Source organism: Enterobacter sp. BNK-22, from assembly GCF_048684805.1.
Lineage (GTDB): Bacteria > Pseudomonadota > Gammaproteobacteria > Enterobacterales > Enterobacteriaceae > Enterobacter > Enterobacter quasiroggenkampii.
Genome location: NZ_JBLQTT010000001.1, coordinates 230,290 through 691,662, shown reverse-complemented (window position 1 = coordinate 691,662; position 461,373 = coordinate 230,290). Strand labels below are relative to the sequence as shown.

The following is a 461,373-nucleotide window of genomic DNA, read 5'->3' as shown; positions in this document are numbered from 1 at the left end:
GTCCCCGGTAGAAACAACATATTCGTGAATACCCGCTTCGTTCTCGGTTTTATCGTCCAGTTCATCCTGTGGAATAGCTTCATCTTCCTGAGCCGACTGGTCGATAGGCTCACTGGCTTCAGGCAGCAAAGAACGGATTTCGCTCTTTTCAAGCTCGATGGTTTTGATGATAGGGGCAGAACTCGGGTGGTAAACATAGGGCCGCCAGACGGCGACCGCTAAGGTGAGTACTGTAAGCGACCCCAGCATGACGCGGTGGGGTCGAGGCAGATTGTTAAATGCCAGGGCGACAGAGCGGGCTATCTGTTGCACGTATTCACTTCCTCGTTAATCTCCTTTCAGGCAGCTCGCATACTGGTTCGCCAGTTGACTGAGGAACTGCGAATAGCTCGCTTTGCTCAACTGGATATTCGTTCCTAGCGGGTCAAGGGTCCCCATGCGCACGGATGTCCCCCTGGCCACGGCTTCTACGACCGCTGGCCTGAACTGTGGCTCAGCAAAAACGCATGTCGCTTTTTGCTCAACCAGCTGTGTTCTGATTTCATGTAAACGCTGCGCACCAGGTTGAATTTCAGGGTTGACGGTAAAATGACCCAGCGGGGTCAAACCGTAGTGTTTTTCGTAATAGCCGTAGGCGTCATGAAAAACGAAATACCCTTTTCCTTTCAACGGTGCGAGCTCATTACCAACCTGCTTATCGGTTGCGGCTAATTGTGCCTCAAAATCTTTCAGGTTGGCGTCTAGTTTGGCTCGACTTTGCGGCATAAGTTCCACTAATTTGTCATGGATTGCAACCGCTGAAAGCCGCGCTATCTCTGGGGATAACCAAAGATGCATGTTGTACTCGCCGTGATGGTGATCTTCATCACCTTTTTCACCGTCGGCAGCATGATGGTCATGTTCGTCGCCGTCGTCATCCGCCCCTTTCATGAGTAACGGTTTCACGCCGGGGAGGTCGGCAATCGCGACCTGTTTTTCACCCGCCACCTGTTTTGCTGACTTCTGCATAAACGCTTCCATTTCCGGACCGATCCAGACAACTAAGTCCGCGTTTTGTAAGCGTTTTACATCGGAAGGGCGCAGGGAATAATCATGTTCCGATGCACCATCCGGGAGCAGAACCTGGGTTTCTGTTACCCCGTCAGCAATGGCTGACGCAATGAACCCGAGCGGTTTAAGCGAAGCGACAACCGCAGCGTTAACATCTTGTGCGGTTGTACCCCAAAGGGCAGCGGATAATGCTGCGAAAAGAAGCGTATTTTTATGTAACATAATGCGACTAATCATCGTAGTGAATGCGTGGAATGTGATATTATAACATTCGTTGACTTCTTCAAGCTTAAAATGACATGACGACATTGGTTTCCCTTGAAAATATTTCGGTCTCATTCGGCCAGCGCCGCGTCCTCTCTGACGTGTCGCTCGATCTGAAGCCCGGCAAAATTCTGACGCTGCTCGGCCCCAATGGCGCAGGCAAATCCACTCTGGTGCGCGTGGTGCTGGGTCTGGTCGCACCCGATGAAGGCGTGATCACGCGCGAGGAAAAATTGCGCATCGGCTATGTGCCGCAAAAACTGCACCTCGACGCCACACTGCCGCTGACGGTGAGCCGTTTCCTGCGCCTGCGCCCCGGCACGCGTAAAGCCGATATTCTCCCGGCGCTGAAGCGCGTGCAGGCGGGCCATCTTGTCGATGCGCCGCTGCAAAAACTGTCCGGTGGAGAAACGCAGCGCGTTTTACTTGCCCGCGCGTTGCTCAGCAGCCCGCAGCTGCTGGTACTGGATGAGCCAACGCAGGGTGTAGACGTCAACGGCCAGGTCGCGCTATACGACCTCATTGACCAGCTGCGCCGGGAACTGAACTGTGCGGTACTGATGGTATCCCACGACCTGCATCTGGTGATGGCAAAGACTGACGAAGTGCTGTGTCTTAACCACCATATCTGCTGCTCCGGCACGCCTGAAGTGGTCTCCATGCACCCGGAATTTATCTCCATGTTCGGCCCTCGCGGCGCTGAACAGCTCGGCATCTATCGCCATCATCATAATCATCGCCATGATTTGCAGGGACGAATCGTTCTGCGTCGGGGAAATGGACACTCATGATTGAACTGTTACTGCCCGGCTGGCTGGCCGGGATTATGCTTGCCTGCGCCGCGGGCCCGCTCGGCTCGTTTGTGGTGTGGCGCAGAATGTCTTACTTCGGTGATACCCTGGCGCACGCGTCCCTGCTGGGCGTGGCTTTTGGCCTGCTGCTGAACGTCAATCCGTTCTACGCGGTGATTGTGGTTACGCTGCTGCTGGCGGCCGGTCTGGTCTGGCTGGAAAAGCGCCCTCACCTCGCCATCGATACCCTGCTTGGCATCATGGCGCACAGTGCCCTGTCGCTGGGCCTGGTGGTGGTCAGCCTGATGTCGAATATCCGCGTGGATCTGATGGCATACCTGTTCGGTGACCTGCTGGCCGTCACGCCAGACGATCTCATCGCTATCGCGATTGGCGTTGTGGTGGTGCTCGGCATTCTACTCTGGCAGTGGCGTAACCTGCTGGCCATGACCGTCAGCCCGGACCTGGCGTTTGTCGACGGCGTGAAGCTGCAGCGCGTTAAGCTGCTGCTGATGCTGGTAACGGCGTTAACCATAGGCGTGGCGATGAAGTTTGTCGGCGCGCTGATTATTACGTCACTGCTGATCATCCCTGCGGCTACGGCGCGTCGTTTTGCCCGTACGCCGGAGCAAATGGCCGGTGTGGCCGTGATTGTCGGAATGATTGCGGTAACGGGTGGACTCACCTTCTCGGCATTCTATGACACGCCTGCGGGGCCGTCCGTGGTGCTGAGTGCGGCGGTGCTGTTTATCTTCAGTATGATGAAGAAGACCGCGCAGTAGTAGACATGTCCCCGGTGGCGCTTCGCTTACCGGGGCTACAAATTATCGCTGCTTACGGCATTGCCGGTGGCGTAATGCCGAAATGATTCCACGCCCGCACCGTCGCCATGCGGCCACGCGGTGTGCGCTGCAGAAAACCCTGCTGGATCAGATACGGTTCAAGCACATCCTCAATGGTTTCACGCTCTTCCCCGATTGCCGCCGCCAGGTTATCCAGCCCGACCGGGCCACCAAAGAACTTGTCCAGCACCGCCAACAGCAGCTTGCGGTCCATGTAGTCAAAACCTTCGGCATCGACGTTCAGCATATCCAGCGCCTGCGCGGCGATCTCAGCGGAGATCGAACCGTTGTGCTTCACCTCAGCAAAGTCACGCACGCGGCGCAGCAGGCGGTTGGCAATACGCGGCGTACCGCGGGAACGCTTCGCCACTTCAAACGCCCCTTCTTCGCTCATCTCCAGCCCCATATAGCGGGCGCTGCGGCCAACGATGTGCTGGAGGTCGGCCACCTGGTAAAACTCCAGACGCTGCACGATCCCGAAACGGTCGCGCAGTGGAGAGGTCAACGACCCGGCTCGCGTCGTTGCGCCAATCAGGGTAAACGGCGGCAGATCGATTTTGATGGAGCGTGCCGCCGGACCTTCACCAATCATGATATCCAGCTGATAATCTTCCATCGCCGGATAGAGCACTTCTTCCACCACCGGTGACAGACGGTGGATCTCATCGATAAACAGCACGTCATGCGGTTCGAGGTTGGTCAGCATGGCCGCCAAATCGCCCGCCTTCTCCAGCACCGGGCCGGAGGTGGTGCGCAGGTTAACGCCCATTTCATTAGCGACGATATTCGCCAGCGTGGTTTTGCCCAACCCCGGAGGGCCAAAAATCAGCAGGTGATCGAGCGCATCGCCGCGCAGTTTTGCCGCCTGGATAAAAATCTCCATCTGGGAACGAACCTGCGGCTGGCCAATGTACTCATCAAGCAGTTTTGGGCGAATCGCGCGATCCACCACATCCTCTGCCTGAACAGTGCCTGCCGAAACCAGGCGGTCTGCTTCAATCATCCTTTACCTCACAATGCAGCGCGCAGCGCTTCACGAATCAGGGTTTCACTGCTGGCATCCGGTTTGGCAATTTTACTTACCATGCGGCTGGCCTCCTGAGGTTTATAGCCCAGCGCCACCAGCGCGGCAACCGCTTCCTGCTCGGCGTCATCATCCGTCGCAGGCGCGCCTGGGGAGGTCAACACCAGATCGGTCGCCGGCGTGAAGAGATCGCCATGCAGGCCTTTGAAGCGGTCTTTCATCTCGACAATCAGGCGCTCTGCCGTTTTCTTACCAATGCCAGGAAGCTTAATCAGCGCTGCAGGATCTTCACGCTCAACGGCATTCACAAACTGTGGCGCTGACATGCCGGATAAGATCGCCAGCGCCAGCTTTGGCCCGACGCCGTTGGTTTTAATCAGCTCGCGGAACAGCGTGCGTTCCTGTTTGTTGTTGAAGCCGTACAGCAGCTGAGCATCTTCACGCACCACAAACTGAGTAAAGACAATCGCCTCTTTGCCCGCGTCCGGCAGCTCGTAGAAGCAGGTCATCGGCATATGGACTTCATAGCCCACGCCACCCACTTCCAGCAGCACTAACGGGGGTTGTTTTTCAATGATGATGCCTCTGAGTCTGCCTATCACGTGACGCTCCTGCGTTCTGGAAGAAATTAACTGCCGACATAATAAAAAAAGGCTGGATAAACATCCAGCCTGATTTGTCATTATCGTAACCTGCCTCGCGCCAGATTGAGCCGCGACTCGCTCATTTGCATCGCGTTCTGGCTGACGTGACAGTGGGTAATCGCAATCGCCAGCGCATCCGCGGCGTCAGCCTGCGGGTTTGCAGGGAGTTTCAGCAGGGTCCGCACCATGTGCTGCACCTGACTTTTCTCCGCGCTACCGATGCCCACCACCGTCTGCTTGACCTGACGTGCCGCGTATTCAAATACCGGCAAATCCTGGTTTACCGCAGCCACGATGGCCACTCCGCGCGCCTGACCGAGCTTTAGCGCCGAATCGGCGTTTTTCGCCATAAAGACCTGCTCGATGGCGAAATAGTCCGGCTGAAACTGGGTGATGATCTCCGACACGCCCGCATAAATGAGCTTCAGGCGCGACGGCAGATCGTCCACTTTGGTGCGAATGCAGCCGCTGCCCAGGTAGGTTAACTGGCGTCCCACCTGGCGGATAACGCCATACCCGGTGACGCGTGAGCCTGGGTCAATCCCGAGAATAATCGACATCACGCGTCTCCTGTAACGGATCTACACGCTCTCATCAGAGAGTCGCTGCAACCTCATCAGAGATTTCACCGTTGTGGTACACTTCCTGAACGTCGTCGCAGTCTTCGAGCATGTCGATCAGACGCAGCAGTTTTGGTGCAGTTTCCGCATCCATGTCCGCTTTGGTGGACGGGATCATGGAGACTTCAGCGTTGTCCGCTTTCAGGCCAGCCGCTTCCAGCGCATCGCGCACGGCACCCATCTCTTCCCACGCGGTGTAAACGTCGATAGCACCGTCGTCAAAGGTCACCACGTCTTCCGCACCGGCTTCCAGCGCCGCTTCCATGATCGCATCTTCGTCGCCTTTCTCGAAAGAGATGACGCCTTTTTTGCTGAACAGGTACGCAACGGAACCGTCAGTACCAAGGTTGCCACCGGTTTTGGTGAACGCGTGGCGCACTTCCGCAACGGTACGGTTACGGTTGTCGGACAGGCACTCAACCATCACCGCCGTACCGCCAGGACCGTAACCTTCATAAATGATGGTTTCCATGTTCGCGTCTTCATCGCCGCCCACGCCACGTGCGATAGCACGGTTCAGGGTGTCACGCGTCATGTTGTTGGACAGGGCTTTATCCACCGCCGCGCGCAGACGCGGGTTAGAAGCCGGGTCACCGCCACCCAGACGCGCTGCCGTCACCAGCTCGCGAATGATTTTGGTAAAGATCTTACCGCGCTTGGCATCCTGTGCCGCTTTGCGGTGTTTGGTGTTGGCCCACTTACTATGACCTGCCATAAAAAGTTCTCCAAAAATCGCGCCTTTTCAGGCTGCGTTAATTACAAATTCTTCAATCGCCTGCCGGTTGCTCCACGACTTGGTCAGTGCGGCGGCATCCGCCGCATTCACCCAGCGGTAGGTCAGGTGTTCGGTAAACACGATCTCCCGTTCATGGGGGAGCGCGAGACAGAACCACGATTCAGTATTGCGCTCGGTACCCGGCGCGTAGCGATGACGTAAATGGCTAAAAATTTCAAACTCCACCGTGCGCTGACAGTCCTTCAGGGTCAGTTGCTCGCGGGCAACGTCAATGGCGACCTCTTCCTTTACTTCACGCGCGGCGGCCTGCGGCGCGGTTTCCCCCTCTTCCAGACTGCCGGTAACCGACTGCCAGAATTCAGGGTCATCGCGCCGCTGCAACATCAGCACCCGCTTCGTGTCTTCTGCATAAATGACCACCAGGACCGAAACGGGGAGCTTATATGTCATATCAGTTTTTCTCTTCCTTCTTCACCACCTCAATGCCCAGCTCAGCCAGTGCGGCCGGGTTGGCAAAGCTTGGCGCTTCGGTCATCAGACACGCGGCGGCAGTGGTTTTCGGGAAGGCGATCACATCACGGATGTTATCGGTGCCAGTCAGCAGCATGGTCAGACGGTCAAGACCGAAAGCCAGACCCGCGTGCGGAGGCGTACCGTATTTCAGCGCGTCCAGCAGGAAGCCGAATTTCTCGCGCTGTTCCTGCTCGTTGATGCCCAGGATGCCGAATACGGTCTGCTGCATTTCACCGCTGTGAATACGCACGGAACCGCCGCCCACTTCGTAGCCGTTGATAACCATGTCATAAGCGTTAGCGACCGCCTCTTCCGGCGCCGCTTTCAGCTCTGCCGCCGTCATCTCTTTTGGCGACGTGAACGGGTGGTGCATTGCGGTCAGGCCGCCTTCACCGTCGTCTTCAAACATCGGGAAGTCGATAACCCACAGCGGCGCCCATTTGTTCTCGTCGGTCAGGTTCAGGTCTTTACCCAGCTTCAGACGCAGCGCGCCCATCGCATCCGCAACAACTTTCTTGTTGTCTGCGCCGAAGAAGATCATATCGCCGTCCTGCGCGCCGGTGCGCTCAAGGATTGCTTCTACGATGTCCGCGTTCAGGAATTTTGCGACCGGGCTGGTGATACCTTCCAGGCCTTTCGCACGCTCGGTCACTTTAATATAGGCCAGACCTTTCGCGCCGTAGATCTTGATGAAGTTGCCGTAGTCGTCGATCTGCTTACGGCTCAGAGCCGCTCCGCCCGGTACACGCAGCGCTGCTACGCGGCCTTTGGCGTCGTTAGCCGGGCCCGCGAATACCGCGAACTCCACGTTTTTAACCAGATCAGCTACGTCTACCAGCTCCATTGGGTTACGCAGGTCTGGTTTGTCAGAGCCATAGCGACGCTCGGCTTCCGCGAAGGTCATGATTGGGAAATCGCCCAGCTCAACGCCTTTCACGTCATTCCACAGGCTACGCACCAGAGCTTCCATCACTTCACGCACCTGCTCGGCGGTCATGAAGGAGGTTTCCACATCGATCTGGGTAAATTCAGGCTGGCGGTCAGCACGCAGGTCTTCGTCGCGGAAGCATTTCACGATCTGATAGTAGCGATCGAATCCGGACATCATCAGCAGCTGTTTGAACAGCTGTGGAGACTGCGGCAGCGCGTAGAATTTGCCTTTATGAACGCGGGATGGCACCAGGTAATCGCGCGCGCCTTCCGGCGTGGCTTTGGTCAGCATCGGGGTTTCGATATCGAGGAAACCGTGGTCATCCATAAAGCGACGCACCAGGCTGGTGATTTTCGCACGGGTTTTCAGGCGCTGAGCCATTTCCGGGCGACGCAGATCCAGGTAGCGGTATTTCAGACGCGCTTCTTCGGTGTTGACGTGGTTGGAGTCCAGCGGCAGCGCTTCAGCACGGTTGATGATCGTCAGATCGGACGCCAGCACTTCAATGGCACCCGTCGCCATGTCGGCGTTAACGTTTTTCTCGTCACGCGCACGTACGGTGCCGGTGACCTGAATGCAGAACTCATTACGCAGCTCAGAGGCCAGCTTCAACGCATCTGCGCGATCCGGATCGAAGAACACCTGAACGATACCTTCGCGGTCGCGCATATCGATAAAGATAAGGCTACCAAGATCACGACGACGATTGACCCAACCACACAGGGTGACCTGCTGTCCGACGTGGGACTGACGCAGCTGCCCGCAATATTCTGTACGCATGAGATATCCCTTAATTAGCCGCAGGCTAAATGTCGCCTGGTATGCAGGCTACTATGTCGCAGCTTTCTGTATGTCACAACTGGATGAAAAAAGGCGGCTATTATACTGGAAATTCCGCCGGACGATAAGAGCGAACCACGGCCAGGCGGTCGTTTGCTGCACTCTTATTGCGCATTCTCACAAAAATTAACAAAATTATGCGACCAATAACAGGCCATCACGTCGTATGGTGTCTGGAAGTGATTAATTTAACGGGAGTAACGATGTTAACCCTTGATGCCAGAAAAACCGCGCTTGTAGTCATTGATTTACAGGAAGGCATTTTGCCTTTCGCCGGTGGCCCGCATACCGCGGACGATGTAGTCAGCCGCGCCGCCCGACTGGCGGAAAAATGCCGCGCCAGCGGTGCCCCGGTTGTCATGGTGCGCGTCGGCTGGTCTGCGGATTACGCCGAAGCGTTAAAACAGCCCGTTGATGCGCAGGCACCCGCGCGAGCCCTGCCGGAAAACTGGTGGACGTACCCGGTCTCGCTTGGCAAACGCGACAGCGATATCGAAGTCACTAAACGCCAGTGGGGCGCATTTTACGGCACCGATCTTGAGCTGCAGCTCCGCCGTCGCGGCATTGACACCATTATCCTGTGCGGTATTTCCACCAACATCGGCGTGGAGTCGACTGCCCGCAACGCGTGGGAGCTCGGTTTTAATCTGGTGATCGCCGAAGATGCCTGCAGCGCGGCCTCCGCGGAACAGCACCAGGGCAGCATGACCCACATCTTCCCGCGCATCGGCCGCGTGCGCAGCACGGATGAGATTGTCAGCGCGCTATGATGTATGTCGGTTTACCCCAGTGGTCGCACCCGAAATGGGTGCGCCTTGGCATCACCAGCCTTGAAGAGTATGCCCGACACTTCAACTGCGTCGAGGGTAACACTACCCTCTATGCGCTCCCGAAAGCCGAGATTGTTGCGCGCTGGCGGGAACAAACGACCGACGACTTCCGCTTCTGCTTCAAGTTTCCGGCGACCATTTCTCACCAGGCCGCGCTGCGAAACTGCGGTGAGTTGACCGACGAATTCTTTGCCCGGATGGCGCCTCTGGCAAACCGCATTGGCCAGTACTGGCTGCAGCTTCCAGCCGTCTTTGGCCCGCGCGACCTGCCCGCACTGTGGACGTTTCTGGACGCCCTGCCCCGGGAGTTTACCTACGGCGTGGAAGTTCGACACCAGGACTTCTTTGCGAAGGGAGAAGCAGAAAAAGCGCTCAACCGCGGCCTTCTCGAGCGTTCCGTTAACCGGGTGATCCTCGATAGCCGTCCGGTGCACAGCGCGATACCGCACAGTGAGGCCATCATTGAGGCGCAGCGTAAAAAGCCAAAAGTGCCCGTTCATGCCGTGGTGACCGCACAGAACCCCATGGTCAGGTTTATCGGCAGCGATAACATGCCGCAAAACCAGGCGCTGTTCGCCGTCTGGCTGGAAAAACTGGCCTCGTGGGAACACACCACCACGCCGTATCTCTTTTTGCACACGCCGGATATTGCCCAGGCCCCCGAACTGGTCGATGCTCTGTGGCAGGCCTTGCAGACTGCGGTGCCGTCCGTGGGCAGCGCCCCTTCCATCCCACAACAATCTTCTCTTTTCTGATATCACCCCCTATCATAGTGAAGTGCCATCTGCCAAAAACAGGGAGTTTGTATGGTCAGCGCGCTGTATGCGGTGTTAGGTGCATTACTGCTGATTAAATTTTCATTTGATGTTGTGCGCCTCAGAACGCTCTACCGCGTCTCCTACGGTGACGGCGGATTTTCCGAACTGCAAAGCGCAATCCGCATTCACGGCAATGCGGTCGAATACATCCCCGCGGCCTTAATCCTGCTGCTGTTTATGGAGATGAATGGCGCAGAAACCTGGATGGTGCACATCTGTGGCCTGCTGCTTATCGCTGGCCGCCTGATGCACTATTACGGTTTTCACCACCGCTTAATCCGCTGGCGTCGTTCCGGCATGAGTGCGACCTGGTGTTCACTTTTGCTGATGGTGCTGGCTAACCTGTGGTATATGCCGTGGGAGTTGGTTTTCTCCCTCCATTAGCGCACAATACGCCACTTTATTTTTCCCGGATTTTTACGTTATGTCAGATCGCGACACGCTTTTTTCCGCGCCTATCGCCAGCCTGGGCGACTGGACCTTCGATGAACGGGTAGCCGAAGTCTTCCCGGATATGATCCAGCGCTCTGTTCCCGGTTATTCCAATATTATCTCTATGATCGGCATGCTGGCTGAGCGCTTCGTTCAACCCGGCACGCAGGTCTATGACCTGGGCTGCTCGCTCGGCGCGGCAACGCTGTCGGTTCGTCGTAACGTTCACCACGAAGGCTGCCGAATCATAGCCGTCGATAACTCCCCGGCGATGGTTGAACGCTGCCGTCGTCATATTGACGCCTACAAAGCCCCTGTGCCAGTGGACGTGGTGGAAGGCGATATCCGCGAGATTGAGATCACTAACGCGTCCATGGTCGTGCTGAATTTCACGCTGCAGTTCCTGGTGCCGGAAGACCGCCAGTTGCTGCTGGACAAAATTTATCAGGGGCTGAATCCTGGAGGCGCGCTGGTGCTCTCAGAGAAATTCAGTTTTGAAGATGCCGAGGTTGGCGAGCTGCTGTTCAATATGCACCACGATTTCAAGCGTGCGAACGGCTACAGCGAGCTGGAGATCAGCCAGAAGCGTAGCATGCTCGAAAACGTGATGCTGACGGACTCCGTAGAAACCCACAAGGCGCGCCTGCGTCAGGCCGGATTTGAGCATAGCGAACTGTGGTTCCAGTGCTTCAACTTTGGTTCGCTGGTGGCGCTGAAAGCGGGGAAACCGGCATGATCGAGTTCAGTAACTTCTATCAGCTGATTGCCAAAAATCACCTCTCCCACTGGCTGGAGACGCTGCCTGCGCAGATTGCCACCTGGCAGCGCGATCAGCAGCACGGCCTGTTAAAGCAGTGGGCGAATGCGGTGGAGTTTCTGCCCGAGCTGACCCCGCATCGTCTGGATCTCCTGCACAGCGTCACCGCAGAGAGTGAAGAACCGCTTCCGCCAGGGCAGATAAACCGCATCGAAACGCTGATGCGCAACCTGATGCCGTGGCGTAAAGGACCGTTCTCGCTGTACGGCGTGAACATCAATACCGAATGGCGCTCAGACTGGAAATGGGATCGCGTTCTGCCCCACCTTTCCGACCTGACCGGGCGCACCATTCTGGACGTGGGCTGCGGCAGCGGTTACCACATGTGGCGCATGATTGGCGCGGGTGCGCATCTGGCGGTGGGTATTGACCCGATGCAGCTGTTCCTGTGCCAGTTTGAAGCGGTACGTAAGCTGCTGGGTAACGACCAGCGCGCCCACCTGCTGCCGCTGGGTATTGAGCAACTGCCCGCTCTGAAAGCGTTTGATACCGTGTTCTCCATGGGCGTGCTGTACCACCGTCGTTCCCCGCTGGAGCACCTGTGGCAACTGAAAGATCAGCTGGTCAGCGGCGGCGAGCTGGTGCTAGAGACGCTGGTCATCGAAGGGGATGAACATGCCGTTCTGGTGCCGGGCGATCGCTACGCGCAGATGCGCAACGTTTACTTCATCCCTTCCGCGCTGGCGCTGAAGAACTGGCTGGAGAAATGCGGGTTTGCGGACGTGCGGATTGCCGATGTCAGCGTGACCTCAATCGAAGAGCAGCGCCGCACCGACTGGATGATCACCGAATCGCTGGAGCAGTTCCTCGACCCAACCGATCACAGCAAAACCATCGAAGGCTATCCGGCCCCGATGCGTGCGGTGCTGATAGCGACGAAGCCGTAACCTGTTAGCCGGGTGGCGGCTGCGCCTTACCCGGCCTACGCGTCGCACGTTTTCTCCAAAATAGTTCAAGTTGCAGCAAGGCGGCAACGCAGCGAATCCCCGGGAGCTTACATCAGTAAGTGACCGGGGTGAGCGAGGCGGCCAACGCGGCTGCGGCTTGAAATATGAAGGAGAAAAAAAGGCCCCTGTTGAAATTGCAGGGGCCTGGTACAAGCAAGCATCATATTGGGCGACATGATGCGCGGTAAAAATCGGTACGTTGCTACACGTGATGGCGCTCAATCAGCGACTTCATTTCCGCAACCGACTCTCCCTCGACACCGTAGCGTGAATACTCATCCGCTTCAGCATCCGTCGACATAGACAATCCTGTATTGCGATAACGCATGGGTGACGGCATCCATTTGCCTGCCGAGCTGTGCAGCTCTTTTACCCCGGCGTTTAAAAACAGTTCCAGATTGCTGGCACGGACTCCCGCACCCGCCATTATTATTGGAGCGCGGGAATGTGCGTTTAGTTCCGTAATTAATTGCATTCCTTTTTCTGCGGACGCCTGTTGACCCGAGGTCAGAACGCGTGCCACGCCAAGTTCTCCAAGCGATTCAAAGGCCTGAAGCGGGTCTTTACACATATCAAATGCGCGATGAAACGTGACGGCCAGCCCCTTCGCGGCGCTCATGACCTGACGCATGCGCGGGAGGTCGATATTACCGTCTTCATCCAGCAGGCCGGTGACCAGCCCCGGGAACCCCAGGTCGCGAACGAGGGCGATGTCTTCAAGCATGGCACCGAACTCGCCCGCCGTGTAACAAAAATCACCGCCGCGCGGACGAATAATCGGGTGAACGGGAATGGTGACGGCCTGACGGGCGGCCCTCAGCACACCGTAAGAAGGCGTCAGCCCGCCCTCTTTGGGTGCCGCACACAGTTCAATGCGGTCAGCCCCGTGTTTTTGCGCGGTGACGGCGCACTCCACGCTGTAACAGCAAATCTCCAGCAGCGCCATTTAATCCTCCTTTACTCCCACCAAACGAGCCATCATGACATGCCGTCCGCTTTCAGTCCCGGCGGGAACTCACATCTCTTGCGCTTCACTGGCAACGATCTGCTCAATGGTCCAGGGATGAAACTTCACCGTCACCTTCCCGTCCGTGACGGCCAGCGTCGGATTCGGTAATCGCTCGCGCTCACCTTTGGGTGAACTGGTCTTCACAAAAATCCCTGGCTGGCTTAAGCCTTCGTCAGCTAACAGGGCCAGCGCACGCGCGTTTAATGTCTCCGGCTCACCCGGCAGGACAATTTCAATGTGCTCCCACCCTTCGTGCGGATAGCGCTTCTCGCCCGGCCACGGCAGTTCAACCACGGTGAATTGCCAGTGGGCCACGTTCACCGGCTCACGCAGCCTGAACAGGCAAATAGGCCGACCGTTAATGATGTTCTCGGACAGTAACTCGCCGCACTGTTCGAACCCATGACGCCAGCGCTCTGCGGTGGCATTCTGATGGCAGCGCAAAGAGATGTGATCGGCCTCAAGCGGCGCAATATCCAGACCCAGACGGGTGGCAAGTTCTGTGAACGCCTGGGTGAAGCGCGGTAAATCTGCGGAAATATCATGCAGTTCGTCAATGGATTGCCAGTTCGCCATAAGTCACTCTCTTTTCGTGTCGCAAAGCCGCTAATTTACTCTGTTGCCCTGTTTTGACCAACCGCAGAATCCGGCTTTTTATGACTGCATGTTTATGCATACCTTCTTAGCCTGGATTCTGAGCAATCTTCAGGCCCCGCGATGCTGACGGCAGAAGGCATTTGCAGTATACTCCCGCCCTAAATTCTCTAACTGGCGCGGGTTGTTGTGAGCCCGCATCAAAAAAGTAAGGTATCCAGGTGAATATTCAGGCTCTTCTCTCCGAAAAAGTCAGTCAGGCACTGATTGCCGCAGGCGCGCCTGCGGATTGCGAACCGCAGGTTCGTCAGTCAGCAAAAGTACAGTTTGGCGACTATCAGGCTAATGGCGTGATGGCAGTGGCTAAAAAACTGGGCATGCCGCCGCGACAGCTCGCTGAGCAGGTACTGACGCATCTGGATCTCGCCGGCATTGCCAGCAAAACCGAAATCGCCGGCCCGGGCTTTATCAACATCTTCCTTGAGCCTGCCTTCCTGGCAAGCCACGTTGATGCGGCGCTGAAATCTGACCGTCTGGGTGTTTCCCAGCCGGAAGCGCAGACCGTCGTGATCGACTACTCTGCCCCGAACGTGGCGAAAGAGATGCACGTTGGCCACCTGCGCTCCACCATCATCGGTGATGCCGCGGTGCGTACGCTCGAGTTCCTCGGTCACAAGGTGATCCGCGCGAACCACGTGGGCGACTGGGGTACCCAGTTCGGGATGCTGATTGCTTACCTGGAAAAACAGCAGCAGGAAAACGCGGGCGAAATGGCGCTGGCGGACCTGGAAGGGTTCTATCGCGAAGCCAAAAAACACTACGACGAAGACGAAGCCTTTGCCGAGCGCGCGCGCAGCTACGTGGTAAAACTGCAGGGCGGCGATCAATACTTCCTCGAGATGTGGCGCAAGCTGGTTGACATCACTATGTCTCAGAACCAGCTGACCTATAACCGTCTGAACGTCACCCTGACCCGTGACGACGTGATGGGTGAAAGCCTGTATAACCCAATGCTGCCCGGCATTGTGGCTGACCTGAAAGCGAAAAACCTGGCGGTTGAGAGCGAAGGCGCAACGGTTGTGTTCCTTGATGAGTACAAAAACAAGGAAGGCGAACCGATGGGCGTGATCATCCAGAAAAAGGATGGCGGCTACCTCTACACCACGACCGACATCGCCTGTGCGAAATACCGTTACGAAACGCTGCATGCTGACCGCGTGCTGTACTACATCGACTCCCGCCAGCACCAGCACCTGATGCAGGCGTGGACGATCGTGCGTAAAGCCGGTTACGTGCCGGACAGCGTTCCGCTGGAACACCACATGTTCGGCATGATGCTGGGTAAAGACGGCAAGCCGTTCAAAACCCGTGCGGGCGGGACCGTGAAGCTGTCCGACCTGCTGGACGAAGCGCTGGAACGCGCCCGTCGTCTGGTGGCCGAGAAGAATCCGGACATGCCGGCCGACGAGCTGGAAAAACTGGCCAACGCTGTGGGTATCGGTGCGGTGAAATACGCTGACCTGTCCAAAAACCGTACCACCGACTATATCTTCGACTGGGATAACATGCTGGCGTTTGAAGGCAACACGGCGCCATACATGCAGTACGCCTATACCCGCGTGCTGTCGGTCTTCCGTAAAGCCAATATCGACGAAAGCGTGCTGGCGAATGCCACCGTGACCATCACGGAAGATCGTGAAGCACAGCTGGCAGCACGTCTGCTGCAGTTCGAAGAGACGCTGACCGTGGTCGCACGTGATGGCACGCCGCACGTGATGTGTGCTTACCTGTACGACCTGGCGGGTCTGTTCTCCGGCTTCTACGAGCACTGCCCTATTCTCTCCGCGGAGAATGAATCGGTCCGCAACAGTCGCCTGAAGCTGGCGCAGCTGACGGCGAAGACCCTGAAGCTGGGTCTGGATACCCTGGGTATCGAAACCGTAGAACGTATGTAATGCAAAAAACCCGGCGCAAGCCGGGTTTTGTTTTGTAGCCCCGGTAAACGCAGCGCCACCGGGGATATCCACAGGTTCAGAAGTATTTACGCAAATACTCCGTCAGACACAGTATCGCCATCGCCTGCCCATACGGCATTGAGGTCAGCGGGATCTGACGATAAAACTCAAGATCGCTCCCCATGCCCGTGCCGAACGACGTTTGCAACAGCTCGCCTTCCGGCGAGATATTCCTGACGATACCGCGAATTGCTTTTTCTGCCACTTCGGCATACTCCGCGCCAACATAGCGCTTGCGCACGGCTTTCAGAATGCCGTAGGCAAACCCTGCCGTGGCGGACGCCTCAAGATAAGAATGTGGATCGTCAAGCAGCGTGTGCCACAAACCACTCCCGTCCTGACACTTCGCCAGGGCGGCAATCTGCGCGTTCAATACCTGCACCAGGTAGCGGCGCACGGCGTTGTTTTCCGGCAGATCCACCAGTTCGAGGAAGTCCGGGATCACGATGGTGAGCCAGCTGTTGCCGCGCGCCCAGCGGGCACGGGCAAAGTTATGATTACCGTCATAGCTCCAGCCGTGGAACCACAGCCCGGTCTCCCGGTCCATCAGATTCTGCACGTGCAGCAGGAACTGATACACCGCCTCTTCAACGTACTCCGGTTTGTTGAGCAGCTTGCCGATTTTCGCCAGCGGCAGCACCGTCATCATTAGCGTGTCGTCCCACATCTGCTGATGGTTCTCTTCCGCCAGGGTGATGTGCTGCATCCCGCCGTGTTCAGTGCGCGGCATCTCCGCCATCGCCCATTCCGCCCAGCTTTCCAGCCACGGCAGCCAGGCCTGATTTTGGGTCTCTTCGTAACGATAAGCGAGCGTCAGGAACGGCGACATGGTATTCACGTTTTTGGTGGTTGCGCCTTCCGCAAAACGGTCGGCAAACCAGCTGTCGATGATGTCGCGCATACCTTCGTCGCCGGTCTGGCAGTAATACTGCCAGATACCATACAGGCCGACGCCGTGCGTCCACTCCCATCCGGCCCAGCCTTTGGTGTCGATCACGCGCCCGTCGTCCAGCCGCAGCAAAAATTCACCCGTTTTGTCGCGGATATTGACCAGATTATGCGTCACCTTTTGAATCAGCGATTTCAGCTCGTCCCGGGCGATAAAGCGCTCTGGCTGACGTAATAACGGGCTATGTTTGACAGGCCAAACTTTCATCATCTTAACCTCTGTTGTATGTCGAATTCAGTACCGCGCGATCCTTGAGAGAGGGTGCCGCTGGCTTATTGCGATTCAGATAACCGATGTTGTTATTGCCCCACAGTGACTCATAAGGCATGCCAGCCAGCATCTCGACGGTGGCGCGGGCGTGTGGCGTCGCTGACTCAGGCATCGCATGACCACTCTCACGCATTTTCGCGGTCTCCTCGCGCAGCGTGCTGTGGGTTTGCAAATTGAGTTTGAAGCGCAGGGAAACAAGGAAGCCGCAGAACAGCACCAGGATGGTGCCCACGCTCAGGATCATCAAAATGGTGTGGCTCACTTCCGCAGGCTGCACTTTCTGACCACTGACAAAGCCAGACATCTGCATCACGATGCCCACCAGCATCACCGCACCGGCCTGCGACGCCTTGCGGGTCAGGGTCATGATGCCCGCGAAAATCCCTTCGCGGCGCTGGCCGGTGATCACTTCATCCACGTCCGCAATGTAGGTGTAGGTATTCCATGGCACGTAATTGATACCGCCACGACCCAGCCCTGCTACCGCAGAGATCAACAACAGCAGAGCGTAGACGTCGCTCAGGCCAGCGTAATAGAGTACGGCGTATGAGAGAGACGCCAGGCCAAACAGCACCACAACCATGCGGTAGGACGGTGCAGGCCCGAAGCGGATACACAGCGGGATCATGGCGATAACCGCAATGAACTGGAAGATAGCCATCGTGCCCAGCAGACTGGACGCCATTGACGCTTCCTGCATCAGCACGAACACCACGTAGTAGGTGAATACCGCGTTAAACACGTCCTGCGCGATATAGCCGCCAAGGTACATGCCCAGATGCTGACGGAAAATTTTGATGCGCAACGTGGAGCTTAACTCAACGATCAGCCGGTTGAGGCTCTGCCCCAGCGTCAGTTTTTTCTTCTCTTCTTCAGCACGCAGCGCCGCTTCAGACCACTCTTCCCGCGGGCGCTCCCAGGTGAAGCACCAGACGAAGGTCAGCATCAGCGCGCAGAGCACAGAGAAGACCAGGCTTGCGTAGAAGAAGGAAACCGCGTTGTCTTTCCCGAAGTGGGTCAACAGGATCCCCGGCAGGAAGGAGGCGAGAATGGCGGACATCTGCGCCATAGAGATGCGCGCCCCTGAGAACTTCGTTTTCTGTTTAAAGTCGTCAGTCATTTCCGGCACCAGCGTTTCGTACGGCACCAGAATCATGGTGTAGACAATATCAAACACCAGATAGGTCAGCAGGTAATACCAGAAGCTCATGTCCCCAACCCACATCAGCGAGTAGCTGAACACGCACGGAATACCCAGCAGGATAAAGAACTTACGACGGCCAAAGCGCTTACCGAGCCAGGTCGTACCAAAGTTATCGGTTAAAAAGCCCATTAACGGGCTAACCACGGCATCCAGCACCCTTGCCGCGGCAAAGATGAACGTGGCTTCGATCGGTGTGAGCCCGCAGAAGGTGGTATAAAAATATAAAAGCCAGGCCGCCGTCAGGGCGGTGGTACCCGCCCCAAGGAAATCACCTGATCCGTACGCAAGATAATTCGCGAGTCCAATTTTACGTGTTTTCATTGCCGTCAACCCTAATCAGTTTTGGGAGACTCCCTGCAAGCAAGCCTCGTCCGGGAGCTTTAATACGGCTACAGTAATTGCATCGGCTTGTTGATACCTTTCTGTTTCTGCCATTGCAAAGAGGGGGAATGGCAAAAATACAAAGAGTATGGTTACGCGCGTCACTGATTTATAAAACGGCATTTCTTTTTGATCAAAAGGCGAGGTCAGTTTTGAGAGCCAGCCATCAAAATTGCCTGATGGCTGGTGAAAAGGCAGGGTGTTAGCGGTAGTTCACGATGACAGAATTGCTCTGCACCTTCAGTGCCGGGATCAAACGTCCTCCGCCCGGCACTTCCCAGATGAAACGCAAAGGCTCAATAGCTGGCACGCCGTTGAACGCCTGCGTTGTTCCATTTTCGCCGTCGATTTCGGTACAGCGCGTCTGAGAGCAGAGGCGCACCCGCAAGCCCGCAGGCGTAGGGCCAATCAGCCGGTAGTTCCAGACCACAAGGCCCATCTGACCGGAAACCTCTTCCGAAGGCGACAGCGGGTTAGACGACATGGCAACACCGCGGTTGCTGAGGGTCACCCCCATGCTGCTCGCCTGCCAGGTACCTCCCCCGGCAGCCTGCGCTGCCAGCGGGAAGAGCACTATCCAAAGCCACTTACGCATTATTTTCCTCCAATCGTCGCGGTCATGCGGATATGACGGTTATCCGACAGCTCCAGATTCGACAGCACGACCAGCTGGTTCAGGCTGCGACGCAGGAAACGCGACAGCAGCGGACGCAGCGCGTGGTTCACCAGCAGCACCGGCGGCGCCCCCAGCATCTCCTGACGCGCCAGCGCCTCCTGGGTTTGCGCCAGCAGACGGTCCGCCAGGCCCGGCTCCAGGCCGCCCCCGCCCTGGAGAGCCTGCAGCAGCAGACGCTCAAGCGGCGTATCGAGGCCGATCACCTGCACTTCCCCGGTACCCGGGAACCACTGCTGGGTGATTGCCCGTCCCAGCGCCACGCGCACCACCGCCGTCAGCTCGTGCGGATCGCTTTGTATCGGCGCGTGCTCGGCAAGGGTTTCCAGAATGGTGCGCATATCGCGGATCGGCACCTTCTCGTCGAGCAGGTTTTGCAGCACCTTATGCAGCGTGGTTAAGGTCAGCACGCCCGGGACCAGATCTTCCGTCAGCTTCGGCATCTCCTGCGTGACGCGGTCCAGCAGCTGCTGCGCTTCCTGACGGCCAAACAGCTCCGCCGAGAATTGCCCAATCAGGTGATTAAGATGGGTCGCCACCACGGTACTGGCTTCCACAACCGTATAACCCTGGATCTGCGCCTGCTCTTTCAGCGCGCTTTCAATCCAGATCGCGGCCAGACCAAAGGCCGGGTCGATAGTTTGCTCGCCCGGCAGCGTGCCTGCGGCGGTGCCGGGGTTAATCGCCAGCCAGCGGCCCGGATAGGCATCACCGCTGCCGATTTCAACGCCTTTCATCAGGATGCGGTAGCGCGCGGGCGGCAGGTCCATATTGTCGCGGATGTGTACCACCGGCGGCAGGAAGCCCATGTCCTGGGCGAATTTTTTACGGATACTGCGGATACGGCCGAGCAGCTCGCCGTCCTGCTGGAAATCGACCATCGGGATCAGGCGATACCCGACTTCCATTCCCAGGGAATCTTCGAGCTGAACGTCGTTCCAGGTCGCTTCAACGGCCTGGTTATTCTCCGGCATTTTGACCGGAACAGGTTCCGCTGCCGGTTTGGTTTCACGGCCACGCATCCACCAGGCAAGACCCAGCAGCGCCGCCGTAAACAGCAGGAAAACGAGGTTTGGCATACCCGGCACCAGGCCGAGCAACCCGAGAACCGCCGCGGCCAGCAGCATCACGCGCGGGTTACTGAACAGCTGGCCAACCATCTGCTCGCCAACGTCCTGATCGGTGCTCACGCGGGTCACGATGACACCCGCCGCAGTGGAAATCACCAGCGCCGGGATCTGCGCGACCAGACCGTCACCGATGGTCAGCAGCGTATAGCTTTCCGCCGCGTGGCCCATGTCCATCCCGTGCTGCAACACGCCCACCAGCAGGCCGCCGACCACGTTAATCACCATGATCAGAATGCCCGCGATGGCGTCACCGCGGACAAACTTACTCGCACCGTCCATGGAGCCGTAGAAGTCCGCCTCCTGCGTCACTTCCGCACGGCGCTTTTTAGCTTCATCTTCAGCGATAAGGCCGGCGTTCAGATCGGCGTCGATCGCCATCTGCTTGCCGGGCATCCCGTCGAGCACAAAGCGCGCGCCCACTTCCGCAATACGCCCTGCACCTTTGGTGATGACCATAAAGTTGATGATCACGAGGATGACGAACACCACGATACCGATAGCGAAATTACCGCCCACCAGGAAGTGGCCGAACGCTTCCACCACTTTACCTGCCGCTGCCGCCCCGGTGTGACCTTCCATCAGGATGATACGCGTGGACGCCACGTTCAGCGCCAGTCGCAGGAGAGTGGTAAACAGCAGGATGGTCGGGAACGCGGCGAACTCCAGGGTACGCTGGGTGAACATCGCCACCAGCAGCACCATAATGGACAGCGCGATATTGAAAGTGAAAAGCAGGTCGAGGATGAACGCCGGGAGCGGCAGTACCATCATCGACAGAATTAGCAGGATCAGAATCGGCCCGGCCAGGATCTGCCATTGGGTCGATTTCAGGTTGCCGGGCAGGCGCAACATTGCCACCAGATTAGCCATCAGTGTCCTTCTCGTTCATAAAATCCAGCGCGGCAGGCACCGGAAGGTTCTCAGGTTTCACAGGCCGTTGACCGCCGGCCAGACGCCAGCGCTTCAATTGCCACACCCAGGCCAGCACTTCCGCCACGGCGGCGTAGAGTTGTCCCGGGATCTGTTGTCCAATATCCGCATGGCGGTACAGGGCACGCGCCAGCGGAGGCGCTTCCAGGATCGGCACGCGGTGTTCGGTGCCAATTTCCCGGATACGCAAAGCGATCAGCCCCGCCCCTTTTGCCACCACTTTCGGCGCGCTCATTTTGTTTTCGTCATAGCGCAGCGCAACGGAGTAGTGTGTCGGGTTGGTGACGATGACGTCGGCCTTGGGCACATCGTCCATCATGCGGCGACGGGCGGCGGCACGTTGCATCTGGCGGATACGCCCCTTCACGTGCGGGTCACCTTCCATCTGCTTATATTCGTCACGGATATCCTGACGTGACATCCGCAGTTTCTTGAAGTGGGTATAGAGCTGGAAGATCACGTCAAAACCCACCATCGGGATAATGCTGAGCACCACCAGCAGCGCGCAGAGTCCGACCAGATTCAGGGCATTGCTCATCGCGGTGAGAGGCGATTCGCTGATGAGACGCATCATTTCCGGCCAGTGGTACCAGAGGTAAAACCCCGCGGAGCTGCCCATCAGCACCGATTTGAGAATGGCTTTGAGCAGCTCGGCCCCGGTCTGCGCAGAGAACATTTTCGCAATGCCCGGCAGCGGGTTCAGTTTGGAAAATTTCGGCTGCAGCGATTTGGCGCTGAAGACCAGACCGCCGAGCATCACCGGCGAGACCAGCGCGACCAGCACAACCCCGGTAATCAGGGGCAGCAGCGCAACCATGGCCCCTTTAATCAGCTGAATAATCTGGCTGAGGATCAGATTCGGATCGTTGACCATACTGTGGTCAAAACGTAAGCCGGTTGACAGCATGCCCGCCAGCTTGCGGGCGAGCGACTCCCCGCCCCACCAGATAATGCACACGCCTACGATAAGGATCAGCAGGGAGGTCAATTCTCGGGATCGGGGGATTTGCCCTTCCTCACGCGCCTTTTCTAGTCGGTGGGGTGTGGGGGCTTCCGTTTTGTCGTCGTTCTCTTCTGCCACTGTGCACGCTCAGCCCATTACGTCACGGGTATCATGCCAGCGCAGCGGAAATCCAATGGCGGGAAAAGCCCGTTTATTCGGGCTCTTTTCGGTGATTTTGTCGCAAACCGCCTCAGAGTATGTCCATCCCCTGAGGCGGAATGGACCATCAGAAGCCGAGGCTGTCCAGCAGGTCGTCTACCTGATCCTGGCTTGCCACCACGCCCGCCTTGCTGGCGTCGAGCTGTGGACCATTGAGCAGGCTTTCGTTCTCGCGTTTTGGACGGGCTGCCGGTTCCGGGATGTTCTCCAGCAGCACCATCAGCAGCTGGCGCTCAATCTCCTGGATCACATCCATCATGCGCTTGATAACCTGACCGGTCAGGTCCTGGAAATCCTGCGCCATCATGATGTCCAGCAGCTGGGCATTGGTGAAGCTGGTGTGACCCGGCACATCCCCCAGGAACTGGCGGGTATCGGTCACCAGTTCGCGGGCATCCGCCAGCTCGATAGGGTTCTCAAACCACTCGTCCCAGCGTTTGGTCAGCGCTTTCGCCCCCTTTTCCATCGCATCCTGGTGCGGCTGCGACGCTTCCACGCTGTTCAGCGCACGTTCAGCGGCCTGAGCGGTCATCTGCACGACGTAGTCCAGACGATCGCGGGCATCAGGAATCGCTTCCGCCGCTTCGGCAATCGCCTGATCCAGACCCAGCTCACGCAGGCTGTCACGCAGCATGCGCGTCAGGCTGCCGATGCGGACGATGATGTCGCTCGGCGAGTGTTCTTCAACGGGTTTCATAGCAGGTTGCATCATAACCAACACCTCACATGCCGAGTTTCTCGAAGATCTTACCGAGCTTCTCTTCCAGGGTCGCCGCGGTGAATGGCTTCACCACATAGCCGCTTGCGCCCGCCTGTGCAGCGGCAATGATGTTCTCTTTCTTCGCTTCTGCCGTGACCATCAGAACCGGCATGGACGCCATTCCCGCATCAGCACGAATGGTTTTCAACAGTTCCAGACCGTCCATGTTTGGCATGTTCCAGTCGGAGATCACAAAACCAAACCCGCCAGCCTGCAGTTTGTTCAGCGCATCAACGCCGTCTTCTGCTTCTTCAACGTTGTTGAAGCCCAGCTCTTTCAGCAGGTTGCGCACAATGCGACGCATGGTGGAAAAGTCATCCACAACCAAAAACTTAAGCTCTTTATCCGCCATAAAATAATACTCCTGAGTCAAATACGTATTGCCTGTCCGGCACTGATTTTCGCCAGCATCTGCTGGCTTACCTGGCTAAGATCGACCACTTCGCTCACGCCACCCATATTGATGGCCTCGCGCGGCATGCCGAACACCACACAACTTGCTTCATTCTGCGCAATCGTCCAGGCGCCAGCCTGGTGCATTGCAAGCATTCCGGCGGCACCGTCGTTGCCCATCCCCGTCAGGATCACCCCCACGGCGTTGCGCCCCGCATGTTTCGCCACCGAATGAAACAGCACATCCACCGACGGACGGTGCCGGTTGACCGGCGGTCCGTCATGAATTTTGATTTGATAGTTAGCGCCGCTGCGCGCCAGCTCCATATGCTTGTCGCCCGGCGCGATATAGGCATGCCCCGGGAGCACGCGCTCGCCGTCTTCCGCCTCTTTCACGCTGATCTGGCACAGCTTGTTCAGGCGTTCTGCGAACGAACGGGTAAAGCCTGGCGGCATATGCTGAGTGATCAGAATACCCGGACTTGAGAGCGGCAATGGCTGGAGTACATGACGAATTGCCTCTGTTCCTCCGGTTGACGCCCCAATGACCAGCAGTTTTTCCGAGCTGAGTAAGGGACCGGCCTTCAGGGTCGCCGGCGCGGCCATCGGCGTGTGGGCGGCAAGCTTCGCCCGCGACGCGGTGCGGATCTTCTCGGCGATCATCTCGCTGTACGCCAGCATCCCTTCACGGATGCCGAGCTGCGGCTTGGTGACAAAATCCACCGCCCCCAGCTCCAGCGCGCGCAGGGTGATTTCCGATCCTTTCCCAGTCAGGGAGGAGACCATCACCACCGGCATGGGCCGCAGCCGCATTAATTTTTCGAGGAAATCTATGCCATCCATGCGCGGCATCTCGACATCCAGCGTTAGCACGTCGGGGTTATATTTTTTAATTAAATCCCGCGCTACCAGCGGATCAGGCGCGGTTGCCACCATCTCCATGTCGCTGTGGCTATTGATAATTTCAGTCATGATCTGACGCATCAGCGCTGAATCATCGACAGACAATACCCTGATTTTACTCATGCTTTTTCCTTACTCAGCGCATATACCGTTTGCCCACGCAGGCTAAACTCACGCACGAGGTTGCTGAAGTTTTCCGAGTGCCCGGCAAACAGTAAACCGTCAGGCTTGAGCAACGGAACAAACCGACGCAAAATGTCCTGTTGCGTCGTTTTATCAAAATAGATCATGACGTTACGGCAAAAAATGGCGTCGAAAGGCCCCGGCACGTTGTACTGCTTATCCAGCAGGTTAACGGGCGCGAATTCGACGCAGTTCGCCAGCTCCTGGCGTACGCGTACCAGGCCTTCATGCGGGCCCGTCCCGCGCATGAAATAACGCTGCAGCTGCTGCGGCGACAGCGTTTTCAGTTCATCCTGGCGATAAACGCCGTTACGCGCCTTCTCCAGCACTTCGGTATCGATATCGCTGGCGTATACCTTCCAGCGCCCGGGCGCCATCCCCAGCGTATCGGCAAGGGTGATCGCCAGCGAGTACGGCTCTTCACCCGTCGAGGCGGCCGCACTCCAGACGCGATACTCCCCGGTGCGACGGCGCGCATGCTCGGCCAGAACCGGGAAGTGGTGAGCCTCGCGGAAAAACGCCGTCAGGTTGGTGGTTAACGAGTTAATAAAAGCCTGCCACTCTGCGCTGTTCTGGTTCGCCTCGAGCATGCTCAGATAGCGGCCAAAATCATCCAGCCCCAGCGTACGCAAGCGCCGCACCAGACGGTTGTAGACCATGTCCCGCTTATGATCCGCAAGCACGATCCCCGCACGCTGGTAGATTAACTGACATATCCGACGAAAATGCGCGTCGGACAGCGCGAGGCGCTGTGTCATCTGCAACAATAATGACGTTTGCCCAGGGGGCATTGGTGATGTCATAGCGCCTTCTTAATTACATTCAGGATACAACTGGCACGGCCTGCGACCGCCCGACTTCTGTTACTGCTTCAACGTGCTCTTTCACATTAAATACCGCGACCAGCCCGGTCAGACGATCCGCCTGGCTGGCCAGCTGATCGGTTGCCGCTGCCGCTTCCTCAACTAACGAGGCGTTCTGTTGCGTCACCTGATCCATCTGGCTCACCGCCTGGGCAACCTGCTCAATGCCGCGACGCTGTTCATCCGACGCCGAGGCAATCTCGCCCATGATGTCGTTCACCCGCGTCACGGAGGTGACGATTTCGTGCATGGTTTTCGCCGCGGTATCCACAAGCGTTGAGCCCTGCTGAACGCGTGAGACCGACTCTTCGATCAGCACCTTAATTTCTTTCGCCGCGTTGGCGCTGCGGCTCGCCAGGTTACGCACTTCACCCGCCACCACCGCAAACCCGCGCCCCTGCTCCCCGGCACGCGCGGCTTCCACAGCGGCATTCAGCGCCAGAATGTTGGTCTGGAACGCGATACCGTCAATCACGCTGATGATGTCACCAATTTTCTGTGAACTGGTGGCGATCTCCTGCATGGTACTGGCGACGTGGGACGCCTGGTCGCCGCCCTTCTTCGCCGTCATCGCCGCCTGTTTTGACAGGTCAGACGCCTGACGCGCGTTATCGGCGTTCTGGCTTACCGTCGCGGTTAGCTGCTCCATACTGGCTGCCGTCTGCGCCAGCGAGGCCGCCTGCTGCTCGGTGCGGGACGAGAGATCGTTGTTACCCGCCGCAATCTCTGAGATCCCGGTGTGCATGGCATAACTGCCCTGACGCACGTCGGATACCGTTTCACGCAGCGATCCCTGCATCGCCTTCAGGCTGGCAAAAATTGCCGAAATTTCGTTCTTGCCGAACACCGCCACCGGACGCGCCAGGTCGCCTTTCGCAATACTGTCGAAGTGGCTGCTGATAATCGCCAACGGCTGCACAATCATTCTGCGCGACCAGAGCAGCGCGGCACCGGTCAGCAACCCTGCCAGAATCACCACCACGGCAAAGATGACGCCCGACATGTGATAGCTTTGACGGCTCTGGTCACCGGCACGCTGGACAGACTGGTTAATATCCTGCTGCCACGCGTTAAAGCTGCCGTCAAACGCGGCCTGCGAGGCCTGAACCGGCGCGGTCATAAAGTCCGACAGCTGGTTGTTCTCAAGCCACGTCGCCTGATGGTCCAGATCGCTGTACCACTGTTCAAAATGGGTCTTCATGGCGGCCTTCAGCGCTTTCTCTTTCTCGCTGCCGGTGGCCTGTGCCGTAAAGGCCTTAAACTGTGCGTCAGCCTGTTTCAGGCTGTCGCGCGCGGTGGCCATCAGCGCCTTAATGTCATCCGGCGGATAACTTAGCGCGGTTAAGGTTCCCGCCTTGTTCAGCGCAGTGCTTGCCTGCAACAGCACGGCACGGGTTTGTGCCAGTGCGGAGCGCTGCTGATTACTCGCCTCAACGTCCTGCAAATTCTGATAGCCATCGCGAAACGCCCAAAAAGACAACCCGTTACTGCCAACCTGCAACACACCGCAAAGGATCAGAATCAAAAACAGTGTGGTCGAGATACGAATACGATTTAACATCCACGCTCCCATCAAGCGGCAAGCAGCCGCGGTTTAATTGTCAGTCAAAATGTTTCCCAGTTTTCATCTTGTCCGGTCGTCGCGGTACGCGTACGGTTTGCAGCCGGTTCAGCGGCTGGCGCGCGGTACGTCGCCTGCGGGGTGACCGTGTTTCCAGCGAGTGAAGCGAGACGAAACGCCGAGACAGCCATCTTCAGACGGCTTGCCTGGTCTTCCAGCGCAGCGGCCGCCGCAGCGGACTCCTGCACCAGCGCGGCGTTTTGCTGTGTCACGCGATCCATTTCCGATACCGCCAGAGCAACCTGGTCGATACCACGACTCTGCTCATCAGACGCAGAGGCGATTTCCCCCATGATGTCCGTCACGCGGGTGACAGCATTCACGATGTCATTCATGGTCTCCCCGGCGCTTTCCACCAGCACGGAGCCGGTATCCACGCGGGAGACGGAATCTTCAATCAGCGACTTGATCTCTTTTGCCGCGTTGGCGCTGCGGCTGGCCAGGTTGCGCACTTCCCCGGCCACCACGGCAAACCCGCGTCCCTGCTCGCCCGCACGCGCCGCTTCCACGGCGGCGTTCAGCGCCAGAATGTTGGTCTGGAAGGCAATGCCGTCGATGACGCTGATGATGTCGGCGATTTTCTTCGAGCTCTCGGCGATGTCGTGCATGGTTTTCACCACACCATCCACCACGCGGCCGCCACGCTGTGCCGTCTCGGAGGCGCTTTCCGCCAGCTGAGACGCCTGGCGGGCGTTATCGGCGTTCTGCTTCACGGTCGCGGTGAGCTGCTCCATGCTGGCCGCCGTCTCTTCCAGGGCGGACGCCTGCTGTTCGGTGCGCGAAGAGAGGTCGTTATTGCCCATCGCAATTTCGCTGGTGCCGGTATAGATGGCATCCGTGCCGCTACGCACGTTGGCGACGGTATCGATAAGCGAACGCTGCATATGGTCAACGCTGGTTGCCAGCTCGGTGATCTCATTGCGCCCGGACACGGTCAGCGTTTTGGTCAGGTCACCGCCGGCAATGTCACGAATGTGGGCAATGACGCGACCGAGAGGGTTCAGCAGGATATGGCGAATGCCGTACCAGACCGCAATCAGCACAATGACCAGCGCCAGCGCCAACACCGCCATCTGCCATTTCGCAAAGCGGTAGTCATTCTGGCTTTCAGCAAACGCGGAGTGATACAGATCGCCACTGACCTTCGCGTACTCCCCCAGTGCCGCGCCGAGGGCGTTTTGCATCCCCTGCGTCGGCTGCGCGAAATAGGCGTCCATGTTGCCGCTCTCAAGGAACTGAATCAGCTCTGCCAGACCGGCATGGTAGGCGTTGTATTTTTCGTCAATGTTCTGGCTCACCTGCTCCATCGCAGGCTGCGGGGTAATCTTTTTGAAGGCGTCGTAATGTTTTGCGGCGTCAGCGAGGGTGGCACGGGCATTTTTCAACAGATCGGTTTTCGCGCTGCTCTGCTGATTGTTGGGATCCATCATCATGCGCGCGGACGAACGGCTCAGGTTGATACGCGTTTGCAGCATCAGATCCCACGTTGAGGTGAGCTCACTCTGCTGCAGGCGGAGATCGTTTGAGGCCGCAAAGCTGTCCTGGTTCTGTTTTAATGACGAGAAAAAAAGCCCGCCGGAGATGAGCTGAAGAAGTGCGAAAATGACCAGCACCATCATGAGCATTGTGACAACGCGGATACGGTTCAACATACAACACCTTCTCATAGATTTATTAACGGTGTTATCGGCACAGCCAACAGGAACTTTACATTTGCGAAAGGGAAAAGCGCGGGGTTAGAAAGCCACGTCGACAATCAACGTATCGGTGTAGGTTCCGGCGGGTGGCGTGGCCTGATTGGTCAGCACTTTCGCGGTGTAGTTGTAGGTACGCAGGAGACCGTCGGTACTGACCTGCGACGACGTCGCGCTGGTCCAGCGTTCGCTGCCGCTGCCGCCCCAGCGGTTACCCGTGGCTTCTTTATAGATGTCATAACTCAGGTAGTTACTGCCGCTTACCATCCGGCGCACGTTATTCAGCGCGTTAGCACCGTTGTTAATACCGATGGTATACGTACTGCCTTTGGTACAGGTGACGGCAATCGCCTGCGAGACGGTAGGGAAACTTTGCACCAGCGGCGCGCTGTTGAAGTTGACGTCCGGCGTGGTCATGGCGCTGCAGTCGTTGGTCACGGTCAGGTTAAGGAGGATGGTGGTCGTCGCCGTGCCCGTCTGATTGATTGTGCAAATACCGAGCGCGCCCACGGAGCAGACGCTGTAGTTAACGCTGAAGGTTAACTGCACCTGATACGGCCCGGCAGAAACGTTCTGTCCGGCGACGGTACGGAAATAGAGCGGGATGTTGTACTGCTTTGACCCCAGCAACCCCAGTAGCGTATTCCCGCTCCAGGTATACGATTTGCTTATCTGTACCTCGCTGCTGCTCGCGCAGCCCGCGAGTCCGCACAGCCGGGTGGGGATCACGTCCGTGATGGCCGCGTTGTCCGTGCGTTTCATGGTGGCCCGACTGCTGCCCGAGACCGATGCCGCGGTATAGGTCAGCGTCACCGAGTCGTTGGTCAACAGATTCAGTATGGCATCGCACGCCACCACCAGCGTGCCGGTGGTTTCCACCTCCCCGGTTCCGCTGAGCGCAAATGACGTGACGCTGCCAAACGAGGCGTTGACCGTACTGACGGTACACGCCGCCCAACTGCCGCCGGAAAACAGCAGCAGTATCAACAGCAGCAGGCGCTTCATGGTGCCTCCCGGCACACCAGCGGACCGTAGGTTTGCAGCTTGTGCTCCGGGTTGGCTCCCACGGTCAGGGTAGCCCTGCAGCGTTTTCCATCAGGCGCGATCACCTCCAGCGGGTTCACATCGCTAAGATTCTCCAGCCAGGCGATGCCGTCATACCCCACCACCGCATTGCTGCGCGAAGCGCGTCGGACCTGGCTTCCCACCGGCAGCGCCTGGCCGCGCGCATCGTGCAGAATGACGCTTGCCACCCGCTCCTGCTCCATTGGGAAATCAACCAGATAGCCGCTGTGACGCCGGATCGCGATCCGCCGCTCGGTCTCTTTCAGACGGGTATCCGCCGGCAGGTTCAGGGTATCAATGCGGTAGCTAGCCGGATAATACGCCGACACCCCGCTGACCAGCAGGTAACCGTTGTTATTCGTTTTACCGACGGGCTGATTCTCATAGCTGACGGGCACGTCCGGATGACCGTCGGTACTGATGACGACAAACGCATCGTTGATCTTATTCGCGGCAAACAGCTCGCCGTCCATCAGAACAATCGCGCCCATCGCCTCGCCCCACCAGGTCATCATGTCCCTTTCGCCGTAGCCGCCGCCCTGCAGTTCAATATTGTTATTACGCCAGCCCAGCGTGCCCTGTTGATAGTCACTGGATTTTGACTGGTTGGCCCAGGCCATGTTCCAGCTAAAGCCGCCGTCAGACGGCATGGCGTGGTTATAGTTGATGCGCTGGGTACTGCCGGCATCCGGGGTGTTTTCAACGGTGAACGCGGCGCTGTCGCGTGCCCCCAGCGGCACCTGCAGCGACAGCGCGACCGTCCAGTCTCCCCGCTGCTGGTCCCGGCTCCCGGCGAGGTAAATACTGCTCGCGCCCCACAAATTGCGGCTCCATGAGAGATTAAGCAGCTCGGTTTTTTGACTGTCAAAACTTTCCACGCCGATCCAGGCCGCGCCGATGTTGCCGTACTGCCCCAGATTGAAGGTAAGAGAATACTGGTCCGTATTGCGGCTGAAGCTGGCGATGGGTTTATTGTTCTCGTCATACACCGTCGGCTGGTCGTAAAGGGCCAGATTGCCAAAACCGCGGTCACGGCGCGTGTGCTGGGTGGCGACGCTGAACTCGCTGGTGCTGTACTGGTAACCCCAGTTGATTTGCCCGCCCGTATCCCCGCGCATGCGGCTCTGCGAGTAAGCGGTATTCACCACGCCAAACTGGCCGAGTTTTATCACCGTCCCTGCCCCGCCCAGCGCCAGCTCCTGCGCCCCTTCCGCATGCCCTTCCAGGGTCAGCCAGTCCGTCACCCCGTAGCGATACGAGCCGCTGCCTGCCGCGGAGCCGTAGTCAAAATTCCTGATACCGTAATTACGCCGCAGGCTGCCCAGCGTCACGGCGCCGTCGCTCAGCCCTTTTTTAAGCAAGTCGCTGGTGACGTAAAACGGCAGCGTGGTGCTGACCTGTCGCCCCAGCGCATCCGTCGTGACCAGCACCGCATCCCCGGCGCCGTTGATATAGGGCAGATTGGTCAGGGTGAAGGGGCCCGGCTGAAGCTGGGTTGAGCCGGAGCGATACCCGTTGATAAAAAGATCGACCGAGGTGGGTACCGCCGCTTCCCCGGCGAACTCGGGCAGCGGCCACGTCACCAGGTCAGGGCGCAGGGAGAAATCCCGCCCGACGCTGATCCCCCCCATCCGCACGCTGGAACTCCAGCTCAGGGCATCGCTGATCACGTCCCCGACGTTCCAGCTCATCGCGTCATCCTCATTGGTGAACAGCAGGGTCGTGTCATAGCGGACATACCCCTCCTGCTGACCCTCGTTGCCGGTGAAATTTTCCCGGGCATAGCCGGTGGAGGAAAACGAACCGTTCTCGTTAAAGTAGCGGAACTCATGCCAGAGGGACGCCTGTCCGCCGATATGCTCCGTGCGGTTGGTGTAAAGATCGTAATTGAGCAGCGCGCCGCGCCCGAAGTGCGGTTTGGCCTGCGTCGCTTGCGCGCTGAACGGCGTCACACGGGACGCGACCCAGTCGCGGGGAACGGTCAGCAGCAGGCGCTGCGCGGCGCTGTCGTACTCGACCCTCACCTGAGAAAGCGAAGAGAGATTCACCTCTCCGGCAGGAACATGCTCCGGTGGCAACCCCGCGCGCAGCAGGTCGGCGCTGGAGATAAAGAAAGCGCCTTTACGCTGCGTCACGGGCACGACCAGACCGGTGTCGTAGTGGTTAAGCACGAGGGCAAGCTGGAAGACCGCTTCATCATGTATCGCCTGTGCCTGGGGCGGCGGCGGCAGGCTGTCATCGCCGGGCTCAGCCCAGGTCGCGGAACTGACGCAAAGCAGTATCATCATCGCCGGCTTCAGTTGACGGGCGTCGACTGCCATTGTGCGTCCCTGGCATTAATCTGCGCGCTCATCCGCTCTGGCTGACGAACGCCCGCGGGTACCGGCCAGCTGCGGGTGCTACCGGGAAGTACGTAACCCAGCAATCCCTCCGCAACCGTGCGTTTCTGTCCTCCCTGCTCCAGCGCCACCTGGCTCAGCCTGACATGGACATCCCCCCGATTCCGGACCTCCAGTGCCGGCTGCCCATCCGTTCGCGTCACCCGCCAGCTCAGGTTTCGGGTCTCCACCAGGGCGTGATGCGCCCCCTCTTTAATGGTCGGGATCCCCTGACCATACACAAACAGCGGAATGGAGTAACGCATCTGCAATTTGAGGCCGATGGTGGGTTCTGCTTTGGCATCAGGCTGAGGAATTTCATCCACGATAATGCGGTAGGCTTGTTCAATGCCTGCGGGAACGGGAGCCTGCTTAATAAGGCGGATAAGCTGCTTGCTGCCTGTGCCAATCGTGACGATGGGCGGGCTGGCGACCACATCCTGCTGTGCGGTGTAGCGCTCGTGTCCGTCCTCCTGCTTCCAGCGCACAATGCGCACCTGCATCGTTGTGGCGCTGTTTCCCTGGTTCTGGATCCACAGTTCCGTGGCATTGGCGTCTGCCGCAAGCCACGGGTCAATCGGCCAGAGCAGAATGGTGGCTGCCGCCTGCGCCTGACCGGTTGCCACAGCCATTCCCAACACGCCCGCCAGACAAACAGGTCTGAAAACTGGCTTCATCAACACTCTCCCTTTATTACCATGACAAGGTCACGGTGAGCTGATCGGAATACGTTCCTGCCGGGCTAAATCCGGTCAGTAGCGCCACGCCAAAAAGCGGCAGCGCGATGTTATTGCTGTTGCTATAGGTCACCGGTATCGCCTGGTTGACGCCAATTTCGCTGTTCGCGGCCAGCGAGCTGCTGCTGTAAAGCCGGTATCCCACCATGTCGGCACCGTTCGAGCGTTTCATGCGGCGAACGGTTGAATAATTCTGGCCTCCATTAATGCTCATGCTCAGCGCCACGCCTGGCGTGCAGGCGATAGATAAGGCCCCGTTTGGCACAAAACTGGTGCTGACCGGTGCGCTCTCGACGCCGTTGTGGGTGCCAAAATCCAGCGTCCCGAGAAGCCCTCCGCTGCCGGTGGTCACCACACATCCCGGGACGATGGTCGCGCTGACTTTAAAGGACTGTGATGTCACCGCATTCGCCGCAGGCGTCATCAACAATCCGACGATCAGCGCGAATAAAGGCTGCACGTGTCCCTCTGCGCATATGCGCAGACCTGTGAGAGTTGCCTTCATGGCGGTGCAGGACTAATAGGTGACGCTGACGTTAATCGTGTCTGTGTAGGTTCCGGGTACGACCGTCACGCTGTTACCGCCGCCGGTAATACGTCCGTAGAGGGTGTAACTGTCCACCCCTCCTGCCGTAGAGGCGATCGGCAACGCGGTGTTATTGGCAATCACGCTGTTAAACCCGCTATCACTGTACAGGCTGTACGCCACGCCCTGTGCCGCGTTGGCGGTGTTAACCAGATAGCGGGCAGGTGTTCCTGGGGTGCCAACAACGGTACCGGGAGCGGTGGAGTTGGTGTTGCCGGTGATCGCCACCGTATAGCTGGCGGTCGTACATTGAATGGTGAAGGTGTTTCCGCCGCTGGCGCCGGTGAGCTGGGTGGTCAGAGTGGAAAACGTTGCGGGATGGGTGCCGAAATCCAGTGTCCCGAAGTTAATGCCGTTTTGCGTGGGCGATCCATTTATCAGACAGCCGTTCGTGAGTGTCAGCGTCGCGCCGATGGTGCCGCTACTGGTCACGGCCAGCGCCTGATGGACCGTTGTCGCAGTCAGTAAGGTGCCTGCGCAGATCAAAAGGAGTTTTCTTTTCATTTACCACCCTCCAGAAGACGTCTCCGTTCCCTTGCCACATTTTATTTATTTCGTTCAAGATGTTAGCCCCGCTTAATGTTCCTCTGAGGGGGGTTATTGAGAATTTAGTTTACGGATATCGCTTCGACCACCTGCCCCTTAACGCATAAGCACTTTGTCTTATTGACTTCTTATTTCCTTAAATAACATGCAGTTAAAATCATTTTTTCCGCTTTTTTAATTTATTTTCTGAGAATATATCCATTAAAATGTGATGCAGATCACAATATATCGTCATGGCAATAACAACAAAATTAATAAAACTTAAAAAGGAGTTGTATCCCCCTACGCTTTGCGTCAATTTATGTGCCGAATAATTTCCCGCGTCGTAATAAAAAATTTATATGTATCGCCGCGGGCTACATCTGAAGCGCATAGAGGGTCTTTTTTCGTGGCAAGTGCAAACAAACTCACACTCTTCATCGTGATATTCATGCTGGCGGGTATTCTTTCAGGGGCAGCAATTCATGAATATGCATCTGCGGATGCCATCAAAGCCTGGTCGGATAATATTACCCTTCTGACCGATATTTTCCTCCGACTGATCAAAATGGTCATTGCCCCACTGGTGTTCAGTACGCTCACCGTCGGCATTATGAAGCTGGGTGAAACCTCTACCATTGGCCGCGTGGGCGGCAAAGCGATGGTATGGTTTATCAGCTCATCCGTGCTCTCTATTCTGGTCGGCCTGTTTATCGTCACGCTGGAGCATCCGGGAAGCGGGCTGAACCTGACCGTCCCGACTGAGGCGGTGGATACCGGTCTGGCCGTTGGGGGCATGACGCTGAAAGCGTTCCTGTCACACACCATTCCAACCAGCATCGCGGGGGCGATGTCGAACAATGAGATCCTGCAGATTGTGGTGTTCTCCATGTTCTTCGGCATTGGCGGCGCGTCGCTGGGGCAGAAATTCAATGCCCCACTGGTGGCTGCGCTGGACGTGGTTTCCCATATCATGCTGAAGGTCACGGGTTATGTGATGTACGTTGCGCCGCTGGCCATTTTCGCGGCAATCTCCTCCGTTATCGCCACGCAGGGTCTGGGCATTCTGTTGAACTATGCCTCCTTTATTGGCGGCTACTATGTTGCCATTCTTCTCACCTGCATGGTGCTGCTGGCCGTGGGTTACATGGTGCTGAAAAAAGAGGTGTTCCGCCTGGTCAGCATGCTGAAAGATCCAGTTCTGGTGGCGTTTACCACCAGCAGTTCTGAAGCGGCCTACCCTAAAACGCTGGAGCAGCTGGAGCGTTTTGGCTGCTCGCGCAACATCGCCTCTTTCGTGCTGCCGATTGGCTACTCCTTCAACCTGGTGGGGTCGATGGTGTACTGCTCTTTCGCCTCAATGTTTATCGCTCAGGCGTACAACATTCACCTGAGCTTCTCTGAAGTGACGGTGCTGATGCTGACTCTGATGCTGGCCTCAAAAGGGATTGCGGGCGTACCGCGCTCCTCGCTGGTGGTGCTGGCCGCGACGATCCCAAGCTTCAACATTCCGGTCGCCGGTATTTTGCTGCTGATGGGGATCGACCACTTCCTGGATATGGGCCGTTCCGCGATTAACGTGTTGGGGAATGGTATTGCGACCGCGATGCTGTCGCAGAATGAAGGTGCGCGGGAAGCGGACGCTGAAGCTGAGCTGGTAAAGCAGGAAGCGTAATGGCATGAAAAAGCCGGGTGGCGGCTTCGCCTTACCCGGCCTACAAATGGCTCGAACACGTAGGCCGGGTAAGCGTCAGCGGCACCCGGCTTTGTTTTAGGCTACGTGACTCGCAGCGATATCCAGCAGCGAAGACGGCCCCGAGCATTAACGTATGGGTGGCCACGAAAGCTGAGCAGGTGGAGCAGGATGTAAAAAAGCCGGGTGGCGGCTTCGCCTTACCCGGCCTACAAATGGCTCGAACACGTAGGCCGGGTAAGCGTCAGCGCCACCCGGCTTTGTTTTAGGCTACGTGACTCGCGGCGATATCCAGAAGCGCCATCTCATCGCTGTTCAGCAGCTTCTCAATGTTCACCAGAATCAGCATACGCTCGCCGAGCGCGCCCAGACCGGTCAGGTATTCGGTCGACAGCGTGACCGCAAACTCCGGCGCAGGACGAATCTGGTCAGAGGTCAGGGAAAGCACGTCAGACACGCCATCCACCACGATACCCACCACGCGCTGCCCCAGGTTCAGGACGATCACTACGGTGTTGTCGTTGTAATCAACGTCGCCCTGGCTGAACTTCACGCGCAGGTCCACGATGGGCACAATGACGCCACGCAGGTTGGTGACACCTTTAATAAACGCAGGCGTGTTAGCGATGCGGGTAACCTGGTCGTAACCACGGATTTCCTGCACTTTCAGGATATCGATGCCGTACTCTTCATCGCCTAAAGTGAATACCAGAAATTCCTGTCCTGATGGCTCGCCCGCCAGTTTCGTTACATTACTCATACCGGTCATGTTATTACCTTCTACTTAATCAGGCGGCTGTGTACGCCACACGTTGTTCACGATTTAATCCCTGAAGCGCCGACACGTCGACGATCAGCGCCACGCTACCATCACCCAGAATGGTGGCGGCAGAAATACCCGGCACTTTGCGGTAGTTGCTTTCGAGGTTCTTCACCACCACCTGGTGCTGGCCAATCAGCTGATCGACCAGCAGCGCATAGCGGCGGCCCGCGCTTTGCAGGATCACCACGATACCCTGCGTGGCCTCGGTCTTCGCCCCGTCCACTTCGAACACTTTCCACAGTTCCACCAGCGGCAGGTACTCACCGCGAACCTCGAGCACGCGCTCGCCGCCCGCCAGCGGATGCAGATCTTCCTCACGCGGCTGCAGGGATTCCATCACCGCGTTCAGCGGCAGGATAAAGACTTCGTCCGCCACCTTGACGGACATGCCGTCGAGGATCGCCAGCGTCAGCGGCAGCAGGATGCGAATGGTGGTGCCGGAACCCTGTTTAGACTGGATTTCAACGTGGCCGCCCATCTCCTGGATGTTACGTTTCACCACGTCCATGCCCACGCCGCGCCCGGAGACGTCGGTCACCTGCTCTGCGGTAGAGAAGCCCGGCGCGAAGATCAGCATGCCCACTTCTTCGTCGGTCATGTTTTCATTGACCGCCATCCCCTGCGAAATCGCTTTTGCCAGGATGCGCTCGCGGTTCAGACCGGCGCCGTCATCGGTCACTTCGATACAAATGTTCCCGCCCTGGTGCTCCGCAGAGAGAATCAGGTTGCCGACCGGCGATTTCCCGGCGGCAATGCGGTTTTCCGGCAGTTCGATACCGTGGTCGAGGCTGTTACGCACCAGGTGCGTTAACGGGTCAATGATGCGCTCGATCAGGCTCTTATCCAGTTCGGTTGAGCTGCCCATCAGGGTCAGTTCAATCTGCTTGTTCAGCTTGCTGGCAAGGTCGCGGACCAGACGCGGGAAGCGGCTGAAGACATATTCCATCGGCATCATACGGATGGACATGACCGATTCCTGCAGGTCGCGGGCGTTACGCTGCAGCTGGCCCATGCTGGTAATCAAATCCCCGTGGGTGACCGGGTCGAGTTCGTTTGAACGTTGCGCCAGCATCGACTGGGTGATCACCAGTTCGCCCACCAGGTTAATCAGCTGGTCAACCTTCTCAACGGCAACACGGATGCTGGTCGACTCGCTGGAGCGCGCGGCAGGTTTTTCACCACGGCCCGGTGCAGCAGCTTCTTTTGGCACCGCCTTCAGCGCCGGGGCCGCAGGGGCCACAGCCGGTGCGGCGGCCTGGGCGACAACAGCCACCTCTTCCGCAGCCGCAGGGGCGTCAACTGCGACAGTTTCGGTTTCGAAGGCGATTTGATCAGCTTCAATCACAAAGCACAGCACCGCCACGATATCGTCCTGACCAATACCGTCATCGAGCGTCGCGGCCAGGCTGTCTTTGCCTTTTACCACGTTGCTTAATTTCGCCAGGTTACCCAGCTCTTCTTCCAGCAGGTTAACTTCATTCTCTTTCAGGCGAGACAGCACAACGCGCAGCTTGCCTGCCGGTGCGTCAGCAAGGGCAGACGCCTGCGCGGCAACCGTGTCCACAACGCTCAGTTTTGCGGCAGGAACCACGGCTGCGGCAACCTCACCTTTTGCTTCCAGCGCGAGCTGGCGCAGCGCATTGCAGATGTATTCAAAGCTGGCGGCATCAGGCTCTGCCGAACTTTTATAGGCGTCGAGCTGTTCCTGCATAATATCTTTGGTTTCCAAAAACAGGTTGATAATGTCGGTATTGAGCTGCATCTCACCGCGTCGTGCTTCATCAAGCAGGTTTTCCATTAAATGGGTCGTTTCCTGCAGGATGGTAAATCCAAACGTTCCGGCTCCGCCTTTAATGGAATGCGCCGCACGGAAGATGGCATTGAGCTGCTCGGAATCCGGTGCTTCGGGCACCAAATCGAGCAAGTGTTGCTCCATATCGGCCAACAATTCGTCGGCTTCATCAAAGAATGTCTGGTAAAAATCGCTAATATCCATGCTCACGCTATCACCTCGGATTGGCTGGTGGCGATGTTGGAACGGCAGCCGAAGGAACGGCCCCAGGCTGTTTTAAATCGTCCAGTGACTCATTCTGACTTTCGGCGTTTTCATGCAGGATGGCCTGCTCCGCCTGCTGGTTCAGCACTAAAAGACTGATACGACGGTTGATGGCATCATCCGGCCCGCGGTCGGAAACGCGCATGGTTGCGGCCATGCCGACTACGCGCAGTACCTTGCCATCATCAAGCCCACCTACCACCAGCTCGCGACGCGAGGCGTTGGCACGATCGGCAGAAAGTTCCCAGTTGCTGTATCCCTTCTCCCCACTGGCGTACGGGAAATCGTCCGTGTGTCCTGACAGGCTGATTCGGTTAGGAATGCCGTTCAGCACCGGTGCAATGGCGCGGAGAATATCGCGCATGTACGGTTCAACTTCCGCACTCCCGGTTTTAAACATCGGGCGGTTCTGGCTGTCGATAATCTGGATACGCAGCCCTTCCTGCACCAGATCAATCTTCAGATGCGGTCGCAGCGCGCGCAGCTTCGGATCCGCTTCAATCAGCTGGTCGAGATCGCCACGCAGTTTCTTCAGGCGCGCCTGTTCCATCTTTCTCTTCAGCTCGTCGATGTTCGGCTCTTTTTTCACCTCACCCTTCTGCTGGGTGTAATCATCGCCGCCGCCCGGGATCGGGCTTTCGCTGTTAGAGATACGCGGTCCGCCAGCCACCGCCGTTGCCAGCGGCGTGCGGAAATACTCGGCAATCTGGATCAGTTCTTTTGGGCTGGAGATGGAGATCAGCCACATCACCAGAAAGAACGCCATCATTGCGGTCATAAAATCGGCGTACGCGATTTTCCACGAGCCGTGCGCGCCATGCCCACCGCCCTTGTGCTTGCGTTTTTTTACGATGACGATCGGATGGGACTGGTTTTTCATGCGTCCTCAGTTGTCGTCTGTTGGTTTGGGTTTTTCACCGCACGCACGTGTTCTTCAAGCTCGATAAACGACGGACGCTCGCTGGAGTAAAGCGTTTTACGGCCAAACTCAACCGCGATCGGTGGCGCATAACCGTTGAGGTTAGAGAGCAGCGTGATCTTCACGCACTGCATCATTTTGGTGGTTTCCGCGCTCTTCTGGCGCAGTACGCTGGCCAGCGGAGAGATAAAGCCATACGCCAGCAAAATACCGAGGAAGGTTCCCACCATCGCATGGGCAATCAGCGCACCGAGCTCCGCTGCCGGACGGTCTGCTGAGGCCAGCGCGTGAACCACCCCCATGACCGCGGCAACGATACCGAATGCCGGAAGCGAGTCGCCGACCAGCGCCAGGCTGTTGGCCGGTACTTCAGATTCGCTTTCATGGGTTTCAATTTCTTCATCCATCAGCGCTTCGATTTCGAAGGTATTCATGTTGCCGCTGATGATCAGTCGCAGATAGTCGACGATGAAATCCAGCATCATGGCATCAGCAAGAATGCGCGGATAGCTGGCAAAAATTTCGCTCTCTTTCGGGTTTTCAATATCCCGCTCGAGCGAGAACATGCCCTGCTGACGCGACTTCGCCATCAGGCGATAGAGCAGTGCCAGCAGATCCATATACATGCTTTTGGTGTATTTCGAGCGACGGAACAGCAATGGAATTGCTTTCAGCGTGCCCTTGATCGATTTACCGTTGTTACCAACGATAAAAGCCCCTACCCCTGCGCCGCCGATGATAATAAGTTCAGCCGGTTGATAGAGTGCTCCAAGGTGCCCGCCGGTCATCATGTAACCGCCGAAAACTGTACCGAGAACTACCAGGTAACCTAATAAGATAAGCACGACATCATCCTTCCGCTAGTGACTATGGCAAGGACGTCCAGCTCGCAGCGTTGACCGTTTACGGGGTAAAAAAAAGCAGCGGTAATCGCTTACCGCTGCTGGAATCTTTCCCACACGTTCGGGTTAAACAGCTTGTTCGATCTGTTCATCCAGCAGTTGTGGAATAATATCGGCAGCATCCCGGGAAAGTTTACGTCTTTTTACTGCGCGGGATGGAGGCTGACATAAACTACAGGCGAAGCTGCCTGCAGGCTGATGAGCATGGGTAATAAAATTGCCGTTGCAGCAGTTGCAGCGCGACAGCTCAAGCATTCCGCTCTCAACAAAACGCACCAGCGTCCATGCGCGGGTCAGCGCCAGCAGAGGGCCTTCTTCCTGCTGTGGGCATTGTTCAAGGTAAAGTTTGTAGGCTTTGATCACGGCGTCAACGCCGCTACACAAACCGGTTTTGAGAAGATACTGCCAGGCATTACAGAACATGGAAGCATGAATATTCTGCTCCCACGTCATAAACCAGTCGGTAGAAAACGGCAGCATGCCTTTCGGCGGGGGACTACCACGTAACTCTTTGTACAGTTTGATCAGACGGCCACGGCTCAACTGCGTCTCGCTTTCCAGCATTTGTAAACGAGCACCCAGTGTAATCAGCTCCATGGCTAACTGTATGTCACGCGCTTCCTGAACAATGCTTTTCTCGCTCATTGCTAGGCCCTTTTCTTACGGGCTACGTCATCAGGCTGGCTGATTTCGTTAAGCAAGCGAGTGGAAAGAAGAATACCGGTATGGATCTGTTGAAGATCGTCTACACGGGACTCCTGCGTCAGACGCGTTATTGTCTGTGAATCATCGAAACGGAACTGGCAAACCAGTTGATTCGTTTCAGCCAGTTTAACCATCTGCGGGAGGGTTAAGCCGCCCAGCATGGTTGCCATTTCTTCGTTAATACCCAGACGAAACATCGCGGACGCCTTGTCCTGACTAATCAAACGCTGCGCGAGCAGTAAATACGACAAATTGATGTCATAGATATGTTTTAGCAACTCGGATGTATGCATTGTTCCCATCCCGAATAACCAACTATTATTTTTATGCGGAAAGACCGCACCCCGTGATGTCGCCGGGAAATCACCCGGTATAAAAAAGAAAAGGCTAAATGCATAGTTGAATTTAGGTTTGTATTCATCGAAACGCGTAAGAGAGGAAACGCGAATGCGTCTCTTACATGTTTTATCATTTCTTACAAATAACTAAGATTTTTCCTAATTCGACGCAAACTCTACTCGTCAGTTTTGACACATACAATCCAGCCATCCTCAAATTTAAAAAAAATGTGATCCACGTCACACAATTTAAGTGAATATGACCCATAAATCCATCAGTATGACTTGTAATTTGTTCACTTATTGACCAATCGGCACTGTTTTGTATTCTTAATTGACGAATACTCATGCAGAAGGGGGATCAGAACTGGCATGCAATGTGCTTTTCCATCGGGGAGCATGGCGCGGAAACATTTACATCAAACACCCCTTCGGGAAACATTTTTCTTACTGTGAAAAAACATAGAGTTATGCAGGGAGCCTAAAAAAGATGTTTCAGTCCGTGATCATTCGAAATGATTTTGTAACGCGTAAAAACGATTCAATAGTCAAGGCATAAATTTGTGTGATTTACGTTAAGTTGTTAATTTTTTTCATTTAGGCCCATTTTTCAGTTATTCTTCTTATAAGAATAATTAATGAATAATTATGATAAGCTTCACACTAATGTCGTAATCAGCCCTTGCAGAACCTGGAAATTCGCGGTAAAGGTGATCAAACGCTGTCAGTCAGACACCCAAGGAGTGCGCCATGAGTTACTCCCATCTACTTGTTTCTGTTGCTGTTTCCCCAGAAAGCCATCAACTCGTCGCCCGGGCGGTGTCCATTGCCAGACCCCACAATGCCCGCATCAGCCTCATCACGCTTGCGGCCGAACCGGAGATGTATAATCAGCTGGCTGCCCCTATGCTGGAGGATATTCGTGAGGTACTTCAGGAGGAAACGCAGCAATTCCTGCGCGAGCTGGTAGAAAAGGCAGATTATCCCGTCTTTGAGACCGTTATTGCGACAGGAGAACTTAATGCCCATATTCTCGATATGTGTCGTAAACAGAATATTGATTTAGTGATATGCGGGAATCATAACCACAGCTTTTTATCGCGCGCGGCCTGTGCGGCGAAATCTATTGTCGCGTCAAGCCAGGTTGATGTGCTGTTAGTACCGCTTGGGGGGCGTTAACCCCCCAGGGAAATATCAGGCAAGTTTAGGGAAGGTTGCGATCTTTTTTTGTAAATCGCCTTCATGGCTTTGTGGGGCGATATCGCGGAGATCCTGAATAAAACGCGCCTGCCAGTGGTTAATATCGTTTTTCCGGATCGTCTCCATCATTTCAGCATGGCGGGAAATACGCTCCGTGAGCGGCATGGTCAGCGCGCGGTTCAGGGCGTTAGCCACGTCATCGCGATCGTAAGGGTTCACGATCAGCGCCGACGTGAGCTCATTTGCTGCCCCGGCAAACTGGGAGAGCACCAGCACACCCGGATCGGCGGGGTCCTGCGCCGCCACGTATTCTTTCGCAACCAGGTTCATCCCGTCGCGCAGCGGCGTCACCAGGCCGACGTCCGCGTAGCGGAAGACCTTCATCAGGATCTTACGGTCAAAGTGCTGGTTCAGATAAAACAGCGGCGTCCAGCCCAGCTGCCCGTAGCGGCCATTAATCCGCCCTGCTTCTGTCTCCAGCTGATGGCGAATGTCCTGATAGGCCTGAACCTCACCGCGCGACGTCGGCGCAATCTGGGTATAACGGATTTTACCGTGATGCTCCGGATATTTATCCAGCAGCGTTTCATATGCCAGGAAGCGCTCCGGCAGCCCTTTGGAATAATCAAGACGCTCGACTGAGAAGATATTTTTCACGTGCTTGAGTTCATTCTTAAGCTGCGCCAGCTTTGGCGGCAGCGGGCCAGAGGCCTGCTCCGCGATTTCGTCAGGTTCAATCCCTATTGGATACACTTCGGTGTGGAACGTTTTCCCCCACGCCGTATGGGTTTTCCCGCCTTTGGTTAACAGACGCGCTTTCCCTGACACGGAGTCAAGGAATGCCAGTCGGTCATTTTCCGTCTGGAAGCCCAGCAAATCGTAGTCACACAGCGCCTCCAGCAGCTCTTCGTGCGGCGGCAGCGCGGTAAAAATTTCCGGCGTCGGGAACGGGATGTGCAGGAAGAAGCCAATCCGGTTATTCACTCCCCTCTTTCGCAGCTCTCTGGCGAACGGCAGCAGGTGATAATCGTGGATCCATAAAATATCGTCTTCTTCTATTAAAGGCAGCAGTTTATCCGCCAGCAGCGCATTCACGCGCGCGTAGCCTTCGAAGGATTCACGCTGGAATTTGACCAGGTCAAGACGATAGTGAAACGCCGGCCACAGGACGGCATTCGAGAACTGCGAGTAATACTCGTCGTAGTCTTTCTCTTTCAGTGCAAACGATGCCCACGTGATGTTCCCGCGCGTCACTTTTTTGAGCGGTTTCTCTTCTTCACTGATTTCTCCGCTCCAGCCAAACCACAGCCCGCCAGCGGCTTTCAAGGCACCTAACACCCCTACCGCCAGACCACCCGCACTGGCTTTTTTATCATCAGGCGGTGCGATTCGGTTAGAGACGACGACTAAGCGACCCATAATGGTTTCCCCCTTTGTTTTGCGCTATTTGTTGTTGTTGCTGGTTAGCGATATCAGATACCCACTGCCAGACGCTGGCGACATCCGCCAGCCGCCATTCGGCGACAGTGTCACCAGGCCCTACCTTAACAGCGATCCCTCCGGCCTGATTAACCACACGGAACCCGGCCTCGTCGGTCAGGTCATCCCCAAAGAAAACAGGCGTCCGGCCCTTAAAAGGTGCCTCCGCCATAAATGCGGCGATGGCTGCGCCTTTATTAATCCCCTTAGGCTTTAACTCCACCACGCATTTGCCCGGCTGCAGCGCCAGCTGTGGATGTTCATCCGCAACCGTCTGAGCAAGCGCAAGCACGGCAGCTTCATGCTGCGGCGCCTGGCGATAATGCAGGGCAAAGGCCATGCCTTTGGCTTCCAGCTCGGTGCCAGGCAGGTCTGCCAGCGCAGCAGAGAGCTGCTTCTGAAGCGTTTGCGTGAGTGCGTCGGGGAGTGAAACGATATGCGTTTGATCATGGATGTCGCGGCGCTCCGCTCCGTGTACACCGGCCAGCGGAAAGTGGTATGGACTGGCGAGCAGATCCAGCTCGGCCATTGAGCGCCCTGATATCAATGCCAGTGCTCCCTCATTCATGAGCGAGAGCTGATGCAAATCCTGTAACACCGCCTCCGGAATAGACACCTGATCGGGGTGCGGTTTTATCCCGGCGAGCGTGCCGTCGAGATCAAAAAAGAAAGCATAGTGTCCGGGCAGTACAGGCGGTGCGGTTAACAAGTCAGCCACCCTTTTCCTCCTTACGGTTGACGAGAGGCAAACGCCTTTACCTCTTTCATAGCCATGTAAGTATAGACAGTGTGACGTCGCTCGCCATTTGACAACCGCCCCGCCAGTTTTACTGGCGGGGCGGTTAAGAGGTCAACTATGGTTATAAGTTGAGCAATAAAAGAGGTGCAAAACGGTTACACGGTACGCTTCGCTTTTTGCTTGTAACGGTCGAAAATCACCGCTGCCAGCAGGATCAGACCACGTACCACGTACTGCGAGAACGGCGAAATATTCAGCAGGTTCATGGCGTTCTCTACCGTCCCTAAAATCAGGATACCGGCCACCACATATGAGATTTTTCCGATGCCGCCCTTGAGGGAAACGCCCCCTAGCACGCAGGCCGAAATGACGATCAGCTCATAACCGATAGAGGTCATTGGCTGGCCGCTGGTCATACGCGACGCCAGAATAATCCCCGCCGCGGCAGAAACCAGTCCTGAAAGCACAAAGATAATAATCTTGGTGCGCACCACCGGCACCCCGGCCAGACGGGCGGCCTCTTCATTACCGCCAATCGCCAGCGTATTACGGCCAAAGGTGGTCCGGTTAAGCAGGAAGCCGAAGAGGATCAGGCAGGCCACCGTCAGCCAGATAGGCGCAGGCAGACCCAGCCAGTTGGCGTACCCCAGCGTGAAGAAGCGTTCGTCTTCAATCCCCACCGCTTTACCGTCGGAGATGATATAGGCCAGCCCGCGGACAATTTGCATTGTCGCAAGCGTCGTGATCAGGGCGTTAATCTTCAGGCGCGCGATGACAAAACCGTTCACCAGACCGCTGATGACGCCGAGTAACAGACCGGCAAGGACGCCAATCCACAGGCTCTCCGTCATGTTGATCACCACGGCCGTCGTGACGCCTGCGCAGGCAATCACCGACGCCACCGACAGGTCAAAATCGCCGGAGGCCAGGCAGAACAGCATCCCGCAGGCCACCATCCCGGACATGGAGATGGCGAGACCCAGCCCCTTCATATTAATGAAGGTGGCAAAATTGGGAACAAAGATCGCGCAGGCGACGAACAGTGCGGCAAAGACCACCAGCATGCCGTACTGATCCCAGATACGCCCAACGCTCAACGCCGACTTCGACTTCGGCACTCCGGATGTAGTAACAGAGGACATCATTAACTCCTTACTCAGGCGACGGCCTGGCTAACTTTAGGCATGGCGAGGTTCAACGCCTGTTGTTCATTCGCCTGTTCATGAAGTAATTCGCCGGCAATTTCGCCTTCACGCATCACCACAATGCGGTCGGCCACGCCCAGCACCTCAGGCAGATCGCTGGAGGCGAAAAGCACCGCCACGCCGCGTTTTGCCAGCTCATAGATCACGTTATAAATCTCGTGTTTTGCCCCCACGTCGATACCGCGCGTCGGCTCATCCAGTAAGATGACCTTCATATCCTCTGACAGCCAGCGGCCCAGAATGGCCTTCTGCTGGTTTCCGCCTGACAGATTCATGATCAGCTGTTCCGGACCCGGCGTTTTGATATTCAGTGAACGAATATGGTGGTCGGCGTTACTCGACTCCCAGCTATCGTTTATCAGGCAACCGGCGCGAATAAACTTACGCCGGGCGGAAATATTGATGTTGTCGCGCACCGAGTGCACCGGAATAATGCCCTCCGCTTTCCGGTCTTCCGGACAGAGCATCATCCCCGCCCTGATCGCGTGGGCTGGTTTCTGAATATCTATCCGCTCGCCGTCAATGGAGACCTGCCCATCGGTAATACGGGTACCGCCGAACAGACCTTTCATCAACTCGCTACGCCCCGCGCCCACCAGACCAAACAGGCCGACGATTTCACCGCTGCGTACGGATAACGAAATCGGCGTTCTGACGCCCGGCGCTTTTACGCTATCCAGGCGCAGGCGTTCCGGGCCGTACTGGCGCGGCTGCCAGTGATAGATATCACCCAGATCGCGTCCGACCATCGCCTGGACCAGCTGGTCATGGTTCACCTGCGCCATGTCGGTAAAGGTGCGCACATAGCGTCCATCTTTAAACACGGTGATGGCATCGCTCAGGGCAAATATTTCTTCCATGCGGTGCGAAACGTACAGAATCGTCCGGCCTTCCTGACGCAATTCGCGGATCACGCGGAACAGATTTTCGATTTCCCGCTTTGAGAGCGAACTGGTGGGTTCATCGAAGGCAATAATTCTGGCGTTACGCGCCAGCGCCTTGGCAATTTCAACCATCTGCCACTGGCCGATGGAGAGATATTTCAGCGGCGTCTGGGGATCGACGTCCAGACCCAGGTGTTTAAGCTGCAGCCCCGCTTCATAATTAAGTAGCGAACGATTCACCACGCCGCCTTTATGCGGGAGCTGTCCTAGATAGATGTTTTCCGCCACGGTCATCTCAGGGATGAGGTGCAGTTCCTGATAGATAATGGCTACCCCGGCATTGAGCGCCGCCGTGGTATCGGCAAAAGCGACCTCTTCGCCGCGGATCGCCAGCGTGCCGGTCGTGGGCGAGTAGTTGCCGCTGAGGATTTTCAACAGCGTCGATTTTCCCGCACCGTTTTCCCCCATCAGGGCATGAACCTGGCCGGCATAGCAGTCGAAGCTGATATCGGTCAGCGCGTTAACACCGGGGAAGGTTTTCCCGATGCCGCGAAAAGAGAGATACGGATCAGACTGTCGCATAACGTCTCCGTGATTCCTGTAGTGTGTACGTCAGGCCCCTCACGAAGGATGAGGGGCACAATCACCGCGTATTACTTCCCGCCCAGTCCTTTTTTCGCCAGCTCCTCTTTGAAGTTGTCGCGGGTGATCAGCACCACGTCGGTCACTTCGGTAAATTTCGGCGGTTCAGCCCCTTTGGTGACCCAGTTGTAGAGCATCTCGCTGGATTTGTAGCCGTGAACGTCCGGGCTTGGCAGCAGTGAGCCGTAGAAGCCGGTGGCCTGCGCTTTGGACAGCTCGCTGACGGCGTCAACGCCGTTGATGCCAATCCCGATCACGTCAGGCGCTTTGAAGCCCTGACCTTCCGTCGCGCGCACCCCGCCCAGCACGGTGTTGTCGTTCATGCCGACCACCAGCCAGTGTTTGACTTCTGGATGCTGCACCAGCATGGAGTTCGCGGCGTCGAATGCGCCCGGGATATCGTTGGATTTGGTTGGGACTTTATAGATCTGTTTTTCCGGGAAGCCGGCTGCTTTCAGCGCGTCCATTGACCCGGTCGTACGACGACGTGCCGTGTCCAGCTCATCCGCAGTAATGGCCATCACCGCGGTCTCTTTGACATCCCAGCCGCGTTTTTGCATCTCTTTATAGAGTTCCTGGCCCTGACGCTCACCGATTTTGGTCGCCGCCATCATCACCAGCGGGACGCTGTCCATCGGCTTGCCTTTGGCGTTAACGAACTGATCGTCAACGGCGATGACCTTCATGTCATAGCCCCGGGCCTTGGCCGCGATGGCCGAGCCCAGCTTGGGATCCGGCGTGCAGATCACAAAACCTTTCGCGCCGCTGGCTGCCAGGCTGTCGATGGCGTTCAGGGTTTTCTCACCGTCAGGCACGGCGATTTTAATCACTTCAAAACCTAAGTCTTTCCCGGCCTTATCGGCGAATTTCCACTCAGTCTGGAACCAGGGCTCTTCAGGCTGTTTTACCAAAAAACCGAGTTTTAAATTCTCAGCAATAGCGGATTGTGACATAACGGCAGCCAGACCGATGGCCGCCAGCGCTTTAGTAAATTTGTGCATGGTAAACTCCAGCTTTAGCTTTCTTTTCTGTAGGGAATATTTGCGTGCTTCTTATTTAATCGGACTTAAAACAAGGCATTAGCGCTTACCTCGTCATAAGCGTTATTGCTGGTGATAGTTTTAGCGGGAAATTAATCATCCATAAGAGAGCCCCATCACACCGCAGAATTACAGTAATTGCGTACATAAATTCAGCGAAAAATGACATAAAAAAGGCAGGATTTGTCAGACAAATGAAACGAGGGTGAGCAGGATTATCCATAAGATTAGCTAAGATATCCCTGATGCCCTTTAACAGGCATGAGGACGCCAGACGTCAGAACGCTGCAGCATGTTTTTCATCAAAAACGCAGCACGTCCGGAGCATTATTTATTTCGTAGAATTTGATTTGGCGCAATTTTATTAATGCATCATATATTCGAAATAATCAATCCGTAATTCATTCTTTTACGGAGCATTATTCCGGCTTCATATCACCAAAAGAGTAACAGTATATCTCTTCGGTAAAAGCCATTAATTATCAATACATTAATGAGAGGGAAATTGATGGCGAGCTAATTGTATTTCTGTACTATATTAAAGTTTGTAATGTATGGTAAACACAGCCTATTTAAGAGTTTTCTTAGACCACAGACAAGGGTATGCTTATTTATATCGAACACAGGAAGTGAATTTCGGTCGACTTCGTTTACTGCAGAAAACGTATTTCTGCTCTTTTTCTTCGTATTTGCCTGACGCTCAGGTTAAGCAACGGACATCACGTCCCACCGTCAATAAGGATATGAGTATGGCTACCCAAACGATGATGCAAAAACTTAACGCGCAGATGAACCTTGAGTTCTATGCCTCCAATCTGCACCTGCACTTAAGTGCGTGGTGCGCTGAGAACAGTCTCACGGGGTCTGCCACCTTCTTCCGCTCTCAGGCGCAAAGTAACGTCACCCATATGATGCGGGTCTTTAACTTCCTGAAGGCCTCAGGGGCAAATCCTGTCGTTAAAGCCCTTGATGGGATCAACGAGAGCTATTCCTGCCTGGAAGAACTGTTTCAGAAGACGCTTGAAGAGTATGAACAGCGCTGCAGCACCCTCAACAAACTGGCTGATGAAGCCAAAGCGCAGCAGGATATTACGACGCTCAGATTCTTACGCGATATGGACAAAGAGCAGCAGCAGGATGGCCTGCTGCTGAAGACGCTGGCGGATGAGATCCATAATGCGCAGCAGGCAGGTTTATGTCCTGAGCAGACCGACCGTCACCTGCTCGACATTGTGGCGGTGCAGCATCACTGAGTTTTTGGCCTGCTTCCGTCCCGGGGAGCAGGTCCCCTTCCCCTCTCCAACCTTCTGCTTTTGCTGAAATTTAACAAATCAGATCTGGCTCCCAATGATTAACCACACAACGTGTGATGATTTATTTAATTACATAATCATTGACGAGGGAGCATCATGATCACCATTGAGTTTGTTGTCATTCTCCTCTGCCTGCTGACGGGTACGCGTTTCGGCGGGATGGGGCTTGGGTTAATCAGCGGTATTGGTCTTTTTATTTTATGTTTCGTCTTTGGTCTGCAGCCGGGTAAACCCCCGGTTGACGTCATGCTGACCATTCTCGCGGTGATTGGTTGTGCCGCTACCCTGCAAACGGCGGGGGGCCTCAACGTCATGATGCAGTTTGCGGAACGCCTGCTGCGCAAACACCCGCAGCACATCACCCTGCTCGCTCCGTTTACCACCTGGATGCTGACCTTTCTGTGCGGCACCGGCCATGTGGTCTACACCATGTTCCCCATCATTGCGGATATTGCGTTGAAAAAAGGGATCCGCCCGGAGCGCCCCATGGCCGTGGCATCGGTGGCATCGCAGATGGCGATCACGGCCTCCCCCGTTTCCGTTGCCGTCGTGTCGCTGGTGTCCATCCTGGCGGCCCAGCATGGGATCGGCCACGGGTGGGGAATTCTGGAAATTCTCGCCGTGTCGGTTCCCGCTTCACTTTTCGGCGTGGCTATTGCTGCGCTGTGGAGTTTACGCCGCGGGAAAGATTTGGCGGACGACATAGAGTTCCAGGAAAAGCTGAACGATCCTAAACAACGTGAATTTATCTATGGCGGAACGGAGACGTTAATGAATCAGCGTTTCCCAAAACAGGCCTACTGGTCCACGTGGATTTTCTTTGCCGGTATTGCCGTGGTCGTTCTGCTGGGGGCCTTCCCTGAGCTGCGCCCGGCCTTTGAACTGAAAGGCAAAATGACGGCCCTGTCGATGAACCTTGTCATTCAGATGATGATGTTAATTGCGGGTGCCGTGATGCTGATGGTCTGTAAGGTCAATGCCTCCGCGATTTCTAACGGCGCGGTGTTCAAGGCCGGTATGGTCGCGATCTTCTCGGTCTTTGGCGTGGCGTGGATGAGCGATACCTTTTTCCAGGCGCATCTCGACGAGTTAAAGCTGGCGCTGGAGGGCGTGGTGAAAAGCCACCCGTGGACGTATGCCATTGTTCTGTTTCTGGTGTCAAAACTGGTGAACAGCCAGGCGGCGGCGCTGACGGCGGTTGCGCCGATGGGGCTGATGCTGGGCATCGATCCGAAAATGCTGATCGCCTTTTTCCCGGCATCATACGGTTATTTTGTCCTGCCGACCTATCCCAGCGATTTGGCCTGCATCGGCTTTGACCGGTCAGGCACGACCCGCATCGGGAAATTTATCATCAACCACAGCTTCATTTTGCCAGGGCTGATTGGGGTGAGCTGCGCCTGTGCGGCGAGCTACCTGCTGGTTCAGACGTTCTTCTGACAACATCAAAGGGCGACACATGCCGTCGCCCATTTCCCTGCTTTAGTGAGATTCACCCTGCGGCGTGAATCGCAGCTCGATCAGCGCGATGGCTTTCTGGATCGCACGCAGCGTTACCGGGTCAGCGGCAGCAGGATGGCTGGCGAAGTCGATGTTTTTCAGCTGCGTAGACATCTTCTCGCGCACTTCAACCGGCGCAATCACGTCCAGAACATCGAGGATTTGTTTGATAACCAGCTGGCAGGCGACAACGTCAGAGACCAGTTCCTGATCGGCGCTCAGGTTTTGTGACATGGGGGCTTTCTCCTTATTTAAAGGCCGCCATAGTACCAAAACACGCCCCCTGACATCTTCCCTTCATCGCCTGCAGGTACAAAAAAACCCGCCGAAGCAGGTTTTTTTATCAGAACATGGCGCCCGGCGGCACGTCTTTAAAGGTGCGGCAGTAATTGGCCCACATACTTTTCAGGATTTTGCGCAGTTTCACGATGATGCTCCATTAACTTGTTATACAACTTTATCGTCAACGTGCTTATAATATGACCACCATCACAAAAATCAATACTTTTGTGACAAACATCACAATTTAATCAGCCAGTGGCCTGATGGCGTTCACCTCTGACCCGTTGCGAAGAGTGAGGGCAGATTGTCCGGCTATTCCAGCCATTGCGGCGGGCATCTGCGGGTACGATAACGTATTTCCATCCACTCAGAGCGAACCATGAAAAGAGTCATTGTAGCCGGCGCACTCCTGCTGCTCGCGGGGTGCAGTATTAACCGCCAGGCTGAAGTCAGCAGCCTCGACGCGCCGAACGGCATCGTCCGCCTCGATTACGGCCAGGCAGCGCTGCAAAATGCGTATTCCGATGAGTATGTGAACAACGGCACGGCGGTAAAAGCCTGTCAAAACATGGGGTATGCCACTGCCTCGGCCTATGGTCAGCCCATCAAAACCTGCACCCTCATTAGCGGTTCGTTGTGTCTGAACGAGAGCGTGACTATCCAGTATAAATGCCTGGGTTACGCCGTTAACCCTAAGTCAAATAATCCGTGGTATTAATCCAGACTGCCAGCCTGTGCTGGCAGTTTATTTCATTACGAACAAAAACAATTCTCATTAATAAATGATAAATCGCCAATGCGTTTTATTCCCATTCGTATTTTTAATAAATAAAATAAAGATTTTACGTTTTGCAAATAATTAAATAACAAATTATAGTGTCGCTCATTGTGAACCAGAAATAATAACCCGGAGCGTCACCATGCTGAAAACTGAAATGATCGACAAGCTCAACGCGCAAATGAACCTTGAGCTGTTTTCGTCCCTGCTCTACCAGCAGATGAGCGCCTGGTGCAGCTACCACAGTTTCGAAGGCGCGGCCGCGTTTCTGCGTCGTCACGCGCAGGAAGAGATGACCCATATGCAGCGTCTGTTTGATTATCTGACGGATACCGGCAGCCTGCCGCGCATTGAAACCGTGGCTTCCCCTTTTGCTGAATATAATTCTCTCGATGAACTGTTCCGCGCCACCTACGAGCACGAGCAGCTGATCACGCAGAAAATTAACGAACTGGTTCATGCCGCGATGACCAGCCAGGATTATCCAACCTTTAATTTCCTGCAGTGGTATGTAGCCGAACAGCATGAAGAAGAGAAGCTGTTTAAATCCGTGCTGGATAAATTATCGCTGGTGGGTAAATCCGGTGAAGGTCTTTACTTTATTGATAAAGAACTTTCCACGCTTGATACGCAGAATTAATTTCAGCGCGGTGCCGGTTTCCGGTACCGCGTTAATTTACATACACCCGGCACAGCTGGTGCAGCGCCAGTCGTGGGGATTCACGGCCTGGTAAAAATAGCGGTAGCTGGACGTCTCCAGCGGAATCCCCTTCTCGTAGAACATATCCGTCAACCAGTCGACATTCTCGATAATCCACTCATCTTCCTGTAAGCCTTGTGCAAAGGTCTCATCTTCAGGATCAATAACCGAATAGATCCCCCAGGTGCCCATATCCTTTTCGCGACGGGACTCGGGAAGATTCAGGGGCTGGTTCTGCCAGCTGATTATCCAGTGGCCATGACACAACAGGTTGCCTCCCCGGCTCCATGCCGCGGTAAAAGGATTCTCCCCCGCCATAACACCCTCACTTTATTTGATAATTTATATTTATTGTTTACGTTACGCCGGAATGTCGTGCAGCAGTATTGCCCTTATGAGGTAGGCATAGGCCAAAAAAGGATCGGAGGGTCATCAATACGTAAACCATTTTTTACACCACTTGTAACGGTGATTTGACGAGTTACGGCTTTTCCCTTACTCTGCGCCGCAGATTTTGTCGCGGTTAAGAAGCGTTGTAGAGGAAAGCGTGAAAAACAGAACTCTGGGAAGTATTTTTATCGTCGCCGGAACGACAATTGGCGCAGGAATGCTGGCAATGCCTCTGGCAGCCGCGGGCGTGGGGTTTGGCATGACCCTGCTGCTGCTGGGAACGCTCTGGGCGCTGATGTGTTACACCGCCCTGCTGCTGCTTGAGGTTTACCAGCACGTACCCGCCGATACCGGTCTGGGTTCGCTTGCGGCGCGCTATCTGGGACGCTATGGCCAATGGATAACCGGCTTTAGCATGATGTTCCTGATGTACGCCCTGACCGCCGCCTATATCAGCGGCGCCGGGGAATTGATCGCCTCCAGCGTCAACGACTGGTTTGGCTCTGACATTACCCCTGCGACGGGCACCATCTTCTTTGCGCTCATCGGCGGCGGCGTGGTCTGCGTCGGGACGTCGCTGGTCGATCTGTTTAACCGTTTTCTATTCAGCGCCAAAATTCTTTTCCTGATTGTCATGCTGGTCCTGCTGGCGCCGCACGTGCATAAGGTCAACCTGCTGACGTTGCCGCTGGAAAAAGGACTGGCGCTTTCCGCGATCCCGGTCATTTTCACCTCGTTTGGCTTCCACGGCAGCGTGCCGAGTATCGTCAGCTATATGAACGGCGATATTCGCAAGCTGCGCCGCGTCTTTGTGATTGGCAGCGCGATCCCGCTGATCGCCTATATTTTCTGGCAGCTGGTGACTCTGGGCAGCATCGACTCTTCAACCTTTATTGGGTTGATGGCGCAACACGCTGGACTGAACGGTTTTCTGCTGGCACTGCGTGAGGTTGTCACCTCGCCGCACGTGGAGCTGGCGGTACACCTGTTTGCCGACCTGGCGCTGGCAACCTCGTTCCTGGGCGTGGCGCTTGGCCTGTTTGATTATCTGGCCGACCTGTTCCAGCGTCGCAATACTGCCGCAGGACGGTTACAGACGGGGGCGATCACCTTCCTGCCGCCGCTGGCGTTCGCGCTGTTTTATCCACGCGGGTTTGTGATGGCGCTGGGCTACGCGGGAGTGGCGCTCTCGATCCTTGCTCTGCTCCTCCCCTCCCTGCTGGCCTGGAAGAGCCGCCAGCAGCATCCTCGGCAGGGTTACCGCGTGGCGGGGGGAAAACCGCTGCTGTGCGTTGTGTTTGGCTGCGGGGTAGTGATTATTCTGGCGCAGGTGTTGATTGCAGCCGGGATGCTGTCGGAAGTGGGTTAAATAAAAAAGGGGCTGTCATCAGCCCCTTGAGATTGATGACAAACCTCATCATTTATATTGATACCGTCTTTCTTGCCGGGTGGCGCTGCGCTTACCCGGCCTACCTGCTGAATGGAGGTGAACGAAACAAATCCACCTAAGTTAATAAAAAATTGATCAGTGCAAACAGCAGCTCTTAAACTTCTTCCCGCTGCCGCAAGGACACGGATCGTTACGCCCGACCTTCGTGCCGTTCACAATCGGCTTCTTCGCTTCCGGCTGCTGCGGGTTGTTCGCCCAGTAGTTATACAGGCGCAGCGCCGCAGGCTGGATGCTCTCGATGCTGGCGATATACTCCTCTTCGGACAGTTCATCCAGCTTGTCGCTGTTCTCTTCTGTACCGTGCAGCGCAATCGTATCAAGATCGGCCTTCAGGGCTTCCGGCAAGGCTGACCAGTCCGTCAGCGCCACGCCGCGCATATAACCGTAGCACCACTCTTCCACCACGGTATAACTCTCACCGTCCACGTCGTTATAGCCAAACATCGGTTCGAACTGATCCGGGTATTCGCTCAGGCGCTCGGCAATATCGTTCATGTGCTTAAAGCAGAGATCGATAAAACGGTTCATCTCACGATCGTTTTTCCAGCGCGGGATATATTTCTCGCCGCCCCACACCGCCACCAGCCAGGCATCTGGCTCAACGACAACAGGGCCGGAAAGCACTGCGGTAAGCATGCCGTCCAGTTCGGACACGTCAATCACGGACGCGTCATCATGACCGTAAGACATTAACGTCTCTTCAAGCCACGCCATCTCGCTTTCATTCAATGGGCCTTCAGTCATCGCTGACACTCCTGCAAAAAAGGAAACGATCCTAACACATATCTCACGCCTCTCCGGGCTGAAGTTTAGGTCTTTATTGCTGCAAAAACGTGCAAACCGTGACCTTTGCACAACTTATGGGCTTTATTGTTAACGATATGTGATCTCCGCTGTAATTTCTTCTCCTCCCGCAAGGCGGCATAACGCGGCGCTCTATACTCAAACATGTCACAAGCCCGTCAATGGGTTAACCATTCTGGCAACGTTTTTGCTTAATGTTCTTCGCGCGACGCTGCGCAGGGATACCTCGCCGTATATGCAGGATGCCGTCTGTATCTTGTTCGTTTAGTGCATTTTGTTCTTGCTCGTGTTTCGGATTGGCTGCGCCGTCGGGCGTTCGGGTTTACGCCGTGGTGCAAAAACCTCTTTGCTAAGGAACATAATAATGTCGCTGAAATTTATCAGAACTCCTCTTTCTCTTGTGCTGGCCGGTTGTCTGGTGACGGCGTTTTCCGCCCGGGCAGATATTGTGATTGGCGTGGCCGGGCCGTTTACGGGTCCCAATGCGACCTATGGCGATCAATACTGGCACGGCGCAACGCAGGCTGCTGAAGACATTAATGCCGCCGGCGGCATTAATGGTGAGAAGATCAAACTGGTTCAGGGAGATGACGCCTGCGAGCCGAAGCAGGCCGTCGCCGTTGCCAACCGTTTAGTTGACCAGGATAAAGTCAACGCCGTGGTCGGCCATTTCTGCTCCTCTTCCACCATGCCCGCCTCCGAGGTGTATAGCGATGCGGGGATCATCGCCATTACCCCCGGTTCAACCAACCCGCTCATTACCGAACGCGGCATGAGCGATATGTTCCGCATGTGCGGCCGCGACGACCAGCAGGGTCAGGTTGCCAGCGACTTCATCATCGACAAATTGAAAGCCAAACGCGTGGTGATCATTCACGACAAAGACACCTATGGTCAGGGTCTGGCTGACGCCACCAAAGCGGCGCTGGCGAAACGCGGGGTTCAGGATGTGATGTACGAGGGGTTATCCCGCGGTGAAAAAGACTTTAACGCGCTGGTCACCAAGATCGGTGCGCAAAAACCGGACGTCGTGTTCTTCGGTGGCTGTCACCCGGAAGCCGGTCCGCTGGTTCGCCAGATGCGTGAGCAGGGCGTACAGGCAAAATTCTTCTCCGGGGACTGCATCGTCAACGAGGAGATGGTGACCGCCGCGGGTGGCCCGCAATATACCAATGGCATTTACATGACCTTCGGTAAAGACCCGCGCCTGATCCCGGACGGCAAAGCGGTTATCGAGAAATTCCGCGCCGGTAAATTCGAGCCGGAAGGTTACACCCTCTACTCCTATGCCTCGGTACAGGCGATTGCCGTGGCCTTCAAGGCCACCGGCGGCAAGGATTCTGCCAAAGCCAGCGAGTGGCTGAAGGCCAATTCCGTCGACACGGTGATGGGCAAAAAAGCCTGGGACAGCAAAGGCGATCTGAAAGTCTCTGACTACGTGGTTTACCAGTGGGACGACAAAGGAAAATATAAGGAAGTGGAGTAACGGGACGGAGTCACGCTCAACGTCGATGGGCTCGCCCGTCGGCGCGTAATAAACATCAGGCTGCGCGGCTCGCGCAGCCTATAAAACGAGCGCGCTAAAATGAGTACATTCTTCCTGCAACAGTTAATCAATGGCTTAACGCTGGGTTCCGTCTACGGCCTGATCGCCATCGGCTACACCATGGTGTACGGCATTATCGGCATGATTAATTTCGCCCACGGCGAAGTGTATATGATTTCCGCCTATCTCTGCGCCATTGGCCTGGCGCTGCTCTCATTCTTCGGCCTGCAGTCCTTCCCGCTGCTGATCCTCGGCACGCTGGTGTTCACCATTGTGGTCACCGGGGTGTACGGCTGGACCATCGAGCGTATCGCCTATAAGCCGCTGCGCAACTCCACGCGCCTGGCACCGCTGATCTCCGCCATCGGGATATCGCTTATCCTGCAAAACTACGCGCAGCTGAGCCAGGGCCCGCGCCAGCAAGGGGTACCAACCATGCTGGACGGCGTGATTCGCCTGCATCTGGGCGAAGGGTTCGTGCAGATAACCTACACCAAAGTGTTTATTCTGGTGGCCTCGTTTGCCGGCATGCTGGTGCTCACCTGGATAATCAACCGTACCCGGCTGGGGCGGATGTGCCGTGCGGTGCAGCAGGATCGCAAAATGGCCTCCATTCTGGGGATTAACACCGACCGGATTATTTCGCTGGTCTTCGTCATCGGCGCGGCGATGGCGGGCCTGGCGGGGGTGCTGATCACCATGAACTACGGCACCTTTGATTTCTACGTCGGGTTCGTGATCGGCATTAAAGCTTTCACGGCGGCGGTACTTGGCGGCATCGGCTCCCTCCCCGGCGCCATGCTCGGTGGCCTTATCCTGGGCGTGGCGGAAGCGCAGTTCTCGGGCATGGTGAACTCGGACTATAAAGACGTCTTCTCGTTTGGCCTGCTGGTGATGATCCTGATTTTCCGCCCTCAGGGGCTGCTCGGGCGCCCGATTGTGGCCAAAGTGTGAGGGAGACAATGATGACGTCACACGGTTTTTCACTTAAACGCTGCATTCTGGACGCGATTTTCTCCGGGCTGATTGCGCTGATTATCTTCGGCCCCATTGCAGGCGTGGTGCTGGACGGATATAGCTTTACCTTCGCCGGGCAGCGCCTGGCCTGGATGGTCGGTATCGTCATGGCGGGGCGTTTTCTGTTGAGCGCTTTTTTAGGTACCGCTGCCGGGGCCCGCTTCCAGGCGCGCTTCGAGGCCGACAGCGCGGGCGTATATGTCCGCCCCCCGGAATATAAAAGCCGCATGCGCTGGATTATTCCCCTGGTGATTGCTCTTGCAGTTTGCTTCCCGTTTGTCGCCACCAAGTATGTGCTGACCGTCGCCATCCTCGGGCTGATCTACGTGCTTCTTGGCCTGGGACTGAACATCGTCGTGGGCCTGGCCGGTCTGCTGGATCTGGGATATGTCGCGTTCTACGCGATTGGGGCGTACGGTCTGGCGCTGGGGTACCAGTATCTCGGCTTAGGGTTCTGGAGCATGCTGCCGCTCGCGGCAATCATGGCCGCCGCCGCAGGCGCCCTGCTCGGCTTCCCGGTGCTGCGCATGCACGGTGACTATCTGGCCATCGTCACCCTCGGATTCGGGGAGATCATTCGCCTGATACTGAACAACTGGCTGACCTTCACCGGCGGACCCAACGGCGTGTCTGCCCCTCCCCCGACCTTTTTCGGTCTGGAATTTGGACGACGCGCGAAAGAAGGCGGCGTGCCCTTCCACGAGTTTTTCCACCTGACCTACAACCCGAACATGAAGTTTATCTTTATCTACGCGGTGCTGTTTCTGGTGGTGATGCTGGTGCTTTACATCAAGCACCGCCTGACGCGCATGCCGATTGGTCGGGCGTGGGAAGCCCTGCGCGAAGACGAAATTGCCTGCCGCTCAATGGGGTTGAATCATGTTCTGGTTAAGCTTTCCGCCTTTACGCTGGGCGCGTCCACCGCAGGCATTGCCGGGGTGTTCTTCGCCACCTATCAGGGGTTCGTGAATCCGACCTCCTTTACCTTCTTTGAATCGGCATTGATCCTCGCCATTGTGGTGCTGGGCGGTATGGGTTCTACGCTTGGCGTGGTGCTGGCCGCCTTTGTGCTCACGGTCACGCCGGAGCTGCTGCGCAGTTTTGCCGAGTACCGCGTCCTGCTGTTTGGCATGCTGATGGTGGTGATGATGATCTGGCGTCCACGCGGTTTGATCCGCATTAACCGCAGCGGGTTTGCCGTGCGTAAGGGCGTCGCACCATGAACGAAACGATATTACGCGTTGAGCATCTGATGATGCATTTTGGCGGGATTAAGGCGCTAAACGACGTCAACCTGGACGTGCAGCGCGGCTCCATTACCGCCCTGATTGGCCCCAACGGGGCGGGAAAAACCACCGTGTTTAACTGCCTGACGGGGTTCTACAGAGCCTCCGGCGGCAACATTTTGTTTAATACCCGCCATAAAACGACCAACGTGATTCAGGTCCTCGGGCAAAAATTCCAGCCCGGCGACTGGATTAACCCCGCGCAGTTCGGGCAGCGTCTTTTCTACAAAATGTTCGGCGGAACCCACCTGGTCAACCGTGCCGGGCTGGCGCGCACGTTTCAAAATATCCGCCTTTTTCGCGAGATGTCGGTCGTGGAAAACCTGCTGGTCGCGCAGCATATGCGCGTTAACCGTAATCTGCTCGCCGGGATCTTAAATACGCCGGCATACCGGCGGGCGGAAAGCGACGCCCTGGACAGAGCCTTCTACTGGCTGGAAGTAGTGGATCTGGTGGAGTGCGCCAATCGCCTGGCGGGAGAGATGTCATACGGCCAGCAGCGGCGACTGGAAATCGCGCGGGCAATGTGTACCGGGCCGGAAATGATCTGTCTGGATGAACCCGCCGCCGGGCTTAACCCGGTTGAAACGCACAAGCTGAGCGGCATTATTCGCTTTCTGCGGGATCATCATGACATCACGGTATTGCTGATTGAGCATGATATGGGGATGGTGATGGAGATTTCGGACGACATTATCGTGCTCGACCACGGCGATGTGATTGCAAGGGGGAAACCCGAGCAGATCCAGCATGATGAAAAGGTGATTGCCGCCTACCTGGGTACGGATGAGAGCGAGGTGTCCCTATGAGCGAACCGCTGCTGGCTTTTCGCGAGGTGGACGTGTTTTACGGCGTCATTCAGGCGCTGAAGCAGGTCTCTCTTGAGGTGAATAAGGGGGAAACCGTGGCGCTGATTGGCGCAAACGGCGCGGGTAAATCGACATTGCTGATGTCCATCTTCGGCCAGCCCCGTATCCGCAGCGGGCAAATCCTGTTCTGTGGTGAAGACATCAGCCATCAATCCACCCACTACGTTGCGTCCGGCGGCATTGCGCAGGCACCGGAGGGGCGACGAATCTTCCCCGATATGACCGTGGAAGAGAACCTGCTGATGGGGACCATTCCCATCGGCAATCAGTTTGCGGCTGAAGACATGCAAACCATGTTTGACCTTTTCCCTCGCCTTAAAGAGCGGCGCAAGCAGCGCGCGATGACCATGTCCGGCGGGGAACAGCAGATGCTGGCGATCGCCCGGGCGCTGATGAGCCGTCCAAAGCTGCTGCTGCTGGATGAGCCCAGCCTGGGCTTAGCCCCGATTGTGGTGAAGCAGATCTTCCAGACGCTGCGCGAGCTGGCCCGCAGCGGTATGACCATTTTTCTGGTGGAGCAGAATGCGCACCATGCGTTGAAGCTGTCTGACCGCGGGTATGTGATGGTGAACGGACAGATCCGGCTGAGCGGCAGCGGTGAGGAATTGCTGGGGAATCAGGAGGTGAGGAAGGCGTATTTGGGCGGGGTGTGATGTGATACCTAAGGAACCGTTAGAAATATTTTCATATAAATAACAATGAGATATTCACGAAAAGTATAGCACGCAATGCCTTGAGAAGGCCTGAGCTTGTTGATTTATTAGTCTTTGACAATCACGTCAAACTCACTGAAAAGGAGCGTTCAGAATGGCTATACCCGCATATTTATGGCTCAAAGATGACGGAGGTGCGAATATTACAGGTTCTGTAGATGTTCAGCACCGTGAAGGTAGCATTGAGGTTTTATCGTTTGGCCATGGTTTACACATTCCAACCGATGGCAATACGGGGAAACTAACCGGTACCCGCGTCCACTCTCCACTAACAATCGAAAAAGAGTTTGATTCATCCTCGCCTTACCTTTACCGGGCTGTAGCAACTGGCCAGACCCTAAAGTCAGCTGAAATCAAATGGTACCGTATCAACGATGCAGGGCAGGAAGTTGAGTATTTCAACATGCTTTTAGAAAATGTGAAAATCGTAGGGATAACGCCTGTAATGCATAACGTAAAAAATCCCTCAATGGAAAAACACAATCACCTTGAGGCGATAGAACTGCGTTATGAGAGAATCACATGGAAGCACTGCGACGGGAATATCCAGTTTACTGACGGCTGGAATATTCGGGTTACAGCATGATTATTGCTCGCTATGCATTGAATGGCTTACCGTCATCTATTCTTACCGTTCCGGGTATAGGAAACTTTCCGGCATTCTCAGGCCAACTCTATGGCAGAAACAATCCGACTATGGCAAGCAAACAAGAAATCGGACCTATCCCGCCAGGACGTTACTTCATCGTGAACCGGCAGAGCGGAGGCAGGCTCGGAGGACTAAGTGATTTTGCCCTGAAAAATATTTATGGCACCGATCGCTCAAAATGGTTTGCCTTATACAAAGATGACTGGCAGATAGATGATCAAGTATTTGTTGAAGGTGTCCGGCGTGGCCATTTCCGCCTCCATCCGATAGGACCAAGAGGGTTAAGCGAAGGCTGTATAACTCTTCTTCATCTGAGTGACTTTGATTACTTGTACGAAGCTCTTATGAAAACAACTATGATGCCGGTACCTTGCACGAGCTTTAAAGCTTACGGGACAATAACAGTGACATGAGGACTTTTATAGAAATCACCTTCAGCCTTGCAATCGGTCTTATCAGTTTTCTTTTATATACGCGCTGGCTTTTTATTTTGATACCTGTCGAATGGGCTTATGCCGTGATGGACCATTTCGGGACATACGGGATAGAAGAACTGGAGGATACGTTAGTCGATATCGCCTCTTTGTTTGGATTGCTTCCGGCAATTCTTACAGGTTTGTTAGTAAGAAAAGCAGTAAAAAGAATGTGATTTATGAGCCTTCAGGCTTAGCCTCGAAGGCTTTTTTGACCCGGAAAAGCAAAACCCTGAAAGTTGGATACCCAACTTTCAGGGTTAACTTCATTTCGATGGTGACACGATAACGTCGTTAAATAAAACTGTCGTCGTCATTGCTGTAGTCATCATCTACATCGTCGTTCTGCCAGGCGTCGTTATTACTGCCGAACGGATCGTTCTGGTTGAGGAAACGGGTGTCAGAGACGTTATTAACGTCGCCGTATTGATTACCGACAAACGGTTCACCACCGACGGGCATTGTCGGTTCTTCGATGATGTTCACAATCTCTTCCGGCCGCGACTGATGGAACATGCTGGTAAGCATCTCGGCAAGCGCGATGCCACCGGCCACGCCAGCGGCTGTCTGGAGCGCGCCAGCCATAAAACCACCGCCGCGAGTAGCCGGCGCTGGCGCCCGAGAGTAATCCTGCGCCGGCGGCTGTTGCGGCTGGGCATTCCAGCTGTTGTCAGGCTGCGGGTTACTTTTTCCGCCACCAAACAGGCCGCCGAGGAAACTGCCGCCCGTCGAGGGTTTGCTTTTTTGCGCGGCTAATTCGCTTTCAAGCTCCTGAACTCGGGCCTGCAGGCGTTTCAGCGCCGCTTCCTGAATCAAAATCGACTGCGCCATATAGTAGGGGGCCGCAGGCTGCTGTCTGACGAATTCAGCGATCTGACGCTCAGCATCTGCATCCCGTTGGCTGTTTTGTTGTCCGGCCTGTTTAAGACGCTCGAAAAGGCCGTTGATAAGCTGCTGTTCTTCATATTGCATGACAATAACCTTCCGCTCTCCAGGGTGGATACCAACCAGTTTATCAGCGGCGGCAACCTGTGTCTGGCGAGTGAAATGTTTGTTTAAGATTGGTTGCAGGTTAGCTGAAAATCGCCCTGCTTTCTGGGCTTGATATGAGAGAGTTAGGCTTAACATTCTGGTATGGCAGCAAATTCTCGGGCACAGCAGGATCGGGATGATGATGAGATACGATCACTTCGCGCTAAGCCAGAGGCACAAAAAAACCACCTTTCGGTGGTTTCACGACACTGCTTATTGCTTTGATTATTCTTTGTTTCCCATGGTAGCCGGAGTGGGACTTGAACCCACACAGCGCGAACGCCGAGGGAATTAAAATTATAAGAGAGCCTTACTATTCATAATCTAATGATTAGTAAGACTCTTTTATAGGGTAATCGCAGGTTATCACTGGTGATGGTTGCACTTCTGCTGCCACTTTTTTTGGAGAGCTAAATTCAGTGTTTCTCATAATCAAGTGGAAGATCAAGCGTTTGATTGGCTGCTTCAAAATCAGTATCTACTGACGCCGACACTTCGACAAAAGTGTCACACTACAATCCCACCTCAACCCGGTGGGGCTTTGCATTTTCTTTTTCGTAGTAAACGCGCATTTTCACTCCAGCCCCGCCTAAATATACTCGCCCTACTTTTGTGCACACAATTGCAAATCACGCACATAATAAGATGCCTTCGTTTACACACATTGTTAGATATAGCTATGCATTACGATTTTTTGTCAACATTAGCCAAATATTCTCTACAATCTCCATCAGAAATAAAGAAAACATTTTGAGACTCTTTAGGTTCCCAGCGCAGCATGAGTGAAACAAACATCCGAGCATTAGTTTCCATATTTCTTTCGCTAACTTCGAAATTATATTTACTCAATAATTCAGCTGTGGTTTTACCGAACTGAACGTTCAAAACATGAGCTATGTTGCCGTAAAACTCATAGCAGCCGCTTAGATCAATGTAATAAAAGCCATTATCTGTAAAAGGTTCAACACGTTCATCTCTCTTAAATCTCACACCCCGGTAAAATCTCCATGAATACTCAAAGTCATCTTCCAAACAATTCATGCTTACGAACTTAACCCCTTCTGGCAAGGCATTAGGATCATTGATAGGAATTACGTTTACTTTGTCCAAATCGATTTCACCAACCAATTTTAATATTATGGACTTCATAATTTCATTAGCATAAATTGAATGGGACTGAGAGAAGTATTCCCCATTTATTGGATCCAGCAACTCTCTTTTATCTATTTGAAACTCAAATTCCAAATTGGAAGAAAAGTTGTCATTATGGATAGCCTCTAAGTCAACATGTTCTTTCAATGCTTTTAAAAAATCACTTGTCAGCCCTTTATTATAATCTTGAACAAGCTTTTGATTATACGATGAAGTTATGACTCCAGATAACGCCACTTGTAATGATTTACTTTTGAGTTGTTCAAAAGCAGCAAGTAAATTATCCTTGCGACTTTCAAAATCAACGAGTTCATCTTGTCGCTGACTTAACTCCAATAGCTCAATCAGTTGTTTAAAGGAGTCAGATTTAATAAAATTTATGATTTTGTCTATAAAAAAGGTAGTTAGATAGTTATTTTTTATAAAGTCAGCAAGATCGTTGATGTAGATAATGCTAAGGGAGTTGTTATAAGTAATCCCTTTAAAAAACAATAATGCCAAAGCAACAGCCCTGTGATAACCGATATTGATACCGACTACTCGCCCTTCTCCTACTTCTTTTAATTCTAATTCATCTGTATTACTTTCGAACCTAGAGGTTCTGGAAAACAAAACATCATATGTTTTTGGTATATAGTAAACTTCCTGTAGAAACTCTGGATTAAGCCATTTTTGCAAGCAATTTGAAAGAGTTTGAATTTCTTCAATATGAATGAGTTCATTTAAACGCTTATCATCAACTTTCGATTTAAGATATTCCATTCGAATACTTATATACGAAACCATTGTTTTTGTTACTTCGAGAAGCATTGTCTGACGTTCATCCAACTGATCATAGGAGTTAGAACGTAATAAATTTAATTCCTGCGTAAGAAAATCCGTATTCAACATTAAAACATCATATTGCCGATATACAAGATTTTTAATAGAAGATTTAAGGTAAACTCCGAAATATTCTTCATTACTGGAATATCTAACCCTATCTTTAATAAACTGATGAGACATACTAATGTAAGTAAAATAAACTTGAGGCTCATAAATATATCTTGGCAAAGAAAGCATTGAGTCAAATACAGCCACGGCCGAGTGTGGATATCCATGATGGAGTTTCCAATTTAAATCTTTATAAAAATGCAATAACATACCTATAGGCATGTTCTTTGCTGATGGCATATCAGCCATTAATCGTTCTAAGTTTCTAAAAATGTTTAGCTCTTGAGAGGAGCTAATAATTAAATATAAATTTTCCACACAAAATTCTAGTTGTTTACCATTATCATTTATTAATGCACTAAACGTACTTTGAATTATATTAGACTCTATTTCATAGTAAAAATATAAATCTTCACTTACATCATCATGTTTAAAGCACTTACTAATCAAAATTCTAAGAGAATCAGATGATTCAATCAGAAATTCTTTATCATGAAAAACGTAAACGTCTTTTATAAAAGACGAGTCGTAAAAACTAGGAGATAAATATACTCTTACATGTCCACCATCATATTCCTTCGTTATATGCGCTTGCAGCCGTCGCAGCCCCTTTTCATTAAAACCTACAATAATTTTATCCCTAAGCAAGAAAGGATCATCAAGTTTCACTTCTGTATGGCCATTTATGTCCATATCATATTTTACGGTTAATGATGGGCATTGTTTCAAAAACTCATCATATTCTGCTTTGATGGCGCGGCTCTTTTTATTCATTTCATAAACATACTCACTCACGACTTTCATTTTCCTAAGCAAGATGGTTTCGATTATTTCTTTTTTTTCTGTTATGAAGTATAAATGTTTAAATACCTCCATATATTTCATTATAAAATATAAAGAGCAAGCCATGGAAAAACCATATTGGATAACGCCACCACCTACAACAATAAAGAAAATCCCAAACAACAATCCGCAAATAGCATCCACACTAAACTGATAAAATTTATATTCCCTAAGAACCAACTGCCTTGTTATATTAACGAAATCTTTATTCGATGCATCTGCCACCTGCTGCACAAACATCCCCATAAAAGTTATTGACAATGCGGCAATCGTTCCATGTATTGACAGTACCGCTCCCCAGGAACCATTTATCCATGTAAGTTTCCCTTTATCTAAATATGATGGAGAAATAAAGAGCCATGAGTACTTATCGCCAAGAATATCATTATACAAAAATAACCAAGAGCTTATAAAAAACATCAGCCACATGATAATTAAAGAAACCTTTACTTCTTTATTGGTTGATCTCTTAACATGTTTAATTACTGTATTATTATCCATTTCCCTATCCTGTTTGAAACAATGAACTTGAGCAACTACACTCGACACGCTCATTAAAAATTCTAATATAAATCATAGTAAAAAGTACGACATTTTGCCTGCTTTACCCCTCGCCAAACGTTGACCACAGCACTGAATCATCATGCCAATGAACTTCTCCTAGGAAGCCGGGTCTGTTTTCTTCAACATCTCAGCATAAAAGCCAAAGGGATCATGCCTATTTTTTTCACTATCAATATTATGCCGTAGTTTCATGCGTTTCCACAAATCAGCAGTTTTACGGTGGATACAATTATCTTTTCGACGTCTAATCTCTCCATTACTAGTGGCTAATACGATATAGCCACCTATGCGAAAATGCTTCCCACGCGCAAGATGTTGCAACAAGCTGGTGTTAAGTTGCATGCCTATAGACCTAGCGAAATCATCCAGTGCTACAATACGTTCCGCTGGTACATGAGCAAGAACGATGACATTGGTTATATCTCTTTCTTGATACCGTAACTCCTGAGCAACTTTCAAATAGCTTTCCACCCTAGCCTGTTCGATATCATCACAATCTGAGGTCGTAATGGCATACGCAAGTGACTCAAACTCATCAGCATATGACCTTTGCCGTGGCGGTTTGTAATTTATGATGCTTTCGTTAAATCTTTTTTTCTGCTCTTGGTTCATTTGACCAATTTCATACTGTTCAGGCTCTTCTATTGGTAAATTGTTACCACCTAAATTTGAATATTTTTTAACCTCGGCACAGTTATTGACACGAGTCCAAGAGGGCGCGGACGCGCCCTTAAAGTCAAAACCCGGATCGGCGCGGTCTGAAGATTTATGCTTCATCTTCACAATGCGATAAGAATGGAGACGCGTTTCTACGGTCGGAATGCTGGAAGCTGGCATAACCAGACCCTTGATAGCTTTCTGATACTCGCCGTAACTGCTTGGCTCGTTTTTATATTGATATCAAACGCGCAGCACCAACTTGGAACGGGAAACAAAAGGGCCGCCCTGTAAGGTGATGTAACCCTGCCAATCTCCCGCGTGAGCCGCGCGGTGCAACTCACCAAAAACAGGGCTAACCCTGTCGGCTAAATCCCGATTTTTCAGGCGGCGCAGTTCACTTCAGACTGACACCGGCGCGCCCTCTAAAACTGGAATTGACGTATACCCCAGCATGACGCCCAAGCCGTTGCGTGCTTCGCGGTTTCCTTCAGCTGGCGTCCACTTTCGTGATCACTCTCGCCATCTAGGGCGTAACCATCAATATTTTTTGAGATGTATTTGACGACATAACCAGTAGCGCTACTCAAAGCCAGATCCATCGGCTTATGTTCAAAGCGGGGCTGCTTACAAGATTACGATATGGGCGAACCTCCAGAACCTGTATGACTACCGTATCAGCTGTATTCATCAGTACACCTCCTGATCTTCAAAAGCGCCAGAAGGCAAGAAGCCAACATTTATGAATACGTTGCATCGCCCATCACAGCCCAACAATCAGGACAACTGCCGCTTACGCGCGCACAGCAATCACAGACACGCAGAGTAACAGTCGCCTCGCCAGCCAAGTTACGAACTTTAGCCCCAACGGAGCGCCGAGCGCCAAAAGCTTTAAGGGTGAACGGGCAATAAAAATGCGAATGGTGAAATGGAAATCAGCGCAAAGAAGTTGAGCCCCCTTCTCATACGGCCTTTTAGCAAAGTGCTAAATCTCCGTCACAGGGAAAATTGGTTTTCAAATCAGCACTTACGTAGGCCAAGATAGAGTTGCCAAAGGTGAGTGTACCCATGTTCTCAGACATACATTTGCCAGCCATTGTATGATACGTGGAGGAAACATTCTGATATTGCAGTAAATTCTCGAGCACAGCGCTGACATGATGACGATGAGATACGCTCACTTCGCTCCAAATCAGCTTGAAGCAGCCGTGGCATCTAATCCCATTGATAATTGGGCAAAGAATATTTAAACCTTCACTGCCATGCAGCTGTCATCCCCCCAAATTGAAGGCACAAAAAAACCACCTTTCGGTGGTTTATACGACACTGCTTATTGCTTTGATTATTCTTTGTTTCCCATGGTAGCCGGAGTGGGACTTGAACCCACACAGCGCGAACGCCGAGGGATTTTAAATCCCTTGTGTCTACCGATTCCACCATCCGGCCAGGGAAGAAAGTGGAGGCGCGTTCCGGAGTCGAACCGGACTAGACGGATTTGCAATCCGCTACATAACCGCTTTGCTAACGCGCCGTAAAACTTTTCAAACTGACACCCGCTACTGCGCATGTCTTTAATCTGGAGCGGGAAACGAGACTCGAACTCGCGACCCCGACCTTGGCAAGGTCGTGCTCTACCAACTGAGCTATTCCCGCATGTCATCAAGTAAATGTCTAACCACTTGATTTCATTATCGTCCGGCTGACTGTGCCGCCGTTCGATGCGTTGCATTCTACTGATATGACGTTATGAGTCAACGTTATTTTTTGCATCCCCGGATCGTTTGCTGAAAATTACGGCGAAACGATCACTGATCAAGCAAATCCCCGCGCGCAGCGTTCAAATATTGCAGCATTGACCACAACGTCAGCACTGCCGCCACCCACAGGAGGCCAATCCCCGCCCACTCAACCCAGGCGTTCGGACGCCAGAGCATCCAGACCAGCGCCGCCATCTGCGCCGTCGTTTTCACTTTACCAATCCAGGAGACCGCCACGCTGCTGCGTTTCCCCAGTTCCGCCATCCACTCGCGCAGCGCGGAGATAATAATCTCACGGCCGATCATGGTTGCCGCAGGCAGCGTCACCCACCAGGTATGATAGTGCTCAGCCACCAGTACCATCGCAATCGCGACCATCACCTTATCCGCCACCGGATCGAGGAAGGCACCGAAACGGGTGCTTTGATTCCAGCGGCGCGCCAAGTAGCCATCAAACCAGTCTGTGACCGCTGCGATAAGGAAGATCAATGCGCAGGCAAAGGGTGCCCAGACAACCGGCAGGTAAAACGCCAGCACGAAGAACGGAATGAGTACGACACGAAAAAGAGTGAGCAACGTAGGGATATTATATTGCATAGTGACGGTAACTATTTGTTGTCAGTAAAATTTAGCTCTATGTTGCTACAGAGCCCTCAATGTTTCAACGAGTAGTAGATCTTTTCTGCCAGCCCTTGCGAAATACCCGGCACTTTTGCAATTTCCTCCATGCTGGCGTTGAGTAATCCTTGCAATCCGCCCATATACTTCAGCAGCATCTGGCGACGTTTTGGCCCCACCCCTTCGATCGTCTCGAGTGAGCTGGTGTTTTTCACCTTCGCCCGTTTTTTACGGTGACCGCTGATGGCGTGATCGTGTGATTCATCGCGAATATGCTGAATGACGTGCAGCGCCGGAGAGTCCGGCGGCAGGCTGAAGCCCTCACCTTCCGGCTCGAAGAACAGTGTCTCCAGACCGGCCTTACGATCGGCCCCTTTTGCGACGCCCAGCAGCAGCGGATGGTTTTTATCCCAGCTGACATCAAGCGATTCAAATACCGCTTTCGCCTGGCCGAGCTGCCCTTTCCCGCCGTCAATCAGGATCACATCCGGGATCTTGCTCTCTTCTATGGCTTTACCATAGCGACGACGCAGCACCTGATTCATCGCCGCATAGTCATCGCCCGGCGTGATGCCGGTGATGTTATAGCGGCGATACTCGGCGCGCAGCGGACCGTTAGCATCAAACACCACGCAGGACGCGACCGTCTGTTCCCCCATCGTATGGCTGATGTCGAAACACTCCATCCGTTTCACTTCCGGAAGCTTCAGCAGCGCCGCCAGGGCCGTTAAACGCTGGTGCACCGTCGACTGCTGCGACAGCTTCGTGCTCAGCGCCGTTGCCGCGTTGGTCCGCGCAAGCTTCAGATAGCGCGCACGATCGCCGCGCGGTTTGGTTTGTACATTGACCCGGCGCCCAGCCAGTTCAGAGAGCGAATCGGCCAGCAGGGTTTTATCATCAAGATTAAAATCGAGCAGGATCTCAGAAGGCAGCGTTCGCATCTGGCTCCCCTGGAGATAGAACTGGCCGACAAAGGTTTCCACCACTTCGCCCAGTTCGGTACCGCCAGGCACTTTCGGGAAATAGCTGCGGCTGCCGAGCACTTTGCCCTGGCGTATGAACAGCACATGCACGCAGGCCATCCCGGCGTCAAAGGCCACGCCGATCACGTCGAGATCGTCACCGGTATTCGAGACAAACTGTTTCTCCGTGACTCTGCGCACCGCCTGGATTTGATCGCGGATCCGCGCGGCCTCTTCGAACTCGAGTGCGGCGCTGGCTTTTTCCATCCGCGCGATCAGCTGCGTTAACACCTGATCGTCTTTACCGGCCAGGAACAGGCGCACGTACTCCACCTGCTGGGCATACTCGTCTTCACTCACCAGCCCGGCCACGCACGGCCCCAGGCAGCGTCCAATCTGGTACTGCAGGCACGGCCGCGAACGGTTACGGTAAACGCTGTTTTCACACTGGCGGATCGGGAAGATTTTTTGCAGCAGCGCCAGCGTTTCACGTACGGCATAGCCGTTGGGGAACGGTCCGAAATATTCACCCTTCGCATGTTTTGCACCACGGTGCATGGCGAGGCGCGGATGGGTGTCACCGCTCAGAAAGATAAACGGATAGGATTTATCATCGCGCAACAGGACGTTATAGCGCGGCTGGTACAGCTTAATATAGTTGTGCTCAAGCAGCAGCGCTTCTGTCTCCGTGTGCGTGACGGTGACATCAATATTCTGGATAAGTGAGACCAGCGCTTCGGTCTTACGGGAGGCCAGGTTGCTGCGAAAATAGCTGGAAAGGCGTTTTTTAAGATCTTTTGCCTTCCCCACATAGATAACCGTACCGCCAGCGTCATACATGCGATAGACGCCAGGCTGGCTGGTTACGGTTTTCAGAAATGCTTTTGAATCGAACACATCACTCACTGACTTAACAACGTCTCCGCATTACACAAACCATGTCGGATGGCCAGATGCGTCAGTTCGACGTCACCATGAATGTTCAGTTTACTGAACATCCGATAACGATAGCTGTTTACCGTTTTCGGGCTGAGATTCAGTTGTTCCGAGATCTCATTCACCTTCTGACCTTTGGTGATCATCAGCATAATCTGCAATTCACGCTCGGACAAACTGGCAAACGGTGATTCGGTTTTCTCAGGCTCGATCTGACTCAGCGCCATCTGCTGAGCGATGTCGGACGCAATGTAACGCTGTCCGGCAAACACGGAACGGATAGCATTGACGACTTCCTGCGGTGCAGCACCTTTACTCAGGTAACCCGCGGCCCCCGCCTGCATCACTTTCGCGGGCAGTGGATTTTCGGTATGCACGGTCAGCATGATGACTTTGGTGTCTACAAAGGTTCGCGCGATTTTGCGTGTTGCCTCAAGACCACCGATACCGGGCATGTTCATATCCATCAGCACCACATCGGCGGAGTTAGTACGGCACCATTTTACCGCATCTTCACCACAGCATGCCTCACCGGCAACTTTAATACCTTTAATATCTTCAAGAATGCGTCGTATCCCTGCGCGCACCAGTTCGTGGTCATCAACAAGAAGGACGTTGATCAAAGGAAATGTCTCCAGAATAGGGATAACGCTACTGAGTGATAATTTGGTTTATATTAACGGTTTTCATGACAAGATTAAAACGTTAAAAAACCGGCTATTCGATTTTGCTCTCGTTTTTGGAAATTAGCCTGTACAGGCGGTGGAAAGAGAGCCCGTGTTTTTAGGGCTCTTGCGGCTTTTTTTAATCATCTGTATTCAAAAAGTTACAAAAAAACGTGCTGCCTTAACCTGCACAAAAACAGGGAACAACTTTTTGTAACAATAATTAACGGCAAGCGGACCCGACCTAAACAATTAATAGTCATTAACCCGGTTGAGTTTACCGGTACGATCTGTTTACGCAATTAAACACCCGCGTAAAAGTACGAAAAACAACCGCTGCATTTTTTACGTTAGCTTGTGGTATACTCCGCCGCCTTGACTTTCGTCGTCGCGCTCTAGCGCCGTTTAATAATGAGGAAAATAAATGAGCACACCTGAATTTGCCACTGCGGAGAATAACCAGGAACTGGCACAGGAAGTAAACTGCCTGAAGGCACTGCTGACGCTGATGCTGCAGGCGATGGGCCAGGCTGATGCCGGCCGTGTGATCATTAAAATGGAAAAACAAATCGCGGAGATGGAAGACCAGGCTGAATCAGCGGTATTTGCTAACACCGTTAAGCAAATCAAGCAAGCCTACCGCCAGTAACAAAAAACGGCTGGATGCAGTGCATTCAGCCGTTCGCTCGTCTGTCACGCAGAACGTTTTACGGAGTCAGATCAGTCCGGTTGCCGCCGCGTAGCATGCGATCTGAGTCTTATTGGGCGCGTTAAATTTCTTCTGCATATTCTTCTGATGGAAGTTAACGGTATTCTCTGAGATCGAGAGAATGATCGCTATTTCCGCTGACGTCTTCCCTTCCGCAGTCCATTTCAGAATTTCACGCTCGCGCTTGCTGAATTTCATTTCGGGCGGCATGACCATCTCATGGTCAAAACGCATCAGGGAGGTTAACGCCATTTGCACCAGCATTTGCAACCGCAGTTCTATTTCCTCATGGGCTAATGGCCCTTCCTGAACGCGACTACGAGAAACAGACAGGAAGCCGAGCGCATGATTCGGCAGCATCAGGCACTGCGTTATTCCGGCGCGTAAACCGTGGTCCTGGGCGCTATGCCATAATTCCTGCGCCTCAGCGAATAATGCGTCTGTCCAGGGGAGATGCCCCTGAATGAAATTCTCCGGTTTTAAAACCGGATCGATCGCGAAATAGTTCGCGGATTGATATTGCGCCATCCACAGTTTTGGGTAAGTGGTATGCAGGGAGATCTTAGGGCGCGTAAATGGCACGGGATGGCGCACACAGAGCGCATAATAATCGAATTCCAGCGCCTGAGTTTGACGCTCCAGCTCCTGATATACCTCGGCGGCACAGGTCAATTCCTGAAACCGGAGGGAGCATTCCCGTCGCCAGGTGAAAAAGTCTAAATCCTTCATACTTACTAAATGAAGCCTCTGAACAGATAATCATTATTATGGTGAATATAAGCTAACACAGAAAACTTTTTTCTAACCACAAAATATCGGCAATAGCACAATTAACTTTACTATCGATAAGGTTTATCCGAGCCGGATAGAATAAAAAAACAGGGGACCTCGTGCAGAGGGAGAATAATTTGCTCCAGAGTAAATTTCTGGAGCAAATGCGTGCAAAAATGCTACTGCATAAGGAATTTTTCAAGGAATTGACGGGTTCGCGGCTGTTGCGGGTTAGCGAACAGGCTTTTCGCTGGCCCCTGCTCCACAATCCGCCCCTGATCCATGAAGATGGCTCTGTCAGCGACATCGCGCGCAAAGCTCATTTCATGGGTCACGATCACCATCGTACGTTTCTCCTGTGCCAGCTGGCGAATGGTGTTCAGCACCTCGCCCACCAGTTCCGGATCGAGCGCAGAAGTCGGTTCATCAAACAGGATCACGTCCGGGCGCATCGCCAGCGCGCGCGCTATAGCCACGCGCTGCTGTTGGCCGCCAGAGAGGCGACGCGGATAGCTGGTCTCTTTTCCCGCCAGCCCAACTTTGGCGAGCAGTTCGCGAGCCCGCGCCGTCGCTTCCTCTTTGGGCTCACCTTTAACGATAACCGGCCCCTCAATGATGTTCTCCAGTACCGTACGATGTGGGAAAAGATTGAAGTTCTGGAAAACAAAGCCGACATGCTGGCGCAGGCGGCGAATCAACCCTTTCTGCTGACTGATGGATTTCCCGGTATCAATCGTTATCTCCCCGACCCGGATGGTGCCGCCTTCCGGCTGTTCAAGCAGGTTAATGCTGCGCAGCAGCGTCGTCTTTCCCGAACCGCTCGGTCCGATAATCGCCACCACTTCGCCCTGCTCGACCTCCAGATCGATCCCATGGAGCACCGTTTGACCGTGGAATTTCTTCACCAGGTTTTTGACGTCAATTGCACTCATTTTGGATCACGCTCCTGGCGGTTAAGCTGGTTTTCGAAATAGTTTTGCAGAGCAGAGAGCACTGTCGCCATCACCCAGTAAATCAGCGAGGCGGCCAGATACATGGTAAAGACCTCAAGCGTACGGGAGGTGATGAGCTGTGCCTGACGGAAAAGCTCCGGAACCTGAATCGTTGCCGCCAGGGAGGTATCTTTCACCAGGCTGATAAAGCTGTTGCTGAGCGGCGGAAGCGCCACGCGCGCCGCCTGCGGCAGAATGGCGCGGCGCAGCGTCTGCCAGGGCGTCATCCCGATACTGGCCGCCGCTTCCCACTGCCCTTTGTCAATGGAGGAGATGGCCGCACGCAGGGTTTCGGAGGTGTACGCCGCGGTATTGAGCGACAGGCCAATCATCGCTGCCGGGATCGGATCCAGCTCGATACCAAACTGCGGTAAGCCGTAGTAGATCATAAAGAGCTGGGCGATAAGCGGCGTACCGCGAAACACGGAGATATAAAAGCGCGCCAGCCAGCGCACCGGCAGGATAGGCGACATGCGCATCAAGGCCAGCACAAATCCCAGAACCAGCCCAAAGAACATCCCGCCGATACTAAGCTGTAACGTAAATACCGCACCTTTCAGCAGATACGGCAGAGAATCAATAACCAGTTGAATACTTTCTTGCATTATTATTTTTCGACCTGATTTTTAGACATGAGGATGGTAGGCAAACAGCGCAGGCGCTCCGCCGGTATGGACAAATAAAATCGGCCCTTCATCCTTAAAGCGTTTTTGCGCAATGCCGTCGATCAGTCCGGCCATCGCTTTGCCGGTATAGACCGGATCGAGCAGTATGCCCTCGAGGCGCGCCAGCAGTTTCACCGCTTCCATTCCCTCTTCGTTCGGCGTGCCGTAACCCGGCGCAAAATAGTCATCCCAGAGCAGAATATCGGCCTTTGCCTTCAGCTCCAGCTGCTCTGCGACCGCCTGCTGTAACGTAACCACTTTTGGCTTCTGATCCACGACGCTGCGGGACACCGTCACGCCAATCAGTTCGACGTCCGGCAGCAGTTGCTCCAGCCCCACCGCCAGCCCGGCATGGGTGCCCGCACTGCCGGACGCGACCACCACGGAGGAGAGACTTACCGCGCCCTCGCACTGCTGCGCGATCTCCAGCGCGCTTTCCACATATCCCAGCGCGCCCAGCGCATTCGACCCGCCGACGGGGATAACGTAGGGGCGGAACCCCTGCGCTTCCAGACGCGTCGCCAGCTCATCGAGCTGGGCGGTCGGATCGGTCAGCGCGTCAACCATCTCAACCTGCACGTTAAACAGATCCAGCAGCAGGCGGTTACCGTTGGTGAGATAGTTTTCAGCCCGCGTGCCAATCGGATTTTCCAGCAACGCCACGCAGTGGAGCCCAAGTTTCGCCGCTACGGCCGCCGTCTGGCGAACGTGGTTGGACTGGATGGCCCCGGCAGTAATGAGCGTATCCGCGCCTTCACGCAGGGCGTCCGCCGCCAGAAACTCCAGCTTGCGCAGCTTGTTGCCCCCCATCGCCATGGGCGTCACGTCATCACGCTTAATAAAAATATCGCGCCCTAAATAATCAGAAAATCGCGGCAGATACTCCAGCGGCGTCGGCGCGCCGATAAACTCCAGGCGAGGAAAGCGCGTTAAATTCTGTAGTGACATGGATGCTCCGGTAACTCTGACAAAATGTGATATTTTTCATTATGCACGCAGACGCGTAAGAAATAAAAAAGGCGCTTTTAAAAGCGCCTTTTTTTACGTCCGAAACTTATTTCGTGACGTCTGCCCCGAACCACTTCTCGGAAAGCGCTTTCAGGCTGCCGTCTTTTTGCATATCCGCAATCGCCGCATCAATCGCTTTCACCAGGTCTTCGTTACCTTTACGAACAGCCACACCGGATTCCTGACGAGAGAACGCATCACCCGCGACCGCCAGGGTGTTGTTGGTTTTCTTCACCAGATCCAGCGCCGCCAGGCGGTCAACCAGAATGGCGTCGATACGGCCCACGCGCAGATCCTGGTATTTCGTCGGGTCATCATCATAGGTACGGATATCTACGCCCTGCACGTTCTGGCGCAGCCACTCTTCGTAGTTGGTTCCCAGACCGACACCGACTTTCTTCCCTTTCAGGTCCGCGGCAGTTTTAATCCCACCTTCGTTGCCTTTCTTCACCAGCGCCTGAATACCGGATACGGTATATGGGGTGGAGAAGTCATACTTCTTCTTACGCTCGTCAGAAATGGTGACCTGGTTGATGACCACATCAATACGTTTCGAATCCAGCGACGCCAGCATACCGTCCCATTTGGTCGGTTTCAGGGACGCTTTCACGCCGAGGTGTTTCGCCAGCTCTTCAGCAAACTCCACTTCAAAACCGGTCAGCTTACCGTCATCGCCCTGGAAGCTGAACGGAGGATAGGTTCCTTCCAGCCCGACCAGCAGCGTACCGCGCTCTTTCACTTTATTCAGCAGGTTTTCTGCGGCGAACGTTTTCACGCTCATGCCTGCAACCAGCGCAACGGCCATAACACCCATCAGCGCCTGACGACCCAGAAGTGCAAATTTCATAAATACCCCGATATAGTGGAATTTTTACGTAGTGTAGAGAAATCGCCTGCAACGTCAAAGGCGACTGCGCTACATCTTATTCTTTTTTAATATATATCAGAAGTTGTTCCGGCGTGGGCTTTCTGCTTTATGGCACCCGGCATTTGTACCTTATATTGTGCATACTTGCGCAGCGCAATTCGGTAGTTGTTGGTGCTGGTCGCAGGCAGCCACGGCTCCAGGTTCTCGTCCAGATAACCGGTTTTCAGCAGATCGCGGGAAATGTTGTTCACGGTCAGATGTTGTCCGAGGCGACGCAGGCGAACCACATATTCGCGAACGGTGCCGTGGCTCATCTCCGTTTGTTCAAACAGGAATTGCTTGAAGCCGATAATGTCGAAGAAGTCGCTTTGCTCTTTGCAGTGGAGATCGCCACAGAAACGGCAAAGCGCCACCCACTCTTTTTGCTCTTCGAGCCATGCTGCTTCGTCCATCAACGTGTCGAGGCGCGAAATCGCGATCTTATTGACGATTTCGCCACGGCGAACCAGCGTGATACGATCGAGTAACTTGTTACAGTGGGCGCAATGCGTCTGGCTGTGTTTAAAGTCTTTCAGGTAGCGGCTTAAAGGCCGTCTTTTAGATTGCTGCACCGTCATGATAACTCCTGGTTGTCAATACGTTGTGCGGCATTTTTAAGGTGAATCAATCACCTATAACTTACCCAGCTTGGTTCGTAAGCGTTTAATGGCTTGGCTGTGCAGCTGGCTCACCCGCGACTCTCCCACCTCCAGAACAGCGCCAATCTCTTTGAGGTTAAGCTCTTCCTGGTAATAAAGGGTCAATACCAGCTGTTCGCGTTCAGGCAGAGCTTCAATAGCTTCCATGACGCGCTGGCGTAAATTCCCTTCCATTAAATGGTGTAACGGGTTTTCTTGCTGGTGCTCATCCGTCACCAGCTCGATGCTATCGCCATGCTCTTCTCGCCACTCGTCATAAGAGAAGAGTTGGCTATTATTGGTATCGAGCAACATCTGACGATACTCTTCAACAGCAATGCCAAGACGATCCGCCACTTCAGTTTCCGTTGCGTTGCGTCCCAGTTCCTGTTCCAGCTGCCCCATCGCATGCGCCACTTCGCGTGCGTTGCGGCGAACACTGCGCGGCACCCAGTCACGGCTGCGCAGCTCGTCCAGCATCGCACCACGAATACGCTGAACTGCGTAAGTCGTAAATGCCGTTCCTTGCAGAGCGTCGTATCGGTCAACTGCATTCAATAACCCGATACCGCCCGCCTGTAGCAGATCGTCGAGTTCCACGCTCGCCGGCAAGCGCACCTGGAGGCGCAATGCTTCGTGACGCACCAGCGGGACATAACGCTGCCACAGCGAGTGTTTATCCATTACACCTTCAGCGGTATAGAGTGAATTCACGATAAACAGCCCTGCGTTAGTTGAGTTATCGGCATGATTATCCGATTCTGCAGGGCGTTCAATTGGATGAAAAAGGGGGATAAAGTGAGGTTATTCTGAGGTTGCCCTCAACCGGGGCAACTTTTCTGCCTAAATTAACAGTTGCAACAATGAAAGATCGTCGCCCAGTTTGACGCTATCTATATGTTGATGAAAGAGCTTTCCCGCTTCCTGATTATGCTGGCTAAGGGAGTGGAAGCTGTAAATAACATCAATGATATTATCTTGTTCAATTTTCCCCGCCACGATAGCCTGACCAGCAAGTAACGTTTTCAGGAAATAGTACTCCGCAACGATTAAATAAAGATTATTCAACATGCTGCGACCGTTGCTCTGCGGGAAGCCCTGCTCCCAGAGTTTGTATTTAAAAAAGTTCTTAAATAAGTGGTCATTGGTCGCCAGGTAACTGCCCGCCACATCGCGCCAGACGGACTCGATGTTCTCCATGACCTTCTCTGCCGGTACGGCATCACCGACAGATTCGAACTGTTGATAAAGCTGGGCAAAATAGTGGTTTAACACCGCACCACCGCGGGCCGTCGCTTTCTTCGTAAAGTAACTCTGGATGAGCGAAATTAACGCGAACTTCAGGCTGTAGTTCTGATTAAATCCGCCCAACTCCGTCTTGATTTTACCGTTCACCAGTTCGTTAACCAGCGAGAAATAAACCGTTTCGAGCGTGCCGATATTTTCTTCCAGGTTTTCGAGTTTTTCAGCCACCATGAGGAACTTCACCACGGCGTAAACCTGTTCTTCAACGCTAACGTCCTCAACGCTGAATATATTCTGGCAGAAGAGATTGATGACTTTTGCCTTTAAATCAATCATCGGCGCAGTATTGACGTCCTGCTGGACAATGACCGATTCCATCATCGACATAGACTCCCGATCGTTCAACAGAAGTCGGGTGACTTCCGGACACGAGAGATTCAATGATTTTTCGATTTCATTTTTATAGACCCGGTTTGTCCGTGGAAACGACGAACAGGTTGGGCTTAAGGCCTGCGCGCCCATGGCGCTGTGAATAGAACAGAGTTTTTCCGTATCCATAAACGGACAGTTCTTACTTTCCGTATGGAAAATCACTTCGCCCCAGTTGCCATACTGTTTTTTGGTAACTTTTATCGCCGTTTTCGCCGTGTGACGAATGGCGGCATTTTTACTGTTCAGATAGCGATTAACGGAGGATTTATCAAATGCGATGGTCCAGCCCTGACAACAATGTTCACGGCATTCCCCACCGACACATGAAAAATCTGCGACCAGCTTTGGTTGAGTGACACTGATTTGTTTCACGGGCGGATTCTCAGATAGCAGAGATAAAAAAACCCCGCCGAAGCGGGGTTTCGTGCGTAAAATTAACGCAGCAGAGACAGAACAGTCTGTGGAACCTGGTTTGCCTGAGACAGAACAGAAGTACCAGCCTGCTGCAGGATCTGCGCGCGAGACATGTTGGAAACTTCAGTTGCGTAGTCAGCGTCCTGGATACGGGACTGAGCAGCAGACAGGTTGTTAGAGGTGTTGTTCAGGTTGTTGATTGCAGAAGTGAAGCGGTTCTGCACAGCACCCAGACCAGAACGTGCTTTATCAACGGTAGCGATAGCTTTGTCGATGGTGTTCAGGTCGGTAGCGGTCATTGCTTTCAGGTCGATTGCGTTCACGCCCAGAGTAGTAGAGTCAGCTTTCGCGCCGCTCAGATCCAGGTTGATGGTGTCGCCGTCGTTCACGCCAACCTGAATTTTAACTACGCCCGCAGTACCTGCAGTGCCGTCCAGCAGTTTGATGCCGTTGAAGTCAGTTTTGCCCGCAACACGGTCGATTTCAGCCAGACGAGCGGTAACTTCATCCTGCAGAGAAGCCAGGTCAGATGCGCTGTTGGTGCCGTTGCTTGCCTGAACAGCCAGTTCACGTACACGCTGCAGGTTGTTGTTGATTTCGTTCAGAGAACCTTCAGCAGTCTGCGCCATGGAGATACCGTCGTTGGCGTTACGTGCTGCCTGGGTCATCCCTTTGATCTGAGCGGTCATGCGGTTTGCAATCGCCTGGCCAGCAGCATCGTCTTTCGCGCTGTTAATACGCAGACCGGAAGACAGACGCTCGATAGCAGTGCCCAGAGAAGACTGAGATTTGTTCAGGTTGTTCTGAGTGGTCAGGGACAACAGGTTAGTATTGATAACTGCCATAATTTTCTTTCCTTCAAAAATTGGGTTTTAGGTCCGGTGCCTAACACTCACAGCGTCTCTCACCGTCAACAAGGTTATCGACGGGTCCCTAAAAGACTTTAGAATCAATTTTGAAAAAATTACAACCAACTGATTATTAACAGATTTATTTTTAAAAAATCAATTAAGGTCCGTCAACGCGTTATTATTTACGCTTTTTTAACGCGCAAAGAGATGACAAAAAAGGCACACACTTATTCGTGTTTTCAATGCGCGGATAATGATCCTAAAGTGCAATCCTTTCATTTACCCCGCCAGGACGTGCCTATTCTTTGGATTATTTTTTTCTCACCATCGTAAACTTTTACGTTAAGAGGCCGATAAGAGTCCTGAACTACTTTCGTATTTTAAGGAAAATATGCATGGCTACTATCAGTAACCTCGGGATAGGTTCTGCAGGACTCGGGGATTTATATAATCAGTTGGAAGCGGCAGAGAAAACCAAGCTGACGACGATTACTTCCCAGCAATCAACGTATAACGCACAGTTAAGCGCTTACGGCAAGCTGCAGAGCGCCATGACATCGCTGCAGACTGCCACCGCTGCACTGGGTAAAGCCACCACCTGGAACTCAACGTCCGTGAGCAGCACCAACACGGCCTTTACCGCCACGACGACAGCTGATGCGTCCGTGGGTTCCTTTGTGGTTAACGTCAACCAGGTTGCAAAAGCACAGGCGCTCACTACCGGCTCCTATGCAAACAACACGGATCTGCTCGGCGATACGACAGGTACAACGCGTAAAATCACCATCACCCAGCCGGGCACGAAGACACCGTTAGAGGTCACGCTGGCCGATGGCGATACGTCGCTGGCCGGGATCGCGAGCGCCATTAATAAAGCGAACGGCAACGTTACCGCCAGCGTCATTAAAGCGAAAGACGGTGATTACCGCCTGATGCTGTCATCAAAAACCACCGGTACCGATGGTGCGATGACCGTCAGCGTCACCGGCGACGCCAAGCTGCAAAGCGCCATTGGCTACGACTCAACCACTAAAACGGGCGCGCTGACGGTGAACACCGACGCGCAGAACGCCATCGTGGTGGTGAACAATATCTCTATCGAGCGCCAGTCGAATACCATTACCGATGCGCTGCCTGGCGTGACTTTCTCGGTGAAGGCCGAAAGCAAAGCCGATGAAACCCTTGAGGTTTCGCGCGCAACGGATGCAAACCAGAAGGCGATTACGGACTGGGTCACGGCGTACAACTCGCTGCAGTCCACCATTAACAGCCTGACGAAATATGTGCCAGTCGATGCAGGCTCCGGCAGCCAGTCTACCAGCAACGGCGCGCTGGTCGGTGATGCGAACGTGCGCGGAGTTCAGTCTCAGCTGCGCGGTCTGCTGACCGAAGTGCAGGCCGGCTCGGTTCAGATCATGGCCCAACTGGGGATTACCCAGGACCCGGTTAAAGGCTCAGACGGCACCGTCGGTAACCTGAAGGTCGATACCGACAAGCTGAAAAAAGCGCTGACCGACAACCCGAACGCCGTGCAGCAGTACTTTGTCGGTGACGGAAAGAAAACCGGTATGGCCACGCAGATGAACAACACGCTGACCGCCATGCTCAGCACCAGTACCGGTAGCGCCGGGGTGATCCAGAACGCGAAAGACGGGATCAACAAAACGCTGAAAACCCTGGGCGAACGCTATGATGCCATGGATGCCCAAATTGAAGCCACCATGGCGCGTTACAAAACCCAGTTCACCAGCCTGGACGTATTAGTCACCAAAATGACCAGTACAGCCAACTACCTGACCCAACAGTTCTCACAAAAATAGTCGTCGCATTGAGGAGTGGAAATGTATAAGACCTCTGGTGTTCAATCCTATCAGCAGATAGGAGTCGAAAGTGCAGTGATGAATGCCAGTCCACACCAGCTGATTGTCATGTTGTTCGACGGGGCGCATAGCGCCCTTGTTCGCGCGCGTTTGTTCATGGAAGCCGGACAAATTCGTGAGAAAGGCGAAGCGTTATCGAAAGCCATCAACATCATCGACAACGGTTTAAAAGCAGGACTGAACATGGAGGTTGAGAGCGAGTTGTCCGGTAACCTTGCCTCCTTGTACGAATATATGGTTCGACGTTTGTTACTGGCGAATGTCAGTAATGACGTAGACGCAATTGTTGAAGTCGAGGGTTTATTAAACAACATTGCGGATGCGTGGAAGCAAATCGGCCCCAATGCGTCCTCTATTTCAGGATAATTTTGATGAATAATCCCAGCGCAGCGCTTAGCCACTGGCAGGCGTTACATGCTCAGAGCATTGCTATGCTAAATCTCGCACATTCTGGTCAATGGGATGCGCTTATCGAGCAGGAAATGCATTACGTACAACTGGTGGAAAGGATTTCTCAAACGCCCATCATGTCATGCCCTCCGGCTCAGGTTGAGCAAGCGCGTGCGCTGCTGGAAATGATCCTTGAAAATGAGAATGCGCTTAAGGCGCTGCTGAAAGTCCGCATGGACGAACTGCGCAGTCTGATCGATCAAACCGGCAAACAGCAATCCATCACGTCTACCTATGGAAAGCTGTCAGGGAATATTCTTTATCCAGAAAGTTTTACCCGCGACACACAACTATGATTTCTTCATCCATACTCCAGAAGTCTGCCAATGGCTTCTGGAGCAAGGATGATGAAAAACCCCACCCTGTTACAATGTTTTCACTGGTACTACCCTGCTGGCGGTGAATTGTGGCGAGAGGTCACGGCGTTAGCACCCAATCTTAACGAAATCGGCATTAACATGATCTGGCTACCGCCCGCCTATAAAGGCGCGTCAGGCGGGTATTCTGTCGGTTATGACTCCTATGACCTGTTCGATCTGGGCGAGTTTGACCAGAAAGGGAGTATCGCCACCAAATACGGTGACAAAGCGCAACTTCTGGAGGCCATTGACGCCCTCAAGAGCAACGACATTGCCGTGCTGCTGGACGTGGTGGTCAACCACAAAATGGGCGCCGATGAAAAAGAGCCTGTGCGCGTTCAGCGCGTGAACGAGCAGGATCGCACGCAAATCGATGATGAGGTCATCGAGTGTGAAGCCTGGACCCGCTATACCTTCCCTGCCCGCGCCGGGCAATATTCCCAGTTCATCTGGGACTACAAATGCTTCAGCGGCGTCGACCACATTGAAAACCCCAATGAAGACGGCATCTTTAAAATCGTCAACGACTACACCGGCGAAGGCTGGAACGATCAGGTTGATGATGAGATGGGTAACTTCGACTATCTGATGGGCGAAAATATCGACTTTCGCAATCACGCCGTCACCGAGGAGATCAAATACTGGGCCCGCTGGGTCATGGAACAGACGGGCTGCGACGGTTTTCGTCTGGACGCCGTCAAGCATATTCCCGCCTGGTTCTACAAAGAGTGGATTGAGCACGTCCAGGAAGTCGCCGACCAGCCGCTGTTTATCGTGGCGGAATACTGGTCCCACGAGGTGGATAAGCTTCAGGCCTATATTGACCAGGTTGAAGGCAAAACCATGCTGTTTGATGCCCCCCTGCAGATGAAATTCCACGAGGCGTCACGTCAGGGTCGGGATTACGACATGAGCCAAATCTTCACCGGCACGCTGGTGGAAGCCGATCCGTTTCATGCGGTGACCCTCGTCGCGAACCATGACACCCAGCCTTTGCAGGCGCTGGAAGCCCCGGTCGAAGCATGGTTTAAACCGCTGGCGTATGCGCTGATCCTGCTGCGGGAAAATGGCGTGCCGAGCGTCTTTTATCCGGACCTCTTTGGTGCCAGCTATGACGATACGGGAGGAGACGGAGAGACGTACCATATTGACATGCCTGTGATTGAGCAACTCCACGAGCTGATCCTCGCGCGCCAGCGTTTTGCCCACGGCGTGCAGACGCTGTTTTTTGACCATCCTAACTGCATCGCCTTCAGCCGCAGCGGTACGGATGACGATCCCGGCTGCGTGGTGGTGATGTCGAACGGCGACGACGGCGAGAAGGTAATTTGCCTGGGGGAAAACTACGGCAACAAAACGTGGCGTGATTTTCTCGGCAATCGCGAAGAAACGGTCACCACGGCGGCAGATGGCGAAGGAACGTTTACCTGCAAAGGCGGAAGCGTCAGCGTGTGGGTGATTGAGGATGCGTTGTAGAAACAATGCCGGGTGGCGCTGACGCTTACCCGGCCTACGGGACGGTACTTTTGTAGGCCGGGTCAGGTGAAGCCGCCACCCGGCAAAAAAACGGCTACGGTAGTTTACTCGCCAGCGGATTCTTGCTCAGGTAATCGGCACACTCAACCGTTGGGCGATCGACCTTCTGCAGCTCCAGCCCGTCGTACTCAAGCGTCGAGCCATCGCGCTCCAGCGGATAGATATCCAGCTTACGCGTCACGTTGTAATAACTGTCTGAACGCAGCATGATTTTACCCGGCACGGCAATCACGCGCTGCCACTGACGGCAGTCCAGCGTATCGCCCTCTTCCGTCACCACCAGCGTGGCAATCGCATTCGGGCTGACCATGTTGCTCTGCGGCCCTTTCGACTGCCAGTATCCCGCCAGATGCGCCGGGACAGGATGCTTGATCACGTCGTTATAATTATCGACCTGAACGCACCCGGTCAGTGCCAGCAGCGCGCCAGCAATTGCTATTTTTTTCATCATCTTTCCTGCATTCGAAGAAAAAAATATTGTGGCATTAAAGCGCTGCGGCTGCCAGCGAAGATCGACAGGTCTTAGACCTGCATCCCCATCACTTCCTGATAGGCCGACACCAGCTTGTTACGCACCTGGATCCCCATCTGCAGAGAAACCGAGGCTTTTTGCAAATCGGTCATCACATCATTCAGCGCCACGCCCGGCTCGCCGAGAGTGAACTTCTCAGCCTGAGTGCGCGCTGCGGTCTGGGTATCACTGATACGGTCAAGAGCGGCATGCAGTTGCCCTGCAAAGCTGATGCTCGGCTGCTGATCTGCCACATTCTGGTTACGGGCCGTCATCGCCGTTGCCTGCAACTGACTGATTACCCCTTCAATGCCCTGTATAGCCATGACTCTCCCCTGGATGGTTTTTTACGCGGTCAAGACTAACAGCTTGTCAATAAGATAATGGCGGTAAATAGCATGAAAAAACCAGGTTATTTGACGCATAGAAAATCACGAATCATCAAATAATGGCAGGGCCATCAATATGGAACTTTTGTCGTGTTTGCCGACCCGGGAGTCAGTTTTGTTTCTCTACACGAATAACGTAAACCACCAGGATTTAAGAGGTGCGCAATGAGTGCAACAGCATCGACAGCGCCGCAGAATAAATCACTCGAGTGGATGAACCGCCTTCGCGCGAATCCTAAAATCCCGTTGATCGTGGCAGGCGCTGCCGCAATTGCGATCCTTGTAGCGATGGTCCTGTGGGCGAAAAGCCCTGATTACCGGACGCTCTACAGTAACCTTTCCGATCAGGATGGCGGCGCCATCGTCACCCAGCTGACCCAGATGAACATCCCTTATCGCTTTGCCGATAATGGCGGTGCGCTGGAGGTCCCGGCAGATAAGGTGCACGAACTGCGTCTGCGCCTGGCCCAGCAGGGGCTGCCGAAAGGCGGCGCGGTAGGCTTTGAGCTGCTGGATCAGGAAAAATTCGGTATCAGCCAGTTCAGCGAGCAGGTGAACTACCAGCGTGCGCTGGAAGGTGAACTGGCCCGCACCATTGAAACATTAGGCCCGGTGAAGAGCGCCCGCGTGCACCTGGCGATGCCTAAACCTTCCTTATTTGTCCGCGAACAGAAATCACCTTCGGCTTCCGTGACCGTGAACCTTGAGCCTGGCCGCGCGCTGGACGAAGGGCAAATCAGCGCGGTGACGCATCTCGTCTCCAGCGCCGTGGCCGGTCTGCCGCCGGGTAACGTGACGCTGGTTGACCAGAGCGGTCACCTGCTGACGCAATCCAATACCGCCGGTCGCGATCTGAATGACGCGCAGCTGAAATATGCCGCCGATGTCGAAAGCCGTCTCCAGCGTCGTATCGAAGCGATCCTCGGCCCGGTTGTGGGCAACAGCAACGTGCACGCGCAGGTCACAGCGCAGATCGACTTCTCGAATAAAGAACAAACCGAAGAGCAGTACAGCCCGAACGGCGATGCGGCTCAGGCGGTCATGCGTTCGCGTCAAATCAACTCCAGCGAGCAGGTTGGCGGTGCCTACCCGGGCGGCGTGCCGGGCGCGCTGTCTAACCAGCCTGCCCCGGCAAACGCGGCGCCGATCTCTACGCCGCCGGCCAATCAGCAGAACGGTCAGCAAAATAATCAGCAGACCACCTCTACGGCGAATAACAGCGGCCCACGAAACACCAGCCGTAACGAAACCACGAACTACGAAGTGGATAGAACGATTCGTCACACTAAACTGAACGTGGGCGATATTCAGCGTCTCTCTGTTGCGGTAGTGGTGAACTACAAAACGCTGGCGGATGGCAAACCGTTGCCGTTGACCGCCGAGCAGATGAAGCAGATTGAAAACCTGACCCGCGAAGCGATGGGTTACTCCGAGAAGCGCGGCGATACCCTCAACGTGGTGAACTCACCGTTCAACTCGGTTGAAGAGACCGGCGGTGAACTGCCGTTCTGGCAACAGCAGGCGTTTATCGACCAGCTGATGTCCGCAGGACGCTGGCTGCTGGTGCTGATTGTTGCGTGGCTGCTGTGGCGTAAGGGCGTTCGTCCACAGCTCCAGCGCCGTGCCGAAGCTGAAAAAGCGGCTCGCGAGCAGATGAATGCGCGTCAGGAAACGGAAGAAGCGGTTGAAGTTCGCCTCAGTAAAGATGAACAGATGCAGCAACGCCGTGCTAACCAGCGCATGGGTGCCGAGGTGATGAGCCAGCGCATTCGCGAAATGTCAGATAACGATCCGCGCGTCGTGGCGCTGGTCATCCGCCAGTGGATGGGTAACGAACATGAGTAATACGCTTACGGGCACCGATAAAAGCGTCATCCTGTTGATGACCATTGGCGAAGATCGCGCGGCAGAGGTGTTTAAACACCTCTCCCAGCGAGAGGTACAGATTCTCAGTGCGGCCATGGCCAACGTGCGTCAAATCTCCAATAAACAGCTGACCGAAGTGCTGTCGGAGTTTGAGCAGGAAGCCGAACAGTTTGCCGCGCTGAACGTCAACGCCAACGACTACCTGCGTTCCGTGCTGGTCAAGGCGCTGGGCGAAGAGCGTGCCGCCAGCCTGCTGGAAGATATTCTGGAAACGCGCGATACCGCCAGCGGTATCGAAACGCTCAACTTTATGGAACCGCAGAGTGCCGCCGACCTTATTCGCGACGAGCACCCGCAGATTATCGCCACCATCCTTGTCCACCTCAAACGTGGTCAGGCGGCCGATATTCTGGCGCTGTTCGAAGAGCGCCTGCGTCACGATGTGATGCTGCGTATCGCCACCTTCGGCGGCGTCCAGCCAGCCGCGTTGGCGGAGCTGACCGAGGTGCTGAACAACCTGCTCGACGGCCAGAACCTCAAGCGCAGCAAAATGGGCGGCGTGAGAACGGCGGCGGAAATCATCAACCTGATGAAAACGCAGCAGGAAGAGGCCGTCATTACGGCGGTTCGCGAATTCGACGGCGAGCTGGCACAGAAAATCATCGACGAGATGTTCCTGTTCGAAAACCTCGTCGAAGTGGACGACCGCAGCATCCAGCGCCTGCTCCAGGAAGTGGATTCCGAGTCGCTGCTTATCGCCCTCAAAGGCGCCGAGCAGCCGCTGCGCGAGAAGTTCCTGCGCAACATGTCTCAGCGTGCGGCCGATATCCTGCGCGACGACCTTGCCAACCGCGGCCCGGTTCGTCTGTCTCAGGTGGAAAACGAACAGAAAGCCATTCTGCTTATTGTTCGTCGTCTGGCGGAAACCGGCGAGATGGTGATTGGCAGCGGAGACGACACCTATGTCTAATGAGCTGCCGTGGAAGCGTTGGACGCCGGACGATTTGGCCCCTCCCCTCTCCGAGTTCACGCCAGCCGTGATCCCGACCGAGGAGCTTGACCCGGACGTCGAACAGCCTGAGCTAAGCGAAGAAGAGCAGCAAGCACAGATGCTGGCTCAGCTGCAAATGCAGGCGCACGAGCAGGGCTACAATGCCGGTCTGAACGAAGGCCGGCAGAAAGGCCACGAGCTGGGGTATCAGGAAGGCCTGTCAAAAGGGTTAGAGCACGGTATCGATCAGGCGCGCCAGCAGCAGGCGCCGATCCATGCCCGCATGCAGCAGCTGGTCAGCGAGTTTCAGCACACGCTGGACGCGCTGGACAGCGTGATTGCCTCGCGACTGATGCAGATGGCGCTGGAAGCCGCGCGTCAGGTGATCGGCCAGACGCCCGTCGTGGATAACACGGCGCTGATCAAACAAATTCAGGGCCTGCTGCAGCAGGAGCCGCTGTTCAGCGGTAAGCCGCAGCTGCGCGTCCATCCGGACGACCTGCAGCGCGTGGAAGAGAGCCTGGGCGCGACGCTAAACCTGCACGGCTGGCGTCTGCGCGGCGATCCGTCGTTACATCACGGCGGCTGCAAAGTCTCAGCCGATGAAGGCGATCTGGATGCCAGCGTCGCCACCCGCTGGCAGGAACTGTGCCGCCTGGCGGCACCGGGAGTCGTCTGATGACCGCACGCCTCACCCGCTGGCTCACCACGCTCGACAATTTTGAGACGAAGATGGCGCAACTGCCCTCTGTTCGTCGTTATGGGCGACTGACGCGTGCCACCGGTCTGGTACTGGAGGCCACCGGTCTGCAGCTGCCGCTGGGCGCGACCTGCGTGATCGAGCGTCAGGACGGTCTGGAAACGCGTGAAGTGGAAAGCGAAGTGGTCGGGTTCAACGGCCAGCGCCTGTTCCTGATGCCGCTTGAAGAGGTGGAAGGCATTCTGCCCGGCGCGCGCGTGTATGCCAAAAACACGTCTGGCGATGGGCTGCAAAGTGGGAAACAGCTGCCGCTTGGTCCTGCCCTGCTGGGGCGCGTGCTGGACGGCAGCGGGAAGCCGCTCGACGGGCTGCCCTCGCCGGACACCACTGAAACCGGCGCATTAATCACCCAGCCGTTTAACCCCCTGCAGCGAACCCCTATCGAGCATGTGCTCGATACCGGCGTACGCCCAATTAACGCCCTGCTGACCGTGGGACGCGGACAACGTATGGGCCTGTTCGCCGGGTCAGGCGTAGGTAAATCCGTTCTGCTCGGCATGATGGCGCGCTATACCCAGGCGGACGTTATCGTTGTGGGCCTGATCGGCGAACGTGGTCGCGAAGTTAAAGATTTCATTGAAAACATTCTGGGTGCGGAAGGCCGTGCCCGCTCGGTGGTCATTGCCGCACCGGCGGACGTGTCGCCGTTACTGCGTATGCAGGGGGCAGCGTATGCCACCCGCATCGCCGAAGATTTTCGTGACCGTGGCAAGCACGTGCTGCTGATCATGGATTCGCTGACCCGCTACGCGATGGCGCAGCGTGAAATCGCGCTGGCTATTGGTGAGCCACCGGCGACCAAAGGCTACCCGCCTTCGGTCTTCGCCAAACTCCCTGCTCTGGTGGAACGTGCGGGGAACGGCATCAGCGGCGGCGGCTCCATCACCGCGTTCTATACGGTGCTGACCGAAGGCGATGACCAGCAGGATCCGATTGCCGACTCCGCGCGCGCGATCCTTGACGGCCATATTGTGCTGTCGCGTCGTCTTGCCGAAGCCGGACACTATCCGGCAATTGATATTGAAGCCTCTATCAGCCGCGCAATGACGGCGCTGATAACCGAGAAGCACTACGCCCGCGTGCGTAACTTTAAACAACTCCTCTCCAGCTTCCAGCGCAACCGCGATCTGGTCAGCGTGGGGGCGTATGCCAAAGGCAGCGACCCGATGCTCGACAAAGCGATTACCCTGTGGCCGCAGCTGGAGGCATTTTTACAACAAGGCATTTTTGAACGTGCCAACTGGGAAGATTCAATTCAGGCACTGGAGCTGATTTTCCCGCAGGTGTAACACAGGTGGAGGGCGAAGGTCATGGCGCAAAACAGCGCGTTATCAACGCTGAAAGATCTGGCTGAAAAAGAAGTTGATGATGCCGCATTGCAGCTTGGCGCAATGCGACGCGGGTGCCAGCAGGCTGAAGAACAGTTGAAGATGTTAATCGACTATCAGCATGAATATCGCACCAACCTCAATACCGATATGACACAGGGCATTGGAAGCCAGCGCTGGATTAACTATCAGCAGTTTATCCAGACGCTGGAGAAGGCGATAGATCAGCATCGCCAGCAGCTTCACCAGTGGACCCAGAAAGTCGATACCGCGCTGAATTTCTGGCGCGAGAAGAAGCAGCGACTGCAGGCCTGGCAGACCTTACAGGACCGACAGATTGCGGCAACGACCCTGGCGGAAAACCGTCTGGATCAGAAAAAAATGGATGAGTTTGCCCAGCGCGCATCAATGAGGAAACCGGAATGATCACACTGCAACAACTGCTGATGAGCGACAGCGACCTGTCAGGCGGTACGCAGACGGGGAAAGGCACCGACGGTGCACAGGACTTTCTCGCGCTGCTCGCGGGCGCCCTGTCGGACGCGACGGGCAAGGGCAAAGATGCGCCACTGACCCTGGCTGACCTGAAAGCCGCCGGCAGCAAGCTGTCCCACGTTGCTCAGGACGCCAAAGGGGATACCACCCTGCAGGCCAAAATTGCCGACCTGCTCTCGCGCCAAACCGCGCTGAATGGCGATGAAACGGCGCCCGTCACCTCGCTTGATACGCTGGTTTCCGGACTGGTGCCGCTGTCTAAAGGTGACGCACTGAAGACGATCAATGCCGCGAACAGCAAAGATGACGGTAAAAGCGAGCTGAGCGAAGAGGAGCTGGCCGGATTGAGCGCCCTGATGGCGATGCTGCCGCACCAGCAAACTACCGCCTCTCGCGTAGCTGGCAGTGACGGCGTTTCCGCCACCGCACCGCTGAGTACAGCAGCGCTTGCGCAAAACGGCGCGGGCCAACCGTCCCTGAACGCGCTTCCGGGAAGCCATGATAAAGCGCAGAGTGCTGCGCCTTATCAGAGCCAGGCGAAAAACAGCGACCCGGCCCTGTCGAGCAACGCGCCGGCCACGCCGGTCGTGGCCGCAACCGCAGAGAAGCAGGAGCTCGCCAGCGCCTCCTCCTCATCATCGCCGACGGCTACCCTGGCACCGATTATGTCCAGCCATGCAACCAGTCAGACGGCCGCCACCGTTGCTCCCGCGCCGGTATTAAGCCAGCCTCTGGGCACGCATGAATGGCAGCAGTCCCTGAGCCAGCACATCACCCTGTTCACCAAACAGGGCCAGCAGACGGCCGAGCTGCGTCTGCACCCGGAAGATCTGGGTCAGGTGCAAATTTCGCTTAAGCTGGATGATAACCAGGCGCAGTTGCAGATGGTCTCTGCGCACAGCCATGTCCGCGCGGCGCTGGAAGCCGCGCTGCCGGTACTGCGAACCTCGCTGGCAGAAAACGGCATTCAGCTTGCGCAGAGCAGCGTCAGCAGCGAGAGCTTTGCCGGGCAGCAGCAGTCCTCATCCCAGCAGCAGCACCAGGCTTCGCGTTCCGGCAACACCGGCGGTTTTAATGAAGAGAGCGATGAACTACTGCCCGTTCCTGCCGCCCTGCAATCCGCCGCGCGCGGTAACAGTGCCGTAGACATCTTCGCCTAAACGCCAGAGGTAGCGTGATTATCCCCGTCTTTTCCACGCTTTGACGACAGCAGGACACGGGATAATCACCTTATTAAGCTGTACCGAAACAGGAAGCTCGTATCAGATGACTGACTCCGCTATCACCAAAAAAAGTAAGCGTTCCATCTGGATCCCGCTGCTGGTGTTGATCACGCTCGCCGCCTGCGCTACCGCGGGCTATAGTTACTGGCGTATGCAGCAGGAACCTTCGACCGCTGCGGCCAAAGCCGAACCTGCACCGCCACCGGCGCCGGTATTTTTCCCTCTGGACACCTTCACCGTGAATCTCGGTGACGCGGATCGTGTGCTGTACGTCGGTATTACGCTGCGCCTGAAGGATGAAGCCACGCGCGCGCGTCTGAATGATTATCTTCCGGAGGTGCGTAGCCGCCTTCTGCTGCTGTTCTCTCGTCAGGACGCTTCGGCGCTGGCCACCGATGTGGGTAAGCAAAAGCTGGTCGACGCCATTAAACAAACGCTGGCGACCCCGCTGGTAAACGGCCAACCTAAGCAGGAAGTCACTGACGTTCTGTATACAGCCTTCATTCTGCGGTAACGACATGGGCGACAGTATTCTTTCTCAGGCAGAAATCGATGCGCTGCTCAACGGCGACAGCGATAAAAGTGATGATCCGCAACCGGGTATCGGCGGCGATAGCGATATTCGTCCCTATGACCCGAATACCCAGCGTCGCGTGGTACGTGAACGTCTGCAGGCGCTGGAGATCATTAACGAACGTTTTGCACGTCAGTTCCGTATGGGGCTGTTTAACCTGCTGCGTCGTAGCCCGGATATCACGGTCGGTGCGATCCGCATTCAGCCGTATCATGAGTTTGCCCGCAACCTGCCGGTGCCAACCAACCTTAACCTGATTCATCTGAAGCCGCTGCGCGGCACCGGTCTGGTGGTGTTTTCCCCAAGCCTGGTGTTCATTGCGGTGGATAACCTGTTCGGCGGCGACGGGCGTTTCCCGACCAAAGTAGAAGGTCGAGAATTCACCCACACCGAACAGCGCGTCATTAACCGCATGCTGAAGCTGGCGCTGGAGTCTTACAGCGACGCGTGGAAAGCGATTAACCCTCTGGAAGTGGAGTACGTCCGTTCTGAGATGCAGGTGAAATTTACCAATATCACCACCTCCCCGAACGATATCGTCGTTAACACCCCGTTCCACGTGGAGATCGGTAACCTGACCGGCGAGTTCAACATCTGCCTGCCGTTCAGCATGATCGAACCGCTGCGCGAGCTGCTGGTTAACCCGCCGCTGGAGAACTCCCGCAACGAAGACCAGAACTGGCGTGAAAACCTGGTCCGCCAGGTCCAGCATTCGCAGCTTGAGCTGGTGGCGAGCTTCGCCGATATCCCGCTGCGGTTATCTCAGATCCTGAAATTACAACCCGGTGATGTTTTGCCGATAGAAAAACCCGACCGCATTATTGCCCATGTGGATGGTGTCCCCGTGCTGACAAGCCAGTACGGCACGATTAACGGTCAGTATGCGTTACGCGTTGAGCACTTGATCAACCCGATTTTGAATTCGCTGAATGAGGAACAGCCCAAATGAGTGACATGAACAATCCGTCCGATGAAAACAGCGGAGCACTGGACGATCTGTGGGCTGACGCGTTAAACGAGCAAAAAGCGACCCCGGCCAAAAGCGCAGCGGATGCCGTATTCCAGCAGCTAGGCGGCGGTGATGTCAGCGGCACGCTGCAGGACATCGACCTGATTATGGATATCCCGGTTAAGCTGACCGTTGAACTGGGACGCACCCGTATGACCATTAAAGAGCTGCTGCGCCTGACGCAGGGTTCCGTGGTGGCCCTTGACGGCCTGGCCGGCGAGCCGCTGGATATTCTGATCAACGGCTATCTGATTGCTCAGGGTGAAGTGGTGGTGGTAGCCGATAAATACGGCGTACGTATCACCGACATCATTACCCCGTCTGAACGTATGCGTCGTCTGAGCCGTTAAGCATGAAAACCCAGGCAACACTATCGCAACCTTCTGCCGTTCCCGGCTCACCTCTGCTCCAGGTGAGCGGGGCGTTGTTCGGTATTATTGCCTTTATTCTTATCGCCGCCTGGCTGGCGAAGCGCTTTGGCCTGGCGGGGAAAACCGCCGGCGCCCGCGGGCTGAAGGTCAGCGCCAGCACCACCCTGGGACCACGTGAACGCGTGGTCATCGTCGAGGTGGACGATGCGCGTCTGGTTCTGGGCGTCACGGCGTCAAACATCAGCGTATTACATAAGCTGCCGCCCGCCCCTGCTGTGGTGGACGAGCGTGCAGAGGCCCCTGCGGATTTCCAGTCCGTGATGAAGAGTTTGCTTAAGCGTTCCGGGAGATCCTGATGCGCCGTTTGTTATCCCTGACGCTTGCGGGCGTTGGCCTGTTTGCTCCCGCGGTCTATGCGCAACTGCCCGGTCTGGTGTCAACCCCTCTCGCAGGCGGCGGCCAAAGCTGGTCGCTTCCGGTGCAGACGCTGGTGTTCATCACCTCGCTGACGTTTATTCCGGCTATCCTGCTGATGATGACCAGCTTCACCCGCATCATCATCGTTTTTGGTCTGCTGCGAAACGCGCTCGGCACCCCTTCCGCTCCGCCAAACCAGGTTCTGCTCGGACTGGCGCTGTTTTTGACCTTTTTCATTATGTCGCCGGTGATCGATAAGATTTACACCGACGCCTATCAGCCGTTCAGCGAAGATAAAATCTCCATGCAGGAAGCGCTGGATAAAGGCGCGCAGCCGCTGCGGGAATTTATGCTGCGCCAGACGCGCGAAGCGGATTTGGCCCTCTTTGCCCGCCTGTCCAACACCGGCGAGCTGCAAGGACCAGAAGCGGTACCCATGCGTATTCTGCTGCCCGCCTATGTGACCAGCGAGCTGAAAACCGCGTTCCAGATCGGCTTTACCATCTTTATCCCGTTCCTGATTATCGACCTGGTGATCGCCAGCGTCCTGATGGCGCTCGGGATGATGATGGTGCCGCCCGCGACCATCGCCCTGCCCTTTAAGATCATGCTCTTTGTGCTGGTCGACGGCTGGCAGCTTTTGGTCAGCTCGCTGGCGCAGAGTTTCTACAGTTAAGGAACGGCAATGACACCCGAATCGGTCATGATGATGGGCACGGAGGCGATGAAAATCGCGATTGCCGTTGCCGCTCCGCTGCTGCTTGTCGCGCTGGTTACCGGTCTGATTATCAGTATTCTGCAGGCCGCCACGCAGATTAACGAAATGACGCTGTCGTTCATCCCGAAAATCATCGCCGTGTTCGTGGCGATTATCGTGGCCGGACCGTGGATGCTGAACCTGCTGCTGGACTATATGCGCAACCTGTTTACCAATCTGCCGTACATCATCGGCTGACCTGACGATGCTGCACTTCACCAGCGACCAGTGGGTTCAGTGGCTCGGCGTCTACTTCTGGCCGATGCTGCGCATCATGGCGCTGATCTCCACCGCCCCCATTCTCAGCGAGAAATCGATACCCAAGCGTGTCAAAGTGGGGCTGGGGATTATCATCTCCATTATCGTCGCACCGTCTCTCCCTCCCGTGAATATTCCGATCTTCTCGGCAAATGCGGTGTGGGTCGCCCTGCAGCAGGTGATGATTGGCGTTGCCGTCGGCTTTACCATGCAGCTCGCTTTTGCCGCCGTGCGTACCGCGGGGGAACTGATTGGCCTGCAGATGGGGTTATCGTTTGCCACGTTTGTCGATCCCGGCAGTCATCTCAACATGCCCGTGCTGGCGCGCATTATCGATCTGCTCGCCATGCTGCTGTTCCTGTCGTTCAACGGCCATCTGTGGCTTATCTCCATGCTGGTGGACACGTTCCATACGCTGCCGATTGGCGAAAACCCAGTAAACAGCAACGCTTTCCTGGCGCTCACCCGCGCCGCGGGGCTGATCTTCCTGAACGGGCTGATGCTGGCGCTGCCGATCATCACCCTGCTGCTGACCGTCAACCTGGCATTAGGTTTACTGAACCGAATGGCGCCGCAGCTTTCGGTGTTTGTCATTGGTTTTCCGTTGACGCTGACGGTCGGAATTTTATTAATGTCATTACTGATGCCACTTATCGCTCCCTTCTGTGAACATTTATTCGGCGAGATATTCAACCTGTTAGCGGATATTGTCAGCGAACTGCCTCGTAAATAATAGACCTCACTGTTGCTACTGTCTTTCTGAGGATATTCCTAAAATAAAACGCGAAAAACATCTTCCAGGATATATCTGACGCGGTTTAATTGTTTCTAACCACCTCACAATACTTAATATTTACTTTACTTTAAGAAGATTCCTGGCAAATTATACGTAACTTTACGGGATAGTGAGTCCGCCTGAAAGTCTTTGTCATGCTCACAGGTTTATTATTTTTTTCCATCCCGTATGGCTGTTTTGAGCTCTCAGGCAGATGGTGAATTATCGTTACGCATTGAGTGAGGGTATGCCATGTCAACGATCATTATGGATTTATGCAGCTACACCCGGCTAGGGTTAACCGGGTACCTGGCAAGCAGAGGGGTAAGAAAGAGAGACATCAACGATGCACACACCGTTGACGAACTCGCAGCCGCTTGTGACGAACTAAAACCAGGCGTGGTGTTTATTAATGAGGACTGTTTCATTCACGATCCAGCCAACAGTCAGCACATTAAGCAAATCATTAATCAGCATCCAAAAACCCTGTTTATTGTTTTTATGGCGATCGCGAATATCCATTTCGATGAGTATTTGTTGGTCCGTAAAAATTTATTGATCAGTTCTAAATCGATTAAACCCGAGTCGCTGGATGACATTTTGGGTGATTATTTGAATAAAGAAGTTAAAAATGTAGGAGCGGTTAACTTACCCACCCTATCATTAAGCAGGACTGAATCAAGTATGCTGCGAATGTGGATGGCGGGACAAGGAACTATTCAGATCTCCGACCAGATGAATATTAAAGCGAAAACCGTTTCATCACACAAAGGAAATATTAAACGGAAAATTAAAACGCATAATAAGCAAGTGATCTACCACGTGGTACGCCTGACCGATAATGTGACGAACGGGATTTTCGTCAACATGCGTTAGTCGCTTAAGACCCTGTGCACCCTACCTTTGATCTCTGGCCTGGCCAGAGATTTTTGCTTCTGCAGAGGGTGTCGGGCACGCGATGTGCTACCCGACGCCGTGTTAGTCTGCTTTCTCAACAAAAATACCGTCCGGATGCCCCAGTTCGTTAAAAAACCAAATGCCGAGCGGGTAGTCTTCCAGTGATACCAGGTACATTGTCCCTTCGCTAAACTCTTCAATTGCCAGCACCACACCCGGGCGGCGCGGCCCACCGTCCGTTTTAACGGTTACCCGATCGTTGACCTTCATACATTCCTCCTCTGGTTTTGAGCCAGTGTAGAACAAAACGCAAAATCGCACATCGCCGCCCGGTGTGAATGGCGTTTTTATCTACAGTCTATACTTAGCGATGGACCCGGCTGAATGAGGAACCCCGCAATGAAGACCGATAAAGAGTACAGCGACACCATCAAGCGCGAAGTCGAGGTGGATGTCGATGCCCTGCTGGCCGCCATCAATGAGATTAGCGAGTCAGAAGTCCGCAGGACGGACGACAATTCGGACCGCGTCATTGTTAACGGAAGGGATTATCACACCTATCGTGAGCTGGCGGAGGCCTTCGAGCTCGATATTCACGACTTTAGCGTGTCAGAAGCCAATCGTTAGGGCGAAAAAAATCCCGGTCATGGGGATGACCGGGATCAAAACTTGCTTATGCAAGAAGCACTTGAAAATTCGTTACACCAGGAAATCTGATGTACAAGCCACACTATCCCCAACGAATTTGTCTGACAAGCATATATTCTTATGATGAATATAATATTTTTAACATAATGCTTTTCGTTATGAGCAATAACTTACTCTGAATGCGGGTTTGCCAGGGATTGTTCCCATTTCATCTGTTAACAATTCGGTTATTTTTTAGGAATTTTCTTAGAGGGAAACGCAACCGTCATCGGGAGTCACTATGCCTTCACTGCGGGATACCTTGCTGATTTTTTCTGACCTGGATGGCGCGTTGCTGGATATTCATACCTACGACTGGCACCCCGCAATGCCCTGGCTGGACAGGCTACAGGATAACCAGATTCCGATTATTCTCTGCAGCAGCAAAACCGCGGCAGAGATGCTGGATATTCAGCAGGATCTGGGGCTGGAAGGCCTGCCGTTTATTGCCGAGAACGGCGCGGTCATTCAGCCTGACGTGCGCTGGGACAAGGTCCAGCGTCAGATCCGGGGGATGACGCACCGGGATATTCGCCCGCGAATCGAGCAGATTCGTCTGCAGACGGGCTTTAAATTCACCACCTTTGACGATGTGGATGAGTACATTATCAGCGAGTGGACCGGACTGACGCGCTACCGTTCGACGCTTGCCCGCAAGCATGAAGCCTCCGTCACGCTCATCTGGCGCGATACCGACGAGAAATTGGTCCAGTTTGAAGAGCAGCTGGCGCACATCGGCCTCAAGTGTGTGCAGGGGGCGCGCTTCTGGCATATTCTCGACGCCCGCTGCGGTAAAGACGTGGCGGTTAGCTGGCTGATTGAACAGTATCGCGAGCAGGACGAGATCGAGCCCACCACGCTGGGGCTCGGCGATGGCCCTAACGATGCGCCGCTGCTCGACAGCATGGACTTCGCGGTGGTCATCAAGGGGATTAACCGCCAGGGCATCACGCTACGGGACGATAACCCCGAGCGGGTCTATCACACCCAACAGACCGGCCCGTCAGGCTGGCAGGAGGGGCTGGATCACTTCCTGTCCTGATCCCGCCACACGACCCGGTTACGCCCGCTCTGCTTAGCCTGATAGAGTCTGACGTCCGCCACGGACTGCAGCTGTTCAAAATCGTAGTTGCCCGTTTCATCCGCGCTGCTGACGCCCAGCGACGCGCTGATGCGCAGGGTGGTGCTCTTCTTCACCAGGATCTCCTTACTGGTGATTCGGCAACGAATGCGGTCAGCGACGCCTCTCGCCTCCTCCAGACCAATGCCGGGAAGGACTACACAAAACTCTTCTCCGCCGACGCGCCCGGCCACATCATTCTTGCGTAACGCGCTGGCAATCACGCCTGCCGTATGGGAAAGCACCTTATCACCGGCCTGATGGCCGAAACGGTCGTTAATGCTTTTAAAATGGTCGAGATCGATCTGAATCACCGAGAACGGCAGCGCCTGCTGGCGGCAGGTTTCCGCCAGCAATTTGGCGCGGTCGAACAGCGCGCCGCGATTATTCAATCGGGTCAGCGGATCGTGCCAGGCCTGCCACTGGAGGGAGTGCTGAAGCGTATACATGTTACTCACCATCCGACGGATCACCAGCCACGAGATCAACAGCATGGCGGTAAAGAGTGCCCACAGCAGCGCCAGCACGATACTGATACTGCCGAAATCATCCTGCACCCCTTCATGCAGGGTGTGGATCCGCAGGACGACGCCATCGAAGTGATCGAGCCGCTCCCAGGTGATAAATCGGCTCCCGAGGCGGATCCCGCCGCCGGTATCATGCTCAATCGCCTGGGCAATCTGCGCCGTTTCGCGTTCGTCAAAATGGTTAACCAGGGTTCCCGCGTGGGCAGAGGTGGCAATCATATTGAGCCGCGTATCGTACAGCTGATACTCCCCTTCCGTCCGGTCTTCCGTCGCGTCGGACAGCAGACGCTGCATCGTGTCTAAGGTAAAGTCCATCGCCACGACGCCGTACCAGTAGTGATCGAAATAGATGGGGACGCTGGCGGTGATCGTTCGTTCATCCTCGGTCCAGGATGAAGGGGTAGAGATAAACCAGCGTACGGCGCGCGCGCGATTGTTACGTTCTGACTGCTGGGTAAACCAGGACTGCGTGACCAGATGATAATAGCGGGCGGTAATATCGCCCGCCCGATCCGGCGTATCCGTGGAAAGGAAAAAACCGGCGCGAGAGACGTAGATCACACGCGCTTCTGTTTGTGCTCTTGATGACGCCAGCCTGAGCAGATACCCCACTTCGAGTGCGGCAGAAATTTCATGACTGATGCGCTCAGCGTCCCGGTTCAGAAGGGTGGTTTTATCCACGAATGCATCCGAGACCCCGTTAAGGGGAAGCGTGCGCTTTTTATCAACGGCAAGCTGCCAGGTGGGGAGCATGCGGACGGTATTAAAGCGTGACACCGCATCCTGTAAGACATCAAAGGCCAGCGGCGTCTCGATTGCATCATGCATGCCCTGGCGGAACAACAGCATCCTGTCGACGCTGTTCTGTAACTGCCTGTCCAGCGAACTGGCCACCGTATCCAGATGGTTGCGCTGGCTGGAGATGTACGCCTCTTCCAGCACCACCACCTCACGCCAGGTCAGGAGCGTGGAAAACACCAGAACGATCAGAAAACAGAGATTAACAATCCGCCCCGGATTGCTACGCTTATGCAGCCATTGCAAAAAAGTTTGTCTTACAACAAAGGTATCGCGCTGCACACACACTCCCTGATTACTGCTCTTTACCCGAAACCTGAGATAAAAACGCCCGGCAAAGCCGGGCGTTATGTGATTAAGCCTTGTCCCGCTGGTGCTGCCCGTCACCCGGCTGAAGCTCATCTTCACGGAATGCTTCCCGCTTGATGCTATAGCCATCGTGCCACCGACATTCCACCATTCCGCTGGAATACCCGGTGACGATCATACGTGGGCCGCCCTTCTTAGGCTTAACTTCATCACTGACCAAAAAGACCATACCTGCCTCCTGTATCAGGGTGAAACTGTTTCAATTTAGACGAGGAATGGTCTTTTTGCATCCTGCCGCGGGTAACAATTAGTGCGACGTGCCGCGAATTTTCTCAACCAGCTTCACCGCCGCGACGACGATAGCGCCAATGATAAAGCCCAGCACAAGATTCAGCAGCGTAGGCAGAATCGCCGCGATAACGGCCCCCTGCGTGGAGGAGAAATGTTCGATGGCATGGTGCAGCGGCGCAATGCCGTGAACCACAATTCCGCCGCCCACGAGGAACATCGCCAGCGTGCCCACCACCGACAAACTCTTCATCAGCCACGGGGCCAGCACCAGCAGGCTTTTGCCGATGCCTCTTGCTACCGCGCTCGATTTTTCCTCCAGCCAGTAGCCAATATCGTCCAGCTTGACGATCAGCCCCACCAGACCATACACGCCCACGGTGACCAGAATCGCGATGCCGGAGAGGATCAGGACCTGATTCAGGAGCGGCGCGTCAGAGACAATGCCCAGCGTAATCGCGACGATTTCCGCAGACAGGATAAAGTCGGTCCGAATAGCACCTTTGACCTTATCGCGCTCGAAGGTTTTCGGATCCTGCGCGGCCAGCGCTTCAAGACGCTGCTGGCGCACCTCCGGCGTATCGCTCTGCTTGCGCGCGCTAAAGGAGTGCAGCACCTTCTCCACGCCCTCGAAGCAGAGAAATGCCCCGCCAATCATCAGTAACGGCGTGATGGCCCAGGGAATAAACGCGCTGATCAGCAGCGCCAGCGGCACCAGAATCACCTTGTTCAGGAAGGAGCCTTTCGCCACGCCCCACACCACCGGCAGTTCACGGTTTGCCCTCACCCCACTCACCTGCTGGGCGTTAAGCGATAAATCATCGCCCAGCACGCCTGCGGTTTTCTTCGCCGCCAGTTTCCCCATCACTGAAATGTCGTCCAGTAAGGTGGCAATATCATCCAGCAATGTTAATAAGCTACTTCCTGCCAAAATCTTAATCCTTCATTTTTTGGTAATTAAGTGAATAGTATGGAGCAAAAGCGCCAACCCGGAAACAGGCACCTTACGTCAACAAAAAATTCACATCTGCCACACAATTAAAGGGCTCGCCAGCGAGATAGTTTTCGCGTTTACTATCAGCGAACTTTTTATTTCGTCGTGAGGGATTATGCGTTTCCGGCAATTGCTACCGCTCATCGGGGCACTCTTTTCGCTGTACATCATCTGGGGGTCAACCTACTTTGTCATTCGCATCGGCGTGGAGAGCTGGCCGCCGCTGATGATGGCGGGCATTCGCTTCCTCTCGGCGGGCATCCTGCTGCTGGCCTTCCTGCTCCTGCGCGGGCATAAGCTTCCCCCGCTACGCCCGATGCTGAATGCCGCCCTGATCGGCCTGCTGCTGCTGGCGGTGGGTAACGGGTTTGTGACGATTGCCGAGCACCAGAACGTCCCGTCCGGGATCGCCGCCGTGGTCGTTGCCACCGTACCGCTGTTTACCCTCTGCTTTAGCCGCCTTTTCGGCATCCGCACCCGCAAGCTGGAATGGCTGGGGATTGGGATTGGCCTGGCCGGCATTGTTCTGCTCAACAGCGGCGGCAACCTGAGCGGGAATCCGTGGGGCGCGGTGATTATCCTGATTGGCTCGATGAGCTGGGCGTTGGGTTCCGTCTACGGGTCGCGTATCGAACTGCCGACCGGCATGATGGCCGGTGCGATTGAGATGCTTGCCGCGGGGATTGTCCTGCTGCTGGCTTCCGCGCTGACGGGAGAAACGCTGACGACCCTGCCGCCGCTGTCGGGCTTTCTGGCGGTTGGCTACCTGGCGCTGTTTGGCTCTATCATCGCCATTAACGCCTATATGTTCCTGATCCGCAATGTCTCTCCGGCTGTCGCCACCAGCTACGCCTACGTCAACCCGGTCGTGGCCGTGCTGCTCGGAACGGGACTGGGGGGAGAAACGCTCTCACCTGTGGAATGGATTGCTCTTGGGATCATCGTGTTTGCCGTCGTGCTGGTCACGCTGGGCAAATATCTGCTGCCGGCAAAACCGGTGGTCACGCCTTGCGAGGTGGAGAAACCGTAAGCAGGTGAATGCCCTGCGTGTCGATCTGCGCGGTCTGGCCGCCGCCGCAGATCCACTCTTCCAGCCGTTCGCTCAGATCGGCATCGTTCAGCTTTAATCTGCCTCTCAGCGCACACTCCCAGACGATCAGCACCCGCCAGCCCTGCGCCATCAGCGTGGCCAGATCCCGCCTGTCGCGCTCGACGTTCTTACCAATCTTATCCAGCCAGAAATCGGTGCGCGTCGCCGGGACTTTGAAGAGGTAGCAGTCGTGATGGTGCCAGAAACAGCCATGGGTAAAGATGATGCACTGCCAGGCGTCGATGACGAAATCCGGGCGTCCCGCCAGGGTGGGATCCTGCACGCGGAAGTCAAACCCCGCCTGCGTCAGCAGCGCGGCCAGGCGCTTTTCAATGGCGGTGTCACGCGTGCCGATGGCACGCATGTTTTTACTGCGCGTCGCCTTATCGTGAACATCCGTCATTGACGGCCTCACCCTGACGAAGTGCCACCGCCTGTCGGATGCGCGAGGCCAGCAGCTTTGCGACAGCCGCGAACGCGGGAACCACCACCGAGTTACCAAACTGACGGTACGCCTGGGTATCCGACACAGGAATGCGGAAGCGATAACCCTGCGGCGTCTCAAAGCCCATCAGCCGGGCGCATTCGCGCGGCGTTAAGCGCCGTGGGCGATGGCGCTGGTTGTGCGGATCGTCGAAATCTTTTTCACCCAGCGCCTTGTCCCAGCCTCTGTCGATCAGGATTTCCGCGCCGTCTTTATAGTAGCGAGCAGACAGCGTGCGGGTGACGCTGTGCGGATCGTTCGGGTTGACCATCCCAAAGCCGAAGCCGTTGCCTTTCGCCTGGTGCTTCTTGGCATAGCGGTAGAGGTATTTCCACAGCACAGGGGTCAGGATAAATTTCGCGTCGACGACGGGTTCCAGCAGATCGGCCACGGTGGGGCGGCGCTCGGGATACAGAGAAGGAATATCCCGCAGAGTAAAATCGCCTTTCAGATTGAGATCGCGGCGGAAGCCCACCAGCACGATACGTTCGCGATGCTGGGGCAGGAAATGTTTCCCATCAATAATTTTAGGATCGTCCGCGCCCATGTCCTCTGAATCGGCCACGTCATAACCCAGCTCATCCAGCGTTTGCATGATAATGCGGAAGGTTTTCCCGCCGTCGTGGCTTTTTAAGTTTTTGACGTTTTCCAGTACGAAAATGGCCGGACGACGGGCGTCAATAATACGCGCCACGTCAAAAAACAACGTTCCCTGCGTATCGCAGGCAAAACCGTGGGCGCGTCCAAGGGCATTCTTTTTGGAGACGCCGGCCAGCGAGAAAGGCTGACACGGGAAGCCTGCCAGCAGCACGTCATGCGCCGGGATCGTCTGACGAATGTGCTCGGCGGCCTGTTCATCGCTCACGCCGCTTTTATGGCTCAGGGTCACATCGCGGATATCCGCGTTGAAATGATGCTCGTGCGGATCGCAGTACCAGTTTGCCTTGTAGGTACGCACGGCGTGCTTGTTCCACTCGCTGGTAAACACGCACTGTCCACCGATGGCTTCAAAACCGTGACGAATGCCGCCGATACCGGCAAACAGATCGATAAACCGGAAGGCATAGTTCGGGTGCGCGGCAGAAGGACGCGGAAGCAGATTTTGCAGATAACGAAACTCGCCTTCACTCAGGCGACGCCCTGCTCGCTCGCTGGTCAGCAGACGTTTAAGGATCGCCGGGCTCCAGTGGCTCTCGCCGTGCGCCACCAGCAGGCTGGCCAGCGTTTTAGCATCATAGATATCCAACAGCTGGCGCAGTAAGGCCTGCACCGTTGCCGTTGATTTCTCACCCTGCGCGGGCGCGGGCTCTGTCACTGATCGATTTTCCTGCATTCTTTTAACCGGAGAGTAAAGACTGGGAACAGATTACCACAGTTCAGTTGCGCAAACTGCGACGGAAGCGGCTCAGCACCTGGCTATCCAGCCCGAGGCAGTCGCCGTGTAATTCGGCGCTGAGTTTCGCCATAAACTGGATCAGGAAATCGGCATTGTGACGTGCCAGTTCGCGGCCCATGTCCGTTTGCATTGTATCAGGCAAACGCAGCAGCTTGGTCTGAAAATGGTCGAGGGCAAACGCGCGGTCGTCGAGGGGACGCGCATCGGCAAAGGGATCGTCCGCGTCAAATAGCGGCACGCCCAGTGCGCCCGAGACGGCAAAAACGCGCGCCAGGCCGATAGCGCCTAACGCTTCCAGCCGGTCAGCGTCCTGCACAATTTTGGCTTCTATACTTTGCGGCGCAATGCCGGCGCTGAAGCTATGCGCCTCAATCGCGTGCGCGACGGCGGCAATATGCTCGGGCGGAAAGTCCGGGAAGTCGCGGCGCAGTATCTCGCTCGTCTTGCGAGCAGCGAGCCGTGACGACTGGCTGCGTTCAGGATGGTTCTTCGGCAGGCTGACAATATCGTGAAAATAGCAGGCGGTCAGAATCACCCGCGGCTCGGCCGTGTGGTGAACCATGATTTTTTGCGCCGTCATCCACACCCGACGAAAATGCGAAATATCATGTGCAGTATCGTCGTTCTGGTGATTTTCCTTGAGCCAGCGCTCAAAGCCATGCTGCCACCGGGCCAGTTCCATCATCATGTCCTGTTGTTTAAAAGAAGGTGAATTATAACATAGCCAAATTAAATGAATTTAAAAATAGCGCTGCGAAATATTTAATAATAATTACTCCTTATAAATCCACCCCAATAATTCACAAGAAAAATAAAGAGATTAATAGAAATAATTTGAAATATTTCATCGAATTTAATTACATTTATTTTTGAAACTAAATCACAAGCCATAGAATAGTATCGAGCCTGTAATTACGGAGGGTGATTACATATATTCATATAAATTATCTTTAAAGGGAATATATAATGAAAAGAAAAGTTCTGGCATTTCTGGTACCCGCGTTATTAATGGCAGGCGCAGCGAATGCGGCTGAAATGTATAACAAAAATGGCAACAAAGTTGACCTGTACGGTAAGGTTGACGCGCGTCATACCTTCTCTGACAACCCTGGTGATGATGGCGATGAAACCTATGTACAGGTTGGTTTCAAAGGCGAAACCCAGATTACTCGCGATCTGGTGGGTTACGGTCAGTGGGAATATAAAACGTTCGCTAACGATACCGAAGGCGCGGGTGACAAATCCTTTAACCGTCTGGCCTACGCTGGCCTGAAATATGGCGAATACGGTTCATTTGATTATGGCCGTAATTACGGCGTCGTGTACGACGTTGAAGCCTGGACCGATATGCTGCCGGTATTTGGCGGTGATTCTTACACCTGGACCGATAACTTTATGAATGGCCGTGCCAACGGTCTGGCAACCTACCGTAATAGCGATTTCTTCGGTCTGGTTGAAGGTCTGAATTTCGCGCTGCAGTATCAGGGTGCGAATGAATATCAGTATGCTCAAGAAGACCAGGAAGGCACGAAAAACGGTCATAAAGACGTACGCTTCCAGAACGGCGACGGCTTCGGTATGTCTACCTCCTATGACTTCTCTGGCGATCTCTCAGGCCTGAGCCTGGGTGCGGCGTACTCTTCTTCTGATCGTACTAATGAACAGGAAGCGGCAGGCAAATACAGCGCGCGTTATGCGAGCGGTAAAACAGCTGAAGCGTGGACCCTTGGCGCGAAATACGACGCCAACAACGTCTATCTGGCAATGATGTACGCTGAAACCCGCAACATGACGCCATATGGTGATTATGGTATCGCGGATCAGACTCAGAACTTCGAAGCGGTAGCACAGTACCAGTTCGACTTCGGCCTGCGTCCATCCCTGGCATGGGTTTACTCTAAGGGCAAGGACATGACCTATCCAGGCAACGCCAGCAACCCTCAGGGTCAGCATGGAGATATGGACCTGGTTAACTACATTGACCTGGATATGACCTACAGCTTCAACAAGAACTTCTCCACCTATGTTGACTACAAAATCAACATGCTGGATAACGATGAAAGCTTCTACGAAGCCAACGGTATTTCCACCGACGACATCGTTGGCGTCGGCATGACCTACCAGTTCTAATCTTTAAAAATACCAAAGGCCGCATCTGCGGCCTTTTTTATTTCTTCGCGGTCTGTGTTATGGCGCTTCCTGCAGCGCCACGCGGATGAACCCGTTATTCTGCGCCAGCAGTTCATGGGCTTTCCACGCATCCAGCCCTGTCAGCACCATCAATACCGCCGTTTTACAGTGATGGTTACAGCTCTCCAGCGCGGCTTTTGCCTCCGCCCGGGAGCATCCCCCTGCTTCCATCACAATGGCGATTTGGCGTTCGGCCCATTTGGTACTGCTTGCCTCGAGATCCACCCGCAGGTTGCTGTAAACGCGTCCGGTTCGAACGGCCAGCCCGGTAGCGATCATCGAGAGGATCATTTTCTGCGCAATCCCCGCTTTGGTGTTGAGATAGCCGGCCACCACATCGGCACCCAGTTCGGGAGCAATAACCATACTCGCCAGCTGCGCGGCTTCACTTTGCGCATCACCGGTAATGACGGCGACCGGCGCCCCCAGCGACCATGCATGGCGCATTGCCCCCCACACCCACGGTGTTTTTCCGCTGACGGTCACGGCCAGCATCATATCGTGTTCACCAAACTTAATGGCCTGCAGATCGGCAACGCCGCGCTCGTAGCTCCCTTCCCCCTCTTCTGCCGTGACGGCCACCACGGGGGTTTTGCCCGGCGCATAGTCATCGGCAACCTGTTGCGCGACCCGACCAGACGGTCCCGCCCCGACAATCACCAGACGGCCACCATGATTGAGGATCGCGGCAGCGTTATCCACCGCTCGGGCAATTACAGGTAAACAAGGGGTGAGTGCAGCAGAAATGAGTGCATCATCCTGGTGAATGACTTTCAGCATGTCCAGCGTGGACAATCGATCGATATTCATCGTGCTGGCGTGCCGTCTTTCCTTGACCGAACCGGTAAGCAGAATGCTCATAAACAGCCTCCTTATTATGAGTACCCACACACTATAAAGTGTTTTATATAGATGACCTGCGAGGAGGGTCACGAAAAGAGGACCAAATCCACGCCTTTACATGGCTTTAAGAAAAGCGCGTCATCGGCGATAATTACCCCCTTACTTAATCATCGCGGAGTATTGATGAGCGATTTGCAGCCTTTCCTTCCGACGCGCAAGCGCCCCATGAAACTCAATACGCTGGTCACGCTGATGGTATGCGCGATTATCGGTTCAGTGCTGCTGGTGGTCTTTGCGCTCTATTCGGTGCAAATCACCCGCGCCACACGCGATGATGTCAAAGACACCGCGCTCGGCATTGCCCGCACCCTCGCCGACAGCCCCGAGATACAGCGCGGCCTGATGCAGGCGCCGCAGGAGAATATTATTCAGCCCATCGCCCAGGCGGTGACGAAACGAAACGATCTGCTGTTCACCGTGGTCACCGATATGCGCGGGATCCGCTATTCTCACCCGAATGAGGCGCTGCTGGGGCTGCATTTTATCGGCGACGATTTAACGCCCGCGCTGGAAGGCAAAGAGAACGTATCGGTTAACCGGGGCGCGCTCGCCGAAGCGCTGCGCGTATTTACCCCCGTCTACGACGGCCAGCACGAGCAGATTGGCGTGGTAGTGGTCGGTATCTCCCTGAATAAGGTGGAAGAGCAGATTACCCGCGGGCGGCTAAACGCCGTCTGGACCATTTTGTTCAGCATTTTTATGAGTTCGATGGCGATTTGGGGTCTGGTGCGGGTCCTGAAACGCATCCTGTTCGGACTCGAACCCTACGAAATTTCCGCCCTGTTCGAACAACGCCAGGCGATGCTGCAGTCGCTTCGTGAGGGGGTGCTGGCCGTTGATATTCACGGGCGCGTGACGATGATCAATCAGACCGCCAGAGAAATATTGCTTCTCCCGTCCGGCAAGCAGACCGAAAACACCAGCGCCCCCCTGCTGGCCAGCCTGCGTGACGTCTCGAAGACGGGCGTCGCGCGCCAGGATCAGGAGATCAGCTGCAACGGTCGGCTATTGCTGTGCAACATGGTCCCGGTGAAAAGTCAGGATCGGGTGATCGGCGCCATCACCACCTTCCGTGATAAAACGGAAATCAGCCAGCTGATGCAGCGTATTGATGGCATGGTGAATTACGTCGATGCCCTGCGCGCCCATACACACGAGTTTATGAATAAACTGCATGTGATCCTGGGCCTGCTGCACATGAAGCGCTACGACAAGCTGGAAGAGTACATCCTGCAGACGGCACATCATTACCAGACGGATATCGGTACGATACAGAGCAAGGTAAAATCCCCGGTGGTAGCCGGGTTCCTGCTGGGTAAAATCAACCGGGCGAAAGAAGCGGGCGTCACCCTGACGCTGGCGGATGAAAGCCAGATACCGGATACCGCAAGTGAAGAGCAGGTCGCGGTGCTGATCACCGCGCTGGGCAACCTCATTGAAAACGCGCTCGACGCGATGGAAGGACAGCAGGAAGGTGAGATTGGCCTGCTGCTGCATTATCAAAATGGCTGGCTCAGCTGTGAAGTCAGCGACGATGGCCCCGGCATTGATCCCACTCAGCTGGAGTCTATTTTTACAAAGGGCTTCTCAACAAAAGGCGACAACCGCGGCGTTGGGCTGTTCCTTGCTCGCCAGCAGATTCAGAACCTTGGCGGCGATATCACCGTCGAGTCTGAGCCCGGCGTATTTACCCAATTTTTTGTTCACATCCCCTGGGATAGCGAGAGGAATATCGCGTGATAAATGTGTTAATTGTCGATGATGACGCCATGGTGGCCGACCTCAACCGTCTGTACGTCAACCGTGTTGAAGGCTTTACCTGCTGTGGCGTCGCCTCCACGCTAAACCAGGCCGAGGCCATCATTAATGACCCCAGCCATCCTGTCGATCTGGTGCTGCTGGATGTCTATATGCAGCAGGATAACGGGCTGGATCTGCTGCCCGTCATTCGCGCATCCGGCCGCCAAATCGATGTGATCATGATCACCTCGGCCGCCGACGCCGCCACGATCCAGACCTCCATCCATTATGGCGTGGTGGATTATCTGATTAAGCCGTTCCAGTTCCCGCGCTTTGAAGAGGCGTTGAACGGCTGGAAGGCAAAGCACAGCCTGATGGGGTCGCATCAGTATTACGAGCAGGCGGACGTCGACCGTCTGATCCACGGCGGGGCACCGGAACTGGCAGACAGCAAAAAGCTGCCGAAAGGGTTAACGCCGCAAACGCTGCGCACGATTTGCCAGTGGATTGACGCACACCCGGAGACAGAGTTTTCTACCGATGACCTGGCAAACGCGGTCAATATTTCCCGCGTGTCCTGCCGCAAATATCTGATCTGGCTGGCGCAAATCAATATTCTGTTCACCAGCATTCACTACGGCGCCACCGGGCGTCCGGTGTATCGCTACCGTCTCCAGCCGGAGCAGACGGGCCTGCTCAAGCAATACTGTCAGTAACGCGGTAGGTATCGTCCAGCAGGGTAAAGCGGAAGTGGTGTGCTGAAGAGAACACCACTTCTTTTGTTTTGGTCACAAAGATCGCTTCTATGTCTGGACGCGCACGCAGCGCGGCGCAGCCCTTCTCCACGCCCATGCCGTACATCAGCGTGGTCCAGATATCGCCATCGATGGAATCTTTTGAAATGATGGTCACGCTGTCCAGTTCGTTGTCCAGCGGATACCCGGTGCGCGGATCGAGAATGTGGTGATAGCGTTTGCCGTTGTGCTCAAAGTAGCGCTCGTACGTTCCCGACGTCACGACGGAGAGGTTCTCGACGACCATCGTGCCGATCAGCGCATCCCCGGCGAACGGTTTTTTCAGCCCAACGCTCCAGCCCCCTTCCGGGGAGCCTAAGGTCTGAATGTTTCCGCCAAGGTTAATCAGCCCCAGCTCAGCGCCCTCTTTACGCAGGTAATCCCGCACCCTGTCGGCGATATAGCCTTTGGCAATCGCCCCCAGATCGATCTCCATCCCCGCCCGGGTCAGAAACACGCTGCTGCTGGCCTCATCAAGGAGAACATCCTCTGGGCGGGTAATTGCCAACAGCGACGTGATTTCATCGGCAGGCGGAACGCTGTCCCCCTGAAAACCAATCTTCCAGCGCTTCACCAGCGGACCGATTGCCAGATTAAAGGCGCTGTCCTTGAGGAGGCTTGCCGCTTTTGCACAGCGGATCAGATCAAACACTGGCCGACTGACGGTGACCGGATGCTGGCCGGCCGCATGGTTGATGTCCATCACCTGCGAGTGCGCGCGGTTGACGGTGAGCAGGTCTTCATACTGTTTGATCAGGCGAAACACGCGGGACGCGAGGGCTTCGTCATGGGAGAAGAGCTTCAGGAGGATGGGTGACCCCATCAGGACGGCGGAGTAACTGTAAACGCGATGGCTATCAGGCATGGCAGGAGTCCTCAGCTGTAGCCCCGGCTGGCACCGCGCCGCCGGGGAAAATGCCGGATATCGCTGCGCGTATCCGGCCTGGGAAGCAGGAGCCTCACCTCTTTTTCGAACGCAGAGCCGCCTGATGTCCTGCAAGGGTACCAAAAATAATGATATCTGCCACCGCGTTACCGCCGATACGGTTAGCACCGTGGATCCCGCCGACCACTTCACCGGCTGCAAACGCGCCTGGCAGCACGTTGTGGTTGCTATCCAGCACGCAGGTTTCGGTGTTGATGGTCACGCCGCCCATGGTGTGGTGCACGCCCGGCGCAATCTGAATGGCGTAGAATGGCCCTTCATTGATGGGCGCACGCAGCGCGGTGGTACGACCAAAGTCGTCATCATGCTGTTTTTCAACGAAACCGTTGTAACGTTCCAGGGTCGCCAGGAAAGCGTGGTAATCCATGCCGAGCGCTTCCGCCAGGGCTTTCGGCGAGCTGGCGCTGGTCACGAAGCCTTTGGCAATGTACTCATCCGCGGCTTTGTTTTTGGCGCGTACATGCTCGTCAAAGACGATGTAAGCGTATTTCTCCGGCAGGGCGATGATTGACGCCGAGACTTTATCGCGGGTCGACATTTCGTTGTAGAAGCGTTCCCCTTTCTGATTGACCAGAATCGCCCCGCCCCCGCGGATGGATTCGGAAATCAGGTACGAGGTTTTCTGCTCTACGGTCGGGTGAATTTGAATCTCGCCCATATCGACAGTGCCAGCCCCGATGCGCTCCAGCAGCGCGATACCGCCACCGGTCGCCCCTTTATGGTTGGTGGTGACGAAACCTTCCAGATCCGGACGGTATTTCACGACCATCTGGCTGTTAGCGCTGAAGCCGCCCGTTGCCACAATCACGCTTTTCGCTGCCACGGTGATGGTTTCATTCTCTTCGGTGGTCAGGCGCACGCCGGTGACTTCACCGTTTTCGAAGAGGATGTCGCTGACGGAAGTATCCAGCATCACCTCGATATTGCGTTTGTTGACGTTACGCACCAGGCCGCTAATCAGGTAACCGCCCACCGCAGAACCGTCTTTTGGACGGTGAGTACGGTCGATGCTCATCCCGCCAGTGGTGGTGATGTCGTTCAGCATGATGCCGCGGGTTGCCAGCCACTCAATTGCCTGCGGCGCGTTCTCGACGAAGCGGCGCAGCAGTTCAGGGTTGTTCTTGTTGCCGCCACCTTTCAGGCTTTCCTGGTAGAACAGCTCTTTGCTGTCCTGAATGCCCTTCACGCGCTGGAAGCGGGTTTCAGCGGCGTTCATCCCGGCAGAGGCTTTAATGGTATTCCCGCCGATGGTTGGCATTTTCTCAACAATCAGCACGCTCGCGCCTTCGTCGTGAGCCTGAATCGCCGCCGCCAGACCGGCGCCGCCGCTGCCGACAACCACCACGTCCACGCTGCGGGTTTCGTTCGGGTCAACGCCCTCTTCCGCTGCCCGCGCTTTGCTGGATTTCAGCATCGCTTTAGAGACCGCTTTCTTCACCGCTTCACTCTGGCTGGTTGCGCCGGTGATGGCATCCACGTGCGGGGTATTGGCATCCAGAATGCGGGTGCGGATCTCTTCAAAGCTGGTGACGAACTCAACGTCTTCGCTTGGGCCAGACGCAAGCTCGATATCCGCAATGCGGTCAGTCTCCAGGCTGACGTTAATCACCAGCTCGTTCGCGTCGTCCTGCACTTTCTCGGTGAACATGCCCGGTTTGAATTTTGATTCGCCCATGCTCATGTCGCGGATCATCGCTTCCACCAGCGAGAAGCGCCACAGCGGTTCAGGAATGTTCAGCGCCTCGCGCTGGGTGCTGTCCATAAACAGCTCCAGCGTTTCCCCGGCCGCGATGCGGTCGGTCCAGTCCGGATAGGCAATGGTGGCACGGCCAACGGCAATCAGGTCGTAACCGTGTTCCAGCGCTTCATTGGCATCGGCGGCATTCACCACGCCACCCACGCCCATGACCGGAACCTGCGCCAGCGTTTCAGAACGCATCGCGCAGTATTTTTCGATAAGCGGCGTTGGGTCCTGGGTGTCGACAATGGAAGGACGCAGGGTCGCGCCGACGGAAAAGTGCAGGTAATCCACGCCGCGCGCCGCCAGTTTTTCCAGCAGGTACATGGTGTCTTCAAAGCGGATGCCCGGCACTTCCAGCTCTTCGGGGGAGAAGCGGTAGCCAATAATAAAGGCGTCGTCCGCGTACTGGCGCACCATTTTGTGGGTGATATCCAGAACCGCCAGCGGGAACTTCGCGCGATTATCGCGGCTGCCGCCCCACTCGTCGTCACGCTGGTTAGAGTTTGGCGAATAGAATTGCTGAATCAGATAGGTGTTTGCCCCGTGGATTTCCACGCCGTCGAAGCCGGCCTGGATGGCGCGGCGCACCGCTTCACCAAACTTGCCGATCATGCCTTCGACTTCTTCGCCAGTCAGTGCCACTGGCGTTGCTGCGCCCTCACGCGGCGCGGCAACGGCGCTTGGGCCAACCGGCGTACGGCCACCGATCAGTTTCGGGTCAACCATGCGGCCGCCATGGTAGATCTGCAGCAGAGCCTTAGAGCCTTTGGATTTGATCGCCTCCGCGATTTTCGCCAGCCCGGCAATTTTCTCATCATTATCAATCCCGATTGCGCCCGGGAAAGCCAGACCGAGATCGTCGACGAAGCAGCACTCCACAATGATGGTGCCGATACTGCCGGAACGGGCACGATAGTACTCCACCAGTTCACTGGTAACGGTGCCGTCGTAATAGCCGGTGCAGGTGGTCATAGGGGCCATTAACAAACGGTTTTTCAGTTCAGTGCCATTCGGTAATGTGAAGGGGCTAAGAATACGTTCGTTAGTGCTCATATTAGAAACTCCAAACTTTTAAAAAATTAAGAATTCGTTATCGGATTAGTTTTTAGTTCGTCGTTATTTGCCGATGTCATGATATTAATATAATGATTTTTTTAGTTTCTAAAGTTATTACGTTAGTTAAAAAACTATTTAATCCCTGCAATAACACAAATAACACATTGGTGTTAGCGAATGTAATTCAGTCATTCACAATAATTTAAAATTCGTTAAATAAAAATTGGTTAAACCAATTTCCATCACACATGCAAAACCATTAAAAACAACAAGATATAGAACAAAGAAAAAATAGATGTTACGAAAATGATAAAACAAACCAATAAAAAAGGTAATACCCACATACGCCTGAGTGGTTATTAATAAAAGCATAAAAATAACGCTGCAATTCTGTTTTTTTGATCGCGATCAATAGTTATGGCATCCAAAAGCGCAATATAAAAACATCATCATTTTTTAATTTAGCGCCACCATAAAAGCGTTAAATTGCTATTACTGAAAATACAAAACCGCACCTTTAATAACTAAAAAAAGCAAAGAAACTTAAGAAAGTGATTTTGTTTTTTCAGTACGACCGAATCTTTGACAACTTAAGACGTGAAACTATGAATACAAAAACTGCTGTAACGCCCCCTGTGGCGAACCAGGCATCAAATGGAAACGCAAAACGTCTGCTGATGATGGCACTGCCCGTCATCGTCGCCGTACTGCTGCTGTTTGTTCCGGTACCGGAAGGTCTGCCTCCTTACGCATGGCACTATTTCGCTATCTTCGTTGGCGTGATCGTCGGTTTGATCTTCGAACCGCTGCCGGGTGCGGTGATCGGTCTGACCGGCGTGGTCGCCATTGCCCTGTGCAGCCAGTGGGTGCTGTTCAGTCCTGAACAGCTGGCTGATCCGAAATTCAAGCTGGCAGGCGCCTCCTTTAAGTGGGCGGTGAGCGGGTTTGGTAACTCGACCGTCTGGCTGATTTTCGGTGCCTTCATGTTCGCCGCAGGCTATGACAAAACCCGCTTCGGCCGCCGTCTGGCGCTGATTCTGGTGAAATACCTCGGCCGTCGCAGCCTGACGCTCGGTTACGCGATTACGTTTGCTGACCTGCTGCTGGCACCGTTCACCCCGTCCAACACCGCGCGCAGCGGCGGGACCATCTACCCGATTATCGCTAACCTGCCGCCGCTGTACGGTTCTAAACCGAACGACCCAAGCGCGCGTAAAATTGGTTCGTACCTGATGTGGGTGGCGATCACCGCGGCCTGTATCACCAGTTCAATGTTCCTCTCCGCCCTCGCGCCGAACCTGCTGGCGCTGGCGCTGGTGAAAAGTACGGTTGGGATCGATATCTCCTGGGGCACCTGGTTCCTCGCCTTCCTGCCGCTGGGTATCCTGCTGATTCTGGCCATGCCGCTGCTGGCCTACTGGTTCTACCCGCCAGAAGTGAAGGTGAACAACGAAGTGCCGCTGTGGGCGACCCGTGAGCTGGAAAAACTGGGCAAACTGTCCCGCAATGAAATTCTGCTGCTGGTGTTCGTGTGCTGTGCGCTGCTGATGTGGATCTTCGCCGCCGCGTGGATTGAACCCGCTATGGCTGCCCTGCTTATCGTCGGCCTGATGCTGTGGACCGGCGTGCTGGAGTGGAACGATATCACCGGTAACAAAGCGGCGTGGAACACCTTCGTCTGGTTCGCCACCCTGGTTGCGCTGGCGGACGGCCTCTCCTCTACCGGCTTCATCAGCTGGCTGGGTAAAGAAGGTGGTCTGTTAATGAGCGGTATCTCTCCGGGCGTGGCGACCATCGTCCTGCTGCTGGCGTTCTACCTGCTGCACTACCTGTTTGCCAGCACCACCGCGCACACCACGGCGCTGCTGCCAGCGATGCTGACCATCGCCTCCACCATTCCGGGCATGAATATGGAAGTGTTCGTTCTGCTGATGGTGACCTCGCTGGGCGTGATGGGGATCATCACCCCGTACGGTACTGGCCCAAGCCCGATCTACTACGGTAGCGGCTACCTGCCAACCAAAGACTACTGGCGCCTCGGCACCATCTTCGGTGCCATCTTCCTGGCGGCCCTGCTGCTGATTGGCTATCCGTGGATGTCCATGATGTTCTGATTTCTGACCGCCGGGGCCTTCCTCCGGCGGTTTTATTTTTGTGGAGCAAGCTATGTCAAACAAACCGTTTATCTACCAGAACCCCTTCCCTCTTTCGCATGACGACACCGAATACTACCTGCTGACCAAAGAGCACGTCTCCGTTGCCGAGTTCGAAGGCCAGGAAATCCTGAAAGTGGAGCCGGAAGCGCTGACCCTGCTGGCGCAGCAGGCCTTCCACGACGCCGCATTTATGCTGCGTCCTTCCCACCAGCAGCAGGTTGCCGCCATCCTCAACGACCCGGAAGCCAGCCAGAACGATAAGTACGTTGCCCTGCAGTTCCTGCGCAACTCCGAAATCGCGGCCAAAGGCGTGCTGCCGACCTGCCAGGATACCGGCACCGCGATCATCATGGGTAAAAAAGGCCAGCGCGTCTGGACCGGCGGCGGTGACGAAGCGGCCCTGAGCCAGGGCGTGTATAACACCTACATTGAAGACAACCTGCGCTACTCCCAGAATGCGGCGCTGGATATGTATAAAGAGGTGAATACCGGTACCAACCTGCCCGCGCAGATCGATCTCTACAGCGTGGACGGCGATGAATACAAATTCCTGTGCATGGCGAAAGGCGGCGGCTCTGCCAACAAAACCTATCTCTACCAGGAAACCAAAGCGCTGATCACCCCGGCGAAGCTGAAAAATTACCTGGTTGAGAAGATGCGTACCCTGGGGACGGCAGCCTGCCCGCCGTACCACATTGCCTTTGTTATCGGCGGAACCTCGGCGGAAGCCACGCTGAAAACCGTGAAGCTGGCTTCCACGCGCTACTACGACGCGCTGCCAACGGAAGGCAACGAACACGGCCAGGCGTTCCGCGATGTTCAGCTGGAACAGGAGCTGCTCCAGGAAGCACAGAACCTCGGCCTCGGCGCGCAGTTTGGCGGTAAATACTTCGCCCACGACATCCGCGTGATCCGCCTGCCGCGCCACGGCGCGTCCTGCCCTATTGGCATGGGGGTTTCCTGCTCCGCGGACCGCAACATCAAAGCGAAAATCAACCGCGACGGGATCTGGATTGAGAAGCTGGAGCACAACCCGGGCCAGTACATTCCTGAATCGCTGCGCCAGCAGGGCGAAGGCGACGTGGTCAGCATCAACCTGAACAAGCCGATGAATGAGATCCTGGCGCAGCTTTCCGCGCACCCGGTCTCTACCCGCCTGTCGCTGAACGGAACCATCATCGTGGCGCGCGACATCGCCCACGCGAAGCTGAAAGAGCTGATCGACAACGGTGAAGAACTGCCGCAGTACGTCAAAGATCATCCGATTTACTACGCGGGCCCGGCCAAAACGCCGGAAGGCTACGCGTCTGGCTCACTCGGTCCAACCACCGCAGGGCGCATGGATTCGTATGTGGACTTACTGCAGTCCCACGGCGCGAGCATGATCATGCTGGCAAAAGGCAACCGCAGCCAGCAGGTGACGGACGCCTGCCATAAGCACGGCGGCTTCTACCTGGGCAGCATCGGCGGCCCGGCGGCGGTGCTGGCGCAAAACAGCATTAAGAGCCTGGAGTGCGTCGCGTATCCTGAGCTGGGAATGGAGGCCATCTGGAAAATTGAAGTCGAGAACTTCCCGGCGTTTATCCTGGTGGATGACAAAGGCAACGATTTCTTCCAGCAGATCCAGAACCAGCAGTGTAAAGGCTGTTCACAGCGCTGAGTGCTTCCATACGTCCGGCAAGAGCGACAGCGTTTCAGCGATCGTGCTGCGCTTGTCGCTCCCCGGCTTCCAGATGGTGACCATCGTCTGACCAATCCCCTGGCTGCCCACTTCGGTGTGCAGCCTTTTTACGTTTTGCCACTGCCCGGCGTGAAAATGCGTCGGTAAGAATCCCCAGCCGCAGCCGCGCTCCAGCAAACCGCGCAGCATCTCCGGTTCATTGGTAAAGAGGGTATGCCCGGAAATCTGCAGGCGGCGCGCCACCGGCTCGTCCGAGGCGGGGTGCATGATGACCTGGGGCACCAGGGAGAGATCGAGCAGCGACAGAGGCGAAGAACGATCAGCAAACAGCCCGCTGGCGGCATAAAAATCCATATCAATGGCACCCAGGGCGCGCCATTCCATATCATTGCCCACGCTGCGGTTGCGTGCCTGGCATATGGCGAGATCCGCGTCGTTGTTCGCCAGCAGCCGTTCCGATTCATCCCGCGAGGCGCAAATAAGGCTCAGGCGGATTTTTCGCACCGCCATTTCAGCAATCACCCCGTGCAGAAAGGCTCTGGGCGTAAAAGGATCGTAGACCAGCGTCAGGTCCTGCGTGGCACCGTGCGGCACCTCTCTGGCAAACGCCTCAAAGGCTTTTACCTGCCGCATCAGCAGGTGCGCCTGGCGCTGAAGCTGTTCCCCTTCGGGCGTGAGCCGCAGGGTGCGGCCGTCGCGAATAAACAGCGCGTAGCCTAACCCATCCTCAAGAAAATCAACCAGATCGCGAAGCGTCGTTCGGTCCTTCTTCAGCGCCACCGCGGCTTTACTCAGGCTCCCGTTCTCGGCCACGGCGGTAAATGCCTCGAGCTGTGCAAAAGAGTAAATCAGTCCCGCCACGCTACGCTCCTTCTGTTTTTTGGGGGGATTTTCCCCCGCTACGCGTTTTTTATTATAGCCCCGGGGTTTTTAAACTGAAGCCGTTCCTAACCTGTAAGAGACGGATATGAAAAACAGAAAAGTAAACCATGCCCTGCTGGCGGGCCTTGTCTTCAGCACCCTGATCTCCCCTGCGGCAGTGGCGGCCTGTAAAGGCACCGACCTCAGCGCCTGCCCAGCCCCCTTCGACACCACGCTGCCAGACCCCCATAAGATGCTCACCTGGAGCCAGGCCGATCGCGTGGTGGGCTTTCGCAATGACTACCGCAACTACGCCGGGGATCGTTTCCGCCACGGTAACGCCGTGCCGCTGCAAATGTCGGACAAGCCGCTCACGGACGCACACTATCAGGTCAACGGCAGGCGCTACGGCCTTCAGGAGTACCTCCAGCGCCAGAACGTCAGCGGCATGCTGGTGCTGAAGGACGGCAAAATCGCCTGGAAGTATCTTGGAGAGGGCAATACCGACTCGACGCTCTGGACCTCGCGCTCGGTTGGGAAATCGGTGGTATCGGCGCTGGTGGGCGTGGCCCTCAAAGAGGGAAAGATCCACTCGCTTGACGATCGGATCACGCGGTATGAACCCGACCTGAAAGGCACCGCGTGGGATGGCGTGACGCTCAGACAGCTGATCACCCATACCTCCGGCGTGGCCTGGAACGAGGATTACACCAACCCCCACTCCGACTTTGCGCAGCTCACCGAGTGCGAGGCGAAGCCGGGTACCTATGACTGCGTGCGCAAGCTGGTGAAGGGGTTACGCAGAGCGCATCCGGCCGGAGAGAATTGGTCTTACTCTTCGGGTGGCGCCTGGCTGCTGGGTGACGTGCTGGAGCGGGCCACCGGCATGACGCTCGCAGCTTATCTGGAGAAAAGCATCTGGCAGCCTTACGGCATGGCGAGCGACGGCGTGTGGCATGCCTACAGCAAAGGCCAGCACGACGTCGGCGCGCACGGCTTTAACGCCACGCTGGAGGACTGGGGACGCTTCGGGCAATTTATCCTGAACAACGGTAGGCTGCCGAACGGTAAGACCATCCTGCCGGAAAACTGGATCCGGCAGTCGTCAGACTGGACGAAGGCCAAAGGCTCGGTATCAGACGCCCATCCCGAGGGGCTGTACGGCTATCAGTGGTGGAACAATGAAGTGCCCGCGAACGCCACGGGCGTAGAGCCCACGGCACAGGATTCGCTAAAAGGTTCGCTCTGGGCGCTGGGCATTTTCGGGCAGATGATCGTGGTGAACCCGAAGGAAAATCTGGTCATCGTCCAGTGGTCTACCTGGCCGCAGGCGGAGCCGTCCTTCAGCGCCCAGCCGCTGGAAGCTTCTCTGATGTTTAGCGCAATTGCCAGGGCGCTGCGCTGAAATGCATCCGCCGGGTAATGAAGCAGTTACCCGGCGCATTCTGAAAGCGCCTCTGCGCCACATCACAAAATCGCAATATCAGAGACTTACAAATTACTGGTGAATAAAAAGCCAACGGTTTGTTAAGTTATTGTTGCCATTAATTGTATTTATCAACCGACTTATATTCATGCAAAAAATGCATCAGTCGATGCGGCATTTGCGCTTATCTAATTCCTCATCCTGATCCAGTTTTCAGAAACAGACGCGTAAAACGTCAACAATAAACTGGAGATAACCATGTTTTCCTCAACCTCACCTGCAACCGTACGGTCGAAAGCGGGCGCGATACTTCGCGTCACGTCCGGCAACTTTCTTGAGCAATTCGACTTCTTCCTGTTCGGGTTCTACGCCACCTATATCGCCCATACCTTCTTCCCGGCGAGCAGTGAATTTGCGTCGCTGATGATGACCTTCGCCGTCTTCGGCGCAGGCTTTTTGATGCGTCCAATCGGCGCCATCGTGCTTGGTGCCTATATCGACAAAGTGGGGCGCAGAAAGGGGCTGATTGTCACGCTGTCCATCATGGCGGCGGGGACCTTCCTGATCGTGCTTATTCCGTCTTATCAAAGCATCGGTCTGTGGGCACCGCTGCTGGTGCTGACGGGCCGTCTGCTGCAGGGCTTTTCCGCCGGCGCGGAGCTTGGGGGCGTGTCGGTCTATCTGGCTGAAATCGCCACGCCGGGCCGCAAGGGTTTTTACACCAGCTGGCAGTCCGGTAGCCAGCAGGTCGCCATTATGGTCGCCGCCGCAATGGGCTTTGCGCTGAACGCGATGCTGGAAGAGAGCGCCATCCGCGAATGGGGCTGGCGCATCCCGTTCCTGTTCGGCTGTTTAATCGTGCCGTTTATCTTCTTCCTGCGCCGCAAGCTGGAAGAAACGGAAGAGTTCAGCGCGCGTCGCCATCATCTGGAGATGCGTCAGGTCTTTAAAACGCTGCTTGGCAACTGGCAGGTGGTGGTCGCGGGCATGCTGATGGTGGCGATGACCACCACGGCCTTTTATCTGATCACCGTTTATGCGCCCACCTTTGGCAAAAAGGTGCTAATGCTGAGCGCGTCGGACAGCCTGCTGGTCACGCTGCTGGTGGCGATCTCTAACTTCATCTGGCTGCCGGTGGGCGGTGCCCTGTCGGATCGCTTCGGGCGCAAGCCGGTGCTGATTGCCATGACCCTGCTGGCGCTGGCGACCAGCTACCCAGCCCTGACGCTGCTGGCGAGCGCGCCCAGCTTCTCGATGATGCTGAGCGTGCTGCTGTGGCTCTCCTTCCTCTACGGCCTCTATAACGGCGCAATGATCCCGGCGCTGACGGAAATTATGCCGGCTGAAGTGCGCGTGGCAGGCTTCTCGCTGGCTTACAGCCTGGCAACGGCGGTCTTTGGCGGCTTTACCCCGGTCATGTCCACCGCGCTGATTGAATACACCGGCGACAAAGCCTCGCCGGGCTACTGGATGAGCTTCGCCGCGGTATGTGCCCTGCTGGCGACGCTCTACCTCTACCGCCGCCGCGCGGTATCGCTGCAAAACACCGTCAAGTCAGAGGGGGCAGTATGAAACGCACTTATCGCTATACCGCCAGCGCGCTGGTGCTGACGCTCCTGAGCGTCAATGCCTTTGCTCAGGACGTGAAGGTGATGATCTCAGGCGGTTTTAAAGCCGCCCTTGAAAAGCTGGCCCCGGAATATGAACACCGGACCGGGGATAAAATTGTGATCATCCCCGGCCCCTCAATGGGCAATACGCCGCAGGCGATCCCAAACCGACTGGCGCGCGGCGAGAAGGCCGACGTGGTGATTATGGTGGGCGATGCGCTGGAGAAGCTCGAAAAGGCCAGCCAGACCCAGCCGGATTCGCGAACGGAACTCGCGGATTCTCCCGTTGGCATGGTGGTAAAAAAAGGAGCGAAAGTACCGGATATCAGCAGCGACGCGAAACTGCGTGAAACGCTGCTGCAGGCCAGCTCCATCGCCTACTCTGACAGCGCCAGCGGCAGGTACGTCAGCCAGGCGTTATTCAAAAAGCTGGGAATAGAAAAAGAGGTGGCGGGTAAAGCGACAAAGGTCGAACGTATTCCGGTCGCCTCAGAAGTGGCCAAAGGAAAATACACCCTCGGTTTCCAGCAGGTTAGCGAGCTGTTGCCGGTTCAGGGCGTCACCTTTGTCGGGAAAATCCCTGACAATGTGCAATACATCACGCGCTTCGCGGGCGCGGTTACCCGCCATGCAGAACATCCCGGGGAGGGGAAAGCGCTGTTGACCTATCTCGCCTCACCGCCCTCAAGGGCCGTCATTACGGAGACGGGGATGATCCCCGTTACGTCCGGCGATACTGCTCGGTGATCTGCTTTTCCAGTTCAGCCGCAATATAAGACTGGATGCGCCCCCGGCGCCGGATAAGCCCCACGGTGCGTTTCACTTCCGGCGCCATCAGCGGCAGATGCGTCAACAGCGTGTGCTCTGAGGTCGGCATTGACATGGCGGGAACGGCAGCGATGCCGATCCCCGCCTCAACCATACCGAGCATCGTGGTAACGTGACGTGTTTCGCAGACGCTGGGTCGCTCGGGAACGATATCCCCCAGCATCCGGTCGAGCAGATTGCGGTTGCCTGACGTTTTATCGAGGGAGATATAATCCTGCTGGTAAAACGTCTTCCACGTCAGGTGACTCTTCTGCGCCAGAGGATGATCCTTTCTGCACGCCGCAACGTAGACATCCTCCACCAGCGGGAAAAATTCGATTTCAGACGGCAGGTTTCCTGCAAAGCAGATACCAAAATCCGCCTGGCTGCGGGCCACGGCGTCAATCACATTGCCCGCGCTGCTGTCGATGAGCTTAATGCGAACACGCGGATAGCGAGACTGAAAACGCCGGATCACGTCAGGCATAAAGTAACAGGCCGCGGAAGGTACCGTGGCAACCGTGATCAGCCCCGTCCGCTCTTCACTGGCCTTATCGACATCCGCGAGCATTGACTCAACGCTGTCGAGCAACTGTGCGGAGCGCTCGGCAAAGTTTTGTCCGTAGAGCGTCAGCGCCACGCGGCGGGTGGTGCGATCGAACAGCCTGTTTCCCAGCGCGGCTTCCAGCTTTTCAATCCTGCGGCTCAGCGCCGACTGGGATAAACAGATAGATTCAGCGGCGACACGGAAGTTACCGTATTCCACTAACGCTCTGAAAGCATAAAGATCGTTAAGGTCAAAATTCACGGGCATAGCGTCTGGATGTCCTGTCAGGGAATACGCAACAAAGTCAAAAATAATAGCGTCTTATTGACCTGCCGCAACCGCCCAGGCGTTGAAATACCGATCAGAGGTCGTTGAGATGCAGGCGGACGTACCCCGCGCGGTCTGCAATGGCCTGCCGATCCTCTTCCGTCATGTCCGCTAGCTGTTTAAAGACAATGCCCAGGCGGGGATTGTTACCGAGACGCGCCTTATTGCGCGCAAAGAAGTCCCAGTAAAGGGCATTGAAGGGGCACGCCTGTTCGCCGGTACGCAGGTTGTGTTGATACCGGCACCCCTGACAGTAATTACTCATCTTATGAATGTATGACGCGCTCGAGACGTAGGGTTTACTGGCCAGTAACCCGCCATCGCCAAACTGGCTCATGCCGAGGGTGTTGGGCAGCTCCACCCACTCAAAGGCGTCAATATAGACGCCCAGATACCATTCATGGACCGCCTGCGGCGACAGGCCGCTGAGCAGGCTAAAGTTGCCGATGACCATCAGGCGCTGGATATGGTGGGCGTAAGCCTCGGTGAGCGACTGCCCAACGGCATGCGCCAGGCAGCGCATCTGCGTCTTGCCCGTCCAGAACCAGTCCGGCAGCGGGGCATGCTGGTCTAAGGCATTCAGCTCCCGATAGCCCGGCATCTGCGACCAGTAGATCCCGCGCACATACTCCCGCCAGCCGAGAATTTGTCGGATAAACCCTTCAACGGCAGGCAGCGGCGCGTGGCCCGAACGCCACGCCTGCTGGGCGGCCGCGACCACTTCCCGCGGATTAAGCATTTTAACGTTCAGCGCGAATGAAATTAACGAGTGGAAAAGAAAAGGTTCCTCCGCGTGCATCGCGTCCTGCCAGTTTCCAAACTGCGGGAGCACGTGCGCGATAAAATTATCCAGCCTGGCTTTGGCTTCCGCACGGTTGAGCGGCCAGCGAAAATTGTCGGCCTGCGGTTCGCCGAAGGTCTTTACGCCGCAGCGTTGGATCTCCGCCCATAAGGCGGAACGATCGTGGCAGGGACGCGCGTCCACCGGCGCGGGAGGCTCGCCGGACCAGCGCTTGCGGTTTTCAGCATCGAAATTCCATTTCCCCCCTTCCGGCTCGCCTTCAGAGGTTAACAGGACGCCGTGCTGACGACGCATTTCCCGATAAAAGTACTCCATTCGCCAGCTTTTGCGTGACGCAAAGAACGCGCTGACCTGTTCCCGAGTGGTGAAAAAATGCTCGCTGCTGACGCAGGCCGTTTCAACGGAGACCGTCTTCGCCCACGCCTGCAGCTGCGTATCAAGACGCCATTCGTCGGGCTCCTGCCATATCACCCTGTCCGCGCCGTAATGCGCGACAAGCGCGTTGAGATTGTCTTCCAGCGCGCCGCGGTTTGAGCCGTCGGAGAGTCGGACATACCTCACCCGATGCCCCTTCTCTTTTAATGCAGAGGCAAACGCCCGCATGGCGGCGAAGATAGCGATAACTTTCTGGGCGTGATGAAGCACATAGGCGGTTTCTGCCCGGAGTTCCAGCATCACGTAAATGACGTTCGAACTGCAGGTATCAAACCAGCTGTGATGCGGATTAAGCTGATCGCCCAGGATCAGACGCAGCTCGGTCAACGGTGGCTCCTGCGGCAACGCTCAGAACAGTATTTAACCTCATTCCAGCATTTCGCCCATTTCTTGCGCCACGTCATGGGCCGCTGGCAGTGCACACACAGTCGACTGGGCAGGTCCTGCTTGTTACCTTTGAAATCGCTCATCTTTTCAATACCGCACTGATTAATTCACCCCACCTGCGGATAAAGGCCACGACAGACTTCACAAAATGAAGGTGATGCCCGCAAACCGCTACCCACCGCTACGTACGAAATGATAGTTTATTCAGGCTGGATTTGTCGCAGTGAGCGATTTTCTGGCATCTTAACCGAACCTGACTTTCCCATTTTTGTTCAAGTGACGAGTTTGCGAGCAAAGCGATGATAAAGTGGCCCTGGAAAACGAATGAGGCTGGCCGGGATGTAGCGCTGCCATGGGATGACGCGCTGACGATCCCTGTTCTGGCTAATCTAAACCCGGATGAACAATCGAAACTGGTTCAACTGGCGGATCGTTTTTTGCAGCAAAAACGCCTGGTGCCACTGCAGGGGTTTGAACTCGATCCCCTGAAAAACGCCCGCATCGCCCTGCTGTTCTGTCTGCCGGTGCTTGCACTCGGCATTGAGTGGCTGGACGGTTTCCACGAAGTGCTTATCTATCCCGCGCCGTTCGTGGTGGATGACGAATGGCAGGACGACATCGGGCTGGTGCATAACCAGCGCGTGGTGCAGTCCGGACAAAGCTGGCAGCAAGGGCCGATAATCCTCAACTGGCTCGATATTCAGGACTCGTTCGACGCCTCCGGTTTTAATCTGATTATCCATGAGGTGGCGCACAAACTGGATACCCGCAACGGCGATCGCGCCAGCGGCGTTCCGCTGATCCCGCTTCGCGAGGTCGCGGGCTGGGAGCACGACCTGCACGCGGCGATGGATAACATCCAGGATGAAATAGACCTTGTGGGCGAGAGCGCGGCCAGCATTGACGCCTATGCGGCAACCGACCCGGCTGAGTGCTTTGCGGTGCTCTCCGAGTATTTCTTCAGCGCGCCAGAGCTTTTCGCGCCCCGTTTCCCGGCCCTGTGGCAACGTTTCTGCCAGTTTTATCAGCAGGATCCGCTCCAGCGCCTGCGGCAGAATGAGGGGTCTGGCGGGCATTCCTCCTCCCGCCAGGTCCATTAAGCTTTTTCAGCAGGGGTACGCTCAGTTGACCATACCCCTATGCTCAGGGCTAAAAACAGCAGCGCCATTCCCCATGCGGCCACTGTTAAAGCCTGCTCCCCGTAAAAGCGCGTCACGACCGGCACCAGCAGTGCGCTGACGCCGTAGCCTAATGTGTGGCTGGTGGCGATGACGCCCGCGCCTTTCCCCGTGGTAAGCCGATCGTTCAGCAGAAGCTGGTAGCCCGGCGTGGCCATCGCCGCCCCGAGTGACGTGATAACAATCCCCACGTAGAACAACATTAAACCGGCAACAGACATCAGCCCAAGCCCTGCCACCATCAGCACCGCCGCGATGCAGAGCAATGTCACCGGGCTGAAATGCTGCGGGCGGACCACCAGAAACTGTGCCGCGAGCGTGGCCAGCGCGGCCAGGCTCAGCAGGAGCGCGACATGATGGCTGATCTCCCGGGCGTTACCGCCCAGCAATGGGCTAAGATGCGGTGACAGGCCAATCTGCATCAGGCTCACCAGCGCCGCCAGCAGCAGCGCCAGCAGCAGGAACGGCAGCATGGAGGCCTGCAGGCGGGTTGCCTGGAGGGCTACCGGCGGCAGCGGCGGGTCAGCGACTTCGCGAAGCACCAGCAGCAGAGCGAGAAGCGGTGCAACCGCCATCAGCCAGAGCGGCGCCACCGGATTAACGCTGAGCATCAGCGCCGCCAGCGGTGGGCCGAGCAAACGCCCGCAGCTGAGGCCGGAGCTGATCGTCGCCAGCGCCGCCATTCTTTTCTCCAGTCCCGCACGCTGAATCGCCCACGTCTGGGCCGCAGGCACCAGCCCCGAGACCGTCAGTCCGTAGAGCAGGCGCGAGAATATAAGCCCCGCCAGCCCCCAGACCGTATCCAGCCTTCCGGCCGCCATCGCCCAGACCACCAGCGCCATCACAACAAAACTGGCCAGATAGCCGCTTAGTGAGGCCAGCATGACGGACTTACACCCCTTCCGCTCGCTCTGACGCCCCCACCAGGGTGATGCCGGTAAAAAGAGCATGGATCCAAACATCAACAGCCCGGCCCAGACCGAGAGTGACAGCCCGGTCAGGGTGACCAGCTGCGGGAGCATCACCAGCAAACCGTTTTGCCCGATGCCCAGTAAACCCGCAGATAGCGCCAGGGGCCAGTTAGCTTTTGAGGTGACGTTTTCCGTCAAGGTTTCAGAGTCAGCGCGCATGAGAATGTGAACATAGTGTCAATAAATGTGTGGAAATTATGAAGTTTATGAAAACAAATATTGCAAAAATGGTTGCGACTGTAAACAGAATGAATATCATAACGAGAATTATTATCAATCATGGAATGAGGTACATCTATGCGTGCTCTGCTCCGCGCCGCCGGTACAGACGTTGCAGCCCAGTGTTTTTTAAACGCCCTGTTGCGCGAAACGAAGGACTGGCGCTATCACTCCGCTACCGATGCGGATGCGCTATCTGAGATCCATATCCCGCTTTCCCAAACCCAGGCGCTTCGGGTGCCGGTACGCTATTTCTCTCCCACCCAGCATCATCAGTACCGTTTCCCGGCAACGCTTATTCAGAGCAACAGCGACCGCAGTGACGCCGTCACATTCTCTCAACTGGTTGATTTAATTCTTGAAAAACCGTCCGTAAAAGGCTCACTGGATGCCGATACGCTGGCGCGTTTTAAGCAGCGCGTTCTCGAAAGCCATGCCCACACCTGGCAGGCGATTGATTTACGCCACGGCTGGGCAACCCTGCGCGATAAGCCGCTGACGTTTCCCGACGCGGAGCAGGCGCTGCTGGTCGGCCATGCGTTTCATCCGGCACCGAAGTCGCACGAGCCGTTCAACGAAACCGAGGCGCGTCGCTACCTGCCAGATTTCGCCTCCCGCTTCCCGCTGCGCTGGTTTGCCGTTGAGAGCACGCTCGTTGCCGGCGCCAGCCTGAACGTCTCCCTGCGTGAACGTCTGCTGCGCTTTGCGGCCCAGAGCGCGCCCGAGCTGCTCGGCCACTTCACCGACACCCGCTGGCTGCTGCCGATGCACCCGTGGCAGGCCGACTATCTGCTGGAGCAGGACTGGTGCCAGCGTCTGGCGGAAGACGGTTCACTGCAGGATCTGGGGGAAGCGGGCGCACAGTGGCTGCCCACCAGCTCCTCCCGCTCGCTGTACAGCGAGACCAACAGCGACATGATTAAGTTCTCCCTCAGCGTGCGCCTGACCAACTCCGTGCGCACGCTGTCTGTGAAAGAGGTGAAGCGCGGCATGCGCCTGGCGCGTCTGGCAAAAACGGAACGCTGGCAGGAATTACAGGCGCGCTACCCGACCATGCGTGTGATGCAGGAAGACGGCTGGGCGGGACTGCGCGATGACAGCGGCGTCATTCAGGAAGAGAGCCTGATGGCCCTGCGCGTTAATCTGCTGTTCGATACGCCAGACACCCAGACCAACGTGCTGGTGAGCCTGACGCAGGCCGCGCCGGACGGCGGTGACAGCCTGCTCGCTGCGGCGGTGCGCCGTCTGAGCGAGCGTCTTAATTTACCGCTCGCTCAGGCCGCCCGCTGCTGGCTGGACGCCTACTGCGACCGCGTATTGCTTCCGCTGTTCAGCGCCGAAGCGGACTACGGTCTGGTCCTGCTGGCGCATCAGCAAAATATCCTCGTTGAGATGCAGCAGGATTTCCCGGTCGGGCTGATCTATCGCGACTGCCAGGGCAGCGCGTGGACCGAAAGCGCCGACGCGTGGCTGAAAGAAGCTGGCGAAACTGAGGTGGAAAACCGCTTTGGCGAGAGCCAGCTGCTGCGCTACTTCCCTTACTACCTGCTGCTGAACTCTACCCTTGCCGTTACCGCCGCCCTTGCTGCCGCCGGTTTTGACAGCGAGGAGAGCCTGATGTCCCGGGTGCGCGACGCGCTGGCGGAACTGCGCCGCACGGCGAAGCAGACCCGCTGCCTCGACTACGTGCTCGACAGCCCGACCTGGAACTGCAAAGGCAACTTCTTCTGCTACCTGCACGATCGCAATGAAAACACCATCGCCGATCCGGCGGTGATCTATTTCGACTTTAGCAACCCGTTCTACAAGGAGAAGGCGTGATGGCTATCGCGAATATCGTCCATTCCGGCTACGGCTTTCACTGCACCGCAACGGATCGCACCCTGCCGCTGGCGTTGGGTCTCGACGGCAGCGCGGTGCTGGAGCGTCTGAAGGGGATCCCGGACGGCTGGTTGATGGAAGCTCTGGATCAGCTGTTTGTGGCCGCCCCCGCGCTGACCGGCATTACGTTACCGTGGGCGGACTGGCAGGATGAACCCCAGGCGCAGGCGCTGTTTGGCCTGGCCCATGGTGATTATCTGGCGCGCGATGCCTTCTGGCAGTTGCCGCTGTGGCTGAAAGGGGAACGGCATCAGGCGAGCGGCGGAATGCAGTTTGACGAGAGCCGTCAGCTGTATTTCCCGCTGCGCCCTCACCGCCCGCAGGGCGAAGTGTATCGCCGTTACGATCCGCAAATTAAGCGCACCCTCAGCTTCCGCGTGGCAGACGTGGCGCTGGACGGCGAGCGCTTTACCCAATGGATGAACAACCCGCGCGTGAACGCCTTCTGGGAGATGGCGGGCCCGCAGGCCGAGCAGGAAAACTACCTGCGCCGTCAGCTCGACTCGACCTACTGCTACCCGGTTATCGGCTGCTTCGACGACCAGCCGTTCGGCTATTTTGAACTCTACTGGGCGGCGGAAGACCGTATTGGCCGCCACTACCGCTGGCAGCCGTTTGACCGCGGGCTGCACATGCTGGTGGGCGAAGAGAACTGGCGCGGTGCGCAGTATATCCGCAGCTGGCTGCGCGGACTGAGCCACTACCTGTATCTGGATGAACCGCGCACTACGCGGATTGTTGCCGAGCCACGCTTCGACAACCAGCGCCTGTTCCGCCATCTGGACTCTGCCGGTTTCAACACGGTGAAAGAGTTCGACTTCCCGCATAAACGCTCGCGCCTCATTATGAGCCAGCGTCACCGCTTCTTCAGCGAGGTGGGCCTTTGAACGCGCTCTGGGAAAAAGTGAACCGCGAGATGGTGGCGAAGATCCTCGCCGAGCTGGAGTATGAACGCACCCTGCGCGCCGAGCCGCTTGCGTCTGACGCCTGGCGCATCACCATGGGCAACGAGTCCTGGCAGTTTTGCGCCACGCGCGGGATCTGGGGCTGGTTGCATATCGACCCGGACAGCCTGACCACCGCCAGCGGTGCCGCCGTGGAGGCGGAGCGCGCGCTGCTGCAGCTGGCGAAGGTGCTGGAGATGAGCGACGCGCAGACGGCGGAGCACATGGAAGATCTCTACGCCACGCTGCGCGGCGACATACAGCTGCTGCAGGCGCGTGAAGCGCTGGACGCGGACGCGCTGATCCACCTCGATCCGGACGAATTACAGTGCCTGATGCGCGGTCACCCGAAGTTTATTTTCAACAAAGGCCGCCGCGGCTGGGGTCTGGACGCGCTGCGTCAGTACGCGCCTGAGTATCGCGGACGTTTTCGTCTGCACTGGGTTGCCGTTCAGCGGGAGCATCTGGTCTGGAGCAGCGACGTCGATTGTGATATCAGCGCCCTGCTGGCCAGCGCCATGGACAACGCCGAGCGCGCCCGCTTTGACGCCCGCTGGCAGGCGCTGGGTCTCGACGAGAGCTGGCTGCCGGTGCCGCTGCACCCATGGCAGTGGCAGCAGAAGATCGCCATTCATTTCCTGGCGCAGCTGGCACGCGGTGAGATGGTTGAGCTGGGCGAGTTTGGCGATGAGTACCTGGCGCAGCAGTCCCTGCGCACGCTCACCAACGCCAGCCGTCGCGCGCCGTTTGACATCAAGCTCCCGCTGACAATCTACAACACCTCCTGCTATCGCGGTATTCCGGGCAAATACATTGCCGCCGGGCCGCTGGCCTCGCGCTGGCTGCAGCAGCAGTTCGCCAGCGACGCCACGCTTGCCCGCTCTGGCGCGCAGGTGCTGGGTGAGCCCGCTGCCGGGTATCTCTCGCATCCGGGTTATGCCGCATTGCCGAAAGCGCCCTATCGCTATCAGGAGATGCTGGGCGTGATCTGGCGGGAAAACCCGTCCTGCTATCTGCAGGACGGCGAACAGGCGGTGCTGCTGGCGGCGCTAATGGAAACCGACAACGCCGGGTGTGCGCTGATCGACGCGTGGATCAGTCGCTCCGGGTTAAGCGCCGACGCATGGCTGGAAAAACTGTTTGAGGCATCGGTGATCCCGTTCTATCACCTGCTCTGCCGCTACGGCGTGGCGCTGATCGCCCACGGCCAGAACGTGACGCTGGTGATGAAGGATTATGTCCCGCAGCGCATCCTGCTGAAGGATTTCCAGGGCGATATGCGCCTGGTGGATGAAGATTTCCCTCAGGCCCAGAGCCTGCCTGATCAGGTGAAGGCCGTCACGGCGCGCCTGAGCGCGGATTACATCATTCACGATCTGCAAACCGGCAACTTTGTGACGGTGCTGCGTTTTATCTCACGCCTCACGCTGCAAAGCGGCGTCAGCGAAACGCGTTTCTATCAGATCCTCGCCGGGGTTCTTCACCGCTATATAGCCGCGCACCCCGAGCTTGCCGATCGCTTCGCGAAGTTCGACCTGTTTAAGCCGCAGATTATTCGCGTGATCCTCAACCCGGTCAAACTGACCTTCTCCGAACACGACGGCGGCAGCCGCATGCTGCCGAACTACGTCACCGACCTTGATAACCCTCTTTTTCTGGCCTCCCGGGAGTCAGCGCAATGAAAACCTATGATTTCATCGGCATTGGTATCGGCCCGTTTAACCTCAGCATCGCCGCGCTGGCGGAAGGGCTGGACGGCTTTAGCTCGCTGTTTCTTGAGCGTAAACCTCACTTTTCCTGGCACCCGGGGATGATGGTGCCGGACTGCCACATGCAGACCAGCTTTCTGAAGGATCTGGTCAGCGCCGTGGAGCCGACCAACCGCCACAGCTTCCTGAACTACCTGGTGCAGCGTAAAAAGTTCTACCGCTTCCTGACCACCGAACAGCGCACCGTTTCGCGGGAAGAGTTTGCCGATTACCTGTGCTGGGCGGCGGACAACCTCACCAACCTCGCCTTCAGCCAGCAGGTACAGCAGGTGAACTTTGATGAGAAAAGCGGCCTGTTTGAGGTGGTGACCCAGCGCGACCGCTTCCTGGCGCGCCACGTCTGCGTAGGGATCGGTAAGCAGATCAACCTGCCGGACTGCGTCACCGTGCAGGACGATACCTGCTTCCACGCCAGCGAGATGATGCTGCGCACGCCGGATCTTACGGGCAAGCGCGTCACCGTCGTCGGCGGCGGCCAGAGCGGCGCCGACCTGTTCCTGAATATTTTCCGTGGCGAATGGGGCCAGCCGCTGAGCCTGAACTGGGTCTCGCGACGCAACAACTACAACGCGCTGGATGAAGCCGCCTTTGCTAACGAGTATTTCACGCCGGAGTACGTGGACAGCTTCTCCACGCTCGGTGAAGAGGCGCGTCGTCAGATGCTGCACGAGCAGAAGATGACCTCCGACGGCATCACCACCGAGTCACTGCTGGCGATTTACCGCGCCATGTACCATCGCTTCGAAGTGCTGCGTGAAAAACCCTGGGCGCACCTGATGCCGTCCCGCTCGGTGACAGCCCTGACGCGCCTGGAAAACGGCCAGCGCCTGAGCATACAGCATCACCTTGACGGCGGCCGCGAGCAGCTGGAGAGCGACGTGACGATCTTTGCCACCGGCTATCGCGCCGTGCAGCCTGCGTTCCTGGCGCCGCTGTCTCACCGCCTGCATCTGGATACGGACGAAGCCTTCTGCATCAACAACGATTTCACCCTCGAATGGGACGGTCCGCAGAGCAACCGCCTGTTCGCCGTGAATGCCGGGATGCACCGTCTCGGCATTGCCGAACCCCAGCTCAGCCTGATGGCCTGGCGCGCGGCGCGCATTCTGAATCGCGCGCATGCCGACGAGCCGTTTGAGCTGGCTACCACGCCTGGCGTTATCCACTGGCGAAGCACCACCAGCCCGGAGAACAGTCAGGTTTTTAAATCATTAGCAAAAACCATCGAGTACTGACACACACAATCAGGGTCAACATAACAATGAAACGTTCTCATCTTTGGGTTTTAAATCCTTGTTTGCTTGCAATGCTTTCTACCTCTGCGTGGGCGGAAGAACAAAAGGAAGAAAATATTGTTGTCTCCGCCAGCCGTGCGCACCGCAGCGTGGCGGAGATGGCGCAGACCACCTGGGTCATTGAGCGGGCTGAAATTGAGCAGCAGGTTCAGGGCGGGAAAGAGATTAAAGAAGTGCTGGCACAGCTGATCCCGGGTATGGACGTCAGCAGCCAGGGACGTACCAACTACGGCATGAACCTGCGCGGCCGCTCCATGATGGTGATGGTGGACGGCGTGCGCCTGAACTCGTCCCGCAGCGACAGCCGCCAGCTCGACTCTATCGATCCGTTCAACATTGACCGTATCGAAGTCATCTCCGGTGCCACGTCACTCTACGGCGGCGGCAGCACCGGTGGTCTGGTGAATATCGTTACCAAAAAGGGCCAGCCTGAGACCGAAGTCGAGTTCCAGACGGGTGCTAAAAGCGGGTTCAACAGCCACAACGACCATGATGAGAACGTATCGGCAGCGGTCAGCGGCGGCAACGATAACGCATCCGGTCGTCTGTCGGTGTCGTATCAGCGCTACGGCGGCTGGTATGATGGCAACGGCGACGAGGTGATCATTGATAACACCCAGACCGGCTTACAGTATTCCGACCGTATCGATGTGATGGGCACAGGCACCCTCAATATTGACGATCACCAGCAGCTGCAACTGACCACTCAGTACTATAAGAGCGAGTCCGACGGCAAGCATGGTCTGTATCTCGGGAAGAACTTCTCGGCGGTCACGGGGGATGCGACCGCGTACAACAAAGGTAACCTCGATTCTGACCGCGTGCCGGGTACCGAGCGCCATCTGATCAACCTGCAGTACTCCAATACCGATTTCTGGGGCCAGGATCTGGTCGCGCAGATTTACTATCGCGACGAGAGCCTGACCTACTATCCGTTCCCGACCCTGACCAAAGGCGTGGTCAGCAGCATCGGCGCGTCGCAGCAGAAAACTGATTTCTACGGCGGCAAGCTGACGCTGAACAGCAAGCCGGTGGACGATTTAACGCTGACCTGGGGTATGGATGCCGACCACGAAACCTTCGACGCCAACCAGCAGTTCTTTAACCTGAGCAAAGCTGCAGCGAGCGGCGGCATGGAGCTGGATAACGCCTACAACGTGGGCCGCTACCCGGGCTACAGCATCACCAACCTCGCCCCGTTCCTGCAGGCCAGCTACGATATTGACGCCATCACCCTGAGCGGCGGCGTGCGCTACCAGTACACCGAGAACAAGGTGGACGATTTTGTCGGTTACACCCAGCAGCAGGCCATCGCTACCGGGAAAGCCACCTCCGCCGACGCGGTGCCGGGTGGGAAAACCGATTACAACAACTTCCTGTTTAACGCCGGGATCCTTGGTCGCCTGACCGAACAGCAGCAGGTATGGTTTAACTTCTCCCAGGGCTTCGAAATTCCGGACCTGGCGAAGTACTACGGCTCCGGGACCTATCAGCTCAGCAACGGTCACTATCGCCTGCTGAACAGCGTCAACGTGAACGACTCGAAGCTGGACGGTATCAAGGTCAACGCTTATGAGTTGGGCTGGCGCTACACCGGGGATAACCTGCGCACGCAGGTTGCGGCGTACTACTCGCTCTCGGATAAAACCATCACCATCAACAAGACGGACATGACCATCAACCTGGAAGACGACAAGCGTCGTATCTACGGGGTGGAAGGTCAGGTGGACTATTTCTTCACCGACAGCGACTGGAGCACGGGCGCGAACTTTAACGCCATTAAGTCTGAAACCCGCGAAAACGGGAAATGGGAGAAGCTGACGGTCGACAGCGCCAGCCCGTCAAAAGCCAGCGCGTGGGTCAACTGGGCGCCGGGCGACTGGACCCTGCGCGTGCAGAGCACGCAGACCTTTGACGTCTCTGACGCCGACGGCAAGAAGATCGATGGCTACAACACGGTCGACTTCCTGGGCAGCTACGCCCTGCCGGTGGGTAAAGTCAGCTTCAGCGTGGAAAACCTGCTGGACAAAGACTACACCACCGCCTGGGGTCAGCGCGCGCCGGGGCTGTATAGCCCAACCTACGGTGCACCGGGTCTGTATACCTACAAAGGCCGCGGACGGACGTTTGGTCTGAACTACTCCGTTCTGTTCTAATCCTGCGCGCCGCCTGCGGGCGGCGCAATTTGCTGTGTAATTTCGAAGCAAATTTACTATAAAATCAGCGATTTGCTGAAATTGTCGGCAAACGAACGAAAAGTGCGTTTTCACCCTTTGACAAGGCGTAGTGAGGTCGCTACTATGCGCCTCGTTCACACGATTCCTCTGTAGTTCAGTCGGTAGAACGGCGGACTGTTAATCCGTATGTCACTGGTTCGAGTCCAGTCAGAGGAGCCAAATTTGAAAAGCCTGCTTTTGAAGCAGGCTTTTTGCTTTTCTGCGTCGGGTAAAATTGTCGGGTGGCGGCTTCGCCTTACCCGACCTACGGGACCGTAGGCCCGGTAAGCGCAGCGCCACCGGGCAATAAACCGCTGCTTTCATCAATTTACCTCTGTCTTATCTTTCGACTGGCGGAAAGACCCGTAGCGCTCAGGGCAGCCGGGCAATCACCTTTATCTCAAACTGGAATCCGTACAGCCACGTCACGCCGATTCCCGTCAACGTAGGGTAAGGCGCTTCCCCCCAATATTCTGGCAGGATACTCCAGATAGCGTCGAGGTTTGACGCGGGGTCGACGACAAAGAGGGTCACGTCAACCACGTCACTGAACGTGCAGCCCGCAGCCGCGAGGACAGCATTAAGATTATCGAAGGCCAGCCTGACCTGCGCTTTCAGATCGGGCTCAGGCGAACCATCCTCGCGACTACCCACCTGCCCCGAAACGAACAAGAAACCGTTGGATTTGATGGCCGGTGAATAGCGATTACGCTCATAGAGCGCCTGCCGACCGGAGGGGAAAACTGCTTCGCGTGCTGTCATATTTATACCTTTGTAATGGGGCGAAATCTGCCCGGTGAACATACAGACACTTTACAGGCGCCAGATCGGGCGGATAAACAAGCGACTTTGTCCATCATTGTTTGTAATATCCAAACAATCGGTGAAAAGAGAGGATAAGGAATGGATCGTTTCGATGCGATGCGCGCCTTTGCTCGCGTGGTGGAGGCAGGAAGTTTCACAAAGGCTGCCCAAACGCTTCATATGAGCAAAACTACAGTGACGCAGCTCATTCAGCAGCTGGAAGCGCGCCTGCGCGTCAAGCTGCTCCATCGCACCACCCGCAGGCTCGGCGTCACTCCCGATGGCGCGATCTACTACGAGCGCGTCATCCGCCTGCTGGCGGACATGGAAGATGCTGAAAACAGCCTGTCCAGTGCGACGATGACGCCCAGGGGACGGCTACGGGTTGATGTGCCAAGTCCGCTGGCCCGCCTCATCCTGGTGCCGGCGCTACCGGCTTTCCATGCACGCTACCCGGATATCCAGTTCGACATGGGCGTGAGTGACCGGGTGGTGGATCTGATCGGCGACAACGTAGATTGCGTCCTGCGCGGTGGCGAAATCAACGACCAGTCCCTGATCGCACGCCATGTCGGCGATTTGCAAATCGGTGTTTACGTCGCACCGAGCTATGTGGAACGCCTTGGCGCCCCTGCGCATCCGCGTGAGCTGGAAAACACCGACCATCGCATAGTGGGATTCTTATCCTCACGCACCGGCAAGATTGATCCTCTGGTACTGCACAGCGAGAGTGAACATATTGAAATCAAGGGTAGCTACGTGCTTGCAGTGGATGATGGCAATGCTTACCTCGAAGCTGGGTTAGCGGGATTAGGCGTAATTGCGCTGCCGGTCTATATGGCGGCAGCGCATCAGGCTGCTGGCTCTTTGATTCCGCTATTTGAAGACTGGCGTATTAACCCAATGCCCCTGTACCTGGCATTTCCGCCTAACCGCCATGTCAACGCCAGGCTGCGCGTTTTTATTGATTGGATCGTTGAATTGATGCGGCAACATGTTCCTAATTCCAATAATAAGTCACTTACTCCCAGCCCCTGATTCGCTCATTAGGGTTGGTTACTTTCCACAGCACTCACCGCTCGCCGCCAGGCCGCCACTTCCTCCTCCAGCCATGCCTTAAAGAGTGTCACCTCCGGCTTCGCCTCCGTTGACTGCGCCGTTACCAACCAGTAAGGCCAGGGATATGGTGCGGTGATGGAGGTTAGCTGGACCAGTTCACCTCGGGTGATGGCATCCTGAACCAGAGAGCGGCGCTCCAGCGCGATGCCTTCTCCAAGCCGGACGGCTTCGATAATTAAATTCGAGTCGTTAACGCATAAACCGCCAGGCACGATCTCTTTCTCAAGACCCGCATTCATGCACCATGCTTTCCACGACTCCATGGAGAAAATAATATGACTCTTTGCAATCTCCGCTGGCGTAGCGGGCAGCACGCCCCCGTTATAGCCCGGTGCGGCCACCACAATAAGCTCATCGGAAAAAAGATAATGGCTTTCACTCCCTTCCCAGTTTCCCTGCCCCATCCGTATCGCGATATCTATCCCTTCCTGCTGCAAGCTGGTGACCGTCAGGCTGGCCTGGATCCGCAGGGTAATAAGCGGATATTTCGCCCGAAAACGAGCCAGACGCGGTAATAACCAGTGGCATCCAAATGACGGCACCATCGCCAGCGTCAACTCCTGCTTTCTTGGCTTCACCTGTACGAGTCGGGTAGCATCCGCGATGTGGTTCAACGCTTCGCGTACCTGTAAGGCATAGAGCCGCCCTTCTTCGTTGATCTGCACTCCTCGCCCCTGACGGATAAACAGCTTTACGCCCACCATCTCCTCCAGCGTTTTGATCTGCTGGCTGATAGCGGAATGGGTAACGTGGAGTTCTTTCGCCGCCAGCGTCACGCTGCCAAGACGGGCGACGGCTTCAAAGCTTCGCAAACTGGCAATGGGTGGAAAATCCGACATGAAAGCACTTCCTTATCTGCGCTGGATATACAGCGGCAACCTGATCATATGTCAGTAATACTAACCCTTACGGTAAGATACTGAAGATATTCGCCATGCAAATTGTATTGTAATGTCGGGTCATCCTTTTCAATGACGCGTTCTTTCACAGAGACAGGAAAACGGGAAAGATGATTAAGCTTGTTGGTATGATGGATTCACCTTATGTACGGCGCGTGGCGATCTCCCTTGAGCTTTATGGCGTTGAGTTTGAAAGCCAGCCGCTGTCAGTCTTTAGCACCTTCGACGCGTTCTCCCGGATCAACCCCGCGGTAAAAGCCCCGACGCTGGTTCTGGATAACGGAATACGTCTGATGGATTCCTCGCTGATACTGAATTATTTTGAGGCTCAGGCCGCCCCTGAGCGCAGACTCCTGCCCGTCGATCCAGATGCGCTGGCAAACGATCTCCAGACGCTGGGCTTTATCCTCGCCGCTGCGGAGAAAGCCGTGCAAAATGTTTATGAACACAACCTGCGCCCGGTTGAGAAGCAGCATGATGCATGGGTCGAACGCATTACAACCCAACTGCTGGCGGCCTGCAGGGAATGGAATAGATTACTGCAGGCGCGTCCGGTCACCACAGTGCCCAATCAGGTGGCCATTACCAGCACGGTTGTCTGGACGTTTATGCAGTCGATGATCCCGCACGTCGTTAGTGCAGCGGAGTTTAGCGCGATCCAGTCGCTTGCCGAATCATTCGAATCACAGGCGGTCTTTAGAAAATACCCATTCAGCTAAGTGGCGAGCCCGGTAAGCACTCGCCACCGGGCAAACCCGCACCTAAATCTGATAATCAATCGCCACTTCTTCCGGCTCCATCACCTGGCGTTTAATCTCATCCACCGACAGCCCGGCGTTGCAGAGCTCGATAAAGCGCCACACATAGTTGCGCTGCAGCTGTCCGCGCTTCAGGCCAAGCCATACGGTGTTGGCGTCAAACAGATGACGCGTGTCAAGACGCACCAGGTTCCCGTCTTCGCGTTCTCCACTGGACTGTTCCGCCACCAGCCCAATGCCCAGCCCCAGCTCGACGTAGGTTTTGATCACGTCAGAATCCTGCGCACTCAGCACGATGTCCGGCGTTAATCCTTTACGGTTGAAAGCTTCATCAATACGCGAGCGTCCGGTGATCCCCTGGCGGTAGGTAATGAGTGGCCATTTCGCAATGTCTTCCAGCGTCAGGGGTGAAACCTGATTCAGCGGATGATCGACCGGAAGTAATAAGCTGTGGTACCAGCGGAACCAGGGGAAAGCCACCAGCAGCGGATCGTTGCTCAGGCGTTCGCTGGCAATGCCGATATCCGCCCCACCGTTTTGAAGCAGCACTTCAATTTCCTGCGGCGTGCCCTGGATAAGCTCCAGACGGACGTCAGGGAAAAGTTCGCGGAACGCTTTAATCACCGGCGGCAGGCTGTAGCGCGCCTGGGTGTGGGTGGTGGCAATGGTGAGCACGCCCGAGGCGTCATTGGTGAAGAGATCCGCCAGGCGACGCACGTTGCTGGCCTCGTTGAGGATCCGCTCAGCGATGGTGAGCAAAGCCTTACCCGGCTCCGTCATGCCGAGCAGCCGCTTGCCGCGACGGATAAAGATCTCTATGCCCAGTTCCTCTTCCAGCTCGCGGATATGGCGGCTGACGCCGGACTGAGAGGTATAAAGCATATTGGCGACCTCGGTCAGGTTGTAGTCCCGCCTGGCCGCCTCACGGATAATTTTAAGTTGCTGGAAATTCACGATTCACTCCGGCGCATCTGACATAGCTCTATTGTTAGAGTCAGCCGAGCTGCAGAACAAATAATAAAAACCAGCATCTTATGCTTTTATGGAATATCAGCTCACGAGCTGGAGTTCACGGTTCTCAAGCGATGGCTTGCTGACCAGCGACATCAAAATCTCTTTTACCGCCTGCGCCTGTGGCGACAGCGAACCGCGTGCGGACATGTTCAGCGACAGCGGCAGGCTCATGGAAGGCGTGGTGATCCGCGCCATCCAGCCGTTTGCCGCACTGCACAGCGAGCGTGCTGCGGATTCCGGCAGAACGGTCACCCCCATGCCGCTGGCAATGGCTGCGGTCAGCGTGGAGATCGAGTCGATTTCGCCGATGATTTTGGCCGTCAGGCGGCGCAGGGAAAATGCTTCGTCCACGCGCACGCGCACGGCGCTGTAGTCGCGCGGCAGATAGAGGTTCATTTCCGCCACGGCGGTAAGGTCGACGCTCTGGCCCGGGCAGTCGCGGGTGCCCACGAGGTAGAGATCTTCTTTCAGCAGCGGCTGGCTGGTGATCCCGGCAACCGGGGAGCGATCGTAAAGGACCGCCATGTCCAGCTGGCCACTGAGCAGTTTATCATTCAGGACAGAACCGCTGTTTTCGTGCAGATAGACCAGCACTTCAGGCAGCTCAGCGCGGACGGCCTGCAGCAGCGGCATGGTTATGGACGATGCCGCCGTTCCCGGCGCCAGCCCGATGGACACGTGCCCGCTCAGGGTCTGGCCCACGTTATTCACCGCCAGCTGCGCCTGTTCACACTGGCGAAGAATGGTGCGCGCATGGGTATACAGGATCTTACCGGCTTCCGTTGGCGTGACGCCGCGTTTGGTGCGGATCAACAGCTGCTGATCCATCTCGCCTTCCAGAGTAGCCACCTGCTGGCTCAGCGCAGGCTGCGCGATATGCAGCACTTCTGCCGCTTGAGTCAGGCTGCCGATATCGACGATTTTTACGAAGTATTTCAGTCGTCTTAAGTTCATTTTGCCCCCTGTTCGAAATGCTGTGCCGGAACCGGCTGTCGTTGTTGAACAGGTTTTGCAATATGAATGCCACTTTTACCAGGCGGTCTGAATTGGGCGCTAAACGCCTGAAAATAAGGAAACCTAATCATGGAGGGGGGTTTTATTACCGAAACAGCAGTTTATGATCTGCCCCATTAGAGGTATACCCGCACCAAAGCGGTGCATTCCGCTGTCAAAAACATCACTTTGCCGATTTTGTCAGCAAACGATCAAAAGGCGGCGATCCACCCTTTGACAAGGTGAACGCAGGTCGATAATATGCGCCCCGTTCACACGATTCCTCTGTAGTTCAGTCGGTAGAACGGCGGACTGTTAATCCGTATGTCACTGGTTCGAGTCCAGTCAGAGGAGCCAAATTTGAAAAGCCTGCTTTTAAAGCAGGCTTTTTGCTTTTCTGCGTCGGGTAAAATTGTCGGGTGGCGGCTTCGCCTTACCCGACCTACTGGACTGTAGGCCCGGTAAGCGCAGCGCCACCGGGCAACACAGCCTCAATAAGCAAGCTTCACCGGCATCCCTGACCGCCGGTCCAGTTCGGCTCCCGCCCCCTCGTTTATCAACTGCGTCCGCTGCGCGGCTGACATTGGCAGAGGCACTTTTCGGGTCGATTCAAACTCCGCGCGATTACGTGATAATGGCTCGTGAACCTCCACCCAGCGGCTGCCGTCCGGTTCCGTGGTGACTTTAACGGGCCGATCGATAAGCTGTACGCGGGTTCCAACGGGGACATTATCGAAAAGGTATTTGATGTCGTTATTGCGCAGACGAATACAGCCCTGGCTCACCCGCAGTCCGATGCCGAAATTCGAGTTTGTGCCGTGTATGGCATACAGCCTGCCAATATAGATCGCATACAGCCCCATCGGGTTATCCGGTCCGGCGGGCACGAAGGCAGGCAGCGTTTTTCCCTCTGCCGCATAGGCACGGCGCGTATTCGGCGTCGGAGACCAGGTTGGCCCCACCTGCTTACGTTCAACCGCCGTGACCCAGTTACGCGGGGTTTCGCGCCCGGCCTGACCGATGCCGATGGGCAGCACTTCGACGGTATTGCTGCCTGGTGGATAATAGTAGAGACGCATTTCCGCCACATTAACGACAATTCCCTCGCGGACGGTGTCAGGCAAAATCAGCTGCTGGGGAATCACCAGCCGGGTGCCGGATTTGGGCAAGAAAGGATCCACCCCCGGGTTCGCTTCCAGCATATTGCTTAGCCCCTGCCCGTACTGCGCGGCAAAGGCCTCAAGCGGTAACGTATTGCGCTCGGGAACGGTGATGATAATCGGGGCTCCCACCAGACGACTGCCTTCCGGTGGTAAGGTATAGGTTACGGCAAACGCGCCGGGTACAGCGGCACACAGCGTAAGGACGAACCAGGTAAATCGCATCATAATTTCCTGTGCTCAAAAAAGAGAAAGCCTCGACTCAGGCAGGCTTTCTCAGTTTACGCTATTACGCCTCGGTTTTGCGCCATCTGCGCGTCAGCACTTTTTCCGCCTCGACAATAAGGAACATCACAAAACCAATCAGGAAGGTGATGACCCAGTAGCGGAACGGCAGTGCTTCGGTGCCAAACAGCATCTGCATGAACGGTGCGTAAATGATAAGAAATTGTAGCGCCAGCAGTACACCGCTCACGATCCAAATCCCTTTATTCGCCAGCAGGCCTTTGCTCAGCGAGAAGCCGTCATTAACGCGGCAGTTAAGCATGTAAAACCACTGCGCGGTCACCAGAGTTTGCAGCAGCACGGTGCGGATAAATTCCGCTGAGTAACCGCGCGGCTGTAGCCAGGCTTCCAGCACGAAAGCGCTGATGGCAATCATCAGACCGACAAACACCACGCGCCAGATGGCATAGCCGTCCATCACATGCAGATTCGCCTTACGCGGTGGCCGGTTCATGATGTCCTTCTCACCCGCTTCAAACGCCAGGCCAAACGACAGCGTTGCCGACGTCGCCATGTTCATCCACAGGATCAGGACCGGCGTCAGCGGGATCAGGTTCCCCGCCAGCAGCGCGATGATGATTAGCAGGGCCTGCGCAATGTTGCTCGGGATAACGAAGAGAATCGTTTTTTTCAGGTTATCGTAAACACGACGCCCCTCGTGCACCGCACTGGCAATGGTGGCAAAGTTGTCATCCGTTAACACCATGTCGGCGGCTTCCTTGGTGACCTCTGTCCCCTTAATCCCCATGGCGATACCCACATCCGCCCGTTTGAGCGCCGGGGCATCATTTACGCCATCCCCGGTCATGCCCACCACTTCCTGTTTACTTTGCAGGGCCTGCACGAGGCGGAATTTATCCTCCGGGCTGGTTCGGGCGAAAATATCGTACTGCTGCGCGGCGTCGCTCAGCTGACGGTCATCCATCGCCTCCAGCTCGCGTCCGGTGATAGCGCTTGCAGCGTTACCAATCCCCAGCATTTGCCCAATGCTCATGGCCGTTTGCGGGTGGTCGCCGGTGATCATTTTCACGCGAATCCCGGCCTGCAGACAGTCGGCAATCGCGGTAATGGCCTCCGGACGCGGCGGATCCATCATTCCCGCAATACCCAGCAGGATCACGCCATCACGCAGGTCCGGGTGATCCAGCTCGCGCTGTCCCTCGCGGGCAGGTTTCCAGGCCGCAGCCACCATACGCAACCCTTCCCGGGCATACTCTTCAATCTTGCCTTCCCAGTAAGGTTGGTCGAACGGCTGCAGTCCGTCATTCGTCTGCTGGTACTGACAGAGGCGGAACAGGACGTCCGGCGCGCCAGTGATTAAAATCACCTCTTCTTCACCCAGCCGGTAGAGCGTGGACATGTATTTATACTGCGAATCAAACGGGATTTTACTGCGCATTTCGGTATCACGCGGTGGGAGCGGGATTTTTGCCGCCAGCACCTTCAGGGCGCCCTCGGTCGGCCCCCCGGTGATTTTCCACAGCCCCTGCTCGTCTTTGATCAGCTGGCTGTCATTACAGAGGTCAATGGTGCGCAAGTAGCGTTCCAGCAGGGAACCCTGCGTCACGCTGACGGGCGTCAGGTCATCTACGGGGTGAATATTCCCCACAGGTTCGTAGCTGTCGCCCTCCACGCGATAGGTCGTCTCAGCGGTAATCACCGCTTTGACCGTCATTTCATTCATCGTCAGGGTGCCGGTTTTATCCGAGCAGATGACCGTCATTGCGCCCAGGGTTTCCACCGTGGGCAACTTACGAATGATGGCCTTGCGACGCGCCATGGCCTGTACGCCAAGCGAAAGGATGATGGAAATGATGGCCGGCAGGCCTTCCGGCACGGCGGCAACGGCGAGGCTGATAAGCGACAGCACCAGTTCAGAAACCGGCATATCCCGGAACAAGAGGCTGAAAACAAACAGCGCCACCATCATGACCAGGATAGTAATGAAGATGGTTTTACCGAGCTTATCCATCTGCACCATCAGCGGCGTGCGGTGCTTTTCAATGTCGGACATCATCTGATTGATGTGGCCAAGCTCGGTCTCGCCCCCGGTTGCCACCACCACGCCTTTACCGCCGCCGGAGCTGACGGTGGTGCCTGAGTAAAGCAGATTATACCGGTCACCTAAAGGCAGTTCCCCGCTTAACACATCGCTGTTTTTTTCAACAACGGTGGATTCGCCGGTCAGGATGGCCTCCTCCACGCGAAGGTTATGCGCCTCAATCACACGCAGGTCCGCAGGAATACGATCCCCGGCGCGGATCACCACGATATCACCCGGGACCAGCGACGTGGTGGGGATCGTTTCATGATTCCCCTGTCGTACCACCACGGCTTCGCTGGAGAGCATATTGCGAATACTCTGCAACGATTTTTCAGCATTGCTCTCCTGGATATGGCCAATCAGCGCGTTAATGATGGCAACCCCCAGGATCACGAACATGTCTACCCAGTGGCCCATAAAGAGCTTAAGCAACGCGGCCACCAGCAGAACGTAAATCAATACATCGTTAAAATGCGCCAGGAAGCGCAGCCAGGCGGGTTTGCCCTTTTTTTGCGGCAAAGCATTCTCACCATGCTGCTGAAGTCGGGCTGATGCCTCAGTGCCGCTAAGGCCTTCCAGGGTGGAGTGGATATTCGACAGGGTTTCGTCAACGGTTTGTTGATAATATGGACGTTCAGATTTTCCTGTTTTCATCGTTCCTTCCTCAGGTTCTATTCAGAAATCACCTTGCTTTCATGTAATTAACGAATAACGAAAACAGGAACATGGGCGTAACGGACAATACTTGCCGCCTCCGATCCTAACAAATGGGTTTGAATATTTGGATTTCGAGAGCCAACAATAATCGCGCCAGCAGCAAGTTCATCCGCCAGCTTAATAACCTCATCACGAACATTTCCGCTACGAACATGGAGATGAACCCGCTCTTCTGGCAGATTCAATTTTTTGACCAGGTCAGACAGTTTTTCTTTCGAATTATTAATCATATATTCATCCATCTTGCGCGCATCTGAAATAAAACCGCGCGTCAGTTCGGCTGAAAATTTGGGCATGACGTGCAGCAAATGAATGTCACCCGATGCGCTTTGCGCCAGAAACTGTGCATGTTGCAACGCTTTATCCGCCAGGCTTGTCTCGTAGACGTCCACCGGAACGAGAATGTTTTTATACATATCGAGCATCCTTTTTATAACCAACATGAGAGTGAATGAAGCATAAAAACGCATTAAATGCAGGGGGTTGCCCTTAATGCCAGTTACGGTAAAAAGAGATGAATAATATTAAACGTAGCACAGGAATATCAGGTTTAGCGCTTCCCCACTGCTAATGGTTATTTAACATTTATCTTTTCGCCGACTATGCTCATAGTTAGCCACCGCTTCCGGCTCATGGAGGAATGTATGTATGGTATAAGCCTGATCCGACTGGGTATGTTTATTGCGCTTGCCATTATCGCCAGCACGGCGATTGGTTTATTTACCTATATGGTCGTCACTGTTCTGGCAGAATAGTGTCACCCCTGTCCAGGTTATGGAATAAATAAAACAGTTATTTATTAGGGGAATACAGTGAACCGCTACCTCTCTCTTTTACCGTTCGTTTTGTTAACGCTCACAGCGTGCGACCCGAAACCCAAAGACGTCTCCCCCCTGCCCAGGATGGTAAAAGTAGCGGAGGTGACGGTTCCCGGTAACGCCCAGCAGCGCGTTTTTCCCGCCCGCATTGAATCGGGCGATGCCACAGACCTTTCCTTCAAGCGCGCAGGTCAAATTGAAGCGCTCGATGTGCGTCAGGGCGCAGTCATCAAGCAGGGTCAACAGCTTGCCAGATTGAATGCCCGTGAAGCCCAGCAGCGGGTTAATGACAGACAAACGGCGGCGACGCTGGCCCAGAGGCAATTCGATCGCTTCCAGACGCTGGCGGGCCGCCAGGCGATTTCGAAAGCCGAAATGGACGTTCAGCGTGCGAACCGCGATTCGGCGAATGCGGCGCTACAGATCGCCCGAGAAGAGTTGAATCAAATGACGCTTGTCGCCCCCTTCAGCGGGACGGTGGCCAGCGTACATGTCCGAAACCATCAGGTGGTGTCTGCCGGTCAGCCCATCGCGACGTTAACCCGCACCGATCTGCTTGACGTGGTGTTCAGCATCCCTGAAAACCTGTTTAAGACCTTTGATATTCGCAACGCGCAGTATCGCCCGGTAGTGAGAATTAACGCCATTCCGGATCGGGAATTTACCGCCGTTTATAAAGAACACTCAGGCAGCAGCGACAGTAATACCCTCACCTGGCAGGTAATACTCACCATGCCGCGGCCAGATGATTTTCCCGCCGTCGGTGGCGTAAGCGGTACGGTTACCATTAATTTAACCAACCTCCCGGCTGGCGCGGGCACTCAGGCGCTGGTCGTACCGGTTGAGGCAGTCTTTAACCCGGACAACAGCCCGCGCAATGAGCCGCACGTCTGGGTTGTGGCGGGAGAAGGCGACACGCTCCATCTTGAAGACCGCAAGGTCAGCGTGGGGCAAGTGATTACCGAAGGCGTAGTGATCACCAGCGGGCTTAAGGCGGGCGAGCGCGTGGTAGCCGCAGGCGTTGGGGAGCTGCATGCTAACCAGCCGGTGCGTATCTGGACGCGTGAACGGGGACTGTAATGGATATCTCTCGTCAATTTATTAATAACCCTGTTCGCGTCTGGCTAACGATTCTGCTGCTGGGCATCGGGGGTATTTTCGCGCTGTTGAATATCGGCAGGCTGGAAGATCCCGCCTTTACCATCAAAACCGCAGTGGTTGTCACCCACTACCCCGGCGCATCCGCTCAGCAGGTCGAAGAAGAGGTGACGCTGCCGCTGGAGAATGCCCTTCAGCAGCTGCCTTATCTGGACAACGTGAGCTCCATCTCTTCAAACGGTTTGTCACAAATCACCGTTAACATCGCGTCACGCTATCACTCAAACGAACTGCCGCAGATTTGGGATGAACTGCGCCGCCGCGTGGGCGACGCCTCGCGTCAGTTCCCGCCCGGCGTCGTCACGCCCTTTGTGAATGACGATTTCGGCGACGTGTTCGGCTTCTTCTTCGCCATTTCCGGGGATGAATTCAGTAATCCTGAACTGGTGAGATACGCGGAGCAGCTGCGCCGCGAGTTGATTCTGGTCCCCGGGGTCGCGAAGGTTGCCATCGGTGGAGCGATTAGCCAACAGGTCAATATCGATATTTCCCTGACCAAAATGGCCGCGCGCGGCATTACCCTGAACCAGCTTTCCGCCCTGCTCAGCAGGCTTAACGTCGTTTCCAGCGCCGGAGAAATCACCTCTGGCAGCGAATCCATTCGTCTGCACCCGACCGGTGAATTCGAGAATCTTGATGAACTGGCGGATCTCATCATCACGCCTTCCGGCACGGGGGCGGCGACGCGTCTGCGGGATATCGCCACGCTGTCGCGCGGGCTGAACGAATCGCCAGCCAGTATCTACCATGCCAACGGCAAAAAAGCCGTCACCATGGGCGTCTCGTTTATTCCCGGCGTGAACGTGATCGACGTGGGCCACGCGCTGGAGGCGAAGCTAAACCAGATGTCGGCGGAAAAACCGGCAGGCATACAGATAGATCTGTTTTACGATCAGGCAGCCGAAGTGGGCCACTCTGTTAACGGTTTTATTGTTAACTTCCTGATGGCGCTGGCGATTGTCATCGGCGTGCTGCTGATCTTTATGGGCGTACGCAGCGGGATCATCATCGCGTTTTCCCTCGCGCTTAACGTGCTGGGCACGCTGCTGATTATGTATCTCTGGGGCATTGAGCTACAGCGCATCTCGCTTGGGGCGCTGATTATCGCCCTTAGCATGCTGGTGGATAACGCCATCGTCATTGTCGAAGGGGTGTTGATTGCCCGACAGCAGGGCTCCCCGCTATTAACCGCCGTTAACACGATCATCCGTCGCTCCGCCCTGCCGCTGCTGGGGGCGACGGTGATCGCTATCCTTGCGTTTGCGCCTATCGGGCTGTCGCAGGATTCCACCGGGGAATACTGTAAATCCCTCTTCCAGGTGCTGCTGATTTCCCTGATGCTGAGCTGGTTCTCGGCGCTCACCCTCACCCCGGTGATGATTAAGTGGTGGTTGTTTAAAAACGACAGCGAGCCGGAGACCACTGACGAGTCAGATCCTTACGACAAACGTCTCTACCGCCTCTATCAGCGCCTGCTTAACACGCTGCTGCACCATAAGGCACCGACGCTGGTAGTGATGGCCGCCCTGCTGGCCGCGTCTGTCTGGGGGTTTGGCGCGGTGCGGCAAAACTTTTTTCCGTCATCCAATACGCCGATTTTCTTTGTCGACCTGTGGTTACCCTACGGGACCGATATCAAATGGACCGAGAAAATGACCGGTGATATTGAGAAAACCATCAAGGGCCAGCCCGGCGTGGAAACCACCGTCTCCACCATCGGTCAGGGGAGCATGCGGTTTATTCTGACCTACAGCGGACAGCGGCAGTACAGCAACTATGCGCAGATCATGGTGCGCATGGATGACCAGCGTAACATTTCCCCCTTGACCCGCCACGTTGACGAGTACATCGCGCGAAACTACCCGCAGGTGAACGCCAGCACGAAACGGGTGATGTTTGGCCCTTCCGGCGACAGCGCCATTGAAGTGCGCATTAAAGGCCCGGATCCTGACAGGCTGCGTCTGATCGCCAGCCAGGTGGACGATATTCTGGCGCGCGATCCGGCTACGGGGAGCGTCCGAAACGACTGGCAAAACCGCAGCAAAGTGATCCGCCCGCAGTACGTCGCCGCGCTGGGACGCGAGCTTGGCGTGGATAAACAGGACGTCGACAACGCACTGGAGATGAATTTCTCCGGCAGCCGGGCGGGGTTGTATCGGGAAGGCAGCGACCTGCTGCCCGTGGTGGTGAGGCCCCCGGAAAGCGAAAGGCTGGATGCCAGCCACCTGAACAACGTGCTGGTGTGGAGCCAGGCGCGGCAGCAGTATATCCCGCTGAGTAACGTCGTCAGTCGCTTCTCTCTGGAGTGGGAAGATCCGCTCATTCTTCGACGCGACCGCTCGCGGGTATTGACGGTTCAGACGGACCCGGACCCGCTGACCCAGCAAACCTCCGGCGATATTCTCGCCCGCGTGAAGCCGCAGGTAGATGCCCTTCCCCTGCCACACGGCTACAGCATCGAGTGGGGGGGCGATGCGGAAAACTCCAGTGAAGCGCAGCAAGGGCTGTTCACAACGCTGCCTCTCGGGTATCTGGTGATGTTTGTCATTACGGTGCTGATGTTCAGCTCGGTAAAAAATGCCGTCGCAATCTGGCTGACCGTACCGCTGGCGTTGATTGGCGTCACACCAGGATTTTTAATTACCGGCATTCCCTTTGGCTTTATGGCGCTGATTGGTCTGCTGAGCCTGAGCGGAATGCTCATCCGCAACGGCATCGTGCTGGTGGAAGAGATCGAACAGCAGAAGACGCAAAAGGATCAGCACAGCGCGATCGTTTATGCCGCCACCTCGCGCCTGCGCCCTATCCTGCTCACCGCGTTCACGACCGTACTTGGCCTGGCTCCGCTACTGCTGGATGTTTTCTTCCAGAGCATGGCCGTTGTGATTATGTTTGGACTGGGGTTTGCTACAATCCTGACGCTACTGGTACTCCCCGTGATCTATGCGTGTTTCCATCGTAAGGACGAAGCCAAACAACAATGAATGCGACAGGGCTGAACATTATCAAGACGCTGGGCTGTATGACGGCGGTGACCTTCTTCACCATCTACAATACCTGGGATCATTATGATTATGACTATCACTGGATCCTGGGGTTTTTAACCTTTATCTCGACGATCGCTACACCGCTGTTTTTTGTGGTGTCGGGCTATCTCGACGGACAATCCCGGCACGGCACGCGCTGGCAGCTGGGTAAAATTAAAAGTCTTGTGATTGTTTTTCTGTTCTGGATAACGATCTACTACCTGTGGGAGCCTTATCAGCGCGGGTATTTAATCCAGCCCTGGTTCGTGTTCGCCTTTGTCGTGATTTACACCTTCCACCCGGCGGTAGAGTGGCTTAGCCAGCGGAGATCGCTGTTCTGCGGCGCGATTGCTGCCCTGCTGTTCTTTTCCTACGGATACGATCTGTTATCGGCGCTTTATCCTGAAACGCACGTCCTTTCTCTTTCACCGCAGTATCGGCTTTGGACGTGGCTGCTGTTTTATCTGACGGGGCAACTCTTCTGCGATCCTAAAATCGCCGAGTGGATAAGCCGCAAAAATGTAGTCCGGGCGGCGGTTATCGCCATCCCGTTTATCTATCTCTTCACCTGGTTTTACGAGCGCCACTTCTTTTTTGCCCTGTTTAAGGCCGACAGAAACGCCTTTATCCTCACCGGCTCGCAGATCTACATCCTGATTATTGCCCTGGTGATTGCGGCGAACGGCGTGCGCTTTCGCCGCAATGCTGAGTTTAAGGAGTCCATACTGGCCGCCATCAGCAAAACGATGACTGGCGTATATATTGTGCACTACTCGGTGTTTCATCTGCTGACGGCGCTGATACCGGTGACGTCACTCGGCATGAAGCTGGCGTTGATTGTACTTACGTTCGTCACCTCTGTTCTCTTCTCCATGCTGGTATTGTCTAACGCCGTGGCAAAAAAGGTGATCACCCTTTAAAAGCCTAAGCGCAGCCAGGCAAAGAGCACGTTGCCGTTGTTATAAGTCCCGGGAATATAGGTGAACTGGACGGTAACGCGCTGATAGCTGGCCGAAAAAAGCGGGAAGATGAACGGTAGCGGGACATAGTTCGCAAAATCATCTCGCGCCGTGATGCCTGCGGCGGCACCGAGCCCAAGGCGGAAATCTCTGGCATTATCCAGATACCAGCCCTTCTCCCAGCCATAGCCCATCGCGGGCTGCCATTCGTTGTGCGAGTCCTTGAACATCATCGCGAAAAGCGCGCTCCAGTTACCCTCTTCGTTATAGCGGGAAACGCCCAGCCCGCCTCCCCACGGCATTTCGTTGTACTTGTCGGTTTTTTCTTTGTCGTACATAAAGCGAGCGTGCCAGCTCAGAAACGGCAGGTACAGATCATAACGCTGAGGCTGCGCCCAGGTTTGCGAAATGTCTTCCGTCAACGCATTCCACCAGCCGCTGATGCGTTGCTCGCCATAGACGTTGGGCTCCGCCTGAAGCGGTGCGACGAATAAAAACAGAATCATCCAGAATGCCGAAAAGGTGCGTTGCATCGTTATTCCCTCAGCTTAACTCACGCGGCGGTCACTATTACTGTAAACCATTCAGCACTTAACGAAGCCAGAAGAGGCAATTATCTCGCCGCAGGTGTGGATGAAATTTATTTATTCAGCACCTTCCGGAAAGATAAAAACGTTTTCTCAGGCGTTTTGTCGCGGTAGTCTCATAGGTTCCGTTTATATGACGGGCGCAATGTGAGTGACCTTTTCTTATACCAATAATTAAAAAATCAGTACGGACAGGACAACTATGGACTCCACCCTCATCTCCGATCGTCCCAACGAGGAGACACCTTCGCTCAATCGCGCCCGCCGCGCCGCACTCGGCAGCTTCGCGGGTGCCGTCGTCGACTGGTATGATTTTCTGCTTTACGGCATTACCGCCGCGCTGGTGTTTAACCGTGAATTCTTCCCCCAGATCAGCCCTGCGATGGGTACGCTCGCCGCGTTTGCCACCTTCGGCGTCGGCTTTCTGTTTCGCCCGCTGGGCGGGGTGATCTTCGGCCACTTCGGCGACCGCCTGGGCCGCAAGCGCATGCTGATGCTCACCGTCTGGATGATGGGGATCGCCACCGCGCTGATTGGCATTCTCCCGTCGTTTTCCGCCATTGGCTGGTGGGCCCCGGTATTGCTGGTGACGTTACGCGCCATTCAGGGCTTCGCCGTGGGCGGCGAATGGGGCGGCGCGGCGCTGTTATCCGTTGAGAGCGCGCCAAAAAATAAGAAAGCGTTTTACAGCAGCGGCGTGCAGGTCGGGTACGGCGTAGGGCTGTTGCTTTCTACAGGGCTGGTGTCGTTAATCAGCCAGCTCACCACCGACGAGCAGTTCCTGAGCTGGGGCTGGCGCATTCCGTTCATCTTCAGCATCGTGCTGGTGATTGCCGCACTGTGGATCCGTAACGGCATGGAGGAGTCCGCTGAATTCGAACAACAGCTGCAGGAAAAACCGGCCGTCAAAAAGCGGCTGCCGGTGATGGAAGCCCTGATTCGGCACCCTGGCGCTTTTCTGAAAATTATCGCCCTGCGCCTGTGCGAGCTGCTGACGATGTATATCGTCACCGCCTTTGCGCTGAACTACTCGACGCAGAATCTCGGCCTGCCCCGTGAATTGTTCCTGAATATCGGCCTGCTGGTTGGCGGGATCAGCTGTCTGACAATACCCTGCTTCGCCTGGCTGGCGGACCGGTTTGGCCGCCGTCGCGTCTACATCACCGGCGCGCTGATTGGGAGCCTCAGCGCCTGGCCATTCTTTATGGCGCTGGAGGCGCAGTCGATCTTCTGGATTGTCTTCTTTGCCATCATGCTCGCGAACATCGCTCACGATATGGTGGTCTGCGTGCAGCAGCCGATGTTTACCGAACTGTTCGGCGCCAGCTACCGCTATAGCGGCGCGGGCGTGGGCTACCAGGTCGCAAGCGTGGTCGGCGGCGGGTTTACGCCGTTTATTGCCGCCGCGCTGGTGACCTTCTCCGGGGGTAACTGGCACAGCGTGGCGGTTTATCTGCTGGCCGGTTGCCTGCTGTCGGCGGCAACGGCGCTATTGATGAAAGAGACGAGCCACCGCTGATCTCACTTTTGTTTCACAGGCGTGTGACATACTATCGGGTAGAGTCGCACACCTGTGGAACAAGGAGACAGAGATGAATAATAAGGGCTCCAGCCTGACCCCGGCTCAGGCGCTGGAAAAACTCGACGCGCTGTATGAACAGTCCGTCAACGCGCTGCGCAGCGCCATCAGCGAATATATCGAAACAGGGAAACTTCCCGACGAAAAGGCCAGAACCGAGGGCCTTTTTGTTTATCCATCGCTCTCTGTGACCTGGGACGGCAGCGCCAGCACAACACCGAAAACCCGTGCCTACGCCCGTTTTACCCACTCCGGCTGCTACAGCACCACCGTCACCCGCCCGGCCCTGTTCCGCCCGTACCTCGAAGAACAACTTACGCTGCTGTATCAGGATTACGGCGCGCACATTCACGTTGAGCCCTCGCAGCATGAAATTCCATACCCCTACGTGATTGACGGTTCGGCGTTAACCCTCGACCGTTCGATGAGCGCGGGGCTAACCCGCCACTTCCCGACGACGGAACTGTCGCAGATTGGCGATGAGACGGCCGATGGGATCTATCACCCGGCAGAATTTTCTCCCCTGTCGCACTTTGATGCTCGCCGGGTCGATTTCTCCCTGGCGCGTCTGCGCCACTACACCGGCACGCCCGTCGAACATTTCCAGCCGTTCGTCCTCTTTACCAACTACACCCGCTACGTTGACGAGTTTGTCCGTTGGGGCTGCAGCCAGATCCTCGACCCGGAAAGCCCGTATATCGCCCTCTCCTGTGCGGGAGGGATCTGGATCACTGCGGAGACCGAAGCGCCCGAGCAGGCCATTTCCGACCTGGCCTGGAAAAAACATCAGATGCCCGCCTGGCACCTGATCACCGCCGACGGTCAGGGCATTACGCTGATTAACATCGGCGTGGGCCCGTCAAATGCCAAGACCATCTGCGACCATCTGGCGGTGCTGCGTCCGGACGTGTGGCTGATGATCGGCCACTGCGGCGGCCTGCGTGAAAGCCAGCTGATTGGCGACTACGTGCTTGCCCACGCCTATCTGCGTGATGACCACGTGCTGGATGCGGTGCTGCCGCCGGATATCCCAATCCCGAGCATCGCCGAAGTGCAGCGTGCGCTGTATGACGCCACCAAAGAGGTTAGCGGCATGCCGGGTGAAGAAGTTAAGCAGCGCCTGCGCACCGGTACGGTCGTCACGACGGATGACCGCAACTGGGAGCTGCGTTACTCCGCCTCCGCGCTGCGGTTCAACCTGAGCCGCGCGGTGGCCATTGATATGGAGAGCGCCACCATTGCCGCGCAGGGGTATCGCTTCCGCGTTCCGTACGGCACGTTGCTGTGCGTCTCCGATAAGCCGCTGCACGGCGAAATTAAGCTGCCCGGCCAGGCCAACCGTTTCTATGAAGGGGCGATATCCGAACATCTGCAAATTGGCATTCGCGCCATTGACCTGCTGCGGGCAGAAGGTGACCGGCTCCATTCCCGCAAGCTGCGCACCTTCAACGAGCCGCCGTTCCGCTAATAACGATAAGGAATAACCATGTCCAGCACATCTCCGCTCTCTGCCCTGCGCCACTGGCTTGAGGCCAGCCATCTCGACGGGATGATCGTCCCGCGTGCGGATGCGTGGCAGAGCGAATACTGCGCGCCCTACGACGAAAAGCTGGCCTGGCTGACGGGCTTTGACGGTTCGGCCGGTGTGGCGCTGGTGCTGAAAAACAAAGCGCTGCTGTTCGTTGACGGGCGCTATCAGGTTCAGGCCCGCGTTCAGGTCAATACGGATGAGGTAGAGATCCGCCACCTGCACAACGAGCCGCTGGCTGAATGGCTGGCGGAAAACGCTGAGGCCGGTACGCGCATCGGTTTTGACCCACTGCTGATGACCCATTCAGAGTTTGAGCAACTGTCTGCCACGCCTTGCGAGCTGGTCCCGCTGAAAGCCTCGCCGTTTGACACCCTATGGACTGACCGCCCTGCCGCACCGGCGGGGCTTATCCGGGAAATGCCGGTTGAATACAGCGGTGAAAGCAGTGCTGATAAACGTCAGCGCGTCGCCGCCGTGCTGGCTGCAAGCAATGCCGATTATCTCGCCGTTACCCTGCCGGATAATATCGCCTGGCTGTTAAACGTCCGCGGCGCGGATATCCCTTACAGCCCCGTACCGCTCTCTTTTGCTCTTCTGGGCCGTGACGGCCACGTTGAGTGGTTTGTTAACGACAGCAAGCTCGGCGCCCTGCCGGAAGACGTGCGCAATGCGTTTACCATTGCGCCGCAGGACGCCTTTGTCGAACGCTGCCAGCAAATTGCTGCAGGAAAACGGGTGATGGTTGATGCCGATTCCGCGCCGGTCGCCCTGCGCTTTGCCATCGAACCCCGGGGAGAGATTGTCTGGCGGACCGACCCCATCACCCTGATGAAAGCCACCAAAAACCCGGTTGAGCTGGCCGGTTATCGCGCGTGTCATCACCAGGACGGCGCCGCCTGGGTCAACTTCCTCGCCTGGCTGAGCCGTGAAGTGCCGCTGCGCGAGGCGGCAGGGAATCCGCTAACAGAGCTGGAAGTCCAGGCGCAGCAGCTGGCGTTCCGTCAACAGCAGCCCGGGTTCATCGAGCAGAGTTTTGCGACCATCTCCGCCTCTTCGAGCAATGCGGCGATGTGCCACTATCATTCGAGCGAGGCCAGCAACAAGCCCATCGGTCATGACCATTTTTACCTTAACGATTCCGGCGGTCAGTACGTGAATGGCACCACCGACGCCACGCGCACGCTGGCATGGGGTAAGGTCGATCCGCAGCAGCGCCTGCACTACACCGCCGTGCTGAGAGGCTTCCTGTCGCTGATTACCCTGCAGTTCCCTTCCGGGACTCAGGGACATCAGCTGGATGCCTTTGCGCGTCGTCCGCTGTGGGAGATGGGACTGGATTACGATCACGGCACGGGACATGGCGTGGGTCATCAGCTTCTTATCCATGAGAACCCGCATCGCATTGCCAAAAAGGTCAACCCGTGGCCGCTGGTGGCGGGCAATATCATGACGATTGAACCGGGATACTATCTGGGCGATAGCCACGGTATTCGTATTGAAAACCAGGTGGAGATTGTGGAGAGCCGTCCGGGGTTCTGCAGGTTTGCCTCGCTGACGCTGATCCCGATCGACTTAAGCCAGGTTGAGCTGCATTTGCTGAGCGAGCAGGAAAAGCAGTGGCTGGATGCGTATCACCAGCAGGTACGCGAGGCGCTGTCACCGCTGGTGAGCAGCGATGCGCGTCCGTGGCTGGTAGAGGCGACGGCGCCGGTTCGTGTGAACGGATAGTGCGGCTTTTGCCCGACGCAGAAAAGCAAAAAGCCTGCTTTAAAAGCAGGCTTTTCAAATTTGGCTCCTCTGACTGGACTCGAACCAGTGACATACGGATTAACAGTCCGCCGTTCTACCGACTGAACTACAGAGGAATCGTGTGAACGGGGCGCATATTATCGATGCGCTCCCGGGATGTCAAAGGCAGAATGCATATTTCCGATCGTTTGACGATTTATTCTCCACTTCGCACAATTGTCAGGCATTTTGTCGCGGATATTTCCACAGCCAGCGCCCGCTGACCATACGCCAGTAGAACAGCCCGCCCCGCACGGCCCAGTCCAGGAACATCCCCAGCCAGACGCCGATCACACCCCATCCAAGCATTACCCCAAGCGTATACCCCGCCACGACGCGACATCCCCACATGCCAAGCATCGACACCCACATCGCAAAGCGGGCGTCGCGTGCCCCCTTCAGCCCGGCAGGCAGTACCCATGAGGCCGCCCAGATAGGCATAAAGGCCGCATTGAGCCAGATGAGGACTTTTACAACCTCTTTAACGTCGTCTTCATGGGTATAGAACGAGGCCATCAGCCCGGCAAACGGCGCGGTTCCCCAGGCAATCACGGTCAGTCCAATGGTCGACAGCCAGAAAACGTGGCGCAGCTGTCGCTCCGCCTGGCCGATCTGCCCTTTCCCAAGCCGTTTCCCGGTGATAATGGTCGATGCAGAGCCCAGCGCGTTACCCGGCAGGTTAATCAGCGAGGCAATGGAGAAGGCGATGAAGTTACCGGCGATCACGTCAGTGCCCATCCCGGCGACAAACATCTGCGTCAGCAATTTCCCGCCGTTAAACAGCACCGATTCAATGCTTGCGGGAATGCCGATCCCCATCACTTCCCAGATAATAGCGAAATTAAAGGGGCGGAAATAGCTCTTCAGCGTGAGGCGCAGCGAGGGGGTGATCCCCGCCATCAGCACGCCGATAATCGCCGCTGCACCGATATAGCGTGAAATGGTTAGCCCCAGTCCTGCACCGACGAAGCCCAGCCCGTCCCACGAGAATACGCCGTAGATCAGCACGCTGCTGATGATAATATTCAGGATATTCATTCCGCCGTTGATCAGCAGCGGAATTTTAGTGTTCCCTGCCCCGCGCAGCGCGCCGCTGCCAATCAGGGCGATGGCCGCCGCCGGATAGCTGATGACGGTCATCTCCAGATAGGTCAGCGCCAGGTCTTTAACCTCGTTCGTGGCCTCCCCGGCGACAAAATCGATGATCTCTTTGCCGAAATAGTGGATCACCGCCGCCAGAACGGCCGAAAAGACAGTCATGATCATCAGCGACTGGCGTGCCGCCTCGCGCGCACGTTTGGGATCCAGCTTGCCGAGGCTAAAGGCCACCACCACCGTCGTGCCGAGGTCAATCGCGGCAAAGAACGAGATCACCACCATGTTAAAGCTGTCCGCCAGACCAACCCCCGCCATCGCCTCTTTTCCCAACCAGCTCACCAGGAAGGTGCTCAGCACCCCCATCAGCAGAACGCAGGTATTTTCCAGGAAGATAGGCACGGCAAGAGGGGTGATTTCACGCCAGAAGAGAACCCGATAGCTTTTACGTTTTGCATACCATGGCGTGCGCGCGATCGCCTGGCGTAAGGAGGCAGTGACGTTCAAAATGGACCTTAGCGAGAAAAGTTGAAACTCCATTTCAAATAATGGGGGAGAAATGCTCATCCTGCAAAGTATTTTCCGGAAAAAGATGTGTGGATTTACAACAAACTGACGACAGAATCAGCAATCAGTCGCTTTTCCCTAAGATCAGGTTTGACAAAAGTTTTTTCGCCGCTAAGATAAGCCTCCACAACGATTCCTCTGTAGTTCAGTCGGTAGAACGGCGGACTGTTAATCCGTATGTCACTGGTTCGAGTCCAGTCAGAGGAGCCAAATTTGAAAAGCCTGCTTTTAAAGCAGGCTTTTTGCTTTGCGGATGAGGGAAAATGAACGCTCTGTTTGTCTACGGCACGCTGCGCCCGGGCCACTCAAATGCGCATATTCTTGAAAACATCGGTGGCGAATGGCTGGCCGGTTTCGTCTCCGGTACGTTCTACGAACGCGGCTGGGGCGCTGCGGCGGACTTCCCGGGGATCGTGCTCCACCCCGATGGCCCCCGCGTCGAAGGCTATCTGTTTATCTCTGATCACCTTACCGCACACTGGTCAATGCTGGATGAGTTTGAAGACGGCTACGATCGGGTTGAGGTCACGGTGACCACCTCTGAAGGCGAGCAGGTTCAAGCCTGGATTTACCAGCTACAGCCGCGTTCTGAACCATAAAAAAAGGCTCTCTGTCACCAGAGAGCCTTTTTCACTATTCGCTGCGATTACTCGCTTTTTGCTTCGCCGTTTTTGATTTCGCCCATCACTTTCAGCTTTTTAGAGATGTCACGACGCTCTTTGGACAGCTCAGCATTTTTGATGATGTAGTCATCAACACGGTCTTCATAGTCGCTCTTCATGCTGGCGATGATGCCCTGAATAGCTTCAACGCTCATGCCTGGCTTGATGTAGTCGCTCAGGTTGTCGAGCAGCAGAACACGTTTCTGGTTGTCACGGATCTTCTTCTCAACGTCCTGGATTTCACGCTGCAGTTTGTTTTTGCGGCGGAACAGGCGGACGAATTCCAGAACATCCTGGAACGAAGGCTTGGTAGTTTCCATTTTTACACCCCTGATAATGTGAGATTCGGATTCGTTAAAGCAACCGTTGTAACAATAACCTTACTGACAGCGGCCGCGAATGACAATGAGTATATCGTTTAAAGCTATCATAACCCCAATTGCTGCTGAATCGAAGCAGCAGGCGTCACATACGCCTTTTATTTGCGCAGCGCCCGGCAAATCAGGTGCGATAACAGCTCAAGCTGCCGCGCCAGTTCCATGCTCAGCCAGACGTAGCCATGAATAGGTGTTTCCGCCACGTTATCGCTCTGGCGCTCATTGATTAACTGCTTCAGTTCCGCGACGATCTCGTTCAGTCGCTCGCTGTTGGCCAGGATCGGCTGCGGGTTACCTTCGTAGAGCGCATGGGCGATAGTCAACAGCGTTTGCTGCGTCATCTGCTGGGTCTCTTTGAGAGTCTGCGCGTTAAGCATCAACAGATGGCTGGGTCGCGTGGCCCAGTGTGCGTTGATTTGCAGTTCAAGCATGCAGACCAGATTGCGGCTCACCGTCTGAATAGCTTCGAAAATTGATTTCTGAATATGGGTTTCTTTGCTGGCTGGCGTGATCAAGCCGCGCATTTTGACCACGTCGTTAAGGATGGTCTGCAGGTGCTTTTCCAGGCGCGGGCGCTCAACCAGATTCGGGGAAAAACCGGCCTTATAGACGCGGTTAAACGCAGTGACGTAGCTGGCCATCTGAATACGCCAGTGCAGAAAAGCGCGCTGCGGCCAGATACCGGTGAAGAGCATCGCCAGCAGTGAACCCAGGATGACATCCCCGCTTCGCCACAGCGCCGTGGTCATATCCCCGGCGGGTGCACCGACCACCACCGCGAGAGTAATACCGATCAGCAGCGCCTGATAAGGCTTTTTACCCAACGCCAGCCAGCCGCACAGGAACATGGCGGCACCGCACCATGCCAGCATGACCGGGAACGAGATGAGCTCCAGCTTCAGGGCAATAAGCCCCAGGGCCGAACCTAACACGGTCCCGCCAATACGCTCCAGAGCGCGCGGGACAACGTTGCCCCAAAACGAGATGGGCCCCATCACCACCACCAGCGTGATCAGCGGCCACGTTCCTTCCGGAACCTCCAGCAAACGCACCAGGACAAACGTCAACACGAACGCCAGCGCGATGCGACACCCGTGCACCACGCGGTAGTGTTTGTACAACCGAATTTCAAAAGGGGTTAATGATTTGTCGGGACGCACACCCGCTCTCCAGCTACACGGCAAAGCACAATTGTACTGTGTTTTCAGCCGGGCGGATCGCTCCCGGCTTAAAAACCCTTCATTTAGCAGGCTTAAACCGTTTTGTGCTCGACGGCGATATACATTTCGATATCCCAGTAGCCGTCCGCATTGCCGTCATTGAGATAGCGCTCGAAGCAGGGTTTGAGCGCCATCTGGTACTTATTGTCCTGCAGCAGGGAATTGAAGAACTGATACCACGGCGTGGCGAAGTCGTAGTTTTCGACGCGCGCCGTCGCCACGGCATAATCCCCGGCCGCGATTTCCGTCATCATTACGCCTTCGCTGTTTTCCGGGATGACGAAATCATCCGGTACCGTCACGGCCGTATCACAGCGCAGTTTTTCTGCCGGGACTTCATCCGGGTTATCGTAATAGACCGCCACCCACTCCAGCGGCTCAATGTGACGCCCGTCGACCCACATGACCAGCTGTTCAAAGCCCTGTTTTACCGTGTGTTCCCACGGGCCGACCAAATGAAAACCGGCAATCTTACGTTTCTGTTGCTGCGTAATGCTGTAGTCCATACTGCCTCCGCTCATCACTGTATATTTATACACTATAAAACGGGATTATGATTATCAGCAAACGAGGAGTGTTTATTATGTGAGCAGACTCGCAACCCTGCCAGTCTGCTCAGCAGCAGTTAAAGCGTGTGATGCAGATAATCGCTCAGACGAGAGAACAGGCCGCCTTTATCAACGGCTTCCAGCGTGACCAGCGGCCAGTGGGCTACCACCTTGTCGCGGTCATAGAGCTGAATCTCCCCGACCCGCTGATGCGCAGCAATCGGCGCTTCCAGTTCTTTTTTATCCAGCACGTACTTGGCTTTGATATTGGGAACCTCTGCTTTCGGCAAGGCCAGCCAGAAGTCCTGATCGGTGCCCAGTTTCACCTGCTCCTTATCGCCGTACCAGATGCGCTCTGTCCCCACTTTTTTACCGCTATGCAGGATCTGCACCGTATCGAAATTCTGCTGCCCCCAGTGCAGCAGTTTCCGGGCCTGGTCTTCGCGCCCTTTCGGGCTATCCGCCCCCATCACCACCGCGATTAAACGGCGCTGGCCGTCTACGGCAGACGCAATCAGGTTAAAACCGGCCCCTGAGGTATGCCCCGTTTTCAACCCGTCCACGTTCATGGTCTTATCCCAGAGCAGGCCGTTACGGTTTTGCTGGGTGATTCCGTTCCAGGTCAGGCTTTTTTCGCTGTACATATGATAAAACTCAGGCTCGCCGTGGATGATGGCCCGGAGAGAACGGCCAGGTCATACGCCGAGCTGTGCTGGCCCGGCGCGTCCAGCCCGTGGACGGTTTCAAAATGCGTATCGCGCAGGTTCAGCTTCTGCACGTAGTCGTTCATCATCTTCACAAACTGCGGCTGCCCGCCCGCCACGTGATCGGCCAGCGCCACGCAGGCGTCGTTGCCAGAATCGACAATCAGGCCGCGGCTCAGATCGCGCACGGAGACGCGATCGCCCTCTTTCAGGAACATCAGCGATGAACCGTCAAACACCGGGTTCCCTTTTGCCCAGGCATCACGTCCTACGGTGACGATGTCATCCGGGGTAATGCGGTGGCTATCAATGGCCCGATCCACTACATAGCCCGTCATCAGCTTGGTCAGGCTCGCCGGATTACGTTGTTGATGTTCGTTGCCCGCCGTTAAAATCTGACCAGTCGTGTAATCCATCAGCACCCAGGAGCCCGCCTGAATGGCCGGAGGCTGCGGCGAAAAATCCAGTGGTTCGGCCGCAAAAGCAGATGAGACACTCGAAGCGAGTAAAGAAACAGCAATAAACAGACGGCGTTTCAACGGTATATCCTCAGGTCATTAAAAATCGATGACCTTTTTACGGGAGTTCTGATGTCGTTACCTGGCTTAATTGCAAAAAAATGTGACAGAACGCAGATTTTTCTCTGAAGCTGGCGCGCAAATTTGCGACGCGGCGGTGCTTTTTATTCGGTCTGACCCGCACGATCGTTTACCATAGTGACGTCATTTTTTAACAGGATGGTATTACTGGTGTCTGACTCTGCCGCTCGCCCGACTTTTTTGTTCCACGATTACGAAACCTTTGGCACGCACCCGGCGCTGGACCGACCGGCGCAGTTTGCCGCCATCCGTACCGACGACGAATTCAACATCATTGGCGAGCCCGAGGTCTTTTACTGCAAGCCTGCGGATGACTATCTGCCGCAGCCCGGCGCGGTCATGGTCACCGGGATCACCCCTCAGGAAGCGCGGGAAAAAGGCGTTAACGAGGCAGAATTCGCCCGACGCATCCACGACTTATTTACCGTCCCCAACACCTGCGTGGTCGGTTATAACAACATCCGCTTCGATGACGAAGTGACGCGCAACATCTTCTATCGTAACTTCTACGATCCCTATGCCTGGAGCTGGCAGAACCGCAATTCTCGCTGGGATTTGCTCGACATCATGCGCGCCTGCTACGCCCTGCGTCCTGAGGGCATTCACTGGCCAGAAAATGAGGAAGGGCTGACCAGCTTCCGGCTGGAACACCTGACGCGCGCCAACGGCATTGAGCACAGCAATGCCCACGACGCGATGGCGGACGTCTATGCCACCATTGCCATGGCGAAGCTGGTGAAAAGCGCACAGCCCCGGCTGTTTGAGTATCTGCTGAGCCATCGCAGCAAGCAGAAGCTTATGACCCTTATCGACGTACCGCAGATGAAACCCCTGGTGCATATTTCCGGCATGTTTGGCGCATGGCGCGGCAATACCAGCTGGGTCGCGCCGCTGGCCTGGCATCCGGACAACCGTAATGCGGTCATCATGGTGGACCTGGCGGGCGATATTTCGCCGCTGCTGGAGCTCGACAGCGATACCCTGCGTGAACGGCTGTACACGCCGAAGAATGAACTCGGCGATCTGCCTGCGGTGCCGGTCAAACTGGTGCATATCAATAAATGTCCGGTCCTGGCGCAGGCGAATACGCTGCGCCCGGAAGATGCAGACAGGCTGGGCATTAACCGCCAGCACTGCCTCGATAATCTCAAAGTGCTGCGTGAAAATCCGCAGGTGCGCGAGAAAGTCGTGGCCATTTTTGCCGAAGCCGAGCCGTTCGTGCCGTCTGAAAACGTGGACGCCCAGCTCTATAACGGTTTCTTCAGTGATGCCGATCGCGCGGCCATGAATATCGTTCTGCAAACCGAGCCGCGCAACTTACCGGCGCTGGATATCACCTTCGCTGATAAGCGCATCGAAAAGCTGATGTTTAATTACCGCGCGCGTAATTACCCGGGAACCCTGGATGAAGCAGAGCAGGAACGCTGGCTGCAGCACCGTCGCAACGTGTTTACGCCAGAGTATCTGCACAACTACGCCCAGGAGCTGGAAATGCTTTATGGCCAGTATGAAGGGAATGCTGAGAAACAGGCACTGCTGAAATCCCTGTACCAGTACGCGCAAGAGATAGTTTGATCGATGGGTATAAAAAAGCCGGAGGCGATGTCTCCGGCTTTTTTTTGCCCGGTGGCGCTGCGCTTACGCGGGCCTACGGGGTATGTAGGTCGGGTAAGGCGTAGCCGCCACCCGACACAGTCTTACGCGACGTCTTCGTACTGAGGAACCGGGTTACGGAAGCTCTTCGTGACGCAGGCCAGGTAAACCAGGCCGATACCCGCCCAAATCAGGCCAAGCACCATCGAGCTCTCTTCCAGGTTAACCCACAGCGCGCCCACGGTCAGGGCACCACACATCGGCAGGAACAGATACTGGAAGTGATCTTTCAGCGTCTTGTTACGCTTTTCACGGATCCAGAACTGAGAGATAACCGACAGGTTAACAAAGGTGAACGCCACCAGCGCACCGAAGTTAATCAGCGCCGTTGCCATCACCAGGTCAAAGTTAATCGCCAGAAGCGCGATCGCACCGACCAGGATAATGTTCATCGCCGGGGTACGCCATGTTGGATGCACGTAGCCGAAGAAGCTTTTCGGGAATACGCCATCGCGGCCCATTACGTACATCAGACGCGCAACGCCTGCATGCGCGGCCATACCGGACGCCAGTACGGTGATGGTGGAGAAGATCAGCGCGCCGACCTGGAACGCTTTACCCGCCACATACAGCATGATTTCCGGCTGAGACGCATCCGGATCCTTGAAGCGAGAGATATCCGGGAAGTACAGCTGCAGGAAATAGGTCGAGAAAATAAAGATCAGACCGCCAATCAGCGCCGTCAGGAAGATGGCACGCGGGATCACGCGCTCTGCATCTTTCGTTTCTTCAGACAGGTTGCTGATCCCGTCAAAACCGGTAAAGGAGAAGCACAGAATGGTTGCCCCGGTAATCATCGGGATCACATGCGCATCACCAGACCAGAACGGTTTGCTGCTCGCCAGGGTGCCCGCGCCTTCGCCGTGGAATACGCCGTAAATAACCATGCCAAGAATCACCGCAATCAGCACAACCTGAAGCACAACGATAACAGAGTTAAAGTTGGCAACGGACTTGATGCTGCGCAGGTTAAAGGCCGTCATAAAGGCCACCAGCGCCACGACGAACATCCACGAGGGAATCGATGGCACCAGCGCTTCAAAATAGATTTTTGCCAGCAGAATGTTGATCATCGGCGCGAACAGATAGTCGAGCAGCGAAGACCAGCCCACCATAAAGCCAACCGTCGGGCTGATGGATTTCTGGGCATAGGTGTAGGCGGAACCCGCAGACGGATAGCGACGCACCAGTTTACCGTAGCTCAGCGCGGTAAAGAGGATCGCAATCAGCGCGAAGCCATAAGCCGTCGGCACATGACCGTCGGTGAGGCCCGATACGATACCGAATGTATCGAACAGCGTCATCGGTTGCATATAGGCCAGGCCCATCATAACAACCGGAATCAACGTAAGCGTTTTACGTAATTCCACGCGAGAGGTGTTTGGAGTTGCGTTATGCGACATAGTTAATCTCCTTTACGGTGATAACCGCCACGTAAGCGAAAAATTGCCCCATTTCTTTCTTCCTCAGCGACAACAACTGTCGGATTTTAGTAAATATCTATCCGGTACGAAGCCCGGCCTCTTGGTTTTTAGTTTCGTTTCGTACATGCAAAAAAAAATAACCGACGCCTTTTATATCGTCGATTATTCATTTGGTTGCAGCGGCCGCATTTTGCCCCACATCGGATACAAAAGGCAATACTTTGCAACGCAGCGGGTAATTTTCTTTTTTCTAACTGGCTGATTTCTCGGCGCTGCCCTGAGCATATACAGCAGCGATAGCACTATTTGCTAAAATTTCGTCCCGCCACCAGGCGCTGGCGAGCCCGGCGGTCTGTTCATTCCAGCCCACCCATACCGATTCATGGCTGTTTTGAGCAAGTACCTGTTTTTCAACAAGCGCACCGCTGTCAATGTACCGCTGTGCCAGATAGCGGGGCAAATAACCGCAGCCCAGCCCGCTGATTTGCAACTCCAGCTTGGTTTTAAAGTCGAAAACGGTGATGGCCTCCTGCTCGTCAAGCAGCTGCGAGGAAACCGCACATTCCGGGCGAGAGCTGTCCCCGACCACGATGGCGCGATAGCCTTTAATCACGCGGCGGTTAAGCGGCTCAGTTTCCTGAGCCAGCGGATGATGGGGCGCTACGGCAAACACCTGCTCCAGCACGCCCAGACGCGCAAAGCCAAACTCACTCAACTGGGGAGGCTCGTGGAGTGCACCGACAAAAATATCCGCCCTGCCCTGGGTTAGGGCATCCCAGGAGCCCCCCAGCACGCCGTTGATAAAGATCAGCCGCGTCACGCTGTGGTGTTGATAGAAGGTCTCAATCAGCGGCGTCAGGAGAGAAAACGGGAAAGTGTCATCCACGCCAATCACCAGCTCGTTTTCCCATCCCTGGTGAAGTTTGACGGCCTGTTTTTCGAGTTCACGAACGGTATGGAGGACTTCACGGCCTTTTTCCAGCAGCATCTGTCCGGTGCGGGTAAAACGGGCGCGATGCCCGGAGCGATCGAGGATCTGGATATTGAGGTCGCTTTCCAGTTTTTGGACGGTATAGCTCAGGGCCGAAGGGGTTTTGTAGAGCTTTGCCGACGCAGCGGCAAAGCTCCCCTCTTTTTCCAGTGCATCCAGAATAATAAGAACATCCAGCAGCGGTTTCATGCTCGCCCCCTTTCGGTGTGCGACGGTCTCCGCTGCGGGATTTATTCCATGGGCATCACCAGCGGATCGGGATACTGATACTCAAACCCCAGCTCATGACAAATGCGATTGCCATCAACAATTTTGCCTTTACTGCCATCCTTTGCCTCACCAAAGACCGGCGGAGCCAGGCCCAGCTGACGTGCCATCAGCGGGTAAAACGTGCTGCGCGACGGATGAGACGGTGCACATATATTATAGATGTGTCCGCCTTTCGGAGCCTGTAAGAGTAGCTCAATCGCGCCAACCACATCATCAAGATGCACAAGATTGACAACATGTTGGCCATCTGGCGCCGACTTCCCGGCAAAAAAGCGTCCCGGATGACGACCCGGGCCTACCAGCCCCGCCAGACGTACGATATCAACCTGGGTGCCGGGAAGATGATGCAGCCAGTCTTCCAGCTCTTTCAGAACCTGACCGCTCGCCGTAACGGGACGGCGCTCGGAAGTCTCTTTTACTACGCCCTCCACCTCACCATACACCGACGTCGAGCTGGTAAAAATAATGCGCGGAACATGATGTGCCAGCGCGCTGTCGACAATCTCCTGCATCGCCTGCAGGTAAAATGATTCGCCCGGGCCGCTGCGCCGCGCGGGTAGCGTAATTACCAGCGCATCGACGTTCATCAGGGTGTCCAGATCGTCCGCATCACACACCAGTTCCGGCGCCAGACGCAGTTCAACGCCATCAATACCGCACATGCGCGCTGCTTCGACCCCATCTCGGGTGGTCTTGCTCCCGGTCACCTGCCAGCCTTTCGCGGCTAATGACATCGCCAGCGGCATTCCCAGCCATCCTAAACCGACAATCGCGACCTTTTTCATGCGAATTCTCCTGACTCTTACTCGTCTTTCATAAGGCTACGCCAGCCCGGCAGAACACACAATTCATAGCATCAATATGAAATGAATTAATGATCAAAAAAAGCCCTTGCAATATGTCGCACAACTGGTTTAGGTTAAAAGACATCAAATGAATAAGCATTCATCGAGAATTTATATGACACGCGTTCAATTTAAACACCACCATCATCACCATCATCCTGACTAGTCTTTCAGGCGATGTGTGCTGGAAGACGTTTGGATCTTCCAGTGGTGCATGAACGCATGAAAAAGCCCCCGGAAGATCTTCTTCCGGGGGCTTTTTTTTGGACCGAATTCAGACAGGTTAAAACAGGTTAACGAGGAATAAAGAATGTTAGATAACTCACGTTTACGCATAGCTATTCAAAAATCAGGCCGTTTGAGTGACGATTCACGCGAACTGCTGGCCCGCTGCGGGATTAAAATTAACCTGCACACCCAGCGCCTGATTGCTCTGGCTGAAAACATGCCCATCGACATTCTGCGCGTGCGTGATGACGATATTCCCGGCCTGGTCATGGATGGCGTCGTTGACCTCGGCATCATCGGCGAAAACGTACTGGAAGAAGAGCTGCTGACCCGCCGCGCGCAGGGCGAAGACCCGCGTTACTTCACCCTGCGTCGTCTGGACTTCGGCGGCTGCCGCCTGTCGCTGGCAACGCCGGTTGATGAAGCGTGGGACGGCCCGGCCGCGCTGAACGGCAAACGTATTGCCACCTCCTACCCTCACCTGTTAAAGCGCTATCTGGATCAGAAAGGCGTGCAGTTTAAATCCTGTCTGCTGAACGGTTCTGTTGAAGTGGCGCCGCGTGCGGGTCTCGCGGACGCCATCTGTGACCTGGTCTCTACCGGCGCGACGCTGGAAGCGAACGGTCTGCGCGAAGTGGAGGTGATCTACCGCTCCAAAGCGTGCCTGATTCAGCGTGACGGCGAGATGGCCGACGCTAAGCAGCAGCTGATCGACAAACTGCTGACCCGTATTCAGGGCGTGATTCAGGCGCGTGAATCCAAATACATCATGATGCACGCCCCAACCGAGCGTCTGGATGAAGTCATTGCCCTGCTGCCGGGCGCCGAGCGCCCAACCATCCTGCCGCTGGCGGGCGATCAGCAGCGCGTGGCGATGCACATGGTGAGCAGCGAAACCCTGTTCTGGGAAACCATGGAAAAACTGAAGGCGCTGGGCGCAAGCTCCATCCTGGTGCTGCCGATTGAGAAGATGATGGAGTAATGGCCATGAGCTTTAACACAATCATCGACTGGAATACCTGTAGCGACGCACAGCAGCGCGAGCTGCTGATGCGCCCGGCGATTTCCGCCTCTGAAAGCATCTCGCGCACCGTGGCGGAGATCCTGGATAACGTCAAAGCCCGCGGCGATGACGCGCTGCGTGAATACAGTGCAAAGTTTGATAAGACGGAAGTTGGCGCATTACAGGTTACCGAGCAGGAAATGACTGATGCCAGCAATCGTCTGGGAGATGACATCAAGCAGGCGATGGCCGTTGCGGTGAAAAACATTGATACTTTCCACACCGCGCAAAAGCTGCAGACCGTGGATGTCGAAACCCTGCCCGGCGTGCGTTGCCAGCAGGTAACCCGCCCGGTTGCGTCGGTCGGCCTCTATATTCCTGGCGGCTCTGCCCCGCTTTTCTCCACCGTACTGATGCTGGCGACACCCGCGCGCATTGCCGGGTGTCAGAAAGTGGTGCTGTGCTCGCCGCCACCGATAGCCGACGAGATCCTGTATGCGGCGAAGCTGTGCGGCGTGCAGGCGGTCTATAAAGTGGGTGGCGCGCAGGGGATATCCGCCCTGGCATTCGGCACGGAATCCATCCCCAAGGTCGACAAAATCTTTGGCCCGGGCAATGCGTATGTGACCGAGGCTAAGCGTCAGGTCAGCCAGCGTCTGGACGGCGCGGCCATCGATATGCCTGCCGGCCCGTCTGAAGTGCTGGTGATTGCCGACAGCGGCGCCACGCCGGATTTCGTCGCGTCTGACCTGCTTTCCCAGGCGGAACACGGCCCGGATTCGCAGGTCATCCTGCTGACGCCGGATGCCGATATGGCGAAACGCGTGGGCGAAGCCGTGGAGCGTCAGCTTGCCGACCTGCCCCGCGCCGACACGGCACGCCAGGCGTTAGCGGCCAGCCGCCTGATTGTGGCGCGCGATCTTGAGCAGTGCATTGCCATTTCTAACCAGTACGGCCCGGAGCACCTGATTATTCAGACCCGCAACGCGCGCGATCTGGTCGACAGCATTACCAGCGCGGGCTCGGTGTTCCTCGGCGACTGGTCCCCGGAGTCCGCAGGCGATTACGCCTCCGGCACCAACCACGTGCTGCCAACGTATGGCTATACCTCAACCTGTTCCAGCCTGGGACTGGCGGATTTCCAGAAACGCATGACCGTGCAGGAACTCTCCCGCGAAGGGTTTGCCTCACTAGCGTCCACCATTGAAACCCTGGCCGCCGCCGAGCGCCTGACCGCCCACAAAAATGCCGTTACGCTGCGCGTTGCAGCCCTGAAGGAGCAAGCATGAACATTGAAGAATTAGCCCGCGAAAATGTCCGTCGCCTGACGCCCTATCAGTCTGCGCGTCGTCTGGGCGGTAAAGGGGATGTCTGGCTGAACGCCAACGAATATCCAACGGCGGTGCAGTTTGAGCTGTCGCAGCAAACGCTGAACCGTTATCCGGAGTGTCAGCCGAAGGCGGTAATCGAAAACTACGCCCAGTACGCGGGCGTGAAGCCAGAGCAGGTGCTGGTCAGCCGCGGCGCGGATGAGGGCATTGAGCTGCTGATCCGCGCGTTCTGCGAGCCGGGCAAAGACGCCGTCATGTACTGCCAGCCGACCTACGGCATGTACAGCGTCAGCGCGGAAACCTTTGGGGTGGCGTGCCGCAACGTGCTCTCCCTGGAGAACTGGCAGCTGGATCTGCAGGGCATTGCCGACAATCTTGAAGGCGTAAAAGTCGTCTTTGTCTGTAGCCCGAACAACCCGACCGGGCAGATTATTAACCCACAGGATATCCGAACCCTGCTGGAGATGACGCGCGGAAAAGCCCTGGTGGTGGCCGACGAAGCCTACATCGAGTTCTGCCCGCAGGCGACGCTGGCAGGCTGGCTGGAAGAGTATCCGCACCTGGTGGTGCTGCGTACGCTGTCGAAGGCTTTCGCCCTCGCGGGTCTGCGCTGCGGATTCACCCTGGCAAATAAAGAGGTCATCGACCTGCTGCTGAAGGTGATCGCTCCGTACCCCCTCTCGACGCCGGTTGCCGATATTGCGGCACAGGCGCTGACGCCTCAGGGGATTAACGCCATGCGCGAGCGCGTGGCGCAAATCCTGGAGGAACGTCAGTACCTGGTGACCGCCCTGAAGGATATCCCGTGCGTGGAGCAGGTATTCGACTCGGAAACCAACTACATCCTGGTGCGCTTTACCGCCTCCAGCGCCGTATTTAAATCTTTGTGGGATCAGGGCATTATCTTACGAGACCAGAATAAACAACCTTCTCTGAGCGGATGCCTGCGCATTACCGTCGGCACCCGCGCAGAGAGCCAGCGCGTCATTGACGCCCTGAAAGCGGAGAAAGTATGACCCAGAAGATCCTTTTCATCGATCGTGACGGCACCCTTATTTCGGAGCCACCAGCTGATTTTCAGGTCGACCGATTCGACAAGCTGGCGTTTGAACCTGACGTGATCCCGGTGCTGCTCAAGCTGCAAAAAGCCGGATACAAGCTGGTGATGATCACCAACCAGGACGGTCTGGGTACCGACAGCTTCCCGCAGGCAGACTTTGACGGCCCGCATAATTTAATGATGCAGGTGCTGACCTCTCAGGGCGTGGTGTTTGATGAAGTGCTGATTTGCCCGCACATGCCAGCCGACGAGTGCGACTGCCGTAAGCCAAAGGTGAAGCTGGTCGAGGGCTATCTGGCAGAGGATGTGCTGGATAAGGCTAACAGCTATGTCATCGGCGATCGCATCACTGATATTACGCTCGCGGAAAACATGGGCATCGCAGGGCTTCGCTACGACCGTAACAACCTTAACTGGGCGATGATTGGCGAACAACTGACAAAACGTGACCGCTACTCGCACGTTGAACGTAACACCAAAGAGACGCAGATTGATGTGAAGGTCTGGCTGGACCGCGAAGGCGGCAGCAAGATCCACACCGGCGTGGGTTTCTTCGACCACATGCTGGATCAGATTGCCACCCACGGCGGTTTCCGCATGGAGATCACGGTAAAAGGCGATCTTTATATTGACGATCACCATACCGTGGAAGATACCGGCCTGGCGCTGGGTGAAGCCCTCAAGCTGGCGCTCGGTGATAAACGCGGCATCAACCGTTTTGGCTTTGTCCTGCCGATGGACGAGTGTCTGGCGCGCTGTGCGATGGATATCTCCGGACGTCCGCACCTGGAATATAAAGCAGACTTCAATTACCAGCGCGTGGGCGATCTGAGCACCGAAATGGTGGAGCACTTCTTCCGTTCATTGTCCTACACCATGGGCCTGACGCTGCACCTTAAGACCAAAGGCAAGAACGACCACCACCGCGTAGAGAGTCTCTTCAAGGCCTTCGGCCGCACGCTGCGCCAGGCAATCCGCGTGGAAGGTGACGCCCTGCCCTCATCAAAAGGAGTCCTGTAATGAACGTGGTGATTCTGGATACCGGATGCGCCAACCTGAACTCCGTAAAGTCGGCGATTGCACGCCACGGCTACGAGCCGGTGGTCAGCCGTGACCCGGACGTGGTGCTGCGTGCCGATAAGTTATTCCTGCCGGGCGTGGGCACTGCGCAGGCGGCGATGGATCAGATCCACGCGCGCGAGTTGGTCGATCTGATCAAGGCTTGTACTCAGCCGGTGCTGGGGATTTGCCTGGGCATGCAGATTCTTGGCCGCCGCAGCGAAGAGAATAACGGCGTTGACCTGCTGGGCATTATCGACGAAGACGTGCCGAAGATGACCGACCACGGTCTGCCTCTGCCGCATATGGGCTGGAACCGCGTGTACGCCAAAGCGGGCGACAGGCTTTTTCGCGGCATTGAAGACGGCGCGTATTTTTACTTCGTACACAGCTACGCCATGCCGGTGAACGCGAATACGATCGCCCAGTGCACTTACGGCGAGGCGTTTACCGCAGCCGTGCAGAAAGACAATTTCTTCGGCGTACAGTTTCACCCGGAGCGCTCAGGCGCCGCGGGCGCGCAGCTGCTGAAAAACTTCCTGGAGATGTGATGATTATTCCCGCGTTAGATTTAATTGACGGCACGGTTGTCCGTCTTCATCAGGGCGATTACGGGCAGCAGCGAGACTACGGAAACGATCCGCTGCCGCGTCTGCAGGATTATGCCGCCCAGGGGGCTCAGGTGCTACATCTGGTCGATTTAACGGGTGCGAAAGACCCGGCAAAACGCCAGATCCCTCTGCTGAAAAATCTGGTTGCCGGTGTTGATGTGCCGGTACAGGTGGGCGGCGGCGTACGTACAGAAGATGACGTTGCGGCACTGCTGGACGCGGGCGTAGCGCGCGTGGTGGTCGGTTCAACCGCGGTGAAAGAGCCTGAGATCGTAAAAGGCTGGTTCCGCCGCTTTGGCGCCGACGCGCTGGTACTGGCGCTGGACGTGCGCATTGATGAACAAGGTAATAAGCAGGTGGCGGTCAGCGGCTGGCAGGAAAACTCCGGCGTGATGCTGGAGGCGCTGGTCGAGATGTATCTCCCCGTTGGCCTGAAGCACGTGCTGTGCACGGATATCTCCCGTGACGGCACGCTGGCGGGCTCCAACGTCTCGCTGTATGAAGAGATCTGCGCGCGTTATCCGCAGGTGGCGTTCCAGTCTTCGGGCGGAATTGGTGATTTAAACGATATTGCCGCGCTGCGCGGAACGGGCGTACAGGGCGTGATTGTGGGCCGAGCCCTGCTGGAAGGTAAATTTACGGTGACGGAGGCGATTCAATGCTGGCAAAACGGATAATCCCTTGCCTGGACGTACGTGACGGCCAGGTCGTGAAAGGCGTGCAGTTCCGCAACCACGAGATCATTGGCGACATCGTTCCGCTGGCAAAACGCTATGCTGATGAAGGCGCAGACGAGCTGGTGTTCTACGATATTACCGCGTCCAGCGATGGCCGCGTAGTCGACAAAAGCTGGGTAGCTCGCGTGGCGGAAGTGATCGATATTCCGTTCTGCGTGGCGGGCGGGATTAAATCCGCTGACGATGCGGCCCAAATTCTCTCGTTTGGTGCCGACAAGATTTCCATCAACTCCCCTGCCCTGGCCGACCCGGAGTTGATTACTCGCCTCGCCGATCGTTTTGGCGTGCAGTGTATTGTGGTTGGGATCGACACCTGGTATGACGCCGCAACGGGCAAGTACCACGTCAATCAATATACGGGTGACGAAAGCCGCACGCGCGTAACACAGTGGGAAACGCTCGACTGGGTGCAGGAAGTGCAGAAACGTGGCGCGGGCGAGATTGTGCTGAACATGATGAACCAGGATGGCGTGCGTAACGGGTATGACCTTGAGCAGCTGAAAAAAGTCCGTGCAGTCTGCCACGTTCCGCTGATTGCCTCCGGCGGCGCGGGCACCATGGAACATTTCCTCGAAGCCTTCCGCGATGCTAACGTGGACGGCGCGCTGGCCGCTTCCGTGTTCCACAAACAGATTATTAATATTGGTGAGTTAAAAACGTACCTGGCCGACCAGGGCGTGGAGATCAGGGTATGTTAACAGAGCAACAACAGGCACAGCTGGACTGGGAAAAAACCGATGGATTACTGCCGGTGGTTGTCCAGCATGCCGTTTCAGGCGAAGTGCTGATGCTGGGCTATATGAACCAGGACGCGCTGGCGAAAACGATCGAAAGCGGCAAAGTGACGTTTTACTCCCGCACGAAACAGCGTCTGTGGACCAAAGGGGAAACCTCGGGTCATTTCCTGAACGTGGTCAGCATTACGCCTGACTGCGATAACGATACCCTGCTGGTGCTGGCAAACCCAATCGGTCCGACCTGCCATAAGGGCACCAGCAGCTGCTTCGGCGAGGCGAGTCATCAGTGGCTGTTCCTGTATCAACTGGAGCAACTGCTGGCAGAACGTAAAACGGCAGATCCTGAGAGTTCTTATACTGCGAAGCTGTACGCCAGCGGCACCAAGCGAATTGCGCAGAAGGTGGGTGAAGAAGGCGTTGAGACTGCGCTGGCCGCGACCGTGCATGACCGCGAGGAGCTGACGAATGAAGCCTCTGATTTGATGTATCACCTGCTGGTGCTCCTGCAGGATCAGGCGCTGGATTTGACGGCGGTGATTGAGAATTTACGTAAAAGACATAAATAAACATCCTACCAGGGGAGCGCTCGCTCCCCTTTTCCTGTAATAAAGCAGTTATCATTCCTTCCGTGAGCGGGTATCATCAGCCGATAGTGTAAACGCACGATTTTATGCGTTAAGAGTTACTCATTTAACATTGAGGTTGAAGATGAAATTTCTGGTCACCGGCGCTGCCGGCTTTATCGGTTTCCACGTCAGCGAGCGCCTGCTGCAGGCAGGACATCAGGTTGTAGGAATTGATAACCTTAATGACTATTACGATGTCAATCTGAAGCAAGCGCGACTGGATCTGCTTACATCCGACAATTTCACTTTCCATAAGCTGGATCTGGCCGATCGCGAAGGGATGGCCTCGTTGTTTGCAGCTGAGAAGTTTGACCGCGTGCTCCACCTCGCCGCGCAGGCTGGCGTACGTTACTCTCTGGAAAATCCGCACGCTTACGCGCAATCAAACCTTATCGGCCATCTCAACGTACTGGAAGGCTGCCGACACAACAAGGTGCAGCATTTACTGTATGCTTCTTCCAGCTCTGTTTACGGCCTGAACCGAAAGATGCCGTTCTCCACCGATGACTCGGTTGATCACCCGGTTTCCTTGTATGCCGCGACGAAAAAATCCAACGAACTGATGTCGCATACCTACTCTCATCTTTACAATCTGCCGACGACCGGCCTGCGCTTTTTCACTGTGTATGGGCCATGGGGCCGTCCGGACATGGCGCTGTTTAAATTTACTAAGGCCATGATTGAAGGCAAAAGTATTGACGTTTACAACTACGGAAAGATGAAGCGCGACTTCACCTATATCGATGATATTGTTGAAGCTATTATTCGCCTGCAGGATGTTATCCCTCAGGCCGATGCGAACTGGACCGTTGAGACAGGGTCTCCGGCGTCCAGCTCTGCGCCGTACCGTGTTTACAACATTGGCAACAGTGCGCCCGTAGAGCTGATGGATTACATCACCGCGCTGGAAGAAGCGTTAGGCAAAGAAGCGGATAAAAATATGATGCCTGTTCAGCCAGGTGACGTGCTCGAAACAAGCGCGGATACCACGGCGCTCTATGACGTGATTGGGTTTAAGCCGAAAACGTCGGTGAAGGAAGGCGTGAAGAATTTTGTGGACTGGTATCGCAATTTCTACAAGGTATAAAAAAACAAAACCCGGCGAATGCGCCGGGTTTTTTATGCGTTACGGGCAGTAATCAGTCGCTGCCGAACAGATCGCGGGTATACACTTTATCCGCAACGTCCGCCAGCTCTTCCGCCATGCGGTTAGAGATGATCACGTCCGCCTCTTTCTTGAATGCATCCAGATCACGCACCACGCGGGAATGGAAGAACTCATCTTCCTTCATTACCGGTTCATAAATAATGACCTGTACACCCTTGGCCTTAATGCGCTTCATGATGCCCTGGATGGAAGATGCACGGAAATTATCGGAGCCACTTTTCATAATCAGGCGATAGACGCCCACCACTTTCGGCTGACGGGAAAGTATTGAGTCAGCTACAAAATCTTTGCGGGTCCGGTTGGCATCAACAATCGCCGAGATGATGTTGTTAGGAACAGACTGATAGTTAGCCAGCAGCTGCTTAGTATCTTTCGGCAGGCAGTAACCGCCATAGCCAAACGACGGGTTGTTATAATGATTGCCGATACGTGGATCCAGACAAACGCCTTCGATAATTTGACGGCTATTCAACCCCAGGCTCTCTGCATAGCTGTCCAGCTCATTAAAATATGCCACACGCATGGCAAGATACGTGTTAGCAAAAAGCTTGATGGCTTCCGCTTCGGTCGAATCGGTGAACAGCGTTGGAATATCTTTTTTGGTCGCCCCTTCCTGCAGCAGCGCGGCAAATCGCTCAGCGCGCTCTGAACGCTCGCCAATAACGATGCGTGATGGGTTCAGGTTGTCATACAGCGCACGCCCTTCACGGAGAAATTCCGGGGAGAAGATGACATTATCAATGCCGTACTTTTCTTTAACGGACTGGGTAAAACCAACCGGGATGGTGGATTTAATGATCATCACCGCGTTCGGGTTGATTTCCGTAACATCGCGGATCACCGACTCAACGCTCGAGGTGTTGAAGTAGTTGGTTTTAGGATCATAGTCGGTCGGTGTGGCGATAATCACATAGTCCGCCCCACGGTAAGCATCCTGCTTGTCGGTGGTTGCGCGGAAGTTTAGCGGCTTCGTTGCCAGATACTCTTCAATCTCTTTATCTACAATCGGGGACTGCTTCTTGTTAAGCATGTCCACTTTAGCCTGCACGATATCCAGCGCAACCACTTCGTGGTTCTGAGCAATCAGGATACCGTTGGAGAGACCTACATAACCTGTACCGGAAATTGTTATTTTCATTCGCGAATAACTTCTGTAAGTGAGCTGTAGAGATGACCGCAGGGCCATCACGATAATCAATAACTGTAGGGCTTTTTACCTCCTGCCTTGTGGGAGTGTCAAGGCGAAGCCTCAGGAATAGCCCGTCCAGGTACAACATTCAGACTACTTCGAATATGTGGTTGTGATTTTGGTGAAAAAAAACCCGGAGATTATCTCCGGGTTTATATAACAACCTGAGGCTAAATCAGATTAGTCCAGCCATTCCGTGTGGAACACACCTTCTTTATCTGTACGCTTATAGGTATGCGCACCGAAATAATCACGCTGAGCCTGAATGAGGTTAGCCGGCAGTACCGCAGCACGATAGCTGTCGTAGTAGGCTACTGCAGCAGAGAAGGTCGGAACCGGGATACCGTTCTGCACCGCGTAGGCTACCACGTCACGCAGCGCCTGCTGGTATTCGTCAGCGATTTTCTTGAAGTACGGTGCCAGAAGCAGGTTGGCGATACCGGCGTTTTCAGCATAGGCATCGGTGATTTTCTGCAGGAACTGCGCACGAATGATGCAGCCCGCGCGGAAGATTTTCGCGATTTCACCGTAGTTCAGGTCCCAGTTGTTCTCGTCTGATGCCGCACGCAGCTGAGAGAAGCCTTGCGCGTAAGAAACGATTTTCCCCAGGTACAGTGCACGACGCACTTTCTCAACGAACTCCGCTTTATCACCTGCTGGTTTAGCCTGCGGGCCAGACAGCACTTTAGATGCCGCCACGCGCTGCTCTTTCAGAGAAGAGATGTAACGCGCGAAGACAGATTCGGTGATCAGAGACAGTGGTTCGCCCAGATCCAGAGAGCTCTGGCTGGTCCATTTACCGGTGCCTTTGTTCGCTGCTTCATCCAGAATCACATCAACCAGGTATTTACCCTCTTCATCTTTCTTCGTGAAGATATCTTTGGTGATGTCGATCAGGTAGCTGTTCAGCTCGCCTTTGTTCCACTCGGTGAAGGTTTCAGCCAGCTCTTCATTGGAGAGGTTCAGGCCGCCTTTCAGCAGGGAATATGCTTCCGCGATCAGCTGCATATCGCCGTATTCAATGCCGTTGTGCACCATTTTCACATAGTGACCAGCACCGTCAGGACCGATATAGGTCACACACGGCTCGCCATCTTCTGCAACAGCAGCGATTTTGGTCAGAATAGGCGCCACCAGCTCGTATGCTTCTTTCTGGCCGCCAGGCATGATGGATGGGCCTTTCAGCGCGCCCTCTTCACCACCGGAAACACCGGTACCGATGAAGTTAAAGCCTTCAGCGGACAGTTCACGATTACGACGAATGGTGTCCTGGAAGAAGGTGTTACCGCCATCAATGATGATGTCGCCTTTTTCGAGGTAAGGCTTCAGGGAGTCGATAGCAGCATCGGTACCTGCACCTGCTTTCACCATTAACAGGATACGACGAGGGGTTTCCAGAGACTCAACGAATTCTTTAACCGTATAGAAAGGGACCAGTTTCTTGCCTGGGTTCTCGGCAATCACTTCTTCGGTCTTATCACGGGAGCGGTTGAAAACGGAGACGGTATAACCACGGCTTTCGATGTTGAGCGCCAGGTTGCGCCCCATCACTGCCATACCGACAACGCCGATTTGTTGCTTAGACATTACATACTCCTGTCTAGTGTGGTTTACCAGCAAGCCCATTATCCTGCTGGGAGAAGTGAACATTATGTTAACTCAAGCTCTTCGCAGCGAATAGCGTAAATTTGTGCGATTTTAAAAAATTTCGATAAATCATTAATTAAAAAAAAGATATCAAATCACACGATTTTTCATCAATTAAAGTCATCCATAAATGTTCACAGTTCACATTCCAAAACTAGTAACTATTTTAATCATTTAAAAAAGCAGTCAGTTTATGGATTTTACCCGCACTATTCCATTCAATGAAATCAACGCCATGAACAGTCTCGTTAGTAAGCTCAAGTGTAAACTTGATTGCAGATTTACTATCATCAGCAATAATATTATCGGCACGGAATTGGAGTTTAGAATTGTTCACAAAAATATCGTTAAGCAATTTCTTTATTGCATCTTTCCCAGTAAATGTTTTGTTGGGCTCAACAAGAACTGCATCGTCTGAAAAAAGAAAAAGACATTCTTCTATATCTTTCGAGTTAAATGCTTCAATGTAGGAATTCGTGAGTTGCTTAACGCTATTAGAAAGGGATGTCTGAGCAAGCTCAAAAGATTTAACTGCGTGGGCATCATAAAAGTTATGATAGATAGCATCTTGTAGCGGGCGACATTTGATAACCTTACCCAACAAAACGAGCTCATTCAGGCAGGAAGACAAATAGAAATTACCATTTATATCGCCATCCTTTCTAATGAGATTCATCGCAGCCTCGACAAAATCACGCGCGTTTTTAAAATAATACAGCCCAGCTACAGCTGTTCTGCTAATCGCTTTTTTCTCTGCGGCCTGAACAACTGCACCATGCTCATTTAGTGTTACAAACGACCATTTGGGATGCACAGATTCAAAGGTAAGAACCCCAGCGTCAGCGTCCATGGCCCTAAAATCATTAACGATCCTTTGCAAATTATCGTCAATATAATGATCCGCAGAAGAAATAATCAATTCGTCATCAAGTGAGAGATCATCGATCGCCATAAGACAACTACAGACAGCACCCTTGGTTTGCCCTTGGAGGGCAACAATTTTACCTTTACCATCTGTAATAGTTTGAATAATTGATTTCAAACCAAGCGTGTTAAGTTTATCTTCTGGAGCAATGTAAATAAGATTTTTTTCGTCTCGCAGATTATCAAATATTAATTGCGAATATTCCAAGAGAGTTTTATTTGCAACTTCAGTTAAAATTTTTGGGTAGATGAAATCACTGGAGGTTTCATAAAGATTCTCTCCACTCATTGGAATTAGGATATTAATCATTTTCCACCCTCATCGTTTTCAATTTTTTTAATACGTTGTTTGATGTTTTGATAATTCACATCGTATACAGTTTCAACTTCAAGAACGTGAGCACCACTTGCTTTAGCTGCTTTTATCCCATTCTCATTATCTTCAACAATCAAGCATTCAGAAGGTCTTAATCCCAACTTTGAAATAGCAAGAGTATACATCTCAGGATCCGGCTTACCTTTTTTCACATCCTGATTAGAGATAAAAAACTCCAAATAAGCTAATAGTTTAGCTTTATCAAGCATCACCTCTACGGAATTCCGTATTGAATTAGATGCTACAGCTAATTTGTACCCATCTTGTTTAAGCATTGATAGGGCGAATTCATGATGGAACATGGGTTTACAAAATTTATGAACCATATCCATAGTATACTGTTGCTTCATTTCATTAATAAAGGTATGCAGCGCATTTGACAAACCTTTATCACGAGACAACATGATTAACTTATCTTTAGTAGGTAGACCATCATAGGTTGTAAGATGTTCATGCTTGGTTATCTCCAGACCGAAGAGTCCCAAAGCGCGATTTAGAGCTTCGTAATGCCAGTCTTTAGCTTCGATAAGAACTCCGTCCATATCGAAGATTACGGCTTTAATTTTATTATCCATAGAAAAACTCCGACGCTTTTTCAGGTAAATCAGTACAAAGAATAATATTTGACGACTGAAGAATATTTGTTTTAAAACTTTTTAAAAGCTTCCATTGCGTAGCTGGATCGTTTTTATGCAGATCAGCGGATACAATACAAGCACGCTTCCCATCAGAAATAATTTTTTCGAGTAAAGATTCTGTTATAATATTTTCTTTGAAACCGTCAATCCAAACACCATCAGCATCTTCATAGAGATCGTTTAGTGTTTCATATTCACTAACACGCACGAACGTATTTAGTTTTTCTGATAAATACCCAAGAGTATCCGGGATAGACATATCAAAGAAAAAATAATTACTAACATTGTACTCGTTTAATTTTTCTTTTATTAGTTTTTGCAGCCCATCTGATTTTACGTTTAATGCCAAAGGGCCTTTTACATCATATTGATTATAAATTTCAAAAAAAGAGTCTATGCTTAATGAACTCTCATCTGGTATATCATGACTGATGACTAAACTACCCTTATAGTCACGAATATCTGTTTCAGTACCATAACCTAAAGAAAATGAGCGTTTGAAAGCCAAAGCAGTATTTTTTTCACTGCTCAACTTCCAATACCCTCTATGAGAAATAATGATCATACTCACGCACCATTAGTAAGACTATTGTAAATTCTTTCAGCTTCATCAGTATTGCCCTGGAACAATAATTTCCCATGATCCATAACAATACTGGTATCACACACTTTTTTTACTTGTTCAATGCTATGACTAACAAAAAATATAGTCTTTCCACTTTTTCTAATCTCGTCGATTTTATTTAAACATTTATTTTGAAAACGAGAGTCACCAACAGCCAAAGCTTCGTCGATCACTAGAATATCCGAGTCAAGATGAGCACCTATCGCAAAAGCTAAGCGCATATACATACCTGAAGAATAATACTTAACAGGTTCGTCAATAAATTTCTCGACCTCAGAAAAATCAATAATAGATTCTATTTTAGATTTGACTTGTTTACGACTCATTCCCAAGATTGAGCCACATAGAAAAATATTTTCGTAGCCACTGAGTTCATGGTGAAAACCAGCGCCAACTTCCAGCAGACAAGAAATGGAGCCATCTACAGTTATTTTGCCTGATGTCGGGGAAATGATACGCGTTAATAATTTTAAAAGCGTTGATTTTCCCGCACCATTTCGTCCCAAGACACCTACTGATTTACCGCTATCAATACTAAAGCTGACATCATCAACCGCTTTAAATATTTCTGGATTTGCATCTGGCTTTTTGTTAAATGAAAAAACATCGCGTAAGCTTTTGGCCCGTCGATGGTTGATTTCATACTGCTTACTTACCGAATCAAACTCAATCATTCGTAATCCGCCACAGATCGATCATTTTTAACAAAATAAATGACACCTAAACACATAACGACAAATGCACTAATTAGGCTATAAGTAAGCATTGTCAAGTCAATGGGTGCTCCGCCTAAGATAGCCCAGCGAGACATCATTACGATCCCAGTGATGGGGTTAAAAGAATAGAATATTTTATATTGTTCTGGAACAATGGATAAAGTATATACAATAGGTGATGCAAAGAAAATAACTTGGGTTATTAGAGGAAGTATATGTCTAATATCTCTATACTTCAATTTCAATATAGCCATTGCACAGCCAAAACCACATCCAAGCATCAACGTTATAATTATACATGGGATTAATAAAAGTAATCTAATTAGACTTATGTCCACATGATACAATAATGCTAACGGGACAAACACGATGAAAGCTATCAAGAAATCAATCAATGCAACAAATACACTTGCTATACATAAAGATAACCTTGGGAAATAAACTTTAGTAACAAGATGCATGTTATTAATCAGCGCATCACTTGCTGTGAGCATGCTAGTAGAAAATAAATTCCAAAATAAAATCGCTGAGATTAACACTGCAGCATAAGGAGCATTATATTCTGGGGTTGGTAACCTAACTAACAAACCAAATACAAAGAGATAAAGAAGAATATTGACGCCTGGATTAATTATTGCCCATAATATTCCAAGCCCTGTTTGCTTATAGCGGACATTAAAATCTCGCCGAATAAGTTCTGCAATTAAATTACGTGATTCAAAAACTTCACTAAAGCGCGTTGTACTGGAGGGCGTTGAAACAAATCCCTTCATAAGTCATCCTCTTTTTACAAAAACTTTGTAAGCAAATTTGCGAATAAATTTTATTTTAAGCAGAGAGCTACGAATGAAAAAATACATCTTCATAAAGAATATAACCACACTTCTTTTTTTATGCGCATAACTTGTAGGTTGTTCAAAACCGTCAATGTATTTATGATACAAATGATGCCAATCTTCATGATCATAAATACTTGAACTCCCTTTGTTAAAATAAACCTCTCGATGCTTTGGCCAACAAAAACCCAATTCTTCTGCAGTGTATGGTACAAAATTATTTAAATAATACTGCTCTGATTTTTCGATTTCTTTTTCATCATATATGAAATTTGAATAATCGAACGTATCTGTACTTCTTGACATTTTAATACACTGAACCCAAATATATTGTTCAGGTACAAGTTTCATAAAGCAAGTATTTCTCACACTATTACATTTTTTTATTAGGTCTTCCGTCGCCAATGGTATATTGAAAAGCTTAATTAAATCTTTAGTTAATCCTGCCAGGAAAATATCACCAGGATGATATAAGAAAGGTAAATGACTGCGCGGATTGCGGGCAAATAGATTACAGTTAATTACATGATGCTCAAAGATCCGATATTGCTCATTTCTCTTTTCCAAGTCTAATCCGAAAAATTCGCGTTTATTGATAACATAATAAAGCGATTGGAGTATCGAATCATTGTATAAGAAAGAATCTGTTCTCAATTTAATAGCATATTTGCGATTAACTTCCCTGAGTCCACTTATTGTCGAAAAAATCATCCTATTAACATTGGTGACAATCGGCACATCATCTACTATTTTTATTATTGGCCCAACATCAGCATTCAGAACAAAATTTACTTGCGGATATTTTTCGCAAAGACCGAAGTATATTTCGCGAGGAAATTCCCACGTCGAAACAATAAATTCGCAACCTATAAATATAGAAATAACTTTTTCTAAGTATTCAATAAATTGAGCATCAACTTTTTGTTTTTTTGTATCGAAAATCGCCCCTTGGATAACAATCGAGACATCTTGAGCCGAGATTTGAGTGGTGTATGTCATGTGAGGTTAGATTATTGAAATATGGAAAACTACATCACTTGAATCGACCAGTTGATAAAGGCACGAATCCCATCAGATAGGGAAGTTTCAGGGCTCCATCCCAGCTCATTTTTAGCACGACTGATATCAAGGACAATACGGCTTACAACTGAAGATTCGGTTTTAACATGATGGTATTTTATTGGTCTGTCATGCACTGCGTTAAAGCAGTTTATGATCTCCATTATACTATACTCTTTACCAGAGCCCGCATTAAATGTTCTACAAGCTCCGGTATAGCTACTTAGACTGAAAAAAAGTGAACAAAGATCATCTATATAAATATAATCTCTGGTACCACTTCCATCACCACTCACAGGAAGGCTTTCATTATTTAATGACGAAAGAAGTATTGCTGGTATTAATCCTTGACCACCTTTTAATATCTGCCCCGGGCCATAAGGGTTTGCAATTCTGGCTATCCGATAGTCAAGACCATAATTAACATGATAAACGTTGAGATAGTTCTCTTGCGCTATTTTGTTAGCTGCATAAATGGTTTTCGGAGCTAACAAATGGTTCTCGCTGCAACATTCTCCTTCTTGACTATCACCATATATAGTCCCTCCTGAAGAAGCAAATATGAACCTGATATTGCTTGCATTATTCTTGATATCTTCTAAAAAAGTGATAAATGGAATAATGTTTTCTTTGACACTATTCAAAGGGTAAATATTCGACTCACCTGGTGAGTACATATTTGCAAGGTATAATACAGTTGACCTTGAACAATTAAGACCAGTAATCATCTCCTCATAATTAACATATTTTATTGTGATGTTATCTGTAGAAGAAGTGTATTTTTGCTCATCGTCGGCACGTGAGTTAAGAAAAACTTCACCCTTAAAGCCCGTTTTATCAAGATAATGAATATATTGCCGACCAATAAATCCTGACCACCCAATTATATATATATTATTTGAATGCATAATAAACTCTCTTTGCGACTTTATACATAAGATTATGCAAAATGGGAGGGGTAAATTTATATGAATGATCAAACATTTTTCGCAGTAATTTCGGTATAAGAGATTTATAATCAATAAAAATTGGGTTCGCTAAATAGGCCCCAGATTTAAAATATACTTTTGCTATGCTATTATATATTTTTTCTCTCACCGGTTTTTTGTTATAACCAGTTAAATCGCTTGCTAAAAAATTCTCTGCTTTCTCAAGAGGCCCTCTTTCGAAAGGTCTTAAAACAAAGAAATATGGTAAAACGTTAACTTTACCTTTAAGGAATTTTTTCCATTTTAATCCAATATCCCATGAATTAAAAATATAAACATGTTTTTTCAATTGTGACTGACTACAGATCTCTGTATCCTGTAAATCTTCGCCTAATATGGATAAGTAATTCATAAACAGTCGTGATTCTGGCCAATATTTATGGTATCCACCTTTATATCCGGAGAGCACTAGTTCTTTTATTTTCAATAAATTATCCATGTGAGTCTCTGGGAAAAACTCTTCTGGATAATATGCACGGAGTGTTTTTTTCGTGCCGGCGAGGAACATATCAGATGGATGATAAAGACGATCTTTTCTGGTATAGCAGTTAGTGGTGATCAATTTATCCTTCAGTTCTTCATGCTTCTCAGTTACAACTTTTCTAACCCAACGAAAGTTAATAGTCTGATCCATTCGAACTTTTAGAATAAAGTCACTTTCGTCTTCAATGACGTTTAATGCTGCACTAACCAGATTAATTTGTCTGTTAATGTTAAAAAAGCCAGGATTAAAAACATCATCAGAACCGATTAATGTAACCTTATTTCTGACTGGGACGCTGTCTATAATAACCTTTGTTTTTTCAAGTTCTTCGTTATAAACAGAAATAATTATGTGATCGTCTTCTGAAGCGTGCCGAATTTTATTTAAGTTTTTAAATAAGAAATCTTTTTCTAGCGGCCCATGGATTATTATATTCATTTTTCACCAGAATAATTAAACTTAATTTTATCAATCGCGTATTTGATATCGATACTGATGCCTTGTTCTACTTTCTTTTCTTCATCAATGAAGAATATGACATCGCTTGTTGAAAGTAAAACTTGAGCGATATATTCAGATATTGAATCACCTTCATTATATGGGATTGTCTCTACACATAATGTTAAAGATGAATATCCTTTTTCAGCCTGTTGTATTTCTCTAACCGTTCCATAAGGATCATATGATGAAAAACAGGATATGATTCCGGGTGCCGGATAGTAGTTCTCTATCTTGTTAAATTGATATTCCTCGGAGGTCAAGACAATATATTTAATTTCTCTGATAAAGTCTTTCCATTTGCTCCCAAGGGAATAATAAATTTCTGAGCAATATTCTACTTTATTGATGAGCCCATTTTTGTCCTGATATACAATCAATATATCTTTATCATCAATATTTTTTTCACTACGTAGCTCATCTACAGCTTGATACTTTTCAAAGCGTTCTTGTATACTCTTTTCAAAGCAAGTAAGATTTTTTAAGGACAGACGTTGTTTCAAACGTAGAGTCGCCCTTTCTTCAGCATCTAACTGGTTATATTTCAAAATCACTCTTTTAATATCAGAAACTGAATTAGGCAAGAAGCAGTAATCTGATAAATCCTCCCCTATCATATCAGCTACGCCACTGGATTTACTTCCGACAACTGTAACTCCATAGTTGATAGCTTCAAGAGCTGTATTTGGAAAATTCTCATATGGCGATGGGATTACAAACAAATCATATTCGGTATATTTCTTCTGAAGCAACTTATATGGCATGAAGTCATAAAAATGAAACTTATGCTTATACTCCGTGGGAATCAGGCTATAGCAATATTCCATATAGTCCTGATGCGTATATAAATCACCGCCACTATTCCCAATCAAAGTTGTTTCAATATCATAGCCTTCATCAAGAAGTTCACAAGTAGCTTTAATAAGAAGCTCTTGTTTTTTTCTTAACTCGAATCTGCCAAGCGATATGATACGTAATAAATTAGAATCATAGTGATTTTTATTTGTTTCACCAAAATTATCATTCATTTCATAATAAGACGGCGATACTTGATATGATTCAATATGGTTTGCATCTAAATAACTGGCTAGAAAATTAGATGTCGAGAAGTTTGCATCTGATAAAAGAGATTGTGTTCTTTCAGCTATATATAAAGACTTCATCCATGACTTTGCTGTCTCATTAAATTTAAGCTGTGTTCCCCATTCCCAGACTTCTTTAATCCCGGTGTGATGATTAGTTATAAAAATGCATTTATAATCTAAACCTCTGATCGCTCGCTTTGAAAGCGTATAACTCATCATCCCTATAAAGTCTGTACACTCTACAAAGTCCGGTTTTATTTCTTCTAAAACCTTGTCTACTTCAAGTGATATTTTATAAAGGCTAGGATCATTTTTTATCTTCCATGACTTTACATCATCGCAGTCTACCCCGGATCCATGGATGTAAATAACATGAACTTCTAAACCAAGTTTTGCGAATCCTTTCGCGGTGAGTTCAATGTATGTAGCTATACCTCCTTGCCCTTTATATGACCCGCACTCATGCCCAATCAAACAGATCTTTTTCGCTACGTGCATGATTAGAAATCCAACGCTTTTCTTGATACATCAAGGGAAAGGAACAATTCAAGATCAGCAGGGATACCCAAACCATACATCCCGTTTGCTTCTTCCCCAATATTATAAATTCCAATTTTTGCACCTTCATTCTCATACATGAGTGTATAAGCAGGTGCAACATAAAATTCACCATTAGAGCGTTGATCTAAAGCAATCATTCTTTTGACACTTCTACAAAAATCAGCGCCTTTTTTATAATTATAAATCCCTACAGTCGCTTCATCGGATACAACTTCTTTTTCAACAACTCGAGTAACATGGTTATTTTCATTCATTTCCGCATAAGACCATTTAGGGTCATCGGCTTTCATTGTCATGATAAGCCCGTCTAAATCCTCATGCTTCATGTAATTTAGATAATCATTAATATCAATATCAATCCATTGATCCGAGTTTGCAATCATAAGAGGTTCATCGTTATTGATTAATTCCTCAGCACACATTACGGTACATGCTGCGCCTTCAGTAATTCCATCAATACAAATAACTTCTGAATTCGGTGCCCACTCTTTTAAATACCGATCCAAACTATAATCGATAACATGTTGACGCTGACAAATAAATATAAAGCGATGAGGAATAGAAGGAGTTAAATTATTGATTACAACCTGAATCATTCGCTTGTCTTTTAACTTAATCAGTGGCTTTGGATCCACATAACCTTCTTTGGCAAAACGACTTCCGCGACCAGCCATTGGAACAACAATATTTAACATCACTCATCTCCTTTGAGATATTTATCATTTAAAGCGCCAGGCAATTTTACAACAGCAGTAACTGTATCTTCTAAAGCTTCAAAATCAGTATATTCCCCTGGCGAAATCTTAACTATGTCACCTGCAACAACAATTCTGCCCGCCATTTTGGCTCGACCCGAAATAATAACTGTTATTTCAGTAGCAATTTTATGGCAATGAGCGGCCTCGTGATCTCCGGCAGTAAAATGTTGTACGGCAACCTCAACGTCGGTAGTCTTATATAAGGTTGGCTCAAAGCCACCGACAAACCAGCCTCGTACCATCGAATCTAAGTTGGAGTATTCCACGTTACCTCACATTGCTTTTAATAAAAAAGAATACATCGTAATATTACTCACTAATCAGCATCTGTAAGTAGCGCCCATAGTCATTTTTTGAGAATTTTTTCGCTTGTGCCGATAGTTGTTCTTTATTCATCCAGCCTTTACGGAAAGATATTTCTTCAAGACAAGCGACTTTCAAACCCTGGCGCTTTTCAATTGTATGAATGAATTGAGATGCTTCTATCAAACTGTCATGAGTTCCTGTATCTAGCCATGCAAAACCGCGACCTAACAACTCGACTTGCAATCCTCCACGCTCAAGATACATCTGATTTAATGTTGTAATCTCAAGCTCACCCCGCACCGAGGGTTTAATCTGTTTTGCCATTTCGACAACATTTTTATCGTAGAAATATAGACCCGTTACAGCCCAATTAGATTTAGGTTTGGCTGGTTTCTCTTCAATAGATAACGCTTTGAATTCACTATCAAATTCAACTACACCAAACCGTTCAGGATCTTGAACTTGATAACCAAAGACCATCGCTCCAGAGGTTAATTGGAATGCAGTTTCAAGTTTTTTACTAAAGCTTTGGCCAAAAAAGACATTATCACCTAACACGAGCGCACATGGTTCGCCATTAATAAATTCTTCACCAATGATGAATGCCTGCGCCAGGCCATCAGGGGAAGGTTGAACTGCAAAGCTGAGATTTATGCCAAATTGACTGCCATCGCCTAATAAACGCTTAAATGCATCGATATCATCTGGAGTTGTAATGATTAATATATCGCGGATACCCGCCAACATCAGTACAGAAATAGGATAATAAATCATCGGTTTATCATAGACAGGCAACAACTGTTTTGATACACCCTGAGTTATAGGATAGAGACGCGTTCCGGAACCACCAGCAAGTACAATACCTTTCATCATATTTTCCTTTTTTATTCCGCCAGTCCCAGACGTTCACCCGCATAGGAGCCATCCATTACCCGCTTCCACCAGCTTTCGTTATTTAAATACCACTCAACCGTTTTACGGATACCGGACTCAAACGTCTCCTGTGGTACCCATCCCAGATCATTTTTAATTTTGCTGGCATCAATGGCGTAGCGCAGGTCGTGTCCCGGACGGTCGGTTACATAGGTAATAAGATCGGCGAAGTGAGTAATGCCTGCAGGCTTATCGGCAATAATTTCATCCAGAATGGTGCAAATTGTCTTCACGACTTCAATATTTTTACGCTCATTGTGACCACCGATATTGTAGGTTTCGCCCACAGTACCTTCAGTTACCACTTTGTATAACGCGCGTGCATGATCTTCGACAAACAGCCAGTCGCGAATCTGCTCACCGTTACCGTATACCGGAAGCGGTTTGCCTGCGAGGGCGTTCAGAATAATGAGTGGGATCAGTTTTTCCGGGAAGTGATAAGGACCGTAGTTATTCGAACAGTTTGTCACCAATGTCGGAAGACCATAGGTACGACGCCAGGCACGCACTAAATGATCGCTTGATGCTTTAGAAGACGAATATGGACTACTTGGAGAGTAAGGCGTCGTTTCGGTGAACAGTGGGAGCGTGCTTCCCGCTGGCAATTCATCTGGATGCGGCAGATCGCCGTAGACTTCATCAGTAGAAATATGATGGAAACGAAATGCCGATTTGCGCGCCTCGTCTAGGTGAGACCAATATTGGCGCGCGGCTTCCAGCAATACATAGGTACCAACGATGTTCGTTTCTATAAACGCAGCGGGACCGGTGATAGAACGGTCAACATGGCTTTCTGCCGCCAGGTGCATTACCGCATCGGGCTGATGTTCCGCGAAAATGCGTGCCATAACGCTCGCATCACAGATATCTGCTCGCTCAAATGCGTAGCGCGGATGATTGGCAATTTTTGCCAACGATTCCAGGTTGCCAGCGTAGGTCAACTTATCTACGTTTACCACAGAATCTTCAGTATTATTAATAATATAACGAACTACTGCAGATCCAATAAAACCTGCACCACCAGTGACAAGTATTTTCACAAGACTATTCCGTATTGCGTCGTAATGTTTAGATTCGAACTTAATTCATAGAGCCGGAGGACTGTAGTTAGCAGAAATTAAAACACGCTACCGCCCCTGGCTCTACAGCTACCAGTATACTGAAAACAATGACAGTTTTTTTAGCCCTCAAACCGAAGTTGGCTAGCTATTTTAGAAGGGGTTGGCACAAAATGCTAATTGGTTATTCTCCCCTTTAACGGCGCTGAAAACAAGGAAAAATCTCACCGTAAAATAAGGAGTCACAACGGCGCATCGTTCTCTTTAGGCACTGATTTTTAACACAAAAAAAAGGTAGCTGAGGGGGATTCAAAGCTGCGAACAGCTTTGAATCCCCCTCAGCTACCTGCATATTGTTCCAACCGAAATATCCGGTTTAACGACTTATTGTGTAAGAAGTTTCTCAATTCTCTTGCGGAACTTCGCCCCTTCCTTCAGGTTACGCAGCCCATAGTTCACAAACGCCTGCATATAGCCCATCTTCTTACCGCAGTCATAGCTCTCGCCGGTCATCAGCATCGCATCGACAGATTGCTTCTTCGCCAGCTCAGCAATCGCGTCGGTGAGCTGAATACGGTCCCAGGCACCTGGTTCAGTTTTTTCCAGCTCGGCCCAGATATCGGCATTCAGAACATAACGGCCCACCGCCATCAGGTCAGAATCCAGCGTCTGCGGCTGATCCGGTTTTTCGATGAACTCAACGATGCGGCTAACCTGCCCTTCCGTCTCCAGCGCTTCTTTGGTCTGAATTACGGAGTACTCGGAGAGATCGCCTTTCATGCGCTTCGCCAGCACCTGGCTACGGCCCGTTTCGTTGAAACGTGCCACCATTGCCGCCAGGTTATAGCGCAGCGGATCGGCAGACGCGTTATCAATAATGATATCCGGCAGCACAACGATGAAGGGGTTGTCACCCACAACCGGACGGGCACAAAGAATAGAGTGCCCCAGGCCCAGCGGCTGCGCCTGACGCACGTTCATGATGGTCACGCCCGGCGGACAAATAGACTGCACTTCCGCCAGCAGCTGACGCTTAACGCGCTGCTCGAGCAGCGCTTCGAGTTCGTAAGAGGTGTCGAAGTGGTTTTCTACCGCATTCTTGGACGAGTGCGTAACCAGGACGATTTCTTTGATCCCTGCAGCAACAATCTCGTCGACAATGTACTGAATCATTGGCTTATCGACGATCGGCAGCATCTCTTTAGGAATGGCTTTTGTGGCTGGCAGCATATGCATGCCCAGGCCTGCTACCGGAATGACTGCTTTCAAATTAATCATTATTTCTTCCACCTTAAAATGGTTGACGAATTATAGCTCTAAAACCTGTTTTCGCCAGCATGATTTGCCGTAACCCTGAAGCAATGTTACGCCTTAGCATCACATATTTCTGTAGTTGTAATCTGATTCGATCGCGCTTTTATGCCAGGAATAGTCTCAAAACAGATTATTGTCGATTATCTGTGCGGAAGCGCAAAGTTCAGCCTTTCCACATTCACCACCTGCTGGTCGACCCGGTCAATATCCACCGAGCTTTGCCCCTTCTCATTAACGGCTTTTATGTTCGCCAGCGACAACAGCGTCTCGTCTTTCGCCATGAATTTTCCTCGCACATCCTTGCGCAGGTCGAAGTTAATCTTCAGGGCGGGCCCCACGGCAGCTTCCTGCATGACATTGATATTGCGTAAAAAAAGATGCTGCGGCTTGTTGTGTAATTCAAGCGTAGCACGCTGCATTTCCACGTTGGTTATCGCCACAAACGAGGTCGCGTTACCGGATGAAATCTGTATTCCGCGCAATTTATACGCAAGCTGGCGGTTATCGAGGTGAATATTATTGAGCTTAAAGTTCTGCGGGATGGACAAATAATCGCCTTTTATCACCCCATAGCCGATTAACATTCCCGCACTGTTGACCATGTCGACATTATCAATAATGAAATTATCACAGCCATAAATGGCCACCGTGGCATTGTCTATTCCTGCCTTTTTACTGAAGTCAGGGGTGATATTTTTGGCCTTAATATTGCGGATAACAAAGTGTTTCCCGTTTTCCACGTGCACCAGCTGACGACAGTTACTGCCGGTGATGTTGGCCACCACGAAGTTCTTAACAGTTTGCTTTTCCGGGTAGTCGTTGTCGTAGGTGCTGCCGGCGAGGCCAATGCCAATGCCCCAGTTGATCTTGCCGTTGGTGCAGTTGATGTTATCGATGACATGGTCGGAAATCAGGATATTGCGATCGTTGATAGCAACGTTCCACTCGATCGCATCGCCCTGCAGATGGCTAAATTTGCTGTTGGTGATGCGGGCGCCGTCCACCTGGTTGTGGAAACCCTGGCGCAGGATAGCGTAGTTGGCCTGACTCACGCTGATGTTATCAATCAGCAAATTGCGCATCACGCTGGGTTTCTTACCGCCGATGTAGATCTGCGTTACAGGGCCAAAACCGCTCATGGCCAGCCCTTTAATTACGCAGTCGGAGCCACGTACATCGAGAGTGATATTCTCTGTCCGCCCCTCGCCTTCCCCTATCACTTTGCTGCCTTCCTGCAGAACAAAGCGGCCGCGGCCATTGCCGGTTAACGCCCCGCGGATCAGCAGCGTTTTACCGTCGGGAATGAAAATACCCGTGTTGATGTTTTCACAGGTCAGCCCGGCAGGGACAACGACGGTGTCCCCGTCATTAAATGCCTGCTTAAAGGCCGCGATCCAGTCGTTGTTATTGTACTGTTTAACAGAGACCGTTCTTGCGCTCGCCGCCCGCGCAATGCGGGACGACAGCAGCGGCGTGGCCGCCAGAACGGACAGAGACGAGACAAAGGTGCGTCGGGTAATCTTTTTCAGCATACATCCTCGGCGTTACAACGTTTGCAGCAGGCTGGCTAACTGACGGTTAATCACCTGCTGGTTAAAATCGGCTTCAACTTTTTGTCGGGCATTGTGCAGCACGGGCTCCAGCGCCTGCTGGTCGATGTCGCTGAAAGCAGCTAACCGATCGGCGAGCGCCATGGCGTTATTCTCGGGCACCAGCCAGCCGGAATGGTCAGACTTAATCAGCTCCGGGATCCCGCTGTGCAGGGTCGAGACCACCGGTATACCCACGGCCATTGCCTCCATCAGCGCCACCGGAATGCCTTCCATATCGCCATCGGCCCCCGTGACGGAAGGCAGCAGAAATACATCTGCCTCATCAAGCATGGCCTTGACCTCGTGGCTCGGCTTGAAGCCCGGCATCTCTACGACATCTTCCAGTTGATACTGTTCGATCAGCGTGCGCAGACGACGCTCCCACGGCCCAATCCCGAGAATGCGGTAGTGGAAATCCACTCCGCGCGCTTTCAGCTGGCGGCAGGCTTCAATCGCCACATGCAACCCTTTCTTCTCGGTCAGTCGCGCGACGGAGATGATCTGCAGCGGTTTGCCCGGCACCTTCACCGGACGGCGGGTAAAGCGCGTTAAATCCACGCCCATGCGCGAAACGGCAATTTTCTCTCCCGGGCAGCCCATGTTTTTCAGGCGTCCGGCCCACAGTTCGCTGATCGGCAGCATCATGTCGCCACGCCGGAAAAGCTGCTGGTATTCCGGCGTGTAGTGGTTCAGCACTTCGCGGCTGGAGATGTCGATACCGTGGAAAATGGTCGCAATTTTACCGTCAATTACGCCCAGTTCGCGCAGCTTCGCGGCGGTGACGCCTGCCGGGCCAAAGTGGGCGATAAACACGTCGGCACGATACGGCTGCGCCGTTTGCCCGCAGATGGCCGACAGGATCAGATTGCGTGATTCTGATCCATAGCGGGAGACATTCAGCGCCCGCCACGTGGACGCGCGATGGATCCCACGTAAGGTCTGGCTGGCGCGGTGGCGCAACTTACTCAGCTTCCCGGACGGCTCATCCTGCAGCCAGCGGGTTTTTGCCTCCAGCCCATACTGGGTATACGCCGCATGGGTGTTTTGGGTATCGCCCTTTTGCAGGGCGATAATCTCCACGTCATATCCCATATCGATAAACGCGGTGATTTGGTTCAGAACAAACGTTTCGGACGACAGTGGAAATTTCAGTAAGAAGAAACCAACCTTCATTTCCCCTCCCGTACGCGATCGAGTACCGATTTCACCATTCCAATGCCCTTCTCGCGCTCGGCTTTCACCGCCACCGCCAGACGTTCATTGATAGCAGGCAGTTGGCCAAGCGTGTCACCCACCATCGCACCGAGCGATCCGTCCAGCAGGTGACGGATATCCACCGCCATTTCCGGCATACCGAGCTGCTGCATAATCCCGGCGGACTTGTGCTCATAGTTAATGGCAATGGCCGGCGTGCCAAAGTTCATGGAGATAATGGCCGAGTGCAGTCGGGTGCCCACCGTCAGGTCGCAGGCGGAGAGCAACTTGCCCATCTCCAGGTCGTTCAGTTCATCCATCACCACGTGATAACGTGACGGGTCATTGACCAGGTTGCGCAGGTTCAGCGCCACCATGCGGTCATCTTTGTTGTAGCTGTCGATGCCGGTACAGGTGGACAGCGCCAGCACCTGGTACCCGCTGTCCAGCACGCGGTTCACCACGTCGGCGAACGCTTGCTCATACGCCGCCTGTGTCGTGCCTAAACGTTTATCGAAGGGTGCCAGCTCACGCAGGGTAATCGCGACGGTTTTCTGTTTCGCCGCCACGTCGAGCCAGTGCTGCACCGCGTAGCTCGGCTGGAAGCTGTCGTCCTGATGATCCACCAGCCAGGCGGTATCCACGCCGTGCTCAACTTTTGACGTGTCAATCTCGCTGCGCTTCATCATCTCAAGGCTGACCGACTCGCGCAGGATCAGCGCGTCGCAGTGGCCGAAGACATAGTTTGCGAGCTGGTTAAACTGCGGATCCTGGAAAGGCCCCACGCTGTGGCCAATCATAAATAGTGGCTTTTTCGCCATGAACGTGCAGAGCGCATGCTCAAACTGCGGCACGCCGTAGAGATCGACGAAGAATGAACCGCCGACCTGGATAATGGCGTCATAGCCGGACAGCAGACGAACAAAGTCAGTGAAGCCCTGCGCGATGGCGATGTTGCGCAGCTTGCCGGTATCGGTCACCCGGGAAAGCAACACCTGATGCTGGTAGCGACGACGCAGCACTTTTTTCACGCGGCCCATCACGCCCGCGGCGTTGTTGTGCTGTTTCATCTGGCTGTAGAGCGGGTCGCCCATTACCGGGCGGTTCAGTAACCAGGATGAGCTGACCGGATAACGGCTCATCACGTCCACTTCGGTCTCAGGCTTAAGGGTGTTAATCGCATCCAGTAAACCGCGCAGGATGGCGCTGTCGCCACGGTTGCCGCAGGTATGGTTGCCAAGAATTAATAATTTCATAATGGCCTCTTAAAGAACTAGCCTGCGCGAAGCAGCGTTTTCATTTTTTCGTTACGGCAAAACTGGCGCTTCATCTCAACGACCAGCGCATTGCGAGAAAGTACGATCATCACGACGAAGGCCAGCGCCCCCGCGGCAACCTGCACCGCCAGCAGCGCGGCCAGCGGCAGATGGCCGCTGAGGATCGCGCCCAGACCGTAGCTCACCGCCAGGGTCGGCAATGAGAGATAGAACGGCAGCCACAGGCTCAGGATGTACTGACGGTAGCTGGAGCCCAGCACCGGTTTAATCATGATGAAGTAGCTCAGGACGGTATTGACGATCTGCACCAGCAGGAAGCCCAGCGTGACGCCAATGGCGCCCGCCATGTGTCCGCCGACGATAATTGCCGGAATAAACAGGAAGGTTTTGAACACGTTGAATTTAAAGCTGATGTCCACGCGCGCTTTAGCCATCAACAGGGACCCAATCGGGTTCCCCACGGAGCGCAGCAGCCCTACCACGCACAGCAGCTGAAGGATCGGGATAATACCGTTCCACTTCTCGCCAAACACCAGCGGCACGAAGTTGCTGGACACCACCATCAGCCCCAGCAGCACCGGGAAGTTGATAATCCCCACCACCGAAAGCAGCTTGTAAAAGTTAACGCGCAGCTTCTCGGTGTCGTCCTGAATCTTGGCAAACGCCGGGAACAGCACGCGGGTGATTATTGGGTTCAGCTTCATCGGCGGCACCACCGCGACGTTGTAGGCCAGGTTGTAGCCCCCCGCCACGCTGGCGCCGAGAATACGTGCCAGCACCAGCGTCGAGAGGTTGGTGTTCACGTAGTTGATAATGCTGTCCGCCGTCAGCCACGCGCCAAAGCGCAGGTTGGACGAGACGGACGCAAGAGAGAAATGCAGTCCCGGACGGTAAATTTTACGCCCAAAGTAGCCGAACAGCAGCGTACGCACGGCAGAGTTCACCAGGTAACCGAGGATGGCGGTCATCGCCAGCGGCCAGAAATGGGCGCTCACGACGGTAAAGGTAAAGCCCGCCAGCACGGCGCTGGTCTCGATCATGCCGATCTTATTGAACTCCAGCTCTTTCTGCATCAGCGCGCGGAACTGCTGCCCGTGGGGGATCACCACGAACGCAAACGACAGCGTGCGCATCAGCGGGGCGAGATCCGGGTTGTGCAGCACGCTGGCGATGGTGTCGCTCAGCAGGAACACCAGCACAAACACGAAAATCCCCAGCCCCACGTTCAGCCAGTAGAGCGTGGTCAGCTCAAGATGGCTGATCTCTTTGCGCTGGATAATCGAGTTGGCGATACCAAAGTCAGACAGCGTATCGGCCAGCGCGATGATCACCAGCGAGACGGTCAGCAGACCGAACTGGTGATTATCGATAATGCGCGCCAGCACTGTCATCTGCACCAGGCCGAGGCCAATGATGACGATGGTCGCCATGGCTGACCACTTGGCGCCGCTGATGGTTTTTTCACGTAAGCTCATCTTAGTACGCCGCTTTGTTCACGAAACCTTTGAAGATAGTCAGAAAAACAATCTTGATATCGAACCAGAGGCTCCACTCGCGGATGTACTCCAGATCGAACTCGATGCGTTTTTCCATTTTTTCCAGCGTGTCGGTTTCGCCGCGCCAGCCGTTGATTTGCGCCCAGCCGGTGATGCCCGGCTTCACCTTATGGCGCAACATGTAGCCTTCAATCAGCGAGCGGTACTGCTCGTTATGCGCCACCGCGTGCGGACGCGGGCCAACAATCGACATCCCGCCGGTAAAGACGTTGATAAACTGTGGCAGTTCATCCAGCGAGGTGCGACGCAGGAAGTTCCCGACGCGGGTGACGCGCGGATCGTTCTGCGTGGCCTGGGTCACGACCTTGTCGTTCTCCATCACCTTCATGGAGCGGAATTTCCACACCATAATCGGCTTACCGTCCATGCCGTAGCGGGTCTGACGGAAGATAACCGGTCCTGGAGAACTCAGCTTCACCGCCAGGGCAATGCAGCACAGCACCGGAGAGATGAGCAGAAGAATCAGCGAAGAGAGCACGATATCTTCCAGACGCTTCAGCACGCGGTTAATACCGGACAGCGGCGTGTCGTACAGCGGTACGACCGGCACGCCGTTCACCTCTTCAATACGCGAATGAAGGATGTTGAAGGTAAACACGTCCGGGATCAGGAGCACTGAACAGGTCGTATCCGCCAGTTCGCGCATCAGCTGCTTAATGCGGGAGTCGTCTTTCATCTGCATGGCGATGTAGACGTTGTGAATTTTGCCGGCCTTCGCATCGTCAATCAGCTGTTCGTAGTTGCCCGCCCAGTCGGCAGGCACGCCGCCAGGCTTCGCGTCGTGATAAATCCCGACCACTTCAAAGCCTAACCACGGCTCTTTGCGGAAGCTGTCGAGCAGCACCCTGCCGACGGGCAGATCGCCTGCTACCGCCACGAAGCGACGATTATAGCCACGGTTGCGCAGCCAGCCTGCGCCAAAGCGGATCAGGGAGCGGCACACTACCATGCCGACGCTGCTTAACAGATACCAGCAGAGATAGGTCACGAGGCGATTATCAAAATCATGGCTGAACGCCACCAGGCCTGCGCTGAAGATCAGGCTCAGGGTCCAGTTCTGCAGCAACAGCATCAGTTCGGTGGTCATTTTGACGCCGCGCCACGAGCGGTAGAAATCGGTCATTCCGCCGATCATCTGAAACACAACCAGCGCAATCAGGGCCATCAGAAGATGCATATATAAGAACGGCAGCCCGCTGATCCGACACACCGCCCACAATCCACCGACCATGATGGTGATATCAGAAAAACGCTGCACCATAGAGATTAACGATGCATTCGTTCTCGCTCGTTCGCGTTTTTTTAGATTCGTCATCGTTGTTCCTGTATTCGGTTCCCCCTCCCACCGGGAGGGGCAGTTATTACTGATTCAACAGCGCCAGAATGTCCTTCGTTCGGGCTTCCATCAGCGCGGTGTCCGCACGGGACTCCACGTTCAGGCGCACCACCGGCTCGGTGTTGGACGAGCGCAGGTTAAAGCGCCACTGCGGGAACGCCATGCTGATGCCGTCGGTACGATCAATTTCCAGCGCGTGAATCGCAAAGTGCTGCTCCACGCGGGCAATCGCCTCGGCCGGCTGCGCCAGCTTGCTGTTGATCTCCCCGCTCGCCGGGAACGCCGCCATACGGTCGCGCACCAGCTCGCCCAGGGTCTGCCCCTTCAGGCACAGCAGCTCGGTGACCAGCAGCCACGGGATCATTCCACTGTCGCAGTAGGCAAAGTCCCGGAAGTAGTGGTGGGCGCTCATCTCGCCGCCGTAGATGGCGTCTTCTTCGCGCATGCGCTCCTTGATGAAGGCGTGGCCGGTTTTGGACATCACCGGCGTGCCGCCTGCGGCAGACACCACGTCGACGGTGTTCCAGGACAGGCGCGGGTCATGAATGATTTTCGCGCCCGGGTTTTTCTCGAGGAACGCTTCTGCCAGCAGGCCGACAATGTAGTAGCCCTCGATGAACTGCCCTTTCTCGTCGAACAGGAAGCAGCGGTCGAAATCACCGTCAAAGGCGATACCCATGTCCGCGCCGTGCTCAATCACCGCGTTACGCGTGTCGTCGCGGCACTCCGGCAGCAGCGGGTTAGGAATACCGTTCGGGAAGTTGCCGTCCGGGGTGTTATGCACTTTCACGAAGGTCACCGGCACGTTCAGTGCCTTAAAGCGCGCTTCAAGGGCATCGACAACCGGGCCGGCCGCACCGTTACCGGAGTTAATCACCAGCTTCAGCGGCTTCAGGTTCGCCACGTTGATGTAGCCCAGCAGGTGGTCGATGTACTCTTTCTGCAGGTTGATTTTTTTGTAGCTGCCGCGCTTTGCCTCGTTCACCGGCGGGAAATCGTTGGCTTCCGCCAGGCGCTGCACGTCGCGCAGGCCGGTGTCGCCGCTAATCGGGCGGGCACCCTTGCGCACCAGCTTCATGCCGTTGTAGTCCATCGGGTTGTGGCTGGCCGTCACTTCAATACCGCCGTCCACGCCCAGGTGGAAGGTGGCAAAGTAAATCTCTTCGGTTCCGGAAAGACCGATGTCCAGCACGTCCACGCCCGCATCCTGCAGCCCTTTCGCCAGAGCCAGCTTCAGGGATTCGCTGGTCAGACGCACGTCGCCGCCCAGCACGATGGTCTGCGGTTTTAAATATTCGCCGTACGCACGACCAATGCGCCACGCAATGTCTTCATTCAGCTCTTCGCCCAGCTTGCCGCGAATATCGTAGGCTTTAAAACAGGTTAATTTTTCCATGATGACCCCTTTTTCAGGCAACAGTCGGTCCTGACCACTTAATGGCCAAATTGATTTTTTTGTCATTCGTAGGCCCGGTAAGCGCAGCGCCACCGGGCATGATGCTGAGGGCTACACCCGTCCGTAGCGGTCCTGGAAGCGCACGATATCGTCCTCTTCCAGATACGAACCGGAGCGCACCTCAATTAAATCGAGAGGAATTTTCCCCGGGTTCTCCAGACAGTGCGTCGCCCCCAGCGGAATATAAATGGACTCGTTTTCACCCAGCAGTTTGACTTCACCGTCGATCGTGACTTTAGCGGTACCCGCGACCACCACCCAGTGCTCGGCGCGGTGATGGTGCATCTGCACCGACAGCCCCTCGCCCGGCTTCACGGTGATGCGTTTCACCTGATAACGGTCGCCTGCGTCAATGGAGTCATATTTCCCCCACGGACGGTAGACTTCGCGATGAATGTGGTGCTCGTGACGGCCATCCGCCTTGATCTTCTCCACCACTTTTTTAACGTCCTGCACGGCGTTACGGTCGGCAATCAGCACGGCGTCTTTGGTCTGGACAACCACCAGATCCTTCACCCCGACGGTGGTGACCAGGCCAGACTCGGCGTAGACGTAGCTGTTTTCCGTTTTGTGGCTAATGACATCGCCGTGATGGACGTTACCCTCCGGGGTATGGGCGCTGATCTCCCACAGGGAGGACCAGGAGCCGACATCGCTCCAGCCCGCATCCATCGGCACCACAACGGCATCTGCCGTACGCTCCATCACCGCATAGTCAATGGACTCTTCCGGACAGGCGAGGAAGGCTTCTTCATCCACGCGGATAAAGTCGAGATCCGGGTCCACCACCGCCATCGCTTTCTCGCAGGCTTGCAGAATATCCGGACGATATTTGCTCAGCTCTTCCAGATAGCGTCCGGCGCGGAACAGGAACATCCCACTGTTCCAGTAATATTCCCCGCTGGCGACATACGCCTGCGCGGTTTCAAGATTGGGTTTTTCAACGAACTGCGCCACGTCAAACGCCACGCTGTCGCCTTCACCCGACGTCACGTTGCCGCGACGGATGTAGCCGTAGCCGGTTTCCGGCAGATCCGGCACGATACCGAAGGTCACCAGCTTGCCGCTCTCAGCGTAAGGAATGGCCGCACGCACTGCGTCACGGAAGGCCTCTTCCTGCTGGATCACGTGGTCTGCCGCCAGCACCAGCATCAGCGGGTCACAATCCGGGCTGCTGCGTTTTGCTGCCAGCGCCGCCAGGGCGATAGCCGGTGCGGTATTGCGTCCGGCAGGCTCCAGGATGATATTTTCTGTGAGTTTGTTCAGCTGGCGCAGCTGCTCGGCAACGATAAAGCGGTGCTGTTCGTTACAGATCACCACCGGGCTTTCACACTCCACGCCGTGGAGACGGTTTACCGTCGTCTGCAGCATGGTGAGATCCCCTTTCAGGCAGAGGAACTGTTTTGGATAGAGCACGCGGGACAGCGGCCACAACCGGCTACCAGAGCCACCAGCCATCACAACCGGATACAAAGTGGTTTGACTCATGATTTATCCCCGTATATCTGCAATAAATTGGCTCAGCACGCTTTCTTTCTCGAGCGTGCGTTCGGCATATTCACGTGCCACCGTGTTCATTTTTGGCATGGCAAGTGCCTGTTCAATGCCGGTGACCAGCGCCGGGACCGATTCCGGCTCTACGCACACGGCAATCCCCGGATAGCTGTCACACAGCTGGCCTAATTCAGTTTCGGCTTCGGCCGTAATCACCGCGTTACCGCCCACTGCCAGAATGTTGGTCAGCTTGGACGGCAGCACCGCATCCGCCGCGCCGCGCTTTTGCACCACCAGATGGCAGTCGCCCATCTTCAGCAGCGCAGGCAATGCCTCGTAAGGCTGAAGCGGGAAGAATTTCACGTTGGTCAGGCCGCGTTCGCTGACCATTTTTTCCAGCCGCGCTTTTCCACCACCCTGCCCGACAATTACAAACATCCATGGATGTTCGTTCAGCAGTTGAGCCGCCTCGATCACGCTCTCCAGCCCCTGCTTTTCACCGATGTTGCCTGAGTAAAGAATGATTTTTTGATCTTCAGGCAAACCGAGCTGCGCGCGCAGCGCCTGAGCGTCTTGCTCAGTCACATCGCGAAAACGCGCCACTTCGGACCAGTTCGGGAAGAAGATCACCTTCTCCGCCGGGACACCTTTCTCCTGCGCCTTGTTCATCATCGAGCGCGAGATCGTTGAGACGTAATCCACGTTGTGTAAGCCACTGCGCTCAAACGCGCTGGCGAGCTTCGCCACCTTGCCGCCTTTGCTTTTGCCTGCCATCCCCAGGCCCAGCATGGCGTCAACTTCATAATCCTGAATGTGCAGCAGGGTGCGCGCCCCGGAGAGTTTGCCCAGCAGACGCATGCCCGGCGTGCAAAACAGCGTCGGCACCACGCCGATGATGCGATCCGGCTTCCAGCGACGCTGCGCCATCAGCGGGAAGAAACTGCTCAGGGCAAAGCTGCCGAGATGAATCAATCGTTTAAGCGTTGAGGGCTGCTTAGGCACATACAGCGGACAGCGCCAGACGGTCGCTACACCCTCTTCGCGACGGTAGCGCCAGCTTGAGTAGCGCTCCCCCACTTTCCATTCCGGGTAGTACGGCGGCGCGGTAATGACCCGCACGTCATGTCCCTGGCTCGCCATCCACTCGACCATCTCGCCGGTGTATTTCCCGATACCGGTTAGCTCCGGCGAGTAGTTGATTCCGTATACGAGGATCTTCATAAGCCCGGCACCCCGGACTGACGTTCAGCGAGGAAATAGGCGCGACTGTTGTCATGCACATTGTCGCTCGCCAGCAGCGCCTCTGGCGTCTGCCAGCGGTAGTCGTCGTGCTGAGAATCAGGCAGACGCAGGTCTGCCTCACTCACCTTCAGGCGGAACCCCAGCACGATGTAGTGCGTGGTGAACCCGGTGCCTGAAAAGTTATCGTCATAGAAGTGCTGCCAGACCCCGTAAAACTGGCCCGCTGCCATCGGCAGCTGCAGACCCAGTTCCGCCAGAGTGAGACGCTCAAACGCATCGGTAAGCGTCTCATCCTTTTGCACGCGCCCACCGGGCACGAACCAGAAGCCCTGCGCAGGACGGTTGGTTCGTTTCCCCAGCAAGAACTCGCCGCGTTCGTTCTCCACGATCAAATCAATCGAGATGAGCGGAGTGGAACGCACCACCGTGGCAAAATCTTCCTGACTTAAAAACATCATTACCCCCGGAAGCGGTGCTGGTTTTCCAGGAACCACTGATAGGTGCTTGCCAGCCCCTGCTCCAGTGACACCTCGTGATACCAGCCCAGCTGATGCAGACGGGTCACGTCCAGCAGTTTGCGCGGCGTGCCGTCCGGTTTCGTGGCATCAAACACCACGCGGCCTTTGTAGCCCACCACCTGCGCGATGGTCTGCGCCAGCTCGCGAATGGTGCAGTCCACGCCGGTGCCCACGTTGATGTGCGACAGCATCGGCTCGGTGTTCTCCTGCCACACTTCGCGATCCAGCTCCATCACGTGAATGCTGGCCGCAGCCATGTCGTCCACGTGCAGGAATTCGCGCATCGGCGTACCGCTGCCCCACACCACCACATCCGGCGCGTTCTCGGCGGTCGCCTCGTGGAAGCGGCGCAGCAGCGCCGGGATCACGTGCGAATTGCTCGGGTGGAAGTTGTCGTGCGGTCCGTACAGGTTGGTCGGCATCACCGAGCGATAGTCTCGGTTGTACTGACGGTTGTAGGACTCGCACAGCTTGATCCCGGCAATTTTGGCAATCGCGTACGGCTCGTTGGTGGCTTCCAGGGTACCCTGCAGCAGCTCGCTTTCGGCGATCGGCTGTTTCGCCATTTTCGGGTAAATACAGGATGAGCCGAGGAACAGCAGCTTGTTCACGTTGTGCAGATGCGCCGCGTGAATGATGTTGCTCTCAATCATCATGTTTTCGTAGATGAAATCCGCCGGGTAGGTGTTGTTGGCAACAATGCCGCCCACCTTCGCCGCCGCCAGATACACCTGGTCAATGCGTTCGTTAGCAAAGAAGTCCTGTACCGCACGGCTGTCGAGCAGGTTCAGCTCGTCGCGGGTGCGGACAATCACTTCTACGTCACCGCGCTGCTCGAGCTGGCGCACAATCGCGGAACCCACCATTCCGCGATGACCGGCGACAAAAATACGTTGTTTTGTCATTCTCAGGACTCCAGCGCGATGGCAACCTCGTAGCCATGAGACTTGAGCAGGGAGTGTTTTTTCGCTGCTTCAAGATCTTTGGCCACCATCTCAGAAACCATCTCCTGCAGAGTGGTTTCTGGTTTCCAGCCCAGCTTCTCGTGCGCTTTGGTTGGGTCGCCCAGCAGGGTTTCCACTTCAGCAGGACGGAAGTAGCGCGGGTCAACCTGCACAATCACGTCGCCTGGCTTCACGCCCGGTGCGTCATGGCCGGTCACGGAAACCACGATGCCCTTCTCTTCCACGCCGGTGCCTTCGAAGCGCAGCTTGATGCCCAGCTGCGCAGCAGCCATTTCAACGAACTGACGAACGGAGTACTGCACGCCGGTGGCGATCACGAAGTCTTCTGGCTGTTCCTGCTGCAGCATCATCCACTGCATTTTCACGTAGTCTTTGGCATGGCCCCAGTCACGCAGGGAGTCCATGTTGCCGAGGTGCAGGCACGATTCCAGACCCTGTGCGATGTTGGCGATAGCGCGGGTGATTTTGCGGGTCACGAAGGTTTCGCCGCGACGTGGAGATTCATGGTTGAACAGAATGCCGTTACAGGCGTACATGCCGTAGGATTCACGGTAGTTCACGGTGATCCAGTAAGCGTACAGTTTCGCTACCGCGTACGGAGAGCGCGGATAGAATGGCGTGGTCTCTTTCTGTGGAATTTCCTGCACCAGACCGTACAGCTCAGAGGTGGATGCCTGGTAGAAACGGGTTTTCTTCTCAAGGCCGAGGAAGCGAATCGCTTCCAGCAGACGCAGCGTACCCATGGCATCCACGTCAGCGGTGTATTCCGGAGACTCGAAGGAGACCGCCACGTGGCTCATCGCGCCCAGGTTGTAGACTTCATCCGGCTGCACTTCCTGCAGGATACGGGTCAGGTTGGAGGTATCGGTCAGGTCGCCGTAGTGCAGGTGGAATTTCGGGTTCGCCGCGTGAGGATCCTGATAAATATGATCGACACGTTCGGTGTTGAAAGAAGACGCACGACGTTTAATACCGTGTACTTCATAACCTTTTTCCAGCAGTAACTCTGCCAGGTAAGAACCATCCTGCCCGGTAACGCCGGTGATGAGAGCGACTTTAGACATGTTTATATTCCTCTACTTATGAATTTAATCAGTTTCAACGCGTTCGCGTATCACCACTGCGGGGTTGCCACGGCAAACTTTATTTGCCGGTAGCGATTTAAAAACGCTGCTGCGGGCACCAACGACCGTGCCATCGCCAACAGAAACACCCGGTGCAACAAAAACATCCGTTGCCAGCCAGCATTTTTCGCCAATCACAATAGGCGAAGCGGTAATATCAAAATGCTGACTCATAAAGTCATGGCTGCCGGTGCACAAATAACATTTCTGTGAAACCACCGAATTTGCGCCAATCGTAATCTCGCCCAGGGTATATAACACCGCGTCATCCCCTACCCAGGCGCAATCCCCAAGCGTTAATTTCCAGGGGTAGGTAATTTTCACCGAGGGCCGAATGACTACGTTTTTTCCTATTTTTGCGCCAAACAGACGCAATAAAAATGCTCGCCAGCGGTACAGTATTTGTGGTGACCAGGCAAATAAGGTGGCCTGAACGGCCCACCATAACTGCACTTTAATACCGCCCGCCCCCCGAAAACCTTTCGGCACGGAGAAACCCTTCAGATCCTGCATTACGTTTCCTTATATTCAGGCTTTGTTATATAAGGCTTTCGTTTTACTCGTGGTGCGCACGCGTAAAAAATAAGATAATTCCGCCCAGAACCCCGGCACGCGTAATATTTTACGCTGCACGTTTTTGGCATCCTGGCACAATTCCAGATTATTCGAGGTTGACACGCCACCCATTGAAAATTCAGATACCAGCCCTTTAATTCGGCGGAACGGGTAACCTGACTTATAGAGACTGGCGGCCAGCGCATAATCGGAAGACACTTTATACTGCAAATCGTAAGGCTGTTTTTTCAGACCTTTTACCGGAAAGAAAATGGCCTGATGGCTGGCGGGTAAACTGTGATAGATATACCAGCCCGGCTTCGCGCTGCGGCACACTTTATGTCCGTCGCCAAAATCGAGCAGCGCATCGCCAATATACATGGCGTCCTCTTTCTGGCGCGCCAGTTGACGGGCAAACAGCGCCACGTCATCATGGAAAATATCACCCGAATTCAGAAAGATGGCATAACGGCCCTGCGCCATATTGATGCCTTTGTTCATCGCATCGTAGATGCCTTTATCTTTCTCGCTGATGTAGCGTAAGTTGAACTCACCGTTGAGTTTTTCCAGAAACTCCGCCGTGCCATCGTTCGAGCCGCCGTCGACCACAATCCACTCAAAGGTGAGGCTTGGATCGCGCGCCAGGTTGCGCAGCGAGCGCCAGGTTTTTACCACCCCTTCGTAATTACGAAAAGCGACAGTAATGACGCTAAGAAACATAAATCACCTCATTTCGTCATACGTTCGTAATATTAAGCGCTTTGCGCAGAATAAACGGACAGACAATCAAGAAAGCATATTCCGGACTAAATATTGACCCGGTAAAAAACAGCGACACCGGCGTAAACAGATAAAGCTGCACGCGAAAGTTCTGGTTATCCCCGAACGCGTTAATCATCATTTTGAAAACTTTAAACAGATACCACAGCGTCAACAGTACGGCGAACCACGAAAAATAAATAATTAACAGATACAGACCATTGTCTATGGTTTTACCGACATCCGCACCGTTAAAGATTCCGAATGATGCAACATATTCGTAAAGTGAGCCGAATCTTACTACACCATCTATATGGGTTAAGGAATAACCCACCATCACCAGCGGTCCAATGATGCGATAATAGGACGATGAGCCTTCCGTTCCCAAATCACCCAGTCGTTCTGAGATGTATGGGAAGGCAAATATCACGCCCACCATAAATACCGTCAGGGAGATAATCGCCAGCGGCAGTTTTTTCTTAATCGCATCTTTGTTCAGGTACTGAAACGCCCATTCCAGCAGGTAAAACAGGATAAATGTCATTACCCCGGAGAACGATCCAGACAGAACGATTCCTGCAAGAATCATAGCATCGGTCTTAGGCGTTTTGATACCAAACTGTTTGATGCTGAGCCAAATTGAGATTAACGCCAAAGCGAAAAACGCCGGTTCAAAATAGAGGGCCGTGGTACGCTTCCCGCCGAACTTGATGAAGTTCAAAACATAGCTGTTGCTGTAAATGAGATATTTCGAAATTATCTCCATCAGACTACTGCCGCCGGTAAGAATAATTTGCGCCATCTCCATGGCAGCAAGCATAACAATTAACGCAACGGCAATATAAAAGAACCTGAGGATTTTCCGATAATTGTGCGGAGAAATCGTTTTGAAGCGAATACTCCAGACCATTCCGATAATAATAACGATATAAACAAACAGCATGGTCGAGGTGACGTATTTACTGGCATCCAGCGACTGGCCAAAGATGTAGTTAAACAGCGTCAGGCCCGTGCCCAACCCTAAGGCAATCATCAGCTTCTTCAGGTTGATTTTATCGACATACAGCAGAAGCAGAACGGGCAAGAAGGTGACGATGGTTATCGGAAAGCTTTCGCCGAGCTGGGCAATTTTGACGTTGACCAGCAGATAGATCAGCGGCAGCAGCAGATAACTACAGATTCTGATAGAACGAGACATACTCCTCCAGCATCTGTTGTCCACTGTAGGCCTTGCGGCTGCGGTTGCGGAACGATTCCAGGTCAGTGCCAAAAACAGCCTGAGCGATCTGCGCCTTCGGCAGTTGCACCAGCGGCAGGACCTCCTGCTCGGCAAAAGTTTTCCCACCCGATTTTTCCAGCACTTCGCGTGCCGCATCGCTGTGGGTGGCAATCACCGGCACGCCGATGGAGAGCGCTTCACAGAGGATCAGCGGGTAGTTATCCACGCGGGAGCTGAATACCAGCGCATCCATTTCATTCAGCGCGCTCATCAGCTTGCGCTTATCGGTTTCAAAACCGTGGTTCACCACGTTAGCCCCTTCGAACGGTGAAAATTTGCCGAAGGTATGGAGCTCAATTTTGTCACCCAGCGCCATCATGTCGCGCACCAGCTGCTGGTTGGTTTTCCCGTCGTAACGCAGGTCATGCGCAACGATAGCGATCTTCGGTTTGCCCGCGGTTTCTGCCACCGGCGTCAGCTCGGCGAGAATGGCTTCCGTCGCCACGTCGATGCCGTTGTTAATAATCTGGCAGCGCCCTGCCCCGTACAGGCTGTTGAAGGCATCGGCCACGTGCTGGCTCGGGGAGATAAACGTGCAGCCGAGCGAGAGCATGTCGCGGAAAAGCTGGCGCTTGCCGGCCACCAGCGTGTGCGCGCGATCCACCTTCACCGGCGGATAGTTGCTCAGCGTCGGGCATTTCTGGCAGTTGTTTTTCCAGCCTTCGCAGCCGTCGGTAAACGCGCAACGGCCGGTTACGCTCCAGTGATCGTGCAGCGTCCAGACGAAGCGGGTGTCGGGCTTGTGGGCCTGCACCTTCTGACAAAACGCCACCACCTCTTCCAGATTTAGCCAGTAGCTGTGCAACACGTGAAAATGCAGCACAACCGGGCCGGTAGTGCGGGTCACCGTGCGATAAAGCGTATTCAGGTTGCCAAACAGATCGCGGTTAAATAGACGGAACAACGCGATATTGGCAATCGAGGTCAGGCGCGGCGTGTGCTTATGCACCTGCGGGAAGTTATCGTGACTGACGCTTTTCTTGCCGCCCTTGCCATACCCATAAATAAAACGAGACTGAAGTCCTTTTTGCAGCGCGCGCTGGTGCAGATCCAGCGCTACCCCTGCCGCTCCGCCTTCTGCGAGGCGTACGTTAAATTGCAGAATATTCATTTAATCACCTTCACGCGGGCTTTTTCTCCCACCACCAGCGCGTTATCCGGAATGGTGTCCAGCACCACGCTGCCCGCACCAATCGTGACGTTGTTACCAATCGTAATGTCACCAATGATCACCACGTTCGCGCCCAGCTCGACGTTATTGCCAATCACCGGGCAGGCCAGGCTGTCTGGCCCACGGTTGCCAATGGTCACCCCATGGCGGATGGTGAAATCATCCCCGGCGACCACGAACTTGTTGATCACCACCGCATAGCCGTGATGGATGGTAAAGCGGCGGCCAATGGTGGCCGCGGCCTGAATTTCATAGCCAAAAAAGCATTCGGTGATGATGCGATACAGCACCAGCACGGGTGCCGCCCAGATGTTGTTCAGGACATTTTTCTTACGCCACACCGAGCAAAAATGCGCGATGCGGTACGCCAGAACCATGCAGCACGGACGCAGGCTCCAGCTGTTAGCGCGGCAATCTTCCAGAAACATTATTTCCCCCGAAGTCCATCAGCCAGGCGCTTGCCGTTACGAACGGACAACAGCGTCAGCAGCGTGCGCCAGTTCATGCGCTTATTGCGGATCTGATAGAGGGTAAAGAGCTGATATTTACGGCTGGCACGGTCAAACTTGTCCTTGTGCTTGCGGTAAAAATGGAAGTAGCCCGAGAATTTTTTCGGCGAGGAGGTAATTTGCATCTCCCCATGATTGATGTGCAGGATCTGCGTGGCCTCTTCGACCTTCCACGGTTCGCCGTATTCCACCACCATCCGGAGAAAAATATCGTAATCCTGCGCGGCCTTCAGTTCGGTATCGAACAGGCACTCTTTAAAGCGCCACGCCCAGGTGAAGACCTGGTTACCAATGATGTTGCGCTTGTAGAACAGGCGTCGAGAGTACGGTGATTTCGGATAGAGAGGCAGGCTGGCAGGCTGCGAGTACACCTCGCCCTGACAGACATAGTCGTTGGCATACAGGAACGCGTGCGTGACCAGCTGCTCTTTATGCGACAGGAAGACAGACAGGCGGTTCGGCGTCCATTCGTCGTCGTCGTCGATGCCGGTCAGATACTGCCCTTTGGCCTGCATAATCGCCTGGTTACGCACAGCACAGGCGCCGGAGTTATTGGCGTTATGTGTATAAACCACCCGCGGGTCGTTGAGGTCAGTCACAAATTTTTGCAGCTGTTCATACGAGGAAGAGCAGTCATCCACGATGATCAGCTCCCAGTTATCGTAATCCTGACGTAACACCGACTTGATTGCGCGGATCGCCAGCTGCTGACGATTCCATGTCGGCATATAGATAGAAATCAAAGGGCGTTGTGTGGTCATTTTTTCCCCTCACCCTGGCCCTCTCCCCAAAGGGGAGAGGGTGAAAGGCAGCCAGTGGTTATCATTACGTTCGTCCCCCAAATCCAGCACCGAACAGTCCCCTCTCCCCTTTGGGGAGAGGGTTAGGGTGAGGGGTGTGGGGGTGTTTTGTTATTTACTGTCAGACTTATATTCGTACTCGTAATAGCCATAATCCTGATAGCCGGTCGCGCGACGGAAGATGGAGTTCAGGATCACCCCTTTAACCTCAATCCCGTTCTGCTCGAAGCGGCTCAGGCTGGTTTCCACCTCTTTCAGGGTGTTCACCGCGTAACGCGCCACCATCAACGTGGTACCCGCATGGCGGCCAACAACGGCCGCGTCGGTCACGGCCAGAATCGGCGGCGTATCGATCAGCACCAGGTCGTAGTTTTTGCTCGCCCACTCCACCAGTTCGCTAAAGCGCTCGCTCATCAGCAGCTCGGACGGGTTAGGCGGCACCTGCCCACGTGGGATCAGGTCAAATTTCGGCACCGTCGTGGGCTTCGCGCTCTGGCTGATATCACCTTTGCCAAGCAGGATTTCCGACAGACCGTTAACGTTGTTGGTACCCAGCAGTTCGTGGGTGTAGCCTTTGCGCATATCGCAGTCGATCAGCAGCACACGCTTGTTGGTCTGGCTGACCACCGCCGCCAGGTTGGCGCAGACAAAGGTTTTACCGATTGACGGGCTGACGCCGGTTAACATCAGGACGTTATTTTTAGCCTGCATCATGGCGAAGTGCAGACTGGTGCGCAGGCTGCGGATCGCTTCGATAGCGAGGTCGGTTGGGTTACCCACCGCCAGCAGCTGGCTCTGTTTGTAACGCTTAACGCCTTTGATGGTTTTGACGCTATCACGGGATTTTTGCCACTCAGACAGCGGAATGCTGGCATAGACGTTGATACCGTTTTCTTCCAGCACCTGCGGGCTTTCGATACCGCGGTTGAACAGCGAACGCAGCAGCACGCCAACGATGGAGAGCATCAGGCCGAGAATAATGCTGCCGAGAATGATCAGCGCTTTCTTCGGCTTCAGCACGCCAGGCTGGGTAATGGCCGGGTCGACGATGCGCACGTCACCCACGGTGCTTGCCTCGGTGATTTTCAGCTCCTGCTGCTTGTTCAGCAGCTGCATATAGACCTGCTGTCCGGACTCCACGTCGCGGGTCAGACGCACGATCTCCTGCTGAGTTTTCGGCATCGCGGTCACGCGGTCATTGAGCTTCGCCTTCTCCTCTTCCAGCGTGCGGCGTTTTTCCAGCAGGGTGCGGTAGGCCGGGTGGCGTTTGGTGTAAAGCTTGGAAATCTCCGCCTCTTTGAAGGTCAGCTCGTTAAGCTGCGCATCAATATTGACCATCGAATCGAGGACAGACTTTGCCTCCAGCGGCAGGTCAACGGAGTCTTTATCCTGACGGTAGGCGTTCAGCTTGTTCTCGGCATCATCCAGACGGCCGCGTACTTCCGGGAGCTGTTTCGCGAGGAAGGCCAGGCTTTTCGCCGCTTCAGCCGACTTACGCTCGACGTTCTGCTCAAGATAGTTGCGGGTAATGCTGTTCAGGATGTCGCGGATCTGATCCTTATCTTCACCGGTAAAGGTCATGCTCAGCACGCCGGTATCCTTACCGTTTTCGGTGACGGTCAGGTTGTTCTGCAGATTGTTGATCATCCCCAGCGTGGAGAATTTCGTGACGGTGAATTCACCGCCCTCCTGGGCATTGATCGCGCTGACCATCATGCTGACGCCATCTTTGGTGAGCATCTGCCCCACTTCACCGCGCGCGCTAAAGCCCGCGTCGCTGGTCAGCTGGTACTGTTTCGGGCCAAGCACCGTCAGGGTAAAGGTCTGATCGGCGGCCCCTTTTGGCAGCACAAAGTCAGTGACCTTGACCGTGTCGTTGTTTCTGCCCATCAACCGATCCCAGCCCGCACCAAAGATCGGGAAGGTATTTTTGGTGACGGAGATATCAAGGCCAAGGTCGTGGACCGTTTTACCCAGCACCAGACGTGACTGGATGAGCTGAATTTCAGCATCGGAGGCCGGCGGCTTGTTCGCCAGCGCAGAGCCAATGTCCTGCACCAGCGAGTTGCCGGTATTCTGCTCGATCTGCACCAGCGCATCGGCGCTGTAGATAGGGGTGGCAAACAGCGTGTAGACGACGGCCGCAGCGGCAAACACGGCGGTAATGCCCAGCACCCACCACTTTGCCTCTACAACAGTGCCGACCAGGCGTCCAATATCAATTTCATCACTGCCCGAAGTCGGGGCGGCAGAAGGTCTTGTTTTTTCGGTCATTGTTATCCCTGCTGAGCTTTCAGTGCCTGCGCCCACTGTTGGGCAGACTGGTCAAGTAAGGTGTAAACCGCCTCAAAGGCCTCATGGCTTTTGCGGTAGGGATCGGGGATTTCACGTTCATTGTCCCAGTGTCCAAACAGCATCACCTTACCGCGCATCTCCGGAGCGATATCGCACAGCGCATGAATATGGCGTTTTTCCATCGCCAGAATCAGGTCATACTCGCGGCACATGCGGCCAGTGACCTGGCGGGCAACATGCCCGTCGAGAGAGAGGTGATGATCCCGCGCCACGATCGTTGCGCGCTCATCGGCACCTTTACCGACCAGTGCACCCAGCCCTGCCGAATCAACGGTCAGTTCGGGCTGGTAGTGTTTCAACAACCGTTCAGCCGTAGGGGAACGGCAAATGTTCCCCACGCATACCACCAGAATTTTGTTAAACATCGCGGATTACCAGGTATGAATGTCGCGCGCCGTATCCGTCATGTAGCGAACGCCACTGATGGTTGGCAGCAACTGGTTGATCAGACGGTTCCAGCGGGCAACCGGTGCGGTAGTGACATACACCACATCGTATGGCTGGAGACGGAACTCCGTCGCCATTACCAGAGAGGTCGCATCGGACATATCCAGCTGGTAGATGTTGGCAATCTTGCCTTTCGCACTGCCCTCACCTTTCAGCGGACGGATCACGAAGATGCCGGTCGCGTTAGAGGTCGTCAGATCGATACCCTCAGCATTGCCCAGCGCTTCGGTCAGCGTCATACCGCTGAAGTCCATCTTGAGGGTGCTTTGTTTCTTCACTTCACCCATCACGAAGACTTTGAGATCGTCATTGCGTGGTACATAGAGGATGTCGCCCGGGTAAAGCAGGCGGTTCTGGGTCAGATCGCCGTTTTGCATCAGCGCCTGAAGCGAAATGCGCTGCTCCTTCCCGTTGTGGGTCAGAACCACGTTGCGCCAGTCGGCGCCGTCGGTTAACCCGCCCGCGGCGTTAATGGCATCCAGCACGGTCAGAGGAACGTTGGTGATAGCCTGCTGACCGGATTTGTTCACCTGGCCGGAGATGTAGGCTTTTTGCGAGCGGAATGCGGCGATATTAACGTCCACCTGCGGGTCGGCGATGTACTGCGCTAAGCGGCCGGTAATATCACTACGGATCTCGGCAAGCGTTTTCCCTGCCACATGGACTTTACCAATGTAGGGATAGAACATGGTGCCATCTGACTGCACCCAGTTACCGGTGTCGCTTGAGCTACGGTACTGGCCCGCTGGCGTGGTCAGTTCGGGGTGGTCCCAGACGGTCACGTTAATGACGTCTCCTGGCCCTACGCGATACTGGTAGGACGCGATTTCCTGGTCCAGTGACATATTCGGCTGGGCAACGTTTGGACGTGGGCGTAATTGTTCGACCAGACGAGGCGTAAGTGGATAAACATTCACCATTTTGTCGAGATCAAAATCGGCATCCTGTTGCTTGATCACATCCTTGCCCATTGTTGACATATTGCTGCCGGGAAAGACAGTGCAACCGCTCATCAAGGTCACAGACACCAATAATGGCATCAATTTCATTTTGGAGTTCATCATTGATTATTTATCACTTTGGCAGAGTAATTATCCTGTGCAATTTAAATACGTGTGAATCTAAAATGCATTAAGAATGTAGCTAATTAAATAAAAATATAACTAGCATCATTCCTAAAAAAAACGTTATTTGGCCAGTCACTGTTGACAACGGAATCATGGCTCATCCACACACATCCAGGCACGCTACCGCCCTTGGCTTCCAGCTACCAATACGCTATAACACGATGAATTGCAGGCAAAAAATCGCCAGATTTTTTGCATTTGAAATAAATGGAGCATTCATAATACGCAGGCACTATTTCGTTAGTCGCTCAAAAAAAAACAACAACCAGTAACAGAAGATATCCTTTTTCAGGCTATTAATCTTGTAACAGCTAATCCCAAAACAGGCAAGAAAACGGGTTCCGAACACCAAATTTTAAGAATTTGTTTAGAAAAGCAGTTTATTTTTAAGAATTTCTTTATATTGACAGCGTTATCACTGAACACCTTTTAATGCGATATTTCTTAATTTTGTTATTTCAGATAAATACAGACTTTCTTGATGAATTAGACTTATTATTCCCAGTATTATTAATTTAATGATTATTGAGAGAAATCTCATACTGACATTGCAATTTCCCCCAGCTTTATCCATGATCGAATTGTGTCATTCGTCATGTTACAGAAGGTATTGCTATTACTATGGAATGGATTGCCGATCCCTCAATCTGGGCCGGGCTGGTTACGCTGGTCGTCATCGAGCTGGTGCTCGGGATTGATAATCTGGTTTTTATCGCCATCCTCGCTGAAAAACTGCCCCCTTCCCAGCGCGATCGCGCGCGCGTAACGGGGCTGCTGCTGGCGATGGTCATGCGGCTACTGCTGCTGGCCTCTATTTCCTGGCTGGTCACGCTCACTCAGCCTCTGTTCTCCATCCACGGTCTGAGCTTTAGCGCCCGCGATCTGATCATGCTCTTCGGCGGCCTGTTCCTGCTGTTCAAAGCTACCGTGGAGCTCAACGAGCGGCTGGAAGGCAAAGACAGCGAGAACCCGACCCAGCGCCGCGGGGCAAAATTCTGGCCGGTGGTCGCGCAAATCGTGGTGCTGGATGCGGTCTTCTCCCTGGACTCGGTGATCACCGCCGTCGGGATGGTGGACCATCTTGCGGTGATGATGGCCGCGGTCATTATTGCCATCACGCTGATGGTCATGGCCAGCAAGGCACTGACCCGTTTTGTGAACAGTCACCCCACCATCGTGATCCTCTGTCTGAGCTTCCTGCTGATGATTGGCTTTAGCCTGGTGGCCGACGGCTTTGGCTTCCATATTCCGAAAGGCTACCTGTATGCCGCCATCGGGTTCTCCGTCATGATTGAAGCGCTTAACCAGCTGGCGATATTCAACCGCCGCCGCTTCCTTTCCGCAAATCAGACGCTGCGTCAGCGTACGGCCGACACGGTCATGCGCCTGTTAAGCGGTAAGAAAGAGGATGCGGAGCTGGACGCCGAATCCTCCGCCATGCTGGCCGACCACAGTGACGGGCAGATCTTTGACCCGCAGGAACGACGGATGATTGAGCGAGTGCTCAATCTTAACCAGCGTACGGTCAGCAGCATTATGACGTCGCGGCATGATATAGAGCATATTGACCTGACGGCCCCGGAAGCGCACATTCGCGCCCTGCTGGATAAAAACCAGCACACACGCGTGGTGGTGACCGGCGGGGAAACGGAAGAAGAGCTGCTGGGCGTGGTGCACGTCATTGACCTGCTCCAGCAGCAGCTTCACGGCGAGCCGCTCAATCTCCGCGTCCTTGTTCGCCAGCCGCTGGTCTTCCCGGAGGGGCTGCCGTTACTTTCCGCCCTTGAGCAGTTCCGTAACGCGCGGACCCACTTTGCCTTTGTAGTGGATGAGTTTGGTTCGGTGGAAGGACTGGTCACGCTCAGCGACGTGATGGAAACCATTGCCGGTAATCTGCCAAACGAGGTGGATGAGATTGATGCCCGCCACGACATTCAGAAAAACGCCGACGGCTCGTGGACGGCAAACGGCCATATGCCGCTGGAAGATCTGGTGCAATATGTGCCGCTGCCGCTGGATGAAAAGCGGGAATATCACACCATTGCCGGTCTGCTGATGGAGTATCTGCAGCGTATCCCGAAGCCGGGGGAAGAGGTTCAGGTAGGCGACTATCTGCTTAAAACGCTACAAATTGAAAACCATCGCGTGCAGAAAGTTCAGCTGATACCGCTGCGGGATGAGGAAGAGCTGGATTTTGAGGTGTAAAAAAGCCGGGTGGCGCAACGGCGTCAGGCTTTTGTAGGCCGGGTAAGGCGAAGCCGCCACCCGGCGCAACAGGCATCACAGTTTATCCAGCAACTTCTTCACATCCTTGCCGTCCTGCGAATCTTTATTACGATCCGCCCAGCCGCTCAGCCGACGTTTCGCTTCATCCTGCAGATGCTTGCGCAGGATCTGATCCACCTGGAGGCTATAATTCAGAGCCTGCCATTTGCCGTATACGCTCAATGGGACCGGCGTCTCTTTCAGGAAGTCGATGAGCTTACTTTCTCCCTGCCAGCCGGAAAGTACCCGCACGTTAAAGCGCGTGTCCGCCGTCTCTTTGACCAGATCCAGCTTACCTTCGCCCGTCAATGATAAGAGTGAAGAGGTACCCTGCATTCCGTCGAGAGAGAGTTGTCCGTTGTCCAGCGTCAGGTCCGTGGTGAAGCTGTCGAGTCGCGTGGCGCTGTCGTAGTTCTCCTGGGCTTTCACATCGCTGCTGCGCTCTACCGCCTGCTGCACCAGCTGCTGGAAGTTGAGCCCTTCCATACGGGAGTTTTTCAGATCAAGATGCGCCTGTCCCTGCCACTCGCGACGGAAAGCCTCGGCATCAATTTTCGTGCCGGAGAAGTCCCCCGCCAGCGTCAACTGCCCCGTCAGGGATATCGGGTAGTTAAACGCGTTCAGGATGGTTCCTATCTCAACGTTATCGAGACGCGGCTGGAATTCGGCGCTGGCAACGTCTTTACGGACATCCAGCGTGCCGGGCAGCGAGAGGTGCCCTGCGCCCATCTTGCCACTCAGTTCGGAGATCACCAGCAAACCGTTATGGTTAAACATCTGGCTGCTCACGTCGGTAAAGTCCATGCCGCGCCAGCGCAGGCTAGTGGCTTTCAGCAGAATATCCGCCGTGAATCCGCGCAGGGCGTTATAGTCAGGCTGATCGAGATTCGACGAAATAACCGGGCGTGATACCGCTGCCTGGCTTTGCCCCGTCTGCGCCGCATTGCTGTCCGTGGCGCTGGCTGGCAGAGGCGGCAACAGATTTTCCAGGTTGAGCTTGTCAAACTGCAGATTCAGCACCCACTTCGGCTTTTCTTCGAGCGTGACGCTGGCCTGCCCTTTCAGACTACTGTCATTTGCCTGCAGGTTGAGGTTATCCAGCTCCAGCTGTTTTTGTTCCTCGCGCCACACGGCCTGCAGCGTCCCCTGCCCGGCGATCCCCTGGGTAGGAAGATCGGCCCCCGTCAGCTGCCAGTCCAGCTGCTGAATGTCGGCGGTGAGCTGGTGCGGATAGTCTGACGCGTTAACGCTGGCATTCAGCGACAGGGTCAGATCGCGCTGATCGCGGTTCACGCGCCCGCTGAATTCCACCGACGCAATATGGTGTGCATCCTGTTCCATCTGCAGGTTAATGTTGCGAACGGTGACCTGCTCTTCGTGCTCATGCTGGAAAACCAGTACGCTATCGGCCACTTTCAGTTTGCCAATATCAAAGGACCAGCCTGTATCAGACGGCTCATCAGGCAGGGTGTTTTCGCGCGGTGCCACCGGCGCGTTAGCAGCACGCACGGCCTCGGTTTGCGGGGTGAGCTGAATCACCGCGCCTTTCAGCATCACCTGATTCACCTGCAGCTGATGGGAAATGAGCGGAATCAGCGCCACATCAAGGCGCATGTTGTCTGCGGAAACCAGCGGCTGGGATGCCCCCGGCGCCGTGAGCGACATGCGGCCAGAGAGAATACTGAGCTGCGGCCAGACGTGCCAGCGCAGCGGCCCATCAAGCTTCAGTTGATAACCACTGCGTGCCTCGACCTGCCGCACCATGTAAGCGCGGAAGTCATTGGGGTTAACCAGCAGAACCAACGCCGAAAGGCCAGCCACCAGCACCACCAGCAAAATCATCAGCGTTGTCAGAACTCTTCTCATGGCATCCTCAATGGACTAACGATCAGTCTTTATCAATACGGCTGGCAACCGCACCCTGCTGGTCGCGATATTTTGCGTCCTGGCGGCGGTTATACGGCCTGTCTGCCGGGCCTGACAGCGGTTCAAAACTCAACGCGCCGATCATCATGCCCGGACGAAGCGCCAGCGGCAATTTACCGGCATTGAAGAATTCCAGCACGATACGTCCTGACCAGCCTGGATCGATACGGTGCGCGGTCACGTGTACCATCAGCCCCAGTCGCGCCAGCGAAGAGCGGCCATCAAGCCAGCCGACGAGGTCCGCAGGCAGGGTGACGGATTCAAATGTGACCGCCAGCGCCAGTTCACCCGGATGCAGATAAAAGGCTTCGCCGTCGTCGATAACGATTTCATCACTCATCACGCGATCGAGCGCGGCGCTGACTTCGTCCTTCGGACCGCTGAGGTCGATGAACGGTGCGGTATGGCCGCTAAAGGTGCGGAATTTATTCCCCAACCGGACATCAACGGTCACCCCATTGATACGCTCAACAGGTGGACGCGGGGTAATAGACAAACGGCCTTCATCCAGCCAGGCTTCTATATCGCGATCACAAAGACGCACGCCTCTTTCTCCTTTCATGCAACGTACCCTGAGTCGGTAAGCGCTCAGGGTAAAACCAGGTTATCTCTGAACGGTACACAATTCACGCGGCTTATTCAAAAAACTGGCTGATTTTCGCTTTTAAGATATCAATCGCAATGCGGTTTTTACCCCCGCGCGGCACGATAATATCGGCGTATTGTTTGGAGGGTTCAATAAACTGCAGGAACATTGGGCGGACCGTTTTCTGGTATTGCGCCATCACGGAGTCCATTGAACGGCCGCGTTCATTAACGTCACGCTTGATGCGGCGCATCAGGCAGATATCCAGCGGAGTATCGACGAAAATCGAGAAGTTCATGGATTCACGCAGGCGGGCATCGGTCAGCAGCAGGATGCCTTCAAGGATAATGACCTTTTTCGGCTCGATGCGGATCGTTTCCTGGGTGCGGGTATGTTCGACATAACTGTAAACGGGCAGTTCAATCGCCTGGCCGCTCTTAAGCGCTTCTAAATGCTGGAACAGCAGGCTGTGATCCATTGCATTGGGGTGGTCATAGTTCGTTTTAACGCGCTCTTCCATCGACAGATGGGATTGATCTTTGTAATAGCTGTCTTCGGGAATGACGCCGATATGCTCATCACCTACTTGTTCACGCAGTTCGCGATAAAGCGTACTGGCAATTAGACTTTTACCTGAAGCCGATGCGCCGGCGATGCCTATAATGACGCACTGATGAGACTTATCAGTCATAAATTTAGCGACCTGATTAACCTGGATGTTAAGGAAGGACGACGCCGGAGCGTCAAACGCGGCAATTATAGGGATTTCGCGGGCGTGATACCAGTCGAATGCACAGGTTCTGCGAGACTGACCGAAAAGTGACAACTTATTCCCTGAATGAAATTTAAATGACCATTTTTTCACCGTTTCACCGTTTTTTTTAACGGAGTAAGTATTTAATAAGTCTGTGGTGTCAAATTCTGAGCGGTCACCATATGAATTGTAAATTGTTTGTACTAGCATAAACCAAATTATCAAATTCACGCGTTCGGACATCTTCCCTGACGGCATGGCGTCTCTGGATAAAGCGGTAATGAATAAACAATACCAGCGGGTTTTGGTGACTACCCCACATCCTTTAACACGACTTGTCTGTCTGGGCCTGGTCACCTTTATCTTTACCTTATTTTCGCTGGAACTCACCCGTTTCGGCACCCTGCTGGCTCCGCTCTGGTTCCCCACCGCCATTATGATGGTGGCGTTTTACCGCCATGCCGGAAAAATGTGGCCGGGCATTGCCCTGGCCTGCTCGTTCGGTAATGTTCTGGCCTCGTGGATGCTGTTCTCCTGGGGATCGGTCAGCCTCATCTATCCTTCGATCAACGTCATTGAGGCCGCTATCGGTGCGCTGTTTCTGCGCAAATGGCTCCCATGGTACAACCCGCTGCAGAATCTGAACGACTGGATCCGCGTGGCCATCGGCAGCGCGCTGGTGCCACCGCTGGTGGGCGGTATTCTGGTGACCCTGCTGGCCCCCGGTCCAGAGCCACTGCGTAATTTCTTCGTCTGGGTATTGTCAGAAGCGATTGGCGCGCTGGCGCTGGTGCCGCTAGGGCTGTTGTTTAAGCCGCATTATCTGCTGCGCCACCGCGATCCGCGGTTGCTGCTGGAAACGCTGACCACGCTGGCCGTGACGTTAGCCCTCAGTTGGGCAGCCATCACCTGGCTACCGTGGCCCTTCACCTGCGTGATCGTTCTGCTGATGTGGAGCGCCGTGCGCCTGCCGCGGATGGAAGCGTTCATGGTGTTTCTGGTCACCGTGATGGTGGTGTCGCTGATGATTGCCCGCAACCCTCTGGCGCTGACCACCCAGCACGCCGGGCCGATGCTGAACGCCCCCTGGCTGCCGTTCCTGATGCTGCTCCTGCCCGCTAACGTTATGACCATGGTGATGTACGCCTTCCGCGCCGAGCGCAAACACATCACCGAAAGCGAAGAGCGTTTTCGTAACGCAATGGAATATTCTGCCATCGGTATGGCGCTGGTCAGCATCGAAGGAAAATGGCTTCAGGCGAACAAGGCGCTGTGCAATTTCCTCGGCTACAGCCAGACGGAGCTCCAGTCGCTGACCTTCCAGCAGCTCACCTGGCCGGAAGATCTGAATACCGACCTGGAGCAGCTCGAACAGCTCATTAACGGCGACATCAATACCTATACCCTCGAGAAGCGCTATTACACGCGCGATGGAGAAGTGGTCTGGGCGCTTCTTGCCGTCTCCGTGGTGCGCCATGCCGACGGCTCGCCGCTCTATTTTATCGCCCAGATTGAAGACATTAACGACCTGAAGCAGACCGAGTGGGTCAATAAACGCCTGATGGAGCGCATCACCCTGGCAAACGAAGCAGGGGGCATCGGCATCTGGGAGTGGGATCTGGAACCCGACGTTATCAGCTGGGATAAGCGGATGTTTGAACTGTATGAAATTCCGCCGCACATCAAGCCCACCTGGCAGCTCTGGCACGACACGATGCTGCCGGAAGATCGCGCCCACGCAGAGAAGGTGCTGCGGGACTCTCTGATTTCCCGTCTGCCGTTTAAGCTGGAATTCCGCATTCGCGTGAAGGAAGGCGTGCGTCATATTCGCTCCCTGGCGAACCGGGTGCTCAATAAGCAGGGGGAAGTCGAACGGTTGCTCGGTATCAACATGGACATGACCGAGGTTAAGCAGCTTAACGAGGCGCTTTTCCAGGAAAAAGAGCGTCTGCACATTACCCTCGACTCCATCGGTGAAGCAGTGCTGTGCACCGATATCAACATGAACGTCACCTTTATGAACCCGGTCGCCGAGAAAATGAGCGGCTGGCTGCAGACCGAAGCTATTGGTCAGCCGATCCTGAAGGTGTTACACATCACCTTTGGTGAAAAAGGGCCGCTGATGGAGAATATTCACAGCGGCGATATGTCCCGTTCCGATATCGATCAGGACGTGGTGCTGAACTGCCGTACCGGCGGCAATTTTGATATCCACTACAGCATTACGCCGCTCAGCACGCTGGATGGACAGAATATCGGCTCGGTGATCGTGATTCAGGACGTGACCGAGTCGCGCAAAATGCTGCGCCAGCTCAGCTACAGCGCTTCCCACGATGCCCTGACCCATCTGGCTAACCGGGTCAGCTTCGAAAATCATCTTAAACGGCTCCTGCAGACCGTTCGCGAAACGCGCCAGCGTCATGCCCTGGTGTTTATCGACCTCGATCGCTTCAAAGCCGTCAATGACACGGCTGGCCACGCCGCGGGCGATGCCCTGCTGCGGGAACTGGCTTCCCTGATGTTAACCATGCTCCGCTCCAGCGACGTGCTGGCGCGTCTGGGCGGGGACGAGTTCGGGTTACTTTTACCGGACTGCAATCTGGAAAGCGCGCGCTATATCGCCGGTCGCCTGATTCATGCCATCAACGACTATCACTTTATGTGGGAAGGCCGCCTGCACCGGATCGGCGCCAGCGCCGGCATCACGCTGATTGATGAAAATAACCATCAGGCGTCGGAGATCATGTCGCAGGCGGACATTGCCTGTTACGCCTCAAAAAACAGCGGACGTGGCATGGTGACGGTGTATGAACCCCAGCAGGAGCGGGATCACCACACGCGCAGCATGATGTCGCTTGATGAACAGTGGCACATGATTAAAGACAATCATCTGATGATGATTGCCCGCAGCGTCGCCTCACCGCGCATCCCTGAGAGCAGTAATTTCTGGCTGCTGTCGTTACGCCTGTGGACCAGCCAGGGCGAAGTTCAGGAAGAGCATGCCTTCCGCTCGGGCCTGGCGGAACCAGAGCTTCTGCACGCCCTCGACAGGCGGATCTTTAGCGAGTTTTTCCGCACCTCAGCCGCCCAGATCGCCAGTAAAGGCATGGGGGTGGCGCTGCCGCTCTCGGAGGCCGGTTTAGCCAGCGTGACGCTGGTCGATGAACTGCTCGACCTGCTGGATAAAAGCCCGATGCCGGGCCGTCTGCTGCATCTGGTTATCTCTGTCGATGTGGTGTGCAATCCGGATAAGAACCTGCATCGGGGTCTGCAAAAGCTCCGTCAGGCGGGCTGCCGCGTGATCTTCAGCCAGGTGGGACGCGATATGAACGTCTTTACCCACCTGACCGCGAACATGGCCGACTATCTGATGCTGGATGCGGAGGTGGTAACCAACGTGTACGGCAATCTAATGGATGAGATGATGGTGACCATTGTTCAGGGCCACGCCCAGCGTCTGGGAATGAAAACCATTGCAGGCCCCTGTAACCAGCCCATCATGATGGATACGCTCTCCGGTATCGGCATCGATTTTATCTTTGGTGACACCATCGCTGAGCCGCAGCCATTAGATCTTCTTCTCAATACCAGTTATTTCGCGATCAACTGACGGTGCCCAGCCGTCGGTATACCAGATATGCAGCAGCGCATAGGAGCGCCACGGCTTCCAGCGTTCGGCATAGCGACGAATTTGCGCGGGCGTCATTCCGGCGAAGCGTTGTTTAATCAGGTAATCATCCGGCAGAAACACATCTTTCGCCTGCCAGCCGCGCAGGGCCAGATAATTTGCCGTCCAGCGCCCTATCCCCGGCCGCTGCTGTAGCGCCTTCATCCCCTCTTCTATATTCGCGGGCGGGAAAAGCGGAAATGTTCCGTCGATAACCGACTGCGCCAGATGAATCAGCGACTCCGCGCGCTTTACCGGCATGCCCAACGCTTTCAGCGCCAGCGGGTCCACTGCCGCCAGCGCCTGCGGCGTGGGGAAGCAGAGATAGCCCGGGCAATCCGCCACGGGTTCACCGCATAACGCCACCACGCGTGACGCCAGCTTCGCCGCCATCGCCACGCTCACCAGCTGCCCGAGAATCGCCCGGACGCCCTGCTCGTAAGCATCCATCGCTCCCGGCAAACGTAAGCCCGGCCTTGCAGCACCGAGATCGCCCAGCGTCTCTGCGATGTGCTGCGGATTGCAGGCAAGATCGAACAGGCGTTCGATGCGCTCAAGGCACGGCTGCGCAACCGGAATTAACCCCGGGCTGAGGGTCACGACCAGCGTGTGGGTTGCGATATCCGGCGTCACGCGGAAGATCCCCTGATGTCCCTCGCAGGCAAAACTGCGCTCGTAGTAGTCGGGCGTGACGGTTTCAATGCCCGTCACCGCACGCGCGCCAAGAAAGCCAAACATCCACTGCCAGTCGTAAGGGGGAAGCCAGTTCAGGGTGTACATCATCTCTCCTTTTGGGTTCTTCACAGCATAAACGGAAAGGTCCTGTTTCGCCTTGCTTTCATATTCCTGTTGTCGCCATGCGGACATTTCGTTAAAGTCTCGCCCCTTCTCACCGGCATGGGGATTCATCGTGTTTATTGGATTTGACTACGGTACGGCAAACTGCTCGGTTGCGATTATGCAAAACGGGCAGCCACGGCTCCTGAAAATGGAAAAAGAGAGCACGCTACTGCCGTCAATGCTCTGCGCACCGACGCGTGAAGCGGTGAGCGAATGGCTGTTCCGCCACCATCAGGTTCCGGCTTCGGCGGCGGAAACCCAGGCGCTGTTACGCCGTGCCGTCAGCTTCAACCGCGAGGAAGATATCGACGTTACGCCGTCCAGCGTGCAGTTCGGCCTCTCCTCGCTCGGACACTACATTGAAGACCCCGAAGAGGTCTATTTCGTTAAGTCGCCAAAATCCTTCCTCGGCGCCAGCGGCCTGAAGCCGCAGCAGGTCGCGCTGTTCGAAGACCTGGTGTGTGCGATGATGCTGCACATCCGCAACCAGGCGCAGACGCAGGTCCCAGAGGCGATTACCCAGGCGGTGATTGGCCGTCCGATCAACTTCCAGGGGCTGGGCGGCGACGAGGCCAACCAGCAGGCGCAGGGGATCCTGGAACGCGCAGCGCACCGCGCAGGCTTCCGCGACGTGGTATTCCAGTATGAACCCGTTGCCGCAGGGCTGGACTTCGAAGCCACGCTGACGGAAGAGAAGCGCGTATTAGTCGTGGACATCGGCGGGGGCACGACGGACTGCTCGCTGCTGCTGATGGGCCCCCAGTGGCATAACCGTCGCGATCGTGAAAACAGCCTGCTGGGACACAGCGGCTGCCGCGTAGGCGGGAACGATCTTGACATCGCCCTGGCATTCAAGAGCCTGATGCCGCTGCTCGGCATGGGCGGGCAAACGGAAAAAGGCATCGCGCTGCCGATCCTGCCGTGGTGGAACGCGATTGCCATCAACGACGTGCCGGCACAGAGTGATTTTTACAGCACCGCCAACGGCCGCTTCCTTAACGATCTGGTGCGTGATGCCCAGGATGGCGAAAAAGTCGCCCTGCTCTATAAAGTGTGGCGTCAGCGCCTCAGCTACCGCGTGGTGCGTACGGCGGAAGAGAGCAAAATCGCCCTTTCCGACCGCGCTGAGCATGCGGTCTCCCTGCCGTTTATCAGTGACGAACTGGCCACCGCCATTTCGCAGGAGGGGCTGGAGACGGCGCTCGCTCAGCCGCTGCAGCGCATTCTGGAACAGGTGCAGCTCGCGCTGGAGAACGGCAACGAGAAGCCGGATGTGATTTACCTGACCGGCGGTAGCGCCCGTTCGCCGCTGATCAAGAAAGCGCTGGCCGAACAGCTGCCGGGTATTCCGATTGCAGGTGGCGATGACTTTGGTTCCGTTACCGCTGGTCTGGCACGCTGGGCGCAGGTGATGTTTAGCTAGTGCGGTTGTGCCGGGTGGCGGCTTCGCCTTACCCGGCCTACAAAACGTGTGTTGTTGTGGTGCGGTCTGGTGCTATCTCCCACAAAACACCAAAAACGGCAACTTCCGTTGCCGTTCGCATTTACCTTGTAGGCCGGGTAAGCGAAGCGTCACCCGGCTAAAAAGAGCTCCACACTCAGACCATTCCTGACAGTCTTCCATATTTCCTCCATTTTTCCGCTGTGTTGCCTGACTAAACTAGTATCATTCCCCGAAGTATTCAGGATGAGAACGTATAACGATGAAAGGCAGTAACAAATCCCGCTGGGCAATCGCCGCTGGCATCATTGTGGTGGCCCTTGCCGCCGCCTGGTACTGGCACAGCCAATCCGCGAACTCCGCCGCACCTGCCGGTGCCACCAGCCAGGCTCAGCGCCCCACGGGCGGAGGGCGTCATGGAATGCGCGGCGGCGCCCTGGCGCCGGTTCAGGCGGCGACGGCGGTGAATAAAGCCGTTCCTCGCTATCTCACAGGTCTCGGGACCATTACCGCCGCCAACACCGCCACGGTGCGCAGCCGCGTCGACGGCCAGCTCATCGCGATCCACTTCCAGGAAGGTCAGCAGGTTAAGGCTGGTGACCTGTTGGCGGAAATCGACCCGAGCCAGTTTAAGGTCGCCCTCGCCCAGGCGCAGGGACAGCTTGCGAAAGACAACGCGACCCTCGCCAACGCCCGGCGCGATTTAGCCCGCTACCAGCAGCTGGTGAAAACAAACCTGGTGTCCCGTCAGGAGCTGGATACCCAGCAGTCGCTGGTCAGTGAAACGCAGGGCACGATCAAAGCGGACGAAGCCGCCGTGGCCAGCGCCCAGCTGCAGCTGGACTGGAGCCGCATCACCGCGCCGATTGACGGACGCGTCGGCCTGAAGCAGGTCGATATCGGCAACCAAATCTCCAGTGGCGACACCACGGGCATCGTGGTGATCACCCAGACCCATCCGATTGATTTAGTCTTTACCCTGCCGGAAAGCGATATCGCGACCGTCATGCAGGCGCAAAAAGCCGGTAAAGGCCTGGTAGTGGAAGCCTGGGACCGCACCAACAAGCAGAAACTGAGTGAAGGGTCCCTGCTCAGTCTGGATAACCAGATCGACACCACCACCGGCACCATCAAGCTGAAGGCGCGCTTTAATAACCAGGATGATGCCCTCTTTCCGAACCAGTTCGTCAATGCACGCATGCTGGTCGCGACCGAAGAGAACGCGGTGGTGATCCCCACCGCTGCGCTGCAGATGGGTAATGAAGGTAACTTCGTCTGGGTGCTTAACAGCGACAATAAAGTCAGCAAGCACCTCGTAAAAACCGGAATTCAGGACAGCCAGACGGTGGTCATCAGCGCCGGGCTTTCCGCAGGCGACCGCGTGGTCACCGACGGCATTGACCGTCTGACCGAAGGGGCCAAAGTGGAAGTGGTTGAACCTGCGAAACAGGGAGCGACCTCCTGATGCAGGTGCTGCCGCCGGGCTCTACAGGTGGGCCTTCACGCCTGTTTATCCTCCGTCCTGTCGCCACCACGTTGCTGATGGTGGCGATCCTGCTCGCCGGGATTATCGGCTATCGCTTCCTGCCCGTCTCGGCGCTGCCGGAGGTGGATTACCCAACCATTCAGGTTGTCACTCTCTATCCCGGGGCCAGCCCGGACGTGGTGACGTCCGCCATTACCGCCCCGCTGGAGCGCCAGTTCGGCCAGATGTCGGGGCTAAAACAGATGTCCTCCCAGAGTTCTGGCGGGGCATCCGTGGTGACGCTGCAGTTCCAGCTGACGCTGTCGCTGGACGTCGCCGAGCAGGAGGTGCAGGCCGCCATCAACGCCGCTACCAATCTGCTGCCGTCAGACCTGCCTAACCCACCGGTCTACAGCAAGGTGAACCCGGCAGATCCGCCGATCATGACGCTTGCCGTCACCTCCTCCGCCATGCCGATGACCCAGGTCGAAGACATGGTCGAAACGCGCGTGGCGCAGAAAATTTCTCAGGTCTCCGGCGTTGGCCTCGTCACCCTCGCGGGCGGCCAGCGCCCGGCGGTGCGCGTCAAGCTGAACGCGCAGGCCATTGCCGCGCTGGGGCTCACCAGCGAAACCATCCGCAGCGCCATCAGCAACGCGAACGTCAACTCGGCGAAGGGCTCGCTGGACGGCCCAACCCGCGCCGTGACGCTCTCGGCGAACGACCAGATGCAGTCCGCCGACGAATATCGTCAGCTGATTATCGCCTACCAGAACGGCGCGCCAGTGCGTCTGGGCGACGTGGCGACCGTAGAACAAGGCGCGGAGAACAGCTGGCTGGGGGCATGGGCCAACAAGCAGCAGGCGATCGTGATGAACGTGCAACGCCAGCCGGGTGCCAACATCATCGAAACCGCCGACAGCATCCGCACCATGCTGCCGCAGCTGATCGAAAGCCTGCCGAAGTCAGTCAGCGTGAAGGTGCTCTCCGACCGCACCACCAACATTCGCGCATCGGTCACCGACACCCAGTTTGAGCTAATGCTGGCGATTGCACTGGTGGTGATGATCATTTATCTGTTCCTGCGCAACATTCCGGCGACCATTATTCCCGCCGTCGCCGTACCGCTCTCGCTGGTCGGCACCTTTGCGGTGATGGTGTTCCTCGATTTTTCGATCAACAACCTGACGCTGATGGCGCTCACCATCGCCACCGGGTTCGTGGTGGATGATGCCATCGTCGTCATCGAGAACATCTCGCGCTATATCGAGAAAGGCGAAAAACCGCTGGCCGCTGCGCTGAAAGGCGCAGGTGAAATCGGCTTTACCATTATCTCGCTGACCTTCTCATTGATTGCGGTGCTGATCCCGCTGCTGTTTATGGGCGATATTGTCGGGCGGCTGTTCCGCGAGTTTGCCGTCACGCTGGCGGTCGCCATTCTGATCTCCGCGGTGGTATCGCTGACCCTGACGCCGATGATGTGCGCCCGCATGCTGAGCCACGAGTCGCTGCGCAAACAAAACCGCTTCTCGCGCGCCTCCGAGCGCATGTTCGAGCGCATTATTGCCGCCTACGGTCGCGTGCTGGCGAAAGTCCTTAACCACCCGTGGGCGACGCTCGGCGTGGCGCTCGGCACGCTGGCGCTCAGCGTGATGCTGTGGATTTTCATTCCGAAAGGCTTCTTCCCCATCCAGGACAACGGCATTATTCAGGGCACGCTTCAGGCCCCGCAGTCGGTCTCCTTCGCCAATATGGCGCAGCGCCAGCAGCAGGTGTCTGAGATTGTTATGAAAGATCCGGCGGTCGAGAGCCTGACCTCCTACGTGGGCGTCGACGGCACCAACCCGTCGCTCAATAGCGCGCGCCTGCAGATCAACCTCAAGCCGCTGGATGAGCGCGACGATCGCGTCAACGCCGTCATTGAGCGGCTGCAAAACGCCGTGGCCCGCGTGCCGGGCGTTGAGCTTTACCTGCAGCCGATTCAGGATTTGACCATCGATACCCAGGTCAGCCGCACGCAGTACCAGTTCACGCTGCAGGCCACCTCGCTGGATGCGCTCAGCACCTGGGTGCCGCAGCTGGTGGATAAACTCAAAACCCTGCCGCAGCTCTCGGACGTCAGCAGCGACTGGCAGGACAAGGGCCTGGCGGCGTATGTGAACGTCAACCGCGACGCCGCCAGCCGTCTGGGCATTACCATGGCGGACGTGGATAACGCCCTGTACAACGCCTTCGGTCAGCGCCTGATCTCCACCATCTACACCCAGGCGAACCAGTACCGCGTGGTGCTGGAGCACAACACCGAAAATACGCCCGGCCTGGCGGGGCTGGACTCGGTGCGCCTGACCAGCAAAGACGGCGGCATTGTGCCACTGAGCGCTATCGCCACGGTGGAAGAACGCTATACCCCCCTGTCGATTAACCATCTGGATCAGTTCCCGTCCACCACCATCTCCTTTAACGTGCCGGACAATTACTCTCTGGGTGAAGCGGTGGAGGCCATTCAGGCGGCGGAAAAAGCGGTAAGCTTCCCGTCCGATATTCAGACCCAGTTCCAGGGCAGCACCCTGGCGTTTCAGGCCGCGCTGGGCAACACCATCTGGCTGATCGTGGCGGCGGTCGTGGCGATGTACATCGTGCTCGGCGTGCTGTACGAAAGCTTTATCCACCCGATCACCATCCTTTCTACCCTGCCGACGGCGGGCGTGGGGGCACTGCTGGCATTAATGCTGGCGGGCAGCGAGCTGGACGTCATTGCCATCATCGGCATTATCCTGCTTATCGGGATCGTGAAGAAAAACGCCATCATGATGATCGACTTTGCCCTGGCCGCCGAGCGCGAGCAGGGCATGTCGCCGCGCGATGCGATTTTCCAGGCCTGCCTGCTGCGTTTTCGTCCCATCCTGATGACCACGCTGGCCGCCCTGCTGGGCGCGCTGCCGCTGATGCTGAGCACCGGCGTCGGCGCGGAGCTGCGTCGTCCGCTGGGTATCGGCATGGTCGGCGGTCTGCTGGTGAGCCAGGTGCTAACGCTGTTCACCACACCGGTGATCTACCTGCTGTTTGACCGCCTGGCGCTGTGGACCAAAAGCCGCTTCCCGAAATGTGAAGAGGAGGCATAAGTGAAGTTTTTCGCCCTCTTCATTTATCGCCCGGTGGCGACGATTTTAATCTCGCTCGCCATTACCCTCTGCGGCGTGCTGGGCTTCCGGTTGCTGCCGGTGGCGCCGCTGCCGCAGGTGGATTTCCCGGTGATCATGGTCAGCGCCTCGCTGCCGGGCGCCTCGCCGGAAACCATGGCCTCGTCCGTTGCCACGCCGCTGGAGCGTTCGCTCGGGCGGATTGCGGGGGTCAACGAGATGACCTCCAGCAGCTCGCTGGGCAGCACGCGCATCATTCTGGAGTTCAGCTTCGACCGGGATATCAACGGCGCGGCGCGCGACGTGCAGGCGGCCATTAACGCCGCACAGAGCCTGCTGCCGAGCGGGATGCCGAGCCGTCCGACCTACCGCAAGGCCAACCCGTCCGACGCGCCGATCATGATCCTGACGCTGACCTCGGATACGTACTCGCAGGGGCAGCTGTACGACTTTGCGTCTACCCAGCTGGCGCAGACAATCTCACAAATTAACGGCGTCGGCGACGTGAGCGTCGGCGGGAGTTCCCTGCCCGCCGTGCGCGTGGGGTTAAACCCGCAGGCGTTATTCAACCAGGGCGTGTCGCTGGACGACGTGCGCTCCGCCATCAGCAACGCCAACGTGCGTAAACCGCAGGGGGCGATTGAGGATAACAGCCACCGCTGGCAGATCCACACCAACGACGAGCTGAAAACCGCGGCGGAATATCAACCGCTCATCATCCACTATAACAACGGCGCGGCGGTGCGATTAAGCGACGTGGCCAGCGTCACCGACTCGGTGCAGGACGTGCGCAACGCCGGGATGACCAACGCCAAACCGGCGATTTTGCTGATGATCCGTAAGCTGCCGGAGGCCAACATTATTGAGACGGTGAACAGCATTCGCGCCCGTCTTCCGGACCTGCAGGAGACCATCCCGGCAGCAATCGATCTGCAAATTGCCCAGGATCGCTCCCCGACCATTCGCGCCTCGCTGGAAGAGGTCGAGCAAACGCTGGTGATCTCCGTCGCGCTGGTGATCCTGGTGGTCTTCCTGTTCCTGCGCTCTGGCCGCGCGACGCTGATCCCGGCGGTGGCCGTGCCGGTCTCGCTGATCGGTACCTTTGCCGCCATGTATCTGTGCGGGTTTAGCCTCAACAACCTGTCGCTGATGGCCCTGACGATTGCGACGGGCTTCGTGGTGGATGACGCCATCGTGGTGCTGGAGAACATCTCCCGCCATCTGGAAGCGGGCGTGAAGCCGCTGCAGGCTGCCCTGCAGGGCACGCGCGAGGTGGGGTTTACGGTGCTCTCCATGAGCCTGTCGCTGGTGGCGGTGTTCCTGCCGCTGCTGCTGATGGGCGGGCTGCCGGGCCGGTTGCTGCGCGAGTTTGCCGTCACCCTCTCCGTCGCGATCGGCATTTCGCTGGCGATCTCCCTAACGCTGACGCCAATGATGTGCGGCTGGATGCTCAAGCGCAGCAAACCGCACTCGCAGCCGCGCCGCAAAGGCTTTGGCCGTTTCCTGATGGCAATGCAGGAAGGCTACGGTAAATCGCTGAAGTGGGTGCTGAACCATACGCGTCTGGTCGGCCTGGTGCTGATAGGCACCATCGTGCTCAACGTGTGGATGTATATCACCATCCCGAAAACTTTCTTCCCGGAGCAGGACACCGGCGTGCTGATGGGCGGCATTCAGGCGGACCAGAGCATTTCGTTCCAGGCCATGCGCGGCAAGCTGCAGGACTTTATGAAGATCATTCGTGAAGACAAAGCCGTGGATAACGTGACCGGCTTTACCGGCGGGTCGCGCGTCAACAGCGGGATGATGTTTATTACCCTGAAACCGCGCGGCGAGCGCAACGAAACCGCCCAGCAGGTGATTGACCGCCTGCGGGTGAAGCTCGCCAAAGAGCCGGGGGCAAACCTGTTTTTGATGGCCGTTCAGGATATCCGCGTCGGCGGGCGACAGGCGAACGCCAGCTATCAGTACACGTTGCTCTCGGACGATTTGGCCGCCCTGCGCGAGTGGGAGCCGAAGATCCGCAAGGCGCTGGCCGCCCTTCCCCAACTGGCGGACGTAAACTCCGATCAGCAGGACAACGGCGCCGAGATGGCCCTGACCTACGACCGTGAAACCATGTCGCGGCTAGGTATCAACGTAGAAGCCGCCAACAGCCTGCTGAACAACGCCTTCGGCCAGCGCGAGATCTCCACCATCTACCAGCCGATGAACCAGTATAAGGTGGTGATGGAAGTTGACCCGCGCTACACCCAGGACATCAGCGCCCTGGATAAAATGTTTGTGATTAACAACGACGGCAAGGCGATTCCGCTCTCCTACTTCGCCAGCTGGCAGCCTGCCAACGCGCCGCTGTCGGTGAACCATCAGGGGCTGTCGGCGGCGTCGACCATCTCCTTTAACCTGCCCGCCGGTTCGTCACTGTCTGAGGCCAGCGATGCAATCAACCGCGCGATGACCCAGCTTGGCGTGCCGTCTACCGTCCGCGGCAGCTTCGCCGGGACCGCGCAGGTATTCCAGGAGACAATGAACTCTCAGGTGATTTTGATTCTGGCCGCCATCGCCACGGTCTATATTGTGCTGGGCGTGCTGTATGAGAGCTACGTGCACCCGCTGACCATCCTCTCGACGCTGCCGTCGGCGGGCGTGGGGGCACTGCTGGCGCTGGAGCTGTTCGGCGCGCCGTTCAGCCTTATCGCGCTTATCGGGATCATGCTGCTGATCGGCATCGTGAAGAAAAACGCCATCATGATGGTGGACTTTGCGCTGGACGCCCAGCGCAACGGCAACCTCTCGCCGGAAGAGGCCATCTTCCAGGCCTGCCTGCTGCGCTTCCGTCCGATCATGATGACCACCCTGGCGGCGCTGTTTGGCGCGCTGCCGCTGGTAATCTCGGGCGGCGACGGCTCAGAGCTGCGCCAGCCGCTGGGGATCACCATTGTCGGCGGCCTGGTGATGAGCCAGCTGCTGACGCTGTACACCACGCCGGTGGTCTATCTGTTCTTCGACCGCCTGCGGCTGCGCTTTTCGCGTAAAAACAGAAAAACGGTAAACGGGTAAATGACTGAGCTTCCCAGCAACGTTCGCTGGCAATTATGGATAGTCGCCTTCGGCTTCTTTATGCAGTCGCTGGATACGACCATCGTCAACACCGCCCTCCCCTCCATGGCGAAAAGCCTGGGGGAGAGCCCGCTGCATATGCACATGGTGATTGTCTCCTACGTGCTGACGGTTGCCGTGATGCTGCCCGCCAGCGGCTGGCTGGCCGATAAGGTCGGCGTGCGGAATATCTTCTTTACCGCCATCGTGCTGTTTACCACCGGCTCGCTGTTTTGCGCGCAGGCCAATACCCTCGACCAGCTGGTCATGGCGCGCGTGCTGCAGGGCATCGGCGGGGCGATGATGGTGCCCGTCGGGCGGTTAACGGTGATGAAGATTGTGCCGCGCGAGCAGTACATGGCGGCGATGACCTTTGTCACCCTGCCCGGTCAGGTGGGGCCGCTGCTGGGCCCGGCGCTGGGCGGCATGCTGGTGGAGTACGCCTCCTGGCACTGGATCTTCTTAATCAACCTCCCGGTAGGCATCATCGGCGCGATGGCCACCCTGGCGCTGATGCCGAACTACAAAATGCAGACCCGGCGCTTTGATTTCTTCGGTTTTATCCTGTTGGCCGCCGGTATGGCCACGCTCACCCTGGCGCTCGACGGGCAAAAAGGACTGGGGATTTCGCCCCTGACGCTCGGGCTCCTGATCGCGTTCGGTGTTACCGCCATACTGTGGTATCTATGGCACGCCAGAGGAAACGACAAGGCGCTGTTCAGCCTGGCGTTGTTTAAAAACCCCACTTACCGTCTGGGCCTGTCTGGCAGCTTCGCCGGACGCATCGGCAGCGGGATGCTGCCGTTTATGACGCCCGTTTTTCTGCAAATTGGCATGGGTTTTTCGCCATTCCACGCGGGCCTGATGATGATCCCGATGGTGCTCGGCAGCATGGGAATGAAGCGCATTGTGGTGCAGGTGGTGAACCGCTTTGGCTATCGACACGTGCTGGTGGCCGCCACGCTGGGGCTGGCGCTGGTCAGCCTGCTGTTTATGGCCGTGGCGCTGATGGGCTGGTACTACGTCCTGCCGCTGGTGCTGTTCAGCCAGGGGATCATCAACTCCATGCGCTTCTCATCGATGAATACCCTGACCCTGAAAGACCTGCCGGACGATCTGGCGAGCAGCGGCAACAGCCTGCTGTCGATGGTGATGCAGCTCTCCATGAGCGTGGGCGTGACTATTGCGGGGTTACTGCTCGGCATGTACGGTCAGCACCACCTCAGCGTCGACACGCCGGTGGCGCATCAGGTCTTTATGTATACCTACCTCAGCATGGCGATCATCATTGCCCTGCCCGCTTTCATCTTCGCCCAGGTGCCGGATGATACCAGCAAGAACGTCGTGATTAGGCGCGGCAAAAGGAGTGGCTCATGAAATTCTGGCGTCCGGGTATTACCGGCAAGCTCTTTGTAGCGATCTTCGCCACCTGTATCGTCCTGCTGATCACAATGCACTGGGCGGTGCGGGTCAGCTTCGAGCGCGGCTTTATTGATTACATCAAGCATGGCAATGAGCAGCGTTTGCAGGGACTGAGCGATGCGCTGAGTGAACAGTACGCCCAGCACGGCAACTGGCGTTTTCTGCGCAACAATGATCGCTTTATTTTCCAGATCCTGCGCTCGCTGGAGCACGATACCGGCGACGATCGTCCGGGCCCGGGCATGCCGCCGCACGGCTGGCGCACCCAGTTCTGGGTAATCGACCAGGATATGCGCCCCCTGGTTGGGCCGCGCGCGCCGATACCGCCTGACGGCACCCGGCGGGCGATTAAAGTGAATAACGCCACCGTTGGCTGGGTGATCGCCTCCCCGGTGGAGCGCCTGACGCGCAACACCGACATCAACTTTGACCGCCAGCAGCGTCGGACAAGCTGGCTGATTGTCGCCCTCTCCACGCTGCTCGCCGCGCTCGCCACCTTCCCGCTGGCGCGCGGTCTGCTCGCCCCGGTGAAACGCCTGGTGGAAGGCACGCACAAGCTCGCCGCCGGGGATTTCACTACCCGCGTCGATACCCGCAGCCAGGACGAACTGGGCAAGCTGGCGCAGGACTTTAACCAGCTCGCCAGCACGCTTGAGAAAAACCAGCAGATGCGCCGCGACTTTATGGCCGATATTTCACACGAGCTGCGTACGCCGCTGGCGGTGCTGCGCGGCGAGCTCGAGGCCATTCAGGACGGCGTGCGCCAGTTTACGCCCGAATCGGTGGCCTCCCTGCAGGCGGAGGTGGGCACGCTCACCAAGCTGGTGGACGATCTCCACCAGCTCTCTATGTCCGACGAAGGCGCACTGGCCTACCAGAAGGCGCCCGTAGACGTCATTAACGTGCTGGAGGTGGCGAGCGGCGCCTTCCGCGAGCGCTTTGCCAGCCGCAACCTGAAAATCGACCTCTCCCTGCCGGACAGCGCGGTGGTGTTTGGCGACAAAGATCGGCTGATGCAGCTGTTCAACAATCTGCTGGAAAACAGCCTGCGCTACACCGACAGCGGCGGCGGGCTGCTGATTTCCGGCAGACAGGAAAACGGGCGCTTTGCCCTTACCTTCGCGGATTCCGCACCCGGCGTGCAGGACGCGCAGCTGGAAAAACTGTTTGAACGTTTTTACCGTACCGAAGGCTCCCGCAATCGCGCCAGCGGCGGATCCGGTCTGGGGCTGGCGATTTGCGTTAACATCGTCGAGGCGCATAATGGCACGATCCGCGCCGCCCATTCGCCTTTTGGCGGGGTTAGCATTACAGTAGAGTTACCTCTGGAACGGGATTTATCGAGAGAAGTATGACCGAGTTACCGATTGACGAAAACACGCCGCGCATTTTGATCGTCGAAGACGAACCCAAGCTGGGACAGCTGCTGATCGACTATTTACGCGCGGCCAGCTATGCCCCGTCACTGATCAGCCACGGCGATCAGGTGCTGCCTTACGTGCGCCAGACCCCGCCGGACCTGATCCTGCTGGATCTAATGCTTCCCGGGACCGATGGCCTGACCCTGTGCCGGGAAATTCGCCGCTTCTCCGACGTACCGATCGTCATGGTCACCGCCAAAATTGAAGAGATTGACCGCCTGCTGGGGCTCGAAATCGGCGCGGACGACTATATCTGCAAGCCCTACAGTCCGCGCGAGGTGGTTGCCCGCGTGAAAACCATTCTGCGCCGCTGCAGGCCGCAGCGCGAGCTTCAGGTGCTGGACGCCGAAAGCCCGCTGATTGTCGACGAAAGCCGCTTCCAGGCAAGTTGGCGCAGCAAGCTGCTGGACCTGACCCCTGCGGAGTTCCGCCTGCTGAAAACCCTCTCCCACGAGCCGGGAAAAGTCTTCTCCCGCGAACAGTTGCTGAACCACCTGTACGACGATTACCGCGTGGTGACCGACCGCACCATCGATAGCCACATCAAAAATCTGCGCCGCAAGCTGGAGGCGCTGGACGCCGAACAGTCGTTTATTCGCGCGGTGTATGGCGTGGGGTATCGCTGGGAAGCTGATGCGTGCAGGATAGCGTGACCTTTCGACGCTGAAACCCGCCCCAGGGCGGGTTTTTCTTTTCTGGAATCAATTCAGGAATCAACCATACTCTTTTTACCGGTTCGCTTGCTTATAACTGGTGCCTTTCACTTTACTTTCGATCAAGGAGTTCCTATGTCTAGTTGGTTCGAATTAAGTAAAAGCAGTGATGGTCAGTTCAGGTTTGTGCTGAAGGCGGGTAACGGTGAGACCATTCTTACCAGCGAGCTTTACACCAGTAAAAGTGCCGCCGAAAACGGCATTGCCTCCGTACGCACGAACAGCCCCCTGGACGAGCGCTATGAGAAGAAAACAGCCTCTAACGGTAAGTACCATTTCAATCTCAAGGCAGGCAATCATCAGGTGATTGGCAGCAGTCAGCTTTATGCAACGGAACAATCGCGTGATAAGGGTATCGCCTCGGTCAAAACTAACGGGTCCACTCAGACGGTAAAAGACAACTCCTGACAACACGAAGCACGCCGGAAGAGCGGTGACGCGACCCGGCGCTTTACCTCCCTGCCCCGCAGCGCTACAATGCCCGCCCTTAATGTGGGGGATCTCCCCTTACCGCTGCACCTGGTGCACGCGGATCTGACCTGTCATCAGAACGAGAACAAACATGTTTAAACCGGAACTCCTTTCCCCGGCGGGAACGCTGCAAAATATGCGTTACGCTTTCGCCTATGGCGCCGACGCCGTGTATGCGGGCCAGCCGCGCTACTCGCTGCGCGTGCGTAACAACGAATTCAACCACGAGAACCTGCAGCTCGGCATCAACGAGGCGCACGCTCTGGGTAAAAAATTCTACGTCGTAGTCAACATCGCGCCGCACAACGCCAAGCTGAAAACATTTATCCGTGACCTGAAGCCGGTGGTGGATATGGGGCCGGACGCGCTGATCATGTCGGACCCGGGTTTAATCATGCTGGTTCGGGAGAACTTCCCGGAGATGGATATCCACCTCTCCGTACAGGCTAACGCCGTCAACTGGGCAACGGTGAAGTTCTGGAAGCAGATGGGGCTGACCCGCGTCATCCTGTCTCGCGAGCTTTCGCTGGAAGAGATCGAAGAGATCCGCACCCAGGTGCCGGATATGGAAATCGAAATCTTCGTTCACGGCGCGCTGTGCATGGCCTATTCCGGTCGCTGCCTGCTTTCTGGCTACATCAACAAACGCGACCCGAACCAGGGCACCTGCACCAACGCCTGCCGCTGGGAATATAACGTTCAGGAAGGCAAAGAGGATGACATCGGCAACATCGTCCACAAGCATGAGCCGATCCCGGTGACCAACGTTGAGCCAACGCTGGGCATCGGCGCGCCAACCGACAGCGTGTTTATGATTGAAGAAGCCAAACGTCCGGGCGAGTACATGACCGCCTTTGAAGACGAGCACGGCACCTACATCATGAACTCGAAAGATCTGCGTGCCATCGCCCACGTCGAGCGCCTGACCCAGATGGGCGTGCACTCCCTGAAGATTGAAGGTCGCACCAAATCCTATTACTACTGCGCGCGTACCGCGCAGGTGTACCGCAAAGCCATCGACGATGCGGCCGCCGGTAAACCGTTCGATACCAGCCTGCTGGAAACTCTGGAAGGCCTGGCGCATCGCGGCTATACCGAAGGCTTCCTGCGCCGTCATACCCACGACGACTACCAGAACTACGAGCACGGCTACTCCGTATCCGAGCGCCAGCAGTTTGTCGGTGACTTCACCGGCGAGCGCAAAGGCGCGCTGGCGGCCGTCGCGGTGAAAAACAAGTTCACCAAAGGCGACAGCCTGGAGCTGATGACCCCGCAGGGCAACATGAACTTTACGCTGGAGCATCTGGAAAACGGCAAAGGCGAAGCGATTGAGGTCGCGCCGGGCGACGGGCATACCGTCTGGCTGCCGGTTCCGGTAGAGGTGGAGCTGAAGTTCGCGCTGCTGATGCGTAACTTCAACGGTGAAAGCACCCGTAACCCACACGGCAAATAGTCAATCAGGGAAATTTTTTCGCGCTGGGATAATTCTTAGAATCGGATCACATACCGCTTCGTTCAATACGGGTATTATCCCCCCGCTGAAAAACATAACCCATAAATGCTAGCTGTACCAGGAACCACCTCCTTAGCCTGCGTAATCTCCCTTACGCGGGCTTATTTTTTGCCTTCTCTCTCCTCAATCCAAGCAATGAGTTCGTCAATTTGCTTCTCTGAGAACACGGCGATCCCATGCTCTGCGAGCAACGATGCCGCAACCCCCTTCCCCGCTTTATGTATGACGCGAAACGATCCGTCATAAATAAACTCACTGCCGCACGTTGGGCTGCCATCGGTTAACAATGCAGCGCTACACCCCGATTCCTGAGCAGCGCGTAGCGCAAGCCAGGCTGCAAGCTGATAATGTGCGGTCACGTCCTGCCCGGTATTTTCAATAATTCTGGCTTGCCCGCGCATTACGTCTTTGCCATCAGCGGACATAATCTCTGCCGGAGGACGCGGTACAGGCAGCCCGGCAGCCAGTTCAGGGCAGTGGATAACCAGACGTTGTTCCTGTTGCCAGCGAGCGAGTTGCGCGTTCATTCTCGCTTTTTCACTTCCGTTATAACGAACCCTGAAGCCCATCAGGCACGCGCTTACCAAAATTTTATTCATCATCACTTTCCTGTGATTACGTTCATATCATCGCTGGAGTGTAACGCGCTTTCGGGCTTATTTTGTTCCTTTCATCCTGTTCTTACCCGCTTTTTTCCTCTCTGCTATACACTCTTACTAACGCTAAAAAAGGGAGCAGCGCGGATGGCAACCTATCCAGACAGTTTATTGATTCTCAATGGCAAAAGTGCGGGCAACGATCTACTGCGTCAGGCAATTCAGGATTTGCGTGACGACGGCGCGCGCATCCACGTCAGGGTAACCTGGGAAAAAGGCGATGCCGCAAGGTACATCAATGAAGCCCTCAGGCTTGGCGTCAACACCATCATTTCCGGCGGCGGCGATGGCACCATCAATGAGATCGCGTCAGCACTGATCGACCTGCCCCCGGCAAACCGCCCGGTGATGGGCATTTTACCGCTCGGCACCGCCAATGATTTTGCCACCAGCGCAGGGATCCCGGAGGCGTTAGAAAAAGCGCTCCAGCTGGCGATCCTCGGTAAAGCCACCGTGGTTGATATTGCGCAGGTGAATGACAAAACCTGCTTTATCAATATGGCCACCGGCGGGTTCGGCACGCGCATCACCAGCGAAACGCCGGAAAAACTGAAGGCGGCGCTGGGCGGCGTGTCGTATCTGATCCACGGTCTGATGCGCATGGATACCCTCAAGCCTGACCGCTGTGAAATTCGCGGCGAGGATTTTCAGTGGCAGGGTGACGCGCTGGTCATTGGGATTGGCAATGGTCGACAGGCTGGCGGCGGTCAGCAGCTGTGCCCGGAGGCGCTGATCAATGACGGTCAGCTACAGCTGCGGATTTTCACGGGCGACGGCCTGCTGCCCGCGCTGTTTACCACGCTGACGCAGCCGGAAGAGAGTCCAAATATCATTGACGGGAAATCCGCATGGTTTGAGGTTAATGCCCCGCACGGGATGACGTTTAACCTCGACGGAGAGCCGCTAAGCGGAACACAGTTCCGCATTGAGGTGTTGCCCGGCGCGCTGCAGTGTCGGTTGCCGCCGGACTGTGTGCTTTTGCGCTGATGGTATTGCCGGGTGGCGGCTACGCCTTACCCGGCCTACACTTCGCCCTCAGGTCAGGCAATCGTGACTTTGCTGTCCAGATAGACATCCTGCACCGCATTGATCAGCTTCACGCCGTCGGCCATCGATTTCTTAAACGCCTTACGACCCAGGATCAGCCCCATGCCGCCCGCGCGTTTGTTAATAACCGCCGTACGTACCGCATCTGACAGGTCAGTATCGCCGCCCGCCGCACCGCCGGAGTTAATCAGCCCTGCACGTCCCATATAGCAGTTCGCCAGCTGGTAGCGCACCAGGTCGATCGGGTTATCGCTGGTCAGCTTGCTGTAAACGCGGTCATCGGTGTAACCAAAGTTCACCGCTTTATAGCCGCCGTTATTCTCGGCCATTTTCTGCTTCACGATGTCTGCGCCAATGGTCGCCGCCAGATGGTTCGCCTGGCCGGTCAGGTCAGCCGACACGTGGTAATCCACGCCGTCTTTTTTGAACGCCGAGTTACGCAGGTACGCCCACAGCACGGTCACCATACCCAGCTCGTGCGCGCGCTCAAACGCCGCAGAGATCTCTTCAATCTGACGACGGGACTGTTCAGAGCCAAAGTAAATCGTCGCCCCAACGGCAACCGCCCCCATATTGAACGCCTGCTCGACGCTGGCGTAGAGCGTCTGGTCATATTCGGTGGGGTAGCTCAGGGTTTCATTGTGATTCAGCTTCACGAGGAACGGAATGCGGTGGGCATAGCGACGCGAGACGGAGGCCAGCACGCCGTAGGTGGAGGCCACGCAGTTACAGCCCGCTTCAATCGCCAGCTCAACAATGTTCTTCGGATCGAAATAGAGCGGATTCGCTGCGAAAGAGGCGCCCGCCGAGTGCTCAACGCCCTGGTCTACCGGCAGAATGGAGAGATATCCGGTGCCACCGAGCCGCCCGGTGTTGTAGAGCGTCTGCATGTTTCGCAGAACCGCAGGCGGACGGTTGTTATCGACCATCACGCGGTCGACGTAGTCATGACCCGGCAGATAGAGCTGGTCGGCTGGAATGGTCATACAACGATGCTGTAAAAGGCTGTCGGCGTCTTTGCCAAGCAACTGCGCAATATCAGTCATGTGATACTCCCGTAAGTCCGACGTCGTGTCGGTGTGTGTTTATCCAGTCCCATTATTTATGGGCAGACTAAGCCTGGTACCGACTTAACAGATTTTCCACCTTTTGCATTTTTTTTCAGCACAATCTGCTGGCTCGATTCGTGTACAACAAAACTGTTACATTGATCAAACAATCGCCACAAAGGTATTTAAAAGGTATTATAGAATGGTATGTTAAAGGCGTACCCTCTCTGACATGCAGGATTAAAAAATGAAAACGAAAGTCCAACTGTCATTCATGATGTTTGTTGAATGGTTTATCTGGGGCGCGTGGTTTGTGCCGCTGTGGCTGTGGCTGAGCAAAAGCGGTTTTACCGCCGGGGAAATCGGCTGGTCTTATGCCTGTACCGCCATTGCCGCAATCCTCTCCCCAATTCTGGTCGGATCGCTGACGGACCGCTTCTTCGCCGCGCAGAAAGTACTGGCGGTGCTGATGTTTGCCGGCGCGATTTTGATGTACTTCGCCGCACAACAAACCCAGTTCAGCACCTTCTTCCCGCTGCTGCTGGTTTACTCCCTGACCTATATGCCCACCATCGCGCTGACCAACAGTATTGCCTTCGCGAACGTGGATGACGTCGAGGCCGATTTCCCGCGTATCCGCGTAATGGGCACTATCGGCTGGATCGCCTCCGGGCTGGCGTGCGGCTTCCTGCCGCAGATGCTGGGCTATAGCGATATTTCCGATACCAATATTCCTCTGCTGATGACGGCAGCCAGCTCCGCCCTGCTCGGCGTGTTTGCCCTCTTCCTGCCGAACACGCCGCCGAAAAGTACCGGCAAGCTGGACTTCAAAGTAATGCTGGGGCTGGACGCGCTGATCCTGCTGCGCGACAAAAACTTCCTCGTGTTCTTCTTCTGCTCGTTTCTGTTCGCCATGCCGCTGGCCTTCTATTACATCTTCGCCAACGGCTATCTCACCGAAGTGGGAATGAAAAACGCCACCGGTTGGATGACGCTCGGCCAGTTCTCTGAAATCTTCTTTATGCTGGCGCTGCCGTTCTTTACCAAACGCTTTGGTATTAAGAAGGTCTTACTGCTGGGTCTGATCACGGCCGCCATCCGCTACGGGTTCTTCGTTTACGGCGGTGCGGAACAGTACTTCACCTACGCCCTGCTGTTCCTCGGCATTCTGCTGCACGGCGTGAGCTACGACTTCTACTACGTTACCGCGTACATCTACGTGGATAAAAAAGCGCCGGTGCACATGCGTACCGCTGCGCAAGGCCTGATTACGCTGTGCTGCCAGGGCTTTGGTAGCCTGCTGGGTTACCGCCTGGGCGGCGTGATGATGGAAAAAATGTTCGCATATAAAGAGCCGGTGAATGGGCTGACCTTCAACTGGGCCGGAATGTGGGCATTTGGCGCAATCATGATTGCCGTGATTGCCGTGCTGTTTATGCTGTTTTTCCGCGAATCGGACAAAGAGATCACTGCTATTGAGGTGGTTGATGGCGATACCGCGCTGACACAAGGGGAAGTTAAATGAAACAAGAACGTGTTCTCGGTGCCCTTTACGGGCAGGCGTTAGGGGATGCGATGGGCATGCCGTCGGAGCTGTGGCCGAGAAAGCGCGTCAAAGCGCACTTCGGCTGGATCGACCGCTTTTTACCCGGCCCGGCAGAAAATAACGCGGCCTGCTATTTCGGGCAGGCAGAGTTCACCGACGATACCTCAATGGCGCTGTGCCTCGCCGATGCGATCATTGAGTGCGACGGGGAGATTAACGCGGATGTTATCGGCAAGCATATCCTGAACTGGGCGCTCGATTTCGACGCGTTCAACAAGAATGTGCTCGGCCCGACCTCAAAAATCGCGCTTAATGCGATTCGTGACGGGAAGCCGGTGAGCGAACTGGAAAACAACGGCGTGACGAACGGGGCGGCGATGCGCGCCTCCCCGCTGGGCTGCCTGCTCCCGGCGACGCGGCTGGAACATTTTGTTGAACAGGTGGCGCTGGCCTCCAGCCCGACCCATAAATCGGACCTCGCCATTGCCGGCGCGGTGGTGATTGCCTGGGCGGTATCCCGCGCCATCGACGGCGAAAGCTGGCAGAACATCGTTGATGCCCTGCCGGGGATCGCCCGCTATGCGCAGGAGATGAAAACCACCACCTTCAGCGCGTCGCTGGCGGCGCGTATTGAGCTGGCGGTTAAGACCGTGCGGGAAGCCAACGGTATTGACTCCGCCAGCGAGCAGGTTTATCAGCTGATTGGCGCGGGCACCAGCACAATAGAGTCCGTTCCGGCGGCCATTGCGATGGTGGAACTGGCGGGAACCGACCCGAACCGCTGCGCCATTTTATGTGCCAATCTGGGCGGTGATACGGACACCATTGGCGCCATGGCGACGGCCATCTGCGGTGCGCTCCACGGGGTGCAGGCGATTGACACGGCGCTCAAAGCCGAACTCGATGCCGTCAACCAGCTCAACTTCGGCCATTATTGCGAGAAACTGCTGCACTTCAGGGAGCAAAGGGAGGGCGTATGAATGCATTTGCCCAACGTCTCGAAAATCTGCACGCCACGCGCCCGGTGACGGTGCTGGGCGCAGCGGTGATTGACGTCATCGCCGACGCCTACGCCCTGCCCTGGCGCGGGTGCGATATCGAACTTAAGCAGCAGGGCGTGAATATTGGCGGCTGCGCGCTGAATATCGCCATTGCCCTGAAGCGGCTCGGCATTACGGCGCAAAACGCTCTGCCCGTCGGGCACGGCGTGTGGGCGGATATTATCCGCAACGCCATGGCGAAGCAGGATCTGCACAGCGCCGTGGAGGCCGATACGGGCGATAACGGCTGGTGCCTGGCGCTGGTTGAGCCTGACGGCGAACGCACCTTTATGTCCTTTAGCGGCGTGGAGAACCAATGGCAGCAGCGCTGGCTGGATGCGCTTCACGTCCCGCAAAACAGCCTGGTGTATTTGTCCGGCTATCAGTTGGCCTCACCGTGCGGTGAACTGTTGACACGCTGGCTGGAGGGATTACAGGAGGTGACGGCCTTCATCGATTTCGGCCCCCGTATTGCGGATATCCCCGACGCGCTGATGACGCGGATTATGGCCTGCAGGCCAATCGTGTCCCTTAATCGTCAGGAAGCGGAGATCGCAGCCGGGCGGCTGGGTGTCGTGGCTGAAAACCTGGGTACGGAGTGGCAGCAGCGTTTCCGGGCCGCCCTGATTGTGCGCCACGATAAAGACGGTGCGGCCTGGTATGACGCCGGGAGCTCGGGCGTTGTTCCGGCGTTTCCGGCTACGGTTGTGGATACCATTGGTGCAGGCGACAGCCACGCGGGCGGCACGCTTGCCGGGCTGGCTGCGGGATGGTCACTGGCAGATGCCGTTTTGCTGGGGAATGCCGTGGCGTCATGGGTGGTCAGCCACCGCGGCGGCGATTGCGCCCCGACGCGCGAGGAATTACTCCTCGCACACAAAGACGTATAGGTCACTACGACAGTAGCTAATGCTGTACTCAATCGGCCGGTGCTGCTGGTCAAGCGCGACCTGCTTGATCACCAGCACCGGTATTTTTTCATCCATCTTAATGTGCGCCTGAAACTCGCTGTCCGGCATGCGGGCGCTCACCCTTGAGCGGGTGCGCTGCGGGAAGATATTCTGGCTGCGGAAGTAGTCGTAGAGAGAAATACCAATCGCATCCGGGTCGGGAATTAACCCGACCGGGACCCAGGACTCTTCAATCGACACCGCATCGTCATCCACATAGCGAATGCGCTTGAGCAAAAAGACCTCGCTGTCCGGGGAGATCGACAGGTGGTTCGCCACCTCTTCCGGGCATTTCACCACCCGCTTGTTAACCCAGAGCGTATTTGGCGTTTGGCCGCGCAGCACCACCTGCTGTGAGAAGCCGCGCGCCTCTTTCAGCGAATATTCGAAGATATTGTTGATTTGCGTCCCGTAGCCACGAGCGCGCGTCACCACACCCTCTTCCTCCAGCGCCTGCATCGCTTTACGCACGGTAATGCGCGACACCCCGGTCAACTGGCTCAGATCGCGCTCGCCGGGCAAAATATTCCCGTGCTCCAGCACCCCGATGCGTACCGCATTTTTTACCGTTTCGGCAAACTTCAGGTACAGCGGCGTGTTATCGGGCGCGGCGATCCGTTCATTCAGTTGAGCGATTAACCGGGTATGCGCTTGTTCCATCTCTGTTTTCTCAGGCGTGGTGTTTCCTGCCAGTATACTGGCTTACCACCATGCATGAAAATGATGAACCGGCCCAATACCGTGACCGACTTCCAGAGTATCGGCTTTTGCCAGCGCCGCCGAGAGCCAGGCTTTCGCTTCGCGCACCGTATCGGCCCAGCCTTCATGCCGGGGACGCAGCGCCGCCAGCGCGGCCGAGAGCGTACAGCCCGTGCCGTGGGTATTTTTGGTCTGCACGCGCGGCGCGGTAAAGCGCACTTCGCCGTCCCGGGTGAAGAGCCAGTCCGGGCTTTCCGCGTCATCCAGATGCCCACCCTTCATCAGCACCGCCCCGCAGCCCATCGCCAGCAGCGCGTTCCCCTGCGCTTTCATCTCGCGTTCCGTTTGCGCGTGCGATGTGCCCAACAGCGCGGCGGCTTCCGGCAGATTGGGCGTGATGAGCGCTACCTGTGGCAGCAGCTTTTTGCGCAGTGTCTCCACGGCAGAGGCGGAGAGCAGCGGATCGCCGCTTTTCGCCAGCATCACCGTATCCAGCACCACGTTTTGTACCTGATAGCGTTTAAGCCGCTCGGCCACCGCTTCAACGATATCCGTTTCGGCCAGCATGCCGATTTTGGTGGTATCGATGCGCACGTCGCTGAACACTGAATCCAGCTGCGCGGCAACAAAATCCGGCTCGATACGGTAGACCGACTGCACGCCGCGCGTATTTTGCGCCACCAGCGCGGTGATGACCGAGCAGCCGTACGCGCCAAGGGCTGAGAAAGTTTTCAGGTCAGCCTGGATACCCGCGCCGCCGCTGGGATCGGTGCCGGCAATGGTCAGGGCATTAATCCGCTTCATGCCTGCTCCTCCAGTGTGTAGAGCGCATCCAGGAACGCGCTGGCAAAACTCCCTGGGCCACGCGACTGCGAAACGGCGACCGTTCCGGCTCGTTTCATCCATCCGCAGGCGGCAGCGATGTTATCCAGCCGGTCACCCGGCAGCGAACAGCTCGCCGCCACAACGGCAGAAAGCGCGCACCCGGTGCCCACCACGCGCGTCATCAGCGGGTCACCGCCGGTAACCGTTCGGGTACGTTGCCCGTCCGTGATGTAGTCCACCTCGCCGGTGACCACCACAATCGTATTGATCTGCCGGGCCAACGCCTGGGCAGCAGGCACCGCGCTGGCGGCGGTATCGGTCGTATCGACGCCGCGCCCGCCGGCGCTCATCCCGGCAAGAGCAAGGATTTCAGAGGCATTGCCGCGAATGGCCGCCGGTTTCAGGGCAAGAATTTGATGGCAAAAGCGGGTGCGGAACGCCAGGGCGCCCACGGCAACAGGGTCCAGCGTCCAGGGCTTGCCTGCCGCCATCGCGCTTTCAATTGCCCGACGCATCGACTGGGCGCGCGGCGCGGTCAGCGTGCCAACGTTAACCAGCAGCGCATCGGCTATCGCGGCAAACTGCTCTGCCTCTTCGGCCTCGATCACCATCGCCGGGGATGCGCCAAGCGCCAGCAAAACGTTGGCCGTAAAGGTCTGTACGACATCGTTAGTCATACAATGGGTCAGTGGAGAACGGGTTCGGAAGTGGTGTAAAACGTGTAAATCAAGCAGGTCAGGCTGCATGGGTTCGCTCCTGCCTTGCGTGAAGAAGCGATGACCGGGAAGGCATCTGACTTCCCTACGCTGGCATTATCCAGATCAGGTAATACGGGTATTTCTCAGCCTTCACAAAGAAGGGCACCCCGAGTCATTTGGTAAGCATTAGCTTACTTTTTGCCAGATTAGGGGAAGTTGCTGGCTCAAGCAAGCCCACTCTTTCGGATAATGATTCTTCACTCAAGGCAGGAGCGAAAGACTTCGAGTGCTCAAAAAGAACAACGACATTCTATTACACACTGTCTTTTTAGTTAAACAACTAAAAGGTCCTTCCCAGAAAAGAAAATAATTAACATTGTAAGAGATGGTATTGAGCAGTAGCTAATGAATTATTTAGCCAACAGCACTTTGATTTTAAGTGCTTTTTCATAAAAACAGCTTCCCCTTTGTACTTGCACGCAGTACGATTAATAAACATGTTGCCTGAAACTAAAGGGTTACTGATGGATACAGTAGAAGAATTAAATGGAACATATTTCTATCGTGGCGTATGCAATATCACTGCAGGAGAGTTATTTTTTTGGATTTTACTGGATAGAGTTAATGATCAATTTGGCGGAATTAAAGATGTTATTTCAATGAGCTGTATTATTCTGGGTCTGCCATTATTAAAAACAAGAGGTAAACCTTACGGAACCACAGCGGGTACGTCAATAGCATCAAAATACCTTCGCCAACTTCTTAACACTGAATTACCTGTAAGACTTCCAACTCTTACAGAAGCGAGCATAACAACACTTAAGCCTAAATATGTTACTAACCTGGGCGCTTTTGTGGGGCGTGGATTACCTGTTGTTGGTTGGGCTATAGTAGCGAGCGATATTAGTCAAATCGTTTATAAAACCGTTCGTGACTACAACACCATCGCACACGAGAAAGATCGCATATGGTAACAGATCAGGAAGTTTTAGAGCTATTCCGTAAAGAGTTACCTGTGTCAGGTACATTCACAGGAAAGCTGATACCGTTAGAGCTTGATGATATTCTTCAAGATTATGCAGACGATGATGATTTAATTTATTGCATTAATAAATACGACAGTTTTTTTAATATTGACATGTCAGCAATGAATTATCAGAAATATTATCCGTGGTTTAGAACGTGGTTCTTTAGAAGATGGTTTACTGATAAACCAGTAAAGCAAATCTCAAAACCTCTTACTGTAAGGATGTTTGCAGAATCGGCTAAAGCAGGAAGATGGTTATACGACTAACAGCAAGGAGCGTTAAAAATGGCTGTACCAGTACATTTGATTTTAAAAGATGATGGTGGATCTCAGATCATGGGATCTTGTGACGTTCATGGACGTGATGGAAGCATAGAACTACGTAGCTTACAGCATAGCGTGATCATTCCTATAGACAATTTAACAGGTAAAGTGACAGGAAGCCGACAACATTGCTCATTCAACTTCACTAAAGAGATTGACAGTTCATCACCCTATTTGTTTAAAGCTGTTGCAACGGGGCAGACTCTTAAAAGCGCTGAGTTTAATTTCTATCGTATCAACTACAGCGGGCAAGAGGAAATTTACTACACCATTATATTAGAACGTGTGAAAGTAGTTAGCTTTAGCCCTGTGATGCACGATACCCGAACGGCTACGGGTACAGGCCATATGGAAGATATTTCTTTAGCCTACGAGAAAATCACTCACCTTTATAAAGATGGCAATATCTTGCATTCCGATGCGTGGAACGAAAAGAAACAAGCATAGCAAAAAAAGCTTTAAACATGGGGCTACCCTGCCCCTCCTTCAGACTCTCCATTTTGTATAACAATTCTGTTACTAAGTCATATAAATTTATATCCAGATACATTTCGCTTGAGTTTTCAACAACAATATTTTTAGCAAAAAACTGCAGGATTACTGTTAGGCTCAGCATTGCTTTCATTCAAAACTAAAGAAGGATTCAATAATAAAACAGAGAGAGAAATCCATTAACTGACATTAACTATTCCGCCTATTTTTCATCTTTCCCCGCCAAGAAACTTAAATAATATTAATGAGTTTTTATTTCATACATATCATAAAATCAAACCAACTAAAAAACTTATATCATTGATATTTAAAAGGTAATATCTTTTCTATTACAACGAACTAAATTAGCTATTAATGCGATTTATGATTTAGATCAATAATCATAATTACACATTCATAGATAGTTGCTGCACGTTACGAAATAAGTTATCAAACTTAAATTTTCAACGTTAATCGTGAATTAATACAGATATAACAAGACGTTGTATCTTCCCGCCAGGATAGCGCCCTAATTTTTTCTTGTATTGATGATGAGAGCTTTAATATGAAATGTTTAAATACATCAGCTACCGCTGTTTTTGTATTTGGTATTGTGTTTTCTGGTACAACATTCGCGGCAACGATCAGCACTGATGATGTTGTAGATTCTTTGGGCTGGACTCAAACCCAAATCAATCAACAAAATGCAGATCGTGAAGAGGCAAATCGTGTTGATATTGGTACAAATCGCACTGATATTATCAACATGCGAGATGAAAATTTATTGCGTGATGATGCGATTAAAAGCGCAACTGATAAAGCTGACGCAGCGTTACAAGGCGTTATGACTAACGGACAAGCAATCATTGATACAAACACGAGAGTAGATAAAGCTGAATCTGATGCTGTGCTTGCTGGTGCAAAAGCTGATACAGCGCTTACTGATGCTACTGGCGCTAAAGCCGCTGCTGATCATGCCGAAATCACCGCCATTAATGCGACCAACAAAGCAGATGCTAATACACAAGCGCTGGCAAGTAAGGTAGATAAAAGCATTTTCAACGCCGATCAGAATAGACAAGATCAAGCCCTTCAGGATGCCTCTGACAAAGCGACTCAGGCATTTAATACGGGCACTTATGCGCAATCTTTAGCTGTAGATGCACAAACGGTAGCCGCAGCGAATAAAGCTGCTGTTGCTAACGTTCAGTCACGCCAGCAAACGCAGGAAGCGACGATTCAGAATCACAGCGCACAATTAGCGAATCATGAATCACGTATTACTGCGTTAGAAAGTCAAAATAACGCTAAGTTCTCTTCTCTGGAGAATCAGCAGAATGAGGATCGCAAGGAATATCGTGCTGGTATCGCTGGCGCTGCTTCTCTTGCTGGGTTGCATTACGTTGATACAGATAACGCGGTTGCCGTCGGTGCTGCCAACTTCAAAGATGCGCAAGGTTATGCGATCGGCTACCGTCATAAGTTCGCTGAGAATGTAGCCGCTACCCTCTCTACATCAGGTACATCCAACGGTGATGAAATTGTTGCGGCGTCCGCATCTTACGGATGGTGATGCTAGAGTATTAAAATAAAATGCCAGTAAGCTAAAAAACTCGCCCATGCGTTTTAATCAGCTGGCTATAACTCAATACATTGCTGCTCGCAAAGAAAATGACAAAGTACATTTTTATCTCCGCTGTTTTGTATCTCACTTTTATTTTATTAGGGATATGGATCGGCTTGATGTTAGGCACGTATATTTATAATTGTAATTACTGAGGCAATAATGAAAAAGTTAATGATGGTAGCGGCTATATTATCTCTTGCTGCGTGTTCCTCACCCGCTCAACGGATGGCTGATTGTCAAAGCAAAGGAGTGAGTAAAGATGCTTGTTATATTGCAGAGCAAAACCGCACTACAGCCATTAACGCTGCTGCTGAAAAACAGGCTTTGGAGAATGCTGCTCAACTTGCACAGTCAGCGCACAGGCACCTTCCTGAAGGCTGCACTCAGGTGATGGATGCTGCGGGTCGTTGTGTTAGCAAACCGGCCAAAGTAAGCGGTGATTTAAAAAAGTTCTCAGGTGAAGCGGATCGCGTTATGAATAAGCCAATCTCTGAAGCTGCTGAATATCTGATTTCGAAAGGCTGGAAGCCAAATAAGGGTTCATGGCACAAGGGTAGCTATATTATGCAGCTGGTTGTCGAAAAAGAGAGAGTTGTAAACGCACAATTATCAAAAATGTGATCTTAGCATTACGCTCACACCTCATAAGATTTACATAGCCCCATTTGTATGGGGCTTTATTTTAGCTCGTGACTAAATATACATTTACTCTAACTGCCACGCTCCGCCATGAATAAGCGACGCTCTCCCCGCCCAGGAAAACAACGCCAGCTCGCGGCCGTCTGCATCAGGATAAATACGGCTGCTAAGGCACGCTTCCCCCTCGTTAACAAACACCTCCACGGAAGAGCTATCAAAGAACAGGCGCAGGCTGAGCGCGTCGTTCAGGTTAAGCGCAACGCTTCGGGTGCCGCACAGGCCATACTGTGGATAGTGTCGCTCCAGCACCAGGCGCTGCATCTGCGCATCAACATAGAGGCGTAGTCCGTCGCCGAGACGAATGCCGTATTGCTCCGCGCTGCTGTTCGCGCAATCCCATTGCAGAATGACCTCCATCGCATCGCAGTGTTCCACCAGCGTCATCTGCTGGTTATTAAGCGTACTTATCGGCCAGGGGAACCACGCCCCGCGCAGGGTTTCAACTTCTCTGGCCGGCCGCATTTGCAGATGGTTATCCGCACTCAGCGTCAGCTCGCGAGGTAAGGAGAGCATGCCCGCCCAGCCATCCTCCTGTTCCGGCAGCGGGGATTCCCACATGTCCAGCCAGCCGATGACGATGCGTCGGCCATCCGGCGTCAGGAAACTTTGCGGTGCATAGAAATCATGCCCGTAATCCATCTCCACAAATTCACCTTCACGCACAAAGGGCTGACCGGGCTGCCATTCACCTACCAGATAGCCGCTCTGGAAAAGATTGCGATGTTTAAACCCGTCTGCGGTGAGTCCCTGAGGCGAAAACATCAGCACGCGTTTCCCACCGAGAGTGAAGAAGTCCGGGCATTCCCACATATAACCCATCTCTTTTTCCGCCACCGCGAGCACGCCCCTGTCCTGCCATTCGCGCAGATCGGCAGACCGGTACGCACGCACCTGGCCCGTATTACCCTCTCGCGCGCCAACGACCATGTACCACCACTCCCCTTCACGCCATACTTTCGGATCGCGGAAGTGGTGCAGTCCAGGTGGTGTGTCAATGACGGTCCCGTGCCGCACAAAGTGGATGCCGTCACGGCTGGTTGCCAGGCACTGAACCTGGTAGAGATTAGCCTCATCGCCGGGATCGCCGTGGAATTTGTGGCCGGTGTAGATCAGCGCCAGCGTGTCGCCATCCACCACGGCTGAGCCAGAAAAACAGCCGTCCTTGTCGTCTGGTCCTTCCGGTGCCAGCGCAACCGGGAGGTGCTCCCAGTGAACTAAATCTTTGCTGCGCGCATGGCCCCAGTGCATCGGACCCCACTGGGTCGAATAAGGATGATGCTGATAAAAGGCGTGATACCAGCCGTCAAACCAGACCAGGCCATTCGGGTCGTTCATCCAGCCAGCACGCGCAGCGAGGTGGTAACGGGGATACCAGCGCAGGTTGAGCCCTTCGCGTCTGGACTGAATTTCCTGTTCTGCTTTCGTAATGGAATACGTCATTTCTCTACTCTTTGATCAGATGGTGGAAGGTTGCGGCATGAGTGGGTCAGAAGAGGACTTACCCGAGCGCAACAGGAAGATGGAGATAAACGTGGTGCTGAAGACCAGTAGCCCCATGATGAGATAGGACTGGGCAAAGCCGTATTTCTCATAGCTGTAACCTGCCAGCGGCGACAGCACCGAGGCAATCACCGAGCTTGTACAGGCAAAGCCCACCAGATAGAGGGTGGAAGAGAGTCGCTTATCAAAATGCAGGCTGTTGTATTTGAAGATAGAGACCAGCAAAACGGGCAGTTCAACCGCGTGCAATAGCTTGGTAATGGAGATCAATACCGGACCCTCAACCAGACCCGATGCCACCATACGCATCGCCATCACCATTCCGGCGAAAATCAGGCCGTTTTTCGCACCGAGGCGATTCACCAGCCACGGGGCGCAAAACATGCCCGCCGCCTCCAGGAAAACCTGGAAGGAGTTGAGATAGCCATACATGGCGTTTCCTTCCTGCAGCGTCGGGAACTGTGAGGAGAAATAGACCGGGAACTGCTGGTCGTAGACGCCATAAATACAGGTGCCGATAACAAAAAATACCAGCGCCCAGAAGCGCGGCAGCGTCAGCAGGCGCAATGCATCCTCCAGCGTGACCTTACCGCCGGATACCGCCTCCTGCATGGCGTGCGGCGCGGAAGAGACCCGGAGGCGTGCCAGCAACACAAAAAACACCAGCCCGGCGCAGCTCGCCACCGCGAAGTTCAGCTTCGGATTAATGTTGAACAGGAGTCCTGCAAAAAAGGTTGCCACCGCCCAGCCCAGCGATCCCCACATCCTCGCCCTGCCAAACTCAAACTGGCTCTGGCGGGCCACGCGCTCGGTATAGGACTCCAGGACCCCGATTCCGCCGTTAAACGTCAGCCCGATATAAACCCCGCCGAAAATACTGCCGAGTAACACGTTAATTTGCAGCAGATAACCAAACAGCAGGAAGGCCGGACCGGAAAGAATGAGCAGACTGGTCAGAAACCAGAGCAGGTTTTTTCGCAGGCCGAGCTTGTCCTGAATGAAGCCGTAGCAGATTTGCGCGCACAGCGCGGACACGGACAGCACGGCATAGATGACGCCCGTATCCCCTGCCTTTAACCCCACCTCCTGATGGAGCCAGATAGAGAGCAACGAGCCGGAAGATGACCATGTAACAAAAAAGAAAAAGAGTAGTGCACTTAATAAAGGGTAGCTGTGAGAGTGATGCGTTTTCATCATGACATTCTCATGTTGGAGTAATGACGCAATGGTAACGTTAACATTTATCCTTTCTCATGCGGTTTGGTAAAAATTTAAGATGTTAATCACGAAAGTTAACGTTAACATTAAGAGAGTGAGATCGCGATCAAATATTCACCACTGAGGTAAGCCTGACCTGGCCTGTGCATCAGCCTTCCTTTTACATCAGCGACTTAGTTGTATACCCTTTCACACAGAGCATTAACGGAGTAAGAAAATGGCTTCCCTGAAGGACGTCGCAAAGCTGGCTAACGTATCGCTGATGACGGTCTCCCGTGCGCTGAACAGTCCGGAGCGCCTTAAGCCGGAAACGCTGGCGCGCGTTCAACTGGCTATCGAGCAAACCAGCTACGTGCCCGATCTTTCCGCCAAGAAAATTCGCGGCGCGCATGCCTCGCCTAAAACCATAGGCGTACTGGCGCTCGATACGGTGACGACGCCTTTCTCGGTGGAGATCACGCTGTCGATTGAAGAGACGGCCAGAATGCACGGCTGGAACAGCTTCGTGATGAATATGTTTACCGATGACAACCCGGACGCCATTGTCGACCTTCTCCTTTCTCATCGGCCTGACGGAATTATCTACACCACCATGGGGTTACGTCAGGTTCCTCTCCCGGCCAAATTACTCACCCTTCCCTGCGTGCTGGCTAACTGCGAAAGTGACGGCGAAAAGGTCGCCAGCTATATTCCCGATGATGAACAGGGGCAATATACCGCCGTGCGGGCGTTACTCGCGGAGGGTTATCGACGCCCTCTCTGCCTGCATTTGCCTGAGGGGCATCTGGCCACAACCCGACGTCGTCAGGGGCTGGAACGTGCATGCCGTGAAGCGGGGCTCGATCCGGACGGCCTGGCGCACAGCTATATGGCACTCGGCGATGAGCACTATCGTGACATTCCGTCAGTATTGCTGGCGCACATGCAGAATGGCACTCCCCGATTCGACGCGGTTATCTGCGGCAACGATCGTATCGCGTTTATGGTCTATCAGACGCTACTGGCGCAAGGGCTTCGCATACCGGAAGATGTCGCCGTTATCGGCTATGACAATATGGTGGGCATTGGGGAGTTGTTCCTGCCGCCTCTCTCGACGGTTCAACTGCCGCACTATGAAATTGGTCGTTTGAGCGCCCTGCATATTATTAACGGTGAAGAACATCAGGAAACCACGCGCGTAGAAAGTCCTTTTTTACCGCGTGATTCCGTTGCGCATGCAACGTAACCGCCGTTTTTTGCCCAGGACGCAGAAACAGGAAGCGTCACCCTCCTTTTATGCCGTTCGATGGCACGATTTGTCACACTCTTTTCTGTGACTTTACACACCGGGTAAACGGCCTGTAACGCGCTGTTTTTATTTGGCATAAAATGCAATTTTCATTTTAAAAATGGGGATATTTCCTCGTTACAGCCCCGTGTCACAAAACAGTAAACAAATTAACCATTGAGCCCCGTGGCAAAAGGCTCTATATTGGCGGCGTTTTTTTCAGGCCCCCATCTGTTTTTTAACTTTTTATTCAATCGTGGCTCATAACGAAGCGGCGGTTGTAGGAGTGATATGATGACGGATAAAGTCCGTATTGACACCGTAGATGCCCACAAAAGCAACGAAACCTATCTGGCCCGTCAGGCCGAGTTTGAATCTAACGTCAGGAGTTATCCGCGCAAACTGCCTTTAGCCATCACTAAAGCAGAAGGCGTGTGGATCACCGATGCAGATAATAAAGAATACCTTGACTGTTTAGCAGGCGCAGGGACCCTTGCGCTTGGCCATAACCATCCTGATGTGCTGAAAAGCATCCAAAATGTCATTACCAGCGGCTTGCCGTTACATACTCTGGATCTGACGACGCCTCTGAAAGACGCGTTTTCCGAATACCTGCTCTCTCTGCTGCCTGGTCAGGGCAAAGAGTACTGCCTGCAGTTCACCGGTCCATCCGGTGCTGACGCCGTTGAAGCGGCGCTGAAGCTGGCGAAAAAAGTGACCGGCCGTAGCGGTATCATCAGCTTCTCTGGTGGTTACCACGGCATGACCCACGGCGCACTGTCCGTGACCGGCAACCTGTCTCCGAAAGAAGCGGTTGACGGTATGATGCCAGAAGTCCAGTTCATGCCTTACCCGCACGAATACCGCTGCCCGCTGGGTATCGGTGGTGAAGCGGGCGTGAAAGCGCTGACGTACTACTTCGATAACCTGATCAACGACGTTGAAAGCGGCGTGCGTAAGCCTGCTGCGGTGATCCTGGAAGCGGTTCAGGGCGAAGGTGGCGTGAACCCGGCTCCGGCTGAGTGGCTGCAGCGCATCCGTAAAGTCACTCAGGAACACGGCATTCTGCTGATCCTCGACGAAGTTCAGGCTGGCTTTGCCCGTACCGGTAAATTCTTCGCCTTCGAACACGCAGGCATTGAGCCAGACATCATCGTGATGTCTAAAGCCGTCGGTGGCGGTCTGCCGCTGGCCGTGCTCGGTATCAAAAAACAGTTCGATGCGTGGGCGCCAGGTCACCACACCGGTACCTTCCGCGGCAACCAGCTGGCGATGGCCACCGGTCTGACGACGCTGAAAATCCTGAAAGATCAGAACATCGCAGGCAAAGTGGCTGCACAGGGCGAATGGCTGAAAGGCCAGCTGAAAGAGATGGCGAAGCGCTACCCGGTGATTGGTCACGTTCGCGGTCTGGGCATGATGATCGGTATTGAGATCGTTAAGCCACACGAAGCCGCTGACCACATGGGCTGCTTCCCGGGCGACGGCGAGCTGTCTGCACTGATTCAGAAGAAGTGCTTCGAAGCCGGTCTGATTCTGGAGCGCGGTGGTCGTAACGGTATCGTTCTGCGTCTGCTGCCTTCACTGCTGATCAGCGATGAAGAGCTGAAGATCTTCCTGGATAAATTCGAGCAGGCACTGCTTGCTGCGGGCGTTCGCCCGGCGTAACCGGAGTTGTTGATTACGATGTCTGATTCAAACCCAATTTTGTTCTCCTCTGCGCAGAGCATTGAAGCTTACCAGCAGGCGATTGAACAAAGCACTCAGGCTGTGATGCAGTGGCTGAAACAGCCTGAGATGTACCAGGGCAAAACGGTCGCGGAACTGCGCGACCGTATTAAGCTGGATTTCAACCCGAAAGGGCTGGGCAACGAAGCGGCGATTGAACGCGCCGTCGAGTTCTTCCTGAAAGACAGCCTGTCCGTCCATCACCCGCAGTGTGTGGCGCACCTGCACTGCCCAAGCCTGGTCGTAAGCCAGGCGGCGGAAGTGCTGATCAACGCCACTAACCAGAGTATGGACTCCTGGGATCAAAGCCCGTCCGCAACCATCATTGAGATCAAACTGATCGAGTGGCTGCGTACCCGCGTGGGTTATCAGGCTGGCGACGCCGGTGTCTTCACCAGCGGCGGAACCCAGAGCAACCTGATGGGCCTGATGCTGGCGCGCGATGCGTTCTTTGCGCGTCAGGGTCACTCCGTTCAGCAGGACGGCCTGGTAGGCGATCTGCGTAAGATCCGCGTACTGTGCTCCGAAAACGCGCACTTCTCCGTGCAGAAAAACATGGCGCTGATGGGCCTGGGCTACCAGTCCGTAGTGCAGGTGAAAACGGACGAATTCTCCCGCATGGATCTGACCGATCTGGCAGCGAAAATTGAGCAGTGCAATGCGAACGGCGAGCAGATTCTGGCGATCGTCGCGACGGCAGGTACCACCGATGCCGGTGCTATCGACCCGCTGCGTGCGATTGCAGAGCTGGCGGCGAAGCAGAACATCTGGGTACACGTTGATGCAGCCTGGGGCGGCGCGCTGCTGATGTCTGAGCAGTATCGTCACTACCTAGACGGCATTGAGCTGGTGGATTCCGTGACCCTGGATTTCCACAAGCAGTTCTTCCAGACCATAAGCTGCGGCGCGTTCCTGCTGAAAGAAGCGCGCCACTATGAGCTGATGCGCTACCAGGCGGCTTACCTGAACTCTGAGTTCGACGAAGAAGCAGGCGTGCCTAACCTGGTCTCCAAATCTCTGCAGACCACCCGTCGTTTCGACGCGCTGAAGCTGTGGATGAGCCTGGAAGCGCTGGGTCAGGAGCAATATGCGGCGATCATCGATCACGGCGTGACCCTGGCACAGCAGGTTGCGGCCTACGTGAAGTCGCAGCCTGCGCTGGAACTGGTTATGCAGCCGCAGCTGGCAAGCGTGCTGTTCCGCTTCCGCGGACAGGTGCAGACGGATGACGCGGGCATCGCCCTGCTGAACCAGAAAATTGGTGACGCACTGCTGGAATCCGGCCGTGCAAACGTCGGTGTGACCGAGCATAACGGCGTGACCTGCCTGAAGCTGACGCTGCTGAACCCAACCGTGACGCTGGAAGATATTAAAATCCTTCTGTCTCTGGTTGAGCGTACCGCGCAGGAAGTTCTGGCTAAGTAATACAAAACCCCTCTTCCGCCGGGAGAGGGGTTATTTTTATACGCCTGCCCACCACATCCTTAATTTTAATCCCCAGTAGCTCGTCCAGCCCGTTGTGGTACTGACCACGTTTCCCTTCGACACAACCACCAGCGTTGGCGTGACGCTCACCTGCCACTGCTGCGACAAAGCACCGTTTGCATCGTTAATGACCGGCATTTTCAGCTGTTTCTTATCAACCCAGCGCTCAAGCTTTGCGTTGTCACCGGAACGCATGGCGATACTCACCACGTTCCCGCCCTCTTCTGCCAGTTGATTAACCGCAGGCGTCGTGTAGCGGCAAATGCTGCACCAGGTCGCCCAGACGTAGATCAGCAGCGGACGATCCTGGCTGAGCGCCGCAATATCGTGAACGTTACCGTCGATACTCGTCATCGGCGTTGCACTAAAACTGGCGGGGAGTATCGGTTTTCGGTATTGATCCACACCCCACACCACGGCCAGCGTCAGCAGAACGAGTATTATCCCTTCCCGCGCCCAGCGGCGCAGTCGATTGATTTTGCGGTTATCCATTGTGACCTCATGTTTAATGGAGGTCATCTTAACGGGCAATACGCCATCATGCTGTAAAGAAGTGTCGCGTCAGGGTTACTCCGGGCTATAGCCGTAATCGTAATAGCTGTACCCCGAGTTGTAATAGAGCGCGGCAGATTTCACTATGTCATTGAGGATCGTGCCACTCACCTGCACGCCCATCCGTTCCATACGCTTAAGGCTGGTCTCGATCTCTTTAACGCTGGTTTTACCAAAGCGGGCGACCAGCAGCGTGGTGGCGGCGGCTCTGGCTATCAGCAAAGCATCCGTGACGGCAAGCACAGGCGGAGTGTCGATAATCACCATGTCATATCGCTTTTCAATCTGCGACATTATCCCCTGAAGGCATTCACTCATGAGCAGATCGACGGGATGGGCAGGTTGAGGTCCGCAGGTCAGTACATCAAAACCGCCTTTTTCGAAGCGTTGAACCGCCTCCTGCCACTCGACCGTTCCGTCGAGCACGCTGGACAACCCCCGCTGATTATTGAGCCTGAACACGTTGTGGACATAACCCTTGCGCATATCCGCATCAATAAACAGCACCCGCTGTCCGGCCTGCGCCAGAATCGACGCCAGCGAAGAACTGACCAGCGTCTTTCCGCAGTCCTGCGTGGGGCCAGACACCACGACAATCCGGTTTGTGGCATCCATCATGGTAAAATGCAAACTGGTGCGCAGCCCGCGTATCGCCTCGACAAACGAATCAGCCGGACGATCGATGGGCAGAAAAGGCACGTTGGCTATCTTGTGCTTCCAGTGGGAAGTAAACAGGTTTCTCCTGCGCAGGTGCGTTTTTTTCCATAACCATGCCGAGCGCGGAAGCGTCACCAGCAGCGGCATTCCGAGCTCATCCAGTTGTTCTGACGACGTAATGCCCCGCTTAAAGGCTGAACGCACTAAAACCGTTCCGGCAGAAAGTATCAACCCCATCAGCATACCAAACACGATAATGAGTGCTTTGCGCGGTTCAACCGGAGCAGGCTGCGTCATGGCCGGGTCAATGATCCGCACGTTCCCGATCGCGCTGGAGCGCGAGATGCTCAGCTCTTGCTGACGCGTCAGCAACTGCATGTACACGGTACGCCCGGATTCAACATCACGACTCAAACGTAATATTTCCTGCTGTGTGGAAGGCATGGATGACACGCGGCTATTCAGACGTGCGCGCTCCCGTACAAGGGTTTGTTTCTTCTCCCGTAAAGCACGGTAGGTCGGATGATCTTTTTTGAACAGCTGGGAGACTTCTGCTTCGCGAAATATAAGCTCGTTAAGCTGATTTTCCACGTTAACCACCTGATCAAGCACCGACTTTGCCTCAAGAGATAAATCGACCGAATCGCGCTGCTCTCGGTAAGCATTCAGTCGTGCCTCGGCTTCATTCAGTTCGAGACTGATTTTAGGTAACTGATCCTGTAAGAACGCGAGGCTGCGGGAATCTTTAGCCTCCTGGCGCGCAATGTTCTGGCTGAGAAAATGTTCAGCAATCGAATTAAGTATCGTGGCGGTCTTGTCGGGATCGTCGCCCGTTAGCGTTAAGGCGATCATACCGCTCTGTTTCGCCGACTCGGCAATCGTAAGTCTGCTCTGAAGGGCGTTGATCGCGTCAAGCCTGGTCACGGTGTTGAGGGTAAATTGCGTTCCCGGTACCGCACTGAGGGATGTCACCAGAAGCGATACGCCCTCTTTAACCAGCGCTTTCCCGACAACGCCCTCTGCTTCAAGCGTTTTCCCCTCAAGATGATATCGCCCCTGCTCCTGAACGGTGAGTAAAAGCGTTTGTGGCTCACCTTCCACAAGAGGAATATTCAGCGAGCCAATCGTGATTTCCGCCGGTTTGCGGCCCTGCACGTGCTGCCAAAGCGCCCCGATAACGGGGAACATGCGCTGGCTAACCTCGTAGGTCAACCCTAATTGATCAACGGTCTCGCCGAGGACCATCCGTGACTTGAGGAGTAAAAGTTCTGGGGCGACATCGGGTGAAAGATCGGGCCTGAACGACGTCAGGTTCTTGAGCAGCGCGTTGCCCTGCTTCGCTTCGACCTGCACAAGGGCATCAGCCTGATAAACTGGCGTGGCGCTGAATGCGTAGATCCCCGCACACACCGTAAACAGAAGTGTTACACACGCGATCGTTACCCGGTGATCGAACATCTCAGCAAGCAGCTGAATAAGATCCATTTCGTTATTCTGCGGCGTCGCAGCACGATATTTGTCTGATTGAGAAGACGACATTACGGCTTCATTCCTTGTTAACTTAAACGGCAGGCCCATTCCTGACGGGCTTTTCCTGATTGTCCGAAAATGGCCGCTCACCAATCGGTGAGCGGCACATATTGCCGGTGCAGACCACTAAGATTGAAGGGAACATTACTGCGGCCACGCTCTGATGTTACGAACGGTTTCGGTCAGGTCATGTACGCCGCTGATGGTGGGTACCAGTTGGGAGATCACGAGATTCCAGCGTGATAGCGGTGCCGTGGTGACATAGACAATGTCATACGGCTCAAGCTGAAATTCCGTACCCAGCACCATGGCTGACGCATCTTCCGCATTCAACTGATAGATATTGGCGATTTTGTTGGTGTCGCCTTTTTTCGATACCTGCCGAATAACAAAAATGCCGGTTGCATCTGCCATATTTTGGTTAAGCCCCCCGGCATTCCCCAGGGCCTCGGCCAGCGTCATGCCGCTACGATCCATCTTAAGCGTGCTCTGTTTAATCACTTCCCCCATCACGAACACCTTCAGCGCGTCGTTCCGGGGCACAAACAGGATATCGCCAGGATAAAGCAGCTTATTTTGGGTCAAATCGCCATGCTGCATCAGGGCATAGAGGGAAAGGTGCGCGTCCTGTCCATTATGTGTGAGCACGACGTTACGCCAGTCGGCATCCGCCGAGAGCCCACCCGCAGCGTTAACCGCGTCCATCACCGTCAACGGAATATTGGTTATCGGTTGTTGCCCTGATTTTTCCACCTCACCGGTGACGTAGGCTTTTTGTGAACGGAAGGCGGCAACGCTGACGTCCACCTGCGGACTCTCAATAACGTTATCCAGTCGAGCCGTAATCTCGTCGCGTACCTGTGAAACCGTTTTTCCTGCTACCGGCAGTTTACCGACATAGGGATAAAAGAGCGTGCCGTCGGCGTTAACCCAGTTGCCGGCATCGCTCGCGCTACGATATTGTCCTGCCGGCGTCGTTAATTCAGGGTGATCCCAGACGGTGACCGTCAGGATGTCACCCGTACCAATACGGTATTCCCAGCGTTTGATCTGCTCATCCAGATTAGGATTTGCCTGAGATTTCGACACGGGCGGACGCAGTTTTTCAATCAATTCCGGCGTCAGGGGAAAAATTTCCACGCGCTTTTCGAGCTGATAATTTGCCTCTTCCGGCGAAATAACGTTCTTCCCGGACACAGTTAAGTCCAGGCCTGGTGAAAACATACACCCCGTTAACTGACTCATACTCAGAAATAAGAGCGAAAATGCAGTTGTACTTTTCATTAATATAAATATTTCTTTTCAACGTTGCGTTTATCGTCAAGCCTGTAAAAAGACTTAAGCTAACATCATGAAATTCAATTGATTACTCTTTCCCGGAGTGAAATTGCTGGCATTATAAAACGCACTTCACACGCTTTCTAAAAAGCAGAGCCTTTACCTGGTCTTGTTAAAAAAATGGCGGTAAGCACGCTGCACTCGAAGGCGATATTAAATGCTCTTCAGGCGGAAAGCATTCGCATCGCTTTCTAACTTTGATATGAAAAGTTATTTTCAGAATTAATAAATGAAATGATAAATATTAAAAATATAAGACGCTGGCAATATTCCCGACACTGATAAACATCATGCAATTGGGCTACACAAAACCGTCCACTTTTGTTACATTTTTTTTCAAACATACCCTGCGTTGATACTTAAAATGGACTGTCTGCTTCGCTTTGCACGACCCGCAGACGAAAAGTATCTGTAACGATATCACTGGAGAAAAAATGGCTAAGCGTAAACTGCTGCTTCTGGGTGTATTACTGTCTCTGGCGGGATCTGCATTCTCTGCCCCGCAAACGGCCGCTGCACCCTCCGGCATCAAGGCCTATGAAGAACAAGAGTTCATCGCTGACTTCACGAAATTCAAGATTGGCGACACGGCGCCGGCGCAGTATCAAACGCCGGAGTACACCATCAAACAGTACCAGCTGCGTAATCTGCCGGCGCCGGATGCCGGAACCCACTGGACCTACATGGGCGAGAATTACGTGTTGATTGGCGATGCGGATGGCAAAATCTACAAAGCCTATAATGGAGATATTTTCTATCACCGCTAATACCATCCTGATCCGCCCCTGGCAGGAAAGCGATCGCCCTTTCCTGCGCACGCTCTTCCTCCACGCCCGGCGTGAAGCCTGGCCATGGCTGGACAGTTCAGACTGGCAGCTTGAAGACTTTGACGCGGCCACCCGTGACGAAGTGATTTGGGTTGCCACGCAGAACGGCCATCGACTGGGTTTTGCTTCCGTCTGGACGAACGATAATTTTCTGCACAACCTCTTTGTTGACCCGCAGTATCAAAGCCACGGCGTCGGGAAAATGCTCCTGGAACAGGTGCAGAAGACGTTTACCAGTACGGGTTCGCTTAAGTGTCTGGTGAAGAATGCGCGGGCTGTCGCGTTTTACCAGCGGCACGGCTGGCACATTGAGGCGACGGGGGATTCTCCGGAGGGAGAGTATTATTTGATGCACTATCGGTTGGGTTAAAGTCGGGTGGCGGCTTCGCCTTACCCGACCTACGTGATAGTGCCAGTTGTAGGCCGGGTAAGCGAAGCGCCACCCGGCAATTCAACGCGAAGGCGTTACACCGCGCGGAACGCGATTTCGCCCGGGATCACTTCGCCCTGCCAGTAAAGCTGCGCCGCAACGCGACCCGCCAGCTGACGATACATCTCTGCAAATTCGCTGTCCGGACGGCTGACCACCGTCGGCTTGCCGCTATCCAGATCTTCGCGCAGGGTAATGTGCAGCGGCATCTGTCCCAGCAGTTGGGTGTGATACTTCGCGGCCAGTTTTTCTGCACCACCCGTACCGAAGATAGGTTCGTGGTGACCGCAGTTGCTGCAGATGTGCATGCTCATGTTCTCCACGATACCGAGCACCGGCACTTCCACCTTCTCGAACATCACGATGCCTTTTTTGGCGTCGATCAGCGCGATATCCTGCGGCGTGGTCACCACAACGGCTCCCGTCACCGGAATGTTTTGCGCCAGCGTGAGCTGAATATCACCGGTGCCCGGCGGCATGTCCAGCACCAGATAATCCAGATCCGGCCACATCGTCTCCTGCAGCATCTGCAGCAGCGCTTTGCTGGCCATCGGGCCGCGCCAGACCATGGCGTTATCGTCAGTCACCAGGTAACCGATGGAGTTAGTCGCCAGACCGTGCGCCATGATTGGCGCCATGTGGGTGCCGTCCGGTGAGGTTGGACGCTGGTTTTCCGCGCCCAGCATATTTGGAATAGACGGACCGTAGATGTCGGCATCCAGAATACCGACCTTTGCCCCTTCCGCTGCCAGCGCCAGCGCCAGGTTTACGGCGGTAGAGGATTTCCCCACCCCGCCCTTGCCCGAGCTGACGGCAATGATGTTTTTCACGCCGTTCACGCCAGGCTGGTTTTTCACGCGTTTCAGCGTGGCAATGCTGTGGCTCAGCTTCCAGTCGATCGCCTTCGCGCCGGTCATGCGCAGCAGCTCAGAGCTGGTCTGCTCTTTCAGCGCGTCAAAGGCGTTGGTCCAGACGAACGGCATCTGCAGCTCAATGTGCAGCGTATCATCCAGCCAGGCAACGTGGTGTAACGCTTTCAGCGTAGTGAGATTATGTTTCAGGGTTGGATGCTGAAAGTTAGCCAGCGTCCCGGCGACCATTGCTCGTAAGGCTTCCGGTGATTTGGCCTGGGATTGAGAACTCATCCCGACTCCTTTGTTCTTGTGAATAAGACCTTAGATGAACAAGTTTACCTGAAAGGCCGTGGTTTGTGCTTACTTAATAATGCCCCTTTTGGTAATATCAAAAACCCTTTTCACAGTTAAAAGAAGTAATGCCTACTATGACTCAAGTCGCGAAGAAAATTCTGGTAACGTGCGCACTGCCGTACGCCAACGGCTCAATCCACCTCGGCCACATGCTGGAGCATATCCAGGCTGATGTCTGGGTCCGTTACCAGCGAATGCGCGGCCACGAGGTTAACTTCATCTGTGCGGACGATGCCCACGGCACGCCGATCATGCTGAAAGCGCAGCAGCTGGGGATCTCCCCGGAGCAGATGATTGCCGACATGAGTCAGGAGCATCAGACCGATTTTGCTGGCTTTGACATCAGCTATGACAACTATCACTCCACGCACAGCGACGAAAACCGCGAGCTGTCGGAGCTGATCTACACCCGTCTGAAAGAGAACGGTTTTATTAAAAACCGCACCATCTCGCAGCTGTACGATCCGGAAAAAGGCATGTTCCTGCCGGACCGCTTCGTCAAAGGCACCTGTCCGAAATGTAAATCCCCGGATCAGTACGGCGATAACTGCGAAGTGTGCGGCGCAACCTACAGCCCGACCGAGCTTATCGAGCCGAAATCCGTGGTTTCCGGCGCCACGCCTGTGATGCGTGACTCCGAGCACTTCTTCTTCGACCTGCCGTCCTTCAGCGAAATGCTGCAGGCGTGGACCCGCAGCGGCGCGCTGCAGGAGCAGGTGGCGAACAAGATGCAGGAGTGGTTCGAATCCGGCCTGCAGCAGTGGGATATCTCCCGCGATGCGCCGTACTTCGGCTTCGAAATCCCGAACGCACCGGGCAAATACTTCTACGTCTGGCTGGACGCGCCAATCGGCTACATGGGCTCCTTTAAGAACCTGTGCGACAAGCGTGGCGATACCGTAAGCTTCGACGAATACTGGAAGAAAGATTCCACTGCCGAGCTGTACCACTTCATCGGTAAAGACATCGTTTACTTCCACAGCCTGTTCTGGCCGGCCATGCTGGAAGGCAGCAACTTCCGCAAGCCAACCAACCTGTTTGTTCACGGCTACGTGACGGTGAACGGTGCCAAGATGTCCAAGTCCCGCGGGACGTTCATCAAGGCCAGCACCTGGCTGAACCACTTCGACGCGGACAGCCTGCGCTACTACTACACCGCGAAGCTCTCTTCCCGCATCGACGATATCGACCTGAACCTGGAAGATTTCGTGCAGCGCGTGAATGCGGACATCGTCAACAAGGTGGTGAACCTGGCGTCCCGTAACGCGGGCTTTATTGCCAAGCGTTTTGACGGCGTGCTTTCTGCCGAACTGGCCGATCCCGAGCTGTATAAAACCTTCACCGATGCCGCCGCTGCGGTTGGCGAAGCCTGGGAAAGCCGTGAATTCGGTAAAGCGATCCGCGAAATCATGGCGCTGGCCGATGTTGCCAACCGCTATGTGGACGAGCAGGCCCCGTGGGTGGTCGCGAAACAGGAAGGCCGTGACGCCGACCTGCAGGCGATCTGCACCATGGGTCTGAACATGTTCCGCGTGCTGATGACCTGGCTGAAGCCGGTTCTGCCACAGCTGGCAGCCCGTGCTGAAGCGTTCCTGAACACCGAACTGACCTGGGATGCTATCCAGCAGCCGCTGCTCGGCCACAAGGTCAACACCTTCAAAGCGCTGTACAACCGCATCGAGATGAAGCAGGTTGAAGCCCTGGTGGAAGCCTCTAAAGAAGAGGTGAAGGCAGCAGCGGCACCGGTCACCGGCCCGCTGGCAGACGACCCGATTCAGGAAACCATTACCTTCGATGATTTCGCCAAAGTCGACCTGCGCGTAGCGCTGATTGAAAACGCGGAGTTCGTGGAAGGCTCTGACAAGCTGCTGCGCCTGACGCTGGATCTGGGCGGCGAGAAGCGCAACGTCTTCTCCGGGATCCGCTCTGCTTACCCGGATCCGCAGGTGCTGATCGGCCGTCAGACCGTGATGGTCGCCAACCTGGCGCCGCGTAAAATGCGCTTCGGCATCTCTGAGGGGATGGTGATGGCTGCAGGCCCTGGCGGGAAAGATATCTTCCTGTTAAGCCCTGACGAAGGCGCGAAGCCGGGTCAGCAGGTGAAATAACAAAAAAGCCGGATTCTTATCCGGCTTTTTTTTGCCGGGTGGCGGCTTCGCCTTACCCGGCCTACAAAACCCGTAGGCCCTGCAAGCGCAGCGCCGCTGGGCAAATCACGCCTTCGGGTGATGCACCCGGTGGGTCAGCCCGCGCAGGAAATTACGCAGAAACTGGTCGCCGCACTCGCGGTAGTTTTTATGATCCGGTGCGCGCATCATAGCGGTCACTTCCGGCACGGATACGCGGAATTTTTGCTCGGTCATGATCGCCACGATATCGTCCGTTTTCAGCGAGAACGCGATACGCAGCTTTTTCAGCACCGTGTTGTTGTTCACGCGACGCTCCAGCGCCAGCTCTGGTGCGGCCGGATCTTTGCCACGCTTATCGTAAATCAGGCCGTTCAGGAAACCCGACAGAATGATGTCAGGGCAGCGGACAAAGCCCTCTTCGTCTTCTTTGGTCATCCACGAGTCAAAACTCGCAGACGTGGATTCCATATCGGACAGCGCAAGAATGCGCACCATGTCGTTATTGTTCGCTTTCAGGGTGTAGCGCAGGCTACGAAGAATATCGTTACTTAGCATAGAGCCTTCGAATGTCGATGATGCAATGGCGCGCAGTGTACCAGCTTTACAGCCCAATCGCCTCTTTCAAACTCTTCAGGTAGCGACGGCTGACCGGGACGGTTTGCCCGGCGCGCAGCACCAGCTCGGCCTGGCCGTTATCTTCCAGACGGATCTCCTTCAGATGCGCCATATTCACCAGGTACTGACGGTGACAGCGAATCAGCGGCGTGCGGCTCTCCAGCGTGCGCAGGGTCAGCTCGGTAAACCCTTCGTTCCCTTCCGCGCTGGTGACAAACACCCCGCTCAGACGGCTGCTGACAAAGGCCACATCATCCATCTGCAGAAGATAAATCCGGCTGTGCCCGGTGCAGGGGATAAACTTCAGCGGCTGCTGGTTTTCCGGCAGCAGCGTGACGTCCTGGACCGTGCGCTCCTGGCGTAAACGGGTGAGCGTTTTTTCAAGGCGCTTCTCTTCAATCGGCTTGAGCAGATAGTCAAACGCGTGCTCCTCAAAAGCCTTCACAGCATATTCATCAAACGCCGTCAGAAACACGATGTAGGGACGATGTTCCGGATCGAGCATGCCCACCATCTCCAGCCCGCTGATGCGGGGCATCTGAATATCGAGGAACAGCACGTCCGGACGCAGTTTGTGCACCGCGCCGATGGCCTCAATGGCGTTCGCGCACTCCCCCACAATCTCAATATCCGGCTGCTCCTGCAGCAGAACGCGCAGGTTTTCCCGTGCCAGCGGCTCGTCATCCACAATCAGCACTCTTAACATGCGTTTTCCTCCAGCGGCAGTCGTACGGTAATACGGGTAAATCGGTCGGGCTCGCAGGCGACGGTAATGCCACAGTCATCGCCAAAATGGGCGCGCAGGCGTTTATCCACCAGGCTCATCCCTAAACCGCCGGAGGCGGAAGGCTGATAAAGCCCGGCATTATCTTCAATATCCAGCACCAGGTGATGGTTGAAACGGCTGGCGGCAATGGTTATCTCCCCCGTTCCCAGCAGCTGTGACGTACCGTGTTTGATGGCGTTTTCCACAATCGGCTGCAGGGTAAAAGCCGGAAGATGCTGATACGCCAGCTCATCCGGTACGGAGAGCGACACCTGCAGACGCGACTGGAAACGCGCCTGTTCAATCTGCAGATAGGCATTCACGTGCTCAATCTCATCGGCGAGCGTGACGATCTCAGACGGTCGCTTCAGATTTTTACGGAAAAAGGTCGACAGAAACTGCACCAGTTGGGCAGCTTGATCGCTGTCGCGGCGGATCACCGCTTTAAGCGTATTGAGGGCATTGAACAGGAAATGCGGATTGACCTGGGCATGCAGCAGTTTGATCTCAGACTGCGTCAGCAGGGCTTTCTGCCGCTCATACTGTCCGGCGAGGATTTGCGCGGACAGCAGCTGGGCGATCCCCTCCCCCAGCGTGCGGTTGATCGAGCTGAACAGACGGTTTTTCGCCTCATACAGCTTGATGGTGCCCATCACCCGCTGATTCTCGCCGCGTAGCGGAATCACCAGCGTGGAGCCCAGCTTGCACTGCGGATGCAGCGAGCAGCGGTAAGGCACTTCGTTTCCGTCGGCATACACCACCTCGCCGGTTTCAATGGCGCGCAGCGTATAGGCTGAGGAGATGGGTTTACCCGGCAGATGGTGATCGTCCCCGGTGCCGGTAAAGGCCAGCAGCCGCTCGCGGTCGGTGATGGCCACCGCGCCGATATCCAGCTCCTTGTAGAGCACCTGCGCCACCTTCATGCTGTTCTCTTCGTTAAAGCCCTGGCGCAGGATCCCCTCGGTCGAGGCGGCGACCTTCAGCGCCGTGGCGGAAAAAGCCGAGGTGTACTTCTCAAACATGGCGCGCTTGTCGAGCAGAATGCGCATAAACAGCGCCGCGCCCACGGTATTGGTCACCATCATCGGAGCAGCAATGCTGCTGACCAGGTGCAGCGCATCCTCAAACGGACGGGCAATCAGCAGGATGATCGCCATCTGCGCCATTTCGGCCACAAAGGTGATGGCTCCGGCGGTGAGCGGGCTGAAGACTTTATCCGGGCGGCCGCGTTTAATCATGTAGCTGTGAACCAGGCCGCCAAGCAGACCTTCCACAATCGTGGAGATCATACAGCTCAGGGCCGTCATACCGCCCATGGAATAGCGATGCAGCCCCCCGGTTAAACCGACAAGGCCACCGACGACGGGACCGCCCAGCAGCCCCCCCATCACCGCGCCAATCGCGCGCGTATTGGCAATAGAGTCTTCGATATGGAGACCAAAATAAGTCCCCATGATGCAGAAAATAGAGAAGGTGACGTAGCAGAGCAGCTTATGCGGCAGACGTACGGTGACCTGCATCAGCGGGATAAACAGGCGCGTTTTACTCATCAGCCAGGCAATGACAAGAAACACGCACATCTGCTGAAGCAACAGCAGCACCAGATTAAACTCGTACATACTCAAAACCGCACACGCTAAAAACGCGTAACATACACGGATGCGGCTTAACTTTCTTTGAAGCATCCCATAAAAGCGCAAAATCGTGTCCGTTATCACACCTTTTTCTGAATATCGCGCATGCTTCGCATTGTTTGTTCAAAAATCAATCAATCCTTCCTGGTTCGGAAAAGTGGGTCTACAGTTAAGCTGGGGACGCGTAAGCCAGGGGGCGAATATGGCGCTTTACACGATAGGTGAAGTGGCACTCCTTTGTGATATCAATCCCGTTACCCTACGGGCGTGGCAGCGACGGTATGGATTACTCAAACCGCAGAGAACGGACGGTGGTCATCGCCTTTTCAATGAGGCCGATATCGACCGCATCCGCGAGATTAAGAGCTGGATCGACAACGGTGTGCAGGTCGGCAAAGTGAAGTCCCTTCTGAGCCACGACGACCCGGATACGCAGCATCTCTGGCGCGAACAACAGGAAACCCTGCTGCGGCTCCTGCAGGCGGGCAACCTGCAGCGCCTGCGCGCATGGATAAAAGAGCAGGGCCGCGATTACCCGGCACAGACGCTGATCTCCCATCTTTTCATTCCGCTCCGTCGACGCCTGCAGTGCCAGCAGTCTACCCTGCAGGCGCTGCTCAGCATGCTCGACGGGGTGCTGATCAACTACATTGCCGTCTGCCTTGCCTCGGCGAAGAACAAAGCCGGCAAAGATGCGCTGGTGGTGGGCTGGAACGTGCACGATACCACCCGCCTGTGGCTGGAAGCGTGGATAGCCACCCAGAAGGGCTGGCGCGTGGATGTCCTGGCGCACTCGCTGGCGCAGCTCAGACCTGAGTTTTTCGACGGCCAGACCCTGCTGGTCTGGTGTGGCGAAGTGCCGTCCGCCACGCAGCAACAGCTGCTGACGGAATGGCGTGAGAATGGTTACCCGGTTTATTCCCTTGGCCCGGATGAGCCATAACGGCATTTAATGGTTCATTAACAGCTGCGCTTCACCGTATAATTGTTCCGTTAACAACAGGAGCACATGATGAAGGCAACCAAACTGGCCATTATAACCCTTTTTGTCCTGATGGCCGTAAGCGGCATCGGCGGCGTAATGCTGGCAGGGTACTCGTTTATTGTTCGCGGCGGTGTCGGCTGAGGTACAGCGCCAGCCGCTCAAAAGCGCGATCGACGACGATTGCCGCCAGCGCGACCAGCACCGCTCCCTGCACAATATAAGCCGTATTAAACCCGCTTAAGCCGATAATGATCGGCGTTCCCAGCGTATTAGCACCGACCGTCGACGCAATGGTCGCCGTCCCGATGTTAATGATGACCGACGTGCGGATCCCGGCAATGATAACCGGTGCCGCAAGCGGCAGTTCAACCTTACGCAGCCGCTGGCCGCGACTCATCCCCATCCCTTCCGCCACGCTCAGCACGGACGCAGGTACCGCCGCGATGCCCGCCAGCGTGCCCTGCAGAACCGGCAATACGCCGTATAAAATCAGCGCAATGATGGCAGGCTGTTGGCCAAAACCCATCACCGGAACCGCTATCGCCAGCACCGCCACGGGCGGAAACGTCTGTCCGATGGCCGCAATCGTCTCCACCAGCGGACGAAACTCCCGGCCCGCAGGCCGCGTGACCGCGATGCCCGCCCCCACGCCCAGCACAACCGCGATGGCGCTTGAGAGCGCCACCAGCCAGAGATGCGCCAGGGCGAGATTAATGAAGCTCTCCTGCTGATACACCGGCCGCGGCAGTCCGGGAAAGAGGCTGTTAAACAGCGCCGCGCTGTGGGGCATCAGAAACAGTAAAGCGACAAAGAGCGCTACCAGCCAGAGGAGCGGATCACGCAGTGCCTTCACGCGTCACCTCCCCGGCCAGCAGATCGCGAAAGTGTAAGGTACCGCACGGTGCGCCCCGGGCATCCGCAACGGGCAATACCTCGCACTGGCGCGCGACAAACGCGGAGAGCGCATCCCGCAGGCTCATCTGCGCCTGCAGCGGTTCGCCGCTCACCGGCACCGCATCCCGACGCATATAGTCGCTGACCGTTCGCAGGGAGAGCAGCCTGACGCCCAGCTCGCTGCGGCCAAAAAACTCGCGCACAAAGTCGTTCTTCGGCCAGGTTAATAGCTCAAGCGGCGAGCCCTGCTGCACCACTTCGCCATGATCCATCAGCACCAGATGGTCAGCCAGGCGCAGGGCTTCATCAATATCGTGCGTCACGAGTACGATCGTGCGTCCGAGAATGCGGTGAATACGGGTCATCTCCGCCTGCAGCGCCCCGCGCGTAACCGGATCCAGCGCGCCAAAGGGTTCGTCCATCAGCAACACCTGCGGGTTGGCCGCCAGCGCGCGCGCCACGCCCACGCGCTGCTGCTGCCCGCCGGAAAGCTGGTGCGGATAGCGATCGCGCAGCGCGGGCTCTAACCCCAGCAGAGACATCAGCTCATCAACACGATCGGCGATTTTCGCCCGCGACCATTTTTCCAGCTGCAGCACGGTGGCGATGTTCTGCGCCACCGTCCAGTGCGGAAACAGGCCGATAGACTGTATGGCATAGCCCATCCGACGGCGCAGCTCCAGCACCGGCAGGCTGCGGATCTCTTCCCCGGCAAAGCGAATCAGCCCGCTGTCATGCTCAACCAGCCGGTTGATCATCTTCAGCGTGGTGGACTTGCCCGACCCCGAGGTGCCTATCAGCACGGAAAACGCCCCCTCGGCAAAGTTCAGGTTCAGGTGGCTCGCCGCCGGGCGACCGGCAAAGGTTTTACTGACATCATGAAATTCAATCATTGGCTCTTCTCCCGAGTAGCGCGAGCCATAAGGCAAACAGTGCGTCGACGACCACCGCCAGCGCAATGGTGGGCACCACGCCCAATAACACCAGATCCAGAGCACTGCTCAGCAGCCCCTGGAACACCAGTGCGCCAAAACCGCCCGCGCCAATCAGCGCCGCAATCACCGCCATGCCGACGGTCTGGACCGCCACCACCCGCAGGCTGCGCAGCAGCAGGGGCAGCGCCAGCGGGAGCTGAATTTTCCAGAAACACTGCCGCGCGCTCATTCCCATCGCATGGGCGCTTTCCAGCACGTCAGGTGCGACCTGGCCTAAACCTGCGACCACGCCGCGCACCAGCGGCAGCAGGGCATACAGCACCAGCGCGATAAGGGCGGGCGTTAGCCCCGTCCCGGCAACACCGAGCGTTCCGAGCACCGGGAATGACTTCACCAGCCCGGCCAGCGGCGCAATCAGCAGGCCAAACAGCGCAACAGAAGGAATGGTCTGGATAACGTTGAGCACGGCAAAAACCCCGCCCTGGCGTGAAGGATGGCGATAGCACCACATGCCAAGGGGGATCCCAACCAGCAGCGCTGGAACGAGCGTACCGAAGAGGATCGTCAGGTGCTGCGCGAGGGCATCATCAAACACCTCCTGACGGTTGGCGTACTCTTTTAACAGCGAGAGGTTGTTCAGTTCCCCGCTGAACAGCAGGAGTAAAGGAATACACCATATCTGCGCATTGAGCACCCAGCGCCAGACGGCGCTGGCGATGAGTCGACGAATGGCATCGCTGCAGGCCAGCAGACACAGCGCCAGCCACAGCCACAGGCCGCTGCCGATAGTGGTTCTCGCCAGCGGACTTTCCGCCGAGGCCATATGCGTCGCCGCCAGCCCGGCGCTCCAGAACAGGAGGATAAACAGCCCTTCAGAGAGGAACAGCGTCAGCCACTGCGCCGGGCGTCCCTGCCAGAGCGACAGGATCACCCACGCGCCCAGCGACGCCACAAGCCACCCCGGCGTAAACGACCAGACCTGCCAGAGCGCTTTGCCCTCCCCCGACATCAGGCGGTTTGGGGCAACGTTGACAAACGGTAACGCGACCGCTGCGATGGCCACACAGGCCAGCAGCAGCAGGACGCGGTTATGACATTTTATTGGCACAGCCTTTTCCCGTTACTTCACAAGCCCTTGTTGCTTCAGGAAGTCGGCGGCCACTTTTTTGGCATCCAGTCCCTCGACGGCAATGCTGGCATTCAGCTGCTGCAGCGTTTTTTCATCCAGCTTTTCGAAAACCGGTTTGAGCCATTCTGCAATGTCCGGGTACGCTTTTAGCACCGCCTCGCGCACCACGGGGGTCGGCGCGTAAATCGGCTGTACGCCTTTTGGATCGGTCAGGGTTTGCAGGCCAAGCGCCGCCACCGGGCCGTCTGTGCCGTAGGCCATTGCCGCGTTAACGCCGGAGGTTTGCTGTGCCGCCGCTTTGATGGTCACCGCGGTATCCCCGCCCGCCAGCGAGAGCAGCTGAGCCTGGTCGAGCTTGAAGTCGTACGCTTTTTCGAACGCCGGGAGCGCATCAGGACGCTCGATAAACTCCGCGGACGCCGCCAGCTTAAAGTCGCCCTTCTCTTTCAGGTAGCGGCTGAGATCCGCCAGGGTGGTCAGCTTCCCTTTCTCCGCCACGTCCTTGCGCACGGCGATAGTCCAGGTATTGTTGGCTGGCGCCGGGGTCAGCCAGACCAGTTTGTTCTGTTCCGCGTCGAGTTTTTTGACTTTCTCATACCCGGCTTTGGCGTTTTTCCATGCCGGATCGTTTTCATCTTTGAAGAAGAATGCGCCGTTGCCGGTGTATTCCGGGTAGATATCCAGCTCGCCGGAGGTAATCGCGCCGCGCACGACGGGCGTGGTGCCGAGCTGGACTTTATTGACCGTTTTCACGCCGTGACTTTCCAGCACCTGCAAAATAATATTGCCGAGCAGCGCGCCTTCGGTATCGATCTTTGAGCCCACCTTTACCGGCTCCGCCGCCTGTAACGGCAGGCTCAGCGCCGCCAGTAACACCGCAGATCCCAACATCCCCTTTGCAATCGTCATTCTGCTATCCTCATTTTTTTGCTGCCTTTTTCAGAGGCTTGAGAGAAAAGCGTAGCTTAAAACGGCGGAATTAACCGTCAAAATGCCTTTTTAGCATAAGGTAAGACGCCTCCCCCGCAGGACGGGGGGAGGCAAAGGAGGGAAAGGTTACAGCAGCTCGAACTCGCCTTTATTCACGCGGGCGGAGTCCACGCCGATAAAGACGTTAAATTTGCCCGGTTCCGCATCATATTTCATCTGCTGGTTCCAGAACTTCAGCGCATCCACGTCGATCGGGAAGCTGATGGTTTTGGTTTCCCCCGGCTTCAGGTTGACCTTCTCAAAACCGCGCAGCTGTTTCACCGGACGGCTCATCGAAGCGGTGACATCCTGAACGTACATCTGAATCACCGTTGCCCCTTCGCGCTTGCCGGTGTTGGTTACCTCAACGCTGGCGGTGACGTTGCCGTCACGCTTCAGGCTCGGTGACGACATTTTGACGTCAGAAACCTTGAAGGTGGTGTAGCTCAGGCCGTAACCAAACGGATACAGCGGGCCGTTAGCTTCGTCGAAGTAACGAGACGTGTATTTGTTCGGCTTGTCGGCGTTGTACGGGCGACCGGTATTCAGGTGGCTGTAGTAGACCGGGATCTGCCCGACGGAGCGCGGGAAGGACATCGGCAGCTTGCCTGACGGGTTGTAATCGCCAAACAGCACGTCGGCGATGGCGTTACCGCCTTCGGTACCGGCGAACCAGGTTTCCAGGATGGCGTCAGCCTGCTGGTCTTCTTTCACCAGCGCCAGCGGACGACCGTTCATCAGCACCAGCACCAGCGGCTTGCCGGTGGCTTTCAGGGCGGCAATCAGATCGCGCTGGCTCTGTGGAATGGTGATATCGGTACGGCTGGAGGCTTCGTGCGCCATACCCTGCGCTTCCCCCACGACCGCGACAACGACGTCAGACTGCTTCGCGGCGTTCACCGCCTCGTCAATCATCTCCTTCGGCGTGCGCGGATCGACCTTGACCGCTTCCTCATACTGGTTGAGGAAGGCCACGATGTCTTTATCGTTGGTGACGTTCGCCCCTTTGGCGTAAACCACTTTGGCGTTTTCACCGACGGCACTCTTGATACCGGTCAGCACGGTCACGGACTGGTCAGCCACGCCCGCGGCAGACCAGCTGCCCATCACGTCGCGCTTGCTGTCGGCCAGCGGCCCCACCACGGCAATGGTGCCGGATTTTTTCAGCGGCAGCGTGTCGAGGCGGTTTTTCAGCAGTACCAGGCTTTCGCGCGCCACGTCACGCGCTTCTTTGCGGTGCAGGCGGCTTTCAGCATTGGTATCTGCCGGGTCAGAATCTTTCGGACCCAGGTGGCTGTAAGGATCGTTAAACAGCCCCATGTCGTATTTCACGTTCAGCACGTGACGGGTGGCATCGTCCAGCTCCGCCATCGTCACCTTGCCGCTCTTCACCAGCCCCGGCAGGTATTTGCTGTAATACTCGTCGCTCATGCTCATGTTGATGCCGGACTTGAGCGCGACGCGCACCGCGTCTTCCGGGTCGGAGGCGGTACCGTGTTTGATCAGCTCTTTAATCGCGCCGTGGTCGGAAACGGTGATGCCCTTAAAGCCCCACTGGTCGCGCAGCACGTCTTTCAGCAGCCAGGAATCAGAGGTCGCAGGCGTGCCGTTCAGCGAGTTCAGCGCCACCATCACCGCGCCGCTGCCCGCATCCAGACCGGCCTTGTACGGCGGCATGTAGTCGTTGAACAGGCGCTGCGGGCTCATGTCGACAGTGTTGTACTCTTTACCGCCCTCCACCGCGCCGTAGGCCGCGAAGTGTTTGACGCTGGTCATCACCGAGTAGCGGTCCGCCGGGCTTTTGCCCTGCATCGCTTCCACCATGGTTTTACCCATCGTGGAGGTTAAATACGTATCTTCACCAAAGCCTTCCGAGCCGCGGCCCCAGCGCGGATCGCGCGAGACGTCCACCATAGGCGCCCAGGTCATGTTCAGGCCGTCGTCCGCCGCTTCATAAGCCGACACGCGCCCGACGGTTTTCACCGCGTCGAGGTTAAAGGAGGAGGCTAAGCCGAGGCTGATGGGGAAGACGGTACGCTGGCCGTGCACCACGTCATAGGCAAAAAACAGCGGAATTTTCAGGCGGCTGAGATCCATCACCTGGTCCTGCATCTTGCGGATATCCTGGCGGGTGACGGTATTAAAGATGGCCCCTACCTGCCCGTCTTTGATCATCTCGCGGATGGCCTCTTTCGGGTTATCCGGGCCGACGCTGATCAGACGCAGCTGGCCGATTTTCTCATCGACCGTCATTTTCTTGAGCAATTCCGTGACAAACGCATCCCGCGCTTCAGGCGTGAGCGGGTGATTGCCAAACAAATCCTCTGCCAGCGCAGGTTGCAGCGCCAGGCTGACGGCGACACCTACAGAACATAGCCATTTCATGTCGTTTTACTCTCTCATCAATAACCGCCGGACGATCTCGGCCATACCGTGCGAAAAGCGCAGTGTGCCACAAACCCTCCGATCGTTGCAGGGTTATTCTCTGATTTTTCTCGTGAATACTCGACCGCTTAACAGTTAATCGCGCTATGCTTTACAGCGAGAAATTTGCCCCACCACAAGGAGTGGAAGATGTCTTCTGTTCGAACTGACGATAACAAAACATTTATTAACGAACTGTCGCGCCTGGTTGGCTCCTCTCACCTGCTTACCGACCCGGCTAAAACCGCCCGCTACCGCAAGGGCTTCCGCTCCGGTCAGGGCGAGGCGCTGGCGGTGGTTTTCCCCGGCACGCTGCTGGAGCTGTGGCGCGTGCTGAGCGCCTGCGTCGCCGCCGACAAGATTATTTTAATGCAGGCGGCCAACACCGGCCTGACCGAAGGCTCTACGCCGAACGGCAACGATTACGATCGTGACATCGTGATTATCAGCACCCTGCGCCTCGACAAGCTGCACCTGCTGGATAAAGGCGAGCAGGTGCTCGCGTTCCCCGGCACGACGCTCTACTCCCTCGAGAAAGCGCTTAAGCCGCTGGGCCGCGAACCGCACTCGGTGATCGGTTCCTCCTGCATTGGCGCCTCGGTGGTCGGTGGGATCTGCAATAACTCCGGCGGCTCGCTGGTACAGCGTGGCCCCGCCTACACCGAGATGTCGCTGTTTGCCCGTATTGACGAAAACGGCAAGCTGACGCTGGTGAACCATCTGGGAATCGATCTCGGCGTGACGCCGGAGCAGATCCTCAGCAAGCTCGACGACGATCGCGTGAAGGACGAAGACGTTCAGCACGACGGCCGCCATGCGCACGACCATGACTACGTGACCCGGGTGCGCGATATCAATGCTGACACTCCTGCGCGCTATAACGCCGACCCGGATCGCCTGTTTGAATCCTCCGGCTGCGCGGGCAAGCTGGCCGTTTTTGCGGTGCGTCTCGACACGTTCCCGGCAGAGAAAAAGCAGCAGGTATTTTACATCGGCACCAACCAGCCTGAGGTTCTGACGGAGATCCGCCGTCATATTCTGGGCGAATTCACTCATCTGCCGGTGGCGGGCGAGTACATGCACCGGGACATTTACGACATCGCCGAGCGCTACGGCAAAGACACGTTCCTGATGATCGACAAGCTCGGCACCGACAAAATGCCGTTCTTCTTCACCATGAAGGGCCGTACCGACGCGATGCTGGAGAAAGTGTCGCTGTTCAAACCCCACTTCACCGACCGCTTTATGCAGAAGCTAGGCAACGTTTTCCCGGCGCATTTACCGGAGCGGATGAAAACCTGGCGCGACAAGTACGAACATCACCTGCTGCTGAAAATGGCCGGAGACGGGATCGCCGAAGCGCAGGCCTGGCTGACCGAGTTCTTCAAAACCGCCGAAGGGGATTTCTTTGCCTGTACGCCTGAAGAGGGCAGCAAAGCGTTCCTGCACCGCTTTGCCGCCGCAGGGGCCGCCATACGATATCAGGCGGTGCATTCCGAAGAGGTGGAAGACATTCTGGCGCTGGATATCGCCCTGCGGCGTAACGACACCGAGTGGTTCGAGCACCTGCCGCCGGAAATCGACAGCAAGCTGGTGCATAAGCTCTATTACGGCCACTTTATGTGCTATGTCTTCCATCAGGATTACATCGTCAAAAAAGGGGTCGATGCACACGAACTGAAGGAGCAGATGCTCGCCCTTTTGCGTGAACGTGGCGCACAATATCCTGCGGAACACAACGTCGGACATCTTTATAAAGCCCCGGACGCACTTAAGCAGTTTTATCGCGAGAATGACCCTACAAACAGCATGAACCCCGGCATCGGTAAAACAACGCGGAAGAAATACTGGAAAGAGAGCGAAGACGCGGAGCAGCACATAACGCAAGCGTCTGATTAATTCCTACAGCCAAATTTGAGAGATTGTTAAGCGCTCCTTAATCGTAATAGAGTAACGGCTCATCGCCGGAGAAACGTTTCTCCGGCATTCGATAACGAGGAGCAGGCACATCATGTCGGCTATTGATGTTTTATCCGAGACCGAGCTGGAAGTGCGTGATGCCCTTCCCGATGATGTGCATGCCATTGCCGCGATCTATGCCTGGCATGTACTTCACGGGCGCGCGTCATTTGAAGAAGTCCCCCCAACCATTGACGAAATGCGCCAACGTATGAAAAGCGTGACTGAGAACGGTTTACCGTGGCTTATTGCGCTGTACCGCGGCATTGTGGTGGGCTACTGCTATGCCACCCCTTACCGACCGCGACACGCCTACCGCTATACCCTGGAAGAGTCGATTTACGTGGATGCCAGCATCACCGGGCGCGGTTTTGGCACGGCACTGATGGATGCGCTGATTGAACGCTGCGAGCAAGGGCCGTGGCGGCAGATGATTGCCGTAGTGGGAGATGGCAATAACAACGCCGGTTCGTTACGCCTGCATAAAAAACATGGTTTCGTGATTGTCGGTCAGCTGCGCAGCGTAGGCTATAAGAAAGGAGACTGGCGGGATACGGTGATTATGCAGCGCCCGCTCAACGACGGTGACTGGACGCTGCCGGAATAAACGCAGTGCGGTCTGGTGCCCTCACCCCGGCCCTCTCCCACAGGAAGAGGGAGAAAACATAAAAAACGGTAACATGCGTTACCGTTTTGCTTTTACCTAATCGTTCTGTGCCGTCGCCATCTGCTCGGCTTTCTGCTTTTTATACGTCAATGCCGCGGCCGGGACAGGCTGCACTTTTCCTGTTTCAATCCAGGTACGCAGGCGGCTCGCATCCGCGAAGTGCGTGTATTTGCCGAAGGCATCCATCACCACCAGCGCCACCGGCTTACCGTTAAACACGGTGCGCATCACCAGACAGTGTCCTGCCGCGTTGGTAAAGCCGGTTTTGGTTAGCTGAATATTCCAGTTATCCCGGTAAACCAGATGGTTAGTATTGCGGAACGGCAGCGTATAGGCTGGGTTCGCAAAGGTCGCCATCTCTTCACGGGTGGTACTGAGCTGACCAATCAGCGGGTACTGTTTGCTGGCAATCAGCAGTTTCGTCAGATCACGCGCCGTGGAGACGTTGTTGATCGACAGACCCGTCGGTTCCACATAGTGCGTATTGTTCATCCCCAGCGCTTTGGCTTTGGCGTTCATCGCGCGGATAAAGGCGTCGTAGCCGCCCGGATAGTGGTGCGCCAGGCTCGCCGCCGCGCGGTTTTCAGACGACATCAGCGCCAGCAGCAGCATATTCTTACGGCTGATCTCACTGTTCAGGCGCACGCGGGAGTAGATCCCCTTCATCTCCGGCGTGTGGCTGATATCCACTTTCAGTTTTTCGTCCAGCGGCAGATGGGCATCAAGCACCACCATCGCGGTCATTAATTTGGTAATTGAGGCGATCGGTCGCACCAGATCCGGATGGCTGGCGTAAATCACCTTATTGGTGTTGAGATCGACAATCATCGCGCTGCCGGAAGCAATTTGCGGCTGAGCGGCGGTAGCAGTCACCGCGGGCGTTTTGGCGACGGCCGGCACGGCAGCGGACGCACCCAGCAACAGCGCCAGGCTAAGTAAAGAGACTCGGAATTTCAGCATGGTGAGACTTCTGATAATTATTCACGCACGTCATAACGTACACCGCCTGGGTCGACGGATAAACTCAGGCTGGCTTCGGCATCATAGCCGTCAGCGGGCGTTGTCGCCAGAGGATAATCGTGAACAGATGCTGCATTGCTGGCATTTACGCCAGCAATGCAGTGCGTTTAGAAGAGACGGTATCCATAACCCCAAAGAATTACCGTCAGCGCCAGTAGCGCCTCCAGCACCAGCACCCCGATGGCAAGCGTTGAACTGGAGAAGCTCAGGCCCTCTTCTTTATTGATATTCAGGAAGGTTGGAACCCCCAGATACAGCAGATAACCGGTGTAAAAGAGGGCAATAGTACCGATCAGCGCGCACAGCCAGACCAGTGGATAGAGCGCAACAATACCGCTTAAGAACAGCGGAGTCGCGACATACCCGGCAAAGACCATACAGTGCGCCAGCGATGGACGTTGCGGATAGTTACGCGCCATCCAGTGAATGACCCGCCCCATGACCGCCACACCCGCCAGCATCAGGCCATAAAAGACGATGGCCAGATAGAGTCCGGTAAACCAGGAAAGCTGAACCACGGTGCCGTCACCGAAGTTCCAGCCGATTTGTGTCGTTCCGATAAAAGCGCATATTACCGGCACCGCAGCCATCAGCAGCACGTGGTGCGTGTAATGATGCGAGACCGTTTCGTTCTCACTTTTAATGACATGCATTTCACGATCGGGATGGGAGAAAAGTCCCCAGACATGGTTCATAGCGCCCCCTTGTTGTCGGCCCGTCAGCGATACCTTAAGTATAATGCAGGCTTTAGATTATTTTATGTACAGTGGGAAATTTCCGTTGATTTCCCCGCTGTTGATTCATGGGGTATATGATTAAACGAGGCACGCTGAGGGAGATAACAGTTACGTAATGGATATTAACGCACTTATTGAGCAATATGGATATGCCGCGCTGGTGATCGGTAGCGTGGCAGAAGGTGAAACCATCACGCTGTTAGGGGGCGTCGCCGCGCATCAGGGGTTACTGAAATTCCCGCTGGTCGTCGCCGCGGTCGCGCTGGGCGGGATGATAGGCGATCAGCTGCTCTACTTTCTGGGGCTGCGCTTTGGGCCAACGCTGCTTAAGCGTTTCGCAAAACATCAGAAGAAAATCCGCCGCGCTCAGCGGCTCATTCAACGTCATCCCTATCTGTTCGTCATTGGCACGCGCTTTATGTATGGCTTTCGCATTATCGGGCCGATACTGATTGGCGCCAGCCATCTGCCGCCCAAAATTTTTCTGCCGCTCAATATTGTGGGCGCGATTGCCTGGGCGCTGATCTTTACGACACTCGGTTATGTAGGGGGCGAAGTGATTGCGCCCTGGCTGCATAATCTCGACCAGCACCTGAAGCACTGGGCGTGGTTGATTCTGGTGGTTGTGGCGGTGATTGCGGTTCGACTGTGGCTGAAGCATCGGGAAAAGACGCGGGATGAGGAGTAGCCTGGTTCAGCCTGATGCCTTCACCCACAGGGCTGAGGGTTCCCCAGTAATTTTTTTATCTGAAGCGATGAACACTGCTTCAGGAAAATTAATGGTTTACAGCGACGCCCTGGTCCGGCTGTAAATCGCCGAGGCGTTTCCGTAGGGCCGGGGCGAGGCGCAGGGATGCGCCGAGAGGGCGTGGCCTGCAGGGATGCAGGCTCATGCCCGACCCGATAGCCCGAAGGAATAAGCTGAGGGTACCGCGAAGCGGCGATTTACCGCCGGGAGCCCGGGTCGCCAGGGCGGCGGCGATTGAGCCGCCCTGGCACGTTCACAGGTCATGCTGTTACAGAGTAGCAAAGAACATGAAGTGAACGGAATGACCACTACAGTCGTATGTTCCCCCTCACCCCAGCCCTCTCCCTCAAGGGAGAGGGAGAAAGGAACCTACCCCTCCGGCTTAAACTGCGGGTTCGCCAGCATAAAGCCCCCGTCGACGATAAACGATTGCCCTGTTGTATAGCTGGCGTCGCTGTCACACAGCCACGCCACCAGGCTGGCAATCTCTTTCGTGTGGCCCGGTCTTGCCAGCGGGATTTCCGGCATTGAGCCTTCCTTCACTTCGCTGTCGTCCATGTCATTCATTGGCGTGGCAATGGCACCCGGCGCGACGGCGTTCACCAGAATGTTGTGCTTCACCAGCTCCATCGCCATGGATTTGGTTAACCCGCCGAGCGCGTGTTTCGCCGCCGTGTAGGCGCTGGCCTCCGGCAGGGGCGTGTGTTCATGTACCGAGGTGATGTTCACAATCCGCCCCCCTTCCCCCTGTTTCACCATCTGCCTTGCGGCTATCTGTGAACAGAGAAACGCCCCGTCCACGTCGACGGTGAAAATGTTCCGCCAGTCGTCGAACGGCATCTCGAGGAACGGCGCTTTGGTCATCGCCCCTGCATTATTAACCAGCACGTCCAGCCGACCAAAACGCGCAATCAGCGTTTCAATGGCCTCAGCGCCTTCCGGCAGCGTGCTTAAATCAAGATGGATAGCCTCCGCACGCTGCCCCTGCGCTTCGACTTCGCGGCAGGTTTCCAGCGCCCCTTTCTCATCCGAGTGCCAGGTGACGCCAATATCAAACCCGCGCTCAGCCAGCATCAGGGCCGTGGTTTTCCCAATCCCGGAATCCGATGCGGTCACAATCGCTACTCTGGTCATACTCACCTCCTGAAAAACTGCAAAGAGGTAAGTATAGATAATGGCCTTTTTTAGCCATGATGATAGCCGCCGCCCAGCGCCGAGGTCAGTTGCAGGGTAGCGTCGACATATTGCCCCTTCAGCAGCACGCCTTCGAGGTGCTCTTTGAGGGCCGGTATTCTGGCTTCACTGACCCGGGAGCCCGCAATAATCCCCGCGCTGAAACGCGCCTGAGCCAGCGCCACGACCCGTGCCGCATCTTTTTCAACCTGCTGCTGATGGCTGTTCTTCGCCATTAGCGTTTCGACTTCGCTGGCCGTGCGTGCCACCTGATTGACGGCCTCCACTACCGCTTTGTTGTAGTTGGCAACCGAGAGATTGTTCTGCGCCTGGGCGATATCCAGGCTGGCGTTCAGCCTGCCGCTGTCAAAAATTGGCAGCGTCAACCCGGCGGTCACGCCCATCTGCTGCGCGGATGAACGGAACAGATCGCTCAGGTGGAGGGCATCCTGCTGTAAGAACGCCATCAGGTTCACGTCAGGATAGAACGCTGCTCTGGCGGCCTCCACCTCGCTCATGGAGGCGTCGATATACCAGTGCGCCTCCTGAAGATCCGGGCGGCGTGCCAGCAGTTCATAGCCGAGCGTCGACGGTAACGAGGCTTCCACCGTCGGCAGGGCATGCCGCGTCAGCTTCACGGAGGGGGCGTTGGTCAGCGCGACCAGGCGCGCCTCTATGGCTTTCATCTTCCCGTTGACCCCGGCCAGCTGCTCTTCGGTTTTGCTGGCGTTGATGTCCGTTTCGACGCCCTCCACGGAGGAGGTGATGCCGTGTTGATACAGCTCGCGGTCGGCGCCGATAATATTGTCCTGCTCATGTTTGATCTGCGCGAGGACCTCCCCCACGGCGGCCTGCGTTTGCCATTCCCAGTAAAGCCGCGCCACGCTGCTGGCCAGCAGCTGACGGGTCTGCTCCAGCTCCGCTTTTTGCGCATTCACTTTGCCTATCCGGGCTTCGACCTGCGCGCGATTTTTTCCCCAGAGATCGAGATCCCAGCCAGCAGTCAGGCCAAAGGTGCCGTTGGTGTACCACGGCCCGGTTGTCCCTGCCGCCGGGTCGGTAATGGCAAAGGGCCCCATCAGCCCTTCGGCGGACATTTTCTGACGTTCGGCATCCGCTGAAAAATCAATCTGCGGACCGTCGGATGCCATAGCCGCTTTGGCCTGGGCTTCAGCGAGCGTAATGCGCTGACGGGCAATCTGCATATCCGGCGCATCGCTTAATGCTTTCGCAATCAGCGAATTAAGTTCGGGATCGTTATATGCTTTCCACCACTCATTTTTCGGCCAGTCCTGATGAGCCAGAACCGTCTTTACCGACGCCGCCGTGGTTTGCGTTTTAATGGGAGATACCGTGGCATGTTCAGGCGCGCAGGCAGCCAGAATAAATGCAAAGGGAACACTCAGAGATAAAATAAAAGAACGTTTCATTACGCCATATACTCAAAAAATAAAGGCGCAAATTACGCTTGATTCTGTTTGTTTTTTTAGTAATGCGTGGCAAAGCGTAAATTGTCATAGATTTAAATATACGGAAAAGTATTCACCGAAATTATTATTTAAATTTAATTATGCAAATAAAAAATAATCAACCCGACAGCGTGAACGTCCCCTGTCAGGTTGATCGCGTTATTAAACTTTCAGCGACGCGCCTTTCGTCGCAATAACCTCTTTATACCAGTAGAAGCTTTTCTTGCGGCTGCGCGCCAGCGTACCTTTTCCACTGTCATCGCGATCGACGTAAATAAAGCCGTAGCGCTTAGAGAGTTCAGCTTTTGATGCGCTCACCAGGTCGATTGGGCCCCAGCTGGTATAGCCCATCACCTCAACGCCGTCTTCGATCGCTTCACGCACCTGCACCAGATGGTCGTTAAGGTAGCTGATGCGGTAGTCATCCTGCACCGTGCCGTCCGCGTCCGGTTTATCCTTTGCTCCCAGACCATTTTCCACGATAAACAGCGGCTTCTGATAGCGATCCCAGAGCACGTTTAGCAGGGTACGCAGGCCGATGGGGTCAATCTGCCAGCCCCATTCGGAACTGGCCAGATGCGGGTTTGGCACCATGCTCAGGATGTTGCCGCGCGCCTGCTGGTTGAGGGCGTCGTCCGCGGTGACGCAGCCCGTCATGTAGTAGCTGAAGGAGATAAAATCGACGGTCGATTTCAGCGCCTCGCGGTCGGCGTCCGTGACCTCAAGCTGAATACCGTTGTCGCGGAAGAAGCGCTGCATATACCCCGGGTAGGCACCGCGACACTGTACGTCACCAAAGAATTGCCAGGCGCGGTTTTCCTGCAGTGTTTCCAGAACATCTTCCGGCTTGCAGGTCAGCGGATACATCAGACCGCCCAGCAGCATATTGCCAATTCTGCCATCAGGAACGATCTCATGGCAGGCCTTCACCGCCAGCGCGCTGGCCACCAGCTGATGATGGATCGCCTGATACACTTCGCCTTTGCTGCTGGTTTCCGGCAGGCCCACGCCGGTCATCGGCGCGTGCAGAGACATATTGATCTCGTTGAAGGTCAGCCAGAGCTTGACCTTTTCTTTGTAGCGCGCAAACACGGTACGGGCGTAGCGCTCGAAGAACCCAATAGTCTGGCGGCTGCCCCATCCGCCGTACTGCTTCACCAGCCCCCACGGCATTTCGTAATGCGACAGCGTCACCAGCGGGGTAATGTTGTGCGCGGCCAGCTCGTCAAACAGCCGGTCGTAAAACGCCAGCCCCGCCTCGTTCGGCTGCTGCTCGTCGCCGTTCGGAAAAATGCGGGTCCAGGCAATGGAGACGCGCAGGCAGCTAAAGCCCATCTCCGCGAACAGTTTGATGTCTTCCGGATAGCGATGATAGAAGTCGATGGCAACATCCTTGATGCCGCTGTCGCCCGCCACGCGCTCAACCACCGGGCCGAAGACCCCCTGCGGCTGAACGTCAGAGGTGGACAGCCCTTTCCCCTCCTCCAGATACGCGCCCTCTACCTGATTCGCGGCAACCGCGCCGCCCCATAAAAAATCGTCCGGGAAAGTTTTCATCACGTTCTCCTGTTATTGATGGCTTACGCTGAGTAACGGCGCACCAGCATTGACGGACGTTGCCGCCACGGTCACCACGTCGCGATACTCATCGCTGTTACTGATAATAATCGGGGTCGCCAGATCGTATCCGGCATCGATAATCGCCTGTCGGTCAAACTCCAGCAGCAGATCGCCGGGTTGCACCGTGTCACCGACCTTCACATGGGCGGTAAACGGCTTGCCGTCGAGCTTCACGGTGTCGATACCCACATGGATCAACACTTCTATTCCGCTGTTACTGAGCAGGCCAATGGCGTGTTTGGTCTGGAACAGCGAGGCCACCACGCCAGCAAACGGGGCAACCACTTTGTTATCGGAGGGAATAATCGCGGCGCCGCTGCCCAGCAGGCCGCTGGCAAAGGTGGTATCCGGCACCTGGTCGAGCGCAAGAACGGTACCGGTCATCGGTGATAGCACATCGTTTTCGCCCGCGGTGACCACCCCTTCTGGCGCGGTGTTTCCTGGCATACCGGCGACCAGCGTCAGGCCGCAGCTCAGCACCAGCGCCACCACCGTACCGATAATGCCGCCCCACAGCGTGGCGTCCACGCCGCCCGGCGGGATCATCTGGGCGACAGTAAAGATATTGGCGAAGCCGAAAGAGTAAACGTGGGTGTCACTAAAGCCGACAATCGCTCCGCCGATAGCGCCTGCCACGCAGCCAAAAATAAACGGACGGCGCAGCGGCAGGTTTACGCCATACACTGCGGGTTCGGTGATACCGAAAAACCCTGCCGTCACGGATGAACCGGCCAGCATTTTCTGACGCGCATCGCGGGTACGCAGGAAAATGCCCAGTGCCGCCCCCACCTGGCCGAACACCGCAGGCAAGAGCATCGGCAGCATGGAGTCATGCCCCAGCACCGCCAGGTTGTTGATCATCAGCGGCACCAGCCCCCAGTGCAGGCCAAAAATAACGCAGACCTGCCACAGCGCGCCCATCGCCGCGCCCGCCAGCCACGGTGCCAGAACGTAAATACTCTGATAGCCGTTCGCCAGCATCTGGCTCAGCCAGGTCGCCAGCGGCCCGATAACAAGGAAAGTCAGCGGCACGGTCACGGCAAGACAGATCAGCGGCGCGAAGAAGTTTTTCATTGAGGAAGGCAGCAGCCTGGTGCTCTGCTTTTCCAGCCAGCAGCTTACCCACGCGGCGAGAATAATCGGGATCACCGACGAGCTGTAGTTAAACCAGGTGACGGGAATGCCCAAAAAGGCTTCCGACACCGCGCCCGGCTGCTGGCTGGCGTTGAACGCCGCAATCATCACCGGATGGGTGAGCGCCCCGCCGATCACCATGGTAATAAACGGGTTGCCACCGAACTTTTTCCCGGCGGTATAGCCCAGCACCAGCGGGAAGAAGAAGAACAGCGCGTCGCTGGCAGCAAACCAGATTTTATACGTGCCGCTCCCGGTCGTGAGCCAGCCGCACACCACGGCCAGCGCCAGCAGCCCCTTCAGAATACCGGACGCGGCCAGAATGCCAATAAACGGGGTAAAGATCCCGGAGACGATATCAATCAGACGGCCCAACAGGTTACCCTTTTCACCCTTCTCTTCCACGACAGGGGCGTCGTCGGTCAGGCCTGCTTCATTGCGGACAGCCTGCCAGACGTCGTGAACGTGGTTGCCAATCACCACCTGAAACTGGCCGCCGCTTTCGACCACCATGATCACGCCCGGATTTTTCTTGAGCCCTTCTGCATCCGCCCGTTGATTGTCTTTCAGTTTGAAGCGAAGCCGGGTCGCGCAGTGCACAAGACTGACGATGTTCTCTTTTCCGCCAACGTGGCCGAGAATATCCTTCGCTAAAGCCTGGTATTCCATCTCGATTTCCTTACATCCGATGCCCGCAGGCACCTGTTGACTGAGTACAAAAAATAAAAAAACCCGAGAACGGCCTTCTGACGAAGGCCGCGCTCAGGTTTTGCCTGCGTAGTGCAGTAACAATCCTGTTTGAGGCTTAACGCCCCTCTTTTCTCACCCGCTCGATATGAATGGCGAGGAACATAATTTCTTCGGTTGTCAGCTCACGCTGATAGCTTTTGTTCAGGTGCTGTGCGATTTTCTCGGCGCATTTCCACGCCTTCGCGTAGTTGTCTTTGACTGCCGTATGCAGCGAGACATCGTCATCTTCCACCACGGTGCGGGTGAGCATCCGCTGGGCAAAAAATTTCAGGTGGGTGACAAAACGCTGATAGCTGAGCGACTCTTCGTCATACTCAAGCTGCAGCTGATACTTCACCAGCTGCAGGATCTCCTGCATCACCCGCGTCACGTGCATCACCTCCGGCATTTCGCTGTTCAGCTGCGCGGTGACCAGATGCAGGGCGATAAAACCGGCCTCATCCTCCTCCAGTTCGACGTTCAGGCGTCTGGCGATAATGGCCCGCGCCTCCTGCCCTAACTCGAACTCCTTCGGATACAGCCGTTTAATATCCCACAGCAGCACGTTTTTGATGGCCAACCCGTTCTTCTGCCGCTCAATCGCAAAGTAGCAGTGATCGGTAAGGGTGATATACAAGCTCTCCTGCAGCTTGCCCAGCCGCTGCGCCGCCAGCCCGATGATGCGGTCGCAGGTGGTCATCACCTCCAGCGGAATTTGACTCAGCAGCTCTCCGAGCCGACGCACCAGTTCATCACTTTGTAACGCAAACACCTTTTCAACCAACGCGGTATCCAGCGCTTCACCGACGCGCTTCTGAAAGGCCAGCCCACGGCCCATCACCACCTGTTCGCGCCCGCGCTCATCCTGAACAACCACCACGTTATTATTGAGTATCTTGGCGATTTTCATCTGAACCCCAGAAACAAAAAAACCTGACCTCCGGCAGATGCCAGAAAATCAGGTTTTGCCTGCCTAAGCAGTAACAATCCAGTTCTGGCACTCTATCAGTTTCATTCGTAGCCTCAATGCGTCACGCGTCAGAAACGTGACGCGGATCGAACTTGCTACGGTGATATCAGAAGGTCACCACCGTTTTCAGCTCGGTGACCCAGGCATCCTGGGTGCGACTGACCCCACCGGGATGGTGCCAGTACTGCATGCCCGGCTGCAGTTCAAGCCATGACACCGGACGAAAACGGTAGTAAAACTCGCCGTTCAGGGAATGGCCCGGCACCGGGTGATATGCCGGATTGTCATAATCGCTTACGCCGCTCAGGCTGTTCAGGTAACGCTGGTTGCGGGCGTACTGGCTGCTCATATCAATCCAGGTTAAGCCAAAGCCAATCCAGTCTTCCGGTCGCGCATCAAACAGCCCGCGGTAGCGCAGCGAGGCGGCGTAAACCTGGTGCATGTAGTTACTGCTCTGATCCGCAAGGCTCATGCTGAACGAGGTACTCAACCCGCGATTCGGATCATCCTGATGCTGCGTTAGCTGCTGGTTCAGTCCGGCGTACATAAACCAGGTCCGGCTGTGCGTGTCGAATCCGTCCGGGTCCGTCGCCCCCGCCCCACCCGATTTGCCGCGATAGAGATCGGTTTGCGGCGCGTTGGTAAACACCACGCCCAGGTTGTACGCGCCCGGCAGGCCGTTAATCAGTGGACGCGCTTCGATTTCAACCGGCAGTAAGATCCCTTTGCTGCCCTTCGTCGACCAGCTCCACGCATGGCTGCGGCTGGCGGCCTGCGGATTCTGCTCCATCACGCCACCCTTCAGGGTTAGCGTCGGCGTGAGTTTATACGCAAGCGTGGTGCCCCAGGTGTGCACATTCCAGTTGTTCCAGGTCAGCGAGTTGGCTGACTTCCCGCCGCACTGGGACAGCAGCTGGAAATCACAGGGGATAATTTGATCGAAGGTTTGTACCTTGTTCATCATCCCGATGCGCCAGGTCAGACGCCTGTCGTCAAAGCTGCGGGCAAAAGTCAGCCAGCCCAGACGGGTAATCGACTGCCCGCCCCAACTCTCCTGAGTCAGATCGTTGAAGTTGACGCGCGGGTCCTGCACGCGTTTGGTGGTGAGATCGTCATTGTGGTTGCGGTTGACGATGTTCCCCTCAATACGCGCGTCCGGGATACCGGTCCAGCGCTCCAGATCCTGGTTGAAGGTCAGCGCGAACTGGTCAATATAGGCCACGTGGGAGTCGTGGTTATATCCACCACCGCCGTTCCAGCCAATTTCATTCAGGTATCCGAGGTTGTAGGTAAAACCGTTATCGTTAAGGATTTTACGTATGCCGAGCATTTCGCCGAGAACAGGCTCCGGCGGAGATTCAAACCCTAATACCGTTCCGTTCCAGTCTTGCGCCATCGACAGCGGGGATATCGCCAATAAGGCGAGCGCATAGAGTTTATTTTTATATGCCATAATAACAACCTGTGATTGAGTATTGAGTGCGTAACCGGCCGCAGGAAATTTTTCTATTTCCTGTCGAGAATTCATTTTTTAAAATCATTAAAAAGCGCTAAGCCAAATGTCTCTCCTGCGTAAACGACAGGCAAAAAAAAACCTAAGCGCTCCACAGCGAAAATGCTGTGAAACGCTTAGGTTTTGCCTGTTAACCAGTAACAATCCTGCGTTGAAAACAGTGGCACCTTAACACCGTCGCGCCACGTTTAAAACCGGAACTGTTTTCTGTTTTAAAAAAGTGTGAGCAATTTAACGCTTATTATTTGGACTGAATCACCCGGGCAATATCAGCCGACGTCTGTAAAGTACGAATCTCCTGAAATAATCCCAGCGCTTCATCGTACTCTTTGCGTAAATAACTCAGCCACTGCTTAATTCGCGCGACGTGATACAAACCGGTGTCGCCCTGCTTTTCCAGACGGCTGTATTTTTGCAGCAGCGTGACGACGTCTGCCCACGGCATCCGCGGTTCGTTATATTTCACCACCCGGCTGAGGTTAGGCACGTTCAGCGCGCCACGGCCGATCATTACCGCATCGCAGCCGGTGGCGTTCAGACAGGCCTGCGCGCTCTCGTAGTCCCAGATTTCGCCGTTAGCGATCACCGGAATGGTGAGGCGTTTGCGGATCTCACCGATCGCCTGCCAGTTAATGCGATCGGCTTTGTAGCCATCTTCTTTGGTACGGCCATGCACCACCAGCTCGGTGGCGCCGGCCTGCTGTACCGCATCGGCGATTTCAAACTGCCGCGCATCGCTGTCCCACCCCAGGCGAACCTTAACCGTCACCGGCAAATGCGCGGGTACCGCCTCGCGCATAGCTTTCGCGCCGCGGTAAATCAGTTCAGGATCTTTCAGCAACGTCGCTCCGCCGCCGCTGCCGTTCACCAGCTTAGACGGACAGCCGCAGTTGAGATCTACCCCGTAAGAGCCCAGCTCAACCGCGCGGGCGGCATTTTCCGCCAGCCATTCCGGATACTGGCCGAGGAGCTGAATACGCACCAGCGTGCCGGAAGAGGTCCGGCTCTGGTTGTGCAGCTCGGGGCAAAGCCGGAAGAAGGATTTTACCGGCAACAGCATATCGACCACGCGCAGGAACTCCGTCACGCAGAGATCGTAGTCGTTCACCTCGGTCAGAAGCTCGCGCACGAGGGAGTCGAGCACGCCTTCCATTGGGGCCAGTAAAACACGCATAGCAGTACCTGTGAAAAAAGACGCGCTATAGTAGCCGCTCTCTATATCGCTGGGAAGCGCTTCTGTTCAGGCAGAAAGTCACCCGGCGTTGCCCCAACAATGGCGCGAAACGCCGCCGCAAATGCCGCCGGGCCGGAAAAGCCCAGCATCCAGGCCACCTGCTTAACCGGGTATCCGTTGGCGAGCAGATCCAGCGAGGCACAAATCCTGGCTCGCTGTCGCCAGGCCCGGAAGCTAAAGCCGGTATCGTTGATAAACGCGCGTGAAAACGTGCGTTCAGACATCGCGGCCCGTTCCGCCAGCCTTTCCAGAGAGAGATCCCAGAGATTGTTGGCAATGATGTCACAGGCAATGCGATGTAAGCGCTCATCCACGGGCATCGGTAATTCGGCCGAGATTTGCTGAGCTTCACTGAGGATATCGAGCAGCAAAACGGCCATGCTGCGCTGACTGGCTGGCCGGTATTCCGCGCTGAACAGCCCGGCAATCAGCTCTTTGAACAACGCTGTTGCCATAATCACGTGAACCTCGTCTTTCCGCTTAAAAGGCTCGCATTGCGCTATCAGCGCCGGGCTAAACCAGACCGCGCGCAGCTCCGTTGCGGATAACACGCTGTAGGTATGCTCCTGAAAGGGAGGGATCCACAGCGCGCGCTGCGGCGGTATGACCCAGCGTTTGCTGCCGGTTTCGACCAGCATGACTCCTTTGATGGCAAACAAAAGTTGTCCCTGCGAATGCTGATGAGGCGGATCGACTTCGCCGCGCGTATAGCGAATCGCCCCTCTTGACCATCCGATAGCATCGTCGTGAATTGGCGTTTTATCGATAACGGTTGGCATTTCACATTTCCCCCTTCCTCTTATGATGCTGCTTGTACACGTAACCAGAGAGAGACGCAATGCACATCCATTTTATTATTCATGAACATTTCGAGGCACCAGGCGCCTATGAAATCTGGGGGAAAAGTCGCGGCTGCAGTCTGAGCTACACCAGAGTTTATCAGGGCGATCCTGTACCCGAGGCGCTGGGGCACACAGACCTGCTTATCATCATGGGAGGCCCGCAGTCCCCCGCCACCACGCGTGAGGAATGCCCCTGGTTTGATGCGCAGGCGGAAAAGGCACTCATCAGCCGCGCGATAGAGGCAGGTAAAACGGTGATAGGCGTTTGTCTGGGCTCGCAGCTTATCGGTGAAGCGCTGGGCGCAGCGTTTTGCCACAGCCCGGAAAAAGAGATCGGCAAATTTCCCGTCAGGCTCACAGATGCAGGCAAGGCGAACCCGCTGTTTGAGGACTTTGGCAGCGTGCTGAACGTCGGTCACTGGCATAACGACATGCCTGGGTTGACGCCGCAGGCTAAGGTTCTGGCGTACAGCGAGGGCTGTCCCCGCCAGATCGTGCAATACAGCGAACGGGTTTACGGTTTCCAGTGCCATATGGAGCTGACGCCGGAGGTGGTAGAGTTGCTGATTGAGCATTCGCAGAGTGACCTCCGCCGCGCGGGTGAATTCCGTTTTGTCGAAACGGCAGAAAAACTCCGCTCGCATGATTATTGCGAAATGAACCAGGTGCTGTTTTCTTTTCTCGATAAACTGACAGCCTGTCGCTGATACCTTCTCTGGCACGCCGTTTCGCCAGCGCAATCCCTTTCCTCTAAACTGTAGCCTGCACCGTTAAGGTGATACCGGACGTTCCATTCCGGAATGTCTGGTATGCTCAAAATTCATGATGTGATCCGTGGCACATTTTTAGGTTTAATTGTATGATGAATGCGTTTCAGCAAGGACTATCACCATGAGCAAATCATTGAACATTATCTGGCAATATCTGCGCGCATTCGCCCTGATTTACGCCTGCCTGTATGCCGGGATTTTCATCGCGTCGCTGCTGCCCATCACCATCCCCGGCAGCATTATCGGCATGCTGATCCTCTTCGTGTTGCTGGCGCTGCAAATCCTGCCCGCAAAGTGGGTCAACCCCGGCTGCTTCGTCCTCATTCGCTATATGGCGCTGCTTTTCGTGCCTATCGGCGTGGGCGTCATGCAGTATTTTGATTTGCTCAAAGCCCAGTTCGGCCCGATTGTGGTCTCCTGCGCGGTCAGTACGCTGGTGGTTTTCCTGGTGGTGAGCTGGAGTTCACATCTGGTGCATGGCGAACGTAACGTGATTGGGGAGAAAACAAAAAAATGATGGACAATATCTGGTGGTCGCTGCCGCTCACCCTGGCTGTGTTCTTCGCCGCACGTAAGCTTGCCGCGCGTTTCAAAATGCCCTTGCTGAACCCCCTGCTGGTGGCGATGGTGATGATTATTCCGTTCCTGCTGCTCACCGGCATTCCTTACGAACGCTACTTTGCCGGCAGCAAAATCTTAAACGACCTGCTGCAGCCCGCCGTCGTGGCGCTGGCGTTTCCTTTATACGAGCAGTTGCACCAGATCCGCGCCCGCTGGAAATCCATCATTACCATCTGTTTTGTGGGTAGCCTGGTGGCGATGATCACCGGTACGTCGGTGGCGCTGTTGATGGGGGCCTCGCCGCAAATTGCCGCCTCTATTCTGCCTAAATCGGTGACCACGCCTATCGCGATGGCGGTTGGGGGCAGCCTCGGCGGTATTCCGGCCATCAGCGCGATGTGCGTCATTTTCGTCGGTATTCTCGGCGCGGTGTTTGGCCACACTCTGCTGAACGCGATGCGTATTCATACTAAGGCGGCTCGGGGGCTGTCGATGGGCACCGCCTCGCACGCGCTGGGCACCGCCCGCTGCGCGGAGCTGGATTATCAGGAAGGGGCGTTTAGCTCCCTGGCGCTGGTGATCTGCGGGATTATCACCTCCCTGCTGGCCCCGTTCATTTTCCCGCTGATTCTGGCGGTGATGGGCTAAAATTTGCGATGCGTCGCGCAAATTTCATTTTGATTTCATAAGTTGCATACATAATGAGAAGTGGATCACATATAAAGCCCTAACGGCTCCGTAAACTACCGATCCATTAACCTTTATGAGGCAAACGCCATGCACCCACGTTTTCAAGCTGCTTTCGCCCAGCTTGCAGAGAATTTGCAGTCAGCCCTTGCTCCCGTTCTGGCAGATGCGCACTTCCCCGCCCTGCTGACCGCGGAGCAGGTCACGATGCTGAAACAGGCAACGGGACTGGACGAAGACGCGCTGGCTTTCGCACTGCTTCCTCTGGCTGCCGCCTGCGCGCGGGCCGATCTCTCCCACTTCAACGTCGGGGCCATTGCGCGCGGCGTCAGCGGCACCTGGTACTTCGGCGGCAACATGGAGTTCCTGGGCGCAACCATGCAGCAAACCGTGCACGCCGAGCAGAGCGCCATCAGTCACGCCTGGCTGCGCGGTGAAAAAGCGCTGAGCGCCATTACCGTTAACTACACTCCGTGCGGCCACTGCCGTCAGTTTATGAACGAGCTGAACAGCGGGCTGCAGCTGCGCATCAATCTGCCAGGCCGCGCGCCGCACACGCTGGCGGATTACCTGCCTGACGCGTTTGGCCCGAAAGATCTGGAGATCAAAACCCTGCTGATGGACGAGCAGAACCACGGTTTCGCCCTGTCCGGCGATGACCTGAGCCAGGCGGCGATTGCCGCCGCCAACAAGAGCCACACGCCGTACAGCAAGTCCCCGAGCGGCGTGGCGCTGCAGTGCCGCGATGGCCGAATCTTCACCGGCAGCTATGCGGAAAACGCAGCGTTTAACCCAACGCTGCCGCCGCTGCAGGGCGCACTCAACCTGCTGAGCCTGAACGGCTATGATTATCCTGACATTCAGCGAGCGATTCTGGCTGAAATTGCCGATGCGCCGCTGATTCAGTGGGATGCCACTGCCGCAACGCTTAAAGCGCTGTGCTGTACGACGATTGACCGCGTACTGCTGGCGTGATCCTTCCGGCGGGCAGAAATGCCCGCCAGTTTGCTGAAAAACCCCTCAGTTGAGTCGCTGTTTCTTGCGCTAACCAGACGGGTAAAGTAGCCTGAGTTAAATTTCACCTTCGGTACGAGCCATCTGCATGTTAAAGCGCGTTTTTTACAGCCTGTCTGTCCTGGTCGGCATACTGCTGTTGATCGTGCTCGGTCTCGACCGCTGGATGAGCTGGAAAACCGCCCCCTACATCTTTGATGACCTGCAGGACCTGCCCTATCGTCAGGTTGGCGTGGTGCTCGGCACCGCCAAGTATTACCGCACCGGCGTCATCAACCAGTATTACCGTTACCGCATCCAGGGCGCGCTGAATGCCTACAACAGCGGCAAGGTGAACTATCTGCTGCTGAGCGGCGATAACGCGCTGCAAAGCTACAATGAACCGGTGACGATGCGTAAGGACCTGATTGCCGCAGGCGTGGATCCAGCCGATATCGTGCTCGACTACGCCGGTTTCGCACCCTGGACTCCATCGTGCGCACGCGCAAGGTCTTCGACACCAACGACTTCATCATCATCACCCAGCGCTTTCACTGCGAGCGTGCGCTGTTTATCGCGCTGCACATGGGTATTCAGGCGCAGTGTTACGCGGTGCCGTCGCCAAAAGATATGCTGAGCGTGCGCGTGCGCGAGTTCGGCGCCCGCTTTGGTGCCCTGGCCGATCTGTATATCTTTAAGCGCGAACCGCGCTTTTTAGGCCCGCTGGTGCCGATTCCGGCGATGCACGAAGTGCCGGAAGACGCGCAGGGTTACCCGGCCGTCACGCCTGAGCAGCTGCTCGATATGCAGAAAAAAGAGAAATAGCGGGACCGTCTTTATACTTTCTTTACGCCGGGCCTGACGCTTTTTATCTCCCCTTTACGTCGGCTCTTTTAAGCTGAGTTCATTGCCGCTACGGCTTCATTGAAGAATGACTATGAACTCGATAATGAATGCGTTTTTCCTCAAAAGTCTCCGCCCATACTTTAACTTTCCCGGCTTATCACTCCCTGGCGCACTTAATTCTGGTCTCTGGCTGGATGAAAAAATTGACGCCCTGCAGCACAACGTTGCCGTGGAAGTAGCCGATTATCTGGAACGTTACCCGCAAACGAAACATGTTGACGTTTACCTGAACGATATCAACGGCACGATGCGCGGCAAGCGCCTCTCGGTGGAGAGCATGCTGAGTCTGGAAAAAGGCTGTTATTTTCCGCTTTCCGTCTACTCAATGGATCAGAAGGGAAAAATCGCCGCCCCGCTTTATGATGAACCCGATCGGCTGTGCGTCCCGGTCGCCGGCTCTTTGCGTCCCTGTCCGCAGGATCCGGAGCACACCGCGCAGATCCTGCTGACGATGAAAGACAGCGACGGTAACCCCTGCCCGCTTGAGCCGCGCGCGATACTGCAGAACGTCGTGGCCCGCTTCCATCAGCACGGCCTTTTCCCGGTCATTGCCCCGGAAATCGAGTTTTACCTGACGGGACAGGGCGAGCGCGATCCGCAAAATCAGGGCTGTTTTCATATGGATACCTCGTCGGCGCATGCGGCGCTGTTTGACGAGCTGGAACAGCTGGCGCACCTGCAGCGCATCCCGCTGTCAGGGGTCGTAGCGGAAGCCGAGTCCGGACAGTACGAATTAAACCTGAAGCACAGCCAGCGCGTCGTTGAGGTCTGTGATAACGTGCTGGCCCTGCGCCGCCTGACCCGCTATGTCGCTGAAAAGCACGGTCTTCAGGCCAACTTTATGGCTAAGCCTTTCAGCCAGCTGTCCGGCAGCGGTTTGCACATCCATTTCAGCCTGAACAACAGCCGTGGCGAAAATGTTTTTGCCTCGCCGGTGAACGCGCTGAGCAGCATGATGCGTTTGTGCATCGCGGGCCAGCTGGCGCTAATGCCCGCCTCCGTCGCCATTCTTGCGCCGGGGGTCAACGCGTTTCGTCGCCTGCGTAAAAACCTGACGGAACCCGTCTTTAACTCCTGGGGCTATAACACCCGCTCCGCCGCCTTGCGTATTCCCTGCTCGGATGACGGCAATCGTCGTATTGAGTACCGGCTGGCCGGGGCCGATGCGAATCCGTATCTGGTGGCGGCCACTATCCTGACAGGCATGCTGTACGGGCTGGAACATATCGACGAGGGGGATCTCCCTGAGCCGCAGCATGACCAACCCGAACTGCCGCTGTTCCAGCAGGAGGCGATTGAGGCCTTTGCCCGCTGTGAGTATCTCACCGACAGCCTGGGCGACGCCTTTTCCGAACAGTGGGTCGCCTGCAAGCTTTCTGAACTCGACTGGTTTGAGCGCATTGTGACGCAGGAGGAGTCCCATCTGGCATAGGGCATAAAAAAAGCCCGCTCGGTGAGCGGGCCGGGTATGGCGAGAAACGATTACTTCTTACGGGCGTACTTCAGTGAATCCAGCGCAACCGCGAAGATAATGATGGCGCCCTTGATGATGTACTGCCAGTACGGGTTCACGCCGATGTAGGTCAACCCATAGTTGATGACGGTGAAGATGATCACACCGGTCACCACACCGAGCACCGTCCCCACACCGCCGCTGAAGGAGACGCCGCCCACCACGCAGGCTGCAATCGCATCCAGTTCGTACATGAAGCCAAGGTTGTTCGTTGCAGAGCCGATACGGCCCGCTTCCAGCATCCCGCCGAAGGCGTAGAACACCCCGGACAGGGCATAGATGATGAGCAGGTTCAGGGCAACGTTTACGCCGGAGACTTTCGCCGCTTCCGGGTTACCGCCGATAGCGAAGATGTTTTTGCCAAAGCGCGTTTTGTTCCACAGGATCCAGACGAAGGCGACCGCAATCAGCGCATAGAAGGTGATATACGACAGGCGGAAGCTGCCCAGCGCGATAAACCCTTGCGTAAAGGTCGAGAAGCCGCTGTCAAAGCCCGAGATGGGCGAAGCACCGACGAAGTCGTAGTACAGGGAGTTGATACCGTAAACGATGATCATCGTACCCAGGGTGGTGATGAATGGCGTCACGTTCAGGTAGGCGATGATAATACCGTTGATCAGACCAATCACCGCACCGATGGCGCAGACAATCAGGATCACCACGAAAATCGGCATGGTGGCCATTTCCGGGAAGACCTTGTTGGCGTTTTCCATCGACTGCAGCAGGGTTGCCGCGATAACCGCCGCCAGACCTACCTGACGCCCCGCGGAGAGGTCCGTCCCCTGGGTCACGATCAGGCCCGCCACGCCCAGCGCAATGATAATACGCACGGAGGACTGGGTCAGAATGTTACTCAGGTTCAGCAGGCTTAAGAACGTAGGGTCCTGGAAAATGATGATTGCCAGCAAGACTAAAAGAACAACGTAAATACCGCCTTCTTTCAGGTAAGTGAGAAAACTTTTTTTATTTAACGCACTCATGAGGAGCCCCTGATCTTAAAGGTGCAAAGACGCAAGACGCAAAATTTCATTTTGCGTTGTCGTTTTGGTGTCAACAATACCGGCGACGAGACCATTGCTCATAACCAGAATACGGTCCGTGATCCCTAACAATTCCGGCATTTCGGAAGAAATAATAATGATCCCTTTATTCTTTTTCGCCAGCTCGGCAATCAGCTGATAAATTTCAAACTTCGCACCGACGTCAATACCGCGAGTCGGCTCATCCAGCATCAGAATTTCTGGCTGCGTTAATAACCAACGGCCAATAATCACTTTCTGCTGGTTACCGCCTGACAGCGAACCAATCTGGGTGCGGTGGCCTGGCGTTTTTACGCGCATGGAGTCAATTACCCATTGGGTATCGCTCTTCATGCGGGAGTTATCCAGCAGCCCGACTTTGTTTTTGTAATTGCGAATGTTAGAAATTAACGAGTTAAAGTTAATATCCAGATAAGCATAAATACCGGTCGAACGACGCTCTTCCGTCACCAGCGCAAAACCATTATTAATGGCTTCGTTGGCGTTGTGGTTATTGATTTTCTTACCGTGCAGCGTAATGGTGCCTTCGGCTTTCTCACGAATGCCAAACAGGGTTTCTACGATATCGGTACGCTTTGCCCCCACCAGCCCGGCAATCCCCAGGATTTCACCCTTGTGCAGGTCGAAGGAGACATCGCGAATAGACGGCTGACGCAATGAGGTCAGATTGCGCACTTCCAGAATCACTTCACCCGGCTTGTTTTCTTTGTCCGGGAAGCGCTGGTTCAGCGAACGGCCGACCATCATGGCGATGATCTTGTCCATGTCCAGCCCTTCCAGCGGCTGCGTGGCAATCCACTGGCCGTCGCGCAGGATGGTGATCTCATCGCACAGCTGGAAGATCTCTTCCATTTTGTGGGAGATGTACACAATGCCGCAGCCGCGATCTTTCAGCTTACGAATAATGGTAAAAAGGTGGTTAACCTCTTTTTCCGTTAATGACGATGTCGGTTCGTCCATGATGACGATTTTCGCATCATAGGAGAACGCTTTGGCAATTTCGATCATCTGCATCTGGGAGACGGATAATGTTCCCACGCGGGCGCGCGGATCGATATCAATATCCAGCTCGTCAAAAATCGCCTTGGTGTCGCGATACATTTTGTCCTGATCGACAAAGACACCTTTGGTGGGATAACGCCCCAACCACATGTTATCCATGACTGAACGCTGCAGCACCAGGTTTAATTCCTGGTGAACCATCGAGATACCGTTTTCCAGTGCTTCTTTCGCTGAATGGAAATCGATCTCTTTCCCCTGAAAAAGAATGCTGCCAGAATCTTTTTGATAGATCCCAAAAAGACATTTTAATAATGTTGATTTACCCGCACCGTTCTCCCCCATTAAGGCATGAATAGAGTGAGGACGCACTTTTAAATTAACATTATCGAGTGCCTTAACGCCGGGAAATGACTTGTTGATACCGCTCATTTCCAACAGGTATTCACCGGATGACTGAGTTGTTGTGCTGACCATAATTATACCTTGTTGGCCTCGCATATCGCGTTATAAAAGGGCGCAACGAATTGCGCCCAGTGGAGACAGTACCGCTTACTTATTTACCGATAAACTCAGCCAGGTTGGACTGGTCTACGCCCACGTAAGGTACGCGAACGATTTTGTTGTCAATTTTCCAGTTAGTGCCATCTGCCGCACCTTTGCCATCGGCCAGGTTTTTCGCCAGATCGAAGGTCGCTTTCGCCTGGTTGTTGGCATCGTTCAGCACGGTACCGGCCATCGCACCGGATTTAACCAGCGCCAGCGCTTCTGGCAGCGCATCCACACCGAATACCGGGATAGAGGATTTGTTGTGTGCTTTCAGCGCTTCTACCGCACCCATTGCCATCGCATCGTTGTTGGCGATAACCACTTCGATTTTGTTGGCGTTAGGGCCGGACAGCCACGCGTCCATCTTATCTTTCGCCTGAGCGGTATCCCACATCGCGGTATCTAACGCCAGCTGCTGGGTTTTCAGGCCCTTGTCGTTCAGCTCTTTGATAACGTAGGTGGTACGCGCTTCAGCATCCGGATGGCCAGGTTCGCCTTTCAGCAGCACGAACTGAATCTGACCGTCTTTGTTCAGGTCCCAGTTCGGGTTCGCCGCCCAGTGTTTCGCGATCAGATCGCCCTGAATAATACCGGACTCTTTGGAGTCGGTACCGACGTAATACGCTTTATCGTAGCTATCCAGCGCCTTACGGGAAGGTTCTTTGTTGAAGAAGACGATCGGCACGTTCTGGCCGCGCGCTTTTTCAATAACCGTGCCTGCTGCAGCCGGGTCAACCAGGTTGATGGCCAGGGCTTTCACGCCTTTCGCCAGCAGAACGTCGATCTGGTCGTTCTGTTTGGACTGGTCATTCTGGGAGTCGTTCATCAGCAGCTGAACGTCTGGCGCTGCTTTCGCATCTTTCTCAATCGCTTTACGCACAACAGACATGAAGTTGTCGTCGTATTTATAGATGGTCACACCAATACGGGTATCCGCAGCGTGCGCTGCTGCACCAAAAAGCATGCTTGCCATTACAGCAGACAGGGTCAACACCTTCTTATTCATGGTATCTCCGGTTTTTTTATGCAGGGTAGTTCTTGTGAATAACGAGCGGCGGGCAGATGTTAATAAAACGTTACTGACAGCCGAGGTTCACTTATAAAATTTCTCTCTTCCGTGTTCGGTAACGCTCCAGAAATGCGTTTTATTCGTTGTTTGCGGCACATTGGCTATAGTGAAAGTGAATAATCACTGTTACATAGCGTTTCAGCCCCTAAAACGCTGACATCATAGTCAGCGCCTTGTTAAGATACTGTGAATTTACTCACAGATTGAAAACGGTTACATCACCACATGTAATCAGTTAGTGATCGGAACCACAGTTTGCCGGACCGCGACGGAGTGGCGACGCACTAAAGTCGGCATAAAACAGTGTGTTGCCCCCGGATCCAGCATGCCAGCAGCCCCCTGTAACGCCAGCTCAGTCGCCAGTTTCGCCATAGAGGCAATGGGATAACGCACGGTTGTCAGCTGCGGGTCGGTGTAACGGGCAATCGGGATATCATCAAAACCAATGAGTGATAAATGCTGTGGCACCGCAATCCCGTTATCCTTCAGCGCCGTCAGGGCGCCTGCCGCCATGCTGTCATTATAGGCAAACACCGCAGACAGCTGCAGATTGCGGCCCAGCAGCTCTACCATCGCCGCTTCACCGCCCTGCATGTCCGGCGTGCCGGTCCCCACCCAGCTTTCGGATGGCGTAATGCCGTGCTCTTTCAGGGCGTTTTGCCACCCTTCGCGCCGCAGTTCGTCATCTTCAATCTGATGGCTGGAGGCCAGATAACCGATCCGCTGATGTCCATTGTTGATGAGCATTTTCGTGGCCATCATGGCGCCGCTAACGTTATCCAGCCCGACGCAGCGGTGGGCATAGCCGGGGACGATGCGGTTGATCAGCACCATACCCGGGATCTGCTCCATCAATCCGGTTAGCTCTTCATCGCTCAAGGCTTTTGAATGGACAATCAAGGCGTTACAGCGCTGGCGGATCAGCACTTCAATGGCATGACGTTCTTTTTCCGCCTCATGATAGCTATTGCCGATCAGGACATATTTCTGATGCTGCTGGGCGACCATATCGACCGCTTTCACCAGTGCGCCGAAAAAGGCATCTGAGACATCCATCACCACCACGCCGATGGTGTCGCTAACCTGCGTCGCAAGCGCCTGAGCATTGGCATTTGGCCGGTACCCGAGCTGGGTCACGGCCTTCATTACGGTTTCACGGGTTTCAGGGCTGACCAGCGCGCTATTGTTGAGCACGCGTGAGACGGTAGCCACAGAAACGCCCGCCTGACGGGCGACGTCACGAATGGTGATCATATTCACCATCCTTCAAAGAATTGCAGCAACTCACAGACACCCCCTGTGTTTAGCAAGGTGGCTATTTTGGCAGCGAGAGAAAGGGGACTACGTGAAGAAGCTCACAGTCATGAAAACGCTTACATCCGTTTTGTTAATGATTGTGATCCAGATCGTTATCTGGATGTATTTTTCAATGATATCCCTGAAGCACGTGCGGTTAACTGACGCCATACCCACTCCAGCGGTCCCTGGCGGAAATAGCGTAGCCAGAGCACAGAAAACGCCAGGTTTACTGCCCAGACCGGAATAACAAACGCCAGCAGCGTAAGGCGGTCGAATTTCATAAACAGGCCAAAGCGATAGAAAAGCGTGGTGCAAATCAGCGTTTGCAGGAGGTAATTGCTCAACGCCATGCGGCCCACGCAGGCGATAGCGCTGACCATCCACAGACGAGAAAGCGAGGGCCAGAAGCCGTAGATCAGCGCCGCGTAGCCGATGGTCTGAAACGGCGCGCTCAGTTCACGCGGCACCTGGAGCAGGAACGCGCACCAGCGGTAATCCCAGTGGATGTGCCACTGCACCATCACCGCCGGGAGATTAATCAGCACGCCGAGCAGCACCAGACCGACGCCGGTACGGCGATAGTGACGCAGGCTGAATTCCCCTTTCAGCCAGCCGGTGCGCATCAGTGACGCGCCCATCAGCATCATACCCGCCAGCTGCCAGCCGTATTGCGCGCCCAGCGCAAGGAGGTTGTCCCCCAGCATATCCGCGCGGTTGCTTATCGCTTCCGTACCGTCTTTCAGCTTCCAGAACTGCTCGTACTGCAGGTTAGCGGCATCCGGGATCCAGGCACGGTTTGTCGTCTCGCCGGAAATCATCCCCAGCAGCAACAATACTCCAAGCCCCATGACATAGAGCATCACCCCGGTGTTGAACAGGCTTTTAACGCTGTGCGCATCGCGAATGAGGCGCCAGCAGATGAGCCCGACTAACCCATAGGCAAGAAGAATATCGCCGTCCCAGAAGAACAGGCCATGGATAAAGCCGAGGATAACCAGCAGCGTCAGGCGCGACTGGATCCAGCGCGTGCCGCGTTTGAGGAGAAGCTGCAGGCCTGCGCCAAACAGCAGGGCAAAGAGCGTGAGGAATTTGACCTGCGCAAAGAGATCGAGGATTGCCCAGGTCCAGGCATCACTGCGGGTAATATCGCCATACCACGCGGGATTAAGATACGCCGCCTTCGGCAAACCGAAGGCGGTGATATTAAGCAGCAGGATACCGAGAATGGCGACGCCGCGAACAAAATCGAGCGTGACGTTTCGCTCCATGGTCCCTGCCCTGTAAGACTTAGTTGTGGTGACGTACGGCGCGCAGGAACTCCTGGCGGGTATTCTGGCTCGATTTAAACAGACCGCCCAGCGAGGTTGTAGTGGTCGCACTGGTGGCATCGCGCACGCCGCGCGCTTTCACGCAGTAGTGAACCGCGTCGATAGAGACGGCCACGTTATTGGTGCCCAGCAGCGTTTGCAGCGCGGTCAGGATCTGCTGGGTCAGGCGCTCCTGCACCTGCGGACGCTGAGCGAAGAACTGCACGATGCGGTTGATCTTCGACAGGCCAATCACCGTATCTTTGGGGATATACGCCACGGTCGCTTTACCGTCGATGGTCACAAAATGGTGTTCGCAGGTGCTGGTCAGCGTGATATCGCGAACCGTCACCATCTCATCCACTTTCATCTTGTTTTCAATGACGGTGATTTTCGGGAAGTTGGCGTAATCCAGGCCCGAGAAAATTTCGTCGACGTACATTTTTGCGATGCGGTGCGGCGTCTCCATCAGACTGTCGTCACTCAGATCGAGATTCAGCAGCTCCATGATGTCGGTCATATGACCGGCAATCAGACGCTTGCGGGTTTCATTGTCCAAGTCCTGTACGGGCGGACGCAGTGGCGTTTCAAGACCGCGCGCAACCAGGGCTTCGTGGACCAGGGCAGCTTCTTTACTGAGTGATGACATTTTGTTCTCCTGCAGGTGTGGCGTCTTTTGCCCTCGTTGTGGCAAAAGTATGCGTTCATTGTGCGTGAGGCGGCGCACATAATCCAGTATTCACGACGATAATTATTGCAATTGCTGTTGCCTTTCAGCGTGACGATTCCAGACCAGGGCTCCTCCAACGAACAGCGCCACGCCCGCCAGCCCCAGCGCCGGCTCCAGCCGGTGGGTAAGCCAGGTTGATAACGCCGAGGTGACGGGGCCAATCAACTGCCCAATCGCATACCCGGTGGTGAGCAGGCCCGCCATATAGCGCGTGTGGTTTGGCGCCAGCTCACGACCGTATAAAAGAGAGAGCTGCACGGCACACAAAAAGCCACCGCCCACCAGCAGCCCGCCCGTCAGCAACCCGCCAATCCCCGGCAGCAGCCAGGCCGCCAGCACGCCCGCCCCCTGTAACCACAGTACGATAGCAAGCCTGCGGTTAGCCGTTGAGGTATGGCGTAACAGAATACTGAGCGCAATCCCCACCACGGCGGCGAGACCAAAAATCGGCCAGACAAACTGGGCAAACAGGCTGCCGGGAAAACGCACGGCCGCCATTTGCGACAGGAAGGTCGCCGGGAGGATATAGCCAAACCCGGCCAGGCTGTAGCTCCAGACCAGACGCGTTAAATCCGCCGTCAGCACCAGCGGCTCCGGCGCGGTGCCGGGTCGATGGAGTTGCCCGGATCGCGGCAGGTAGCGCGCCACCAGGGCAATCAGCACCAGCGCCAGCACGCCGTAGATTTGCCATGCCGCCCCGGCCGACAGGAACTTCGCCTGAATATAGACGGCGAGCAGGCCGCTCAGCGCAATACCCGCCCCCGGCCCGGCAAATACGGCAGCGCTCAGACCCGGTTTACCCAGCTGTCCCAGCCGTTCGTTTGTCCAGGCGGCAATGAGTACCATCGACCAGCCGCTCATGCAGCCGATGACAAAACGCAGCAGGCCGTGCACGACGGCGTTCTCCGCCGCCGCGGAGAGCAGCGTCAGCGCCACCGCGCCGGTGATGCCAAGCCAGAGGCGCGTTTCAACGAAGCGGTGCGCACGCATCGCATCCCACGCGCCCACCAGATAGCCCAGATAGTTCATCGCCGCCACCAGACCCGCGCTGGTCAGCGTAAGCTGTCCGGCAGCAATCATCAGCGGCACCTGGGGCGTAAAAGCAAAGCGCCCTATCCCCATCGCCACCACCAGCACGACAAACCCACTGAGCGCAATACGCAGCGCCATGACCGCTCCAATTGTTAAAGAAAAGTAAATTTATGATGCAGCATCTCGCCGTCTGGCGAAAGTGAAAGTTACTCACAGGTCAATGAAAAGGCTGTATTATGGTTTTTATGAATACGCATTCTCATTAAGGAGCCCTGCATGGAACTGCTCGAAGAGCACCGTTGTTTTGAAGGTCGACAGCAGCGCTGGCGGCACGACTCCACCACCCTGAACTGTGCAATGACGTTCAGCATTTTCCTGCCGCCGATGGAAAATCCACCGGTTCTGTTCTGGCTTTCCGGCCTGACCTGCAACGACGAAAACTTCACCACCAAAGCGGGCGCGCAGCGTATTGCCGCCGAGCTGGGCATTGCGCTGGTGATGCCAGACACCAGCCCGCGTGGCGACGGTGTGGCCGACGATGCCGGATACGACCTGGGCAAAGGCGCCGGGTTTTATCTCAATGCGACCGAGCAGCCCTGGGCGCGCCACTACCGCATGTATGATTACCTTCGCGATGAACTTCCTGCGCTGGTGCAGTCGCAGTTTGCGGTCGGCGAGCGCTGCGCAATCAGCGGCCACTCAATGGGCGGACACGGGGCGCTCATCATGGCGCTGAAAAATCCGGGGAAATACGTCAGCGTGTCGGCATTTGCACCGATTGTGAACCCAACACAGGTGCCGTGGGGGCAGAAAGCCTTCACACACTATCTGGGTGAGGATGCGGAAAAATGGCAGGCATGGGACAGCTGCGCGCTGATGCTGGCCAGCAAAGCTGAAGAGGCCATTCCCACCCTTATCGATCAGGGTGATGCGGACCAGTTCCTCGCCGGACAGCTGCAGCCTGCGGTGCTGGCAGAAGCGGCACGCCAGAAAGACTGGCCGCTGACGCTGCGCATTCAGCCGGGTTACGATCACAGCTATTACTTCATTGCGTCCTTTATTGAGGATCATCTCCGCTTCCATGCGGAGCATTTATTTGCATAAGCGCTGCCTGTTTTGCCCGGTGGCGCTTCGCTTACCGGGCCTACGGGCCTGTGCCCTTATGTAGGCCGGGTAAGGCGCAGCCGCCACCCGGCACATTACCCCATCAGAACTTATAATCCACACCGACAAAGTAGCGACGGCCATCTTCCGTGTAGCTGTAATCGTCGCGGCTCAGATCTTTGTCCAGCAGGTTCTGCACGCCCGCACGCAGCTTCACGCTTTTCGTCGCCTGCCACGCGGCGCCGGTATTCCAGATAACATAGCCACCCGGCGTTGGGTCGCTGCTGGTCAGCGCGCGTTTCTCACCGGTGTAGTTGCCCTGAACATAGAACGACCAGTCCTGCGTCGCCTTCCAGTCAACGGTCCCGTTGGCGGTGTGGAACGGCAGATCGGACAACGGCTTGTTGCCGCCGTTGCTGATATCACGACCGTCGTTGTAGGTGTAGTTCAGCGTCACTTTCCAGTCGTCCGCCAGCGGGAATTTCAGCTCGGTCTCCACCCCACGGATGCGCGCCTTGTTGACGTTGTAATAGCGGAATATCGGTTCACCGTCCGCATTCAGGCCAACGTAGTTAGGGTAGCTCTGCGCCTGCTTCGCATTGGCCGTACGGCTGATGCTGATGCGGTCATCGACGTTATTCTGGAAGGTGGTCACGCTGGCCTGCACGCCCTCTAACCAGCCCTCTTCCCCGCTGTAGTAGAGACCGAACTCGAAGCTCTCGCTGGTCTCTGGTTTCAGATCCGGGTTACCGACAATCTCACAGGCACCGCGGCACGAGCCGGTGACCCAGTCCGGGCTCAGCTGCAGCAGTGACGGCGCTTTAAACGCGGTCGCCCAGCCCCCTTTCACCGTTACGGTATCGGTCGCGTTGTAGACCAGATAGGCGCGCGGGCTCCAGTGGTCGCCGTAGGTATCATGGTCATCCATACGGATGCCGGTGGTCAGCGCCAGAGGTTCAAAAATACGCCACTCGTCCTCCAGGAACAGGGCATACTGGCTTGTCGACGTACTGCTGCCGGAACCGCCCGTCAGGTTGACCGGATCCTTCAGCTTATCGTGACGCCATTCGCCCCCGAAGGTCATCAGCTGGTTGATGTCGCCCAACGGCAGCACGTATTTCCCGTCCACCGCGTTGCTCTCGGAGGTGATCGTATTGCTGTTGCCCGGGTTTTTGTTATCCACCTTCTCGCCGTACACCTTCAGCTCGCTGTTGCCGACGCCCCAGCGGCCGTTGTGGCTAAGAGAGTAGTTCTGACGCTCAAGGCGGTTTTTGTCGAGGGAATCCGAGTCACGATCCTGACGGTCGAAACCGTAGCCCGCCGTAAAGTCATGATTTTCAGACGGCGTCCAGGCGAATTCCACATTCCCATCGCGGCTGGTAAAGCCTTCAATGCGCGGTGTTTCACCGCTCGCCGTGGTAGAGGACTTCTGCTGACCGTCTTTCTCACGCTTTGCGAGGCTACCGTAGGCTTTCAGCCCCAGCAGACCGTCCACCAGCGGACCGCTGGTATAGAATTGACCGTTGTAGGTGTCTCCACGGTCGCGATGTTCCTGAATTGTGGAATCGGCGCTCAGGGTACCCGTCCATTTCTGGCCGATTTTTTTGGTGATAATGTTTACCACGCCGCCCAGCGCATCGGAGCCGTAAAGAGAAGACATCGGCCCACGCACCACTTCAATTCGTTCAATGGCGTCAACCGGCACCCAGTTGAGGTCGAAATCATTATGGCGGAACACCGCGTTACGGGAATTGACGCGCTTGCCGTCGATCAGGATCAGCGTGTAGCTGCTGTCCAGTCCGCGAATACTTACCCCTTTACGGTTGTCCCCTTCGCTCGTGAGCTGCACGCCCGGCACATCCCGTAACACATCTTTCAGGTTCTGAACGGGTTTGCGCTGCAAATCTTCCTGGGTGATGACGCTGATGCTTGCCGGTGCGTCTTTCAGGTTTTGCTCGGTCGCGGAGGCCGTGACAACCATTGTGTCGCCGGATTCCGCTGCGATAACAGGCAGGGCCAGGGACATTGCGGACGCGCAAAGTCCTCCCCTGACGAAGGGATTCAACCTAAACATTCCATATCTCCATGAGGTAAATACAACTCAATCAAATCATCATTGCTCACAGCGTCTTCCTGGCCGCCCACATCTCCGGTGGGTAGGTGACACGCTTATTTTTGATAACGATAAAGCAAACGATAATTATTATCAATTAAATTGTTAAGAAATATATCTTTGTTTCAGGGGGCAGGAATAAAAAAGCCCGCTCAAACGAGCGGGCTAACAGAGAGGAAGTGCGGTTATTGTTTAAATCGTTCCGGGAATTCCATTTCACTGTAGCGAACGAAGTGTGTTCCTTTCGTCAGCTTGTAACCAAACCAGATGACGAGGAACAGCGGAATGCCAATGTAGGTTGCCGTGACGGCGCCCCAGTCAATGGTGTCCGCCAGGAACGCTTCATAGTTCTGTCCCAGCGTAATGATCAGGCACAGAATGAAGGCGAAAATGGGACCCAGCGGGAAGAAGCCGGAGCGATACGGCAGCTGGTTAACGTCATAACCCTGTTTGACGTAGCCACGGCGGAAACGATAGTGGCTAATGGCAATCCCCAGCCAGGCAATAAAGCCCGTCATCCCGGAGGTGTTAAGCAGCCACAGGTACACCGTCTGGTTGCCAAACATAGAGGTCAGGAAGCACAGACCGGCGATAACCGTAGTGGCGTACAGCGCGTTACGCGGTACGCCGCCACGGGACAGCTTCGCGAAAATACGCGGTGCTTTACCGTCGCATGCCAGCGTGTAGAGCATACGGGTGGACGCGTACATCCCGGAGTTACCGGCTGACAGTACAGCGGTCAGGATAACGGCGTTCATCACTGCCGCGGCAGAAAGCAGACCGGCATGCTGGAAGACCAGCGTGAACGGGCTAACGCTAATGTCTTTCACGTCATTACGCAGCAGGCTTGGATCGGTGTACGGAATGATCAGGCTGATAATCAGGATCGCGAACACATAGAACAGCAGGATACGCCAGAAGACCTGACGAACCGCGCGCGGAATATTCTTCTCCGGGTTCTCTGACTCACCGGCAGCAATGCCAATCAGCTCGGTTCCCTGGAAGGAGAAGCCGACAATCATTGCCACGCCAATCATTGCCGACAGTCCACCGGCAAACGGCGCATCGCCTATTGTCCAGTTACTCCAGCCCGCAGGTTCTGCGCCTTTGAAAATACCAACGATCATCGCCACACCGACGACGATAAAGATGATGACGGTTGCCACTTTGATCAAAGAGAACCAGTATTCCGCTTCGCCGAAACCGCGCACGGAGATGTAGTTCAGCAGGAAGATGACGGCCAGGAACAGGGCGCTCCAGATCCAGCCCGGCGTATCCGGGAACCACCAGTTCATCACCAGCTGTGCGGCGACAAGGTCAACGGCGATGGTGACCGCCCAGTTGTACCAGTAGTTCCAGCCCAGCGCGAAGCCGAAGCCTTCTTCAACGTATTTTTGACCGTAGGTCGAGAACGAACCGGATACCGGCATGTACGCGGCCAGTTCGCCGAGACTGGTCATCAGGAAGTACACCATCAGGCCAATCAGGATATAAGAGAAAAGTGCCCCACCCGGGCCGGCTGCCGAAATCGTTGCGCCAGAGGCAACGAAAAGACCTGTACCGATTGAGCCGCCAATGGCGATCATCGTCAGGTGACGCGCCTTGAGTTCACGACGTAGCGTGGGCGCTTCTGTGGTTTTAATTTCTGAAACCATATGAAAATGCTGTCCATTTAATAAATGAGGCGCGATTGTAGCAGACGATCCGCGTTCCTTCCGGCAGAAATACTCAGTTATAAGAGAGCTTCATGACGCGGCCAGGATTATAAGTAAAGCATAATTTTTCCCTCTCCCCTTTGGGGTGAGGGACGCTGTCAGATTTCGCAATAGCGCAGAAAACGCTGCAGGGAGCTGGAAAGGTGTTTCTGACGATGATGAATGCACCACAGCGTGCGCACCAGCTTCGGCAGCGGGATGGGGATTTCAACCAGCGATCCGGTTTCAAGCTGTTCGGCAATAACGCGCCGGGAAAGACAGCTGATGCCCAGCCCGTGGCGCACGGCGTGCTTAATGGCCTCAGAGTTCCCAAGCTCCATCCCTAACTGGAAATGCGGCAGATGGGAAAGCAGCAGATAATCGACAATTTCACGCGTGCCGGAGCCCTGCTCGCGCAGGATCCACTGCGCCTGCGCCAGCCGTTCCAGCGTCACCTCTCCCTGCAATAACGACGAGGCCGGGGACGCAAACACCACCAGCTCGTCTTCCAGCCAGGGCTCGGCAATGATATCGACGTTATGGCAGGGACCTTCGATGAGGCCGATATCCACACGGAAGTCGATCACTGCGTTGATGACGTCCTGGCTATTGCCCACGCTCATCTCCAGCGGCAGGGTGGGAAAATCCCGGCGGTAGCGGGCAATCACTTCCGGCAGAATGTAGTTCCCAATGGTGCTGCTGGCGTAGACGCGGATCGCACCGTTGTCTTCGCGGAACAGCTGCTCGATTTCGATTGCCTGCTCAAGCAGCGCCAGCGCGCGCGGATAAAGAAGACGACCGTGCTCGTTGACCACCAGACGCTTCCCTACCCTGTCAAAGAGCTGAACGCCCAGCTGTCCTTCAAGATCGGTCAACGCCGCGCTGACCGCAGACTGTGAGAGCGCCAGCATTTGTGACGCCTGGGTCGTCGAGCCGCTTTTCAGCACCTCGGCAAAGACTTCCAGCTGACGCAGAGTAATGTGCATGGTTGCTTACCACTTATATAGATTGATTATAAGTATATAATCAATTTTATTTTTAAGCCAGAGCGCCGTAACCTTTAGCCAGACAAAGGAGAAGGTTATGTCAGAAATCACCTTACAACATCATCGTACAGTGTGGCACTTCGTGCCGGGTCTTGCGCTCAGCGCTGCAGTCACCGCCGTAGCGCTATGGGGCGGCAGCATCCCGGCCATCGCAGGCGCAGGTTTCAGCGCGCTGACGCTCGCCATTTTGCTCGGCATGGTCGTGGGTAACACCGTTTACCCGCATATCTGGAAATCCTGCGACGGCGGCGTAATCTTTGCCAAGCAGCATCTGCTGCGTCTTGGGATCATTCTTTACGGCTTCCGTCTCACCTTTTCGCAGATTGCGGATGTGGGTGCGAGCGGGATCGCCATCGACGTTCTGACCCTGACCAGCACCTTTTTACTGGCCTGTTTTATCGGCCAGAAAGTGTTTGGCCTGGACAGTCAAACCAGCTGGCTGATCGGTGCCGGGAGCAGTATCTGTGGCGCAGCGGCGGTGCTGGCCACGGAACCCGTCGTGAAGGCCGAAGCCAGCAAGGTAACGGTGGCGGTAGCGACGGTGGTGATCTTCGGTACGCTGGCGATTTTCCTCTACCCGGCCATGTATCCGCTGGTTGCCCACTGGTTCAGCCCGGAAACCTACGGCATCTATATCGGTTCGACCATGCACGAAGTGGCCCAGGTGGTCGCTGCAGGACATGCCATTAACCCGGACGCTGAAAACGCAGCGGTGATTGCCAAAATGCTGCGCGTGATGATGCTGGCGCCGTTCCTGATTTTCCTGGCCGCACGGGTTAAACAGCTGGCTCCGGCGGGCGGCAGCGAGAAGAGCAAAATCACCATTCCGTGGTTTGCGATCCTGTTCATCGTGGTCGCTATCTTTAACTCCTTCCACCTGCTGCCGAAAGCGGTGGTGGATATGCTGGTGACGCTGGATACCGTACTGCTGGCGATGGCCATGGCGGCGCTGGGGGTGACCACGCACGTCAGCGCGCTGAAAAAAGCCGGTGCGAAACCGCTGCTGATGGCGCTGGTGCTCTTCATCTGGCTGATTGTCGGCGGCGGCGCGATTAACCTCGCGGTCCATAGCCTGATGGCATAAACCACTACATCCTTCTCCTGTTAACCCGCTATCATAGGCATTTCGGGTTAACAGGAGTCCCTTTATGAAATATGTTGGAGCGCACGTCAGCGCTGCAGGTGGCCTTGCCAATGCCGCCATTCGTGCCGCCGAAATTGAGGCGACCGCTTTCGCCCTGTTCACCAAAAATCAGCGCCAGTGGCGCGCCGCACCGCTCACCGCTGAGGTGATTGATGATTTCAAAGCCGCCTGTGAGAAATACCGCTACGGGCCCGGCCAGATCCTCCCCCACGACAGCTACCTGATCAACCTCGGTCACCCGGTTGAAGAGGCGCTGGAAAAATCCCGCGAGGCGTTTCTGGATGAAGTGCAGCGCTGCGAACAGTTGGGGCTGACGCTGCTGAACTTCCATCCGGGTAGCCATCTGATGCAGATCGACGAAGATGCCTGCCTGGCGCGCATTGCCGAATCCATCAACATCACCCTGGACAAGACCAAAGGCGTCACCGCGGTGATTGAGAATACCGCCGGTCAGGGCAGCAACCTCGGCTTCAGGTTCGAACATCTGGCAGCGATTATCGACGGCGTGGAGGATAAATCCCGCGTGGGCGTGTGCATTGATACCTGCCACGCGTTTGCCGCCGGTTATGACCTGCGCACCACCGAGGCAACGAAAAACACGTTTGATGAGTTCGAGCGCATTGTGGGCTTTAAGTACCTGCGCGGAATGCACTTAAACGATGCGAAAAGCGCCTTTGGTAGCCGCGTTGACCGCCACCACAGCCTGGGCGAAGGCAACATTGGCCACGATGCGTTTCGCTTTATTATGCAGGACGCCCGCTTCGACGGTATTCCGATGGTGCTGGAAACCATTAATCCGGACATCTGGGCAGAAGAGATTGCCTGGCTGAAGGCACAGCAAACCGCGGAACAGGCGGCATAAAAAAAGCCGGGTGCGTAATGCAACCCGGCTTTTTTGTTGTTTATCGCTTACGCTGCTTTTGCCACAACTTCCGCTTCCGGACGTTTCAGCACCGCGTAAGAGAGACCCGCCACCAGCGTACCGGCAACAATCGCCAGCAGGTAGCCCAGTACCGGGGTGATCGCGCCTGGGATCAGCAGCACGAACAGACCGCCGTGTGGTGCCATCAGCTTCGCACCGACAGCCATAGAGATCGCCCCCGTTACCGCACCGCCTACGATACAGCACGGCAGCACACGCATTGGGTCACGCGCCGCGAACGGAATCGCCCCTTCGGTGATGAAGCACAGACCCAGCACCAGCGCGGCTTTACCGCCTTCCTGCTGCGCTTTATCGAACTTACGACGGGCAATAATCGTCGCCAGACCGAGCGCCAGCGGAGGCACCATACCTGCCGCCATGATCGCCGCCATTGGCGCGTAGGTCTGGGTACTCAGCAGGCCCACACCAAAGGCGTACGCCGCTTTGTTCACCGGACCACCCATGTCGGTACACATCATGCCGCCGAGGATTGCACCCAGCAGAACCGCATTCGCGGTACCCATGGTTTGCAGCCAGTGAGTCAGACCCGCCAGGATGCCCGCAACCGGCTTACCAATCAGGTAAATCATCGCCAGGCCGACCACCAGGCTGGAAATCAGAGGGATGATCAGGATCGGCTTCAGCGCTTCCATACTCTGCGGCAGCTTCAGCTTCGAGCTAATCAGCTTCGCGACGTAACCGGCGAGGAAGCCCGCGATGATACCGCCGATAAAGCCGGAACCGGTGCTCACGGCCAGCATGCCGCCGATAAGACCCGGCGTCAGGCCAGGACGGTCAGCAATGGAGAAGGCAATAAAGCCCGCCAGAACCGGCACCATCAGGGCGAAGGCTGAGCCACCGCCGATCTGCATCAGCGCAGCCGCCAGCGTACCTTGTTCTTTAAACGCGGTGATACCAAACGCGAACGAGAGCGCGATACACAGACCGCCCGCGACCACCATCGGCAGCATGTAAGACACACCGGTCAGCAGGTGGCGATAGGCGCCAGCGGACTCTTTCTTCCCTTCCGTCGCGGTCTGACGCGCGCCGGTTGCCTGATACGGCTTCGCTTCTACCAGCGCTTTATCAAACTCCTGCGCGGTCTTTTTCAGCGCCAGGCCGGTGGAGGTACGGTACATTGGCTTACCGGCAAATTTCGCGAGGTCCACTTCGATATCCGCCGCCACAATCACCAGATCGGCCTCCGCCACTTCTTCAGGGGTGATCGCGTTGCCGGCACCGACGGAGCCGCGTGTTTCAACTTTTACCCACCAGCCGCGTTTTTTCGCTTCGGTTTCAATGGCTTCAGCCGCCATAAAGGTGTGAGCCACCCCCGTCGGGCAGGCCGTCACCGCCACAATGCGTTTCGGGCCCGTGGCCGTAGCCGGTGCCGTCGCGACAGGCGCGCTGTAGACAGACGCATGACCTTTCGCTTCGCTCAGGAACAGTTCCGGGTGTGCCACCGCGCGATTAATATCGCCCAGCCACACTTTTTTGCCGTTCAGCGCACTGTCAGCCGGGATTTTGTCGCCCAGGACAATGGCCAGTTCTGCATCGCCTGGATTATCGATAATCTCCAGATGTGCTTTTTGTGCCGCCGCGCCCAGCAAGGTCTTCGCCATATAGGCGCGAGCCTGTCCGAGACCGGAGTCAATGATCAGCAGCGTTTTCATTATTCCTCTCCTGCTGTTAGTTAAAAGGTTTTAAGTCAACGCGCGCCATCATCGCGGCTAACTGGGTACGATCGGTAATACCGACATTGCTCTGGCTGACGGCCAGGGCAGCAACGGCAGTGGCAAGACGTAAGGTATGTTCACTGGATTCCCGCATCAGCAGACCATAAATCAGGCCGCCAACCATGGAATCCCCTGCGCCAACGGTACTCACAACTTCCATTGACGGCGGTTTGGCGATCCATTCGCCAGACGCGTTAACCCACAACGCGCCTTCTGCACCAAGCGAGATCACCACGTGAGCGATACCCTGCTCGCGCAGCGCATGGGCAGCGTCAATCACATCTTTTAATTCTGGCAGCTTACGACCCGCCCAGATCTCCAGCTCGCGGCGATTCGGCTTCACCAGCCACGGTGAGGCTTTCAGGCCCGCAACCAGCGCGTCACGGCTGCTGTCAAAAATGATGCATGGGCACTGGCTGCGCAGGCGCGTCATCCAGTCGGTAAAGGCTTCCGGGCTCACGCCGGACGGCAGGCTGCCGCTGACGCAGACCATGTCAAACTGCCCCAGCCAGGTCAGCGAGTCGTTGACAAAGCGCTCCCAGTCAGACGCCGTCACTTCGAAGCCCGAGAAGTTCAGATCGGTTACTTCACCGTCTTTTTCCGTCAGCTTAACGTTGATACGGGTACGGCCCTGAACAACCTGAAAACGGTTGGCAATGCCCAGCTCGCTGAACAGCTGCTGGAAACCGTCCTGATTGTCTTTACCGAGGAATCCGCCCACGGTGACATCAATACCGAGATCCTTGAGCACTTTCGCGACGTTAATCCCTTTGCCCGCAGCATGCAGGCCGGTGGTACGCACGAGGTTGACTTCGCCGCGCTCAATTTCCGGGCAAAATCCTACCAGGTCATAAGCTGGGTTCAGCGTAATAGTCGCAACACGTCTGCTCATTATGCGCCCTCCCCCAGACCTGCCGCGATGGCATCGCCAATCGCTTTCAGCGCCTGTTCAGCATCGGCACCCTGCGCGGTGAAACGCAGACGGTGGCCTTTCTTCACGCCCAGCGCGACCACTTTCATCAGACTACGGCCGTTGGCCGGTTTGCCCGTGCCGTCAAGATTCGCCACGGTAATCTCACTCTCGAATTGTTTAATGGTATTCACCAGCATGGTGCCCGGACGGGCATGCAGGCCGTGCTCGTTACGTACCACGAACTCAGCGGTCTGCACGTCTTCAGTCGGCGCATCATCACTGGTCAGCAGCGCCAGCACGGTGGAGGCATCAGCGTTCAGCAGCTTTTCAGCTTTGTTGTTCAGCAGCAGATCGCCCAGACGCTTCAGCACGGAAACCGGCTGTTCATCAGCCATCGCCACGGTCACCAGCATGGCCGCGCGTTCGCCTTCTACGTCAAATGCCGTGGCCGCACGGCTCACGGCAATCGCACTACGCAGGTTGCCTTCAGCACTGTCGTTCAGCCAGATACCCTGACCCAGATTCAACGGCTTATCGTTAATCACGCGCGTCACAAACGTGGCATCCGCCGCGCCGGCTTCTTTCAGGCGGCCCGCGTTCAGCGCCTGCAGCGTCACCAGATCGGAAGCAACTACATCCAGCGTCAGCGTTTCATTATCCAGTTTCAGCGCTTCACTCTGTTTTTCGCCCATCAGCAAGGCGCGCAGCTCTTCCGCGGTGGTGGCGGATTTAAGCTGTTCAGCCACCGCGTCATCGCTCAGGACATGCGTCAGCTGACGCAGCAGACCTAAGTGTTCGTCGCTGCTGGCCGCGATACCGATGGCCACATAGGCTACCTGACCGTCTCCCCAGAGCACGCCCTGCGGGAACTGGTAAACCTTAACGCCGGTTTTCAACACCTGATCGCGGGTGTCGGTGGTGCCGTGCGGAATGGCGATCCCATTACCGAGGAAGGTTGAGGTCTGCTGCTCGCGCGCCAGCATGCCGTTGACATAGCCGTCCGCGACGTTACCCGCCTGCACAAGCGCAGCGGCAACCTGGCGAATAGCCTCTTCTTTATCCCCGGCCTGAGCGCCCGGGTGGATATCCTGAACAGATAACTGGAACATGGTTCTCCACTCCTGCTGAACTTGAATCGTTTCAGCTTTAATGAGAAAAAATGCGCTAGCCTGCTCCGTTTGTTAAAACAAGATAGCGCTGAAACGTTTCAAAAAGTCTTGCGCTTTCTGCAATGCCTTGCAAGAAAACTCGTATTTCAGATTGCAGAATTTAGAGATACAGCACATTTCTTCTTCGTTCAGCTGAATTTTGCTGAAGTTCAGCAAGTCAGTTTCAGCTAAGGTCAGCCGATGTGGATGCAAGATGAAATGCCATTTTGATTTTTCGTGGCATCATTGACCGCACCCACTGTTTATTTTTTAGCTGACGGCGTACACTCCGCCCCTCTCTGCTACTCGCTAATTATAAAACATGCATAACATCCCTGCGGCTGCCTCGCCGAAGCCCTTTGATTTGACCTCAGCGGCCTTCCTGATTGTTGCCTTCTTCACGGGCATTGCCGGTGCGTTACAGACGCCGACGCTGAGCTTATTTTTGACCAATGAGGTTCATGTTCGTCCGGCGCTGGTTGGCTTCTTTTTTACCGGAAGCGCCATCATCGGCATCCTGGTCAGTCAGTTCCTGGCGGGGCGATCCGACAGAAAAGGCGATCGTAAAAGCCTGATCGTTTTCTGCTGCCTGCTGGGAGTCATGGCCTGTGTTCTGTTTGCCTGGAACCGCAACTACTTCATTCTGCTTTTCGTCGGGGTATTCCTGAGCAGCTTTGGTTCGACGGCGAACCCACAGCTGTTCGCGCTTGCCCGCGAACACGCCGACCATACCGGACGTGAAGCGGTGATGTTCAGCTCTGTCCTGCGTGCACAGGTGTCGCTGGCGTGGGTGATTGGCCCGCCGCTGGCTTATGCGCTGGCGATGGGTTTTGGCTTTACGGTGATGTACCTGAGCGCGGCGGTCGCGTTTGTGGCGTGCGGCGCGCTGGTGTGGTTCTTCCTGCCGTCCATGCGCAAAGAGCCCAAAGTAGCAACGGGCGTGCTGGAAGCGCCGCGCCGTAACCGCCGCGATGCCCTGCTCCTGTTCGCGATCTGCACGCTGATGTGGGGCACCAATAGCCTGTACATCATCAATATGCCGCTGTTTATTATTAATGAACTGCACCTGTCGGAGAAGCTGGCGGGGATCATGATGGGCACCGCGGCCGGGCTTGAGATCCCGACCATGCTTATCGCAGGCTATTACGCAAAGCGCTTCGGGAAACGTTTTTTAATGCGCATCGCCGCCGTCGCCGGTCTGCTGTTCTATCTCGGCATGCTGACGGTACATACGCCTGAGCTATTGCTGGCGTTACAGCTGCTGAACGCCATCTATATTGGCATTCTCGCCGGGATAGGCATGCTCTATTTCCAGGACCTGATGCCGGGGCAGGCAGGCTCTGCCACCACCCTTTATACTAATACCACTCGCGTGGGCTGGATTATTGCCGGCTCAATGGCCGGTGTTGTGGCCGAAATCTGGAACTATCACACGGTGTTCTGGATTGCGCTGGTGATGTGTACGCTGACGATGGGCTGTCTGGCGAAGATTAAAGACGTTTAAGGTGCGGTGAGCGCTTCAAGCTCAAGAAGGTACGTCATCGCCTGCTCGCGCGTGCTGCCACACATTTCGGCCGTGGGCTGAAGCCCGGAGCAGACCTTCGGACGCAGCGGTGAGCCAAAGATCATGCACAGGTTGGTTTCCGAGAGCTGAACGCAGCGGGTATTGGCAGGCTTGCCCTCGGGCATTCCTGGAATGGGGCTTGAAATGGACGGTGCAGTACAGCACGCGCCACAATCGGGACGGCAATCCATAAATGCTCTCTTTCGCTGGCGGATGCCCGTACAGTCGGGTATCGCGCGCACAGTAACACCTTTTGCGTATTGATAGCAAAAGCCACGAATTCCTCTTGCCTGAAAGGCCGCGCACGAGTAATTTGGCGCGATATTTTTTACCTCCCGTAAACAGGATTACTGCAATGCCAAGAGCGAACGAAATTAAGAAAGGTATGGTACTGAATTACAACGGCAAACTGCTGATTGTGAAAGATATCGATATTCAGGCACCAAGCGCCCGTGGTGCAGCTACGCTGTACAAAATGCGTTTCGCCGATGTGCGTACCGGCCTGAAGGTGGAAGAGCGCTTTAAAGGTGACGATATCGTTGATACCGTCACCCTGACCCGTCGCTATGTTGATTTCTCCTACATCGACGGTAACGAATATGTGTTCATGGACAAAGAAGATTACACCCCGTACATCTTCACCAAAGATCAGATTGAAGAAGAGCTGCTGTTCATCCCGGAAGGCGGTATGCCAGACATGCAGGTTCTGACCTGGGACGGCGTGCTGCTGGCGCTGGAACTGCCTCAGACGGTCGATCTGGAAATCGTTGAAACGGCACCAGGCATCAAAGGCGCATCCGCAAGTGCCCGCAACAAACCGGCGACCCTGACGACCGGCCTGGTTGTGCAGGTACCGGAATACCTGTCTGCTGGCGAGAAGATCCGCATCCATATCGAAGAAAAACGCTATATGGGCCGCGCTGACTGATTGCGGCATTTGTCGGGTGGCGCTACGCTTACCCGACCTACGAAAAAACCGGCCCTGAAGCCGGTTTTTGTGTTTTTGTAGGCTGGGTAAGGCGAAGCCGCCACCCGGCAATTGCGGTTACAGCAGCTCCGGATACTTCGTCATCTTCAGCGCCAGCTCAACGCCGCGCACTTCTGCCATCCCTTTAAGACGGCCAATTGCCGAATAACCCGGGTTAGTTTTCTTACGCAGATCGTCCAGCATCTGGTGGCCGTGGTCAGGACGGAACGGAATAGGACGCACATCGCCAGTCTGCTTGCGACGCGCCTCTTCCGCCAGAATGGCGTCTACCACCGCCACCATATTCACATCACCGCCCAGGTGCGCCGCCTCGTGGAAGGTTTTTGGGTTCTCTTCACGGCAGGTCGCGCGCAGATGCGTGAAGTGGATACGATCGCCGAAGGTTTCAATCATCCGCACCAGGTCGTTATCCGCCCGCACGCCGTAGGAGCCGGTACACATGGTGAAGCCGTTATAGATGCTGTCGACCGTCTCTTTCAGCCACTGCATATCTTCAATCGTGGACACGATACGCGGCAGGCCGAGGATTGGACGCGGTGGATCGTCCGGATGTACGGCCAGGCGAACCCCTACCTCTTCCGCAACCGGCACGATAGCGCGCAGGAAATACGCCATGTTTTCACGCAGCTGCTGCTTATCAATATCGCCGTATTCCGCCAGGCGGGCGCGGAACTGATCCAGCGTATACCCTTCTTCAGCCCCAGGCAGGCCCGCAATAATATTACGGGTCAGCTTTTCGATATCTGCGTCACTGGCGGCGTTAAACCACGCGAGCGCCTGCTGCTGCTCTTCCGCGGTGTAATCCGCGTCGGCGCCAGGGCGTTTCAGAATGTGCAGTTCGAATGCCGCAAAGGCAATCTGATCGAAACGCAGCGCTTTCGAGCCGTCCGGCATCTGATATTCAAGGTCGGTTCGCGTCCAGTCCAGGATAGGCATGAAGTTATAGCAAACCGTATCAATGCCGCAGGCCGCAAGGTTACGGATGCTCTGCTGGTAGTTAGCAATCCAGGTCTGGTACTTCCCTGAATGGGTTTTGATATCTTCATGAACCGGAATGCTTTCTACCACAGACCAGGTTAATCCCTTCTCCGCCAGCAGCGCCTGACGCGTCTGTATTTCCTCTACCGGCCAGACCTGACCGTTAGGAATATGATGCAGCGCCGTGACGACACCCGTTGCGCCAGCCTGACGCACATCATCAAGAGAAACCGGATCGTTCGGCCCGTACCAACGCCAGGTTTGTTCCATTGCCTCACCCTCTTAAGTTGTTATACCAATATGTGCTACTGCAATGACGACTACCATACATGTTTGCCGTGAAGGGTCAATACACCGCCACACATTGATTGATCAAACTCACATAACGGGGATATTTACGGCTCACCAATTTTATTTGTTGTCATATAACTTTACACTGGCATTGTTAATTAATGGTTAATCAGGTGTGTATCTCATGAAGACAATTGCCTCCACCGCCCTTCCTGCCCGGGTTCAGCAACCTCGCTACGATCGCCAGTCATTACGCTCCCGCATCGTCCACTTTGGCTTTGGCGCGTTTCACCGTGCGCACCAGGCATTGTTAACAAATCGGGTGCTGAATGAAAAAGGCGGCGACTGGGGGATTTGTGAGATTAGCCTTTTCAGCGGCGATATGCTGATGAGCCAGCTGCGCGCGCAGGATCATCTGTTCACCGTGCTGGAAAAAGGGGCTGAAGGAAATGAGGCCATTATCGTCGGTGCTGTCCATGAATGCCTGAACGCAAAGCTGGACTCTCTGCCCGCCATTATTGAGAAATTTTGCGAGCCTCAGGTTGCGATTGTCTCGCTCACCATCACGGAAAAAGGCTATTGCATCGATCCCGCGACCGGAAAACTCGATCTGAATAACCCCAGGATCGTCCACGACCTTGAAAATCCCTCCGAGCCACATTCGGCCCCTGGGATCCTGGTCGAAGCCCTCCACCGCCGCCGCGAGCGCGGCTTGCCTGCGTTTACCGTGCTGTCCTGCGACAATATCCCTGACAACGGGCACGTGGTGAAAAACGCGGTGCTGGGCATGGCGCAAAAACGTTCCGCAGGGTTATCTGAATGGATTGATAGCCACGTGAGTTTCCCGGGGACGATGGTCGACAGGATTGTGCCCGCCGCGACGGAAGCCTCGCTGGCGGAAATCACCGACGCACTCGGCGTGGAAGATCCGTGCGCCATCAGCTGCGAGCCGTTCATTCAGTGGGTCGTGGAAGATAATTTTGTCGCCGGGCGTCCCGAGTGGGAAGTGGCGGGTGTCCAGATGGTGCAGGATGTGCTGCCTTGGGAGCAGATGAAATTACGCATGCTCAACGGCAGCCACTCTTTCCTGGCGTATCTGGGGTACCTCGCGGGCTATGCCCATATAAATGAATGCATGGAGGACGCGGCGTTCCGTGAAGCCGCCCGTCGGCTGATGCTGGACGAGCAGGCCCCCACGTTGCGCATTAAGGATGTCGACCTCACGGCATACGCCGATAGCCTGATCGAACGCTTTGCCAACCCGGCCCTCCAGCATCGGACCTGGCAAATCGCGATGGACGGTAGCCAGAAGCTGCCCCAGAGAATGCTGGACGGGATCCGCGTTCATCTTGAGCGAAATACGCCGTGGTCGCTGCTGGCCCTGGGCGTGGCCGGCTGGATACGCTACGTCAGCGGTACCGACGAACGCGGAAACGCGATTGACGTTCGCGATCCCCTCAGCGATAAAATCCGCGCCATCGTCAACGCCAGCAGCGACGCCAACCGCGTCCACGCGCTGCTGGGGCTGAGTGAGGTCTTCGGTCACGATCTTGCGCGTAATCGCATTTTTGTGGAGGCTGTCAGCCAGGCCTATGAGCGCATTACCCGCCACGGCGCGCGTCAGGCTGTTATCGAAACGTTAAATCTTTAACGATTATTGCGCTTAATGCGAACGGATGAGGCCTCCGTTCGCCCTTCCCCTTCTCACGGGGCCCGTTTTTCGCCAGGATAGAAAACAGTGTTATAGCATCACAATTCTCATCCGGAGCGCACGTGACCAAAACCAACCTCATCACCGGTTTTCTCGGCAGCGGTAAAACCACCTCAATTCTCCATCTGCTGGCGAATAAAGATCCGGCCGAGAAGTGGGCCGTGCTGGTCAATGAATTTGGCGAGGTGGGCATTGACGGCGCGTTGCTGTCATCCAGCGGCGCGATGATTAAAGAGATCCCCGGCGGATGTATGTGCTGCGTCAATGGCCTGCCGATGCAGGTCGGGCTCAATACCCTGCTGCGTCAGGGCAAACCTGATCGCCTGCTGATTGAACCTACCGGGCTGGGTCACCCGAAGCAGATCCTTGATTTGCTGACAGCCCCGGTTTACGAGCCGTGGATCGATCTGCGCGCCACCCTGTGCCTGCTCGATCCGCGTCAGCTTCTGGATGACAAGGCGGTGGCCAACGAGAACTTCCGCGATCAGCTTGCCTCGGCGGATGTTATCGTCGCCAACAAGGAAGATCGCGCCACGCCAGAAAGCCAGGCCGCGCTGGAGGCGTGGTGGCAGCATTTTGGCGGCAATCGCACGCTTGTGCAGGCCACCCAGGGGAATATTGATAGCGCCCTGCTTGACCTGCCTCGTCTGAACCTCACCGAGCTGCCCGCCAGCGCGGAGCATGCGCACAGTCACCCGGTTAAGCAGGGTCTGGCAGCCCTGAGTCTGCCGGAGCACCAGCGCTGGCGTCGTAATCTGAACAGCGGTCAGGGATATCAGGCCTGCGGATGGATTTTTGATGCTGAAACCGTTTTTGACACCATTGGGATCCTGGAGTGGGCCCGCCTTGCGCCCGTCGATCGCGTGAAAGGGATCATGCGCACGCCGGACGGACTGGTGCGGATCAACCGCCAGGGCGACGATTTCTTTATTGAAACGCAAAACGTGGCGCCGCCCGACAGCCGAATAGAGTTAATTAGTGCGGTTAACGCCGACTGGAATGCCCTCCAGTCCAGCCTGTTGAGGATTCGTTTAAGTTCGGGCGGCTAACGTTGCCCCAGTTTTCACTCTATGCAGAACGTTATGACAACTCGATTTCTCCTGATATTACTGCTTAATGTCGCCGGTCTGGCGCTTTTCTTCTCCTGGTATATCCCGGTGAATCATGGTTTCTGGTTCCCACTGGATTCTGCCCTCTTCCACTTCTTCAACCAGGAGCTGGTGAAGAGCAACGCGTTCCTGTGGCTGGTGGCCATCACCAACAACCGCGCCTTTGACGGCTTCTCGCTGCTGGCGATGGGCTGCCTGATGCTCTCTTTCTGGCTGAAAGAAGATAAAGCAGGACGCCGACGTATTCTGATTATCGGTCTGGTGATGCTGCTGTTTGCTGTCATCATTAACCAGCTGGCCACCGCGATTATTCCGGTTAAGCGTTCCAGCCCAACGCTCTTTTTCACCGATATTTATCGCGTCAGTGAGCTGCTGCATATTCCAACGAAAGATGCGTCGAAGGACAGTTTCCCTGGCGATCACGGCATGATGCTGCTTATTTTTTCCGCAATTATGCTTCGCTATTTCGGCAGAAAAGCGTTTGCCATAGCCCTGATTATTTTTGTGGTTTTTGCCTTCCCGCGCGTAATGATTGGCGCTCACTGGTTCACCGATATTGCCGTCGGTTCGCTTTCCGTTGCGCTGATTGCGCTGCCGTGGTGTTTGATGACCCCACTGAGCGACAGGATAATAGCGCTGTTCGATCGCTACCTTCCCGGTAAAGCGCAACAATAATTGAACAAATAACTAACCTAAATTAACGTGAGCTATCAGGGATCGACATGATCCCCGATAGCCTTCCCGCCACGATCTTTTCCCCGTGTCATATTCTTGTCATCACATTCATGATAAAAATGAAGCAATTGCGCGATAAAGCCTCGGATCTGACCGCATTTTAAGCAATTACGGATTTTTACTTTCTGTATCACATTTTCTTATAAAAAAAAGGCTTTTTTTACTCGCAATACCCCTGGCAATCGGTTAATCTCGAACTCGTTTTGCCCCATAGGGATAATTATTTCGATGGTGAATAATTTTGTGCGCTACGCCACAAATGTGACCAGAAAGAATTGTCTCAATGTGAACAGATAATTAGTCTCGTCACGTTTGGCATTTTTATAACGATATTTGTCGTTAAGGACTTCAAGGGATAATAAACAAAATGGTCAAATCTCAACCGTTTCTGAGATATATCTTACGGGGGATCCCGGCGATAGCAGTCGCGGTACTGTTATCTGCATGTAGTACATCGAACACCGCAAAGAATATGCATCCTGAGACGCGTGTTGTGGGAATGGAAGATTCCTCTTCACTGCAAGCCTCTCAGGATGAATTTGAAAATATGGTACGTAATCTGGACGTGAAGTCCCGCATTATGGACCAGTATGCTGACTGGAAAGGCGTGCGTTATCGTCTTGGCGGTAGCACGAAAACAGGTATTGATTGTTCCGGTTTTGTACAGCGTACGTTCCGCGAGCAATTTGGGTTAGATCTTCCGCGTTCGACCTATGAACAGCAGGAGATGGGCAAGTCGATTTCACGTACCAAACTGCGCACTGGTGATTTAGTTCTGTTCCGTGCAGGTTCGACAGGTCGACATGTGGGCATCTACATTGGTAATGACCAGTTTGTACATGCCTCCACCAGCAGCGGTGTGACCATTTCCAGCATGAACGAACCGTACTGGAAGAAGCGTTATAACGAAGCGCGCCGCGTACTGACCCGCAGTTAATATCGCTATTGTATCGTTGGTTATCCCTTGGCTGGCGATATGATGAAAAAAAGCACTGCTTCGGCAGTGTTTTTTTTTGCCCGTTACACTGAATACATCCAGCGGCTTTTCAGGAATCACGACGTCTATGCTTACCCGCTACTTCTCCAGTAATCGCAAGATACTGATCCTCAGTATTATCACTGGTCTCATTACCGCCCTGCTCCTGGGTTCCCTGCAATTTTCCTGGAGTTACCACAAGCGAGAAGTCAAATTCGACACCCTGGTGAATGATGTGAGCGCCTACATGGGGAGCTATTTCGACGATTTAAAAAAAGCGGTCAATGTTCTCCAGCCTCTCACGCTAAATACCTGCCACGACGTCAATCAGGAACTCACCTCACGCGCGGCCTTCAGCATTAACGTTCGCGCCTTCCTGCTGGTCAGGAACAAGATGGCGTTCTGCTCTTCCGCGACAGGCCCGATGAATGTCCCGATGAAGACGCTGATACCTGAGCTGAACATCGATAAACAGATCGATATGGCCCTGCTTCCGGGTACCCCCATGCTGCCTGATGAGCCGGCGATTGCGATCTGGTACCGCAACCCATTAGTAAAAGATGGTGGCGTGTTCACCTCAGTGAATATTAATCTGACGCCTTACCTGCTCTACACGGAGCGCCAGGACGAGTTCGCGGGTATCGCCATCATCATCGGCGATAACGCCTTGTCGACGCGGTCCAGCACCCTGGTTCATGCACACGAACTGCATGACATCCCGGTCCGCACGGCGACACTGAAAGACGTCCCCCTGACCATCAACCTGTATGCGGACGCATGGACGGGCGATGAAATCCTCTATGCGCTGTTTTTCGGGCTGGTATGCGGTATTTGTGCCGGATCGCTTAACTACTACATCCTCAGCATTCGGCTCAATCCGGGTAAAGAAATTTTAAGCGCCATCAAGCGCGGTCAGTTTTATGTGGTCTATCAACCCGTCGTCGATGCCAAATCGCTCAGGATGACCGGGCTTGAGGTCCTGATGCGCTGGAAACACCCGACAATGGGAGAAATTCCGCCGGACGCGTTTATTAATTTTGCCGAAGCGCAGAAGCTGATTGTCCCGCTGACGCTGCATCTCTTTGATCTTATCATTCACGACGCTCCCGTATTACAAACGCTGTTACCTCCGGGCGCCAAGGTGGGCATTAACATTGCGCCGGGGCATCTGCATGCGGAAAGCTTCAAGGACGATATGCGCACCTTCAAAGCGTTACTGCCGCCGGATTATTTCCAGATCGTGCTGGAAATTACCGAGCGCGATATGCTTAACCATCGGGAAGCCAACAGCCTCTTCGAATGGCTGCATAACGAAGGGTTTGAAATCGCCATTGATGATTTTGGAACCGGCCACAGCGCGCTGATTTATCTTGAGCATTTCACCATGGACTACCTCAAAATAGACCGTGGTTTTGTTAATGCGATCGGTACTGAGACCGTGACGTCGCCGGTGCTGGATGCCGTTCTGACGCTGGCAAGACGACTGAATATGTCGACCGTCGCCGAAGGGGTAGAGACGCCGGAACAGGCGGCCTGGCTACGCGAACACGGCGTTAACTTCCTGCAGGGATACTGGATTAGCCGTCCGATGCCGCTGGCGCAGTTCCGCGAATGGCGGCCTGATATTTCGCCCGAGGGCGATTAATTTCACATTGTCCGCGACGTCACTTATTATTCAGCTTAACCGAGCCGGTCTGTAAAAGAGGGAGCTGCCGCGAGATGCTTATGCGCTTTATGTTGCTGATGTTGGCATTCACGAGCCTGTCCAGCCAGGCGCAAGCCATCAAAGAAAATATCGCCTTCGCGGTGATTGGCGAGCCGAAATACGCGGTCAATTTTACGCACTTTGATTACGTCAACCCTGCCGCGCCTAAGGGCGGTAAGGTCACGCTTTCCGCCACGGGAACCTTCGACAACTTCAACCGCTACGCCCTGCGCGGCGTGGCGGCCGCGCGGACGGAATCCCTTTACGATACGCTCTTTGTCACCTCCGATGACGAGCCCGGCAGCTATTATCCGCTGATTGCCGAGAACGTGCGCTACGCCGATAACTTCGCCTGGGCGGAAATCTCGCTGAACCCGCGAGCACGTTTTCACGATGGCACACCGGTTAAGGCCAGCGACGTTGCGTTCACCTTCCATAAATTCATGACCGAAGGCGTGCCCCAGTTCCGCATCGTGTATAAAGGCGCATCGGTCAGAGCCATTGCGCCGCTCACCGTGCGCATCGAACTGAGTGAACCCAACAAAGAGAACATGCTGAGCCTGTTCTCGCTGCCGGTGATGCCGGAATCGTTCTGGAAAGATCATAAGCTGAGCGACCCGCTCTCCACGCCACCACTGGCTGGCGGCCCCTACCGCATCACCGACTGGCGCATGGGGCAATATGTCGTCTATTCCCGCGTCAAAGACTACTGGGCGGCCAATCTGCCGGTAAACCGCGGACGCTGGAACTTCGACACCCTTCGCTATGATTACTACCTCGACGATAACGTGGCGTTTGAGGCGTTCAAAGCCGGGGCCTTCGATTTGCGCGTCGAGAGCAGCGCCAAAAACTGGGCGACCCGCTATATCGGCAAAAATTTTGCTAAAGGCTATATCGTCAAAGACGAGCACAAAAATGCGTCTGCGCAAGACACGCGCTGGCTGGCGTTTAATATTCAACGTCCGGTATTTAGCGATCGCCGGGTGCGCGAAGCCATCTCCCTGGCCTTTGATTTTGAGTGGATGAACAAAGCGCTGTTTTACGGTGCCTACAGCCGCGCCAACAGCTATTTTCAGAATACCGAATACGCCGCGCGCGATTATCCGAAAGCCGACGAACTGGTCCTGCTGGCGCCGCTGAAAGCGGAACTGCCACCGCAGGTTTTCACCACCGTGTTTCAGCCGCCCGCATCGAAGGGTGACGGTTACGACCGCGACAACCTGCTGAAGGCCAGCAAGCTGCTGGATGAGGCGGGCTGGCACCTGAAGAATCAAAAACGTGTGGATGCCAAAACGGGCAAGCCGCTCAGCTTTGAGCTGCTGCTCTCGTCCGGAGGCAACGATCAGTGGGTGCTGCCGTTTAAGCACAATCTTGAGCGGCTGGGCGTGACCATGAACATTCGCCAGGTGGATAACGCGCAGATCACCAGCCGCATGCGCAGCCGTGATTACGACATGATGCAGCGTCTGTGGCCCGCGCAGCCATGGCCCAGCTCGGACCTGCAAATCTCCTGGGCCTCCAGCTACATCGACTCCTCGTACAATGCGCCGGGGGTTAAAAGCCCGGCGATTGATGCGCTGATTGCGAAAATCGTGGCGGCGCAGGGGGATAAAGACAAGCTTCTGCCGCTCGGGCGCGCCCTCGACAGGGTCTTAACCTGGAACTACTACATGCTGCCGATGTGGTATATGGGCGAAGATCGCCTTGCGCGCTGGGATAAGTTCTCCGTGCCTGCCGTGCGCCCTGTCTACTCCCTGGGCTTTGATACCTGGTGGTATGACGTTAACAAAGCCGCCAGACTTCCCGCTGAGCGGCGATAAGGAATTATCATGGGTGCCTATCTTCTCCGCCGTCTGCTGCTGGTCATCCCTACCCTGTGGGCCATCATCACGATTAACTTTTTTATCGTGCAAATCGCCCCCGGTGGGCCGGTCGATCAGGCCATTGCCGCCATTGAATTTGGCAACAGCGGCGGCATGCCCGGCGGCGGTGGTGAAGGGATGGGCGCCAGCCATGCGCGAACCGGCGTAGGGAATATCAGTGAAAGCCATTACCGCGGGGGACGCGGTCTGGATCCGGAGGTAATCGCCGAGATCACCCACCGCTACGGCTTTGACAAACCGATTCACGAGCGCTATTTCAAGATGCTCTGGGATTACATCCGCTTTGATTTTGGCGATAGCCTGTTTCGCAGTGCGTCAGTGCTGACGCTGATCAAGCAAAGCCTGCCGGTTTCGATCACGCTGGGGCTGTGGGGTACGCTTATCATCTATCTGGTCTCTATTCCGCTCGGGATCCGCAAAGCGGTGTACAACGGCAGCCGGTTCGATATCTGGAGCAGCACGTTCATCATTATCGGCTATGCCATCCCGGCGTTTCTGTTTGCTGTCCTGCTGATCGTCTTTTTTGCCGGGGGAAGCTATTTCGACCTTTTCCCGCTGCGAGGGCTCGTCTCCGCCGATTTCAACTCCCTGCCCTGGTACCAGAAAATTACCGACTATCTCTGGCATATTACGCTGCCGGTTCTGGCAACGGTCATTGGCGGGTTTGCGGCCCTCACCATGTTGACCAAAAACGCCTTTCTCGATGAAATTCGTAAACAGTACGTCGTCACGGCCCGCGCCAAAGGCGTGAGCGAGAAGCAGATCATGTGGAAACACGTGTTCCGCAACGCCATGCTGCTGGTGATCGCCGGGTTTCCGGCCACGTTCATCAGTATGTTTTTTACCGGCTCGCTGCTGATAGAGGTGATGTTCTCGCTCAACGGTCTGGGGCTGCTGGGCTATGAGGCCACCGTGTCGCGCGATTATCCGGTAATGTTTGGCACACTCTATATATTTACCCTGATTGGCCTGCTGCTGAATATCATCAGCGATATCAGCTATACGCTGGTCGATCCCCGAATCGATTTTGAGGGCCGATGATGCCGCGTTTAAGCCCCGTCAATCAGGCCCGCTGGGCCCGCTTTCGCCACAACCGCCGCGGCTACTGGTCGCTGTGGATTTTTGCCGTGCTGTTTGTCTTAAGCCTGTTTTCAGAACTGATCGCCAACGACAAACCGCTGCTGGTGCATTTTAACGATCGCTGGTACGTGCCGGTCATCGCCAATTACAGCGAAAGCGACTTTGGCGGCCCGTTTGCGACACCGGCGGAGTATCAGGATCCGTGGCTTCGCCAGCAGATTGAGCAGCACGGCTGGGCGCTCTGGGCGCCGGTACGTTTTGGCGCAAACAGCATTAACTTCGCCACCACAAGCCCCTTCCCTTCCCCGCCCTCCGCGCAAAACTGGCTGGGAACGGATGCTAACGGCGGCGACGTGCTGGCACGCATCCTGTACGGCACGCGAATCTCGCTTCTCTTTGGACTGATGCTGACGCTCTTCTCAAGCGTGATGGGCGTCGTGGCGGGTGCCGTTCAGGGTTACTACGGCGGGAAGATTGACCTGTGGTGTCAGCGGATTATTGAAGTCTGGTCAGGCATGCCGACGCTGTTTCTGATCATCCTGCTTTCCAGCGTCGTACAGCCCAACTTCTGGTGGCTATTAGGCATCACCGTCCTGTTCGGCTGGATGGCGCTGGTCGGTGTGGTAAGGGCCGAGTTTCTGCGCACCCGTAATTTCGACTATATTCGCGCCGCGCAGGCGCTTGGCGTGAGCGATCGCGGGATCATTTTCCGCCATATGTTGCCCAACGCCGTGGTGGCAACGCTCACCTTCCTGCCGTTTATTCTGTGTAGCTCCATCACCACCCTCACCTCACTGGATTTTCTCGGTTTCGGGTTACCGTTGGGTTCCCCATCGCTTGGCGAACTGCTGCTGCAGGGCAAGAACAACCTGCAGGCGCCGTGGTTAGGCATCGCCGCCTTTCTTTCCGTGGCCGTGCTGCTGTCGCTGCTGATTTTTATTGGCGAAGCCGTGCGCGATGCCTTTGATCCGAACAAGGCGGTATAAGATGACCCAGCCCCTGCTCAGTATTGATAACCTGTCGATTGCCTTTTCCAAACAGGACGAGACGCGCACCGTGGTCAGCGACCTGACGCTGCAGATCCAGCGCGGTGAAACGCTGGCCCTGGTAGGTGAATCGGGTTCAGGCAAGAGCGTTTCGGCGCTCTCCATCCTGCGGCTGCTGCCCTCTCCGCCGGTGAGCTACCCGCAAGGGGATATTCTCTTTCACGGCCGTTCGCTGCTGCATGCCGACGAACAGACCCTGCGCGGCATTCGCGGCAACAAAATCGCGATGATTTTCCAGGAGCCGATGGTGTCGCTTAACCCGCTGCACAGCCTGGAAAAACAGCTCTATGAAGTGCTCTCCCTGCACCGTGGGATGCGCAAAGAGGCCGCGCGGGGAGAAATTCTGGATTGTCTTGAACGCACAGGCATACGCAATGCGCCCAAACGACTGAATGATTTTCCGCATCAACTCTCCGGCGGCGAACGCCAGCGCGTGATGATCGCCATGGCCCTGCTCACGCGCCCCGAACTGCTGATAGCCGACGAGCCCACAACGGCGCTGGACGTGACGGTACAGGCGCAAATACTGACGCTGCTGCGGGAACTGCGTGACGAGCTGAACATGAGCCTGCTGTTTATCACGCACAACCTGAGCATTGTCAGAAAGCTGGCCGACAGCGTGGCGGTGATGCAGAACGGGCGCTGCGTTGAACAGAATACGGCATCAACGCTGCTGAGCGCACCGCAGCACCCCTATACGCAGCGGTTGCTCGACAGCGAACCCTCCGGCGACCCGGTTCCTCTCGATGCGGACAGCACGCCGCTGCTGCGCGTTGAGGATCTGTCCGTCTCGTTCCCGATCCGCAAAGGTATTCTGCGACGCATTGTCGATCGCAACCCGGTGCTGAAAAACCTCCGCTTCTCGCTGCGCCCGGGGGAATCCCTGGGGCTGGTGGGCGAATCCGGCTCGGGTAAAAGCACCACCGGTCTGGCGCTGCTGCGCTTAATTGCCTCCCAGGGCGAGATCCTGTTTGACGATATGCCGCTGCACCGCTGGAACCGCCGCCAGATGCTGCCCGTGCGTCCCCGCATGCAGGTGGTGTTTCAGGATCCCAACTCCTCACTTAACCCACGGCTCAGCGTGTTACAGATTATCGAAGAGGGTCTGCGCGTCCATCAGCCCGGCCTGAGCGCGCAGCAACGCGAGCAGGAGGTCATGCGGGTCATGACCGAAGTGGGTCTAGATCCCGAGACGCGCCACCGCTACCCTGCGGAATTTTCCGGTGGGCAGCGCCAGCGTATCGCCATTGCCCGCGCGCTGATCCTGAAACCGGAGCTGATTATTCTGGATGAACCCACGTCGTCGCTGGACAGGACCGTTCAGGCGCAGATCCTGGCGCTGCTGAAAGGGTTACAGGAAAAGCACCGGCTGGCCTATATCTTTATCAGCCATGATTTACAGGTGGTGCGTGCGCTATGCCATCAGGTGATTGTGTTGCGTCAGGGAGAGGTGGTCGAGCAGGGTGATTGCCAGCGCGTATTTAGCGCGCCAACGCAGCGCTACACGCGCCAGCTGTTGTCGTCAGACTAGCGCTCAGAACGGGTACTGGCCGGAGAAAGGCTCGGCAATGGCAACGCCAAAATTTTTCAGACGGCAGGTGGCAGCAAACTCGTCCTGGCTTTTCACAAACAGGCACGGCTCACCTTCGCACTCCAGCACGGAGCTGTCCACTTCGATATCCGTCAGGGCCTGACTGAGACGCTCCATCACCCGCCAGGCATTTTCGTCACTCGGGCTTAACAGCTTGAGCGCCACCAGGCAGTTTTCACAGCCCGCGACGTTTTGCGGAATCGGTTCAACTTTCGAACCAGCAAAACCCGCCGACCAGCGATAGCTCTGGGGCAAGCGATGGACAATAGAAAGTTGTAATGTATTCACGTTCGTTCCCCGGAAGCAAAATTTACTTCACAATTTATTTACATTTATAGTAACACATCATCGTTAGCCTGCACTATTCAGCACTTTTTTATCGGTATTCAGGCTCGCGTCGGCGCTATATGTACCCGTTTCTGCGATCTAACTCAACCTTTTTGAATACAATGATGTGACTTTTTACACAAATAGATTTTACATAAAATAAACAAACACAGCATAAACGAACGGGGTTTGGTTGATATGCATCAACAAAAAAGGCCCTGCCGGGCCTTCTCTGTGTTTTAGTGGACCGCTTTTCGCGGTCGGCTGGCGTAAAGATAGAAGAGTATCGAGCTGGTTGCGCAAAAAGCCATCGCCCACAGCATGGGCCATGCCGTCGTAAAGGTGGCCATCGAAAGCAACGCGCCGACGATAGCGCCGATGCCGAAGCGGAATGTCCCGGCCAGGGAAGATGCGGTTCCTGCCATGTGCGGGAACTCATCCAGAATCACCGCCATCGCATTGGATGACACCATCGACACGCAGCCGACAAAGGCCGCCACGCCGACCACCAGCGCCCAGAAGCCCACACCCAGAAACGCGCTCACCACCAGCCAGATCGCCATCACAAACTGGATCCAGAGCCCGGCGCGGAACATGTTCAGCGCCCCCACCCGTCGGACAAAGCGGCTGTTAATGATGGTCATAATGAACAGGAAGACGATGTTAAGCGCAAAGTAATAGCCGAAGTGCTGCGGCGAAACGTGGTTCAGCTCGATGTAGACAAACGGCCCGGCGCTCAGGAAGGAGAACATTCCGGCGAAGCTGAACCCGCTTGCCAGCATATAGCTCAGCACCCGCTTGTGGCGAAACAGCGAGGCAAAGTTACCTATTGTGGTTCGGATGTGAAACTTCTGGCGGCGCTCGACGGGAAGCGTTTCATCAATAAAGAAGAAGATCATCGCGGAGGCCAGCAGCGCGGCCAGGGCCAGGATCCAGAAAATCACATGCCAGCTGAACCACACCAGCACCGCACCACCGGCCATCGGGGCCACCAGCGGCGCAATCGTCGTCACCAGCATGACAAACGACATCATGCGGGAGAACTCTTCTTTCGGGTAGATATCGCGCATCAGGGCATTAATCACCACGCTTGCCGCTGCCGCCGCCAGACCGTGGAAGAAACGCATGATAATCAGATGATCGATGGTCTGCGCCAGCGCGCAGGCAACCGCTGCGGCCGCAAAGACCAGCGTCCCGCCCAGAATGACCGGCTTGCGTCCAAGGCTGTCGGCCATCGGGCCATAAAACAGCTGGCCGAGGGCAAAGCCAAGAATATAGGTGCTGAGCGTCATCTGCGCGCTGCCCGCCGGAACGCCAAATTGCGCGGAAATGACCGGCAGCGCGGGCAGGTACATATCAATAGACAGCGGCATCAGCATGGCCAGCAGGCCAAGAATGAAGACGATTTTGAACGACGAGTGTGGCCTGGTGGTCACAGAGTTCTCCTGAAATTAGTGCGAAGGCAGACCGACGCTGGCGATCTCTTCTTCCGTTAACGGGCGATATTCGCCAGGCGCCAGGTCGGGATCGAGTTCAATCGCACCAATCCGTTCGCGATGCAGGCCAACAACGTGGTTCCCCACCGCGGCAAACATACGTTTCACCTGATGATAGCGCCCTTCGCTGATGATCAGGCGGACCTCGGTCGGGGTGATGACTTCGAGCACCGCCGGTTTGGTCAGATCTTTTTCATTATGCAGCTGAACGCCTTTCGCGAAGTGCTCTGCCGTGTCATCCGACACCGGTGACTCCAGCGTCACGAGATAGGTTTTCTCGCAGTGGTGGCGTGGAGAGGTGATGCGGTGCGACCACTGACCGTCGTCGGTCATCAGCACCAGCCCGGTGGTGTCGATATCGAGTCGACCTGCGGCGTGCAGCTTGTGCGCCACCGGCTCGTCGAGGAAATAGAGCACCGTCGGGTGATCCGGATCGTCCGTTGAGCAGACGTAGCCTTCCGGCTTATTGAGCATGAAGTAGCGCGGACCGTGCTGCTGGGTCAGCGGATTGCCGTCATACTCCACCTGATGGTCAGGTTGCAGTTTGAACGCGCTGTCTCTCACAATGTCGCCATCCACGGTAACGCGGCTGGCGCGAATTTCGCGCCCGGCAATAGCGCGGCTTACGCCGAGTTGCTGAGCGATAAACTTATCAAGTCGCATGAAATCTTTTTAGCCTTAATGGTGCAGGAAGTCGGACAACAGGTCCGAAAAAAGAAGCAGTCTGGAACGGTTCAGTATAATGGTCTGGTTGCGCCACTCAAGGGAAAAAGTTTCGTGGCATACTATCTATACCCTAAATAATTCGAGTTGCATGAAGGCGGCAAAGGAGTGAATCCCCGGGAGCTTACATAAGTAAGTGACCGGGGTGAACGAGTGCAGCCAACGCACAGGCAACTTGAAGTATGACGGGTATATGTGCGGAATAACGAAACCGAGATCCCATGACTTTTACACTTCGTCCCTATCAGCAGGAAGCCGTTGACGCCACCCTCGCCTGGTTCCGCAAACATCGCGAGCCGGCGGCGATTGTGCTCCCGACCGGTGCAGGCAAAAGCCTGGTCATTGCCGAACTGGCGCGTCTGGCCCGCGGCCGCGTGCTGGTGCTCGCGCACGTTAAAGAGCTCGTCGCGCAAAACCATGCCAAGTATTGTGCGCTTGGACTGGAAGCCGACATTTTCGCCGCCGGGCTAAAGCGTAAAGAGAGCCACGGCAAAGTGGTGTTTGGCAGCGTGCAGTCGGTTGCCCGCAATCTGGATCTGTTTCGCAGCGAATTTTCGCTGCTGATTGTCGACGAATGTCACCGCATCAGCGATGACGACGACAGCCAGTATCAGCAAATCCTGTCCCACCTGAAAGAGGTGAATCCTTACCTGCGCCTGTTGGGCCTGACGGCGACCCCCTTTCGTCTGGGTAAAGGCTGGATCTATCGTTACCATTATCACGGCATGGTGCGCGGCGATGACAAGGCCCTGTTTAGCGACTGCATCTACGAGCTTCCGCTGCGTTACATGATTAAACATGGCTACCTGACGCCGCCTGAACGGCTGGATATGCCGGTGGTGCAGTACGACTTCAGCCGCCTGCAGGCGCAGAGCAACGGGTTATTCAGCGAAGCGGATCTTAATCAGGAGCTGAAAAAGCAAAAGCGCATTACGCCGCATATCATCAGCCAGATTGAGGAGTTCGCCGCGACGCGCAAAGGGGTGATGATCTTTGCCGCCACCGTTGAGCACGCACGCGAAATCACCGGGTTACTGCCCCCCGGCGACGCGGCGCTCATCACCGGTGAGACGCCCGGCCCGGAGCGCGATCGCCTGATTGAGGCCTTTAAAGCCCAGCAGTTCCGCTATCTGGTTAACGTGTCGGTGTTGACCACCGGCTTTGACGCCCCGCACGTCGACCTGATCGCTATTTTGCGTCCGACCGAATCGGTCAGTCTGTATCAGCAAATTGTTGGCCGCGGCCTGCGCCTGGCGCCGGGGAAAACCGACTGCCTGATTCTGGATTATGCCGGTAACCCGCACGATCTCTATACGCCTGAGGTCGGCGCGCCAAAAGGGAAAAGTGACAACGTGCCCGTGCAGGTCTTTTGCCCTGCCTGCGGGTTTGCCAACACCTTCTGGGGCAAAACCACCGCCGACGGCACGCTGATCGAACATTTTGGCCGCCGCTGTCAGGGCTGGTTTGAAGATGATGACGGGCATCGTGAGCAGTGCGATTTTCGTTTCCGCTTTAAAAACTGCCCGCAGTGCAACGCCGAAAATGACATTGCCGCTCGCCGCTGTCGGGAGTGCGACACGGTGCTGGTTGACCCGGACGACATGCTGAAAGCGGCATTAAAGCTGAAAGATGCGCTGGTGCTGCGCTGTTCCGGCATGGCGTTGCAGCCCGGTGCCGATGAAAAAGGCGAATGGCTGAAAATCACCTATTACGATGAAGACGGGGCGGACGTCAGCGAGCGCTTCCGGCTTCAGACGCCAGCTCAGCGAACGGCCTTCGAACAGCTGTTTATCCGCCCGCACACCCGCACTCCGGGCGTGCCCCTGCGCTGGATCACCGTGGCCGATATCGTGCGCCAGCAGGTGCTATTGCGCCATCCGGATTTTGTGGTCGCCCGCAAAAAAGGCCAGTTCTGGCAGGTGCGCGAAAAACTCTTTGACTACGAAGGTCGCTTCCGTCGCGCCAACGAATTGCGCGGGTAGCGGGACTTTTCATTGATGTGAGGGGCATTTGAGTATAAAATGCCGCCCGCTTCACATCCGTGAGGCAGAACACTCACCTGCTGCTGGGTCGCCTGTAGTAGGGTTTTAAATACAGAGAGAAATCAATGTTTACTATCGAAGCAGAAGTACGTAACGTGCAGGGTAAGGGTGCGAGCCGCCGCCTGCGTACCGCTAACAAGTTCCCGGCTATCGTTTACGGTGGCGAAGCTGCTCCAGTTGCAATCGAACTGGATCACGACAAACTGTGGAACCTGCAGACCAAAGCTGAATTCTACAGCGAAGTTCTGACCATCGTTGTTGGCGGTAAAGAAGAAAAAGTGAAAGTTCAGGCTGTTCAGCGTCACGCGTTCAAGCCAAAACTGACTCACATCGACTTCGTTCGCGCGTAATCGCAAACCTGTCGAAAAAAACCCCGCTTCTGCGGGGTTTTTTGTGCCTGCTATTTACCGCCCGAGGTGCGGCGCTGAAGCTGATCGCGCAGATTCGGCGGCGTCCCCTTAATGGTCAGCGTATCGGTGGCCGGATCCCAGAAGATACGTTCCCCCAGCAGCATCGCATCAAAGTTGATGGTTAACCCGCCGCCGCTGCCGGCAAACTTGGTTAACTGACGCAGCGTGCTGCGATCCGCCGGGAAGCTCTCTTCAAGCTCATAGCCCTTCTCTGCGGTAAATTCCTGGAAGCTGACTTCGCTGACGCCCGCCAACTCTTTTGACAGCGACTCCAGTTCAATCTCTTCCCCAGCCTGCAGCTGTTCGTTGCAGTAGCTGTAAACCTGCTGGCGCACCGTCTGGCGCTCAGATTTATCAAGCTGCGCTTCGGCTGTGAAATCGTCCACCGCCTGGAGCAGCCCTTTGTTCTGCGCTTTGGCGTTAAGCCCTTCACTGGCACCGAGGAAGTCCATGAAGAAATCCGCCACTTTGCGGCCCACGCGTCCCTTCAGGAAAGTCAGGTAGCGGGTCGATTCCGGGTTGGTTTCCCACTCGGTCAAATCAATACGCGCCACGATATCCGCATGGTTGATATCCAGATAATGCGTCGAGCTGATATCCAGCTGCTCGTTCACGCGCATGCTGCTTAAGTTATTCAGCACGGTAACCAGCAGATACTCGACCGCCAGGTAGCGGTAGTGGCAGAACAGCACGATCCCGCCGTCGGCGAACGGATATTTCGCCAGCTCGTCGCGCAGACGCCCGGTTGCCGCACGGCTAAACGCCAGGAAATCCTCTTCACCCTGGCGCTGCAGGCGCAGGCTATCGGCCAGTTCACTCTCTTCGCTGAACAGCCCATAGGCTTTATTTTTGGCGCTGTAGACGCGATGCAGCTCTGCCATCATCTCCACAACGGTCGCCGTAGGTTCCAGTAACGAATCGCGTAGCACCACTTCAAGGGTTTGCTCATCGCGCTTGATAAGCTGGTGCAAGGCAATCTGGTTGATTTCCAGACTCATGATAAACTCTCCTTTTAGACCGGGCGGTATTCAACCACCACCAGGACATGTGTGCAACAACAGATAAAAAAGGGGAAAAAAAGCTGTTGCTACGGTAATATGTTGCCCTTTCATCAACAAACTGATTTTGATTTATGCCACAACATTCCCGCTACAGTGATGAACACGTTGAACAACTGCTCAGTGAGCTGGTCAACGTACTGGAAAAACATAAAACGCCGACCGATCTCTCCCTGATGGTTTTGGGAAATATGGTCACCAACCTGATTAACACCAGCGTTGCTCCGGCTCAGCGTCAGGCGATCGCAAAATCTTTCGCCCAGGCTTTACAGTCGTCCGTCAGCAACGACCCGGCCCATTAAGGGATACGAACAACAGTTTATGGTGACGAATCGTCAGCGCTACCGTGAAAAAGTCTCCCAGATGGTCAGCTGGGGGCACTGGTTTGCCCTGTTCAACATTCTGTTGGCGACGGTCATTGGCTGTCGTTATCTGTTTGTCGCAGACTGGCCAACAACGCTCACCGGGCGTATCTACTCCTGGATAAGCGTTGTCGGTCACTTTAGCTTTTTGGTTTTCGCCACCTATCTGCTGATCCTGTTCCCCTTGACGTTTATCGTCATGTCGCAGCGTCTGATGCGATTCTTGTCCGCCATCCTTGCGACGGTGGGGATGACGCTGCTGCTTATCGACAGTGAAGTGTTCACCCGCTTCCACCTGCATCTCAACCCCATCGTCTGGGAACTGGTGATTAACCCCGACCAGAACGAAACGGCCCGTGACTGGCAGCTGATGTTTATCAGCGTCCCGGTGATCCTGTTGATTGAGATGCTGTTTGCCACCTGGAGCTGGCAAAAACTGCGCAGCCTGACCCGCCGACGCCACTACGCGAAGCCCGTCGCCGCGCTCTTCTTCGTCTCCTTTATCAGTTCGCACATCATGTATATCTGGGCGGATGCGAACTTCTATCGCCCTATTACCATGCAGCGCGCGAACCTGCCGCTCTCGTACCCGATGACGGCCCGTCGCTTCCTTGAGAAACACGGCCTGCTTGATGCGCAGGAGTACCAGCGACGCCTCATCGAGCAGGGTAACCCGGAAGCCGTCAGCGTGCAGTATCCGCTGAGCGACCTGCGCTATCGCGATATGGGCCGCGGGCAAAACGTCCTGCTGATCACCGTCGATGGCCTGAACTATTCCCGTTACGAGAAGCAGATGCCTGCGCTGGCCGATTTCGCGAGTCAAAACGTCACGTTTACTCAGCATATGAGCTCCGGTAACACAACCGACGCGGGCATCTTTGGCCTCTTCTATGGCATTTCAGCCGGATACATGGACGGCGTACTCTCTACCCGCACACCTGCTGCGCTGATCACCGGGCTGAATCAGCAGGGCTATCAGTTAGGGTTGTTCTCATCCGATGGCTTTAACAGCCCGCTCTACCGCCAGGCGCTGCTGTCTGATTTCTCACTGCCAGCGGCACAAAATCAGTCCGATGCGCAGACCGCCAGCCAATGGATAAACTGGCTCCAGCGCTATGCCCAGGAAGATAACCGCTGGTTCTCATGGGTTTCCTTTAACGGCACTACGCTTGCTAACAGCAATAAGAGTGATTTCGCGCGCCGCTACGGCCGCGCGGCGGGTGATGTTGATGCGCAGATTGGCCGCGTGCTTGACGCGCTACGTGAGTCCGGCAAGCTGGATAACACCGTAGTGATCGTGACCGCAGGCCATGGCGTCCCGTTAGGTGACGAGACGAAGAGCATGAGCTGGTCACGCCCGAACCTGCAGGTTCCGCTGGTCATCCACTGGCCGGGTACCCCGGCGCAGCGCATCAATATGCTTACCGAGCATAAAGATGTGATGACCACCCTGATGCAACGCCTGCTACACGTCAGCACGCCAGCCAATGAGTATTCTCAGGGGCAGGATCTCTTCAGCGCCGCGCGCCGCCATAACTGGGTCACGGCTGCGGGGAATAATACGCTGGTGGTGACCACGCCGAAGCTGACGCTGGTGCTGAACAACAATGGGAATTATCAGACGTATAACCTGCAGGGTGAACGGCTTAAAGACCAGAAACCGCAGCTGAGCCTGCTGCTGCAGGTCCTGACGGATGAGAAGCGCTTCGTCGCTAACTGATTAATAATAAACCAGTTAGCGACGGATTCCCTTGCATTCGAAACGGAATCGAGTAGTATTCTTTCTATGCGTCGGCACGTAGCGCAGCCTGGTAGCGCACCGTCATGGGGTGTCGGGGGTCGGAGGTTCAAATCCTCTCGTGCCGACCAAAAACACATTGAAAACCAGCCTTTTATGGCTGGTTTTTTTATTTCGCCTCGTCCGGCGTTTTGCGCAGGTACACCAGCGTAACCAGGCAAATCACCGCTCCGGCATAGAACGTATATTCTGCGCCAAACGTTTCCCAGATGACCCCGGCGCCCAGACTGGCGACTAACAATCCCACGCCACTGACCAGACTAAAAATGCCGTAGGCGGTACCGCGCAGATCCGCAGGCGCGGTTTTCGCAATCATTGCCGCCAGCAGCCCCTGCGTCATCCCCATATGCACTCCCCAAAGCGCAACGCCCAGAAGCATTCCAGCCCAGTGGGTGCTCAGCGCCAGCACAACATCTGCCCCAATCAGCATCACCAGCCCCCACTGCAGTAATCGGGTGTGGCTCATCCCGTCCGATAGCTTGCCAAACGGATAGGCAGAGAGGAAATAGAGCAGATTCATGGCCACCATCACCAGCGGGATCAGCGCCAGCGGCACCCCCGACTGCTGTGCGCGCAGCACAAGAAAGGCTTCACTGAAACGTGCGAGCGTGAAGATGGCCCCCAGGCCAATGACCCACCAGCAGCCTTTCCCGAGACGCCTGAGGTTCTCTTTTTTGATGGGGTTCGTGCGTTTATGTTCGACGGGCGTTTTCGGCTCATGCAGGCCGAAGAAAAGCAGCGCCACGGCGAGCACGCCGGGGATCACCGCGATCCAGAAAATCGTGCGGAAATCATCGTTCCACAGCAGCATTAATCCTACGGCCAGCAGCGGCCCGAGAAATGCGCCGACGGTGTCCATCGACTGACGCAGCCCAAAGGCCGCGCCGCGAAGGTCCGGCGGCGTAACGTCAGCAACCAGCGCATCGCGTGGCGCTCCCCGTATCCCCTTCCCGACCCGGTCAATTAAGCGCGCCCCAAGGATCATGCCGGAAGAAGAGGCGATAGCGAACAACGGTTTACTCAATGCGCCAAGACCGTAGCCCAGAACCGCCAGTCCTTTACGCTTGCCCAGATAGTCACTGATGGCGCCGGAAAACACCTTGATAAACAGCGCCGTAGCCTCAGCCAGACCTTCAATCAAACCAATGAAAATAACGCTGGCGCCCAGCGTCGTCACCATAAACAGCGGCAGCAGGCTGTGAATAATCTCCGAGGAGATATCCATTAACATACTGACGCCGCCCACCACCCAGACTCCTTTCGGGATCCGGCTGAGCGTTGCAAACCGGGATAACATTGCGCATCTCCTGCTTCATGTTGAACTGTCTTGTTCGAAACAGAATATCCTGGAAATGCGAATAAAAATTATTAGACATAAAAAAAGCCACCCCGCAGGATGGCTTCGATATTGCAAATCGGCGTCTAGTGTTTATCACGTCCGCCCAGGAAGAAAATGCCCAGCGGGATGGCCAGCAGAACGGTGAACACCAGGCTGTAGACAAAGATCATCGCCGATTGCAGGACATACATGCTGGTTGTCCAGGCAGAGAGAGGAATGTTGTACTGTTCGATGACGCCAACAATGGTGGCCCGCCCCACGCACGCGGCAGCAATCATAAACACAACCAGCAGCGCCAGGAGGAACTTGCGGCCTTCAGGCGTTTTCAGTTTTGCACGAACCATCTCTCTTCCCTTTTACAGATGAATAACATTATAGAGGGTCTAAAATAACACAAACGGCTGCCGGACTCCACGCTAGTATAAATCTCTACTTAAATGGCAAATATGTGGTTTATTACGCTATTCATATTGAAAATGTAAGTAAATAACACCAATCATTCATAGTTGATATGTTAACCTGTACAGGATCGTTTTGACATAAAGGAATGACAATGAAAAACGCACCTAAATTTGCCATCGCACTCATCGCCGCCGCGTGTGTCAGCACCAGTGCTTTCGCCAGCGAAACCTCTAAAGAGCAGCCGCTGGAAAAAGTCGCCCCGTATCCGAAAGCGGATAAAGGGATGAAGCGTCAGGTGATCCAGCTGCCGGCACAGCAGGATGAAGCGAATTTCAAAGTAGAGCTGTTAATTGGCAAGACGCTGGAAGTGGATTGCAACCAGCATCGCCTGGGTGGTCAGCTGGAAAGCAAAACGCTGGAAGGCTGGGGTTACGACTACTACGTCTTTGATAAAGTGACCTCGCCGGTCTCCACCATGATGGCCTGCCCGGATGGCAAGAAAGAGAAGAAATTTGTGACAGCGTATCTGGGCGACAATAGCCTGCTGCGCTACAACAGCAAGTTGCCGATCGTGGTTTATACGCCTGAAAACGTCGAAGTGAAGTATCGCGTGTGGAAGGCTGAAGAGAAGATTGAGCAGGCTGTCGTACGTTGAAATTAAGTCGGGTGGCGGCTTCGCCTTACCCGACCTACAAAACAACACCGAACATAGGCCGGGTAGGCGTCAGCGCCACCCGGCTTTTTTACCTTACAGCGCGATATCCGCAACCGGTTTGTTTTCCGGCTGAGGCTTCAGCTCCGCTTTTGGCGCAGCATCCGCAGCCTGCGGTTTGATGTACTGCAGCTGCAGTACGCGGCTGGTGTATTCCAGCTCCTGCTCCGTCGCGCTCACGTTACCGTTCAGCTTCGTGCCGTAGGATGGAATAATGGTCTTCAGCTTCGCCTGCCATTCCGGACTGGCGACTTTATCTTTAAACACTTTTTCCATCAGGTGCAGCATGATTGGCGCAGCGGTAGACGCACCCGGTGACGCACCCAGCAGCGCGGCGATGGTGCCATCCTTATCGCTTACCACTTCGGTGCCCAGACGCAGCACGCCGCCCTCTTTCGGATCGCGCTTGATGATCTGTACGCGCTGACCCGCCTGCCACAGGCGCCAGTCTTCTTTCTTCGCCTGCGGATAGTACTCTTTCAGCGCCTCGAAACGGTCGTCGTCAGAGAGCATCACCTGGCTAATCAGGTATTTCACCAGATCGAAGTTATCCAGCCCCACGTCCATCATCGGCTTGACGTTAGAGGTGGTGGTTGCGCTCAGCAGATCCCACAGGGAGCCGTTTTTCAGGAACTTCGTGGAGAAGGTCGCGAACGGTCCAAACAGCACCACGCGTTTGCCGTCAAGCATACGGGTGTCAATGTGCGGAACAGACATTGGCGGCGCGCCCACGGAAGCCTGACCGTACACTTTTGCCAGATGACGGTTCACCACTTCCGGGTTATCGGACACCAGGAACTGACCGCCGACCGGGAAGCCCGCGTAGTCGTCCGCCTCCGGAATGCCGGACTCCTGCAGCAGCTTCAGCGCCGCGCCGCCCGCACCGATAAAGACAAACTTCGCCCTGATGACGTGTTCAGCTTCATTGTTTTTCAGATCGGCAACGGTCACGCTCCAGCTGTTATCCGCGTTGCGCTTGAAACCGCGCACTTCGGTGCTGAGCTGCAGGTTGAAGTTCTCTTTTTTCTTCAGAGACGTCACCAGCTGACGGGTAATTTCACCGTAGTTGACGTCGGTACCAATTTCGGTACGGGTCGCCGCCACTTTCTGGTTCGGGTCACGACCTTCCATGACCAGCGGAGCCCACTCTTTAATCTGCGCGTGATCTTCAGAGTATTTCATCCCGCGGAACAGCGTGCTCTGCTGCAGTGCGGCGTAGCGCGCGCGCAGGAAGTTGACGTTCTGCTCGCCCCACACAAAGCTCATGTGCGGTACGGTATTGATAAAGGAGTGCGGGTCGTGCAGCACGCCGCTGTTGACCTGGTGAGACCAGAACTGACGAGAAACCTGGAACGCCTCGTTGATCTCTACCGCTTTCTCGATACTAATGGAACCGTCCTTTTTCTGCGGCGTATAGTTCAGTTCCATGAGTGCCGAATGACCGGTACCGGCGTTGTTCCAGCCGTTCGAACTCTCCTGCGCCACGCCATCAAGGCGCTCGACCATGGTCATTGACCAGTCCGGCTGCAGTTCTTGCAGATAGGTTCCCAGCGTGGCGCTCATGATACCGCCACCGATTAAAAGGACGTCCGTTTCCTGCTCTTTTGGTGCGTCAGCTTTCGCCGCCATGGAGACGGTGTTAAGCCCCACGGCCAGAGAAAAGAGCATGGCAGTCATTTTTTTCATAATTTATGCCTTAGTGTAAAAGTGCTTGATGCGTGGAAATTGCAGGTGAAAAAAGCTGCGGGGGCACGGTAACAACTTTTAAATATTGTTTAAAGGTTACGAAATTATTGTAATTGTGAAATTTAATGATGGATTGTTTGTGAGGAATTATCGAAGCGTCTGGTAAAGGGCGGTTTAACGGGCTAGTATGTTGCGTTTTGTGATCGCGCGCACGGAAGCCTGCCCTAACCAGCGAAACGTTATGTCCCTACCCCATTCTCCTTTATCTCCCGAAAACCGTGTCGCCAGCGTGCTGCGTTCCCCTAAGCAGCTGACGCGTGAAACGCTGGCGGGCGTGATTACCGCCCTGGCGCTGATCCCCGAGGTCATCTCATTTTCCGTGGTGGCGGGCGTTGACCCGAAGGTCAGCCTGATCGCTTCCGTGGTGCTCTGTCTTGCCCTGTCTGTACTGGGCGGTCGCCCGGCGATGGTCACGGCCGCGGCCGGTTCCGTGGCGCTGGTTATTGGGCCCATGGTGCATCAGCACGGCGTACAGTACATTCTTCCCGCCGTGCTCATGGCTGGCGTGATTCAGATTCTGTTTGGCGTGCTGGGCATGGCAAGGCTGATGCGCTTTATTCCCCAGTCGGTCATGACCGGGTTTGTTAACGCCCTCGGGATATTGATTTTCTTTGCGCAGGTTCCCCATTTCTGGAGCCGAAGCCCGCTGATTGTGGGCCTGTTCGTGCTGACGGTACTGATCGTGCTGTGGGTGCCGCGCTATTTCAAAAGCATCCCTTCCCCACTGATTGCGATTGTGCTGTTAACCTTGTTTACCGTTTCAACCGGGCAAAGCCTGCCGACCGTGGGCGATGAAGGCGCCATGAGCGGCGGCTTGCCGGGTCTTAGCGAACTTCTGGTCCCTCTCAATCTCCAGACGCTGAGCATAATCTGGCCGTGCGCGTTGAGCATCGCGTTTGTCGGCCTGCTGGAATCCCTGCTGACCGCAAAGCTGGTGGATGAGCTGACCGCGACACCGTCAAGTAAACGCCGCGAAAGCATTGGATTAGGCGTCGGCAATATCCTGGCCGGATTTTACGGTGGTATTGCGGGCTGCGCGATGATCGGACAAACCATCGTTAACGTGGAGATGGGGAAAGGCCGAAGCCGCATTTCAACCTTCGCTGCGGGCATCGTGCTGCTGATCCTGGTGACGGCGCTCAGCGACGTGATGGCCAACATCCCGATGGCGGTGCTGGCGGGCATTATGGCGATCGTCGCCGTCAAAACCTTCAGCTGGCACAGCCTTCAGCCGGCCACGCTGAAAACGGCTCCGATTGCAGAAACGGTCGTCATGCTGGTGACCGTTGCCGCCACGGTATCAACCGGCAATCTGGCGATTGGCGTGCTGGGCGGGATTATCATCATGGTGCTGCTTCCCGCCCGCATTAAGCGTCGGCTTAAAGCAGAAAAATCGTCGCCAGCCCAAGAAAAATAAAGAAACCGCCGGTATCGGTGATGGCGGTGATCATCACGCTCGACCCCACCGCGGGGTCGCGCCCCAGTTTGGTCATGGTCAACGGGATAATAACGCCCATCATCGATGCCACCAGCAGATTCAGCACCATCGCCAGCATCATCACCCCACCCAGCGCCATATCGTCATACAACCACCAGGTGATGCCCCCCATAATCCCGCCCCAGACCAGGCCGTTGATCAGCGCCACACCCATCTCTCTGAAGATCAGAAAGGCGAAGTTGCCGGGCTGAATATTCTCCAGCGCCAGCGCGCGAACGATCATCGTGATAGTCTGATTGCCAGTATTCCCGCCTATTCCGGCCACAATCGGCATCAGCGAGGCCAGCGCCACCAGCTGCGAAATGGTGTGTTCGAAACCGTCAATCACGCGGGAGGCGATAAACGCGGTACACAGGTTAATGGCCAGCCACGCCCAGCGCGTTTTCACCGCCTTGCCGACGGAGGCATGGACGTCATCTCCCGCACTGATCCCCCCCAGCGCACGCAGGTCGTTGTCGGTTTCTTCATAAACGACGTCAACGATCTCGTCGATGGTCAGACGCCCCATCAGTTTGCCGACGGAGTCCACGACGGCGGCACTCACGAGGTCGTCACGTTCGAAGGTACGCGCCGCTTTCTCCGCATCGTCCTCCGGGGAGAAGACCATCGGCTCGTTTTCCATCACCTCGCTCACCTTCCGCTGGGTGCTGTTGAGCAGGATGGTTTTCAGCTCCAGCTCGCCGAGCAGGGTTTTATCCCGGGAGGTGACAAACAGCTTATCGGTGTTATCCGGCATTTTGCCCAGGCGACGCAGATAGCGCTGCACGGTGCCGAGCGTCACGTCCGGACGCACCGTGATAACGCCGAACTCCATAATCGCGCCGACGCTGTTTTTCTCGTAGTGCATCACCTGACGCACGCGCGCGCGTTCATCGGCAGGCAGTGACGCCAGCAGACGGCCGGTCAGGTTTCGCGGCAGGTGCTGAACCAGGTAAATCTGCTCGTCGATATCCAGGGTTTGCAGAGCGTCGAGAATATCCCGGTCGCTCATCTCGTCGATCAGGTCGTCCCAGACGTTTTCTGAGGCCTCAAGCAGCACCTGTCCGCGCTCGTGATCCTGCACCAGCCGCCACAGGGCGTGACGTTCTTCCGAGGGAAGCGCTTCCAGGGTATCCGCCAGATCCGGCGGGGGTAAGTGAGCAACCAGCGCACCTACCTCAGCAATATCGTCGGCTAAAGTGCCGACATCATATTGCTCAGCCAGGGTCAGTTTGCCTAATAGCGTAGAGGTGACCGCTTTATCGGTCGTGAGAAGCCAGATCAGTCGCGCACGTTCCTGGTCACGCTGTCTGGCGCTGTTTTTCTTTAATACCGACATCAATCATAAATCCATGAAATAAGTTGGTATTAAGCATAGCGCGAGGATATGTAAATAAGAATAAACAACGGGGCGGGATGGAGAAAAAATCGGCATTACGGCTACGATCTATCCCCTCTCCCTGTGGGAGAGGGTTAGGGTGAGGGCATCAGGCCGTGCGCGCCACCGCGTCACGCGAGGCTGCATCGCGCTCTTCACCGGTCAGCTCGCTCAGCCTGCCGTCGCGCATCTCCAGCAGGCGGTCGGCATGAATAAAGTAATGATCGTCGTGGCTGATGGCGAAAATGGTTTTACCCATCTGCTGCATCAGCGGCAGCAGCACCTGATAAAACTCGCGGCGGAAGTGCGGGTCCTGATCCGCCGCCCACTCATCCAGCAGAATGATGTCACGCTCTTCCGCCAGCGCCAGCAGCAGCGCCACGCGCTTTTTCTGCCCTTTGGAAAGCTTCAGATTGAGAATTTTACCGTCCTGAAGTTCCAGCTTGTGGGACATCTGCAGCTGCGCCAGCCATTTTTCCACCAGCGCAGGATTGGCCTGCTGCCCTTCCGGGCCCAGCAGTTGCTCAAACAGCCAGACGTCGGTGAACACCGCCGAGAAAAGCTTGCGGTAATCCTCGGGCTTCTCCGCGCTCAGCGCTCTGCCATCCAGTAAAATCTCGCCCGACTGCGGCTGATAAAGCCCGGTGAGCAGCATCGCCAGCGTCGATTTACCGCTGCCGTTGCCGCCAATCAGGAACAGCAGCTCGCCGCGGCGGATCGTCAGGTTGACCGGCCCCACGGAGAAGGCGCTGTCCTGATAGCGGAACGTGACGTTACGCAGCTCCAGCGTCTGCCAGTCAGGGAAGGCCTGCGGGCGCGGGAATTCGGCTTTAAACGGCGCGAGATCGAATTTGTTGAGCTTATTAAAGGCCACCTGCGCACTCAGTAAGGTGGGCAACGCGCCGACCGCCGAGAGCAGCGGCGTGCGCAAAAACAGCAGCGTCAGCGAGTAGGTTGCCGCGACGTTGGTGTCCGCCCAGCCCAGGCTGTTCGCCATCCAGAATACCAGGCCAATGGCACCCAGCATCATAATGTTTGACCAGTTCACCGCGCTCAGGTGGAAGGTATCAGCGCGAATGATGTGATGCCGGTACTCGCGTGCGTCCGGAATATAGAGATGGTTAAAGATATACTCGGCGCGCTCGCGGTTCAGGGTGAGTTCTTTGCGCCCTTCCAGCACCGTCTGGTAGTCGTTATAGAGCTTATCTTCGGTTTCGCGCAGCACCGCCATGTGTTTATAGACGCGTGACACCAGGACAAAACCGCCCCAGATGGTGATGGCGATCCACAGCGCAGTCACCGCCAGCATTTTGCTGGAGAGCCAGGCGAGATAGGCCGCCGAGCCAAAGGTCAGAATGATCCCCTGCACCAGCTCCGGCAAACGAACGAACGCGATGGTAATGGCGCGTACGTCGCTGGTAAGCCCCGCCAGCAGGGAGGCGCTGCCGAGCTGCTCAACGCGCTCGACCTGGGTGTCCAGGATCCGCTTGATAAACTCACTGCGCAAACGAAAAACGAAATGGTGGCCGAGCGCGGTCAGCGCCAGCTGGGCGCCGAGCGTAACCGCCATCAGCAGCAGCAGCAGGCCAAGAAACTCCGGCAATACGGAGAGCGAGGTGTCGACCATTTCAATCAACCGCACGTTAATAAACGCGATCAGGCCAATACCCAGAGCGGCGCTGGCCAGGCTTAACGCCATAACGGCGATGAAGGGCCAGCGGTACTGACGCCAGACGAGGAGAAGTAGTTGCATGCAGGCAATCCGGACAATAAAAATCAGCGAGCAGTGTAAACTGCCCTGCGCGGACATCAAGAATAATTCTTATTTTAGTTTACGCATCCCCGCCTGACGGAAGGTCAGATTAAAGCGGTACTCGCCCGTGAGGGGGGAACGCCGGGTTTCAGCGGCTGAATGCCGTGATAATAAAGCCGCGATTCCCTGCCCCACACCACCACATCGCCATGTTCCAGCATAATGCGTTTGAGCGGATCGTTGCGGCGTAATCCCCCAAACTGAAAGACGGCGGGCAGACCTAACGATACCGAAACGATAGGCGCGCGCAGATCGGGCTCATCCTTGTCCTGATGCAGCGAGAGCTTCGCACCGACGGCGTAGCGGTTAATCAGACAGGCATCAGGACGAAAATCCGGATAATCCGCCGCCACGGCAGCCTCGTGACAAAGTGCCTGAAAAACCGCAGGCATGGGAGGCCACGGCCGGTCGGTCGTGGGATCGTTTGGAGCATACACATACCCACGTTCGTTTGTCGCCCAGCCCAGTTCGCCGCAGTTGGCCATGGCCACCGACATGGTGTAGCCGCCCGGCGTCACCATATGGCGAAACGGTGAAACCGCCGTGACCTCTTCAATACCGGCAAGCAACGCCGCCGCACGGGAGAGAGCAAAGCGGCGGAGGATCACCGCCCCTGGCGCAAGCGGTTCCTGCCAGGGTTCAGCATCCGCAAAAAGATCGAGCATTATTCCTCCCGGCGTTTCGCCTCACGTTTCAGTAATAGCGCTTTTCGCGCCGTCCCCCAGCGATAGCCCGACAGCGCACCGTCGTTGCGAACCACCCGATGACAGGGGATCACAATTGCCAGCGTGTTTGCCGCACAGGCGCCTGCTACGGCGCGTACCGCACCGGGTTGACCAATCGCCTGCGCCACCTGCTGATAGCTTGCCGTTTCGCCGCAGGGAATAGTGCGAAGGGCCTGCCAGACGCGCTGCTGGAACGCGGTACCGCGAATATCCAGCGGCAGCGCAAGCGGTACGTCGCGGTTATCAATACTGGCAATGACCTGGTGGATCCGCTGCACAAAGGCGTCGTCCAGCGGCGCGTGCGTAGCTTTTGGAAATTGCGTGGCAAGCTCTGCGGTGACTTCCGCATCGGTGTCACCCAGCAGAATCGCGCAGATCCCCCGCTCGCTTTCGGCGACCAGACAGCGTCCTAACGAACAGTCATGGATGGCATACCGCACGGCCACCTCTCCTTTACGGTACTGCTTCGCCGTCATGCCCAATGCATCGTTGGCTTTACGATAATAGCTGCTGCTGTCGGGAAATCCCGCCGCCAGCACGGCATCGGTAATTTTGTCTCCCTGCGCAAGCGCGGTGCGCAGACGCTGACCCCGCGCCGCCTGCTGCCAGGCTTTGGGCGTCATGCCGGTCACCGACTTAAACAGGCGGTGGAAATGGAAAGGACTCATGGCAACTTGCTCCGCCAGTCTCTCCAGGGTTAACGCGGGATCCTGCTCCAGAAGCCGGCAGGCATGTTCCACTTTTGCCAGCTTCTGCGCCTGCGGATCGCGTTTGTCCGGCATGCAGCGCTTGCACGGACGAAAGCCTGCCTGAGCGGCGTGCCGGGCATCAGGATAAAAACGGACATTTTTACGCAGCGCGTGGCGGGCACGGCATGACGGGCGGCAGAAAATACCCGTCGTCTGCACGGCGAAGACAAACTGATCGTCAGCGAGCGGATCGCGGGCCAGCACGGCCTGCCAGCGATCCTCATCGGTCATTAAGGTTGGGTTTTTCATGATCGGCTCCTCGTATAAGCATACATAGAGCGTGCCTGAGCGCCACCGATAAAAAACCCGCAACCTTGCTTTTTAATTTTTGTCGCTGACCAGGAAACTGTTGAACTGCGGCGAGCTCCAGGTTTTGAACCCGTCGCCCTCTTTGGTGATCATATAAACTGCCAGCCCTTCCTGACGGACCACCTCTTTGGCTTTTTCCGGGCCGAGAACCATTAATCCGGTATCCCAGGCATCCGCTTCCAGCGCGGTGGGGGCAATGACCGTTACCGAGACCAGGTTATGCGTGATGGGGCGTCCGGTCTGCGGATCAATCACGTGCGAAATACGCTTCCCGTCAAGCTCGTAATAGTTGCGATAGCTTCCGGAGGTGCTGATGCCATGTCCGTTGATATCCACTATCGCCTGCACGGCATTTTGCCGATCGGTTGGTTTTTGAATCGCTACGCGCCACGGTTTATCGCTGGCGTTCATACCCCGACTGACCAACGCACCGCCCACCGAGACCAGATAACGGGAAATCCCTTCCTGCGCCATCAGTGCAGCAAGATGATCCGCCGCATAGCCTTCCCCGACCGTCGACAGATCGACAAACAGATCGGGGATATCTTTTTGCAGGTACTGCTGCCCGTACTGGTTGATCACGGTCAGATGCTGTAGCCCTGTCCGGGCGCGGGCGTCATCAATGGCCGCCTGTTCGGGCGTCTTCACCGGCTGTTTATTGGGGCCAAATCCCCAGAGGTTCACCAGAGGACCGACGGTCACATCCATCGCCCCGTTGGTTTTATAACCCACGCGCATTGCCTCGGTCACGATATCGGCCATCGCCTCGCTCACCGGCCACAGAGAAGTGCTGGTCGAGAGGTTAAAGCGCATCAGCGCCGAGTCATTTTTATAGGTCGACAGCAGCTGATCGTCGGCGTCCAGCTGCGACTGGATTTTGCCGCGAAGTTCATCCGTGCGTGTTTTATCGAGGTTCATCACGCTGACGCGCCAGAAGGTGCCCATCGTTTTACCTTCGAGCACCGTCGCGGCAGGTGCATCGGTTTTCGCCACGGTCGCGGGATCGTTACACGCGGTCAGGAAAAAAAGCATAGCCAGAAAGCTGGCGCGTAAAAAAGTCATGTCCATTCATTATTATCCTCATGCCAGGGCGGCAAGAGTACACCAAAACAGGGGCGTTGTGAGAATCCAGCAAGCACAAAAAAGGGGGCCATCAGGCCCCCTTACGTCACACGTTAACGCGATTAGAACTGGTAAACCAGGCCCAGCGCGACGATATCGTCAGTACCGATACCCGCCTGACGGGTGAAGTCATTTTCATCAACCAGGTTGATTTTGTAATCCACGTAGGTGGACATGTTTTTGTTGAAGTAGTAAGTCGCACCCACATCAACATATTTCAGCAGATCCTGATCGCCGTAACCTTCGATGTCTTTGCCTTTAGACTGCAGGTAAGCCACGGATGGACGCAGGCCGAAGTCGAACTGGTACTGAGCAACCACTTCGAAGTTCTGCGCTTTGTTGGCAAAGCCGTAAGCGGTAGTTGGGTTGCTGCCGTTAGAGGTACCGAAACGGGTTGCGTTGTAGGTCTGAGAGTACTGCGCTGCCAGATAGATGTTGTTGGCATCGTATTTCAGGCCACCAGAATAAACTTCTGCGTGATCGCCCTTACCGTATACGCCAGCTGCATTCTGGTCGGCGGTACGTTTGGAGGAGGACATCGCACCACCCACGCTGAAGCCTTCGCCCAGGTTATAGGTCACGGATGCACCGTAGCCGTCGCCGTTCTGGTTCAGCAGGCTGCGACCGTTAGTGTTTTCACCGCTTACGCTGCCGTTTTTACCCTGATACTGCAGAGCAAAGTTCAGGCCATCAACCAGACCGAAGAAGTCCTGGTTACGGTAGGTTGCCACGCCGTTAGCACGAGACTGCAGGAAGTTGTCGGCACCATAGGTGTCACCGCCGAATTCTGGCAGCACGTCGGTCCAGGAGGTCACGTCGTAAATCACGCCGTAGTTACGACCATAATCAAAGGAGCCAGCTTCAGCAAACTTCAGACCTGCGAACGCCACACGCGTCCAGGACTGGTTGTCACCTTCATTGGTGTTGCCCTGGATCTGATATTCCCACTGGCCGTAACCGGTCAGCTGATCGTTAACCTGAGTTTCGCCTTTGAAGCCAAGACGCATGTAGGTCTTGTCGCCATCGTTACCCTTGTCGTCAGAGAAATAGTGCAGACCATCAACTTTACCGTACAGATCTAATTTGTTGCCATCTTTGTTATAAATTTCGGCCGCATTTGCTGCGCCTGCCACCAGGAGTGCTGGTACCAGGAGGGACAGTACTTTAACTTTCATTTTATTAACCCTCTGTTATATGCCTTATAATTGCCACTGCTTACTGGTTAACCCTCATTAACCAGTCGGCAATTTCATTCTCCGCAAAATTACAGAATAATCCAACGCGAATATGATACGAAAACTTTGAAGATGTTTCATTTATCAGTCAACATGTTTCAAAATGTAAAAATCCAGGAACTTTTACAAAGCACAAATAGCTTAGAAATTTAGCACTTATAATCAAAAGAAAAAACATAACCATAATAATCAATAGGTTATAATAAAAATCGTTACAGCACTGAATGACAAAACAAGATCGTACCTAATCTCTAAAATATCTCTCGCTATCATCATTAACTTTATTTATTACCGTCATTCAGTTTTGAATGTCTGTTTATCCCTAATTGAGCCGGATGCTTCGCATTCGGTTTTTTTTTACCTTTCTTTACGTAACCTCTCATTTTTTGTGCTACCGAGCCGAAATTGTAACGACTATTAACTAAATTCTCATCGGCCGTCCTTCGCGGACGCACAATTGATGTAAAACTTAATTTCTTGTTAATTCGTGCTATTTGCTGGCTGAGCGCACTTATTATTTGTACGCGCACGGCGTGTTTGTACATGTTTACTGCGCCGCCCGCCGCCGATATTGTCCGTTGAAAAAGTCGCCTTTTCCCGGACAGTGGCGCTGGAAATTCAGTTATTACCCTTTATACTGCCCTATCGCCACAGAGCATGACCATGACGGGTTAAAGATATCAATGAGTCAGACTGAAACCACCGCCCCGAGCAAATTCTCCCTCCTCCCCGGGAGCATCACCCGTTTCTTTCTTCTTTTGATCGTTGTGCTGTTAGTGACCATGGGGGTGATGGTACAAAGTGCGGTTAATGCCTGGCTGAAGGACAAGAGCTATCAGGTCGTCGATATCACCCACGCCGTGCATAAGCGCATCGATACCTGGCGCTACGCCACCTGGCAGATTTACGACAATATTGCAGCTGCACCGGCCTCCTCATCCGGAGATGGACTTCAGGAGACACGGCTTAAGCAGGATGTCTATTACCTCGAAAAACCGCAGCGTAAGACTGAGGCGCTTATTTTTGGCTCTCACGACAGCGCGACGCTTGAGATGACGCAGCGTATTTCGACCTATCTGGATACCCTCTGGGGTGCCGAAACGGTGCCATGGTCGATGTACTATCTGAACGGTCAGGACAACAGCATGATCCTGATCTCAACGCTGCCGTTAAAAGATCTCTCTTCCGGGTTTAAAGAGACCACCGTGGGCAGCATCGTCGATTCCCGCCGGGCAGAGATGCTGCAGCAGGCGAACGCCCTTGATGAACGTGAGAGCTTCTCTTCCCTGCGCCGCCTGGCCTGGCAAAACGGTCATTATTTTACTCTGCGCACCACCTTCAACCAGCCAGGACATCTGGCGACGGTGGTCGCCTTCGATTTACCCATTAATGATTTAATCCCGCCGGACATGCCGCTCGATAGCTTCCGTCTGGAGCCCGACAGCAGCACCCAGAACATGCGTGCGGCGTCTGACAAAGAGGCCGCAGAGAGCGTATCGATCTCCTTTAACGGTTCAAAAATCGAAATTGCCTCATCCCTGAACTCGACCGGTATGCGTCTGGTGTGGCAGGTGCCGTTTGGTACGCTGTTGCTCGACACGCTGCAAAATATCCTGCTGCCTCTGCTGCTGAATATCGGTCTGCTGGCGCTGGCGCTGTTTGGCTACAGCACCTTCCGCTTCCAGTCGGGGCGTCAGAGCGACGCCGCGGCGGTCCCGACCGGTACCAGCAATGAGCTGCGCGTATTACGCGCGCTGAATGAAGAGATTGTTTCCGTGCTGCCGCTTGGGGTCTTAGTTCACGATCAGGAAGCAAATCGTACGGTAATGAGCAATAAAATTGCCGACCATCTGCTGCCGCATCTTAACCTGCAGAACATCACTACCATGGCGGATCAGCACCAGGGGGTGATTCAGGCCACCATCAACAATGAACTGTACGAGATCCGCCAGTTCCGCAGCCAGGTGGCTCCCCGCACGCAAATCTTCATCATCCGCGATCAGGATCGCGAAGTGCTGGTGAATAAAAAGCTCAAGCAGGCGCAAAGACTATATGAGAAAAACCAGCAGGGGCGCGCCGCATTTATGCAGAACATTGGCGATGCCTTCAAGCAGCCGTTAAAAACGCTGGCGACCCAGGCGGCGGCGTTAAATACGTCAGAAAGCCACCAGCTTGCCTGTCAGGCCGACTCGCTGGTCAGAATGGTTGATGAGATCCAGCTGGCGAACATGCTGGAGAATGATTTCTGGAAGGGAACCCCCACCCTCTTCTCCATTCAGGATCTGATCGATGAAGTGGTTCCGGAAGTCCTGCCCGTGATTAAGCGCAAAGGGCTGCAACTGCTGATCAATAACAACCTCCCGGCAAATGATGAACGCCACGGCGATCGTGAAGCGCTACGCCGCATACTGTTGATGATTATTCAGTACGCGGTGACCACCACGCAGATCGGCAAGATCACCCTCGAAGTCAGTACGGAGGAGTCGGCAGAAGACCGCCTGACGTTCCGCATCCTGGACACCGGGGAAGGCGTCACCACGAGTGAAATTGATAATCTGCACTTCCCGTTCCTGAATGACACGCAAAGCGATCGTTACGGCAAGGCAAATGCCCTAACCTTCTGGCTGTGCGATCAGCTGGCGCGTAAGCTCGGCGGCCATCTCAATATCAAGGCCCGTGAATCTCTCGGCACCCGCTATTCTCTGCACGTGAAAATGGCGGCCAATCCGCAGGAAGAAGATGAAGAGCGTCTGCTGGATGATGTCGTGGTGATGGTCGATGTTACGTCGAACGAGATCCGCAATATTGTCGTTCGTCAGTTAGAAAACTGGGGTGCGGCCTGCATCACGCCGGATGAAAGACTTGCAAGTCAAGAATTTGATCTGTTTTTAACTGATAATCCGTCTAATCTTACTGCCTCCGGCTTGCTTTTAAGCGATGATGAGTCAGGCGTGCGGAAAATCGGCCCTGGCCAGCTGCGCGTCAACTTTAATATAAGCAATGCGATGCAGGAAGCTGTACTACAACTAATAGAAGAGCAGCTGGCGCAGGAAGAGATAGCGGAATCACCGTTAGGCGGTAATGAAAATGCCGAGCTTCACGCCAGCGGATACTATTCACTCTTTGTTGATACAGTACCAGATGATGTTAAGCGGTTGTATACTGAGTCCGCTGCGAATGATTTTGCAGCGCTGGCACAGACAGCACACCGGCTTAAAGGGGTGTTTGCCATGCTTAATCTGGTTCCCGGCAAGCAGTTATGTGAAACGCTGGAACATCTAATTCGTGAGAAAGATGCCTCTGGCATTGAAAAATACATCAGCGACATTGACGCCTACGTCAAAAGCTTGCTGTAGCAAGGTAGCCTTATACATGAACAATATGAACGTAATTATTGCCGATGACCATCCGATTGTACTGTTCGGTATTCGCAAATCACTTGAACAGATCGAGTGGGTGAATGTAGTCGGTGAATTTGAAGACTCTACAGCACTGATCAATAACCTCCCAAAGCTTGATGCACACGTGCTCATTACCGATCTCTCCATGCCTGGAGACAAATACGGTGATGGGATCACGCTCATCAAATATATTAAACGTCACTTCCCGGATATCTCGATCATTGTTCTGACCATGAACAACAACCCGGCGATCCTGAGCGCGGTACTGGATCTGGACATCGAAGGGATTGTGCTGAAACAAGGCGCACCGACCGATCTGCCTAAAGCGCTTGCGGCGCTGCAGAAAGGCAAGAAGTTCACGCCTGAAAGCGTTTCTCGTCTGCTGGAAAAAATCAGCGCGGGTGGCTACGGTGACAAACGCCTGTCGCCGAAAGAGAGTGAAGTTCTGCGCCTGTTCGCAGAAGGTTTCCTGGTGACCGAGATTGCCAAGAAGCTGAACCGCAGTATTAAAACCATCAGCAGCCAGAAGAAATCAGCGATGATGAAGCTGGGCGTGGACAACGATATTGCTCTGCTGAACTATCTCTCCTCCGTCACGCTGAGCGCAACCGACAAGGATTGATCTCCGCTGTTTATGCCGGGTGGCGCTCGCGCTTACCCGGCCTACAAAACCCGCAGGCCCGCGCAAGCGCAGTGCCGCCGGGCAATTAAAAAAGGCCCTTCCGGGCCTTTTTTATATCCGCGTTTTTCTCACACGCTCCGCGTAAATCGACAATGTCTGCTTCAGCACGTCCAGCGTCACCGGTTTCGACAGACAGCTGTCCATGCCTGACTCCAGACAGCGCTGCTTCTCTTCCGCCAGCGCGTTCGCCGTTACGCCCACCACTGGCAACGTCAGGCCAAGCTGTCGGATGCGCTGCGTCAGACGGTAGCCGTCCATGTTAGGCATGTTGACGTCGCTCAGCACGATATCAATATGATTCTTACTCAGCACGTTCAGCGCATCCACGCCGTCATTGGCGGTTTTGCACTGGTAGCCCAGCGATCCAAGCTGGTCAGCCAGCAGGCGACGGTTAATCGGATGATCATCCACCACCAGAATCATCATATCGTCATTCACCGACGCCAGAGACTCGGGTGACGGCAGTCCGCCCGCGCCGTCGCTCTCTTCCAGTTCCACTTTGTAGATGCGTGCCAGCAGGCTCAACAGCTCGTGCGGGGTGGCGACACTGTGTACCCATTCTCCTGGCGCACGCTCAACCGGGATACCGATGTGGCGACGGCAGAAGAGCACTGACCCTCTCCCCTGCCACGGCTGTTCTGGCATCTCGTCGGCGATCAGCACATCGTCCACGTCCGGTGTTTGACCTTCATAGCGGCACACCCTCACGCCGCTGTGGGTAAGCAGTGCCGTCAGATAGTCATTCAGCGAGGCGTTATGCACCGCCAGCCAGCAGCGCTTATCGCTCAGCCCGTCTACCGTGGCTTTTGCCGGATACTGCGCCGAATAGAGCGGAATGCGGATGGTGAACTGGCTGCCCATGCCGGGCTCGGTATCCACGGAGATATCGCCATCCATCATGCTGACGAGCTTCTCACAAATCGCCAGCCCCAGTCCGGTTCCCTGGAAGTTACGCTGCACGCCGGTACCGACCTGGAAAAACGGGTCGAACAGGCGAACCACTTCCTTCGCCGGGATGCCGACGCCCGTGTCGCGCACGCGAATGCTCAGGTAATCCCCCGCCCGGCAGACGTGCAGCACAATACAGCCGGTATCGGTGAATTTAATGGCGTTGCTGAGCAGGTTAGAGATGACCTGCTGCAGGCGCATCGGATCGCCGTGCAGCGTCAGCGGCACGTCCGGTTCGATAAAGCAGTAGAGCCCCAGCTGTTTACGCACCACCAGCGGGAGATAGTTGGCGCTGATATGGTTCATCACCTCGCGCGGCGAAAACTCGCGCGGCTCGATTTTCAGCTGCTCGGACTCGATTTTAGAGAAGTCGAGAATATCGCTGATGATCTTCAGCAGCAGGCTGGAGGAGTTGTTCATCGCCGTCACCAGCCGGTCGACGCCTTTCGGCAGCTCTTTAGTCTGCAGCAGGTCGAGGTTACCGATGATCCCGTACAGCGGCGTACGCAGCTCGTGGCTGACGGTGGCAAGGAACATGGACTTCGACTGGCTGGCCTGCTCTGCCGCCTGCGCCATCTCCTGCAACGACTCTTCCATCTTCACGCGCGCGGAGACATCCACCAGCACGCAAATCGCCACGTTTTCATTGCGATAGCGGGAATGCACAAAGCTGATCTGCAGGTTGGTGTGCGTACTGGTCAACACGTCGACAAAGTTAACCTGCTGACCGCAGATAATTTGCGTCAGCCTCTGCCGGTCTTCGTGCGTCAGCATGTTCAGGTAGTTATGTGCCAGTTCGTTACTCAGGATATTGGTCCCGTCCTGGGTACGCAGAATACAGATCCCCACCGGCGCCGAGGCAACAATCTTGCGGTTAAACTGCTCGTGTTCTTCCAGCCGCTGGGCGTCGCTTTCGGCAGGAATAAAGATTTTCCGCTCATACATGCGCGCCAGCGTGAACAGCGCGCCCCCCGCCAGCAGGTTGAGCAGAATTGCATTCATAATAAGAATGCGTATCCGCTCAAGCACCATATCCACCGGCAGCGAATAGACGATACTGAGCGACGAAGGCGGCAGGCTCTTCTTCAGCACCAGCTCGCGGAAACCTGAGGTATAGCCAAACCACGACCGCTCCTGCATCCAGTGCGGTTCGACGTTCAGACGGTTATCAGGCCCGGCAAGTGAGATCAGCTGATGACCGTTTTCATCCAGAATGGTCACGCCCATGGGCAGGCTGCCCGGGGTGAAGAAGTTTTCCATGCGAATGGTCTGCTCAATCCCCAGCAGCGCCTGCAGGCGATTGCCCAGATAAACCGGCGTCAGGGCGTAGAAATAGCCCACGCCCGGACGCGGGCCCTGGCTCACCCAGAAGATGTTATTGCCGCGCTCGTCCTGCGGTGCATTGCGGTATTTGACAATACGTTCATGCAGGCTTTTCAGCGCATCGTCACGTTCAACGGGCACGTCGCGCAGGCCAAAGTCAGCCATGCAGAGATTCTCGCTGCCAATCAGGAAGACGCGGTTCAGGTCATAGGCGGCGGAGAAATTGTCGCGCCAGTAGCGCATAAACCAGGCGAGCGATTCCAGAGAGCCGCGCCAGGTATTGCTCATGGTGGAGCAATCGGAATCCGGGAACAGCGGCTGGAAGTCCGGGACTTCGGTTTTGTCATCACGCCCGCGAAGCGCAAGGATGCCGTTTTCCGCCGTCAGACGATTTTCGGCAATATACTTCAGCTCCTTCATCACGTCTGACGTTCGCTGAATGTAGCGCTGGGCCTGGTCGGAGCTTAAGTTAAACTCCTGGCGGATCTCCGCTTCTTTCTGGTGCAGGGCGTTAACGATGTAAAACACCGAGAACAGGGCCACCAGCAGCCAAAGCAGGAGCGCCAGCGCCCGAAACAGATAGCGAGAGACTTTCAGCGTAGTACGAAAGGAGACGAGGTATTTCAAGGGGGCGAGGCTCCGCCGTCGGGGTCAAAAGAATGTGGTTAAGGTAGCGGTAAACGCGCCAGGTCGCAACGTTGACTTATCTGCTTGTGCAAAAGAAAAGGGCCGGAATCCGGCCCTTTTTTGCATCAGGAGACATTACTCGTCAGCGTCATCCGCTACGTCATCGTCGGTGTCGGCTTCCGGCGCGATATCCTCATCGCCTTCCGCGACGCTACCGTCGATGGAGTCGAGCTCTTCGTCATCCACCGGCTCGGCAACGCGCTGCAGACCCACCACGTTTTCATCTTCCGCTGTACGGATGAGGATCACGCCCTGGGTGTTACGACCCACCACGCTGATCTCAGACACGCGGGTACGCACCAGCGTACCGGCATCGGTGATCATCATGATCTGGTCCGCATCGTCCACCTGCACCGCGCCGACAACGGAACCGTTGCGCTCGGTCACCTTGATGGAGATTACGCCCTGCGTGCCGCGAGACTTGGTCGGGTATTCCCCTTCCGCCGTACGTTTACCGTAACCATTCTGCGTCACGGTCAGGATAGCCCCTTCACCGCGCGGAATAATCAGAGAAACAACGCTGTCTTCGCCAGCCAGCTTGATACCACGCACGCCCGTCGCGGTACGGCCCATCGCACGAACGGCGTCTTCTTTGAAGCGCACCACTTTACCGGCCGCAGAGAAGAGCATCACTTCATCGGAACCGGAAGTCAGATCCACGCCAATCAGCTCGTCGCCTTCGTTCAGGTTCACGGCGATAATACCGGCAGAACGCGGACGGCTGAATTCGGTCAGCGCGGTTTTCTTCACGGTACCGCTGGCGGTCGCCATAAAGACGTTCACGCCCTCTTCGTACTCGCGTACCGGCAGGATAGCGGTGATACGTTCGTTCGCTTCCAGCGGCAGCAGGTTAACGATTGGACGACCACGCGCGCCACGGCTTGCTTCCGGCAGCTGATAGACTTTCATCCAGTACAGACGGCCACGGCTGGAGAAGCAGAGGATCGTGTCATGGGTGTTCGCCACCAGCAGGCGGTCAATGAAGTCTTCTTCTTTAATACGTGCTGCAGACTTGCCTTTACCGCCACGACGCTGTGCTTCGTAATCGGTTAACGGCTGATACTTCACGTAGCCCTGGTGAGACAGGGTCACAACAACGTCTTCCTGGTTGATCAGGTCTTCGATGTTGATGTCCGCGCTATTGGCGGTGATTTCGGTGCGGCGCTCGTCACCGAACTGATCGCGGACCAGCTCCAGCTCTTCACGGATCACTTCCATCAGGCGCTCTGCGCTGCCCAGAATATGAAGCAGCTCAGCAATCTGTTCCAGCAGCTCTTTGTATTCGTCGAGCAGTTTTTCATGCTCAAGGCCGGTCAGTTTCTGCAGACGCAGATCCAGAATCGCCTGGGCCTGCTGTTCAGTCAGGTAGTACTGACCGTCACGCACGCCGAATTCAGGTTCCAGCCACTCAGGACGCGCCGCGTCATCGCCCGCACGTTCCAGCATCGCGGCGACGTTGCCCAGATCCCACGGACGGGAAATCAGCGCAGTTTTCGCTTCCGCCGGGGTTGGCGCACGACGGATCAGTTCGATGATCGGGTCGATGTTGGCCAGCGCAACCGCCAGCGCTTCAAGGATGTGCGCACGGTCGCGCGCTTTGCGCAGTTCGAAGATGGTACGACGGGTCACCACTTCACGGCGGTGACGGACGAACGCGCTCAGGATCTCTTTCAGGTTCATGATCTTCGGCTGACCATGGTGCAGTGCAACCATGTTGATACCGAAGGAGACCTGAAGCTGCGTCTGGGAGTACAGGTTGTTCAGGACAACCTCACCCACTGCATCGCGTTTGATCTCAATCACGATGCGCATACCGTCTTTGTCAGACTCGTCACGCAGCGCGCTGATGCCTTCAACACGTTTTTCTTTTACCAGCTCGGCGATTTTTTCAATCAGACGCGCTTTGTTCACCTGATACGGGATCTCGTGAACAATGATGGTTTCACGGCCGGTTTTGGCGTCCGCTTCCACTTCGGCGCGGGCACGGATGTAAATCTTGCCGCGGCCGGTACGGTACGCTTCTTCAATACCGCGACGACCGTTGATGATCGCCGCCGTCGGGAAGTCCGGGCCCGGAATGTGTGTCATCAGCCCTTCAATGCTGATGTCTTCATCATCGATATAGGCCAGACAGCCGTTGATCACCTCAGTGATATTGTGCGGCGGAATGTTGGTTGCCATACCGACCGCGATGCCGGACGAACCGTTCACTAACAGGTTCGGGATCTTGGTGGGCATCACATCTGGGATGCGCTCGGTGCCGTCGTAGTTATCGACGAAATCAACGGTCTCTTTTTCCAGGTCGGCCATCAGCTCATGAGCGATTTTCGACATACGGATTTCCGTATAACGCATCGCTGCAGCGGAGTCGCCGTCGACTGAACCAAAGTTACCCTGGCCATCTACCAGCATGTAGCGCAAGGAGAATGGCTGCGCCATACGAACGATGGTGTCATAAACGGCGGTATCACCATGCGGGTGATATTTACCGATGACGTCACCGACGACGCGGGCAGATTTTTTATAGGCTTTATTCCAGTCATTGCCCAATACGTTCATGGCGTATAGTACGCGACGGTGTACCGGCTTCAGGCCATCGCGGACGTCCGGCAGCGCACGGCCAACAATGACCGACATCGCATAGTCCAGATAGGAGCTCTTCAGCTCTTCCTCGATGTTAACCGGTGTAATTTCTCTCGCAAGGTCGCTCATCTAACCGCTATCCCTCTACTGTATCCCGGATTCAAAGGTCGCAAATTATAACACAGCCGAGGTGATTGAGGTAAACCTATACGCTTTATTCACAGGGATTGCCTGATATACTCATTCGTCTTGCTAAATAAGGAGTAAAAGCGCCCATGAATGCCGAAAAATCCCCGGTGGCTCACAACGTTGACCACGAAGAGATTGCCAAATTTGAAGCGGTGGCGTCCCGCTGGTGGGATCTCGAAGGTGAGTTCAAACCGCTGCACCGTATTAACCCGCTGCGTCTGGGCTATATCGCGGAGCGTTCCGGCGGTCTGTTCGGTAAAAAAGTGCTCGATGTCGGCTGCGGCGGCGGTATCCTGGCGGAAAGCATGGCGCGCGAAGGGGCGAACGTCACGGGCCTGGATATGGGTTTTGAACCGCTGCAGGTTGCCCGTCTTCACGCGCTGGAGTCTGGCATACAGGTAGACTACGTGCAGGAAACCGTGGAAGAACATGCGGCAAAACATGCCCATCAGTACGATGTGGTGACCTGCATGGAGATGCTGGAGCACGTTCCCGATCCACAGTCCGTGGTGCACGCCTGTGCAAAACTGGTGAAACCGGGCGGCCAGGTCTTCTTCTCAACCCTCAACCGCAACGCTAAAGCCTGGCTGATGGCCGTCGTCGGCGCGGAGTATGTGCTGCGCATGGTGCCGAAAGGCACGCATGACGTGAAGAAATTCATCAAGCCGGCGGAGCTGTTAAGCTGGGTTGACCAGACGTGGCTCAAGGAGCAGCACATCACCGGCCTGCACTACAATCCGCTGACCAATAAATTCAAACTCGCACCGGGCGTTGATGTTAACTATATGTTGCACACAACCGCCAAAAACGACTAACGTCATTCGTTATTCTTATAAATATTGCGCGACATCATGTTGCGCAATTCTGACCTCCCGTTGAAGAAATCAGCACTCGATCAAATTTTGAATTTTTTTTCTTAATTATTGACATGTCTTCCAGGCCTTACGGTACGAGGACTTAGCCTTTTTTACCCTTTCACAACCTCAATTTAACGTCAAAATCAACCCTTGTGCTGAAAAGATTCGATACTAGAATACTCACCATATAGCGTTTTTCTTATCGCAAACCCCCTATATGTAGTATTTATCCACAGAGTTAGTCACAAGACGGTTCTGTGGATAAGCGGGGGATATTTTTTATTTCACGGACAGGTAAAACCCACATGAATCAGAGTCTGCTGGTGACAAAGCGCGACGGTACTACCGAGCGTATCAATCTGGACAAAATCCATCGAGTTCTCGACTGGGCAGCAGAAGGACTGAACAACGTATCTATCTCCCAGGTTGAACTGCGTTCTCATATTCAGTTCTACGACGGCATCAAAACGTCTGATATCCACGAAACCATCATCAAAGCGGCGGCGGACCTGATCTCCCGCGAAGCACCGGATTATCAGTACCTGGCTGCACGTCTGGCGATTTTCCACCTGCGTAAAAAAGCCTACGGCCAGTTTGAGCCGCCGAAGCTTTACGATCACGTGGTAAAAATGGTTGAGCTGGGCAAATACGACACGCATCTGCTGGAAGACTATACGGAAGAAGAGTTCGAGCAGATGAACGGGTTTATCGATCACTGGCGCGACATGAACTTCTCCTACGCGGCGGTGAAGCAGCTCGAAGGCAAATACCTGGTTCAGAACCGTGTAACCGGTGAGATCTACGAAAGCGCCCAGTTCCTCTACATTCTGGTGGCCGCCTGCCTGTTCTCAAACTACCCGCGTGATACCCGTCTGGATTACGTGAAGCGATTCTACGATGCGGTATCGACGTTCAAGATTTCTCTGCCTACGCCAATCATGTCTGGCGTGCGCACCCCTACCCGTCAGTTCAGCTCCTGCGTGCTGATCGAGTGTGGTGACAGCCTGGATTCCATCAACGCCACCTCCAGCGCCATTGTGAAATACGTTTCCCAGCGCGCCGGTATCGGCATCAACGCCGGCCGCATCCGTGCGCTGGGCAGCCCGATTCGCGGCGGTGAAGCGTTCCACACCGGCTGTATCCCGTTCTATAAGCACTTCCAGACGGCAGTAAAATCCTGCTCTCAGGGCGGCGTACGCGGCGGTGCTGCGACCCTGTTCTACCCAATGTGGCACCTGGAAGTGGAAAGCCTGCTGGTTCTGAAAAACAACCGTGGTGTCGAAGGCAACCGCGTGCGTCACATGGACTACGGCGTGCAGATCAACAAGCTGATGTACACCCGTCTGCTGAAGGGCGAAGACATTACCCTGTTCAGCCCGTCCGACGTCCCGGGCCTGTACGACGCATTCTTCGCCGATCAGGACGAGTTCGAGCGTCTGTACACCAAATACGAAAAAGACGACAGCATCCGCAAGCAGCGCGTGAAGGCGGTCGATCTGTTCTCCCTGATGATGCAGGAACGTGCCTCTACCGGCCGTATCTACATCCAGAACGTTGACCACTGCAATACCCACAGCCCGTTCGATCCGGTCGTTGCGCCAGTGCGCCAGTCTAACCTGTGCCTGGAGATCGCCCTGCCGACCAAACCGCTGGAAGATGTGAACGACGAAAACGGTGAAATTGCACTGTGTACGCTGTCCGCATTCAACCTGGGCGCAATTAAGAGCCTGGACGAGCTGGAAGAGCTGGCCGTGCTGGCAGTTCGTGCCCTCGACGCTCTGCTGGACTACCAGGATTACCCAATCCCGGCAGCGAAACGCGGTGCGATGGGCCGTCGTACCCTGGGTATCGGCGTGATCAACTTCGCCTACTGGCTGGCGAAAAACGGCAAGCGTTACTCCGACGGCAGCGCTAACAACCTGACGCACCAGACGTTTGAAGCCATTCAGTACTACCTGATGAAAGCGTCCAACGAGCTGGCGAAAGAGCAAGGCGCGTGCCCGTGGTTCAACGAAACCACCTACGCGAAAGGCATTCTGCCGATCGACACCTACAAGAAAGACCTGGATGCGATCGTCAGCGAGCCGCTGCATCTCGACTGGGAAGGCCTGCGCGAGTCCATTAAAACGCACGGCCTGCGTAACTCTACGCTGTCTGCCCTGATGCCGTCTGAGACCTCTTCGCAGATCTCTAACGCCACCAACGGCATTGAGCCACCGCGTGGCCACGTCAGCATCAAAGCCTCGAAAGACGGCGTGCTGCGTCAGGTGGTGCCGGATTACGAGACGCTGGGTGACAACTACGAGCTGCTGTGGGAAATGCCAAACAACGACGGTTACCTGCAGCTGGTGGGTATCATGCAGAAGTTTATCGACCAGTCGATCTCTGCCAATACCAACTATGACCCGACGCGCTTCCCGTCAGGCAAGGTTCCGATGCAGCAACTGCTGAAAGACCTGCTCACCGCCTACAAATTTGGCGTGAAAACGCTGTACTATCACAACACCCGTGATGGTGCGGAAGACGCGCAGGACGACCTGGTTCCGTCAATTCAGGACGATGGCTGCGAAAGCGGCGCATGTAAGATCTAAGCACTTCGCCGGGTGGCGCTACGCTTACCCGGCCTACGGTTTTGTAGGCCCGGCAAACGCAGTGCCGCCGGGCAATAAAATCTCAACAGGACTCACCGCAATGGCATATACCACCTTTTCACAGACGAAAAACGACCAGCTCAAAGAGCCGATGTTCTTCGGCCAGCCGGTCAACGTGGCACGCTACGATCAGCAAAAATATGACATCTTCGAAAAGCTGATTGAAAAGCAACTCTCCTTCTTCTGGCGTCCGGAAGAAGTGGACGTCTCCCGCGACCGTATTGATTACCAGTCGCTGCCGGATCACGAAAAACATATCTTCATCAGCAACCTGAAGTACCAGACGCTGCTGGACTCCATTCAGGGCCGTAGCCCGAACGTGGCGCTGCTGCCGCTGATCTCGATTCCAGAGCTGGAAACCTGGGTGGAAACCTGGGCGTTCTCCGAGACGATCCACTCCCGCTCTTATACCCACATTATCCGCAACATCGTGAACGATCCGGCGGTGGTGTTTGACGATATCGTCACCAACGAGCAGATCCAGAAGCGTGCGGAAGGCATTGCCCATTACTACGACGAGCTGATCGAGATGACCAGCTACTGGCACCTGCTGGGCGAAGGCACCCACCACGTGGATGGGAAAACCATCACCGTGAACCTGCGTGCGCTGAAAAAGCAGCTGTACCTGTGCCTGATGAGCGTCAACGCGCTGGAAGCGATCCGCTTCTACGTGAGCTTCGCCTGCTCCTTCGCCTTTGCCGAGCGCAAGCTGATGGAAGGCAACGCCAAGATCATCCGTCTGATTGCCCGTGATGAAGCCCTGCACCTGACCGGAACCCAGCACATGCTGAACCTGCTGCGCAGCGGCACGGACGATCCTGAGATGGCGGCAATCGCCGAAGAGTGCAAGCAGGAGTGCTACGACCTGTTCGTGCTGGCGGCCCAGCAGGAGAAAGAGTGGGCAGACTATCTGTTCCGCGACGGCTCCATGATTGGCCTGAACAAAGACATCCTGTGCCAGTACGTGGAGTACATCACCAACATCCGCATGCAGGCGGTCGGTCTCGACCTGCCGTTCCAGACGCGCTCTAACCCTATCCCGTGGATCAACACCTGGCTGGTGTCCGATAACGTGCAGGTCGCGCCGCAGGAAGTGGAAGTGAGTTCTTATCTGGTCGGTCAGATTGATTCTGAAGTCAACACCGACGACCTGAGCGATTTCCAGCTCTGATGACGCGCGTCACGCTGAGTCTTTCGGGTACAGAAGTGCTGTGCCAGGAAGAGCACCCTTCCCTGCTGGTGGCGCTTGAAGCGCATCAGGTGGAGGTCGAGTACCAGTGTCGTGAAGGCTATTGCGGCTCGTGCCGCTGCCGTCTGGTCGCCGGCCAGGTGGACTGGCTGACCGAACCGCTGGCCTTTATCAACGAAGGGGAAATTTTGCCCTGCTGCTGCCGGGCAAAAGGCGATATCGAAATCGAGATGTGAATGTGTCGGGTGGCGCTTCGCTTACCCGACCTACAAAACCGCAGTTCGTAGGCCGGGTAAGGCGCAGCCGCCACCCGGCAATTTCAGCGTTAATCCTTCAAAAAGCTCACCGCTTTATCCGGGAAATCCGTAAACAGTCCGTCCACGCCCGCCTGCTTATACAACACCTCATAAAGCTGATTCACATCCGTGGCATACGGCGGCAGCTGGTCTGCACGCACGGTGTACGGATGCACCTGCATCTTGCTGGCATGCGCCTCTTTCACCATCGCCGTCAGCTTCACGTGGCCCGGCGTTGAGCCTTCCGCTACCAGCATATGGTAATCCGGCCCAATGCCGTCGGCGTACTGTGCAATCTGCTTCATCGCGCCCGGCTTAAACATCCAGTCGTAGTTGTAGTTCACCCACGTCCCGTCCGGCTGCTTCTCCTGGGTTTCATTCCAGTCAGTGTAGGCAATCAGCTGCACCAGGTTGAGGTTCATGCCCATCTTCGGCTCCAGCTCGGTTTTGATGCGCTTCAGCTCGGCGGCATCAAAACACTGCAGGTAGACCTTGTCCTTCTTGCTGGTGTAGCCGTACTGTTTCAGCACCTCCAGCGTCTTCGCGGCAATGTCCTTCCCTTCCTGATGGTGGAACCACGGCGCTTTGATTTCCGGATAGATGCCGATGTTTTTACCGGTTGAGTGGTTCAGCCCCTGAACAAACTCAATCTCTTCCTGGAAGGTATGGATCCGGAAGTCAGATTTGCCCATCGGGAAACGTCCCGGATAGACCTGCACCTTCTTACCGTTTTCAATCTCGAAGCCTTCGGTAAACTTCAGGGAACGGATCTCCGCCAGCGTGAAGTCGATGGCATAGAAACGGCCATCTTTACGGGCGCGGTCCGGGAAGCGCTCCGCCACGTCCGTCACGCGGTCAAGATAGTGATCGTGCAGGACGACCAGCTGGTCGTCCTTCGTCATCACCAGATCCTGCTCCAGGTAATCCGCGCCCTGCGCATAGGCCATCGCTTTCGCCGGCAGCGTATGCTCCGGCAGATAGCCACTCGCGCCGCGGTGGGCAATAACGATTTTATCCGCCGCCAGCGCGGACCCGGTCATCAGGCCCGCCAGCAGCAGGCCTGTCGCTAACTGAGTTAATTTCATCGCAAAGCTCCTTATTGACGACGTGCCAGCACTTCAGCGTGGTGACGTTTTTCCCCGATCATCACAACAATCAGCAGCAGTACCGCCAGCACGCTACCGCCGATCATCACCATAAAGCCGCCGTCCCAGCCGAAGAAGTCAACGGTGTAGCCCACAATGGCGCTCGCCGCGACCGAACCGCCGAGGTAGCCGAACAGGCCGGTAAAGCCCGCCGCCGTGCCCGCCGCTTTTTTCGGCGCCAGCTCCAGGGCATGCAGACCGATCAGCATCACCGGACCGTAAATCAGGAAGCCGATGACGATCATGCAGGCCATATCTACTGATGGGTTGCCCGGCGGGTTAAGCCAGTAAACGACCGTCGCGATGGTCACCAGCGTCATAAAGAACACGCCCGTCGCACCGCGGTTACCTTTAAACACTTTGTCCGACATCCAGCCGCAAAGCAGCGTGCCTGGGATCCCGGCGTATTCATACAGGAAGTACGCCCAGGAGGATTTATCCAGCGCGAAGTGCTTCACCTCTTTCAGGTAGGTTGGCGACCAGTCGAGGATGCCGTAGCGCAGCAGGTAAACGAACACGTTCGCGACCGCGATGTACCACAGCAGCTTGTTCGGCAGCACGTACTTCATGAAGATCTGTTTTGCGGTCAGCTCTTCTTCATGCTCCTTGCTGTAATCATCCGGATAGTCGTTTTTGTACTCTTCAATCGGCGGCAGGCCGCAGGACTGCGGCGTATCGCGCATCAGGGCGAAGGCAATAATCGCCACCAGAATGGCGCCAAAGGCAGGCATGTAGAGCGCCGCGTGCCAGTCGTTGAACCAGGCCATCCCCAGCAGGAACAGCAGCGGCGGAATACCGCCGCCCACATTATGGGCGCAGTTCCACACCGACACGATGCCGCCGCGCTCTTTCTGCGACCACCAGTGCACCATGGTACGCCCGCACGGCGGCCACCCCATCCCCTGGAACCAGCCGCAGAGGAACAGCAGCACGAACATGATGGCAATGCTGGAGGTTGCCCATGGTACAAAGCCCATAAACAGCATGACCGCGGCCGCCAGGATCAGACCGGCGGGCAGGAACACGCGCGGATTCGAGCGATCCGACACGGAGCCCATGATGAATTTGGAAAAACCGTAGGCGATAGAGATCCCCGACAGCGCGAACCCCAGATCGCCGCGGGAAAAGCCCTGCTCCACCAGATACGGCATAGCGAGCGCGAAGTTTTTACGTACAAGGTAGTACGCCGCGTACCCGAAGAAGATCCCCAGGAAGATTTGCCAACGCAGACGGCGATAGAGCGGATCTATTTCTGCCTCTGGCAGACGCGCCCTGTGGGGCGCAGGTTTGAAGATACTGAGCATAACAGCCTCCGTGGCCTTGAAATGAATGAGCAGGTGGCTCGCACCTGAATTCCAGAGGCGGGGATGTTAAGAAATCACGGTGATTGTTACTGTGAATCAACGCACAGATTGTTACAGAAATATGACAGAATGCGCAAAAAAGCGCATGAAATCACGTTTCACTTTCGAATTCCGCGCGTTTATGTTCGAAATCAAACAAACCACAAAATTAATATGGCTAAATGATAAAAAACGAACATAGAGGGTAAACAATGACCAGTCACGATCCTCGTTATAGCGATGTGATAATCATTGGTGGTGGCGCAACCGGCGCCGGGATCGCGCGCGATTGCGCCCTTCGCGGCTTAAGCGTCACGCTTCTGGAACGCCATGATATCGCCACGGGCGCAACCGGGCGTAACCACGGCCTGCTGCACAGCGGCGCCCGGTATGCGGTCACCGACGCGGAATCCGCACGCGAATGTATTGCTGAAAACCAGATCCTCAAGCGTATCGCCCGACACTGCATTGAACCGACCGACGGCCTCTTTATTACCCTTCCTGAAGATGACCTCGCCTTTCAGGACACCTTTATTACCGCCTGCGGCGCCGCGGGCATTCAGGCTGAAGCCATGGATCCGGCGCTGGCGCGTAGGCTGGAACCGTCAGTTAACCCGGCGCTTATCGGCGCGGTGAAAGTCCCTGACGGCACCGTCGATCCGTTCCGCCTTACCGCCGCCAACATGCTGGACGCCCGGGAGCATGGCGCACATATCCTCACCGGGCACGAAGTGACCGGCCTTATCCGCGAAGGCCATCGCATCTGCGGCGTGCGGCTTTTTAATGCGCAGTACAATGAGCACAGCGAGCTGTATGCCACCGTGGTGGTCAACGCGGCGGGGATCTGGGGGCAGCGGATTGCGGAATACGCTGACCTGTCGGTGCGCATGTTCCCGGCGAAAGGCTCGCTGCTGATCCTCGACCACCGCATCAATAACCACGTGATCAACCGCTGCCGCAAACCGTCTGACGCCGATATCCTCGTGCCGGGAGATACCATTTCGTTAATCGGGACGACCTCAACCCACGTGGACTACAGCGAAATTGACTACAACCGCGTCACCGCTGAAGAGGTGGATATCCTGCTGCGCGAAGGGGAAAAACTGGCGCCGGTGATGGCGCAGACGCGCATTCTGCGCGCCTACGCGGGCGTGCGTCCGCTGGTCGCCAGCGACAACGATCCGAGCGGACGTAACGTCAGCCGGGGCATCGTGCTGCTCGATCACGCCGCGCGCGACGGCATGGACGGGTTTATCACCATCACCGGCGGCAAGCTGATGACCTATCGCCTGATGGCCGAGTGGGCAACCGATGCCGTCTGCCGCAAGCTGGGGAATACCAGGCCGTGCGTGACGGCAGAACAGCCGCTGCCGGGATCGCGGCAGTCCACCGAAAAAACGCTGCAAAAAATCATCTCTCTGCCCGCGCCGCTGCGCGGGTCCGCGGTGTACCGCCACGGCGACAGAACGCCACCGTGGCTCGGTGAAGGGCGACTGAGTAGAAGCCTTGTGTGCGAGTGCGAAGCCGTCACCGCCGGTGAGGTGCAGTACGCGGTGGAGAACCTGACGGTCACCAGCCTGCTCGATCTTCGCCGCCGCACCCGCGTCGGAATGGGCACCTGCCAGGGCGAACTGTGCGCCTGTCGCGCCGCCGGGCTGTTGCAGCGTTTCCACACCACCACCGCTACCCAATCGCTCGATCAGCTCAGCGCGTTTTTAAACGAGCGCTGGAAAGGTACTCAGCCTGTCGCCTGGGGCGATGCCCTGCGTGAAAGTGAATTTACCCGCTGGGTCTACCAGGGGCTTTGCGGTCTTGAGAAGGAGCAACACGATGAAATTTGATACCGTGATTGTCGGCGGCGGGCTGGCGGGCCTGCTCTGCGGCATTAAGCTCACGAAGCAGGGGCTGCGCTGCGCGATTATCACCCGGGGGCAGAGCGCCCTGCACTTCTCGTCGGGCTCGCTGGATCTGGTGGACGAAGCGTACCGCGATAAGCTGCCACCCGAGCACCCGTATCACCTGATTGGCGCACAGCATATTGACCGCTTTGCGCTGGAGACCGAAGCGCTGCTGGCAGACTGCGGCGCACGTCTGCAGGGCAGCGCCCGGCTCAATCATCAGCGCGTCACGCCGCTCGGCACCCTGCGTTCCGCGTGGCTCAGCCCGGAGGAGGTGCCCGTTGCCCCCATTCGCGCGGAACGCGTGCGGATGGTAGGGATTAGCGGCTTTCTGGATTTCCAGCCCCATCTCGCGGCGGCGTCGCTCTGTCGCCAGGGCGTTAACGCCGAAACGGCAGAGATAGAACTGCCTGAGCTTGATGTCCTGCGCGATAACCCGAGCGAGTTTCGCGCGGTGAATATCGCCCGTTTTCTGGATAACGAAGAGAAATGGCCGTTGCTGTATGACGCCCTCAGGCCGCTTAGCAACAACTGTGACGCCCTGCTGATGCCCGCCTGCTTCGGTTTACGCGACAACCGGCTCTGGCGCTGGCTCTCGGATCGTCTGCCCTGCTCGCTCGGCCTGCTGCCAACGCTGCCCCCGTCCGTGCCCGGCATCCGCCTGCACACCCAGCTCCAGCGCCAGTTTGTTGCCCAGGGCGGCGTGTGGATGGCGGGGGATGAGGTGAAGAAAATTACCCTGGTGGACGGCGCGGTAAGCGAAATCTGGACGCGAAACCACGAAGATATTCCGCTTCGCGCCCGCTATACGGTGCTGGCAAGCGGCAGTTTCTTCAGCAACGGGCTGCTGAGCAGCCGGGAAGGCATTCGGGAAGCCATTATGGGGCTGGATGTTCGCCAGCGAGCCTCTCGCGCGGACTGGTATCAGAGTGATTTCTTCTCGCCGCAGCCCTGGCAGCAGTTCGGCGTGATTGTCGATAACCACCTGCATCCTCAGCTTTCCGGTAAGCCCGTCAGTACTCTTTTTGCCATCGGCTCGCTGCTGGGCGGGTACGATCCCATTCCCCAGGGATGCGGTGGCGGCGTCTGCGCCGTCACGGCGCTGTATGTGGCAGAGCAGATTAGCCAGCGCACGGAGGCTGAACAATGAACGACACCCGTTTTGAAAGCTGCATCAAATGCACGGTGTGTACCACCGTCTGCCCGGTCAGCGGCGTGAACCCACGCTATCCCGGCCCTAAACAGGCCGGGCCGGACGGCGAGCGCCTGCGCCTGAAGGACGGCAAGCTGTACGATGAAGCCCTGAAATACTGCATCAACTGCAAACGCTGCGAAGTCGCCTGCCCGTCGGATGTGAAAATCGGCGATATTATCCAGCGCGCCCGGGCGCGCTACAGTACGCAAAAGCCGTCGCTGCGGGACGCGATTCTGAGCCACACCGATCTGATGGGCAGCGTCTCTACGCCGTTTGCCCCGCTGGTGAATGCCGCGACCTCTCTCAAACCGGTGCGCCAGCTGCTGGATGCCACGCTGAAGATAGACCATCACCGCAGCCTGCCGAAATATTCTCACGGCACCTTCCGCCGCTGGTATAAATCCGTGGCGGCGGAGCAAGCGCAGTACGCCGAGCAGGTGGCTTTTTTCCACGGCTGCTATGTGAATTACAACCATCCGCAGTTGGGTAAAGATCTGCTGAAGGTGCTGAACGCCATGGGCACGGGCGTACAGCTGCTTAGCAAGGAGAAGTGCTGCGGCGTGCCGCTGATTGCTAACGGGTTTACCGATAAAGCGCGCAGTCAGGCTCAAAGCAATGTCACCTCCCTGCGCGAAGCCATCGTCGACAAGGGCATACCGGTGCTGGCGACCTCGTCCACCTGTACCTTCACCCTGCGCGATGAGTATCCGCATCTGCTGGACGTGGACAACACCGGCCTGCGAGAGCACATCGAGCTGGCAACACGCTTCCTGTGGCGCAAGCTGGACAGCGGGCAGACGTTGCCGCTGGGGAAATTGCCGCTGAAAGTGGTGTACCACACGCCGTGTCATATGGAGAAGATGGGCTGGTCGCTCTATACGCTGGAGCTGCTGCGGTTAATCCCGGGGCTGGAGCTGACGGTGCTGGACTCGCGCTGCTGCGGGATTGCGGGAACCTACGGCTTTAAGCGTGAAAACTACGAAACGTCGCAGGCGATCGGCGCTCCGCTGTTCCGTCAGATTGAGGAGAGCGGCGCGGATATCGTGGTGACGGACTGCGAAACCTGTAAGTGGCAGATTGAGATGTCCACCAGCAAGCGCTGCGAGCACCCGATTACGCTGCTGGCAAAGGCGCTCGGGTGAACATGGCCGGGGCGAAAGGCCCCGGCACAGGCGTTACTCCACGAACAGCGACTCAACCACGTTAATCCAGCCGTGCTCGCTGGCCACCTCTTTGCCATTCAGCCAGCGGCGCAGCATGTTCAGCGCCATCATGGCGCACACCTCCTGACGCACCGCCAGGCTGTGGCGGGTAATGCTCATTTTTACCCGCAGGGCGTGGGTGCCCTCGGGCGTCGCCAGCGCGAAGTTGAGATGTTCTTCATCCAGCCCGCCGACAAACAGCGCCAGACCGGCAAAATGCTTCACCCTTCTCTCGGACGCCCAGCGGGCGGTCTGCGCCAGGGTCTCCTGCTGGAACGGCACCACTTCGCTCGCCAGCAGCGGCGCGTTGACGCGCGACAGCTGAAGTGCCAGCAGGCCACCGGTGAACTGCTCGCTTAAGGTCACGCTCAGTTGACGCGCCTGCAGCTGCTTCGCAATCTGCGCGGGCAACCCTTCCGTACCTTCAAAGATCAGGCTTTCGCCCGCCACGCGCTGCACCTCGGGCCACAACGCCAGCATCGCCTCTTTCTGTTCGGCCGGGCCTGTCAGCTTAAGTTCAATGATCGGCATGGAGGAGCGATACCCCATGGACACGCCCGGCGGCAGAGGAAGGTGATCGAGGCTCTGGGCCAGATCGCTTTCCGAGCGGCCAAAGGTGGTCAGACGCAGGCACAGCGGCGGTTCCGGCAGGGTAAAACGATCGCGAAGGCGCGGCAGGATCTGCTGCTCGACCATCACTTTAAATTCTGAGGGCACGCCCGGCGTGAAGAACATCAGACAGCGGTTCAGCTGCATGGCAAACCCACACGCGGTACCGACCGGGTTATCGACCAGTTCAGCACTGGCGGGAATTTCAGCCTGTTTGCGGTTGCTGGGGGCCATGACGCGGCCACGTTCGGAGAAAAAACGCGCCATCTGCGAGAGCCACGCCTCATGCAGCACCAGCCCTTCGCCTTTTGCGGTCGCGGCGGCCAGGGCACTGAGATCGTCACTGGTGGGGCCGAGCCCGCCGTTCACAATCAGCACGTCGCACTGTTCACTGCGCTCGCGCAGAACAGCGACCAGTGACTCAAGATTGTCGCCCACCGTATTGCGGCGCGTTAACGGTAATCCTTGCTCAAAGAAAAGATCGGCCAGCCAGGCAGCATTGGTATCAATAATTTGTCCATGCAGCACTTCGTCGCCGGTGGATAACATCTCCACGTTAATCATTGTGTTCTCCCGCTTATTTGGTCAAAACACTATAGCGCAAACGCGGGGTGGAGCAGAGAGAAACTGGCGCGACAGCATGCCGCGCCGGAGAGATTAGAAGCCTGCGCTGACGCCCACGTACGGGCCGTCGGCCAGCGCGTTATCGCGGTTACCGTCTTTGCCGGCCAGGTTCAGATAGCGATAGCCTGCTTCGATGGTGATTGGACGCATGATGGTCCAGCGTGCGCCAGCGTTGGCCTCTTCATAGCTGTCGATACCGCTTGAGAGAGAGTCTGGAGAGTAGTAGTACTCACCAAACAGCCCAAAGCTGTCGCCAATTTTCCACTGCAGACCGCCGCCCACTGCCGCCGCATACCCTTCATCACCGTCGTTTGGGTTGGTATAGATACCTTTACCGCCGACGGTCGCCAGGAACGGGCCAAGAGGAACGTTGAGACCCAGGCCGAGGCTGGCCGCGTCGCCGTCGTCATCGTTATGCGTCCAGCCGCCGGTCATCGCCAGACCGGATGTCTCGGTACCCATGCCAAAGCCCAGGTGGGTATAATCCTGACCCGCCGAGCCGTTAATGCTAATGGCGTTCGCCGCCGCAGATACAACCATCAGGCCGAAGCCCAGTAATGCCACTTTTTTCATTGTCGTGATCCCGCACAATTTTTATAGAGAAGTCCCAAAACCGCGAGATTTTAACCTGGGTCTTCCGGGGATCAAGCACTCTGCGTGCGGCCGGTCAGTAGATTGTAACTATTTGAAACGGCTATTATCCCTTCAGCGCTGCGTTGACCCACTCCTGCAGCGCGCGGCGCGAAACTTTAATGCCGCCATTTTTGAGTTCAGTCGGCAGCAGCAGCCAGCGGACGGGTTGCTCAAAACGCGCCACCTTGTCCCTGACCCAGTCGGGTAAGCAGGTGATATCCGTTCCCGGCTCGCACTCCACGACCGCCACCGGGCGTTGCCCGAATTCAGCGTCGTCCAGCGGAACGACAAACACCTGGTTAACCTGCGGGTGCGTGGCGATAACGCGCTCCAGCGATTCCGGCTGGATCCCTTCTCCGCCGCTAAAAAAGAGGTTGTCCATGCGGCCAAGGATCGTCAGACGGCCGTCATGCCATTCGCCGCGATCGCGTGTGGCGAACCATCCCTGCGCGTTGGTCAGCGGAATCAGTTCGCCATCCCGCCAGTAGCCAGAGGCCATGCTTTGCGCCCTGATCCAGACTTCACCGTTAACGACCTGCACCTCTCTGCCCGGCAGCGCACAGCCCACGTCCGGCTCGCCGTCCGCCTCTTTCGCACAGACGGTAGAGGCGAACTCGGTCAGACCGTAGCCGCAGAAGGTGCGTATATCCTGCTCTCGCGCCTGTTCGGTCAATTCAACAGGGATGGCCGCCCCACCCAGCAGCACCGCTTTCAGTGCGACAGGCTGGTGGGCATTCAGCAGACGCCAGAGCTGGGTTGGCACCAGCGAGGCGTGGGTGCAGCCGCACAGCGCCTGCTCCAGAGGCTGTTTCTCGCGTACGGTTAACCGCGCGCCGGCCTGCAGCCAGCGCCATAAGATCCCCTGGCCGGAAACGTGAAACAGCGGCAGCGAAAGCAGCCAGTCGTCGTCTTCACCGTAGGGCATCAGCGCCAAAACGCCGCGCGCGCTGGCAAGGTGGGCCTCGCAGGTATGGACCGCCGCTTTCGGCAGTCCGGTGGAGCCGGAGGTCAGCGTCATGGAGGCCAGCCGCGCCGGTTGCCACGCAGCGCAATACGCATCGGCTGTCTCGTGCATGCGCAGGGCAGGAAGGCCGTCGTAGCTGCCGTCCAGCACCAGCGCAAAGCGCAGCGTCATCTGCGGGAGCAGCACGTCCAGCAGCGGGCGCGGTAGCTGCGGATTAACGGGAAGAATACGCGCTCCGCACTGGAGCAGCGCCAGCCACGCCAGCAGGGTTTGCGGATGATTATGGGCCTGCAGCAGCACGCCGCAGCCCTCCTCCACGCCCTGCCGGTGAAAGCCTGCCGCAAGGCTGTCGATGCGCGCGCACAGCTGTTGCCAGCTGAGCACCTCGTCGTTCAGCCTCAGGGCCGGTTTATCGGCAAACAGCGCGCACCAGTGTCGCCACGGCCAGTCGGTAAAACTCATCGCAACGGCTCCAGCGCCGCGACGTCGAGGCACGGCAGCGCGCTGTCCGGCCACGGGCGGAGAAGCTGAGCCTGCATCAGGTTCAGCGTGTCGAGGCCAGGAACCGTATCCGGCGTTAGCCAGGCGGCCATGCGCGCCAGCTGGGTTAGCCCAAGGCTGGACTCAATCGACGAGCTGATCACCGCCGTCAGCCCTAAGGCATGCGCCGCCGCGACCTGCTCGCGCACTTTCGCCAGGCTACCGGTCAGCGTCGGTTTAATCACCACCGCGCTGACGCCGGGCTCGGCAGCGAATTCAAAATCGGCCTCGCGCAGGCTTTCATCCCAGGCGATGGCAATCCCCGTTTCGCGGGCAAACGCGCGCGAATCCTCGCGGGTTTTGCACGGCTCTTCCAGGAAGGCAATACGGCTCCGGTAGGCCGGGTTGACGTACTTCGCAAACTGCTGCGCCTTAAGCGGCGTCCAGGCGCGGTTGGCGTCCAGACGCAGATGCAGATCGGGGATCGCCTCCAGCAGCAGGTTGGCGACCATGCCGTCGCGCACCGCTTCATACAGCCCGACTTTGATTTTCGCGACTTTCTCGCCCGGCATGGCGGAGAGCAGCGCGAACAGCTCGTCCGGATCGCCCGTGCAGAGCGGTGCTGCGCGGTAATTCCCCGCCTCCGGCAGGCTGCCGTCCAGCTCGGCCAGCGCGCAGCTGATACCAAAGGCCGCGGAAGGCACCTCCGGCAGCGCCGGATTTGCACCCTCGCGCCACGCGTCCGCCCACGCCAGCAAGGCCGCCCGCGCGTCATCCAGCGACTCGAGGCTAAACCCCGGCAGAGGCGAAATCTCGCCCCAGCCTTCCCGCTCGCCCTGCTGCAGATGCACGAAGAAGCCGTCACGGGTTTTTAACCGCCGTTCACGCAGCACCACGCCCGCGTCCATCGGTATCTGCCAGCGGTAAACCTGCGCGCGACGCATTACGGGTTCCGTTTGTATTTGCTGAAGTCCGGCTGGCGTTTTTCGTTAAACGCGTTGCGCCCTTCCTGACCCTCTTCGGTCATGTAGAACAGCATGGTGGCATTGCCCGCCAGCTCCTGCAGACCCGCCTGACCGTCGCAGTCGGCGTTGAGCGCGGCCTTCAGGCAGCGCAGCGCCATCGGGCTGTTTTGCAGCATTTCACGGCACCAGCGCACGGTCTCTTTTTCGAGATCGGCAAGCGGCACCACGGTGTTCACCAGGCCCATATCCAGCGCTTCCTGCGCGTTGTACTGACGGCACAGGAACCAGATTTCGCGGGCTTTTTTCTGACCGACGATGCGCGCCATGTAGGAGGCCCCCCAGCCGCCATCGAAAGATCCCACTTTCGGGCCCGTCTGGCCGAAGATGGCGTTCTCGGCGGCAATGGTCAGGTCACACATCATGTGCAGCACGTGGCCGCCGCCGATGGAGTAGCCCGCCACCATCGCCACCACCGGTTTTGGACAGGTGCGGATCTGACGCTGGAAATCGAGGACGTTCAGGTGATGCGTACCCGCGTCGTCCTGGTATCCGCCGTAGTCACCGCGCACTTTCTGATCGCCACCGGAGCAGAACGCTTTCTCGCCTTCGCCGGTCAGGACAATCACGCCGATGTTGTCGTCGTAGCGCGCATCCGCCAGGGCCTGAATCATCTCTTTCACGGTCAGCGGACGGAAGGCGTTACGCACCTGCGGGCGGTTGATGGTGATTTTGGCAATGCCGTCGGTGGATTTGTGGTAACGAATGTCGGTGTAGCCTTCGGAGCAGTCCTGCCATTCAACCGGGGCGTAAAGCATGTGTTCATCAGGGTAGATCATAGAGTGTCCTTTATTCGAAGACGCAGTATCTGAGCCAGACTTGCCGCAACCGCATCGGGGTTTTCCCGGTGGGCGTTGTGTCCGGCGTTGGGAATTGCATGGCGAACAGCGTTCAGCTCCGCGGCAAGGGCCGCAAACTTCTCATCACGTTCGCCATAGAGATAATCAAAAGAGAAATGGCGCGCGCTCAGGGCAGCACGCAGGTCGGGCTGCACGGCCAGCGATGTCGCCTCGAGCATCATCGCCAGCGCCGCGCCGCTGTTCTGGCTGCGCAGGGTGATCAGCGCGTCGCGCTGGACGTCCGTCAGGGAGGCAAACACGGGCTGTTGGTACCAGTCAGCGAACACCTTATCCAGCGGTTCGTTGCTAAAACGTGCTGCCCAGCGGCGGTCGGATGCCAGCCGCGCCTGTCGCGCATCGGCATCCTGCAGGCCCGGATGTCCCCCTTCTACCGTCAGGCCCAACAGCCCCTTTGGCTGCTGGCAGGCATGGAACATCGCAATGCGGCCGCCGAGGGAGTACCCGACGAGCCAGAATTTCAGTATGTTGTAACTAATCAGAGTTCGGGTGAGCAACGCGCTCATCTCGTCGAAGCCCTCGACGCCCAGGTGCCGGGATCCACCGTGACCCGGCAGATCCAGATACAGCCGGGGGTAGTCACGAAGTCGCTCCCCAACACCCTGCCACTCGCGGCAATCGCCGGAAAAACCGTGCAAAAAGACCAGCCAGGGATAGCCTGGTTTTCCGGCCTGCTGCACGCCCGAGAGGATCACAGCTGGCTCACCTGCGCCAGCAGGCTTTGCAGGGTCTGCGCACCGTCAGCCTCGTTCACCACCAGCTCAATCAGCGTCGCGCCGGGCTGTTTCCAGGCTGTACCGAGCGCGGCACCCAGCTGTTCCCAGCTTTCCGGGCGATGATATTTCAGGCTAAACATCGCCGCGGCGTGTTCGAACTGCACGTTCTGCGGCATCAGATAGAAGCGCTCGCGCTCGCTCTGCGGCGTAGGCAGCAGGGAGAAAATCTGCCCGCCGTTGTTGTTGACCACAATCAGCACGAACGGGGCTGACGCCTGACGCAGCAGCGCCAGCGCGTTGAGATCGTAGAGCGCGGAGAGATCCCCCACGATGGCCAGCGTCGATTTCGCGCTGGCGCGCTGCACGCCCGCCGCCGTGGAGATCAGCCCGTCGATGCCGCTGGCGCCACGGTTGCTGTACACCGGGTAACCTGCTGGCAGCTGCGAAAAGGCGTCTATCAGCCGCACGACCAGGCTGTTGCCGACAAACAGCTGCCCCTGGTCGGGCAGGTACTGGCGAATACGGTGCGCCAGCCCGGCCTCGCTGAACGCTTCACAGCGCGCATGGGTCAGTTCCCACGCCTGCCGCGACAGGTCCGGGAGGGTAACCGCCCAGGGTTTGCGTTTTTCAGCCGGATGGAGCGCCAGCCAGGCGTCGATACGGCTGACCAGACGACGACCGCGATGGTGCGCCGGGTCAAGACGCCCTTCCAGCGCGTCCACCAGCCAGTATTCGTCCGGTGTGCAGGTGGCCTGCCACTGCAGTAACCGTTTGCCGGTTAAACTCGATCCAAGCTGGACCACAATCTGCGCCTGCGACAGCTCGGTGACCGCTTTGGCATTACCCAGCCAGAGATCCGCGCACGGCAGCGGCTGCCCGGTCTGGGAAAGCACGTCGCCTATCAGCGGCCAGCCCAGGGTTTGCGCCCACTCGGCGACCAGCTTGCCTTCGGCGGCGCTCATGCGCCCGGCGATAACCACGCCGCGCTTCTGCCGCCAGAAGAACCAGTCGCGCTGTTTCGCGCTCTCAAGGTGCGTCTGCTCGCGCAGCCACGGTTTCTCACTCTGCCACCAGTCGCCGAGGGTCTGCTGCCAGTCAAGACCCGTATCGTCCAGCTCGCCGTAGAGCGGCTCGGCAAACGGGCAGTTAATATGCAGCGCCCCGCTGCGCAGCGTCTCCATGGCATGATCGACGGTGGAGACCAGCCAGCTTGCCGAAATATCCTGGGTGGGACGGGGCAGCGAAATCGTCTGCGAAGGATGCGAAGAAAAGAGTCCCGGCTGACGGATGGCCTGATTGGCGCCGCAGTCGATAAGCTCAGGGGGACGATCGGCCGTCAGCAGAATCAGCTTTTCACCGGTTAACCCGGCTTCAATCAGAGCCGGATAGAGATTCGCCACGGCAGTACCGGAAGTGACAATCACCGCCACGGGTTCTTTGCTGACCTTCGCCAGACCCAGCGCGAGATGCCCGAGGCCACGCTCATCAAAGTGGGTGTGGTGAATCAACGCCCGGTTTTCGGCGGCCGCCAGCGTCAGCGGCGTTGAGCGAGAACCCGGTGCAATACACACGTGCCTGACGCCGTGGCGCGTCAGGGCTTCAAGGATCACCGCCGCCCAGCGTCGGTTAAAAGAACTTACTGACATGAGATTGTCCGGTATCAAGAATGCGACACAGTATAAATAATAGAAAAAATTGGAATTTTGATATGAATCGGGATTGCGCGAATCAGTATTAATCCCTAAGGAGCAGAGAGCGCAATCCGGCCGCTTTGTTTTCGATCTCCTGCCACTCCTGTTCCGGGTCAGACCCGCTGACAATGCCGGCCCCGGCGTAGAGCCGCAGGGAGTCATCCTGGACGCGGGCGGATCGCAACGCCACGCAAAATTCACTCTGGTCAGGCGATAAATACCCGGCAGAACCGGCGTACCACTCGCGGTTAAAGGGCTCAACCTTCTGAATAAATTCGCGCGCAGGCTGTCGCGGCAAACCGGCAACGGCCGCTGTCGGCTGTAGCATATGCAGGCACTGCTCGTCGTCGGCCTGTTTGAGTTCGGTCCAGATACAGCGGCGCAAATGCTGCACTTTACGCAGGCGCACCACCTGGGGGGGCAGTACCTCAAGCGTCTGCGTGTAGTGCTGAAGACGCTGGCAAATATCTTCCACGACCAGCATATTTTCTCGCTGGTTTTTATCGTCGTTCAGCAGCCACTCGCCGAGACGCTGCGCCTGGCCATCATCGGCATGGCTGGCGACGGTGCCCGCCAGCGCTTCCGTACGCAGCAGCGTGCCGCGCCGCCGCCAGAGACGCTCGGGGGTCGAGCCAAGAAACGCGTTGCTGGCGTCGAAAATCATGCAGAAATGGTAGCAATGTAAATTCAGGGCGCGGCTGGCCGCCATCAGCGCGACAGGGTTAACCCGCTGTGTAAACCGGATATCGGTTGCCCGGGCGAGAACCACCTTTTCGAAATCACCGCGCGCGATGGTCTCTGTCGCTCTGCGGATAAGCGTCAGCCATTCGGCCTGCTGCGGCTGATGGGTTTCGTGCTCAACCTGAACGGATAGCGGACGGATAGATCTCGCAGGACGGAGTTGCTGTAAAAAATCCCGCGCGGCGAGGGCATCTTCCTGAAGTGAATAATCACTCCAGAGCTGCAGACGCAGCGTAGCGGTGCCGGCGGTGCGTCGCCAGAGCAGTCGCGGTAAAAAGAGGCTGCCCTGCTCCGGAGTAAAGGCGTTCAGGCCACAGATACGGGTATCACCTGCCGCGTTTTGCTCGCGCAAAAACTGCGTGGCTAACGCCAGAGAGGAAAAGGGGATCACCGCCCCCAGCGCAGCCAGCTCTTCATCGCCGTTACGCTGCTGCCAGTAAAACTGCGGATAGCACTGCTGCGCCCCAAGCCAGGCGAGAGGGTCGAAAGCGTCGTTTAACGGGAAAGAGACGTCGAAATGACGTATGCCGGGTGTTGCGGGTAACGCTTGCGAAAGCTGGGTACGCAATTGCTCCAGCGCGAGGAAAATCGAATTCACGCGAACCTCTCCCTGTTAAAACCTCGTATTATACGGGGTACTGGCAATAAATAGCAGTACCCACGTATAGGGAGTGGTTAAGCGGCCTAACGACGGGCTAAGAGCAGCCCCAGTACCAGCCCAACGGCAGCACCGACTCCAATACCCTGCCACGGTTTTTCATGCACGTAATCATCGGCACGGTACACCGCTTTTTTGGCGCGGTAGTAGTAGGTATCAGACGCATGGCTGACGCGGTTTTTCACTTCATGCAGCGCCTGCTCGGCGCGGGCTTTTAGCTCAATATATTTCTGATCGGCAGGGTCGCCCGAGGAACGTAACACCTCTTCCAGCGTTTCGCTCAGTAAGGCCAGGTCGTCGTCGATACGGGTATCCCAGGATTGAAATGACATATTTTTCTCCATGTTAGTACACCAGTCCGCTAACTATAGCCAACGACTCGTCATTACGCCTGCTTCGCTTCCCGCGCCATGCCGATGTGGGGAATGCCGTCTTCATCGTACACCTCGGTGACCGGCACGAAACCAAAGTGGCCGTAGAAGGACTGCAGGTGCGCCTGCGCGCCCAGGTATAACGCCTTGTTCGGCCACTGTTTCTGGCATGCCTCCAGCGTTTTCTCCATCAGCTCATAGCCCAGTTTTTCACCGCGCGCTTTGCTGCTGATGATGACGCGGCCAATGACGACAGGCTCAAAATCGTCTTCGCTTTTCAGAATCCTCGCATACGCCACCAGCTCGTTATTCCGCCAGCCGAGGATATGGCGGTTCTCGCCGACGAGATCGTCGCCGTCGATGTCCTGATACGGGCAGGTCTGTTCAACCACGAACACTTCGCAGCGCAGTTTCAGCACGGCGTAAAGTGAATGAACGGTGAGGTCACTATGGTGTAAATCTTGCCACTGGATCATGTCAGTCTCCTTCCTGGGGTTCATCACGTTATACTAAACCCCTCCCCGTTCGGCAAAGGGCTGATTGCGTTATGGAACTGATTTTTCTGGGTACGTCCGCGGGCGTGCCAACCCGCTCACGAAATGTGACGGCGATACTGCTGGATCTTAAACACCCCACCCGCGGCGGGCTGTGGCTGTTTGACTGTGGTGAAGGGACGCAGCATCAGCTGTTACACACCGCTTATCACCCCGGCAAGCTGGATAAAATTTTTATCACCCATCTGCATGGCGACCATCTGTTTGGCCTTCCCGGCCTGCTGTGCAGCCGCTCGATGGTCGGTAACGCCAACCCGCTGACGATTTATGGGCCTGCGGGTATTCGTGAATTTGTTGAAACCACGCTGCGCCTGAGCGGGTCGTGGACGGATTATCCGCTGGAGGTCGTTGAGATTAGCGAAGGCCTGATTTTCGATGACGGTGATTATAAGGTGAGTGCTCAGCCGCTCAATCACCCTGTCGAGTGCTATGGCTATCGCATTGACGCGCATGATAAACCCGGCGCGCTGGACGCCGCCGCGTTGATGGCCGACGGCGTAAAACCCGGACCACTGTTCCAGCGCCTGAAGCACGGTGAGACCGTCACGCTGGAGGACGGGCGCGTCATCAACGGTCAGGATTATCTCGCCGCACCGCAGCCCGGCAAGAAGCTGGCAATTTTTGGCGACACGGCCCCGTGCCGGGCGGCGCTCACGCTGGCCCAGGGCGTGGACGTGATGGTACATGAAGCGACCCTCGAAACGGCGATGGAAGAGAAAGCCAACAGCCGGGGCCACAGCTCGACGCGTCAGGCGGCGCAGTTGGCCCGTGACGCGGGCGTCGGGAGGCTCATCGTCACCCACGTCAGCTCCCGCTACGACGCGCGGGGCTGTGAAAAGCTGCTGACAGAGTGTCGCGCGCTGTTCCCGGAATGTGAGCTGGCCGAAGATTTCGCTCAGGTCAGCGTTTAGTCCTTCATTTTTCCCTCAGGATGCCGATAACGATTAAAAGGTCAGCATTTCTCTCGAGGGTAGAATGGATAATTTCCAGAAAGATATTGATGACAGGGCGAATCTGACCCTGTCGAACCGTTTTGAACTGTTGCTGTTCCGTCTTGGCACCTCTCTTAACGAAAATAAATCTGAGCTGTTTGGCATTAACGTCTTTAAGCTGCGTGAAATTGTGCCGATGCCGGAGTTCACGAAACCCGCCGGGATGAAATCACCGCTGATGGGAATGGTGAATATTCGCGATCAGGTGATCCCGGTGATCGACCTGGCTGCCGTGGCAGGCTGTAAGCCCACCACCGGGCTGAATATCCTGCTGATCACCGAATACGCGCGCAGCGTGCAGGCGTTTGCCGTGGAGTCGGTTGAGAACATCATGCGTCTGGACTGGAAGCAGGTGCACGCGGCGGAAACTGCCGTCAGCGGTCGCTACATCACCAGCATTGCGTGTCTTGACGAGAAGAGCGATACCAACGATCTGGCGATGGTGCTGGACGTTGAGCAGATCCTGTATGACATCACTCCGGCCAACCACGATCTGCACGCCACCAATCTGAAAACCACCAAATTCCATATCAAGCCGGGCGCGGTCGCCATCGTCGCGGAAGACTCCAAAGTGGCGCGCTCGATGCTGGAGAAAGGCCTGCAGGCGATGGAGATCCCGGCGCAGCTGCATATCACCGGCAAAGAGGCGTGGGAGAAAATTGGGGTTCTGGCCGCACAGGCGCAGGCTGAGGGTGTTCCCATCACCGATAAGATCGCGCTGGTGTTGACCGACCTCGAAATGCCGGAGATGGACGGTTTTACGCTGACGCGCAAAATCAAAACCGATCCGGTATTGAAAGATATTCCGGTCGTGATCCACTCTTCCCTTTCCGGCAACGCCAACGAAGACCATATTCGTAAGGTGAAAGCGGATGGCTACGTCGCGAAGTTTGAGCTGAACGAGCTGTCGTCAGTGATTGAGGAAGTGCTGGACCGCTCGATGAAGAAGATTGACGGGCCGTTGATTAGCCGCAAACAGCTGGCTTAGTCGGGTGGCGCTTCGCTTACCCGACCTACAAAACCCGTAGGCCCTGCAAGCGTAGCGCCGCTGGGCAATAAAAAACCCGCCGAGGCGGGTTTTTTGTTTTTACATTAATGGCATCGCGCGCTGCACGATATCAATCAGCGGCTGCGGATAGATACCGAAGATCAGCACCAGCAGCGCGGAGATGAGAACCACAATACCGCCAGCGCTGTACTGCCAGTTGGTTGGGGCATCACGGTTGAGCTGCTGAGGCGCGCTCAGGTACAGGCTCACGGCCACGCGCAGGTAGTAGTAGAGACCAATCGCGGAGCCGATCACCACGCCCGCAGTCAGCCACCACAGGTGCGCCTGCACACCGACGGCCAGCACGTAGAACTTACCGATAAAGCCGAGCGTCATCGGGATACCCGCCAGAGAGAGCATCATCACCGTCATCACCGCAGACAGGATCGGACGGTGCCAGAACAGACCACGGTAGGAGAACAGTGAATCGGCATCCGGACCACGGTACGGGCTGGACATAAGGCTCACCACGCCGAAGGCGCCGAGGCTGCTGAACAGGTAACCGGCCAGATAGACGCCCACGGCTTCCATCGACATCTCACCGCTCTGCAGCGCAATCAGCGCCACCATCAGGTAGCCCAGATGAGAGATAGACGAGTAGCCCAGCAGACGTTTGATGTTGGTCTGGCTCAGCGCCATCAGGTTACCGAAGATGATGGAGACGAACGCGATAATGCCCAGCACCACGCGAACCGCTTCACTGTCACCCACCGGTGCGTACAGGAACAGACGCATAACCACCCCGAAGATGGCGATTTTGCTCGCCGTCGCCAGGAAGGTCGACACCGGCGCTGGCGCGCCCTGGTATACGTCTGGCGTCCACAGGTGGAACGGCACCAGAGAGAGTTTGAAGCCAAGGCCAACAATCATCATACCCAGCCCCGCCAGCAGCAGCGGCTCATGCAGCATGCCGTCACCGAGGCTCTTGCCGAGCGCCATAAAGGAGAGGTTACCGGATTGTGCGTACACCAGCGCAATACCAAACAGCAGGAACGAGGACGCCGCCGCAGACAGGATGGTGTACTTGATGCTTGCTTCCAGCGAGCGCTTCTGGCGGAAGGCGTAACCAATCAGACCGAACAGCGGCAGAGAGATCAGCTCAATGCCGAGGAACAGCGCGGCCAGGTGGTTCGCATTCGCCAGCAGAATGCCGCCCAGCGCGGCAATCAGAACCAGCAGGTAAAACTCTTCTTTGTTGTCGTTGTAGCCTTCGAGCCACGGGTACGCAAAGGTACAGGTTGCCAGGCTCGCCAGCAGCACCAGACCGGTATACAGCATGGCGTAACCGTCAACGCGCATCAGCGGAGTGACGTCCATCGCCCCACCCTGGCCAACAAACCAGAGAGAGACTAACGCGGCGTTCAGGCCGATGACCGACAGCGTGGCATTCAGGAAGTGATTGCGTCGCCACGCAATGGAGAGCATCACAACCACCACCGTCAATCCGACGATCAGCAGCGGTAGCAGCGCGATCAGTTGTTGTGGAGTTATTGTCATGGCGAATTACGGCCTTGTAGTAGAAACAGAATTAACAAACCACTGCTGGATATTGCCCATCGCGCTGTGCGAAGTATCCAGAATCGGCTGCGGGAAGAAGCCCAGCAGCACCAGCAGTACGACCAGCAGCAGGATGATGAACAGCTCACGCAGCGACATCCCCGGCAGTTCTTGTGCAGCAATTTCGCTCTTCGCTTTACCGAAGAAAGCGCGGTGCAGCATCGCCAGCGAGTAGACGGAAGCGAACACCAGACCAAAGGTGGAGATCACGGTAATCACCGGTACCACTTTGAAGCTGCCGAACAGAATCATAAATTCGCCGACGAAGTTACCGGTGCCCGGCATCCCCAGAGTCGCCACCGCGAAGAACATGGAGAGCGCTGGCAGCCACTTAATTTTGCTCCACAGGCCGCCCATCATACGCATGTCGCGGGTGTGCAGACGTTCGTACAGCTGACCGCACAGGATGAAGAGACCGGCTGCGGACAGACCGTGCGCAATCATCTGGATCACCGCCCCCTGGTACGCCAGCTGGCTGCCGGTGTAGATAGCAATCAGCACGAAGCCCATGTGGGAAACGGAGGTATAAGCAATCAGACGCTTGATGTCGTACTGGGTGAAGGCCATCCAGGCACCGTAGAAGATACCGATGACACCCAGCCACATGGCAATCGGTGCGAATTCTGCGGAGGCGTTCGGGAACAGCGGCAGAGCGAAACGCAGCAGACCGTAGGCAGCCGTTTTCAGCAAGATGCCCGCCAGGTCAACGGAACCCGCCGTTGGCGCCTGAGAGTGCGCGTCTGGCAGCCAGCCGTGCAGCGGAACCACCGGCATTTTCACCGCGAAGGCGATGAAGAAGCCCAGCATCAGCAGATATTCCACGCCGTGCGACATTGGGGTCTTCAGCAGGTCTTCGTAGTTGAAGGTCCAGGTACCGGTCGCGTTGTGGTGAACAAACACCAGCGCCAGAATGGCAATCAACATCACCAGACCACTCGCCTGGGTATAGATGAAGAACTTGGTTGCCGCCGTGATACGCGTTTTACCGTCGGATGCCTTGTGGCCCCACAGCGCGATCAGGAAGTACATCGGCACCAGCATCATCTCCCAGAAGAAGAAGAACAGGAACATGTCGATGGCAAGGAACACGCCGATTACGCCGCCCAGGATCCACATCAGGTTCAGGTGGAAGAAGCCCTGGTATTTTTCGATTTCACGCCAGGAGCAGAGTACCGCCAGAACGCCGAGCAGACCGGTCAGCACCACCATCAGCAGTGAGAGACCGTCAATCGCCAGGTGGATCGTAATGCCGAAACGTGGGATCCACGGCAGGATGAACTCAGACTGCCACTGCGGAATGCCCGCAGACTGGGTCAGTGAGTAACCGCCCTGCAACCACAGTTGCAGGCCAAGCGCGAGCGTCAATCCCATGGTGATCAGCGCGATCCAGCGCGGCATCTTCACGCCAAAGCGTTCAGTCTGCCAGCACAGGAAGCCGCCGATGAAGGGAATTAATATTAGCCAGGGTAGTAACATGGCGATTTACATTCCTTTTTAAGGCCCCCAGCAGGGGCCTGATTTTCAACGAATTCGAATAAAATTCACTTAACGATCAACGCAACACCATCAGCAGCGCCAGCACGACAACCGCACCGATGCTCATGGACGCCACATACCAGCGCAGGTAACCGTTCTCGCTGTACAGCAGGCCTTTGCCTGCAAAGCGGGAAAGGATCGCCGGGATATTCATCAGGCTGTTCAGCGGGTCGCGCTTCAGCAGCCACGCGATGCCCAGGAACGGCTTAACGAAGATCATGTCGTACAGCCAGTCGAAGCCCCACGCGTTGTACCACCAGGTGCCCAGCAGGCGGCCCGGCGCACTGTTGGCCACGGCAGTGACCAGCGTACGTTTGCCCAGCCACAGCCATGCTGCGATCAGGATGCCCGCGATAGCGACCACACCGGAGGTGATTTCAAGCGTCAGAACGCGACCGTGCTCAAGCTCGGTGGTGTCTGGCAGCACGCCCTGCAGCGGAGGCACAATCATCGCGCCAACGAAGGTGGACAGTACCAGCAGCACAATCAGCGGCAGGTGATGGGTAATCCCCTTCCCTGCGTGAGCGTGAATTTGTTCTTTACCGTGGAATACGATGAAAATCATACGGAAGGTATACAGGGAGGTCATGAACGCACCGACCAGACCCGCAACCATCAGATTGATATGACCATTCGCCATGGCACCCGCAAGGATTTCGTCCTTACTGAAGAAGCCCGCGGTGATCAGCGGCAGTGCCGCCAGCGCCGCGCCGCCCACCAGGAAGCAGACATAGACCAGCGGGATGGACTTACGCAGTCCGCCCATTTTGAAGATGTTCTGCTCGTGATGGCAGGCCAGAATCACCGAACCGGATGAGAGGAACAGCAGCGCTTTAAAGAACGCGTGCGTCATCAGGTGGAAAATGGCCGCGTCCCACGCCTGAACGCCCAGCGCGAGGAACATGTAACCAATCTGGCTCATGGTTGAGTACGCGAGAACGCGTTTGATGTCGGTCTGCACCAGCGCGGCAAAGCCTGCCAGCACCAGCGTGACCGCACCGACGATACCCACCAGATGCAGAATTTCCGGGGTCATCAGGAACAGGCCATGGGTACGCGCAATCAGGTAGACACCGGCGGTGACCATGGTCGCAGCGTGGATCAGCGCGGAGACAGGGGTTGGACCCGCCATCGCGTCTGCCAGCCATGTCTGCAACGGCAGCTGCGCGGATTTACCCACGGCACCACCCAGCAGCATCAGCGTTGCCCACCACAGCATGTTGTTGCCTGCGGCGAAGTGCGCTGGCGCCAGTTCCACCATTTCGCGGAAGTTCAGCGTGCCCAGTTCGTTGTAAAGAATGAACAGCGCGAAAGCGAGGAAGACATCACCCACGCGGGTCACGACGAACGCTTTCATGGCCGCTGCGCCATTCTTCGGATCGGTATAGTAGAAACCGATCAGCAGGTAAGAACACAGACCCACGCCTTCCCAGCCCAGATACATCAGCAGCAGGTTATCGGCCAGGACCAGAACCACCATGCTGGCGATAAACAGGTTGGTGTAGGCGAAGAAGCGGGAGTAACCCTCTTCACCGCGCATATACCAGGAGGCGAACATGTGGATCAGGAAGCCGACGCCGGTGACCACGGAGAGCATGGTCAGGGAGAGACCATCCAGCACCAGGTTGAAACCGATATTGAAATCACCGACTGACATCCAGGTCCACAGCGGCACGCTGAAAGGCTGACGCCCGTTGTTAAAGAAGTCGATACCCGCATACGCTGTCACCAGCGCGGCCAGGCCAACAGAGCCCATGCCGACGGTTGCAGACAGATTCTCAGACCAGCGGCCGCGAGAAAACGCCAGCAGCACGAAGCCAATCAGCGGAAAAATAATGGTTAAGGCAAGCATGTTCATCCACGCAACTCACTTACTGAATCGATGTTCAGATTCTGGCGGCGACGATGGAGCTGCAGCAACAGCGCCAGGCCAATACTCGCTTCGGCAGCCGCGAGGCTGATGGCGAGAATATACATCACCTGACCATCGGTCTGGCCCCAGTAGCTTCCGGCAACCACGAAGGCCAGCGCGGAGGCGTTAATCATGATTTCCAGCCCGATCAGCATAAACAGCAGATTGCGGCGGATAACCAGACCGGTCAGACCCAGAACGAATAAAATCGCAGCGAGGATCAGTCCATGTGTTAAGGGGATCATGCGCGCTCCTCCGTTTTTCTTTTCGCGCGGTCGTCAGTGCGGTTGCTCAGCACCTCGCCAGCACGCTCTTCGCGGCCAACGTGGAAAGCCACAACCAGACCTGCCAGCAGCAGCATTGAGGCCAGTTCCACTGCCAGAACGTATGGGCCAAAGAGCGTGATACCCACCTCTTTCGCGCCAATCGGCGTGCCGTCGATGCCCTGATCGTTAACACCCAGAATGGCGTAAACGATCACCACCAGCATGATGGCCGACAAAATTGCCGGGCCGATCCACACCTGCGGTTTTAACCACTGACGTTCCTGCTCAATTTCAGAGCCGCCCAGGTTCAGCATCATCACTACGAACACGAACAGCACCATGATGGCCCCGGCGTAGACGATGATTTCCAGCGCACCGGCGAAGTGCGCGCCCAGTGCGAAGAACACCCCGGAAATGGCCAGCAGCGAGATGATTAAGTACAGCAGCGCATGCACCGGATTGGTGTGCGTGATCACTCGCAGCGTAGCCAGGATGGCGATAAGGCCACAGATATAAAAAGCGAATTCCATTGCCCTCTCCTTACGGTAACAGGCTCTTGACGTCGATAGGCTTAGCTTCGTTCTCTGCTTCGCCCTTATCTTTGCCGTCGATTGCCATACCCGCCATCCGGTAGAAGTTATATTCCGGGTATTTGCCCGGACCGGAAATCAGCAGATCCTCTTTCTCGTACACCAGGTCCTGACGCTTGTACTCACCCAGCTCGAAGTCTGGAGTCAGCTGAATCGCCGTGGTTGGGCACGCTTCTTCACACAGACCGCAGAAGATGCAGCGTGAGAAGTTGATGCGGAAGAACTCAGGGTACCAGCGGCCGTCTACCGTCTCGGCTTTTTGCAGAGAGATACAGCCGACCGGGCACGCTACCGCACACAGGTTACAGGCAACGCAGCGCTCGGAACCGTCCGGGTCGCGCGTCAGCACGATACGGCCACGGTAGCGCGGCGGCAGATATACCGGCTCTTCCGGGTACATCCGGGTTTCGCGTTTGGCAAACGCATGCAGGCCGATCATCCAGATACTGCGTACCTGGGTACCGAAGCCTACCAGTAATTCTTTTAAGGTCATGGTCTATTGCCCCTTATGGCTGCTGCCAGAGAATGACAGCGGCCGTTACCAACAAGTTGACGAGCGTCAGCGGCAGGCACACTTTCCAGCCGAAGGACATTACCTGGTCATAACGCGGACGCGGTAACGCTGCGCGAATCAAAATGAACATCATCATGAAGAACGCGGTTTTCAGCGCGAACCAGATGAACGGCGGTAAGAACGGGCCATGCCAGCCACCGAAGAACAGCGTTACCATCAACGCGGAAATGGTGACAATACCGATGTACTCGCCCACGAAGAACAGACCGAATTTCATACCGGAATATTCGATGTGGTAACCGTCGGCCAGTTCCTGTTCGGCTTCTGGCTGGTCAAACGGGTGACGGTGACACACTGCCACGCCCGCGATGGCAAAGGTAATAAACCCAAAGAACTGCGGAATAACGTTCCAGATGTCGGCCTGGTTGTTGACGATGTCGGTCATGTTGAATGAACCGGCCTGCGCCACCACGCCCATCAGGGAGAGCCCCAGGAACACTTCGTAGCTCAGGGTCTGCGCGGAAGCACGCATCGCACCCAGCAGCGAGTATTTGTTGTTACTGGACCAGCCTGCGAACAGGACCGCGTAAACCGCGAGGCCTGCCATCATCAGGAAGAACAGAATGCCGATGTTTAGGTCAGCGACCACCCAGGTCGGGCTGACCGGCACGATAGCAAACGCCAGCAGCAGCGAGGTGAAGGCGATCATCGGTGCCAGAGTAAAGATCACGCGATCCGAGAAGCGCGGGATCCAGTCCTCTTTAAAGAACATCTTGATCATATCCGCGACCAGCTGGAGTGAACCACCCCAGCCCACGCGGTTCGGTCCGTAACGGTTCTGGAACAGACCGAGCAGACGACGTTCACCAAAGCTCATGAACGCGCCGCAGGTGACCACCACCAACAGGATAACAATCGCTTTCAGAATGCTCAGCAGGATGTCGATAAGATCCGGCGTTAACCAACTCATGCTTTTGCCTCCTGCAGATTATCAAGACGCGCACCCGCCAGAACCGGCGCGATGCCAGGCATACCCATCGGCAGACCGACCTGCCCTGCTGTCAGACTTTCAGAAATAATCAGCGGCAGGCTGATGGTCTGACCGTCATAGCTAAAGGCGATGTTCGCACCCGCGTTAACGCCAAGCTTCGCGGCATCCGCCGGGTTAAGCTTGATGTACGGCTGCGGCATACGGGTCTGGAAGACCGGTGAACGCTGGGAGAGCTCGTCGCTACCGAACAGGTGGTAGTACGGCGCAATACGCCAGCTACCGTCCTGTGGCTGGAAGCTCGCCGGTACGGTGCGGAAGAAGTCCAGACCGGTTTCGGAGGCTTCAATCAGACGCACGCCCGGATCGCCGTGGCGCAGGGAGCCACCCACTTCAGCCTGGAACTTGTTCCATGCCTGCGGGGAGTTCCAGCCCGGTGCCCATGCGAACGGGATTTGCGAACGCGGCGCAGACGGCTGGTTGTTCCCTTCCATGGAGAAGGCGAACATGGTGTCTTTATCCTGCGGCTGGCGCGGTTCGTGCACGCTGATATTGGCGCGCATTGCGGTACGGCCGCTGTAACGGTGCGGTTCACGCGCCAGTTTCTGGCCGCGAATGCGGAAGCTCGCTTCAGGCGCGGCATCTTTAATGCCTGCCAGCTGAGGCAGTTTTTCCACCACCGCGTCGATAACGTGGTCGAGCTGCGTCCAGTCCACTTCACGGCTCTGCACGGTGCTGTGCAGGGAGTGCAGCCAGCGCCAGCTTTCCAGCATCACGGTGTTGCTGTCGTAGTAAGACGGGTCATAAACCTGGAAGAAACGCTGCGCGCGGCCTTCGTTGTTGATAACGGTACCGTCGCTTTCTGCGAAGCTTGCCGCAGAGAGCACCAGGTGCGCTTTGTCCATAATCGCGGTGCGCTGATGGTCAATCACCATCACCAGCGGCGCTTTGGAGAGCGCGGCGTCAACGCGAGCGGCAGAAGCATGGCGATGCAGGTCGTTTTCCAGCACCACCACGGCGTCAGCAGCACCGGATTCCAGTTCGCTTAACGCAGCTTCCAGCGAGCCGCCGCCAATCATGCCCAGACCAATGCTGTTCACCGCACGGGCAATCATGGTCACACCGACGTCAGCACCGCGGCCTTTCAGAGCTTTGGCCACGTTGGCTGCGGCCTGAATGATCTCTGCGCTACCGGCGTTGGTACCGGAAATAATCAGCGGTTTCTTCGCACCGGCCAGGGCCTGAACAATCACGTCAACCTTGTTTTGCAGGTCGCGATCCAGCTCAACGGCCGGTGAGTTGTTGTCCAGCGCGTGGGCAATGGCAAAGCCAAGACGCGCCTGATCTTCAACCGGTGCGCAGTAGGTCCACGCCGCGATATCGTCCAGACGGGTATTGTCGACGTTGGTCACAAACAGAGGATGCTTCGCGCGCTGACCGATGTTCAGGATCGCCGCAATCTGCCAGTCAGCCACTTTTTGCGCCGCTGCCATTTCACGTGCTTTACCCTTCACCGCCTGACGAACCGCCAGAGCCGCGCGGGCGCCTGTCTGGGTCAGGTCTTCACCCAGCACCAGGACCGCATCATAGGATTCGATTTCGCGCAGCGCAGGGGTATGGATACCGCCTTCACGCAGCACTTTCAGTACCAGCTGCAGACGTTCCTGCTCGCCCTGGGCGATGCCGGTATAGAAGTTTTCCGCCCCGACCAGCTCGCGCAGCGCGAAGTTGCTTTCGATGCTGGCACGCGGGGAGCCGATACCGATCACTTTCTTCGACTGGCGCAGAATATCTGCCGCGCCCTGCATCGCCTGTTCTGCGTTCAGGGTAATGAAATCGTCGCCACGGCGCTGAACCGGCTGACGCGGACGGTCTTTCAGGTTCACATAGCCATAGCCGAAACGACCGCGGTCGCACAGGAAGTAGTGGTTAACGGTACCGTTGTAGCGGTTCTCGATACGACGCAGTTCGCCGTAGCGCTCACCCGGGCTGGTGTTACAGCCGAGGGAACACTGCTGGCAGATGCTTGGTGCAAACTGCATGTCCCATTTACGGTTGTAACGCTCGGAGTGAGTTTTATCCGTGAAGACGCCGGTCGGGCAGATTTCTACCAGGTTACCGGAGAATTCGCTCTCCAGCACGCCGTCTTCCGGACGACCGAAGTAGACGTTGTCATGCGCGCCATACACGCCCAGATCCTGACCGTCTGCATAGTCTTTGTAGTAACGCACGCAGCGGTAGCAGGCGATGCAGCGGTTCATTTCGTGAGAGATGAACGGCCCCAGATCCTGGTTACGGTGGGTACGCTTGGTAAAGCGATAGCGACGGAAGCTGTGACCGGTCATCACGGTCATATCCTGAAGGTGGCAGTTACCGCCCTCTTCACAAACCGGACAGTCGTGCGGGTGGTTGGTCATCAACCACTCCACCACGCTTTCGCGGAACTGTTTGGCTTCTTCGTCATCAATCGAAATAAAGGTGCCTTCGGTGGCTGGCGTCATACAGGACATCACCAGGCGACCACGCGTGTCTTCCGCGTTTTGATATTGCTTCACCGCACACTGGCGGCAAGCACCGACGCTGCCCAGCGCCGGATGCCAGCAAAAGTACGGAATATCGAGGCCAAGAGACAGACAAGCTTCCAGCAGGTTGTCCGCCCCGTTGACTTCGTATTCTTTGCCGTCTACATGAATCGTAGCCATTAGCATGCTTCCAGTTGGCTCGGTCGAAACCGAGCGTTAATCAAAATTCTTGTCGTTACCAGCGCGCTTTAAGCAGGTTCGGCTGAATCCCATTGATCGCATGGGTATTGCTGAACGGCTGCTTGATGCCTGCTTCGAACTCGTCGCGGAAATATTTGATCGCGCTCTGCAGAGGTTCGACGGCACCCGGTGCGTGGGCACAGAAGGTTTTACCCGGGCCTAAGAATCGACACAGTTGCTCAAGTGTTTCGATATCGCCAGGCTGGCCTTCGCCACGTTCGATTGCACGCAGGATCTTCACGCTCCACGGCAGACCATCACGGCACGGTGTACACCAGCCGCAGGACTCACGGGCGAAGAACTCTTCCAGGTTACGCACCAGCGACACCATGCCGATCTCGTGGTCGACGGCCATCGCCAGCGCCGTACCCAGACGGCTGCCTGCTTTACCAATGCTTTCGAATTCCATCGGCAGGTCAAGGTGGGCTTCGGTCAGGAAGTCTGTCCCTGCCCCACCCGGCTGCCAGGCTTTGAATTTCAGGCCATCGCGCATGCCGCCGGCGTAGTCTTCAAGAATTTCGCGCGCGGTAGTACCGAACGGCAGTTCCCAGACGCCAGGATTTTTCACGCGACCGGAGAAGCCCATCAGCTTGGTACCGGCATCTTTGCTTGAGGAGATGCCCTGATACCACTCCACGCCGTTCGCGAGGATAGCCGGAACGTTACACAGGGTTTCGACGTTGTTTACGCAGGTCGGTTTCCCCCACACGCCGGAGCTGGCCGGGAACGGTGGCTTGGAACGCGGGTTCGCGCGGCGGCCTTCCAGGGAGTTAATCAGCGCGGTCTCTTCACCGCAGATGTAACGCCCGGCACCGGTGTGCACGAACAGTTCGAAGTCAAACCCGGTACCCAGGATGTTTTTGCCCAGCAGCCCCGCTTCGGTGGCTTCGGCAATCGCGCGACGCAGGTTTTCCGCTGCTTCGATGTACTCACCGCGCAGGAAGATGTAACCACGGTACGCTTTCAGCGCAAACGCGGAGATCAGCATGCCTTCCACCAGCAGGTGCGGTAGCTGCTCCATCAGCAGGCGGTCTTTATAGGTGCCCGGCTCCATTTCATCGGCGTTACACAGCAGGTAACGGATGTTCATGGATTCGTCTTTTGGCATCAGGCTCCACTTCAGACCAGTGGAGAAGCCCGCGCCGCCGCGGCCTTTCAGGCCAGACTCTTTTACCGCGTTAACGATGTCGTCCGGCGCCATGCCGCCAAGGGCTTTACGCGCACCGGCATAGCCGTTTTTGCTCTGATATTCGTCGAGCCATACCGGCTGTTTGTCATCACGCAGACGCCAGGTCAGCGGATGCGTCTCAGCAGTACGAATTACAGTTTTCATTTGTACTGCTCCAGCAGGTCAGGAATCGCTTCCGGCGTCAGATGACTGTGAGTGTCCTCATCAATCATCATGGTCGGCCCCTTGTCGCAGTTACCCAGGCAGCAGGTTGGCAGCAGAGTAAAGCGACCATCGAACGTGGTCTGGCCCGGCTTGATATTGAGCTTCTTCTCAATCGCAGCTTGAATGCCCTGATAACCGGTGATGTGGCAGACCACGCTGTCACAGTAGCGGATCACATGGCGGCCCACCGGCTGACGGAAGATCTGGCTGTAGAACGTGGCTACGCCTTCTACGTCACTTGCCGGAATACCCAGCACTTTCGCGATCGCATAGATCGCCCCATCCGGCACCCAACCACGCTGTTTCTGTACGATTTTCAGCGCTTCAATGGACGCCGCACGCGGGTCTTCGTAGTGGTGCATCTCGTGCTCAATGGCGGCACGTTCTGCTTCACTCAGCTCAAAAGCCTCGGTTTGTGGTTGTTGATTCTCGTGCATAATTAGCGGTCCACATCTGACATAACAAAATCGATACTACCCAGATACACAATCAGGTCGGAGACCAGACTGCCGCGGATGGCGGACGGGATCTGCTGCAGGTGCGCAAAGCTCGGCGTACGCACGCGGGTACGGTAGCTCATGGTGCTGCCGTCACTGGTCAGGTAGTAACTGTTAATACCCTTGGTCGCTTCAATCATCTGGAAGGATTCTTGCGCCGGCATGACCGGACCCCAGGAAACCTGCAGGAAGTGGGTGATCAGGGTTTCGATATGTTGCAGCGTGCGCTCTTTCGGTGGCGGCGTCGTCAGCGGGTGATCCGCCTTGAACGGGCCTTCCGGCATGTTGTTGAGGCACTGCTCAAGGATGCGCAGACTCTGGCGCAGCTCTTCCACTTTCAGCATCACGCGGGTGTAGCAGTCGGACACGCCGCCGCCCACCGGGACTTCAAAGTCGAAGTTCTCGTAGCCAGAGTAAGGACGGGCTTTACGCACGTCGAAATCAATACCGGTTGCGCGCAGACCTGCCCCTGTCGTCCCCCACTCCAGCGCCTCTTTCGCGCCGTAGGCAGCAACGCCCTGGGAACGGCCTTTCAGGATGGTGTTGCGCAGCGCGGCTTTCTCGTAAGACGCCAGACGTTTCGGCATCCAGTCGAGGAATTCACGCAGCAGACGGTCCCAGCCGCGCGGCAGATCGTGTGCCACACCGCCGATACGGAACCAGGCCGGGTGCATACGGAAACCGGTAATGGCTTCTACCAGATCGTAGATTTTCTGACGGTCGGTAAAGGCGAAGAAGACCGGGGTCATCGCGCCGACGTCCTGAATGAACGTGGAGATGTACAGCAGGTGGCTGTTGATACGGAACAGTTCTGACAGCATGACGCGAATCACGTTAACGCGATCCGGCGTAACGATACCCGCCAGTTTCTCAACGGCCAGCACGTATGGCATTTCGTTGACGCAGCCGCCGAGGTACTCGATACGGTCGGTATACGGAATGTAGCTGTGCCAGGACTGACGCTCGCCCATCTTCTCAGCACCACGGTGGTGATAACCGATGTCAGGCACGCAGTCGACAATCTCTTCGCCGTCGAGCTGAAGAATAATACGGAATGCACCGTGCGCAGACGGGTGGTTTGGACCGAGGTTGAGGAACATGAAGTCCTCGTTGTCGGTACCGCGCTTCATGCCCCAGTCTTCCGGTTTGAAGGTCAGCGCTTCCATCTCCAGATCCTGCTTGGCTTTGGTCAGCTCAAACGGATCGAATTCGGTAGCACGTGCCGGGTAGTCTTTACGCAGTGGGTGGCCGGTCCAGGTCTGCGGCATCATGATGCGCGTCAGGTGCGGGTGGCCGTCAAAGGTCATGCCAAACATTTCCCAGGTTTCACGCTCGTACCAGTTGGCGTTCGGGAAAAGTTTGGTGATCGTCGGCAGATGCATGTCGTTTTCAGACAATGCCACCTTGAGCATGATATCCGTATTACGGTCTATTGAGATCAGGTGGTAGAAAACGGAAAAATCCGCAGCAGGGAGACCCTGGCGGTGCGTTCTGAGACGTTCATCCATGCCGTGTAAGTCAAACAGCATGACGTACGGTTTTGGCAATTTCTTGAGGAAATCGACAACTTCCAGCAATTGTTCACGCTTCACCCAAACAACGGGTACCCCGGTGCGGGTAGCCTGAACAGTAAAGGCATCCGGCCCAAAACGGTTGCGCAGTTCGCCAATGACTGGGTCATCCAGATGATCCCGGGTCTGCCAGGCGGCTTCTTGCGCGGTTAAGTCGGTCATATTGTTCACCATTGCAAATGGTCCGTGGTGACTGTTGAGCCTGGCTTCGCGCTATTTGAGTAGTGATATGCGAAGGTGTTCTCCAGGCCTACAGGCGCAAATTAAATTTCGTCAGGCGTACGCAGATTGGTGACGGCAATACGTTCACCACGTTTACGCTCGCGCTCAGACTGCATGTTCGCGCGATACACACCCTGATCGCCAACGACCCACGACAGTGGGCGACGTTCTTTACCGATAGACTCCTGCAGCAGCATCAGCGCCTGCATGTAGGCTTCCGGACGAGGCGGACAACCCGGGATGTACACATCCACTGGGATAAATTTATCTACGCCCTGTACGACGGAATAGATGTCGTACATACCGCCAGAGTTTGCACATGCGCCCATGGAGATAACCCATTTTGGCTCCAGCATCTGGTCATAAAGACGCTGAATAACAGGTGCCATCTTGGTAAAGCAGGTACCGGCTACCACCATCAGGTCAGCCTGACGTGGGGAAGCACGCAGTACCTCTGCCCCAAAACGCGCAACGTCATGCACCGCAGTGAATGACGTCACCATTTCAACGTAGCAGCAAGAAAGGCCAAAGTTGTAAGGCCAGATGGAGTTCTTACGACCCCAGTTGACCATATCGTGCATGGCATGTTCGAGTTTGCCCATGTACACGCTTTTATTGACTTCTTGCTCCAGGGGGTCGGTTACGATCTCCTGTTTTTGCAGGGGGTAACGGTCATTCTCACCGTTAGGATCTATGCGGGTGAGCGTATAATCCATCTTATTGCCTCGCTGTTACTGCTGACGATTAGAGATACTGTTTTCCGGGTTGATGTGTTCACGACGTGAACGCGCAGGCGTCCAGTCAAGCGCGCCAATACGCACCAGATAAACCAGACCGGCCAGTAGCACTAAAATGAAAATTGCGGCCTCGACAAAGCCCACCCAACCACTTTCGCGAATGGAGGTCGACCATGCGAAAAGGTAAAGCGCTTCCACGTCGAAGATGACGAAGAACATGGCTACCAGGTAAAACTTGGCAGACAGGCGTAAGCGAGCGGTACCTACTGAATCAATACCTGATTCGAAAGGTGTGTTTTTGTGCCTTGCACGGGCGCGACCGCCCAGGAACCAGCCGCCGACTAACATCAGGCAGCACAGGCCAATGGCTACAATAAGAAAGATTGCGAATGCCCAGTGATGAGCGATGACTTCTGTGGATGTTGACATACTCATTGCTTACTCATCAAAAGTGATACCAACGACACTGCTCTTGCTGGCAGATGGGCATCACATCGATTCATGGGGAGGAACAAATAACCTTACACTAACTGTCAGAAATGAGACGTAGACAGCAAAATGATGGGGTTTTTTACTCCTTTCTATAACCTATTGTCAACTTTAACAAAGGTTTCTTCACATTAAATTACATCGAGCGATTCTCATTAACATTTGGTGCCCTTTAACCCTGGTGGGTACATGACTTTCCGTCAAATGTATGTTGTTGAATCGTGTCCGTTTCGGAAGTAAAAAAAATAACCCTCCTATTTTGACAGGATTTGCCAACGATTCCTCCCCCCAAATAGGAGTATTTTCTTGATCTGCGACACGCTTTTGTTAATTCAACCTGGAAAACGGCAACATATTTCCTGTTTTTTTAACATAGGAGGGATGTGGATGAAGTTAGAACGGAAAGCGGACAAGTTTTAGACAAAAGCATTTAGTTCATTGATAAATATATAACATCCTTAAAAACCACGCACCATAAGCGGGTATTTTTGCTAAAAAAAAGCCACTGCATGTGAAAATCACACGAGTGGCTTTTTTTTACACTTACATTTTGTTACCAGAATTTTGAGCTGGCGATCACTCAAAATCCCCTTCAACGATCAGGGAGTCATCCCCCCCTTCGGAGGTAACGCGCTCGAACTGCCATGGGTTATGGTAGTTTTCCATCGCCTCGAACACCACCTTCGCCAGTTCGTTATGACTGGACGAATTGTGGCAGAGCAGATACTCCGTATCCGGCAGTGCAGGCAGGCCATCGGATTTGCCCAGAACGCGCAGATCGGGGCTCATCATTTCTACCGGACGGGCGGTGACACCCAGACCGGCTTTCACGGCGGCACGCACCGCTGGCAGCGTGGATGCCACATACGCCAGACGCCACGGAATATTGGCCTCATTCAGCGCCGTCAGTACCATATCGCGGAACGGGCTCGGGTCATCCAGCAACACCAGCGGCACCGGCTCCCCTTTTTGCAGCACGTATTCGGCCGCGCAATACCAGTGCGTAGGCGATGTACGCAGCGTCAGGCAGTCAAACTGCCCGGGACGATGCGTGGTGACCACCAGGTCGACTTTATTCTCATTTAACATCTCAACCATAAAAGCATTGCGCTTTACGCTCACGTCCAGCGCAAGCTTCGGATAAACCGAACTAATACGATTGAGAAGAAACGGCAATATAGTATCCGCCGACTCATCAGATGCACCTAACGTTAGCACGCCCTGAAGGTTGCTAAACATTAATGACATACATGCTTCATCATTAAAGCGAAGAATTTTCCTGGCATAACCCAGAAGCTGAATACCGTGTTCCGTTAAGAGCTTATTACGCCCGTGACGGGCAAAAAGCTCTTTACCAACCAGTTGCTCCAGCCGCTGCATTTGCTGGCTGACGGCGGACTGAGTTCGGCAAACGGCGGCAGCAGCTGCTGCAAAAGTGTTGAGATCGGCGACCGCAACAAACGTTCTCAGCAGATCGAGGTCGAGATTCATTATCGGACGATTTGCATTTATCATATCTATTCACTTTCAGGTTGCTCGTGCGGAGCTGCCCGGGTTGAAGCTGTGTGTGTACAGTTAAGCAATTCCCTCTGAAGATTTTCCCTCGCATCCCGGCCCGGCAGACTGCCTGACAGATAGTTATTGTGCTGCTTTATATCAACAGTCAGAAAGCACGTTTCATGACGATATTTTTATTCTCTTAAACGTTCAGGATATTTAGATGTTCGCAGGTTTATGTAAATTACATTAAAGGTATAACACCTTTTCTGCCATCTGTATCGCAGCGCTGTCAACGTAGCAGGAGATGTGCGACACATTCCAGCCAGAGATAACTCTAACAATAACAATCAATTAATTCGGAAAACCAGGGTCAGATATACAAAAAACGTGCATCTGCCCTCTGCTTTCCTGGAAGACATCTTAACCCAAATCCACTTTATTTATAAGTCTTATTGCAATATTAAGGATTAAAGAAGAATGTTAAGCTTCTAAACTAATTTTATTAAAATTAACTAAAGTTGCATTTTATAGGTTAATAATAAATAAATTTTAATTTAGATTAAGACCATTCATTAATGGCACTTAACATTAATTTCACATGGGTAACTTTTATCCACAGTATGCTATTACAGAAACAGGTATCAAGCATTCAGGTTTTACGAAAAGTCACTCAGGGTGACTGCCACCGCTGTCCAGCTCACCACTTATTTTTAACAGCACATTATACAGTATTTTGGTAAATGAATAGCACATTTAACCTAAGCTCTCGCTATGCGCACAACTTTAAGACAGTGAAAAAGCGTACCCGCAGCGAAAAAGATTCATCAAAAATTTGCACCCCGCACAAAATCTTCTACTGCACACCCTTCAAAACGAAGCGAGGGGGGAGTACATTATTCCGTGCTGACTTCCACGGCAGGGAGCGGCAATAATAGCGAAAAGGTTAAAGGTTCATGTCCCCTATCGAAAAATCCAGCAAGCTAGATAACGTCTGTTATGACATCCGCGGCCCGGTTCTGAAAGAGGCAAAACGCCTTGAAGAAGAGGGCAACAAGGTTCTGAAACTCAACATTGGTAACCCTGCGCCATTTGGTTTTGAAGCGCCGGATGAAATTCTGGTTGATGTGATCCGCAACCTTCCCACTGCACAAGGCTATTGCGATTCAAAAGGACTTTACTCCGCACGTAAAGCCATCATGCAGCACTACCAGGCACGTGGTATGCGCGATGTTACCGTTGAAGATATCTATATCGGCAACGGCGTCTCCGAACTGATTGTGCAAGCCATGCAGGCCCTGCTGAACAGCGGGGACGAAATGCTGGTCCCTGCGCCGGACTATCCGCTGTGGACGGCTGCCGTTTCGCTGTCCAGTGGTAAAGCGGTGCACTATCTGTGCGACGAATCCTCTGACTGGTTCCCGGACCTGGACGATATTCGCGCAAAAATTACGCCCCGCACGCGCGGTATCGTCATTATTAACCCGAACAACCCGACGGGCGCGGTCTACTCAAAAGAGCTGCTGATGGAGATCGTCGAGCTGGCGCGTCAGCACAACCTGATCATCTTCGCCGACGAAATTTACGACAAGATCCTGTACGACGCGGCGCAGCACCACTCCATCGCCGCGCTGGCCCCGGACCTGCTGACCGTCACCTTTAACGGCCTGTCCAAAACCTACCGCGTGGCCGGTTTCCGTCAGGGCTGGATGGTGTTAAACGGTCCGAAAAAGCACGCCAAAGGCTATATTGAAGGGCTGGAGATGCTGGCTTCCATGCGTTTATGCGCCAACGTTCCGGCACAGCACGCGATCCAGACCGCACTCGGCGGCTATCAGAGCATTAGCGAGTTTATCGTGCCCGGTGGTCGCCTGTACGAACAGCGTAACCGCGCGTGGGAACTGATTAACGATATCCCGGGCGTCTCCTGCGTGAAGCCGAACGGGGCGCTCTATATGTTCCCGAAAATTGACGCGAAGCGCTTCAATATTCACGACGACCAGAAAATGGTGCTCGATTTCCTGCTGCAGGAAAAAGTGCTGCTGGTTCAGGGGACGGCGTTTAACTGGCCGTGGCCGGATCACGTGCGTATCGTGACGCTGCCGCGCGAAGATGACCTCGAAATGGCCATCAGCCGCTTCGGGCGCTTCCTCTCCGGATACCATCAGTAACATTGCCTTTCGGCCGGGTGGCGCTTCGCTTACCCGGCCTACAAAATCCGCAAATTTGCATCTTGCCTCCCCTCCCCGCACAATGAACGCCTGTCGCAGTGAAGACAAAAGGTAACCTATGAGTCAGAGTCATTTCTTTGCCCACCTCTCCCGCCTGAAACTCATCAACCGCTGGCCGCTGATGCGCAATGTCCGCACGGAAAATGTGTCAGAGCACAGCCTGCAGGTTGCGATGGTCGCTCACGCGCTGGCCGCCATTAAAAACCGCAAATTCAACGGTCAAGTCAATCCAGAGCGCATCGCCCTGCTGGCGATGTACCACGATGCGTCAGAAGTGCTGACTGGGGATCTGCCTACGCCGGTGAAATATTTCAACTCGCAAATTGCGCAGGAATATAAGGCCATTGAGAAAATTGCCCAGCAGAAGCTGATTGAGATGGTGCCCGAAGAACTGCGTGATATCTTCGAGCCGCTTATCAACGAGCATCAGTATACGGAAGATGAAAAGTCACTGGTAAAACAGGCCGACGCGCTGTGTGCCTATCTGAAGTGTCTCGAAGAGTTGTCCGCAGGGAATAACGAATTCTTGCTGGCGAAAACGCGCCTGGAAAAAACGCTGGAATCCCGCCGCAGCGAAGAGATGGATTACTTTATGCAGGTGTTTGTACCGAGCTTCCATTTATCGCTGGATGAGATCAGCCAGGATTCGCCACTCTGATTTTCGCCCAGCGGCGCTGCGCTTGCAGGGCCTACGGGGTTGTAGGCCGGGCAAGGCGTAGCCGCCACCCGGCAAAATGCTCAGAACGGAAACAGGACCGGTATCAGTACCACGCACACCACCATCACCAGCACGGTGAACGGCACGCCCAGCTTCACGAAATCGCTGAATCGATAGTTCCCCGGTCCCAGCACCAGCGTATTCACCGGTGAAGAGACCGGCGTCATAAATGCCGCAGAAGCGGCCATCGCTACCATCATCGCAAACGGGTACGGCGACACGCCCATGGACTTCGCCATCGCCAGTGCGATAGGTGCCATCAGTACCGCCGTCGCGGTGTTCGAGATAAACAGGCCGATGGTGGCGCACATGATAAACAGGCAGACCATCATCATGTACGGCCCATACCCGCCGCCCACGTCCATTAAGCCTTTAACGATCAGATCCACCCCGCCGGTTTTTTGCAGCGCCAGGGCGAAGGGCATCATCCCGACAATGAGAATGATGCTCGGCCAGTGAATGGCTTTATAGGCGCTTTCGGCGTCAATGCAGCGGAATTTACCCATCAACAGGCAGGCGATGATTGCGGCGACCGGATTGGGGATCTCATCGGTCAGCATCAGCGCCACCATCAGCACCAGACAAAAAATCGCGTGTGGCGCCTGGCTGTGCGCTGGCGATGCGTCGCTCTCCTCGACAGGCATGTTGAGCACCACAAAATCGCGCCCTTTTTGTCCGAGCTGGCTAATGAGCTTCCAGTTACCGACAACGAGAAAGATATCGCCCAGCAGGATCGGCTCATCCACCACCGCCCCTTCCATCGCTACGCCATCGCGCTTCAGCCCCACGACGTTCAGGCCATAGCGGGTACGGAACCCCATCTCCCGCACGGTTTTACCCAACAGTTCCGACTCCGGGATCAGCGACACCTCGGCCATGCCGACATCCAGCGCCTGATCGGAGAAATACTCCCCGCGCAGCACCATCGGCTCCAGCAGCTGTTCGCTGCAAAACTCGCGCAGGTCCACATCCGCGGTGGACATATCAATCAGCAGGACGTCACGCGCGCGGAATTCCGACACCCCGTTGACGTTGACGATCACCCGACGAAACCGCCGCCAGCGCTCTACGCCGATCACGTTCGCGCCATAGCGCTCACGCAGCTTCAGGTCATCCAGCCGCTGTCCCACCATCGGCGAGCCGGGGCGAATAGCCAGACGGCGCGCGCGCCCGGTAAGGCGGTACTCCTTAATCAAATCGCGGAAGGTGCGTCGCTTCCATCCTTCTTTGTTTTTGTCCTGTTTTTCACCCTTCAGGGCGAACCGGGTCAGCAGCATGTAGACCACGCCCATGACCAGAATGACCAGCCCAAGCGGGGTGACGCTGAAAAAGCTGAAGCCCTCAAATCCTTCCCGGATCAGTTCGCTGTTAACGACCAGATTCGGCGGCGTGGCCACCAGCGTCATCATCCCGCTGATCAAACCGGCAAAACTCAGGGGCATCATCAGGCGCGACGGCGAGCTCTGCATCCGCATGGAAACACTCAACACCACCGGGATAAAGATGGCGACCACGCCCGTGGAGCTCATAAACGCCCCCAGTCCGGCGACGGTCACCATCAGGTAGATCAACATCTTGGTTTCGCTGCTGCCCGCCACCTTCACCAGCCACGACCCCATGATGGTCGCTACGCCGGTGCGCACCAGCCCATCCCCGATGATAAACAGGGCGGCAATCAGGATAACGTTGGGATCGCTAAATCCGGAGAAGGCTTCCGGCAGCGTCAGCGTTCCGCTCAGCACAAACGCGACGATAACAAACAGGGCGACGGCGTCCATGCGTACCTTGCCCGTGGCAAAAAGAATGATGGCGATTAAAAGCAGGCTCAGGACCCAAATCAGTTCACCGTTCACAACCTATCCTTGTCAGTGGAAGATGAGGAATTTTGCCATAAAAAAGCCCCAGCAATGTGGGGCCATATCATGGGATTACACTTTTAGCGAGACGGTTACAACTCCGTCAGAGGCTTTTGAAACAGACAGTGCCGTCAGGGAATCCAGCACCAAATCCGCCTCCTCCAGGCGGGGAGAACCGGCCGGAACGTTAACGGCGATGACGTGGCTTCCTGCGTTCAACCCGGCCAGTACGCCAGCCGCCGCATCTTCCACCACCACGCACTCTGCAGGATCGAGGCCCAGCAGTTCAGCGCCCAGTAAAAATGCGTCAGGCTCCGGTTTACCCCGCTTCACGCGCTCCGCCGTGATAAACACGTCCGGCGTCGGCAACCCTGCTGCCTTGTGTCGGGCGTGGGCAACCGGCACGGAACCGGAGGTGACGATAGCCCACGGGATCTGCGCCTCGTTCAGATGTTCAAGCAGTTCGCGCGCGCCCGGTAACGCGGTGATGCCGTCCGTATCGGTGGCTTCAATGTGTTCCAGGTATTTGAACTCCGCCTGAATGTCGTCCTCAGAGCGTCCGGCCAGGAAGTGCCGTAGCGAGGTGATGGCCTGTTTGCCATGGATAAAATTCAGCACGTCCTGATGGTCGATGCCATGTCTGTCAGCCCAATGGCACCAGGAACGTTCCACAACCGGCAGCGAATCCACCAGCGTACCGTCCAGATCAAACAGAAAACCTCTACACTGCACACGCACCTCCGTCAGGCATTAATGATTTGTTGAATTTCGTTGCTGCTTAAATGGTACTGACGCGGGCAGGCATGCCACGCGCTCAGCATGCGCTGATATTTATCCCACATCGGGGTCTGCGCGTTGAAGCCGTGGGTACCCGCGTCAAAGTGGGTATAACGCCCTTCCGTATTCACCATAAAGCGAACATAGCTCAGATAACGCGCTTCCGTTGCGGCATCAAAGCCTAAGAAGGTGACGCGGCGCTCGTCAATGGACTGTTGATCTTTGAGATTCGTCCAGGAGACGTGCAGGGCGTGATACATCTCCATAATGTCGATCACGATGCGACAGGTTTCTTCTTTCAGCTCGCCAAACTCGCGGTCCAGTTCGCGCATTTGCAGACCAAAGCCGCGTTCGACGATGGTTTGCAGGCGGCTGTAGCGCGCAGCGTTATCGGGATCAAGCATAGTCATCATCTTGTACTGGTTGGACAAAATCAGACGTTGAGCATGGGTCATTTCCATCTTTCGACTCCTGTAGCGCATTGCACTTAAAAAAAAGACACGGTAACTGATTGTTACTGTGCCCTCTTTTCGTCGTCGTTTCGATGATCAATCACAAATCATCGAGGAATGTTTTATCCAGTTGCTTAAAAGCACGCTTTAACGTGTCCGCCAGCGCCTGGTAATCCGGCTTGCCTTCCACCGGGGCGAGCGCCTGACCGGCCTCTTCCAGCTTACCGCGCACTTCATAAAACCAGTGTAAAATAGAAGGAGGAAGGGGCGTGATGGACCGTTTACCTAACCACCACAGGCCCTGCATCGGCAGGCTTAATGCGAAGAGCGCCGTGGCAACGGCAGGTCCAAGCTGCCCACCCAGCGCAATCTGCCAGCACAGCGTAAAGATAGCGACAGGCGGCATAAAGCGAATCGCATAGCGCGTGGCGCGGATGGTGCGATTCTCAATAAACATCGGCGCAAGGCGCTTTTCCATAGGCCACGTCTTTGCGTAATGCTGTCCCCGACGAAACAGACTGAAGAAATTTACGGACGGGTTCTCTGGTGTCGACATGGCTGTACCTCAACTTCACATATAAAAATTAAAATTTTCGTGCAAAACCACAACAAGCTATGACAACGTTCAAAATATTTTGTCATCTCTACCCCGTATCGGGTATCCTGTGCCAGCCTGATAGGGCCATAGACGAGAATCATTAGCTCGTCAAATTATTGCATATTATGCCATTGGCTGAAAATTGTGCAAAATGGCATAAAATCATAGTTATTTCTTCCATCATGCCACAATGTTCGTTTGGCATGATGTTAATCATAAATGTCCGAGTCATCATGCGTTACGCTGTTAGACTCACTGACGTTTTTTTAGCCACGTATCAATAATAGGTACTTCCATGTCGAGTAAGTTAGTACTGGTTCTGAACTGCGGTAGCTCCTCACTGAAATTCGCCATCATCGATGCGCTCAACGGTGACGAATACCTCTCTGGTTTGGCCGAATGTTTCCATCTGCCTGAAGCACGCATCAAGTGGAAGATGGACGGCAGCAAACAAGAAGCGGCTTTAGGTGCAGGCGCCGCTCACAGTGAAGCGCTTAACTTTATCGTTAACACTATTCTGGCACAAAAACCAGAACTGTCTGCTCAGCTGACTGCGATTGGTCACCGTATCGTCCACGGCGGCGAAAAATACACCAGCTCCGTCGTGATCGACGACTCTGTGATCCAGGGCATCAAAGACTCTGCCTCTTTCGCACCGCTGCACAACCCGGCTCACCTGATCGGTATCGCTGAAGCGCTGAAATCCTTCCCGAATCTGAAAGACAAAAACGTGGCCGTATTCGATACCGCGTTCCATCAGACCATGCCGGAAGAGTCTTACCTCTATGCCCTGCCATACAGCCTGTACAAAGAGCACGGCGTACGTCGTTACGGCGCGCACGGCACCAGCCACTTCTATGTGACTCAGGAAGCGGCAAAAGTGCTGAACAAGCCGGTTGAAGAACTGAACATCATCACCTGCCACCTGGGCAACGGTGGTTCTGTTTCGGCTATCCGCAATGGTAAATGTGTTGATACGTCCATGGGTCTGACCCCGCTGGAAGGTCTGGTGATGGGTACCCGTTCCGGTGACATCGACCCGGCGATTATCTTCCACCTGCACGACACCCTGGGCATGAGCGTTGACCAGATCAACAAAATGCTGACCAAAGAGTCTGGCCTGCTAGGTCTGACCGAAGTCACCAGCGACTGCCGTTACGTTGAAGACAACTACGCAGAGAAAGAAGACGCTAAACGTGCAATGGACGTTTATTGCCACCGTCTGGCGAAATACATCGGCTCTTACACTGCGCTGATGGAAGGCCGTTTGGACGCGGTTATCTTCACCGGTGGTATCGGTGAGAACGCGGCAATGGTTCGTGAACTGTCCCTGGGCAAACTGGGCGTTCTGGGCTTCGAAGTTGATCACGAGCGTAACCTGGCTGCCCGCTTCGGCAAGTCTGGCTTCATCAACAAAGAAGGCACCCGCCCTGCTCTCGTTATCCCAACTAACGAAGAACTGGTCATCGCGCAAGACGCGCACCGCCTGACTGCCTGATTCCACACCGCCAGCAATGCTGGCGGTGCTGTTTTGTAACCCGCCCCATTTGGGCGGTAACGAAAGAGGATAAACCGTGTCCCGTACTATTATGCTGATCCCTACCGGAACCAGCGTCGGCCTGACCAGCGTCAGCCTTGGCGTGATCCGTGCTATGGAACGCAAAGGCGTTCGTCTGAGCGTCTTTAAGCCAATCGCCCAGCCACGTGCCGGTGGCGATGCGCCAGACCAGACCACCACCATCGTTCGCAAGAACTCCAATCTGCCGGCGGCCGAACCGCTGAAGATGAGCCACGTTGAATCTCTGCTGTCCAGCAACCAGAAAGACGTGCTGATGGAAGAGATCATCGCCAACTACCATGCTAACGCGCAAGACGCGGAAGTGGTGCTGGTTGAAGGTCTGGTGCCAACCCGCAAACACCAGTTTGCCCAGTCTCTGAACTTCGAAATCGCGAAAACCCTGAACGCAGAGATCGTTTTCGTGATGTCTCAGGGCACTGATACCCCAGAGCAGCTGAACGAGCGTATCGAACTGACGCGCAGCAGCTTCGGCGGCGCGAAAAATACCAACATCACCGGCGTGATCGTCAACAAGCTGAACGCGCCAGTGGATGAGCAGGGCCGTACTCGCCCTGACCTGTCCGAGATCTTCGACGACTCGTCCAAAGCGAAAGTCATCAAAGTTGACCCGGCTAAGCTGCAGGAATCCAGCCCGCTTCCGGTTCTGGGCGCGGTGCCATGGAGCTTCGATCTGATTGCCACCCGTGCAATCGACATGGCGCGTCACCTGAACGCGACCGTGATTAACGAAGGCGACATCAACACCCGTCGCGTGAAGTCCGTGACCTTCTGTGCGCGTAGCATTCCGCACATGCTGGAACACTTCCGCGCAGGTTCCCTGCTGGTGACTTCCGCAGACCGTCCTGACGTTCTGGTTGCAGCCTGTCTGGCCGCAATGAACGGCGTGGAAATCGGTGCGATCCTGCTGACCGGTGCCTACGAGATGGACCCACGCGTCAGCAAGCTGTGCGAACGCGCGTTTGCTACCGGCCTGCCGGTCTTCATGGTGAACACCAACACCTGGCAGACCTCCCTGAGCCTGCAGAGCTTCAACCTGGAAGTGCCGGTTGATGACCACGAGCGTATCGAGAAAGTTCAGGAATACGTTGCAGGCTACATCAACGCAGACTGGATCGAATCCCTGACCGCGACCTCCGAGCGCAGCCGCCGTCTGTCTCCTCCAGCCTTCCGTTACCAGCTGACCGAGCTGGCGCGTAAAGCGGGCAAACGCGTTGTTCTGCCAGAAGGCGACGAACCACGTACCGTTAAAGCGGCTGCTATCTGTGCAGAGCGCGGCATCGCGACCTGTGTGCTGCTGGGTAACCCAGATGAGATCAACCGCGTAGCGGCCTCTCAGGGCGTTGAGCTGGGCGCAGGCATCGAAATCGTTGACCCTGAAGTGGTTCGCGAAAGCTACGTTGCCCGTCTGGTTGAGCTGCGTAAGAGCAAGGGCATGACCGAAGCCGTTGCGCGCGAGCAGCTGGAAGACAACGTGGTGCTGGGCACGCTGATGCTGGAGCAGGACGAAGTTGACGGTCTGGTTTCCGGTGCGGTTCACACCACGGCGAACACCATCCGTCCACCGCTGCAGCTGATCAAAACCGCGCCAGGCAGCTCTCTGGTGTCTTCCGTGTTCTTCATGCTGCTGCCTGAACAGGTTTACGTTTACGGCGACTGCGCGATCAACCCGGATCCAACTGCAGAACAGCTGGCCGAGATCGCTATCCAGTCCGCAGACTCCGCGACCGCTTTCGGTATCGAGCCGCGCGTAGCGATGCTCTCCTACTCCACCGGCACCTCAGGTGCAGGTAGCGACGTAGAGAAAGTGCGTGAAGCGACCCGTATTGCGCAGGAAAAACGTCCTGATCTGATGATCGACGGCCCGCTGCAGTACGACGCCGCGGTCATGGCTGACGTTGCGAAATCCAAAGCGCCGAACTCACCGGTTGCTGGTCGCGCTACCGTGTTCATCTTCCCGGATCTGAACACCGGTAACACCACCTACAAAGCGGTACAGCGTTCTGCCGACCTGATCTCCATCGGGCCAATGCTGCAGGGCATGCGCAAACCTGTGAACGACCTGTCTCGTGGCGCACTGGTAGACGATATCGTCTACACCATCGCGCTGACGGCGATCCAGTCTTCGCAGCAGCAGTAATTGTAAGGTCTTGCCGGATGGCGCTTCGCTTATCCGGCCTACAGGACCGTAGGCCCGGTAAGCGCGAGCGCCACCGGGCAACAAAAAGGCGACCACTCAACCGGTCGCCTTTTTTATTTACAGCAGCTCGCGCGCCGCCGATACAATGTCATGTGCCGTCAGGCCATACTCTTTCTGCAGGAAATCCTGCGTCCCCACCTGGCCGTAACGCTCCTTGACGCCCACCCGCCGCATCGGCACCGGGCAGGTTTCCACCAGCACTTCCGCCACCGCCGACCCCAGCCCGTTGTGAATGCTGTGGTTTTCACAGGTCACGATGCGCCCGGTTTTCTCGGCGTAGTTTTTCACCAGCATCCGGTCGATGGGTTTCAGGGTAAACATGTCGATGACCGCCGCGCTAACGCCCTCCTGCTCTAGCTGGCGCGCGGCTTCCAGCGTTTCCGACACCATGATGCCGTTGGCAATCAGAGTGATATCACTCCCCTCGCGTAGCACGTTGCCTTTTCCGATGGTGAAGGTGGAGCCCGGCGCATACACGCTCGGCGCCTGCTTACGGATGGTCCGCACCCAGTAGAAGCCGTCGAGATCGATAAGCTGGCGCAGCACGTCCTCAAACATCACCGCATCAGTGACTTCCAGCACCACTGAGTGCGCCAGACCGCGCACGATGCCCATATCCTCAAACGACATATGCGTTCCGCCGTTGTGGCAGGCCGTCACGCCCGCATCCGACGCTATCACCTTCACGTTGTTGCGCTGATAGTCCAGGGACATAAACAGCTGGTCAAAACAGCGGCGGCTGGCAAAGGCGGTGAAGGTGTGAACGAACGGCTTGCGTCCGGTAAGCGACAGCCCGGCTGCCGTGCCGATGACGTTAGCTTCCATAATGCCGCAGTTAATCACGTGCTGAGGATAGTCGCGCGCCACGCCGTCCATCGCCATAGAGCTCATCAGGTCTGCTTCGAGCGCAATGATGTCACTTCCGGCCTCAATCTGTTTTGCCACGAAGCCAGCGTAAACTTTACGCATCTCAACGGCGTCTTTCTGTCCTGCCGGTGCAACCTTAATCATGTGAAGCCTCCAGTTGGCGAATCGTCTCGTTGAGGGCCGCTTTGCTCTCTGCGGTCAATCGCAGGTGGTGCGAGTTGCTGAGCTGCTCCAGATACGGCACCCCCTGGCCTTTGATGCTGTCGAGGATGACGACTAACGGACGCGCATCGGCTGCCGGGATCCGCGATGTCACTGCCAGCAGACCCGGGATGTCGTCCCCCTTCACCGTCGCCACGTCAAAGCCAAAGGCGCGGAATTTTCCCTCCAGGTCAAACGCGCTGATGATCTCGTCCAGCTCGCCGTCGAGCTGCTGTTTGTTCCAGTCGACAAATACCGTCAGGTTGTTCAGGCGATGGTGGGCAATAAACTGGAACGCCTCCCAGCACTGCCCTTCGTTCAGCTCGCCGTCGCCGACGATGCAGAAGACCCGATTCGGTCGCCCGGCCAGCCTGTGCGACAGCGCCATGCCGCCCGCGATGGAAATCCCCTGCCCCAGCGAACCGGTGGTGGCGTCCACGCCGCGCGTTTTCAGGCGGTCCGGGTGGCTCGGCAGGCGCGTACCGTTCTGGTTCAGCGTGCTCAGCTCTTCTGTCGGGAAGTAGCCCTTGATCGCCAGGGTGCTGTAGAGCGCCGGGCCCGCATGGCCTTTCGACAGCACAAAGTAGTCTCGCTCCGGCCAGTCCGGATCCGCCGGGTCGATTTTCATCACCGCGCCGTACAGTACGGCCAGGGTTTCTACCACCGACATGCTACCCCCGTAGTGGCCAAAGCCCAGCTGCGTCAGGGATTTCAGCGTCTCAAGACGAATCTGACGCGCGAGTTCGGTTATCTCTTTCTCATTCATGATTTGGCTCCGGTGTTTTCCTGCGCGTTACCGCCGGCAGGTTTGTTTTTCGCGAAGACGTTGTACGCCACCAGCAGCGCGAACAGCGCCACGACCAGCCCGGTGATGGCAAGCGGCGACAGGAAGCGCGCCAGGTTGCCGAGGACAATCCCGACCGCGCCGAAGTCGGCGTCAGAGAAGGTGGTGTTCGCAAAACCAATGGCGCCGAGTACCGGCAGCAGCAGGACCGGCAGGAAGGTAATCAGCAGGCCGTTGGCAAAGGCGCCAATCATTGCCCCGCGACGTCCGCCGGTGGCGTTACCGAACACGCCCGCCGTTGCGCCGGTGAAGAAGTGCGGCACCACGCCCGGGAGGATCAGCACCCAGCTAAACTGACCGCAGATGAACAGCCCCACAATCCCGCCGAGGAAGCTGAACAGGAAGCCAATCAGCACCGCGTTAGGCGCATAGGGATACACCACCGGGCAGTCCAGCGCAGGACGCGCGTTCGGCACCAGTTTTTCCGAAAAGCCGGTAAAGGCCGGAACGATTTCCGCCAGAATCAGGCGTACGCCCTGCAGAATGATGAACACCCCCGCCGCGAAGGTGATCGCCATGATGATGGCGTAGACGAGATAGTTCTGCCCGGCGCTGAAGGTGGCCTCGACGTACTCGCGCCCGGCGCTCACCGCCATGATCAGGTAGATAATCATCATGGTCAGGGAGATGGAGATCGAGCTGTCGCGCAGGAAGCTCAGGTTCTTCGGCAGGTTCATCTCTTCCGTTGAACGGGATCCTTTGCCGACCTTGCTGCCAATCCAGCCGGACAGCACGTAGCCCAGCGTGCCAAAGTGGCCGAAGGCAATCTCATCGTTGCCGGTAATGCGCTTCATGTAGCGCTGTGCAATCGCCGGGAAAAAAGCCATGATCAGGCCAAGGATCAGCGACCCGGTAAAGACCAGCCCCACGCCCTCAAAGCCCGCCACCGTCAGGATCACGCCAATCATGCACGCCATATAAAACGTGTGGTGTCCGGTCAGGAAGATATACTTCAGGCGGGTAAAGCGGGCGACGATAATATTCGCCACCATCCCGAAGGCCATAATCAGCGCGGTCGCTGCACCGTATTTTTCCAGTGCAATGGACACGATCGCTTCATTGTTTGGAATAATGCCCTGGATAGTAAAGGCATGTTCAAACATACCGCCTAAGGGATTTAATGACCCGACCAGCACCGTGGCGCCGCCGCCCAGTACAATAAAGCCCAGGATGGTTTTAATGGTCCCTTTCACCACGTCGGAAAACGCTTTTTTCTGCGCAACCAGACCGATTAACGCAATTAAACCCACCAGCACCGAAGGGACTTTTAAAATATCAACAACGAAATTCAGCGTTTCAAGGATAAACATATCCACCTCGCCTTATCAGGGTTATTGTCTTTCGAACCAGCCGCGCAGCTGCGCTTCAAGTTCGTTGATGTCGATGATGTTGTTGATCACCACCAGCTGGCTTTCCGGCACGCTGGCGCTGGCGGCTATGTCTTTTGCCATCACGAACAGATCGGCCGCGCCCGGCGTGGCTGAGGAGAGATCGGAGTGTTCAACCTCAGCTTCAATCTCCAGCTTTTTGAGCACCTTTTTAATATTCATTTCGACCATAAAACTACTGCCCAGGCCAGAACCGCAAATAGCCATGATTTTCATTGTTGTCCCCTTATTTTGAGTAGAGTACGCCCCATCACGCTGACGCGTAATGTTGTGAAAAACCGGATTAAAGAATTAAATCAGAAGCGGTTAATAATCGTTTTAATTTCCTCCAGGGTATTCACCTGATGCAGTTCGGCCATATCGGTATCGCTGGAAAATAACTCTGCCAGCGACGAGATCATCTCGATATGGCTATTTTTGTCGGGTGCCGCGAGCATAATAATGACGTCGACAGGGTCAAACTCACCGGCACCAAACGAGACGCCCTGTTTTAGTTTTAATAACGACAACCCCAGTCCTTTGGCGCCTTCCTCCGGCCGCGCATGCGGCATCGCCAGCCCTGGTGCCAGCACATAATAAGGTCCTAACGTGTGGTGCTGCTGGATGATGGCCGTGACGTATTCAGGCCCAATCACCTGCAAATCCAGCAGCGGCTTCGCGCACAGCTCCAGCGCCTGCGGCCAGTTTTCCACGCTCTCCTGCAGCGTGATGGTTGTATCATATATCCATTTTTTGAGCACTTTTCACTCCCGCGACACGCTTAAGATGAGCAAACTTTATTCAACGCATCACTGATTGACTGCGATCGCGATCACAAAGATAGCGCTACCAATCGTTATCATGCAGAAATGTGATAGCGCTATCAAATTGCAATCACGTTGCTAAATCACAGCAAAAAAAGGGATTTAAGGCGTATACTGCCTGTCACGTAAAACGAAGGAAAATAAGAACGCGTCTGGTCAGCAGGAAGGTGTATGTCTCTAACCCGAAAACGGCGCAGTACTGGTAAAGTGACACTCGCCGATGTCGCACAGCTTGCCGGTGTGGGCACGATGACCGTGTCCCGTGCGCTTCGCACGCCCGAGCAGGTTTCCGATAAACTACGAGAAAAAATTGAAGCTGCCGTGCAGGAGCTGGGTTATATGCCTAATCTTGCCGCCAGTGCCCTGGCCTCGGCGTCGTCATGGACGATCGCCATGGTGGTGCCCAACCTCTCCGAAGCAGGCTGCTCGGAGATGTTCGCCGGGCTACAGCAGGTGCTGCAGCCTGCCGGGTATCAGATCATGCTGGCTGAGTCCCAGCATCGTCTTGAGCAGGAAGAGAAACTGCTGGAGACGCTGCTGGCGTCGAACATTGCCGCCGCTATCCTGCTCAGCGTTGAACATACCGACACCGTTCGCCACTGGCTGAAAAACGCCTCAATTCCGGTGATGGAGATGGGCGCCATGCGCGCCGATCCGATTGATATGAATATCGGGATTGATAACGTGGCGGCCATGCATGAGCTCACGGAAATGGTCATTAAGCGCGGCTATCAGAATATTGGCCTGCTGTGTGCCAACCAGGAGCAGTGGATTTTCCAGCAGCATCTGCAGGGCTGGTACAAAGCCATGCTTCGCCACCATATGTCGCCGAACCGGGTCATTAACGCGGCGATGCCGCCGAGCTTCTCGACCGGTGCGGCGCAACTTCCCGAGTTCCTGCTGGCCTGGCCGGAGCTGGATGCGCTGGTGTGCGTCTCTGACGAGCTGGCCTGCGGCGCGCTGTACGAGTGCCAGCGCAGGCGAATCAAAGTGCCGGACGATCTGGCGGTGGTAGGTTTTGGCGATAGCGACGTGAGCCGCGTCTGTCAGCCACCGCTGACGACCATGGCGGTGCCGCATCGTAAGATTGGAATTGAAGCCGGGAAAGCGTTACTGGAGCGCCTGAATGGCGGAGACTGGCGCGATCAAAAGCCCATCGCGTCCAGTCTGTGTCTGAGAGAGAGTTGCTGAAGCTTACTCAGCCTCTTCCTCTTTCTCTGATTTGGTCGATTCGTTATTGGCGTTGCGGCTCATCCAGAGCGCCAGCGCTTTTAACGAATCCGGCGTGAACTCGTCGCAGCGCGCGGTAATCTCCTCCGGCGTCATCCAGTTCACTTCGCTGACTTCTTCTTCCTGCAGGGCGAACGGGCCGTGAGAGACGCAGCTAAACAACCCGCCCCAGACGCGACAGTGTTCATCCTCGAAGTAGAACTGCCCGTGCTCGGCAAACGGCACACCGGCAATGCCTAACTCTTCTTCCGCTTCACGACGCGCGGAATCCAGCAGCACTTCATCCGCCTGGACGACGCCACCTGCAGTCGCATCCAGCATACCCGGGAGAAAATCTTTCGTGTCCGTGCGGCGCTGAACCAGAATTTTACCCATACCGTCATGCACAACGATATATGTCGCACGGTGACGCAGGCGCTCCGCACGCATTTGCTCACGGCTGGCCTGCGCGATCACTTCATTCTCTTCGTTGACAATGTCAACCCACTCTGTACTTGCCAAATGACTCTGCTCCACCATCGGGAAACCTTCTCTTCTAAGCGCTCTTTCGGCGCGTTTGCAGTTGAGGTGTAACTTACGGATTAATCGCTACCTGCGCAATAACTTGCTGATCATTAAGTGCGATAACGCTCAGGGTATTTCCTTCCAGCATGCCGTAGCTCGCAGGATATCCGCCTTTTGGGATGCTGACCGAGCCCGGGTTAAAGTGATAAATCTCACCGCGTTTTTCCGCAACCGGAATATGAGTATGACCGTAAACCAGGACATCGCCAGCCGCGAGGGCCGGAAGATTATCCGGGCTGAAAAGATGCCCGTGGGTCAGGAACAGGCGGTGTTGTTCAAGCAGCACCTGTTGCCACGGAGCGGTAAGGGGGAAATGCAGCAGCATCTGGTCCACTTCGCTGTCGCAGTTGCCGCGAACGGCAATGATGCGCGAGGCGAACTGGTTGAGTTTTTCCGCGACCTGCGCAGGGGCATAGCCCTCCGGCAGCGCGTTGCGCGGGCCGTGATTCAACACGTCGCCCAAAATAATCAGCCACTGCGCACCGCTTTGTGCAAACAGGGAAAGGACACGCTCGGTAGCGGGCAGCGATCCATGGATATCCGACGCAAACATCAGTTTCATCAGTCACTCCTCGGGAAAACAGACTGCCCCCATGATACCTGAAGCGGCAGGGCTTATCAGCCCACGCGCTTAGCCGAGAGTGCCACATAGCGCTGCACGGAGGCACGCTGCCACTGGAACGCGGCATAATCCACCAGCAGCTGCGGCACCTCATCACCGTTGAGGATCAGGCGGTTTAACATCAACGCCAGATCGGCATCGGCAATGCACCACTCGCCGAACAGGTTTGGGTTGCCATGGGCGAGCAGCGAGGTGGCGGTTTCAATCAGCTTCTGCCCGCTTTCTGCACCTTCTGCGCTGAGGGCTGGCTTTTTCACCCCGGCAAACACAACGTCCGTGGAGCGTTCGACGCGAATCGGCACCAGATCGCTTCGCAGCCACGCCTGGATCTGCCGCGCCCGGGCGCGCTTTTGCAGATCGTGAGGATAGATACGTTCCCACTCCGGGGGGGCGAACCGATCTTCCAGATACTCATCGATCGCCGACGATTCGCTCAGGGCAAATCCATCAATCTCCAGCACCGGCACGCGTCGGGTCAGATCGTAGCCCTGCCACTGCGGTTTAAGATGCTCACCACCGTCAAGATCAACGGTCTTCAGCGTAAAGGTGAGCCCTTTTTCGGCCAGCGCAACGTATACGCTCATAACATAGGGGGAAAAGAAGTTCGCATCGGACCACAACGTGATGACGGGCTGGTTCATAACATCCTCATAGGCTGATCGGTTTTTACTCAACATATAATCTCTTTGCCTCGCTGTCACTTGATGAAAACTCACGATTTACAACAACCACCTATACTCATTTGTCATGGCACCACTCTTCGCATGGACAGGAGTTGAGAATGATCGACCTTTATTACGCCCCTACCCCAAACGGCCATAAGATCACCCTCTTTCTTGAAGAAGCCGAGCTGGATTACAGGATCATTCGTGTGGATATCAGCAAAGGCGAACAGTTCAGCCCTCTTTTTCTGGCTATCTCGCCGAATAATAAAATCCCGGCCATTATTGATAACCAGCCAGCGGACGGGGGCAGACCGTTGAGCCTGTTTGAATCCGGTGAAATTTTGCTCTATCTGGCAGAGAAAACCGGCAAGCTGCTGAGCGGTGAGCTGCGTGAGCGTCACCATACCCTGCAGTGGCTTTTCTGGCAGGCGAGCGGGCTGGGCCCCATGCTGGGTCAAAATCATCACTTTACCGCTTACGCCCCGCAACCCATTCCTTACGCGATAGAACGCTATCAGGTCGAGACGCAGCGGCTCTATGACGTTCTGAACCGTCGGCTGAAGAAAACGCCGTGGCTCGGAGGCGATCATTACAGTATTGCCGATATCGCCTGCTGGCCATGGGTGAATACGCATGAAAAACACCGAATTGACCTTGCCTCTTACCCGGCGGTAAACAACTGGTTCGAGCGCATCCGGACCCGCCCGGCGACCGAGCGGGCGATGCAAAAAATCCAGCAAATTTAACCCGGTATGAGGCTGGGTGCCTGTGAGGCACTCATGTATTATGGGCAGGAAATACTGACACGGAGAAGACCTGCAATGTCACAGCCAGACGCCATTATTCGTATAAAAAATTTACGCCTGCGTACCTTTATCGGTATCAAAGAGGAAGAGATCGCCAACCGTCAGGATATTGTCATTAACGTGGTGATTCACTATCCCGCAGACAAAGCGCGCGCCAGCGAAGATATTAATGACGCGCTGAACTACCGCACAATCACCAAGAACATTATCCAGTTTGTGGAGAATAACCGCTTCTCTCTGCTGGAAAAATTAACTCAGGATGTGCTCGATATCGCACGCGAACATCACTGGGTCACTTATGCTGAAGTTGAGATCGATAAACTTCACGCCCTGCGCTACGCCGATTCCGTCTCCATGACGTTAAGCTGGCGGCGCCAGGCGTAAACCTGGAGGTTGTATGAAGATTTTGCTGACCGGCGGTACAGGCCTGATTGGTCGTCACCTCATTGCGCGTCTGCAGGCCTTGCATCACGACATCACCGTGGTCACGCGCAGCCCGGAGAAAGCGCGTCAGGTGCTGGGGGCGGGTGTCGATATCTGGAAAAATCTGGCCGATCAGCAAAATCTGGACGGCTTCGACGCCGTCATTAACCTCGCGGGTGAACCCATCGCCGATAAACGCTGGACGGAAGAGCAAAAACAGCTGTTATGCAGCAGCCGGTGGAACATCACCGAAAAGCTGGTCGAGCTGATCCGCAACAGCCACACGCCGCCTTCCGTGCTGATTTCGGGTTCCGCCGTGGGCTACTACGGCGATCTTGGCGAGGTGGTGGTGACCGAGGAAGAGCCGCCCCATAACGAATTTACCCACAAACTCTGCGCCCAGTGGGAGCGTATCGCCAGTGCGGCGCAAAGCGATCGAACCCGCGTCTGCCTGCTGCGGACCGGTGTCGTTCTGGCACCGAAAGGCGGCATTTTGGCGAAGATGCTTCCCCCTTTCAGGCTCGGACTCGGTGGCCCCATTGGTAATGGCCGTCAGTATATGGCCTGGATCCATATCGACGATATGGTCAACGGGATTCTCTGGCTGCTGGATAACGATCTGCGTGGGCCGTTCAATATGGTTGCGCCGTATCCGGTGCGTAATGAACAGTTTGCCCACGCGCTGGGGCATGCCCTGCACCGTCCGGCAATTTTGCGCGTGCCTGCCACGGTCATTCGTCTGCTGATGGGTGAAGCGTCTGTTCTGGTATTAGGCGGACAGAGAGCGCTGCCAAAACGACTGGAAGCGGCCGGGTTTGCGTTCCGCTGGTATGAATTAGAAGAGGCGCTGGGGGATGTGGTGCGGTGAATATGGTACAGTGACAGGCCATTTTCCGAAGATATGGCGTAACAATGGCAACCATCACCACACCCCGGCTTCACCTCACCCCTTTCGAACCCTCTGACTGGGCGTTCTTCCGCTCGCTGCGTGAAGATCGCCGCATCATGCGCTATATGGCCGCCATCGCCCCGGAAAAAGAGACCCGACGCGTGTTTGCCGCGCGACTCGCTGCTGCTCATGTGTTTGTTATTCGCGCCCGGGATGATGATACGCCACTGGGCGATATCGGCCTGCAAATCAGCGCAGAGAATCGTGAAGAGGCGGATATCGGCTATACGGTTGTGCCTGCCGCGCAAGGTAAAGGTATCGCCAGCGAGGCGCTGCGCGCGGTGTGTGATTATGCGTTCAACCAGACCGGCGTGAAGGCGATTAACGCGTACGTGCTGGCGGACAACGGTGGTTCGGTGCGAGTGCTGGAGAAAGCCGGGTTTGTGCGTATGCAGGTGCTGGAAAAGGCGTATGAGATTGACGGCATGCGCTATGACGACTGGGTGTACCGGCTGGAATATGCCGGCCGACAACGGAATTAGTAGGCCCGGTAAGCGAAGCGCCACCGGGCGATTAGGCTGCACTGCGGTCTGATGCCCTCACCCCGCCCCTCTCCCACAGGGAGAGGGAGAACATCCAGCCCGTAGGCCCGGTAAGCGAAGCGCCACCGGGCAACTGTGCTGCACTGCGGTTTGATGCCCTCTTACTTCAGAGAGCCTTTAAGGAACTGCTGCAAACGCGGGCTTTGCGGGTTCGCCAGCACCTCGTCCGGGTGCCCCTGCTCTTCAATTTTCCCCTGATGCAGGAAAATCACGTGGTTCGAGACGTTACGGGCAAAGCCCATCTCGTGCGTCACCACCACCATCGTTTTGCCCTCTTCAGCCAGCTTCTGCATGATGCGCAGCACTTCGCCAACGAGTTCAGGGTCCAGCGCGGAGGTCGGTTCGTCGAACAGCAGCACCTCGGGCTCCATCGCCAGCGCGCGGGCGATAGAGACACGCTGCTGCTGACCGCCGGAGAGATGCACCGGGTATTTCATCTGCTGGCGTTCGTCGATGCCCACTTTTGCCAGGTATTTTACCGCGCGCTCGCGGGCTTCATGCTTGCTCAGGCCCAGCACCTGAACCGGCGCTTCCATCACGTTCTCCAGCACCGTCATGTGGCTCCAGAGGTTAAAATGCTGGAACACCATCGTCAGACGCGTACGCAACAGACGCAGCTGGTGCTTATCGGCCACCTTCAGCTGGCCGTCTTTGTCACGCACCAGGTTGATGTTCTGCCCGCTCACCACAATCGAGCCTTCACTCGGCTTTTCGAGGAAGTTAATGCAGCGCAGGAAGGTACTTTTACCCGAGCCGGATGAGCCGATGATACTGATTACGTCGCCCGCATTCGCCTGCAGCGACACCCCTTTCAGCACTTCATGTTCGCCGTAGCGTTTGTGCAAATCAATAACGTTTAATTTGTTCTCAGCCATCATCTTTCTCAGTGCGTCGAAGAAGGTTTTATATGCTGCAACCAGCGTTTTTCAGCCTTACGGAACAGGCTAATCAGAACATAAGAGATAATTAAATAGAGCACCGCCGCAATGCCAAACGCGGTAAACGGCTGATAGGTCGCGGAGTTAATATCGCGCGCGATTTTAAGCAGATCCGGCACCGTCGCGGTAAAGGCAAGCGCGGTCGAATGCAGCATCAAAATCACTTCGTTACTGTACGCCGGTAACGCGATACGCAGGGCCGACGGCAGAATGATGCAGCGGTACAGTTTCACCGACGAGAAGCCGTAGGCCCGCGCGGCTTCAATCTCACCGTAAGGGACAGAGCGAATAGCCCCCGCGAAAATCTCGGTGGTGTAGGCGCAGGTGTTGAGCGTCAACGCCAGCACAGTACAGTTCAGACCGCTGCGGAAGAACGCATTCAGCATCTCAGTGCCTTTTACGATCTCAAGCGTGTACATCCCCGAGTAGAACACCAGCAGCTGCACGTACAGCGGCGTACCACGAAACACGTAGGTGAAGAGCCAGATCGGGAACTGGATAAATTTATTGTTCGACACGCGGCCAATGGCAAGAAACACCGCCAGAATACCGCCCATCACTACGGAGGAGATCAGCAGCCAGAGCGTAATCGCCACGCCGGTAAAGCGGTAGCCATCCGTCCACAGCAGCGATTTCCAGTATTCCTGAATAATCTCAATCACAGGTCAGCCCTCTTCACACCCACGGAGTAGCGACGCTCGAGCAGAAGCAGCACACCATTGGAGACGGTCGTAAAGACCAGATAAATCACGCCACAGACCACCGCAAAGTAGAACGGCTCCCAGGTACTCTTGCCCGCCAGTTGAGTCGCTTTCACGACGTCTTCCAGACCGAGCAGCGAGACCAGCGCTGTCGCTTTGAGGATAACCTGCCAGTTGTTGCCGATGCCCGGGAGCGCATAGCGCATCATGGCCGGGAACATAATCCGACGAAACGTTTGTGATGAGGTAAAACCAAATGCGGTTGCCGCCTCAATGTGACCTTTCGGCACGGCCATGTAAGCACCGCGGAAGGTTTCGGTGAAGTAGGCGCCGTAGATAAAACCGAGGGTAATAATACCGGCCACCATCGGGTCGATATCAATTTGTCCCATGCCCATCGCGTCCGTCACGCTGTTCAGCGCAATCTGCAGACCGTAAAAGATAAGCAGCATCAGCACCAGATCGGGAACGCCGCGAATAAGCGTGGTGTAGCCTTCAAAGATTAGCGCCAGCGGTTTGTTAGCCGAAAGCTTCGCCCCTGCGCCTGCCAGACCTATCAGCACCGCCAGCACCACGGAGCTGATAGCCAGCTCAAGGGTGACAAGCGCGCCCTGTAAAATAACGCCAGAAAATCCGTACAGCATACCGCGAGCCCTGTCGTATCGTGAGTGGTGGAACCGTGTCTTTTCCCCTCCCGCCGTGGGAGGGGCCGCACGTTATATGACGGGGCGATTAGCCGCCGTAAACATTAAAATCAAAGTACTTTTTCGCCAGCTTGTCGTAGGTGCCGTCTGCGCGCATTTCAGCGAACGCCTTGTTCAGCGCCTCACGCAGTTCGTTGTCTTCTTTGCGCAGGCCCATACCGGTGCCCACACCAAACAACTTCACATCCTTAATGGACGGGCCGCCAAACTTGTAATCTTTACCTACCGGCGTTTTCAGGAAGCCTTCGCTAGCCGCGACTTCATCCTGGAATGCGGCATCAATACGGCCTGCCGTCAGGTCAGCGTAGATATTTTCCTGGCCCTGGTAGGAGACAATTTCAATCCCCTTCGGTGCCCAGTGCTCGTTGCCGTAGGTTTCCTGGGTAGTGCCCTGCAGCACGCCCACGCGTTTTCCCTTCAGCGACTCCAGCGTTGGCTGAATGTCAGACGATTTCGCCACCACCAGACGTGAATCGGCCGCGTAGAGTTTGTCGGTGAAGGCAATCTCCTGCTGGCGTTTTTCGGTGATGGAGAGCGAGGACATGATCACGTCGATTTTTTTCGCTTTCAGGGAAGGGATCAGCGCATCCAGCGGGTTCTCAACGTAGGTACACTGTGCTTTGATGCGTTTGCACAGCTCATTGGCCAGATCGATGTCAAAACCGACCAGTTCACCCTTTGAATTCTTCGATTCGAACGGCGCATAGGTAGGATCGGTGCCAATGCGAATTTTCTGCGGAATAGCTGCGAATGCCGCGGTGGCGCTGGAAAAGGCCAGTACCAGTGATAATGACAACACGAGTTTTTTCATATTTGTCCTCAACAAACTGTCTTCATACGGGATTTTTACGACGACGGGGTGGTGCTAATGTGCCATTAATCCCCTCGGTCAGGCAAAAATTAATGCCTTTCAGGCGGGAATTTTTGCATTATAAATGCGTAAGTATGCACAAAGCGATCCAATACGGTGCAACACATGCACCGTATTGGGTCAACCGCTCCCGTAACGCACCGTAACAGTGCGTTACCGCCAGGTGTTATTCACCGTATACGTTGAAGTCGAAGTATTTCTTCGCCAGTTTGTCGTAAGTACCGTCTTTACGCAGCTCCGCAAAGGCTTTGTCAAAGGCGGCTTTCAGCTCGGTATCATCCTTACGCAGGCCAATCCCGGTGCCGTCACCAAAGTACTTTTTGTCTTTCACCGACGGGCCTGCAAACGCGAATTCTTTGCCCGCAGGCTGCTTCAGGAAGCCTTCGCTCGCGGCGACTTCATCCTGGAATGCCGCATCCAGACGGCCTGCCGCCAGGTCAGAGTAAATCAGATCCTGGTTCTGATAAGCCACCACGTCTACGCCCTTCTCACGCCAGTTAGCATTGGCATAGCCTTCCTGCGTCGAGCCCTGAAGCACGCCGACGTGTTGGCCTTTCAGCGAGTCGATGGTGGGCTTAATCGGAGAGCCTTTAGGGGCAATCAGGCGAGAATCCGCGGCGTAGAGCTTGTCAGAGAAGGCAATCTCCTGCTGGCGTTTTTCGGTGATGGAGAGAGAAGAGATAATGGCGTCGATTTTCTTGGCTTTCAGCGACGGGATTAACGCGTCAAAGTCGCTGCCCACCCATGTGCATTTCACCGCAATACGCTTGCACATTTCATTACCCAGATCGATATCAAACCCCACGAAATCGCCTTTCGCATCCTTGGAAGAGAATGGCGCGTAGGTTGCGTCTGTACCGATACGTACCGTCTGTGGAAGCGCTGCGTAGCTACCTGCTGCCGCACTTAACCCCACGAGTAAAGACAGAGCCAGAACCGTCTTCTTCATACATTTACCCTCAAGTACCGTGATTTTATTATGTATTGTGTTGTGTGTTGTGTTGCAGGCTTCATCTTGCAGGTCTTATGCCACATTGCCGTCTGGTCAAAACTTCGACGTTAAATATGTTAATAAAACGTTGCGATATTGCCTTAATGGTGAAAGATAGCAGGTCTGCCGAACGAACCGGAGAGAGAAAAAGGGAAAAAACGAATTAAATGTCGAGGATATGATCGCCGTTGCATAATTGCCCTGAAACAGGGCAACTTGTCTTTTCATGCACCTGGTTTGTGCACAGATTCAGGCACCCTGCCAGCGGGTGAAGAGATCGTCGGGCAGGTCGATGTCAAACTGATCGAGCACCCGGTTAACCGTCTGTTTGATGACGTCGTCCAGCGTTTGCGGGCGATGGTAGAACGCGGGTACCGGCGGCATGATGACCGCGCCCAGCTCCGCAGCCTGCGTCATTAAGCGCAGATGGCCCAGGTGCAGCGGCGTTTCCCGCACGCACAGCACCAGAGGACGCCGCTCCTTCAGCACCACATCCGCCGCGCGCGTCAACAGGGTGTCCGTATAGCTATTCACAATGCCGGAGAGCGTTTTAATTGAACAGGGCAGGATAACCATGCCGGCTGTTTTAAACGAGCCTGAGGAGATGCTGGCAGCGATATCACGGGCATCGTGAACGACATCCGCCAGCGCCTGAACATCGCGCAGGGAGAGATCGGTTTCCAGAGAGAGGGTCTGCCGCGCCGCCTGGCTCATCACCAGATGGGTTTCGACGTCCGCCACGTTACGCAGAACCTGTAACAAACGTACGCCGTAAATCGCGCCGCTGGCGCCGCTGAGCCCAACTATGAGTCGTTTCATGATTTTCGCCCTTACTGATTTCAGGGCAGACTGTGCAGGATTTTCCGGGGAGTTGCAAGTGAGGGCATACGCCCTCACCTGCCAGAGCATCAACCTTCGTTGTGCATCTCTAAGCTTTCGAGATCGTTCTGCAGCTGAACGGCTTTGGCGTCGTCGTTGCGCAGTGAATCAAGATAGTCGAGGTACTGCTGGTCAACGTCCTTGGTCACGTAAATACCGTTGAACACTGAGCATTCAAACTGCTGAATTTCTGGGTTCTCGGCACGTACCGCGTCGATAAGATCGTTCAGGTCCTGGAAAATCAGGCCATCAGCGCCGATGATCTGGCGAATTTCATCCACTTCACGGCCGTGAGCGATCAGCTCGTTGGCGGTTGGCATATCAATACCGTACACGTTCGGGAAGCGAATCTCCGGTGCAGCAGAGGCCAGATAGACTTTCTTCGCACCCGCTTCGCGGGCCATCTCGATAATCTGCTCAGAGGTGGTGCCACGAACAATGGAGTCATCCACCAGCAGAACGTTCTTATCGCGGAATTCCGCGCGGTTGGCGTTCAGCTTGCGGCGCACGGACTTACGACGCAGATGCTGCCCCGGCATGATAAACGTGCGGCCAACGTAGCGGTTCTTCACGAAGCCCTGACGGTATGGCTTATCCAGAATGCGGGCAATCTCCAGTGCGATATCGCAGGAGGTTTCCGGGATAGGAATCACCACGTCGATGTCCAGATCGTCCCACTCGCGGGCAATCTTCTCGCCGAGCTTCGTGCCCATATTGACGCGCGCGCTGTAGACGGAAATCTTGTCGATGAAGGAATCCGGACGGGCAAAATAGACGTATTCAAACAGGCACGGGTTGCTGACCGGGTTGTCGGCACACTGGCGGGTAAACAGCTGGCCCTTCTCGGTGATATACACCGCTTCGCCCGGCGCCACGTCGCGCAGGAATTCAAAGCCCAGGGTATCCAGCGCCACGCTTTCAGAGGCAACCATATATTCAGTACGGCCATCGCCGAGGTCGCGCTTGCCGAGCACCAGCGGACGAATGCCGTTTGGATCGCGGAAGGCGACCATACCGTGACCGATGATCATCGCAACGCAGGCGTACGCGCCGCGGATCTGACGGTTTGTCGCGGCAATCGCGGCAAAAATGTTGTCTGCTTCCAGCGGATAGTGACGGAAGTTATCCAACTCGCTGGCGAACACATTGAGCAGGATTTCTGAATCAGAGGTGGTGTTAATGTGGCGACGTTTCTCTTCGAACAGCTTTTTACGCAGTTCATGCGCATTGGTCAGGTTGCCGTTATGAGCAAGAGTGATGCCATACGGTGAGTTGACGTAGAAAGGCTGTGCCTCAGAGGCGCTGGAACTGCCAGCAGTAGGATAACGAACGTGACCGATCCCCATATTACCTTGCAGACGCTGCATATGGCGGGCTTCAAACACATCGTTTACCAGGCCATTCGCCTTACGTAAACGGAAGCAGTTGTTTGCATCAATGGTGATGATACCCGCAGCATCCTGCCCACGGTGCTGAAGCACCGTTAACGCGTCATAAATCGACTGGTTTACCGGCATGAAACCGGCGATACCGACAATACCGCACATTCGTCTTTTCCTCGTTAAGCCACATCTCAGGGTTTATGCCCTGGGCAAAAAACTCGACGAGCTTTGCAGATAGTCAAAGAACCATCTGATGATGAAGCTGAACTCTGGAATGAGCTGCGATTTCTGCCAGTCTTCACTTTTGGAGAACCCGGTGAAGGTATCCAGGAAGAACAGGATCGCGGCCACAATCAGCACGCCTCGTAATGCCCCGAAACAGATCCCAAGCACCCTGTCCGTTCCTGACAGACCGGTTTTCTCGACCAGCTGACCTATCACGTAATTCACGATAGCGCCGACAATCAGCGTTGCGATAAACAGCACCGCGATAGCGATTCCATTTCGGACCAGTTCATCTTCAAAGCCCGTGAACCAGACAGACAGGTAAGTGTAGTAATGACTGGCGACAAAGAAAGCACAACCCCAGGTCACCAGCGATAACGCTTCACGAACAAAGCCACGGATCAGGCTAACCAGACAGGAAAAACCAATCACCGCAATGATGGCGTAATCAATCCAGACCATATGTGTCCCACGATTTAACGCCCTGTCATCCAGTTCGGGGCGAATTCTAACAGAAAAAGAAAACGTTTGCGTAGGGATTTCCTTCCCGCGCGTAAATAAAAAAGGCGCTGAAAAAATGTTCAACGCCGTGGCTTATCGCCTCTCTCTTAAAGGAGCAGGTCGTACTTAGTTTGCGCTGTAGCCCATCACCACACCGCTCAGGCCGGAGATCTGCTTCAATTCACCCAGCGACCCTTTCAGTTTGTCTTTAGACGCTTCTGGCCCCACGAGGATACGCGTAATTTTACCCTGCACCGGCGTGGAAGGTGAAGTGTAAACACGATATCCCGCACTGCGCAGTTTGCTTACGACCTCGTTGACTTTATCGGCATTTTTCAATGCACCGAGCTGCACCACATAGGCTTTACCCGTTGGGGCAGCAGCGTCCTGCTGCGTCGGTTTTGCTGGCGGAGGCGTCTCTGACGCCGCGGCGAGCTGTTCTGCCGCTTTATCACGCTGCGGTTTCGGCTGCGGCTTCTCAACCGGCTTCGGTTTTTCAACCGGTTTAGGCTGCTCGACCGGCACAGGATCGATATCGCTGTTGCTCGTGGCCGCCAGGCGAGACGGGTCGAGCGACGGTGCGGCGGCATCACCCGCGCGCACCTCTTCCGCCGCGCCTTCCGGTGGCTGAGCTGGCAGCGCCTGCGTCGCCGCAGGCAGCATATCCGGCTCATCGCGGTCACCCGGTTTCGGCACCAGCGGAATCGCGGCAAACTCATCCTGATAATGCTTTTTCTGCCCGTCGAGCAGCCCGGGAAGAATAATCACCCCGAGCGCGACCAGCACAATGGTTCCTGTTAAACGGTTCTGAAACTTACTCGCCACCGGTTCTCCCCGCGTCCATCACTTCCATGACATGTGCCACCGTGTGGAATGAACCACACACCAGCACGGTATCTTCTGGTTTAGCATCCGCCATCGCGGCATGCCAGGCCTGCGCCACGCTACTGTAGATTGCGCCTTTGCCGAGATGTTCCATCAGCTGCTCAGCCGTCGCGCCGCGAGGCCCCTCCAGAGGAGCACAATACCAGCTATCGACCACACTCTCCATGCAGGCCAGCGTCCCGCCGATATCTTTATCATGAAGCATACCGATAACCGCCAGCACGCGCCCGGTTTTTGGTAACGATTTGAGACGTCCCGCGAGATACGCCGCAGCATGGGGGTTGTGCGCCACATCCAGAATCAGGCGCGGTGACTCGCTGACTAACTGAAAACGTCCGGGCAGAATCGCGTTTTGTATGCCCTCGCGGATCGCCTGTTCGCTGACCACGAGGCCGCTGGCGCGCAGTGCCGCCAGCGCGGTGGCTGCGTTCGGCTGCGGCACCTGGGGCAGCGGCAGGTTGTCGAGCGCCCCCTGCGCATCGCTAAAGCGCCAGCCGTTGTCCTGAACCTCATACTGCCAGTCAACACCGCGGCGCAGCAGCTGCGCGCCCTTCTCCTTCGCCACGTCAGCAATGGTATGCGGCATATCCGGCTCGCCAACCACCGCGGGCTTATTTGCCCGGAAAATACCGGCCTTCTCGCGGCCGATACTTTCACGATCGGGCCCCAGCCAGTCGACATGATCCAGCGCGATGGAAGTCACCACCGCCACGTCCGCATCCACGATATTGGTCGCATCAAGACGTCCGCCGAGACCGACCTCAAGGATCACCACATCCAGCTGCGCCTGTTTAAACAGCCACAGGGCCGACAGGGTGCCGTATTCAAAATAGGTTAATGAGATCTCACCGCGCGCGGCTTCAATTTCAGCAAACGACGCCGTATGCGCGGATTCCGGCAGCTCGTGGTTCTGTACGCGAACCCGCTCGGTGTAGCGTACCAGGTGTGGCGAGCTGTAAACGCCAACCCTGTAACCCGCCGCCATCAGGACGGATTCCAGCGTACGGCAGGTCGTGCCTTTACCGTTGGTTCCCGCGACGGTGAACACGAAAGGCGCCGGTTTGAGCACGTCAAGACGCGCCGCAACCTGGCTTACGCGTTCAAGCCCCATATCGATGGTTTTACTGTGCAGGTTTTCCAGATAAGAAAGCCACGCGGCCAGGGGCGACGTGGCTTGGGGAATGCTTTTATTTTCCATAATGCCCGGTTGTCATTAACAGATTAGAAAGCAAAAGGGCAGCGCCAACCGGCCCTGCCCTTTTCAGTTATCAGGCCTCGGGTTCCTGATCCGGTACCACCACGCCTTCACGCGGTTCATCCGGGTTAGGCGCTGGCAGATTCATCAGCTTCGCCAGGATGCTCGCCAGCTTCAGGCGCATTTCCGGACGGCGGACGATCATGTCGATGGCGCCTTTCTCGATGAGGAACTCACTGCGCTGGAAGCCCGGCGGCAGTTTTTCACGAACGGTCTGCTCGATAACGCGAGGACCCGCAAAGCCGATCAGCGCTTTTGGCTCAGCGATGTTCAGATCGCCCAGCATCGCGAAGCTCGCGGAGACGCCGCCCATGGTTGGGTCGGTCAGCACGGAGATATACGGCAGACCGCGCTCCTGCATCTTCGCCAGCGCTGCAGAGGTTTTTGCCATCTGCATCAGCGACATCAGCGCTTCCTGCATGCGCGCACCGCCGGAGGCAGAGAAGCAGATCAGCGGACAGTTGTCTTCCAGCGCCTGCTCAACGGCACGCACGAAGCGCGCACCGACCACGGAGCCCATTGAGCCGCCCATAAAGGAGAACTCAAACGCAGCGGCAACAGCCGGCATCCCGTGCAGGGTGCCTTTCATGACGACCAGCGCGTCTTTCTCGCCGGTCTCTTTCTGTGCAGAGGCCAGACGATCTTTATATTTTTTGGAATCGCGGAACTTCAGCACGTCTTTTGGCTCAAGCTCGCTGCCCAGTTCTACCAGAGAACCTTCGTCCAGCAGGCTATGCAGGCGGTTGCGCGCCGACATACGCATATGGTGGTCACACTTCGGACACACCTCAAGGTTGCGCTCCAGCTCTGCGCGATACAGAACCTGGCCGCAGCTATCACACTTCGTCCATACCCCTTCAGGAATGCTCGCTTTACGCGTTGGGGTAATGTTGCTTTTAATTCGTTCAATCCAGCTCATTGATAACCTTTCTGCCTGAACCTGGTCGTATGCCAGTTTTGCTATAAGAGGCGAATAATGCCATTTTTGCCTCCAACAGACCATGAATGTTGCACATTAAAACATAACAGCCCGAAACTTTGGATAAAAAAGTGGTCGAACCGCCAGTGTGCATTTACTTCGCTTGCTTTGCCGCCGCACGTTTGTGACGAATGATTTCGATAACGCCAGGCAGTACGGAAAGCACAATAATCGCTACAATCAGTAACTTAAGATTTTCCTGAACCACCGGGAGATCGCCAAACAGGTAGCCTGCATAGGTAAACAGCAGCACCCACAACAGCGCCCCAACGACGTTATACATGGCAAAATGACGATAGGACATATGCCCCATTCCCGCCACAAACGGTGCAAATGTGCGCACAATAGGCACAAAGCGCGCAAGGATAATGGTTTTTCCGCCATGGCGTTCATAAAACGCATGGGTTTTGTCTAAATAGCTGCGACGGAAAATTTTTGAATCCGGATTACTGAACAGCCGCTCACCGAATACGCGTCCAATCGTGTAGTTGACCGCATCACCGACGATGGCGGCAATCACCATCAGCACCACCATAAGATGCACGTTCAGATCGTTGGTGGGCAGCGCCGATAACGCCCCGGCAACGAACAGCAGAGAATCCCCCGGCAGGAACGGGGTTACAACCAGCCCAGTTTCACAGAACAGAATGAGGAACAGAATAGCGTAAACCCAGACGCCATACTGCGCGACCAGCTCCGCCAGGTGAACATCAATATGCAGGATGAAATCAATTAAAAAACGAATTACGTCCATATTGTCTAAGCCCTAATTGCACCTTTGTTTAGTCCGCTAAAAACAGCGGACCCATTGGCGGTTTCGGCAGGTCAAACCGATCCGGATAGTCTACCGAGACCAGATACAACCCTTCCGCTTTCGCCGTGGCTGCCGCAAGCGTTCTGTCCTTCGCTGCCAGCAGGTCTGCAATCCAGCTCTCCGGCTGGTGTCCGGCACCCACTTCCATCAGGCTGCCCACAATATTCCGCACCATATGATGTACAAAGGCATTGGCTTTGATATCCACCACCACATACGCGCCAAAACGGCTGACGTTGATGTGCATGACGTTACGCCATGGCGTGCGGGACTGACACTGCACCGCACGAAACGAGGTAAAGTCATTCTCCCCAATCAGACACTGCGCCGCGCGATGCATACGTTCCGCATCGAGCGGTTCATAAAAATGCGTCACGCCCTGGCTTAACACCGCCGGACGCAGACGCTGATTGTAGATGACATAACGGTAGCGACGCGCGGTGGCGCTGAAGCGCGCGTGAAAATCATCCGGCACAGCTTTCACCCAGCGCACCGCAATGTCACCAGGCAAATTCGCATTTACCCCCAGCGTCCAAGCGGCATCCTTACGCACGGCGGTGGTTTCAAAGTGCACCACCTGCCCCGTGCCGTGAACGCCCGCATCCGTACGGCCTGCGCACAGGACGTTAATCGGCTCGTTTGCCACCTGAGAGAGCGCTTTCTCCAGCTTCTCCTGGACGCTGCGCACCTCATTCTGACGCTGCCAGCCATAATATTTACTGCCATCGTACTCAATACCGAGGGCAATTTTATGAACCGGCTTTTGTTCCACGTCTGACATCAGTACAGGTACTCCTGCACCAGTTTTTCAGCGATCTTGACCGCCATCAGCGCGCCGCCGAAACGAACGTTGTCGGCAACGGACCAGAACGGACTTGCTCCGGCATACCGTAGTCGTTACGCACGCAGCCAACGGAAAGATGCGCGCTGCCGGTGGCATCGCCCACCTGGGTCGGGAACTCGCTCTCTTCAGAGAGGACGATATCTTCCCCGCGGCCAAACGCATCGCGCGCCTCTTCTGCCGCGAGGGGACGCAGCGCTTCAAAGCCGACCATCTGCGCGTGACCGTAGAAGACCGGGGACTGCACGACGCTTGCGGAGATCATCAGGCCATCGTCCTGCAGAATTTTACGCACTTCATCGACGATACGACGCTCTTCGCGCACGGAGCCCTCGCGGTCCGGCAGCAGCGGCAGCATGTTGAACGCCAGCTGGCGGCCAAAGAAATCATCTTCGTCAATCGGAATGCCGTTCAGCAGCTTCGCGCTCTGCCCGGCCAGCGCGTCAACGGCCTTTTTGCCGTTTGCGGACGCGGACAGCAGGCTGGTGACGGTAATGCGCGACAGGCCGCCTTCGTCGATCAGCGGTTTCAGGGCGGTCAGCAGCTGGCTGGTCAGGCTGTTTGGTACCGCAATGACGTTACGGTTGCGGTAATCAGCCAGCACAAACGGGTTCACGTCCGGCACCACCAGCGGCACATCCGGCTCCATGGAGAACAGGCCGCTCAGGTCGATGACCAGGCAGCCTGCGTTGGTCGCCTCTTCAACGTACGCCGCAGTGGCTTCAGCGCCTGCGGCGAAAAACGCCAGCTGCGCCTGCGTCCAGTCGAACGCCGCCGCATCCTGAACCATGACGGATTTACTGTTAAAACGCAGATGCTCACCCGCGCTATCGGTACGCGCCAGCGCATAGATATCGCCCACCGGGAACTGACGCTCAGCAAGCGTTTCGAGCAGGGCTTCGCCCACGGCACCCGTGACACCTAAAATGGCAATGTTCCAGCCTTCAGACATGGTGGTTTACTCCAGAAATAAAAAAGCGTCCCTGTCGGAGTATCCGACAGGGAGCATTAAGAAGACATTAATGCGCCGGGTGATGAACGGCGTTAAACCCCAGCTTGTGCAGCAGCGTCGCCGCCGACGCATCGTCGCACATGACATACAGGGAAGACCACTCGCGGCGCTCAACATAGTGCTTGCGCAGCTTATCAAACTCACCCGGGATCCCTGCCACTTTACGCAGCAGCGCATCATCGCGGCGCACATCATACACCAAATGCACCAGCCTTTTCAGCGTTGCCTGATCGAGCGGGCCGTGAAGGGTAATGCGGCCAAATTCAGGCGCGGGGAGTAAGGTATCCAGCGCCACCTGCTGCGGATGACCGATAAAGGCGCTGTAGGCCTCGAAGACCTGCGTCGTGCCGCGGGCTTTCCCTTCGAGGGTATAACCGGCGATATGTGCGGTGCCCACGTCCACCTTGTTAAGCAGCTCAACGTTGAGGTCCGGCTCCGGCTCCCAGACGTCCAGCACCACGCTGAGATCTTGTCCTTCGTTCAGACACGTCAGCAGCGCGGCGTTATCGACTACCGGACCACGACAGGCATTTATCAGAATAGTGCCAGCCTTCAGACGGCGAATGAGCGCCTCATCGGCAAGATGCAGCGACTTATACGGCCCCTCTTTAAACAGCGGCGTGTGGAACGTCAGCACGTCACACTGTTCAACCAGCTCGTCCAGCGAGCGGAAATCCCCGTCATCGCCATTGTCTTTGCGCGGCGGATCGCACAGCAGCGTGCGGATCCCTAACGCTTCCAGGCGCTTTTGCAGGCGCCCGCCGACGTTACCCACGCCGACAATCCCCACGGTGCGGTCTTTCAGCGCAAACCCGTCGCGCTCGGCCAGCATCAGCAGCGAGGAGAAAACGTATTCCACGACGGCAATCGCGTTACAGCCCGGCGCGGCGGAGAAACCGATTCCGGCCTGCTTCAGCCATTTATCATCCACATGATCGGTCCCTGCCGTTGCGGTCCCAACGAACTTAACCGCCTTACCGGCGAGCAACGCCTCATTTACTTTGGTCACCGAGCGCACCATCAGGGCGTCGGCGTCGTCCAGTTCGTTGACCGGGATCGGGCGACCAGGAACAGCCTTAACGTTACCCAGGCGGCTAAACAGCTCACGGGCGTAAGGCATATTTTCATCAACGAGGATTTTCACGTCTGAGTACCTGTTTGAGAGGAAGAAAACCTGCCAAGTGTGCCATAATCTGGCCGCCAGGCATATACGTCTGCCAGGTTTACGCTGAGTTTTGACTTTAAGGATTTTTGACGATGCAGCCCATTTCAGGTACGCCGCCACGCCCTCCGGGTGAAGGCCCTGTCACGCCAAACGTTGCCGGTGAACAACCGCTATCCACGCAACAGCGCACCGTGCTGGAGCGACTGATCACGCGCCTGATTGCGCTGACTTCGCAGCAAAACGCGGAAGTCTGGGCCGGGGTGAAGCATGATTTAGGCGTGAGGAACGACGCACCGCTGCAGTCGCGTCATTTCCCCGCTGCCGAGCAAAATCTGAACCAGCGTATTACGACCGCGCAGCAGAACCACACCACGCGCCAGATTGTTTCTCAGCTGACGGAGCTGCTGGGCCAGGGAAATAACCGCCAGGCGGTGAGTGATTTTATTCGCCAGCAGTATGGTCAGACCGCGCTGGGCCAGCTGACGCCCGATCAGCTCAAAACCGTGCTGACGCTGCTGCAGAACAATGAGCTGTCGATTCCGCAGCCGCAGGTACGCCCGGCGACCGAGCGTCCGCTGCTGCCCGCCGAGCACAATACGCTCAAGCAGATGGTGACCAAGCTGGCCGCGGCCACCGGCGAGCCGACGAAGCTCATCTGGCAATCCATGCTGGAGCTGTCCGGCGTGAAGGCGGGCGAGCTGATCCCGGCCAAACAGTTTACCCATCTGGTGACCTGGCTCCAGGCACGCCAGACGCTCAGCACCCAGAGCGCCCCGACTCTGCATACTGTCCAGGCCGCGCTGAAACAGCCGCTTGAACCACACGAGTTCGAGGTGATTCGGGATTATGCCCAGCAAAACTGGCAGGCCACGCCGCAGACGGTACTGACTACCGCGCAGGTGCAAGACCTGCTCAACCAGATCTTCGTTCGCCGCGCCGAACGTGAAGGCGGCGTGCCGGAGGTGAGAAATGTTCAGCCGATTTACAGCCCGCTGTTTGCACCGGTCGTGGAGACCTTCAGAACACTTTCTGCGCGTCCGGGATTGATGTTTATTGCACTGCTGATTGCGCTGGCGATTTTCTGGCTGGTTGCCTGATATTTTGCCCGGTGGCGCTGCGCTTACCGGGCCTACAACGGCTCGAACCGTAGGCCGGGTAAGGCGCAGCCGCCACCCGGCAACAAAGACTCACGTTCTGCGAAACGCCACCAGCGTCACCACGATCCCCACCACCGCGGAAACCGCACCGGCCAGGAAGACGGACGGATAGCCAAACGAGGTCGCTAACAGCCCGGCCAGCGGCCCGGTAACGCCGTATGAGATATCCTGAAACGCCGCATAGCCGCCCAGCGCCGTCCCGCGCACCTGAGGGGCCACGCGCTTCACCACTTCAACGCCCAGCGCCGGGAAGATCAGAGAACAGCCGCAGCCGGTCAGCGCCGCACCCAGCAGCGCCACGGATGCCACGGGTGCGTTCCATAACAGCAGAAGACCGATGGTTTCAATGACCAGCGACGCCACCGCTACCTTCACGCCGCCGAAGCGATCCGGCATCCAGCCAAAAAGCACGCGCATCAGAACAAACGCGCCGCCAAACGCGGTAAGCGTAAAACCGGCCATCGCCCAGCCGCGGCTCATAAAATAGAGCGAGACGAACGTCCCTATTACCGCAAAACCCACGCCCTGCAGCGCCAGGCCCAGGCCCGGCTGCCAGATTTGGCCGACCACGCTCCACAGGGAAGGACGCTCGCCTTTGTGCGCAGGTACCTTACGCACCGAGCTGTTAAACGCCCATGCCACCAGCGGCAGCGCCATGGTGGTGGCAGCCAGCGCCGCAAAACCAAACTGGCTGTTGATCAGCAGGCCAAGCGGTGCACCGGCGGCCAGCGCGCCGTAGATGGCCATACCGTTCCAGGACATCACCTTGCCGGAACGTGCTGGCCCCACCAGCCCCATTCCCCAGGTCAGGGTGCCGGTCAGCAACTGGCTTTCACCGAAGCCAAGAATTAAACGGCCCAGCACCAGCAGCGCAAATTTATACGCCGCGTCGACCGGCAGAAGTGCCGCCAGCAGCCAGGCGCCGCCCGCCAGCCCGCAGGCAAACATCCCCTGCAGCGCCGAGCGTTTGGCACCGTGCTGATCCGCCAGCCGTCCAGCGTATCCGCGGGTTAACACCGTGGCTAAAAACTGAATGCCCACGGCAATGCCGACCATGGTGTTGCCATAGCCCAGCTCCTGATGAACGAACAGCGGGATCACCGGCAGCGGCAGGCCAACGGTCATATAGGTCAGGAATACCGCAAAGGCGATACGGAACAGCGAGACGTTCGCTGAAGGGGTTGTTTCTGTTTGAGTTACTGCAGTCATGCTTTACTCCGAAATGAAGAGTAAGGCGGGGAAATGCCACGCCCCCTCTACCTGATTATCAGGATTAAGGTGCGTTGGTTGACGTTAAACGCTTACGCATTATCGTGAGGATAATGTTGAGTGGTGAAGTTTGCCTGTGAGATCAGCTGCTTGTCAATGCATAAAAAAAGGGAGCCTTATGGCTCCCCTTCTGAATCAAACATAAAACTTATGCTTTCAGCTTACGCATGACCAGCGTGGCGTTGGTGCCGCCGAAACCGAAGCTGTTGGACATGACGGTAGTCAGCGTCGCTTCCGTTGGTTTGGTCACGATGTTCAGGCCAGCAGCCTGCTCGTCCATCTCTTCGATATTGATGCTTGGGGCGATAAAGCCGTTTTCCAGCATTAGCAGAGAGTAGATCGCTTCCTGAACGCCAGCCGCACCCAGAGAGTGACCGGTCATGGCTTTGGTCGCAGAGATCGCCGGGCTGTTGTCGCCGAAAACTTCGCGGATCGCACCCAGCTCTTTCACGTCGCCTACCGGCGTAGAGGTACCGTGAGAGTTCAGGTAGTCGATTGGGGTGTCAACGCCGTGCATCGCCATCTTCATGCAGCGCACCGCGCCTTCGCCGGATGGTGCAACCATGTCGGCGCCGTCAGACGTTGCACCGTAGCCCACGATCTCAGCATAGATGTGCGCACCACGTGCCAGGGCGTGTTCCAGCTCTTCAACCACAACCATACCGCCGCCGCCCGCGATGACGAAACCGTCACGGTGCGCATCGTAGGTACGGGAAGCTTTGTCCGGAGTCTCATTGTACTTGGTGGACAGTGCGCCCATCGCGTCGAATTCGCAGGCCATTTCCCAGCCCAGTTCTTCGCCGCCGCCAGCAAATACGATGTCCTGTTTACCCAGCTGGATCTGCTCAACAGCATTACCGATGCAGTGCGCGGAAGTCGCACACGCAGAGCTGATGGAGTAGTTCACACCGTGGATTTTGAACGGGGTCGCCAGGCATGCAGAAACCGCAGAACCCATGGCTTTAGTCACCACGTACGGACCTACCGCTTTCAGACCACGCGGGCTACGCATTGCGTCAGCACCAAATACCTGCGCTTTAGATGAGCCGCCGGAACCGGCGATCAAACCCACGCGCGGGTTGTTCTGATAAACCTCTTCGCTCAGGCCAGAATCTTTGATCGCTTCCTGCATGGAGAGATAAGCATAAATAGAGGCATCGTTCATGAAACGAACCACTTTGCGGTCAATCAAACCGGTGGTGTCCAGTTTGACGTTACCCCATACGTGGCTACGCATACCTGAATCTTTAAACTCTTCAGAGAAAGTGATCCCGGAGCGTCCTTCACGCAGAGATGCCAGGACTTCCTGCTGGTTATTACCGATGCTGGAAACAATGCCCAGGCCAGTAATCACTGCACGTTTCATTCAATACCTCTGTAAGTCGCACTATAGTAAGTTTCGAGTCGCACAATAGCGTACACTTGTACGCCGAACAAGTCCGATCAGACATTTTCTGCGGAAATTTGCACCGATGGACTCACATCGTTAAGATCGTGCCACTGCCTGTCAGACGAGTAACTTACGTGAAACAAAACGCTATACAACCCGCCAACCTCGAATTCAACGCTGAGGGTACACCTGTTTCCCGAGATTTTGATGATGTCTATTTTTCTAATGATAACGGACTCGAAGAAACTCGCTATGTTTTCCTCGACGGAAACCAGCTCAGCACCCGCTTCCCGGCGCACCCGCGGAGCCTGTTTGTGGTCGCGGAAAGTGGATTCGGCACCGGGCTGAATTTTTTAACCCTCTGGCAGGCGTTTAACCAGTTCCACGCTGCTCACCCCGAGGCTACGCTACAAAGATTACATTTCATCAGTTTCGAAAAATTCCCGCTCACCGCGCACGATCTGCGGCTTGCCCACCAGCGCTGGCCGGAGCTTGCGCCCTGGGCGGAGCAGCTTCAGGCGCAGTGGCCGCCCCACATCGGCGGCTGTCACCGCCTGATGCTGGACGGCGGACGCGTCACGCTGGACTTATGGCTCGGCGACATCAACGACCTGACCGACAGGCTCGATGATTCGATGAATCAGAAGGTCGACGCGTGGTTCCTGGACGGTTTTGCCCCTGCCAAAAACCCGGACATGTGGAGCCAGCATCTGTTTAACGCGATGGCGCGGCTGGCGCGCCCTGGGGCGACGCTTGCCACCTTCACCTCGGCGGGCTTTGTCCGCCGTGGGTTGCAGGAGGCGGGCTTTACCATGCAGAAGACCAAAGGCTTTGGCCGCAAGCGCGACATGCTGGTCGGCAGGATGGAGCAGACGCTGGACATCCCCGCTCAGACGCCCTGGTTTGCGCGCCGCGCCAGCGCATCGCGCGACGTGGCGATCGTTGGCGGCGGGATCGCCAGCGCCCTGCTCTCGCTCGCGCTTCTCCAGCGCGGCTGGCAGGTCACGCTCTACTGTGCTGACGACGCGCCCGCCAGAGGCGCGTCCGGTAACCGTCAGGGGGCGCTCTATCCGCTTTTAAGCGCGCACGACCCGGCCCTGTTCCAGTTTTTCCCGGCAGCGTTTACCTTCGCCCGTCGCCTGTATGACGCGCTTCCGGTGGCGTTCGACCATGACTGGTGCGGCGTTACGCAGCTTGGCTGGGATGAAAAGAGCCAGCAGAAGATCGCGCAGATGCTCTCTCTGGGCCTGCCCGAAGAGATTGCCCGCGCGGTGAGCGCGCAAGAGGTGAAAGACACCGCTGGCGTGGAAACCGGGTGTGGAGGCATTCAGTATCCGCTCGGCGGCTGGCTGTGCCCGGCTGAACTGACCGCGGCGGTCATTGCCCTGGCGCAGTCGCGCGGGCTGACGGTGCAGTATGGCCACAAGGTGGCATCGCTCACCCGGACAGAACGCTGGGATCTGCGTTTCGCTGATGGCAGGGAGGCGAGCCATGCCAGCGTTGTGCTGGCCAACGGGCATCACATCAGCCAGTTTATTCAGACAGCGACGTTGCCGGTTTATCCGGTCGGCGGCCAGGTGAGCCATATCCCGACCGCGCCTGCGCTCGGCAAACTGCGTCAGGTGCTGTGCTATGACGGCTATCTGACGCCGCAAAATCCCTCTAACGGCCATCACTGCATCGGGGCCAGCTATCATCGTGGCGAAACGGAGATGCACTGCAGCGAGGCGGATCAGTTGCAAAACCGCCAGCGCCTGATTGACTGTTTCCCGGATGCGGCGTGGGCGAAAGAGGTCGACGTTAGCGAGGGTGACGCGCGCTGCGGCGTGCGTTGCGCCACCCGCGACCATCTGCCGATGGCGGGCAACGTGCCGGACTACGAGGCGACGCTTGCGGCCTATGAGGATCTGGCTGAACACCAGGAAACGGCGGTGACTTCACCGGTCTATCCAGAGCTGTTTATGCTGGGCGGACTGGGTTCCCGCGGGCTGTGCTCTGCCCCGCTGCTGGCCGAAGTGTTAGCCGCGCAGATGAGCGACGAGCCGATTCCGCTGGACAGGGTTACGCTTGCGGGCCTGAATCCGAATCGATTATGGGTACGGAAACTGCTGAAGGGGAAGAAGGTTAAGTAGGGTGCGGTCTGGTGCCCTCACCCTAACCCTCTCCCACAGGGAGAGGGAAGAGAAGGCGGCGGCTTAGCGTTTAGCCTGCTGGAACAGGTTGTCCCACATGCCCAGAACCAGAGACTGGTCGCGCGGAGAAAGTTCCCCGGCCTGAATGGCTTTCTCCAGACTGCGGGTCACTTCCTCATGAACAGCGTCGGCAGAGTGATCGTCACCTGCTTCCAGCTCAGCTACCGCGAGCGTCAGGTGACCACGCAGATAACCGCTGGCGAACAGCTCATCATCGCTGGCGTGTTCCACCATGTCATCAATTAACGCCAGAATGCGTGATTCAAATTCTGCGATCATCTTCTTTCCTCTGTTAAAGATCTTCCGGCCAAGGGAAGCATTCCGCCGTGATCACCGGCGTGTGGTAATAATTCTGTAAGGCCTCAATCAGGCGCGCCGGACGTTCCGGGATGCCTTTCTCAAGATAGTCCATCACCTGCGCATGCACGCGGCGCTGGAAGACGATACGGTCTGGCTCGAAGTCGCCTTCGAGGTTGTCACAGCTCACGTTGAACGGGAAACCCGCCGCGACGCAGAATAGCCATTCCAGCGCCTGCGGCTTCACTTCCACATCCTCAAACTGGCCCTGCGTTGCGGCGTCACGCCCGTCCGGGCAGTACCAGTAACCAAAGTCCACCAGCTCGCGACGTGCTTTTCCGGCGATACACCAGTGCGAAATTTCGTGCAAACCGCTGGCGTAAAAGCCGTGCGCAAAGACGATGCGGTTATACGGAACCTCTGCATCAGCAGGAAGATAGATCGGTTCGTCGTCGCCTTTAATCAGACGGGTATTAAAATCGTCAGCAAAACAGCCGTCAAAAATCTCAATCAGCTGTTCGTATTTATGCGTACTGTTCATTAATGCATCCCCAACCAGGTGAGGATCTCCTGTCCATGGCTGTCATAAAGAAGTTTGGCGCTCATTACGGCCGAGACGATGACGATCATCGGTCGAATCAGCTTTTGTCCTTTGCTTAACACCAGACGCGAACCCGCACGCGCGCCCAGGAACTGCCCTGCCATCATGACGAATCCGGTTGCCCAGATGACCTTGCCGCCAATGATAAACAGCAGCAGACCGCCAAGGTTCGACGTCGCGTTGAGCACTTTGGCATGAGCGGTCGACTTGGCGAGGTTAAACCCGGCCAGCGTCACAAACGCCAGCGCGTAAAACGAGCCCGCCCCCGGGCCGAAGAAACCGTCGTAAAAGCCGACGCAGCCCCCGGCAATCAGGGCAAACGGCAGACCGTGCAGACGACGCTGGCGGTCTTCCTCGCCGAGCTTCGGCATCAGCAGGAAATAAAGCCCGATACAGATGACCAGAACCGGCAGGATCTGGCGCAAAATATCCGACTGCACGTGCTGAACCAGCAGCGCGCCCGACGTGGAACCAATAAAGGTCATCAGGATATTGAGCTTCTGGTCGGCCAGGCTCACCACCTTGCGGCGGATAAAATAGAGCGACGCTGAGAGCGAGCCGCCGCAGGCCTGCAGCTTGTTGGTGGCAAGCGCCTGCGCCGGGCTCATGCCCGCCGCCAGCAGCGCGGGTACGGTTAATAACCCACCGCCGCCCGCAAGGGCATCAATAAAACCGGCCAGCATGGCCACGAAGAACAGCACCACCAGCAGCAGCGGTGACACCATAAACAGATCGACGAAATTATCCATTAAAGTACATGCTCATCCAGTAGCGCCTGGCAGGAAGGCGGCAACGGAGGCGGTGTCTTCTTCTCAGGCTTAGAGGTTCCAGGTTTTGCCGGTTCAAACCAGCTTTGCAGTTCCGCACCGCAGCCATCGCCTGGCGGCGGGAGCGGCTGATCTTCACATTCCAGGCTGTTCGCCGGGCAGCGCAGGCGAACGTGCATGTGCGCGCGATGCTGGAACCACGGGCGCACTTTGCGCAGCCAGTCGCGGTCCGTTCCGGCATCCAGGCAGAGCTGCTGCTTGATGGCCGGGTTGACGAAAATCCGCGTGACGTCGTTATCTTCTGCCGCCAGCTTGATCATGCTGGAGACCTCCCGCGTCCACAGGGACGGCACAACGCGCTTGCCGTCGCTCGCCACCAGATCCAGCGCCTGCGGCTTCAGCAGCTGCGCTGAACTCCAGCGCGCTTTCGGCAGCTGCAGGAAGATATCCACATCCAGCCCGGTCTGATGGCTGGCGTGTCCACCGTTAAAACGACCGCCGGCAGGCATCCCCATATCGCCAATCAGCATCGTGCCCAGCCCCAGGTTATGCACCTGGTTGCCAAGACGCTGAATAAACAGCACCAGATCCGGGTGGCCAAAGTAACGACGCTGGTCGGTACGCATCACCTGATAGGTGTCTGATTGCAGCGGAAGTTCCTGCGCGCCAACGATACAGCCGTTGGAAAAGGCGCCGATGGACTGCGCGCTCCCCGCCACCGGGTGGGTGATTTTTTGCCATGGCGTCGCGGCCAGACTGGCTCCACTGGCCAGCAGCGCCAGCAGAGCAATTGCGGTTTTTTTCATGTTTACCAGCGTGGAATGGTGGTCGTCACATCCGCATTCTGCGCGCGCTGGCGCAGGAAGTGATCCATCAGCACGATCGCCAGCATCGCCTCTGCGATCGGCACCGCGCGGATCCCCACGCACGGATCGTGACGTCCTTTGGTGATCATCTCAACTTCTTCGCCATCGCGGTTAATCGTGTGGCCCGGCACGGTAATGCTGGAGGTTGGCTTCAGCGCGATGTTGGCAATAATCTGCTGCCCGCTGCTGATACCGCCCAGAATGCCGCCCGCGTGGTTGCTCTGGAAGCCCGCCTTCGTGATCTCGTCACGGTTCTGGCTGCCGCGCAGGGATACCACGTCAAAACCGTCGCCAATCTCAACGCCCTTCACCGCGTTGATGCTCATCAGCGCGTGGGCGATGTCGGCGTCGAGACGGTCAAATACCGGCTCGCCCCAGCCTGGCGGGACGCCGTCGGCCACCACGGTCACTTTCGCCCCGATGGAGTCGCCCTCTTTTTTCAGGCCCCGCATCAGTTCGTCCAGCGCGTCCAGCTTGTCGGCATCAGCACAGAAGAACGGGTTTTGCTCGACCAGATCCCAGTCTTTGATCGCCAGCGGAATGTCGCCCATCTGGGTCAGACAGCCGCGGATAACGATGCCAAATTTCTGCTGCAGGTATTTTTTGGCAATGGCACCAGCCGCCACGCGCATCGCGGTTTCACGCGCAGAAGAACGTCCACCGCCGCGATAGTCGCGGAAGCCGTACTTTTGTTCGTAGGTATAGTCGGCATGGCCCGGACGGAACACGTCTTTGATGGTGCCGTAGTCCTGGGAGCGCTGATCGGTGTTTTCAATCAGCAGACCAATGCTGGTGCCTGTAGTGCGTCCTTCAAAGACGCCGGAGAGAATTTTGACCTGGTCCGGCTCGCGACGCTGCGTGGTGTAGCGAGAGGTGCCCGGACGACGACGGTCGAGGTCGTGCTGCAAATCGGCTTCGGTCAGTTCGATGCCTGGCGGTACGCCATCAACGATACAGCCCAGCGCCAGCCCGTGCGACTCGCCAAAGGTGGTCACGCGGAATACCTGTCCAATACTGTTTCCTGCCATCACGGCTCCGATGTTGTTGTTTGTGTTTGAGCGTTGTGAAACGGGCCGAAGCCCGCTGGATTAATCTTTATAGATGCTGAAGTGTTCGCGTGCGTCGAGCAGCTGCGCTTTGGTCAGCATAAAGACGCCGTCACCGCCGTTGTCGAACTCAAGCCAGGTGAACGGCACATCCGGGTACTGCTCTATCAGATGTACCATGCTGTTGCCCACTTCACAAATCAGAACGCCGTCGTCGGTCAGATAATCCGGCGCGCAGGCCAGAATGCGGCGGGTCAGCTTCAGGCCGTCAGATCCTGACGCCAGACCCAGCTCCGGCTCGTGACGGTATTCGTTCGGCAGATCGGACATGTCTTCCGCATCGACGTACGGCGGGTTAGTGACGATCAGATCGTACTGCAGCGTCGGCAGATCGCGGAACAGATCGGAGCGAATTGGCGTGACGTGATGGATCAGTCCATGCTCTTCAATGTTGTGCTCGGTCACGGCCAGCGCATCGGTGGAGATATCGACGGCATCGACTTCCGCTTCCGGGAAGGCGTAAGCGCAGGCAATGGCGATACAGCCGCTGCCGGTACACATATCCAGGATGTGCTGCGGCTGATGGCCGATCAGGCCTTCAAAGTGGTTGTTAATCAGCTCACCAATCGGCGAGCGCGGCACCAGCACGCGTTCATCGACATAGAACTCGTGACCGCAGAACCAGGCTTTGTTGGTCAGGTAGGCGACCGGGATGCGTTCGTTGACGCGACGGATCACGCGCTCAACGATGCGGTGTTTTTCGCTGGAGGTCAGACGCGCGGTGCGCATGTCTTCCGGAATATCCAGCGGCAGATAGAGTGATGGCAGCACCAGCTGCACGGCCTCATCCCACGGGTTGTCGGTACCGTGTCCGTACCAGATATTGGCGGCGCTGAAGCGGCTAACCGACCAGCGCAACATGTCCTGTATGGTATGCAGCTCGTTTACTGCTTCATCGACAAATATTTTATCCACTCTTTCCTCCAGGGCATGCTCGCATAATTTTCGGCGGCTAGTTTGCCATGAAGACGGCGATAAATCAGCAATGACGCGTACCGCTTGAGGTTAAAAAATGCGTTTAGTCGGGTACACTATCGGAAATACGAGATGAGAATGACGAATGAAAAAGAAAACATCGCTCAGCGAGGAGGATCAGGCGCTCTTCCGCCAGCTAATGACCGGGACGCGGAAAATCGCGCAGGACACCATCGTTCATCGCCCGCAGCGTAAAAAAAACAGCGAAGTCCCGGTCAAACGGCTGCTGCAGGAGCAGGCGGATAACAGCCACTATTTTTCAGATGAATTTCAGCCGCTGCTCAATACGCAGGGTGCGGTGAAGTACGTGCGCGAAGACGTCAGCCATTTTGAACTGAAAAAGTTACGTCGCGGAGATTATTCGCCGGAGCTGTTTCTCGATCTGCACGGTTTAACGCAGATGCAGGCAAAACAGGAGCTGGGGGCATTGATCGCCGCCTGTCGCCGCGAACATGTTTTTTGCGCCTGCGTGATGCACGGCCACGGTAAGCATATCCTCAAGCAACAGACGCCGCTGTGGCTGGCTCAGCATCCACACGTGATGGCGTTTCATCAGGCACCCAAAGAGTACGGCGGAGATGCCGCATTGCTGGTGTTGATTGAAGTGGAAGAGTGGCAGCCGCCAGAATTACCCTGACAGGACGGCGGGAGGCCTGTTTTGCGCCCCCGCACAATCACACCTCACGTCAGATGGCTTTTGCCATCCTCAGGTTGCACGGACTCATTTGCCAGTTAAAGACACCTTTACCCGTTTCGTCCAGAGACACATTGGCAATGGCGGATGTCGTGAACATCGGCGGCGTTTCGCCCGGGCACAACTCAGATACCAGATAGCCAACCAGTGGCAGGTGGGAAATGACCAGCGCGGACGCAACACCTTCATTGCACAGCGCCTGAAGATAGGCACTGACAAGGCCTACATCGCCACAGGGGGTGAGTTCAGGAAGAACATCCACGCTGGCCGGCAGGTTCATACACTCCCCTACCACCTCCAGCGTCTGTTCAGCACGCAGGAACGGACTCACCAGAACACGTTCGATGTCCACTTTTTGACCTTTAAGCCAGGTCGCCATCTGACGAGATTCGTCGCAGCCACACACGGTCAAAGGACGTACTGAGTCACTGGCGGCATCGAGTGCCGCGTCGCCGTGACGCATGATAAAAACTTGCATATTGCACCGCTTTTGTTAACCAGAATCACCGGCGTTAACTACCCGCGATAAATGCTGAGAGGTAGAAAACCCGATGGCCGGGCATTGTGCCTGATCCATTCGGTGAATGAAACGCTGTTTTTTACCTCAATGGCGTAAGTATAGTCAATCTCTGTTTACAAAATCGCCAGAACAGGTTCATTCACTTCAGGATTTACCCTTCTTTGACCTCAGCTTACGAGGACAGTTTCCCTTGCAGGCCAAAATGTCTGGCCCCGTTCCGCCATCTGCAATAATTCGTCACACGGTGTAAAGCGTGGACCATATTGCGAAGCCAGACGTTGCAGGATAGCAACCACTTCACCCGCGCCGAGCGTATCCATGTAACGGAACGGGCCGCCAAGGAACGGCGGGAAACCAATGCCAAATACCGCGCCAATGTCGCCATCGCGCGCGCTTTTGATTACCTGTTCACCGAAGCAGCGCGCCGCTTCATTGAGCATCATCATCACGCAGCGTTCAGCGCACTGAACGGCGGACAGTTTTCCCTGACCGGTGGTCGAAATAAGCCCATAAACCGAAGGGTCGACCTGTTTCTTGCTTTTACGCCCTTTCGCGCCGTAAAGATAGAAACCGCGTTCATTTTTTCTGCCTTTGCGATCGTCCTTCAAAATTGCAGAAACAATGTTTGCAGGCGGGCTAAAACGATCGCCATAAGCCGCCTCCAGTACAGGTATAATTTTAGTGCCGGTGTCTATTCCCACCTCATCCAAAAGTTGGATTGGGCCCACGGGGAAACCAAACTTTACCAGCGCCTCGTCGACATGCTCGATCTTCTCGCCTTCCGTCAGCAGCCGCATGGCTTCATTAATATACGGCGCCAGAATACGGTTGACGTAGAAGCCGGCTTTGTCGGCGACCACGATCGGCGTTTTACCCTGCTTCTTCGCAAGTTTGACTACCGTGGCGATGGTTTGCGGGCTGGTGGTCGCGTGTGGAATAACTTCCACCAGCGGCATTTTTTCTACCGGGCTAAAGAAGTGCAGTCCGATCACCTGCTCCGGACGCGCGGCTTTTGCCGCGATATCGCCAATCGGTAATGACGACGTGTTAGAAGCAAAAATGGTGTGCGGGGCGCAATGCTGCTCAACGTCTGCCACCATCTGCTGCTTAAGCGCCAGATCCTCAAACACGGCTTCAATCACCAGATCGCGGTGCGCAAAACCGCTGTAATCCGTTGTGCCGGAGATCATCGCCAGGGTTTTATCACGCTCGCTTGCCTTGATATGGCGGCGCTTGACCTTTTGATCAAGGTTCTGCCAGCTGTACTGCAGCGCGTGGTTGATTCCCTTAGGATTAATGTCTTTGATGCGTACAGGCAATTTGCCTTTGCTTGCGGTAACAAAAGCGATACCGCCGCCCATAAGCCCCCCACCCAGCACGCCAATGGCACGCAGCGGCGCAGGCGATGCCTCGCTTCCCGGGTCTTTTTTCACCTCAGTGCTGGCGAAGAAGATGCTGCGCAGCGCCTGTGACTGCGGCGTCATCGCCAGTTCGCCAAAGGCTTTGGCCTCCGCGGCATAGCCGCTGCTGCTGCCCTGCGACAGCCCGGTTTCGATCACGTCCAGGATCCGCTTTGCTGCCGGGTAATTGCCTTTGGTCTTTTGTTCGGTCTTTTTGCCCACCATGTTGAACAGGAGCGTTCTGCCCAGCGGGCCGGCCAGCACGCGCTCGCGAACCGGCAGAGGACGTCTTGCCTGAAGCCCTTTTAGCGCAAGCTCAACGGCGGCCTCCAGCAAAATGGACTGCGGCACGACGTCATCGACCAGACCGGCTTTCAGCGCCTGACGGGCACGCAGCTGTTTACCGGTTAAGATCATCTCCAGCGCCGTGCTGACGCCCACCAGGCGCGGCAGACGTTGCGTTCCGCCGGAGCCAGGCAGCAGCCCCAACTGCACTTCCGGCAGGCCCAGAATGGTTTTCGGATCGTCGGTACATATACGGCTATGGCAGGCCAGCGCCAGCTCCAGCCCACCGCCCAGACACGCCCCGTGGATCGCGGCGATAACCGGGATTGGCAGGCTGTTGATCTCCGCCATCACCTGCTGGCCCTGACGCGCCAGCTCTTCGGCCTCCAGCGCGCTTTGCGCCCGGGCGATCATGTTGATATCCGCCCCGGCTATAAAGTTGTCGGGTTTGGCAGAGATAAACACCAGACCGCGAATGGCTTTGTTGTCGCGGATCTGCTTTAGCATCGCGCGCACCTGAACGCCAAATTCGGCCTTCAGGGTATTCATCTTTTCATCAGGCACATCAATAGTGATAACGGCCACGTTATCGAGGCGAACCGTCAGATTAAATGCAGATGGCATATCCATTATTCAGCCTCCAGAACCATTGCTGCGCCAAGGCCGCCCGCCGCACAGGCGGTTACAAGGCCAAACCCGCCGCCACGGCGACGGAGTTCATGTAATGTTTGCGTGATCATTCGCGCGCCGGTGGCGGCAAACGGATGACCGTAGGCGATAGAGCCGCCCAGCACGTTGAATTTACTCTGATCCACTTCGCCTGTGGCATGGGCGCGGCCCAGCACATCGCGTGCGAAACGCTCGCTTGCCATCTGCTGGACGTTTGCCAGGGTTTGTGCGGCAAACGCTTCGTGCATATCAATCAGGGTTAAATCAGCCAGCGTCAGCCCCGCGCGATCCAGCGCCAGCGGCGTGGACCACGCCGGACCTAACAGCATGTCCTGCCAGACGTCAATGGCGGTGAAGGCATAGCTGCGTAAATAGCCCAGGGGAGTAATGCCCAGCTCCTTCGCACGGGATTCCGTCATCAGGATCACGGCGGCAGCCCCGTCCGTCAGCGGCGTACTGTTCGCCGCCGTCACGGTGCCGTGCTTGCGGTCAAACGCCGGGCGCAGTTTGGCGTAATCCGCCAACGTTGAGGTGCCGCGAATATTGTTATCTTCCGCAAGCGGTTCGCGATAGGGCGGAATGTAGGCGGTCATGACCTCGTCGGTCAGCTTGCCTTCCGACCAGGCTTTTGCCGCAAGCTGATGCGAGCGATGCGCCAGCGCATCCTGCTGTTCACGGGTAATGCCGTAGGTTTTCGCCATCTGCTCGGCGGTATCGCCCATGCGCAGGCCGGTGGAATATTCCGCTACGGCAGGGGGAACAGGCATCAGATCGCGCAGACTTAAACGCGAGAAGAGTTTGAGCTTCTGACCCGTCGTGCGGGCTTTGTTGGCATCGACCAGGATACGCGCCAGCTTTTTACTGACCCCAATCGGCAGTACCGAAGAGGAGTCCGCTCCACCCGCTATCCCGGCGCGAATGGTACCCGCCATCAGACTTTCGGCGACGTTCGCCACGGCCTGGAAACTGGTTGCGCAGGCGCGGCTGACGCTGTAGGCGTCGGTATGAACATTCATCCCGGTACCGAGGACGATTTCCCGCGCGATGTTGGGGGCTTCAGGCATCTGCACGACCTGGCCAAAAACCAGCTGTTCGATGACCTCCGGCGGAATTTCGCTGCGAGCCAGCATCTCCCCCACTACCATTTTCCCCAAGTCGACGGCCGGTATGCCATGGAACGCCGTTGCCTGACGCGCAAATGGCGTGCGCAATCCACTGACGATGGCAATGCGATCGCCCTGACGGGTAATAAGCGGTAATGCCTGACTCATAACACTCCCCTGTAAAAAAATTTTCGCAAACGCAAAGTGGTCTGACCTGATAATAGTCTTAACCATTTTTTTACATTCAGCCAATCGGGGAAACGAAAAAATGCGAGCTAAAACACAGAGAAGAAAAAGAAAATGCCCCTGCTTGGCAGGGGCATTTGTGCGGTATGTTGCCGGGTGCGCAAGGTAAAAGCAAAACGGTAACCCGTAGGTTACCGTATTTAATGTTTGCGCCCTCTCCCGTGGGAGAGGGTCGGGGTGAGGGCATCAGGCCGCAGAAATTAACGCAGACCCAGCTGGAAAATCAGCGTTTCTGCTTCGCAGGCGAAAACAAAGTCGATGTCCAGCTTCACGCCGCCTTCCACTTCGGTAAAGGTCGACTTGATTTCACACGGATCGGATTCAACATCACGCGCACGCTTGCTCAGCGCGGCCAGGGTCTCTTCCGCTTCGGCGCGGTTGGTGAACACACGGCTGTAAGACGCGGTGCAATCGGTGTTGTCCATGATGGTCCCAACATCCATACAGCAGCAAACCGGGGTTTCATCAGCACTGCATTTACTCATAGCTCAATTTCCTCTGTATTCGCGCAACGCGCGAGATAAACACGATGCTGCTATTTTACGCCCCGGCTCGGGCTCTCTCCAGCCGTTAATGGCGCAAAATCGGATAAGTGACCAATATCACACTAAAAAATGATCTAAAACAAAAATCACCCTTTTGGGTGAGTCGCGGTGGTCACAATTTTGCCAACCAGATCTCGTTTCACGAAACATGTTTGAAAATATTAATAAACAAACTTGCAACATTCAGGCTGGTCGGACCTATACTCTGGCCACTGGTCTGATTTGTCTGTCATACCTCAGACCCTACACTTCGCGCTCCTGTTACGGTATGTAACAATTATTGAATAAAAATAACTCAATGAGGTTATGGTCATGAGCCAGAAAACCCTGTTCAACAAGACTGCGCTGGCAGTCGCAGTGGCACTCGTCTCCACTTCCGCATGGTCAGCGGGCTTTCAGTTAAACGAATTTTCTTCCTCTGGCCTTGGCCGCGCGTATTCGGGGGAAGGTGCGATTGCGGATGATGCGGGTAACGCGAGTCGTAACCCTGCATTGATCATGATGTTTGATCGTCCGACCTTCTCTGCCGGTGCGATTTTCGTTGATCCGGGCGTTGATATTACGGGCCGTTCACCTACCGGTGCCAGTCTGAATTCAGATAACATCGCGCCAACGGCGTGGGTGCCAAACCTGCACTTCGTCGCGCCAATCAATGACCAGTTTGGCTGGGGTGCCTCCGTGACCTCTAACTACGGTTTAGCGACCGAGTTTAGTGATAACTATGCCGCAGGGGCGTTTGGCGGTAAAACCGACCTGGAAACTCTGAACCTCAACCTGAGTGGTGCTTACCGTCTGGATAACCACTGGAGCTTTGGCGTTGGCTTTGATGCTGTGTATGCCAAAGCGAAAATCGAACGTTACGCGGGTGACCTGGGCAAAGTCGTTGCTGGCTCAGGTGCACTGCCGCCTGCTCTGGCGCGTCAAGTTGCGGGCATCCCGGCAGACACTCAGATCGCTTATCTGAAGGGTGATGAGTGGGGCTTTGGCTGGAACGCTGGCATCCTGTATGAACTTGATAAAAACAACCGTTACGGATTTACCTATCGTTCCGAAGTTAAAATCGATTTCGATGGCGATTATAAGAGTAGCCTGCCTTCTGCCTATAACCAAATCCTCGGCAACTTCGGCTTGCCGATGGGTACCAACGGCAGCACCACTGGCGGTTCTCTGAGCCTGCACCTGCCGGAAATGTGGGAACTGTCAGGTTATAACAAAGTGGCACCGCAGTGGGCAATTCACTATAGCCTAACCTATACCAGCTGGAGCCAGTTCCAGGAACTGAAAGCAACCAACAGCAAGGGCGACACGCTCTTCTATAAAGATGAAAGCTTCAGAGACGCTTACCGCATCGCGCTGGGGACCACCTACTATATGGATGATAACTGGACGTTCCGTACCGGTATTGCCTTCGATGACAGCCCGGTACCTGCCGACAAGCGTTCCATCTCTATTCCGGATCAGGACCGTTTCTGGCTGAGCGCAGGTGCTACTTATGCCTTCAACAAGGATGCCTCAATTGACGCCGGTATCTCTTATATGCACGGTCAAAAAGTTTCCTTCAAAGAAGGCCCGTATGAGTTCTCTTCCGAAGGTAAAGCCTGGCTGTATGGTATGAACTTCAACTACGCGTTCTAATCACGCAGGAATTGAAAAAGGTGAGCATTGCTCACCTTTTTTATTTACTCCGAATCGATATCTTTTAGTTCGTTTTCGATAGCCTTCGCGTTTGGATTTTCTTCCGGCTTCAGCTTACCGCCGTTGGCAATAAAGTCATGATTCTGGAAGTACGCTTCACGCACCATAATGTACGGGTCAGAAGACTGGCGCAGCAGACCGTCAGAGTCGAGCAGTTGTGCACGGGTTTCAATCCCTTCCACCGTCCATTTACCTACCGACAGCGGCCAGGTCAGCCACGACAGAACCGGATACAGCGTATCGACCATATCACCGCCATCATCACGCACGGTGAAGCTGCCATAGAACGGCAGATGAACGTAAGGGCCGTAGCCGACGCCATAATGCCCCAGCGTACTACCAAAACGGTGCGGCTGTTCACGCTGCAGTTTCGGGTTCGCCATGCCAGCGACGTCAATAAAGCCGCCCATCCCCAGAATGGAGTTCAGGAAGAAGCGGGTAAAGTGCACCATCCCCTGATACGGGTCGCCCTGCAGGAAGTAGTTCACCATTACCGCAGGCTCTTCGAGGTTACTGGTAAAGTTACTTAACCCGTTACGCGCGGGTTGTGGAACATAATCGCGCCATGCCACTGCCACCGGGCGAACCACATACGGGTCCAGCACGTTGTAGTTGAAGCTATACATGGAGCGGTTAAATCCTTCGAGAGGATCGGAGCGTCCCGTTTGCTCCCCGGAGCTGGCGCAGCCCACAAGCATCGTCGCGCCCAGCGCAAGCGCCGACAGCCGAAGTTTCATAAATATCTCCCTGTTCAGTATGGCTATCGTTGATTGCCATCCGTAACGGAGCCGTTGACGCTCCGTCTGTAAACGTGCAAGCGATTGTAACAGCACGTTTACCGATGTCTATGAGCACAATTACGGGCAGTAACCACCGTGACTCTGATCTCAGCATAGCCTGGCTTTTGGAATTCGTTTCGCTGGCAATTTTATAATGTCTTTGAAAGAGATGTATCACCTTTGTTGTCATTGCCGCCAATTTAAGAGCATCCCCACAGGCATTCCGACAAAAGCCGCTACGCTTAACAGAAAGATCAACCTCCGGGAGCAGATATGAAAGAAGTGGGCGAAGAAAAGATTGGCGAGAGCAATGAGGAAATTGAAATTGAAAGCGAGGAGAAAGCGCGCGGCGAGAAAATAGAAATTGATGAAGATCGCCTGCCTTCCCGCGCGATGGCCATCCACGAGCATATCCGCCAGGACGGTGAAAAAGAGATGGAGCGCGATGCCATGGCCCTCTTCTGGTCAGCTATCGCCGCAGGGCTCTCAATGGGCGCATCTCTGCTCGCCAAAG

410 protein-coding genes, 8 tRNA genes, 7 pseudogenes, 1 riboswitch and 1 other annotated feature (2 of these 427 cut by a window edge) are annotated in these 461,373 nt (G+C 55.6%); of the genes and pseudogenes, 165 read left to right on the top strand and 260 right to left on the bottom strand.

The genetic code is table 11. The features are described 5' to 3' along the window. A protein-coding gene (mepM, locus tag ACMGGE_RS03165) for a murein DD-endopeptidase MepM (protein ID WP_048029426.1) crosses the window boundary here: on the bottom strand, positions 1-312 show its beginning. It extends 1,008 nt beyond the left edge of the window; 312 of the gene's 1,320 nt are visible here — the first part of the coding sequence; it begins with the start codon at positions 310-312; its stop codon lies beyond the left edge, outside the window. Positions 313-327: 15 nt separating this feature from the next. Next, positions 328-1,272 carry a zinc ABC transporter substrate-binding protein ZnuA gene (znuA, locus tag ACMGGE_RS03160; RefSeq protein ID WP_420294169.1) on the bottom strand — a complete coding sequence of 315 codons (945 nt, stop codon included), beginning with the start codon at positions 1,270-1,272 and terminating at the stop codon, positions 328-330. Between the two features lie 77 nt (positions 1,273-1,349). On the opposite strand from znuA, the gene znuC reads away from it, so the two are divergent. Then, the gene (gene znuC, locus ACMGGE_RS03155; protein ID WP_048029425.1) at positions 1,350-2,105 is read left to right on the top strand and encodes a zinc ABC transporter ATP-binding protein ZnuC; all 756 of its coding nucleotides are present in this window, start codon (positions 1,350-1,352) and stop codon (positions 2,103-2,105) included. After that, positions 2,102-2,887, top strand: coding sequence for a zinc ABC transporter permease subunit ZnuB (gene znuB, locus ACMGGE_RS03150; protein WP_048029424.1), 786 nt, complete (start codon positions 2,102-2,104; stop codon positions 2,885-2,887). Before znuC ends, znuB begins: the two co-directional genes overlap by 4 nt. 52 nt (positions 2,888-2,939) lie before the next feature. Here znuB and ruvB read toward each other — a convergent pair whose 3' ends face one another. The 6 genes from ruvB to aspS all read right to left on the bottom strand — a co-directional run bounded on the left by ruvB (position 2,940) and on the right by aspS (position 8,195). Next, entirely contained in the window at positions 2,940-3,950 is a 1,011-nt protein-coding gene (ruvB, locus tag ACMGGE_RS03145; protein ID WP_008500449.1) for a Holliday junction branch migration DNA helicase RuvB, read from the bottom strand. An 8-nt stretch (positions 3,951-3,958) separates the two neighbouring features. Then, positions 3,959-4,573, bottom strand: a complete 615-nt coding sequence (gene ruvA / locus ACMGGE_RS03140) for a Holliday junction branch migration protein RuvA (protein WP_048223742.1) — start codon at positions 4,571-4,573, stop codon at positions 3,959-3,961. Positions 4,574-4,653: 80 nt separating this feature from the next. Next, on the bottom strand, positions 4,654-5,175 hold the full coding sequence (ruvC, locus tag ACMGGE_RS03135) for a crossover junction endodeoxyribonuclease RuvC (RefSeq protein ID WP_003859749.1): 522 nt from the start codon (positions 5,173-5,175) through the stop codon (positions 4,654-4,656). Between the two features lie 34 nt (positions 5,176-5,209). After that, the gene (locus ACMGGE_RS03130) at positions 5,210-5,950 is read right to left on the bottom strand and encodes a YebC/PmpR family DNA-binding transcriptional regulator (RefSeq protein WP_008500447.1); all 741 of its coding nucleotides are present in this window, start codon (positions 5,948-5,950) and stop codon (positions 5,210-5,212) included. 27 nt (positions 5,951-5,977) lie between these two features. Beyond that, positions 5,978-6,421 (bottom strand): dihydroneopterin triphosphate diphosphatase, encoded by a 444-nt coding sequence (gene nudB / locus ACMGGE_RS03125; protein ID WP_008500446.1) that lies wholly within the window; start codon positions 6,419-6,421, stop codon positions 5,978-5,980. Between the two features lies 1 nt (position 6,422). Continuing rightward, positions 6,423-8,195 carry an aspartate--tRNA ligase gene (gene aspS / locus ACMGGE_RS03120; RefSeq protein WP_420293342.1) on the bottom strand — a complete coding sequence of 591 codons (1,773 nt, stop codon included), beginning with the start codon at positions 8,193-8,195 and terminating at the stop codon, positions 6,423-6,425. Between the two features lie 263 nt (positions 8,196-8,458). On the opposite strand from aspS, the gene ACMGGE_RS03115 reads away from it, so the two are divergent. From ACMGGE_RS03115 to cmoB, 5 genes are read left to right on the top strand one after another with little or no spacing between them, the layout of a single operon-like run. Further along, on the top strand, positions 8,459-9,025 hold the full coding sequence (locus ACMGGE_RS03115) for a hydrolase (RefSeq protein WP_045908206.1): 567 nt from the start codon (positions 8,459-8,461) through the stop codon (positions 9,023-9,025). After that, positions 9,022-9,840 carry a DUF72 domain-containing protein gene (locus tag ACMGGE_RS03110; protein ID WP_045908205.1) on the top strand — a complete coding sequence of 273 codons (819 nt, stop codon included), beginning with the start codon at positions 9,022-9,024 and terminating at the stop codon, positions 9,838-9,840. The genes ACMGGE_RS03115 and ACMGGE_RS03110 overlap by 4 nt, the downstream gene beginning before the upstream one ends. Positions 9,841-9,891: 51 nt before the next feature. After that, complete coding sequence (locus tag ACMGGE_RS03105) at positions 9,892-10,287, top strand: MAPEG family protein (protein WP_021240443.1); 396 nt, start codon at positions 9,892-9,894, stop codon at positions 10,285-10,287. Between the two features lie 40 nt (positions 10,288-10,327). Next, complete coding sequence (gene cmoA / locus ACMGGE_RS03100) at positions 10,328-11,071, top strand: carboxy-S-adenosyl-L-methionine synthase CmoA (RefSeq protein WP_045908204.1); 744 nt, start codon at positions 10,328-10,330, stop codon at positions 11,069-11,071. Further along, complete coding sequence (gene cmoB / locus ACMGGE_RS03095) at positions 11,068-12,039, top strand: tRNA 5-methoxyuridine(34)/uridine 5-oxyacetic acid(34) synthase CmoB (protein ID WP_420293341.1); 972 nt, start codon at positions 11,068-11,070, stop codon at positions 12,037-12,039. The genes cmoA and cmoB overlap by 4 nt, the downstream gene beginning before the upstream one ends. Positions 12,040-12,301: 262 nt before the next feature. On the opposite strand, the gene cutC is transcribed toward cmoB, so the two are convergent. Then, positions 12,302-13,045, bottom strand: coding sequence for a copper homeostasis protein CutC (gene cutC / locus ACMGGE_RS03090; RefSeq protein ID WP_196365038.1), 744 nt, complete (start codon positions 13,043-13,045; stop codon positions 12,302-12,304). A 69-nt stretch (positions 13,046-13,114) separates the two neighbouring features. Continuing rightward, a complete protein-coding gene (locus ACMGGE_RS03085; protein ID WP_045908201.1) occupies positions 13,115-13,684 on the bottom strand; it encodes a VOC family protein in 570 nt (189 codons plus the stop codon). Positions 13,685-13,923: 239 nt separating this feature from the next. On the opposite strand from ACMGGE_RS03085, the gene argS reads away from it, so the two are divergent. Further along, the gene (argS, locus tag ACMGGE_RS03080; RefSeq protein ID WP_008500436.1) at positions 13,924-15,657 is read left to right on the top strand and encodes an arginine--tRNA ligase; all 1,734 of its coding nucleotides are present in this window, start codon (positions 13,924-13,926) and stop codon (positions 15,655-15,657) included. A gap of 76 nt (positions 15,658-15,733) precedes the next feature. Here the strand turns inward: argS and ACMGGE_RS03075 are convergent, their stop codons facing one another. From ACMGGE_RS03075 to ACMGGE_RS03000, 16 genes are all read right to left on the bottom strand, one after another. Next, entirely contained in the window at positions 15,734-16,873 is a 1,140-nt protein-coding gene (locus ACMGGE_RS03075) for a glycoside hydrolase family 88/105 protein (protein ID WP_167212027.1), read from the bottom strand. Between the two features lie 4 nt (positions 16,874-16,877). Then, positions 16,878-18,461, bottom strand: coding sequence for an MFS transporter (locus ACMGGE_RS03070; protein WP_048029419.1), 1,584 nt, complete (start codon positions 18,459-18,461; stop codon positions 16,878-16,880). 262 nt (positions 18,462-18,723) lie between these two features. Beyond that, a complete protein-coding gene (gene flhE, locus ACMGGE_RS03065) occupies positions 18,724-19,116 on the bottom strand; it encodes a flagellar protein FlhE (RefSeq protein ID WP_048029418.1) in 393 nt (130 codons plus the stop codon). Further along, complete coding sequence (gene flhA, locus ACMGGE_RS03060) at positions 19,116-21,194, bottom strand: flagellar biosynthesis protein FlhA (RefSeq protein WP_045908197.1); 2,079 nt, start codon at positions 21,192-21,194, stop codon at positions 19,116-19,118. Before flhA ends, flhE begins: the two co-directional genes overlap by 1 nt. Further along, positions 21,187-22,335 (bottom strand): flagellar biosynthesis protein FlhB, encoded by a 1,149-nt coding sequence (gene flhB / locus ACMGGE_RS03055; protein WP_021240449.1) that lies wholly within the window; start codon positions 22,333-22,335, stop codon positions 21,187-21,189. Before flhB ends, flhA begins: the two co-directional genes overlap by 8 nt. 148 nt (positions 22,336-22,483) lie before the next feature. Then, positions 22,484-23,128, bottom strand: a complete 645-nt coding sequence (cheZ, locus tag ACMGGE_RS03050) for a protein phosphatase CheZ (protein WP_008500432.1) — start codon at positions 23,126-23,128, stop codon at positions 22,484-22,486. A 10-nt stretch (positions 23,129-23,138) separates the two neighbouring features. Next, a complete protein-coding gene (gene cheY / locus ACMGGE_RS03045; protein ID WP_008500431.1) occupies positions 23,139-23,528 on the bottom strand; it encodes a chemotaxis response regulator CheY in 390 nt (129 codons plus the stop codon). A 17-nt stretch (positions 23,529-23,545) separates the two neighbouring features. After that, positions 23,546-24,595, bottom strand: a complete 1,050-nt coding sequence (locus ACMGGE_RS03040) for a protein-glutamate methylesterase/protein-glutamine glutaminase (protein WP_008500430.1) — start codon at positions 24,593-24,595, stop codon at positions 23,546-23,548. Beyond that, complete coding sequence (gene cheR / locus ACMGGE_RS03035) at positions 24,592-25,458, bottom strand: protein-glutamate O-methyltransferase CheR (RefSeq protein ID WP_008500429.1); 867 nt, start codon at positions 25,456-25,458, stop codon at positions 24,592-24,594. The genes ACMGGE_RS03040 and cheR overlap by 4 nt, the downstream gene beginning before the upstream one ends. Positions 25,459-25,477: 19 nt before the next feature. Beyond that, entirely contained in the window at positions 25,478-27,079 is a 1,602-nt protein-coding gene (gene tap, locus ACMGGE_RS03030) for a methyl-accepting chemotaxis protein IV (protein ID WP_045908195.1), read from the bottom strand. A 44-nt stretch (positions 27,080-27,123) separates the two neighbouring features. Next, complete coding sequence (gene tar / locus ACMGGE_RS03025) at positions 27,124-28,791, bottom strand: methyl-accepting chemotaxis protein II (protein ID WP_248221792.1); 1,668 nt, start codon at positions 28,789-28,791, stop codon at positions 27,124-27,126. 84 nt (positions 28,792-28,875) lie between these two features. Continuing rightward, positions 28,876-29,838 (bottom strand): spore coat U domain-containing protein, encoded by a 963-nt coding sequence (locus tag ACMGGE_RS03020; protein ID WP_420293340.1) that lies wholly within the window; start codon positions 29,836-29,838, stop codon positions 28,876-28,878. Beyond that, the gene (locus ACMGGE_RS03015) at positions 29,835-32,219 is read right to left on the bottom strand and encodes a fimbria/pilus outer membrane usher protein (RefSeq protein ID WP_420293339.1); all 2,385 of its coding nucleotides are present in this window, start codon (positions 32,217-32,219) and stop codon (positions 29,835-29,837) included. Before ACMGGE_RS03015 ends, ACMGGE_RS03020 begins: the two co-directional genes overlap by 4 nt. Further along, positions 32,195-32,953, bottom strand: a complete 759-nt coding sequence (locus ACMGGE_RS03010; protein WP_420293338.1) for a molecular chaperone — start codon at positions 32,951-32,953, stop codon at positions 32,195-32,197. Before ACMGGE_RS03010 ends, ACMGGE_RS03015 begins: the two co-directional genes overlap by 25 nt. 16 nt (positions 32,954-32,969) lie before the next feature. Then, on the bottom strand, positions 32,970-33,518 hold the full coding sequence (locus ACMGGE_RS03005; protein ID WP_420293337.1) for a spore coat U domain-containing protein: 549 nt from the start codon (positions 33,516-33,518) through the stop codon (positions 32,970-32,972). Between the two features lie 12 nt (positions 33,519-33,530). Further along, positions 33,531-34,103 (bottom strand): spore coat U domain-containing protein, encoded by a 573-nt coding sequence (locus ACMGGE_RS03000; protein WP_008500422.1) that lies wholly within the window; start codon positions 34,101-34,103, stop codon positions 33,531-33,533. A gap of 430 nt (positions 34,104-34,533) precedes the next feature. On the opposite strand from ACMGGE_RS03000, the gene ACMGGE_RS02995 reads away from it, so the two are divergent. Beyond that, positions 34,534-35,799: a dicarboxylate/amino acid:cation symporter gene (locus ACMGGE_RS02995; protein ID WP_039266615.1), complete on the top strand. Its 1,266-nt coding sequence runs from the start codon at positions 34,534-34,536 to the stop codon at positions 35,797-35,799. Between the two features lie 283 nt (positions 35,800-36,082). Here the strand turns inward: ACMGGE_RS02995 and cheW are convergent, their stop codons facing one another. From cheW to flhD, 6 genes are all read right to left on the bottom strand, one after another. Beyond that, entirely contained in the window at positions 36,083-36,586 is a 504-nt protein-coding gene (gene cheW / locus ACMGGE_RS02990; RefSeq protein WP_008500420.1) for a chemotaxis protein CheW, read from the bottom strand. 19 nt (positions 36,587-36,605) lie between these two features. Then, positions 36,606-38,642: a chemotaxis protein CheA gene (gene cheA, locus ACMGGE_RS02985; RefSeq protein ID WP_420293336.1), complete on the bottom strand. Its 2,037-nt coding sequence runs from the start codon at positions 38,640-38,642 to the stop codon at positions 36,606-36,608. 4 nt (positions 38,643-38,646) lie between these two features. Further along, positions 38,647-39,576 carry a flagellar motor protein MotB gene (gene motB, locus ACMGGE_RS02980; RefSeq protein ID WP_032658606.1) on the bottom strand — a complete coding sequence of 310 codons (930 nt, stop codon included), beginning with the start codon at positions 39,574-39,576 and terminating at the stop codon, positions 38,647-38,649. Further along, positions 39,573-40,460: a flagellar motor stator protein MotA gene (motA, locus tag ACMGGE_RS02975; protein WP_008500417.1), complete on the bottom strand. Its 888-nt coding sequence runs from the start codon at positions 40,458-40,460 to the stop codon at positions 39,573-39,575. The genes motB and motA overlap by 4 nt, the downstream gene beginning before the upstream one ends. Before the next feature lie 123 nt (positions 40,461-40,583). Then, positions 40,584-41,162: a flagellar transcriptional regulator FlhC gene (flhC, locus tag ACMGGE_RS02970; protein ID WP_008500416.1), complete on the bottom strand. Its 579-nt coding sequence runs from the start codon at positions 41,160-41,162 to the stop codon at positions 40,584-40,586. A gap of 2 nt (positions 41,163-41,164) precedes the next feature. Continuing rightward, positions 41,165-41,515, bottom strand: coding sequence for a flagellar transcriptional regulator FlhD (gene flhD / locus ACMGGE_RS02965; RefSeq protein WP_008500415.1), 351 nt, complete (start codon positions 41,513-41,515; stop codon positions 41,165-41,167). Positions 41,516-42,310: 795 nt separating this feature from the next. Between flhD and uspC the strand changes: the two genes are divergently transcribed. Beyond that, the gene (gene uspC, locus ACMGGE_RS02960; RefSeq protein ID WP_045908186.1) at positions 42,311-42,739 is read left to right on the top strand and encodes a universal stress protein UspC; all 429 of its coding nucleotides are present in this window, start codon (positions 42,311-42,313) and stop codon (positions 42,737-42,739) included. A gap of 15 nt (positions 42,740-42,754) precedes the next feature. Here uspC and otsA read toward each other — a convergent pair whose 3' ends face one another. From otsA to araF, 5 genes are all read right to left on the bottom strand, one after another. Continuing rightward, positions 42,755-44,179, bottom strand: coding sequence for an alpha,alpha-trehalose-phosphate synthase (gene otsA, locus ACMGGE_RS02955; protein WP_420293335.1), 1,425 nt, complete (start codon positions 44,177-44,179; stop codon positions 42,755-42,757). Continuing rightward, on the bottom strand, positions 44,154-44,957 hold the full coding sequence (gene otsB, locus ACMGGE_RS02950; RefSeq protein WP_045908184.1) for a trehalose-phosphatase: 804 nt from the start codon (positions 44,955-44,957) through the stop codon (positions 44,154-44,156). The genes otsA and otsB overlap by 26 nt, the downstream gene beginning before the upstream one ends. A gap of 176 nt (positions 44,958-45,133) precedes the next feature. Then, the gene (gene araH / locus ACMGGE_RS02945) at positions 45,134-46,123 is read right to left on the bottom strand and encodes an L-arabinose ABC transporter permease AraH (protein WP_175430159.1); all 990 of its coding nucleotides are present in this window, start codon (positions 46,121-46,123) and stop codon (positions 45,134-45,136) included. An 11-nt stretch (positions 46,124-46,134) separates the two neighbouring features. Beyond that, positions 46,135-47,649 (bottom strand): L-arabinose ABC transporter ATP-binding protein AraG, encoded by a 1,515-nt coding sequence (araG, locus tag ACMGGE_RS02940; protein ID WP_045908182.1) that lies wholly within the window; start codon positions 47,647-47,649, stop codon positions 46,135-46,137. 71 nt (positions 47,650-47,720) lie between these two features. Beyond that, positions 47,721-48,710, bottom strand: coding sequence for an arabinose ABC transporter substrate-binding protein AraF (gene araF, locus ACMGGE_RS02935; RefSeq protein WP_008500409.1), 990 nt, complete (start codon positions 48,708-48,710; stop codon positions 47,721-47,723). A 788-nt stretch (positions 48,711-49,498) separates the two neighbouring features. Between araF and ACMGGE_RS02930 the strand changes: the two genes are divergently transcribed. After that, the gene (locus tag ACMGGE_RS02930) at positions 49,499-50,002 is read left to right on the top strand and encodes a non-heme ferritin-like protein (RefSeq protein WP_045908180.1); all 504 of its coding nucleotides are present in this window, start codon (positions 49,499-49,501) and stop codon (positions 50,000-50,002) included. A 156-nt stretch (positions 50,003-50,158) separates the two neighbouring features. Next, positions 50,159-51,502, top strand: coding sequence for an anaerobic C4-dicarboxylate transporter (locus ACMGGE_RS02925; protein ID WP_262801487.1), 1,344 nt, complete (start codon positions 50,159-50,161; stop codon positions 51,500-51,502). Between the two features lie 42 nt (positions 51,503-51,544). On the opposite strand, the gene ACMGGE_RS02920 is transcribed toward ACMGGE_RS02925, so the two are convergent. Then, positions 51,545-51,796, bottom strand: coding sequence for a DUF2766 family protein (locus ACMGGE_RS02920; protein ID WP_008500405.1), 252 nt, complete (start codon positions 51,794-51,796; stop codon positions 51,545-51,547). A 109-nt stretch (positions 51,797-51,905) separates the two neighbouring features. Next, the gene (gene azuC, locus ACMGGE_RS02915; RefSeq protein WP_014884364.1) at positions 51,906-51,989 is read right to left on the bottom strand and encodes a stress response protein AzuC; all 84 of its coding nucleotides are present in this window, start codon (positions 51,987-51,989) and stop codon (positions 51,906-51,908) included. A 234-nt stretch (positions 51,990-52,223) separates the two neighbouring features. On the opposite strand from azuC, the gene yecR reads away from it, so the two are divergent. Further along, entirely contained in the window at positions 52,224-52,562 is a 339-nt protein-coding gene (yecR, locus tag ACMGGE_RS02910; protein WP_063622001.1) for a YecR family lipoprotein, read from the top strand. A gap of 202 nt (positions 52,563-52,764) precedes the next feature. Then, positions 52,765-53,262, top strand: a complete 498-nt coding sequence (gene ftnA / locus ACMGGE_RS02905; protein WP_014884366.1) for a non-heme ferritin — start codon at positions 52,765-52,767, stop codon at positions 53,260-53,262. Between the two features lie 36 nt (positions 53,263-53,298). Here the strand turns inward: ftnA and ACMGGE_RS02900 are convergent, their stop codons facing one another. Beyond that, positions 53,299-53,640 (bottom strand): hypothetical protein, encoded by a 342-nt coding sequence (locus ACMGGE_RS02900; RefSeq protein WP_262778117.1) that lies wholly within the window; start codon positions 53,638-53,640, stop codon positions 53,299-53,301. A 229-nt stretch (positions 53,641-53,869) separates the two neighbouring features. Here ACMGGE_RS02900 and tyrP point away from each other — a divergent pair, with 229 nt between their 5' ends. Beyond that, on the top strand, positions 53,870-55,081 hold the full coding sequence (gene tyrP, locus ACMGGE_RS02895; RefSeq protein WP_420293334.1) for a tyrosine transporter TyrP: 1,212 nt from the start codon (positions 53,870-53,872) through the stop codon (positions 55,079-55,081). 156 nt (positions 55,082-55,237) lie between these two features. Here tyrP and ACMGGE_RS02890 read toward each other — a convergent pair whose 3' ends face one another. Next, on the bottom strand, positions 55,238-55,906 hold the full coding sequence (locus ACMGGE_RS02890) for a YecA family protein (RefSeq protein WP_111966388.1): 669 nt from the start codon (positions 55,904-55,906) through the stop codon (positions 55,238-55,240). Positions 55,907-56,330: 424 nt separating this feature from the next. Here ACMGGE_RS02890 and ACMGGE_RS02885 point away from each other — a divergent pair, with 424 nt between their 5' ends. The 7 genes from ACMGGE_RS02885 to ACMGGE_RS02855 all read left to right on the top strand — a co-directional run bounded on the left by ACMGGE_RS02885 (position 56,331) and on the right by ACMGGE_RS02855 (position 62,459). Further along, on the top strand, positions 56,331-57,452 hold the full coding sequence (locus ACMGGE_RS02885; RefSeq protein ID WP_200448138.1) for a branched-chain amino acid ABC transporter substrate-binding protein: 1,122 nt from the start codon (positions 56,331-56,333) through the stop codon (positions 57,450-57,452). Between the two features lie 99 nt (positions 57,453-57,551). After that, positions 57,552-58,466, top strand: coding sequence for an ABC transporter permease subunit (locus ACMGGE_RS02880; RefSeq protein ID WP_008500397.1), 915 nt, complete (start codon positions 57,552-57,554; stop codon positions 58,464-58,466). Positions 58,467-58,477: 11 nt separating this feature from the next. After that, on the top strand, positions 58,478-59,752 hold the full coding sequence (livM, locus tag ACMGGE_RS02875; protein ID WP_420294168.1) for a high-affinity branched-chain amino acid ABC transporter permease LivM: 1,275 nt from the start codon (positions 58,478-58,480) through the stop codon (positions 59,750-59,752). Then, positions 59,749-60,624, top strand: a complete 876-nt coding sequence (locus tag ACMGGE_RS02870; protein ID WP_046092823.1) for an ATP-binding cassette domain-containing protein — start codon at positions 59,749-59,751, stop codon at positions 60,622-60,624. The genes livM and ACMGGE_RS02870 overlap by 4 nt, the downstream gene beginning before the upstream one ends. Beyond that, positions 60,621-61,337 (top strand): ABC transporter ATP-binding protein, encoded by a 717-nt coding sequence (locus ACMGGE_RS02865; RefSeq protein ID WP_008500393.1) that lies wholly within the window; start codon positions 60,621-60,623, stop codon positions 61,335-61,337. The genes ACMGGE_RS02870 and ACMGGE_RS02865 overlap by 4 nt, the downstream gene beginning before the upstream one ends. A gap of 154 nt (positions 61,338-61,491) precedes the next feature. Next, on the top strand, positions 61,492-61,983 hold the full coding sequence (locus tag ACMGGE_RS02860; protein ID WP_008500392.1) for an Hcp family type VI secretion system effector: 492 nt from the start codon (positions 61,492-61,494) through the stop codon (positions 61,981-61,983). Next, the gene (locus tag ACMGGE_RS02855) at positions 61,980-62,459 is read left to right on the top strand and encodes a DUF2778 domain-containing protein (RefSeq protein WP_069718969.1); all 480 of its coding nucleotides are present in this window, start codon (positions 61,980-61,982) and stop codon (positions 62,457-62,459) included. The genes ACMGGE_RS02860 and ACMGGE_RS02855 overlap by 4 nt, the downstream gene beginning before the upstream one ends. A 354-nt stretch (positions 62,460-62,813) precedes the next feature. Here the strand turns inward: ACMGGE_RS02855 and ACMGGE_RS02850 are convergent, their stop codons facing one another. The 3 genes from ACMGGE_RS02850 to ACMGGE_RS02840 form a co-directional block, all read right to left on the bottom strand. Next, positions 62,814-63,491 (bottom strand): DUF2076 domain-containing protein, encoded by a 678-nt coding sequence (locus ACMGGE_RS02850; RefSeq protein ID WP_045335076.1) that lies wholly within the window; start codon positions 63,489-63,491, stop codon positions 62,814-62,816. A gap of 744 nt (positions 63,492-64,235) precedes the next feature. Then, a complete protein-coding gene (locus ACMGGE_RS02845; RefSeq protein WP_420293333.1) occupies positions 64,236-66,980 on the bottom strand; it encodes a hypothetical protein in 2,745 nt (914 codons plus the stop codon). A gap of 159 nt (positions 66,981-67,139) precedes the next feature. Next, positions 67,140-67,880 (bottom strand): hypothetical protein, encoded by a 741-nt coding sequence (locus ACMGGE_RS02840; protein ID WP_420293332.1) that lies wholly within the window; start codon positions 67,878-67,880, stop codon positions 67,140-67,142. 855 nt (positions 67,881-68,735) lie between these two features. On the opposite strand from ACMGGE_RS02840, the pseudogene ACMGGE_RS02835 reads away from it, so the two are divergent. Then, positions 68,736-68,950 (top strand): annotated as a pseudogene (locus ACMGGE_RS02835) (tyrosine-type recombinase/integrase); the annotation flags it as partial. 109 nt (positions 68,951-69,059) lie between these two features. Here the strand turns inward: ACMGGE_RS02835 and ACMGGE_RS02830 are convergent. The 6 genes from ACMGGE_RS02830 to uvrY form a co-directional block, all read right to left on the bottom strand. Beyond that, a tRNA-Leu gene (locus ACMGGE_RS02830) sits at positions 69,060-69,146 on the bottom strand. A gap of 11 nt (positions 69,147-69,157) precedes the next feature. Further along, positions 69,158-69,231 (bottom strand) — tRNA-Cys (locus ACMGGE_RS02825). Between the two features lie 46 nt (positions 69,232-69,277). Next, positions 69,278-69,353: transfer RNA gene (locus tag ACMGGE_RS02820), tRNA-Gly, on the bottom strand. 152 nt (positions 69,354-69,505) lie between these two features. Continuing rightward, positions 69,506-70,054 carry a CDP-diacylglycerol--glycerol-3-phosphate 3-phosphatidyltransferase gene (pgsA, locus tag ACMGGE_RS02815; RefSeq protein WP_008500348.1) on the bottom strand — a complete coding sequence of 183 codons (549 nt, stop codon included), beginning with the start codon at positions 70,052-70,054 and terminating at the stop codon, positions 69,506-69,508. Positions 70,055-70,110: 56 nt separating this feature from the next. Continuing rightward, the gene (gene uvrC / locus ACMGGE_RS02810; protein ID WP_039024164.1) at positions 70,111-71,943 is read right to left on the bottom strand and encodes an excinuclease ABC subunit UvrC; all 1,833 of its coding nucleotides are present in this window, start codon (positions 71,941-71,943) and stop codon (positions 70,111-70,113) included. Next, positions 71,940-72,596, bottom strand: a complete 657-nt coding sequence (gene uvrY, locus ACMGGE_RS02805; RefSeq protein ID WP_013096026.1) for a UvrY/SirA/GacA family response regulator transcription factor — start codon at positions 72,594-72,596, stop codon at positions 71,940-71,942. Before uvrY ends, uvrC begins: the two co-directional genes overlap by 4 nt. A 466-nt stretch (positions 72,597-73,062) precedes the next feature. Here uvrY and ACMGGE_RS02800 point away from each other — a divergent pair, with 466 nt between their 5' ends. Further along, on the top strand, positions 73,063-73,287 hold the full coding sequence (locus ACMGGE_RS02800) for a DUF2594 family protein (RefSeq protein WP_008500345.1): 225 nt from the start codon (positions 73,063-73,065) through the stop codon (positions 73,285-73,287). A gap of 66 nt (positions 73,288-73,353) precedes the next feature. On the opposite strand, the gene sdiA is transcribed toward ACMGGE_RS02800, so the two are convergent. From sdiA to ACMGGE_RS02755, 9 genes are all read right to left on the bottom strand, one after another. After that, the gene (gene sdiA, locus ACMGGE_RS02795; RefSeq protein WP_045908171.1) at positions 73,354-74,076 is read right to left on the bottom strand and encodes a transcriptional regulator SdiA; all 723 of its coding nucleotides are present in this window, start codon (positions 74,074-74,076) and stop codon (positions 73,354-73,356) included. A 221-nt stretch (positions 74,077-74,297) separates the two neighbouring features. Then, a complete protein-coding gene (gene tcyN / locus ACMGGE_RS02790) occupies positions 74,298-75,050 on the bottom strand; it encodes an L-cystine ABC transporter ATP-binding protein TcyN (RefSeq protein WP_008500343.1) in 753 nt (250 codons plus the stop codon). Continuing rightward, the gene (gene tcyL / locus ACMGGE_RS02785) at positions 75,047-75,715 is read right to left on the bottom strand and encodes a cystine ABC transporter permease (protein WP_014884380.1); all 669 of its coding nucleotides are present in this window, start codon (positions 75,713-75,715) and stop codon (positions 75,047-75,049) included. Before tcyL ends, tcyN begins: the two co-directional genes overlap by 4 nt. Before the next feature lie 21 nt (positions 75,716-75,736). Further along, entirely contained in the window at positions 75,737-76,723 is a 987-nt protein-coding gene (gene dcyD / locus ACMGGE_RS02780; RefSeq protein ID WP_229226084.1) for a D-cysteine desulfhydrase, read from the bottom strand. A gap of 106 nt (positions 76,724-76,829) precedes the next feature. After that, positions 76,830-77,630 (bottom strand): cystine ABC transporter substrate-binding protein, encoded by an 801-nt coding sequence (gene tcyJ, locus ACMGGE_RS02775; protein ID WP_045908169.1) that lies wholly within the window; start codon positions 77,628-77,630, stop codon positions 76,830-76,832. Between the two features lie 86 nt (positions 77,631-77,716). After that, complete coding sequence (gene fliZ / locus ACMGGE_RS02770) at positions 77,717-78,268, bottom strand: flagella biosynthesis regulatory protein FliZ (protein ID WP_008500339.1); 552 nt, start codon at positions 78,266-78,268, stop codon at positions 77,717-77,719. Positions 78,269-78,322: 54 nt separating this feature from the next. Next, the gene (locus tag ACMGGE_RS02765; RefSeq protein ID WP_008500338.1) at positions 78,323-79,042 is read right to left on the bottom strand and encodes an RNA polymerase sigma factor FliA; all 720 of its coding nucleotides are present in this window, start codon (positions 79,040-79,042) and stop codon (positions 78,323-78,325) included. 129 nt (positions 79,043-79,171) lie between these two features. Further along, positions 79,172-80,377, bottom strand: a complete 1,206-nt coding sequence (gene fliB, locus ACMGGE_RS02760; RefSeq protein WP_248221818.1) for a flagellin lysine-N-methylase — start codon at positions 80,375-80,377, stop codon at positions 79,172-79,174. 62 nt (positions 80,378-80,439) lie between these two features. Next, positions 80,440-81,264, bottom strand: a complete 825-nt coding sequence (locus ACMGGE_RS02755; protein ID WP_023312294.1) for a flagellin — start codon at positions 81,262-81,264, stop codon at positions 80,440-80,442. Between the two features lie 401 nt (positions 81,265-81,665). On the opposite strand from ACMGGE_RS02755, the gene fliD reads away from it, so the two are divergent. The 4 genes from fliD to amyA are packed head-to-tail and all read left to right on the top strand — an operon-like array spanning position 81,666 to position 85,435. Further along, positions 81,666-83,090, top strand: a complete 1,425-nt coding sequence (gene fliD / locus ACMGGE_RS02750; RefSeq protein ID WP_045908166.1) for a flagellar filament capping protein FliD — start codon at positions 81,666-81,668, stop codon at positions 83,088-83,090. A gap of 21 nt (positions 83,091-83,111) precedes the next feature. Next, positions 83,112-83,516 (top strand): flagellar export chaperone FliS, encoded by a 405-nt coding sequence (fliS, locus tag ACMGGE_RS02745; RefSeq protein WP_023312296.1) that lies wholly within the window; start codon positions 83,112-83,114, stop codon positions 83,514-83,516. Between the two features lie 5 nt (positions 83,517-83,521). Beyond that, complete coding sequence (fliT, locus tag ACMGGE_RS02740) at positions 83,522-83,896, top strand: flagella biosynthesis regulatory protein FliT (protein ID WP_045908165.1); 375 nt, start codon at positions 83,522-83,524, stop codon at positions 83,894-83,896. Between the two features lie 51 nt (positions 83,897-83,947). After that, a complete protein-coding gene (gene amyA / locus ACMGGE_RS02735; RefSeq protein ID WP_420294167.1) occupies positions 83,948-85,435 on the top strand; it encodes an alpha-amylase in 1,488 nt (495 codons plus the stop codon). 94 nt (positions 85,436-85,529) lie between these two features. Here the strand turns inward: amyA and yedD are convergent, their stop codons facing one another. Next, on the bottom strand, positions 85,530-85,943 hold the full coding sequence (gene yedD / locus ACMGGE_RS02730) for a lipoprotein YedD (protein ID WP_032652553.1): 414 nt from the start codon (positions 85,941-85,943) through the stop codon (positions 85,530-85,532). Between the two features lie 74 nt (positions 85,944-86,017). Then, a complete protein-coding gene (gene fliE, locus ACMGGE_RS02725) occupies positions 86,018-86,332 on the bottom strand; it encodes a flagellar hook-basal body complex protein FliE (protein WP_008500329.1) in 315 nt (104 codons plus the stop codon). A gap of 228 nt (positions 86,333-86,560) precedes the next feature. Between fliE and fliF the strand changes: the two genes are divergently transcribed. From fliF to rcsA, 14 genes and pseudogenes are all read left to right on the top strand, one after another. Next, on the top strand, positions 86,561-88,240 hold the full coding sequence (gene fliF, locus ACMGGE_RS02720) for a flagellar basal-body MS-ring/collar protein FliF (protein ID WP_048029395.1): 1,680 nt from the start codon (positions 86,561-86,563) through the stop codon (positions 88,238-88,240). Next, positions 88,233-89,231 (top strand): flagellar motor switch protein FliG, encoded by a 999-nt coding sequence (gene fliG / locus ACMGGE_RS02715; protein WP_008500327.1) that lies wholly within the window; start codon positions 88,233-88,235, stop codon positions 89,229-89,231. The genes fliF and fliG overlap by 8 nt, the downstream gene beginning before the upstream one ends. After that, the gene (gene fliH / locus ACMGGE_RS02710; protein WP_045908162.1) at positions 89,224-89,931 is read left to right on the top strand and encodes a flagellar assembly protein FliH; all 708 of its coding nucleotides are present in this window, start codon (positions 89,224-89,226) and stop codon (positions 89,929-89,931) included. The genes fliG and fliH overlap by 8 nt, the downstream gene beginning before the upstream one ends. After that, complete coding sequence (gene fliI, locus ACMGGE_RS02705) at positions 89,931-91,301, top strand: flagellar protein export ATPase FliI (RefSeq protein ID WP_045908161.1); 1,371 nt, start codon at positions 89,931-89,933, stop codon at positions 91,299-91,301. The genes fliH and fliI overlap by 1 nt, the downstream gene beginning before the upstream one ends. 21 nt (positions 91,302-91,322) lie before the next feature. Next, positions 91,323-91,766 carry a flagellar export protein FliJ gene (gene fliJ, locus ACMGGE_RS02700; RefSeq protein WP_021241386.1) on the top strand — a complete coding sequence of 148 codons (444 nt, stop codon included), beginning with the start codon at positions 91,323-91,325 and terminating at the stop codon, positions 91,764-91,766. Next, entirely contained in the window at positions 91,763-92,995 is a 1,233-nt protein-coding gene (gene fliK / locus ACMGGE_RS02695; protein ID WP_420293331.1) for a flagellar hook length control protein FliK, read from the top strand. The genes fliJ and fliK overlap by 4 nt, the downstream gene beginning before the upstream one ends. A gap of 106 nt (positions 92,996-93,101) precedes the next feature. Further along, entirely contained in the window at positions 93,102-93,572 is a 471-nt protein-coding gene (gene fliL / locus ACMGGE_RS02690) for a flagellar basal body-associated protein FliL (protein ID WP_021241388.1), read from the top strand. 4 nt (positions 93,573-93,576) lie between these two features. Then, positions 93,577-94,581 carry a flagellar motor switch protein FliM gene (gene fliM / locus ACMGGE_RS02685; RefSeq protein WP_008500320.1) on the top strand — a complete coding sequence of 335 codons (1,005 nt, stop codon included), beginning with the start codon at positions 93,577-93,579 and terminating at the stop codon, positions 94,579-94,581. Further along, positions 94,578-94,991 (top strand): flagellar motor switch protein FliN, encoded by a 414-nt coding sequence (fliN, locus tag ACMGGE_RS02680; protein WP_008500318.1) that lies wholly within the window; start codon positions 94,578-94,580, stop codon positions 94,989-94,991. The genes fliM and fliN overlap by 4 nt, the downstream gene beginning before the upstream one ends. Before the next feature lie 2 nt (positions 94,992-94,993). Next, a complete protein-coding gene (gene fliO / locus ACMGGE_RS02675) occupies positions 94,994-95,368 on the top strand; it encodes a flagellar biosynthetic protein FliO (RefSeq protein ID WP_028016024.1) in 375 nt (124 codons plus the stop codon). Then, a complete protein-coding gene (gene fliP, locus ACMGGE_RS02670) occupies positions 95,368-96,105 on the top strand; it encodes a flagellar type III secretion system pore protein FliP (RefSeq protein WP_008500316.1) in 738 nt (245 codons plus the stop codon). The genes fliO and fliP overlap by 1 nt, the downstream gene beginning before the upstream one ends. A gap of 9 nt (positions 96,106-96,114) precedes the next feature. Further along, complete coding sequence (fliQ, locus tag ACMGGE_RS02665) at positions 96,115-96,384, top strand: flagellar biosynthesis protein FliQ (RefSeq protein ID WP_008500315.1); 270 nt, start codon at positions 96,115-96,117, stop codon at positions 96,382-96,384. 7 nt (positions 96,385-96,391) lie between these two features. After that, positions 96,392-97,184: pseudogene (fliR, locus tag ACMGGE_RS02660) on the top strand (flagellar biosynthetic protein FliR); the annotation flags it as partial. A gap of 287 nt (positions 97,185-97,471) precedes the next feature. Next, a complete protein-coding gene (rcsA, locus tag ACMGGE_RS02655) occupies positions 97,472-98,095 on the top strand; it encodes a transcriptional regulator RcsA (RefSeq protein WP_008500313.1) in 624 nt (207 codons plus the stop codon). 102 nt (positions 98,096-98,197) lie between these two features. On the opposite strand, the gene dsrB is transcribed toward rcsA, so the two are convergent. Then, positions 98,198-98,386: a protein DsrB gene (gene dsrB / locus ACMGGE_RS02650; RefSeq protein WP_008500312.1), complete on the bottom strand. Its 189-nt coding sequence runs from the start codon at positions 98,384-98,386 to the stop codon at positions 98,198-98,200. Between the two features lie 129 nt (positions 98,387-98,515). On the opposite strand from dsrB, the gene yodD reads away from it, so the two are divergent. Both yodD and ACMGGE_RS02640 read left to right on the top strand, forming a co-directional pair. Further along, a complete protein-coding gene (gene yodD / locus ACMGGE_RS02645; protein ID WP_013097742.1) occupies positions 98,516-98,743 on the top strand; it encodes a YodD family peroxide/acid resistance protein in 228 nt (75 codons plus the stop codon). Positions 98,744-99,044: 301 nt separating this feature from the next. Beyond that, positions 99,045-99,845 carry a mannosyl-3-phosphoglycerate phosphatase-related protein gene (locus ACMGGE_RS02640; RefSeq protein WP_420293330.1) on the top strand — a complete coding sequence of 267 codons (801 nt, stop codon included), beginning with the start codon at positions 99,045-99,047 and terminating at the stop codon, positions 99,843-99,845. Here the strand turns inward: ACMGGE_RS02640 and dgcQ are convergent. From dgcQ to ACMGGE_RS02625, 3 genes are all read right to left on the bottom strand, one after another. Next, entirely contained in the window at positions 99,830-101,530 is a 1,701-nt protein-coding gene (dgcQ, locus tag ACMGGE_RS02635; protein WP_048223881.1) for a cellulose biosynthesis regulator diguanylate cyclase DgcQ, read from the bottom strand. The genes ACMGGE_RS02640 and dgcQ overlap by 16 nt on opposite strands. A 73-nt stretch (positions 101,531-101,603) precedes the next feature. Further along, the gene (locus tag ACMGGE_RS02630; RefSeq protein ID WP_023618677.1) at positions 101,604-101,786 is read right to left on the bottom strand and encodes a YodC family protein; all 183 of its coding nucleotides are present in this window, start codon (positions 101,784-101,786) and stop codon (positions 101,604-101,606) included. Positions 101,787-101,864: 78 nt separating this feature from the next. Continuing rightward, on the bottom strand, positions 101,865-102,776 hold the full coding sequence (locus ACMGGE_RS02625; RefSeq protein WP_008500306.1) for a DUF808 domain-containing protein: 912 nt from the start codon (positions 102,774-102,776) through the stop codon (positions 101,865-101,867). Between the two features lie 178 nt (positions 102,777-102,954). On the opposite strand from ACMGGE_RS02625, the gene yedA reads away from it, so the two are divergent. Next, complete coding sequence (gene yedA / locus ACMGGE_RS02620; protein WP_045908156.1) at positions 102,955-103,869, top strand: drug/metabolite exporter YedA; 915 nt, start codon at positions 102,955-102,957, stop codon at positions 103,867-103,869. On the opposite strand, the gene ACMGGE_RS02615 is transcribed toward yedA, so the two are convergent. The 3 genes from ACMGGE_RS02615 to ACMGGE_RS02605 form a co-directional block, all read right to left on the bottom strand. Next, positions 103,841-104,332, bottom strand: coding sequence for a very short patch repair endonuclease (locus ACMGGE_RS02615; RefSeq protein ID WP_048029388.1), 492 nt, complete (start codon positions 104,330-104,332; stop codon positions 103,841-103,843). The two genes, yedA and ACMGGE_RS02615, sit on opposite strands and share 29 nt — an antisense overlap. Beyond that, positions 104,313-105,728, bottom strand: coding sequence for a DNA cytosine methyltransferase (locus ACMGGE_RS02610; protein WP_262805071.1), 1,416 nt, complete (start codon positions 105,726-105,728; stop codon positions 104,313-104,315). Before ACMGGE_RS02610 ends, ACMGGE_RS02615 begins: the two co-directional genes overlap by 20 nt. A 61-nt stretch (positions 105,729-105,789) precedes the next feature. Further along, a complete protein-coding gene (locus ACMGGE_RS02605) occupies positions 105,790-106,491 on the bottom strand; it encodes a phosphohydrolase (protein WP_048029387.1) in 702 nt (233 codons plus the stop codon). 284 nt (positions 106,492-106,775) lie between these two features. Between ACMGGE_RS02605 and ompC the strand changes: the two genes are divergently transcribed. Continuing rightward, positions 106,776-107,939, top strand: a complete 1,164-nt coding sequence (ompC, locus tag ACMGGE_RS02600; protein ID WP_420293329.1) for a porin OmpC — start codon at positions 106,776-106,778, stop codon at positions 107,937-107,939. A gap of 57 nt (positions 107,940-107,996) precedes the next feature. On the opposite strand, the gene ACMGGE_RS02595 is transcribed toward ompC, so the two are convergent. Continuing rightward, positions 107,997-108,860, bottom strand: a complete 864-nt coding sequence (locus ACMGGE_RS02595) for an N-acetylmuramic acid 6-phosphate etherase (RefSeq protein WP_234083879.1) — start codon at positions 108,858-108,860, stop codon at positions 107,997-107,999. A 165-nt stretch (positions 108,861-109,025) separates the two neighbouring features. Between ACMGGE_RS02595 and ACMGGE_RS02590 the strand changes: the two genes are divergently transcribed. Further along, positions 109,026-110,642, top strand: coding sequence for a sensor histidine kinase (locus tag ACMGGE_RS02590; RefSeq protein WP_045908150.1), 1,617 nt, complete (start codon positions 109,026-109,028; stop codon positions 110,640-110,642). Beyond that, positions 110,639-111,358, top strand: coding sequence for a two-component system response regulator DcuR (gene dcuR / locus ACMGGE_RS02585; RefSeq protein WP_069718955.1), 720 nt, complete (start codon positions 110,639-110,641; stop codon positions 111,356-111,358). The genes ACMGGE_RS02590 and dcuR overlap by 4 nt, the downstream gene beginning before the upstream one ends. Here dcuR and ACMGGE_RS02580 read toward each other — a convergent pair. Beyond that, positions 111,339-112,301, bottom strand: coding sequence for an FAD:protein FMN transferase (locus tag ACMGGE_RS02580; RefSeq protein WP_262820919.1), 963 nt, complete (start codon positions 112,299-112,301; stop codon positions 111,339-111,341). The genes dcuR and ACMGGE_RS02580 overlap by 20 nt on opposite strands. Positions 112,302-112,395: 94 nt before the next feature. Next, a complete protein-coding gene (locus ACMGGE_RS02575; protein ID WP_069718953.1) occupies positions 112,396-115,176 on the bottom strand; it encodes a flavocytochrome c in 2,781 nt (926 codons plus the stop codon). Positions 115,177-115,784: 608 nt separating this feature from the next. On the opposite strand from ACMGGE_RS02575, the gene ACMGGE_RS02570 reads away from it, so the two are divergent. Both ACMGGE_RS02570 and fumA read left to right on the top strand, forming a co-directional pair. Further along, positions 115,785-117,293 carry an anion permease gene (locus ACMGGE_RS02570; protein ID WP_008500292.1) on the top strand — a complete coding sequence of 503 codons (1,509 nt, stop codon included), beginning with the start codon at positions 115,785-115,787 and terminating at the stop codon, positions 117,291-117,293. A 52-nt stretch (positions 117,294-117,345) separates the two neighbouring features. Then, complete coding sequence (gene fumA, locus ACMGGE_RS02565) at positions 117,346-118,995, top strand: class I fumarate hydratase FumA (RefSeq protein ID WP_063622025.1); 1,650 nt, start codon at positions 117,346-117,348, stop codon at positions 118,993-118,995. On the opposite strand, the gene ACMGGE_RS02560 is transcribed toward fumA, so the two are convergent. Further along, positions 118,984-119,877: a LysR family transcriptional regulator gene (locus tag ACMGGE_RS02560; protein WP_045908145.1), complete on the bottom strand. Its 894-nt coding sequence runs from the start codon at positions 119,875-119,877 to the stop codon at positions 118,984-118,986. The genes fumA and ACMGGE_RS02560 overlap by 12 nt on opposite strands. A 106-nt stretch (positions 119,878-119,983) precedes the next feature. On the opposite strand from ACMGGE_RS02560, the gene ACMGGE_RS02555 reads away from it, so the two are divergent. The 3 genes from ACMGGE_RS02555 (at position 119,984) to ACMGGE_RS02545 (ending at position 123,660) form a co-directional block, all read left to right on the top strand. Continuing rightward, the gene (locus ACMGGE_RS02555; RefSeq protein ID WP_420293328.1) at positions 119,984-121,282 is read left to right on the top strand and encodes a serine hydrolase domain-containing protein; all 1,299 of its coding nucleotides are present in this window, start codon (positions 119,984-119,986) and stop codon (positions 121,280-121,282) included. 279 nt (positions 121,283-121,561) lie between these two features. Beyond that, on the top strand, positions 121,562-122,875 hold the full coding sequence (locus ACMGGE_RS02550; protein WP_048223899.1) for an MFS transporter: 1,314 nt from the start codon (positions 121,562-121,564) through the stop codon (positions 122,873-122,875). Then, entirely contained in the window at positions 122,872-123,660 is a 789-nt protein-coding gene (locus ACMGGE_RS02545; protein ID WP_420293327.1) for a substrate-binding domain-containing protein, read from the top strand. Before ACMGGE_RS02550 ends, ACMGGE_RS02545 begins: the two co-directional genes overlap by 4 nt. Here ACMGGE_RS02545 and ACMGGE_RS02540 read toward each other — a convergent pair. The 3 genes from ACMGGE_RS02540 to ACMGGE_RS02530 all read right to left on the bottom strand — a co-directional run bounded on the left by ACMGGE_RS02540 (position 123,635) and on the right by ACMGGE_RS02530 (position 126,301). Further along, entirely contained in the window at positions 123,635-124,534 is a 900-nt protein-coding gene (locus ACMGGE_RS02540) for a LysR family transcriptional regulator (RefSeq protein WP_045908141.1), read from the bottom strand. The genes ACMGGE_RS02545 and ACMGGE_RS02540 overlap by 26 nt on opposite strands. A gap of 94 nt (positions 124,535-124,628) precedes the next feature. Next, positions 124,629-126,158 (bottom strand): cryptochrome/photolyase family protein, encoded by a 1,530-nt coding sequence (locus ACMGGE_RS02535; protein WP_420293326.1) that lies wholly within the window; start codon positions 126,156-126,158, stop codon positions 124,629-124,631. After that, positions 126,155-126,301, bottom strand: coding sequence for a DUF2256 domain-containing protein (locus ACMGGE_RS02530; RefSeq protein WP_071530926.1), 147 nt, complete (start codon positions 126,299-126,301; stop codon positions 126,155-126,157). Before ACMGGE_RS02530 ends, ACMGGE_RS02535 begins: the two co-directional genes overlap by 4 nt. Positions 126,302-126,517: 216 nt before the next feature. Here ACMGGE_RS02530 and mtfA point away from each other — a divergent pair, with 216 nt between their 5' ends. Beyond that, positions 126,518-127,318 (top strand): DgsA anti-repressor MtfA, encoded by an 801-nt coding sequence (mtfA, locus tag ACMGGE_RS02525; protein ID WP_111968099.1) that lies wholly within the window; start codon positions 126,518-126,520, stop codon positions 127,316-127,318. On the opposite strand, the gene ACMGGE_RS02520 is transcribed toward mtfA, so the two are convergent. Continuing rightward, a complete protein-coding gene (locus tag ACMGGE_RS02520) occupies positions 127,315-128,526 on the bottom strand; it encodes an MFS transporter (protein WP_420293325.1) in 1,212 nt (403 codons plus the stop codon). The genes mtfA and ACMGGE_RS02520 overlap by 4 nt on opposite strands. 138 nt (positions 128,527-128,664) lie before the next feature. On the opposite strand from ACMGGE_RS02520, the gene ACMGGE_RS02515 reads away from it, so the two are divergent. The 6 genes from ACMGGE_RS02515 to ACMGGE_RS02490 all read left to right on the top strand — a co-directional run bounded on the left by ACMGGE_RS02515 (position 128,665) and on the right by ACMGGE_RS02490 (position 136,871). Beyond that, a complete protein-coding gene (locus ACMGGE_RS02515) occupies positions 128,665-130,407 on the top strand; it encodes an IucA/IucC family protein (RefSeq protein ID WP_420293324.1) in 1,743 nt (580 codons plus the stop codon). Beyond that, positions 130,407-131,354 carry a GNAT family N-acetyltransferase gene (locus ACMGGE_RS02510; protein ID WP_420293323.1) on the top strand — a complete coding sequence of 316 codons (948 nt, stop codon included), beginning with the start codon at positions 130,407-130,409 and terminating at the stop codon, positions 131,352-131,354. Before ACMGGE_RS02515 ends, ACMGGE_RS02510 begins: the two co-directional genes overlap by 1 nt. Next, entirely contained in the window at positions 131,351-133,093 is a 1,743-nt protein-coding gene (iucC, locus tag ACMGGE_RS02505) for an aerobactin synthase IucC (protein ID WP_420293322.1), read from the top strand. Before ACMGGE_RS02510 ends, iucC begins: the two co-directional genes overlap by 4 nt. Then, positions 133,090-134,415 (top strand): lysine N(6)-hydroxylase/L-ornithine N(5)-oxygenase family protein, encoded by a 1,326-nt coding sequence (locus ACMGGE_RS02500; protein ID WP_420293321.1) that lies wholly within the window; start codon positions 133,090-133,092, stop codon positions 134,413-134,415. The genes iucC and ACMGGE_RS02500 overlap by 4 nt, the downstream gene beginning before the upstream one ends. A 26-nt stretch (positions 134,416-134,441) precedes the next feature. Further along, positions 134,442-136,631 (top strand): TonB-dependent siderophore receptor, encoded by a 2,190-nt coding sequence (locus ACMGGE_RS02495; RefSeq protein ID WP_111968096.1) that lies wholly within the window; start codon positions 134,442-134,444, stop codon positions 136,629-136,631. A 164-nt stretch (positions 136,632-136,795) separates the two neighbouring features. Beyond that, a tRNA-Asn gene (locus tag ACMGGE_RS02490) sits at positions 136,796-136,871 on the top strand. Positions 136,872-137,063: 192 nt separating this feature from the next. Here ACMGGE_RS02490 and ACMGGE_RS02485 read toward each other — a convergent pair. After that, the gene (locus ACMGGE_RS02485) at positions 137,064-137,453 is read right to left on the bottom strand and encodes a RidA family protein (protein WP_420293320.1); all 390 of its coding nucleotides are present in this window, start codon (positions 137,451-137,453) and stop codon (positions 137,064-137,066) included. Positions 137,454-137,594: 141 nt separating this feature from the next. Between ACMGGE_RS02485 and ACMGGE_RS02480 the strand changes: the two genes are divergently transcribed. Beyond that, positions 137,595-138,533: a LysR substrate-binding domain-containing protein gene (locus tag ACMGGE_RS02480; protein WP_420293319.1), complete on the top strand. Its 939-nt coding sequence runs from the start codon at positions 137,595-137,597 to the stop codon at positions 138,531-138,533. 8 nt (positions 138,534-138,541) lie between these two features. On the opposite strand, the gene gcvA is transcribed toward ACMGGE_RS02480, so the two are convergent. Then, a complete protein-coding gene (gcvA, locus tag ACMGGE_RS02475; RefSeq protein WP_420293318.1) occupies positions 138,542-139,453 on the bottom strand; it encodes a transcriptional regulator GcvA in 912 nt (303 codons plus the stop codon). 170 nt (positions 139,454-139,623) lie between these two features. On the opposite strand from gcvA, the gene ACMGGE_RS02470 reads away from it, so the two are divergent. After that, complete coding sequence (locus ACMGGE_RS02470) at positions 139,624-140,232, top strand: glutathione S-transferase family protein (protein ID WP_229226104.1); 609 nt, start codon at positions 139,624-139,626, stop codon at positions 140,230-140,232. 42 nt (positions 140,233-140,274) lie between these two features. On the opposite strand, the gene cbl is transcribed toward ACMGGE_RS02470, so the two are convergent. Together cbl and nac are read right to left on the bottom strand one after the other, a co-directional pair. Next, positions 140,275-141,225, bottom strand: coding sequence for an HTH-type transcriptional regulator Cbl (gene cbl, locus ACMGGE_RS02465; RefSeq protein WP_028013741.1), 951 nt, complete (start codon positions 141,223-141,225; stop codon positions 140,275-140,277). Between the two features lie 96 nt (positions 141,226-141,321). Beyond that, positions 141,322-142,239 (bottom strand): nitrogen assimilation transcriptional regulator NAC, encoded by a 918-nt coding sequence (gene nac / locus ACMGGE_RS02460; protein WP_045908128.1) that lies wholly within the window; start codon positions 142,237-142,239, stop codon positions 141,322-141,324. A gap of 320 nt (positions 142,240-142,559) precedes the next feature. Here nac and ACMGGE_RS02455 point away from each other — a divergent pair. Beyond that, positions 142,560-142,635: transfer RNA gene (locus tag ACMGGE_RS02455), tRNA-Asn, on the top strand. Positions 142,636-142,769: 134 nt separating this feature from the next. Here ACMGGE_RS02455 and ldtA read toward each other — a convergent pair. The 3 genes from ldtA to ACMGGE_RS02440 all read right to left on the bottom strand — a co-directional run bounded on the left by ldtA (position 142,770) and on the right by ACMGGE_RS02440 (position 146,900). Then, complete coding sequence (gene ldtA / locus ACMGGE_RS02450; protein WP_395299412.1) at positions 142,770-143,666, bottom strand: L,D-transpeptidase; 897 nt, start codon at positions 143,664-143,666, stop codon at positions 142,770-142,772. A 61-nt stretch (positions 143,667-143,727) separates the two neighbouring features. Beyond that, entirely contained in the window at positions 143,728-146,421 is a 2,694-nt protein-coding gene (locus ACMGGE_RS02445; RefSeq protein WP_048029364.1) for a cation-transporting P-type ATPase, read from the bottom strand. Positions 146,422-146,468: 47 nt separating this feature from the next. Further along, a complete protein-coding gene (locus ACMGGE_RS02440) occupies positions 146,469-146,900 on the bottom strand; it encodes a universal stress protein (RefSeq protein WP_028019628.1) in 432 nt (143 codons plus the stop codon). A gap of 396 nt (positions 146,901-147,296) precedes the next feature. Between ACMGGE_RS02440 and ACMGGE_RS02435 the strand changes: the two genes are divergently transcribed. From ACMGGE_RS02435 to ACMGGE_RS02425, 3 genes are read left to right on the top strand one after another with little or no spacing between them, the layout of a single operon-like run. Next, positions 147,297-148,382, top strand: coding sequence for an efflux RND transporter periplasmic adaptor subunit (locus ACMGGE_RS02435; RefSeq protein ID WP_048029363.1), 1,086 nt, complete (start codon positions 147,297-147,299; stop codon positions 148,380-148,382). Further along, on the top strand, positions 148,382-151,444 hold the full coding sequence (locus tag ACMGGE_RS02430; protein ID WP_196351850.1) for an efflux RND transporter permease subunit: 3,063 nt from the start codon (positions 148,382-148,384) through the stop codon (positions 151,442-151,444). Before ACMGGE_RS02435 ends, ACMGGE_RS02430 begins: the two co-directional genes overlap by 1 nt. Next, positions 151,441-152,406: an acyltransferase gene (locus ACMGGE_RS02425; protein WP_048029361.1), complete on the top strand. Its 966-nt coding sequence runs from the start codon at positions 151,441-151,443 to the stop codon at positions 152,404-152,406. Before ACMGGE_RS02430 ends, ACMGGE_RS02425 begins: the two co-directional genes overlap by 4 nt. Here the strand turns inward: ACMGGE_RS02425 and pagP are convergent. Beyond that, a complete protein-coding gene (pagP, locus tag ACMGGE_RS02420) occupies positions 152,403-152,978 on the bottom strand; it encodes a lipid IV(A) palmitoyltransferase PagP (RefSeq protein WP_045908122.1) in 576 nt (191 codons plus the stop codon). The two genes, ACMGGE_RS02425 and pagP, sit on opposite strands and share 4 nt — an antisense overlap. A 256-nt stretch (positions 152,979-153,234) precedes the next feature. On the opposite strand from pagP, the gene shiA reads away from it, so the two are divergent. The 3 genes from shiA to ACMGGE_RS02405 all read left to right on the top strand — a co-directional run bounded on the left by shiA (position 153,235) and on the right by ACMGGE_RS02405 (position 157,870). Next, entirely contained in the window at positions 153,235-154,551 is a 1,317-nt protein-coding gene (gene shiA / locus ACMGGE_RS02415; protein WP_420293317.1) for a shikimate transporter, read from the top strand. Positions 154,552-154,624: 73 nt separating this feature from the next. Further along, positions 154,625-156,079: an AMP nucleosidase gene (locus tag ACMGGE_RS02410; RefSeq protein WP_045908120.1), complete on the top strand. Its 1,455-nt coding sequence runs from the start codon at positions 154,625-154,627 to the stop codon at positions 156,077-156,079. An 18-nt stretch (positions 156,080-156,097) separates the two neighbouring features. Next, positions 156,098-157,870: an aminopeptidase P family protein gene (locus tag ACMGGE_RS02405; RefSeq protein WP_420293316.1), complete on the top strand. Its 1,773-nt coding sequence runs from the start codon at positions 156,098-156,100 to the stop codon at positions 157,868-157,870. Positions 157,871-157,931: 61 nt separating this feature from the next. Here the strand turns inward: ACMGGE_RS02405 and ACMGGE_RS02400 are convergent. Together ACMGGE_RS02400 and emmdR are read right to left on the bottom strand one after the other, a co-directional pair. Continuing rightward, positions 157,932-158,007: transfer RNA gene (locus tag ACMGGE_RS02400), tRNA-Asn, on the bottom strand. A gap of 103 nt (positions 158,008-158,110) precedes the next feature. Beyond that, positions 158,111-159,565: a multidrug efflux MATE transporter EmmdR gene (gene emmdR, locus ACMGGE_RS02395; RefSeq protein ID WP_139125340.1), complete on the bottom strand. Its 1,455-nt coding sequence runs from the start codon at positions 159,563-159,565 to the stop codon at positions 158,111-158,113. Positions 159,566-159,726: 161 nt separating this feature from the next. Here emmdR and ACMGGE_RS02390 point away from each other — a divergent pair. Both ACMGGE_RS02390 and ACMGGE_RS02385 read left to right on the top strand, forming a co-directional pair. Next, positions 159,727-159,802, top strand: a tRNA-Asn gene (locus tag ACMGGE_RS02390). 53 nt (positions 159,803-159,855) lie between these two features. After that, positions 159,856-160,191, top strand: a complete 336-nt coding sequence (locus tag ACMGGE_RS02385; protein ID WP_325819128.1) for a gamma-glutamylcyclotransferase family protein — start codon at positions 159,856-159,858, stop codon at positions 160,189-160,191. A gap of 47 nt (positions 160,192-160,238) precedes the next feature. Here the strand turns inward: ACMGGE_RS02385 and ACMGGE_RS02380 are convergent, their stop codons facing one another. The 4 genes and pseudogenes from ACMGGE_RS02380 to dacD form a co-directional block, all read right to left on the bottom strand. After that, positions 160,239-160,574, bottom strand: a complete 336-nt coding sequence (locus tag ACMGGE_RS02380) for a DUF496 family protein (RefSeq protein ID WP_008499467.1) — start codon at positions 160,572-160,574, stop codon at positions 160,239-160,241. 158 nt (positions 160,575-160,732) lie between these two features. Continuing rightward, positions 160,733-161,791 (bottom strand): FUSC family protein, encoded by a 1,059-nt coding sequence (locus ACMGGE_RS02375; protein ID WP_325819127.1) that lies wholly within the window; start codon positions 161,789-161,791, stop codon positions 160,733-160,735. Positions 161,792-161,883: 92 nt separating this feature from the next. Further along, positions 161,884-162,357 carry a DNA gyrase inhibitor SbmC gene (sbmC, locus tag ACMGGE_RS02370; RefSeq protein ID WP_045908596.1) on the bottom strand — a complete coding sequence of 158 codons (474 nt, stop codon included), beginning with the start codon at positions 162,355-162,357 and terminating at the stop codon, positions 161,884-161,886. A 119-nt stretch (positions 162,358-162,476) separates the two neighbouring features. Then, positions 162,477-163,642: pseudogene (gene dacD / locus ACMGGE_RS02365) on the bottom strand (serine-type D-Ala-D-Ala carboxypeptidase DacD). A 198-nt stretch (positions 163,643-163,840) separates the two neighbouring features. Between dacD and sbcB the strand changes: the two are divergent. Beyond that, on the top strand, positions 163,841-165,277 hold the full coding sequence (gene sbcB, locus ACMGGE_RS02360) for an exodeoxyribonuclease I (RefSeq protein WP_370974986.1): 1,437 nt from the start codon (positions 163,841-163,843) through the stop codon (positions 165,275-165,277). A 122-nt stretch (positions 165,278-165,399) separates the two neighbouring features. Here sbcB and plaP read toward each other — a convergent pair whose 3' ends face one another. The 4 genes from plaP to ACMGGE_RS02340 all read right to left on the bottom strand — a co-directional run bounded on the left by plaP (position 165,400) and on the right by ACMGGE_RS02340 (position 168,825). Beyond that, positions 165,400-166,758 carry a putrescine/proton symporter PlaP gene (gene plaP / locus ACMGGE_RS02355; RefSeq protein WP_008499462.1) on the bottom strand — a complete coding sequence of 453 codons (1,359 nt, stop codon included), beginning with the start codon at positions 166,756-166,758 and terminating at the stop codon, positions 165,400-165,402. Beyond that, complete coding sequence (yoeI, locus tag ACMGGE_RS02350; RefSeq protein ID WP_100245854.1) at positions 166,748-166,810, bottom strand: membrane protein YoeI; 63 nt, start codon at positions 166,808-166,810, stop codon at positions 166,748-166,750. Before yoeI ends, plaP begins: the two co-directional genes overlap by 11 nt. Positions 166,811-167,029: 219 nt before the next feature. After that, positions 167,030-167,959: a LysR substrate-binding domain-containing protein gene (locus ACMGGE_RS02345; protein ID WP_420293315.1), complete on the bottom strand. Its 930-nt coding sequence runs from the start codon at positions 167,957-167,959 to the stop codon at positions 167,030-167,032. A 41-nt stretch (positions 167,960-168,000) separates the two neighbouring features. Then, complete coding sequence (locus ACMGGE_RS02340) at positions 168,001-168,825, bottom strand: SDR family oxidoreductase (RefSeq protein WP_420293314.1); 825 nt, start codon at positions 168,823-168,825, stop codon at positions 168,001-168,003. A gap of 175 nt (positions 168,826-169,000) precedes the next feature. Between ACMGGE_RS02340 and hisL the strand changes: the two genes are divergently transcribed. From hisL to ACMGGE_RS02290, 10 genes are all read left to right on the top strand, one after another. Next, entirely contained in the window at positions 169,001-169,051 is a 51-nt protein-coding gene (hisL, locus tag ACMGGE_RS02335) for a his operon leader peptide (protein WP_001364200.1), read from the top strand. Continuing rightward, positions 169,027-169,150, top strand: a sequence feature (His leader region). It overlaps the preceding gene by 25 nt. A gap of 45 nt (positions 169,151-169,195) precedes the next feature. Next, positions 169,196-170,095 carry an ATP phosphoribosyltransferase gene (gene hisG, locus ACMGGE_RS02330; protein WP_000886595.1) on the top strand — a complete coding sequence of 300 codons (900 nt, stop codon included), beginning with the start codon at positions 169,196-169,198 and terminating at the stop codon, positions 170,093-170,095. Between the two features lie 5 nt (positions 170,096-170,100). Continuing rightward, the gene (gene hisD / locus ACMGGE_RS02325; protein ID WP_420293313.1) at positions 170,101-171,405 is read left to right on the top strand and encodes a histidinol dehydrogenase; all 1,305 of its coding nucleotides are present in this window, start codon (positions 170,101-170,103) and stop codon (positions 171,403-171,405) included. Next, complete coding sequence (gene hisC, locus ACMGGE_RS02320) at positions 171,402-172,463, top strand: histidinol-phosphate transaminase (RefSeq protein ID WP_023325608.1); 1,062 nt, start codon at positions 171,402-171,404, stop codon at positions 172,461-172,463. The genes hisD and hisC overlap by 4 nt, the downstream gene beginning before the upstream one ends. Next, positions 172,460-173,527 carry a bifunctional histidinol-phosphatase/imidazoleglycerol-phosphate dehydratase HisB gene (gene hisB, locus ACMGGE_RS02315; protein WP_045908600.1) on the top strand — a complete coding sequence of 356 codons (1,068 nt, stop codon included), beginning with the start codon at positions 172,460-172,462 and terminating at the stop codon, positions 173,525-173,527. Before hisC ends, hisB begins: the two co-directional genes overlap by 4 nt. After that, positions 173,527-174,117: an imidazole glycerol phosphate synthase subunit HisH gene (gene hisH / locus ACMGGE_RS02310; RefSeq protein ID WP_045908601.1), complete on the top strand. Its 591-nt coding sequence runs from the start codon at positions 173,527-173,529 to the stop codon at positions 174,115-174,117. The genes hisB and hisH overlap by 1 nt, the downstream gene beginning before the upstream one ends. Then, complete coding sequence (gene hisA, locus ACMGGE_RS02305) at positions 174,117-174,854, top strand: 1-(5-phosphoribosyl)-5-[(5-phosphoribosylamino)methylideneamino]imidazole-4-carboxamide isomerase (protein WP_229226115.1); 738 nt, start codon at positions 174,117-174,119, stop codon at positions 174,852-174,854. Before hisH ends, hisA begins: the two co-directional genes overlap by 1 nt. After that, complete coding sequence (gene hisF / locus ACMGGE_RS02300; RefSeq protein ID WP_048029350.1) at positions 174,836-175,612, top strand: imidazole glycerol phosphate synthase subunit HisF; 777 nt, start codon at positions 174,836-174,838, stop codon at positions 175,610-175,612. Before hisA ends, hisF begins: the two co-directional genes overlap by 19 nt. After that, positions 175,606-176,217: a bifunctional phosphoribosyl-AMP cyclohydrolase/phosphoribosyl-ATP diphosphatase HisIE gene (hisIE, locus tag ACMGGE_RS02295; protein WP_048029349.1), complete on the top strand. Its 612-nt coding sequence runs from the start codon at positions 175,606-175,608 to the stop codon at positions 176,215-176,217. The genes hisF and hisIE overlap by 7 nt, the downstream gene beginning before the upstream one ends. 142 nt (positions 176,218-176,359) lie before the next feature. After that, positions 176,360-177,364: an NAD-dependent epimerase gene (locus ACMGGE_RS02290; RefSeq protein WP_420293312.1), complete on the top strand. Its 1,005-nt coding sequence runs from the start codon at positions 176,360-176,362 to the stop codon at positions 177,362-177,364. Positions 177,365-177,416: 52 nt separating this feature from the next. Here ACMGGE_RS02290 and ugd read toward each other — a convergent pair whose 3' ends face one another. The 36 genes from ugd to ACMGGE_RS02110 form a co-directional block, all read right to left on the bottom strand. Beyond that, positions 177,417-178,583, bottom strand: coding sequence for a UDP-glucose 6-dehydrogenase (gene ugd, locus ACMGGE_RS02285; RefSeq protein ID WP_021241437.1), 1,167 nt, complete (start codon positions 178,581-178,583; stop codon positions 177,417-177,419). Between the two features lie 231 nt (positions 178,584-178,814). After that, entirely contained in the window at positions 178,815-180,221 is a 1,407-nt protein-coding gene (gene gndA / locus ACMGGE_RS02280) for an NADP-dependent phosphogluconate dehydrogenase (RefSeq protein ID WP_023325612.1), read from the bottom strand. Positions 180,222-180,447: 226 nt separating this feature from the next. Continuing rightward, positions 180,448-181,515 (bottom strand): nuclear transport factor 2 family protein, encoded by a 1,068-nt coding sequence (locus tag ACMGGE_RS02275; RefSeq protein ID WP_420293311.1) that lies wholly within the window; start codon positions 181,513-181,515, stop codon positions 180,448-180,450. Beyond that, the gene (locus ACMGGE_RS02270; RefSeq protein ID WP_420293310.1) at positions 181,512-182,156 is read right to left on the bottom strand and encodes an HAD family hydrolase; all 645 of its coding nucleotides are present in this window, start codon (positions 182,154-182,156) and stop codon (positions 181,512-181,514) included. The genes ACMGGE_RS02275 and ACMGGE_RS02270 overlap by 4 nt, the downstream gene beginning before the upstream one ends. Continuing rightward, a complete protein-coding gene (locus ACMGGE_RS02265) occupies positions 182,149-182,784 on the bottom strand; it encodes a hypothetical protein (protein WP_087449505.1) in 636 nt (211 codons plus the stop codon). The genes ACMGGE_RS02270 and ACMGGE_RS02265 overlap by 8 nt, the downstream gene beginning before the upstream one ends. Before the next feature lie 2 nt (positions 182,785-182,786). Continuing rightward, positions 182,787-183,518, bottom strand: coding sequence for an O95 family O-antigen export ABC transporter ATP-binding subunit (gene wzt / locus ACMGGE_RS02260; RefSeq protein WP_087449504.1), 732 nt, complete (start codon positions 183,516-183,518; stop codon positions 182,787-182,789). Continuing rightward, entirely contained in the window at positions 183,515-184,333 is an 819-nt protein-coding gene (wzm, locus tag ACMGGE_RS02255) for an O95 family O-antigen export ABC transporter permease subunit (RefSeq protein WP_023325617.1), read from the bottom strand. The genes wzt and wzm overlap by 4 nt, the downstream gene beginning before the upstream one ends. Before the next feature lie 3 nt (positions 184,334-184,336). Continuing rightward, a complete protein-coding gene (locus ACMGGE_RS02250) occupies positions 184,337-185,395 on the bottom strand; it encodes a WavE lipopolysaccharide synthesis family protein (protein WP_420293309.1) in 1,059 nt (352 codons plus the stop codon). 29 nt (positions 185,396-185,424) lie between these two features. After that, positions 185,425-186,363 (bottom strand): NAD-dependent epimerase/dehydratase family protein, encoded by a 939-nt coding sequence (locus ACMGGE_RS02245; RefSeq protein WP_420293308.1) that lies wholly within the window; start codon positions 186,361-186,363, stop codon positions 185,425-185,427. Continuing rightward, positions 186,350-187,366 carry a WavE lipopolysaccharide synthesis family protein gene (locus ACMGGE_RS02240; protein WP_262789732.1) on the bottom strand — a complete coding sequence of 339 codons (1,017 nt, stop codon included), beginning with the start codon at positions 187,364-187,366 and terminating at the stop codon, positions 186,350-186,352. Before ACMGGE_RS02240 ends, ACMGGE_RS02245 begins: the two co-directional genes overlap by 14 nt. Then, a complete protein-coding gene (locus tag ACMGGE_RS02235) occupies positions 187,363-189,009 on the bottom strand; it encodes a glycosyltransferase family 4 protein (protein ID WP_023325621.1) in 1,647 nt (548 codons plus the stop codon). The genes ACMGGE_RS02240 and ACMGGE_RS02235 overlap by 4 nt, the downstream gene beginning before the upstream one ends. A gap of 2 nt (positions 189,010-189,011) precedes the next feature. Beyond that, a complete protein-coding gene (locus tag ACMGGE_RS02230) occupies positions 189,012-189,767 on the bottom strand; it encodes a glycosyltransferase family 2 protein (protein WP_023325622.1) in 756 nt (251 codons plus the stop codon). Then, positions 189,767-190,096 carry a hypothetical protein gene (locus ACMGGE_RS02225; protein WP_032635258.1) on the bottom strand — a complete coding sequence of 110 codons (330 nt, stop codon included), beginning with the start codon at positions 190,094-190,096 and terminating at the stop codon, positions 189,767-189,769. The genes ACMGGE_RS02230 and ACMGGE_RS02225 overlap by 1 nt, the downstream gene beginning before the upstream one ends. Positions 190,097-190,139: 43 nt before the next feature. Beyond that, positions 190,140-191,006: a glucose-1-phosphate thymidylyltransferase RfbA gene (gene rfbA, locus ACMGGE_RS02220; protein WP_334763347.1), complete on the bottom strand. Its 867-nt coding sequence runs from the start codon at positions 191,004-191,006 to the stop codon at positions 190,140-190,142. A 14-nt stretch (positions 191,007-191,020) separates the two neighbouring features. Next, entirely contained in the window at positions 191,021-192,109 is a 1,089-nt protein-coding gene (gene rfbB, locus ACMGGE_RS02215; protein ID WP_420293307.1) for a dTDP-glucose 4,6-dehydratase, read from the bottom strand. 402 nt (positions 192,110-192,511) lie between these two features. After that, positions 192,512-193,405, bottom strand: coding sequence for a GalU regulator GalF (gene galF / locus ACMGGE_RS02210; protein ID WP_023325625.1), 894 nt, complete (start codon positions 193,403-193,405; stop codon positions 192,512-192,514). A gap of 176 nt (positions 193,406-193,581) precedes the next feature. After that, on the bottom strand, positions 193,582-194,973 hold the full coding sequence (gene wcaM / locus ACMGGE_RS02205; RefSeq protein WP_414455739.1) for a colanic acid biosynthesis protein WcaM: 1,392 nt from the start codon (positions 194,971-194,973) through the stop codon (positions 193,582-193,584). A 12-nt stretch (positions 194,974-194,985) separates the two neighbouring features. After that, on the bottom strand, positions 194,986-196,206 hold the full coding sequence (gene wcaL / locus ACMGGE_RS02200; protein ID WP_063622062.1) for a colanic acid biosynthesis glycosyltransferase WcaL: 1,221 nt from the start codon (positions 196,204-196,206) through the stop codon (positions 194,986-194,988). Beyond that, the gene (gene wcaK / locus ACMGGE_RS02195; RefSeq protein ID WP_045908618.1) at positions 196,203-197,483 is read right to left on the bottom strand and encodes a colanic acid biosynthesis pyruvyl transferase WcaK; all 1,281 of its coding nucleotides are present in this window, start codon (positions 197,481-197,483) and stop codon (positions 196,203-196,205) included. Before wcaK ends, wcaL begins: the two co-directional genes overlap by 4 nt. A gap of 17 nt (positions 197,484-197,500) precedes the next feature. Then, the gene (gene wzxC / locus ACMGGE_RS02190) at positions 197,501-198,979 is read right to left on the bottom strand and encodes a colanic acid undecaprenyl disphosphate flippase WzxC (protein ID WP_032646471.1); all 1,479 of its coding nucleotides are present in this window, start codon (positions 198,977-198,979) and stop codon (positions 197,501-197,503) included. A 1-nt stretch (position 198,980) separates the two neighbouring features. Next, positions 198,981-200,375, bottom strand: a complete 1,395-nt coding sequence (gene wcaJ / locus ACMGGE_RS02185; protein WP_048030843.1) for an undecaprenyl-phosphate glucose phosphotransferase — start codon at positions 200,373-200,375, stop codon at positions 198,981-198,983. A 46-nt stretch (positions 200,376-200,421) separates the two neighbouring features. Further along, positions 200,422-201,792 (bottom strand): colanic acid biosynthesis phosphomannomutase CpsG, encoded by a 1,371-nt coding sequence (gene cpsG, locus ACMGGE_RS02180; protein ID WP_029742028.1) that lies wholly within the window; start codon positions 201,790-201,792, stop codon positions 200,422-200,424. Between the two features lie 111 nt (positions 201,793-201,903). Next, positions 201,904-203,340 carry a mannose-1-phosphate guanyltransferase gene (gene cpsB / locus ACMGGE_RS02175; RefSeq protein ID WP_420293306.1) on the bottom strand — a complete coding sequence of 479 codons (1,437 nt, stop codon included), beginning with the start codon at positions 203,338-203,340 and terminating at the stop codon, positions 201,904-201,906. Positions 203,341-203,343: 3 nt separating this feature from the next. Then, positions 203,344-204,567 carry a colanic acid biosynthesis fucosyltransferase WcaI gene (wcaI, locus tag ACMGGE_RS02170; protein WP_420293305.1) on the bottom strand — a complete coding sequence of 408 codons (1,224 nt, stop codon included), beginning with the start codon at positions 204,565-204,567 and terminating at the stop codon, positions 203,344-203,346. Next, positions 204,564-205,043: a GDP-mannose mannosyl hydrolase gene (locus ACMGGE_RS02165; RefSeq protein ID WP_045418617.1), complete on the bottom strand. Its 480-nt coding sequence runs from the start codon at positions 205,041-205,043 to the stop codon at positions 204,564-204,566. Before ACMGGE_RS02165 ends, wcaI begins: the two co-directional genes overlap by 4 nt. Before the next feature lie 2 nt (positions 205,044-205,045). After that, the gene (fcl, locus tag ACMGGE_RS02160; RefSeq protein WP_024908102.1) at positions 205,046-206,011 is read right to left on the bottom strand and encodes a GDP-L-fucose synthase; all 966 of its coding nucleotides are present in this window, start codon (positions 206,009-206,011) and stop codon (positions 205,046-205,048) included. A gap of 2 nt (positions 206,012-206,013) precedes the next feature. After that, entirely contained in the window at positions 206,014-207,135 is a 1,122-nt protein-coding gene (gene gmd, locus ACMGGE_RS02155) for a GDP-mannose 4,6-dehydratase (protein ID WP_003863514.1), read from the bottom strand. A 24-nt stretch (positions 207,136-207,159) separates the two neighbouring features. After that, positions 207,160-207,708 carry a colanic acid biosynthesis acetyltransferase WcaF gene (wcaF, locus tag ACMGGE_RS02150; RefSeq protein WP_069720611.1) on the bottom strand — a complete coding sequence of 183 codons (549 nt, stop codon included), beginning with the start codon at positions 207,706-207,708 and terminating at the stop codon, positions 207,160-207,162. A 15-nt stretch (positions 207,709-207,723) separates the two neighbouring features. Beyond that, positions 207,724-208,470 carry a colanic acid biosynthesis glycosyltransferase WcaE gene (gene wcaE / locus ACMGGE_RS02145; RefSeq protein ID WP_008499420.1) on the bottom strand — a complete coding sequence of 249 codons (747 nt, stop codon included), beginning with the start codon at positions 208,468-208,470 and terminating at the stop codon, positions 207,724-207,726. Between the two features lie 16 nt (positions 208,471-208,486). Then, the gene (gene wcaD / locus ACMGGE_RS02140) at positions 208,487-209,707 is read right to left on the bottom strand and encodes a colanic acid polymerase WcaD (protein ID WP_045908624.1); all 1,221 of its coding nucleotides are present in this window, start codon (positions 209,705-209,707) and stop codon (positions 208,487-208,489) included. Next, entirely contained in the window at positions 209,682-210,899 is a 1,218-nt protein-coding gene (wcaC, locus tag ACMGGE_RS02135) for a colanic acid biosynthesis glycosyltransferase WcaC (RefSeq protein ID WP_045908625.1), read from the bottom strand. The genes wcaD and wcaC overlap by 26 nt, the downstream gene beginning before the upstream one ends. After that, on the bottom strand, positions 210,896-211,387 hold the full coding sequence (wcaB, locus tag ACMGGE_RS02130) for a colanic acid biosynthesis acetyltransferase WcaB (RefSeq protein ID WP_039025009.1): 492 nt from the start codon (positions 211,385-211,387) through the stop codon (positions 210,896-210,898). The genes wcaC and wcaB overlap by 4 nt, the downstream gene beginning before the upstream one ends. Beyond that, entirely contained in the window at positions 211,387-212,229 is an 843-nt protein-coding gene (gene wcaA, locus ACMGGE_RS02125; RefSeq protein ID WP_420293304.1) for a colanic acid biosynthesis glycosyltransferase WcaA, read from the bottom strand. Before wcaA ends, wcaB begins: the two co-directional genes overlap by 1 nt. Before the next feature lie 150 nt (positions 212,230-212,379). Continuing rightward, positions 212,380-214,542 (bottom strand): tyrosine-protein kinase Wzc, encoded by a 2,163-nt coding sequence (gene wzc / locus ACMGGE_RS02120; RefSeq protein WP_048028312.1) that lies wholly within the window; start codon positions 214,540-214,542, stop codon positions 212,380-212,382. Between the two features lie 2 nt (positions 214,543-214,544). Continuing rightward, positions 214,545-214,988, bottom strand: a complete 444-nt coding sequence (wzb, locus tag ACMGGE_RS02115) for a low molecular weight protein-tyrosine-phosphatase Wzb (protein WP_045908628.1) — start codon at positions 214,986-214,988, stop codon at positions 214,545-214,547. Positions 214,989-214,994: 6 nt separating this feature from the next. Continuing rightward, entirely contained in the window at positions 214,995-216,134 is a 1,140-nt protein-coding gene (locus ACMGGE_RS02110) for a polysaccharide export protein (RefSeq protein WP_008499413.1), read from the bottom strand. 684 nt (positions 216,135-216,818) lie between these two features. On the opposite strand from ACMGGE_RS02110, the gene ACMGGE_RS02105 reads away from it, so the two are divergent. Beyond that, positions 216,819-218,402, top strand: a complete 1,584-nt coding sequence (locus ACMGGE_RS02105) for a TerC family protein (protein WP_235404544.1) — start codon at positions 216,819-216,821, stop codon at positions 218,400-218,402. 75 nt (positions 218,403-218,477) lie between these two features. On the opposite strand, the gene asmA is transcribed toward ACMGGE_RS02105, so the two are convergent. From asmA to udk, 3 genes are all read right to left on the bottom strand, one after another. Beyond that, a complete protein-coding gene (gene asmA, locus ACMGGE_RS02100) occupies positions 218,478-220,328 on the bottom strand; it encodes an outer membrane assembly protein AsmA (protein WP_235404543.1) in 1,851 nt (616 codons plus the stop codon). A gap of 22 nt (positions 220,329-220,350) precedes the next feature. Then, complete coding sequence (gene dcd, locus ACMGGE_RS02095; protein WP_024908111.1) at positions 220,351-220,932, bottom strand: dCTP deaminase; 582 nt, start codon at positions 220,930-220,932, stop codon at positions 220,351-220,353. 91 nt (positions 220,933-221,023) lie between these two features. Beyond that, the gene (udk, locus tag ACMGGE_RS02090) at positions 221,024-221,665 is read right to left on the bottom strand and encodes a uridine kinase (RefSeq protein ID WP_008500855.1); all 642 of its coding nucleotides are present in this window, start codon (positions 221,663-221,665) and stop codon (positions 221,024-221,026) included. A gap of 343 nt (positions 221,666-222,008) precedes the next feature. On the opposite strand from udk, the gene ACMGGE_RS02085 reads away from it, so the two are divergent. Next, complete coding sequence (locus tag ACMGGE_RS02085; protein WP_045908631.1) at positions 222,009-225,338, top strand: diguanylate cyclase; 3,330 nt, start codon at positions 222,009-222,011, stop codon at positions 225,336-225,338. Here ACMGGE_RS02085 and alkA read toward each other — a convergent pair. After that, positions 225,297-226,175, bottom strand: coding sequence for a DNA-3-methyladenine glycosylase 2 (gene alkA / locus ACMGGE_RS02080; protein WP_045908632.1), 879 nt, complete (start codon positions 226,173-226,175; stop codon positions 225,297-225,299). The two genes, ACMGGE_RS02085 and alkA, sit on opposite strands and share 42 nt — an antisense overlap. Before the next feature lie 130 nt (positions 226,176-226,305). Between alkA and yegD the strand changes: the two genes are divergently transcribed. The 9 genes from yegD (at position 226,306) to yegQ (ending at position 240,860) form a co-directional block, all read left to right on the top strand. Beyond that, positions 226,306-227,658, top strand: coding sequence for a molecular chaperone (gene yegD, locus ACMGGE_RS02075; protein WP_069720616.1), 1,353 nt, complete (start codon positions 226,306-226,308; stop codon positions 227,656-227,658). Between the two features lie 280 nt (positions 227,659-227,938). Further along, positions 227,939-229,141 (top strand): MdtA/MuxA family multidrug efflux RND transporter periplasmic adaptor subunit, encoded by a 1,203-nt coding sequence (locus ACMGGE_RS02070; protein WP_048028298.1) that lies wholly within the window; start codon positions 227,939-227,941, stop codon positions 229,139-229,141. Then, positions 229,141-232,263, top strand: coding sequence for an MdtB/MuxB family multidrug efflux RND transporter permease subunit (locus ACMGGE_RS02065; protein WP_420293303.1), 3,123 nt, complete (start codon positions 229,141-229,143; stop codon positions 232,261-232,263). The genes ACMGGE_RS02070 and ACMGGE_RS02065 overlap by 1 nt, the downstream gene beginning before the upstream one ends. Next, positions 232,264-235,341 (top strand): multidrug efflux RND transporter permease subunit MdtC, encoded by a 3,078-nt coding sequence (gene mdtC / locus ACMGGE_RS02060; protein WP_262808488.1) that lies wholly within the window; start codon positions 232,264-232,266, stop codon positions 235,339-235,341. Beyond that, entirely contained in the window at positions 235,342-236,757 is a 1,416-nt protein-coding gene (locus ACMGGE_RS02055) for an MFS transporter (RefSeq protein ID WP_262808489.1), read from the top strand. Further along, on the top strand, positions 236,754-238,157 hold the full coding sequence (baeS, locus tag ACMGGE_RS02050) for a two-component system sensor histidine kinase BaeS (protein ID WP_039025016.1): 1,404 nt from the start codon (positions 236,754-236,756) through the stop codon (positions 238,155-238,157). Before ACMGGE_RS02055 ends, baeS begins: the two co-directional genes overlap by 4 nt. Beyond that, positions 238,154-238,876, top strand: coding sequence for a two-component system response regulator BaeR (gene baeR / locus ACMGGE_RS02045; RefSeq protein ID WP_024908120.1), 723 nt, complete (start codon positions 238,154-238,156; stop codon positions 238,874-238,876). Before baeS ends, baeR begins: the two co-directional genes overlap by 4 nt. Positions 238,877-239,011: 135 nt before the next feature. Beyond that, the gene (locus ACMGGE_RS02040; protein ID WP_063622071.1) at positions 239,012-239,344 is read left to right on the top strand and encodes a YegP family protein; all 333 of its coding nucleotides are present in this window, start codon (positions 239,012-239,014) and stop codon (positions 239,342-239,344) included. Between the two features lie 154 nt (positions 239,345-239,498). Then, a complete protein-coding gene (gene yegQ / locus ACMGGE_RS02035) occupies positions 239,499-240,860 on the top strand; it encodes a tRNA 5-hydroxyuridine modification protein YegQ (protein WP_420293302.1) in 1,362 nt (453 codons plus the stop codon). 161 nt (positions 240,861-241,021) lie between these two features. Here the strand turns inward: yegQ and ACMGGE_RS02030 are convergent, their stop codons facing one another. Beyond that, the gene (locus ACMGGE_RS02030) at positions 241,022-241,522 is read right to left on the bottom strand and encodes a DUF523 domain-containing protein (RefSeq protein ID WP_420293301.1); all 501 of its coding nucleotides are present in this window, start codon (positions 241,520-241,522) and stop codon (positions 241,022-241,024) included. Between the two features lie 141 nt (positions 241,523-241,663). Between ACMGGE_RS02030 and yegS the strand changes: the two genes are divergently transcribed. Further along, positions 241,664-242,563 (top strand): lipid kinase YegS, encoded by a 900-nt coding sequence (gene yegS / locus ACMGGE_RS02025; RefSeq protein WP_420293300.1) that lies wholly within the window; start codon positions 241,664-241,666, stop codon positions 242,561-242,563. A 53-nt stretch (positions 242,564-242,616) separates the two neighbouring features. On the opposite strand, the gene fbaB is transcribed toward yegS, so the two are convergent. After that, on the bottom strand, positions 242,617-243,669 hold the full coding sequence (gene fbaB / locus ACMGGE_RS02020) for a class I fructose-bisphosphate aldolase (protein WP_008500869.1): 1,053 nt from the start codon (positions 243,667-243,669) through the stop codon (positions 242,617-242,619). A gap of 250 nt (positions 243,670-243,919) precedes the next feature. On the opposite strand from fbaB, the gene ACMGGE_RS02015 reads away from it, so the two are divergent. Genes ACMGGE_RS02015 through ACMGGE_RS02005 form a run of 3 tightly spaced genes read left to right on the top strand, consistent with a single transcriptional unit; the run spans position 243,920 to position 247,148 of the window. Next, complete coding sequence (locus tag ACMGGE_RS02015; protein WP_045908640.1) at positions 243,920-245,197, top strand: nucleoside permease; 1,278 nt, start codon at positions 243,920-243,922, stop codon at positions 245,195-245,197. Beyond that, a complete protein-coding gene (locus tag ACMGGE_RS02010; protein WP_325819105.1) occupies positions 245,194-246,198 on the top strand; it encodes an ADP-ribosylglycohydrolase family protein in 1,005 nt (334 codons plus the stop codon). Before ACMGGE_RS02015 ends, ACMGGE_RS02010 begins: the two co-directional genes overlap by 4 nt. After that, on the top strand, positions 246,195-247,148 hold the full coding sequence (locus ACMGGE_RS02005; RefSeq protein WP_196346839.1) for a PfkB family carbohydrate kinase: 954 nt from the start codon (positions 246,195-246,197) through the stop codon (positions 247,146-247,148). Before ACMGGE_RS02010 ends, ACMGGE_RS02005 begins: the two co-directional genes overlap by 4 nt. Here ACMGGE_RS02005 and ACMGGE_RS02000 read toward each other — a convergent pair. From ACMGGE_RS02000 to thiM, 3 genes are read right to left on the bottom strand one after another with little or no spacing between them, the layout of a single operon-like run. After that, positions 247,122-247,868, bottom strand: coding sequence for a GntR family transcriptional regulator (locus ACMGGE_RS02000; protein ID WP_420293299.1), 747 nt, complete (start codon positions 247,866-247,868; stop codon positions 247,122-247,124). The two genes, ACMGGE_RS02005 and ACMGGE_RS02000, sit on opposite strands and share 27 nt — an antisense overlap. A gap of 42 nt (positions 247,869-247,910) precedes the next feature. Beyond that, positions 247,911-248,711 carry a bifunctional hydroxymethylpyrimidine kinase/phosphomethylpyrimidine kinase gene (gene thiD / locus ACMGGE_RS01995; protein ID WP_063622075.1) on the bottom strand — a complete coding sequence of 267 codons (801 nt, stop codon included), beginning with the start codon at positions 248,709-248,711 and terminating at the stop codon, positions 247,911-247,913. Beyond that, positions 248,708-249,478, bottom strand: a complete 771-nt coding sequence (gene thiM / locus ACMGGE_RS01990; protein ID WP_420293298.1) for a hydroxyethylthiazole kinase — start codon at positions 249,476-249,478, stop codon at positions 248,708-248,710. The genes thiD and thiM overlap by 4 nt, the downstream gene beginning before the upstream one ends. Positions 249,479-249,513: 35 nt before the next feature. Next, a riboswitch (TPP riboswitch) is annotated at positions 249,514-249,610 on the bottom strand. Between the two features lie 344 nt (positions 249,611-249,954). On the opposite strand from thiM, the gene ACMGGE_RS01985 reads away from it, so the two are divergent. The 5 genes from ACMGGE_RS01985 to ACMGGE_RS01965 all read left to right on the top strand — a co-directional run bounded on the left by ACMGGE_RS01985 (position 249,955) and on the right by ACMGGE_RS01965 (position 253,500). Next, entirely contained in the window at positions 249,955-250,404 is a 450-nt protein-coding gene (locus ACMGGE_RS01985; protein ID WP_072061315.1) for an STM2901 family protein, read from the top strand. Beyond that, the gene (locus tag ACMGGE_RS01980; protein ID WP_025913229.1) at positions 250,398-250,724 is read left to right on the top strand and encodes a DUF1493 family protein; all 327 of its coding nucleotides are present in this window, start codon (positions 250,398-250,400) and stop codon (positions 250,722-250,724) included. The genes ACMGGE_RS01985 and ACMGGE_RS01980 overlap by 7 nt, the downstream gene beginning before the upstream one ends. A gap of 18 nt (positions 250,725-250,742) precedes the next feature. Next, the gene (locus ACMGGE_RS01975) at positions 250,743-251,228 is read left to right on the top strand and encodes an Hcp family type VI secretion system effector (RefSeq protein ID WP_420293297.1); all 486 of its coding nucleotides are present in this window, start codon (positions 250,743-250,745) and stop codon (positions 251,226-251,228) included. A gap of 589 nt (positions 251,229-251,817) precedes the next feature. Then, positions 251,818-252,825, top strand: coding sequence for a YadA C-terminal domain-containing protein (locus ACMGGE_RS01970; protein WP_262789748.1), 1,008 nt, complete (start codon positions 251,818-251,820; stop codon positions 252,823-252,825). 213 nt (positions 252,826-253,038) lie between these two features. Beyond that, on the top strand, positions 253,039-253,500 hold the full coding sequence (locus ACMGGE_RS01965) for a hypothetical protein (protein ID WP_420293296.1): 462 nt from the start codon (positions 253,039-253,041) through the stop codon (positions 253,498-253,500). Between the two features lie 84 nt (positions 253,501-253,584). On the opposite strand, the gene ACMGGE_RS01960 is transcribed toward ACMGGE_RS01965, so the two are convergent. Next, a complete protein-coding gene (locus ACMGGE_RS01960) occupies positions 253,585-255,018 on the bottom strand; it encodes a glycoside hydrolase family 32 protein (protein ID WP_420293295.1) in 1,434 nt (477 codons plus the stop codon). Between the two features lie 15 nt (positions 255,019-255,033). Further along, complete coding sequence (locus ACMGGE_RS01955) at positions 255,034-256,275, bottom strand: MFS transporter (RefSeq protein WP_045908650.1); 1,242 nt, start codon at positions 256,273-256,275, stop codon at positions 255,034-255,036. 238 nt (positions 256,276-256,513) lie between these two features. On the opposite strand from ACMGGE_RS01955, the gene ACMGGE_RS01950 reads away from it, so the two are divergent. The 3 genes from ACMGGE_RS01950 to ACMGGE_RS01940 all read left to right on the top strand — a co-directional run bounded on the left by ACMGGE_RS01950 (position 256,514) and on the right by ACMGGE_RS01940 (position 260,716). Beyond that, positions 256,514-257,521: a LacI family DNA-binding transcriptional regulator gene (locus ACMGGE_RS01950; RefSeq protein ID WP_045908651.1), complete on the top strand. Its 1,008-nt coding sequence runs from the start codon at positions 256,514-256,516 to the stop codon at positions 257,519-257,521. Positions 257,522-257,854: 333 nt separating this feature from the next. Further along, positions 257,855-259,231, top strand: coding sequence for a diaminobutyrate--2-oxoglutarate transaminase (locus ACMGGE_RS01945; RefSeq protein ID WP_014884533.1), 1,377 nt, complete (start codon positions 257,855-257,857; stop codon positions 259,229-259,231). A gap of 18 nt (positions 259,232-259,249) precedes the next feature. After that, positions 259,250-260,716 carry a pyridoxal phosphate-dependent decarboxylase family protein gene (locus ACMGGE_RS01940; RefSeq protein ID WP_063622081.1) on the top strand — a complete coding sequence of 489 codons (1,467 nt, stop codon included), beginning with the start codon at positions 259,250-259,252 and terminating at the stop codon, positions 260,714-260,716. Between the two features lie 36 nt (positions 260,717-260,752). Here the strand turns inward: ACMGGE_RS01940 and ACMGGE_RS01935 are convergent, their stop codons facing one another. The 4 genes from ACMGGE_RS01935 to ACMGGE_RS01920 all read right to left on the bottom strand — a co-directional run bounded on the left by ACMGGE_RS01935 (position 260,753) and on the right by ACMGGE_RS01920 (position 264,799). Further along, positions 260,753-261,268 carry a protein disulfide oxidoreductase gene (locus ACMGGE_RS01935; protein ID WP_262811685.1) on the bottom strand — a complete coding sequence of 172 codons (516 nt, stop codon included), beginning with the start codon at positions 261,266-261,268 and terminating at the stop codon, positions 260,753-260,755. A 75-nt stretch (positions 261,269-261,343) separates the two neighbouring features. Beyond that, positions 261,344-263,524 carry a polysaccharide biosynthesis tyrosine autokinase gene (locus ACMGGE_RS01930; RefSeq protein WP_420293294.1) on the bottom strand — a complete coding sequence of 727 codons (2,181 nt, stop codon included), beginning with the start codon at positions 263,522-263,524 and terminating at the stop codon, positions 261,344-261,346. 22 nt (positions 263,525-263,546) lie between these two features. Next, positions 263,547-263,660 (bottom strand): hypothetical protein, encoded by a 114-nt coding sequence (locus tag ACMGGE_RS01925; protein WP_082142146.1) that lies wholly within the window; start codon positions 263,658-263,660, stop codon positions 263,547-263,549. Further along, positions 263,660-264,799, bottom strand: coding sequence for a polysaccharide export protein (locus tag ACMGGE_RS01920; protein WP_420293293.1), 1,140 nt, complete (start codon positions 264,797-264,799; stop codon positions 263,660-263,662). Before ACMGGE_RS01920 ends, ACMGGE_RS01925 begins: the two co-directional genes overlap by 1 nt. Before the next feature lie 488 nt (positions 264,800-265,287). Here ACMGGE_RS01920 and ACMGGE_RS01915 point away from each other — a divergent pair, with 488 nt between their 5' ends. Together ACMGGE_RS01915 and ACMGGE_RS01910 are read left to right on the top strand one after the other, a co-directional pair. Further along, a complete protein-coding gene (locus ACMGGE_RS01915; protein ID WP_008500887.1) occupies positions 265,288-265,620 on the top strand; it encodes an RcnB family protein in 333 nt (110 codons plus the stop codon). Then, the gene (locus ACMGGE_RS01910; RefSeq protein ID WP_045908655.1) at positions 265,571-266,050 is read left to right on the top strand and encodes a GNAT family N-acetyltransferase; all 480 of its coding nucleotides are present in this window, start codon (positions 265,571-265,573) and stop codon (positions 266,048-266,050) included. Before ACMGGE_RS01915 ends, ACMGGE_RS01910 begins: the two co-directional genes overlap by 50 nt. A gap of 95 nt (positions 266,051-266,145) precedes the next feature. Here ACMGGE_RS01910 and apbC read toward each other — a convergent pair whose 3' ends face one another. Continuing rightward, entirely contained in the window at positions 266,146-267,255 is a 1,110-nt protein-coding gene (gene apbC, locus ACMGGE_RS01905) for an iron-sulfur cluster carrier protein ApbC (RefSeq protein WP_196351889.1), read from the bottom strand. 137 nt (positions 267,256-267,392) lie between these two features. Here apbC and metG point away from each other — a divergent pair, with 137 nt between their 5' ends. Further along, positions 267,393-269,426 (top strand): methionine--tRNA ligase, encoded by a 2,034-nt coding sequence (gene metG / locus ACMGGE_RS01900; protein ID WP_262778268.1) that lies wholly within the window; start codon positions 267,393-267,395, stop codon positions 269,424-269,426. 105 nt (positions 269,427-269,531) lie between these two features. On the opposite strand, the gene ACMGGE_RS01895 is transcribed toward metG, so the two are convergent. Genes ACMGGE_RS01895 through ACMGGE_RS01885 form a run of 3 tightly spaced genes read right to left on the bottom strand, consistent with a single transcriptional unit; the run spans position 269,532 to position 272,447 of the window. Then, entirely contained in the window at positions 269,532-270,002 is a 471-nt protein-coding gene (locus ACMGGE_RS01895; RefSeq protein WP_262820953.1) for a DUF1456 family protein, read from the bottom strand. A gap of 46 nt (positions 270,003-270,048) precedes the next feature. Continuing rightward, the gene (gene btsR / locus ACMGGE_RS01890; RefSeq protein ID WP_024908144.1) at positions 270,049-270,768 is read right to left on the bottom strand and encodes a two-component system response regulator BtsR; all 720 of its coding nucleotides are present in this window, start codon (positions 270,766-270,768) and stop codon (positions 270,049-270,051) included. Continuing rightward, positions 270,762-272,447 carry a sensor histidine kinase gene (locus ACMGGE_RS01885; RefSeq protein ID WP_024908145.1) on the bottom strand — a complete coding sequence of 562 codons (1,686 nt, stop codon included), beginning with the start codon at positions 272,445-272,447 and terminating at the stop codon, positions 270,762-270,764. The genes btsR and ACMGGE_RS01885 overlap by 7 nt, the downstream gene beginning before the upstream one ends. Positions 272,448-272,664: 217 nt before the next feature. Between ACMGGE_RS01885 and mlrA the strand changes: the two genes are divergently transcribed. Next, positions 272,665-273,405 carry an HTH-type transcriptional regulator MlrA gene (mlrA, locus tag ACMGGE_RS01880; protein WP_048224086.1) on the top strand — a complete coding sequence of 247 codons (741 nt, stop codon included), beginning with the start codon at positions 272,665-272,667 and terminating at the stop codon, positions 273,403-273,405. Between the two features lie 69 nt (positions 273,406-273,474). Beyond that, a complete protein-coding gene (locus ACMGGE_RS01875; protein ID WP_008500895.1) occupies positions 273,475-273,588 on the top strand; it encodes a protein YohO in 114 nt (37 codons plus the stop codon). Here ACMGGE_RS01875 and ACMGGE_RS01870 read toward each other — a convergent pair. From ACMGGE_RS01870 to bglX, 5 genes are all read right to left on the bottom strand, one after another. Next, entirely contained in the window at positions 273,563-274,300 is a 738-nt protein-coding gene (locus ACMGGE_RS01870) for an ABC transporter permease (RefSeq protein WP_045908661.1), read from the bottom strand. The genes ACMGGE_RS01875 and ACMGGE_RS01870 overlap by 26 nt on opposite strands. Then, complete coding sequence (locus ACMGGE_RS01865) at positions 274,284-275,234, bottom strand: ABC transporter ATP-binding protein (protein WP_045908662.1); 951 nt, start codon at positions 275,232-275,234, stop codon at positions 274,284-274,286. The genes ACMGGE_RS01870 and ACMGGE_RS01865 overlap by 17 nt, the downstream gene beginning before the upstream one ends. Continuing rightward, positions 275,227-276,384 carry an ABC transporter permease gene (locus ACMGGE_RS01860; protein ID WP_048028246.1) on the bottom strand — a complete coding sequence of 386 codons (1,158 nt, stop codon included), beginning with the start codon at positions 276,382-276,384 and terminating at the stop codon, positions 275,227-275,229. Before ACMGGE_RS01860 ends, ACMGGE_RS01865 begins: the two co-directional genes overlap by 8 nt. A gap of 12 nt (positions 276,385-276,396) precedes the next feature. Beyond that, complete coding sequence (gene osmF, locus ACMGGE_RS01855; protein WP_021241490.1) at positions 276,397-277,314, bottom strand: ABC transporter substrate-binding protein; 918 nt, start codon at positions 277,312-277,314, stop codon at positions 276,397-276,399. 147 nt (positions 277,315-277,461) lie between these two features. After that, entirely contained in the window at positions 277,462-279,759 is a 2,298-nt protein-coding gene (gene bglX / locus ACMGGE_RS01850; RefSeq protein ID WP_420293292.1) for a beta-glucosidase BglX, read from the bottom strand. Positions 279,760-279,948: 189 nt separating this feature from the next. On the opposite strand from bglX, the gene dld reads away from it, so the two are divergent. Both dld and ACMGGE_RS01840 read left to right on the top strand, forming a co-directional pair. Then, a complete protein-coding gene (dld, locus tag ACMGGE_RS01845) occupies positions 279,949-281,697 on the top strand; it encodes a D-lactate dehydrogenase (protein ID WP_048028241.1) in 1,749 nt (582 codons plus the stop codon). Between the two features lie 112 nt (positions 281,698-281,809). Next, positions 281,810-282,364 carry a GNAT family N-acetyltransferase gene (locus tag ACMGGE_RS01840; protein ID WP_045908666.1) on the top strand — a complete coding sequence of 185 codons (555 nt, stop codon included), beginning with the start codon at positions 281,810-281,812 and terminating at the stop codon, positions 282,362-282,364. Between the two features lie 96 nt (positions 282,365-282,460). On the opposite strand, the gene pbpG is transcribed toward ACMGGE_RS01840, so the two are convergent. Beyond that, positions 282,461-283,384, bottom strand: a complete 924-nt coding sequence (gene pbpG / locus ACMGGE_RS01835; protein ID WP_045908667.1) for a D-alanyl-D-alanine endopeptidase — start codon at positions 283,382-283,384, stop codon at positions 282,461-282,463. 167 nt (positions 283,385-283,551) lie between these two features. Further along, complete coding sequence (locus tag ACMGGE_RS01830; RefSeq protein WP_023312454.1) at positions 283,552-284,139, bottom strand: Yip1 family protein; 588 nt, start codon at positions 284,137-284,139, stop codon at positions 283,552-283,554. A 157-nt stretch (positions 284,140-284,296) separates the two neighbouring features. On the opposite strand from ACMGGE_RS01830, the gene ACMGGE_RS01825 reads away from it, so the two are divergent. Beyond that, the gene (locus tag ACMGGE_RS01825) at positions 284,297-284,869 is read left to right on the top strand and encodes a DedA family protein (RefSeq protein ID WP_008500905.1); all 573 of its coding nucleotides are present in this window, start codon (positions 284,297-284,299) and stop codon (positions 284,867-284,869) included. A gap of 429 nt (positions 284,870-285,298) precedes the next feature. On the opposite strand, the gene ACMGGE_RS01820 is transcribed toward ACMGGE_RS01825, so the two are convergent. The 8 genes and pseudogenes from ACMGGE_RS01820 to ACMGGE_RS01785 all read right to left on the bottom strand — a co-directional run bounded on the left by ACMGGE_RS01820 (position 285,299) and on the right by ACMGGE_RS01785 (position 295,550). After that, entirely contained in the window at positions 285,299-286,063 is a 765-nt protein-coding gene (locus ACMGGE_RS01820) for an SDR family oxidoreductase (RefSeq protein ID WP_023615867.1), read from the bottom strand. 50 nt (positions 286,064-286,113) lie between these two features. After that, positions 286,114-287,532, bottom strand: a complete 1,419-nt coding sequence (mdtQ, locus tag ACMGGE_RS01815) for a multidrug resistance outer membrane protein MdtQ (protein WP_325841151.1) — start codon at positions 287,530-287,532, stop codon at positions 286,114-286,116. A 201-nt stretch (positions 287,533-287,733) separates the two neighbouring features. Continuing rightward, entirely contained in the window at positions 287,734-289,128 is a 1,395-nt protein-coding gene (locus ACMGGE_RS01810; protein WP_045908670.1) for a glycoside hydrolase family 1 protein, read from the bottom strand. A gap of 12 nt (positions 289,129-289,140) precedes the next feature. Then, positions 289,141-291,101, bottom strand: a pseudogene (gene bglF, locus ACMGGE_RS01805) (PTS beta-glucoside transporter subunit IIABC); the annotation flags it as partial. Positions 291,102-291,130: 29 nt separating this feature from the next. Continuing rightward, positions 291,131-291,964: a BglG family transcription antiterminator LicT gene (gene licT / locus ACMGGE_RS01800; protein ID WP_023616723.1), complete on the bottom strand. Its 834-nt coding sequence runs from the start codon at positions 291,962-291,964 to the stop codon at positions 291,131-291,133. Between the two features lie 166 nt (positions 291,965-292,130). Then, a complete protein-coding gene (locus ACMGGE_RS01795) occupies positions 292,131-293,420 on the bottom strand; it encodes a carbohydrate porin (RefSeq protein WP_420294166.1) in 1,290 nt (429 codons plus the stop codon). A 358-nt stretch (positions 293,421-293,778) separates the two neighbouring features. Then, positions 293,779-294,711, bottom strand: a complete 933-nt coding sequence (dusC, locus tag ACMGGE_RS01790; RefSeq protein ID WP_045908673.1) for a tRNA dihydrouridine(16) synthase DusC — start codon at positions 294,709-294,711, stop codon at positions 293,779-293,781. A 41-nt stretch (positions 294,712-294,752) separates the two neighbouring features. Further along, on the bottom strand, positions 294,753-295,550 hold the full coding sequence (locus tag ACMGGE_RS01785; RefSeq protein ID WP_094943257.1) for an AraC family transcriptional regulator: 798 nt from the start codon (positions 295,548-295,550) through the stop codon (positions 294,753-294,755). Between the two features lie 59 nt (positions 295,551-295,609). On the opposite strand from ACMGGE_RS01785, the gene ACMGGE_RS01780 reads away from it, so the two are divergent. From ACMGGE_RS01780 to ACMGGE_RS01755, 6 genes and pseudogenes are all read left to right on the top strand, one after another. Further along, positions 295,610-296,320, top strand: coding sequence for a type 1 glutamine amidotransferase (locus ACMGGE_RS01780; protein WP_196346822.1), 711 nt, complete (start codon positions 295,610-295,612; stop codon positions 296,318-296,320). A gap of 184 nt (positions 296,321-296,504) precedes the next feature. Then, positions 296,505-296,900 (top strand): CidA/LrgA family protein, encoded by a 396-nt coding sequence (locus tag ACMGGE_RS01775; protein WP_045908676.1) that lies wholly within the window; start codon positions 296,505-296,507, stop codon positions 296,898-296,900. After that, on the top strand, positions 296,897-297,592 hold the full coding sequence (locus ACMGGE_RS01770; RefSeq protein ID WP_420293291.1) for a CidB/LrgB family autolysis modulator: 696 nt from the start codon (positions 296,897-296,899) through the stop codon (positions 297,590-297,592). Before ACMGGE_RS01775 ends, ACMGGE_RS01770 begins: the two co-directional genes overlap by 4 nt. A 129-nt stretch (positions 297,593-297,721) precedes the next feature. Then, positions 297,722-298,606 carry a cytidine deaminase gene (gene cdd, locus ACMGGE_RS01765; RefSeq protein ID WP_420293290.1) on the top strand — a complete coding sequence of 295 codons (885 nt, stop codon included), beginning with the start codon at positions 297,722-297,724 and terminating at the stop codon, positions 298,604-298,606. A 127-nt stretch (positions 298,607-298,733) separates the two neighbouring features. Continuing rightward, positions 298,734-299,449, top strand: a pseudogene (sanA, locus tag ACMGGE_RS01760) (outer membrane permeability protein SanA). A gap of 124 nt (positions 299,450-299,573) precedes the next feature. Continuing rightward, complete coding sequence (locus tag ACMGGE_RS01755) at positions 299,574-300,962, top strand: glutamine synthetase family protein (RefSeq protein WP_420294165.1); 1,389 nt, start codon at positions 299,574-299,576, stop codon at positions 300,960-300,962. A 50-nt stretch (positions 300,963-301,012) separates the two neighbouring features. Here the strand turns inward: ACMGGE_RS01755 and mglC are convergent, their stop codons facing one another. The 7 genes from mglC to ACMGGE_RS01720 form a co-directional block, all read right to left on the bottom strand. Then, positions 301,013-302,023 carry a galactose/methyl galactoside ABC transporter permease MglC gene (gene mglC, locus ACMGGE_RS01750; RefSeq protein ID WP_008500921.1) on the bottom strand — a complete coding sequence of 337 codons (1,011 nt, stop codon included), beginning with the start codon at positions 302,021-302,023 and terminating at the stop codon, positions 301,013-301,015. 15 nt (positions 302,024-302,038) lie between these two features. Then, a complete protein-coding gene (gene mglA, locus ACMGGE_RS01745) occupies positions 302,039-303,559 on the bottom strand; it encodes a galactose/methyl galactoside ABC transporter ATP-binding protein MglA (protein WP_008500922.1) in 1,521 nt (506 codons plus the stop codon). A gap of 79 nt (positions 303,560-303,638) precedes the next feature. Next, positions 303,639-304,637: a galactose/glucose ABC transporter substrate-binding protein MglB gene (gene mglB, locus ACMGGE_RS01740; RefSeq protein WP_008500923.1), complete on the bottom strand. Its 999-nt coding sequence runs from the start codon at positions 304,635-304,637 to the stop codon at positions 303,639-303,641. A gap of 294 nt (positions 304,638-304,931) precedes the next feature. After that, positions 304,932-305,954, bottom strand: a complete 1,023-nt coding sequence (gene galS, locus ACMGGE_RS01735; protein WP_420293289.1) for an HTH-type transcriptional regulator GalS — start codon at positions 305,952-305,954, stop codon at positions 304,932-304,934. A 155-nt stretch (positions 305,955-306,109) separates the two neighbouring features. After that, positions 306,110-307,267, bottom strand: coding sequence for a DUF418 domain-containing protein YeiB (gene yeiB, locus ACMGGE_RS01730; protein ID WP_420293288.1), 1,158 nt, complete (start codon positions 307,265-307,267; stop codon positions 306,110-306,112). 19 nt (positions 307,268-307,286) lie between these two features. Further along, a complete protein-coding gene (gene folE / locus ACMGGE_RS01725; protein ID WP_008500927.1) occupies positions 307,287-307,955 on the bottom strand; it encodes a GTP cyclohydrolase I FolE in 669 nt (222 codons plus the stop codon). A gap of 102 nt (positions 307,956-308,057) precedes the next feature. Next, positions 308,058-309,206 carry a YbfB/YjiJ family MFS transporter gene (locus ACMGGE_RS01720; protein ID WP_420293287.1) on the bottom strand — a complete coding sequence of 383 codons (1,149 nt, stop codon included), beginning with the start codon at positions 309,204-309,206 and terminating at the stop codon, positions 308,058-308,060. A 138-nt stretch (positions 309,207-309,344) separates the two neighbouring features. Between ACMGGE_RS01720 and fghA the strand changes: the two genes are divergently transcribed. After that, complete coding sequence (gene fghA / locus ACMGGE_RS01715) at positions 309,345-310,172, top strand: S-formylglutathione hydrolase (protein WP_420293286.1); 828 nt, start codon at positions 309,345-309,347, stop codon at positions 310,170-310,172. Positions 310,173-310,275: 103 nt separating this feature from the next. On the opposite strand, the gene cirA is transcribed toward fghA, so the two are convergent. From cirA to yieE, 3 genes are all read right to left on the bottom strand, one after another. Beyond that, on the bottom strand, positions 310,276-312,246 hold the full coding sequence (gene cirA, locus ACMGGE_RS01710) for a catecholate siderophore receptor CirA (RefSeq protein WP_063622103.1): 1,971 nt from the start codon (positions 312,244-312,246) through the stop codon (positions 310,276-310,278). Between the two features lie 224 nt (positions 312,247-312,470). Then, positions 312,471-313,940, bottom strand: a complete 1,470-nt coding sequence (locus tag ACMGGE_RS01705; RefSeq protein ID WP_008500931.1) for an amino acid permease — start codon at positions 313,938-313,940, stop codon at positions 312,471-312,473. Positions 313,941-314,098: 158 nt separating this feature from the next. Continuing rightward, the gene (gene yieE, locus ACMGGE_RS01700; RefSeq protein ID WP_069720466.1) at positions 314,099-314,965 is read right to left on the bottom strand and encodes a DNA-binding transcriptional regulator YeiE; all 867 of its coding nucleotides are present in this window, start codon (positions 314,963-314,965) and stop codon (positions 314,099-314,101) included. A 97-nt stretch (positions 314,966-315,062) separates the two neighbouring features. Here yieE and ACMGGE_RS01695 point away from each other — a divergent pair, with 97 nt between their 5' ends. Together ACMGGE_RS01695 and nfo are read left to right on the top strand one after the other, a co-directional pair. Then, positions 315,063-316,109, top strand: a complete 1,047-nt coding sequence (locus ACMGGE_RS01695; protein ID WP_420293285.1) for a YeiH family protein — start codon at positions 315,063-315,065, stop codon at positions 316,107-316,109. 64 nt (positions 316,110-316,173) lie between these two features. Next, the gene (gene nfo, locus ACMGGE_RS01690) at positions 316,174-317,031 is read left to right on the top strand and encodes a deoxyribonuclease IV (protein ID WP_094943276.1); all 858 of its coding nucleotides are present in this window, start codon (positions 316,174-316,176) and stop codon (positions 317,029-317,031) included. 47 nt (positions 317,032-317,078) lie between these two features. Here the strand turns inward: nfo and fruA are convergent, their stop codons facing one another. The 3 genes from fruA to fruB are packed head-to-tail and all read right to left on the bottom strand — an operon-like array spanning position 317,079 to position 320,849. Next, complete coding sequence (fruA, locus tag ACMGGE_RS01685) at positions 317,079-318,764, bottom strand: PTS fructose transporter subunit IIBC (protein ID WP_063622106.1); 1,686 nt, start codon at positions 318,762-318,764, stop codon at positions 317,079-317,081. Between the two features lie 16 nt (positions 318,765-318,780). Then, positions 318,781-319,719, bottom strand: coding sequence for a 1-phosphofructokinase (gene fruK / locus ACMGGE_RS01680; protein WP_045908688.1), 939 nt, complete (start codon positions 319,717-319,719; stop codon positions 318,781-318,783). Continuing rightward, a complete protein-coding gene (gene fruB / locus ACMGGE_RS01675) occupies positions 319,719-320,849 on the bottom strand; it encodes a fused PTS fructose transporter subunit IIA/HPr protein (protein ID WP_252076903.1) in 1,131 nt (376 codons plus the stop codon). The genes fruK and fruB overlap by 1 nt, the downstream gene beginning before the upstream one ends. A gap of 361 nt (positions 320,850-321,210) precedes the next feature. On the opposite strand from fruB, the gene setB reads away from it, so the two are divergent. After that, positions 321,211-322,392: a sugar efflux transporter SetB gene (gene setB / locus ACMGGE_RS01670; protein ID WP_420293284.1), complete on the top strand. Its 1,182-nt coding sequence runs from the start codon at positions 321,211-321,213 to the stop codon at positions 322,390-322,392. On the opposite strand, the gene ACMGGE_RS01665 is transcribed toward setB, so the two are convergent. Next, positions 322,389-322,643, bottom strand: a complete 255-nt coding sequence (locus tag ACMGGE_RS01665) for a YkgJ family cysteine cluster protein (RefSeq protein ID WP_136195582.1) — start codon at positions 322,641-322,643, stop codon at positions 322,389-322,391. The two genes, setB and ACMGGE_RS01665, sit on opposite strands and share 4 nt — an antisense overlap. A 164-nt stretch (positions 322,644-322,807) precedes the next feature. Here ACMGGE_RS01665 and yeiP point away from each other — a divergent pair, with 164 nt between their 5' ends. Further along, the gene (yeiP, locus tag ACMGGE_RS01660; protein WP_008500940.1) at positions 322,808-323,380 is read left to right on the top strand and encodes an elongation factor P-like protein YeiP; all 573 of its coding nucleotides are present in this window, start codon (positions 322,808-322,810) and stop codon (positions 323,378-323,380) included. 117 nt (positions 323,381-323,497) lie between these two features. On the opposite strand, the gene uxuA is transcribed toward yeiP, so the two are convergent. Next, positions 323,498-324,688 (bottom strand): mannonate dehydratase, encoded by a 1,191-nt coding sequence (gene uxuA, locus ACMGGE_RS01655; protein WP_420293283.1) that lies wholly within the window; start codon positions 324,686-324,688, stop codon positions 323,498-323,500. 205 nt (positions 324,689-324,893) lie between these two features. Here uxuA and ACMGGE_RS01650 point away from each other — a divergent pair, with 205 nt between their 5' ends. From ACMGGE_RS01650 to yejF, 9 genes are all read left to right on the top strand, one after another. Next, positions 324,894-326,360 (top strand): mannitol dehydrogenase family protein, encoded by a 1,467-nt coding sequence (locus ACMGGE_RS01650; RefSeq protein WP_420293282.1) that lies wholly within the window; start codon positions 324,894-324,896, stop codon positions 326,358-326,360. A 122-nt stretch (positions 326,361-326,482) separates the two neighbouring features. Continuing rightward, the gene (locus ACMGGE_RS01645) at positions 326,483-327,469 is read left to right on the top strand and encodes a GTP-binding protein (protein WP_334755145.1); all 987 of its coding nucleotides are present in this window, start codon (positions 326,483-326,485) and stop codon (positions 327,467-327,469) included. A gap of 33 nt (positions 327,470-327,502) precedes the next feature. Then, the gene (locus ACMGGE_RS01640) at positions 327,503-328,204 is read left to right on the top strand and encodes a phosphatase PAP2 family protein (RefSeq protein ID WP_420293281.1); all 702 of its coding nucleotides are present in this window, start codon (positions 327,503-327,505) and stop codon (positions 328,202-328,204) included. A gap of 427 nt (positions 328,205-328,631) precedes the next feature. Further along, on the top strand, positions 328,632-329,201 hold the full coding sequence (gene mepS / locus ACMGGE_RS01635) for a bifunctional murein DD-endopeptidase/murein LD-carboxypeptidase (protein ID WP_008500946.1): 570 nt from the start codon (positions 328,632-328,634) through the stop codon (positions 329,199-329,201). A gap of 127 nt (positions 329,202-329,328) precedes the next feature. Next, positions 329,329-330,885: a cyclic di-GMP phosphodiesterase gene (locus ACMGGE_RS01630; protein WP_420293280.1), complete on the top strand. Its 1,557-nt coding sequence runs from the start codon at positions 329,329-329,331 to the stop codon at positions 330,883-330,885. A 74-nt stretch (positions 330,886-330,959) separates the two neighbouring features. Next, complete coding sequence (locus ACMGGE_RS01625) at positions 330,960-332,765, top strand: extracellular solute-binding protein (protein ID WP_045334345.1); 1,806 nt, start codon at positions 330,960-330,962, stop codon at positions 332,763-332,765. Positions 332,766-332,774: 9 nt separating this feature from the next. Next, on the top strand, positions 332,775-333,869 hold the full coding sequence (locus ACMGGE_RS01620; RefSeq protein WP_045334343.1) for a microcin C ABC transporter permease YejB: 1,095 nt from the start codon (positions 332,775-332,777) through the stop codon (positions 333,867-333,869). Next, positions 333,869-334,894, top strand: coding sequence for an ABC transporter permease (locus ACMGGE_RS01615; protein ID WP_048224178.1), 1,026 nt, complete (start codon positions 333,869-333,871; stop codon positions 334,892-334,894). Before ACMGGE_RS01620 ends, ACMGGE_RS01615 begins: the two co-directional genes overlap by 1 nt. 1 nt (position 334,895) lies before the next feature. Next, a complete protein-coding gene (gene yejF / locus ACMGGE_RS01610) occupies positions 334,896-336,485 on the top strand; it encodes a microcin C ABC transporter ATP-binding protein YejF (protein WP_223539288.1) in 1,590 nt (529 codons plus the stop codon). A gap of 3 nt (positions 336,486-336,488) precedes the next feature. On the opposite strand, the gene ACMGGE_RS01605 is transcribed toward yejF, so the two are convergent. The 3 genes from ACMGGE_RS01605 to rsuA all read right to left on the bottom strand — a co-directional run bounded on the left by ACMGGE_RS01605 (position 336,489) and on the right by rsuA (position 339,031). Continuing rightward, entirely contained in the window at positions 336,489-336,833 is a 345-nt protein-coding gene (locus tag ACMGGE_RS01605; protein ID WP_008500952.1) for a YejG family protein, read from the bottom strand. A gap of 278 nt (positions 336,834-337,111) precedes the next feature. Beyond that, the gene (locus ACMGGE_RS01600; protein WP_045334334.1) at positions 337,112-338,308 is read right to left on the bottom strand and encodes a Bcr/CflA family multidrug efflux MFS transporter; all 1,197 of its coding nucleotides are present in this window, start codon (positions 338,306-338,308) and stop codon (positions 337,112-337,114) included. A 15-nt stretch (positions 338,309-338,323) separates the two neighbouring features. After that, a complete protein-coding gene (gene rsuA / locus ACMGGE_RS01595) occupies positions 338,324-339,031 on the bottom strand; it encodes a 16S rRNA pseudouridine(516) synthase RsuA (protein ID WP_420293279.1) in 708 nt (235 codons plus the stop codon). Between the two features lie 281 nt (positions 339,032-339,312). Here rsuA and ACMGGE_RS01590 point away from each other — a divergent pair, with 281 nt between their 5' ends. Together ACMGGE_RS01590 and rplY are read left to right on the top strand one after the other, a co-directional pair. After that, on the top strand, positions 339,313-341,073 hold the full coding sequence (locus tag ACMGGE_RS01590) for a DEAD/DEAH box helicase (RefSeq protein ID WP_262811221.1): 1,761 nt from the start codon (positions 339,313-339,315) through the stop codon (positions 341,071-341,073). Positions 341,074-341,198: 125 nt separating this feature from the next. After that, a complete protein-coding gene (gene rplY, locus ACMGGE_RS01585) occupies positions 341,199-341,483 on the top strand; it encodes a 50S ribosomal protein L25 (protein ID WP_008500956.1) in 285 nt (94 codons plus the stop codon). A gap of 50 nt (positions 341,484-341,533) precedes the next feature. Here rplY and yejK read toward each other — a convergent pair whose 3' ends face one another. Then, positions 341,534-342,541 carry a nucleoid-associated protein YejK gene (gene yejK / locus ACMGGE_RS01580; protein WP_008500957.1) on the bottom strand — a complete coding sequence of 336 codons (1,008 nt, stop codon included), beginning with the start codon at positions 342,539-342,541 and terminating at the stop codon, positions 341,534-341,536. A gap of 134 nt (positions 342,542-342,675) precedes the next feature. On the opposite strand from yejK, the gene ACMGGE_RS01575 reads away from it, so the two are divergent. From ACMGGE_RS01575 to ACMGGE_RS01565, 3 genes are all read left to right on the top strand, one after another. After that, the gene (locus ACMGGE_RS01575) at positions 342,676-342,903 is read left to right on the top strand and encodes a YejL family protein (protein ID WP_008500958.1); all 228 of its coding nucleotides are present in this window, start codon (positions 342,676-342,678) and stop codon (positions 342,901-342,903) included. Positions 342,904-342,922: 19 nt separating this feature from the next. Then, on the top strand, positions 342,923-344,683 hold the full coding sequence (gene yejM / locus ACMGGE_RS01570) for an LPS biosynthesis-modulating metalloenzyme YejM (RefSeq protein ID WP_048028179.1): 1,761 nt from the start codon (positions 342,923-342,925) through the stop codon (positions 344,681-344,683). A gap of 72 nt (positions 344,684-344,755) precedes the next feature. After that, positions 344,756-344,832, top strand: a tRNA-Pro gene (locus tag ACMGGE_RS01565). Between the two features lie 38 nt (positions 344,833-344,870). Here ACMGGE_RS01565 and ACMGGE_RS01560 read toward each other — a convergent pair. Both ACMGGE_RS01560 and ACMGGE_RS01555 read right to left on the bottom strand, forming a co-directional pair. Next, the gene (locus ACMGGE_RS01560; protein WP_262822323.1) at positions 344,871-346,058 is read right to left on the bottom strand and encodes an MFS transporter; all 1,188 of its coding nucleotides are present in this window, start codon (positions 346,056-346,058) and stop codon (positions 344,871-344,873) included. 125 nt (positions 346,059-346,183) lie between these two features. Continuing rightward, positions 346,184-346,444 carry a DUF2534 family protein gene (locus ACMGGE_RS01555; RefSeq protein ID WP_010433451.1) on the bottom strand — a complete coding sequence of 87 codons (261 nt, stop codon included), beginning with the start codon at positions 346,442-346,444 and terminating at the stop codon, positions 346,184-346,186. Positions 346,445-346,653: 209 nt separating this feature from the next. Here ACMGGE_RS01555 and eco point away from each other — a divergent pair, with 209 nt between their 5' ends. Beyond that, positions 346,654-347,157 carry a serine protease inhibitor ecotin gene (gene eco, locus ACMGGE_RS01550; protein WP_111965297.1) on the top strand — a complete coding sequence of 168 codons (504 nt, stop codon included), beginning with the start codon at positions 346,654-346,656 and terminating at the stop codon, positions 347,155-347,157. Between the two features lie 93 nt (positions 347,158-347,250). Here the strand turns inward: eco and mqo are convergent, their stop codons facing one another. Then, positions 347,251-348,900, bottom strand: coding sequence for a malate dehydrogenase (quinone) (gene mqo, locus ACMGGE_RS01545; RefSeq protein ID WP_048029696.1), 1,650 nt, complete (start codon positions 348,898-348,900; stop codon positions 347,251-347,253). A gap of 187 nt (positions 348,901-349,087) precedes the next feature. Between mqo and ACMGGE_RS01540 the strand changes: the two genes are divergently transcribed. Next, positions 349,088-350,377: a SulP family inorganic anion transporter gene (locus ACMGGE_RS01540; RefSeq protein WP_262811173.1), complete on the top strand. Its 1,290-nt coding sequence runs from the start codon at positions 349,088-349,090 to the stop codon at positions 350,375-350,377. Here the strand turns inward: ACMGGE_RS01540 and mgtE are convergent. From mgtE to ACMGGE_RS01510, 6 genes and pseudogenes are all read right to left on the bottom strand, one after another. After that, a complete protein-coding gene (gene mgtE, locus ACMGGE_RS01535) occupies positions 350,340-351,776 on the bottom strand; it encodes a magnesium transporter (protein ID WP_045414667.1) in 1,437 nt (478 codons plus the stop codon). The genes ACMGGE_RS01540 and mgtE overlap by 38 nt on opposite strands. A gap of 148 nt (positions 351,777-351,924) precedes the next feature. Beyond that, positions 351,925-353,568 (bottom strand): multidrug ABC transporter permease/ATP-binding protein, encoded by a 1,644-nt coding sequence (locus ACMGGE_RS01530; RefSeq protein WP_196365115.1) that lies wholly within the window; start codon positions 353,566-353,568, stop codon positions 351,925-351,927. Positions 353,569-353,637: 69 nt separating this feature from the next. Then, positions 353,638-354,293, bottom strand: a pseudogene (gene alkB, locus ACMGGE_RS01525) (DNA oxidative demethylase AlkB). Beyond that, entirely contained in the window at positions 354,293-355,351 is a 1,059-nt protein-coding gene (ada, locus tag ACMGGE_RS01520) for a bifunctional DNA-binding transcriptional regulator/O6-methylguanine-DNA methyltransferase Ada (RefSeq protein WP_325841142.1), read from the bottom strand. Before ada ends, alkB begins: the two are co-directional and overlap by 1 nt. A gap of 72 nt (positions 355,352-355,423) precedes the next feature. Beyond that, positions 355,424-356,479 carry an FAD:protein FMN transferase ApbE gene (gene apbE, locus ACMGGE_RS01515; protein ID WP_045908705.1) on the bottom strand — a complete coding sequence of 352 codons (1,056 nt, stop codon included), beginning with the start codon at positions 356,477-356,479 and terminating at the stop codon, positions 355,424-355,426. 116 nt (positions 356,480-356,595) lie between these two features. Next, entirely contained in the window at positions 356,596-357,708 is a 1,113-nt protein-coding gene (locus tag ACMGGE_RS01510) for a porin OmpC (RefSeq protein WP_048224198.1), read from the bottom strand. Positions 357,709-358,451: 743 nt separating this feature from the next. Here ACMGGE_RS01510 and rcsD point away from each other — a divergent pair. Then, positions 358,452-361,124, top strand: coding sequence for a phosphotransferase RcsD (gene rcsD, locus ACMGGE_RS01505; protein WP_420293278.1), 2,673 nt, complete (start codon positions 358,452-358,454; stop codon positions 361,122-361,124). A 16-nt stretch (positions 361,125-361,140) separates the two neighbouring features. Further along, entirely contained in the window at positions 361,141-361,791 is a 651-nt protein-coding gene (rcsB, locus tag ACMGGE_RS01500; protein WP_003859405.1) for a response regulator transcription factor RcsB, read from the top strand. A gap of 111 nt (positions 361,792-361,902) precedes the next feature. Here rcsB and rcsC read toward each other — a convergent pair whose 3' ends face one another. Together rcsC and gyrA are read right to left on the bottom strand one after the other, a co-directional pair. Further along, a complete protein-coding gene (gene rcsC, locus ACMGGE_RS01495) occupies positions 361,903-364,749 on the bottom strand; it encodes a two-component system sensor histidine kinase RcsC (protein WP_104950479.1) in 2,847 nt (948 codons plus the stop codon). A 135-nt stretch (positions 364,750-364,884) separates the two neighbouring features. Then, on the bottom strand, positions 364,885-367,521 hold the full coding sequence (gyrA, locus tag ACMGGE_RS01490; protein WP_048224205.1) for a DNA topoisomerase (ATP-hydrolyzing) subunit A: 2,637 nt from the start codon (positions 367,519-367,521) through the stop codon (positions 364,885-364,887). Between the two features lie 146 nt (positions 367,522-367,667). Here gyrA and ubiG point away from each other — a divergent pair, with 146 nt between their 5' ends. The 4 genes from ubiG to yfaE all read left to right on the top strand — a co-directional run bounded on the left by ubiG (position 367,668) and on the right by yfaE (position 372,514). Next, positions 367,668-368,396, top strand: coding sequence for a bifunctional 2-polyprenyl-6-hydroxyphenol methylase/3-demethylubiquinol 3-O-methyltransferase UbiG (ubiG, locus tag ACMGGE_RS01485; RefSeq protein ID WP_045908709.1), 729 nt, complete (start codon positions 367,668-367,670; stop codon positions 368,394-368,396). 347 nt (positions 368,397-368,743) lie between these two features. Beyond that, complete coding sequence (nrdA, locus tag ACMGGE_RS01480) at positions 368,744-371,029, top strand: class 1a ribonucleoside-diphosphate reductase subunit alpha (protein WP_045908710.1); 2,286 nt, start codon at positions 368,744-368,746, stop codon at positions 371,027-371,029. 100 nt (positions 371,030-371,129) lie between these two features. Beyond that, positions 371,130-372,260, top strand: a complete 1,131-nt coding sequence (gene nrdB, locus ACMGGE_RS01475; RefSeq protein WP_045908711.1) for a class Ia ribonucleoside-diphosphate reductase subunit beta — start codon at positions 371,130-371,132, stop codon at positions 372,258-372,260. Then, complete coding sequence (yfaE, locus tag ACMGGE_RS01470) at positions 372,260-372,514, top strand: class I ribonucleotide reductase maintenance protein YfaE (protein ID WP_025757202.1); 255 nt, start codon at positions 372,260-372,262, stop codon at positions 372,512-372,514. The genes nrdB and yfaE overlap by 1 nt, the downstream gene beginning before the upstream one ends. Positions 372,515-372,603: 89 nt before the next feature. Here yfaE and glpQ read toward each other — a convergent pair whose 3' ends face one another. Continuing rightward, complete coding sequence (gene glpQ / locus ACMGGE_RS01465; RefSeq protein ID WP_048029690.1) at positions 372,604-373,659, bottom strand: glycerophosphodiester phosphodiesterase; 1,056 nt, start codon at positions 373,657-373,659, stop codon at positions 372,604-372,606. Between the two features lie 11 nt (positions 373,660-373,670). Further along, complete coding sequence (glpT, locus tag ACMGGE_RS01460; protein ID WP_045354273.1) at positions 373,671-375,023, bottom strand: glycerol-3-phosphate transporter; 1,353 nt, start codon at positions 375,021-375,023, stop codon at positions 373,671-373,673. Between the two features lie 251 nt (positions 375,024-375,274). Here glpT and glpA point away from each other — a divergent pair, with 251 nt between their 5' ends. From glpA to glpC, 3 genes are read left to right on the top strand one after another with little or no spacing between them, the layout of a single operon-like run. After that, the gene (glpA, locus tag ACMGGE_RS01455; protein WP_420293277.1) at positions 375,275-376,903 is read left to right on the top strand and encodes an anaerobic glycerol-3-phosphate dehydrogenase subunit A; all 1,629 of its coding nucleotides are present in this window, start codon (positions 375,275-375,277) and stop codon (positions 376,901-376,903) included. Then, positions 376,893-378,110, top strand: coding sequence for a glycerol-3-phosphate dehydrogenase subunit GlpB (gene glpB / locus ACMGGE_RS01450; protein ID WP_420293276.1), 1,218 nt, complete (start codon positions 376,893-376,895; stop codon positions 378,108-378,110). Before glpA ends, glpB begins: the two co-directional genes overlap by 11 nt. Next, positions 378,107-379,297 (top strand): anaerobic glycerol-3-phosphate dehydrogenase subunit GlpC, encoded by a 1,191-nt coding sequence (glpC, locus tag ACMGGE_RS01445; protein ID WP_196351926.1) that lies wholly within the window; start codon positions 378,107-378,109, stop codon positions 379,295-379,297. The genes glpB and glpC overlap by 4 nt, the downstream gene beginning before the upstream one ends. Before the next feature lie 33 nt (positions 379,298-379,330). Here the strand turns inward: glpC and ACMGGE_RS01440 are convergent, their stop codons facing one another. From ACMGGE_RS01440 to ACMGGE_RS01395, 10 genes are all read right to left on the bottom strand, one after another. After that, positions 379,331-380,530, bottom strand: coding sequence for a nicotinamide mononucleotide deamidase-related protein YfaY (locus ACMGGE_RS01440; RefSeq protein ID WP_045908716.1), 1,200 nt, complete (start codon positions 380,528-380,530; stop codon positions 379,331-379,333). Positions 380,531-380,623: 93 nt separating this feature from the next. Continuing rightward, positions 380,624-381,163, bottom strand: a complete 540-nt coding sequence (locus tag ACMGGE_RS01435; RefSeq protein WP_023616384.1) for a YfaZ family outer membrane protein — start codon at positions 381,161-381,163, stop codon at positions 380,624-380,626. 124 nt (positions 381,164-381,287) lie between these two features. Beyond that, the gene (gene menE, locus ACMGGE_RS01430) at positions 381,288-382,649 is read right to left on the bottom strand and encodes an o-succinylbenzoate--CoA ligase (protein ID WP_420293275.1); all 1,362 of its coding nucleotides are present in this window, start codon (positions 382,647-382,649) and stop codon (positions 381,288-381,290) included. Further along, positions 382,646-383,611, bottom strand: a complete 966-nt coding sequence (gene menC / locus ACMGGE_RS01425; protein WP_229226166.1) for an o-succinylbenzoate synthase — start codon at positions 383,609-383,611, stop codon at positions 382,646-382,648. Before menC ends, menE begins: the two co-directional genes overlap by 4 nt. Then, positions 383,611-384,468: a 1,4-dihydroxy-2-naphthoyl-CoA synthase gene (gene menB, locus ACMGGE_RS01420; protein WP_008500223.1), complete on the bottom strand. Its 858-nt coding sequence runs from the start codon at positions 384,466-384,468 to the stop codon at positions 383,611-383,613. The genes menC and menB overlap by 1 nt, the downstream gene beginning before the upstream one ends. After that, positions 384,465-385,241: a 2-succinyl-6-hydroxy-2,4-cyclohexadiene-1-carboxylate synthase gene (gene menH / locus ACMGGE_RS01415; protein ID WP_420293274.1), complete on the bottom strand. Its 777-nt coding sequence runs from the start codon at positions 385,239-385,241 to the stop codon at positions 384,465-384,467. The genes menB and menH overlap by 4 nt, the downstream gene beginning before the upstream one ends. Next, complete coding sequence (menD, locus tag ACMGGE_RS01410; protein ID WP_420290191.1) at positions 385,238-386,908, bottom strand: 2-succinyl-5-enolpyruvyl-6-hydroxy-3-cyclohexene-1-carboxylic-acid synthase; 1,671 nt, start codon at positions 386,906-386,908, stop codon at positions 385,238-385,240. The genes menH and menD overlap by 4 nt, the downstream gene beginning before the upstream one ends. A gap of 88 nt (positions 386,909-386,996) precedes the next feature. Next, a complete protein-coding gene (menF, locus tag ACMGGE_RS01405) occupies positions 386,997-388,292 on the bottom strand; it encodes an isochorismate synthase MenF (RefSeq protein ID WP_223539304.1) in 1,296 nt (431 codons plus the stop codon). Positions 388,293-388,378: 86 nt separating this feature from the next. Then, positions 388,379-388,684: a stress response protein ElaB gene (gene elaB / locus ACMGGE_RS01400; protein ID WP_008500219.1), complete on the bottom strand. Its 306-nt coding sequence runs from the start codon at positions 388,682-388,684 to the stop codon at positions 388,379-388,381. A 53-nt stretch (positions 388,685-388,737) separates the two neighbouring features. Beyond that, positions 388,738-389,199, bottom strand: a complete 462-nt coding sequence (locus ACMGGE_RS01395; protein WP_420293273.1) for a GNAT family N-acetyltransferase — start codon at positions 389,197-389,199, stop codon at positions 388,738-388,740. Positions 389,200-389,270: 71 nt separating this feature from the next. Between ACMGGE_RS01395 and rbn the strand changes: the two genes are divergently transcribed. Continuing rightward, positions 389,271-390,188 (top strand): ribonuclease BN, encoded by a 918-nt coding sequence (gene rbn, locus ACMGGE_RS01390; protein ID WP_420293272.1) that lies wholly within the window; start codon positions 389,271-389,273, stop codon positions 390,186-390,188. A 64-nt stretch (positions 390,189-390,252) separates the two neighbouring features. After that, positions 390,253-391,257 carry a chemotaxis protein gene (locus ACMGGE_RS01385; RefSeq protein ID WP_032652809.1) on the top strand — a complete coding sequence of 335 codons (1,005 nt, stop codon included), beginning with the start codon at positions 390,253-390,255 and terminating at the stop codon, positions 391,255-391,257. Positions 391,258-391,356: 99 nt separating this feature from the next. Here the strand turns inward: ACMGGE_RS01385 and nuoN are convergent, their stop codons facing one another. From nuoN to lrhA, 14 genes are all read right to left on the bottom strand, one after another. After that, on the bottom strand, positions 391,357-392,814 hold the full coding sequence (nuoN, locus tag ACMGGE_RS01380) for an NADH-quinone oxidoreductase subunit NuoN (RefSeq protein ID WP_024908971.1): 1,458 nt from the start codon (positions 392,812-392,814) through the stop codon (positions 391,357-391,359). A 6-nt stretch (positions 392,815-392,820) separates the two neighbouring features. Then, positions 392,821-394,350: an NADH-quinone oxidoreductase subunit M gene (nuoM, locus tag ACMGGE_RS01375; RefSeq protein WP_420293271.1), complete on the bottom strand. Its 1,530-nt coding sequence runs from the start codon at positions 394,348-394,350 to the stop codon at positions 392,821-392,823. A gap of 76 nt (positions 394,351-394,426) precedes the next feature. Further along, positions 394,427-396,268: an NADH-quinone oxidoreductase subunit L gene (gene nuoL / locus ACMGGE_RS01370; protein ID WP_023325763.1), complete on the bottom strand. Its 1,842-nt coding sequence runs from the start codon at positions 396,266-396,268 to the stop codon at positions 394,427-394,429. Then, entirely contained in the window at positions 396,265-396,567 is a 303-nt protein-coding gene (gene nuoK, locus ACMGGE_RS01365; protein WP_003861496.1) for an NADH-quinone oxidoreductase subunit NuoK, read from the bottom strand. Before nuoK ends, nuoL begins: the two co-directional genes overlap by 4 nt. Next, positions 396,564-397,118 carry an NADH-quinone oxidoreductase subunit J gene (nuoJ, locus tag ACMGGE_RS01360; RefSeq protein WP_008500212.1) on the bottom strand — a complete coding sequence of 185 codons (555 nt, stop codon included), beginning with the start codon at positions 397,116-397,118 and terminating at the stop codon, positions 396,564-396,566. Before nuoJ ends, nuoK begins: the two co-directional genes overlap by 4 nt. Positions 397,119-397,128: 10 nt before the next feature. Then, on the bottom strand, positions 397,129-397,671 hold the full coding sequence (gene nuoI / locus ACMGGE_RS01355) for an NADH-quinone oxidoreductase subunit NuoI (protein WP_003861491.1): 543 nt from the start codon (positions 397,669-397,671) through the stop codon (positions 397,129-397,131). Positions 397,672-397,684: 13 nt separating this feature from the next. Continuing rightward, complete coding sequence (gene nuoH, locus ACMGGE_RS01350) at positions 397,685-398,662, bottom strand: NADH-quinone oxidoreductase subunit NuoH (RefSeq protein ID WP_008500211.1); 978 nt, start codon at positions 398,660-398,662, stop codon at positions 397,685-397,687. Then, a complete protein-coding gene (gene nuoG / locus ACMGGE_RS01345) occupies positions 398,659-401,382 on the bottom strand; it encodes an NADH-quinone oxidoreductase subunit NuoG (RefSeq protein WP_420293270.1) in 2,724 nt (907 codons plus the stop codon). The genes nuoH and nuoG overlap by 4 nt, the downstream gene beginning before the upstream one ends. A gap of 55 nt (positions 401,383-401,437) precedes the next feature. Further along, entirely contained in the window at positions 401,438-402,775 is a 1,338-nt protein-coding gene (gene nuoF / locus ACMGGE_RS01340) for an NADH-quinone oxidoreductase subunit NuoF (protein WP_008500209.1), read from the bottom strand. Continuing rightward, positions 402,772-403,272: an NADH-quinone oxidoreductase subunit NuoE gene (gene nuoE, locus ACMGGE_RS01335; protein ID WP_008500208.1), complete on the bottom strand. Its 501-nt coding sequence runs from the start codon at positions 403,270-403,272 to the stop codon at positions 402,772-402,774. The genes nuoF and nuoE overlap by 4 nt, the downstream gene beginning before the upstream one ends. Positions 403,273-403,274: 2 nt before the next feature. Beyond that, the gene (gene nuoC, locus ACMGGE_RS01330) at positions 403,275-405,077 is read right to left on the bottom strand and encodes an NADH-quinone oxidoreductase subunit C/D (RefSeq protein ID WP_023312537.1); all 1,803 of its coding nucleotides are present in this window, start codon (positions 405,075-405,077) and stop codon (positions 403,275-403,277) included. An 89-nt stretch (positions 405,078-405,166) separates the two neighbouring features. Further along, positions 405,167-405,841: an NADH-quinone oxidoreductase subunit NuoB gene (nuoB, locus tag ACMGGE_RS01325; protein WP_003861482.1), complete on the bottom strand. Its 675-nt coding sequence runs from the start codon at positions 405,839-405,841 to the stop codon at positions 405,167-405,169. 15 nt (positions 405,842-405,856) lie between these two features. Continuing rightward, positions 405,857-406,297: an NADH-quinone oxidoreductase subunit NuoA gene (nuoA, locus tag ACMGGE_RS01320; protein WP_006176516.1), complete on the bottom strand. Its 441-nt coding sequence runs from the start codon at positions 406,295-406,297 to the stop codon at positions 405,857-405,859. 630 nt (positions 406,298-406,927) lie between these two features. Continuing rightward, complete coding sequence (gene lrhA / locus ACMGGE_RS01315; protein WP_021241557.1) at positions 406,928-407,866, bottom strand: transcriptional regulator LrhA; 939 nt, start codon at positions 407,864-407,866, stop codon at positions 406,928-406,930. Between the two features lie 938 nt (positions 407,867-408,804). Here lrhA and alaA point away from each other — a divergent pair. Next, a complete protein-coding gene (alaA, locus tag ACMGGE_RS01310; RefSeq protein WP_008500204.1) occupies positions 408,805-410,019 on the top strand; it encodes an alanine transaminase AlaA in 1,215 nt (404 codons plus the stop codon). 118 nt (positions 410,020-410,137) lie between these two features. Further along, on the top strand, positions 410,138-410,737 hold the full coding sequence (yfbR, locus tag ACMGGE_RS01305; protein ID WP_008503531.1) for a 5'-deoxynucleotidase: 600 nt from the start codon (positions 410,138-410,140) through the stop codon (positions 410,735-410,737). 80 nt (positions 410,738-410,817) lie between these two features. On the opposite strand, the gene ACMGGE_RS01300 is transcribed toward yfbR, so the two are convergent. The 4 genes from ACMGGE_RS01300 to yfbV all read right to left on the bottom strand — a co-directional run bounded on the left by ACMGGE_RS01300 (position 410,818) and on the right by yfbV (position 414,438). Next, positions 410,818-412,650, bottom strand: coding sequence for an SLC13 family permease (locus ACMGGE_RS01300; RefSeq protein ID WP_023344589.1), 1,833 nt, complete (start codon positions 412,648-412,650; stop codon positions 410,818-410,820). Positions 412,651-412,725: 75 nt separating this feature from the next. After that, a complete protein-coding gene (locus ACMGGE_RS01295; RefSeq protein ID WP_045908726.1) occupies positions 412,726-413,385 on the bottom strand; it encodes a sugar phosphatase in 660 nt (219 codons plus the stop codon). Between the two features lie 11 nt (positions 413,386-413,396). Beyond that, a complete protein-coding gene (locus ACMGGE_RS01290; protein WP_008502874.1) occupies positions 413,397-413,891 on the bottom strand; it encodes a YfbU family protein in 495 nt (164 codons plus the stop codon). 91 nt (positions 413,892-413,982) lie between these two features. Then, positions 413,983-414,438, bottom strand: coding sequence for a terminus macrodomain insulation protein YfbV (gene yfbV / locus ACMGGE_RS01285; RefSeq protein WP_008502875.1), 456 nt, complete (start codon positions 414,436-414,438; stop codon positions 413,983-413,985). 337 nt (positions 414,439-414,775) lie between these two features. Between yfbV and ackA the strand changes: the two genes are divergently transcribed. Beyond that, positions 414,776-415,978, top strand: a complete 1,203-nt coding sequence (gene ackA, locus ACMGGE_RS01280) for an acetate kinase (RefSeq protein ID WP_045334289.1) — start codon at positions 414,776-414,778, stop codon at positions 415,976-415,978. Between the two features lie 76 nt (positions 415,979-416,054). Next, positions 416,055-418,196 (top strand): phosphate acetyltransferase, encoded by a 2,142-nt coding sequence (gene pta / locus ACMGGE_RS01275; protein ID WP_008502877.1) that lies wholly within the window; start codon positions 416,055-416,057, stop codon positions 418,194-418,196. A gap of 117 nt (positions 418,197-418,313) precedes the next feature. Here pta and ACMGGE_RS01270 read toward each other — a convergent pair whose 3' ends face one another. The 5 genes from ACMGGE_RS01270 to ACMGGE_RS01250 form a co-directional block, all read right to left on the bottom strand. Further along, positions 418,314-419,267, bottom strand: a complete 954-nt coding sequence (locus tag ACMGGE_RS01270; protein ID WP_420293269.1) for a transketolase family protein — start codon at positions 419,265-419,267, stop codon at positions 418,314-418,316. After that, positions 419,260-420,090, bottom strand: coding sequence for a transketolase (locus ACMGGE_RS01265; protein ID WP_045908730.1), 831 nt, complete (start codon positions 420,088-420,090; stop codon positions 419,260-419,262). Before ACMGGE_RS01265 ends, ACMGGE_RS01270 begins: the two co-directional genes overlap by 8 nt. Next, the gene (locus ACMGGE_RS01260) at positions 420,087-421,478 is read right to left on the bottom strand and encodes a PTS ascorbate transporter subunit IIC (RefSeq protein ID WP_023617386.1); all 1,392 of its coding nucleotides are present in this window, start codon (positions 421,476-421,478) and stop codon (positions 420,087-420,089) included. Before ACMGGE_RS01260 ends, ACMGGE_RS01265 begins: the two co-directional genes overlap by 4 nt. Before the next feature lie 21 nt (positions 421,479-421,499). After that, positions 421,500-421,772 carry a PTS sugar transporter subunit IIB gene (locus ACMGGE_RS01255; RefSeq protein ID WP_024908960.1) on the bottom strand — a complete coding sequence of 91 codons (273 nt, stop codon included), beginning with the start codon at positions 421,770-421,772 and terminating at the stop codon, positions 421,500-421,502. 80 nt (positions 421,773-421,852) lie between these two features. Further along, a complete protein-coding gene (locus ACMGGE_RS01250; RefSeq protein ID WP_196351937.1) occupies positions 421,853-422,296 on the bottom strand; it encodes a PTS sugar transporter subunit IIA in 444 nt (147 codons plus the stop codon). Between the two features lie 234 nt (positions 422,297-422,530). Here ACMGGE_RS01250 and ACMGGE_RS01245 point away from each other — a divergent pair, with 234 nt between their 5' ends. Further along, positions 422,531-423,550, top strand: a complete 1,020-nt coding sequence (locus ACMGGE_RS01245; protein WP_167211708.1) for a LacI family DNA-binding transcriptional regulator — start codon at positions 422,531-422,533, stop codon at positions 423,548-423,550. A gap of 3 nt (positions 423,551-423,553) precedes the next feature. On the opposite strand, the gene yfcD is transcribed toward ACMGGE_RS01245, so the two are convergent. Genes yfcD through yfcF form a run of 3 tightly spaced genes read right to left on the bottom strand, consistent with a single transcriptional unit; the run spans position 423,554 to position 425,416 of the window. Beyond that, positions 423,554-424,108 (bottom strand): NUDIX hydrolase YfcD, encoded by a 555-nt coding sequence (gene yfcD / locus ACMGGE_RS01240; protein ID WP_025757169.1) that lies wholly within the window; start codon positions 424,106-424,108, stop codon positions 423,554-423,556. Positions 424,109-424,163: 55 nt separating this feature from the next. Continuing rightward, positions 424,164-424,715, bottom strand: coding sequence for a phosphodiesterase (gene yfcE / locus ACMGGE_RS01235; RefSeq protein WP_063622172.1), 552 nt, complete (start codon positions 424,713-424,715; stop codon positions 424,164-424,166). Positions 424,716-424,771: 56 nt separating this feature from the next. Beyond that, entirely contained in the window at positions 424,772-425,416 is a 645-nt protein-coding gene (yfcF, locus tag ACMGGE_RS01230) for a glutathione transferase (RefSeq protein WP_262779767.1), read from the bottom strand. A 140-nt stretch (positions 425,417-425,556) separates the two neighbouring features. Here yfcF and yfcG point away from each other — a divergent pair, with 140 nt between their 5' ends. From yfcG to ACMGGE_RS01210, 4 genes are all read left to right on the top strand, one after another. Continuing rightward, positions 425,557-426,186: a GSH-dependent disulfide bond oxidoreductase gene (gene yfcG / locus ACMGGE_RS01225; RefSeq protein WP_032646621.1), complete on the top strand. Its 630-nt coding sequence runs from the start codon at positions 425,557-425,559 to the stop codon at positions 426,184-426,186. Between the two features lie 75 nt (positions 426,187-426,261). Continuing rightward, positions 426,262-426,630, top strand: coding sequence for a dihydroneopterin triphosphate 2'-epimerase (gene folX, locus ACMGGE_RS01220; protein ID WP_023616057.1), 369 nt, complete (start codon positions 426,262-426,264; stop codon positions 426,628-426,630). 13 nt (positions 426,631-426,643) lie between these two features. After that, the gene (locus ACMGGE_RS01215; RefSeq protein WP_045908733.1) at positions 426,644-427,537 is read left to right on the top strand and encodes a TIGR01777 family oxidoreductase; all 894 of its coding nucleotides are present in this window, start codon (positions 426,644-426,646) and stop codon (positions 427,535-427,537) included. Between the two features lie 44 nt (positions 427,538-427,581). Continuing rightward, positions 427,582-428,100, top strand: coding sequence for a GNAT family N-acetyltransferase (locus tag ACMGGE_RS01210; RefSeq protein ID WP_343666328.1), 519 nt, complete (start codon positions 427,582-427,584; stop codon positions 428,098-428,100). A gap of 161 nt (positions 428,101-428,261) precedes the next feature. Here ACMGGE_RS01210 and hisP read toward each other — a convergent pair whose 3' ends face one another. The 15 genes and pseudogenes from hisP to pdxB all read right to left on the bottom strand — a co-directional run bounded on the left by hisP (position 428,262) and on the right by pdxB (position 442,282). Beyond that, on the bottom strand, positions 428,262-429,035 hold the full coding sequence (gene hisP / locus ACMGGE_RS01205) for a histidine ABC transporter ATP-binding protein HisP (protein ID WP_045908735.1): 774 nt from the start codon (positions 429,033-429,035) through the stop codon (positions 428,262-428,264). 8 nt (positions 429,036-429,043) lie between these two features. Next, positions 429,044-429,760: an ABC transporter permease gene (locus ACMGGE_RS01200; protein WP_008502590.1), complete on the bottom strand. Its 717-nt coding sequence runs from the start codon at positions 429,758-429,760 to the stop codon at positions 429,044-429,046. Beyond that, complete coding sequence (locus tag ACMGGE_RS01195) at positions 429,757-430,443, bottom strand: histidine ABC transporter permease HisQ (protein WP_014832782.1); 687 nt, start codon at positions 430,441-430,443, stop codon at positions 429,757-429,759. The genes ACMGGE_RS01200 and ACMGGE_RS01195 overlap by 4 nt, the downstream gene beginning before the upstream one ends. 88 nt (positions 430,444-430,531) lie before the next feature. Further along, the gene (hisJ, locus tag ACMGGE_RS01190; protein WP_008502592.1) at positions 430,532-431,314 is read right to left on the bottom strand and encodes a histidine ABC transporter substrate-binding protein HisJ; all 783 of its coding nucleotides are present in this window, start codon (positions 431,312-431,314) and stop codon (positions 430,532-430,534) included. A 226-nt stretch (positions 431,315-431,540) separates the two neighbouring features. Further along, on the bottom strand, positions 431,541-432,323 hold the full coding sequence (gene argT, locus ACMGGE_RS01185) for a lysine/arginine/ornithine ABC transporter substrate-binding protein ArgT (RefSeq protein WP_343666331.1): 783 nt from the start codon (positions 432,321-432,323) through the stop codon (positions 431,541-431,543). A 291-nt stretch (positions 432,324-432,614) separates the two neighbouring features. Then, positions 432,615-433,184, bottom strand: coding sequence for a UbiX family flavin prenyltransferase (locus tag ACMGGE_RS01180; protein WP_420293268.1), 570 nt, complete (start codon positions 433,182-433,184; stop codon positions 432,615-432,617). Positions 433,185-433,273: 89 nt separating this feature from the next. Beyond that, entirely contained in the window at positions 433,274-434,791 is a 1,518-nt protein-coding gene (gene purF / locus ACMGGE_RS01175) for an amidophosphoribosyltransferase (RefSeq protein ID WP_021241570.1), read from the bottom strand. Between the two features lie 33 nt (positions 434,792-434,824). After that, positions 434,825-435,313, bottom strand: coding sequence for a colicin V production protein (gene cvpA, locus ACMGGE_RS01170; RefSeq protein ID WP_000262116.1), 489 nt, complete (start codon positions 435,311-435,313; stop codon positions 434,825-434,827). A 165-nt stretch (positions 435,314-435,478) separates the two neighbouring features. Continuing rightward, complete coding sequence (gene dedD / locus ACMGGE_RS01165) at positions 435,479-436,177, bottom strand: cell division protein DedD (protein WP_045908737.1); 699 nt, start codon at positions 436,175-436,177, stop codon at positions 435,479-435,481. Continuing rightward, on the bottom strand, positions 436,167-437,435 hold the full coding sequence (folC, locus tag ACMGGE_RS01160; protein WP_420293267.1) for a bifunctional tetrahydrofolate synthase/dihydrofolate synthase: 1,269 nt from the start codon (positions 437,433-437,435) through the stop codon (positions 436,167-436,169). Before folC ends, dedD begins: the two co-directional genes overlap by 11 nt. Positions 437,436-437,505: 70 nt before the next feature. Then, a complete protein-coding gene (accD, locus tag ACMGGE_RS01155) occupies positions 437,506-438,411 on the bottom strand; it encodes an acetyl-CoA carboxylase, carboxyltransferase subunit beta (protein WP_023312564.1) in 906 nt (301 codons plus the stop codon). A 154-nt stretch (positions 438,412-438,565) separates the two neighbouring features. Then, positions 438,566-439,225 carry a DedA family protein gene (locus tag ACMGGE_RS01150; RefSeq protein WP_008502599.1) on the bottom strand — a complete coding sequence of 220 codons (660 nt, stop codon included), beginning with the start codon at positions 439,223-439,225 and terminating at the stop codon, positions 438,566-438,568. Positions 439,226-439,253: 28 nt separating this feature from the next. Next, positions 439,254-440,066, bottom strand: coding sequence for a tRNA pseudouridine(38-40) synthase TruA (truA, locus tag ACMGGE_RS01145; RefSeq protein WP_008502600.1), 813 nt, complete (start codon positions 440,064-440,066; stop codon positions 439,254-439,256). After that, positions 440,066-441,078, bottom strand: a pseudogene (locus tag ACMGGE_RS01140) (aspartate-semialdehyde dehydrogenase). The gene truA and the pseudogene ACMGGE_RS01140 overlap by 1 nt, the downstream one beginning before the upstream one ends. A 67-nt stretch (positions 441,079-441,145) precedes the next feature. Then, the gene (pdxB, locus tag ACMGGE_RS01135; protein WP_069720437.1) at positions 441,146-442,282 is read right to left on the bottom strand and encodes a 4-phosphoerythronate dehydrogenase PdxB; all 1,137 of its coding nucleotides are present in this window, start codon (positions 442,280-442,282) and stop codon (positions 441,146-441,148) included. Positions 442,283-442,395: 113 nt separating this feature from the next. Here pdxB and flk point away from each other — a divergent pair, with 113 nt between their 5' ends. Beyond that, complete coding sequence (gene flk, locus ACMGGE_RS01130; RefSeq protein WP_063622179.1) at positions 442,396-443,400, top strand: flagella biosynthesis regulator Flk; 1,005 nt, start codon at positions 442,396-442,398, stop codon at positions 443,398-443,400. A 90-nt stretch (positions 443,401-443,490) separates the two neighbouring features. On the opposite strand, the gene ACMGGE_RS01125 is transcribed toward flk, so the two are convergent. Next, a complete protein-coding gene (locus ACMGGE_RS01125; protein WP_420293266.1) occupies positions 443,491-444,669 on the bottom strand; it encodes an MFS transporter in 1,179 nt (392 codons plus the stop codon). Between the two features lie 208 nt (positions 444,670-444,877). After that, positions 444,878-446,095 (bottom strand): beta-ketoacyl-ACP synthase I, encoded by a 1,218-nt coding sequence (gene fabB, locus ACMGGE_RS01120; RefSeq protein WP_014832795.1) that lies wholly within the window; start codon positions 446,093-446,095, stop codon positions 444,878-444,880. A gap of 158 nt (positions 446,096-446,253) precedes the next feature. Here fabB and mnmC point away from each other — a divergent pair, with 158 nt between their 5' ends. Further along, positions 446,254-448,251 carry a bifunctional tRNA (5-methylaminomethyl-2-thiouridine)(34)-methyltransferase MnmD/FAD-dependent 5-carboxymethylaminomethyl-2-thiouridine(34) oxidoreductase MnmC gene (gene mnmC, locus ACMGGE_RS01115; RefSeq protein ID WP_420293265.1) on the top strand — a complete coding sequence of 666 codons (1,998 nt, stop codon included), beginning with the start codon at positions 446,254-446,256 and terminating at the stop codon, positions 448,249-448,251. 63 nt (positions 448,252-448,314) lie between these two features. Here mnmC and ACMGGE_RS01110 read toward each other — a convergent pair whose 3' ends face one another. The 6 genes from ACMGGE_RS01110 to prmB are packed head-to-tail and all read right to left on the bottom strand — an operon-like array spanning position 448,315 to position 452,863. Beyond that, positions 448,315-448,590, bottom strand: a complete 276-nt coding sequence (locus ACMGGE_RS01110; protein WP_008502607.1) for a YfcL family protein — start codon at positions 448,588-448,590, stop codon at positions 448,315-448,317. Between the two features lie 13 nt (positions 448,591-448,603). Continuing rightward, positions 448,604-449,149, bottom strand: coding sequence for an elongation factor P hydroxylase (locus ACMGGE_RS01105; RefSeq protein WP_048029666.1), 546 nt, complete (start codon positions 449,147-449,149; stop codon positions 448,604-448,606). After that, a complete protein-coding gene (locus ACMGGE_RS01100; RefSeq protein WP_045908744.1) occupies positions 449,149-449,958 on the bottom strand; it encodes a sulfite exporter TauE/SafE family protein in 810 nt (269 codons plus the stop codon). Before ACMGGE_RS01100 ends, ACMGGE_RS01105 begins: the two co-directional genes overlap by 1 nt. Further along, on the bottom strand, positions 449,958-450,782 hold the full coding sequence (mepA, locus tag ACMGGE_RS01095; protein WP_069720435.1) for a penicillin-insensitive murein endopeptidase: 825 nt from the start codon (positions 450,780-450,782) through the stop codon (positions 449,958-449,960). Before mepA ends, ACMGGE_RS01100 begins: the two co-directional genes overlap by 1 nt. A 2-nt stretch (positions 450,783-450,784) precedes the next feature. Continuing rightward, complete coding sequence (gene aroC / locus ACMGGE_RS01090) at positions 450,785-451,870, bottom strand: chorismate synthase (RefSeq protein ID WP_420293264.1); 1,086 nt, start codon at positions 451,868-451,870, stop codon at positions 450,785-450,787. 60 nt (positions 451,871-451,930) lie between these two features. Further along, positions 451,931-452,863 (bottom strand): 50S ribosomal protein L3 N(5)-glutamine methyltransferase, encoded by a 933-nt coding sequence (gene prmB, locus ACMGGE_RS01085; protein ID WP_008502612.1) that lies wholly within the window; start codon positions 452,861-452,863, stop codon positions 451,931-451,933. Positions 452,864-453,008: 145 nt separating this feature from the next. On the opposite strand from prmB, the gene smrB reads away from it, so the two are divergent. Then, positions 453,009-453,560, top strand: coding sequence for an endonuclease SmrB (gene smrB / locus ACMGGE_RS01080; RefSeq protein WP_045259673.1), 552 nt, complete (start codon positions 453,009-453,011; stop codon positions 453,558-453,560). 49 nt (positions 453,561-453,609) lie between these two features. Here smrB and sixA read toward each other — a convergent pair whose 3' ends face one another. The 4 genes from sixA to ACMGGE_RS01060 all read right to left on the bottom strand — a co-directional run bounded on the left by sixA (position 453,610) and on the right by ACMGGE_RS01060 (position 458,325). Further along, a complete protein-coding gene (sixA, locus tag ACMGGE_RS01075) occupies positions 453,610-454,095 on the bottom strand; it encodes a phosphohistidine phosphatase SixA (RefSeq protein WP_032623034.1) in 486 nt (161 codons plus the stop codon). Positions 454,096-454,304: 209 nt separating this feature from the next. Beyond that, positions 454,305-456,452 carry a fatty acid oxidation complex subunit alpha FadJ gene (gene fadJ / locus ACMGGE_RS01070; protein ID WP_420293263.1) on the bottom strand — a complete coding sequence of 716 codons (2,148 nt, stop codon included), beginning with the start codon at positions 456,450-456,452 and terminating at the stop codon, positions 454,305-454,307. Next, positions 456,452-457,762 (bottom strand): acetyl-CoA C-acyltransferase FadI, encoded by a 1,311-nt coding sequence (gene fadI, locus ACMGGE_RS01065; protein WP_420293262.1) that lies wholly within the window; start codon positions 457,760-457,762, stop codon positions 456,452-456,454. Before fadI ends, fadJ begins: the two co-directional genes overlap by 1 nt. A gap of 278 nt (positions 457,763-458,040) precedes the next feature. Beyond that, positions 458,041-458,325, bottom strand: coding sequence for a YfcZ/YiiS family protein (locus ACMGGE_RS01060; protein WP_023336445.1), 285 nt, complete (start codon positions 458,323-458,325; stop codon positions 458,041-458,043). 372 nt (positions 458,326-458,697) lie between these two features. Between ACMGGE_RS01060 and fadL the strand changes: the two genes are divergently transcribed. Beyond that, positions 458,698-460,020 carry a long-chain fatty acid transporter FadL gene (gene fadL / locus ACMGGE_RS01055; protein WP_048224283.1) on the top strand — a complete coding sequence of 441 codons (1,323 nt, stop codon included), beginning with the start codon at positions 458,698-458,700 and terminating at the stop codon, positions 460,018-460,020. Positions 460,021-460,064: 44 nt separating this feature from the next. Here the strand turns inward: fadL and mlaA are convergent, their stop codons facing one another. Continuing rightward, positions 460,065-460,817 (bottom strand): phospholipid-binding lipoprotein MlaA, encoded by a 753-nt coding sequence (gene mlaA / locus ACMGGE_RS01050; protein WP_023336447.1) that lies wholly within the window; start codon positions 460,815-460,817, stop codon positions 460,065-460,067. Between the two features lie 315 nt (positions 460,818-461,132). Here mlaA and ACMGGE_RS01045 point away from each other — a divergent pair, with 315 nt between their 5' ends. Continuing rightward, on the top strand, positions 461,133-461,373 hold the 5' portion of the coding sequence (locus ACMGGE_RS01045) for a formate/nitrite transporter family protein (RefSeq protein WP_045908749.1). 689 nt of this gene lie beyond the right edge of the window; only the first 241 of its 930 coding nucleotides appear in the window; it begins with the start codon at positions 461,133-461,135; the stop codon falls past the right edge of the window.

Coding starts and splice junctions, on each gene's coding strand:
- ACMGGE_RS01775 (WP_045908676.1), top strand. CDS start 296,505: ATGAGCAAATCATTGAACATTATCTGGCAATATCTGCGCGCATTCGCC.
- ACMGGE_RS01555 (WP_010433451.1), bottom strand. CDS start 346,444: ATGGTTCGTGCAAAACTGAAAACGCCTGAAGGCCGCAAGTTCCTCCTG.
- yfcF (WP_262779767.1), bottom strand. CDS start 425,416: ATGAACCAGCCCGTCATCACGTTGTGGTCCGATGCGAACTTCTTTTCC.
- ACMGGE_RS02555 (WP_420293328.1), top strand. CDS start 119,984: ATGAAAAACAGAAAAGTAAACCATGCCCTGCTGGCGGGCCTTGTCTTC.
- ACMGGE_RS01245 (WP_167211708.1), top strand. CDS start 422,531: ATGTCTCTAACCCGAAAACGGCGCAGTACTGGTAAAGTGACACTCGCC.
- wcaA (WP_420293304.1), bottom strand. CDS start 212,229: ATGACCACACAACGCCCTTTGATTTCTATCTATATGCCGACATGGAAT.
- araG (WP_045908182.1), bottom strand. CDS start 47,649: ATGCGACAGTCTGATCCGTATCTCTCTTTTCGCGGCATCGGGAAAACC.
- ACMGGE_RS01875 (WP_008500895.1), top strand. CDS start 273,475: ATGAAGGCAACCAAACTGGCCATTATAACCCTTTTTGTCCTGATGGCC.
- ACMGGE_RS02595 (WP_234083879.1), bottom strand. CDS start 108,860: ATGAGCATTCTGCTTACCGGTTCGGTCAAGGAAAGACGGCACGCCAGC.
- wcaL (WP_063622062.1), bottom strand. CDS start 196,206: ATGAAGGTTGGTTTCTTCTTACTGAAATTTCCACTGTCGTCCGAAACG.
- ACMGGE_RS01820 (WP_023615867.1), bottom strand. CDS start 286,063: ATGACCAGAGTAGCGATTGTGACCGCATCGGATTCCGGGATTGGGAAA.
- glpC (WP_196351926.1), top strand. CDS start 378,107: ATGAACGACACCCGTTTTGAAAGCTGCATCAAATGCACGGTGTGTACC.
- ACMGGE_RS02605 (WP_048029387.1), bottom strand. CDS start 106,491: ATGGAACTGGCCCGGTGGCAGCATGGCTTTGAGCGCTGGCTCAAGGAA.
- ACMGGE_RS02385 (WP_325819128.1), top strand. CDS start 159,856: ATGAACGCTCTGTTTGTCTACGGCACGCTGCGCCCGGGCCACTCAAAT.
- flhD (WP_008500415.1), bottom strand. CDS start 41,515: ATGCATACATCCGAGTTGCTAAAACATATCTATGACATCAATTTGTCG.
- nuoJ (WP_008500212.1), bottom strand. CDS start 397,118: ATGGAATTCGCTTTTTATATCTGTGGCCTTATCGCCATCCTGGCTACG.
- sbcB (WP_370974986.1), top strand. CDS start 163,841: ATGGTATTACTGGTGTCTGACTCTGCCGCTCGCCCGACTTTTTTGTTC.
- wcaC (WP_045908625.1), bottom strand. CDS start 210,899: ATGAATATTCTGCAATTTAACGTACGCCTCGCAGAAGGCGGAGCGGCA.
- ACMGGE_RS02920 (WP_008500405.1), bottom strand. CDS start 51,796: ATGTCACAAAACCTGAGCGCCGATCAGGAACTGGTCTCTGACGTTGTC.
- ACMGGE_RS03015 (WP_420293339.1), bottom strand. CDS start 32,219: ATGGCAGTCGACGCCCGTCAACTGAAGCCGGCGATGATGATACTGCTT.
- ACMGGE_RS02530 (WP_071530926.1), bottom strand. CDS start 126,301: ATGAGCGATTTCAAAGGTAACAAGCAGGACCTGCCCAGTCGACTGTGT.
- sdiA (WP_045908171.1), bottom strand. CDS start 74,076: ATGAAGGATTTAGACTTTTTCACCTGGCGACGGGAATGCTCCCTCCGG.
- alkA (WP_045908632.1), bottom strand. CDS start 226,175: ATGTACACCCTGAACTGGCTTCCCCCTTACGACTGGCAGTGGATGTTT.
- lrhA (WP_021241557.1), bottom strand. CDS start 407,866: ATGATAAATGCAAATCGTCCGATAATGAATCTCGACCTCGATCTGCTG.
- ACMGGE_RS02540 (WP_045908141.1), bottom strand. CDS start 124,534: ATGCCCGTGAATTTTGACCTTAACGATCTTTATGCTTTCAGAGCGTTA.
- ACMGGE_RS03105 (WP_021240443.1), top strand. CDS start 9,892: ATGGTCAGCGCGCTGTATGCGGTGTTAGGTGCATTACTGCTGATTAAA.
- yedD (WP_032652553.1), bottom strand. CDS start 85,943: ATGAAAAAAATAGCAATTGCTGGCGCGCTGCTGGCACTGACCGGGTGC.
- pgsA (WP_008500348.1), bottom strand. CDS start 70,054: ATGCAATATAATATCCCTACGTTGCTCACTCTTTTTCGTGTCGTACTC.
- argT (WP_343666331.1), bottom strand. CDS start 432,323: ATGAAGAAGACGGTTCTGGCTCTGTCTTTACTCGTGGGGTTAAGTGCG.
- mglC (WP_008500921.1), bottom strand. CDS start 302,023: ATGAGTGCGTTAAATAAAAAAAGTTTTCTCACTTACCTGAAAGAAGGC.
- ACMGGE_RS02855 (WP_069718969.1), top strand. CDS start 61,980: ATGATTATTGCTCGCTATGCATTGAATGGCTTACCGTCATCTATTCTT.
- yedA (WP_045908156.1), top strand. CDS start 102,955: ATGCGTTTCCGGCAATTGCTACCGCTCATCGGGGCACTCTTTTCGCTG.
- ACMGGE_RS02265 (WP_087449505.1), bottom strand. CDS start 182,784: ATGATCATTATTTCTCATAGAGGGTATTGGAAGTTGAGCAGTGAAAAA.
- ACMGGE_RS03020 (WP_420293340.1), bottom strand. CDS start 29,838: ATGAAGCGCCTGCTGCTGTTGATACTGCTGCTGTTTTCCGGCGGCAGT.
- rcsA (WP_008500313.1), top strand. CDS start 97,472: ATGTCAACGATCATTATGGATTTATGCAGCTACACCCGGCTAGGGTTA.
- wcaJ (WP_048030843.1), bottom strand. CDS start 200,375: ATGACGAATCTAAAAAAACGCGAACGAGCGAGAACGAATGCATCGTTA.
- flk (WP_063622179.1), top strand. CDS start 442,396: ATGCAGCCCATTTCAGGTACGCCGCCACGCCCTCCGGGTGAAGGCCCT.
- wcaK (WP_045908618.1), bottom strand. CDS start 197,483: ATGAAATTATTAATTCTTGGCAACCATACCTGCGGCAACCGTGGCGAC.
- aroC (WP_420293264.1), bottom strand. CDS start 451,870: ATGGCAGGAAACAGTATTGGACAGGTATTCCGCGTGACCACCTTTGGC.
- ACMGGE_RS01945 (WP_014884533.1), top strand. CDS start 257,855: ATGATGACGGATAAAGTCCGTATTGACACCGTAGATGCCCACAAAAGC.
- wzm (WP_023325617.1), bottom strand. CDS start 184,333: ATGAAGGGATTTGTTTCAACGCCCTCCAGTACAACGCGCTTTAGTGAA.
- dusC (WP_045908673.1), bottom strand. CDS start 294,711: ATGCGTGTTTTACTGGCCCCAATGGAAGGCGTGCTCGACTCCCTCGTG.
- ACMGGE_RS01615 (WP_048224178.1), top strand. CDS start 333,869: ATGCCGCGTTTAAGCCCCGTCAATCAGGCCCGCTGGGCCCGCTTTCGC.
- hisD (WP_420293313.1), top strand. CDS start 170,101: ATGAGCTTTAACACAATCATCGACTGGAATACCTGTAGCGACGCACAG.
- nuoB (WP_003861482.1), bottom strand. CDS start 405,841: ATGGATTATACGCTCACCCGCATAGATCCTAACGGTGAGAATGACCGT.
- ACMGGE_RS01260 (WP_023617386.1), bottom strand. CDS start 421,478: ATGTTTATCCTTGAAACGCTGAATTTCGTTGTTGATATTTTAAAAGTC.
- wzxC (WP_032646471.1), bottom strand. CDS start 198,979: ATGAGCTTACGTGAAAAAACCATCAGCGGCGCCAAGTGGTCAGCCATG.
- ACMGGE_RS02545 (WP_420293327.1), top strand. CDS start 122,872: ATGAAACGCACTTATCGCTATACCGCCAGCGCGCTGGTGCTGACGCTC.
- ACMGGE_RS01540 (WP_262811173.1), top strand. CDS start 349,088: ATGTTGCGTTTTGTGATCGCGCGCACGGAAGCCTGCCCTAACCAGCGA.
- ACMGGE_RS02485 (WP_420293320.1), bottom strand. CDS start 137,453: ATGACAGCACGCGAAGCAGTTTTCCCCTCCGGTCGGCAGGCGCTCTAT.
- ACMGGE_RS03000 (WP_008500422.1), bottom strand. CDS start 34,103: ATGAAAAGAAAACTCCTTTTGATCTGCGCAGGCACCTTACTGACTGCG.
- folC (WP_420293267.1), bottom strand. CDS start 437,435: ATGGAAAATAAAAGCATTCCCCAAGCCACGTCGCCCCTGGCCGCGTGG.
- ACMGGE_RS01255 (WP_024908960.1), bottom strand. CDS start 421,772: ATGAAAATCATGGCTATTTGCGGTTCTGGCCTGGGCAGTAGTTTTATG.
- nuoM (WP_420293271.1), bottom strand. CDS start 394,350: ATGTTACTACCCTGGCTAATATTAATTCCCTTCATCGGCGGCTTCCTG.
- cheR (WP_008500429.1), bottom strand. CDS start 25,458: ATGACATCACCAATGCCCCCTGGGCAAACGTCATTATTGTTGCAGATG.
- ACMGGE_RS01795 (WP_420294166.1), bottom strand. CDS start 293,420: ATGGCGCAAGACTGGAACGGAACGGTATTAGGGTTTGAATCTCCGCCG.
- tcyJ (WP_045908169.1), bottom strand. CDS start 77,630: ATGAAATTTGCACTTCTGGGTCGTCAGGCGCTGATGGGTGTTATGGCC.
- truA (WP_008502600.1), bottom strand. CDS start 440,066: ATGTCAGACGTGGAACAAAAGCCGGTTCATAAAATTGCCCTCGGTATT.
- ACMGGE_RS02850 (WP_045335076.1), bottom strand. CDS start 63,491: ATGCAATATGAAGAACAGCAGCTTATCAACGGCCTTTTCGAGCGTCTT.
- ACMGGE_RS01755 (WP_420294165.1), top strand. CDS start 299,574: ATGAATGCGTTTTTCCTCAAAAGTCTCCGCCCATACTTTAACTTTCCC.
- yejM (WP_048028179.1), top strand. CDS start 342,923: ATGGTGACGAATCGTCAGCGCTACCGTGAAAAAGTCTCCCAGATGGTC.
- yfcD (WP_025757169.1), bottom strand. CDS start 424,108: ATGGTGGAGCAGAGTCATTTGGCAAGTACAGAGTGGGTTGACATTGTC.
- fliK (WP_420293331.1), top strand. CDS start 91,763: ATGATCACACTGCAACAACTGCTGATGAGCGACAGCGACCTGTCAGGC.
- ACMGGE_RS02575 (WP_069718953.1), bottom strand. CDS start 115,176: ATGAGCACTAACGAACGTATTCTTAGCCCCTTCACATTACCGAATGGC.
- ACMGGE_RS02900 (WP_262778117.1), bottom strand. CDS start 53,640: ATGGCGGGGGAGAATCCTTTTACCGCGGCATGGAGCCGGGGAGGCAAC.
- ruvC (WP_003859749.1), bottom strand. CDS start 5,175: ATGTCGATTATTCTCGGGATTGACCCAGGCTCACGCGTCACCGGGTAT.
- yfbR (WP_008503531.1), top strand. CDS start 410,138: ATGAGTCAGAGTCATTTCTTTGCCCACCTCTCCCGCCTGAAACTCATC.
- yfcG (WP_032646621.1), top strand. CDS start 425,557: ATGATCGACCTTTATTACGCCCCTACCCCAAACGGCCATAAGATCACC.
- ftnA (WP_014884366.1), top strand. CDS start 52,765: ATGCTGAAAACTGAAATGATCGACAAGCTCAACGCGCAAATGAACCTT.
- mglA (WP_008500922.1), bottom strand. CDS start 303,559: ATGGTCAGCACAACAACTCAGTCATCCGGTGAATACCTGTTGGAAATG.
- ACMGGE_RS02510 (WP_420293323.1), top strand. CDS start 130,407: ATGGCTATCGCGAATATCGTCCATTCCGGCTACGGCTTTCACTGCACC.
- ACMGGE_RS01270 (WP_420293269.1), bottom strand. CDS start 419,267: ATGATTAAGGTTGCACCGGCAGGACAGAAAGACGCCGTTGAGATGCGT.
- glpQ (WP_048029690.1), bottom strand. CDS start 373,659: ATGAAATTAACTCAGTTAGCGACAGGCCTGCTGCTGGCGGGCCTGATG.
- ACMGGE_RS02580 (WP_262820919.1), bottom strand. CDS start 112,301: ATGCCTGATAGCCATCGCGTTTACAGTTACTCCGCCGTCCTGATGGGG.
- cheZ (WP_008500432.1), bottom strand. CDS start 23,128: ATGATGCAACCTGCTATGAAACCCGTTGAAGAACACTCGCCGAGCGAC.
- pagP (WP_045908122.1), bottom strand. CDS start 152,978: ATGCAACGCACCTTTTCGGCATTCTGGATGATTCTGTTTTTATTCGTC.
- ACMGGE_RS03130 (WP_008500447.1), bottom strand. CDS start 5,950: ATGGCAGGTCATAGTAAGTGGGCCAACACCAAACACCGCAAAGCGGCA.
- hisJ (WP_008502592.1), bottom strand. CDS start 431,314: ATGAAAAAACTCGTGTTGTCATTATCACTGGTACTGGCCTTTTCCAGC.
- tcyL (WP_014884380.1), bottom strand. CDS start 75,715: ATGCAAGAAAGTATTCAACTGGTTATTGATTCTCTGCCGTATCTGCTG.
- flhA (WP_045908197.1), bottom strand. CDS start 21,194: ATGGCTAATCTGGTGGCAATGTTGCGCCTGCCCGGCAACCTGAAATCG.
- nuoN (WP_024908971.1), bottom strand. CDS start 392,814: ATGACAATAACTCCACAACAACTGATCGCGCTGCTACCGCTGCTGATC.
- motB (WP_032658606.1), bottom strand. CDS start 39,576: ATGAAAAACCAGTCCCATCCGATCGTCATCGTAAAAAAACGCAAGCAC.
- asmA (WP_235404543.1), bottom strand. CDS start 220,328: ATGAGAAGAGTTCTGACAACGCTGATGATTTTGCTGGTGGTGCTGGTG.
- fliT (WP_045908165.1), top strand. CDS start 83,522: ATGAATAATCCCAGCGCAGCGCTTAGCCACTGGCAGGCGTTACATGCT.
- nuoE (WP_008500208.1), bottom strand. CDS start 403,272: ATGCACGAGAATCAACAACCACAAACCGAGGCTTTTGAGCTGAGTGAA.
- nuoI (WP_003861491.1), bottom strand. CDS start 397,671: ATGACCTTAAAAGAATTACTGGTAGGCTTCGGTACCCAGGTACGCAGT.
- mepA (WP_069720435.1), bottom strand. CDS start 450,782: ATGAAAAAAACCGCAATTGCTCTGCTGGCGCTGCTGGCCAGTGGAGCC.
- ugd (WP_021241437.1), bottom strand. CDS start 178,583: ATGAAAATAACAATTTCCGGTACAGGTTATGTAGGTCTCTCCAACGGT.
- ACMGGE_RS01705 (WP_008500931.1), bottom strand. CDS start 313,940: ATGGTTTCAGAAATTAAAACCACAGAAGCGCCCACGCTACGTCGTGAA.
- ACMGGE_RS02110 (WP_008499413.1), bottom strand. CDS start 216,134: ATGATGAACTCCAAAATGAAATTGATGCCATTATTGGTGTCTGTGACC.
- glpB (WP_420293276.1), top strand. CDS start 376,893: ATGAAATTTGATACCGTGATTGTCGGCGGCGGGCTGGCGGGCCTGCTC.
- nuoF (WP_008500209.1), bottom strand. CDS start 402,775: ATGAAAACTGTAATTCGTACTGCTGAGACGCATCCGCTGACCTGGCGT.
- cpsG (WP_029742028.1), bottom strand. CDS start 201,792: ATGGAAAAATTAACCTGTTTTAAAGCCTACGATATTCGCGGCAAGCTG.
- gmd (WP_003863514.1), bottom strand. CDS start 207,135: ATGTCTAAAGTCGCTCTCATCACCGGCGTTACCGGGCAGGATGGTTCT.
- galS (WP_420293289.1), bottom strand. CDS start 305,954: ATGATCACCATTCGTGACGTCGCCCGTCAGGCGGGCGTTTCTGTGGCT.
- fliS (WP_023312296.1), top strand. CDS start 83,112: ATGTATAAGACCTCTGGTGTTCAATCCTATCAGCAGATAGGAGTCGAA.
- ACMGGE_RS02230 (WP_023325622.1), bottom strand. CDS start 189,767: ATGTTAAATATTGTTGTTCCAATGGCTGGTCGCGGAAGTCGTTTTGCC.
- thiD (WP_063622075.1), bottom strand. CDS start 248,711: ATGAAGCGGATTAATGCCCTGACCATTGCCGGCACCGATCCCAGCGGC.
- ACMGGE_RS01215 (WP_045908733.1), top strand. CDS start 426,644: ATGAAGATTTTGCTGACCGGCGGTACAGGCCTGATTGGTCGTCACCTC.
- ACMGGE_RS01110 (WP_008502607.1), bottom strand. CDS start 448,590: ATGATCGCAGAATTTGAATCACGCATTCTGGCGTTAATTGATGACATG.
- ACMGGE_RS01780 (WP_196346822.1), top strand. CDS start 295,610: ATGCACATCCATTTTATTATTCATGAACATTTCGAGGCACCAGGCGCC.
- yeiP (WP_008500940.1), top strand. CDS start 322,808: ATGCCAAGAGCGAACGAAATTAAGAAAGGTATGGTACTGAATTACAAC.
- yieE (WP_069720466.1), bottom strand. CDS start 314,965: ATGCACATTACTCTGCGTCAGCTGGAAGTCTTTGCCGAGGTGCTGAAA.
- ACMGGE_RS01100 (WP_045908744.1), bottom strand. CDS start 449,958: ATGGATAATTTCGTCGATCTGTTTATGGTGTCACCGCTGCTGCTGGTG.
- ACMGGE_RS01530 (WP_196365115.1), bottom strand. CDS start 353,568: ATGCAACTACTTCTCCTCGTCTGGCGTCAGTACCGCTGGCCCTTCATC.
- ACMGGE_RS01105 (WP_048029666.1), bottom strand. CDS start 449,149: ATGAACAGTACGCATAAATACGAACAGCTGATTGAGATTTTTGACGGC.
- ACMGGE_RS02240 (WP_262789732.1), bottom strand. CDS start 187,366: ATGAATATAATAATCCATGGGCCGCTAGAAAAAGATTTCTTATTTAAA.
- rplY (WP_008500956.1), top strand. CDS start 341,199: ATGTTTACTATCGAAGCAGAAGTACGTAACGTGCAGGGTAAGGGTGCG.
- ACMGGE_RS02480 (WP_420293319.1), top strand. CDS start 137,595: ATGGATCGTTTCGATGCGATGCGCGCCTTTGCTCGCGTGGTGGAGGCA.
- ACMGGE_RS01720 (WP_420293287.1), bottom strand. CDS start 309,206: ATGGCGCTGCGTATTGCGCTCAGTGGGTTTGTCGTGCTGGTGGTGGCG.
- ACMGGE_RS01965 (WP_420293296.1), top strand. CDS start 253,039: ATGAAAAAGTTAATGATGGTAGCGGCTATATTATCTCTTGCTGCGTGT.
- fruK (WP_045908688.1), bottom strand. CDS start 319,719: ATGAGCAGACGTGTTGCGACTATTACGCTGAACCCAGCTTATGACCTG.
- fliE (WP_008500329.1), bottom strand. CDS start 86,332: ATGGCTATACAGGGCATTGAAGGGGTAATCAGTCAGTTGCAGGCAACG.
- ACMGGE_RS01640 (WP_420293281.1), top strand. CDS start 327,503: ATGACAACTCGATTTCTCCTGATATTACTGCTTAATGTCGCCGGTCTG.
- wcaM (WP_414455739.1), bottom strand. CDS start 194,973: ATGCTGAAAAAGATTACCCGACGCACCTTTGTCTCGTCTCTGTCCGTT.
- ACMGGE_RS02515 (WP_420293324.1), top strand. CDS start 128,665: ATGCGTGCTCTGCTCCGCGCCGCCGGTACAGACGTTGCAGCCCAGTGT.
- menB (WP_008500223.1), bottom strand. CDS start 384,468: ATGATCTACCCTGATGAACACATGCTTTACGCCCCGGTTGAATGGCAG.
- ruvB (WP_008500449.1), bottom strand. CDS start 3,950: ATGATTGAAGCAGACCGCCTGGTTTCGGCAGGCACTGTTCAGGCAGAG.
- tap (WP_045908195.1), bottom strand. CDS start 27,079: ATGTTAAATCGTATTCGTATCTCGACCACACTGTTTTTGATTCTGATC.
- cvpA (WP_000262116.1), bottom strand. CDS start 435,313: ATGGTCTGGATTGATTACGCCATCATTGCGGTGATTGGTTTTTCCTGT.
- mglB (WP_008500923.1), bottom strand. CDS start 304,637: ATGAATAAGAAGGTGTTGACCCTGTCTGCTGTAATGGCAAGCATGCTT.
- fcl (WP_024908102.1), bottom strand. CDS start 206,011: ATGACAAAACAACGTATTTTTGTCGCCGGTCATCGCGGAATGGTGGGT.
- mlrA (WP_048224086.1), top strand. CDS start 272,665: ATGGCGCTTTACACGATAGGTGAAGTGGCACTCCTTTGTGATATCAAT.
- ACMGGE_RS03110 (WP_045908205.1), top strand. CDS start 9,022: ATGATGTATGTCGGTTTACCCCAGTGGTCGCACCCGAAATGGGTGCGC.
- ACMGGE_RS02440 (WP_028019628.1), bottom strand. CDS start 146,900: ATGTATAAAAACATTCTCGTTCCGGTGGACGTCTACGAGACAAGCCTG.
- gyrA (WP_048224205.1), bottom strand. CDS start 367,521: ATGAGCGACCTTGCGAGAGAAATTACACCGGTTAACATCGAGGAAGAG.
- nuoC (WP_023312537.1), bottom strand. CDS start 405,077: ATGGTGAACAATATGACCGACTTAACCGCGCAAGAAGCCGCCTGGCAG.
- livM (WP_420294168.1), top strand. CDS start 58,478: ATGACGTCACACGGTTTTTCACTTAAACGCTGCATTCTGGACGCGATT.
- ACMGGE_RS01180 (WP_420293268.1), bottom strand. CDS start 433,184: ATGAAACGACTCATAGTTGGGCTCAGCGGCGCCAGCGGCGCGATTTAC.
- mepS (WP_008500946.1), top strand. CDS start 328,632: ATGGTCAAATCTCAACCGTTTCTGAGATATATCTTACGGGGGATCCCG.
- aspS (WP_420293342.1), bottom strand. CDS start 8,195: ATGCGTACAGAATATTGCGGGCAGCTGCGTCAGTCCCACGTCGGACAG.
- ACMGGE_RS02880 (WP_008500397.1), top strand. CDS start 57,552: ATGAGTACATTCTTCCTGCAACAGTTAATCAATGGCTTAACGCTGGGT.
- apbE (WP_045908705.1), bottom strand. CDS start 356,479: ATGGACATGACTTTTTTACGCGCCAGCTTTCTGGCTATGCTTTTTTTC.
- ACMGGE_RS01590 (WP_262811221.1), top strand. CDS start 339,313: ATGACTTTTACACTTCGTCCCTATCAGCAGGAAGCCGTTGACGCCACC.
- wcaF (WP_069720611.1), bottom strand. CDS start 207,708: ATGCAGGATCTGAAGGGTTTCTCCGTGCCGAAAGGTTTTCGGGGGGCG.
- btsR (WP_024908144.1), bottom strand. CDS start 270,768: ATGTTAAGAGTGCTGATTGTGGATGACGAGCCGCTGGCACGGGAAAAC.
- hisIE (WP_048029349.1), top strand. CDS start 175,606: ATGTTAACAGAGCAACAACAGGCACAGCTGGACTGGGAAAAAACCGAT.
- fliM (WP_008500320.1), top strand. CDS start 93,577: ATGGGCGACAGTATTCTTTCTCAGGCAGAAATCGATGCGCTGCTCAAC.
- sbmC (WP_045908596.1), bottom strand. CDS start 162,357: ATGGACTACAGCATTACGCAGCAACAGAAACGTAAGATTGCCGGTTTT.
- araF (WP_008500409.1), bottom strand. CDS start 48,710: ATGCACAAATTTACTAAAGCGCTGGCGGCCATCGGTCTGGCTGCCGTT.
- znuC (WP_048029425.1), top strand. CDS start 1,350: ATGACGACATTGGTTTCCCTTGAAAATATTTCGGTCTCATTCGGCCAG.
- gcvA (WP_420293318.1), bottom strand. CDS start 139,453: ATGTCGGATTTTCCACCCATTGCCAGTTTGCGAAGCTTTGAAGCCGTC.
- fruB (WP_252076903.1), bottom strand. CDS start 320,849: ATGTTCCAGTTATCTGTTCAGGATATCCACCCGGGCGCTCAGGCCGGG.
- ACMGGE_RS01970 (WP_262789748.1), top strand. CDS start 251,818: ATGAAATGTTTAAATACATCAGCTACCGCTGTTTTTGTATTTGGTATT.
- ACMGGE_RS01060 (WP_023336445.1), bottom strand. CDS start 458,325: ATGAGTAAATGCAGTGCTGATGAAACCCCGGTTTGCTGCTGTATGGAT.
- dld (WP_048028241.1), top strand. CDS start 279,949: ATGTCTTCTGTTCGAACTGACGATAACAAAACATTTATTAACGAACTG.
- yegQ (WP_420293302.1), top strand. CDS start 239,499: ATGTTTAAACCGGAACTCCTTTCCCCGGCGGGAACGCTGCAAAATATG.
- cirA (WP_063622103.1), bottom strand. CDS start 312,246: ATGTTTAGGTTGAATCCCTTCGTCAGGGGAGGACTTTGCGCGTCCGCA.
- ACMGGE_RS02290 (WP_420293312.1), top strand. CDS start 176,360: ATGAAATTTCTGGTCACCGGCGCTGCCGGCTTTATCGGTTTCCACGTC.
- dcyD (WP_229226084.1), bottom strand. CDS start 76,723: ATGTCACTACAGAATTTAACGCGCTTTCCTCGCCTGGAGTTTATCGGC.
- rfbA (WP_334763347.1), bottom strand. CDS start 191,006: ATGAAAGGTATTGTACTTGCTGGTGGTTCCGGAACGCGTCTCTATCCT.
- ACMGGE_RS01885 (WP_024908145.1), bottom strand. CDS start 272,447: ATGTACGAGTTTAATCTGGTGCTGCTGTTGCTTCAGCAGATGTGCGTG.
- ACMGGE_RS02495 (WP_111968096.1), top strand. CDS start 134,442: ATGAAACGTTCTCATCTTTGGGTTTTAAATCCTTGTTTGCTTGCAATG.
- rcsD (WP_420293278.1), top strand. CDS start 358,452: ATGAGTCAGACTGAAACCACCGCCCCGAGCAAATTCTCCCTCCTCCCC.
- ACMGGE_RS02800 (WP_008500345.1), top strand. CDS start 73,063: ATGAGCACACCTGAATTTGCCACTGCGGAGAATAACCAGGAACTGGCA.
- cutC (WP_196365038.1), bottom strand. CDS start 13,045: ATGGCGCTGCTGGAGATTTGCTGTTACAGCGTGGAGTGCGCCGTCACC.
- menD (WP_420290191.1), bottom strand. CDS start 386,908: ATGTCAGTAAGTTCTTTTAACCGACGCTGGGCGGCGGTGATCCTTGAA.
- ACMGGE_RS01910 (WP_045908655.1), top strand. CDS start 265,571: ATGGCAAAATCTACAAAGCCTATAATGGAGATATTTTCTATCACCGCT.
- hisA (WP_229226115.1), top strand. CDS start 174,117: ATGATTATTCCCGCGTTAGATTTAATTGACGGCACGGTTGTCCGTCTT.
- yfcE (WP_063622172.1), bottom strand. CDS start 424,715: ATGAAACTGATGTTTGCGTCGGATATCCATGGATCGCTGCCCGCTACC.
- ACMGGE_RS02630 (WP_023618677.1), bottom strand. CDS start 101,786: ATGGTCTTTTTGGTCAGTGATGAAGTTAAGCCTAAGAAGGGCGGCCCA.
- ACMGGE_RS02070 (WP_048028298.1), top strand. CDS start 227,939: ATGAAAGGCAGTAACAAATCCCGCTGGGCAATCGCCGCTGGCATCATT.
- fumA (WP_063622025.1), top strand. CDS start 117,346: ATGTCAAACAAACCGTTTATCTACCAGAACCCCTTCCCTCTTTCGCAT.
- setB (WP_420293284.1), top strand. CDS start 321,211: ATGCATAACATCCCTGCGGCTGCCTCGCCGAAGCCCTTTGATTTGACC.
- fabB (WP_014832795.1), bottom strand. CDS start 446,095: ATGAAACGTGCAGTGATTACTGGCCTGGGCATTGTTTCCAGCATCGGT.
- ACMGGE_RS02005 (WP_196346839.1), top strand. CDS start 246,195: ATGAATGCATTTGCCCAACGTCTCGAAAATCTGCACGCCACGCGCCCG.
- hisB (WP_045908600.1), top strand. CDS start 172,460: ATGACCCAGAAGATCCTTTTCATCGATCGTGACGGCACCCTTATTTCG.
- ACMGGE_RS01265 (WP_045908730.1), bottom strand. CDS start 420,090: ATGAATGAGAAAGAGATAACCGAACTCGCGCGTCAGATTCGTCTTGAG.
- ACMGGE_RS02885 (WP_200448138.1), top strand. CDS start 56,331: ATGTCGCTGAAATTTATCAGAACTCCTCTTTCTCTTGTGCTGGCCGGT.
- ACMGGE_RS02445 (WP_048029364.1), bottom strand. CDS start 146,421: ATGAAAACAGGAAAATCTGAACGTCCATATTATCAACAAACCGTTGAC.
- ACMGGE_RS02065 (WP_420293303.1), top strand. CDS start 229,141: ATGCAGGTGCTGCCGCCGGGCTCTACAGGTGGGCCTTCACGCCTGTTT.
- ACMGGE_RS02470 (WP_229226104.1), top strand. CDS start 139,624: ATGATTAAGCTTGTTGGTATGATGGATTCACCTTATGTACGGCGCGTG.
- ACMGGE_RS01980 (WP_025913229.1), top strand. CDS start 250,398: ATGGTAACAGATCAGGAAGTTTTAGAGCTATTCCGTAAAGAGTTACCT.
- yeiB (WP_420293288.1), bottom strand. CDS start 307,267: ATGGAGCGAAACGTCACGCTCGATTTTGTTCGCGGCGTCGCCATTCTC.
- nfo (WP_094943276.1), top strand. CDS start 316,174: ATGAAATATGTTGGAGCGCACGTCAGCGCTGCAGGTGGCCTTGCCAAT.
- ACMGGE_RS01935 (WP_262811685.1), bottom strand. CDS start 261,268: ATGGATAACCGCAAAATCAATCGACTGCGCCGCTGGGCGCGGGAAGGG.
- ACMGGE_RS02615 (WP_048029388.1), bottom strand. CDS start 104,332: ATGACGGATGTTCACGATAAGGCGACGCGCAGTAAAAACATGCGTGCC.
- ACMGGE_RS01510 (WP_048224198.1), bottom strand. CDS start 357,708: ATGAAAGTTAAAGTACTGTCCCTCCTGGTACCAGCACTCCTGGTGGCA.
- thiM (WP_420293298.1), bottom strand. CDS start 249,478: ATGCAGCCTGACCTGCTTGATTTACACGTTTTACACCACTTCCGAACC.
- purF (WP_021241570.1), bottom strand. CDS start 434,791: ATGTGCGGTATTGTCGGTATCGCCGGTTTCATGCCGGTAAACCAGTCG.
- fliL (WP_021241388.1), top strand. CDS start 93,102: ATGACTGACTCCGCTATCACCAAAAAAAGTAAGCGTTCCATCTGGATC.
- hisH (WP_045908601.1), top strand. CDS start 173,527: ATGAACGTGGTGATTCTGGATACCGGATGCGCCAACCTGAACTCCGTA.
- ACMGGE_RS02030 (WP_420293301.1), bottom strand. CDS start 241,522: ATGATGAATAAAATTTTGGTAAGCGCGTGCCTGATGGGCTTCAGGGTT.
- ACMGGE_RS01195 (WP_014832782.1), bottom strand. CDS start 430,443: ATGCTGTACGGATTTTCTGGCGTTATTTTACAGGGCGCGCTTGTCACC.
- fadJ (WP_420293263.1), bottom strand. CDS start 456,452: ATGGATATGCCATCTGCATTTAATCTGACGGTTCGCCTCGATAACGTG.
- uspC (WP_045908186.1), top strand. CDS start 42,311: ATGAGTTACTCCCATCTACTTGTTTCTGTTGCTGTTTCCCCAGAAAGC.
- ACMGGE_RS03070 (WP_048029419.1), bottom strand. CDS start 18,461: ATGAAAACACGTAAAATTGGACTCGCGAATTATCTTGCGTACGGATCA.
- ACMGGE_RS01385 (WP_032652809.1), top strand. CDS start 390,253: ATGGATAATTTCCAGAAAGATATTGATGACAGGGCGAATCTGACCCTG.
- ACMGGE_RS02550 (WP_048223899.1), top strand. CDS start 121,562: ATGTTTTCCTCAACCTCACCTGCAACCGTACGGTCGAAAGCGGGCGCG.
- hisP (WP_045908735.1), bottom strand. CDS start 429,035: ATGGCTGAGAACAAATTAAACGTTATTGATTTGCACAAACGCTACGGC.
- fliI (WP_045908161.1), top strand. CDS start 89,931: ATGACCGCACGCCTCACCCGCTGGCTCACCACGCTCGACAATTTTGAG.
- yfaE (WP_025757202.1), top strand. CDS start 372,260: ATGACGCGCGTCACGCTGAGTCTTTCGGGTACAGAAGTGCTGTGCCAG.
- ACMGGE_RS02340 (WP_420293314.1), bottom strand. CDS start 168,825: ATGAAAAAGGTCGCGATTGTCGGTTTAGGATGGCTGGGAATGCCGCTG.
- ACMGGE_RS02870 (WP_046092823.1), top strand. CDS start 59,749: ATGAACGAAACGATATTACGCGTTGAGCATCTGATGATGCATTTTGGC.
- yejK (WP_008500957.1), bottom strand. CDS start 342,541: ATGAGTCTGGAAATCAACCAGATTGCCTTGCACCAGCTTATCAAGCGC.
- ackA (WP_045334289.1), top strand. CDS start 414,776: ATGTCGAGTAAGTTAGTACTGGTTCTGAACTGCGGTAGCTCCTCACTG.
- amyA (WP_420294167.1), top strand. CDS start 83,948: ATGAAAAACCCCACCCTGTTACAATGTTTTCACTGGTACTACCCTGCT.
- galF (WP_023325625.1), bottom strand. CDS start 193,405: ATGATTAATTTGAAAGCAGTCATTCCGGTAGCAGGCCTGGGCATGCAT.
- ACMGGE_RS01630 (WP_420293280.1), top strand. CDS start 329,329: ATGCTTACCCGCTACTTCTCCAGTAATCGCAAGATACTGATCCTCAGT.
- tar (WP_248221792.1), bottom strand. CDS start 28,791: ATGTTGAACCGTATCCGCGTTGTCACAATGCTCATGATGGTGCTGGTC.
- cheW (WP_008500420.1), bottom strand. CDS start 36,586: ATGACCGGTATGAGTAATGTAACGAAACTGGCGGGCGAGCCATCAGGA.
- metG (WP_262778268.1), top strand. CDS start 267,393: ATGACTCAAGTCGCGAAGAAAATTCTGGTAACGTGCGCACTGCCGTAC.
- ACMGGE_RS01825 (WP_008500905.1), top strand. CDS start 284,297: ATGGATATTAACGCACTTATTGAGCAATATGGATATGCCGCGCTGGTG.
- ACMGGE_RS02245 (WP_420293308.1), bottom strand. CDS start 186,363: ATGCATTCAAATAATATATATATAATTGGGTGGTCAGGATTTATTGGT.
- ACMGGE_RS02640 (WP_420293330.1), top strand. CDS start 99,045: ATGCCTTCACTGCGGGATACCTTGCTGATTTTTTCTGACCTGGATGGC.
- rsuA (WP_420293279.1), bottom strand. CDS start 339,031: ATGCGACTTGATAAGTTTATCGCTCAGCAACTCGGCGTAAGCCGCGCT.
- ACMGGE_RS01940 (WP_063622081.1), top strand. CDS start 259,250: ATGTCTGATTCAAACCCAATTTTGTTCTCCTCTGCGCAGAGCATTGAA.
- hisC (WP_023325608.1), top strand. CDS start 171,402: ATGAACATTGAAGAATTAGCCCGCGAAAATGTCCGTCGCCTGACGCCC.
- ACMGGE_RS02345 (WP_420293315.1), bottom strand. CDS start 167,959: ATGAAACCGCTGCTGGATGTTCTTATTATTCTGGATGCACTGGAAAAA.
- ACMGGE_RS01290 (WP_008502874.1), bottom strand. CDS start 413,891: ATGGAAATGACCCATGCTCAACGTCTGATTTTGTCCAACCAGTACAAG.
- ACMGGE_RS01865 (WP_045908662.1), bottom strand. CDS start 275,234: ATGATTGAATTTCATGATGTCAGTAAAACCTTTGCCGGTCGCCCGGCG.
- znuA (WP_420294169.1), bottom strand. CDS start 1,272: ATGTTACATAAAAATACGCTTCTTTTCGCAGCATTATCCGCTGCCCTT.
- menE (WP_420293275.1), bottom strand. CDS start 382,649: ATGAGTTTTACCGACTGGCCGTGGCGACACTGGTGCGCGCTGTTTGCC.
- ACMGGE_RS02430 (WP_196351850.1), top strand. CDS start 148,382: ATGGATATCTCTCGTCAATTTATTAATAACCCTGTTCGCGTCTGGCTA.
- mgtE (WP_045414667.1), bottom strand. CDS start 351,776: ATGTCGGTATTAAAGAAAAACAGCGCCAGACAGCGTGACCAGGAACGT.
- fliN (WP_008500318.1), top strand. CDS start 94,578: ATGAGTGACATGAACAATCCGTCCGATGAAAACAGCGGAGCACTGGAC.
- ACMGGE_RS02040 (WP_063622071.1), top strand. CDS start 239,012: ATGTCTAGTTGGTTCGAATTAAGTAAAAGCAGTGATGGTCAGTTCAGG.
- ACMGGE_RS01955 (WP_045908650.1), bottom strand. CDS start 256,275: ATGATGAAAACGCATCACTCTCACAGCTACCCTTTATTAAGTGCACTA.
- accD (WP_023312564.1), bottom strand. CDS start 438,411: ATGAGCTGGATTGAACGAATTAAAAGCAACATTACCCCAACGCGTAAA.
- ACMGGE_RS02055 (WP_262808489.1), top strand. CDS start 235,342: ATGACTGAGCTTCCCAGCAACGTTCGCTGGCAATTATGGATAGTCGCC.
- ada (WP_325841142.1), bottom strand. CDS start 355,351: ATGAAAAACCCAACCTTAATGACCGATGAGGATCGCTGGCAGGCCGTG.
- hisG (WP_000886595.1), top strand. CDS start 169,196: ATGTTAGATAACTCACGTTTACGCATAGCTATTCAAAAATCAGGCCGT.
- uxuA (WP_420293283.1), bottom strand. CDS start 324,688: ATGGAACAAACCTGGCGTTGGTACGGGCCGAACGATCCGGTTTCTCTT.
- elaB (WP_008500219.1), bottom strand. CDS start 388,684: ATGTCATTTCAATCCTGGGATACCCGTATCGACGACGACCTGGCCTTA.
- ldtA (WP_395299412.1), bottom strand. CDS start 143,666: ATGATGCGATTTACCTGGTTCGTCCTTACGCTGTGTGCCGCTGTACCC.
- nuoA (WP_006176516.1), bottom strand. CDS start 406,297: ATGAGTATGTCAACATCCACAGAAGTCATCGCTCATCACTGGGCATTC.
- nuoK (WP_003861496.1), bottom strand. CDS start 396,567: ATGATCCCCTTAACACATGGACTGATCCTCGCTGCGATTTTATTCGTT.
- rcsB (WP_003859405.1), top strand. CDS start 361,141: ATGAACAATATGAACGTAATTATTGCCGATGACCATCCGATTGTACTG.
- araH (WP_175430159.1), bottom strand. CDS start 46,123: ATGATGTCCTCTGTTACTACATCCGGAGTGCCGAAGTCGAAGTCGGCG.
- wzt (WP_087449504.1), bottom strand. CDS start 183,518: ATGATTGAGTTTGATTCGGTAAGTAAGCAGTATGAAATCAACCATCGA.
- cmoB (WP_420293341.1), top strand. CDS start 11,068: ATGATCGAGTTCAGTAACTTCTATCAGCTGATTGCCAAAAATCACCTC.
- ACMGGE_RS03115 (WP_045908206.1), top strand. CDS start 8,459: ATGTTAACCCTTGATGCCAGAAAAACCGCGCTTGTAGTCATTGATTTA.
- ACMGGE_RS01925 (WP_082142146.1), bottom strand. CDS start 263,660: ATGTTCCCTTCAATCTTAGTGGTCTGCACCGGCAATATGTGCCGCTCA.
- ACMGGE_RS02410 (WP_045908120.1), top strand. CDS start 154,625: ATGAATAATAAGGGCTCCAGCCTGACCCCGGCTCAGGCGCTGGAAAAA.
- ompC (WP_420293329.1), top strand. CDS start 106,776: ATGAAAAGAAAAGTTCTGGCATTTCTGGTACCCGCGTTATTAATGGCA.
- nrdA (WP_045908710.1), top strand. CDS start 368,744: ATGAATCAGAGTCTGCTGGTGACAAAGCGCGACGGTACTACCGAGCGT.
- ACMGGE_RS02865 (WP_008500393.1), top strand. CDS start 60,621: ATGAGCGAACCGCTGCTGGCTTTTCGCGAGGTGGACGTGTTTTACGGC.
- hisF (WP_048029350.1), top strand. CDS start 174,836: ATGCTGGCAAAACGGATAATCCCTTGCCTGGACGTACGTGACGGCCAG.
- shiA (WP_420293317.1), top strand. CDS start 153,235: ATGGACTCCACCCTCATCTCCGATCGTCCCAACGAGGAGACACCTTCG.
- ACMGGE_RS03010 (WP_420293338.1), bottom strand. CDS start 32,953: ATGAAGCCAGTTTTCAGACCTGTTTGTCTGGCGGGCGTGTTGGGAATG.
- ACMGGE_RS01395 (WP_420293273.1), bottom strand. CDS start 389,199: ATGATCCAGTGGCAAGATTTACACCATAGTGACCTCACCGTTCATTCA.
- nuoL (WP_023325763.1), bottom strand. CDS start 396,268: ATGAACATGCTTGCCTTAACCATTATTTTTCCGCTGATTGGCTTCGTG.
- ubiG (WP_045908709.1), top strand. CDS start 367,668: ATGAATGCCGAAAAATCCCCGGTGGCTCACAACGTTGACCACGAAGAG.
- fliJ (WP_021241386.1), top strand. CDS start 91,323: ATGGCGCAAAACAGCGCGTTATCAACGCTGAAAGATCTGGCTGAAAAA.
- ACMGGE_RS02405 (WP_420293316.1), top strand. CDS start 156,098: ATGTCCAGCACATCTCCGCTCTCTGCCCTGCGCCACTGGCTTGAGGCC.
- ACMGGE_RS02840 (WP_420293332.1), bottom strand. CDS start 67,880: ATGCCAGCTTCCAGCATTCCGACCGTAGAAACGCGTCTCCATTCTTAT.
- fliD (WP_045908166.1), top strand. CDS start 81,666: ATGGCTACTATCAGTAACCTCGGGATAGGTTCTGCAGGACTCGGGGAT.
- ACMGGE_RS02845 (WP_420293333.1), bottom strand. CDS start 66,980: ATGGATAATAATACAGTAATTAAACATGTTAAGAGATCAACCAATAAA.
- folX (WP_023616057.1), top strand. CDS start 426,262: ATGTCACAGCCAGACGCCATTATTCGTATAAAAAATTTACGCCTGCGT.
- baeR (WP_024908120.1), top strand. CDS start 238,154: ATGACCGAGTTACCGATTGACGAAAACACGCCGCGCATTTTGATCGTC.
- wcaB (WP_039025009.1), bottom strand. CDS start 211,387: ATGTTTCTGGAAGATTGCCGCGCTAACAGCTGGAGCCTGCGTCCGTGC.
- glpA (WP_420293277.1), top strand. CDS start 375,275: ATGACCAGTCACGATCCTCGTTATAGCGATGTGATAATCATTGGTGGT.
- ACMGGE_RS02590 (WP_045908150.1), top strand. CDS start 109,026: ATGAGCGATTTGCAGCCTTTCCTTCCGACGCGCAAGCGCCCCATGAAA.
- emmdR (WP_139125340.1), bottom strand. CDS start 159,565: ATGGAGTTTCAACTTTTCTCGCTAAGGTCCATTTTGAACGTCACTGCC.
- ACMGGE_RS01840 (WP_045908666.1), top strand. CDS start 281,810: ATGTCGGCTATTGATGTTTTATCCGAGACCGAGCTGGAAGTGCGTGAT.
- ACMGGE_RS01830 (WP_023312454.1), bottom strand. CDS start 284,139: ATGAACCATGTCTGGGGACTTTTCTCCCATCCCGATCGTGAAATGCAT.
- ACMGGE_RS01150 (WP_008502599.1), bottom strand. CDS start 439,225: ATGGACGTAATTCGTTTTTTAATTGATTTCATCCTGCATATTGATGTT.
- fliZ (WP_008500339.1), bottom strand. CDS start 78,268: ATGACGGTGCAGCAATCTAAAAGACGGCCTTTAAGCCGCTACCTGAAA.
- folE (WP_008500927.1), bottom strand. CDS start 307,955: ATGTCATCACTCAGTAAAGAAGCTGCCCTGGTCCACGAAGCCCTGGTT.
- ACMGGE_RS02930 (WP_045908180.1), top strand. CDS start 49,499: ATGGCTACCCAAACGATGATGCAAAAACTTAACGCGCAGATGAACCTT.
- ACMGGE_RS02165 (WP_045418617.1), bottom strand. CDS start 205,043: ATGTTTTTAAGTCAGGAAGATTTTGCCACGGTGGTGCGTTCCACTCCG.
- fliG (WP_008500327.1), top strand. CDS start 88,233: ATGAGTAATACGCTTACGGGCACCGATAAAAGCGTCATCCTGTTGATG.
- cheY (WP_008500431.1), bottom strand. CDS start 23,528: ATGGCGGATAAAGAGCTTAAGTTTTTGGTTGTGGATGACTTTTCCACC.
- fadI (WP_420293262.1), bottom strand. CDS start 457,762: ATGAGTCAGGCATTACCGCTTATTACCCGTCAGGGCGATCGCATTGCC.
- alaA (WP_008500204.1), top strand. CDS start 408,805: ATGTCCCCTATCGAAAAATCCAGCAAGCTAGATAACGTCTGTTATGAC.
- ACMGGE_RS02380 (WP_008499467.1), bottom strand. CDS start 160,574: ATGGAAACTACCAAGCCTTCGTTCCAGGATGTTCTGGAATTCGTCCGC.
- ACMGGE_RS03040 (WP_008500430.1), bottom strand. CDS start 24,595: ATGAGTAAAATCAGGGTATTGTCTGTCGATGATTCAGCGCTGATGCGT.
- ACMGGE_RS01960 (WP_420293295.1), bottom strand. CDS start 255,018: ATGACGTATTCCATTACGAAAGCAGAACAGGAAATTCAGTCCAGACGC.
- ACMGGE_RS03005 (WP_420293337.1), bottom strand. CDS start 33,518: ATGAAGGCAACTCTCACAGGTCTGCGCATATGCGCAGAGGGACACGTG.
- ACMGGE_RS01785 (WP_094943257.1), bottom strand. CDS start 295,550: ATGCCAACCGTTATCGATAAAACGCCAATTCACGACGATGCTATCGGA.
- cmoA (WP_045908204.1), top strand. CDS start 10,328: ATGTCAGATCGCGACACGCTTTTTTCCGCGCCTATCGCCAGCCTGGGC.
- ACMGGE_RS02235 (WP_023325621.1), bottom strand. CDS start 189,009: ATGCACGTAGCGAAAAAGATCTGTTTGATTGGGCATGAGTGCGGGTCA.
- pbpG (WP_045908667.1), bottom strand. CDS start 283,384: ATGCTGAAATTCCGAGTCTCTTTACTTAGCCTGGCGCTGTTGCTGGGT.
- eco (WP_111965297.1), top strand. CDS start 346,654: ATGAAAAACGCACCTAAATTTGCCATCGCACTCATCGCCGCCGCGTGT.
- rbn (WP_420293272.1), top strand. CDS start 389,271: ATGGAACTGATTTTTCTGGGTACGTCCGCGGGCGTGCCAACCCGCTCA.
- fadL (WP_048224283.1), top strand. CDS start 458,698: ATGAGCCAGAAAACCCTGTTCAACAAGACTGCGCTGGCAGTCGCAGTG.
- ACMGGE_RS02270 (WP_420293310.1), bottom strand. CDS start 182,156: ATGGATAATAAAATTAAAGCCGTAATCTTCGATATGGACGGAGTTCTT.
- nac (WP_045908128.1), bottom strand. CDS start 142,239: ATGAACTTAAGACGACTGAAATACTTCGTAAAAATCGTCGATATCGGC.
- otsA (WP_420293335.1), bottom strand. CDS start 44,179: ATGGGTCGCTTAGTCGTCGTCTCTAACCGAATCGCACCGCCTGATGAT.
- ACMGGE_RS02890 (WP_111966388.1), bottom strand. CDS start 55,906: ATGACTGAAGGCCCATTGAATGAAAGCGAGATGGCGTGGCTTGAAGAG.
- yodD (WP_013097742.1), top strand. CDS start 98,516: ATGAAGACCGATAAAGAGTACAGCGACACCATCAAGCGCGAAGTCGAG.
- plaP (WP_008499462.1), bottom strand. CDS start 166,758: ATGTCGCATAACGCAACTCCAAACACCTCTCGCGTGGAATTACGTAAA.
- mqo (WP_048029696.1), bottom strand. CDS start 348,900: ATGAAAAAAATGACTGCCATGCTCTTTTCTCTGGCCGTGGGGCTTAAC.
- ACMGGE_RS01125 (WP_420293266.1), bottom strand. CDS start 444,669: ATGACTGCAGTAACTCAAACAGAAACAACCCCTTCAGCGAACGTCTCG.
- fbaB (WP_008500869.1), bottom strand. CDS start 243,669: ATGACTGATATTGCGCAGTTGCTTGGCAAAGACGCCGACAGCCTTTTA.
- sixA (WP_032623034.1), bottom strand. CDS start 454,095: ATGCAAGTTTTTATCATGCGTCACGGCGACGCGGCACTCGATGCCGCC.
- ACMGGE_RS03085 (WP_045908201.1), bottom strand. CDS start 13,684: ATGGCGAACTGGCAATCCATTGACGAACTGCATGATATTTCCGCAGAT.
- wzc (WP_048028312.1), bottom strand. CDS start 214,542: ATGACCGAAAAAACAAGACCTTCTGCCGCCCCGACTTCGGGCAGTGAT.
- ACMGGE_RS02000 (WP_420293299.1), bottom strand. CDS start 247,868: ATGGAACAAGCGCATACCCGGTTAATCGCTCAACTGAATGAACGGATC.
- ACMGGE_RS01975 (WP_420293297.1), top strand. CDS start 250,743: ATGGCTGTACCAGTACATTTGATTTTAAAAGATGATGGTGGATCTCAG.
- ACMGGE_RS01950 (WP_045908651.1), top strand. CDS start 256,514: ATGGCTTCCCTGAAGGACGTCGCAAAGCTGGCTAACGTATCGCTGATG.
- ACMGGE_RS01650 (WP_420293282.1), top strand. CDS start 324,894: ATGAAGACAATTGCCTCCACCGCCCTTCCTGCCCGGGTTCAGCAACCT.
- ACMGGE_RS01665 (WP_136195582.1), bottom strand. CDS start 322,643: ATGGATTGCCGTCCCGATTGTGGCGCGTGCTGTACTGCACCGTCCATT.
- nuoH (WP_008500211.1), bottom strand. CDS start 398,662: ATGAGTTGGTTAACGCCGGATCTTATCGACATCCTGCTGAGCATTCTG.
- ACMGGE_RS02500 (WP_420293321.1), top strand. CDS start 133,090: ATGAAAACCTATGATTTCATCGGCATTGGTATCGGCCCGTTTAACCTC.
- fruA (WP_063622106.1), bottom strand. CDS start 318,764: ATGAAAACGCTGCTGATCATTGACTCCGGTCTCGGACAGGCTCGCGCC.
- wcaD (WP_045908624.1), bottom strand. CDS start 209,707: ATGTCTCGTTCTATCAGAATCTGTAGTTATCTGCTGCTGCCGCTGATC.
- ACMGGE_RS01920 (WP_420293293.1), bottom strand. CDS start 264,799: ATGAAAAGTACAACTGCATTTTCGCTCTTATTTCTGAGTATGAGTCAG.
- ACMGGE_RS01915 (WP_008500887.1), top strand. CDS start 265,288: ATGGCTAAGCGTAAACTGCTGCTTCTGGGTGTATTACTGTCTCTGGCG.
- ACMGGE_RS02755 (WP_023312294.1), bottom strand. CDS start 81,264: ATGGCAGTTATCAATACTAACCTGTTGTCCCTGACCACTCAGAACAAC.
- yecR (WP_063622001.1), top strand. CDS start 52,224: ATGAAAAGAGTCATTGTAGCCGGCGCACTCCTGCTGCTCGCGGGGTGC.
- mtfA (WP_111968099.1), top strand. CDS start 126,518: ATGATAAAGTGGCCCTGGAAAACGAATGAGGCTGGCCGGGATGTAGCG.
- yejF (WP_223539288.1), top strand. CDS start 334,896: ATGACCCAGCCCCTGCTCAGTATTGATAACCTGTCGATTGCCTTTTCC.
- znuB (WP_048029424.1), top strand. CDS start 2,102: ATGATTGAACTGTTACTGCCCGGCTGGCTGGCCGGGATTATGCTTGCC.
- cdd (WP_420293290.1), top strand. CDS start 297,722: ATGCACCCACGTTTTCAAGCTGCTTTCGCCCAGCTTGCAGAGAATTTG.
- ACMGGE_RS01930 (WP_420293294.1), bottom strand. CDS start 263,524: ATGTCGTCTTCTCAATCAGACAAATATCGTGCTGCGACGCCGCAGAAT.
- ACMGGE_RS01210 (WP_343666328.1), top strand. CDS start 427,582: ATGGCAACCATCACCACACCCCGGCTTCACCTCACCCCTTTCGAACCC.
- yfbV (WP_008502875.1), bottom strand. CDS start 414,438: ATGTCGACACCAGAGAACCCGTCCGTAAATTTCTTCAGTCTGTTTCGT.
- ACMGGE_RS01435 (WP_023616384.1), bottom strand. CDS start 381,163: ATGAAAAAAGTGGCATTACTGGGCTTCGGCCTGATGGTTGTATCTGCG.
- ACMGGE_RS01895 (WP_262820953.1), bottom strand. CDS start 270,002: ATGCTAAGTAACGATATTCTTCGTAGCCTGCGCTACACCCTGAAAGCG.
- apbC (WP_196351889.1), bottom strand. CDS start 267,255: ATGAGTTCTCAATCCCAGGCCAAATCACCGGAAGCCTTACGAGCAATG.
- ACMGGE_RS02250 (WP_420293309.1), bottom strand. CDS start 185,395: ATGACATACACCACTCAAATCTCGGCTCAAGATGTCTCGATTGTTATC.
- ACMGGE_RS02925 (WP_262801487.1), top strand. CDS start 50,159: ATGATCACCATTGAGTTTGTTGTCATTCTCCTCTGCCTGCTGACGGGT.
- ACMGGE_RS01625 (WP_045334345.1), top strand. CDS start 330,960: ATGCTTATGCGCTTTATGTTGCTGATGTTGGCATTCACGAGCCTGTCC.
- fliH (WP_045908162.1), top strand. CDS start 89,224: ATGTCTAATGAGCTGCCGTGGAAGCGTTGGACGCCGGACGATTTGGCC.
- ACMGGE_RS01620 (WP_045334343.1), top strand. CDS start 332,775: ATGGGTGCCTATCTTCTCCGCCGTCTGCTGCTGGTCATCCCTACCCTG.
- mdtQ (WP_325841151.1), bottom strand. CDS start 287,532: ATGAAACGTTCTTTTATTTTATCTCTGAGTGTTCCCTTTGCATTTATT.
- ACMGGE_RS01560 (WP_262822323.1), bottom strand. CDS start 346,058: ATGTTATCCCGGTTTGCAACGCTCAGCCGGATCCCGAAAGGAGTCTGG.
- ACMGGE_RS02520 (WP_420293325.1), bottom strand. CDS start 128,526: ATGCGCGCTGACTCTGAAACCTTGACGGAAAACGTCACCTCAAAAGCT.
- mlaA (WP_023336447.1), bottom strand. CDS start 460,817: ATGAAACTTCGGCTGTCGGCGCTTGCGCTGGGCGCGACGATGCTTGTG.
- wzb (WP_045908628.1), bottom strand. CDS start 214,988: ATGTTTAACAAAATTCTGGTGGTATGCGTGGGGAACATTTGCCGTTCC.
- ACMGGE_RS01575 (WP_008500958.1), top strand. CDS start 342,676: ATGCCACAACATTCCCGCTACAGTGATGAACACGTTGAACAACTGCTC.
- nudB (WP_008500446.1), bottom strand. CDS start 6,421: ATGACATATAAGCTCCCCGTTTCGGTCCTGGTGGTCATTTATGCAGAA.
- ACMGGE_RS02015 (WP_045908640.1), top strand. CDS start 243,920: ATGAAAACGAAAGTCCAACTGTCATTCATGATGTTTGTTGAATGGTTT.
- bglX (WP_420293292.1), bottom strand. CDS start 279,759: ATGAAATGGCTATGTTCTGTAGGTGTCGCCGTCAGCCTGGCGCTGCAA.
- ACMGGE_RS02085 (WP_045908631.1), top strand. CDS start 222,009: ATGAATAAACAATACCAGCGGGTTTTGGTGACTACCCCACATCCTTTA.
- wcaE (WP_008499420.1), bottom strand. CDS start 208,470: ATGTTTCTTAGCGTCATTACTGTCGCTTTTCGTAATTACGAAGGGGTG.
- fliO (WP_028016024.1), top strand. CDS start 94,994: ATGAAAACCCAGGCAACACTATCGCAACCTTCTGCCGTTCCCGGCTCA.
- ACMGGE_RS01985 (WP_072061315.1), top strand. CDS start 249,955: ATGGATACAGTAGAAGAATTAAATGGAACATATTTCTATCGTGGCGTA.
- flhE (WP_048029418.1), bottom strand. CDS start 19,116: ATGCGTAAGTGGCTTTGGATAGTGCTCTTCCCGCTGGCAGCGCAGGCT.
- ACMGGE_RS02010 (WP_325819105.1), top strand. CDS start 245,194: ATGAAACAAGAACGTGTTCTCGGTGCCCTTTACGGGCAGGCGTTAGGG.
- gndA (WP_023325612.1), bottom strand. CDS start 180,221: ATGTCTAAGCAACAAATCGGCGTTGTCGGTATGGCAGTGATGGGGCGC.
- ACMGGE_RS01695 (WP_420293285.1), top strand. CDS start 315,063: ATGTCAGAAATCACCTTACAACATCATCGTACAGTGTGGCACTTCGTG.
- ACMGGE_RS02105 (WP_235404544.1), top strand. CDS start 216,819: ATGGAATGGATTGCCGATCCCTCAATCTGGGCCGGGCTGGTTACGCTG.
- ACMGGE_RS02275 (WP_420293311.1), bottom strand. CDS start 181,515: ATGATTAATATCCTAATTCCAATGAGTGGAGAGAATCTTTATGAAACC.
- yegS (WP_420293300.1), top strand. CDS start 241,664: ATGGCAACCTATCCAGACAGTTTATTGATTCTCAATGGCAAAAGTGCG.
- cpsB (WP_420293306.1), bottom strand. CDS start 203,340: ATGAGTCAAACCACTTTGTATCCGGTTGTGATGGCTGGTGGCTCTGGT.
- glpT (WP_045354273.1), bottom strand. CDS start 375,023: ATGCTCAGTATCTTCAAACCTGCGCCCCACAGGGCGCGTCTGCCAGAG.
- fliQ (WP_008500315.1), top strand. CDS start 96,115: ATGACACCCGAATCGGTCATGATGATGGGCACGGAGGCGATGAAAATC.
- tcyN (WP_008500343.1), bottom strand. CDS start 75,050: ATGAGTGCAATTGACGTCAAAAACCTGGTGAAGAAATTCCACGGTCAA.
- ACMGGE_RS02425 (WP_048029361.1), top strand. CDS start 151,441: ATGAATGCGACAGGGCTGAACATTATCAAGACGCTGGGCTGTATGACG.
- fliP (WP_008500316.1), top strand. CDS start 95,368: ATGCGCCGTTTGTTATCCCTGACGCTTGCGGGCGTTGGCCTGTTTGCT.
- ACMGGE_RS03075 (WP_167212027.1), bottom strand. CDS start 16,873: ATGAAAGTTTGGCCTGTCAAACATAGCCCGTTATTACGTCAGCCAGAG.
- nrdB (WP_045908711.1), top strand. CDS start 371,130: ATGGCATATACCACCTTTTCACAGACGAAAAACGACCAGCTCAAAGAG.
- flhC (WP_008500416.1), bottom strand. CDS start 41,162: ATGAGCGAGAAAAGCATTGTTCAGGAAGCGCGTGACATACAGTTAGCC.
- ACMGGE_RS01810 (WP_045908670.1), bottom strand. CDS start 289,128: ATGAAAACTTTCCCGGACGATTTTTTATGGGGCGGCGCGGTTGCCGCG.
- smrB (WP_045259673.1), top strand. CDS start 453,009: ATGAAAAAGAAAACATCGCTCAGCGAGGAGGATCAGGCGCTCTTCCGC.
- licT (WP_023616723.1), bottom strand. CDS start 291,964: ATGAAAATCGCCAAGATACTCAATAATAACGTGGTGGTTGTTCAGGAT.
- nuoG (WP_420293270.1), bottom strand. CDS start 401,382: ATGGCTACGATTCATGTAGACGGCAAAGAATACGAAGTCAACGGGGCG.
- fghA (WP_420293286.1), top strand. CDS start 309,345: ATGGAACTGCTCGAAGAGCACCGTTGTTTTGAAGGTCGACAGCAGCGC.
- udk (WP_008500855.1), bottom strand. CDS start 221,665: ATGACTGATAAGTCTCATCAGTGCGTCATTATAGGCATCGCCGGCGCA.
- dsrB (WP_008500312.1), bottom strand. CDS start 98,386: ATGAAGGTCAACGATCGGGTAACCGTTAAAACGGACGGTGGGCCGCGC.
- menC (WP_229226166.1), bottom strand. CDS start 383,611: ATGCGTCGCGCGCAGGTTTACCGCTGGCAGATACCGATGGACGCGGGC.
- ACMGGE_RS01440 (WP_045908716.1), bottom strand. CDS start 380,530: ATGATTAACGTGGAGATGTTATCCACCGGCGACGAAGTGCTGCATGGA.
- ACMGGE_RS02570 (WP_008500292.1), top strand. CDS start 115,785: ATGAATACAAAAACTGCTGTAACGCCCCCTGTGGCGAACCAGGCATCA.
- fliF (WP_048029395.1), top strand. CDS start 86,561: ATGAGTGCAACAGCATCGACAGCGCCGCAGAATAAATCACTCGAGTGG.
- ACMGGE_RS02860 (WP_008500392.1), top strand. CDS start 61,492: ATGGCTATACCCGCATATTTATGGCTCAAAGATGACGGAGGTGCGAAT.
- osmF (WP_021241490.1), bottom strand. CDS start 277,314: ATGACGATTGCAAAGGGGATGTTGGGATCTGCGGTGTTACTGGCGGCG.
- wcaI (WP_420293305.1), bottom strand. CDS start 204,567: ATGAAGATCCTCGTATACGGAATCAACTACTCGCCGGAGCTAACCGGT.
- baeS (WP_039025016.1), top strand. CDS start 236,754: ATGAAATTCTGGCGTCCGGGTATTACCGGCAAGCTCTTTGTAGCGATC.
- ACMGGE_RS01770 (WP_420293291.1), top strand. CDS start 296,897: ATGATGGACAATATCTGGTGGTCGCTGCCGCTCACCCTGGCTGTGTTC.